This window comes from Ruegeria sp. B1, assembly GCF_056535885.1.
Map to the genome: position 1 here is coordinate 2,288,189 of NZ_JBQFJA010000001.1, position 455,360 is coordinate 2,743,548.

General features: G+C 58.7%; 425 protein-coding genes, 7 tRNA genes and 9 pseudogenes (2 of these 441 running past the window's edge). 231 read left to right on the forward strand and 210 right to left on the reverse strand.

All coding sequences use genetic code 11. The annotated features are described in order from the left end of the window. Window positions 1-432, forward strand: partial view of a host attachment family protein gene (locus tag ACR3ES_RS11310; RefSeq protein ID WP_170432960.1) — the 3' portion only. The gene continues 21 nt to the left of window position 1, outside the view; only the last 432 of its 453 coding nucleotides appear in the window; its start codon lies off the left edge, out of view; it ends in the stop codon at window positions 430-432. Window positions 433-484: 52 nt separating this feature from the next. Here the strand turns inward: ACR3ES_RS11310 and ACR3ES_RS11315 are convergent, their stop codons facing one another. Further along, window positions 485-1,039, reverse strand: a complete 555-nt coding sequence (locus ACR3ES_RS11315; protein ID WP_170432957.1) for a TIGR00730 family Rossman fold protein — start codon at window positions 1,037-1,039, stop codon at window positions 485-487. A 123-nt stretch (window positions 1,040-1,162) separates the two neighbouring features. On the opposite strand from ACR3ES_RS11315, the gene ACR3ES_RS11320 reads away from it, so the two are divergent. The 3 genes from ACR3ES_RS11320 to ACR3ES_RS11330 all read left to right on the forward strand — a co-directional run bounded on the left by ACR3ES_RS11320 (window position 1,163) and on the right by ACR3ES_RS11330 (window position 6,380). Continuing rightward, window positions 1,163-2,461, forward strand: a complete 1,299-nt coding sequence (locus tag ACR3ES_RS11320) for a LysM peptidoglycan-binding domain-containing protein (protein WP_170432955.1) — start codon at window positions 1,163-1,165, stop codon at window positions 2,459-2,461. 76 nt (window positions 2,462-2,537) lie between these two features. Next, complete coding sequence (locus tag ACR3ES_RS11325; protein ID WP_170432953.1) at window positions 2,538-4,343, forward strand: ABCB family ABC transporter ATP-binding protein/permease; 1,806 nt, start codon at window positions 2,538-2,540, stop codon at window positions 4,341-4,343. Window positions 4,344-4,544: 201 nt separating this feature from the next. Then, window positions 4,545-6,380: a vanadium-dependent haloperoxidase gene (locus ACR3ES_RS11330; RefSeq protein ID WP_170432950.1), complete on the forward strand. Its 1,836-nt coding sequence runs from the start codon at window positions 4,545-4,547 to the stop codon at window positions 6,378-6,380. 86 nt (window positions 6,381-6,466) lie between these two features. Here ACR3ES_RS11330 and ACR3ES_RS11335 read toward each other — a convergent pair whose 3' ends face one another. Both ACR3ES_RS11335 and ACR3ES_RS11340 read right to left on the reverse strand, forming a co-directional pair. Further along, the gene (locus ACR3ES_RS11335) at window positions 6,467-10,264 is read right to left on the reverse strand and encodes an efflux RND transporter permease subunit (RefSeq protein WP_170432947.1); all 3,798 of its coding nucleotides are present in this window, start codon (window positions 10,262-10,264) and stop codon (window positions 6,467-6,469) included. Further along, window positions 10,261-11,493, reverse strand: a complete 1,233-nt coding sequence (locus ACR3ES_RS11340) for an efflux RND transporter periplasmic adaptor subunit (RefSeq protein ID WP_170432944.1) — start codon at window positions 11,491-11,493, stop codon at window positions 10,261-10,263. Before ACR3ES_RS11340 ends, ACR3ES_RS11335 begins: the two co-directional genes overlap by 4 nt. Window positions 11,494-11,718: 225 nt before the next feature. Here ACR3ES_RS11340 and ACR3ES_RS11345 point away from each other — a divergent pair, with 225 nt between their 5' ends. From ACR3ES_RS11345 to ACR3ES_RS11365, 5 genes are all read left to right on the forward strand, one after another. Further along, window positions 11,719-12,390, forward strand: a complete 672-nt coding sequence (locus ACR3ES_RS11345; protein WP_170432941.1) for a hypothetical protein — start codon at window positions 11,719-11,721, stop codon at window positions 12,388-12,390. Between the two features lie 42 nt (window positions 12,391-12,432). Then, a complete protein-coding gene (locus ACR3ES_RS11350) occupies window positions 12,433-13,755 on the forward strand; it encodes a PQQ-like beta-propeller repeat protein (protein ID WP_170432939.1) in 1,323 nt (440 codons plus the stop codon). 49 nt (window positions 13,756-13,804) lie between these two features. Continuing rightward, window positions 13,805-15,268, forward strand: a complete 1,464-nt coding sequence (gene der / locus ACR3ES_RS11355) for a ribosome biogenesis GTPase Der (RefSeq protein ID WP_170432935.1) — start codon at window positions 13,805-13,807, stop codon at window positions 15,266-15,268. 165 nt (window positions 15,269-15,433) lie between these two features. Further along, window positions 15,434-16,420, forward strand: coding sequence for a fatty acid desaturase (locus tag ACR3ES_RS11360; protein WP_170432933.1), 987 nt, complete (start codon window positions 15,434-15,436; stop codon window positions 16,418-16,420). Between the two features lie 93 nt (window positions 16,421-16,513). Beyond that, a complete protein-coding gene (locus tag ACR3ES_RS11365) occupies window positions 16,514-17,125 on the forward strand; it encodes a helix-hairpin-helix domain-containing protein (protein ID WP_170432930.1) in 612 nt (203 codons plus the stop codon). Window positions 17,126-17,190: 65 nt separating this feature from the next. Here ACR3ES_RS11365 and serS read toward each other — a convergent pair whose 3' ends face one another. Next, window positions 17,191-18,483, reverse strand: a complete 1,293-nt coding sequence (gene serS / locus ACR3ES_RS11370; protein ID WP_170432926.1) for a serine--tRNA ligase — start codon at window positions 18,481-18,483, stop codon at window positions 17,191-17,193. A gap of 92 nt (window positions 18,484-18,575) precedes the next feature. Then, the gene (locus ACR3ES_RS11375; protein ID WP_480425357.1) at window positions 18,576-20,228 is read right to left on the reverse strand and encodes a mechanosensitive ion channel family protein; all 1,653 of its coding nucleotides are present in this window, start codon (window positions 20,226-20,228) and stop codon (window positions 18,576-18,578) included. A gap of 205 nt (window positions 20,229-20,433) precedes the next feature. Between ACR3ES_RS11375 and yajC the strand changes: the two genes are divergently transcribed. From yajC to ACR3ES_RS11425, 10 genes are all read left to right on the forward strand, one after another. After that, entirely contained in the window at window positions 20,434-20,721 is a 288-nt protein-coding gene (gene yajC, locus ACR3ES_RS11380) for a preprotein translocase subunit YajC (RefSeq protein WP_170432919.1), read from the forward strand. A 33-nt stretch (window positions 20,722-20,754) separates the two neighbouring features. Next, window positions 20,755-22,416: a protein translocase subunit SecD gene (gene secD / locus ACR3ES_RS11385; RefSeq protein WP_480425359.1), complete on the forward strand. Its 1,662-nt coding sequence runs from the start codon at window positions 20,755-20,757 to the stop codon at window positions 22,414-22,416. Between the two features lies 1 nt (window position 22,417). Further along, the gene (gene secF / locus ACR3ES_RS11390; protein WP_170432913.1) at window positions 22,418-23,386 is read left to right on the forward strand and encodes a protein translocase subunit SecF; all 969 of its coding nucleotides are present in this window, start codon (window positions 22,418-22,420) and stop codon (window positions 23,384-23,386) included. Next, window positions 23,379-24,125: a sulfite exporter TauE/SafE family protein gene (locus tag ACR3ES_RS11395; protein ID WP_170432910.1), complete on the forward strand. Its 747-nt coding sequence runs from the start codon at window positions 23,379-23,381 to the stop codon at window positions 24,123-24,125. The genes secF and ACR3ES_RS11395 overlap by 8 nt, the downstream gene beginning before the upstream one ends. A 9-nt stretch (window positions 24,126-24,134) precedes the next feature. Continuing rightward, window positions 24,135-24,488, forward strand: a complete 354-nt coding sequence (locus ACR3ES_RS11400; protein ID WP_170432907.1) for an Mth938-like domain-containing protein — start codon at window positions 24,135-24,137, stop codon at window positions 24,486-24,488. A gap of 67 nt (window positions 24,489-24,555) precedes the next feature. Continuing rightward, complete coding sequence (gene ccmA, locus ACR3ES_RS11405) at window positions 24,556-25,170, forward strand: heme ABC exporter ATP-binding protein CcmA (RefSeq protein WP_170432903.1); 615 nt, start codon at window positions 24,556-24,558, stop codon at window positions 25,168-25,170. After that, window positions 25,167-25,823, forward strand: coding sequence for a heme exporter protein CcmB (ccmB, locus tag ACR3ES_RS11410; protein WP_170432900.1), 657 nt, complete (start codon window positions 25,167-25,169; stop codon window positions 25,821-25,823). Before ccmA ends, ccmB begins: the two co-directional genes overlap by 4 nt. A 61-nt stretch (window positions 25,824-25,884) precedes the next feature. Continuing rightward, window positions 25,885-26,658 (forward strand): heme ABC transporter permease, encoded by a 774-nt coding sequence (locus tag ACR3ES_RS11415; RefSeq protein WP_170432897.1) that lies wholly within the window; start codon window positions 25,885-25,887, stop codon window positions 26,656-26,658. After that, window positions 26,655-26,813 carry a heme exporter protein CcmD gene (gene ccmD / locus ACR3ES_RS11420; protein WP_170432893.1) on the forward strand — a complete coding sequence of 53 codons (159 nt, stop codon included), beginning with the start codon at window positions 26,655-26,657 and terminating at the stop codon, window positions 26,811-26,813. The genes ACR3ES_RS11415 and ccmD overlap by 4 nt, the downstream gene beginning before the upstream one ends. Further along, window positions 26,806-27,345 carry a DsbE family thiol:disulfide interchange protein gene (locus tag ACR3ES_RS11425; RefSeq protein ID WP_170432891.1) on the forward strand — a complete coding sequence of 180 codons (540 nt, stop codon included), beginning with the start codon at window positions 26,806-26,808 and terminating at the stop codon, window positions 27,343-27,345. The genes ccmD and ACR3ES_RS11425 overlap by 8 nt, the downstream gene beginning before the upstream one ends. On the opposite strand, the gene ACR3ES_RS11430 is transcribed toward ACR3ES_RS11425, so the two are convergent. Both ACR3ES_RS11430 and acnA read right to left on the reverse strand, forming a co-directional pair. After that, entirely contained in the window at window positions 27,342-28,043 is a 702-nt protein-coding gene (locus tag ACR3ES_RS11430) for an SDR family oxidoreductase (protein WP_170432888.1), read from the reverse strand. The two genes, ACR3ES_RS11425 and ACR3ES_RS11430, sit on opposite strands and share 4 nt — an antisense overlap. A 124-nt stretch (window positions 28,044-28,167) precedes the next feature. Beyond that, a complete protein-coding gene (acnA, locus tag ACR3ES_RS11435; protein ID WP_170432885.1) occupies window positions 28,168-30,858 on the reverse strand; it encodes an aconitate hydratase AcnA in 2,691 nt (896 codons plus the stop codon). A 224-nt stretch (window positions 30,859-31,082) separates the two neighbouring features. On the opposite strand from acnA, the gene ACR3ES_RS11440 reads away from it, so the two are divergent. After that, complete coding sequence (locus tag ACR3ES_RS11440; protein ID WP_170432881.1) at window positions 31,083-31,784, forward strand: DUF1223 domain-containing protein; 702 nt, start codon at window positions 31,083-31,085, stop codon at window positions 31,782-31,784. Here ACR3ES_RS11440 and ACR3ES_RS11445 read toward each other — a convergent pair whose 3' ends face one another. The 5 genes from ACR3ES_RS11445 to purB all read right to left on the reverse strand — a co-directional run bounded on the left by ACR3ES_RS11445 (window position 31,785) and on the right by purB (window position 36,199). Then, window positions 31,785-32,708: a lysophospholipid acyltransferase family protein gene (locus ACR3ES_RS11445; RefSeq protein WP_170432878.1), complete on the reverse strand. Its 924-nt coding sequence runs from the start codon at window positions 32,706-32,708 to the stop codon at window positions 31,785-31,787. Window positions 32,709-32,810: 102 nt separating this feature from the next. Continuing rightward, entirely contained in the window at window positions 32,811-33,914 is a 1,104-nt protein-coding gene (locus ACR3ES_RS11450; RefSeq protein ID WP_170432875.1) for a FliG C-terminal domain-containing protein, read from the reverse strand. A 68-nt stretch (window positions 33,915-33,982) separates the two neighbouring features. Beyond that, window positions 33,983-34,522 carry a tetratricopeptide repeat protein gene (locus ACR3ES_RS11455; RefSeq protein WP_170432872.1) on the reverse strand — a complete coding sequence of 180 codons (540 nt, stop codon included), beginning with the start codon at window positions 34,520-34,522 and terminating at the stop codon, window positions 33,983-33,985. 103 nt (window positions 34,523-34,625) lie between these two features. Continuing rightward, the gene (locus tag ACR3ES_RS11460; protein ID WP_170432869.1) at window positions 34,626-34,778 is read right to left on the reverse strand and encodes a chitin-binding domain-containing protein; all 153 of its coding nucleotides are present in this window, start codon (window positions 34,776-34,778) and stop codon (window positions 34,626-34,628) included. Window positions 34,779-34,894: 116 nt separating this feature from the next. After that, the gene (gene purB, locus ACR3ES_RS11465; protein ID WP_170432866.1) at window positions 34,895-36,199 is read right to left on the reverse strand and encodes an adenylosuccinate lyase; all 1,305 of its coding nucleotides are present in this window, start codon (window positions 36,197-36,199) and stop codon (window positions 34,895-34,897) included. 89 nt (window positions 36,200-36,288) lie between these two features. Between purB and ACR3ES_RS11470 the strand changes: the two genes are divergently transcribed. The 5 genes from ACR3ES_RS11470 to ACR3ES_RS11490 all read left to right on the forward strand — a co-directional run bounded on the left by ACR3ES_RS11470 (window position 36,289) and on the right by ACR3ES_RS11490 (window position 38,744). Then, window positions 36,289-36,621: a hypothetical protein gene (locus tag ACR3ES_RS11470; RefSeq protein ID WP_170432863.1), complete on the forward strand. Its 333-nt coding sequence runs from the start codon at window positions 36,289-36,291 to the stop codon at window positions 36,619-36,621. Further along, window positions 36,618-37,040, forward strand: a complete 423-nt coding sequence (locus ACR3ES_RS11475; protein ID WP_170432860.1) for a DUF6314 family protein — start codon at window positions 36,618-36,620, stop codon at window positions 37,038-37,040. The genes ACR3ES_RS11470 and ACR3ES_RS11475 overlap by 4 nt, the downstream gene beginning before the upstream one ends. A gap of 78 nt (window positions 37,041-37,118) precedes the next feature. Then, window positions 37,119-37,706, forward strand: a complete 588-nt coding sequence (locus ACR3ES_RS11480) for a biotin transporter BioY (RefSeq protein ID WP_170432857.1) — start codon at window positions 37,119-37,121, stop codon at window positions 37,704-37,706. A 189-nt stretch (window positions 37,707-37,895) separates the two neighbouring features. Then, window positions 37,896-38,408, forward strand: a complete 513-nt coding sequence (locus tag ACR3ES_RS11485) for a lysozyme family protein (RefSeq protein WP_170433131.1) — start codon at window positions 37,896-37,898, stop codon at window positions 38,406-38,408. Window positions 38,409-38,417: 9 nt separating this feature from the next. Further along, on the forward strand, window positions 38,418-38,744 hold the full coding sequence (locus ACR3ES_RS11490; RefSeq protein WP_170432854.1) for a hypothetical protein: 327 nt from the start codon (window positions 38,418-38,420) through the stop codon (window positions 38,742-38,744). 26 nt (window positions 38,745-38,770) lie between these two features. On the opposite strand, the gene ACR3ES_RS11495 is transcribed toward ACR3ES_RS11490, so the two are convergent. Beyond that, window positions 38,771-39,991, reverse strand: coding sequence for a bifunctional alpha/beta hydrolase/OsmC family protein (locus ACR3ES_RS11495; protein WP_170432851.1), 1,221 nt, complete (start codon window positions 39,989-39,991; stop codon window positions 38,771-38,773). Window positions 39,992-40,272: 281 nt separating this feature from the next. On the opposite strand from ACR3ES_RS11495, the gene ACR3ES_RS11500 reads away from it, so the two are divergent. Then, window positions 40,273-40,467, forward strand: a complete 195-nt coding sequence (locus ACR3ES_RS11500) for a hypothetical protein (RefSeq protein WP_170432848.1) — start codon at window positions 40,273-40,275, stop codon at window positions 40,465-40,467. Between the two features lie 10 nt (window positions 40,468-40,477). On the opposite strand, the gene dddP is transcribed toward ACR3ES_RS11500, so the two are convergent. Continuing rightward, entirely contained in the window at window positions 40,478-41,821 is a 1,344-nt protein-coding gene (dddP, locus tag ACR3ES_RS11505; protein WP_170432846.1) for a dimethylsulfonioproprionate lyase DddP, read from the reverse strand. A gap of 123 nt (window positions 41,822-41,944) precedes the next feature. Between dddP and ACR3ES_RS11510 the strand changes: the two genes are divergently transcribed. Then, window positions 41,945-42,718 (forward strand): heme-dependent oxidative N-demethylase family protein, encoded by a 774-nt coding sequence (locus ACR3ES_RS11510; RefSeq protein WP_480634448.1) that lies wholly within the window; start codon window positions 41,945-41,947, stop codon window positions 42,716-42,718. Window positions 42,719-42,723: 5 nt separating this feature from the next. On the opposite strand, the gene ACR3ES_RS11515 is transcribed toward ACR3ES_RS11510, so the two are convergent. From ACR3ES_RS11515 to ACR3ES_RS11535, 5 genes are all read right to left on the reverse strand, one after another. Then, window positions 42,724-43,638, reverse strand: a complete 915-nt coding sequence (locus ACR3ES_RS11515) for a hypothetical protein (RefSeq protein WP_170432841.1) — start codon at window positions 43,636-43,638, stop codon at window positions 42,724-42,726. Between the two features lie 199 nt (window positions 43,639-43,837). Further along, the gene (locus ACR3ES_RS11520) at window positions 43,838-44,632 is read right to left on the reverse strand and encodes a lytic murein transglycosylase (protein WP_170432838.1); all 795 of its coding nucleotides are present in this window, start codon (window positions 44,630-44,632) and stop codon (window positions 43,838-43,840) included. A gap of 67 nt (window positions 44,633-44,699) precedes the next feature. Beyond that, complete coding sequence (locus tag ACR3ES_RS11525) at window positions 44,700-45,344, reverse strand: MSMEG_1061 family FMN-dependent PPOX-type flavoprotein (protein WP_170432835.1); 645 nt, start codon at window positions 45,342-45,344, stop codon at window positions 44,700-44,702. A gap of 106 nt (window positions 45,345-45,450) precedes the next feature. Continuing rightward, window positions 45,451-46,857, reverse strand: coding sequence for a type I glutamate--ammonia ligase (gene glnA / locus ACR3ES_RS11530; RefSeq protein ID WP_170432832.1), 1,407 nt, complete (start codon window positions 46,855-46,857; stop codon window positions 45,451-45,453). 32 nt (window positions 46,858-46,889) lie between these two features. Further along, window positions 46,890-47,228: a P-II family nitrogen regulator gene (locus tag ACR3ES_RS11535; protein ID WP_170432829.1), complete on the reverse strand. Its 339-nt coding sequence runs from the start codon at window positions 47,226-47,228 to the stop codon at window positions 46,890-46,892. A gap of 169 nt (window positions 47,229-47,397) precedes the next feature. Between ACR3ES_RS11535 and ACR3ES_RS11540 the strand changes: the two genes are divergently transcribed. The 3 genes from ACR3ES_RS11540 (at window position 47,398) to tig (ending at window position 51,887) form a co-directional block, all read left to right on the forward strand. Further along, window positions 47,398-48,957 carry an NAD(P)H-hydrate dehydratase gene (locus ACR3ES_RS11540; protein ID WP_170432826.1) on the forward strand — a complete coding sequence of 520 codons (1,560 nt, stop codon included), beginning with the start codon at window positions 47,398-47,400 and terminating at the stop codon, window positions 48,955-48,957. Between the two features lie 289 nt (window positions 48,958-49,246). Continuing rightward, on the forward strand, window positions 49,247-50,371 hold the full coding sequence (locus tag ACR3ES_RS11545) for a porin (protein WP_170432824.1): 1,125 nt from the start codon (window positions 49,247-49,249) through the stop codon (window positions 50,369-50,371). 184 nt (window positions 50,372-50,555) lie between these two features. Next, on the forward strand, window positions 50,556-51,887 hold the full coding sequence (tig, locus tag ACR3ES_RS11550; RefSeq protein ID WP_170432822.1) for a trigger factor: 1,332 nt from the start codon (window positions 50,556-50,558) through the stop codon (window positions 51,885-51,887). Between the two features lie 95 nt (window positions 51,888-51,982). Here tig and ACR3ES_RS11555 read toward each other — a convergent pair whose 3' ends face one another. The 6 genes from ACR3ES_RS11555 to rpsF form a co-directional block, all read right to left on the reverse strand. Beyond that, entirely contained in the window at window positions 51,983-52,840 is an 858-nt protein-coding gene (locus ACR3ES_RS11555; RefSeq protein WP_170432819.1) for an acyl-homoserine-lactone synthase, read from the reverse strand. A gap of 97 nt (window positions 52,841-52,937) precedes the next feature. After that, a complete protein-coding gene (locus ACR3ES_RS11560) occupies window positions 52,938-53,639 on the reverse strand; it encodes a helix-turn-helix transcriptional regulator (RefSeq protein ID WP_480425366.1) in 702 nt (233 codons plus the stop codon). Window positions 53,640-53,875: 236 nt separating this feature from the next. Continuing rightward, window positions 53,876-54,358, reverse strand: coding sequence for a transglycosylase SLT domain-containing protein (locus ACR3ES_RS11565; protein WP_480425368.1), 483 nt, complete (start codon window positions 54,356-54,358; stop codon window positions 53,876-53,878). 156 nt (window positions 54,359-54,514) lie between these two features. Then, window positions 54,515-55,150, reverse strand: coding sequence for a 50S ribosomal protein L9 (gene rplI / locus ACR3ES_RS11570; protein WP_480425369.1), 636 nt, complete (start codon window positions 55,148-55,150; stop codon window positions 54,515-54,517). Between the two features lie 12 nt (window positions 55,151-55,162). Continuing rightward, window positions 55,163-55,390, reverse strand: coding sequence for a 30S ribosomal protein S18 (rpsR, locus tag ACR3ES_RS11575; protein ID WP_005608650.1), 228 nt, complete (start codon window positions 55,388-55,390; stop codon window positions 55,163-55,165). Window positions 55,391-55,418: 28 nt separating this feature from the next. Beyond that, window positions 55,419-55,772, reverse strand: a complete 354-nt coding sequence (rpsF, locus tag ACR3ES_RS11580; protein ID WP_170432807.1) for a 30S ribosomal protein S6 — start codon at window positions 55,770-55,772, stop codon at window positions 55,419-55,421. Window positions 55,773-56,056: 284 nt separating this feature from the next. Between rpsF and ACR3ES_RS11585 the strand changes: the two genes are divergently transcribed. After that, window positions 56,057-56,575 (forward strand): hypothetical protein, encoded by a 519-nt coding sequence (locus ACR3ES_RS11585; RefSeq protein WP_170432805.1) that lies wholly within the window; start codon window positions 56,057-56,059, stop codon window positions 56,573-56,575. Between the two features lie 126 nt (window positions 56,576-56,701). Further along, entirely contained in the window at window positions 56,702-57,274 is a 573-nt protein-coding gene (locus ACR3ES_RS11590; RefSeq protein ID WP_170432802.1) for a YceI family protein, read from the forward strand. 66 nt (window positions 57,275-57,340) lie between these two features. Here ACR3ES_RS11590 and ACR3ES_RS11595 read toward each other — a convergent pair whose 3' ends face one another. Next, window positions 57,341-58,567 carry a cytochrome b/b6 domain-containing protein gene (locus tag ACR3ES_RS11595; protein WP_170432799.1) on the reverse strand — a complete coding sequence of 409 codons (1,227 nt, stop codon included), beginning with the start codon at window positions 58,565-58,567 and terminating at the stop codon, window positions 57,341-57,343. Between the two features lie 175 nt (window positions 58,568-58,742). On the opposite strand from ACR3ES_RS11595, the gene fabD reads away from it, so the two are divergent. From fabD to mltG, 7 genes are all read left to right on the forward strand, one after another. Further along, complete coding sequence (fabD, locus tag ACR3ES_RS11600) at window positions 58,743-59,681, forward strand: ACP S-malonyltransferase (protein ID WP_170432796.1); 939 nt, start codon at window positions 58,743-58,745, stop codon at window positions 59,679-59,681. A gap of 43 nt (window positions 59,682-59,724) precedes the next feature. Beyond that, entirely contained in the window at window positions 59,725-60,462 is a 738-nt protein-coding gene (gene fabG, locus ACR3ES_RS11605) for a 3-oxoacyl-[acyl-carrier-protein] reductase (RefSeq protein ID WP_170432793.1), read from the forward strand. 211 nt (window positions 60,463-60,673) lie between these two features. Further along, on the forward strand, window positions 60,674-60,907 hold the full coding sequence (locus ACR3ES_RS11610) for an acyl carrier protein (protein ID WP_008756330.1): 234 nt from the start codon (window positions 60,674-60,676) through the stop codon (window positions 60,905-60,907). A gap of 138 nt (window positions 60,908-61,045) precedes the next feature. Then, the gene (locus tag ACR3ES_RS11615; RefSeq protein WP_170432790.1) at window positions 61,046-61,585 is read left to right on the forward strand and encodes a GNAT family N-acetyltransferase; all 540 of its coding nucleotides are present in this window, start codon (window positions 61,046-61,048) and stop codon (window positions 61,583-61,585) included. Window positions 61,586-61,708: 123 nt separating this feature from the next. Continuing rightward, a complete protein-coding gene (locus ACR3ES_RS11620; protein WP_170432786.1) occupies window positions 61,709-62,452 on the forward strand; it encodes a 1-(5-phosphoribosyl)-5-[(5-phosphoribosylamino)methylideneamino] imidazole-4-carboxamide isomerase in 744 nt (247 codons plus the stop codon). 207 nt (window positions 62,453-62,659) lie between these two features. Continuing rightward, window positions 62,660-63,925, forward strand: a complete 1,266-nt coding sequence (gene fabF, locus ACR3ES_RS11625) for a beta-ketoacyl-ACP synthase II (protein ID WP_170432784.1) — start codon at window positions 62,660-62,662, stop codon at window positions 63,923-63,925. After that, window positions 63,926-65,083: an endolytic transglycosylase MltG gene (gene mltG, locus ACR3ES_RS11630; RefSeq protein WP_170432781.1), complete on the forward strand. Its 1,158-nt coding sequence runs from the start codon at window positions 63,926-63,928 to the stop codon at window positions 65,081-65,083. 98 nt (window positions 65,084-65,181) lie between these two features. Here mltG and ACR3ES_RS11635 read toward each other — a convergent pair. Further along, window positions 65,182-66,443, reverse strand: a pseudogene (locus ACR3ES_RS11635) (DEAD/DEAH box helicase). Window positions 66,444-66,947: 504 nt separating this feature from the next. On the opposite strand from ACR3ES_RS11635, the gene ACR3ES_RS11640 reads away from it, so the two are divergent. Together ACR3ES_RS11640 and ACR3ES_RS11645 are read left to right on the forward strand one after the other, a co-directional pair. Continuing rightward, window positions 66,948-67,835, forward strand: coding sequence for a DMT family transporter (locus ACR3ES_RS11640; protein WP_170432775.1), 888 nt, complete (start codon window positions 66,948-66,950; stop codon window positions 67,833-67,835). Window positions 67,836-68,378: 543 nt separating this feature from the next. Continuing rightward, a complete protein-coding gene (locus ACR3ES_RS11645) occupies window positions 68,379-69,680 on the forward strand; it encodes a DNA-packaging protein (protein WP_480425572.1) in 1,302 nt (433 codons plus the stop codon). Between the two features lie 36 nt (window positions 69,681-69,716). On the opposite strand, the gene ACR3ES_RS11650 is transcribed toward ACR3ES_RS11645, so the two are convergent. Continuing rightward, on the reverse strand, window positions 69,717-70,733 hold the full coding sequence (locus tag ACR3ES_RS11650; RefSeq protein ID WP_170432772.1) for an adenylate/guanylate cyclase domain-containing protein: 1,017 nt from the start codon (window positions 70,731-70,733) through the stop codon (window positions 69,717-69,719). A gap of 152 nt (window positions 70,734-70,885) precedes the next feature. Here ACR3ES_RS11650 and ACR3ES_RS11655 point away from each other — a divergent pair, with 152 nt between their 5' ends. Continuing rightward, window positions 70,886-71,020, forward strand: a complete 135-nt coding sequence (locus ACR3ES_RS11655; RefSeq protein WP_480425372.1) for a hypothetical protein — start codon at window positions 70,886-70,888, stop codon at window positions 71,018-71,020. 59 nt (window positions 71,021-71,079) lie between these two features. Here ACR3ES_RS11655 and ACR3ES_RS11660 read toward each other — a convergent pair whose 3' ends face one another. Then, window positions 71,080-71,496: a hypothetical protein gene (locus tag ACR3ES_RS11660; protein WP_480581808.1), complete on the reverse strand. Its 417-nt coding sequence runs from the start codon at window positions 71,494-71,496 to the stop codon at window positions 71,080-71,082. A gap of 188 nt (window positions 71,497-71,684) precedes the next feature. Between ACR3ES_RS11660 and ACR3ES_RS11665 the strand changes: the two genes are divergently transcribed. The 16 genes from ACR3ES_RS11665 to ACR3ES_RS11740 all read left to right on the forward strand — a co-directional run bounded on the left by ACR3ES_RS11665 (window position 71,685) and on the right by ACR3ES_RS11740 (window position 84,083). Beyond that, window positions 71,685-72,845: a phage portal protein gene (locus tag ACR3ES_RS11665; RefSeq protein WP_170432766.1), complete on the forward strand. Its 1,161-nt coding sequence runs from the start codon at window positions 71,685-71,687 to the stop codon at window positions 72,843-72,845. Further along, a complete protein-coding gene (locus ACR3ES_RS11670) occupies window positions 72,838-73,056 on the forward strand; it encodes a GTA head formation protein, RCAP_rcc01685 family (RefSeq protein ID WP_170432764.1) in 219 nt (72 codons plus the stop codon). Before ACR3ES_RS11665 ends, ACR3ES_RS11670 begins: the two co-directional genes overlap by 8 nt. Before the next feature lie 14 nt (window positions 73,057-73,070). Then, window positions 73,071-73,628 carry an HK97 family phage prohead protease gene (locus tag ACR3ES_RS11675; protein ID WP_170432761.1) on the forward strand — a complete coding sequence of 186 codons (558 nt, stop codon included), beginning with the start codon at window positions 73,071-73,073 and terminating at the stop codon, window positions 73,626-73,628. Window positions 73,629-73,662: 34 nt separating this feature from the next. After that, the gene (locus ACR3ES_RS11680; RefSeq protein WP_170432757.1) at window positions 73,663-74,841 is read left to right on the forward strand and encodes a phage major capsid protein; all 1,179 of its coding nucleotides are present in this window, start codon (window positions 73,663-73,665) and stop codon (window positions 74,839-74,841) included. 176 nt (window positions 74,842-75,017) lie between these two features. Beyond that, window positions 75,018-75,617 (forward strand): head-tail connector protein, encoded by a 600-nt coding sequence (locus ACR3ES_RS11685; RefSeq protein WP_170432754.1) that lies wholly within the window; start codon window positions 75,018-75,020, stop codon window positions 75,615-75,617. Continuing rightward, window positions 75,614-75,952 (forward strand): phage head closure protein, encoded by a 339-nt coding sequence (locus ACR3ES_RS11690; RefSeq protein WP_170432751.1) that lies wholly within the window; start codon window positions 75,614-75,616, stop codon window positions 75,950-75,952. Before ACR3ES_RS11685 ends, ACR3ES_RS11690 begins: the two co-directional genes overlap by 4 nt. After that, window positions 75,949-76,362: a DUF3168 domain-containing protein gene (locus ACR3ES_RS11695; protein WP_170432748.1), complete on the forward strand. Its 414-nt coding sequence runs from the start codon at window positions 75,949-75,951 to the stop codon at window positions 76,360-76,362. Before ACR3ES_RS11690 ends, ACR3ES_RS11695 begins: the two co-directional genes overlap by 4 nt. 20 nt (window positions 76,363-76,382) lie before the next feature. After that, a complete protein-coding gene (locus ACR3ES_RS11700; protein ID WP_170432745.1) occupies window positions 76,383-76,796 on the forward strand; it encodes a phage major tail protein, TP901-1 family in 414 nt (137 codons plus the stop codon). Between the two features lie 4 nt (window positions 76,797-76,800). After that, entirely contained in the window at window positions 76,801-77,118 is a 318-nt protein-coding gene (locus ACR3ES_RS11705) for a gene transfer agent family protein (RefSeq protein WP_170432742.1), read from the forward strand. Further along, entirely contained in the window at window positions 77,115-77,324 is a 210-nt protein-coding gene (locus tag ACR3ES_RS11710; protein WP_170432739.1) for a rcc01693 family protein, read from the forward strand. Before ACR3ES_RS11705 ends, ACR3ES_RS11710 begins: the two co-directional genes overlap by 4 nt. Beyond that, the gene (locus ACR3ES_RS11715) at window positions 77,311-77,973 is read left to right on the forward strand and encodes a phage tail tape measure protein (RefSeq protein ID WP_170432737.1); all 663 of its coding nucleotides are present in this window, start codon (window positions 77,311-77,313) and stop codon (window positions 77,971-77,973) included. Before ACR3ES_RS11710 ends, ACR3ES_RS11715 begins: the two co-directional genes overlap by 14 nt. A gap of 15 nt (window positions 77,974-77,988) precedes the next feature. After that, window positions 77,989-78,621: a DUF2460 domain-containing protein gene (locus tag ACR3ES_RS11720; RefSeq protein WP_170432735.1), complete on the forward strand. Its 633-nt coding sequence runs from the start codon at window positions 77,989-77,991 to the stop codon at window positions 78,619-78,621. Further along, on the forward strand, window positions 78,621-79,508 hold the full coding sequence (locus ACR3ES_RS11725; protein ID WP_170432732.1) for a baseplate hub domain-containing protein: 888 nt from the start codon (window positions 78,621-78,623) through the stop codon (window positions 79,506-79,508). The genes ACR3ES_RS11720 and ACR3ES_RS11725 overlap by 1 nt, the downstream gene beginning before the upstream one ends. Continuing rightward, entirely contained in the window at window positions 79,505-79,951 is a 447-nt protein-coding gene (locus ACR3ES_RS11730; RefSeq protein ID WP_170432729.1) for a C40 family peptidase, read from the forward strand. Before ACR3ES_RS11725 ends, ACR3ES_RS11730 begins: the two co-directional genes overlap by 4 nt. Beyond that, a complete protein-coding gene (locus tag ACR3ES_RS11735; RefSeq protein WP_170432726.1) occupies window positions 79,951-83,898 on the forward strand; it encodes a baseplate multidomain protein megatron in 3,948 nt (1,315 codons plus the stop codon). The genes ACR3ES_RS11730 and ACR3ES_RS11735 overlap by 1 nt, the downstream gene beginning before the upstream one ends. Before the next feature lie 20 nt (window positions 83,899-83,918). Next, window positions 83,919-84,083, forward strand: a complete 165-nt coding sequence (locus tag ACR3ES_RS11740; protein ID WP_480425374.1) for a DUF7742 family protein — start codon at window positions 83,919-83,921, stop codon at window positions 84,081-84,083. On the opposite strand, the gene ACR3ES_RS11745 is transcribed toward ACR3ES_RS11740, so the two are convergent. Next, the gene (locus ACR3ES_RS11745) at window positions 84,064-84,402 is read right to left on the reverse strand and encodes a TraR/DksA C4-type zinc finger protein (RefSeq protein ID WP_170432723.1); all 339 of its coding nucleotides are present in this window, start codon (window positions 84,400-84,402) and stop codon (window positions 84,064-84,066) included. The two genes, ACR3ES_RS11740 and ACR3ES_RS11745, sit on opposite strands and share 20 nt — an antisense overlap. An 84-nt stretch (window positions 84,403-84,486) precedes the next feature. Here ACR3ES_RS11745 and cysE point away from each other — a divergent pair, with 84 nt between their 5' ends. Then, complete coding sequence (gene cysE, locus ACR3ES_RS11750) at window positions 84,487-85,296, forward strand: serine O-acetyltransferase (RefSeq protein ID WP_170432720.1); 810 nt, start codon at window positions 84,487-84,489, stop codon at window positions 85,294-85,296. 68 nt (window positions 85,297-85,364) lie between these two features. Here cysE and ACR3ES_RS11755 read toward each other — a convergent pair whose 3' ends face one another. The 6 genes and pseudogenes from ACR3ES_RS11755 to ACR3ES_RS11780 all read right to left on the reverse strand — a co-directional run bounded on the left by ACR3ES_RS11755 (window position 85,365) and on the right by ACR3ES_RS11780 (window position 91,123). Next, entirely contained in the window at window positions 85,365-86,663 is a 1,299-nt protein-coding gene (locus tag ACR3ES_RS11755) for a pyruvate dehydrogenase complex dihydrolipoamide acetyltransferase (protein WP_170432717.1), read from the reverse strand. 1 nt (window position 86,664) lies between these two features. Further along, entirely contained in the window at window positions 86,665-86,925 is a 261-nt protein-coding gene (locus ACR3ES_RS11760) for a hypothetical protein (protein WP_170432714.1), read from the reverse strand. Continuing rightward, the gene (locus ACR3ES_RS11765; protein ID WP_170432711.1) at window positions 86,925-88,298 is read right to left on the reverse strand and encodes a pyruvate dehydrogenase complex E1 component subunit beta; all 1,374 of its coding nucleotides are present in this window, start codon (window positions 88,296-88,298) and stop codon (window positions 86,925-86,927) included. Before ACR3ES_RS11765 ends, ACR3ES_RS11760 begins: the two co-directional genes overlap by 1 nt. A gap of 14 nt (window positions 88,299-88,312) precedes the next feature. Beyond that, window positions 88,313-89,302 carry a pyruvate dehydrogenase (acetyl-transferring) E1 component subunit alpha gene (gene pdhA, locus ACR3ES_RS11770; RefSeq protein WP_170432708.1) on the reverse strand — a complete coding sequence of 330 codons (990 nt, stop codon included), beginning with the start codon at window positions 89,300-89,302 and terminating at the stop codon, window positions 88,313-88,315. Window positions 89,303-89,474: 172 nt separating this feature from the next. Beyond that, window positions 89,475-89,773 (reverse strand): annotated as a pseudogene (locus ACR3ES_RS11775) (FtsB family cell division protein). 159 nt (window positions 89,774-89,932) lie between these two features. Beyond that, complete coding sequence (locus tag ACR3ES_RS11780; RefSeq protein WP_170432701.1) at window positions 89,933-91,123, reverse strand: phosphoglycerate kinase; 1,191 nt, start codon at window positions 91,121-91,123, stop codon at window positions 89,933-89,935. A gap of 134 nt (window positions 91,124-91,257) precedes the next feature. Here ACR3ES_RS11780 and ACR3ES_RS11785 point away from each other — a divergent pair, with 134 nt between their 5' ends. Both ACR3ES_RS11785 and ACR3ES_RS11790 read left to right on the forward strand, forming a co-directional pair. Continuing rightward, window positions 91,258-91,764 (forward strand): peptidylprolyl isomerase, encoded by a 507-nt coding sequence (locus ACR3ES_RS11785; RefSeq protein ID WP_170432697.1) that lies wholly within the window; start codon window positions 91,258-91,260, stop codon window positions 91,762-91,764. Then, window positions 91,757-92,314: a peptidylprolyl isomerase gene (locus tag ACR3ES_RS11790; protein WP_170432694.1), complete on the forward strand. Its 558-nt coding sequence runs from the start codon at window positions 91,757-91,759 to the stop codon at window positions 92,312-92,314. Before ACR3ES_RS11785 ends, ACR3ES_RS11790 begins: the two co-directional genes overlap by 8 nt. 41 nt (window positions 92,315-92,355) lie before the next feature. Here the strand turns inward: ACR3ES_RS11790 and aqpZ are convergent, their stop codons facing one another. The 6 genes from aqpZ to ACR3ES_RS11820 form a co-directional block, all read right to left on the reverse strand. Next, window positions 92,356-93,045, reverse strand: coding sequence for an aquaporin Z (gene aqpZ / locus ACR3ES_RS11795; RefSeq protein ID WP_170432691.1), 690 nt, complete (start codon window positions 93,043-93,045; stop codon window positions 92,356-92,358). Window positions 93,046-93,210: 165 nt separating this feature from the next. Beyond that, window positions 93,211-94,020: a M90 family metallopeptidase gene (locus tag ACR3ES_RS11800; RefSeq protein WP_480425378.1), complete on the reverse strand. Its 810-nt coding sequence runs from the start codon at window positions 94,018-94,020 to the stop codon at window positions 93,211-93,213. Between the two features lie 124 nt (window positions 94,021-94,144). Further along, window positions 94,145-94,648 (reverse strand): polymer-forming cytoskeletal protein, encoded by a 504-nt coding sequence (locus tag ACR3ES_RS11805; RefSeq protein ID WP_170432685.1) that lies wholly within the window; start codon window positions 94,646-94,648, stop codon window positions 94,145-94,147. Next, window positions 94,638-95,963, reverse strand: coding sequence for a M23 family metallopeptidase (locus tag ACR3ES_RS11810; protein ID WP_170432682.1), 1,326 nt, complete (start codon window positions 95,961-95,963; stop codon window positions 94,638-94,640). The genes ACR3ES_RS11805 and ACR3ES_RS11810 overlap by 11 nt, the downstream gene beginning before the upstream one ends. Before the next feature lie 176 nt (window positions 95,964-96,139). Continuing rightward, window positions 96,140-96,973 carry a ferritin-like domain-containing protein gene (locus ACR3ES_RS11815; RefSeq protein ID WP_480425574.1) on the reverse strand — a complete coding sequence of 278 codons (834 nt, stop codon included), beginning with the start codon at window positions 96,971-96,973 and terminating at the stop codon, window positions 96,140-96,142. 73 nt (window positions 96,974-97,046) lie between these two features. Continuing rightward, the gene (locus tag ACR3ES_RS11820) at window positions 97,047-97,508 is read right to left on the reverse strand and encodes a peroxiredoxin (RefSeq protein WP_170432677.1); all 462 of its coding nucleotides are present in this window, start codon (window positions 97,506-97,508) and stop codon (window positions 97,047-97,049) included. A gap of 80 nt (window positions 97,509-97,588) precedes the next feature. On the opposite strand from ACR3ES_RS11820, the gene ACR3ES_RS11825 reads away from it, so the two are divergent. From ACR3ES_RS11825 to ACR3ES_RS11840, 4 genes are all read left to right on the forward strand, one after another. After that, window positions 97,589-100,963, forward strand: coding sequence for a YhdP family protein (locus ACR3ES_RS11825; RefSeq protein ID WP_480425380.1), 3,375 nt, complete (start codon window positions 97,589-97,591; stop codon window positions 100,961-100,963). A gap of 43 nt (window positions 100,964-101,006) precedes the next feature. After that, window positions 101,007-102,053, forward strand: a complete 1,047-nt coding sequence (gene queA / locus ACR3ES_RS11830) for a tRNA preQ1(34) S-adenosylmethionine ribosyltransferase-isomerase QueA (protein ID WP_170432671.1) — start codon at window positions 101,007-101,009, stop codon at window positions 102,051-102,053. Window positions 102,054-102,166: 113 nt separating this feature from the next. Then, window positions 102,167-103,438: an MFS transporter gene (locus tag ACR3ES_RS11835; RefSeq protein WP_170432668.1), complete on the forward strand. Its 1,272-nt coding sequence runs from the start codon at window positions 102,167-102,169 to the stop codon at window positions 103,436-103,438. 109 nt (window positions 103,439-103,547) lie between these two features. Continuing rightward, the gene (locus ACR3ES_RS11840; RefSeq protein WP_170432663.1) at window positions 103,548-104,126 is read left to right on the forward strand and encodes a DUF924 family protein; all 579 of its coding nucleotides are present in this window, start codon (window positions 103,548-103,550) and stop codon (window positions 104,124-104,126) included. On the opposite strand, the gene ACR3ES_RS11845 is transcribed toward ACR3ES_RS11840, so the two are convergent. Next, the gene (locus tag ACR3ES_RS11845; protein ID WP_480425382.1) at window positions 104,123-104,557 is read right to left on the reverse strand and encodes a hypothetical protein; all 435 of its coding nucleotides are present in this window, start codon (window positions 104,555-104,557) and stop codon (window positions 104,123-104,125) included. The genes ACR3ES_RS11840 and ACR3ES_RS11845 overlap by 4 nt on opposite strands. 214 nt (window positions 104,558-104,771) lie before the next feature. On the opposite strand from ACR3ES_RS11845, the gene lpdA reads away from it, so the two are divergent. Then, window positions 104,772-106,166 (forward strand): dihydrolipoyl dehydrogenase, encoded by a 1,395-nt coding sequence (gene lpdA, locus ACR3ES_RS11850; protein ID WP_170432657.1) that lies wholly within the window; start codon window positions 104,772-104,774, stop codon window positions 106,164-106,166. 134 nt (window positions 106,167-106,300) lie between these two features. Here lpdA and ACR3ES_RS11855 read toward each other — a convergent pair whose 3' ends face one another. Beyond that, entirely contained in the window at window positions 106,301-107,686 is a 1,386-nt protein-coding gene (locus ACR3ES_RS11855; protein WP_170432654.1) for a dipeptidase, read from the reverse strand. A 333-nt stretch (window positions 107,687-108,019) separates the two neighbouring features. On the opposite strand from ACR3ES_RS11855, the gene hemA reads away from it, so the two are divergent. The 3 genes from hemA to ispG all read left to right on the forward strand — a co-directional run bounded on the left by hemA (window position 108,020) and on the right by ispG (window position 111,775). Then, on the forward strand, window positions 108,020-109,243 hold the full coding sequence (hemA, locus tag ACR3ES_RS11860) for a 5-aminolevulinate synthase (RefSeq protein ID WP_170432651.1): 1,224 nt from the start codon (window positions 108,020-108,022) through the stop codon (window positions 109,241-109,243). 130 nt (window positions 109,244-109,373) lie between these two features. Further along, a complete protein-coding gene (locus tag ACR3ES_RS11865; RefSeq protein WP_480425384.1) occupies window positions 109,374-110,582 on the forward strand; it encodes a helix-turn-helix domain-containing protein in 1,209 nt (402 codons plus the stop codon). A gap of 71 nt (window positions 110,583-110,653) precedes the next feature. After that, window positions 110,654-111,775 (forward strand): flavodoxin-dependent (E)-4-hydroxy-3-methylbut-2-enyl-diphosphate synthase, encoded by a 1,122-nt coding sequence (gene ispG, locus ACR3ES_RS11870; protein ID WP_170432645.1) that lies wholly within the window; start codon window positions 110,654-110,656, stop codon window positions 111,773-111,775. 118 nt (window positions 111,776-111,893) lie between these two features. Here ispG and ACR3ES_RS11875 read toward each other — a convergent pair whose 3' ends face one another. From ACR3ES_RS11875 to ACR3ES_RS11885, 3 genes are all read right to left on the reverse strand, one after another. Next, the gene (locus ACR3ES_RS11875) at window positions 111,894-112,454 is read right to left on the reverse strand and encodes a CHAP domain-containing protein (RefSeq protein ID WP_480425385.1); all 561 of its coding nucleotides are present in this window, start codon (window positions 112,452-112,454) and stop codon (window positions 111,894-111,896) included. Between the two features lie 277 nt (window positions 112,455-112,731). Beyond that, window positions 112,732-113,490, reverse strand: coding sequence for a DsbA family protein (locus tag ACR3ES_RS11880; RefSeq protein WP_170432642.1), 759 nt, complete (start codon window positions 113,488-113,490; stop codon window positions 112,732-112,734). Continuing rightward, window positions 113,487-114,869, reverse strand: a complete 1,383-nt coding sequence (locus ACR3ES_RS11885; protein ID WP_170432639.1) for a M48 family metalloprotease — start codon at window positions 114,867-114,869, stop codon at window positions 113,487-113,489. The genes ACR3ES_RS11880 and ACR3ES_RS11885 overlap by 4 nt, the downstream gene beginning before the upstream one ends. Between ACR3ES_RS11885 and ACR3ES_RS11890 the strand changes: the two genes are divergently transcribed. The 3 genes from ACR3ES_RS11890 to ACR3ES_RS11900 all read left to right on the forward strand — a co-directional run bounded on the left by ACR3ES_RS11890 (window position 114,868) and on the right by ACR3ES_RS11900 (window position 119,901). Further along, entirely contained in the window at window positions 114,868-116,031 is a 1,164-nt protein-coding gene (locus tag ACR3ES_RS11890; protein WP_170432636.1) for an aminotransferase class I/II-fold pyridoxal phosphate-dependent enzyme, read from the forward strand. The two genes, ACR3ES_RS11885 and ACR3ES_RS11890, sit on opposite strands and share 2 nt — an antisense overlap. A 64-nt stretch (window positions 116,032-116,095) precedes the next feature. After that, entirely contained in the window at window positions 116,096-117,316 is a 1,221-nt protein-coding gene (locus ACR3ES_RS11895; RefSeq protein WP_170432633.1) for an N-acetylmuramoyl-L-alanine amidase, read from the forward strand. Between the two features lie 95 nt (window positions 117,317-117,411). After that, window positions 117,412-119,901 carry a penicillin-binding protein 1A gene (locus ACR3ES_RS11900; RefSeq protein WP_480425388.1) on the forward strand — a complete coding sequence of 830 codons (2,490 nt, stop codon included), beginning with the start codon at window positions 117,412-117,414 and terminating at the stop codon, window positions 119,899-119,901. On the opposite strand, the gene ACR3ES_RS11905 is transcribed toward ACR3ES_RS11900, so the two are convergent. Then, window positions 119,895-120,728, reverse strand: coding sequence for an aminoglycoside phosphotransferase family protein (locus ACR3ES_RS11905; RefSeq protein WP_170432626.1), 834 nt, complete (start codon window positions 120,726-120,728; stop codon window positions 119,895-119,897). The two genes, ACR3ES_RS11900 and ACR3ES_RS11905, sit on opposite strands and share 7 nt — an antisense overlap. Before the next feature lie 77 nt (window positions 120,729-120,805). Here ACR3ES_RS11905 and prfB point away from each other — a divergent pair, with 77 nt between their 5' ends. The 4 genes from prfB (at window position 120,806) to ACR3ES_RS11925 (ending at window position 124,971) form a co-directional block, all read left to right on the forward strand. Further along, a complete protein-coding gene (gene prfB / locus ACR3ES_RS11910; RefSeq protein ID WP_170432622.1) occupies window positions 120,806-121,933 on the forward strand; it encodes a peptide chain release factor 2 in 1,128 nt (375 codons plus the stop codon). 77 nt (window positions 121,934-122,010) lie between these two features. Next, the gene (locus ACR3ES_RS11915; protein WP_480425389.1) at window positions 122,011-122,640 is read left to right on the forward strand and encodes a M50 family metallopeptidase; all 630 of its coding nucleotides are present in this window, start codon (window positions 122,011-122,013) and stop codon (window positions 122,638-122,640) included. Between the two features lie 121 nt (window positions 122,641-122,761). After that, entirely contained in the window at window positions 122,762-124,162 is a 1,401-nt protein-coding gene (locus ACR3ES_RS11920) for an amidase (protein ID WP_170432619.1), read from the forward strand. A 26-nt stretch (window positions 124,163-124,188) separates the two neighbouring features. Then, window positions 124,189-124,971, forward strand: a complete 783-nt coding sequence (locus ACR3ES_RS11925; protein ID WP_170432616.1) for a DUF2189 domain-containing protein — start codon at window positions 124,189-124,191, stop codon at window positions 124,969-124,971. A 51-nt stretch (window positions 124,972-125,022) separates the two neighbouring features. Here ACR3ES_RS11925 and ACR3ES_RS11930 read toward each other — a convergent pair whose 3' ends face one another. From ACR3ES_RS11930 to ACR3ES_RS11945, 4 genes are all read right to left on the reverse strand, one after another. Continuing rightward, entirely contained in the window at window positions 125,023-125,760 is a 738-nt protein-coding gene (locus ACR3ES_RS11930; RefSeq protein ID WP_170432613.1) for a helix-turn-helix domain-containing protein, read from the reverse strand. A 318-nt stretch (window positions 125,761-126,078) separates the two neighbouring features. After that, complete coding sequence (gene ilvN / locus ACR3ES_RS11935; RefSeq protein WP_170432610.1) at window positions 126,079-126,639, reverse strand: acetolactate synthase small subunit; 561 nt, start codon at window positions 126,637-126,639, stop codon at window positions 126,079-126,081. A 4-nt stretch (window positions 126,640-126,643) separates the two neighbouring features. Continuing rightward, window positions 126,644-127,249 carry a hypothetical protein gene (locus ACR3ES_RS11940; RefSeq protein ID WP_170432590.1) on the reverse strand — a complete coding sequence of 202 codons (606 nt, stop codon included), beginning with the start codon at window positions 127,247-127,249 and terminating at the stop codon, window positions 126,644-126,646. Further along, window positions 127,246-128,997 carry an acetolactate synthase 3 large subunit gene (locus ACR3ES_RS11945; RefSeq protein WP_170432586.1) on the reverse strand — a complete coding sequence of 584 codons (1,752 nt, stop codon included), beginning with the start codon at window positions 128,995-128,997 and terminating at the stop codon, window positions 127,246-127,248. The genes ACR3ES_RS11940 and ACR3ES_RS11945 overlap by 4 nt, the downstream gene beginning before the upstream one ends. Before the next feature lie 422 nt (window positions 128,998-129,419). Between ACR3ES_RS11945 and ACR3ES_RS11950 the strand changes: the two genes are divergently transcribed. Next, complete coding sequence (locus ACR3ES_RS11950) at window positions 129,420-130,265, forward strand: HalD/BesD family halogenase (protein ID WP_170432583.1); 846 nt, start codon at window positions 129,420-129,422, stop codon at window positions 130,263-130,265. Here ACR3ES_RS11950 and ACR3ES_RS11955 read toward each other — a convergent pair. From ACR3ES_RS11955 to ACR3ES_RS11965, 3 genes are read right to left on the reverse strand one after another with little or no spacing between them, the layout of a single operon-like run. Beyond that, window positions 130,250-130,945 carry a phosphotransferase gene (locus tag ACR3ES_RS11955; RefSeq protein WP_480425575.1) on the reverse strand — a complete coding sequence of 232 codons (696 nt, stop codon included), beginning with the start codon at window positions 130,943-130,945 and terminating at the stop codon, window positions 130,250-130,252. The genes ACR3ES_RS11950 and ACR3ES_RS11955 overlap by 16 nt on opposite strands. A 26-nt stretch (window positions 130,946-130,971) precedes the next feature. After that, a complete protein-coding gene (locus ACR3ES_RS11960) occupies window positions 130,972-131,619 on the reverse strand; it encodes a response regulator transcription factor (RefSeq protein ID WP_170432578.1) in 648 nt (215 codons plus the stop codon). Continuing rightward, the gene (locus ACR3ES_RS11965) at window positions 131,616-133,049 is read right to left on the reverse strand and encodes a cache domain-containing protein (RefSeq protein WP_170432575.1); all 1,434 of its coding nucleotides are present in this window, start codon (window positions 133,047-133,049) and stop codon (window positions 131,616-131,618) included. Before ACR3ES_RS11965 ends, ACR3ES_RS11960 begins: the two co-directional genes overlap by 4 nt. A gap of 247 nt (window positions 133,050-133,296) precedes the next feature. On the opposite strand from ACR3ES_RS11965, the gene ACR3ES_RS11970 reads away from it, so the two are divergent. The 3 genes from ACR3ES_RS11970 (at window position 133,297) to ACR3ES_RS11980 (ending at window position 137,798) form a co-directional block, all read left to right on the forward strand. Next, the gene (locus ACR3ES_RS11970; protein WP_170432572.1) at window positions 133,297-134,379 is read left to right on the forward strand and encodes a TRAP transporter substrate-binding protein DctP; all 1,083 of its coding nucleotides are present in this window, start codon (window positions 133,297-133,299) and stop codon (window positions 134,377-134,379) included. Window positions 134,380-134,499: 120 nt separating this feature from the next. Beyond that, on the forward strand, window positions 134,500-135,426 hold the full coding sequence (locus tag ACR3ES_RS11975; protein WP_170433122.1) for a TRAP transporter small permease subunit: 927 nt from the start codon (window positions 134,500-134,502) through the stop codon (window positions 135,424-135,426). Window positions 135,427-135,443: 17 nt separating this feature from the next. After that, window positions 135,444-137,798, forward strand: coding sequence for a TRAP transporter large permease subunit (locus tag ACR3ES_RS11980; RefSeq protein ID WP_170432568.1), 2,355 nt, complete (start codon window positions 135,444-135,446; stop codon window positions 137,796-137,798). Between the two features lie 56 nt (window positions 137,799-137,854). On the opposite strand, the gene ACR3ES_RS11985 is transcribed toward ACR3ES_RS11980, so the two are convergent. From ACR3ES_RS11985 to ACR3ES_RS12005, 5 genes are all read right to left on the reverse strand, one after another. Then, the gene (locus ACR3ES_RS11985; RefSeq protein ID WP_170432565.1) at window positions 137,855-139,213 is read right to left on the reverse strand and encodes a dicarboxylate/amino acid:cation symporter; all 1,359 of its coding nucleotides are present in this window, start codon (window positions 139,211-139,213) and stop codon (window positions 137,855-137,857) included. Window positions 139,214-139,488: 275 nt separating this feature from the next. Continuing rightward, entirely contained in the window at window positions 139,489-139,878 is a 390-nt protein-coding gene (locus ACR3ES_RS11990; RefSeq protein ID WP_170432562.1) for a VOC family protein, read from the reverse strand. Between the two features lie 6 nt (window positions 139,879-139,884). Next, a complete protein-coding gene (locus ACR3ES_RS11995) occupies window positions 139,885-140,709 on the reverse strand; it encodes an arginyltransferase (RefSeq protein WP_170432558.1) in 825 nt (274 codons plus the stop codon). Between the two features lie 76 nt (window positions 140,710-140,785). Continuing rightward, entirely contained in the window at window positions 140,786-141,217 is a 432-nt protein-coding gene (locus ACR3ES_RS12000; protein WP_170432555.1) for an RDD family protein, read from the reverse strand. A gap of 66 nt (window positions 141,218-141,283) precedes the next feature. Beyond that, entirely contained in the window at window positions 141,284-141,706 is a 423-nt protein-coding gene (locus ACR3ES_RS12005; protein ID WP_170432551.1) for a DUF2852 domain-containing protein, read from the reverse strand. 101 nt (window positions 141,707-141,807) lie between these two features. Between ACR3ES_RS12005 and ACR3ES_RS12010 the strand changes: the two genes are divergently transcribed. Genes ACR3ES_RS12010 through ACR3ES_RS12030 form a run of 5 tightly spaced genes read left to right on the forward strand, consistent with a single transcriptional unit; the run spans window position 141,808 to window position 147,122 of the window. Then, complete coding sequence (locus ACR3ES_RS12010; protein WP_480493361.1) at window positions 141,808-142,236, forward strand: DUF4440 domain-containing protein; 429 nt, start codon at window positions 141,808-141,810, stop codon at window positions 142,234-142,236. Between the two features lie 40 nt (window positions 142,237-142,276). Further along, window positions 142,277-145,072: a [protein-PII] uridylyltransferase family protein gene (locus ACR3ES_RS12015; protein ID WP_480425390.1), complete on the forward strand. Its 2,796-nt coding sequence runs from the start codon at window positions 142,277-142,279 to the stop codon at window positions 145,070-145,072. Beyond that, window positions 145,056-145,328 (forward strand): hypothetical protein, encoded by a 273-nt coding sequence (locus tag ACR3ES_RS12020; protein ID WP_170432542.1) that lies wholly within the window; start codon window positions 145,056-145,058, stop codon window positions 145,326-145,328. Before ACR3ES_RS12015 ends, ACR3ES_RS12020 begins: the two co-directional genes overlap by 17 nt. Window positions 145,329-145,374: 46 nt before the next feature. Continuing rightward, window positions 145,375-146,583, forward strand: a complete 1,209-nt coding sequence (locus ACR3ES_RS12025; protein ID WP_170432539.1) for an RSP_2647 family RNA methyltransferase — start codon at window positions 145,375-145,377, stop codon at window positions 146,581-146,583. After that, window positions 146,580-147,122 (forward strand): RSP_2648 family PIN domain-containing protein, encoded by a 543-nt coding sequence (locus ACR3ES_RS12030; protein ID WP_170432537.1) that lies wholly within the window; start codon window positions 146,580-146,582, stop codon window positions 147,120-147,122. Before ACR3ES_RS12025 ends, ACR3ES_RS12030 begins: the two co-directional genes overlap by 4 nt. Window positions 147,123-147,191: 69 nt before the next feature. On the opposite strand, the gene ACR3ES_RS12035 is transcribed toward ACR3ES_RS12030, so the two are convergent. Continuing rightward, on the reverse strand, window positions 147,192-147,878 hold the full coding sequence (locus ACR3ES_RS12035) for a M48 family metallopeptidase (protein ID WP_170432534.1): 687 nt from the start codon (window positions 147,876-147,878) through the stop codon (window positions 147,192-147,194). Between the two features lie 238 nt (window positions 147,879-148,116). Here ACR3ES_RS12035 and ACR3ES_RS12040 point away from each other — a divergent pair, with 238 nt between their 5' ends. Further along, a complete protein-coding gene (locus ACR3ES_RS12040; RefSeq protein WP_170432532.1) occupies window positions 148,117-148,761 on the forward strand; it encodes a protein-S-isoprenylcysteine O-methyltransferase in 645 nt (214 codons plus the stop codon). A 247-nt stretch (window positions 148,762-149,008) separates the two neighbouring features. On the opposite strand, the gene ACR3ES_RS12045 is transcribed toward ACR3ES_RS12040, so the two are convergent. The 6 genes from ACR3ES_RS12045 to ACR3ES_RS12070 form a co-directional block, all read right to left on the reverse strand. After that, window positions 149,009-149,602 carry an NAD(P)H-dependent oxidoreductase gene (locus ACR3ES_RS12045; protein WP_170432529.1) on the reverse strand — a complete coding sequence of 198 codons (594 nt, stop codon included), beginning with the start codon at window positions 149,600-149,602 and terminating at the stop codon, window positions 149,009-149,011. 88 nt (window positions 149,603-149,690) lie between these two features. Further along, complete coding sequence (locus tag ACR3ES_RS12050) at window positions 149,691-150,875, reverse strand: vWA domain-containing protein (protein WP_170432526.1); 1,185 nt, start codon at window positions 150,873-150,875, stop codon at window positions 149,691-149,693. Window positions 150,876-150,879: 4 nt separating this feature from the next. Further along, complete coding sequence (locus ACR3ES_RS12055; protein WP_170432523.1) at window positions 150,880-151,050, reverse strand: hypothetical protein; 171 nt, start codon at window positions 151,048-151,050, stop codon at window positions 150,880-150,882. 7 nt (window positions 151,051-151,057) lie between these two features. Continuing rightward, a complete protein-coding gene (locus tag ACR3ES_RS12060) occupies window positions 151,058-152,425 on the reverse strand; it encodes a DUF2927 domain-containing protein (RefSeq protein WP_480425394.1) in 1,368 nt (455 codons plus the stop codon). Then, window positions 152,422-152,871 carry an N-acetyltransferase family protein gene (locus ACR3ES_RS12065; protein ID WP_480425396.1) on the reverse strand — a complete coding sequence of 150 codons (450 nt, stop codon included), beginning with the start codon at window positions 152,869-152,871 and terminating at the stop codon, window positions 152,422-152,424. Before ACR3ES_RS12065 ends, ACR3ES_RS12060 begins: the two co-directional genes overlap by 4 nt. Before the next feature lie 128 nt (window positions 152,872-152,999). After that, window positions 153,000-153,845: an AAA family ATPase gene (locus ACR3ES_RS12070; protein WP_170432520.1), complete on the reverse strand. Its 846-nt coding sequence runs from the start codon at window positions 153,843-153,845 to the stop codon at window positions 153,000-153,002. 382 nt (window positions 153,846-154,227) lie between these two features. Between ACR3ES_RS12070 and dksA the strand changes: the two genes are divergently transcribed. Continuing rightward, window positions 154,228-154,650, forward strand: coding sequence for an RNA polymerase-binding protein DksA (gene dksA / locus ACR3ES_RS12075; protein WP_170432517.1), 423 nt, complete (start codon window positions 154,228-154,230; stop codon window positions 154,648-154,650). 72 nt (window positions 154,651-154,722) lie between these two features. After that, entirely contained in the window at window positions 154,723-155,871 is a 1,149-nt protein-coding gene (locus ACR3ES_RS12080; RefSeq protein WP_170432514.1) for an FAD-dependent monooxygenase, read from the forward strand. A 4-nt stretch (window positions 155,872-155,875) separates the two neighbouring features. Here ACR3ES_RS12080 and xth read toward each other — a convergent pair whose 3' ends face one another. Beyond that, on the reverse strand, window positions 155,876-156,655 hold the full coding sequence (gene xth, locus ACR3ES_RS12085) for an exodeoxyribonuclease III (protein WP_170432510.1): 780 nt from the start codon (window positions 156,653-156,655) through the stop codon (window positions 155,876-155,878). Window positions 156,656-156,934: 279 nt separating this feature from the next. Beyond that, a complete protein-coding gene (locus tag ACR3ES_RS12090) occupies window positions 156,935-157,258 on the reverse strand; it encodes a HesB/IscA family protein (protein ID WP_170432508.1) in 324 nt (107 codons plus the stop codon). A gap of 77 nt (window positions 157,259-157,335) precedes the next feature. On the opposite strand from ACR3ES_RS12090, the gene ACR3ES_RS12095 reads away from it, so the two are divergent. Continuing rightward, entirely contained in the window at window positions 157,336-158,478 is a 1,143-nt protein-coding gene (locus ACR3ES_RS12095) for a deoxyguanosinetriphosphate triphosphohydrolase (protein WP_170432504.1), read from the forward strand. Here the strand turns inward: ACR3ES_RS12095 and ACR3ES_RS12100 are convergent, their stop codons facing one another. Further along, the gene (locus ACR3ES_RS12100; RefSeq protein WP_170432501.1) at window positions 158,479-159,030 is read right to left on the reverse strand and encodes a molybdopterin-binding protein; all 552 of its coding nucleotides are present in this window, start codon (window positions 159,028-159,030) and stop codon (window positions 158,479-158,481) included. 133 nt (window positions 159,031-159,163) lie between these two features. Here ACR3ES_RS12100 and argS point away from each other — a divergent pair, with 133 nt between their 5' ends. The 6 genes from argS (at window position 159,164) to ACR3ES_RS12130 (ending at window position 164,808) form a co-directional block, all read left to right on the forward strand. Beyond that, a complete protein-coding gene (gene argS / locus ACR3ES_RS12105) occupies window positions 159,164-160,909 on the forward strand; it encodes an arginine--tRNA ligase (RefSeq protein WP_170432498.1) in 1,746 nt (581 codons plus the stop codon). 88 nt (window positions 160,910-160,997) lie between these two features. Next, window positions 160,998-162,062, forward strand: a complete 1,065-nt coding sequence (locus ACR3ES_RS12110) for an SPOR domain-containing protein (protein WP_170432495.1) — start codon at window positions 160,998-161,000, stop codon at window positions 162,060-162,062. Further along, window positions 162,059-163,066, forward strand: a complete 1,008-nt coding sequence (gene nagZ, locus ACR3ES_RS12115; RefSeq protein WP_170433113.1) for a beta-N-acetylhexosaminidase — start codon at window positions 162,059-162,061, stop codon at window positions 163,064-163,066. The genes ACR3ES_RS12110 and nagZ overlap by 4 nt, the downstream gene beginning before the upstream one ends. After that, complete coding sequence (locus tag ACR3ES_RS12120; RefSeq protein WP_170432492.1) at window positions 163,056-163,850, forward strand: segregation and condensation protein A; 795 nt, start codon at window positions 163,056-163,058, stop codon at window positions 163,848-163,850. The genes nagZ and ACR3ES_RS12120 overlap by 11 nt, the downstream gene beginning before the upstream one ends. Continuing rightward, the gene (gene scpB / locus ACR3ES_RS12125; protein WP_170432489.1) at window positions 163,843-164,499 is read left to right on the forward strand and encodes an SMC-Scp complex subunit ScpB; all 657 of its coding nucleotides are present in this window, start codon (window positions 163,843-163,845) and stop codon (window positions 164,497-164,499) included. Before ACR3ES_RS12120 ends, scpB begins: the two co-directional genes overlap by 8 nt. A 66-nt stretch (window positions 164,500-164,565) precedes the next feature. Continuing rightward, window positions 164,566-164,808: a hypothetical protein gene (locus ACR3ES_RS12130; protein ID WP_170432486.1), complete on the forward strand. Its 243-nt coding sequence runs from the start codon at window positions 164,566-164,568 to the stop codon at window positions 164,806-164,808. A gap of 3 nt (window positions 164,809-164,811) precedes the next feature. On the opposite strand, the gene ACR3ES_RS12135 is transcribed toward ACR3ES_RS12130, so the two are convergent. From ACR3ES_RS12135 to ACR3ES_RS12170, 8 genes are all read right to left on the reverse strand, one after another. Next, window positions 164,812-165,891 carry a 2'-deoxycytidine 5'-triphosphate deaminase gene (locus tag ACR3ES_RS12135; protein WP_170432483.1) on the reverse strand — a complete coding sequence of 360 codons (1,080 nt, stop codon included), beginning with the start codon at window positions 165,889-165,891 and terminating at the stop codon, window positions 164,812-164,814. Window positions 165,892-165,952: 61 nt separating this feature from the next. Beyond that, a tRNA-Pro gene (locus ACR3ES_RS12140) sits at window positions 165,953-166,029 on the reverse strand. A 61-nt stretch (window positions 166,030-166,090) separates the two neighbouring features. Beyond that, complete coding sequence (locus ACR3ES_RS12145; protein ID WP_170432480.1) at window positions 166,091-166,693, reverse strand: MerR family transcriptional regulator; 603 nt, start codon at window positions 166,691-166,693, stop codon at window positions 166,091-166,093. Window positions 166,694-166,711: 18 nt separating this feature from the next. Then, on the reverse strand, window positions 166,712-167,014 hold the full coding sequence (gene ihfA / locus ACR3ES_RS12150) for an integration host factor subunit alpha (RefSeq protein WP_170432477.1): 303 nt from the start codon (window positions 167,012-167,014) through the stop codon (window positions 166,712-166,714). 96 nt (window positions 167,015-167,110) lie between these two features. Further along, the gene (locus ACR3ES_RS12155; RefSeq protein ID WP_170432474.1) at window positions 167,111-168,082 is read right to left on the reverse strand and encodes a beta-ketoacyl-ACP synthase III; all 972 of its coding nucleotides are present in this window, start codon (window positions 168,080-168,082) and stop codon (window positions 167,111-167,113) included. Window positions 168,083-168,103: 21 nt separating this feature from the next. Continuing rightward, entirely contained in the window at window positions 168,104-169,192 is a 1,089-nt protein-coding gene (gene plsX / locus ACR3ES_RS12160; RefSeq protein ID WP_170432471.1) for a phosphate acyltransferase PlsX, read from the reverse strand. A 24-nt stretch (window positions 169,193-169,216) separates the two neighbouring features. Beyond that, on the reverse strand, window positions 169,217-169,423 hold the full coding sequence (gene rpmF / locus ACR3ES_RS12165; RefSeq protein WP_170432468.1) for a 50S ribosomal protein L32: 207 nt from the start codon (window positions 169,421-169,423) through the stop codon (window positions 169,217-169,219). Between the two features lie 207 nt (window positions 169,424-169,630). Further along, on the reverse strand, window positions 169,631-170,167 hold the full coding sequence (locus ACR3ES_RS12170) for a DUF177 domain-containing protein (RefSeq protein ID WP_170432465.1): 537 nt from the start codon (window positions 170,165-170,167) through the stop codon (window positions 169,631-169,633). 85 nt (window positions 170,168-170,252) lie between these two features. On the opposite strand from ACR3ES_RS12170, the gene ACR3ES_RS12175 reads away from it, so the two are divergent. The 3 genes from ACR3ES_RS12175 (at window position 170,253) to ACR3ES_RS12185 (ending at window position 173,443) form a co-directional block, all read left to right on the forward strand. Further along, a complete protein-coding gene (locus ACR3ES_RS12175) occupies window positions 170,253-170,726 on the forward strand; it encodes an outer membrane protein assembly factor BamE domain-containing protein (RefSeq protein WP_170432462.1) in 474 nt (157 codons plus the stop codon). A gap of 99 nt (window positions 170,727-170,825) precedes the next feature. After that, window positions 170,826-171,566 carry a GNAT family N-acyltransferase gene (locus ACR3ES_RS12180; protein ID WP_170432459.1) on the forward strand — a complete coding sequence of 247 codons (741 nt, stop codon included), beginning with the start codon at window positions 170,826-170,828 and terminating at the stop codon, window positions 171,564-171,566. 68 nt (window positions 171,567-171,634) lie between these two features. Continuing rightward, window positions 171,635-173,443, forward strand: coding sequence for an ABC-F family ATP-binding cassette domain-containing protein (locus tag ACR3ES_RS12185; RefSeq protein WP_480425401.1), 1,809 nt, complete (start codon window positions 171,635-171,637; stop codon window positions 173,441-173,443). 72 nt (window positions 173,444-173,515) lie between these two features. Here ACR3ES_RS12185 and ACR3ES_RS12190 read toward each other — a convergent pair whose 3' ends face one another. Together ACR3ES_RS12190 and ACR3ES_RS12195 are read right to left on the reverse strand one after the other, a co-directional pair. Beyond that, on the reverse strand, window positions 173,516-174,061 hold the full coding sequence (locus ACR3ES_RS12190) for a sugar O-acetyltransferase (protein WP_170432457.1): 546 nt from the start codon (window positions 174,059-174,061) through the stop codon (window positions 173,516-173,518). 9 nt (window positions 174,062-174,070) lie between these two features. After that, window positions 174,071-174,826 carry a 3-hydroxyacyl-CoA dehydrogenase gene (locus ACR3ES_RS12195; RefSeq protein WP_170432454.1) on the reverse strand — a complete coding sequence of 252 codons (756 nt, stop codon included), beginning with the start codon at window positions 174,824-174,826 and terminating at the stop codon, window positions 174,071-174,073. Between the two features lie 185 nt (window positions 174,827-175,011). Here ACR3ES_RS12195 and ACR3ES_RS12200 point away from each other — a divergent pair, with 185 nt between their 5' ends. Further along, on the forward strand, window positions 175,012-175,635 hold the full coding sequence (locus tag ACR3ES_RS12200) for a hypothetical protein (protein ID WP_170432451.1): 624 nt from the start codon (window positions 175,012-175,014) through the stop codon (window positions 175,633-175,635). A 90-nt stretch (window positions 175,636-175,725) separates the two neighbouring features. Here the strand turns inward: ACR3ES_RS12200 and tyrS are convergent, their stop codons facing one another. Next, window positions 175,726-176,976 carry a tyrosine--tRNA ligase gene (tyrS, locus tag ACR3ES_RS12205; protein ID WP_170432448.1) on the reverse strand — a complete coding sequence of 417 codons (1,251 nt, stop codon included), beginning with the start codon at window positions 176,974-176,976 and terminating at the stop codon, window positions 175,726-175,728. 85 nt (window positions 176,977-177,061) lie between these two features. Further along, window positions 177,062-178,354, reverse strand: coding sequence for an MFS transporter (locus ACR3ES_RS12210; RefSeq protein WP_170432445.1), 1,293 nt, complete (start codon window positions 178,352-178,354; stop codon window positions 177,062-177,064). A 306-nt stretch (window positions 178,355-178,660) separates the two neighbouring features. On the opposite strand from ACR3ES_RS12210, the pseudogene ACR3ES_RS12215 reads away from it, so the two are divergent. Then, window positions 178,661-179,736 (forward strand): annotated as a pseudogene (locus ACR3ES_RS12215) (anhydro-N-acetylmuramic acid kinase). Here the strand turns inward: ACR3ES_RS12215 and ACR3ES_RS12220 are convergent. Further along, on the reverse strand, window positions 179,702-180,592 hold the full coding sequence (locus ACR3ES_RS12220; RefSeq protein WP_170432442.1) for a fatty acid desaturase: 891 nt from the start codon (window positions 180,590-180,592) through the stop codon (window positions 179,702-179,704). The pseudogene ACR3ES_RS12215 and the gene ACR3ES_RS12220 sit on opposite strands and share 35 nt — an antisense overlap. A 119-nt stretch (window positions 180,593-180,711) precedes the next feature. On the opposite strand from ACR3ES_RS12220, the gene ACR3ES_RS12225 reads away from it, so the two are divergent. Beyond that, a complete protein-coding gene (locus ACR3ES_RS12225) occupies window positions 180,712-181,614 on the forward strand; it encodes a hypothetical protein (protein ID WP_170432439.1) in 903 nt (300 codons plus the stop codon). A gap of 255 nt (window positions 181,615-181,869) precedes the next feature. Here ACR3ES_RS12225 and ACR3ES_RS12230 read toward each other — a convergent pair whose 3' ends face one another. The 3 genes from ACR3ES_RS12230 to ACR3ES_RS12240 form a co-directional block, all read right to left on the reverse strand. Next, the gene (locus ACR3ES_RS12230) at window positions 181,870-182,850 is read right to left on the reverse strand and encodes a universal stress protein (protein WP_170432435.1); all 981 of its coding nucleotides are present in this window, start codon (window positions 182,848-182,850) and stop codon (window positions 181,870-181,872) included. Continuing rightward, window positions 182,847-184,574, reverse strand: a complete 1,728-nt coding sequence (locus tag ACR3ES_RS12235) for a cation:proton antiporter (protein WP_170432409.1) — start codon at window positions 184,572-184,574, stop codon at window positions 182,847-182,849. The genes ACR3ES_RS12230 and ACR3ES_RS12235 overlap by 4 nt, the downstream gene beginning before the upstream one ends. A gap of 90 nt (window positions 184,575-184,664) precedes the next feature. Beyond that, window positions 184,665-184,880 (reverse strand): helix-turn-helix domain-containing protein, encoded by a 216-nt coding sequence (locus tag ACR3ES_RS12240; protein WP_170432407.1) that lies wholly within the window; start codon window positions 184,878-184,880, stop codon window positions 184,665-184,667. Window positions 184,881-185,343: 463 nt separating this feature from the next. On the opposite strand from ACR3ES_RS12240, the pseudogene ACR3ES_RS12245 reads away from it, so the two are divergent. The 5 genes and pseudogenes from ACR3ES_RS12245 to ACR3ES_RS12265 all read left to right on the forward strand — a co-directional run. Beyond that, window positions 185,344-185,583, forward strand: a pseudogene (locus ACR3ES_RS12245) (transposase); the annotation flags it as partial. Window positions 185,584-185,803: 220 nt separating this feature from the next. Continuing rightward, window positions 185,804-186,403, forward strand: coding sequence for a TetR/AcrR family transcriptional regulator (locus ACR3ES_RS12250; protein ID WP_480474227.1), 600 nt, complete (start codon window positions 185,804-185,806; stop codon window positions 186,401-186,403). 37 nt (window positions 186,404-186,440) lie between these two features. Then, entirely contained in the window at window positions 186,441-186,827 is a 387-nt protein-coding gene (locus ACR3ES_RS12255; RefSeq protein WP_170432401.1) for a hypothetical protein, read from the forward strand. Between the two features lie 58 nt (window positions 186,828-186,885). Then, window positions 186,886-187,197, forward strand: a complete 312-nt coding sequence (locus tag ACR3ES_RS12260; RefSeq protein WP_480425404.1) for a Rid family hydrolase — start codon at window positions 186,886-186,888, stop codon at window positions 187,195-187,197. 85 nt (window positions 187,198-187,282) lie between these two features. Next, a complete protein-coding gene (locus ACR3ES_RS12265) occupies window positions 187,283-187,723 on the forward strand; it encodes a hypothetical protein (RefSeq protein ID WP_480425406.1) in 441 nt (146 codons plus the stop codon). Window positions 187,724-188,000: 277 nt separating this feature from the next. Here the strand turns inward: ACR3ES_RS12265 and ACR3ES_RS12270 are convergent, their stop codons facing one another. Continuing rightward, a complete protein-coding gene (locus ACR3ES_RS12270) occupies window positions 188,001-188,330 on the reverse strand; it encodes a LysR substrate-binding domain-containing protein (protein WP_480493358.1) in 330 nt (109 codons plus the stop codon). A gap of 389 nt (window positions 188,331-188,719) precedes the next feature. On the opposite strand from ACR3ES_RS12270, the gene ACR3ES_RS12275 reads away from it, so the two are divergent. From ACR3ES_RS12275 to ACR3ES_RS12285, 3 genes are all read left to right on the forward strand, one after another. Further along, window positions 188,720-189,853: an efflux RND transporter periplasmic adaptor subunit gene (locus ACR3ES_RS12275; protein WP_170434482.1), complete on the forward strand. Its 1,134-nt coding sequence runs from the start codon at window positions 188,720-188,722 to the stop codon at window positions 189,851-189,853. Window position 189,854: 1 nt separating this feature from the next. After that, complete coding sequence (locus tag ACR3ES_RS12280) at window positions 189,855-193,001, forward strand: efflux RND transporter permease subunit (protein WP_170434481.1); 3,147 nt, start codon at window positions 189,855-189,857, stop codon at window positions 192,999-193,001. 124 nt (window positions 193,002-193,125) lie between these two features. Further along, entirely contained in the window at window positions 193,126-194,742 is a 1,617-nt protein-coding gene (locus ACR3ES_RS12285) for an FAD-dependent oxidoreductase (RefSeq protein WP_170434478.1), read from the forward strand. Between the two features lie 181 nt (window positions 194,743-194,923). On the opposite strand, the gene ACR3ES_RS12290 is transcribed toward ACR3ES_RS12285, so the two are convergent. The 6 genes from ACR3ES_RS12290 to ACR3ES_RS12315 all read right to left on the reverse strand — a co-directional run bounded on the left by ACR3ES_RS12290 (window position 194,924) and on the right by ACR3ES_RS12315 (window position 202,273). After that, window positions 194,924-196,873, reverse strand: a complete 1,950-nt coding sequence (locus ACR3ES_RS12290) for an adenylate/guanylate cyclase domain-containing protein (RefSeq protein WP_480425408.1) — start codon at window positions 196,871-196,873, stop codon at window positions 194,924-194,926. An 889-nt stretch (window positions 196,874-197,762) separates the two neighbouring features. After that, a complete protein-coding gene (nanR, locus tag ACR3ES_RS12295; RefSeq protein ID WP_170434476.1) occupies window positions 197,763-198,488 on the reverse strand; it encodes a transcriptional regulator NanR in 726 nt (241 codons plus the stop codon). 77 nt (window positions 198,489-198,565) lie between these two features. After that, entirely contained in the window at window positions 198,566-199,840 is a 1,275-nt protein-coding gene (locus ACR3ES_RS12300) for a TRAP transporter large permease (RefSeq protein ID WP_170434474.1), read from the reverse strand. Further along, entirely contained in the window at window positions 199,837-200,334 is a 498-nt protein-coding gene (locus ACR3ES_RS12305) for a TRAP transporter small permease (protein WP_170434472.1), read from the reverse strand. The genes ACR3ES_RS12300 and ACR3ES_RS12305 overlap by 4 nt, the downstream gene beginning before the upstream one ends. A gap of 76 nt (window positions 200,335-200,410) precedes the next feature. Next, the gene (locus ACR3ES_RS12310; protein WP_170434470.1) at window positions 200,411-201,388 is read right to left on the reverse strand and encodes a TRAP transporter substrate-binding protein; all 978 of its coding nucleotides are present in this window, start codon (window positions 201,386-201,388) and stop codon (window positions 200,411-200,413) included. Between the two features lie 54 nt (window positions 201,389-201,442). Then, window positions 201,443-202,273: a phosphogluconate dehydrogenase C-terminal domain-containing protein gene (locus ACR3ES_RS12315; RefSeq protein WP_170434468.1), complete on the reverse strand. Its 831-nt coding sequence runs from the start codon at window positions 202,271-202,273 to the stop codon at window positions 201,443-201,445. Window positions 202,274-202,389: 116 nt separating this feature from the next. On the opposite strand from ACR3ES_RS12315, the gene ACR3ES_RS12320 reads away from it, so the two are divergent. Together ACR3ES_RS12320 and ACR3ES_RS12325 are read left to right on the forward strand one after the other, a co-directional pair. After that, window positions 202,390-203,769, forward strand: a complete 1,380-nt coding sequence (locus ACR3ES_RS12320; RefSeq protein ID WP_170434466.1) for a four-carbon acid sugar kinase family protein — start codon at window positions 202,390-202,392, stop codon at window positions 203,767-203,769. After that, window positions 203,766-205,037, forward strand: a complete 1,272-nt coding sequence (locus ACR3ES_RS12325) for a ribulose-bisphosphate carboxylase large subunit family protein (protein WP_170434464.1) — start codon at window positions 203,766-203,768, stop codon at window positions 205,035-205,037. The genes ACR3ES_RS12320 and ACR3ES_RS12325 overlap by 4 nt, the downstream gene beginning before the upstream one ends. 486 nt (window positions 205,038-205,523) lie before the next feature. Here the strand turns inward: ACR3ES_RS12325 and ACR3ES_RS12330 are convergent, their stop codons facing one another. Further along, window positions 205,524-205,943 (reverse strand): cupin domain-containing protein, encoded by a 420-nt coding sequence (locus ACR3ES_RS12330; RefSeq protein ID WP_170434462.1) that lies wholly within the window; start codon window positions 205,941-205,943, stop codon window positions 205,524-205,526. Window positions 205,944-206,026: 83 nt separating this feature from the next. On the opposite strand from ACR3ES_RS12330, the gene ACR3ES_RS12335 reads away from it, so the two are divergent. Continuing rightward, entirely contained in the window at window positions 206,027-207,445 is a 1,419-nt protein-coding gene (locus tag ACR3ES_RS12335; RefSeq protein ID WP_170434460.1) for a protein adenylyltransferase SelO, read from the forward strand. 46 nt (window positions 207,446-207,491) lie between these two features. Here the strand turns inward: ACR3ES_RS12335 and ACR3ES_RS12340 are convergent, their stop codons facing one another. Further along, window positions 207,492-207,935 (reverse strand): hypothetical protein, encoded by a 444-nt coding sequence (locus ACR3ES_RS12340; RefSeq protein WP_170434458.1) that lies wholly within the window; start codon window positions 207,933-207,935, stop codon window positions 207,492-207,494. A 293-nt stretch (window positions 207,936-208,228) separates the two neighbouring features. On the opposite strand from ACR3ES_RS12340, the gene ACR3ES_RS12345 reads away from it, so the two are divergent. The 5 genes from ACR3ES_RS12345 (at window position 208,229) to ACR3ES_RS12365 (ending at window position 212,269) form a co-directional block, all read left to right on the forward strand. Next, window positions 208,229-208,933: an endonuclease/exonuclease/phosphatase family protein gene (locus tag ACR3ES_RS12345; protein WP_170434456.1), complete on the forward strand. Its 705-nt coding sequence runs from the start codon at window positions 208,229-208,231 to the stop codon at window positions 208,931-208,933. Window positions 208,934-209,018: 85 nt separating this feature from the next. Beyond that, a complete protein-coding gene (locus tag ACR3ES_RS12350) occupies window positions 209,019-209,432 on the forward strand; it encodes a ferric uptake regulation protein (RefSeq protein ID WP_170434454.1) in 414 nt (137 codons plus the stop codon). Between the two features lie 136 nt (window positions 209,433-209,568). After that, on the forward strand, window positions 209,569-210,453 hold the full coding sequence (locus ACR3ES_RS12355) for a DMT family transporter (protein ID WP_170434452.1): 885 nt from the start codon (window positions 209,569-209,571) through the stop codon (window positions 210,451-210,453). Window positions 210,454-210,590: 137 nt separating this feature from the next. Further along, complete coding sequence (eno, locus tag ACR3ES_RS12360; RefSeq protein ID WP_170434450.1) at window positions 210,591-211,868, forward strand: phosphopyruvate hydratase; 1,278 nt, start codon at window positions 210,591-210,593, stop codon at window positions 211,866-211,868. A gap of 74 nt (window positions 211,869-211,942) precedes the next feature. After that, entirely contained in the window at window positions 211,943-212,269 is a 327-nt protein-coding gene (locus ACR3ES_RS12365; protein ID WP_170434448.1) for a hypothetical protein, read from the forward strand. Between the two features lie 13 nt (window positions 212,270-212,282). On the opposite strand, the gene ACR3ES_RS12370 is transcribed toward ACR3ES_RS12365, so the two are convergent. The 4 genes from ACR3ES_RS12370 to mazG form a co-directional block, all read right to left on the reverse strand. After that, window positions 212,283-212,732, reverse strand: a complete 450-nt coding sequence (locus tag ACR3ES_RS12370) for a GNAT family N-acetyltransferase (RefSeq protein ID WP_170434446.1) — start codon at window positions 212,730-212,732, stop codon at window positions 212,283-212,285. Next, a complete protein-coding gene (locus tag ACR3ES_RS12375; protein WP_170434444.1) occupies window positions 212,729-213,241 on the reverse strand; it encodes a GrpB family protein in 513 nt (170 codons plus the stop codon). The genes ACR3ES_RS12370 and ACR3ES_RS12375 overlap by 4 nt, the downstream gene beginning before the upstream one ends. Further along, window positions 213,238-214,179 (reverse strand): nucleoside hydrolase, encoded by a 942-nt coding sequence (locus ACR3ES_RS12380; RefSeq protein ID WP_170434442.1) that lies wholly within the window; start codon window positions 214,177-214,179, stop codon window positions 213,238-213,240. Before ACR3ES_RS12380 ends, ACR3ES_RS12375 begins: the two co-directional genes overlap by 4 nt. 63 nt (window positions 214,180-214,242) lie before the next feature. Then, window positions 214,243-215,100 carry a nucleoside triphosphate pyrophosphohydrolase gene (gene mazG, locus ACR3ES_RS12385; RefSeq protein ID WP_170434439.1) on the reverse strand — a complete coding sequence of 286 codons (858 nt, stop codon included), beginning with the start codon at window positions 215,098-215,100 and terminating at the stop codon, window positions 214,243-214,245. Between the two features lie 66 nt (window positions 215,101-215,166). Here mazG and ACR3ES_RS12390 point away from each other — a divergent pair, with 66 nt between their 5' ends. The 3 genes from ACR3ES_RS12390 to ACR3ES_RS12400 all read left to right on the forward strand — a co-directional run bounded on the left by ACR3ES_RS12390 (window position 215,167) and on the right by ACR3ES_RS12400 (window position 217,975). After that, complete coding sequence (locus ACR3ES_RS12390; RefSeq protein ID WP_170434438.1) at window positions 215,167-216,330, forward strand: M20 aminoacylase family protein; 1,164 nt, start codon at window positions 215,167-215,169, stop codon at window positions 216,328-216,330. A 229-nt stretch (window positions 216,331-216,559) separates the two neighbouring features. Beyond that, window positions 216,560-217,507, forward strand: a complete 948-nt coding sequence (gene speB / locus ACR3ES_RS12395; protein WP_170434436.1) for an agmatinase — start codon at window positions 216,560-216,562, stop codon at window positions 217,505-217,507. Window positions 217,508-217,576: 69 nt separating this feature from the next. Next, window positions 217,577-217,975 carry a DUF1499 domain-containing protein gene (locus ACR3ES_RS12400; RefSeq protein WP_170434498.1) on the forward strand — a complete coding sequence of 133 codons (399 nt, stop codon included), beginning with the start codon at window positions 217,577-217,579 and terminating at the stop codon, window positions 217,973-217,975. Here ACR3ES_RS12400 and ACR3ES_RS12405 read toward each other — a convergent pair. Further along, window positions 217,922-218,209, reverse strand: coding sequence for a hypothetical protein (locus ACR3ES_RS12405; RefSeq protein ID WP_170434434.1), 288 nt, complete (start codon window positions 218,207-218,209; stop codon window positions 217,922-217,924). The genes ACR3ES_RS12400 and ACR3ES_RS12405 overlap by 54 nt on opposite strands. 63 nt (window positions 218,210-218,272) lie before the next feature. Between ACR3ES_RS12405 and prfA the strand changes: the two genes are divergently transcribed. The 3 genes from prfA (at window position 218,273) to ACR3ES_RS12420 (ending at window position 221,004) form a co-directional block, all read left to right on the forward strand. Next, window positions 218,273-219,328, forward strand: a complete 1,056-nt coding sequence (gene prfA / locus ACR3ES_RS12410) for a peptide chain release factor 1 (RefSeq protein WP_170434496.1) — start codon at window positions 218,273-218,275, stop codon at window positions 219,326-219,328. Then, the gene (prmC, locus tag ACR3ES_RS12415; RefSeq protein ID WP_170434433.1) at window positions 219,325-220,170 is read left to right on the forward strand and encodes a peptide chain release factor N(5)-glutamine methyltransferase; all 846 of its coding nucleotides are present in this window, start codon (window positions 219,325-219,327) and stop codon (window positions 220,168-220,170) included. The genes prfA and prmC overlap by 4 nt, the downstream gene beginning before the upstream one ends. A gap of 240 nt (window positions 220,171-220,410) precedes the next feature. After that, window positions 220,411-221,004, forward strand: coding sequence for a DUF4167 domain-containing protein (locus tag ACR3ES_RS12420; RefSeq protein ID WP_170434431.1), 594 nt, complete (start codon window positions 220,411-220,413; stop codon window positions 221,002-221,004). A gap of 68 nt (window positions 221,005-221,072) precedes the next feature. Here the strand turns inward: ACR3ES_RS12420 and rsmA are convergent, their stop codons facing one another. Genes rsmA through lptG form a run of 5 tightly spaced genes read right to left on the reverse strand, consistent with a single transcriptional unit; the run spans window position 221,073 to window position 227,377 of the window. Continuing rightward, a complete protein-coding gene (rsmA, locus tag ACR3ES_RS12425; RefSeq protein WP_170434429.1) occupies window positions 221,073-221,915 on the reverse strand; it encodes a 16S rRNA (adenine(1518)-N(6)/adenine(1519)-N(6))-dimethyltransferase RsmA in 843 nt (280 codons plus the stop codon). Continuing rightward, a complete protein-coding gene (gene pdxA / locus ACR3ES_RS12430; protein WP_170434427.1) occupies window positions 221,912-222,877 on the reverse strand; it encodes a 4-hydroxythreonine-4-phosphate dehydrogenase PdxA in 966 nt (321 codons plus the stop codon). The genes rsmA and pdxA overlap by 4 nt, the downstream gene beginning before the upstream one ends. Next, complete coding sequence (locus ACR3ES_RS12435) at window positions 222,874-224,127, reverse strand: peptidylprolyl isomerase (RefSeq protein WP_170434425.1); 1,254 nt, start codon at window positions 224,125-224,127, stop codon at window positions 222,874-222,876. The genes pdxA and ACR3ES_RS12435 overlap by 4 nt, the downstream gene beginning before the upstream one ends. Then, the gene (locus ACR3ES_RS12440; protein ID WP_170434423.1) at window positions 224,118-226,277 is read right to left on the reverse strand and encodes an LPS assembly protein LptD; all 2,160 of its coding nucleotides are present in this window, start codon (window positions 226,275-226,277) and stop codon (window positions 224,118-224,120) included. The genes ACR3ES_RS12435 and ACR3ES_RS12440 overlap by 10 nt, the downstream gene beginning before the upstream one ends. Further along, the gene (gene lptG, locus ACR3ES_RS12445; protein WP_170434421.1) at window positions 226,277-227,377 is read right to left on the reverse strand and encodes an LPS export ABC transporter permease LptG; all 1,101 of its coding nucleotides are present in this window, start codon (window positions 227,375-227,377) and stop codon (window positions 226,277-226,279) included. The genes ACR3ES_RS12440 and lptG overlap by 1 nt, the downstream gene beginning before the upstream one ends. 229 nt (window positions 227,378-227,606) lie before the next feature. On the opposite strand from lptG, the gene ACR3ES_RS12450 reads away from it, so the two are divergent. The 5 genes from ACR3ES_RS12450 (at window position 227,607) to ACR3ES_RS12470 (ending at window position 233,583) form a co-directional block, all read left to right on the forward strand. After that, window positions 227,607-229,073, forward strand: a complete 1,467-nt coding sequence (locus ACR3ES_RS12450) for a leucyl aminopeptidase (protein WP_170434419.1) — start codon at window positions 227,607-227,609, stop codon at window positions 229,071-229,073. A gap of 4 nt (window positions 229,074-229,077) precedes the next feature. Then, window positions 229,078-229,536, forward strand: a complete 459-nt coding sequence (locus ACR3ES_RS12455; protein ID WP_170434417.1) for a DNA polymerase III subunit chi — start codon at window positions 229,078-229,080, stop codon at window positions 229,534-229,536. Window positions 229,537-229,572: 36 nt separating this feature from the next. Then, complete coding sequence (locus tag ACR3ES_RS12460) at window positions 229,573-230,619, forward strand: aldo/keto reductase (protein ID WP_170434415.1); 1,047 nt, start codon at window positions 229,573-229,575, stop codon at window positions 230,617-230,619. A 400-nt stretch (window positions 230,620-231,019) separates the two neighbouring features. Next, the gene (locus ACR3ES_RS12465) at window positions 231,020-232,282 is read left to right on the forward strand and encodes a S8 family serine peptidase (protein ID WP_480425415.1); all 1,263 of its coding nucleotides are present in this window, start codon (window positions 231,020-231,022) and stop codon (window positions 232,280-232,282) included. A 44-nt stretch (window positions 232,283-232,326) separates the two neighbouring features. Then, the gene (locus ACR3ES_RS12470; RefSeq protein ID WP_480634717.1) at window positions 232,327-233,583 is read left to right on the forward strand and encodes a S8 family serine peptidase; all 1,257 of its coding nucleotides are present in this window, start codon (window positions 232,327-232,329) and stop codon (window positions 233,581-233,583) included. A 255-nt stretch (window positions 233,584-233,838) separates the two neighbouring features. Here the strand turns inward: ACR3ES_RS12470 and ACR3ES_RS12475 are convergent. Next, window positions 233,839-233,937 (reverse strand): annotated as a pseudogene (locus ACR3ES_RS12475) (transposase domain-containing protein); the annotation flags it as partial. 414 nt (window positions 233,938-234,351) lie between these two features. Between ACR3ES_RS12475 and ACR3ES_RS12480 the strand changes: the two are divergent. The 6 genes from ACR3ES_RS12480 to ACR3ES_RS12505 all read left to right on the forward strand — a co-directional run bounded on the left by ACR3ES_RS12480 (window position 234,352) and on the right by ACR3ES_RS12505 (window position 248,240). Then, complete coding sequence (locus ACR3ES_RS12480; protein WP_480424824.1) at window positions 234,352-234,594, forward strand: putative Ig domain-containing protein; 243 nt, start codon at window positions 234,352-234,354, stop codon at window positions 234,592-234,594. After that, window positions 234,594-240,662 (forward strand): tandem-95 repeat protein, encoded by a 6,069-nt coding sequence (locus tag ACR3ES_RS12485; RefSeq protein ID WP_480634718.1) that lies wholly within the window; start codon window positions 234,594-234,596, stop codon window positions 240,660-240,662. Before ACR3ES_RS12480 ends, ACR3ES_RS12485 begins: the two co-directional genes overlap by 1 nt. Further along, the gene (locus tag ACR3ES_RS12490) at window positions 240,659-245,665 is read left to right on the forward strand and encodes a tandem-95 repeat protein (RefSeq protein ID WP_480634719.1); all 5,007 of its coding nucleotides are present in this window, start codon (window positions 240,659-240,661) and stop codon (window positions 245,663-245,665) included. Before ACR3ES_RS12485 ends, ACR3ES_RS12490 begins: the two co-directional genes overlap by 4 nt. Continuing rightward, complete coding sequence (locus ACR3ES_RS12495) at window positions 245,662-246,453, forward strand: Ig-like domain-containing protein (RefSeq protein ID WP_480634720.1); 792 nt, start codon at window positions 245,662-245,664, stop codon at window positions 246,451-246,453. Before ACR3ES_RS12490 ends, ACR3ES_RS12495 begins: the two co-directional genes overlap by 4 nt. Window positions 246,454-246,602: 149 nt before the next feature. Continuing rightward, a complete protein-coding gene (locus ACR3ES_RS12500) occupies window positions 246,603-247,970 on the forward strand; it encodes a putative Ig domain-containing protein (RefSeq protein ID WP_480425422.1) in 1,368 nt (455 codons plus the stop codon). 12 nt (window positions 247,971-247,982) lie between these two features. Further along, a complete protein-coding gene (locus ACR3ES_RS12505) occupies window positions 247,983-248,240 on the forward strand; it encodes a hypothetical protein (RefSeq protein WP_480425061.1) in 258 nt (85 codons plus the stop codon). Here ACR3ES_RS12505 and ACR3ES_RS12510 read toward each other — a convergent pair. From ACR3ES_RS12510 to ACR3ES_RS12525, 4 genes are all read right to left on the reverse strand, one after another. Next, window positions 248,224-250,797: a S8 family peptidase gene (locus tag ACR3ES_RS12510; RefSeq protein ID WP_480634771.1), complete on the reverse strand. Its 2,574-nt coding sequence runs from the start codon at window positions 250,795-250,797 to the stop codon at window positions 248,224-248,226. The two genes, ACR3ES_RS12505 and ACR3ES_RS12510, sit on opposite strands and share 17 nt — an antisense overlap. A gap of 623 nt (window positions 250,798-251,420) precedes the next feature. Then, window positions 251,421-251,606: a hypothetical protein gene (locus tag ACR3ES_RS12515; RefSeq protein ID WP_480423916.1), complete on the reverse strand. Its 186-nt coding sequence runs from the start codon at window positions 251,604-251,606 to the stop codon at window positions 251,421-251,423. Then, window positions 251,596-252,081 carry a type IV toxin-antitoxin system AbiEi family antitoxin domain-containing protein gene (locus ACR3ES_RS12520; protein WP_480425425.1) on the reverse strand — a complete coding sequence of 162 codons (486 nt, stop codon included), beginning with the start codon at window positions 252,079-252,081 and terminating at the stop codon, window positions 251,596-251,598. Before ACR3ES_RS12520 ends, ACR3ES_RS12515 begins: the two co-directional genes overlap by 11 nt. After that, window positions 251,993-252,412, reverse strand: coding sequence for a type IV toxin-antitoxin system AbiEi family antitoxin domain-containing protein (locus ACR3ES_RS12525; RefSeq protein ID WP_480425427.1), 420 nt, complete (start codon window positions 252,410-252,412; stop codon window positions 251,993-251,995). Before ACR3ES_RS12525 ends, ACR3ES_RS12520 begins: the two co-directional genes overlap by 89 nt. A 307-nt stretch (window positions 252,413-252,719) precedes the next feature. Here ACR3ES_RS12525 and ACR3ES_RS12530 point away from each other — a divergent pair, with 307 nt between their 5' ends. Beyond that, window positions 252,720-254,105: an IS1182 family transposase gene (locus ACR3ES_RS12530; protein ID WP_480424921.1), complete on the forward strand. Its 1,386-nt coding sequence runs from the start codon at window positions 252,720-252,722 to the stop codon at window positions 254,103-254,105. Window positions 254,106-254,335: 230 nt separating this feature from the next. Here the strand turns inward: ACR3ES_RS12530 and ACR3ES_RS12535 are convergent, their stop codons facing one another. From ACR3ES_RS12535 to ACR3ES_RS12550, 4 genes are all read right to left on the reverse strand, one after another. Beyond that, the gene (locus ACR3ES_RS12535) at window positions 254,336-254,536 is read right to left on the reverse strand and encodes a hypothetical protein (RefSeq protein ID WP_480423912.1); all 201 of its coding nucleotides are present in this window, start codon (window positions 254,534-254,536) and stop codon (window positions 254,336-254,338) included. 2 nt (window positions 254,537-254,538) lie between these two features. After that, window positions 254,539-255,207, reverse strand: coding sequence for an AAA family ATPase (locus ACR3ES_RS12540; protein WP_480423910.1), 669 nt, complete (start codon window positions 255,205-255,207; stop codon window positions 254,539-254,541). Window positions 255,208-255,263: 56 nt separating this feature from the next. Then, a complete protein-coding gene (locus ACR3ES_RS12545) occupies window positions 255,264-255,875 on the reverse strand; it encodes a hypothetical protein (RefSeq protein WP_480634721.1) in 612 nt (203 codons plus the stop codon). A 138-nt stretch (window positions 255,876-256,013) separates the two neighbouring features. Further along, window positions 256,014-257,534: a helix-turn-helix domain-containing protein gene (locus tag ACR3ES_RS12550; RefSeq protein WP_480634722.1), complete on the reverse strand. Its 1,521-nt coding sequence runs from the start codon at window positions 257,532-257,534 to the stop codon at window positions 256,014-256,016. Between ACR3ES_RS12550 and ACR3ES_RS12555 the strand changes: the two genes are divergently transcribed. Both ACR3ES_RS12555 and ACR3ES_RS12560 read left to right on the forward strand, forming a co-directional pair. Further along, window positions 257,522-257,749: a hypothetical protein gene (locus ACR3ES_RS12555; RefSeq protein ID WP_480479826.1), complete on the forward strand. Its 228-nt coding sequence runs from the start codon at window positions 257,522-257,524 to the stop codon at window positions 257,747-257,749. The genes ACR3ES_RS12550 and ACR3ES_RS12555 overlap by 13 nt on opposite strands. Window positions 257,750-258,002: 253 nt before the next feature. Further along, entirely contained in the window at window positions 258,003-258,602 is a 600-nt protein-coding gene (locus tag ACR3ES_RS12560; RefSeq protein WP_480492774.1) for a S24 family peptidase, read from the forward strand. Window positions 258,603-258,842: 240 nt separating this feature from the next. Here the strand turns inward: ACR3ES_RS12560 and ACR3ES_RS12565 are convergent, their stop codons facing one another. After that, complete coding sequence (locus ACR3ES_RS12565) at window positions 258,843-259,829, reverse strand: GlxA family transcriptional regulator (protein ID WP_170434414.1); 987 nt, start codon at window positions 259,827-259,829, stop codon at window positions 258,843-258,845. A 133-nt stretch (window positions 259,830-259,962) separates the two neighbouring features. On the opposite strand from ACR3ES_RS12565, the gene bcoG reads away from it, so the two are divergent. Genes bcoG through ACR3ES_RS12585 form a run of 4 tightly spaced genes read left to right on the forward strand, consistent with a single transcriptional unit; the run spans window position 259,963 to window position 263,696 of the window. Beyond that, window positions 259,963-260,880, forward strand: coding sequence for a 3-dehydrocarnitine:acetyl-CoA trimethylamine transferase BcoG (gene bcoG / locus ACR3ES_RS12570; protein ID WP_170434412.1), 918 nt, complete (start codon window positions 259,963-259,965; stop codon window positions 260,878-260,880). Continuing rightward, window positions 260,877-261,425 carry a lipocalin family protein gene (locus ACR3ES_RS12575; protein WP_170434410.1) on the forward strand — a complete coding sequence of 183 codons (549 nt, stop codon included), beginning with the start codon at window positions 260,877-260,879 and terminating at the stop codon, window positions 261,423-261,425. Before bcoG ends, ACR3ES_RS12575 begins: the two co-directional genes overlap by 4 nt. 46 nt (window positions 261,426-261,471) lie before the next feature. Then, window positions 261,472-262,938 carry a carnitine 3-dehydrogenase gene (locus ACR3ES_RS12580; protein WP_170434408.1) on the forward strand — a complete coding sequence of 489 codons (1,467 nt, stop codon included), beginning with the start codon at window positions 261,472-261,474 and terminating at the stop codon, window positions 262,936-262,938. Beyond that, window positions 262,935-263,696, forward strand: a complete 762-nt coding sequence (locus ACR3ES_RS12585) for an SDR family oxidoreductase (protein ID WP_170434406.1) — start codon at window positions 262,935-262,937, stop codon at window positions 263,694-263,696. Before ACR3ES_RS12580 ends, ACR3ES_RS12585 begins: the two co-directional genes overlap by 4 nt. Before the next feature lie 24 nt (window positions 263,697-263,720). Here the strand turns inward: ACR3ES_RS12585 and ACR3ES_RS12590 are convergent, their stop codons facing one another. Further along, window positions 263,721-263,903 carry a hypothetical protein gene (locus ACR3ES_RS12590; RefSeq protein ID WP_170434404.1) on the reverse strand — a complete coding sequence of 61 codons (183 nt, stop codon included), beginning with the start codon at window positions 263,901-263,903 and terminating at the stop codon, window positions 263,721-263,723. 92 nt (window positions 263,904-263,995) lie between these two features. Continuing rightward, complete coding sequence (locus ACR3ES_RS12595) at window positions 263,996-264,862, reverse strand: helix-turn-helix domain-containing protein (protein WP_170434402.1); 867 nt, start codon at window positions 264,860-264,862, stop codon at window positions 263,996-263,998. A gap of 108 nt (window positions 264,863-264,970) precedes the next feature. Here ACR3ES_RS12595 and ACR3ES_RS12600 point away from each other — a divergent pair, with 108 nt between their 5' ends. The 3 genes from ACR3ES_RS12600 to ACR3ES_RS12610 are packed head-to-tail and all read left to right on the forward strand — an operon-like array spanning window position 264,971 to window position 266,993. Further along, window positions 264,971-265,174: a DUF2061 domain-containing protein gene (locus ACR3ES_RS12600; RefSeq protein ID WP_170434400.1), complete on the forward strand. Its 204-nt coding sequence runs from the start codon at window positions 264,971-264,973 to the stop codon at window positions 265,172-265,174. Beyond that, window positions 265,167-266,069, forward strand: a complete 903-nt coding sequence (locus ACR3ES_RS12605) for a fatty acid desaturase (RefSeq protein ID WP_170434398.1) — start codon at window positions 265,167-265,169, stop codon at window positions 266,067-266,069. Before ACR3ES_RS12600 ends, ACR3ES_RS12605 begins: the two co-directional genes overlap by 8 nt. Window positions 266,070-266,090: 21 nt before the next feature. Next, complete coding sequence (locus ACR3ES_RS12610; protein ID WP_170434397.1) at window positions 266,091-266,993, forward strand: EamA family transporter; 903 nt, start codon at window positions 266,091-266,093, stop codon at window positions 266,991-266,993. On the opposite strand, the gene ACR3ES_RS12615 is transcribed toward ACR3ES_RS12610, so the two are convergent. The 4 genes from ACR3ES_RS12615 to ACR3ES_RS12630 form a co-directional block, all read right to left on the reverse strand. Further along, complete coding sequence (locus ACR3ES_RS12615) at window positions 266,990-268,348, reverse strand: DEAD/DEAH box helicase (protein WP_170434395.1); 1,359 nt, start codon at window positions 268,346-268,348, stop codon at window positions 266,990-266,992. The two genes, ACR3ES_RS12610 and ACR3ES_RS12615, sit on opposite strands and share 4 nt — an antisense overlap. 184 nt (window positions 268,349-268,532) lie before the next feature. Beyond that, window positions 268,533-269,462, reverse strand: coding sequence for a glycosyltransferase family 2 protein (locus tag ACR3ES_RS12620; protein WP_170434393.1), 930 nt, complete (start codon window positions 269,460-269,462; stop codon window positions 268,533-268,535). Beyond that, the gene (locus ACR3ES_RS12625; RefSeq protein ID WP_170434391.1) at window positions 269,459-270,211 is read right to left on the reverse strand and encodes a hypothetical protein; all 753 of its coding nucleotides are present in this window, start codon (window positions 270,209-270,211) and stop codon (window positions 269,459-269,461) included. Before ACR3ES_RS12625 ends, ACR3ES_RS12620 begins: the two co-directional genes overlap by 4 nt. Before the next feature lie 49 nt (window positions 270,212-270,260). Beyond that, the gene (locus ACR3ES_RS12630; protein WP_170434390.1) at window positions 270,261-271,865 is read right to left on the reverse strand and encodes a peptide chain release factor 3; all 1,605 of its coding nucleotides are present in this window, start codon (window positions 271,863-271,865) and stop codon (window positions 270,261-270,263) included. Between the two features lie 109 nt (window positions 271,866-271,974). Here ACR3ES_RS12630 and ACR3ES_RS12635 point away from each other — a divergent pair, with 109 nt between their 5' ends. From ACR3ES_RS12635 to ACR3ES_RS12670, 8 genes are all read left to right on the forward strand, one after another. After that, complete coding sequence (locus ACR3ES_RS12635) at window positions 271,975-272,337, forward strand: nuclear transport factor 2 family protein (protein ID WP_170434388.1); 363 nt, start codon at window positions 271,975-271,977, stop codon at window positions 272,335-272,337. An 88-nt stretch (window positions 272,338-272,425) separates the two neighbouring features. Then, window positions 272,426-273,205, forward strand: a complete 780-nt coding sequence (locus tag ACR3ES_RS12640) for an SDR family oxidoreductase (RefSeq protein ID WP_170434386.1) — start codon at window positions 272,426-272,428, stop codon at window positions 273,203-273,205. A gap of 2 nt (window positions 273,206-273,207) precedes the next feature. Beyond that, window positions 273,208-274,320 carry a hypothetical protein gene (locus tag ACR3ES_RS12645; protein ID WP_170434384.1) on the forward strand — a complete coding sequence of 371 codons (1,113 nt, stop codon included), beginning with the start codon at window positions 273,208-273,210 and terminating at the stop codon, window positions 274,318-274,320. Between the two features lie 199 nt (window positions 274,321-274,519). Beyond that, window positions 274,520-274,936 carry a VOC family protein gene (locus tag ACR3ES_RS12650; protein ID WP_170434383.1) on the forward strand — a complete coding sequence of 139 codons (417 nt, stop codon included), beginning with the start codon at window positions 274,520-274,522 and terminating at the stop codon, window positions 274,934-274,936. Between the two features lie 239 nt (window positions 274,937-275,175). Continuing rightward, the gene (locus ACR3ES_RS12655; RefSeq protein ID WP_480425431.1) at window positions 275,176-276,219 is read left to right on the forward strand and encodes an ABC transporter ATP-binding protein; all 1,044 of its coding nucleotides are present in this window, start codon (window positions 275,176-275,178) and stop codon (window positions 276,217-276,219) included. Between the two features lie 123 nt (window positions 276,220-276,342). Continuing rightward, complete coding sequence (gene surE, locus ACR3ES_RS12660) at window positions 276,343-277,125, forward strand: 5'/3'-nucleotidase SurE (protein WP_170434381.1); 783 nt, start codon at window positions 276,343-276,345, stop codon at window positions 277,123-277,125. Next, the gene (locus ACR3ES_RS12665) at window positions 277,122-277,772 is read left to right on the forward strand and encodes a protein-L-isoaspartate(D-aspartate) O-methyltransferase (protein ID WP_170434379.1); all 651 of its coding nucleotides are present in this window, start codon (window positions 277,122-277,124) and stop codon (window positions 277,770-277,772) included. Before surE ends, ACR3ES_RS12665 begins: the two co-directional genes overlap by 4 nt. Window positions 277,773-277,834: 62 nt before the next feature. Then, complete coding sequence (locus ACR3ES_RS12670; RefSeq protein ID WP_170434377.1) at window positions 277,835-279,016, forward strand: peptidoglycan DD-metalloendopeptidase family protein; 1,182 nt, start codon at window positions 277,835-277,837, stop codon at window positions 279,014-279,016. A gap of 59 nt (window positions 279,017-279,075) precedes the next feature. On the opposite strand, the gene ACR3ES_RS12675 is transcribed toward ACR3ES_RS12670, so the two are convergent. Then, window positions 279,076-279,747: a helix-turn-helix transcriptional regulator gene (locus ACR3ES_RS12675; protein ID WP_170434375.1), complete on the reverse strand. Its 672-nt coding sequence runs from the start codon at window positions 279,745-279,747 to the stop codon at window positions 279,076-279,078. Window positions 279,748-279,777: 30 nt separating this feature from the next. Further along, window positions 279,778-280,083 carry a hypothetical protein gene (locus ACR3ES_RS12680; RefSeq protein WP_170434374.1) on the reverse strand — a complete coding sequence of 102 codons (306 nt, stop codon included), beginning with the start codon at window positions 280,081-280,083 and terminating at the stop codon, window positions 279,778-279,780. Between the two features lie 226 nt (window positions 280,084-280,309). Between ACR3ES_RS12680 and ACR3ES_RS12685 the strand changes: the two genes are divergently transcribed. The 4 genes and pseudogenes from ACR3ES_RS12685 (at window position 280,310) to ACR3ES_RS12700 (ending at window position 282,823) form a co-directional block, all read left to right on the forward strand. Beyond that, the gene (locus ACR3ES_RS12685; RefSeq protein ID WP_170434372.1) at window positions 280,310-280,525 is read left to right on the forward strand and encodes a twin-arginine translocase TatA/TatE family subunit; all 216 of its coding nucleotides are present in this window, start codon (window positions 280,310-280,312) and stop codon (window positions 280,523-280,525) included. 6 nt (window positions 280,526-280,531) lie between these two features. Further along, complete coding sequence (gene tatB / locus ACR3ES_RS12690; protein WP_170434370.1) at window positions 280,532-280,990, forward strand: Sec-independent protein translocase protein TatB; 459 nt, start codon at window positions 280,532-280,534, stop codon at window positions 280,988-280,990. Then, a pseudogene (tatC, locus tag ACR3ES_RS12695) lies at window positions 280,987-281,864 on the forward strand (twin-arginine translocase subunit TatC). Before tatB ends, tatC begins: the two are co-directional and overlap by 4 nt. Before the next feature lie 116 nt (window positions 281,865-281,980). Continuing rightward, entirely contained in the window at window positions 281,981-282,823 is an 843-nt protein-coding gene (locus tag ACR3ES_RS12700; protein WP_170434366.1) for an ATP-binding protein, read from the forward strand. 60 nt (window positions 282,824-282,883) lie between these two features. On the opposite strand, the gene ACR3ES_RS12705 is transcribed toward ACR3ES_RS12700, so the two are convergent. The 10 genes from ACR3ES_RS12705 to alr form a co-directional block, all read right to left on the reverse strand. Beyond that, entirely contained in the window at window positions 282,884-283,528 is a 645-nt protein-coding gene (locus ACR3ES_RS12705; protein ID WP_170434364.1) for an SDR family NAD(P)-dependent oxidoreductase, read from the reverse strand. 42 nt (window positions 283,529-283,570) lie between these two features. Beyond that, window positions 283,571-283,819: a hypothetical protein gene (locus tag ACR3ES_RS12710; protein ID WP_170434362.1), complete on the reverse strand. Its 249-nt coding sequence runs from the start codon at window positions 283,817-283,819 to the stop codon at window positions 283,571-283,573. A gap of 293 nt (window positions 283,820-284,112) precedes the next feature. After that, window positions 284,113-285,636 carry an amidophosphoribosyltransferase gene (gene purF / locus ACR3ES_RS12715; protein WP_170434360.1) on the reverse strand — a complete coding sequence of 508 codons (1,524 nt, stop codon included), beginning with the start codon at window positions 285,634-285,636 and terminating at the stop codon, window positions 284,113-284,115. Between the two features lie 631 nt (window positions 285,637-286,267). After that, complete coding sequence (locus ACR3ES_RS12720) at window positions 286,268-286,894, reverse strand: CvpA family protein (protein WP_170434358.1); 627 nt, start codon at window positions 286,892-286,894, stop codon at window positions 286,268-286,270. Between the two features lie 40 nt (window positions 286,895-286,934). After that, entirely contained in the window at window positions 286,935-288,299 is a 1,365-nt protein-coding gene (gene radA / locus ACR3ES_RS12725) for a DNA repair protein RadA (protein ID WP_170434491.1), read from the reverse strand. Window positions 288,300-288,426: 127 nt separating this feature from the next. After that, window positions 288,427-288,873: a paraquat-inducible protein A gene (locus ACR3ES_RS12730; RefSeq protein WP_170434356.1), complete on the reverse strand. Its 447-nt coding sequence runs from the start codon at window positions 288,871-288,873 to the stop codon at window positions 288,427-288,429. A gap of 12 nt (window positions 288,874-288,885) precedes the next feature. Further along, on the reverse strand, window positions 288,886-289,272 hold the full coding sequence (locus ACR3ES_RS12735; RefSeq protein WP_480634723.1) for a HEPN domain-containing protein: 387 nt from the start codon (window positions 289,270-289,272) through the stop codon (window positions 288,886-288,888). A gap of 145 nt (window positions 289,273-289,417) precedes the next feature. Continuing rightward, on the reverse strand, window positions 289,418-290,164 hold the full coding sequence (locus tag ACR3ES_RS12740) for an ATP-binding cassette domain-containing protein (RefSeq protein WP_170434352.1): 747 nt from the start codon (window positions 290,162-290,164) through the stop codon (window positions 289,418-289,420). Beyond that, entirely contained in the window at window positions 290,161-290,943 is a 783-nt protein-coding gene (locus ACR3ES_RS12745) for an MlaE family ABC transporter permease (RefSeq protein WP_170434350.1), read from the reverse strand. The genes ACR3ES_RS12740 and ACR3ES_RS12745 overlap by 4 nt, the downstream gene beginning before the upstream one ends. Further along, entirely contained in the window at window positions 290,940-291,974 is a 1,035-nt protein-coding gene (gene alr, locus ACR3ES_RS12750) for an alanine racemase (RefSeq protein WP_170434349.1), read from the reverse strand. Before alr ends, ACR3ES_RS12745 begins: the two co-directional genes overlap by 4 nt. 304 nt (window positions 291,975-292,278) lie before the next feature. Here alr and ACR3ES_RS12755 point away from each other — a divergent pair, with 304 nt between their 5' ends. After that, entirely contained in the window at window positions 292,279-292,818 is a 540-nt protein-coding gene (locus ACR3ES_RS12755) for a GNAT family N-acetyltransferase (protein ID WP_170434348.1), read from the forward strand. A gap of 26 nt (window positions 292,819-292,844) precedes the next feature. On the opposite strand, the pseudogene ACR3ES_RS12760 reads toward ACR3ES_RS12755, so the two are convergent. From ACR3ES_RS12760 to ACR3ES_RS12780, 5 genes and pseudogenes are all read right to left on the reverse strand, one after another. After that, window positions 292,845-294,330, reverse strand: a pseudogene (locus ACR3ES_RS12760) (replicative DNA helicase). A 224-nt stretch (window positions 294,331-294,554) separates the two neighbouring features. After that, complete coding sequence (locus tag ACR3ES_RS12765; RefSeq protein WP_170434346.1) at window positions 294,555-295,235, reverse strand: orotate phosphoribosyltransferase; 681 nt, start codon at window positions 295,233-295,235, stop codon at window positions 294,555-294,557. Window positions 295,236-295,371: 136 nt separating this feature from the next. Further along, entirely contained in the window at window positions 295,372-295,848 is a 477-nt protein-coding gene (locus ACR3ES_RS12770) for a CinA family protein (protein ID WP_170434345.1), read from the reverse strand. After that, window positions 295,845-296,342 carry a phosphatidylglycerophosphatase A family protein gene (locus ACR3ES_RS12775; RefSeq protein WP_170434344.1) on the reverse strand — a complete coding sequence of 166 codons (498 nt, stop codon included), beginning with the start codon at window positions 296,340-296,342 and terminating at the stop codon, window positions 295,845-295,847. The genes ACR3ES_RS12770 and ACR3ES_RS12775 overlap by 4 nt, the downstream gene beginning before the upstream one ends. After that, the gene (locus ACR3ES_RS12780; RefSeq protein WP_170434343.1) at window positions 296,339-297,469 is read right to left on the reverse strand and encodes a bifunctional 2-C-methyl-D-erythritol 4-phosphate cytidylyltransferase/2-C-methyl-D-erythritol 2,4-cyclodiphosphate synthase; all 1,131 of its coding nucleotides are present in this window, start codon (window positions 297,467-297,469) and stop codon (window positions 296,339-296,341) included. The genes ACR3ES_RS12775 and ACR3ES_RS12780 overlap by 4 nt, the downstream gene beginning before the upstream one ends. Window positions 297,470-297,650: 181 nt before the next feature. On the opposite strand from ACR3ES_RS12780, the gene dusB reads away from it, so the two are divergent. The 7 genes from dusB (at window position 297,651) to ACR3ES_RS12815 (ending at window position 306,784) form a co-directional block, all read left to right on the forward strand. Then, complete coding sequence (gene dusB, locus ACR3ES_RS12785; RefSeq protein WP_480425436.1) at window positions 297,651-298,634, forward strand: tRNA dihydrouridine synthase DusB; 984 nt, start codon at window positions 297,651-297,653, stop codon at window positions 298,632-298,634. Then, on the forward strand, window positions 298,631-299,719 hold the full coding sequence (locus tag ACR3ES_RS12790) for an ATP-binding protein (protein WP_170434340.1): 1,089 nt from the start codon (window positions 298,631-298,633) through the stop codon (window positions 299,717-299,719). Before dusB ends, ACR3ES_RS12790 begins: the two co-directional genes overlap by 4 nt. After that, window positions 299,719-301,086 (forward strand): sigma-54-dependent transcriptional regulator, encoded by a 1,368-nt coding sequence (locus ACR3ES_RS12795; RefSeq protein WP_170434338.1) that lies wholly within the window; start codon window positions 299,719-299,721, stop codon window positions 301,084-301,086. The genes ACR3ES_RS12790 and ACR3ES_RS12795 overlap by 1 nt, the downstream gene beginning before the upstream one ends. A 99-nt stretch (window positions 301,087-301,185) precedes the next feature. Further along, window positions 301,186-303,474, forward strand: a complete 2,289-nt coding sequence (locus ACR3ES_RS12800) for a sensor histidine kinase NtrY-like (RefSeq protein ID WP_480425437.1) — start codon at window positions 301,186-301,188, stop codon at window positions 303,472-303,474. Further along, entirely contained in the window at window positions 303,471-304,880 is a 1,410-nt protein-coding gene (gene ntrX, locus ACR3ES_RS12805; protein WP_170434335.1) for a nitrogen assimilation response regulator NtrX, read from the forward strand. The genes ACR3ES_RS12800 and ntrX overlap by 4 nt, the downstream gene beginning before the upstream one ends. A gap of 91 nt (window positions 304,881-304,971) precedes the next feature. Further along, window positions 304,972-305,562: a helix-turn-helix domain-containing protein gene (locus ACR3ES_RS12810; protein WP_170434334.1), complete on the forward strand. Its 591-nt coding sequence runs from the start codon at window positions 304,972-304,974 to the stop codon at window positions 305,560-305,562. A 43-nt stretch (window positions 305,563-305,605) separates the two neighbouring features. Next, the gene (locus ACR3ES_RS12815; RefSeq protein ID WP_170434333.1) at window positions 305,606-306,784 is read left to right on the forward strand and encodes an MFS transporter; all 1,179 of its coding nucleotides are present in this window, start codon (window positions 305,606-305,608) and stop codon (window positions 306,782-306,784) included. Here ACR3ES_RS12815 and ACR3ES_RS12820 read toward each other — a convergent pair. Next, entirely contained in the window at window positions 306,781-307,260 is a 480-nt protein-coding gene (locus ACR3ES_RS12820; RefSeq protein ID WP_170434332.1) for a hypothetical protein, read from the reverse strand. The genes ACR3ES_RS12815 and ACR3ES_RS12820 overlap by 4 nt on opposite strands. Window positions 307,261-307,356: 96 nt before the next feature. Here ACR3ES_RS12820 and trkA point away from each other — a divergent pair, with 96 nt between their 5' ends. The 4 genes from trkA (at window position 307,357) to hflX (ending at window position 311,914) form a co-directional block, all read left to right on the forward strand. Beyond that, window positions 307,357-308,733 (forward strand): Trk system potassium transporter TrkA, encoded by a 1,377-nt coding sequence (gene trkA, locus ACR3ES_RS12825; protein WP_170434331.1) that lies wholly within the window; start codon window positions 307,357-307,359, stop codon window positions 308,731-308,733. Then, window positions 308,733-310,271: a TrkH family potassium uptake protein gene (locus ACR3ES_RS12830; RefSeq protein ID WP_170434330.1), complete on the forward strand. Its 1,539-nt coding sequence runs from the start codon at window positions 308,733-308,735 to the stop codon at window positions 310,269-310,271. The genes trkA and ACR3ES_RS12830 overlap by 1 nt, the downstream gene beginning before the upstream one ends. A 132-nt stretch (window positions 310,272-310,403) precedes the next feature. Beyond that, the gene (hfq, locus tag ACR3ES_RS12835; RefSeq protein ID WP_170434329.1) at window positions 310,404-310,643 is read left to right on the forward strand and encodes an RNA chaperone Hfq; all 240 of its coding nucleotides are present in this window, start codon (window positions 310,404-310,406) and stop codon (window positions 310,641-310,643) included. Beyond that, window positions 310,643-311,914 (forward strand): GTPase HflX, encoded by a 1,272-nt coding sequence (hflX, locus tag ACR3ES_RS12840; protein WP_170434327.1) that lies wholly within the window; start codon window positions 310,643-310,645, stop codon window positions 311,912-311,914. Before hfq ends, hflX begins: the two co-directional genes overlap by 1 nt. A gap of 3 nt (window positions 311,915-311,917) precedes the next feature. Here hflX and ACR3ES_RS12845 read toward each other — a convergent pair whose 3' ends face one another. The 4 genes from ACR3ES_RS12845 to hemB form a co-directional block, all read right to left on the reverse strand. Beyond that, window positions 311,918-312,313: a nuclear transport factor 2 family protein gene (locus tag ACR3ES_RS12845; protein WP_170434325.1), complete on the reverse strand. Its 396-nt coding sequence runs from the start codon at window positions 312,311-312,313 to the stop codon at window positions 311,918-311,920. Between the two features lie 109 nt (window positions 312,314-312,422). Next, window positions 312,423-314,885, reverse strand: coding sequence for a penicillin acylase family protein (locus tag ACR3ES_RS12850; RefSeq protein ID WP_480425442.1), 2,463 nt, complete (start codon window positions 314,883-314,885; stop codon window positions 312,423-312,425). Between the two features lie 173 nt (window positions 314,886-315,058). Beyond that, window positions 315,059-315,631: a YSC84-related protein gene (locus ACR3ES_RS12855; protein WP_170434321.1), complete on the reverse strand. Its 573-nt coding sequence runs from the start codon at window positions 315,629-315,631 to the stop codon at window positions 315,059-315,061. Window positions 315,632-315,774: 143 nt separating this feature from the next. Further along, window positions 315,775-316,773, reverse strand: a complete 999-nt coding sequence (gene hemB, locus ACR3ES_RS12860; RefSeq protein ID WP_170434319.1) for a porphobilinogen synthase — start codon at window positions 316,771-316,773, stop codon at window positions 315,775-315,777. Window positions 316,774-316,892: 119 nt separating this feature from the next. Between hemB and ACR3ES_RS12865 the strand changes: the two genes are divergently transcribed. The 3 genes from ACR3ES_RS12865 to ACR3ES_RS12875 all read left to right on the forward strand — a co-directional run bounded on the left by ACR3ES_RS12865 (window position 316,893) and on the right by ACR3ES_RS12875 (window position 321,568). Then, a complete protein-coding gene (locus tag ACR3ES_RS12865; RefSeq protein ID WP_170434317.1) occupies window positions 316,893-317,417 on the forward strand; it encodes a component of SufBCD complex in 525 nt (174 codons plus the stop codon). A 22-nt stretch (window positions 317,418-317,439) separates the two neighbouring features. Beyond that, entirely contained in the window at window positions 317,440-320,895 is a 3,456-nt protein-coding gene (mfd, locus tag ACR3ES_RS12870) for a transcription-repair coupling factor (RefSeq protein WP_170434315.1), read from the forward strand. A gap of 70 nt (window positions 320,896-320,965) precedes the next feature. Further along, on the forward strand, window positions 320,966-321,568 hold the full coding sequence (locus tag ACR3ES_RS12875) for a class I SAM-dependent methyltransferase (protein ID WP_170434313.1): 603 nt from the start codon (window positions 320,966-320,968) through the stop codon (window positions 321,566-321,568). Window positions 321,569-321,584: 16 nt separating this feature from the next. Here ACR3ES_RS12875 and ACR3ES_RS12880 read toward each other — a convergent pair whose 3' ends face one another. From ACR3ES_RS12880 to ACR3ES_RS12900, 5 genes are all read right to left on the reverse strand, one after another. After that, window positions 321,585-322,220, reverse strand: a complete 636-nt coding sequence (locus ACR3ES_RS12880) for an SH3 domain-containing protein (RefSeq protein ID WP_170434312.1) — start codon at window positions 322,218-322,220, stop codon at window positions 321,585-321,587. After that, a complete protein-coding gene (locus tag ACR3ES_RS12885; RefSeq protein WP_170434310.1) occupies window positions 322,217-323,881 on the reverse strand; it encodes a hypothetical protein in 1,665 nt (554 codons plus the stop codon). Before ACR3ES_RS12885 ends, ACR3ES_RS12880 begins: the two co-directional genes overlap by 4 nt. 58 nt (window positions 323,882-323,939) lie before the next feature. Continuing rightward, window positions 323,940-325,148, reverse strand: a complete 1,209-nt coding sequence (locus ACR3ES_RS12890) for a multidrug effflux MFS transporter (RefSeq protein WP_170434308.1) — start codon at window positions 325,146-325,148, stop codon at window positions 323,940-323,942. Window positions 325,149-325,224: 76 nt separating this feature from the next. Then, the gene (locus ACR3ES_RS12895; protein WP_170434306.1) at window positions 325,225-325,884 is read right to left on the reverse strand and encodes a DsbA family oxidoreductase; all 660 of its coding nucleotides are present in this window, start codon (window positions 325,882-325,884) and stop codon (window positions 325,225-325,227) included. After that, on the reverse strand, window positions 325,881-327,398 hold the full coding sequence (locus ACR3ES_RS12900; RefSeq protein ID WP_170434304.1) for a class I adenylate-forming enzyme family protein: 1,518 nt from the start codon (window positions 327,396-327,398) through the stop codon (window positions 325,881-325,883). The genes ACR3ES_RS12895 and ACR3ES_RS12900 overlap by 4 nt, the downstream gene beginning before the upstream one ends. 65 nt (window positions 327,399-327,463) lie before the next feature. On the opposite strand from ACR3ES_RS12900, the gene ACR3ES_RS12905 reads away from it, so the two are divergent. Then, complete coding sequence (locus ACR3ES_RS12905) at window positions 327,464-328,087, forward strand: XRE family transcriptional regulator (RefSeq protein ID WP_170434302.1); 624 nt, start codon at window positions 327,464-327,466, stop codon at window positions 328,085-328,087. Here ACR3ES_RS12905 and ACR3ES_RS12910 read toward each other — a convergent pair. Both ACR3ES_RS12910 and ACR3ES_RS12915 read right to left on the reverse strand, forming a co-directional pair. Continuing rightward, the gene (locus tag ACR3ES_RS12910; RefSeq protein WP_170434300.1) at window positions 328,076-328,315 is read right to left on the reverse strand and encodes a hypothetical protein; all 240 of its coding nucleotides are present in this window, start codon (window positions 328,313-328,315) and stop codon (window positions 328,076-328,078) included. The genes ACR3ES_RS12905 and ACR3ES_RS12910 overlap by 12 nt on opposite strands. Before the next feature lie 564 nt (window positions 328,316-328,879). Further along, window positions 328,880-330,706 (reverse strand): extracellular solute-binding protein, encoded by a 1,827-nt coding sequence (locus tag ACR3ES_RS12915; protein ID WP_170434299.1) that lies wholly within the window; start codon window positions 330,704-330,706, stop codon window positions 328,880-328,882. Between the two features lie 298 nt (window positions 330,707-331,004). Here ACR3ES_RS12915 and ACR3ES_RS12920 point away from each other — a divergent pair, with 298 nt between their 5' ends. After that, window positions 331,005-331,778 (forward strand): 3-hydroxybutyrate dehydrogenase, encoded by a 774-nt coding sequence (locus tag ACR3ES_RS12920; RefSeq protein ID WP_170434297.1) that lies wholly within the window; start codon window positions 331,005-331,007, stop codon window positions 331,776-331,778. A gap of 61 nt (window positions 331,779-331,839) precedes the next feature. Beyond that, window positions 331,840-332,868 (forward strand): patatin-like phospholipase family protein, encoded by a 1,029-nt coding sequence (locus ACR3ES_RS12925; RefSeq protein ID WP_170434489.1) that lies wholly within the window; start codon window positions 331,840-331,842, stop codon window positions 332,866-332,868. Here the strand turns inward: ACR3ES_RS12925 and ACR3ES_RS12930 are convergent, their stop codons facing one another. From ACR3ES_RS12930 to ACR3ES_RS12940, 3 genes are all read right to left on the reverse strand, one after another. After that, complete coding sequence (locus ACR3ES_RS12930; RefSeq protein WP_170434295.1) at window positions 332,869-333,546, reverse strand: DUF502 domain-containing protein; 678 nt, start codon at window positions 333,544-333,546, stop codon at window positions 332,869-332,871. Between the two features lie 64 nt (window positions 333,547-333,610). Continuing rightward, window positions 333,611-334,522, reverse strand: a complete 912-nt coding sequence (locus ACR3ES_RS12935; protein WP_170434293.1) for a pseudouridine-5'-phosphate glycosidase — start codon at window positions 334,520-334,522, stop codon at window positions 333,611-333,613. Beyond that, window positions 334,519-335,412: a PfkB family carbohydrate kinase gene (locus ACR3ES_RS12940; RefSeq protein WP_170434291.1), complete on the reverse strand. Its 894-nt coding sequence runs from the start codon at window positions 335,410-335,412 to the stop codon at window positions 334,519-334,521. Before ACR3ES_RS12940 ends, ACR3ES_RS12935 begins: the two co-directional genes overlap by 4 nt. Window positions 335,413-335,577: 165 nt before the next feature. On the opposite strand from ACR3ES_RS12940, the gene ACR3ES_RS12945 reads away from it, so the two are divergent. Next, window positions 335,578-336,720: a HupE/UreJ family protein gene (locus ACR3ES_RS12945; protein WP_170434289.1), complete on the forward strand. Its 1,143-nt coding sequence runs from the start codon at window positions 335,578-335,580 to the stop codon at window positions 336,718-336,720. Here ACR3ES_RS12945 and ACR3ES_RS12950 read toward each other — a convergent pair. Beyond that, a complete protein-coding gene (locus ACR3ES_RS12950; RefSeq protein WP_170434287.1) occupies window positions 336,717-337,337 on the reverse strand; it encodes a thiamine phosphate synthase in 621 nt (206 codons plus the stop codon). The two genes, ACR3ES_RS12945 and ACR3ES_RS12950, sit on opposite strands and share 4 nt — an antisense overlap. Window positions 337,338-337,490: 153 nt before the next feature. Here ACR3ES_RS12950 and ACR3ES_RS12955 point away from each other — a divergent pair, with 153 nt between their 5' ends. From ACR3ES_RS12955 to ACR3ES_RS12965, 3 genes are read left to right on the forward strand one after another with little or no spacing between them, the layout of a single operon-like run. Then, entirely contained in the window at window positions 337,491-338,234 is a 744-nt protein-coding gene (locus ACR3ES_RS12955; RefSeq protein WP_170434285.1) for an RNA methyltransferase, read from the forward strand. 60 nt (window positions 338,235-338,294) lie between these two features. Next, entirely contained in the window at window positions 338,295-339,440 is a 1,146-nt protein-coding gene (gene ctaA / locus ACR3ES_RS12960; protein ID WP_170434284.1) for a heme A synthase, read from the forward strand. 5 nt (window positions 339,441-339,445) lie between these two features. After that, window positions 339,446-340,915: a carboxypeptidase M32 gene (locus ACR3ES_RS12965; protein WP_170434281.1), complete on the forward strand. Its 1,470-nt coding sequence runs from the start codon at window positions 339,446-339,448 to the stop codon at window positions 340,913-340,915. A 54-nt stretch (window positions 340,916-340,969) separates the two neighbouring features. Here the strand turns inward: ACR3ES_RS12965 and ACR3ES_RS12970 are convergent, their stop codons facing one another. The 3 genes from ACR3ES_RS12970 to gyrA form a co-directional block, all read right to left on the reverse strand. Then, window positions 340,970-341,806, reverse strand: a complete 837-nt coding sequence (locus tag ACR3ES_RS12970; protein WP_170434280.1) for an SDR family NAD(P)-dependent oxidoreductase — start codon at window positions 341,804-341,806, stop codon at window positions 340,970-340,972. 136 nt (window positions 341,807-341,942) lie between these two features. Beyond that, on the reverse strand, window positions 341,943-343,184 hold the full coding sequence (locus tag ACR3ES_RS12975; RefSeq protein WP_170434279.1) for an adenylate/guanylate cyclase domain-containing protein: 1,242 nt from the start codon (window positions 343,182-343,184) through the stop codon (window positions 341,943-341,945). A gap of 320 nt (window positions 343,185-343,504) precedes the next feature. Then, complete coding sequence (gyrA, locus tag ACR3ES_RS12980; RefSeq protein ID WP_170434277.1) at window positions 343,505-346,231, reverse strand: DNA gyrase subunit A; 2,727 nt, start codon at window positions 346,229-346,231, stop codon at window positions 343,505-343,507. 193 nt (window positions 346,232-346,424) lie between these two features. On the opposite strand from gyrA, the gene ACR3ES_RS12985 reads away from it, so the two are divergent. Next, complete coding sequence (locus tag ACR3ES_RS12985; protein ID WP_170434275.1) at window positions 346,425-346,694, forward strand: usg protein; 270 nt, start codon at window positions 346,425-346,427, stop codon at window positions 346,692-346,694. A gap of 3 nt (window positions 346,695-346,697) precedes the next feature. On the opposite strand, the gene ACR3ES_RS12990 is transcribed toward ACR3ES_RS12985, so the two are convergent. After that, complete coding sequence (locus ACR3ES_RS12990; protein WP_170434272.1) at window positions 346,698-347,651, reverse strand: radical SAM family protein; 954 nt, start codon at window positions 347,649-347,651, stop codon at window positions 346,698-346,700. Between the two features lie 163 nt (window positions 347,652-347,814). Here ACR3ES_RS12990 and zwf point away from each other — a divergent pair, with 163 nt between their 5' ends. The 4 genes from zwf (at window position 347,815) to ACR3ES_RS13010 (ending at window position 353,360) form a co-directional block, all read left to right on the forward strand. Further along, entirely contained in the window at window positions 347,815-349,269 is a 1,455-nt protein-coding gene (gene zwf, locus ACR3ES_RS12995; RefSeq protein ID WP_170434270.1) for a glucose-6-phosphate dehydrogenase, read from the forward strand. Then, window positions 349,266-349,937, forward strand: coding sequence for a 6-phosphogluconolactonase (pgl, locus tag ACR3ES_RS13000; RefSeq protein WP_170434268.1), 672 nt, complete (start codon window positions 349,266-349,268; stop codon window positions 349,935-349,937). Before zwf ends, pgl begins: the two co-directional genes overlap by 4 nt. A gap of 4 nt (window positions 349,938-349,941) precedes the next feature. Further along, window positions 349,942-351,552 carry a glucose-6-phosphate isomerase gene (gene pgi / locus ACR3ES_RS13005; protein ID WP_170434266.1) on the forward strand — a complete coding sequence of 537 codons (1,611 nt, stop codon included), beginning with the start codon at window positions 349,942-349,944 and terminating at the stop codon, window positions 351,550-351,552. A 188-nt stretch (window positions 351,553-351,740) separates the two neighbouring features. Then, entirely contained in the window at window positions 351,741-353,360 is a 1,620-nt protein-coding gene (locus tag ACR3ES_RS13010) for a long-chain-fatty-acid--CoA ligase (RefSeq protein ID WP_170434264.1), read from the forward strand. A 21-nt stretch (window positions 353,361-353,381) separates the two neighbouring features. On the opposite strand, the gene ACR3ES_RS13015 is transcribed toward ACR3ES_RS13010, so the two are convergent. Further along, window positions 353,382-353,456 (reverse strand) — tRNA-Asn (locus ACR3ES_RS13015). A gap of 225 nt (window positions 353,457-353,681) precedes the next feature. Here ACR3ES_RS13015 and ACR3ES_RS13020 point away from each other — a divergent pair. Continuing rightward, the gene (locus ACR3ES_RS13020; protein WP_480425445.1) at window positions 353,682-354,281 is read left to right on the forward strand and encodes a hypothetical protein; all 600 of its coding nucleotides are present in this window, start codon (window positions 353,682-353,684) and stop codon (window positions 354,279-354,281) included. Between the two features lie 75 nt (window positions 354,282-354,356). On the opposite strand, the gene ACR3ES_RS13025 is transcribed toward ACR3ES_RS13020, so the two are convergent. Continuing rightward, window positions 354,357-354,431 (reverse strand) — tRNA-Asn (locus ACR3ES_RS13025). A 77-nt stretch (window positions 354,432-354,508) separates the two neighbouring features. Next, window positions 354,509-355,423 (reverse strand): MBL fold metallo-hydrolase, encoded by a 915-nt coding sequence (locus tag ACR3ES_RS13030; protein WP_170434960.1) that lies wholly within the window; start codon window positions 355,421-355,423, stop codon window positions 354,509-354,511. Window positions 355,424-355,467: 44 nt separating this feature from the next. Between ACR3ES_RS13030 and ACR3ES_RS13035 the strand changes: the two genes are divergently transcribed. Continuing rightward, window positions 355,468-356,787: an ATP-binding protein gene (locus ACR3ES_RS13035; RefSeq protein ID WP_170434958.1), complete on the forward strand. Its 1,320-nt coding sequence runs from the start codon at window positions 355,468-355,470 to the stop codon at window positions 356,785-356,787. 98 nt (window positions 356,788-356,885) lie between these two features. Then, complete coding sequence (locus tag ACR3ES_RS13040; protein ID WP_170434956.1) at window positions 356,886-357,428, forward strand: hypothetical protein; 543 nt, start codon at window positions 356,886-356,888, stop codon at window positions 357,426-357,428. A 192-nt stretch (window positions 357,429-357,620) separates the two neighbouring features. Here ACR3ES_RS13040 and ACR3ES_RS13045 read toward each other — a convergent pair whose 3' ends face one another. Next, window positions 357,621-358,022, reverse strand: a complete 402-nt coding sequence (locus ACR3ES_RS13045) for a hypothetical protein (protein ID WP_170434953.1) — start codon at window positions 358,020-358,022, stop codon at window positions 357,621-357,623. Between the two features lie 518 nt (window positions 358,023-358,540). Beyond that, a tRNA-Ile gene (locus tag ACR3ES_RS13050) sits at window positions 358,541-358,617 on the reverse strand. 106 nt (window positions 358,618-358,723) lie between these two features. Between ACR3ES_RS13050 and purM the strand changes: the two genes are divergently transcribed. The 3 genes from purM (at window position 358,724) to rnd (ending at window position 361,634) form a co-directional block, all read left to right on the forward strand. Further along, window positions 358,724-359,770 carry a phosphoribosylformylglycinamidine cyclo-ligase gene (purM, locus tag ACR3ES_RS13055; RefSeq protein WP_170434951.1) on the forward strand — a complete coding sequence of 349 codons (1,047 nt, stop codon included), beginning with the start codon at window positions 358,724-358,726 and terminating at the stop codon, window positions 359,768-359,770. Next, on the forward strand, window positions 359,767-360,363 hold the full coding sequence (gene purN, locus ACR3ES_RS13060; protein ID WP_170434949.1) for a phosphoribosylglycinamide formyltransferase: 597 nt from the start codon (window positions 359,767-359,769) through the stop codon (window positions 360,361-360,363). Before purM ends, purN begins: the two co-directional genes overlap by 4 nt. Before the next feature lie 113 nt (window positions 360,364-360,476). Then, on the forward strand, window positions 360,477-361,634 hold the full coding sequence (rnd, locus tag ACR3ES_RS13065; RefSeq protein ID WP_480425447.1) for a ribonuclease D: 1,158 nt from the start codon (window positions 360,477-360,479) through the stop codon (window positions 361,632-361,634). A 6-nt stretch (window positions 361,635-361,640) separates the two neighbouring features. Here rnd and ACR3ES_RS13070 read toward each other — a convergent pair whose 3' ends face one another. After that, window positions 361,641-362,165 (reverse strand): hypothetical protein, encoded by a 525-nt coding sequence (locus ACR3ES_RS13070; protein WP_170434946.1) that lies wholly within the window; start codon window positions 362,163-362,165, stop codon window positions 361,641-361,643. A 139-nt stretch (window positions 362,166-362,304) separates the two neighbouring features. On the opposite strand from ACR3ES_RS13070, the gene ACR3ES_RS13075 reads away from it, so the two are divergent. Further along, entirely contained in the window at window positions 362,305-362,715 is a 411-nt protein-coding gene (locus ACR3ES_RS13075) for a SufE family protein (protein WP_170434944.1), read from the forward strand. A gap of 23 nt (window positions 362,716-362,738) precedes the next feature. On the opposite strand, the gene ACR3ES_RS13080 is transcribed toward ACR3ES_RS13075, so the two are convergent. Further along, complete coding sequence (locus ACR3ES_RS13080) at window positions 362,739-363,407, reverse strand: DUF1638 domain-containing protein (RefSeq protein WP_170434942.1); 669 nt, start codon at window positions 363,405-363,407, stop codon at window positions 362,739-362,741. A gap of 148 nt (window positions 363,408-363,555) precedes the next feature. Next, the gene (locus tag ACR3ES_RS13085; RefSeq protein ID WP_170434940.1) at window positions 363,556-364,254 is read right to left on the reverse strand and encodes a cobalamin B12-binding domain-containing protein; all 699 of its coding nucleotides are present in this window, start codon (window positions 364,252-364,254) and stop codon (window positions 363,556-363,558) included. Between the two features lie 299 nt (window positions 364,255-364,553). Here ACR3ES_RS13085 and ACR3ES_RS13090 point away from each other — a divergent pair, with 299 nt between their 5' ends. Continuing rightward, a complete protein-coding gene (locus tag ACR3ES_RS13090) occupies window positions 364,554-365,642 on the forward strand; it encodes a PA0069 family radical SAM protein (RefSeq protein ID WP_170434938.1) in 1,089 nt (362 codons plus the stop codon). A 49-nt stretch (window positions 365,643-365,691) separates the two neighbouring features. Here the strand turns inward: ACR3ES_RS13090 and gltA are convergent, their stop codons facing one another. Next, the gene (gene gltA / locus ACR3ES_RS13095; RefSeq protein WP_170434936.1) at window positions 365,692-366,987 is read right to left on the reverse strand and encodes a citrate synthase; all 1,296 of its coding nucleotides are present in this window, start codon (window positions 366,985-366,987) and stop codon (window positions 365,692-365,694) included. A gap of 122 nt (window positions 366,988-367,109) precedes the next feature. Continuing rightward, window positions 367,110-368,510: a glutamate--tRNA ligase gene (gltX, locus tag ACR3ES_RS13100; protein WP_170434972.1), complete on the reverse strand. Its 1,401-nt coding sequence runs from the start codon at window positions 368,508-368,510 to the stop codon at window positions 367,110-367,112. Window positions 368,511-368,588: 78 nt separating this feature from the next. On the opposite strand from gltX, the gene ACR3ES_RS13105 reads away from it, so the two are divergent. Continuing rightward, a complete protein-coding gene (locus tag ACR3ES_RS13105) occupies window positions 368,589-370,640 on the forward strand; it encodes a ComEC/Rec2 family competence protein (protein ID WP_480425449.1) in 2,052 nt (683 codons plus the stop codon). Here the strand turns inward: ACR3ES_RS13105 and lexA are convergent. From lexA to ACR3ES_RS13135, 6 genes are all read right to left on the reverse strand, one after another. Further along, window positions 370,634-371,332 (reverse strand): transcriptional repressor LexA, encoded by a 699-nt coding sequence (gene lexA, locus ACR3ES_RS13110; protein WP_170434931.1) that lies wholly within the window; start codon window positions 371,330-371,332, stop codon window positions 370,634-370,636. The genes ACR3ES_RS13105 and lexA overlap by 7 nt on opposite strands. Window positions 371,333-371,410: 78 nt before the next feature. Further along, window positions 371,411-372,583 carry a molybdopterin molybdotransferase MoeA gene (locus ACR3ES_RS13115; RefSeq protein WP_170434929.1) on the reverse strand — a complete coding sequence of 391 codons (1,173 nt, stop codon included), beginning with the start codon at window positions 372,581-372,583 and terminating at the stop codon, window positions 371,411-371,413. Beyond that, the gene (gene moaC / locus ACR3ES_RS13120; protein WP_480425451.1) at window positions 372,580-373,053 is read right to left on the reverse strand and encodes a cyclic pyranopterin monophosphate synthase MoaC; all 474 of its coding nucleotides are present in this window, start codon (window positions 373,051-373,053) and stop codon (window positions 372,580-372,582) included. The genes ACR3ES_RS13115 and moaC overlap by 4 nt, the downstream gene beginning before the upstream one ends. After that, window positions 373,053-373,865, reverse strand: a complete 813-nt coding sequence (gene trpC, locus ACR3ES_RS13125) for an indole-3-glycerol phosphate synthase TrpC (RefSeq protein WP_170434926.1) — start codon at window positions 373,863-373,865, stop codon at window positions 373,053-373,055. Before trpC ends, moaC begins: the two co-directional genes overlap by 1 nt. Further along, window positions 373,862-374,881 (reverse strand): anthranilate phosphoribosyltransferase, encoded by a 1,020-nt coding sequence (gene trpD / locus ACR3ES_RS13130; protein WP_170434924.1) that lies wholly within the window; start codon window positions 374,879-374,881, stop codon window positions 373,862-373,864. Before trpD ends, trpC begins: the two co-directional genes overlap by 4 nt. Continuing rightward, a complete protein-coding gene (locus ACR3ES_RS13135) occupies window positions 374,878-375,459 on the reverse strand; it encodes an aminodeoxychorismate/anthranilate synthase component II (RefSeq protein WP_170434970.1) in 582 nt (193 codons plus the stop codon). Before ACR3ES_RS13135 ends, trpD begins: the two co-directional genes overlap by 4 nt. Window positions 375,460-375,653: 194 nt before the next feature. Here ACR3ES_RS13135 and ACR3ES_RS13140 point away from each other — a divergent pair, with 194 nt between their 5' ends. Beyond that, window positions 375,654-377,078, forward strand: a complete 1,425-nt coding sequence (locus ACR3ES_RS13140; RefSeq protein ID WP_170434922.1) for a divergent polysaccharide deacetylase family protein — start codon at window positions 375,654-375,656, stop codon at window positions 377,076-377,078. 60 nt (window positions 377,079-377,138) lie between these two features. On the opposite strand, the pseudogene trpE reads toward ACR3ES_RS13140, so the two are convergent. The 5 genes and pseudogenes from trpE to fabI form a co-directional block, all read right to left on the reverse strand. Continuing rightward, window positions 377,139-378,649 (reverse strand): annotated as a pseudogene (trpE, locus tag ACR3ES_RS13145) (anthranilate synthase component I). Between the two features lie 11 nt (window positions 378,650-378,660). Further along, the gene (locus ACR3ES_RS13150) at window positions 378,661-380,502 is read right to left on the reverse strand and encodes a peptidyl-prolyl cis-trans isomerase (protein ID WP_170434918.1); all 1,842 of its coding nucleotides are present in this window, start codon (window positions 380,500-380,502) and stop codon (window positions 378,661-378,663) included. 82 nt (window positions 380,503-380,584) lie between these two features. Further along, entirely contained in the window at window positions 380,585-381,760 is a 1,176-nt protein-coding gene (locus ACR3ES_RS13155; RefSeq protein WP_170434916.1) for an aminotransferase, read from the reverse strand. Window positions 381,761-381,838: 78 nt separating this feature from the next. Continuing rightward, on the reverse strand, window positions 381,839-382,348 hold the full coding sequence (gpt, locus tag ACR3ES_RS13160) for a xanthine phosphoribosyltransferase (RefSeq protein ID WP_170434914.1): 510 nt from the start codon (window positions 382,346-382,348) through the stop codon (window positions 381,839-381,841). A gap of 4 nt (window positions 382,349-382,352) precedes the next feature. Further along, window positions 382,353-383,159, reverse strand: coding sequence for an enoyl-ACP reductase FabI (gene fabI, locus ACR3ES_RS13165; RefSeq protein ID WP_170434912.1), 807 nt, complete (start codon window positions 383,157-383,159; stop codon window positions 382,353-382,355). Window positions 383,160-383,294: 135 nt separating this feature from the next. Here fabI and pdxH point away from each other — a divergent pair, with 135 nt between their 5' ends. From pdxH to ACR3ES_RS13185, 4 genes are all read left to right on the forward strand, one after another. Further along, entirely contained in the window at window positions 383,295-383,900 is a 606-nt protein-coding gene (gene pdxH, locus ACR3ES_RS13170) for a pyridoxamine 5'-phosphate oxidase (protein WP_170434910.1), read from the forward strand. 141 nt (window positions 383,901-384,041) lie between these two features. Further along, window positions 384,042-384,548, forward strand: coding sequence for a cold-shock protein (locus ACR3ES_RS13175; RefSeq protein WP_480425579.1), 507 nt, complete (start codon window positions 384,042-384,044; stop codon window positions 384,546-384,548). Between the two features lie 15 nt (window positions 384,549-384,563). Beyond that, window positions 384,564-385,022, forward strand: a complete 459-nt coding sequence (locus tag ACR3ES_RS13180) for a DUF192 domain-containing protein (protein ID WP_480581875.1) — start codon at window positions 384,564-384,566, stop codon at window positions 385,020-385,022. A gap of 43 nt (window positions 385,023-385,065) precedes the next feature. Next, window positions 385,066-385,142 (forward strand) — tRNA-Pro (locus ACR3ES_RS13185). Window positions 385,143-385,168: 26 nt separating this feature from the next. Here the strand turns inward: ACR3ES_RS13185 and ACR3ES_RS13190 are convergent. Further along, complete coding sequence (locus tag ACR3ES_RS13190) at window positions 385,169-385,621, reverse strand: hypothetical protein (protein ID WP_480634724.1); 453 nt, start codon at window positions 385,619-385,621, stop codon at window positions 385,169-385,171. 516 nt (window positions 385,622-386,137) lie between these two features. Here ACR3ES_RS13190 and ACR3ES_RS13195 point away from each other — a divergent pair. Next, complete coding sequence (locus ACR3ES_RS13195; protein WP_170434903.1) at window positions 386,138-389,758, forward strand: vitamin B12-dependent ribonucleotide reductase; 3,621 nt, start codon at window positions 386,138-386,140, stop codon at window positions 389,756-389,758. Between the two features lie 542 nt (window positions 389,759-390,300). Next, window positions 390,301-390,546 (forward strand): EF-hand domain-containing protein, encoded by a 246-nt coding sequence (locus tag ACR3ES_RS13200; protein ID WP_170434901.1) that lies wholly within the window; start codon window positions 390,301-390,303, stop codon window positions 390,544-390,546. Window positions 390,547-390,599: 53 nt separating this feature from the next. On the opposite strand, the gene ACR3ES_RS13205 is transcribed toward ACR3ES_RS13200, so the two are convergent. Further along, window positions 390,600-392,144, reverse strand: coding sequence for a trimethylamine methyltransferase family protein (locus ACR3ES_RS13205; protein WP_170434899.1), 1,545 nt, complete (start codon window positions 392,142-392,144; stop codon window positions 390,600-390,602). A 422-nt stretch (window positions 392,145-392,566) separates the two neighbouring features. On the opposite strand from ACR3ES_RS13205, the gene ACR3ES_RS13210 reads away from it, so the two are divergent. Beyond that, complete coding sequence (locus tag ACR3ES_RS13210; protein WP_170434897.1) at window positions 392,567-393,085, forward strand: porin family protein; 519 nt, start codon at window positions 392,567-392,569, stop codon at window positions 393,083-393,085. A 6-nt stretch (window positions 393,086-393,091) separates the two neighbouring features. On the opposite strand, the gene ACR3ES_RS13215 is transcribed toward ACR3ES_RS13210, so the two are convergent. Together ACR3ES_RS13215 and ACR3ES_RS13220 are read right to left on the reverse strand one after the other, a co-directional pair. Further along, window positions 393,092-394,276 (reverse strand): pyridoxal phosphate-dependent aminotransferase, encoded by a 1,185-nt coding sequence (locus tag ACR3ES_RS13215; protein ID WP_170434895.1) that lies wholly within the window; start codon window positions 394,274-394,276, stop codon window positions 393,092-393,094. 57 nt (window positions 394,277-394,333) lie between these two features. Further along, window positions 394,334-394,678, reverse strand: coding sequence for an MmcQ/YjbR family DNA-binding protein (locus tag ACR3ES_RS13220; protein ID WP_170434893.1), 345 nt, complete (start codon window positions 394,676-394,678; stop codon window positions 394,334-394,336). Between the two features lie 217 nt (window positions 394,679-394,895). Here ACR3ES_RS13220 and cysS point away from each other — a divergent pair, with 217 nt between their 5' ends. From cysS to ACR3ES_RS13235, 3 genes are read left to right on the forward strand one after another with little or no spacing between them, the layout of a single operon-like run. Further along, window positions 394,896-396,293 (forward strand): cysteine--tRNA ligase, encoded by a 1,398-nt coding sequence (gene cysS / locus ACR3ES_RS13225; protein ID WP_170434891.1) that lies wholly within the window; start codon window positions 394,896-394,898, stop codon window positions 396,291-396,293. Continuing rightward, window positions 396,293-397,927, forward strand: coding sequence for a citramalate synthase (gene cimA, locus ACR3ES_RS13230; RefSeq protein ID WP_170434890.1), 1,635 nt, complete (start codon window positions 396,293-396,295; stop codon window positions 397,925-397,927). Before cysS ends, cimA begins: the two co-directional genes overlap by 1 nt. Continuing rightward, a complete protein-coding gene (locus ACR3ES_RS13235) occupies window positions 397,924-398,706 on the forward strand; it encodes a squalene/phytoene synthase family protein (RefSeq protein WP_170434888.1) in 783 nt (260 codons plus the stop codon). Before cimA ends, ACR3ES_RS13235 begins: the two co-directional genes overlap by 4 nt. Before the next feature lie 6 nt (window positions 398,707-398,712). Here ACR3ES_RS13235 and ACR3ES_RS13240 read toward each other — a convergent pair whose 3' ends face one another. Then, window positions 398,713-399,939 carry an MFS transporter gene (locus ACR3ES_RS13240; protein WP_170434886.1) on the reverse strand — a complete coding sequence of 409 codons (1,227 nt, stop codon included), beginning with the start codon at window positions 399,937-399,939 and terminating at the stop codon, window positions 398,713-398,715. Between the two features lie 97 nt (window positions 399,940-400,036). Here ACR3ES_RS13240 and ACR3ES_RS13245 point away from each other — a divergent pair, with 97 nt between their 5' ends. From ACR3ES_RS13245 to ACR3ES_RS13260, 4 genes are read left to right on the forward strand one after another with little or no spacing between them, the layout of a single operon-like run. Further along, window positions 400,037-400,669, forward strand: a complete 633-nt coding sequence (locus tag ACR3ES_RS13245; RefSeq protein ID WP_170434883.1) for a DNA-3-methyladenine glycosylase 2 family protein — start codon at window positions 400,037-400,039, stop codon at window positions 400,667-400,669. Continuing rightward, the gene (locus ACR3ES_RS13250) at window positions 400,666-401,331 is read left to right on the forward strand and encodes an alpha/beta fold hydrolase (RefSeq protein WP_170434881.1); all 666 of its coding nucleotides are present in this window, start codon (window positions 400,666-400,668) and stop codon (window positions 401,329-401,331) included. Before ACR3ES_RS13245 ends, ACR3ES_RS13250 begins: the two co-directional genes overlap by 4 nt. Window positions 401,332-401,333: 2 nt before the next feature. Then, window positions 401,334-401,825: an N-acetyltransferase family protein gene (locus ACR3ES_RS13255; RefSeq protein ID WP_480425456.1), complete on the forward strand. Its 492-nt coding sequence runs from the start codon at window positions 401,334-401,336 to the stop codon at window positions 401,823-401,825. Window positions 401,826-401,829: 4 nt separating this feature from the next. Further along, a complete protein-coding gene (locus tag ACR3ES_RS13260; RefSeq protein ID WP_170434879.1) occupies window positions 401,830-402,132 on the forward strand; it encodes a putative quinol monooxygenase in 303 nt (100 codons plus the stop codon). 9 nt (window positions 402,133-402,141) lie between these two features. Here ACR3ES_RS13260 and ACR3ES_RS13265 read toward each other — a convergent pair whose 3' ends face one another. Beyond that, the gene (locus ACR3ES_RS13265; protein ID WP_170434877.1) at window positions 402,142-402,567 is read right to left on the reverse strand and encodes a VOC family protein; all 426 of its coding nucleotides are present in this window, start codon (window positions 402,565-402,567) and stop codon (window positions 402,142-402,144) included. A gap of 32 nt (window positions 402,568-402,599) precedes the next feature. Beyond that, window positions 402,600-403,205 (reverse strand): rRNA large subunit pseudouridine synthase E, encoded by a 606-nt coding sequence (locus ACR3ES_RS13270; RefSeq protein ID WP_170434966.1) that lies wholly within the window; start codon window positions 403,203-403,205, stop codon window positions 402,600-402,602. A gap of 213 nt (window positions 403,206-403,418) precedes the next feature. Between ACR3ES_RS13270 and ACR3ES_RS13275 the strand changes: the two genes are divergently transcribed. Then, on the forward strand, window positions 403,419-404,003 hold the full coding sequence (locus ACR3ES_RS13275) for an HNH endonuclease (RefSeq protein ID WP_170434875.1): 585 nt from the start codon (window positions 403,419-403,421) through the stop codon (window positions 404,001-404,003). A gap of 6 nt (window positions 404,004-404,009) precedes the next feature. Here the strand turns inward: ACR3ES_RS13275 and ACR3ES_RS13280 are convergent, their stop codons facing one another. After that, window positions 404,010-404,474 (reverse strand): disulfide bond formation protein B, encoded by a 465-nt coding sequence (locus ACR3ES_RS13280; RefSeq protein WP_170434873.1) that lies wholly within the window; start codon window positions 404,472-404,474, stop codon window positions 404,010-404,012. After that, window positions 404,471-405,049, reverse strand: a complete 579-nt coding sequence (locus ACR3ES_RS13285; RefSeq protein WP_170434871.1) for a YqaA family protein — start codon at window positions 405,047-405,049, stop codon at window positions 404,471-404,473. The genes ACR3ES_RS13280 and ACR3ES_RS13285 overlap by 4 nt, the downstream gene beginning before the upstream one ends. A gap of 146 nt (window positions 405,050-405,195) precedes the next feature. Here ACR3ES_RS13285 and ACR3ES_RS13290 point away from each other — a divergent pair. Next, a tRNA-Leu gene (locus ACR3ES_RS13290) sits at window positions 405,196-405,281 on the forward strand. 526 nt (window positions 405,282-405,807) lie between these two features. Here ACR3ES_RS13290 and ACR3ES_RS13295 read toward each other — a convergent pair. The 4 genes from ACR3ES_RS13295 to ACR3ES_RS13310 all read right to left on the reverse strand — a co-directional run bounded on the left by ACR3ES_RS13295 (window position 405,808) and on the right by ACR3ES_RS13310 (window position 409,342). Further along, window positions 405,808-406,203 carry a RidA family protein gene (locus ACR3ES_RS13295; RefSeq protein WP_170434745.1) on the reverse strand — a complete coding sequence of 132 codons (396 nt, stop codon included), beginning with the start codon at window positions 406,201-406,203 and terminating at the stop codon, window positions 405,808-405,810. Between the two features lie 382 nt (window positions 406,204-406,585). Beyond that, complete coding sequence (locus ACR3ES_RS13300) at window positions 406,586-406,918, reverse strand: LptA/OstA family protein (protein WP_170434743.1); 333 nt, start codon at window positions 406,916-406,918, stop codon at window positions 406,586-406,588. A gap of 180 nt (window positions 406,919-407,098) precedes the next feature. After that, window positions 407,099-407,341, reverse strand: coding sequence for a dodecin domain-containing protein (locus ACR3ES_RS13305; protein WP_170434741.1), 243 nt, complete (start codon window positions 407,339-407,341; stop codon window positions 407,099-407,101). Between the two features lie 898 nt (window positions 407,342-408,239). Beyond that, window positions 408,240-409,342 (reverse strand): IS3 family transposase gene (locus tag ACR3ES_RS13310; RefSeq protein WP_170438333.1). Its coding sequence is split into 2 segments (ribosomal slippage): window positions 408,240-409,081 and window positions 409,081-409,342, totalling 1,104 coding nucleotides; the frame shifts between segments, so codons are not numbered across the junction. A gap of 259 nt (window positions 409,343-409,601) precedes the next feature. Between ACR3ES_RS13310 and ACR3ES_RS13315 the strand changes: the two genes are divergently transcribed. The 4 genes from ACR3ES_RS13315 to ACR3ES_RS13330 all read left to right on the forward strand — a co-directional run bounded on the left by ACR3ES_RS13315 (window position 409,602) and on the right by ACR3ES_RS13330 (window position 415,269). Next, window positions 409,602-410,801 carry a glycosyltransferase family 2 protein gene (locus ACR3ES_RS13315; protein ID WP_480425459.1) on the forward strand — a complete coding sequence of 400 codons (1,200 nt, stop codon included), beginning with the start codon at window positions 409,602-409,604 and terminating at the stop codon, window positions 410,799-410,801. Window positions 410,802-411,153: 352 nt separating this feature from the next. After that, entirely contained in the window at window positions 411,154-412,122 is a 969-nt protein-coding gene (locus ACR3ES_RS13320) for a TAXI family TRAP transporter solute-binding subunit (RefSeq protein ID WP_170434740.1), read from the forward strand. Window positions 412,123-412,231: 109 nt separating this feature from the next. After that, window positions 412,232-414,841, forward strand: coding sequence for a TRAP transporter permease (locus ACR3ES_RS13325; RefSeq protein WP_170434738.1), 2,610 nt, complete (start codon window positions 412,232-412,234; stop codon window positions 414,839-414,841). Next, window positions 414,838-415,269 (forward strand): universal stress protein, encoded by a 432-nt coding sequence (locus ACR3ES_RS13330; RefSeq protein ID WP_170434736.1) that lies wholly within the window; start codon window positions 414,838-414,840, stop codon window positions 415,267-415,269. The genes ACR3ES_RS13325 and ACR3ES_RS13330 overlap by 4 nt, the downstream gene beginning before the upstream one ends. 2 nt (window positions 415,270-415,271) lie before the next feature. Here ACR3ES_RS13330 and ACR3ES_RS13335 read toward each other — a convergent pair whose 3' ends face one another. From ACR3ES_RS13335 to ACR3ES_RS13350, 4 genes are all read right to left on the reverse strand, one after another. After that, a complete protein-coding gene (locus ACR3ES_RS13335) occupies window positions 415,272-416,087 on the reverse strand; it encodes a sugar phosphate isomerase/epimerase family protein (protein ID WP_170434733.1) in 816 nt (271 codons plus the stop codon). A 66-nt stretch (window positions 416,088-416,153) separates the two neighbouring features. Further along, window positions 416,154-417,194 (reverse strand): lipocalin-like domain-containing protein, encoded by a 1,041-nt coding sequence (locus tag ACR3ES_RS13340; protein WP_170434731.1) that lies wholly within the window; start codon window positions 417,192-417,194, stop codon window positions 416,154-416,156. Next, complete coding sequence (locus ACR3ES_RS13345; RefSeq protein ID WP_170434729.1) at window positions 417,184-419,598, reverse strand: ABC transporter permease; 2,415 nt, start codon at window positions 419,596-419,598, stop codon at window positions 417,184-417,186. Before ACR3ES_RS13345 ends, ACR3ES_RS13340 begins: the two co-directional genes overlap by 11 nt. Then, the gene (locus ACR3ES_RS13350; protein ID WP_170434727.1) at window positions 419,595-420,242 is read right to left on the reverse strand and encodes an ABC transporter ATP-binding protein; all 648 of its coding nucleotides are present in this window, start codon (window positions 420,240-420,242) and stop codon (window positions 419,595-419,597) included. Before ACR3ES_RS13350 ends, ACR3ES_RS13345 begins: the two co-directional genes overlap by 4 nt. A 158-nt stretch (window positions 420,243-420,400) precedes the next feature. On the opposite strand from ACR3ES_RS13350, the gene ACR3ES_RS13355 reads away from it, so the two are divergent. Continuing rightward, window positions 420,401-420,835, forward strand: coding sequence for a potassium channel family protein (locus tag ACR3ES_RS13355; RefSeq protein ID WP_170434726.1), 435 nt, complete (start codon window positions 420,401-420,403; stop codon window positions 420,833-420,835). Here the strand turns inward: ACR3ES_RS13355 and cls are convergent. From cls to ACR3ES_RS13375, 4 genes and pseudogenes are all read right to left on the reverse strand, one after another. Next, window positions 420,832-422,244 carry a cardiolipin synthase gene (gene cls, locus ACR3ES_RS13360; RefSeq protein WP_480425462.1) on the reverse strand — a complete coding sequence of 471 codons (1,413 nt, stop codon included), beginning with the start codon at window positions 422,242-422,244 and terminating at the stop codon, window positions 420,832-420,834. The genes ACR3ES_RS13355 and cls overlap by 4 nt on opposite strands. A 24-nt stretch (window positions 422,245-422,268) precedes the next feature. Continuing rightward, window positions 422,269-423,243: pseudogene (locus ACR3ES_RS13365) on the reverse strand (HAD family hydrolase). Between the two features lie 68 nt (window positions 423,244-423,311). After that, complete coding sequence (locus tag ACR3ES_RS13370; protein WP_480425464.1) at window positions 423,312-424,913, reverse strand: arylsulfatase; 1,602 nt, start codon at window positions 424,911-424,913, stop codon at window positions 423,312-423,314. Window positions 424,914-425,124: 211 nt separating this feature from the next. Further along, window positions 425,125-426,201, reverse strand: a complete 1,077-nt coding sequence (locus ACR3ES_RS13375; protein WP_170434720.1) for an AI-2E family transporter — start codon at window positions 426,199-426,201, stop codon at window positions 425,125-425,127. Window positions 426,202-426,372: 171 nt separating this feature from the next. Between ACR3ES_RS13375 and ACR3ES_RS13380 the strand changes: the two genes are divergently transcribed. The 4 genes from ACR3ES_RS13380 to ACR3ES_RS13395 all read left to right on the forward strand — a co-directional run bounded on the left by ACR3ES_RS13380 (window position 426,373) and on the right by ACR3ES_RS13395 (window position 429,426). After that, complete coding sequence (locus tag ACR3ES_RS13380; RefSeq protein ID WP_170434718.1) at window positions 426,373-427,239, forward strand: YihY/virulence factor BrkB family protein; 867 nt, start codon at window positions 426,373-426,375, stop codon at window positions 427,237-427,239. Then, window positions 427,236-428,930 (forward strand): multiheme c-type cytochrome, encoded by a 1,695-nt coding sequence (locus tag ACR3ES_RS13385; protein WP_480425466.1) that lies wholly within the window; start codon window positions 427,236-427,238, stop codon window positions 428,928-428,930. The genes ACR3ES_RS13380 and ACR3ES_RS13385 overlap by 4 nt, the downstream gene beginning before the upstream one ends. Next, the gene (locus ACR3ES_RS13390; RefSeq protein WP_480425468.1) at window positions 428,921-429,136 is read left to right on the forward strand and encodes a hypothetical protein; all 216 of its coding nucleotides are present in this window, start codon (window positions 428,921-428,923) and stop codon (window positions 429,134-429,136) included. The genes ACR3ES_RS13385 and ACR3ES_RS13390 overlap by 10 nt, the downstream gene beginning before the upstream one ends. Before the next feature lie 131 nt (window positions 429,137-429,267). Beyond that, window positions 429,268-429,426 (forward strand): hypothetical protein, encoded by a 159-nt coding sequence (locus ACR3ES_RS13395; RefSeq protein ID WP_170434716.1) that lies wholly within the window; start codon window positions 429,268-429,270, stop codon window positions 429,424-429,426. Between the two features lie 3 nt (window positions 429,427-429,429). Here ACR3ES_RS13395 and ACR3ES_RS13400 read toward each other — a convergent pair whose 3' ends face one another. The 4 genes from ACR3ES_RS13400 to ACR3ES_RS13415 all read right to left on the reverse strand — a co-directional run bounded on the left by ACR3ES_RS13400 (window position 429,430) and on the right by ACR3ES_RS13415 (window position 432,071). Then, a complete protein-coding gene (locus ACR3ES_RS13400) occupies window positions 429,430-430,146 on the reverse strand; it encodes an RlmE family RNA methyltransferase (RefSeq protein WP_170434713.1) in 717 nt (238 codons plus the stop codon). 110 nt (window positions 430,147-430,256) lie between these two features. Then, window positions 430,257-430,484, reverse strand: coding sequence for a helix-turn-helix transcriptional regulator (locus ACR3ES_RS13405; protein ID WP_170434712.1), 228 nt, complete (start codon window positions 430,482-430,484; stop codon window positions 430,257-430,259). Beyond that, on the reverse strand, window positions 430,481-430,879 hold the full coding sequence (locus ACR3ES_RS13410) for a hypothetical protein (RefSeq protein ID WP_170434710.1): 399 nt from the start codon (window positions 430,877-430,879) through the stop codon (window positions 430,481-430,483). The genes ACR3ES_RS13405 and ACR3ES_RS13410 overlap by 4 nt, the downstream gene beginning before the upstream one ends. A 79-nt stretch (window positions 430,880-430,958) precedes the next feature. After that, on the reverse strand, window positions 430,959-432,071 hold the full coding sequence (locus ACR3ES_RS13415) for a Ppx/GppA phosphatase family protein (protein WP_170434708.1): 1,113 nt from the start codon (window positions 432,069-432,071) through the stop codon (window positions 430,959-430,961). Window positions 432,072-432,250: 179 nt separating this feature from the next. Here ACR3ES_RS13415 and ACR3ES_RS13420 point away from each other — a divergent pair, with 179 nt between their 5' ends. From ACR3ES_RS13420 to ACR3ES_RS13445, 6 genes are all read left to right on the forward strand, one after another. After that, window positions 432,251-434,137 (forward strand): PhoX family protein, encoded by a 1,887-nt coding sequence (locus ACR3ES_RS13420; protein ID WP_170434707.1) that lies wholly within the window; start codon window positions 432,251-432,253, stop codon window positions 434,135-434,137. Window positions 434,138-434,384: 247 nt separating this feature from the next. Beyond that, window positions 434,385-434,681, forward strand: a complete 297-nt coding sequence (locus ACR3ES_RS13425) for a virulence factor (RefSeq protein ID WP_170434705.1) — start codon at window positions 434,385-434,387, stop codon at window positions 434,679-434,681. A 26-nt stretch (window positions 434,682-434,707) separates the two neighbouring features. Then, the gene (locus ACR3ES_RS13430) at window positions 434,708-435,634 is read left to right on the forward strand and encodes a methylenetetrahydrofolate reductase (protein ID WP_170438345.1); all 927 of its coding nucleotides are present in this window, start codon (window positions 434,708-434,710) and stop codon (window positions 435,632-435,634) included. Window positions 435,635-435,643: 9 nt separating this feature from the next. Further along, window positions 435,644-436,708: a methyltetrahydrofolate cobalamin methyltransferase gene (locus ACR3ES_RS13435; RefSeq protein ID WP_480425471.1), complete on the forward strand. Its 1,065-nt coding sequence runs from the start codon at window positions 435,644-435,646 to the stop codon at window positions 436,706-436,708. Window positions 436,709-436,800: 92 nt separating this feature from the next. Next, a complete protein-coding gene (locus tag ACR3ES_RS13440) occupies window positions 436,801-437,661 on the forward strand; it encodes a polyphosphate kinase 2 family protein (RefSeq protein WP_480425473.1) in 861 nt (286 codons plus the stop codon). A 56-nt stretch (window positions 437,662-437,717) separates the two neighbouring features. Continuing rightward, window positions 437,718-437,791, forward strand: a tRNA-Gly gene (locus ACR3ES_RS13445). A gap of 65 nt (window positions 437,792-437,856) precedes the next feature. On the opposite strand, the gene ACR3ES_RS13450 is transcribed toward ACR3ES_RS13445, so the two are convergent. Next, on the reverse strand, window positions 437,857-439,905 hold the full coding sequence (locus ACR3ES_RS13450; protein WP_170437919.1) for an ASKHA domain-containing protein: 2,049 nt from the start codon (window positions 439,903-439,905) through the stop codon (window positions 437,857-437,859). A 218-nt stretch (window positions 439,906-440,123) separates the two neighbouring features. On the opposite strand from ACR3ES_RS13450, the gene guaB reads away from it, so the two are divergent. The 3 genes from guaB to ACR3ES_RS13465 all read left to right on the forward strand — a co-directional run bounded on the left by guaB (window position 440,124) and on the right by ACR3ES_RS13465 (window position 445,222). Further along, the gene (gene guaB / locus ACR3ES_RS13455) at window positions 440,124-441,572 is read left to right on the forward strand and encodes an IMP dehydrogenase (RefSeq protein ID WP_170437917.1); all 1,449 of its coding nucleotides are present in this window, start codon (window positions 440,124-440,126) and stop codon (window positions 441,570-441,572) included. A 92-nt stretch (window positions 441,573-441,664) separates the two neighbouring features. Beyond that, window positions 441,665-442,822, forward strand: coding sequence for an RsmB/NOP family class I SAM-dependent RNA methyltransferase (locus ACR3ES_RS13460; RefSeq protein WP_480425475.1), 1,158 nt, complete (start codon window positions 441,665-441,667; stop codon window positions 442,820-442,822). A 108-nt stretch (window positions 442,823-442,930) separates the two neighbouring features. Further along, window positions 442,931-445,222: an ATP-binding protein gene (locus ACR3ES_RS13465; protein ID WP_170437913.1), complete on the forward strand. Its 2,292-nt coding sequence runs from the start codon at window positions 442,931-442,933 to the stop codon at window positions 445,220-445,222. A 6-nt stretch (window positions 445,223-445,228) separates the two neighbouring features. Here the strand turns inward: ACR3ES_RS13465 and ACR3ES_RS13470 are convergent, their stop codons facing one another. Beyond that, entirely contained in the window at window positions 445,229-445,822 is a 594-nt protein-coding gene (locus ACR3ES_RS13470) for a sulfotransferase family 2 domain-containing protein (RefSeq protein WP_170437911.1), read from the reverse strand. Window positions 445,823-446,013: 191 nt separating this feature from the next. Between ACR3ES_RS13470 and recA the strand changes: the two genes are divergently transcribed. The 4 genes from recA (at window position 446,014) to ACR3ES_RS13490 (ending at window position 451,201) form a co-directional block, all read left to right on the forward strand. After that, window positions 446,014-447,078 carry a recombinase RecA gene (recA, locus tag ACR3ES_RS13475; protein ID WP_170437910.1) on the forward strand — a complete coding sequence of 355 codons (1,065 nt, stop codon included), beginning with the start codon at window positions 446,014-446,016 and terminating at the stop codon, window positions 447,076-447,078. Between the two features lie 168 nt (window positions 447,079-447,246). Then, window positions 447,247-449,919, forward strand: coding sequence for an alanine--tRNA ligase (gene alaS, locus ACR3ES_RS13480; RefSeq protein ID WP_480425478.1), 2,673 nt, complete (start codon window positions 447,247-447,249; stop codon window positions 449,917-449,919). Between the two features lies 1 nt (window position 449,920). Next, window positions 449,921-450,208: a DUF1330 domain-containing protein gene (locus tag ACR3ES_RS13485; RefSeq protein WP_170437906.1), complete on the forward strand. Its 288-nt coding sequence runs from the start codon at window positions 449,921-449,923 to the stop codon at window positions 450,206-450,208. Between the two features lie 420 nt (window positions 450,209-450,628). Continuing rightward, the gene (locus ACR3ES_RS13490) at window positions 450,629-451,201 is read left to right on the forward strand and encodes a transglutaminase-like cysteine peptidase (protein WP_480425479.1); all 573 of its coding nucleotides are present in this window, start codon (window positions 450,629-450,631) and stop codon (window positions 451,199-451,201) included. A 96-nt stretch (window positions 451,202-451,297) separates the two neighbouring features. Here ACR3ES_RS13490 and ACR3ES_RS13495 read toward each other — a convergent pair whose 3' ends face one another. From ACR3ES_RS13495 to ACR3ES_RS13510, 4 genes are all read right to left on the reverse strand, one after another. Continuing rightward, entirely contained in the window at window positions 451,298-451,951 is a 654-nt protein-coding gene (locus tag ACR3ES_RS13495) for a hypothetical protein (protein ID WP_480425481.1), read from the reverse strand. Between the two features lie 300 nt (window positions 451,952-452,251). Beyond that, window positions 452,252-454,069, reverse strand: a complete 1,818-nt coding sequence (gene typA / locus ACR3ES_RS13500; RefSeq protein WP_170437900.1) for a translational GTPase TypA — start codon at window positions 454,067-454,069, stop codon at window positions 452,252-452,254. Between the two features lie 76 nt (window positions 454,070-454,145). Further along, complete coding sequence (locus ACR3ES_RS13505; RefSeq protein ID WP_170430613.1) at window positions 454,146-454,481, reverse strand: SMR family transporter; 336 nt, start codon at window positions 454,479-454,481, stop codon at window positions 454,146-454,148. Window positions 454,482-454,854: 373 nt separating this feature from the next. Beyond that, on the reverse strand, window positions 454,855-455,360 hold the 3' end of the coding sequence (locus ACR3ES_RS13510; protein ID WP_170430611.1) for an HD domain-containing protein. It continues 658 nt past the right edge of the window; 506 of the gene's 1,164 nt are visible here — the last part of the coding sequence; its start codon lies off the right edge, out of view; its stop codon occupies window positions 454,855-454,857.

The window sequence follows — 455,360 nt, forward strand, 5'->3', positions numbered from 1 at the left end:
ACATGGGTTATCATTGCAGATGGGGAAAAGGCACTGCTGATGGAGAACATCACCGATGCCGAAGCCCCCAATCTGGTTGTTGTTTCAGTCGAGGAACAGGAAACGCCGAACTCAAAGCCATCAGACCGGGCGGGGCGTCGGTTCGATCACGGGCCAAATCAGAAATCGGCGATCGAAGAAGCAACATGGAAAACGCATGCCAAGTCTCTGTTCGTACAAGATCTGGCCAACCTCTTGAATCGCAAAGGATTGAAGGGCGCGTTTAAGCGGCTGGTTCTGGTTGCCAGCCCGCATGTTCTGGGCCTTTTGCGCCGACGTTTGCACACCGAGGTTTTGGCCAAGGTTGTGGCCGAAGTGGACAAAACCCTGACAAACCACCCGATGCACAAGGTCGAACATGTTCTCAGCAACCGCCTGAAGGCCACTGTCTGAGTCGAAACTAACACGCAAACGGGCGGCGCACGCCGCCCGACCATCGATCCCCTCAGGTCAGTTTTCCGCGCAAGTCCATTATCGCGGTCTCGGCGTCATCAACCCAGGTGATAAAATCGGCAAGCGATCTGTCTGCAAAGCCTTGATCGATCACCTGATCCAGCAAGCTGCGCAGGGCATCCCAGTACCCGCCCACATTCATCACCAGAATGGGTTTGTCGTGCAGGCCCAGTTGGCGCCAGGTCAGCGCCTCGAACAGCTCGTCCAGCGATCCCGGCCCACCCGGCAGAACGACAACCGCGTCGGCGTTCATGATCATGACTTTCTTGCGCTCGTGCATCGTCTCAGTAATCACAAAATGAGTCAGATCCGTTTTACCGACCTCTCGCTGAACCAGATGCACAGGAATAACGCCAAAAGTCTCACCGCCCGCAGCCTGACAGGCGCGGGCAACCTCGCCCATCAGCCCCACATCTCCGGCACCATAAACCAGCCGCCAGCCCTCTTGCGCCAACAAGGCACCAAGCTGCCGGGCATCTTGAGTATATGCCGGATTTGCGCCATTGCGTGACCCGCAATACACACAGATGGATTTCTGGAAGGACAAAGCGGGTCTCCGGGGTTGTGTCAGAAGTTTTGACCCGTGATAGCGGGATTGATAGGTTGGCTCAACTGTCCGCCGGACTGCCTGCACCCCAGCGCGCGGGCACCGCGGAAAGAAAGGAAAAGAATGAACGCCGAATCGGGAAACAAAAGCTCGGGCAATTTCATTTGGGGGATGATTGCCGGTCTTGTTGCAATTCTTGCGTTGGGCGGCGTGTACCTGTCTGGCGTTTTCACCAACGATCAGGAGCCGCAAGAACAAACCGCATCCGTCGCATCGCCAGAGAGCCAGCAATCGGCAGAGGACGGCGGCGCGCAACAGGCCCAGGACGATCCTGAAACCGCCCAGGACGGGGCGCAGCCGACCGGCGCGTCGTCGGCGGCCGAGTCAGAGCAGACCGGCGCGACATCCGCGGAGGAGGTTGCTGCAGATACAGAAACCCCTGCCTCTGTCACGCCTCCGGAGCTGGACCAGATTTTTGTTGAAACGGATGGAAATGCCTTGCTGTCCGGCAATGCGGAACCGGGCAGCCAGGTGCAGGTTCTTCTGGACGGCGAACCGGTTCATCAATTCACTGTGGATGATAGCGGCCAGTTCGCTGAATTTGTCGCAATCCCCTTTAGCGAAGACGCGCAGGGGCTGGTTCTGGAAACCTCGGACGGAGTTCAGACGGCGCGTTCGGACGATTACCTGATCGCGGCGCTGCCTGAACCGACCGAGGACGAGGTTGCTTCGGCCGATACTCTGGACGAAGCCGGGACTGAATCTGAGCAGACCGCCGAACAACCGCTTTCCGGCGATGCCTCTGAACCCGGGTCGCAGGCTGAGACAGAAACCGCAACCGGAACCGCAGAGGCCGGTGAAGATCAGCAGATCGCTGTTCTCCGCTCTGGCGAGGAAGGGGTTGAATTGGTTCAGCCGCCTGCATCGCAAGAGGATGCATCCGAGCAAGTTGCGCTGGACACTATCGGTTACTCTGACGCCGGCGATGTGCAACTGACGGGCCGTGTGCAAGATGGCTCAGCCATTCGGTTATACCTGGACAACCGGTTGGTCGCAGATCTTACACCTGCGGAAGACGGCAACTGGCGCGGTGAGTTGGAGGGGATTGATCCCGGTGTCTACACGCTGCGTGTGGATGAGGTGAACACGGATGGAACCGTGATCAGCAGGCTGGAGACTCCGTTCAAGCGAGAACCCGTCGAGGTTCTGCAGGCCGCGGAGTCTGTCGATGAAAACCAGACTGCGGATGAGGTGCCACCGATACGGTCGGTTACGGTTCAAAAAGGCGACTCGCTGTGGGCTATTTCGCGGGACAGGTTTGGCGACGGGATCTTGTACGTGAAACTGTTCGAGGCCAACCGCGACCTGATCCGCGATCCGGACCTGATCTATCCCGGGCAGATTTTTACAATCCCCGAGTAGATCATCGCCTCTGGCCCTTGGCGGGTCGGGGTCTATCTCTGACCGCAGACAAGGGACGTGATGAGACGGACGCCAAATGTACACCGATGAAACGACGGAAAGAGCGGAACGCCGATCCGGCTGGCGCACCATTCGCAAGGTCGCGCCATATCTTTGGCCGGATGACGAGCCATGGGTGAAACGCCGCATTGTGATCGCCATGGCCGTTCTGGTGCTGGCCAAGCTCATCGCGGTGTATACGCCGATCCTGTACAAGGGCGCTGTTGACAGCCTTGCGGGGGAGGGCGTGCCGCCCCTGGCATTGGGGGCTGTGGGCCTGACGGTAGCCTATGGTGTGGCGCGGATGATGACGGTTGGCTTCCAGCAGTTGCGGGATGCGGCCTTTGCCCCGGTCGGCCAGCGCGCCTTACGGGCATTGGCGCTGGAAACGTTCCGGCATATCCATCAGCTGTCCCTGCGGTACCACGTGACGCGGCGTACCGGCGGTTTAAGCCGCATCATCGAGCGTGGCGTCAAGGGTGTCGAGTTCCTTCTCCGCTTTCTGCTGTTCTCCATCGGCCCTCTGATTCTTGAACTGTTGATGGTCGCGGTCATCCTCGTGTGGCTGTTTGATGTCTGGTATCTGGTGGTGGTTGCCGGCACCATCGCCCTGTACATCTGGTTCACATTTGCGGTGACCGAGTGGCGGGTGAAACTGCGTCGCGAAATGAACGACCAGGATACCGAGGCCAATCAGCGCGCCATCGACAGCCTGCTGAACTTTGAGACGGTGAAGTATTTCAATGCGGAAACGCGCGAGGCGAGCCGTTATGACGTCTCTATGAAAGCCTATGCCGGCGCGGCTTTGAAAACGGCTTATTCGCTGGCGTTTCTGAATTTCGGCCAATCCTTCCTGATCACATGTGGTCTGATCGGTGTCATGGTTCTGGCCGCAATCGGTGTGCAGAACGGATCTCTGACGGTCGGTGATTTCGTCATGGTGAACGCCTACATGATCCAAATCACCGTGCCGCTGAATTTTCTCGGGACCGTTTATCGGGAAATCCGGCAGTCTCTGGTGGATATGGGTCAGATGTTTGATCTTCTCGAACAACCTGCTGACGTGACTGATAAACCCAATGCGCAGGCCCTTAAGGTGACGGGCGGCGAAGTCACACTGGAGAGTGTCCATTTTGGCTATGACCCCGAGCGCGAAATCCTCAAAGGCGTGTCTCTTTCGGTTCCGGCAGGCGAGACGGTGGCCATTGTCGGCGCCACGGGGTCTGGTAAGTCCACGATCGGACGGCTTTTGTTCCGCTTCTACGACGTAACCGGCGGCGCGTTGAAAATTGATGGGCAGGACGTGCGGGACGTGACGCAGGACAGCCTGCATGCGGCCATCGGGGTCGTCCCACAGGATACGGTACTGTTCAATGACACCATCCGATACAACATTGCCTATGGGCGTGACGGGGCCACGCAGACGGATGTCGAAGCCGCAGCCAAAGCGGCCCAAATCCATGATTTCATAGTCTCGCTGCCTGACGGCTATGAGACCGAGGTGGGCGAACGCGGTCTCAAACTCTCAGGAGGTGAGAAGCAGCGGGTCGGTATTGCGCGGACGTTGCTCAAAAACCCTCCGATCCTTTTGCTGGACGAGGCGACGTCAGCACTGGATACGGATACGGAACGCGACATCAAGGATGCATTGGCCCGAGCCGGTGAGGGTCGAACCGTGATCACCATCGCGCACCGTCTAAGCACCATTGCGCAGGCGGATCGGATCGTGGTTCTGGAAAGCGGCGAAATCATCGAGCAAGGCAGGCATGACGAACTGCTGAGGCGTAAAGGCCGCTACGCCCAGTTGTGGAGCCGTCAGCACTCGGATGGCCAAGCGGCTTAGGGTGTCAATCGATAAGCTGCGCGAAAACTTCTGCTGTATTTCAAGGTTATTTCGGCTTTTGATCGCTCATTTTCGTCAGTTTGAGCATTTTTGGTTCTTCAAATTGAGTTTTACCAGTAGAATGCAAGCAGGCCGCTCATTTTTCGGCGGTCGATTTTAAGAAACTAATTGTCCGACAAAGTATATTTTTGGAGATTTATTATGACCAAGTCCCGGGCGGAATCCGCTTATGACGCACGTGTATCCGCAGCAACCAAAGCGCGTGAAAGGCATCATCCCGACCATCGTGCAAATCCTGACGAGCAAAGATATGCGTCCGCGCATTATCCAATGAGCTTCACCAAGGGTCTGGAGCACAACAGCCTGGGTGTGGTGGCAGACGGTGCCCATTTCGAGGCGTTCCGTAACGCGATCGACGAAGGTTTTGTCGAACCTTTCACATCCCGGGTACCGGTGCCCACCAGCAAAAAATGTGGTCGCCGTAAATGGGAAGCGCCGACAGCCGGTACCGCATATGATTTGCAGGGCCCTGACGCGCAGGCGGTTACCATGCCACCCGCACCAGAGCTCTGCAGCGATGAGCTGGCATATGAAATGGCGGAAGTCTACGAACTGGCCCTGTTGCGCGATGTTCCGTTCGCGAATTTTGCAGAAGGTGCGACCGGGGTGGATGCCACCAAGATCAAGACTTCATTTGGTCGGCTCAACGCCTTGGCGTACCCGCTGGATGGGTCCAAAGGGCGGCCTCGGAAATCGAATGGTGGCAAGATTGATCTGCAAACCGCATTTCGAGGTTCGAGCCCGGGCGTCGACAAAGGGCCTTACCTGTCTCAGTTCATGCTGATCGGAAATGGCGATCCAGCAAAAGGCCTGATCGACTATGGTGCACAGCAGATCGATCAGCGTGTGCCCGAGGCGCGCATCGGCGTGGATTACATGCAGGTTTGGCAGGACTGGCATCAGGTCCAGCAGGGCCTTGATGTAAACAAATGCGGTTTGGGAAGGAACAACAACGAGAAATGTGGACCCGGTCAAGTGTTCACGGACAAGCGCCGTTTTATCTGCACGCCGCGTGATCTGGCGACATATGTTCACTTTGATGCACTCTATCAGGCATATCTGAACGCCACGCTGATCCTGTTGGGTATGAAAACCCCCTTCGATCCGGGATTTGCCAAACTGTCCGGCATGCGCGATATGTTCAATCCGCTGTCAAGTGACGCCACAGGGCAAAATGCAGGTGGCTTTGCGCTATATGGCGGTCCCCACATCCTGACACTGGTGACCGAGGTGGCGACACGCGCCCTGAAGGCCGTTCGGTATCAGAAATTCAACAATCATCTGCGTCTAAGACCCGAGGCGCTGGCGGCGCGGATGGAGAAAGCAACCGAACTCGACAGTACCTATCCTGTTCTCTGCAATTCGTTTGGTAAGATGTGTGGGGAGATTGGAAAAACCATTCGGGCGATTCGGACGTTTAACAACGCAGCGGTTGGCCAGTCCACAGCGCTGTTGCCGATGGCATTTGCGGAAGGCTCGCCCATGCATCCGACTTACGGCGCCGGGCATGCCACGGTTGCGGGTGCCTGTACCACAATCGTAAAGGCCTTTTTTGATACCGGGACCGTTTTGGGTGCAAATGGCGACGATACGTCCTGTGAACACGGCAAGATCGGCTTTTACCACAAGATCAAAGAGGCCTGTTTCTATTTGCCGCCAGAGAAGAGCGCGAAGAAACCCGGCAAAAAATCTGACAAGGCCAAATCGGACGATCACAAACCCGATCTATTGCGAAAATATATTGCAAAGTGCCCGCTGACGCTGGAAGGCGAATTGAACAAACTTGCCGCAAATATTTCTATCGGGCGTAACATGGCTGGCGTGCACTACTTTTCGGACTACTATGACAGCCTCCGCATGGGCGAACAGATCGCCATCGGCATGTTGGAAGAGCAGGCGCTGTGTTATCCGACCGATGAGTTCGTGCTGTCACTTCCGACATTTGACGGAGATTTAGTGCGCATCGGTGCAAAGTAGGTACCGGATTAAAACATGTGCCCGGCAAGACCCCTGCGGGCCTGCCGGGCACGGTCTACAGTCCGGAGACAAATCCGACTCCGTGGCTATTCAGCCGCCTTTAGCGGTGGTCCGGGCGGGTGCTCTGGTCGATCGTCCAACGTCTCGTCGGTGTCAGACAGCGGGGCCGGATCATCGCCCCATACGATCTCGGTCGATTGCATGTCCCGCGCCGCTCTGCCGATGGCCATGTCCTGCGCAATTCGGCTGGAGCGGCCTGCGGTGACCCGCGCCAGAACCTGGCCCAGCCATATCGCGTAGGTCGAGACCCAGACGCGCAGCGCCAGGAGCGATGGGGTCAGGATCAAAGTCAGAACTGTGGCGATCCCAAGCCCAAAGACAACTGCGGTTGCCAGCTGCTTCCACCACAGGGCCGTCGGGCTGTTGATGGAATAACCGCCATTGATGAAATCCAGCGTCAGGCCAAACATCATCGGTGTCAGACCGGCCATTGTAGTCAGCGTGGTCAGCAAGACCGGACGTATGCGTGCCTCGGCCGTTTTGACGATGGCATCGATCCGCGGCATGTACCGGCTGTATTCCTGATAGGTGTCGATCAGAACAATGTTGTTGTTCACCACGATTCCCGCCAGAGCAACAATGCCAGTGCCGGTCATAATGATCGAAAACGGTTGCTGCATCACCATCATCCCGATCAACACGCCGGTCGTGGACAAAACCACGGCGAGCAGGACCAGGACCGAGTTGTAGAACGAGTTGAACTGCGCCAGCAGGATCACGAACATCAATCCCAAAGCGCCCGCAAAGGCGTTCACAAGGAAGGCGCCAGACTCTTCCTGATCCTCCTGATCGCCAGTCCATTCCCAACTGATCGATTTGGCGAACGGTTCTGTTGCCAGCCATTCGGTCAGAACGGCAATACGCTCGTTCGGGTTTATCAACGTCACCCGGGCATCACCGCTTTGCAGGCTGGACCGCAGGCTCTCCGTGCTGCCCGCCCCGGTCAGTTGCACAAGTTCGAACTGCTTTCCTGGCGGGTTCGTCAGGGTCGCACCGTCGACCTGGGCCCCTTCTTCCAGTTCCCGGACGATGGCAAGCCGCTGCTCGGTTCCATCGGGTCCGTCAACCACCACCTTGCTCAGACCGGGTTCGACATCCGCCTTGACATCATAATACCGCTCCTGATTGACGCGGTTGATCTCGGCCAGTTTCGCAACCGGCTGCCGCGTGACAAAGTTGGACAGCGGTACCAGCCCGTCCGAGGTGCGCACCTTCAGCGTGTCCAGCGTGGACAGAACGCGATCCGCCTCAGGCAGGCGAACGCGGATCTCGATCTCTTCATCCGTCGTGTCGGGCCGCATCTCGCCCAGCAGGATGCCGCGCGTCACCAGTTGCACCATTGCGCCAACGGTTGCCACATCCGCGCCAAAGCGGCCCGCCTTGGCAACGTCCACGTCGATCTGCCAGTCGATACCCGGCAGCGGCAATGTGTCTTCGGTCTTGATCAGGCCGGGGGTGTTGTCAAACGCTTCTCGGGCCAGGACCGTCGCTGACGTCAGATCATCCCAACCGTCGCCTTTGATGCGCAGATGTACCGGTTTGGCCGAGGCCGGACCTTGCTCCAGCGCCAGGATCTCAACGACAAATCCCGGCAGGTCAGCCAGTTGGGCCGTCAATTCTTCCAGAACGTAGTCGCCGTCATATTCAGGCGCGACGTAATGGCGATCGAACAGGCCGCCCAGGATGGGTTCCGAGACGTTTGGACGATCTTCCCAGGGGATAATCTCAAATTGCACGCGACCCACGGTGTCAGCGGGTGCTTCCGCACCGCCGTTATTCTGGTTCAAACCGCCCTGTCCGGCAAAAGAAAAGACATTAATGACCGCCGGATGGGCCGAGATCACCTGCTCGGCGGCATAGACCATGGCGTCTTTTTCTTCCAAGGACAGGTTACCACGTGCCCGAACATATGCCGTGGCCTGTTCCGGCTCGCTTTCGACAAAGAATTCCACGCCGCGATTGTTGCTTCCGTAGGCGGCCATCACGGAAAAGACAGCAAGTCCAACAACAACAATTGCCACAACGGGCATGATTGGATTGCCGACTAGAAACTTAATGACATACCCAAAAGGCGTGTGTTCTTTGGCGGTGTGGACCCGAGTGTCGGGCGCACGCTCGATCTTTGCGGCACCCAGAGTGACCGACCCGGCAAACGCACCTGCAATCACCAAAATAGCGCCAAAGACCGCTCCACCAGCGGACCCTTCGGGCAACAGGTAACTCGGGTTCAGGACCTGCATCGCCCCTAGGAACACGAGGTAAAATGACGGTGCCACCAGAGCTGCCCTAAGCCACCAAGGTGTCCGCGCGCGCAACCAGTTCGACGACCGGTCGAACACGCGGCTCAACCGCCCGGAAACACCCCCCATGACGGGCAGATAAATCAACGCGACAATCAGCGACGCAGACAGAACAAAAATCAGCGTGACTGGCAGCATTCCCATGAATTCGCCGGGAATGCCCGGCCAGAAGAGCATCGGAAGGAAAGCACAAAGCGTTGTTGCAGTGGATGACACGATCGGCCAGAACATCCGCTGCGCCGCCTCGACATAGGCGTGCATGGGCCCGACGCCGTCTTTGATGCGTTTGTCAGCGTATTCCACAACCACAATGGCACCGTCGACCAGGATGCCCACCGCAAGGATCAGACCGAACATCACGATATTGGAGATGCTGACGCCCATAACCGCCAAAAAAGCGAAACACAGCAGGAATGAGGTTGGAATCGCAAATCCCACCAACAGAGCCGCACGAGACCCCAGCGAGGCCAGAACCACGATCATGACCAAAGCAATAGCGGTCAGAACCGATCCTTCCAACTGACTGACCATCGAACCGACGATCCGGCTCTGGTCGTTGGACGTGCCAACATCCACGGCGGCCAGCAACTCGGGCGGCCACTTGGTCTGGGCGTGGGCGATGGTGGCCTTGACCTGCTCAACCGTGTCGATCAGGTTGTATCCTTTGCGTTTGACCACCTGCAGGGCCACCGTCGGTTCGCCATCGAACCGGGCGGTGCCTTCGCGATCCTCAAATGTGTAGTTGATTTCGGCCAGTTCCCCCAACGTGACGACGCGGTCGCCATTTACCTTAATCGGCAGACCATAGACATCCTGAGCGGTTTTGAACGAAGATGGTATCTTGACCGAGAACGTCCCCTGGGCGGTCTCGACCTCGCCGGCTGCAATCAACTGGTTGTTGTTCTGGACGACACTGATCAATTCGGCGGCGGTGACATTGTACGCCTCAAGCCGCAGGGGGTCGATGATGACCTCAAGCAACTCGTCCCGATTGCCCGCGATCCCAGCCTCCAGCACAGAATCAAGCGCCTCCAGATCGTCCTGAAGGTCTTTGGCCACGCGGGCCATGGTGCGTTCTGGCACAGCGCCGGTCAGGTTGACGATAACGATGGGGAACTCTGAGAAGTTAACCTCTGTAATACTGTATTGCTCGGCGCCGTCGGGGAAATCACCTTGGGCCGTGTTCATGGCATCGCGCACATCTGCGATGGTGGCCGATTTATCCCAGCCGAACTCGAATTCCAGAAGGATGCCAGCGTAACCCTCGGCTGCGGTCGCCCCCATGTTGTCCAGCCCGTCGAGATCGGCCAACTCGGTCTCCATCGGCTTGACCAGAAGGTTTTCCGAGTCTTCCGCGGAAATGCCGGGAAACTGCACGGACACAAACAGCATTGGGATGTCGATATCCGGCTCGCCCTCTTTGGGCAGCCCGACATAGGCATACCCGCCGACAACCAGCGAGATCGCGATAAAGGCCAGAACCATCCGGGCTCGGCCAGCGGCCCAGCTTACGACACCGATCATTCTGATGGTTCCCGATAGGTTGGGGCGACAGTGACGCCGCGTGTCACAAATTCCTGCCCGACCAAGATGATATCAACGGTTTCAGGCAGGCCGCCGATCCAGACCCCTTCTGCCGTGTCTCTGAGGACCCGAATCGGCATGAAATCAACGATATTCCCGGCACCCACAGTGCGCACGCCCAGTTGCCCTTCGTTGTTCAGTGTCAGGGCAGACTGAGGCAGAAGGTGCGCCTTAGCACCTTCTGCCGCAATCCGAATGGTTGCGGTTTGACCATCACGAATGGCCAGATCTGGGTTTGGAACGGTGATCTCGACTTCAAAAGTGCGCGTGGTTTCATCCGCCGACCGGCTCAGGAAGGTGACCCGGCCTTCGACCTGCAGGCCGGTGACCAGTTGCGCCGACGCCTGGGACCCAACGAGCACACGGTTCACTTCGGTCTCGGGAACAAACCCCACCAGCTTGATTGGATCCAGTTGAATTACCGTGGCGCACAGGGACCCGGGTTGCATCAGGCTGCCCAGTTCCGCCGTGTCACTCTCAAGCAGACCTTCGAACGGGGCCTCGATCGTCAGCCGTTCGATCTCGCGCTCTGCGGCCTTGACCTCTGCCGCAGCGGCTTCAATTCCTGCGCGCGTTGCCTCAAGGCCGGCTTCGGCGGACTTTACACCCGCACCTGCCGTGCTCATTGCGGCTTCGCTGGAAATGCGGCGGGTTTCCGACCCGAACCCGGTTTCCGACAGCTTGCGCGCTGCTGTTAGGTTAATCTCGGCCTCGGCGACCAGCGCGTGTGCCTCTTCCAGCCGGGCTTCGGCCTCGGGAATGCGGCTTTCCGCCTCCAGCTTACCGGCCATGGCCTCGGCCAGGCTGGCGGGCCGTGTGCCCGGATCAAGCTCGCACAGAAGATCACCGGCTTCGACAAAAGCCCCCCGGCGTTTGGGTTCCGAGACCACAGTCGAGATTGTTTCCGCCAGGACTTCAACCTGTCTGTTGGCCTGGGTCTGACCGCGCAACAGGACAGCGCTGTCGATTTCACGCGCCTGGGATCGTATCGCAACGACGCCAACGGCGGTTTCGCTGACTGTTGTGACATCGGTTGTTTCACCTTCCGCACTCGCCGTGGTGTCCGCATCACCGCGTCCCGCAAATGCAAACAGCGCGTCGCGTTCAAACACAAGAAAATACAATGCGACAATCACCAAGAGGGCGTTGATGAATGAAATCAAACGCATACAGTTATTCTCCCAGAATCCCACGCCAAAAACCTGATGGCGTGCATGCCTAAAAATGGGGTTTGGCATGTCTCATTTCTACACTGAACTGAATAGTTCGGTTTATTTTTTTTCGCAAGTGCGGACTGAACAGGTGTAAATGTGCAAAATCCGACCCTTGGCTTGGCCGGGACGCCGGGGTATGACATGGCGCACATTACTAGAATAGACCGCCCGGGGGTAGGGATGAGCGACACTGACAGTTTCATTGATGAGGTTACAGAAGAGGTGCGCCGCGACCGGCTGTACCTGCTTTTGCGTCGTTGGGGCTGGGTTGGTGTTTTGGCAGTTGTCCTGATTGTTGGTGGTGCGGCGTTCAACGAATTCCGCAAGGCGCGCGACACCTCTCAGGCCCAGGATCTGGGTGACGCGATTCTGGCGGCGCTGGCAGAAAATGAATCCACGGCGCGCGCGGACAGCCTTGGGGGTGTGCAGGCCGAGTCAGTGGGGGGCGACGCCGTCTTGAACATGCTGCTGTCGGCCTCGCAGGTCGACGCCGGGTCCGTGCCCGAGGCCGTCAACAGCCTGAACACAGTGGCCGTTCAGGGCGACCTGCCTGAAATTTACCGCGCGATTGCAAGTTTCAAGGCGCTGCTGCTGCAAAGCGGGACCTTGCCCGCTGCGGACCGGCGCCAGCAGTTTGAGGCTCTGGCCGTTCCCGGCGCACCGTTGCGTTTGCTGGCAGAAGAGCAATTGGCACTGATTGACGTGTCTGAGGGTAACATCGATGCCGCGTTGACCCGTCTGCAGGCGCTGCGGCAGGATGCCGAGGTTGGTATCGATCTGCAGCAACGCGCGGCACAGTTGATCGTGGCATTGGGTGGTGAGCCAGAACCGCTGGTGGCACAGCAGGGCTGATCAGCGGCGGGACAACAAAATGACAGGCGAGTTCGGAATAACATGGTAACAAATCTGGTTTCCCGCTGGGGATTGCCTGTTGTGGCAATTGCCCTGATGACATTGGCGGCCTGTCAGGAGCGTGAGAACATACTGCCGGGTGCGCGCGAGGATATTCGTCCCGCAACGGATACCGAGACTGTTGAAACCCGCGGGTCGCAGCCGATCAGCCTGCCGGGTCAAAACGTAAATGCAAGCTGGCCGCAAAGCCCCGGAACGGCGGCGTTCCGCACAACAAATGCCGCGTTGCGCGCTGCGCCTCAACGGGTTTGGTCGACATCGATTGGCAACGGTGACACGCGCAAGCAAAGGATCACGGCCGAGCCCGTTGTCGCAGGCGGTTTGATCTACACTCTGGACTCGGGCGCAACTGTATCGGCGGTATCGCCTCAGGGTCAGGTGGTCTGGGACACGAATCTCATCCCCGCGCGCGATGGCGATTCGGATGCCACGGGTGGCGGAATGGCCTATTCGAACGGCGTACTTTATGTGTCATCCGGATTTGGGCGCTTGACGGCTCTGGATGCAACGACAGGCGCGATCCGCTGGCAAAAACGTTTGAACGCCACCGGCAGCGGAGCGCCCTTGGTCAGTGACGGGCTGCTGTATCTGGTTGCCGGTGACGAAACCGGATGGACCGTTGACACCAAGGACGGGCGTATCGCCTGGCAGATCGATGGTACGCCCAGCGTTGGCAATGTTCTGGGCGCACCCGCGCCCGTGTTGACCTCGGATCTGGCGGTTTTTGCGTTCGGATCGGGGGACATTGCCGCCACGTTCCGCCGTGGCGGCATTCGGCGTTGGAACGCTTCGGTCGCTGGCGGACGGCGGGGCCGGGCGGCTGCGCAGATCGTCGATGTGACCGGCGGGCCTATGGTGGTGGGCGATACAATCTATATCGGCAATCACTCAGGACGCACCGTTGCCTTTGATGCCGCGTCTGGTGAACGCCGTTGGACGGCCGACGAAGGCGCGGTCGACACGGTCTGGCCCGGCGGCAACAGCATCTTTCTGATCAGTGACCGCAGTCAGTTGGTGCGTCTGAACGCCTCGGACGGGTCCATTGTCTGGGCGCAGGATCTACCGGGCTTTGTCAAAGACAAGCCGGGTCGGCGGGGCCCGATCTTTGCCCACTACGGACCGATCCTGGCGGGCGGGCGCCTCGTTGTGGCGTCGAACGATGGCTACCTGCGGTTTTTTAACCCGGTTGACGGGTCAATGGTTTACCAGACCGAAGTTCCTGGCGGTGCAACAACGGCGCCCGTTGTGGCAGGACAGACGTTATACGTTGTGTCGACCAAGGGCGATCTGCACGCTTTCCGTTGACGGCAAGATGCGCTAAAGGGCGCTTCTTGAGTCTTGAAAGTTGAGTATCATGTCGCTGACCCTCGCCATTGTGGGGCGCCCCAATGTGGGCAAATCCACCCTGTTCAATCGCCTCGTCGGCAAACGACTTGCGCTGGTCGATGACCAGCCAGGCGTGACGCGCGACCTGCGCGAAGGCGAGGGGCGGCTGGGCGATCTGCGGTTCACGGTGATTGATACGGCAGGGCTTGAGGACGCGACCGATGACAGCCTGCAGGGCCGAATGCGTCGATTGACTGAACGCGCGGTGGACATGGCGGATGTCTGTCTGTTCATGATTGACGCGCGTGTGGGCGTCACGCCGACCGATGAGCTGTTTGCCGAGATTCTGCGCAAGCGGTCCAAGCACATCATCCTTGCGGCCAACAAGGCCGAGGGCAATGCTGCCGATGCTGGTGTGCTTGAGGCCTATAATCTTGGGCTGGGCGAACCCGTGCGCCTGTCGGGCGAACACGGTGAAGGCATGACCGATCTGTACGCTCAGTTGATGCCTTTGGCTGATGCTGCCGAGGAAGAAAAAGCCGACGAAACCCCCGAAACCGACATCGATCTGGACGAAGACAGCGAAGGCGAAACACCCCTGATCACCGACTCGAAACCTTTGCAGGTGGCTGTGGTCGGGCGGCCCAATGCAGGGAAATCCACTCTGATCAACAAGATCATGGGTGAAGACCGTCTGCTGACAGGTCCCGAAGCTGGTATCACCCGAGACGCCATCAGCTTGCGTGTCGACTGGGCAGGGGCGGACGGTGACAGCACGCCCATGCGTATTTTTGATACGGCTGGCATGCGCAAAAAGGCCAAGGTTCAGGAAAAGCTGGAAAAACTCTCGGTTTCGGACGGGCTGCGCGCCGTGAAGTTTGCCGAAGTGGTCGTTGTTTTGCTCGACGCGGCCATTCCGTTTGAACAGCAAGACCTGCGCATTGCCGATCTGGCCGAACGCGAGGGGCGCGCTGTCGTTGTTGCGGTCAACAAATGGGACGTCGAAGACAACAAGCAGGAAAAGCTGCGCGACCTGAAGGAGTCGTTTGAACGCTTGCTGCCGCAGCTCCGTGGTGCCCCCCTGGTCACGGTGTCGGCCAAGACAGGACGGGGGCTGGAGCGCTTGCGCGCTGCAATTCTACGCGCCCATGATGTTTGGAACCGCCGCGTGCCGACGGCTGCATTGAACCGCTGGCTGACCGCGATGCTGGAACAGCACCCACCCCCGGCACCGCAGGGCCGCCGCATCAAACTGCGCTATATGACGCAGGCCAAGACCCGGCCACCGGGCTTTGTGGTTATGTGCTCGCATCCCGACAAGATGCCCGATAGCTATTCCCGGTATCTGGTCAACGGCCTGCGCGAAGATTTCGACATGCCCGGAACACCCATCCGGCTGACTCTGCGGGGTCAGGGGGACAAGAACCCCTACAAGGGACGTCGGAAGAAAAACGCGGGCGCACTGGCCAAACATCTCAAGGGCAGGGCGTAACTGCGCCAATTTCCAGCATTTTCAGTCACAGGGCGTGACACGCTCACAACGGCGCGCTAGCATTCGTCTGCGTGCATTTGTTTTCGCATGTGCGGCTTGTCTGCGGGACCGCTGCACATAGTTTTGAATCAGTTTGTAACCGGGCCATCGTAGGGAGCGGACTGGATGGATCTGAGAGAATATACACGGCAATATGCGGTGCAGGACAACCGGCTTGCCGCGTTAAGTTATTTTGGGACCTTTGCGGTGTATTTCGCATCGCTCGCGCTGGCGATTACTTATGTCGATCGCTGGTATGTCATGATCCCGGCGGGGATTGTGTTCGCCTTTTCGGCGGTGCGTTTGTACGTTCTACAGCATGATTGCGGCCATCATTCCTTGTTTGAAACCCGACAGCAGAACGAATGGGCGGGGCACGGGTTGTCTCCGTTCACCTTTGCGCCGTTTGAGGTGATGAAGCAAAACCACAATTTGCATCACGCTGGCATTGGCAATCTGGAACATCGGGAAACAGGCGAAATCCACACGATGACTTTACGCGAGTGGAACGAGGCGGATTGGAAAAAACGTCTGGTCTACCGGCTGTATCGCAACCCCTTCATTCTGGTTCCTGTTGGTGCGCTTTTCACCTACTTCATCCGCTATCGCTGGCCAAAAAACACAGTGCGTTTTGGGGTGAAAGGCGTGGTGTTGCACAACCTGTCCATCATTGTCTTCCTTGGGCTGTTGTTCCTGATCGCAGGCACAACCGGTATTCTGGTCTGGTTGGTGTTTTCCCTTCTGGGCGGGATGCTGGGCGTGTTTCTGGTTTATTTGCAGCACAACTTTGAGGACACCTATTGGGACCGCCGACCGGATCTGGACCCGCAACTGGCGGCGCTTCAGGGATCCTCCGCCCTGGATTTCGGCTGGTGGTTCGACAATGCGGTTGCCTGCATCACGCTGCACGACATTCACCACTTCAATGCGCGCATTCCATCTTATCGGCTGCGTGCCTGTCACTATAACCTGCCGCCGGAATACACGCCGCGACGGATCAAGTTCCCCGAGGCTGTGGCGGCCCTGAATCTAAAGCTCTGGGATGAGGATGCCAAACGCCTGGTTCCTTTCCCCAAAAAAGGACAGGCCAGCGGCTTTGCGCATAGCAGTTAAAACCGTTGAGATTGCGCAGGCCGCACAGCAACTTGCGGGTCTGTACATCTTACGTATATACAAAGTTGCAGGGAGACACAGAAAGGACCCGTAATGACCGCAGTGACCGATGTAAAAGGTGTAGGGGAGACGCTTAGCCAGTCTTTGATTGCCGCCGGTTTCAAAACCGCCGAGGCCATAGCCAAGGCCAATCCGGCAGATCTGGTTAAAGTTCCGCGAATAGGCGCGGCCCGCGCCCCCTTGTTGATTGCTGCGGCAAAGGCGGCGATTGCGGCCAAGCCTGCCGCAACAAAAACGACAGCGCGCCGCGGCCCTACCCGTGCCCCTGCAACGCGCAAACCGGCCGCGCGCAAGCCTGCCGCGCGTACAAAAACCGCCCGCAAACCAGCTGCCCGCAAAACCGTAGCCGCCGCTGCCGCTGAAAAACGGGCAGAGGAAGCGGCGCGCAAGGCCGCCGAAGAAAAGGCGGCTGCTGAGGCGGCAGAAGCCAAGGCCAAGAAAAAAGCCAAGGCCAAAGCCAAGGCCGAAAAGGCAGCCAAGAAACGCAAAGAGATGGAGGCTGCTTTTTCGGAGGCCAAAGACAAGGTCAAGGCCAAGTCGAAAAAAGACAAAAAGTCCAAAAAGGACAGCAAGAAAAAAGATACCAAGAAGAAAGACGACAAGGGCAAAGACAAAAAGAAGGACAAGAAAAAGGCGAAGAAGTAGTCTCCTTCGCCTCTGTTCGCGTGGTAACCCGGCGCCGTTTCAAATGGGCGCCGGTTTTTTTGGTATCAGGCGAGTGTGCCGTCCGATTGCAACGTGAGTTTGCCACCCAGGTAGGGGGCCAAAACGTCGGGTAGGGTCACGGTGCCATCTTGGTTCTGACCGTTTTCCAGTACCGCGATCAGGCAACGCCCCACTGCCAGGCCCGATCCGTTCAAAGTATGAACGTATTCCGGTTTGCCGCCAGCTTCGGGCCGGAAACGTGCGTTCATCCGCCGCGCCTGAAAGTCACCACAGGTCGAGACCGAGCTGATCTCGCGGTAAGTGTTCTGGCCGGGCAGCCAGGCCTCGATGTCATAGGTGCGCCGCGCACCAAAGCCCATGTCGCCGGTGCACAGGATGACGGTCCGATACGGGATGCCGAGCCGTTCCAGAATATCCTCCGCACAGCCCAGCATGCGTTTCTGTTCGTCATCCGATTTGTTTGGATGTGTGATGGACACCATTTCCACCTTTTCAAACTGGTGCTGCCGCAGCATGCCGCGTGTGTCCTTGCCGGCCGAGCCGGCCTCTGACCGAAAGCAAAGGGAATGGGCCGTATAGCGGCGCGGCAGATAGCTTTCCTCGATCAGTGTGTCGTTGACGATATTTGTCAGTGACACTTCGGAGGTTGGGATCAACCACCAGCCTTCACGGGTCTGATAGCTGTCCTCGCCAAATTTGGGCAATTGTCCGGTGCCCTGCATCATCTCGGACAACACAAGCACCGGGGCGTTGACCTCGGTCAAACTGTTCTCATTGATATGGGTGTCCAGCATGAACTGCGCCAGCGCCCGGTGAATGCGGGCCACGCCACCGGACAAAAGCACAAAGCGCGACCCGGACAGCTTGGCCGCCGTTTCGAAATTCATGCCAGTCTGCACGGCCGCGATTTCAAAGTGTTCTTTGGCCTCGAAATCAAAGGCTCGAGGCTCGCCCCAGCGTTTGACTTCGACATTGTCGTTTTCGTCGGCACCTTCGGGGACGTCCTCGGCAGGCAGATTGGCAATGCGGATCAATTGATCGGTCAGCAACGCATCGAGATCTTTGGCTTCGGTCTGCATCCGTGCGATCTCGGCCTTTTTCTCGGACACGACCGCGCGCAAGCGTTCGAATTCCGCCTCATCACCCTTTGCCTTTGCCGCACCAACTTCTTTGGAGGCTTTGTTCTGTTCGGCCTGCGCGGTTTCGGCCGCAAGGATCTTGGCGCGGCGGCTTTCATCCAGACGCAACAGGTCTGACGACATCGGCGCATCCCCACGGCGCGCCAGGGCGGCGTCGAATACGGCTGGGTTATCGCGAATGGCGCGGATGTCGTGCATGGTTCAGATCCTTAATACGTGAATCACTGAAGCCGCTTATGCACCATATGAAAGGCGGGGTGTAGCACCGGTTAGGCAAATGATACTTACTTCTAGGCGTCCTCGCCGGTTTCATGCGCCAGATGCCCGTCCCAATGATCCACCGGGATTTTCGGTTCGGGCGGATCGGCCATGTATGAGGGCGTCATGATCTGCACGTTGTTCTCGTTGAACACGGCGACGATGTTGCGATGCAGATCCGATTTGATTTTTGGGATGATACTGCCACGCGTCGTGTAGCCATTGATTTGGTAGTTGATCGCGTAGTCGGCCAGTGCCGTCCACAGCACAAAAGGTTCGGGCTTGGCCTTGATCCCTTTGGTCCGGTGGGCGGCCTCGATCAGCATCGCTTCGACCTTTTCCGGCGGTTCCTCGTACCCGATGCCAACCGTCGTGTGCAAAAGCAGCCCGCTTCCATCGGTTTTCTTGGAGAAATTCACCACATCCGAATTCATAAGCTGCGCATTGGGGATCGAGATCAACTCGTTCTTGATGGATTTCAGATGTGTTTCCATCAGTTTGATCTGGACCACATCGCCAATGTGGTCGCCGATCTGAATGCGATCTCCGATAGATGTTGACCGGCGATATATGACAAACAACCCGGCCAGCATGTTGGACACAACCGAGTTTGCGCCCAGTGACAGCATGGCGCCGACCAGAATTGTCAGCACCTGGAACGCGGCCGAATCTGAGCCCGGAATGTATGGGACCGCAAAGACCAAAGCGATCAGGATGACGACCACACGGGCGATGTTAAAGGTCGGGTTCACCCAGTGTTTCTCGAAATCCGACATCTCGAACGTGCCAGCCTCGACCGCGTCAAAAAAGACCCGCATGCCTTTGATGATGTAAAGAGTCACCCAGGTGATCAGCGCCAACATGATCATGTTCGGGATGTAGCTGAGGATGCCGCGGAAGATCAGCAGCACCGGATCGGTGAGATATGTCAGCAGCAACTGCGCGAAATAGCGGGTTTCCGCAAAGGCCAGCAGAACAAAAGAGAGGTAGTAGTAGAACCCCAGAAAGAAGATGATCAGCAGAACGAAGTTCAGACCATAGCGGATCAGGGCAGCGATTGCCTCGGCTTGCACATGTTTGGCCGTGGCCGTCTCCACGTCCTTCAAATAGCGTTGAACCAGTTTTAGCGTGCGCCGCCTGATCCTGCGATTCAGCCACAGAATCAAAACGATAAAGAGAACAAACCCTATGGTCCAACCGGCCGCCTCGATGGCGCCTGATACGCGCGCCTGCTCGGTTCGATTTGCACGATAGGTAACAATGGCGTCGTGGATCGCGTCACCATGCAGCAGGCTTAGAATGTCCAGCTCCATCTGTTCCAGTTCGGCATCGGCTTCGGTGACGATGGAAACGCTGACCCCGTCGGCAAGGATGCGGGTGCCGAGGTCTGTTTCTTCATAGCTGATACTGACGTCAGGATTGTCCGAGGACTCTGCGACTTCGATAACGCTGTTTTGCACCCGGTCCGCGCGCTCTGGCGCGGGCAGTGCGCTGGATCCCCGCAGATGGAACAGAGTGTCGCCGTCTATGACAACCGGGGCTTTGAATGCCTCTGATTCAGCATTGTCACCCGACGCGGTGTCATCGCCTGCTTCCTGCGGCCATGCCGGTGCCGACAAAGCAAATACAAGTGCCAGCGCAGACAGCAAATGCGTCAGCAAATTGAATGGCTTGTAGAGTTGCACTGTCACGTCCCCCGTCGCCCAACTATAGCCAAGTAAAACAGTCTTCCTAGGGTATATCTGCAACGCTTTGCATGAACTTCTAAGACACGCGTACGGTTCTGGTGGGTCACAGCGCCGCCTTTGCTTGCAAACACCCATTTCAAAGCATAGGTTCCCGCCAAATTTGCGGAGAGGTGTCCGCAAGATCTGAACAAAGGAATATCCCATGGATGGTGGCGCAATCGCCCAGTTTCTCCCGCTGATCTTGATCTTTGCGATCATGTATTTCCTGCTGATCCGGCCCCAGCAGAAAAAGGTGAAAGAACATCAGGCCATGGTCGAAGCTGTGCGCCGGGGCGATCAGGTTGTGACCCAAGGGGGGCTGATTGGCAAAGTTTCGAAAGTCAAAGAGGGCGAAAACGAGATCGAGGTCGAGATTGCCGATGGCGTCAAGGTCCGCGTGGTCAAAACGACCCTTGCGCAGGTTCTGAACAAAACCGAACCGGCGAAGTAATTCCGCGCGATAGTTCCTTGAAAAGGCAGGGTAATGCTGCAAATTGATACCTGGAAGCGGGTTCTGATCTGGCTGGTTTGTGTGACCGGCTTGCTGATGGCCCTGCCGAATGCGTTTTACACGCGCGTCGAACAATCGAATGACGCCAAGGCTGCAATCGAGTTGGGCATAGACACGCCCGAGATGCAGACCGAGGCCGCGCAATGGCCGAACTGGCTTCCGTCCTCTCTGGTCAATCTTGGCCTCGACTTGCGCGGTGGTGCGCATCTGCTGGCCGAGGTTCAGGTTGGTGACGTGTATGAATCCCGGATGGAGGCCACGTGGCCGGAAATTCGCGACGCGTTGCGCGACGAACGGGCCACAGTGGGCACAATCCGAAAACAAGAGTCTGCTCCAGATGAGATTCGTGTTCGCATCAGCCAGCCAGAAGGCATGCCGCGCGCCTTGGAGGTTGTGCGGGGTCTCGCGCGGCAAGTGCAAACCCTGACCGGCGTCGGAGCCACAGATATCGAAGCCCGCGCCGAGGGCGACACGATCGTGGTGCAATTGTCCGAGGCCGAACGGCTTGCCTCGGACGACCGCACGGTGCGGCAATCTCTGGAGATTGTGCGCCGACGGATTGACGAGGTCGGCACGCGGGAACCCACGATCCAGCGCCAAGGCACCGACCGTATCCTGATCCAGGTGCCAGGGATCGGCAGTGCCGGTGAGTTGAAAGAAATCATCGGAACAACCGCCCAACTGACGTTCAACCCGGTTGCCGGACGCGGCACAGACCCGGACGCGGTTCCGGGGATCGGCGAAAAAAATGTTCCCTCGCTCGACGAAAGCGGCGTCTATTACACCATCGAATCCGCGCCCGTTGTGACCGGCGAGGAACTGGTCGATGCCCAGCCCGCGTTTGATCAGAACGGCCGACCTGCGGTCAATTTCCGGTTCAACACCTCCGGTGCGCGGAAATTTGGCGACTACACGTTGGAAAACATAGGCGCGCCCTTTGCCATTGTTCTGGATGACGAGGTGATTTCGGCCCCGGTGATCCAAAGCCATATCCCCGGCGGTTCTGGCATCATCACCGGGAACTTCACCGTTGAGGAAAGCACCAATCTGGCGGTTTTGCTGCGTGCCGGTGCATTGCCTGCGGGGTTGGAATTCCTCGAGGAACGCACAATCGGTCCGGAATTGGGCCAGGACAGTATCGACGCAGGTAAGGTGGCGACCATCGTGGCCTTTGGGGCGGTGCTGGTCTTCATGGCGCTTAGCTATGGCTTGTTTGGCATATTCGCCAATATCGCCCTGATCGTAAACGTAGGCTTGTTGTTTGGCCTGCTGTCTTTGATCGGCGCGACGCTGACCCTGCCGGGTATCGCGGGGATCGTCCTGACGGTTGGTATGGCGGTGGACGCCAATGTTCTGATCTTTGAACGTATCCGCGAAGAACTCAAATCCGCCAAGGGTCCTGCGCGCGCAATCGAGCTTGGCTATGAAAAGGCGTTGTCGGCCATTCTGGATGCGAATGTGACGACATTCATTACGGCGACAATCCTGTTTGCCATGGGCAGCGGCCCTGTGCGCGGCTTTGCCATAACACTGGGTCTGGGCATTTTAACCTCGGTCTTTACCGCGATCTTCGTGACGCGTCTTATGATCGTGATGTGGTTCGAACGCCGCCGTCCGAAAATGATCGAGGTGTGATATGCGACTGAAACTGGTTCCTCAGAATACCTCTTTCGATTTCTTCAGCCGCTGGAAGCTGTGGCTGGGCATTTCTGGCCTGATGATGGTAATCGCCTTCACCTCCTTTCTGATCCAGGGGCTGAATTTCGGCATCGATTTTCGCGGCGGGACAACCATCCGGACCCAAAGCGTCCAGGAAATTGACGTCGGTGCCTACCGGGATGCAATTGGCCCGTTGGGTCTTGGCGACGTGTCGATCACCGAAATCTTCGATCCAACCTTTGGTCCGAATGAAAACGTGGCCATGATCCGCATTCAGGCGCAGGCCGATGCCGAGGCGGTCTCCGCTGCAACTGTGACGGCGGTGGAAGAGGCGTTGAAGCTGGTCGTGCCAGACATTCAATTCGTATCTGTCGAGTCGGTCGGACCAAAGGTGTCGGGCGAGTTAATCCAAACGGCCGTGATCGCCGTGGTTTTGGCCATCGGCGCGGTGCTCGTCTACATCTGGTTACGCTTTGAATGGCAGTTCGCGCTGGGCGCGGTTGCGGCGTTGGTGCATGATGTGATCCTGACGATAGGTATCTTCTCAGAGCTGCAGATCCGGTTCGATCTGGCGATCATCGCAGCGCTCTTGACCATTGTGGGTTATTCATTGAACGACACCGTGGTTGTGTTCGACCGGGTGCGAGAGAACCTGAGGAAGTACAAGAAAAAAGACCTCAAAGAGGTTCTCAATATCTCGATCAACGAAACGCTCAGCCGGACGGTGATGACCTCGGTGACAACCCTGCTGGCGCTGATCTCGCTCTATATTCTGGGCGGAGACGTGATCCGCGGCTTCGTCTTTGCGATGATCTGGGGCGTGATTGTGGGAACCTATTCTTCGGTCTTTGTCGCCTCGACCATCCTCTTGTGGTTGGGTGTCAAACGCGACTGGTCTAAGCCGTCGAACACCGCTGGCAACCAGTTTGCCAACGTTGATGCCTGAGGTTTTTGGCCAGTCCCCTCTGGGGCTGGCCATTATCCTTTCTGCGGCCTTTTTAGGAGGCATTGTGCGTGGCTTTTCCGGCTTTGGGACCGCGCTTGTCTTCTTGCCGTTGGCAACACCCCATCTTGGTCCTTTTGGCGCGCTGATCGGCTTGACGATCATGGATATCTTTGGTCCGCTGCCCAACCTGCGCCGGGCCTGGTCAGCCGTGGATCGCGGAGACTTGTTACGCCTTGTGCTGGGATGCGCGCTGGTCCTGCCGGTCGGCCTCTGGGTGCTGACACAGGTGGAACCCGAGGTATTCCGCTACGCGGTCAGTCTGATTGCCCTTTTCATGCTTGCGGTGCTGATCCTTGGGTTGCGGTACCGGGGCCAAATGCGCCGCGCCATGGTGTCAGCAATTGGTGGGGCAGCTGGATTTCTGGGGGGCGTTGCGGGTTTGCCGGGTCCTGCGGTGATCCTGTTTTACATGTCGCGGCCGCTACCGGTTGAGGTGATCCGCGCCACCATCCTGCTGTTTCTTTTCGTCTTTGACTTTCTCATACTCGGGTACTTGACCGGTATGGGACGGGTTACGATGTCTGCCATCGGGCTGGGCCTGATCCTGGCGATCCCCAATCTGTTGGGCAACTGGCTGGGCGGGTGGTTGTTCCGACCGGAACGAGAGCGCCTGTACCGCATTGTCGCGTATCTGGTGATTGCGCTTGCAGCCTTGTCCGGGCTGCCGCTTTGGGGCTAGAAGACGCCCATGCGTTTAAATGAAATCACTTACAACAACGCCGTGCCGGTTGACGGCTATGGGCCAGGGTTTTTCCGGATCGGCGACCAGGTCTTTGACGGTGCCGTGATGACCGGTCCCGCTGGAACGGCCTCTTGGGGCGGATACAGCGATCTAGCGCCATTGCTCGCACTCAAGGATCAGGTGGACGTACTGTTTATCGGCACAGGTAAAGACCTGTCTCATATCCCGTCTGACTTGCGCAATGCGTTGGAGGACGCCGGGATGGGGGTCGAAATCATGAACTCTCCGGCGGCGTGCCGTACCTACAATGTCTTGCTTTCCGAGGGCCGACGTATTGCGTTGGCCCTGTTGCCGGTCTGAGACGGGCGGGGCCCCCTGCGGCAAATCCGGCCTTTTGCCTCTGACGGCAATGAGATAAGCGGAACTCATGACATTGACCATAACCGATCTGGCCATTGCCCGGGGCGGCATTCCCGTGCTTGAGGGGCTAAGCTTTGCGCTGGAGCCGGGTCGGGCGCTGATTTTGCGGGGTCCCAACGGGATCGGCAAGACAACCTTGTTGCGCACGCTGGCCGGGTTGCAGCCGCCTTTGGAGGGCCGCATCGAAGGGGCCGAGGATCAGATCGCCTATGCTTCCCACTCAGACGGGCTGAAACCGACTCTGACAGTCGCGGAAAACTTGACCTTCTGGTCGGCGGTCTTTGGCACAGACAGTATTCAGCCCGCTTTGGATGCCTTTGCATTGAACGGGCTGGCGGATCGTCACGCTGGCAATTTGTCGGCGGGACAGAAACGACGGCTGGGTCTGGCGCGGATGCTGGTCACCGGACGTCCAATCTGGATGCTGGACGAGCCAACGGTCTCGCTCGACCGGAATGCCGTGCAGATGTTCGCCGATGCCGTCCGGGCGCATCTGGGGCAGGGTGGATCAGCCCTGATTGCGACCCACATTGATCTTGGTCTGGAGGGTGAGGTTCTGGATGTCGGGCCCAACAAGGCAAAACCTAAACCGATTGACGATTTCGACGGAGGGTTCCTGTGATCGCCCTGTTGCTGCGCGACCTGAAACTGGCCTTCCGGGCGGGCGGCGGTTTTGGTCTGGGCCTGGCCTTTTTCCTCATCGTGACGGTTCTTGTTCCGTTTGCTGTGGGACCGCAGTCTTCGCTGCTGTCGACGATCGCACCGGGTGTGCTGTGGCTTGGGGCGCTGCTGGCCTGTTTGCTGTCGCTGGACCGCCTCTTGGCGCTGGATTGGGAGGATGGCTCTCTCGATCTGCTGGCGACGGCCCCATTGCCGCTTGAATCCGTGGTTACGATCAAGGCGCTGGCGCATTGGCTGACCACCGGTTTGCCGCTGGTTCTGGCCGCACCGTTTCTGGGCGTGCTGCTGAACTTGCCCATTCCCGGGTTTTTCTGGCTGGTCGTTTCGTTGTTGATCGGCACACCGGCCATGAGTGTCATCGGCACATTCGGTGCAGCGCTGACCGTCGGGTTGAAACGCGGAGGATTGCTGTTGTCTTTGTTGGTGTTGCCGCTCTACGTGCCCACTTTGATCTTCGGGGCCGAAGTTGCCCGTCGGGGCGCCACAGGGATGGACACCCAAACACCGCTGTTGTTACTTGCCGGGATTACCGCTGCGACCATAGCGTTGCTGCCCTTTGCCAGTGCTGCGGTCTTACGGATCAATCTGCGGTGAGGCGCCGAAACTTTGACCGATGTCAATTGAGAACAGGCCTGAGTTAGACTAGATACACCCCATGTCCATCGCAGCCAAAGCCAATGCCCTTTGGGAATACGCCAACCCGCGCAAGTTCCTTGCGACCAGCGAGCGTGTCCTGCCGTTTTTCTGGATCACGTCGATTGCCTGCGTTGTTGTCGGTCTGGTCTGGGGGTTCTTCTTTACGCCGGATGATTACAAACAGGGTTCGACCGTCAAGATCATCTACCTGCACGTGCCTTCTGCGATGATGGCGATCAGTTGCTGGTTCATGATGCTTGCCACGTCACTGGTCTGGCTGATCCGCCGCCACCACGTCAGCGCTCTGGCCGCCCGCGCTGCGGCGCCGGTGGGGATTGTGATGACACTGATCGCATTGGCCACCGGGGCGATCTGGGGGCAGCCAATGTGGGGCACCTGGTGGGCCTGGGATCCGCGCCTGACGTCGTTCCTGATCCTGTTTCTGTTCTACCTCGGCTACGTCGCTTTGTGGGAAGCGATTGACGACCCGGACACCGCTGCGGACCTGACATCGGTCCTGTGTCTGGTGGGATCCGTTTTTGCCTTTCTCAGCCGTTATGCGGTGAATTTCTGGAACCAGGGCCTGCATCAGGGTGCGTCGGTCATGCGGGCGGGCGCCATCACCGGCACGGATACCGAAGAAAAGGTCAGCAACATCTATTTCTACCCCTTGATGGTCTGCATTATCGGTTTTGTTTTGCTGTTCGTTGCTTTGGTTTTGTACCGCACTGGAACGGAAATCCGGGCGCGGCGCATCAAGGCCTTGCTGGCACGCGAAAGGGTGAACGCGTGATCCCTGATCTTGGAAAATATGCCGATGCTGTTCTATCGTCTTATGCTGCATCGATTGCCCTGCTGGTGGTTCTGATCGCGGTCACGTTGATGCGCGGGCGCAAAGTCCGGGCCGAGATGGAAAAGGTCGAACAAAGGATGACCCGAAATGGCTAAGATCTCACCCCTGATGATCGCGCCGCCTTTGATATTTGCGGCCTTCGCCGTCTTGGCCGGGATCGGCATGTTCCGCGACGATCCCAATGCCTTGCCATCCGCGCGCGAGGGTCAGCCCGCGCCGCCGGTTGTCTTGACCGAGTTTCCCGGCAAGACGCTGTTTGACGACGCGACTCTGCGCGACGGTGAGGTCAAGCTGGTCAACTACTGGGCCAGCTGGTGTGCCCCGTGCCGGGCCGAACACCCAAATCTTGAAGCGCTGTCGCGCGAGGGGATCCCTGTCTATGGTATTAACTACAAGGATAAACTTGGCAACGCCGAGGGATTCCTGACCGAGCTTGGCGATCCCTATGTCGGCATCGGCCGCGATGAACACGGGCGCATGGCGCTGGATTGGGGCCTATACGGTGTGCCGGAAACCTATGTGATTGACGGCGAGGGTACCGTTATCTTGCGATTTGCCGGACCCATTACGCAGCGTGTGATCGACAGCACCATCCGCCCCGCTCTGGAGAAGGCAGCGGGTGGTTAAAGCCGGTACCCACCGGTGCCGGCCAACACTTCCCCGGTTATGAAATCGGCGGCATCGGACGCCAGAAACCGCACCGCCCGAGCGATGTCCTCGGGCGTGCCGACGCGGCCAAGCGCGGTGTTTTCGACAAACAACGCCGTCAGGTCATCGGGGCGGGGCGCTTCGGGGATGTTGATTGCGCCTGGTGCCACGGCATTTACGCGAATGCCATCGGGACCCAGTTCTTTTGCCATGCCACGGGTCCACAGGTTCAGGGCGGCTTTGCTTGCCCCGTAGGTGACCGCGTCTCGCGGCGGCAATTCCGCATTCATGGATGAAATACTGACAATCGTCGCACCCCGCTTCAGATGCGGCAAAGCAGCAGACAACAGCGCCGCAGGAACCAGCAGATTCAGGTCCAGAATTGCGCGGTGATCGTCGATTTGAAAGGTTTCTTTGGGTGTGCTTCGAACCAAACCAGCATTGTTAACGATGACGTCCAATCGACCAAACCGATCCAGCGTTCTGGCAACCACATCCTCTGGCTGGCCCGGGGTGGTCAGGTCGGATTGCACCGACATAACCGTGTCTTTTTTCGTCTTCGTATCGGGACGGGTTGTATGCCAGGTAAACGCGACACGGTGATCCTGGCGCAGGTCTTCGACAATCGCGCGCCCGATGCCGCGTGCCCCGCCGGTGATAAGAGCAACTTTGTCCATGCCGGTACCAAACCGACAATTCGAGCGGAAGGCAACGCCTGCGACACTGCAAAGTGACCCCGCTCAAAAGAAAAGAGCGCCCTGCAAAAGGCGCTCTTTCGATCCCTGTATCAGCAATGCGTTTTTAGCTGGCCTTGGCCAGATTCCGCAGAACATATTGCAGGACACCGCCGTTTTCGATGTATTCGATCTCGGGTGCGGTATCGATCCGGCATTTCAGGGTGATGGTCTTTTCAGTACCGTCACCATAGACAATGGTGCAGGGGACCTCTTGCAGTGGTTCGACCGAGTCCAGCCCATGGATAGACACCGTCTCATCGCCCTTCAGCCCCAGAGTTTTACGAGTGTCACCGCCGGTGAATTCGAACGGAATCACGCCCATGCCAACCAGATTCGAACGGTGAATACGCTCAAAACTTTCCGCAATCACCGCCTTCACGCCCAGAAGCGCGGTTCCTTTGGCCGCCCAGTCACGCGAGGAACCCGCGCCGTACTGTTCGCCACCAAAGACCACCAGCGGAGTCCCATTGGCCTGGTGTGCCATCGATGCTTCGTAAACCGATGTCTGTTGGCCGTCCGGCCCCACCGTATAACCGCCTTCGACACCGTCCAGCATCTCGTTCTTGACGCGGATATTGGCAAAGGTTCCGCGCATCATGACCTCGTGGTTGCCACGGCGGGATCCGTACGAGTTGAACTCGCGCGGTTGTACCTGACGTTCGGTCAGATATTTGCCAGCCGGGGTTGTCGTCGCGAAAGAGCCGGCAGGTGAGATATGGTCCGTGGTGATCATGTCACCCAGGATCAGCAGCACCTTGGCTCCGTCGATATTCGAGATCGTTCCCGGCTCAGGCCCCATCCCCTGGAAGTAGGGCGGGTTCTGGATATAGGTCGAGGTCGGTGGCCAGTCATAGGTTTCCTGCTGCGGAACATCGACTCCTTGCCATTTTTCGTCGCCCTTGAAGACGTCGGCATATTTGGTCTGGAACGCCTCGCGGGTCACGGTGGCCTCGACCAGTTCGGCAATTTCGCTCTGGGTCGGCCAGATGTCTTTCATGAAGACATCGTTGCCATCCTTGTCCTGACCGATGGGTTCAGAGGTCAGATCGATGTCGAGCGTTCCGGCCAGAGCATAAACAACAACCAGCGGCGGCGACGCCAGATAGTTCGCGCGCACGTCAGGGGAAATCCGGCCTTCAAAGTTCCGGTTGCCGGACAGAACCGACGTGGCAACCAGATCACCTTCGGCAATTGCGTCGGACAACTCGGCCTGAATGGGTCCCGAGTTGCCGATGCAGGTTGTGCAGCCGTAGCCGACAAGGTTGAAACCGATCTTGTCCAGATCGTCCTGCAGGCCTGCGGCCTCAAGATAGGCAGACACGACCTGCGATCCCGGTGCCAGAGAGGTTTTGACCCATGGTTTGCGGTCCAGGCCCAAGGCCGCGGCCTTGCGTGCCACCAGGCCCGCGCCGATCATCACATAGGGGTTCGAGGTGTTGGTACACGACGTGATCGAGGCGATCACGACCTTGCCCGATTCCATTGTGTAGTCTTCGCCTTTGACGGCAACCTCTTTGCCCATCGGGCGCTTGAAGGTTTCCGCCATTTCCCTGGTGAATGCGGCCTTGGCGTCGGTCAGCGCGACATAGTCCTGCGGGCGTTTCGGGCCCGAGATCGCCGGAACGATGGTGCCCATATCCAGCGTCAGGGTGTCGGTATAGATCGGCGCATAGTCCGCGCCGCGCCAGAACCCGTTTTCCTTGGCGTAAGCTTCGACCAGCGCGATCCGGTCCTCGTCGCGGCCGGTGTTGCGCATGTAGCGCAAGGTCTCACCGTCGATCGGGAAGAACCCACAGGTCGCGCCGTATTCTGGCGCCATATTGGCGATGGTTGCGCGGTCGGCCAGCGGCAGGCTGTCCAAGCCTTCGCCATAGAATTCAACGAATTTTCCGACAACGCCCTTTTCGCGCAGCATCTCGACAACTTTCAGAACAAGGTCGGTGCCAGTGGTGCCTTCGACCATCGCACCGGTCAGTTCAAAGCCCACAACCTCGGGGATCAGCATCGAGATCGGCTGACCCAGCATCGCGGCCTCGGCCTCGATCCCGCCAACGCCCCAGCCTAGTACGGCCATGCCGTTGACCATGGTGGTGTGGCTGTCGGTGCCGACCAATGTGTCGGGATAGGCGACCTCATCCCCGCTCTGATCGGTGTCTGTCCAGACGGTCTGCGCCAGATATTCTAGGTTCACCTGATGGCAGATACCGGTACCCGGGGGGACAACACGGAAATTGTTGAACGCGGTCTGACCCCATTTCAGGAACTGGTAGCGTTCCATATTTCGTTCGTATTCGCGGTCCACGTTCATCTGGAACGCGCGCGGATTGCCGAACTCATCGATCATGACCGAGTGGTCGATGACCAGATCAACCGGGTTCAGAGGGTTGATCTTTTGTGCGTCGCCACCCAGGCCTTTGATCCCATCACGCATCGCCGCAAGGTCAACAACAGCCGGAACACCGGTGAAATCCTGCATCAGAACGCGGGCAGGGCGATAGGCGATCTCGCGCGGGTTCTTACCACCGTTTGCACCCCATTCGCCAAAAGCCTTGATGTCGTCGACCGAGACGGAAAAGCCGTCATCCTCGAACCGCAACATGTTCTCGAGCACCACTTTCAACGCGGCGGGGAGTTTCGAGAAATCGCCCAGACCGGCCTCTTGCGCGGCGGGGATCGAGTAATAGGAAATGGACTTGCCATTGACGCTCAGGCTGCGGCGTGTCTTGGCGGTATCCTGTCCGACTTTGATGGGCATCTGTGGCCTCCCTCTCAAATGACGTGGAATATGGGATTCGCTGAGGGGTATCTGCATCACCAAGGGCGCCGGTTCAAGGTCCAACAGGCCATGTGCGGCAATTTTTGTATACCATTGCACACATTTTCGCGAAAAAGCGCCAATTTGGTCTCAAGAAACCTTGATTGGCGGGTGAGGCGCAAAGCGGCTAAATCTTGGTATCAGCCAACTATCCCGAGACGAACATGTTAAAATCCGCCGCTATAACCCTTGCCGCTACCCTTGTATTTTCAATATCCGCCGCAGCCGAAAGCGACCCCGTGGTGGTCGAATTGTTCACGTCTCAGGGATGCTCGTCCTGTCCTCCGGCGGACAGGATCATGCATGATCTGGCCAAACGAGACGATGTGATCGGTCTGGCGCTGCATGTGGATTATTGGGATTACATTGGCTGGAAAGACGAATATGCCAATCCGGGTCACACCTTGCGGCAGCGGGCATATGCGCGGCAGGGTGGTCGATCCATGATCTACACGCCGCAAATGGTGGTCAACGGCCAGCAGGATATCGTGGGCGCTCAATCCCGCGAGTTGGATCGCCTGATCGAGGCGCATCTGAAGGCCGCGCCAGAGGCGTCGGTTTCGGCTGAGCGCTCGGGAAACGAGGTAACCGTGCGCGTCACGCCGGGGACATTACCCGAAGGACAGATCTATGACGTTCGGATCGTGCAGTACTCGCCCATGCGCCACGCCTCGATCCGCCGGGGGGAACTGGCCGGGCACGAACTGGACTATGCCAATGTCGTCGAATCCTGGCAAACCGCAGGGCAATGGGACGGGGCGGTGGCGCAGGCATTTTCCGCCGCGCTCGCTTCGGACTATCCGGCCGTTGTTTTGGTGCAGGGGGCGGATCACGGGCCCATTGTCGCGGCCGCGCATGTCAAGTGATCAGGGCATGTCCTCGGGCTGAACTCCCAAACCGTTCCATGTTTTCCAGCGACGGTGAATCCAGAACCATTGCCCCATATGCTGGCGCACCATTTTTTCCAGATCGTCGTTGGTAAACTGGGTCATGGTTTTCGGATCGGTGTGCGGCACCGGATCATGCAGGACGATCTCAAAATCAATACCGTTGGGCTGGCGCACGGCGTAGCATGGAATAAGAACCGCATCGTACTTAATCGCCAGTTCCGCGTTCAGGACCGAAGTGACAGCCGGTTTTCCGAAAAACATCAGCTCTTCGCCGCCATGGGCGTGCAGGTCCGAGACAATCGCGATGATGCCGCCGCTTTTTAACGTGCGGACCATTTCGACCATACCGCGCCGACCCTGTTCGAACATGGGTGCACCGGTTTTGTAGAACGCCTGAACATAGGCCTCGTTGAAATAGGGATTGGCCATCCGGCGATAGAGGCAACCGATGGGCTTACCGCTGCGGGCCTGCAAGGCGATCCGCGCTGCAAGGTAATGACCGAAATGCGCCGTGATCATCATCACCGGGCGGCCTTCTGCGACTGCTGCATCAAAGGCCGCGACGCCGGACCCCGAGACCTTGGCCGTGCTTTGCCGGTCCGTGAACCCTTCGGGTGAGAAATGCTCCATGATGGCGCGCCCGGCGTTTTCCGGCACGGCGCGGCAGATGCGGTTGACCTCGTTTTCTGGCAGATCGGGGCGGGTCAACTTGAGGTTGCGGCGCACGCGGGTGCGAAAGCCGACGACCGGCGCCAGGGTGCGGACAATTGCGCCCATCGTCGCGATGCGCCGCTCATACGGCAACAGCCGCATCGTACCGATCACAGCTTTCAGGAGCAGGCTGGCGATATAGTATTTTCCAAGCTCAAAACGGCTGAGCTCTGACTTATCGACGGGCATGGGATGTCTCACCGAGTGTTGCGACGTGCACGCGCACACATATATCCCGTCACCGGTAATCTCAAGCGCGGGGCCGATGCGCCCAAGGACCCGTCATTTGCCTTAGCGTTCCTCGTCCTCGTCCTCGTCCGATTCGACCAATGTAATTGCCCCGTCATCGGCGAGGTTGCGCACCGCACCTATGATCTCACTCATGGCGTTTTCGGCATCGGCTTGTTTGATGCGGCCGCGCTCGGCCATTTCCTCGCGCAGGTTTTCGGCCATCCGCGATGAAACATTGGACAGAATGAACTCGACCGACGCCTTGTCGTCATCTGCGGCTGCGCCGGCCAGGGCGGTCACCAGAACCAGCTGATCGACGCTGCGCAGGATGGCCGATACGTCCCGGGGCGCAATGCGGCTGGAGATATGGGCAAAGGTGAAAATGGACTGGCGGACGGTATTGGCAAAATCCGCATCCTCTTCGTCCAGCGCGTTCAGCAAGCCGTCGCGGGTTGATGCCGAGGATTGGTTCAGGATTGCACCAACGCGTTCTCCGGGCCTTTCGGAAAACGCCTGCGCCGGTCGCTGATCCAGTTGGGCGGCCAAAGACCATCCGATCCGCTCCACAGCCTCGGGGGTCACGTTGCTGGTTTTCGAAATCGCATAGGTGATCCGCCGGGCGACCGGGCCGGGCAGGTGGCCCAGCAGGTGCGCGGCCTTGGCGGTGTCGAGTTTTGAGAGCATGACTGCGGCCACCTCGGTGCTTTCAGCCTGGGCCATCGTGGCCAGATCCTCGGTCGGTATTTCGCGCAGTCGCTGCCACGGATCGCCGATCTGTCGCACGCCGGCCACTTTGCGCAGCCGGGCTGCGGTTGCGGGTGTGATCTTGCCATTAACGGCATCCAATGCCCCTGCAAGCCCGTGCGGGAAGGCCAGGCCCACACTGTCCAGCGCATCGCCGAATTCCTGAGCCACCGCGTCCAATGTCACGCGGTCCACAAGACCCATCTGACCCAGTTGATACGTCAGCTTTTCCTGCAGGCCGTCTGGCAGCTCTTCCAAAGGTAAATCCGCTCCTTCATTCAACAGAAGGCGCACGACAACAGCCGCCTTTTGACGGTTGCTCAGCGTACGGGGCACAACGCGCGATGTGTCAGCGGGTTCGTCGCGAACGGGGGCAGATGCCCCCGGCGTCATTTTCATCAACGCTTTATTGTCCTGCATCTGCCTGCGGTGCCCAAAATTTGTTCCACAGGCAGAATAAGAAGAAGAAGGTAAAGAAAGATTGAAACTCAGTAGCTGTAGGTCAAACCCGTCTGGATGGCCTCGCGCAGCGATACCTCGGCCCAGGTTCCTTCGCCGCCACGCGCCTTGATTTCGCGCCACTGCTCGATCGCCAGATCTGTTTTGCCTTCGGATACAAAGCCTTGTGCCATATAGCTGCGGGCGAGGATATTGTCCGGATTGGCGGTAATGGCGTTTTCGTAGAAGGTGTTTGCCAATTCCAGTTCGCCCATCTTGCGATAGGTGAAGCCCCAATAGGTCAGCACCCGATCATCGGTCTGGTCCATGACGCGCAGAATACCCTGCGCATTTTCATACTGACCGTCATATGCCAGTTCGCGCACGGCGTCATACAACTGATCTTCGGTAAAATTGGATTTGTTTGGTTTCACGCACCGTCCTGCCGCTTCGTCGTAGACGCGGCCGAACAGGCATTTCTTGGTCGTATTGGTGGGCTTAGGGGGATTGCTGTCACCACCAGCGGCATGGACAACAGTTGCAAAGGCAAAGGCTTGGAATGCAATTGCAGAAGCTAAAACGAGACGCATTTTCCTACTCCGTTCTCGGGGCTGCTTTGGCGATCATAGTGTGATCTGCAAAAAACCGAACACCCGATCCGTCGCTTTTATTCACAAGTAGGACAGAAGATCGTCAGCTGTTGACGATTTTCACGCAGCTTTGCGAGGCGGTGTCCCAGAATGTGCCCGAGGCACAGGACTGTGTCTGCTGCTGATGCGCGCTGCAGGCAAGGCCAGCCGAGGCGGCACAAACAAGGGCCAGTGTGCAAAGAACGGTGCGGATCATCGTGGTGCTCCCGTGAAGGCAAATGCACGCGGATCGTACCCTATTTCCGAGGGTTTGGCAAAACAACAAAGGCCGTACAATAGGCCGGGCTTTGTCTAAGACCACCCGGCTTTGGTCTAGGCGCCGAACACGCGCTCAAAGATCGTATCGACATGTTTGGTGTGGTACCCGAGATCGAACTTTTCCTCGATCTCATCCGCGCTCAGCGCTGCAGTGACATCCGGGTCGCTCAGCAACTCGGTTTTGAAATCCTTGCCTTCTTCCCAGACCTTCATTGCGTTGCGCTGTACCAGCCGATACGCATCTTCGCGGCTGACGCCTGCCTGCGTCAGCGCCAGTAATACCCGCTGGCTCATCACCAAGCCACGGAATTTGTTCATATTGGCCAGCATGTTGTCCGGATAGACGACCAGTTTGTCGATCACGCTGGTCAGACGGGAGAGCGCAAAGTCCAAAGTGACGGTTGCGTCGGGGCCGATATTGCGCTCGACCGATGAGTGCGAGATATCGCGCTCGTGCCAGAGGGCCACATTTTCCATCGCTGGAACAACAGCCATGCGCACAAGCCGGGCCAGACCGGTCAGGTTCTCCGTCAGCACCGGGTTGCGTTTGTGCGGCATTGCCGACGAGCCCTTTTGGCCCTTTGAAAAGAACTCTTCGGCCTCCAGAACCTCGGTCCGCTGCATATGGCGGACTTCGACCGCGATGTTCTCGATGCTGCTGGCGATCACGCCCAAAGTGGCAAAGAACGCGGCATGACGGTCGCGCGGAATGACCTGCGTGCTGATCGGTTCGGGGACCAGACCCATCTGGTCACAGACATGTTCTTCGACCTGCGGGTCGATATTGGCAAATGTGCCAACTGCGCCCGAGATGGCACCGGTCGCAATCTCGGCCCGCGCGTCGCGCATGCGGGACAGGTTGCGATCCATCTCGGCGTAAAACCGGGCAAAAGTCAGCCCCATTGTAGTAGGTTCGGCGTGAATACCGTGGCTGCGGCCAATGCGGACGGTCTCTTTGTGTTCATAGGCGCGGCGCTTCAAGGCGGCTAAAAGGCCCTGAAGGTCTGCGATCAGGATGTCGGCGGCCCGGGTCAGCTGCACGTTGAAACATGTGTCGAGGACATCCGAGCTGGTCATCCCCTGATGAACGAAGCGCGCCTCGTCGCTGCCGACATGCTCCGCCAGATGGGTCAGAAAGGCGATAACATCATGCTTGGTGACCGCTTCGATTTCGTCGATGCGGGCCACGTCGAATTCAACGTCCTTGGCTTTCCAAACAGACTCGGCATTCTCACGCGGGATCACGCCCAGATCCGCCATGGCGTCGCAGGCATGCGCCTCGATCTCGTACCAGATGCGGAACTTGGTTTCCGGCGACCAGATGGCAACCATGTCGGGGCGGGAGTAGCGTGGAATCATTGGCAGCGGCACCTTTTTGTGATTTGGCCTTAGGTGATGGCGCGGGGTTTAAACCCGTGGGCACAAAGGAACAAGGCACGAGTGCAGGAATGAGACGGTTTGCCCTGATTTTGGCGATCTGGCCCGGTGTTTTGGTGGCAGATGAGTTTCAGGCTCTGTCGGGAGATGAAATTCTTCAGGCACTGATCGGAAAGAAGCTCGACTACGGTGAGGGTGCCTGGCAAACCTTTGAAGACAGCATGCTGACGCAGTATTTTTCGGGACGCCCCAGTTCGGGACGATGGGCGGTGCGAGGGGACCAATACTGCTCTTTATGGCCACCTTCCGACTTGTGGGCCTGTTACGATGTTCAGAAAGACGGCAACACAATCCGGTTTATCGGAGAGGGCCGTGACATCACGGACGGAACCTACGCCGAATGAGCGGGCCGCAGTCCATTTCTGATTTTGTGGGGGAGTGGCAGGTGCAGCGCGTCATACGAGACGCCAAGGCGGGTCAGATTGTGCACGCCGAGGGTTTGGCGTGTCTGGTCCCCGCGGATGACGGTCTAACATATGACGAAACGGTCACTCTGCGGCTGCCGGGTCAAAACGATATGACAGGAACACGCAGATACCTGTGGCGCAAAAGCGAGGATGGAATCGCGGTGCACTTTGATGACGGCCGATTTTTTCACAGTTTGACGCTTGGGGGCGTGCAGGCCTCGGATCACCATGATTGTCCACCCGACAGCTATGATGCGGCCTATGATTTTTCGCGCTGGCCGGTGTGGTCGGTGCGGTGGACGGTTACCGGGCCCAGAAAATCCTATGAAATGGAGACCGAATATCGGCTAAGATAGCGCAATCATCTTGCAGCAGCGCGTTGGAATGGGCAATGCTGCGGCTGCAAACAAGTCCGAACTTGGAGAAAACGAAATATGAATGCGAATGTTCTGGCCGAAGCGATCGGCCCGCGCGAGGGGACAGCGCTGCGCGTCAAACAGGTAGCGCTGGTTGCGCTGGGTATTTTGGCCTTGGCTGTTGCTGCGAAGATCAAAGTCCCTATGTGGCCGGTCCCCATGACGATGGGCACCTTTGCGGTGCTGACGATCGGCACTGCCTATGGTGCGCGTCTGGGTCTGATCACCATGATGGGATACCTGCTGATCGGCGCGTTGGGCTTTGACGTATTTGCAGGCTCGTCAGCTGAGAAATTCGGCCTGACCTACATGATGGGCGGTACTGGCGGCTACCTTGCCGGTTACCTGCTGGCCACTGTTCTGCTGGGCGCGCTGGCCGCGCGCGGCTGGGATCGCTCGGTTGGTAAACTGGCGCTGGCGCTGGTGTTGGCCAATGTTGTGATCTATGTGCCCGGTCTGCTCTGGTTGGGTCGGCTTTATGGCTGGGATCAGCCGATCTTGGAATGGGGTCTGACACCGTTTGTGCTGGGCGATGCGATCAAGCTGGCGCTGGCGGCGCTGTTGATTCCCGGTCTGTGGAAGCTGATGGGTAACGCCCGCAGCTAAAAATCTGCGTTGAGCACAGCGATGCAAACCGCGCCAGCTTGAGCCTGGCGCGGTTTTTTTGTGTCGCCGCAACACGATGCTGGACAAGAATCACCGCCAGAGGCCAAGCTGGAGGTACATCAACCATCAGGTTATTTAAAAATGCGTAGTGTTTGGAAATCAGCCCTTTTCATTTGTTGTGCGATGTGGATGGGCGGCTTTACTGCCGCATCAGCAGAAACCCCGGTCAGCTATACGGATAATGGTCAGGCGCTTTTCAAGTTTTCGGTGCCGGACTTCTGGATGCTCCGCACCGGTGCTCCCCGCGAGATCGAGGATACAAATCTGGGCGATCCGCGGGCTGTTTCCCGCATCATGGGGTTGAGACCCGTTACAGATGACGCGGCCTGGATGGGGTTTGTTTCACCGGCGGGCGTTAAAGACATTGAAGGCGGGGTCCGATACCTTCAAGATATCGACAAGTTTCTCGCCAGAGATCCAGTTGTTTCCAGTACCAGCGACACGCGCATCGGCGGTTTGCCTGCGCGCGTGATCCGTGGCACGGGCAGCCGGGATGGACGTGGTGTGAGTTTTACAGCGACGATCATCGACCTGCCGCGCGACCGCGTCGCGATTGCAGTGGCCGTGCTTAGGGACGGAGCGGACCCGGGTTATGTCGATGATCTGAACGCCGTTTTCGCGTCGTTCCGGTCATTGCGGTAGGGGGCACACATGACCAACAAGCTTCTCAAACGGTCTGTTCTGGCGCTAGGTCTGGGAGCGGGTGCATTTACCCTTTCGGCATGCGATGGCGTCACCGTTGGTGTCGGATACGGGTATGATCCGTTCTACGACTCGATGCTGTGGAACGACTATTACCATGACGTGGACGTTGACGTGGATGTAAACGTCCCGGACCGGCCCAAACTCCCAATCAACAAACCACCGGCACGCCCCACGCCGCCCATAGGCAAGCCGCCCGCGCGGCCACGTCCGCCTGTGGCGCGTCCCCCGGCTGCGCGGCCGCCGATCCATCGGCCAGCACCGCGACGCCGGTAATCCGTCTTGAATTTGCAACCTGCTGCTTACGTCGCGGGGAGTAACTCGGTGGTGATATGCGCGGACCCTTCCAGAGTTCTGTGGACCGGGCATTTGTCCGCAATCTCCAGCAGACGGGCACGCTGGTCCTGATCCAACGGGCCATCCAGCCGGATTTTGCGGCGGAATTGGTCGACCTTGCCTTCGTTGGCGAGGCCTGCGTCCTGAGCATGCACCTTGTCGTGGCAGACATCTACGCTGACCCCGGTCAGTGGCCACTTTTTGCGGCGCGCATACATGCGGATTGTCATCGAGGTACAGGCCCCCAAACCAGCAGACACAAATCCATACGGGGACATGCCGCGATCTGTGCCGCCGTAAGAGGCTGGTTCGTCTGCGACCACGTGGTGACTTGGGCCGGACTGAACGTCTTGGGCAAACCCGCTCGGGTCAATTTCGGTGACACGCACAACCCCTTCCGGCGCGCCAGGGGGCGGCGCAGGGGGATGCAGTTCCACGTAGCGCGACACCCATGCGGCAATGACTTCTGCGGCATATTCGGCATCGGTGGCACGCGTGATCAGATGGTCGGCATCGTCCAGCGTCACAAAGCTCTTGGGGTGTTTTGCCGCCAGAAAGATCGTGCTGGCATTGTCAATGCTGACGGTTTCGTCCAGCGGCGCGTGCAGGATCAGCAGGGCCGCCTTGAGATCAGCGATAGCTGGGGCCAGTGCCGCCTCGGAAATGTCGTCGACGAAGGCTTTGCCGATGCGGAACGGACGCCCACCCAGCGTGACATCAGCACTGCCGTCCCGTTGAATCTGGGGCAGGGCATCTTCGAAATGGTGTGAGACATGGCCCGGATCCGCCGGTGCACCCAATGTCACGACCGCTTTGACCGAAGGAATACCAGACCGCGCCCGCAAGACGGCCGCGCCCCCCAGAGAATGGCCGATCAACAGCGCGGGAGCCATGTTTCGACCCGCCAAGTATTGCGCGGCGGATATCAGATCCTCGACATTCGATGTGAAGGTCGTATTTGCAAACTCACCACCCGAATGGCCCAGCCCGGTGAAATCGAACCGCAGGACGGCGATGCCCATTGCCGCCAACCGGGCCGAGATACGGCGGGCAGCGGGGATGTCCTTGGAACAGGTAAAGCAATGCGCAAAAAGCGCTGTCGCAAGCACCGGCCCATCGGGCAAATCCAGCCGTGCGGCCAGTTGGCTGCCGTCATGACCGGCAAAAGTAATGCGTTCCGTTGGCATGTCGGCTCCTTGGGTTGCTGGGGAACGCCCTTGATACTGTGTGCATCCGCTGAGTGTCACAACCCTTGTGTCACACGCGTCACAGGAAGGTGAGAACTCAGCAGCCAAGCCGACGTACTGCGAAGACCCTCAAGTATGAATTGCAAACTGCTTTGAAGCGCATGAAGGGGACTATCAATATCCATCATGAAAAGTGATGATATTGCCAACAAACATTCGTTTTAATAATTGGAAGCCGGAGCCCATGTTGCCGGAACACACATCCCAAGTAGGAGGCTGATATGGCACATACAACTTCAAACCCAGCTGTCCCCGAACTACGATTGGGCACGCTGTTGGTGATAGTTTTGATCGGCGCAACTGGCTTTGCCCTTGGACGGGCCTGGCCCGAGGCCGGTGCAGTGCCGCAGGTTCAATCCAGCCCGGAAATCGAGGACTGGCATGGCAACGTGCGGCGGTCAACATGGCCCGAGTGAGCGCGCAGCCTCACTCATAGCCCATCAATTGCGCATCGAACGGGTACGTGCTCAGGTTTTCGTACCCGTCTTCGGTGATCAGAACCTGATCTTCCAGCTTGATTGAGAAATCGCCGCCAACTTCGCCGACTGCGGCCTCAACGCATAATACCATGCCGGGTTCCAACGGATAATCGTAGGCGCCTGCAACGGCCTTGTCAGGGTAGGCGACCAACGGCCACTCGTCACACAGACCGACGCCGTGCATCAGACAGCCGTATTTCTGTGCCTGAAACTTGTCGTCCAGCTTATGCGCATTTGCGGTCAGTTCCGGGATCATCACGCCGGGTTTCAGCATCTGCATATTTGTCATGATGTGCTCATGCGCATGCTGCATTGCATAGATCATGTCAGGGCGCGGTTTTTGATCTCCGATCCACCAAGTGCGCGAGATATCGATGCATATGCCGTAAGACCCGATCAGATCGGTGTCGAACGCGATGATCTCGTTCTGCTGCGTGATCCTTGGGCCGCATTCCTGAAACCAGGGATTGGTGCGTTGGCCCGATGCCAGCAACCGGGTCTCGATCCACTCACCGCCGCGTCGGATGTTCTCGGCATGCAATACGGCCCAGATGTCATCCTCGGATGTTTTTCCATCCCCCACGTTCGCGCGCGCGAAGTTTTCCATCTCACTCACCGCCGTTTGGCAGGCATGGTTGGCGCAGCGCATTGCCAGGATTTCATCCGGCCCTTTTATGGCGCGGGTTTTCTCGGTGACTTCCTCGCCTTCCATGACTTCAAAGCCCTGTGCCTCAAGCGCGCGCAGCCCGTGCAGCATAATCTTGTCGACGGCCAGCCGCGTGTTTCCGCCACCATGTTCGGCGATCAGAACCCGGATCTCGTTCGACAGCACATCAGCCGCCACATCCACTTTGTCACCTCTGTCAAAGTAGAACAGATCGGCCCCGGAACGCTGTTCGCGCACCAGCGGATTGAACGTGGAGAGGAAGGGTGAATTCTTGTAATCCCAGATGACCATATAGCCGTCGGCGCACAACAGTACGGCCCTGAACGGGTTGTGCGTGTTCCATAGCTGCATATTGGTGCTGTCGGTGGCATAACGGATGTTGAGCGGGTCAAACATCAACAAGCCGCCATATCCGCGATCCACGATGGCTTGGGTCAAACGCTTCCAGCGAAACTCCCTCATCCGTTCGAGGTTCGGCAGCGACAGGCCCGCTGCGGCCCACTCTGCAAAGGCCAGCTGTGTGGGTCCGATTTCGATCCGGTCGTTGTCGTTGGGCGTGCCATCACCAAGCGTTGCCCCACGTGTGGGATCGATCTTGCGGGCGTCCCGGTAGTGCTGGTTCACGGCTTGCCTCCCTGCTTGCGCCCTAAGCCTGAGGACTCATTGCCAAATCGTCTCGGTGATTTGCGACGGTCCGATTGTCGCTTTTTGACCGACAAAGTGCCATTGGGGTGTTAGTTCCAACGGATGACAGTAATCCTGCAAGAGACTATCCCATATAATCCGTTCAAACCACGCGCCTTGCCAGGGATACAACCGGCACACATGGATACCTGGTTGCATAAGGATGAGGTCTTTGCGGAACAGATGCAGCGACGCGAAACCCTTTTGCGTGAACGCCAGGGGGAGGTTCTGGCGCTGGACCCTCGGGCAAAGCCCGCCGCGCAGGAGTTACTGGATCTGGTTGTTGCGCAGGTCTACCCGGACGCCAAGGACCAAGTCATCCGGCCAGATGGAGTGTCTGTCGCCCTTGATCGGAAGAACCCGTTGGACACTCTGGGTCGACTTGTCCAAGAGGACTTCTGCCTTTTGCAAAAGCAAGGGGACCAACATGTTTTGACCGGTGCGGTTCTTTGCTTTCCCGCCAGTTGGCGCCTGTCTGAGAAGTTCTTACGCCCATTGGTGGACATTCACGTTCCTGTTGAGAGTTACGACACAAACGTGGCAAAGCGGGTGCAGCGCTTGTTTGATGGTATTCAGCCGCATCGCCCTCTCTGGCGGTTCAATGCGTTGTGGTACGAAGACGCCGAACTGTTCCAGCCCCGCAGTGTAAGCCAGCCGCGCGAGATTCGTGACCGCGGACGCGCGCAGTACCTGCGCAGCGAGCGTCAAACCCTGCTACGCTTGCCAGAAACACGGGCGGTGGTTTTCTCGATTCATACATATGTTCTGGCAGCGAAACGTCTGTCAGAAATGGAAAACCCGCCTGACGGCGGGGCCTCCAAGGAGGGTCTTCTGTAATTTGGCTACATTCCTAGCGCGACGGCGACATCTGCAAACGCATTGCTGGTATTCAATGCCACAATGGCAACCGTGAACACGAGAACCTGGGTGTTCAGTCGGAAATCCTCGCCCCGGATCAGGTTGACCGCTGCCATCGACAGGGCAATTGGCGTGGACACGCTGGCAATCACACCTGTCATGCACCAGCTGCTCAGTCGCAGAACGTCGCTTGGACGTTCTTCATCGTCTTGGTCCTGCGCGTTGGCATCGATGGGGTCGGAGCCGTCGTCTTCCGTTCGGAATGCTATGCTCAATAGTTGCTCATCCGATAACTGGATGGGTCGGGCCGGCTGTGTCTGTGTGCCCGGGTCCTGATCTTCCGACTCTGAGGTACTTGGAGTGTCCAATCCAGCGAAGGGCCCCGAAACTGCCTGAAAAATCTGTTTTCTGTTGCGCTGTCGGCGGGGGGCCAGCGTGTCAAACGCGCTCATGAACTGTTCGATGGTCAGAACGGTGTTTGGGGACAACCACTCAACACGCCGCGTCGTACAGATGTCGACCATGCGGTACAGGATCACCACCAGCATCAGTTCCGAGACTTCGCTGTCGTCCAAAAGCTCTGATACAGGAGAGACTGAGATAGTCAGCCGGTTTCTGGGATGCGTAACAATTGGCCTTGCGATTGTTTTGAGACCTGCGGCACGGTCCATACGCTCGTACCGATCTTCATTCCGCGCGACTTCGGTGTCCAACGTCAGGCGCACCAAATACTGGCTGGATACAATGCTGGCCTCCGTTGCGCTGAGCAGCGCTTTGCGCTCGACCAGATGCCCGTAATCCTCCAGCGTCGTTGCCACGATCGTTCCAAAGCGCTCAAGAGCACCTTCGGTGTCGCCGTCAAATTGCAGGCCGCCGTGATAGTTGTGCGTCGGAGTCACTGCGCTTTCCTCTGTCGCGTGTCGTCTGAGCCGTTATCCTAGCGACCGATCTCGGAGAGAATTTGACGAAAATGCAAAAAAATCAAAATTTCCCAAGATTGATTACGCTTTGGAAACCAAGGAACTAAGGGCATCAGTTAACCACTGTGGCGACAATGTGGCCAAAATGGGCGGCGGGGATGGTGCCGGTGTGGCACCCTTAGCCGTCGATTCGGGCGGCAATGATGGCGATGGATTGCTGGTAAACCGAGGCGGCGTTCCACTGCTGAAGAACGGCAAAGTTTGGCTGCCCCGGCTGATAGCCACGACCGGGTTTCCAGCCTTTCTTGCGCAGAAAATTGGCAGTTGAGGCCAATGCGTCGGTCATGTTGTAAAAGTCCACCTGACGATCCCCCGTGGCATCCACCCCAAAGGTCAGGGCATTGCCCGGCAGGAACTGTGTGTGGCCCAGCTCGCCATGTTTTGCCCCTTTTGTCGCCATGGTGATGCTGCCCTGATCGACCGGTTTCAGGGCTCCGATCGCATGGGGAATGAAGAACTCGGATCGGCGACAATCGTAGGCCAGTGTTGTGATTGCGGAAACAACCTGACTGTCTCCCATGAAGTTCCCGAACCCGGTTTCCATGCCGTGAATGGCGATCAGCACACCTGCCGGCACACCGTATTGGCGTTCAAACGCGGCATAGTACTGCGGGTTCGCCGCTTTGCGTTTGCGCCCCTGAGATACGATGGCGTCAGCGCCGCGCACCTGCATGAATTTGTCCAAAGAGTATCTAAAGCTCTTTTGGTTGCGGTCAGCGGCGATTGTCCGGGTTGCATATTGAGTTTGGGCCAGCGCCTGAAGCCCCCTTTTCTTGACACCCGCCTTGCGCGCCTGTTTGGCAAAATCAACTTTCCAGGCCTCAAAGCCCGCGCCCGTGTTGCCGCATTGTGCCGCCAGACCAACGGACGGGACGCTTAGTGTCAGGGCAATTATCTTCAAAAAGCGCAGCATCAATAAAATCCGGTTGCGAGAAAGATTGGTTTGAACGTTAAGCCGAGTTTCAGGCCCTGCAAAGGGTTCAATACAGGTCTAGTTCCCCGGTGCCTTTCAGGCTTTCAAACCATTCATCCGGGGTTTTGTTAATCTTGGCGTGTTTCACCATCATTGCATTCATGTTTGGAAGGTTCGACGCATCTGGCCATTCGTCCGCCTGCCACAGATGAGACCGGATGATGCACTTAGGACAGTGCGCAAAGACGGTATCGATATTGATCAGCAACGCCAGCTTCGGCTCCCGGTCGTTCATGGCCATCTTACTCAGCAAGTCCGGATCGGTGCATATCTTGGCGCGTCCGCGCAGCCGCAGCGTCTCCATCTTGCCGGGAACCAAGAATATCACGCTGACGCGGGGGTCCTGCAAAACGTTGTGGAACGTATCGACCCGCTTGTTTCCCGGCCGGTCGGGAATGGCAATCAGGGTATCGGACAGGACTTCGATAAAACCCGCCGGGTCCCCGCGCGGGGAGATATCCAAGTGACCGGACGGGTTGGCTGAGGCGATCAGGCAAAACGGAGACGCGTCAATAAAGTCCCGGCACATCTGATCGAGCCCGGTCAATTCCTTGGCAACTATCTGAGGCAGCGGTGCACCTGTAATGCGCTCCAACTCCTCCGATGATGTGATGAAGTTTGAAAACTGGGAAAAGGCGGTATCGGTTGGCATATGACCTATCCAGATAAAGACACCGACAGTCTGTAAGAGGACGCTACACAAAACAAGGGCGTCCAAATGGACGCCCTTGCAAGAATTTTCGTCGAAAATTCTGGGATCAGCAGCTGTAGTACATGCCATACTCAACTGGGTGCGGGGTGTGCTCGTAGGTTTCGACCTCTTCCATCTTCAGTGCGATATAGCCGTCGATCTGATCTTTGGTGAACACGTCGCCCTGCAGCAGGAAGTCGTGATCAGCCGCCAGAGCTTCCAAAGCTTCACGCAAGCTGCCGCAGACAGTTGGGATGTCGGCCAGTTCTTCGGCGGGCAGATCGTACAGGTTCTTGTCCATGGCTTCGCCCGGATCGATCTTGTTCTTGATGCCGTCCAGACCAGCCATCAACAGAGCGGCAAACGCCAGGTAGGGGTTTGAGGCCGGATCGGGGAAACGGGCCTCAACACGCTTGGCCTTCGGGCTCTCAGTCCATGGGATACGCACACAACCCGAGCGGTTGCGGGCCGAATAGGCGCGCAGAACAGGGGCCTCGAAGCCCGGGATCAGGCGCTTATAGCTGTTGGTTGACGGGTTGGTGAACGCGTTCAGGGTTTTCGCGTGCTTCAGCACACCGCCGATGAACCACAGCGCCTCGTCCGACAGGTCAGCGTATTTGTCGCCTGCAAACAGCGGCTTGTTGTCTTTCCAGATCGACATGTTCACGTGCATGCCGGTGCCGTTGTCACCTGCAATCGGCTTGGGCATGAATGTGGCCGATTTGCCGTAGGCGTGCGCCACGTTGTGGATCACGTACTTGTACTTCTGTAGCTCGTCGGCCTGTTTGGTCAGGCTGTCAAAGATCAGGCCCAGCTCGTGCTGACACGACGCAACCTCGTGGTGGTGCTTGTCGACCTTCATGCCCAGACGCTTCATGGTCGACAGCATTTCCGACCGCAGGTCTTGGCTCTCGTCGACAGGGTTCACGGGGAAGTAACCACCTTTGACGCCCGGACGATGGCCCATATTGCCCATCTCATATTCGGTGTCGGTATTCCAGGATGCGTCTGTTGCATCAACTTCATACGATACCTTGTTGATACTGTTTGAGAAACGGACATCATCAAACAGGAAGAACTCTGCCTCAGGTCCGAAGTAGGCAGCGTCACCAATACCGGAAGATTTCAGGTAAGCTTCGGCCTTTTCTGCGGTGCCACGCGGGTCGCGTTCGTAGGCCTCACCAGTGTCGGGCTCAACAACCGAACAGTGCAGGCAGATCGTCTTTTCCGCATAGAACGGATCGACATAGGCGCTTTCGGTGTCGGGCATCAGTTTCATGTCCGATGCCTCGATCGACTTCCAGCCCGCGATGGACGACCCGTCGAACATGAAGCCTTCCTCCAGAAAGTCCTCGTCGACCTGATCGGACATGATTGTCACGTGCTGAAGTTTGCCACGCGGATCGGTGAACCGGATATCGACATATTCGGCATCCTCGTCCCGGATCAGCTGAAGAACTGCGTCCTTGCTCATACTCTCTATTCCCCTGATTGAAGATTGATCTGTTACAGCGCGTCCGAGCCGGTCTCGCCGGTACGGATGCGGATGGATTGTTCGACGGGTGAAACAAAAATCTTGCCGTCACCGATCTTGTCGGTTTTTGCAGCAGAGACGATGGCATCAATGGCAGCATCCACCTGATCGTCGTCCAGCACGACCTCGACCTTAACCTTGGGCAGGAAGTCGACCACGTATTCCGCACCACGGTAGAGCTCGGTGTGGCCCTTCTGGCGGCCGAATCCCTTGACTTCGATCACACTGAGGCCCTGGACGCCAACGTCCTGCAATGCCTCTTTCACTTCGTCCAGTTTGAACGGCTTGATGATCGCTTCGATCTTTTTCATCCCGGCTCACCTCGTATGGTTGTCAGAATGGCAGTGATCACGTCTAAGATCGGGCAGCAACGCGATTGCGGATTTGGCGGACGGTGGATGGGGTGATTTCAGCCGAGGGATGAAATTTTGACCCATTTGCCTAAAAAGTAATCGAAAGTGAATCGCAAGAGGATTTGAGATGACGGAACTGCTGACTGCAGCACAGATGCGCGCGATTGAACAGGCGGCCATCCGGTCTGGACAGGTGACAGGATTGGAGTTGATGGAACGCGCCGGCCGGGGCGTCGTCGATGCGATTTTTGAAGAATGGCGAGAACTCTCTAAGATGTCCGGAACCGCTGTGGTCTTGTGTGGCCCCGGCAACAACGGCGGCGATGGGTTTGTCGTCGCGAGGCTGTTGAAACAGTGGGGTTGGGAGGTAAGTGTTTTTCTGTTTGGCGATCCTGTAAAACTGCCTCCGGATGCTAAGACGAATTACCAACAATGGTCGCAATCTGAGCCGGTCTATGAATTCTCCAGTTTGCACACCATGGATGACGCTGGCAGTCCCGATCTGATCGTTGATGCGGTGTTCGGAACCGGGCTTGTGCGTCAGGTTGAGGGTGAGTTGGCGGAAACCCTTGAATTCTTAGGTGAATTGCGAGGTCCCGGTGGTGCAAAAATTGTTGCGATCGATACCCCTTCGGGTCTGTGCTCTGACAGCGGTCGGGCCCTTGGGGTTTTTACGACAGCGGACCTGACGGTTGCGTTTCATCGCGCAAAGCGAGGTCATTACCTTGACCACGGTGCCATTCAGTCGGGTCACCTAGTTGTCAAATCCATTGGGTTGGGCACGGTTTGGGACACTCACGCCGAAGGGTCGGTTGCGAGGCTCGTCACAGGGCCTGCGGCCCGGATTGGCAAACAGCCGCAGACGAACAAGTACACCTATGGTCATGCATTGATACTGTCTGGTCTGCCTGGAAAAACCGGTGCCGCGCGGTTGGCTGCGCGCGGAGCTTTGCGCATTGGCGCGGGTCTCGCGACCCTGGCTGTAGATCCCGCAGCGCTTGTCGAAGTCGCGAGCCAGATCACGGCCATCATGCTGCAGCCCGTTAAAAGCGCCGAGGATTTGTCTGATCTTTTACGGGATGACAGGCTGAATGCGTTGTGCCTGGGGCCGGCGTTGGGGTTAGACCGCGCGCGTGCGCTGGCACCGGTGGCTCTTTCAGCCAAGCGCCCGACCGTATTGGATGCTGACGCGCTTTCGGCCTTTGTAGAGGACCCAACGACACTGTTCAATCAATTGCACGAGGCTTGCGTGTTGACACCGCACGCAGGTGAGTTTGCCCGCCTGTTTCCCGATCTCGCAGAGAAACTGCATGCGACTGCCACCCAAGGTCCGGCGTATTCAAAACTGGATGCAGCATCCGAAGCTGCGCGGCGGGCAGGATGCATCGTTCTGTTCAAGGGGCCTGACACGGTGATCTCTGCGCCAGACGGTCGATGCTCGGTCAACTCGGCTCAATATGATCGTTCAGCACCCTGGCTGGCCACTGCCGGGTCCGGGGATGTGCTGGCCGGGTTCATCACCGGGTTGCTTGCGCGCGGGTTTGATCCGATGGAAGCCGCTGAAACCGCCGCCTGGTTACACGTTGAGTGCGCGCGATCTTTCGGACCCGGCCTCATCGCCGAAGACCTTCCCGAGGAAATACCGGTCGTTTTACAGCGACTTGAAAGCCATTCATCTACAGGGTGAGCCTCGGCGGACGGGCGCGAAGGCGCCCGTCCGCCAGCCCGGCATTGCGTTGCGCATGGCGGATATGCGCCAGTTTCAAAGCTGTGCGGCACAATTTGTTTGACGCAGTTCGCGTTGAGTCGCGCAAAATCTCTAAGCGTTTAAAACAAAAGTGAATTTCGTTTTTCTACACGGATGTGTTGTTGCGAAAATGCAATGCTTGTGCGCGAGGATTTCTGCGCCTCTGGAATGCATGACTTTAGTGAACATTTCAGCAATACCTGAAATCGGAACCTCTAAGGTGAGTGGAATGACCTTCAACTTAAAACTGTCCTCTGCCGTCGCTATTCTGGCGGCAACGACAGCCATTCCTGCTGCAGCAGAACTGAAATACGAAAACAACAGCGGCGGCTATGTGTTGCTCTACGGGCAATTGAACCCGGCTTTGATCGCGGTCGATGATGGGCAGGACACGGACACCCGCGTGCTGGACAACGCCTTGTCGAACAGCCGTGTGGGTTTGCGCCTGCTGCAACCATTCGGCAGCAACGAATTCACCTTCAGGTTTGAAACCGGTCTCGGGCTGCCAAGCTCGAGCGAGTGGAACCAGTTGGGCACGGATTTCAGCGGCTGGACGCGTGAAGACATCCGGCATGTCGACTTTGCTCTGAAAGGCGGCTGGGGTAAATTCTCGGCAGGTCAGGGCAGCATGGTATCTGACGGCGCCGCCGAGGTGGACCTGTCCTATGTAGGTACGGCGCTCTACTCGTTCACCAACGATGAGAACTCGGGCTTTTTCTATCGGGGCACCGACGGCACGCTCAGCGACATCACAGTGGGTGACTCCAGCGACAACTTTGACGGATCGCGCCGCGGACGTGTGCGTTTCGACACACCGACGGTAAACGGGTTTTCGGCCGGCGTGGCCTACGGTCAGAACATCCTGTCCAGCAGCGATGACGATGACTACTACGACATCGGCCTGTCTTATGAGAACACGTTTGCGGGTGGCGTCGAGTTTGCCGCCGGTGTGGCCTATGCGGTGCGCGAACGCGATGGCGGCTCGGGCGACCGTAAGGACACGATCGGGTCGGCATCTGTTCTGTTGCCAAGCGGCCTAGGCTTTACAGTTGCGGCAGGTACGCGCGATGACGACGCTGCGGGTGCGTTCGATCCGAACTATGTGTACGGCAAGGTTTCGTACGAGGGGGACTGGGTTGCCTGGGGTAAAACCGGCATTGGCCTGGACTATTTCGATGGGTCTGACTTCGAAAACGATGGGTCCAGCACCAAGGCCTGGGGCATTGCCGTCGTTCAGCGGATCGACAGCATAAACACAGATGCGTATCTGAAATACCGCAATCACGATTTCGACGACACCACGTCGTTTGATCAGAACCAAGCCTGGGTGTTGGGAGCCCGCTGGAGGTTCTGAGACCGGATCGAATTCCGCTGTTGCGCCCCGGTTAGGTCCGGGGCGCTTTTTGTATCTGACACCGCGCCAAAACAGGGCTATTTCAGCAGTTGCCCCTTGCACGTAAGCGGCTGTGCCAATAGAAGGCGTCAAATTTGCCCGGCGCGCCGTTTTGCGCGCCCCGAATCCTATGGGGACTACCATAATGCAGGTTACCGAGACGCTGAACGAAGGTCTGAAACGCGGGTATAACATTACTGTCACCGCTGCCGAACTGGACGACAAAGTTAACGAAAAACTGACCGAAGCGCAGCCCGAGGTCGAGATGAAGGGGTTCCGCAAAGGCAAGGTGCCGATGGCGCTGCTGAAAAAGCAGTTTGGCCAGCGCCTGCTGGGTGAGGCGATGCAGGAAACTATCGACGGTGCTATGAACAAGCACTTTGAGGACAGCGGCGACCGGCCCGCATTGCAGCCCGAGGTCAAGATGACCAATGAGGACTGGAAAGAAGGTGACGATGTCGAAGTTGCCATGTCTTACGAGGCGCTGCCGGAAATCCCAGAGGTCGACCTGAAATCGGTGGAGCTGGAAAAGCTGGTTGTCAAAGCCGACGACGCGGCCGTTGACGAAGCTTTGGCCAACCTGGCCGAAACCGCACAGGACTTCAAAGCGCGTCGCAAGGGCTCAAAGGCAAAAGATGGCGACCAGATCGTAATCGATTTTGTCGGCAAAGTTGATGGCGAAGAGTTCGAAGGCGGTTCCGCTGAGGACTACCCGCTGGTTCTGGGATCGAACAGTTTCATCCCCGGTTTTGAAGAGCAACTGGTTGGCGTAAAGGCCGAAGAGGAAAAGGACGTCAACGTCACTTTCCCCGAGGAATATGGTGCCGAGCATCTTGCCGGTAAAGACGCCGTATTTGCCTGCACGATCAAAGAAGTAAAAGAGCCGGTCGCCGCCGAGATCAATGACGAATTGGCCACCAAGTTTGGTGCCGAGGATCTTGCTGGTCTAAAAGCTCAGATTTCCGAGCGTTTGGAAGCCGAGTATGCAGGCGCATCGCGCGCGGTCATGAAAAGAGCTTTGCTGGACGTGTTGGACGAAAAGGTTTCCTTTGATCTGCCGCCGTCGCTGGTCGAGGCCGAAGCCAAACAGATCGCACACCAGTTGTTCCACGAGGAAAACCCGGATGCGGAAGGCCAAGACCAAGAGCCGATTGAGCCAAACGACGAGCATAAAAAACTGGCTGAACGCCGCGTCCGTCTGGGTTTGTTGCTTGCTGAACTCGGACAGAAGGCTGAGGTCGAAGTTACCGATGCAGAGATGACTCAAGCGATCATGAACCAGGCGCGTCAGTACCCAGGTCAGGAACGCCAGTTTTTTGAGTTCGTGCAGCAAAACGCCCAGATGCAGCAGCAATTGCGCGCGCCGCTGTTTGAGGACAAGGTTGTCGACTACGTTTTTGAACTGGCCCAGGTCGCCGACAAAGAAGTTGGCAAAGACGATCTGCAAAAAGCTGTTGAAGCTCTGGAGGAGGAGTAAACCTCCTCATCTTCAAGCCAGTTTACAAATTAAAGCGGAGCCGTCTGGAATTAGACGGCTCCGCGTGGGTGGCTTTGTACTATGAGGTGAGGGGGTCAGGCCTCATGAGCAAAAGCACGGGGGGTATCTAGCAGAGCGATCTTTTGCTCTGGTGTGAATGTGTCAGACAAAGCCTCGATCAGCTTTAAGACATCCTGTCGTTCCGCTTCATTGCGCGCGGCGCTCATCTGCTCAACAAAGTACTTTTCCAACTCTGTCAGCGGTTGATAGTCACTGTTTGCGGCACATGGCAGTGTCTCAACTTTGCCACGAGCGAACCGCTCAAGCGCTTGATCCTCGGTCAGGAACACGTCGTGTTCAATGCTCGCGTATTCCCGAATGCCGGCAATACGTTCATCCGAACAATCCATAAGTGCTGCCATTGCGACGACCTTGCCCATAGGTTTGGCTGTGCCAAGGTAGTCATAGGGAGCGTTGCCGGAGCGTTGTAAAACACGGTTCATCACCGGATCTATAACCGCAATCGAATCCAGAACGCCGGCTGATTTCGCAAACTCGAACGATCCGATCATGATTTCGCTGGTCACATACGAGACTGAGTTTTTTCCGCGACCTCGTCCCAGCTTTTTGGTGTCGACGCAAAACCGGGTTGCTTCCCACACTTGGGCGCTCCGGATCGGTGGTTCGTCGTCCAGTAACGAGCTAAAGACGTCGGACAGCATATGCGGCCCGGTTGTTTGCAACAAACGCATGCACCCAACGACGTCCCCCTCGTCGTCGATGCTTACAACATGTGCAGGATGCAGGTCGTCAAATTGGTCGCGTTCACGCCCATTCTTGATATTTACTTCCCAGCCCAGGCGTTCCCCGAACACCCGCGCTCGCAGTTTGAACGTTTCGTCCAAAACGTCCTTAAACTTATGATGATTCATACCATCAATTACGATGATCATTTCCATCCCCCTACAGTCTGGTTACCGTGGGGATTAAGTTAACCCAGTTTGGGCCTGATTCTATTGGGGGTTTCCCGTAGTTTTGCGCAATTTTTGGTCAGCCGGGGTAAATTAAGCCCAGACCAATGGCGCGTCCGACCGCCTGAGGGGTGGTCAAAGCCCCCAGTTTTTCGCGTCCGGATCGCATATGCACTTCGACCGTGCGGTGCGAAATACACAGAATATCGCCAATGTCCTGCTGGGACTTACCTTCTGCGGCCCACTGCAGAATTTCTTTTTCCCGGGTCGAGAGGGTAGGCGTTGACAGTGCCTTGGTCAGCAAACCGGATTGCATGACAGTGTCGTGGGCCTGAACCGCTGCCATCTGAAGGTCTCCCATTACATGGTTCTTCAGTTTTCCCCATTCGGTATCGGAGCAGTCCCGGGTGACATTCAGCAGGCCGCATTCTCCATAGGGTCCGCGGATGGGAACAGTCAGACCCCTAGCGGTTATTCCGAAATCATGCGCATCCCGGAAGACGGCGTTGAATTTTTCGTCGTGGTTGAAGCGCCCCCAATCGACCGGTGCAATACTGAGCATCGATTGATATATGGTGGGATCAAAGTGGTGATACCCATGGCTTCCATAGTGAATCTTCCACTTGTCCGGGTAATTCGCATAGCCCTGAACGTCCCCTTTTGTGGGGTTTAGAGTGGCATAAGACGCATAGTCAAAACCCAACTCATCGCAGACAGCATTAATGATGTCGGCGGCCGACTTTTCCTCATGATCAATAGCGGCCAAGTCTACGAGTTTCACCTGTCCAACCTTTGTGGTGGCAGTTTTCCCCAGAAAATCGCCATATCTGTCCGTATCGCAGTGTAGGTTGCGTCAACACAGGTAGCGTTGCAAGGTATTTGTGCAAACCCCACCGGTTAATTGCGTGTTCAAAGCAACAGTTAACACTGAGGTATGCGGCGATACAGGGAATAACTCAGTGTTTTGACCCTATCCTGCGGCGACTGCGTTCGGTTTAAGACGAATAAGCAGCCTCGTTATTTTGATCTCAGCCCGGTCTCCACCAACACTCCGCGGGCTTTGGCCTCAGGATAGTATCCTTTTGCGTATAGAAATATCGCCCGCTGCTGGTCTCCATCCGACAACAGCCACGCCCCGCGCAAGTACTTTCCGGCAAACTCGAGGTTTGTGTCAGCGTCCAGCAAGCCCTGGGCGTTTCCTGAATACCCCATCGAGCGGGCCGTTGCCGGAAGGATCTGAAGCAGGCCGTAGTAGGGGCGGTTCACTGCCCAGGGGCGATGTGTGCTCTCGCGGATTGCCAGCTTGTGAACCAACTCGCGCGGCAGTTCATAATGATCTGCCCATTTGTTGATTGACGCCCGCAGTTCGGGGGTTTCATTCGGGTAAAGCGGCGGTGTGAACGGCTCAGTCTCTTCGCGTGTGACGCCTGAACCGCTGCACGCAGTGAGAGAGGCGATCAGCCCAAGTGCAATAAAACTGCGTCTTGCGAATAATGCCATGTGGAACCTCCAGCGTGAGAGTGGCGATCATAGGGAACTGGTAATCAACCACAAGCTTAGGCGCCAAATCTGGCTGAAATTTGCTCGCATCTGCGGATCAACGAAAAAAGGCCGCGCAAACTGCGCGGCCCCATGTTTCATCAAGCGACTGCCCGATTAGGCTTTGGCGTCCTCATCTTCAACAGAAGCGTCCTCGGTCGGTGCCTCCTCGGCGATCAGCTCTTCGTCTTCCGACGCAGCCGATCCGATGTCATCGAACAATTCGGCGATCTCGAACTCTGCTTCGGCTTCTTCTTCAGCTGCCAGTTCCTGGATCGACTTGCCTGACGCCTGAAGTTCGGCTTCTTCTTGCGAACGAGCGACGTTCATCTTGATCTCGACTTCGACCTCGGGGTGCAGATTCACGGCAACCGCGTGCAGACCCAGTTCTTTGATCGGCGCGACCAAAGCGATCTGTTTCTTGGCGACGGTAAAACCGGCCTCAGTTGCGGCGTCTGCGGCGTCACGCGGAGTGACCGAGCCGTACAGAGCGCCAGCATCCGATGCCGAGCGAATCACGATGAACTGCTGACCGTCCAGCTTTTCAGCCAGGGCTTCAGCTTCTGTCTTGGTTTCCAGGTTGCGGGCCTCAAGCTGTGCTTTTTGAGCTTCGAACGAGGCGATGTTCGCCTCAGATGCGCTCAGCGCTTTGCCCTGGGGCAGCAGGAAGTTGCGGGCAAAGCCGGGCTTGACGTCAACGACGTCGCCCATCTGACCCAGTTTCGCAACGCGTTCCAGAAGGATAACTTGCATGTCAGTCTCTCCTTACTTCACGGCGTAGGGCAGCAGGGCGAGGAAGCGGGCGCGCTTGATTGCGCGGGCCAACTCACGCTGCTTTTTCGCCGAAACGGCGGTGATGCGCGAAGGTACGATCTTGCCACGCTCAGAGATGTAGCGCTGCAGAAGACGGGTGTCTTTGTAGTCGATTTTCGGCGCGTTCTCACCCGAGAACGGGCAGACCTTACGGCGGCGGAAAAATGGTTTTGCGGCCATGGTTTAATGTCCTTTCTTCAGGCGTTGATCAACGGCGCTCGCGGCGGCCTTCGCGCTCGTCGCGCTTCTGCATCTGGACCGAGGGGCCCTCGTTATGCTCGTCGACCTTGATGGTCAGAACGCGCATGACGTCATCATGCAGGCGCATCAGGCGCTCCATTTCCTGAACAGCACCCGCAGGCGCTTCGGTTTTCAGGAAGGAATAGTGACCCTTGCGATTCTTGTTGATCTTGTAAGCCATGGTCTTGACGCCCCAGTACTCGCTGTCGACGACGTTGCCGCCGTTGTCAGCCAGAACGGTGCCGAAATGTTCGACAAGGCTTTCTGCCTGCGCGTTGGACAGATCCTGACGCGCGATCATTACATGCTCATACAGTGGCATGTGCACTCCTGTTTATATCAAGGCGCATTTCAAAGGCGGGGCCAGTCCACCCTTCGCGACCCTGCCACGAGAGGCTGCGCGATTCATACGTGATGCGAAGGATGGCCCCGTATACACGTTTGCGCGCCGGGTACAAGCCCTGCCACATATGCCTTTGAGACGCCGCCCAATTTCCTTTGGGATGCCCAATTCATGACGCTTTTCGGCTCAAAGTTGTTTGCAACACTAGGGACTAGCCGGAACATCCAACCCCAAGGATGGCCGCCTCAGACAGGGCACTTGTTATGACCGCTACGAACACGAATACTTTCCAAGAACAGGCGTCAGACGCACGCTTTGAAAACTCTGTGCCGGTCAAGATCGCGTTTGCTGCGAACTGGAAAGCCCGGATTTTGCTGGCGCGCGTGGTTGGCGCATTTCTGATCGTCTCGGCCTTTTCCATGTGGTTGATGCCGGGTTCGGTGATCGGGGCCGATGTCTGGCCGATTAAACTTGCGGCGTCGATGCTGTTTTTGATTATCGGTGTCAGCCTGCTGACAATCGAAGTCATGGATCCGCGCCCGGATGCCTATTTTGATCCGATCCGCCGCGAGGTTCGGGTGCTGCAGAAGAACGAAAACGGGCGTCCGCAGACCGTGTTGCGCCGCAGCTATGACACGCTGGGCGGTGCCCGGTTCGAGGATGATGAGGTGCAGCTCTACGACGTTGATGGAAGTCTTCTGATGAAGCTGCCATTGCAATCGGCGGATGTCAGCCGAGCGCTCAAGGGCCAACTGAGCCAAAGCGTAACAATTTTCGCCTGAATTTCATTCTGTTCAAAAAGGAACAGATTTTGTGACTCAAAAAAACTTGTGTGCCGCCGGTAGGCGGCACATTTTCTATTTTGAGCAACCCAACCGGTTTGCATTCACAAAATTGCGGAGATTGACATGAAATCCATCCTTCTTGCTGCTGCTCTGGCTACGACAGCAACTTCGGCATTCGCCAGCGCCGAGAAATATGTTCTGGACCCAAGCCACAGCCAGGTTCTTTTCAGCTATGACCATCTTGGCTTTTCCACGACCTACGGCATGTTCTCGGGTTTTGAGGGCGAAATCATGTTCGATCAGGAAAACCCCGCCGCCTCAACCGTGAGCGTGTCTATGCCCGTGCTGGAAATGATCACCGGCTGGAAACCCCGCGAGGACCACTTTATGACCGAGGACTTCTTTGGTGCGGCCGAAGGGGATCTGATCACCTTTACCTCGACTGCGATCGAAGTGACCGGAGACGACACTGCGAACATCACCGGCGATCTGACCATGAACGGTGTGACCAAATCGGTGGTTCTGGACGCCAAGTTGAACAAGGTCGATCAACATCCGATGGCGAACAAGCCTTGGGCTGGCTTCAATGCGACAACGACCCTGACGCGCAGCGAATTCGATTTGGGTCAGTTCGCGCCATTTGTTGGCGACGAAGTTCAGGTCCAGATTTCTGTGGAAGCACAAAAGGCTGACTAGGCCCGCATTCATCAAAAAAGAAGAACCGCCGGTGGTGTTCGCCCCGGCGGTTTCTTTCTGCCTACTTTACTGGGCTCGGGTCGCTGTCAATTCGACGGCGACATTCACCGCAAATGCTAGGGAGTCTTCGGCCGGCATTGAGGTACCGATGTCGAAATCCAGCCGATTGAGTTCTAATGAGCCCGCCATGGTTGCTGTGTTATCCTGAACGTCCAACGCGAAGGGCATAACCACGTCAAGGGTCTTGTCCCGGATTGTCAGTGGCCCTCGCGCCTCATAGCCAGAGTCTGTTTTGAACAGGTCTGCTGCGAAATGTGCGGTTGGAAACTGATTGTTGTCGAAAAAGTCTGAACCCATGGCCTGTTCCGTCACTGTGCCAAGGCTAAGCGATCCGATGGCGACCGTGACATCCACGGCGCCTGCAAGGCCCAGTTCGGAAGGTTCGTCGTATGTTATCGCCGCCGTCCAATCGGCAAATGTGCCGGATACCGGGCTGCCCAATTGTGTGATCGTGATGGACAGATCGCCGTTTTGGACCTGCCAGTCGGATTGCACGTCGGTCAGTTCAGCCGTGTCGATGGCTGCTGGCGAGTGATCGGTAAATGTCCCAATGACCCAGCCACCCAGCAATACGGTGCCCCAGAGGACAAGTGCCGCAAACGCAGGAACAACCGAGTGCTGTTGTTCTGGAGGCTCTGGGGCATCCGAATGGCCGGGCAGCATGCGGCGCAGCGTGCTGTCCTTGTCTATGATGTGATGCTTCAATGCCCCCATGATGTGTAGCGCGAGGGACCCGACCAGGGCCCACATGAACAGCCAGTGCAGGCCCGCTGTCACTTCCGCCAGATAGGGCGACTTTGGGACAAACGGCAGGTTCTGACCAAATGGCCATAGGATCGGCGCAAATCCTTCGGCGGCGGCATGGTGCAGCCAACCGGTCAGGGGGACGAGAACCAGCGATGTATACAGCATCCAATGCACGGTTTCGGCCGCAAAAGCTTCGGGTTTGTTTTCGGCGTTTAACAGTCCCGGTTTTGGTTGCGTGATCGCCCATAAAATCCGAGCCAGCGCGACAAAAAATACAGTGATACCAACGGTTTTATGAATCGAAAACAGGCTGGCAGCCCATGCGATATCTTCTTCGGTTGTTGGTATTGCCGGGTCGAAAACGTCATGAGCAATATCATTGGCGACCCACCCAAGCGGCAGAGCTAAAAAAATCAGCAGCGCCGTCAGCCAGTGGAAGGCCTTGGTGATGCTGCCGTAGCTGGAGGAGGTATTGGACGTCGGCATTGGTCAAACGCTCCAGGGTTGGTTGGCTGGCTCCAACCTATCGTCACGATGACAAGACACAAGTCCGAGGATGCGCACAGAAATGGTGCCGAAATGCAGGGCGAACGCGGCGCTTGTGCCGGGCCATCAGTCGGTTTACACCCCGCCGCAACCAAACGTCATCCATGAGGTTGCAATGACAATCGCGTTCGTATTCCCAGGGCAGGGCGCCCAGACCATCGGAATGGGCAAGGCACTGGCCGAGGCATATCCCGCCGCGCAATCGGTGTTCGACGACGTGGATGAGGCGTTGGGCGAAAAGCTGAGCAGCCTGATCTGGGAGGGTGACATCGCAGATCTGACGCTGACCGAGAATGCGCAACCAGCTCTGATGGCAACATCAATGGCGGCCATGCGCGCCTTGGAAGCCGAGGGCGTTTCGATTGACACAGCTTCGTTTGTCGCGGGGCACTCGCTGGGAGAGTACTCGGCACTGGCTGCAGCCGGTGCGCTGTCGGTCGCGGATACGGCGCGTCTGTTGCGGACCCGTGGCCGGGCGATGCAAAGTGCTGTTCCCGTGGGTGAAGGCGCGATGGCGGCGGTTCTGGGATTGGATCTCGATACGGTACGCATCGTTGCTGAGGAGGCCGCCCAGGGCCAAGTCTGCCAAGCTGCGAATGATAACGACCCAACCCAGGTTGTCGTCTCCGGGGCCAAGGCGGCGGTCGAACGTGCCGCCGAGATCGCAAAAGAAAAAGGGGCCAAGCGCGCGGTTATGCTACCGGTCAGTGCGCCATTTCATTGCGCTTTGATGCAGCCTGCAGCCGACGCAATGGCCGAAGCACTTGCGGATGTCGAGATCAAGACACCCAAAGTGCCGCTGATAGCCAATGTCCGCGCCGAAGCGGTGACAGCCCCTGACTTGATCCGTCAACTGCTGGTCGAACAGGTCACAGGTTCGGTACGCTGGCGCGAGAGCGTACAGTTCATGGCGGCCAATGGTGTCACCGAGACTTGGGAAATCGGTGCGGGCAAGGCGTTGTCTGGCATGATCCGCAAGATCGACCGCGCCATTATTGGCAAAGCCGTTGGTACACCGGAAGACGTGAACAAGGTCACTGAGACCGACTCTTAAACTCACCTATTCGTCGCTACAGACGCACCAAAAGGGACACCCTATGTTTGATTTGACAGGTAAGAACGCACTGATCACAGGCGCTTCGGGAGGGATCGGCGGCGATATCGCGCGGGCCTTGTATGATGCGGGCGCGACGGTTGCCTTGTCCGGCACACGGGTGGAGCCACTACAGGCCCTGGCGAGTGATCTTGGGGAGCGAGCGCATGTTTTACCTTGTAATCTCAGCGACCCCGAAGCGGTTGCAGCTCTGCCGAAACAAGCGATCGAAGCGATGGGATCGGTGGATATACTGGTCAACAATGCCGGGATCACGCGGGACAACCTGTTCATGCGCATGTCCGACGATGAGTGGCAGAGTGTCATTGACGTCAACATGACGGCGACGATGAAACTGTGCAAAGGCGTGATCCGCGGCATGATGAAGGCGCGTTGGGGCCGGATCGTAAACATATCGTCTATCGTGGGTGCGACCGGCAACCCGGGACAGACCAACTATGCTGCATCAAAGGCGGGAATGGTGGGCTTTTCCAAAGCGTTGGCGCACGAAGTTGCTACGCGGGGCATCACCGTCAACGCCGTGGCGCCGGGGTTCATCACAACGGCCATGACAGAGAAGTTGACGGAAGAACAGCGCGCGGGTCTGCTTCAGCAGGTTCCTGCTGGACGTATGGGTGAACCGTCCGAAGTGGCCGCTGCGGTCCTGTACCTCGCAAGCCCCGAGGCGGGCTATGTGACCGGCAGCACCTTGCATGTAAACGGTGGCATGGCCATGTTGTGAGCGCTATAGGCGGCGGGTGCGAAAGCGTTTGCCTCTTGCGTCGACTGTGCTATAGGCGGCTCATACATGAAGGGGTCGGTCGTTAAGGTCGGCCTTCTACTTTCCCGGAGCACCGGGACCCAAACCGCCCGAAAATGGGCAAACAAAAGCCACCCCGAGCGGGCAAGGGCAGAACCGGGCGCACCGCCCTGAAAAGGAATGAGGACTAGACATGAGCGACGTCGCAGATCGCGTAAAAAAGATCGTTGTTGAACACCTGGGTGTTGAAGAAGACAAAGTAGCGGAAAACGCGTCCTTCATCGACGATCTGGGCGCAGACAGCCTGGACACCGTTGAACTGGTAATGGCCTTCGAAGAAGAGTTCGGCATTGAAATCCCTGATGATGCTGCCGAAACAATCCAGACCTTCGGCGACGCCGTCAAATTCATCAGCGAAGCGTCCTAAGCGTTTCAAGATCTAGAAAAACGGCGCTTCCGGGCAACGGAAGCGCCGTTTTTTTGTGCGCGATCCGAATTCGCACTTGCCTGACACCTGATCCATTCGCACTGTTTCGTTTGAGGCTATAATCCAAGCGGGCAGGGCATGATAAGAACCACCCCTATGATAAACACGGCCCGTTTGACGCTGTGCGCCATGCGGCCCGAAGACTTCGACCGGTTCGCCGAAATTTGGCGGGACCCTTGCGTCGTGCGCCACATCGGCGGGGCACCTCGCTCACGGGGCGAGGCGTGGGATTCCTTTTTGCGCAACGCCGGTCACTGGCAGATGGCCGGTTTCGGACAATGGGGCGTTCTGCAGCAGTCGAATCGAAAGCTGATCGGGCAGGCTGGTTTCTTCTATGGCAATCGCAATATGGGCGAGGATTTCGACCGCTTCCCAGAAGCCGGGTGGGTTTTGGCCCCAGAGGCCCAGGGTCAGGGCTTGGGCTATGAAGCGGCGCAGGCTGCGCATGACTGGTTCGACCGGATCATGCCCGGACCACTGGTTGCGATGGTTGATGCGACCAATGACGCCTCGCAAAAGCTGGCAAAAAAGCTAGGCTATGTAGTGTTGCGCGAAAGCGAGTACAAAGGCAGCGCCGTGCATTTGCTGCGGCGCAATGGGCCGCCAGCCCGGGCGTAATTTCGCCGTTTTCAACGTATGCCGCAAAACGTCCAAACTGTGCCGATCCTGGTAGAATCAGGCGGTTCTGATATGTGTATGGTACTCTGGATATTCAGAGCGATTGAGCGGAGGAACAAGCTCATGAGGATTTACCCCACGATGGAGTTGCAGAACGGCCGATGCGTCACGCTGGACAAGGGCCGTTTGGAAGAGGCGATGATCTGGCATGTGAATCCGACCGACACTGCGCGCAGCTGGTCTGCCGCAGGGGCCGAATGGATGCACCTAACAGATTTCGACGCGATTGAAGGCCGTGATACCAATGTCAACCTGGTCGAAGAGATCATCCGCACAGCCGAGATGCCGGTTCAACTGGCCGGTGGGATGCGTACCCGCGAACATGTCGAGCACTGGATCGACAAGGGCGCCGGCCGGATTGTCATCGGAACCCTTGCCGCCTGGGACCCGAACCTGGTGAAGGAACTGGCCAAACTCTACCCGGATCAGATCGTCTTGGCTGTCGATGTGTGGAGAGGTTTTGTAATGACCGAAGGCTGGCGCAGCCAGAGTGCGTTTACGCCCGAGGCTTTCATCGATGCGTTCGCAGACACCCCGTTTGCGGCCATTCTGATCACCGACATCGACAGCGACATGGAGGATGTCGAGGCGCAGTTGGGCCTGATCTCGGGGCTTGCGCAGCATTCCCGTACACCGGTCATCGCAAGTGGCGTTGTGCGTACGGTGGACGACATTTCACGACTGGCCTACATCCAGAACATTGCCGGAGCATTGGTGGGTCGCGCCCTGTTCCGCAAGGCGATTGACCTGTCTGAGGCGCTTGATGTGGCACGGGCCGCGCACGAACCCGTGGCGCAGTTTCAGTAAGGGCGGTTCGGCTGATCCAACCCGTCTTTCGCGTTCCGCGAAAAGCGGCGGGCTGGTTTTTCCTGGAAATTTCGAAGCCAAACGCACTTTTCGCGGCAAAACCATCGGCAACAGGATGCCGGTGCGGAACCTGCCGTTGCTCTTGCCCCCGGCCCCCGGGCCGGGGTATGAGCGGTTCTCAAACAGGAAGCAGGCAAGAGGCACTTCATGCGCAGAGTCGTTGTAACCGGTCTTGGATTGGTCACTCCTTTGGCCAGTGGGGTCGAGGAAACCTGGTCGCGGCTGCTGGACGGGGAATCCGGCGCAGGACCCATCACCCAGTTCGATGCCGAGGCAAGCGGGGTCACAACGACCTATGCCTGCGAAGTCCCGCGCGGGGATGGCACCAACGGGACGTTCAATCCTGATGACTGGATGCCGCCCAAAGAACAGCGCAAGATCGAGGACTTTATCCTCTATTCCATCGCTGCCGCAGAGATGGCATGCAAGGATGCCAACTGGTTACCCGAGGATGAGGAAGACCGCCTGAAAACCGGCGTCCTGATTGGGTCCGGTATTGGTGGGCTTGGGTCAATTGCCGACACCGCGAACCTGATCCGGGACAAGGGTCCGCGCCGCGTGTCGCCGTTCTTTATTCCAGGCGCGCTGATCAACCTCGCGTCGGGTCAGGTGTCGATCCGGTTCGGGTTCAAGGGGCCCAACCACTCGGTTGTGACTGCGTGTTCGACCGGCGCGCATGCGATTGGTGACGCAAGCCGTATCATTCGCGCTGGGGATGCCGATGTCATGATTGCGGGTGGCGGAGAAGGGTGTATCTGCGAAATCGGTATCGCCGGTTTCAATGCCTGCAAAGCGCTGTCCACAAAGTATGCGGACGATCCCAAAGCGGCCAGCCGCCCTTACGACATTGACCGCGACGGCTTTGTCATGGGTGAAGGGTCTGGGATCGTGGTTCTTGAGGATTACGACCACGCAAAAGCGCGCGGTGCCAAGATTTACGCCGAGGTTCTGGGCTATGGCATGTCGGGTGACGCCTATCACATCACCGCGCCCAGCGAAGATGGGGATGGTGCCGAACGCTCGATGAAAGCGGCGCTGCGGAGCGCCGGGCTAGAGCCCAAAGATCTGGATTACATCAACGCCCACGGCACGTCGACCATGGCGGATACGATTGAGCTGGGTGCGGTGGAACGACTGCTGGGCGACCACGCCAGCAACGCGACCATGACATCGACCAAATCCGCGACAGGCCATCTGCTGGGCGCTGCAGGTGCGATTGAGGCGATCTTCTCGATCCTTGCTATTCGCGATCAGGTTGCGCCACCCACGATCAACCTGGACAACCCAGCCGTTGAAACGCCCATCGACCTGGCTCCAAACGCCAAGCGCGAGCGCGAGATCAACGTCGCCTTGTCGAACTCGTTCGGATTTGGAGGTACAAATGCCAGCGTGATCTTCGGAAAGGTCGAATAGATGTGGCGGGCTCTGGCATCGAACATGCTGACCGTTCTTGTGATCGGCCTGTTTCTGGGGGCCGGTCTGATCTTGTGGGGGCAATCGCAATACAAATCGGAAGGCCCGCTTGAGACGGCGATCTGCCTGCAGGTCAAAAGCGGTACAAACATGACAAATGTCAGCCGCGATCTTGAAGACCAGGGTGCGATCAGCAGCGCCACCATCTTTCGGATGGCCGCCGATTACACCGACAAGGCGCAGCAGTTGAAAGCGGGTAGCTTTCTCGTGCGCGAAGGCGCCTCGATGCAGCAGATCATCGAAGACATCACCCGCAGTGGGGCGAGCACCTGCGGTACAGAGATTGAATACCGGATCGGTGTGACCCGTAACCAGACCCGGATACGCGAACTGAACCCGGCGACGCTCGACTTTGTCGAGGTTGCGGCGTTTGAGGTTGGCGAAGATGAGATCCCCGAGGTCTATCAGGAAAAACGCGACGAGGCCGACACGCGTTTTCGCATTTCCATGGCCGAGGGGGTTACCTCGTGGCAGGTGGTTGAAGCGTTGAAAGCGTTGGATGTTTTGACGGGCGATGTGACCGAACCGCCGGCCGAGGGAACGCTGGCACCAGACAGCTACGAGGTTGCAGTGGGTGAAGACCGGAACGCTGTTCTGCAGGAAATGCAGGAGCAACAGCAGCTTAGGATCAACGCGATCTGGGAGGGCCGACAAGAGGGCCTGCCCCTTAATAACCCGGAAGAGATGTTGATCCTTGCGTCAATCATTGAAAAGGAAACGGCGGTCCCTGAGGAGCGCGGACAAGTTGCCAGTGTCTTTGTCAACCGCCTGAACCAAGGTATGAAACTGCAAACCGACCCGACGGTGATCTATGGTGTCACCAAAGGTCAGGGCGTGCTGGGGCGCGGATTGCGGCGAAGTGAGCTGCGCCGCGCAACTCCATGGAATACCTATGTGATCGACGGATTGCCGCCGACCCCAATCGCCAACCCTGGGCAGGCGAGTCTTGAGGCGGCTGTAGCGCCGGACGATACAGATTATGTGTTCTTTGTGGCCGACGGGACAGGCGGTCACGCCTTTGCCGAAACCCTGCAGGAGCACAATCGCAACGTGGCCAAGTGGCGTGAGATTGAGGCTGAGCAAAACTCGGGCAACTGATCAGTTCGTATCTTTGCAAAAAAAGAACCGGCGCAGGTTTCACTGCGCCGGTTCTTTTCCGTTTTTCGGCCGTCGTCGCGGATCGTTCTGGGTGACGATCACGCTGCCGGTTTACGTGGGCGCCGGCGTCGTCTGGAGCGTCCCGGTTTTGCGGATTCGTTAGCGGCATGGGGTGTCGTTCTTCTACGTCGATTGATCTGACGTCTTGCAGGTTTCGGTGCCTCAACAGCTTCCGGCATTGTGCCGCTCGCAACTGGAATTTCGATTTTCATCAGCTTTTGAATCTGACGCAGCAGGTCCACCTCTTCCGGTGCGCAAAAGGCAATTGCCTCGCCTTCGCGTCCGGCGCGGGCGGTTCTTCCGATCCGATGAACATAGTTGTCAGGCACTTCGGGAAGATCGTAGTTGATGACATAAGCAACGCCAGGAATATCGATTCCACGAGCGGCGACATCTGTCGCCACAAGTACATTGATTTCCCCGCTGCGAAACGCCTTGATTGCGCGATCTCGCTGGCCCTGGCTTTTGTTGCCATGGATGGAGGCGGCGTTGTACCCGTCGGCCACAAGGCCTTTCATGAGCTTTTCGGCACCGTGTTTTGTCCGCGAAAACACAAGTGTCAGGGCGTGTATGTCGGCAGACAGAATTTCCCGCAGTTTGGCCGGTTTTGCGGGTTTGTTCACAAAATGAACCGATTGAGTGATCTTGTCCGCCGCTTTACCCGGGGTGAGACCTGCACGCGCTTTGGGTTGGTCAGGTAGGCACGGCTCAGTTCTTCCATCTGTTTTGGCATCGTGGCCGAGAACAGCATGGTTTGCCGGGGGGTGCCCAGTTGCGGGGCTATCCGACGCAGAGCGTGGATGAAGCCCATGTCCAGCATCTGATCGGCCTCGTCCAGCACGAGATGGCGGACCGTATTAAGATTGACGGCCCCGCGGTCCATCAGGTCGATCAAGCGTCCGGGTGTCGCCACCAAAATGTCGGTCCCGCGCGACAGGAACATGATCTGTTTGTTGATCGATTGGCCGCCGACCACAGTGGCGACGCGCAGTTTGGTTTTTTTGGTCAGGGTGCGAAGGTTGTCGGCGATCTGGTTTACCAACTCGCGTGTCGGAGCAAGGATGAGCGCCTTGGCGGTTTTTGGGGTCGGTTTGCCGGGCTCGGCCAGCAAATGATCAATCACGGGCAAACCAAAAGCCAGCGTTTTACCTGTGCCGGTTTGGGCAAGACCCAGAATGTCGTGGCCCTTAAGAGCCAGAGGGATGGCCTGATTTTGAATAGGTGTGGGCTGTGATAGATTTGCGCGTTTAAGCGCATCGTTCACGGCTGGCGCAAGGCCGAGCATGTCAAAGTCGAACACTGTTTTTCCTTTTCGGCCCCGGGACCTTAACCCATAGACCAGTAACAACTGGCCGCGCACAGAGCGTGACCAACAGGGGTTATGCGAGATATCAGGACGTGCAGGCGAATCCTGCAACCCTGGTCGTCGCGTTAAGAACCCCGCGTGATTGGGAACTATGAGATAGGTAAGCGCTGTTCGGGCCGGTCCGGCCAGCCAATGCTCACGCTGCAGCGCTGTTTCGTTCGGCACATGAGGGTTGGAGCGATGAATGTCAAGGGATTGTCTGGCTGACGGTGTAACCCCTTACCACAATCTGCTGCATCTGAAGGATGCGATAGCCGGGTTTCCCCGGTCGGAGGTGCAGCAATGGATCAGAAAGACCACTCGTTTCAATTGGAAGTGCGGATTTGTTCTGGCGTTTCAAAACCGATTAGGCCATTCGATCCCGTGTGTCGGCAGACTGTGGCGATCTGCAGCAAACCGGAATTCGACACCAGATCAATATGTTTTTGAGGATTGCGGATGACCGCAGGAAATGTGCCCGGCTCCAATCTGAAAGTTGCCAGTATCGCCCTGGTGTTCGGCGGTATGTTGTGGGGATTGTATTGGATTCCGGTTCGGTTCTTTGTTGATAAGGGGTTGACCGGTCCATGGCCCGGGATGGTCATGTATGTTGCCGCGCTGTTGGTTCTCTCGCCTTTCTTATGGCGCATGCGACTGGAGATATTTCAGGACTGGCGAGGTCTGATAATCAGCGGCATGTTCACAGGGGCCGCGTTCAGCCTGTTTTCAATCAGCCTTGTCTATACCGAAGTCGTGCGATCAATCCTCCTGTTCTATCTGACGCCGGTTTGGGGCACTCTACTTGGCCGCCTGTTTCTGGGTGAGCGTCTCAGCCCCATGCGGTTGCTGGGTCTGTTCAGCGGTCTTTTGGGTCTCGTTATCGTATTGGGCGGCGAACAGATCATACCCAGGCCGCGCAATGCGGGCGACTGGCTGGCCCTGATTTCCGGTATGGTTTGGGCGCTTGGAACACTTGGGCTCTACCGGGCGGGTGCGGTTCCGGTGTCGGGCCAAGTGTTCGCTTTTCTGGCGGGGGCTTTGGTATTGTCGCTTGTGAGCCTGCCATTTGGTTCAGGTCCGATTTTCCCAACTGGCGATGGTTCTAGCGTTCTGGACGTCCTGCCGTTTGCATTGGTGTCGGCGCTCTACACGTTGCCGATGGTCTTTTTGACGATTTGGCCAGCGACACAACTGTCTCCCGCACGGGTCGGGTTACTCCTTATGAGCGAAGTCGTTGTGGGATTGATCTCTGCCGCGATCTTTTCCGGTGAGCCGTTTGGTCTGCGCGAGGCGACCGGCGCTGCGTTCATCGTGACAGCAGCCGTTTTGGAAATCATACGGGGATAACCCCTTTGGGCGCGATAGAGCTTAAAGCCACGACCCTGCAATGGTAACCAAATCGTACGCTGCCTGTTGCGTGTGTGTTGCGTAAGTCATTGACTTTAAATACGGTATCACGTACAGGTTGTGTCATGCTAGAAGAAGTGGGCAACGGCCCCGGGGCAACCCGGTGGCCGTTTTCGTTTCTCTCGTGCGGAGAAAACTCACGCATGAGGTCACAGGCAAACATGACTTTGATTACCCCGGAAGAGCGGATTTCCCAGACGGCAGATTTGTTGCGGTCGCTTGAGACATCCATTCGCGGTCTGCGGCAAGCGGCGGAAGACCTGCGCAAGCAGATCGGTACCGGGGAGGATGCAGATCTTGCTGGTTCAGCCAGGCAACTAGGGCAGCTCGAGGGGCTGATCCGAATATGTCAGAAAGTGGAGACAAGCTTTGTCGAACAACATCACAGACAAGCCGGTATTGCCCAAGGAGGGTACGCGCTCGACCTTGATCGGGCACGATCTGAGATCGGGTGCAGGCTGGCTCGCCTCCGCCGATGCTGCGGTGCGAGAGAGATTTCTGAGTGAGATCGGGGAGGGAGGGCTGTGTGCCCTCCCTTTCCTGTTTGAATTCTGGGCGCTGCCACACCAACTGCCACCCGAGGGTGACTGGCGATCTTGGGTGATCATGGGCGGTCGAGGCGCAGGTAAGACGCGGGCCGGGGCCGAATGGGTTCGGTCAATGGTCGAAGGGTCAAAGCCGTTGGATCGCGGTGAGGCGTGTCGTGTGGCTCTGGTCGGCGAGACCTTCGATCAGGTGCGCGATGTAATGATTTTTGGCGATAGCGGGATTTTGCAGTGCTCGCCGCCGGATCGGCGGCCCACGTGGAAGGCATCGGAACGCAAGTTGATCTGGCCCAACGGGGCTGAGGCGCAGGCGTTTTCGGCGCATGATCCCGAGGGGCTGCGGGGGCCTCAGTTTGATGCGGCTTGGGTGGATGAACTGGCCAAGTGGAAAAAGGCGGATGAGACCTGGGATATGTTGCAATTTGCGTTGCGCTTGGGCGAACGGCCACGGGTCTGTGTGACGACCACGCCGCGCAATGTGAAAGTCTTGAAGGACTTGTTGGCGTCGCCCTCTACCGTGCAGACCCACGCCCCGACCGAGGCGAACCGGGCCAATCTGGCAGGCTCGTTTTTGGCCGAGGTACGCGCGCGCTACGCGGGCACGCGGCTGGGGCGGCAGGAGTTGGACGGGGTGCTGTTGTCGGATGCTGAAGGGGCGTTGTGGACCGGGTCGATGCTGGAGGCGGCGCGCTGCGCGCAGGTGCCCGCGTTGGATCGCATCGTGGTGGCGCTGGACCCGGCGGTGACCGCGGGGTTGGATGCGGATGCTTGCGGAATCGTAGTGGTCGGCGCGCAGGTGCAAGGGCCGCCGGAGGACTGGCGGGCCTATGTGCTGGCTGACCGGACGGTGCAGGGCGTTGGCCCGGCGGGCTGGGCGCAAGCGGCGATTGGCACGATGGATGAGTTTGGGGCCGAACGGCTGGTGGCCGAGGTCAATCAGGGCGGGCAACTGGTGGAAGAGGTCGTGCGGCAGGTGGACCCTCTGGTGCCTTATCGGGCGGTGCGGGCGTCGCGCGGCAAGGTCGCGCGAGCGGAACCTGTGGCGGCTCTGTACGAACAGGGGCGGGTAAGCCATGTGGTCGGGCTGGACGCGCTGGAAGAGCAGATGTGCCAGATGACCGCACGGGGGTTTGAGGGGCAGGGCTCACCCGACCGGGTCGACGCGCTGGTCTGGGCGTTGCATGAGTTGGTGGTGGGGCCTGCAGGGGCGTATCGGCGGCCTAGGGTTAGGACATTGTGAGGATGGCCTATGGCGGCTCGGAGCGCATCAGCGTCACTATGCGGACCACAACACAAGCTCCTCCTTTTTCCCCGGAGCTTGGTAGACGGGGAGCCGGGTTAAGCGTTGTGAGGCTTGTTCCGACAACTGTCGCGCAACCTCGTCTGAAAGGACGATAGACGCGTCGAATGCCTTGGCGGCCTTTTCGATGCGGGCAGCAGTGTTCATGGGATCGCCCAGAAGTGCAATTTCCTTTTTCCAGTCGCCGATTTCGCCAGCGGCGACCTGACCACAGTGGATCGCCACGCGAATGCGGGCTTCGGTTCCATAGGTTTCTTTGTAGTAGGCGGATCGGTGGGCCAAAATTCTGTGCATTTCTTTTGCACAAGTCAGTCCAGCCGCACAGGAGGCTGCGGTTGCTCCCGGCCATGTCACAATGATCGCATCACCGACGTATTTATGGACGTCTCCGCGCGCGAGTTCGACAGCCTCAGCCAGATCCAACGCCACATCGCGCAGGAAGTCGTGAAAACGAAGCTGACCAATGGTCTCGGCCAGCGCGGTTGAGTTGATGACATCCGCAAAAAGAATGGTCCGGTTTTCCAGCCGCGCCCGGGTGTATCGTCCGGAAATCAGGGCGACCATCGCCTCTTTGCCCAGCAGCCGCGTGATTTCTACGCCGACCGAGAAAGAAAAGGCGATGCCGGAGGATATGATAAAACGTTCGGCAAAACCGGGGTTTAGCCACGGGGTTTCAACATCAAAAACCAGGCCGGGGAGAAACAGCCCAAAGATGATGAATAGGCTGTAGGCAGCGCCCCGCACGGCCATTAGAAAGATCGGTCTTACCCGGCGCGCCATCCGGAATTTGGGGTTGGAAAAGACCTGAAATTCGGCAATCAGACAGCAAACGGATATGACCAACCCCGTCAACGCACCGGCCCAGATATCGGTCCAAACTGTATCGGGGGACGAACGCAAACCGCCGAGTGTCGCGCCAATCCCTGTTGAGAGCGCAACGACTTTGGCCGAAACAAGTGTGGAGCGTGAGGAGAACGTTCTCCATGGGTGCATGGGTCTACCTTTGTTGGAAAAACAATGCGGTGTTTAGGGGTGTTTCAGGGTATCCTATGCGTGTGTTCGGTGGGCGCAAGCGGGGTGTTTCCCAATGACGATTTTCGTGGTTAAGGAACTCGCGTCTTTAGGCTGGACGCGCTGGAGGAATGATGTGCCAGACGACCGCGCGCGGGTTCAAGCGGCAGGGTTCGCCCGACCGGGTCGACGCGCTGGTCTGGGCGTTGCATGAGTTGGTTGTGGGGCTTGAGGGAACTTATCGGCGACCGCGGGTGCGGGCTTTGTGATGGTTTTTTTAAAAGTCCTCAGAATTTTCGCTGCAACGACCCAAATTTCTGGAGGCAAATCACTTGTCAGTTCTGATGTCCGGTTCATCGGGTCTTAGTAAAAATGCACCCGCACTGAGTATGCAATTCCACAACATGTGTTGCCTGAGTGAGTACATTTCGACCCCGGCATCCAAGAAAGTATTCGCAAACCAGCCGACAACGATAGGAAACGACAAAAACCCAAATACTTGAAGCGATTGAACCAATCGGTTTTCTAAGCTGAGACTAAATTTGAAAACGTGCTGGTTCATAGTGCGCGCAATGTGCCCGCCAAATGCTACGCCAGCGAACATACTGCAGACGATACCCAAGACCAGCACCAACATCCAAACGTCACCCACCACGCCGCCAAGTAAAGCAACGGCCAGGACCAATGCTAGGCCCATCCACGGCCACCATCTGGCAAGTTTGAATCGTTTGAAAAATTCAGCCATCATAATTGTTTGATACGCGGTCCAAAATTCCAATTCCACCTTTTTTGAGAAGTCTGTCGAGACGGCCGTGCATCCCTAAGTTCAAACCGTTGCCCACCCCCCGTACGCCCCATTCCCGAGGCTTAAACGTCTTTCCGTCATAACTCTTTTCAACAAGCCGGGCAGAGCGGCGGCAGAAAGGAGCACAGATGGTATTCGATTTCTTGCGTCGCGGGTCGGCTGAAACAGCACCCGAGGCGAAGGCGAGCGCGGCGGGGCCTGTGGTGGCGTGGCAGACGGGCGGGCGCGTGGCGTGGAGCCCTCGGGATGCGGTTTCGCTGACGCGGACGGGGTTTTCGGGGAATCCGGTGGGGTTCCGCTCGGTCAAGCTGATTGCCGAGGCGGCGGCGGCGTTGCCTTTGGTGCTGCAGGATCAGGCGCAGCGGTTTGATACTCATCCGATCCTGTCGCTGATGCGCCGTCCGAATGCGGTGCAGGGGCGGGCGGAGTTGATGGAAGCCTTGTTCGGGCAGTTGCTGCTGTCGGGCAATGCATATGTTGAGGCGGTGCAGACCGACGAGGGCCTGCCGGTTGAGCTGCATGTCTTGCGATCTGATCGGATGAGCGTGGTGGCGGGCGCGGATGGGTGGCCCAAGGCATATGACTACGCGGTGGGCGGCAAGAAGCACCGGTTTGCGGCGGAAAACATCTGTCATATCAAGTCGTTCCACCCGCAGGATGATCATTATGGATTCTCACCGATGCAGGCGGCGGCGATGGCGATTGATGTGCATAACAGCGCGTCTCGGTGGTCGAAATCGTTGTTGGACAATGCGGCGCGGCCCTCGGGGGCGCTGGTGTGGAAAGGCGATGGCCATGGGGTGATGGCCGAGGATCAGTTCCGGCGTTTGTCCGATGAGATTGAGCAGAACTATCGCGGGGCGCGTAATGCGGGTCGTCCGATGGTTCTGGAAGGAGGGCTGGATTGGAAGCCGATGGGGTTCTCTCCGTCCGATATGGAGTTTCAAAAGACCAAGGAAGCCGCCGCCCGCGAGATCGCGCTGGCCTTTGGGGTCCCGCCGATGCTGCTGGGGATCCAGGGCGACGCGACCTATTCGAACTATCAGGAGGCCAACCGGGCGTTTTATCGCCTGACCGTGCTGCCTCTGGTGACGCGGGTGGCGGCGGCGGTTTCGGAATGGCTGGTGGGCTTTACTGGCGAAGAATTGGTGCTGAAACCCGATCTGGATCAGGTGCCGGCTTTGGCAGCGGAACGCGATGCTCAATGGGCGCGGGTCAGCGGGTCAGATTTCCTGAGCGATGCCGAGAAGCGCGCGTTGCTGGGTTTGCCGGAGCGTACGGATGGCTGATCCGTATCCTCCGTTTGAATGCGCGCCGGGTCTGCGCCTGGCTGCGCATGAACGGGTGGCTGAGATTCAGCACGCGCATCTGTGCCGACGGCTGGATCAGATCGAAGAGATGATGGAGCGGTTGGAGCGGCGATTGTGGCTGACGGTCTATGGAGTGGCGGCGGTGATCCTGGCGCAGGCGTTTCAGTCGTTCCTCGTGGTAACGCCGTGAGTTCAGAGAGTTACATGGAGACGTTTATGGATTTGGAGCATAAGTTCGCGCGGTTCGGAGAGGGCTTGTCGGTGACCGAGGATGCAGTCATCGAAGGTTATGCCAGCCTGTTCGGACAGGTCGATCAGGGCAGCGATGTGGTGCAGAAGGGTGCCTATCGTGCGTCGGTGGCCAGCCTTATGAATGCGGGTCGGCGGGTGAAGATGCTGTGGCAGCACGACCCGGCGCAGCCCATTGGAGTCTGGGACGAGGTGCGTGAGGACGACAAGGGCCTTTGGGTCAAGGGGCGTCTGCTGGAGAGCACGCAGAAGGGCCGTGAGGCGGCGGAACTGATCCGGGCGGGTGCAATGGATGGTCTGTCGATTGGCTATCGCACCAAGCGGGCTGTGAAGAATGACAAGGGCCAGCGGGTCCTGACTGAACTGGAGCTTTGGGAGGTGTCTTTGGTGACCTTCCCGATGTTGCCCAGTGCGCGGGTGGCGGCAAAGGGGAGCGACCCTGAGACCGAGAACACCTGGCGCTGTATTGCCGAGGTGTTCGACGACGCCCGGCAGGAGCTGGCGCGGACCTAGCGCGCCTCAAACCCACCCGAAGAAGGAAGAGCTGATGAGCAAGACCGAAACCCCGGCCTTGACCGGAGAGGGTGCACCCCTGGTTCAGGAGGTGAAGCAGGCGATGACTGGCTTCGTGAATGAATTCAAGGGGCTGAAAGCCGAAGTTAAAACCAAACTGCAACAGACAGAAGAGCGACTAACCATGCTGGATCGAAAATCAACCATTGCGGCACGCCCGCATCTTGCGGCATCGAACGAAGATGGGGCACCGCATCAGAAGGCCTTTGACGCTTATGTGCGGTCGGGTGACGATGACGCGCTGCGCGGCCTTGAGATCGAATCCAAATCGCTGTCGACGACAGTCAATAGCGAGGGCGGTTATCTGATCGACCCGCAGACCGCCGAGACGATCAAGTCGGTGCTGAACTCGACAGCCTCGATCCGGTCGATTGCCTCGGTGGTCAATGTCGAGGCGAATTCGTTCGACGTGCTGGTCGACCACACCGATGTCGGCGCAGGCTGGGCGGATGAAACTGCAGCCACTACCGAGACTGCGACGCCGATGATTGACCGTATTTCGATCCCGCTGCACGAACTGAGCGCATTGCCCAAAGCCTCGCAACGTCTGTTGGATGACAGCGCGTTTGATGTCGAAGGCTGGCTGGCGGGTCGGATCGCTGACAAGTTCGCGCGCGCCGAGGCCGCATCGTTCATCAACGGCGATGGCGTCGACAAGCCCAAGGGTCTTATGATCCATCGTGCGGTGTCTGAGGACACCTGGTCCTGGGGCAGCCTTGGCTATATCGCGTCCGGCATCGACGGCGGTGTGGATGCCGATGCCATCGTGGATGTGGTCTATGCGCTGGGCGCGCAATATCGGGTCAACGGCACCTTTGTGATGAACTCGAAAACCGCCGGTCTGATCCGCAAGCTGAAAGACAGTGATGGCCGCTTCTTGTGGTCTGATGGTCTGGCGGCCGGTGAGCCTGCGCGTCTGATGGGGTATCCGGTTCTGATCGCCGAGGATATGCCCGATGCGGCAACTGACAGCCTGTCGATTGCCTTCGGTGACTTCCGGGCGGGCTATACCATTGCCGAACGCCCCGACCTGCGCGTGCTGCGTGATCCGTTCAGCGCCAAGCCGCATGTTCTGTTTTACGCGACCAAGCGCGTCGGTGGCGACGTCAGCGACTTTGCCGCGATCAAGCTGGTGAAATTCGGCATCGCGTAAGCGGTGGCGGATCCGGGGCGCGGGGTAACCCGCGGTCCGGGCGGCGGGCGCGGGCCGGGGTGAGATCCCCTGCGTTGTCTAGCTGCTCCCCTCCGTCCGAGCAACGTGGGGCGGCGCGTGCCCGTCATTTTCCAAGGATGCGGCCCCGGAGGGGTCCGAGATTGCGGAGTGAATGGATGATGTTGATCGAAGAAACCGCCATCGCGGATACGGCGCTGCCGGTGGATCAGTTCAAGGCGCATCTGCGGCTGGGTACTGGGTTTGCCGAAGAGAGCGTGCAAGACGAAGTGCTGAAGGGTTTTTTGCGCGCGGCGATTGCAGCCATTGAGGCACGCACCGGTAAGGTGCTGATTACGCGGGAGTTCTCATGGACTTTGAGTGCGTGGCGGGACCGGGCGGGTGAGATACTGCCAGTCGCCCCGATCTCATCGGTCGAGGATGTAACGATGAGCGACGCGGCAGGCAACGCGAGTGTTGTGGATACGGTCGTCTATCGGCTTGAACCGGACAGTCAGCGCCCAAGGCTGCGACCCGCCAGTGCGTTTTTGCCCGCGATTGCCACTGGCGGATCGGTCAGGATCGCTTTCATTGCAGGTATGGCGGCAGACTGGGGCGGGTTGCCGGCGGATCTGGGGCAGGCAGTGTTGTTGCTTGCGGCGCATTACTACGAATATCGCGACGAAACCGCGCTGAGCGATGGCTGCATGCCGTTTGGTGTGACCAGTCTGATCCAGCGGTATCGCATGGTGCGCTTTGGCGCCGGTGTGACGCAATGAGCGCGCCGCATCTGAACCGCAAGCTGGTGCTGGAGGCACCGGTCAGGGTGGCGGATGGCGCTGGCGGCTTTGACGAAACCTGGCAGTTTCTGGGGGCGCTTTGGGCCGAGGTGACCGCGCGCAGCGGCACCGAGCGTGCAATTTCCGGTGTCCCGGTGTCTCGGGTCGGTTATCGCATTGTGGTCCGGGGAGCGCCCGAGGGATCGAGTATGCGTCCCACGCCGGATCAACGGTTCCGGGAGGGCAACCGTCGTTTTGTGATCCGGGCTGTCGCCGACAGGGATGTACGCGGTCAATACCTGACGTGCTTTGCGGATGAAGAGGTGGCGGCATGAGCTATGGGGTTTCAGCCGCTTTGCAGGCGGCGGTGTTTCAGCAGCTTTCGGCGGACACCGAGGTCGACACCCTGTCCGGAGGGGCAATCTATGACGCTGCGCCTGCTGGGGCGGTCCCGCAGACCTATGTCACACTGGGTCCGGAAGAGGTGCGAGAGGCTTCGGATCGATCCGGCGCAGGAGCGGTACATCGGTTCACGGTGTCCGTGGTGTCCGAAGTTGCAGGGTTCAACGCGGCAAAAACTCTGGCCGGAGCGGTCTGTGACGCGCTGGAAGACGCGCCGCTAAACCTCGGTCGGGGCCGCGTGGTCGGGTTGTGGTTCGAGCGCGCGTCGGCGCGGCGTACGGGAACCGGTGGAGCAACCCGCCAGATCGACCTGAGATTCCGCGCCCGCGTGGAAGACGACTAAGCAATCATTGGAGAGAGCATATGGGTGCCCAGAACGGAAAAGACCTGCTGGTCAAAGTGGATATGAACGGCTCGGGCCTGTTCGAGACTGTCGCGGGGCTGCGTGCCACCAGGGTCAGTTTCAACGCGGAAAGCGTGGATGTGACCAGCCTGGAAAGTCAGGGGGGCTGGCGTGAGTTGCTATCCGGCGCGGGCGTCAAATCGGCGGCGATCTCAGGCTCTGGCGTGTTCAAGGATGCAGGCACGGACGAACGGGCGCGGCAGTTGTTTTTCGACAGCGAGACACCCGGGTTTCAGGTGATCATTCCCGATTTCGGCATTGTCGAGGGGCCGTTTCAGGTGACCGGCATCGAATATGCGGGTTCGCATAACGGCGAGGCGACCTATGAGATGAGCCTGGCCAGCGCCGGTGCCTTGATCTTTACGGCGCTGTAAATCGATGGCCAATCCGTGGACGGGCGAGGTGGCATTGACCATCGATGGGGAGCGACGGGTGCTCAAGCTGACGCTGGGCGCGCTGGCGGAGCTGGAACAGGAGTTGGGTGCAAGCTCGCTGGTCGACCTGGTTCAGCGGTTCGAAGGCGGGGCCTACTCCAGCGTCGATGTGCTGGCGTTAATTGTCGCGGGTTTGCGCGGTGGTGGGGCCGAAGTGAGCCGTGCCGACCTGCTGCATGCCGAGATCGAAGGCGGGCCGATGGCAGGCGCCAAGGCAGCGGCCGAATTGCTGGCGCGGGCCTTCATGGTAGCGGAGCCATGAGCGGGTTCGACTGGCCCGCGCTGATGCGGGCCGGGGTACTGGGTTTGCGCCTGACGCCGGAGCAGTTCTGGCGTCTGACCCCGGCCGAGCTGCGGCTGATGTTGGGGCAGGGCGCAGTTATGCCGGCGATGAACCGGGCGGGCCTGGATGCCTTGCTGGCGGCCTATCCGGACAAGACACAAGGAGAGCGTGATGACGGATCGTGATGGATTTGACGACCTGCAGGAGCAGGGAGAGGCGCTGGGCGACGCTTTGGGGGATGCCGCCACCATGGCAGCGGCCTTTGATGGCCAGATGAAACGGATCAGTGCGGCCTTTGAAGAGACAGGTAAGGATGTGGCCACGCTTGAACGCGGCATGTCCGGCGGATTGCGCAAGGCTTTTGATGGCGTCGTTCTGGACGGGATGAACCTGTCGGATGCGTTGGATGTGCTGAAGAACTCGATGATCCGCACGGCCTATTCAGCGGCCATCAAGCCCGTGACGGACCATTTCGGCGGCATGCTGGCCAATGGTGTTGGTAGCCTGGTTCAGGGGCTCTTGCCTTTTGCCGATGGCGGCAGCTTCAGCCAGGGCCGGGTTATGCCGTTTGCCAGCGGCGGCGTGATCAGCGGGCCGACCGCGTTTCCAATGCGCGGCGGCACCGGTTTGATGGGTGAGGCCGGGCCCGAGGCGATCATGCCGCTGGCCCGCGGACCTGATGGCAAGCTGGGCGTTCGCAACTCTGGCGGCGGGCGCGCCGTGAATGTGGTGATGAATATCACCACGCCCGATGTGCAGGGATTTCGCCGCAGCCAGGGCCAGATCGCGGCCCAGATGAGCCGCGCCCTGGGACGCGGCAATCGCAACAGATAAGTCCGGGAGACAGTCATGAATTTCCACGAGGTGAGATTTCCGGCCAGCCTGAGCTTTGGTTCGGTCGGGGGACCGGAACGGCGCACGGATATCGTGACGCTGGCCAACGGTTTCGAGGAACGCAACACGCCCTGGGCGCATTCGCGCAGGCGCTACGATGCGGGTCTTGGGATGCGGTCGCTGGACGATATCGAAACGCTGATCTCGTTTTTTGAGGCGCGTCAGGGTCAGATGTTCGGGTTCCGCTGGAAAGACTGGTCGGATTTCAAGTCCGGCGCGGCGTCAGCGAATGTCGACAAAGGGGATCAGGTCATTGCCCGCGGCGACGGCACGCAGACCGCGTTTCAGCTGGTCAAAACCTACAGTTCGGGCGGGGTCAGCTATGTGCGGCCCATTGCCAAACCGGTGCTGGGCACGGTGCGGCTGGGTATCGACCAGGATGAGATGCGCGAAGGTGTAGACTTTGAGGTGGATCTGAACACAGGGTCGGTCACTTTTGCCGATCCACCGCCAGAGCAGGTCGAGATCACCGCCGGGTTCGAATTCGATGTTCCGGTGCGGTTCGATACGGACAGGATTCAAACCAGCGTGGCCAGTTTTCAGGCGGGTGACGCCCCGAATGTACCAGTGGTCGAGGTGCGGGTCTGATGAGCGGGGATACTGACGGCCTGCACGCACATCTGCAAGGCGGCTTCACGACGGTTTGCCGGTGTTGGGCGATTACCCGTACCGACGGGCAGACCTTTGGTTTTACCGATCACGATATGGAACTGCGGTTTGACGGCTTGACCTTCAAGGCCAGTACCGGGCTGACGGCGGCGGCCATCGAACAGGCCACGGGCCTGTCGATCGACAATTCCGAGGCCATGGGCGCCTTGTCCGACGCGGCGGTTCGCGAGGACGATATCGAAGCGGGTCGGTTTGACGGGGCCGAGGTTCGGGCCTGGTTGGTCAATTGGGCGAACCCCGATCAGCGTGCGTTGCAGTTTCGGGGCTCGATTGGCGAACTGCGCCGCGCCGGCGGTGCCTTTCACGCGGAATTGCGCGGGTTGACCGACCTGTTGAACCGCCCGTTGGGGCGCTTGTACCAAAAGCCCTGCACGGCGGTGCTGGGCGATAAGAACTGCCGGTTCAACATGGACGCGCCGGGATATTGGGTTGAAGCGGACATATCCGGTTTTGACGGCGGAACCCTGCTGCGCCTGAGCGGGGGTGAAACCGCTGACGAGGGCTGGTTCTCGCGTGGCAGACTGGACGTTCTGTCGGGTCCGGCCAAGGGGCTGTGGGCATCGGTTCAGCACGACCGCCAGGTTGAAGCTGGCCGCCAGATCACGCTGTGGTCCGGTATCGGTGGCGGTTTGTCCGTCGGAGATCGGGTAAGGCTGACAGCCGGATGCGACAAACGCATGCAGACCTGCCGCCTGAAATTCAACAACCTGCTGAACTTTCAAGGATTTCCGGATCTGCCCGGCGAGGATTGGGTGATGTCCGTTCCCAAACAGAACAAGGCGAACACAGGGGGCAGTATTCGGTGAACGGTCGCAGAGCAGACATTATTGACGAGGCGCGCCGCTGGCTTGGCACGCCTTACGTGCACCAGGCTTCGGTCAGGGGGGCCGGAGCGGATTGTCTTGGACTGCTGCGTGGTGTGTGGCGTGCGGTGATCGGGCATGAGCCCGAGGCGGTGCCCGTCTACAGCATGGACTGGTCCGAGCCGCAGGGCGAAGAGCGTATGTGGGCGGCTGCCCGGCGTCATTTGATAGAGAAACCTTCCGACGCGATGGCGACTGCGGACGTGGTTCTGTTCCGGATGCGCGACAGGGGCGTCGCCAAACATCTGGGGATTGTTAGCGAGCCGGGTCCAGAGGCGCGCTTTATTCATTCCTATTCCGGGTATGGCGTTGTCGAAAGCGCCTTGAGCGAGCCTTGGCGACGCCGGGTCGTTGCCTGTTTCGAATTCCCGTTGGAGGAGCTCTGATGGCTACAATTCTTCTTTCTGCGGCCGGTGCCGCGCTCGGAGGCTCCATCGGGGGCACGGTGGCGGGTCTGTCGACCGCTGTTATCGGCCGCGCGGTTGGTGCCACTCTGGGTCGGGTTATCGACCAGCGGCTGATGAGCCAGTCCGTGATGGGCGGCGGCAGCGAAGTGGTCGAAACCGGCCGCATGGACCGGTTCCGCCTGACGGAAACCGGCGAAGGGGCGCCTGTGGCCACCATCTTTGGCCGTATGCGCGTTGGGGGGCAGGTGATCTGGGCGTCGGATTTTCTGGAAACCCGCCGCACGTCGACCACCACGCAGTCGGCCGGAGGCGGTAAGGGCAAGCCCAAACCGCCAGAGGTCACAACGGTCACCTACAGCTATTCCATTTCCCTGGCCATCGCGGTCGGAGCCGGCGAGATCGCCGATGTGGGGCGCATCTGGGCCGATGGTGAGGAGCTGGAGCGCGCCGGTCTAAACATGCGCATCTACAAAGGAACACCCGATCAGCTGCCCGATCCTGTGATCGAGGCCATCGAAGGCGCGGGCAGCGTTCCGGCGTATCGCGGAACCGCATATGTGGTGATCGAGGATTTCCAGCTTGCGGCATTTGGAAACCGCGTCCCGCAATTCTCGTTTGAAGTGGTACGTCCCGTGCAGCCTGACATGCCGGACCGCCCCGATGCCTTGTCCCAAATCGTTCGCGGCGTGGCGCTGATGCCGGGAACCGGCGAATATGCGCTGGCCAGCAGTCAGGTGAACTATTCCAAGGGACGCGGCAAGAGCTGGGCCGCAAATGTCAATTCCGCTTCTGGGCTGCCGGATCTGGTGACCTCGACCCGGGCTCTTGAAAAAGAACTGCCGGCCTGCGACGCCGCCTCGCTGATTGTGTCCTGGTTCGGGGATGATCTGCGCTGCGGGATGTGCCGGATTCGACCCAAGGTGGTGCGGGACGACATTGACGGGCAGAACATGCCATGGTCCGTTTCTGGCCTGAACCGAGGATCGGCCCAGGTTGTGACCTATCAGGATGATCGCCCTGTTTACGGGGGCACGCCCGCGGATGCCGCTGTTGTGCAGGCCATTCAGCATCTGAAAAACACCGGCAAACGGGTGATGTTCTACCCGTTTATTCTGATGGAACAATTGCAGGGCAATGGCCTGCCCGACCCGTGGTCGGATGCGCCGGATCAGCCGCATCTGCCCTGGCGTGGGCGCATCACATTGGATGTGGCGCCGGGGCGGGACGGGTCCCCGGACCAGACGGCGGCGGCCGATACACAGGTGGCCGCGTTCTTCGGCTCTGCACGCGCCAGCGATTTTGCCATTGGCGATGGGACGGTCAGCTATCGCGGTCCCGACGAATGGGGTCTGCGCCGGTTCATTCTTCATTATGCCGCGCTGTGCAAGGCGGCCGGCGGCGTGGCATCCTTTTGCATCAGCTCGGAAATGCGCGGGCTCACACAGATTCGCGGCCTGTCCGGGTTTCCGGCTGTGGCCCAGTTGAAAGACCTTGCCGCCGAAGTGCGTCAGATCCTGGGTCCGGAGACCAAAATCGGATATGCGGCGGACTGGTCCGAGTATTTCGGCTATCAGCCGTCCGGCAGCGGTGACAGGTATTTTCATCTCGACCCGCTGTGGGCGGATGACGCCATCGATTTTATCGGCATCGACAATTACATGCCCTTGTCGGACTGGCGCGAGGGTGAGGATCATCTGGATGCCGCGTCCGGCTCGATTTACGATCTGGCGTATCTGCGCGGCAACATCGAGGGCGGTGAGGGGTATGACTGGTTCTATGCCTCTCCTGAAGAGGCGGCGGCGCAGATCAGAACCCCGATTGGGGATGGCGACCATAACGAGCCGTGGATCTGGCGCTATAAGGATCTGCGCAGCTGGTGGTCCAACCTGCATCACGAACGGATAGGGGGTGTCCGGCAGGAGGACCCGACCGATTGGGTGCCGGGCTCGAAACCCATCTGGTTCACCGAGCTGGGCTGCGCCGCGGTCGACAAAGGGACCAACCAGCCCAACAAATTTCTGGATCCGAAGTCTTCGGAATCCAGCTTGCCTTTGTATTCCAACGGTCTGCGCGACGACTTCATGCAGGCGCAGTATCTGACGGCGATGTTGGGGTATTGGGGCGATCCGCAGATCAATCCGGTCTCGGACATCTATGGTGGCCCAATGGTGGATATGTCCAACGCCTATGTCTGGGCCTGGGATGCGCGCCCCTATCCGACCTTTCCCAACCTGCGCAGCCAATGGAGCGATGGTGAAAACTATGCCCGGGGCCATTGGCTAAACGGTCGATCCGGCAGCCGTACGCTGGCGTCCGTTGTGACGGAAATCTGCCACGGGGCCGGGGTCACGGATATCGACGTTTCGGCGCTGTTCGGTACGGTTCGCGGCTATGCGGTCGAAGATGTCTCGGACGCGCGCGCGGCATTGCAGCCGCTCATGCTGCGCTATGGGTTCGATGCCATTGAGCGTGACGGGCGTCTGCGGTTCCAGATGCGCAGCGGTCGCGGCGCTGTTGATGTAATACCCGATCATCTGGCGGTCAGTTCCGATCTTGACGGCAGTGTCGAATATCGGCGCGAAGCCGAGGCCGAAATGACCGGTCGGGTCCGGTTACGGTTTGTGCAATCCGATGCCGATCATGATCTGGTGGCCGAAGAAGCGGTCTTGCCGGACACCCGCACGCACGCGGTGTCCGTCAACGAAATGCCGCTGTCGATGACGCGTGTAGAGGGGCGCCAGACTGTTGAACGCTGGTTGAGCGAAGCGCGGGTCTCGCGCGAGACCGCGCGGTTTGCCCTGCCAGCATCGCTGATGCATCTGGGCGCAGGGGATGTGGTGCGCCTGTCCGGCGAGGACGCCGGAGCGCTCTATCGCATCGACCGTTTGGAAAAGGCCGAGATGCAGCTGGCTGACGCTGTGCGGATCGAGCGCGGCGTGTATACGGCGAGCGAACTGCAGGAGGATGCGGTTACCGCCAAACCCTTTGTTGCGCCGGTCCCCGTCGTGCCGGTGTTTCTGGATTTGCCGCTGATGACGGGATCCGAGGAACCGCATGCGCCGCATTTGGCGGTGTCTGCCGATCCCTGGCCTGGCAGCGTTGCGGTTTATGCCTCGGCCTCGGACGAGGATTATGCGCTGCGCGATGTGATTGCCGGACAAGCCACCATCGGCTTCACCGAGACCCCGCTTGCGCGCGCCGGTTCCGGGCTCTGGGATGAAGGTGCGGGGCTACGGGTCAACCTGATCGACGGTCTGTTGGAATCGCAGCCGCGTGCAGCGCTTTTGAACGGTGCCAACTTGGCGGCCATCGGGGACGGCACGCCTGGAAACTGGGAGGTGTTTCAATTTGCGGACGCCACGTTGCAGGATCCGGGCGTCTATACCCTGTCCGGCCGGTTGCGCGGACAGTTGGGTACGGATGCGCTGATGCCGGATGTCTGGCCCGAGGGGTCGATGTTCGTATTGCTGGATGAACGTGTGTACCAGACCAGCCTGCAACGGACCGAGCGGCGTGTGGCCAGACATTACCGCATCGGCCCTGCGACCCGCAGCTATGACGACCCATCGTATGAATACCTGGTTGAAACCTTCGACGGCAATGGGTTGCGCCCCTATGCGCCGGTGCATCTGAGGGCCATGCCTTCGGCAGCCGGGGATCACATATCGTGGATTCGACGCACGCGCGTCGATGGAGATGACTGGGCCGGTCTGGATGTTCCGTTGGGGGAGGAAAGCGAATCTTATCTGCTGCGCGTGCGCGCCGAGGGCGTGCTGTTGCGGGAGGTTGTGATTTCCGAACCTCACTGGACCTACACGAGGGATCAGAAATCCGCTGACGGCCTTACGGGTCCTTTCGACGTTGAGGTGGCGCAGGTCTCGGCTGTCTACGGTCCCGGTGCGGTGTCGCGTCTGGCGGTCGGGTAAAACATCCCCTGCGACCCGTTTTGCATGGAGATGTCAGATGGCGGCACCCGCTCTACGAGAACGGCGCGCTCATGGCGGCGGCCTGCGAACGGTTTTTGGCGGACAAACACGGATTTGACTGCGTTCAATATTGCCAGTGTTTTGAATTGCTTCTGCGAAACTGTATCAGCCTGCGGCACAACTGACGCATTTGCTCGCCGCCAGGTCCAGATTCAGCCGAGCATGCGGAATGTCATCGCTGCAGTCCTCGCAATAGCCGTACTCATCCTCGTTGATGCGGGCCAGAGCGGCGTTCAGGCGGCGCACCTCGAGATCGCGATTGGCCTGCTGCGCCTTGGCCATCGCCTGATTTTGTAATGCGTCCATACGACTGAGCCGCCCTATCGCCTGTTGATCCAACTCTACGATGGCCTGCGCCTGCTGACCGGAGGCGGACAGGGTTTCCAACTCCGCCAGCCGATCACGGATTCGGGTCTTGAAATAGGCGCGTTGGGAGTCATTCATTTTCGTTGCTTCGTCGATCACGGGTTTGCGTTTGGCCTTTTTGCCACTAAATGGCATTCTAGGCGCAGCAAAGGATCAAAAGCCATGTTTGAAACGCGCAGCCAGGTTACTTCCGTCGATCCGGTCTGGGATCGCATCACGTCCGAGGCCACTGCGGCCGTTGAGAAAGAACCCCTGATGGGCGGGCTGGTGCATGCCTGTATCCTGCACCACCGCAGTCTTGAACGCGCTTTGTCCTACAGGATCTCGGCAAAACTGTCGTCGAATGAAATGTCGATGATGGTTCTGCGCGAAATCGTGGATGAAGCCTATGCCGATGATGCCAGCCTGATCGAAGCCGCCCGCGCCGATTTGATGGCCGTCTACGAGCGTGATCCGGCCTGCCACCGTTTGCTGCAGCCGATCCTGTATTTCAAAGGGTATCAGGCCATGCAGGCCTATCGCGTGGCCCACTGGCTGTGGCGGAAGGGCCGTCATGATCTGGCGTATTTCTTCCAGATGCGCTCGTCTGAGATATTCGGAATCGACATTCATCCGGCCGCGAAGATTGGCAAGGGCATCATGATCGACCATGCCCACTCCATCGTCATTGGTGAGACCGCTGTAGTCGGAGACAACGTCTCGATGCTGCATTCGGTGACACTGGGCGGAACCGGCAAGGAAGAGGAACAGCGCCATCCGACGATTGGGAACGGTGTTCTGATCGGCGCTGGCGCGAAGGTTCTGGGCAATATCGAAGTGGGTCATTGCAGCCGCATTGCCGCCGGATCGGTGGTGTTGCAGGAGGTTCCGGCCTGTAAGACGGTTGCCGGTATCCCAGCCAAGATCGTCGGAGAGGCGGGATGTGATCAGCCGTCGATTTCGATGGATCATATGCTCGGCAAAGACCAGTAGGTCAAATCAAGTTCAACGAAAAAGGCCGCCCCGAACTAGGCGGCCTTTTTTGATACAGTCCTGTGGGTTCAGGCGAGCATGACCATCGGGTTTTCCAGATTGTCCACGATCGCCTGCAGCAGTTGCGCCCCAAGCGCGCCGTCAATGACCCGGTGATCGACAGACATCGTCACCGACATCACGGTTGCCACCGTCAATTCACCATCATCGCCGACAACAGGTTTCTTGAGACCGGTTCCGACCGCCAGAATGCCTGCATGCGGCGGGTTTACGATGGCGTCGAAATTATCGATGCCGAACATGCCAAGGTTCGAGACCGCGAAAGTGCCGCCCTGATACTCATGCGGGGCCAGCTTGCGTTCACGCGCACGGGCTGCGAGGTCTTTCATCTCGGTCGACAGCGCAGACAGTGATTTGGTGTCGGCGTCCTGTAGAACCGGGGTGAACAAGCCGCCTTCGATGGCGACGGCGACTGCCACATCCGAGGGCTTCAGTTGCAGAACCCGATCGCCCGCCCAGACGGCATTGCATTCAGGAACTTGCTGCAGAGCGTTTGCAACAGCCTTGATGATAAAGTCATTGACGCTCAGCTTCACACCGCGCGCTTCCAGCTGCTTGTTGAGCTGGCTCCGGAATTTCAACAGAGCGTCCAGCTTGATATCGCGGCGCAGGTAGAAATGCGGGATGGTCTGCTTGGCTTCGGCCAGACGGGCGGCGATGGTTTTGCGCATACCATCGAGCTGGATTTCTTCGTATTCGCGACCCTCGTACATCCGCGCGACCATATCGGCCGATGGACCAGTCGGTGCAGCGGCAGGCGCCGATGCTGCTGCTGTAGCGGCGGGTGCAGGCGCGGTGGCAGTTGCGCTTTCCACATCCGCCTTGACGATGCGGCCATGCGGACCTGAACCGCTGATCTGCGCCAGATCAAGACCTTTCTGCGCGGCGATGCGACGGGCCAGAGGGGAAGCAAAGATACGGCCCCCATCCGCTTTGACCGGAGCCGCCGGAGCAGGGGCGGGCGCCTCGGGTGCCGCTGGCGCGGCAGCCTCGTTGCCCGCATCGGCGGCCGGGGCCGCCTCTGGCGCCTTGGCGGGCGTCGCAGCGATATCATCTGCGCTTTCGCCCTCTTCCAGCAGGACCGCAATGGCGGTATTGACCTTCACCCCTTCGGTTCCTTCCGGAACCAAGATCTTGCCGACAGTGCCCTCGTCAACAGCCTCGAACTCCATGGTCGCCTTGTCGGTTTCGATCTCGGCCAGCAGATCGCCGGAGGAGACGGTGTCACCTTCTTTGACAAGCCATTTTGCAAGCGTGCCTTCTTCCATCGTCGGCGACAGGGCGGGCATCAGGATTTCGGTGGGCATCTCAGCGCTCCTCAATCAGAGTAATTTGGTCATAGGGCGCTTCGGGGCGCCCCGTGCCGCGTGCGAGAGTCGCAATCGCAGCTTCGATTTTTTTCTTGTTCTCAGCCATCCATTCATAGGCTGTCTGATGAGAGGGGCGCGAACCGGTCAGATGCGTATCCGCCGCCAGCCGTTCCGGCACCAGCGCCGTCACGGTACGGTCGGCGATGGTGATGTCGACACGGTAGCATTCGGTTGCTGGATCGCGGCCCCTGATCTCCATTACCGGTAGGTCACCTGTTTCACCGCCGCGATCACCTCATCCGTGGTGATCAGGGCCAGCTTCTCCAGGTTCGCGGCATAGGGCATCGGAACATCCTTACCGGTGAGGTTGATCACCGGGGCGTCCAGATAATCGAACGCTTCCTGCATCACCACGGAACTGATGTAGTTGCCGACGGACCCTTGCGGCCAGCCTTCTTCAACGGTCACCAGACGGTTGGTTTTCATCACCGAGTTGATGATCGCACCGGTGTCCATCGGACGGATGCTGCGCAGGTCGATGACCTCGGCATTGATCCCTTCTTCGGCCAGCTTGTCCGCGGCCTCAAGCGCATATTGCATGCTGATACCGAAACTGACGATGGTCACATCCGCGCCCTCGCGCCAGATGCGTGCCTTGCCCAGCGGGATGGTCAGATCCTCAACCTGCGGCACGTCGAACGAGCGCCCATACATGATCTCGTTTTCGAGGAAGATTACCGGGTTGGGATCGCGGATGGCGGACTTCAAAAGACCTTTGGCGTCCGCCGCCGAATAGGGCATCACAACCTTGAGGCCAGGCACCTGCATGTACCATGCGGCGTAGTCCTGCGAGTGCTGGGCGGCCACGCGGGCGGCGGCACCGTTGGGACCTCGGAAGACGATCGGACAGCCCATCTGACCGCCGGACATATAGAGCGTCTTGGCGGCCGAATTGATGATCTGATCCATCGCCTGCATGGCAAAGTTGAAGGTCATGAACTCGACAATTGGTTTCAGACCACCAAATGCAGCGCCGACACCGATGCCGGTGAATCCGTGTTCGGTGATCGGTGTGTCGATCACGCGTTTCGCGCCAAACTCGTCCAGCAGACCCTGCGAGACCTTGTAAGCGCCCTGATACTCGGCGACTTCTTCGCCCATCAGGAACACGTCTTCGTCGCGGCGCATCTCTTCGGCCATCGCATCGCGCAAGGCTTCACGTACAGTGTGCTGTGCCATTTCGGCATCCGCTGGCCAGTCGGGGGACAGGTCAACCTGTGGCGCAGCAGGCGCCGCCGCGACAGAAGCGGGCGCCTCAACCGCCGCAGGGGCGGCCTCGGCAACCGCTGCGGCGGCGGGTGCTGCCGCGGGCAGGGCAGAGGCGTCTTCACCTTCTTCCACCAGGATCGCGATGGCGGTGTTGACCTTGACCCCTTCGGTGCCTTCGGGGATGAGGATCTTGCCGACGATGCCTTCGTCAACGGCCTCGAACTCCATCGTCGCCTTGTCGGTTTCGATCTCGGCCATAATATCGCCGGAGTTCACGGTATCGCCTTCTTTGATCAGCCATTTGGCCAATGTGCCTTCTTCCATCGTGGGCGAAAGCGCGGGCATGAGAATTTCGGTTGCCATGTCTATTCGTCCTCTCAGGCGTAGATATCTGTCCAAAGCTCGTCCAGCGACGGCTCGGGGCTTTCTTTCGAGAATTCAGCGGCCTGGTTCACGACTTCCTTGATTTCTTTGTCGATGGCCTTCAGATCATCCTCGGTCGCGTGTTTGCCCGTCAGAAGCAGTTCGCGCACATGTTCGATCGGATCGCTCTGCTCGCGGACTTTCTGCACCTCTTCCCGGGTTCGGTATTTGGCCGGGTCGGACATCGAGTGACCGCGATAGCGGTAGGTGCGAATTTCCAGAATGTACGGCCCTTTCCCGGCCCGGCAGTGGGCGACGGCCGTTTCACCGGCTGCTTTGACGGCAAGAACATCCATACCGTCGACTTCCTGACCGGCGATGCCATAGGCGGCACCGCGTTCCCAGAAATCGGGGCTCTTGGTGGCGCGTTTGACAGAGGTCCCCATGGCGTATTGGTTATTTTCGATCACAAACACCACTGGCAGCTGCCAAAGCTCGGCCATGTTATAGGTTTCGGCAACCTGTCCCTGGTTCGCGGCGCCATCGCCGAAATAGGTGAAGGTGACGCGGTCGTTTCCTTTATACTTGTCCGCAAAGGCCAGCCCGGCGCCAATCGGCACCTGAGCGCCCACGATGCCGTGGCCGCCGTAAAAGTGCTTCTCCTTCGAGAACATGTGCATCGAGCCGCCTTTCCCCTTGGAATAGCCGCCCTCGCGCCCGGTCAGTTCTGCCATAACGCCGTCGGGGTTCATGCCGCAGGCCAGCATGTGGCCGTGGTCGCGGTAGGAGGTTACGCGCTTGTCGCCTTCCTCAGTCGCCGCCTCAAGGCCAACAACAACAGCCTCTTGTCCGATATAGAGGTGGCAGAACCCGCCAATCAAACCCATCCCATACAGCTGACCGGCCTTTTCCTCGAATCGGCGGATCAGGAGCATTTCGCGGTAGTAGGTTTTCAGCTCTTCCGCAGAAACATTTGGTTTCTTTGTGGTTTTTCGCGCAGCCATCGTGGCGATCTCCCCCTTCCGGACAGATAGTTTAGCGTTAAACTATTTCATAGAGTATTTGAGGCAATCTGGCGAGAGTAAATGTGACGCAGCGTCCAAGGCGCGGAATCCGGCTCGGCATACTTGTTTGAAAGAAATGGCAAAGAGGCTCAAAAGTCCGGTTGTGGTCCGGTTACCGGATGACGATCTCGTCGGCCCGGATCATGCCCAGAACCGAACGCGCCTGTTGATCCAACAGATCCAGATCAAGGTAGGTGTCAGACAGGCGGCGGGTCAGGTTTTCCATCTCGGAAATCTCGGTATCCAGCCGGGCGAGGTCGTGTGACAGAGCGTCCCGTTCCGCCGCAATTTCAACCCGTCTGAATAGCCCATAGTCTCCCTGCACGGCGGCAAAGGTGAAATACACACCCAGCATGAAAGCCACCGAGAAAAAACGACTGCGCCCAGACCGGGCCTGTTGGAACGGGACACTCTGTTTACCGCCGTATGAAATCTGCCTCAAGAAACGTGCCCTTTGCGGGCATCTGTTCGCACTATGTCACAGGTGATTCGCGATGTGAATCCCCCGATTCGCAAAAAGCGTCAACGTGAGTCTTTCGGCCTTAGCGCGCGGGATTTGAGCGCAACAGACTAATGTTCAAGCGCTGCCACGCCGGGCAGTGTCTTGCCTTCCATCCACTCGAGAAACGCACCACCAGCGGTCGAGATATAGGAAAAATCCCGCGCCGCGCCTGATGCGTTAAGAGCCGCGACAGTGTCGCCGCCGCCCGCGACCGAGATTAACTGCCCGGACCGGGTCAGTGCTGCCGCCTTGAGCGCTGCGGCATTGGTGGCGGCATCAAACGGCTCTAACTCGAACGCCCCCAGCGGACCGTTCCAGATCAGGGTCTGGCTTTTCGCAAAAACATCCGTGATTTCCGCGACGCTTTCGGGGCCCGCATCGAGGATCATGCCGTCATCGGTGCACTGATCAGCGGCAAGCACCTTGTGCGGTGCATTGGCCTCGAATTTCTCGGCAACAACGATGTCGCGCGGAAGGACGATTTTGCATCCGATTTTGTCCGCTTTGGCGAGAATATCGGCGGCCGAGTCCTTCATTGCGGTTTCAGCCAGCGACTTGCCGACATTGACACCCTTAGCCACAAGGAAGGTATTCGCCATCCCACCGCCGATCACCAGATAATCGACCTTGTCGATCAGGTTGCCCAGCAATTCCAGCTTGGTCGACACCTTGGCCCCGCCAACCACTGCCGTCACCGGGCGCTTGGGCGCGCCAAGGGCGCTTTCCAGAGCCTCCAGCTCGGCCTGCATCAGACGGCCCGCGCAGGACGGCAGCAGGCGTGCGATGGCTTCGGTTGAGCTATGCGCGCGGTGTGCGGCGGAAAAGGCATCGTTGCAGTAGATCTCGCCCAGACGGGCCATTCCGGCGGCCAGGTCCGGATCATTCTTTGTCTCGGCGGCGTGAAAGCGGGTGTTCTCCAGCAACAGCACCTGGCCCGGCTGCAGTTCTTCGGCGGCCAGCTCGGCCTCGGCGCCCACGCAGTCGGCGGCAAACAGAACTTTGGCGCCAAAGGCGGCCTCCAGCGTCGGAACAAGCTGTTTAAGCGACAGCCCCTCGCGCCGCTCGCCACCCGGGCGCCCGAAATGCGCCAGCAGGATGGGCTTCCCACCCGCCGTCAGGATGTCACGTATGGTTGGAACGATCCGTTGAATGCGGGTCGCGTCGGTGACAGTGCCATCCACGACGGGTACGTTGATGTCCACGCGTACCAGCACCCGTTTTCCGTTCAGATCCATGTCGTCCAGCGTTTTCCAGCCCATCGTGCGATCCTCGTCTTCCCAAACTGAATTAGGCGGTTCTTTTCCTGCATTTTGCCGTCACGTCAATGCGTCACTTGGCATTCACGCGCCTGCGGCATAGGTAATTGGCCAAGACCAAACGACAGGAGGGCCTCATGGCCGAGATCAAGGATCCCGAAAACACAATCATTATCGAGCTGAAGGACGGCAACGTCGTTATCGAACTGCTGCCGGACATTGCTCCCCAGCATAGTGCCCGGATGAAGGAACTCGCCCGTGGCGGAGAATATGACAACGTGGCCTTTCACCGGGTGATTGACGGGTTCATGGCGCAGACCGGCGATGTACAACACGGCGATATGGAAGACGGATTCAACCTGCGCATGGCCGGTACTGGCGGATCGTCCCTGCCGAACGTTCCGGCCGAGTTTTCGAAACTGCCGCATGACCGGGGCACGCTGGGGGCCGCGCGCTCGCAAAACCCGGACTCGGCGAACTCGCAGTTTTTTATCAATTTCAAGGACAACCATTTTCTGAACGGCCAGTACACCGTGTACGGTCGTGTGATTGACGGGATGGAACATGTGGACGCAATCGTCAGGGGCGAGCCGCCCGCAAGCCCGGACCGCATGATCAGCGTCAAGGTGGCCGCAGATGCATAAGCTTGCTGCTGCATTTGCCCTGATGGCAAGCCCCGCGCTGGCGACCGGTCTGCAAATCGAGGTTGAGGGCGAGGGCGCCAACGGCACCATCACCATTGATCTGTTCGAAGATGTTGCGCCGAAACATGTTGAGCAAATCTCGGCCTTGGCTGGTGAAGGCCAGTATGACGGCGTTGTGTTCCACCGCGTGATCGACGGGTTTATGGCCCAGACCGGGGATGTTGAATATGGCAATCAGGCCAATGAGAGGTTCAATGCCGGCTATGCGGGTCGTGGCGGTTCCAATCGTCCGGACCTGCCAGCAGAGTTCTCGGACATCACATTTGACCGAGGCGTGGTTGGCATGGCGCGGTCGCAGAGCCCGGACAGCGCAAACTCGCAGTTTTTCATCATGTTCGAACCGGGACCGTTCCTGGACGGCCAGTACACGGTTGTCGGTCAAGTCACCGACGGTATGGAGATTGTCGACGCGATCAAGCGCGGCGAGGGCCAGAACGGCGCGGTGGTCGGCCAGCCGGATGTAATGAAAACGGTCATCGTGACAGAATGACGTTTGAACCCGGCGCCGATGTGTGAGCGCCGGGTTCCTTTTTAGTCGTCCGAGGCCATCGCCTTCCAGATCAGGGCCCCGACAGCACCACCGATCAGAGGCGCGACCCAGAACAGCCAGAGCTGCGCAAGGGCGGGTCCGTCGGCAAACAGCGCTACACCCGTTGACCGGGCCGGGTTGACCGAGGTGTTGGTGACTGGGATCGACACGAGGTGGATCAGGGTCAGTCCCAAACCGATGGCGATCGGGGCAAATCCGGCAGGTGCCTTTGGTGAGGTCGCGCCCAGAATGATCAGGATGAAGAACGCGGTCATCACGATCTCAATCACCAGAGCAGACATCATCGAATAGCCCTCGGGCGACGCCTCTCTGTATCCGTTGGTCGCAAAGCTTCCGACACCGGTAAAACCGGGCGCGCCACTGACGATCAGGTACAAAACGGCTGCGGCCGCAATTGCTCCGATCACCTGCGCAACCCAGTAGGGCAGCAGGTCCTTGGCCGGGAAACGGCCACCGATCATCAGCCCCAGACTGACGGCCGGGTTGAAATGCCCGCCAGAAATGTGACCGACGGCAAAGGCCATGGTCAGGACGGTCAGACCAAAAGCCAGTGACACACCCAGCCACCCGATGCCAACATCGGCTACACCTGCCGCCAATACGGCGCTGCCGCATCCACCCAGGACCAGCCAGAACGTACCGAATAATTCTGCCATTAGTTTCTTGGACATGAAATCGTCTCCTAAAAACAATGAGTTTTAGCTTAATCCAAAATGCAAATTTTGTGAAACGTTGAAGGATGGGGGCGTTTTACAGGCTGCGTTCTGCCCAAGTTGCGCTTGGTTTTCCGGGAGGGTCAAAGAGAAAAACGCTGCGGTCGAAAAACTCCTGCTGCGTCAACCCCAGGCGACAGGGTCCAGTTTGAACAGTTTGGAGAGCTGGTCATAAACGGCCGGCACACTGACTTTCAATCTCTGTGGCCGTTCGAAGAACACCTCGACCGATACCGCAAAGAACTCCTCATGGCCTTCGGCGCCGTACGGGTCAATGACGGTCGGTTGTCCCGCCTCAACGGCCTGAACATGTGCCTGATAGGCTGTCAGGAACACATGCTCCCATTCGTCATAGCTTTGGTCGGCGTTTAGAACCGGAATACCGTTGGTGCCCCCGGACAGATCATCGATCTGATGGGCAAATTCGTGGAACACGACGTTCTGCCCGTCATGATCGTTCATCGCGCCTTGCCGGCTGTGGGCCCAGGACAGAATAACCGGTCCGCGATCCCAGCTTTCACCGGTTCTGACGACCTCCTTTTCCGACACCACATACCCGCTGCGCCTTTGTTGCCGCGACTTGAAGGCGTTGGGATAGATCAGGATCGTTGTTAGATTGTCGTACCAGGTGTCGGTATTCACCACGAGCAAGCAGGCCTGCGCCGCAATAGACAGTTCCATGTCCTCGGTTACGTCCAGCCCGTCGCACCCGAAAAAGCGAACCTGATCGAGGAACAGGTTCATCTTCCCCTCTAACTTCGCGTGCAGGTCCATTGGCAGTTTCCGCAGGATCGGCACCTGAGATTGGATGATCTGGCGCTGATGGTCGTTGAGCGAGGCTGCCAGCAATGTGCTGCGCTTTTGCCTTTTGGACCAGTAGCGAAAGATCAATGCCCCGCTAACCAAAACCAGTATCGTGAGGAAAATCATCATGGGTCGATCTTAGACAGATCGTGCGGGGCTTTGAACACGAATCGTCTTGAGCGGGAACGGGGATCAAACCACAAAAAACGCCGCAGAAAACTCTGCGGCGTTCCTAATCGTCTAACACGCGGTGTTACTGCTTGACTTCCGCTGCCGGATTGGCACCCGATTTGCCGCTGCGACCCGGGTTCAGCGGATCGTCCTGACGCTGCACCGAGCCTTCGAAATGCGCGCCGCTCTCGATGGCGATTGTCTTGTGAATGATATCGCCCTCGACCCGTGCGGTTGATGTCAGGCGAACTTTCAGGCCGCGCACGCGACCCACGATGCGTCCATTAACGACCACATCATCCGCGGTCACTTCGCCTTTGATCGTGGCGGTTTCGCCGATGGTTAGCAGATGGGCGCGAATGTCGCCCTCGACAGTGCCTTCGACCTGGATGTCACCGCTGGTCTTGAGGTTGCCGGTGATGTGCAGGTCCGAGGACAGGACAGACGCAGGGGGTTTGGGCTTGGGTGCTGTGCTCGCTGCCTTGGTTTCAGCCGGGGCAGGAGCCGCCGGGGTCGCCGGAGCAGCGGGCTTTGCCGCTTCGGTGTCCTTGGATGCGGGTTCGTTGATTTTGCTCTTAGAAAACATTTCTCGCAGCCTTGATGTAAGTCATTGGGTTTACAGGTTTTCCGTTCACGCGCACTTCATAGTGCAGATGCGTGCCGGTGGACCGTCCGGTGCTACCCATATCAGCAATATGATCCCCGCGCGAGACTCTTTGTCCCTTTTTCACGCGGTTCTTGGTGTTGTGGGCGTAGACTGTTTCAATGCCAAAGGCGTGCTCGATTTTGACCACGCGCCCATAGCCGGATTGCCACCCCGAATATGTGACCACGCCATCGGCGGTGGAGTATATTTTCGTCCCATGCGGACCCGCGAAATCAATGCCGCTATGCATACGGCGCCCGCCCGAGAATGGGTCGCGGCGATATCCGAAGCCCGAAGTCATGCGCACGGCTGAATAGGTGGGCGCGGCAAACGGCGCCTTCTCGGCCGCGATGCGGTACAGGTTCAGCTGATCCATCTGTTGCAGCAGGGTGTTTGCGCGGATCTCATCGGGGGACAACTCATCTCCGCGCGTACTGAAGGAAATAGGGGTCAAAGGGCCGCCCATACCGCTGTACCCACGCCGAACCTCTTCAATAATGCGGTCCGTGGGCATGCCTGCGCTGCGGAACATCTTGTCCAGCGGTTCGACCGAGATCACCATGGCCTCTTCCAACTGGCGGAAGATTTCGTCGCTGCGTTCCTGCATCAACCGGATTTCCAGTTCGAGGTCATCGCGCTCTTCCAGGGCGTCCTGTGCATCAGCGGCGATCTGATCGCGCTGTTCCGCGGTGCGGGCCAGCGCTTCGGTCATAAAGCTCATTTGCGCGGGGTCGGATGCAGCGGCCACGTACATGTCCGGGCTGTCGGCCTCTTTCTGCAACTCTGCCAACTCAGTCCGCACGTCTTCCCGCTGCTTCATGGTGGTGCGCAGGGTGGTCTGGATCACTTCGATACCGGTTTCCAGCTCGCGACGGCGGTTTTCCGAGGCCAGCAATTCCGACTGCATGGACGAAATCTGATCAAGGGCCGCGTTAAAGCGGTCCTGAGCGGCCAGTGCTTCTTGCGCGCGGGCATCGCGTTCGGCCGACAGAACATTCAGACGGTCCTGATAGGTCGCCTGATCGCGCTTGGCCTGTTCCCGGAAATTGCCGGACCCGATGCTGTCCATCAGCAGGATCGCAGTGGACATTGCGGTCCAGCCAAGTATCACGGCAACACCGGCCACGGCAGCAACTTGGGTCTCCGAGCTGAGCCGGATAAACCGCGTGTCTTTGTCGGATTTCAGAAACACCCTCCGTTCCGGAAAGTGCCGTTCAAACAGCGAGTGAAGTTTTATTGCCAGACGTGTTCTCACGCGTCTTCCCTCTCATCCCCAAATTCGGGACCGGTCATGCGTGGATCGCCGTCCCTTGGGCCGAGTGCATAAAGGGCCATCCGCGTTCGGGCAAGTTTGTTGACCAATTTGTTCGCCGGACAGGGGAATTCCCGCACGTAATCGGCGAGAAATCGCCGAAATTTACCCGCTTTGGGTCATTCCGCCACTGAGCCCGGTGCAGGCAGGTCCTCGGTCAGCGGCCAGTAGAAATCGGGCGGCAACCCGGCTTCGGCCCGTTTTTCCTCATTGAAGGGCGGTTTCAGCGCGCCGTGAAAATATCGTCGGACAAGCTGGTGAAACACATCCTTCGGATCCGCATTCTCGCGGCCGCACAGGAAATGAAACCATTTCGAGCCGTAGGCGACATGGCCCACCTCTTCGGCATAAATAACCTCAAGGGCGGCGACCGCATCATCAGCTTTGGCCTTGCGAAAGATATCGATCATGCCCGGGGTCACATCCAGACCGCGCGCCTCAAGCACCATGGGAACCACGGCAAGGCGGCCCATCAGATCCTCGGCGGTGTCTTCTGCGGCACGCCACATTCCGGCATGGGCGGGCAGGGCGCCGTAAAAGCTGCCCATCTGCTCCAGGCAATCGCAGACCATCTCGAAATGGCGCGATTCCTCTTCCGCACATTTGACCCAGTCGTCGTAGAACCCGATGGGCATAGGCACGTGGCCAAAGCGTGCGATGATATCCCAATGCAGATCGACCGCGTTCAGTTCGATATGCGCAACAGCATGCAAAAGGGCAATGCGCCCGGCCTCGGTGCCGGGGCGCCGTCTTGGAACGTCACGGGGGGACAGCAGCTCAGGTTTGTCGGGGCGGGCTGGGTTCAAGGGAGGTGTCGCCGTCCCGACCTCAATTGCCGGAGCTTCGCCAGCGCGCGCCGCAAACCATGCAGCGGCATAGCGCTTGGACAGGGCGGTTTTTTCCCGCCCTACCGCTGTTTTCAGAACCTCGGTCGCCATCTGGGTCAGAGTCATCTGCACGGCCATGCTCCGCCTATTGCGTTCTCTGGGCGCGACATAAACCGGATGGCGACACAGGTCGAGCAGGTTACAGCGCCTTGACTGCCTCCAGCACCGCCTCGACATGACCCGGCACTTTCACCTTGCGCCAGACATTGGTGATGCGACCTTCGCCATCGATCACAAAGGTCGATCGCTCGATTCCCATCGATTTGCGCCCGTACATGTTCTTTTCCACCCAAACGCCATAATCCTCGCATACGGTCGAGTTTTCGTCCGACAGCATGGTCGTTGTCAGACCGTGTTTGGCGACGAATTTATCATGCTTGGCGATGCTGTCGCGCGAGATCCCAAAGACCTGAGCGCCGGCGTCGGCAAAGTCCTGAAGCTGTTCCGAGAAACCGATGGATTCCTTTGTGCAGCCCGGCGTATCATCGCGGGGATAAAAGAATAAAACGACGGCACCGCCGCGCAGGTCCGACAGTGTCACCTCGCCGCCGCCGTCGCGCGGAAGGGTGAAATCGGGTGCGATGTCTGAAACGTCGGGCATTGGAAACTCCGCTAAAGGTTTTTAAAGACTGCCCGATAGCATAGGGCGATGCTGGCAGGTTGAAAGGCGTGGATAGCAAATTGGCACAACAGAAAGACGAAAGTGCCGAACAGGCGGACAAACCTCCGCGCCGCCGCTCACGCCGCCGTGCCGCCGGCCTCTGGGCAATGCGGGGGGCCGTGGTGCTGGTATTGCTGGCCGTTTTCACCGGTTTCATGGTCATTGGCCAGCGCTTGCATGCGCCGGACTGGTTACGGGACCGGGTTGAACATCGGCTTGAGCAGAATCTTGGCGGCCTGCAGATCCGTTTTGGTGACGTAAGTTTCATTATCCACGAAGGCTGGCGTCCGCGCCTGCGTTTGACGGGGGTCAGCATTAGTGATGCGGCGGGTCAGCAAATTGCACAAGTCTCCGACATGCGGGCCAGCCTCGCCATGCGTCCCTTGCTGCGCGGCCACATTCGTCCCAAGCGGATCATCCTAAGCGGCGCTCAGATCGCCCTGACGCGGGGGTTGGACGGGGCTTTGACCCTCACCGTGGGTGCGGGCAGCGCACCGGTTCAGGAGGCGCCCGACCTCGCCCAGCTCATAGAAGCGTCAGATGAGGTTTTCCTGTCTCCGACCCTATCTGCTCTGACATCGGTGGAACTCGATGCGATCACGTTGGACTATCAAGATTTGCGGCTGGGCCGTTCCTGGGTGCTGGATGGCGGGCACATTCAGGCCACCCGCAGCGCCAGCGAGGTGCGTTTGGCAACCGGGTTCTCAGTGCTTGCCGGGCGCGATTTCGCCAGCGCGATCGAGGCGAATTACACAAGTGTCCTTGGAACCCCCGAGGCTAGGTTTGGTATCTCTGTCACCGATTTCCCGGCCGAGGACATTGCCGGTCAAAGCCCCGCACTGGCCTGGCTACAGGTGCTGAGAACGCCCATTTCGGGCGCATTGCGCGGCAGTATTGACGGCGACGGCGCGGTTGGATCTGTTTTTGCGACGCTCAACCTAGGCGCTGGCGCGGTGCAGCCCAATCCAGAGACGCGGCCTGTGCCATTCGAGTCGGCGCGTACCTATTTTACCTATGACCCACGGCAGCAAGTGCTCGACTTCAACGAAGTGTCCGTGGTCTCGGCCTGGGGTTCGGTTCAGGCCGAAGGCAAGGCATTCCTGCAAGGGGTCGAAAACGGGGTGCTGGACAGTCTCGCGGCGCAGCTGCGTCTGACGGGGATCAATGTGAACCCGGCCAATCTGTTCCCCGAGCCGCTGAACCTGACGCGCGCTGATCTGGATTTTCAGATGAAGTTCGCTCCATTTTCATTGCGCCTTGGCGAGATGACGCTGGAGGATGCGGACCACAGGGTGCGCGCCTCCGGTAATCTGGTCGGGTTGGCCGAAGGCTGGTCCGTGGATTTGGATGCCCATCTCGATCAGATGACATCGGATCAGGTTCTGGATTACTGGCCCGAATTGCTGGCGCCGAAACCCCGGAAATGGGTCACGGAAAACCTGTACGAGGGCGAATTGTCCGACATGGATTTCGCCTTGCGCCTGCGCCCCGGATCGAAACCGGATGTTTATCTGGACTTCGGATTCGACAAGGCCAAGATTCGGTTCGCCAAAACACTGCCGCCCATCGAGGCCGCCCAGGGTCAGGCGATTCTGATCAACCGGCGGTTCACGGCCACGGCGGAAAGCGGCGTGGTGATGGCCGACGCGGGCGGCGCGGTCGATGCATCGGGCACGTCCTTCATCATTCCCGACACTGAAATCAAGAAAGCCGCACCAGCCATCGCCCGGATCACCGCAAATGGGAGCGTGACCGCTGCGCTGTCGCTGTTGGATCGCCCCCCGCTAAGTGTCCTGACCAAGGCCGGGCTGCCAGTCGATCTGGCGGATGGAACCGTTTCGCTGGCTGGGACGCTGTCGCTGCCGATGGTCAAAGGACTGAAATACGAGGACACTCAGTTCCACTTCACCGGAGACCTTGGAAACGTCAAAAGCGAACGTTTGGTGCCCGGCTTCCCGGTCAGCGCAGATTTGCTCTCCCTCAGCGGCGATCAGACCGGCGTTGAGATTCAAGGGCAGGGCCTGTTCGGCACGGTCCCGGTCGAGGCGCTCTGGCGGCAACCGGTTGATGGCAAGTCGGCGCAGCGCAGTGAATTAACGGGTCAGATCGAATTGTCACCTCGGTTGATGGATGAAATCAATGCCGGTTTGCCACCGGGTCTGCTGACCGGACAAGGTACGGCAGACATCGAGTTGGGCATCGGGGCAGGAGAGCCCCCCAAGCTGTCGGCGTCTTCCGATTTGGCAGGTGTCATCCTTGCCATTCCTGAACTCGGATGGCGCAAAGGGTCGGGCGGTACCGGTACGCTGACGGCCGAGGCAACCCTCGGGGATCAACTCAGCGTGGACTCGCTGCGGGTTGATGCCGCAGGGTTGCGTGCAACCGCGTCGATCTCGTTCCGCGACGGTGGTGATCTGGACCGGGTGCGGTTCAGTTCCTTTGATCTGGGCAATTGGCTTGCGGTTCCCGCGGAAATTGTCGGGCGTGGGGCGGCTGCGCCAGATATCCGTGTCCTTGGTGGCGTGATGAATCTCGGGCGTGCCACCTTTGGTGAAGGCAGCGGTGGTGGCGGAGGAGGGGCAGCTGCCCCCAAACTCGACGTGACGCTGGACCGTTTGCAGGTCACGGACTCAGTTGCACTGACGGGGTTCAAGGGCGGGTTTACCACCAGCGGAGGCGTCAGCGGCGCCTTCTCTGCACAGGTCAACGGCGGTGCACCGGTGCGCGGACAGGTGACCCCGCGCGGCGCGCGCAGCGCCGTTCGTCTGACCTCGGATGATGCCGGTGCGGTGCTCAGATCCGCCGGGCTGTTGACACAGGCGCGGGGCGGCGATCTTGATCTTCAGCTTGAGCCGGTCAGTGCCCCCGGCAGCTATGATGTGATCCTGAAAATCGTGAACACGCGCATTCAGGACGCCCCGGCAATGGCGGCATTGCTGAACGCGATCAGCCTGGTCGGGCTGCTGGATGAAATGGCCGGTCAGGGCATTTTCTTCTCGTCCATAGACAGCCGTATGCGGATCACCCCAACCGAGGTAAAAGTGCTCAGCGGCAGCGCCGTGGGGCCGTCGATGGGGTTGTCCTTTGACGGAACCATCGACACCGTCGCCGGAATTCTCGACCTGCGCGGGGCAATCTCACCGGTTTATCTGGTCAATGCGATTGGCAGTGTATTCACGCGCAAGGGCGAGGGGATCATCGGGTTCAATTATACGCTTAAAGGACCGCTGGCCGACCCTCGGGTCTCGGTGAACCCTCTGTCCGGCCTCGCGCCCCTGTTCCTGCGCAACCTGATGCGCGCGCCTGCGCCCACTGTCACAGATGGACCGAATGCGCAGCCGCAGAAACCTGATGAGCCAAAACGCACGTTCGGGTCCCCGCCCAGAGATAACTGAACGGCGTATGGTCGAATCTGTTGTGGCCCTGTAAGGCGCCCCCATGAAACTCAGCGACTTTGATTTCCACCTGCCCGAAGATCTGATCGCAACGCGGCCCGCTACCCCGCGATCCTCGGCCCGTCTGCTGGTGGCGCAGGGCGATGCGGTCACCGACAGTCACGTCTTTGACCTGCCCAATTGGCTGCAGCCCGGCGACCGGCTGGTATTGAACGACACGCGGGTGATCCCGGCGCGTCTGAACGGTCGACGCCACCGGGACAGCGCGCAGGGTCCGGTTTCAGCCGCTATCGAGGCAACCCTGCTAGAGCCGCAAGCCGACGGGACTTGGGCGGCGCTGATCAAGCCGCTCAAAAAGGTGAAGCCGGGCGAAGAGATTGTATTTTCAGACCAGCTGAGCGCAACGCTGGATCGGATCGAGGACGGTCAGGCTTTTCTGCGCTTCAACCTGACGGGCGAGGACTTTGACGCCGCGTTGGAGCAGGTCGGTGCAATGCCGTTGCCCCCCTACATCGCGGCCAAGCGCCCGGCGGATGAACAGGACAAAACCGACTACCAAACGATCTGGGCCCGCAATTCCGGCGCGGTGGCCGCCCCGACTGCATCGCTTCACTTTGATGACGCGTTGCTGACGGCCTTGGCGGCGCGTGGTGTCACCTTCAGCCATGTCACCCTGCATGTGGGCGCGGGCACCTTCCTGCCTGTGAAGGTGGAGGATGTAACCACCCACAAGATGCACGCGGAATGGGGCAGGGTCAGCGCCACGGCCGCCGCCGAAATTCGGGCCACGAAAGCGGCCGGCTACCGGGTCATCCCGGTTGGAACCACCGCATTGCGCCTGATCGAAAGCGCCGCGCGCACCGGCGAGATCATGGCGTGGGAGGGCGAGACGGATATCTTCATCTATCCCGGCTTCCGGTTCCAGATCACCGACGCGCTGATGACCAATTTTCACCTGCCCAAGTCCACCTTGTTGATGCTGGTGTCCGCATTGATGGGGCAGGATCGGATGCGCGAAATTTACGCGCACGCCATTGAAAAACGCTATCGGTTCTTCTCCTACGGTGACTCGTCGCTTTTGATCCCCTGAAAGACGCGTTCACAGGATCAAATCTCCGGAATGTCGTAGACAAGCGCGACCAGTGCGGTTTTTGATCGCAGGAACAGCACGTAACTCAGGTCGATAAATACCCGGAGGCCGCTATGATTCAGGTCCTGTCCAGCGCGTGGGCTCTGCTCCTCGGCATGGGTCTTCTGATGGTCGGAAACGGCCTTCAGGGTACCATTCTGGGTGTGCGCGGCGAGATTGAGGGGTTTTCGACCCTTCAGATGTCTTTCGTTATGTCCGCCTATTTTGTCGGTTTCCTCGGCGGGTCCCGGCTGGCGCCGGAAATGATCCGACGGGTCGGTCACGTCCGGGTGTTTGCGGCGTTGGCCTCATTCATCTCTGCCGTCATGATCATGTATCCGATGCTGACCGACCCGATCGCCTGGATTCTGGGGCGCGTCATTATCGGGTTCTGTTTTTCGGGTGTGTATGTGACTGCCGAAAGCTGGTTGAACAATGCCGCCAGCAATGAGAACCGGGGCCAGGCCCTGTCGCTCTATATGATCGTCCAGATGACGGGCATTATCAGTGCACAGGCCCTGATGCTGCTGGGTGATCCTGCAGGCTACGAAACATTTGTGATTGCGTCGATCCTTGTCTCGGTGTCCTTTGCCCCGATCCTGCTGTCGATTTCGCCGACGCCAGCTTTTGACACCACCAAACCGATGACTCTGCGCGAACTGATGAGCAAGTCGCCAATGGCATGCGTTGGCATGTTCCTGCTGGGTGGCGTGTTTTCCGCGCAATTTGGCATGGCGTCGGTCTACGGAGCCCGCGCCGGTTTGACGCTGGTCGAAATATCGACCTTTATCGCCGCTTTTTATGTGGGTGCTATTGTCCTGCAATATCCGTTGGGTTGGGTTTCCGACCGGATGGACCGGCGGTTTCTGATCCTTCTGGTTGCGGTGACCGGCGGATGCAGCGCGATGGCGGGCATGATCTTCGGCGTGACCTTTCCCATCCTTCTTGTGGCCGCATTCGTCATTGGCGGTATGTCGAACCCGCTCTATTCACTGCTCATCGCCCATGCGAACGATTTCCTCGAACACGAAGACATGGCGGCGGCCTCGGGCGGGCTGGTGTTCATCAACGGTATGGGCGCAATTGCCGGGCCACTGATCACCGGCTGGCTGATGGGCGATGCGATATTTGGCCCGCCCGGGTTTTTCCTGTTCATTGCCGCCCTGCTTTTCCTGATGGGCGGCTATGCCATGTACCGCATGACCCAGCGCGCGGCGATCCCGGTGGACGAGACCGGCACGATGTCTCCGTTGTACCCAACAGCATCGCCGGTCGCGCTGGAAGTGGCACAGGAAGTTGCCATCGAAGCAGCCGAGGCCGAACAGGACGCGCAGGATACCGCCTAGGACACGAATTTATGTCGTAAGTGTTGCAATATGTTACTGTAACACTTCTGTAAAACGGACTTAAATGACGCTACGTCCCTGGGGAGGGCATAAGACGGAGTTTAGGGCAATGGTAGGGCCTGAAGACGTATTGAGTTATTGGTTAGACGAAGTTGGTCCCAAGGGTTGGTATCTGCAGGATGACGCGCTGGACGCGGACATCCGAGATCGGTTTCTGGACACCTGGACAGCGGCAAATGAGGGTAAGTACTCGCTCTGGCTGACCTATCCCAGCGGGTCGCTGGCTTACATCATTTTGACGGATCAGTTTCCGCGCAACATGTTTCGCGGCGATGCGCGCGCCTTTGCATCGGACCGCGCCGCGCTGGCAGCGGCAAAATGTGCGGTCGACAAGGGCTGGGATCTCAAGATCGACGAGCCGGCCCGGCAGTTTTTCTATCTGCCGATGATGCACTCGGAAAACCTTTGCGATCAGGAGCGTTGCGTGCGCCTGATGTGTCAGAACATGACCAGCGGAGATTCCAGTAACCTGTTGCATGCACGGGCACATCGCGAGGTGATCCGCAAGTTTGGCCGGTTCCCATACCGCAACGAAGCATTGTCACGCCCCATGACAGAGCATGAAGCCGCTTATGTCGATATGGGCGGGTATGGCACCACCGTGCGCGAGCTGCAGGCCGCCGGCTAGGTTGCCGGGACGCAACCCCGAATGGACATCGCCCGGTCGGCAATTGCGTCGGCCGTTGTGTTGATGGCCTGATCGATCAGAATGTCCGGTGACTGGGCCATATCCGCAAACCGGGCTTGAGTAGCTTGCAGTGTTTCTTCGACCGCATTCAGTCGGTCCAAGGTGGCAGTGATGCGCTCGACCGTTGCCGCGTCGACTGTGTCACCTTCCAGTTGAATTGTCGCCAAATCGCTGCGCAGCGCAGCCAATTCCCCTCGGATCCCCTGCGCCTGTTCCTGAAGGGGTGCCACGGTTTCAAGGGTCTCGGAAAACCGGTCGGTGATACCGTCTACTGTCGACGCCAGTTTCCATCCCAGAAACAAACATAAGGCCACTAGGATGAGTGTTGCGTTCAGCAATGCGAGCAAGAGGTCTTTGAATGTTTTGGCCATGATGTGCTTTCGAATGACTTGTGATCAAGAAAAGCCGGGCAGGCCCGACCCTTCTGTTCTAGCCTTTGTGCTGCCTCGGGTATAGGCTGAAACCTGCACCGTCTGACGGTGCCGACCCTGCGTCGCTTTTGTCGCGGGATCACCGTGTTGATGCGCTGCAAAAAATAGTTTAATGGTAAACTAATTTGCAATCGACCTGCGCCGAGAGGGACACATGGCTGCACAATCTTTTGATCTGATCGTAATCGGTGCCGGTCCGGGCGGCTATGTCGCGGCCATCCGCGCGGCGCAGCTGGGGCTGAAAACCGCTGTTGTTGAACGTGAGCATCTGGGCGGCATCTGCCTGAACTGGGGATGTATTCCGACCAAGGCGATGCTGCGGTCGTCCGAAGTGTTCCACCTGATGGAACGCGCCAAGGATTTTGGCCTCAGCGCCAGCAAGGTCGACTACGATCTCGACGCTGTTGTGAAACGATCGCGTGATGTGGCCAAGCAACTGACCAGCGGGGTGGGGCATCTACTGAAGAAACACAAAGTCACCGTTGTGATGGGCGAGGCCACGATCCCCTCCAAGGGCAAGGTCAGCGTCAAAACCGAAAAGGGCACCGAGGATCTGACGGCCAAGAACATCATCCTTGCGACCGGCGCGCGGGCGCGCGAATTGCCGGGGCTGGAGGCGGATGGCGATCTGGTCTGGACCTACAAACATGCCCTGATGCCACCGCGCATGCCCAAAAAGCTGCTCGTCATCGGGTCCGGTGCGATCGGGATCGAGTTTGCCAGCTTCTACAACACACTTGGCGCGGACACGACGGTTGTCGAGGTGATGGATCGTGTCCTGCCGGTGGAAGACGCGGAAATCAGCGCCTTTGCCAAAAAGGCGTTCACCAAACAAGGCATGACCATCATGGAAAAGGCGATGGTCAAACAGTTGGACCGCGCCAAGGGCAAGGTGACGGCGCATATCGAGGTCAAGGGCAAGGTCGAGAAACACGACTTTGACACCGTGATCTCGGCCGTCGGCATTGTTGGAAACATCGAGAATCTGGGTCTCGAGGCGCTGGGCGTGAAAATCGACCGGACCCATGTCGTCACCGATGAGTATTGCCGCACGGGCGTCGAAGGTCTCTATGCCATCGGCGATATCGCCGGGGCGCCCTGGTTGGCGCACAAAGCCAGCCACGAAGGCGTCATGGTTGCGGATCTGATCGCGGGTCAGCATGCGCATCCGGTCAAACCGGAAAGCATCGCAGGCTGCACCTACTGTCAGCCGCAAGTCGCATCCGTCGGGTATTCCGAAGCCAAGGCCAAAGAACTCGGCTATAACATCAAAGTCGGGCGCTTTCCCTTCATCGGCAATGGCAAGGCGATTGCGCTGGGCGAGCCAGAGGGCATGATCAAGACCGTCTTTGACGCCAAAACCGGCGAGTTGCTGGGCGCGCATATGATCGGCGCGGAAGTTACGGAATTGATTCAAGGCTATGTGGTCGGTCGCCAGTTGGAAACGACGGAAGAAGATCTGATGAACACTGTCTTCCCGCATCCGACACTGTCAGAGATGATGCACGAAAGCGTCCTGGACGCCTACGGTCGCGTCATCCACATGTAAGAAAAGGGGGGCTTTGCCCCCGGCACGCCAAGCCGCGCCTCCCCCAAGATATTTTCAGCCAGATGAAGCGAGGGATCCGGTCTTCATCTGGCCACAAATATCTCGGAGCGCGAGGCAGAGCCTCGCAAAAAACTCTACTTGGTCAAAGCATCCAGAATGCGCGCCCAGGATCGGATGCCCTTGTGAAAGCTTTTGACGTCATATTTCTCGTTTGGAGAATGGATCGCGTCGTCATCGTTGGCATACCCGACTAGCATCGAATCCAGTCCGAGCACGGAGTTGAAATACCCGACAACCGGAATTGATCCGCCCATTCCGGTGAACACCGCCTCGCGGTTCCATTCGTCCGACAACGCACCGCGCGCCGCCTCGAATTCCGGGCGGTCCAAATTCATGACAGAAGCCGGTGAGCCGTCGAGATCTCCGTCCCAGACGACTTTCGCATCCGGGGACAGGTGCGCTTCCACATGTTTGCGAATTTTGTCGCGCAGTAAGTCGGGATCCATATCGCCCACAAGGCGGCAGGTGATCTTGCAATGGGCCTCCGATGGAATCACCGTTTTGGTGCCCGCACCATTATAGCCACCCCATAACCCGTTCACCTCAAGGGTCGGACGCGCCCATTGTTGTTCAAGCGTTGAATAGCCCTTTTCTCCGTGCGCCTGGGTGTAACCGACCGAGTTCAGATACTCCGCCTCATCGAACCCACAGCCTTCCCATTGCCTCAGCTGTTCTGCAGGGACGTCGTGGACACCTTCGTAGAACCCGTCTACGGCAACGCGGCCGGTTTCTTCGTCATGGAACGAAGCGACGATTTTCGACAATTCGCGCAATGGATTGAGGCCCGGTCCACCATAGTGTCCCGAATGCAGGTCGATACGCGGGCCGATGATTGTGAATTCGTCTTTCAACATCCCCCGCAGTTGCGACGCAATCGACGGCACGCCACGAGACACCATCGACGTATCGCAGACCAGTGCCAGATCGGCCTTCAGCTCAGCCGCATTTTCCTTGAGAAATGGCACCAATGACGGAGAGCCAGACTCCTCCTCGCCTTCAAAGAAAAAGGTGATGCGACAGGGCAGGGCGCCATGAACAGCTTTCCAGGCGCGGCACGCCTCGACGAATGTCATCAACTGTCCTTTGTCGTCCGAAGACCCGCGCCCCCGAATGACCGGTCCGTTCTCTGTGTCTTCGATCGCCGGATCGAACGGATCGCGATTCCAAAGTTCCAGCGGATCAACCGGCTGGACATCGTAGTGTCCGTAAAACAAAAAGTGGGGCCCGTCGCTGTCTTCGCCAACATGCCCAACAACCATCGGGTGACCTGGAGTATCTCGTTTTTCTGCCGCAATGCCGATGCTCTTCAGGTCGGCAACCAGCCAGTCTGCGGCCTGGCTGACCTGCGTTTCATAGCCAGGGTCGGTCGAGATGGACGGAATGCGCAGCAGTTCCATCAAACGGTCGATCGAGGTTTGCAGATCGTCATCGATCCGGCTCAGCACGGCGTCTAGCGACATGGCGGTCTCCTGCAGGGATTGTGTTTGCGGCACCCTATCAGCGTGGCCAGCGCCGTCCAGTGGGCGGGGCCGGGAAACTGGTCTCCCATCGGAAACCCGTTGATCCGATCCGGGGTGCCTGCGTCGTTTCCTCGCGTCTGTTGGCCGTAACTTTACTTGTCGGAGCGGGCGCAAGCTTATATTTGATGCAAATCAAAGTTGGGTTCACCGGTTCGGCTGTAGGCAGTTGGTATCAAAGAACGCAAAAAATCGCTAAAACAGTGTAAACTGTCAAAAGCGGTAGACTAATTGCCCGGGTTCGGACCGCCGCACCGGGCATTCAAGGAGGGTCCGTTGGACTATACTGCTCAGCTCGATTCAGCGATTGCCAGGCTGCATGACGAAGGACGTTACCGGACCTTTATCGATATTGAACGCCGCAACGGGCATTTCCCCCATGCGGTGCGGACCCGTCCGGACGGGACGCATCAGAATGTCACCGTCTGGTGCGGCAATGACTATCTGGGCATGGGGCAAAACCCGGTTGTGCTGGAGGCAATGCACGAAGCCGTCGATGCGGCTGGTGCAGGGTCGGGCGGCACCCGCAATATCTCGGGTACGACGGTCTATCACAAACGGCTGGAGGCGGAACTGGCCGATTTGCATGGTAAAGAGGCCGCTCTGTTGTTTACCAGCGCCTACATTGCCAACGACGCGACGCTCAGCACGCTGCCGAAACTGTTCCCCGGTCTGATCATTTATTCCGACGCGCTGAACCATGCCTCGATGATCGAGGGCGTGCGTCGCAACGGCGGGTCTAAGCGTATCTTCCGTCACAATGATGTGGCTCACCTGCGTGCATTGCTCGAAGCGGACGACCCGGCAGCGCCCAAGCTGATTGCATTTGAATCCGTGTATTCGATGGACGGCGATTTTGGGCCCATCGAAGAGATTTGCGATCTGGCCGACGAGTTCGGCGCACTAACCTATATCGACGAGGTGCATGCCGTCGGCATGTACGGCCCGCGTGGCGGTGGCGTAACCGAGCGGGACCGTCTGGCTCACCGCATCGACATCATCAATGGCACACTCGCCAAGGCCTTTGGTGTCATGGGCGGATACATCGCGGCCAGCGCGAAAATGTGTGACGCCGTTCGGTCTTATGCGCCGGGCTTCATCTTCACAACTTCTCTGCCGCCCGCCGTTGCCGCCGGCGCCGCCGCTTCGGTGGCCTATCTCAAACAAGCGCCAGAATTGCGTGAGCAGCATCAGACCCAGGCCAAAATTCTTAAGCTGCGGCTGAAGGGAATGGGCCTGCCCCTGATCGATCACGGCAGCCATATCGTGCCGGTGATCGTCGGTGACCCGGTGCATACCAAAGTACTCAGCGACCGGTTGTTGGAGGATTACGGCATTTATGTGCAACCGATCAATTTCCCGACTGTCCCACGGGGAACAGAACGCCTGCGCTTTACCCCATCTCCGGTGCACGGACCCGGCGAATTGAACCGTCTGGTGCAGGCGATGGACGAACTTTGGTCACATTGTGCGCTAAATCGCGCCGAACTTGCCGGCTAACCTCACGCCAACGTGTGCAACTTGTTTGTCGCGTGTTAAGCTTACGCTAACAAAAGTAGCGGACGAATCGTTATGGGGACGAGTCACCGTTAGCGTGGAACACACGTGAAGGCAGAATGGGGCAGCAGGGATGATTGGGCGCAAACCACAGCGCGAATCCGAAGGCGAAACGGATGTCAGGCCGAAAGGTTTTGACGACTATGAGGTTCGGCTTGGTGATATGATGCGCGGCGAGCGCGCGACCATGGGAAAATCCCTGCTGGACGTCCAGCGAGAGCTTCGGATCAAAGCCAACTACATAGCGGCCATCGAAAATGCCGACCCTGATGCGTTTGACACACCCGGCTTCATCGCCGGGTATGTGCGTTCTTATGCCCGTTATCTCGGGATGAACCCGGACGAGACGTTTAGTTCGTTCTGTCAGGAAAGTGGATTTGAGGTTGCGCACGGCATGTCCGCCGAAGCGTCGGTGGTGCGCAAAGGGTCCAGTGATTTGCCATCGCGCGGGCCGATGGGACGTGATCCGTTCATCTCACCCAATACGCCCTATATTCCCGGCAAGGAATCCTTCGTCAGTCAGATTGAACCGCGCGCCATCGGCTCGTCTCTGGTTCTGTTGGCCCTGATCGGTGGCATTGGATATGGCGGATGGGCTGTGCTGAACAAGATCCAGCAGGTGCAGGTCAGCCCGGTCGAACAGGCGCCTGTGGTTCTGTCCGATCTGGATCCGCTTGATGCGGCGCGCAACAGCAGCGATGAGGTTGAAACCGCCAACGCCCCGAGCACCGAGGCATTGGATCGCCTGTATCGTCCGCAAGCGCTGGATGTACCGGTTCTTGTGGCGCGGGATGCGCCTATTTCCACGCTCGATCCACGGACGGTCGGCACGTTCCGACCACCGGAATTGCCTGCGGTCGAACTGGCCGAAGTGCACACGGTCGAAAGACCGGCCTTACCCCAGGTGGTCGAGCAAATCGATACCACGCTAAAGATTGTTGCCGTTGACCCGGCCTGGATGCGCGTGACGGCCGCGGATGGCAGCGTGATTTTTGAGGGTACGCTGGGGACGGTGGAACAAGGCAGTGTGTTCGAAGTGCCGCTGACCGAAGAACCGCCTCTGCTGCGCGCCGGGGCATCCGGTTCAGTGTTCTTTTCTATGAATGGTGCGCACTACGGACCAGCCGGCGCTCCGGGAACGGTCGCCAAAGGCGTGGTTCTCTCCAAGGATGCGGTTTCCGAGGCCTATGCCGTGGCCGATCTTGAGGCCGAGCAGAACAGCGCACTCAAGCAATTGGTGGCTGAGCTGCGAACCGAAGCGACAGAAGAGCCCGCCGAGTAATCCAGCCATTGCGGTACCACCCTTGCCGGACTATCTAAAAGCTCAACTCAGGTAGTTGCGGACCCAACCTAATGTCGCTTAATCACGTACGCCCCTGGCGCGATATCTATCGCCGCAAATCGCGGCAGATCATGGTCGGCAACGTGCCAGTCGGGGGCGACGCTCCGATCGCGGTCCAGACCATGACGAATACGCTTACGACCGACGTGGCGGCGACGGTTGCGCAGGTTCAGGCTGCCGCCGAGGCTGGCGCGGATATCGTGCGGGTGTCCGTTCCGGACGAGGCGTCGTCATCCGCGTTGAAAGAGATCGTGCGCGAAAGCCCGGTGCCCATCGTCGCCGATATCCACTTTCATTACCGCAGGGGGATCGAAGCGGCCGAGGCCGGTGCGGCGTGTCTTCGGATCAACCCGGGCAACATCGGCAACGAGGCGCGGGTCAAAGAAGTGATCCAAGCCGCCCGCGACCATAACTGCTCGATCCGCATTGGTGTAAACGCGGGCAGTTTGGAAAAGCACCTTCTGGAAAAATATGCCGAGCCGTGCCCCGAGGCGATGGTCGAAAGCGGTTTGGAACATATCCGTATCCTTGAGGACAACGACTTTCACAATTTCAAGATCAGCGTGAAAGCCAGTGACGTGTTCTTGTCGGCTGCGGCGTATCAGGGCATTGCCGACGCAACGGACGCACCGATCCATCTGGGGATCACCGAGGCAGGGGGACTGGTCAGCGGTACCATCAAGTCCGCGATCGGTCTGGGCAACCTGCTGTGGATGGGTATCGGTGATACGATCCGGGTCAGCCTGTCCGCCGATCCGGTCGAAGAGGTGAAAGTCGGCTTTGAAATTCTGAAATCGCTGGGCCTGCGCCATCGCGGCGTCAACATCATCTCGTGCCCGTCCTGTGCCCGGCAAGGTTTTGACGTGATCAAAACGGTCGAAGCGCTGGAGCACCGGCTGGAGCACATCAAGACACCCATGAGCCTGTCAATTATCGGCTGTGTTGTGAACGGCCCGGGCGAGGCGCTGATGACAGATGTCGGTTTTACCGGCGGCGGAGCGGGATCGGGCATGGTCTATCTGGCGGGCAAGGCAAGCCACAAGATGTCGAATGATCAGATGATCGACCACATCGTGGAAGAGGTCGAGAAGAAAGCAGCTGAGTTGGATGCGTTAGCTGAGGCGGCTGAGTAACTGGGTTACCGGTAGAAACACTAAAGAAAAGCGGCGATTGCCGCGTTGCTGTGCGGAGGGCTATGCCTACGCATTGTGACAGATACAAGATGCGCCTGTGGCGCATCCAAAAATTGGGCTACTCGCCGAATATTGGATAAATGAACCCGTTGACCGGATAGTGACTGCCGTATTGCCCGGGCTGGCTTTCGACCCGGACCAGCGTCCAGTCGTTGTTTTTGGATACGTCCTTGACGCTCATCCTCAACGACACTCTGTTGCGGTGCCAGTTGGCGTGGTTAATGATGACTTCACGCTCGGTGACAATATCCGATACCACCGCCACATGGCCCAAGGGCATTCCACGGGTTGCCCGAAATGACATCACCGACCCCACAACCGGTTCATTGCCCCGATCAAAGATGTTGCGTGCCTTGCCCCACCAGTCTTTCGCGTTGCCGCGAATTTCAATGCCGCTGAGGTTGCGGGCGTAGGGTACGCACCATACGCGGTGCCCCAGTGCCTGCTTTCTTGAGACCTCTTGCAGCGCCATTGCCTGGCGTTCCGGGTCAAGATCCGCGTCGGTCGGACCCTGAGCGCAGGCGGACACAAGCGCAACCAGTCCCAGCGCAATCGCCGCGCGGGCGATGCGGGGACCGTGTGGCCAAATCGTGTCTGTTTTTCGAACGCGGTTTTGCAAGAAACTTCATTGCCGGTTTGAGTGGTGACAAAGTTTTATTGTGATCTTGCGGAGTATGAAAAGAGGGTTGCGAACACCCGGCAGGATTTTGCTGTTTCAATGTGCTGACTGTGTGCCAAGGGCCACACTAGACAGGCCGTAGACGTCCTCAGCGACGAACACGACGTTGGAATAAAGCGCTCACAAAAGGCTTAGGTCAAAAAACAGCGGCTTTTGTGTCAAAAGCCGCCTGGGTCACATACCGATGTGGCTTAAGGGCGGCATGCCGCCCCCGCGCTTACCCCTGTTCAGCCCGAACACCGTTTGCGATCTGCAACATCTGATCGGCCGGCAAAAAGCCCCGCAGCATTTCGGTGCCCAAAACAAACGAGGGCGTGCCGGAAATCTGCATGCGCTGCGCCAAAGCGCGGGTCTGGGTGATCTCATCGGTGACCTGATCGCTGTCCATCGCCGCAATGATCGCGTCGCTGTCCAGGCCCAGGCCGTCCGAAATGCGGCGCAGTGTTACTTCGCTGGGCTCTCCGGTGAATTCCAGCAGGGCGTCGTGCACTTGTTTATAGGCGTCATCGCCAGCGACATGCTTTGTCGCAACCGCAAAACGCGATGACATGACCGATGCGTCGCCCAGAATCGGAAACTCCTTGATCACCAGACGGATATTGCCGTCCTCGTTCAACAGGGTCTCCACCTCGGGCACCGCGCGACGGCAATAGCCGCAGCGATAGTCCATGAACTCGACCAGGGTAATATCGCCCTCGGGGTTGCCGCCGACCCAACTGTATCCGTCATTGAACAGCTCATCGGCATTTGCGGCGACCAGCTCTTTGTCTGCCAGCGCCTCGGCTGCCGCGTTTTCCTGTTCGAGGATGTTGATCGCCTCAATGATCACCCCCGGGTTTTCCAGAAGGTACTCGCGCACCTGCGCGCCGAATTCGGCCTTTTCAGCCTCGCTCATGGCCGACAGGTCCAGCGCTTGCGCGGGTCCCGCGACCAGGGAAAGCCCCAGAAGGGCAGGTACAGCGTGTTTGAGGATCATCTCCGTTTCCTTTTGTCTTTGTTTGCGCGTTCCGCGGCAATCAACACATCCTGCGCCCTTTGCCAACCCGGTGAGCCTTCGGGCAGTTGCCCAACGGCCCGTCTTGCATGAATACCTGCGTCTTCCAACCGGCCTTGCAGGGCATAGCGTTCCGCCGTGACGGCTGACGCCATGCCGTTGTTTCCAACCTGAGCGTAGGCCGCGCCCAGATCGCGCATCAGGCGCGCATTGCGATAGTCACGCGCCCGTGCTTTTTCCAAGACTTGCAGGGCTGCTTTGGTTTGACCCTGCGCCAAAAGCGCGCGGCCATAGCCTGCCAGGATCAAGGGATCGTTGGGCGCCATATCCACGGCTTGACCATACGCTTTAACGGCTTCCTGTAATTGCCTGTTTTCCAGAAGAATTTGTCCTTTTAGCTCATAATAGAATGGATCATCCGGGCGAATGGCGAGCGCCTCGTCTATGGCCGCGCGTGCCTGGGCCAGATTACGGTTCTGGTGATGGGCCGACGCTTCGCGCATCATGCGAATATCGCGATCAGTTTCTTCCTTGGCCCGGCGCAAAGTCCAAGAGGGTGAGCGCAAAAAGGCCGACAGCTTGCCCTTGACCCGTGCAAACCAGTAGTCGGCGTTCGGGTTTGGCTGGGCCTTGTCGCCAAACTCGTCCAGAAACGCCTCGGCTGCGCGCAGACGTTCCCGGCTGGTGGGATGTGACCGCATATAGGGGTCCTGATTTGCAAAGCTCAGCAACTCCTGACCAGCGAATTTGCGGTGCAGCTTGACCATGCCGCTGGGAGAGATGCCCGCCCACCGCAGATAGCTGGCCGCGCTGCGGTCAGCCGAGGCCTCTTCGGCCCGTGTGTGGCCCAGAAAACTGCGCAGGGCTGAGGCCTGCGTGCCTGCGGCAATGCCTGCCGCCGCTTCGCCCCCACCTGCGGCTGCGGCGATCAATGCCAGGGCGGTTCCAAGACCGGCATTCCGCTGCGCAGCGCGCAGATTTTCCGCCCGGCGTGCCAAATGTCCGTTGGCGATATGTGCTGCCTCGTGCGCGATCACGGCCTGCAGCATTTCAGGGCTTTCGACCCCCAGAATCAGTCCGTAATTCAGATAGATAGCGTTGTAGTCGATGACAAAGGCATTGAACGTGCTGTCATTGACAACCAGGATGCGCACCCGGTTGGTGTTCAGGCCAGCCGCACGCAGAACCGGAAAGGCCAGTTCGCGCAGCCCGTGCTCGATGTCCGGGTCCCGGATCAGGCTTTGTGCATGGCTTTGTGCTGCCGCCGTCAGCCACATGACAACCGCCAGCATCAGGGCCGGGATTGACGCCAGCCGGGATACGCGTTCAAAAGCCATGGCTGCAACATGGGAGATGGGCATGAGAAACTCAACCCGGTCCGGGGTCGATCCGTTTATTGTGATGGACGTGATGGAGACTGCGCGCAAGGCGGAAGAGGCCGGACGCCACATCATCCACATGGAAGTCGGCCAGCCCGGAACCGGGGCCCCTGCGGGCGCGACTGCGGCATTGGCAAAAGCCATGCAGAAAGGCCCGCTGGGCTACACGGTTGCGCTGGGTCTTCCCGCGTTGCGGCAGCGGATCGCCCAGATGTACGGGGACTGGTACAACGTTGATCTGAACCCGGATCGGGTGGTGATCACTCCCGGGTCGTCGGGTGGATTTCTCCTGGCCTTCACGGCCCTGTTCGACAGTGGGGACCGCGTCGGCATCGGGGCGCCGGGCTACCCCTCGTACCGGCAGATTCTGAAAGCGCTCGGCCTTGTCGCGGTTGATCTTCCGACCGCGCCGGAAAACCGGTTGCAGCCTGTGGCGGCGGATATTCAAGGACTGGACCTGCGCGGCCTGATGGTGGCCTCTCCGGCCAATCCAACCGGCACCATGCTGGATCGCGCCGCAATGGGCGCTCTGATCGAGGCGGCACAGGGGCAGGGCGCATCCTTCATCAGCGATGAAATCTACCACGGGCTGGAATATGAGGCCAAAGCGGTGACCGCGCTGGAACTGACGGACGAGTGCTACGTTGTAAATTCGTTCTCCAAGTATTTCTCGATGACCGGGTGGCGCGTCGGCTGGATGGTTGTTCCCGAGGATCAGGTGCGCGTGGTCGAACGTATCGCCCAGAACATGTTCATTTGCGCTCCGCATGCCAGTCAGGTCGCCGCACTGGCGGCAATGGACTGCGAAGACGAGCTGCAGGGCAACCTGGATATCTATCGCCAGAACCGGGCACTAATGCTTGAGGGTCTGCCAAGGGCCGGATTTACCAATATCGCGCCGCCGGACGGTGCGTTCTACGTCTATGCCGATGTCTCTGACCTGACCGACGACAGCCGCGCCTTTGCCGCCGAGATTCTGGACAAGGCCGGTGTTGCGGTGACGCCGGGTCTGGATTTTGACCCGCAGCGTGGCCATGCGACGCTGCGGTTTTCCTACGCGCGTGCGACTGCAGACATCGAGGACGGGCTGGAGCGGCTGCTGAAATTCATGGCCGCACGCGGCGCAGTGTCCGAGCAGGTGTAACCCGTTCACAAACATTCTTTCTTAGTATAGGTTGGCCTCAACGATCTCGGGAAAACTTGAGGCCATGAGCAGGATTTTCTATTGCATAGCGCTGATCTGCGCGCTGGCGAGTGGTGCCGTTGCGCAGGATTTCAGCGCTCTGGCGCGCGTTCAGCCGGACCAGAGCCGGATCGTGGACGCCGGACGGTCGGGCGTTCGGGTCGACATTGGCCTCAGCCAAGGCGTTCCGTACCGCATATTCACGCTGCGGGACCCTTACCGTATGGTGCTGGACTTTCAGGAAGTCGACTGGACGGGTCTGGACCGTCAGAAGTTCCTGCAATCCGAGCGCATCAGCGGTGTTCAGTTTGAGGCCTACGTTCCGGGCTGGTCGCGGCTTGTGTTGGAACTGGGGGCCCCGATGGCCGTCGAGATGGCGGACATGCGGGTGGATGTTGCCACCGGCGCGGCAGTTCTGTCCCTGAACCTGAAAGGCACCGACTTTGACGCGTTCAACGCCAGTGCCGGCAAACCACGCAACCCGGGTTGGGATTTGCCTGAACCCGCAGACACGACCTACGTCTCTCCGCGCAACGGCAATGCACCGCTGCGCGTGATGCTGGATCCGGGGCATGGCGGTATCGATCCCGGGGCCGAGGTCGGCGGTATCAATGAAAAGACCATGATGCTGACATTTGCGCGGGAACTGCGTGAATTGCTTTTGCGCTCGGGCGGATATGAAGTGATGCTGACCCGTGTCGAGGATGATTTCGTTTCGCTGGAACGCCGCATCGCCTTGGCGCATCAGGCGGGGGCAGACGTCTTCATTTCGCTGCATGCAGATTCGCTGTCCGAAGGTCAAGCACACGGGGCGGCGGTTTACACGCTCTCCGAAGAGGCCTCGGACGTGGCCAGCCTGAAACTGGCCGAACGGCATGACCGTGGCGATCTGATATCGGGAATTGATCTGAATGGCACCGATGATCAGGTGACCGACGTCCTGCTGGATATGGCACGGCAGGAAACCAAACCGCGCACCACCGCGCTGGCACAGGCGCTGGCCAACGGAATGGCGCAGCAGGGCGGGCCGATGAACAGGAAACCGCTGCGCACGGCCTCTTTTTCAGTGCTCAAGGCTGCAGATGTGCCATCCGTGCTGGTGGAACTTGGGTTTCTATCCAGCCCACGGGACTTGAAAAACATCAAAGATCCTGAATGGCGCGCCAAAATGGCGCTGGGGCTGTACCGGGGTCTGGAAGCGTGGCGCCAGCAGGATCTGGTTCGGCAGTCGCTGATTGGACAGTGACCTGACGGCGCAAAACGGCTAGAATGCGCTATCGTGTTTTGACCCTGCGATGGCGCGACACTATATAGGCGGCACCGCGAGCAAAAGGCAGTAACGTGATCCGGTTCATTCTTTCGATTTTCGGGGCTATTTTCAGCCTTGTTACCTTGGGTATCTTCATGGCCGCGCTGGTTGTTGGCGCGGTGTTCTGGATGTACGGGCGCGACCTGCCCAGCCACGAGGCGCTGGCGCAATACAAACCGCCTACGATCAGCCGCATCTATTCGGGCAAAGGCCAGTTGATCGACGAGTTCGCACAGGAACGCAGGTTGTTTACCCCGTCCGAGGAAATCCCGGACCTTGTGAAACAGGCGTTCATCTCGGCGGAAGACAAGAATTTCTACACCCATCAGGGCTATGACCCGCGCGGAATCATCGCCGCCGGTGTCGAGGCCGTTAGAACCAAGGGCGAAACCGTACGCGGCGCGTCCACCATCACCCAGCAGGTGATGAAGAACTTCCTGCTGTCGGGCGACCGCCGGGCCGAACGCAAGATCAAGGAAATCATCCTCGCCACACGGCTTGAGGATACGCTGGATAAGGAACAGATTCTCGAACTCTACATGAACGAGATCTTTCTGGGCCAGAATTCCTATGGAGTGACCGCCGCCGCGCAGACCTATTTCAACAAGACATTGCAGGAACTGGCCCCGCATGAGGCGGCCATGCTGGCTGCAATGCCCAAGGCGCCTTCGGATTATCACCCCGTTCGGCAAAAGGAACGCCTGCTGGACCGCCGCAACTACGTGCTGCGCGAGATGCGCCAGAACGGTTACATCGATCAGGCGACTTTCGAGACTGAGGTCGAGATGCTCCTGCGCTCGGTCCAGAACGGCGACTTTGAAAGTTTCCGCACCGCACTGCCGCCGCGCGACTATTTCACAGACGAAATCCGTCGCCAGCTGAGCGTGGATTTTGGCGAGGGGGAGTTCTTTACCGGTGGTTTCACCGTGCGGGCCTCGGTCGATGAGGAAATGCAGGTCGAGGCTGCGCGTGCTCTACGCGAGGCGCTGCAGAAATACGATCTGTCGCGCGGTCAATGGCGCGGTACAGGTGAGGCGATTGCCGAAGAAAAGCTGGCGGATGAAACCCAATGGCGCGAGGCGCTGGCCCTGATGGAGATCCCACGCGATGTGGTGCTGCCAACGCAATGGTATCCGGCCGTTGTTCTGGATGTCGCGGATCAACAACTGACCGTGGGGATCGAGAACGGGCCGGCCGATGGAACAATCCCGAGGTCCGACATCAAATGGATGAAGGGCGACTTTGCCGCCAATTTCAAACGCGGCGACGTCATCCTTGTCATGGCCGGGGAAGAGGGCCAGTGGTCCGCGCGTCAGGTTCCCGAAGTGCAGGGCGCATTTGTGGCGATGGACGTGAACTCGGGTCGTGTTTTGGCGATGCAGGGCGGGTTCTCTTATCAGGACACCGTGTTCAACCGTGCCACGCAGGCACAGCGCCAGCCGGGCTCCAGTTTTAAGCCCTTTGTGTACGCCGCCGCGCTGGACAGTGGTTACAGCCCGGCGACGATCGTCGTCGACGCCCCGATTGAGGTGAACACGCCTCAGGGCCTGTGGCGCCCCAAGAACTCGACCAACAAGTTTTACGGACCTACGCCACTGCGCACCGGGATCGAACAGTCCCGGAACCTGATGACGATCCGATTGGCTCAGGAAATCACCATGCCGGTCGTCGCGGGGTATGCGGAACGCTTTGGTGTCTACGACCGGATGGGCGCGTTTCTGGCGAACTCGTTGGGGGCCGAAGAAACCACACTCTACAAAATGGTCGCGGCCTACGCGATGTTTGCGAATGGCGGCGAGCGGGTCGAACCAACGCTGGTCGACCGCATTCAGGACCGGTTCGGCAAGACCATTTACCGCCACGACGACCGGCAGTGCCTGGATTGCAATTCCAGCTGGCTGGAACCGGATGAATCGCCGCAGATTGTGACAGATCGCGATCAGGTTATGGACGCGATCACCGCCTATCAGCTGACCTCGATGATGAAAGGTGTCGTGGACCGCGGTACCGCGTCCAGCCGCGTGAACCTGCCAGTGCCGACCGCCGGCAAGACCGGCACGACAAACGACAACAAGGATGCGTGGTTCATCGGCTTCACGTCTAATATCGTCGCGGGCTGTTACATCGGGTATGACCGACCGCGCCCGATGGGGCGGGGCGGATATGGCGGCACAATGTGCGGGCCTGTCTTCCAGAGCTTCATGGAAAAAGCGGTTGAGAAATACGGCGGCGGTCCGTTTGAGGTGCCCCCGGGCGGCCAGTTCATCAAGATCGACCGCTTCAGCGGCGCGCGTCTGCCAGCGGACGCCACCGGAGACTACGTGGTGGCCGAATACTTCCGCGATGGTGTCGATGGATTTATTGACCGCGTCTATGACGGCGGATTCGCCATCGGTTCTGACCTGCCGCTGTTTGAAGAGGTGCAGCGAGCGGGCGTTCAGGTACAAACCTCAACCGGGCAGACCGTTATCGTGGGGCCGAAAGCCACGCAGGGCGATGTTACGACAGGTGGCCTTTACTGATCGCCGGCCTGTAAAAACAGCGTCAACAGATCGGCCTCTTTGTCTTGGGTGATCCGCCCGTTCGACCGCCAGAAAATCGACAAGGCGCATTTTGCGGCGGCCCATTTGGCCAGCCGCGCGCGCGATACCTCCAAGGCGTTGGCGTAAAGTGTCAGGCACGTGTCGATCTGGCTTGTCTGACGTACGAGGTCGGGCATGCCTTTGGGGTGGCGCAACGCGTTGGCCAGTTCAAAGGCCGGATCACCAATGTATCCCTTGGCGTCAATGACCCGTGGCCCGGCTTCTGTCAGAATGACGTTGTCGGGATGCAGATCGCCATGCAGCGGCACAACCGTCTCCTGTGTTTCCAAGAGCTTACGAGCGATATCCGTTGCGCGCGCCATGTCCCGCCTCAGGGGTTTGGCGCAGGTAGCCTCAAATCGGAGCTCAAAAAGCGGGGCAAACACGTCGGCCAATGGCTTTAAGCCACGCATGTCAGCAATCCGGTCGTTATGAAGGCGCTTTGCCGTCTGAGCCAACGTGCGCAGCGCAAATTCTGGTCGACCCTCCCGCGCGATATCGCCGAGCGATGGACCATCCAGCCATTCCATGAGGATCGCATTGTCGGCCTCTTCCAAGACTGTGACGGCACCTCTGTCTTGCCACCGCGCCAAAAGCGCAGATCCCGGGGCTTCGTTGCCCCGATCCGCACGCCGATAGAGTTTCAGCGCCGCAGTTGAGCCATCCCTACGCCTGACTGTCCAGACGCGCGCCGCACCGGTATCCGCAACAAGACTCAGCAAGGTGAGGTCCCATCGGTTCAGAAACTCTTGTTGTACGTCCTGCAATCGCGCCTCGCTTGTCTTGTGGTGACCTGCGCCTCTTGCTATCACGCAGGCCTGATTGAGCAAGTTGGGACCTGACCATGCGCGCCGAAACCCAAAACACTGTGGCGGAAATCGAAAAATCGCTAGAACTGCTGGCGCAGCGCATGGACTATGAGACCGCGCCGCACCGGTTGGAGGAGTTCAACGCGCGCGTCGAGGACCCGAACCTCTGGGACAGCCCGGAGAACGCGCAGAAACTGATGCGTGACCGTCAGATGCTGGTCGATGCCATCGAGACTTACGAGTCGATCAAAACCGACCTCAACGACAATGTTGAACTGATCGAACTCGGTGAGATGGAAGAGGACGATGAGGTCGTTCAGGACGCCGAAGACGCCATCCGGAAACTGCAGGCCAAAGCAGCGAAAAAAGAGCTTGAGGCGCTGTTGGATGGCGAGGCTGACGGCAACGATACCTTTCTCGAGATCAATTCAGGCGCAGGTGGGACTGAGAGTTGCGACTGGGCGTCGATGCTGGCGCGGATGTATGTGCGCTGGGCCGAGAAGAAAGGTTACACGGTCGAACTGCAGTCAGAGACGGCGGGCGAAGAGGCGGGGATCAAATCCGCCGCGTACAAGATTTCGGGTCACAATGCCTATGGGTGGTTGAAATCGGAAAGCGGCGTGCATCGCCTGGTACGGATTTCGCCTTTTGACTCGGCGGCCAAGCGGCACACCTCGTTCAGTTCTGTCTGGGTCTATCCTGTGGTGGACGACAATATCGAGATCGACGTAAACCCGTCGGATATTCGGATCGATACCTATCGATCCTCGGGCGCGGGTGGTCAGCACGTGAACACCACGGACTCGGCCGTTCGGATCACGCATATCCCGACCGGGATCGTCGTGACGAGTTCTGAGAAATCGCAGCACCAGAACCGTGATATTGCCATGAAGGCCCTGAAATCACGCCTGTACCAGCAGGAACTGGACCGTCGCAACGCCGAGATCAATGCGGCGCATGAGGCGAAGGGCGATGCAGGATGGGGCAACCAGATCCGGTCGTATGTCCTGCAGCCCTACCAGATGGTCAAGGACCTGCGAACCAATCACGAAACCTCAGACACCAAGGGCGTGTTGGACGGCGATCTGGACGAATTCATGGCCGCCACGCTGGCGCTGAACGTCGCTGGCAAAAGCCGCTCCGAGGCTCAGGGCGAGGAATGATGCGCGGCGTGCGGACCCCGCGTTCATGACATTCGTAAAAGGCCACTGGCAGCTGATCCTGATCACAGGTCTGGTGCGTGTTCTGGTCGATGCCGGTTGTGTTGCCGCTGAAAATCCTGGTGGTGTTCCTGCACGAGCTGTCGCATGGCCTTGCGGCGCTTGTAACCGGCGGGTCCGTCGAGCGCATTTCGGTTTCAATCCATCAGGGCGGCTATGCGGTGACGCGCGGTGGAAACTTGTTTCTGATCCTCAGTGCGGGATATCTGGGTTCGCTCCTTTTGGGTCTGGGGCTACTGGCGGTTGCCTTGCGGTCCCACGCGGACAGGGCTGTACTGGGCGCATTTGGTGCCGTCATGCTGCTGGTGACTGTGCTCTACATCCGCGAGCCTTTTGCAATGGCGTTCTGCGGCGCAGTGGGGCTGGGGATGTTGGTTATGGCCCGATACCTGCAGCGCGGGGTCTGCGACATGGTTTTGCGGATCATTGGCCTGACCAGCATGATTTATGTGCCTTATGACATTTTCGATGACACGATCCGCCGCTCCCATCTGCGGTCAGACGCCTTTATGCTGGCGGAAAACTTTGGCGGGACAACGATCCTGTGGGGTGGATTGTGGTTGGTGCTCAGCCTTGTGGTGATCGTCTTCGGTTTGAAATCCATGCTGGGCCGCGACAGCAATTTGCGCTTTGATGTCAAGGTTGGATGACGATCAGTTCGCCCTGGTTCGCTCCAATGGCCTATTTCTGAAAAGATAAATCTAAACAACGGGTTTAAATGCCATCGACCCGTCGCTAGGCTGCGTGTGAACAGCAGATGGACGCATTCGAGTGGATCTGACACGCAGATCAGCAACCGACCTTTTGGCCGACCTGAGCAACCGACGGTGTTCGGCCTCGGATGTGATGGGGGCGACGTTGGATCGCATCCATCAGATCAACCGTCAGGTCAACGCGCTTGTCGCCCTGCGGGATGAGACGGATTTGATGGCCGAGGCTCAGGCAATGGATGCCGGGCCTATCCGCGGGCCACTTCACGGCCTGCCGATTGCGGTCAAGGATCTGGTCAACGTGGCCGGCATCGTTTCGTCGCAGGGCTCGCCGATCTATCGCAACCATGTTCCGGACCGCGATGACCTGATCGCTGCGCGTATGCGGGAGGCCGGGGCGATCCTGATCGGTAAGACCAACACGCCGGAGTTTGGGTTGGGTTCTCACACCTTCAATCCCGTCTACGGGGCAACGCGCAACCCTTATGAGGCATCTAAAACCTGCGGCGGGTCGTCCGGTGGGGCGGCTGTCGCCCTGGCAACCGGTATGGTGGCTCTTGCTGATGGGTCCGACATGATGGGCAGCCTGCGCAACCCCGCCGCTTGGAACAATGTTTACGGGTTCCGACCGTCATGGGGCCGAGTGCCGCCTGACCCGGTGGGCGATGCGTTTCTGCATCAGCTCTCCACGCTTGGACCCATGGCACGCAGCCCCGAAGATCTGGGGCTTTTGCTGGATGTGATATCCGGTCCTGATCCGCGCTTGCCGCTGGTCGGGCCTGGCACCGCCGTCTCGCCTGTTGAGGCGGCCGATCTTGCCAGCGTTCGGATCGGCTGGCTTGGAGATTGGGGCGGTGCCTTTCCGATGGAAGACGGGGTTCTGAGCGTCTGTCAGGATGCCTTGCGGGTTTTTGAAGAGCTTGGCGCCCATGTGGAGGCTGTGGCGCCGCCTTTTCATGCCGAAGAGATTTGGGAGAGCTGGATTGCCTTGAGGTCCTGGGGTGTCGCGGCCGGGTTGGAGCCTTTGACGGAGCAGCGCGCCTCTTTGAAAGACACCGCACAATGGGAACTGGACTGCGGACTGGCCATGAGTGCTATGGATGTTCACCACGCCAGTGTGACACGGTCCGAGTGGTTCCGTGCGGCGGCGAAACTGTTCGAAAGCTACGACGCGCTGGTTCTGCCTGCGGCGCAGGTCTGGCCCTTCGACATCGAAACACCATACCCCACGGAAATCGCGAGTCGCGCCATGGACACCTATCATAGGTGGATGCATGTGACCCTGCCGGTCAGCCTGATCGGGTTGCCCTGTCTGGCGGCCCCTGCAGGGTTTGGAGCCAACGGTTTGCCGATGGGAATTCAGCTGTTCGGACAGCGCGGCGCGGATGCACGCCTGTTGTCGCTTGGGGCGGCCTATCACGCCGCGACGGAATGGCCGCAAAAGCGACCGGCACTGGCCTAACGCGTTAATCGGAGGAGAAACAGACTATGGAAAGACCCTTTGGTGTTCCTCAGATGCGGCCGGTCAATGCCGCGATGCTGCGCACTGCGCTCGGACAGGCCTGGGTGGATTTTCGGCAGGCGCCGCAATTTGGTCTGATGTTTGCGGGCTTTTACGTCCTGGCTGGATGGGCCATGGCTTGGGTTACGGTTCAGACCGGCACGACATACTGGCTGGTGCTTGCGGCCATCGGCTTCCCCCTGATTGGGCCGTTTGCTGCGGTCGGGTTGTACGAGGTGTCCAACCGGCTGGAAAAGGGAGAACCGTTGGATTTCGGGGCGATTTTTGGCGTGGTGCTGCAGCAAAGTCGCCGCCAGTTGCCGTCAATCTGCGCCATCATTGTGGTGATGTTCCTGTTCTGGTTTTTTCTTGGCCACATGATCTTTGCGCTCTTCATGGGTTTGACGACGATGACCAACGTGTCGACCTCGCTGGAGGTGTTTCTGACACCCAACGGTCTGACCATGCTGGCGGTTGGAACAGCCGTCGGTGCCGTTTTTGCGGTTCTGCTGTACATGCTGACGGTCTTGTCGATTCCGATGTTGCTGGACCGTGAACTGGATTTTGTCACGGCGATGATCACAAGCTACTCTTATGTCGCAGCCAACCTGCCGCTTATGCTGGGATGGGGCGCGTTTATCGCGGTTTTGACCTTTGTCTCGATGATCCCGTGGTTTCTGGGGCTTCTGGTGGTGTTGCCGTTACTGGGACATGCAAGCTGGCACCTGTATCGTCAGATCACGCAGGGTGGGGAACACGATACGGTATAGAGACACGGCCGGTGATTGGCCCGAGCAATCTCTGGCCCAATGTGCGGAGCGTCAGGCCCGAGCCAGGCCCCGGCCGGTTTTTCGGGCTGTTTCAAATACCGCCTGGGCGTCTTGCCCGAGATGTCGAAACGTTACCAGGGTTGCATCGCGGTCTTTTGGCAGGGGGTCGGACAGTCCGATCATCCGCCCTTGCCAATGGTCGGTGCCGGACTCCTCTCCCTGCACAATCAGATAAAGCCGACTGTTCAGGCCGTTCCTACATGACATCAGAATGCAGAACTGGTCCCCCACGCTGGCCGCGATTCCCCGCATTTCGCGATCCGGAGGTGCGGCAGAGGGCATTGCCGCGCGCGCCGCATAGGCGCGCACGAGTGTGCATTGCGGAAGCTGCTGGGCATGGATCAAACCCAGCCGCGCTGTCGTGGTCTGGGCAGGCTTGCTTTCTTCGACCGCATAAAACCCGGGTAGGAATGTCTGGCTACTCGACGTGTCCAAATCGGACCAAAAAAAATCTGTCAGGCCCGAAACCGCCTGTGGCTGAGGTGAGGATACAATGTCGTCCAGCGGTTTCAGAAGAATGCGCGCATCCGTATCAAAAAACCGGCAAATCCGGTCCAAAACATCGGGGCGTGGAAAGCTCTCACCGCCCAGATATCTGTTGAACTGGGTTCGGTTGATACCAAGCTGGCGGCACAGCCCGGACACAGTTGGGTATTGTTGCGCCAATTGCCTCAGGTTTGCGCCGAACATAGCACGTAACTCTGCCGGACTGCGGATATCGTCGGTCATGGCTGTCCCAAACCTCAGTATTTATTATTTGGCAAAAAATACGACAACGTCGGACCGCAGGCGGACGCGCGTCAGCAATCGTAAAGATGGCCCATGGCGATGTATCCCCACATCGCGCGGGCGAAGCTACTCCACAAATAGGCGAACGCAATAGGCTTTATCGGAAAAAGCGTGATCTTTTAAGCGAAAATTAAACAATATTGCTCGTTTGTGCGCAGATCTGCACACTACGATGGGACGTTTTCTTTAGGAAGGTCGCGAAATCAGCCCGCGCGCCAATCAGCTAAATCTGATCCGGGGCGCGGGTATATTTATCGATTAATCACCGCGCAGCAGGGCGGCAACGCCGGTGCGGGCAATCTCGATCAGTCCCAAAGGACGCATCAGATCGGCAAATGCGTCGATCTTGTCGGGTGCGCCGGTGATCTCGAAGATGAACGAGTTCAGCGTGCTGTCGACCACGTTGGCCCGGAAGATATCTGCCAGCCGCAATGCCTCGACCCGTTTGTCACCTTCACTGACAACCTTGATGATCGCCAGTTCCCGCTCGACCGAGGGGCCTTCGACGGTGAGGTCATGTACATCCCGGACCGAGACGATCCGACCCAGTTGCGCCTTGATCTGCTCGATCACCTGAGGCGTACCGGTTGTGACGATGGTGATGCGGCTGAGATGGCCGGTATGGTCTACCTCGGCGACGGTCAGGCTTTCGATGTTGTAGCCACGTCCCGAGAACAGGCCGATCACACGGGCCAGAACACCGGGTTCGTTTTCGACCAGAACCGCAATCGTGTGCCGTTCCTGCACGTCCGAAAACGTGGGCCTTAGGTTGTAAGCTGAATGGCGGGTGGAGCCTTTTTTGATATGTAGTGCAGACATGTTGCTACCGTATCTCATTTTCAGTGAAATAGTCAGAGTTGCCGGGGGCAATTTCGTCGGCAACTTCGTTCCAGAAAGCGGTTACTTCCACACCGCGAAGTCGGGTCGGATAACGACCCTGACCAACCCCTGAGATGTCGCCGCGGAAGAGCTGGCTTTCGCTCAGCACGAGAAATAGGTCGTCGGGTTTGCGGCACGTCGCCGATATTGGACGGGTCGGGTACGTTGTGCACAACTGCGGGTATGTCGGGCCGGACTTTTTGACATCCCACGTCCCTTGAATGACTTCTGTTGAAGCGGATGTCGCCCGAAACACTCGACCATCGCTGCTGAAGTATTCCACGGCACTGGCGATGGCTTCGGCCTGTCCCCGTTCATTTGGTGGCGGGACCTCTTGGTACATATTTCCGTCACTTCCAAGATACTGGTAGACCTTAGAGATCAACGTTGTATCGCTGTACACTGTTCGTGCCTTCTCGACGGTGTTCACTTCTTGGTAGGCAGGCAAATGGGAGTCTTGGGGGAGGTAAAACAGGAACGGCCTTTCGCACCCCGCAACAAGCATGGCACTGACCAGCAATGCCGCTGCAATCGAACCCTTCGATATCATACAAGCACCGACCCTTTGGAATCGATCACGCCCTGCGTCTCAGATTCGCCCAGCAGCATCTCGTTATGCGCCTTGCCCGACGGGATCATCGGGAAGCAGTTTTCGTGCTTTTCAACCAGACAGTCGAAGATCACCGGACCATCATGGTTGATCATTTCCATGATTGCGTCATCCAGATCGGCCGGATCGGAACACAGTATGCCCTTGGCACCAAAAGCCTCGGCCAGCTTAACGAAATCGGGCAGAGCCTCGGACCACGAGTGCGAATACCGCTCGCCATGCAGCAACTCCTGCCACTGGCGGACCATGCCCAGACGTTCGTTGTTCAGGATGAACTGTTTGACGGGCAGGCGATACTGTACGGCGGTGCCCATCTCCTGCATGTTCATCAGCCATGAGGCCTCGCCTGCGACGTTGATCACCAGAGCGTCCGGGTGCGCCATCTGCACGCCGATGGAGGCCGGGAAGCCATAACCCATCGTGCCGAGACCGCCCGAGGTCATCCAGCGGTTGGGGTCTTCGAACCCAAGATATTGCGCCGCCCACATTTGGTGCTGACCAACCTCGGTCGTGATGTAACGGTCGTGTTTTTTGGTCAGCTCTTCCAGACGCACCAACGCATGCTGTGGCTTGATCGACTTCTCGCTCGCGGTGTAGGCGAGGCAGTTGATCTTGCGCCAGTCGGCAATCTGGGTCTGCCATTGCTTTACACTGGCGGCGTCGGTTTTGCGACCGCGGGCTTTCCAGATTTTCAGGATGTCTTCCAGAACATGCGCAACGTCGCCCACAATCGGGATGTCCACCCGGATCACCTTGTTGATCGACGAGGGGTCGATATCAACATGTGCCTTCTTCGAGTTCGGCGAGAAGGCGTCGATCCGGCCAGTGATCCGGTCATCGAACCGCGCGCCGATATTGATCATCAGATCGCAGTCGTGCATCGCCATGTTGGCTTCATAGAGGCCATGCATGCCCAGCATGCCCAGCCAGTTCTTGCCCGATGCCGGATAGGCGCCCAGACCCATCAGGGTTGATGTGATCGGAAAACCGGTTGCGTCCACCAGTTCCCGCAACAATTGGCTTGCTGCCGGCCCCGAGTTGATGACCCCGCCGCCAGTATAGAATATGGGCTTCTTTGCCGTTTCCATCGCCGCGACCAGTTCCGTGATCTCCTCTAGATCGCCTTTCAGAACCGGTTGATAATGCGAGCTCGACGGTTTCGGGGCGCTGTAGTCGCCTGTCGCAAACTGAACATCTTTGGGAATGTCGACCAGCACCGGACCCGGACGGCCCGAGGTGGCGACATGGAACGCCTCGTGCATCGTCGCAGGCAGCGAATTCGTGTCCTTGACCAGCCAGTTGTGTTTCGTACACGGGCGGGTGATCCCGACCGTATCGGCCTCCTGAAACGCGTCCGAGCCGATCATGAAGGTCGGAACCTGACCGGTCAGCACCACGATCGGGATCGAGTCCATCAGCGCATCCGTCAGGCCGGTCACGGCATTTGTCGCACCGGGACCGGAGGTCACAAGCGCAACGCCCGGCTTGCCGGTCGCGCGGGCATAGCCTTCGGCGGCGTGCACCGCACCCTGTTCGTGGCGCACCAGAATGTGACGAATGTCATTTTGCAGAAAGATCTCGTCATAGATCGGTAGGACGGCGCCGCCGGGATACCCGAATACCGTGTCCACGCCCTGATCCTTGAGGGCCTGAACAACCATTTTTGCGCCGGTCATCTCACGTGTCATCTGCTTTGCTCCGTTCGCGACATGTGTCTTGCGTTTCGCATAAAAAAAGCCCCCGAAGTTTCGGAGGCGCATGGGTTCGATTATGGTTTACCGTTACCGGCCCATGCGCTTGGTTCCTACGATTACGACTAGCGTTCTCATCGCCAGAGGCTCCTTTCAGCTTGATCGCGACCTTATGGGTGGTCGCAGGGGGCGTCAACAGGCAATTGCACCAATTTTCTATCTCAGAGGCATGTTTTTGCGACACTTTGTTGCGCAGATTGTCGCATTACCAAAATTTCTGTGAACGACATCGGTTGGTATGCCGAAAAGTATCGGCCCCAATGTGTCAAAAAGCGTCAGAGCGATGTCCGAAACAGGCATGATTACCCCCTTTTTTTGCGCAACCCTGATCAGGACGGAACCACATAAGGAGGCGCAGTGTGTTGCACGATCTGGTGGATCTGGGGCGATATCCGATCGATTGCCCGGACTCGGTGGCCTATGACCAGTTGATCGGTGATTTGCGGCGTGAACTGGATCGCGACGGCTGCGCGGTCCTGCCGGGCTTTGTCCATTCCGCCGGTCTTGAGGTACTGCTGCACGAGGCGGAAGCGGTTGCCGCGCAGGCGCATCGTTCGTTCACCCGCACCAATGCCTATTTCACCCAAGACGATCCCAGCTATGGCGCGGCGCACCCGATCCGGCGGTTTTATGAGCGATCCAATGCCTTTGTGCCAGCAGACAATTTTCCGGCGTCGGGACCCTTGCGGCGCATCTATGAGTTTGATGGCTTCCTGCCCTTTATCCGTGCGGCCCTTGACGAGCCCGTAGACCGGTTCTTTCGGTACGATGATCCCCTGGCCGACGTGATTATCAACGTGGTGGAAGAGGGGCAGGGCTTTCCGTGGCATTTCGACACCAACAATTACACTGTGACGCTGGCCATTCAGAACGGCCAGACCGGCGGCGCGTTTGAATACGTGCCGAACCTGCGCAATTCAGAGGACGAAAATTTTGACGCCGTCGCCTCGGTTCTGGATGGCAATATGGCGCGGGTTCGCACGCTGGACTTGCAGCCGGGCGATTTGCAGATCTTCAAGGGCCGGTATTCCCTGCATCGCGTGGCGCCGGTTTGGGGGACGCGCAGCCGCTATGTGGGGATTTTTTCCTTTGTCGAGGCCGAAGGGATGTGTGGCGGGATCGAGCGGACCCGGCAGCTTTATGGCCGGGTCTTGCCGCACCACTACAAGCGTGAAGGTGTCAGACGGGATCAGTTGTTGGATTGAGTATTCACAATTTGATCCAGTCTTTGGGCGAGAGCTTTGGCACGTTGGGGTTCGATGGTCCAGCAGCAAGCGACCTCCCACGCCAATCTGGCATTTTGCGATATGCTAGACCCCCCTTTCGGCGCTTCGAACGATGCCGCATCCTTCCTCGATTCATCCCAGTCTATGAGCGTCAAAACTCCTTGCGGAGTCACAATCGCATTTGCTGCCGTTAGGTCGCCGTGCAATGCGACCTCAGGTTCCCAGGGGATCAGCGACCATGCTTGCCTGCACAGATCAACGATCCTGTCAGGCATTACCCTTAGGTCTATATCGCCCCCCTGATCGAGATGTGCCAAATCGCGAGGGGAAACCTGTTCCGGCCGTTGTGGCCAGTGGCGTGTGGTAGCGTGCAAGTGATCAATACATGACGTAACCCGGGACAGATCCGCTTTGCGGGCACGCGCGCCGGGAACAAATGTCTCAAGCGTCCAGCCGTTCACAACCTTGCCACCGTTGGCAGCAGCTAAGAGATGGGGTGTATTGATGCCACATGCACGGGCTTGTCGCATCAATTGCGACATCCAATCGACTGAGGCTTCTGATCTACGACTGGATTTTGCGACATGCCGGATTCCGTTTACTTCAACCATCCAGACAGAATTGCGATGACCGCCTTGAAGCGGGCGAAGCACGCGCACGTCACCAAAACCGGTCAGATCAGGTTTCAAAAACCGCTACCGGTGCCCTGAAGCACACCGTGTTCCATCGCGTAACGTGTTAAACCCGCGGTGGAAGAAATACCAAGCTTGCGTTTGATGTTCTTTCGGTGCGTTTCGACCGTGCGCACCGAGATATCCAGCACCTGTGCAACTTCCTTGTTGGATTTACCTTGAGCGAGTTCCAGCAGGATGGTCTGCTCACGCCCGGTCAGCGCCTCGCGGGCGTTGAGCCCTTTCGGTTTTAACGAACCGCTGGCCCCGGTGCATAGATATTGTTCACCCCGCATGACCGCGTCTATGGCCTGCTTAATCTCTTCGGTGGGCACGTCCTTGAGCACATACCCCTTGGCCCCGTGGCTGAGGGCAGTGGAGATATACTCCGGGCTATCATGCATCGACAGGATCAGGATGCGGGTGTCGGGCAGGCGTTCGAGGATGATCTCTGTGGCGCTGAGCCCGCCGATCCCGGGCATATTCAGGTCCATCAGAATGACATCCGGCATCAGTTCCGTGCTTTGTTCAACGGCGTCCCGGCCGTTGCTGAGCGTTCCGACCACCTCGATTTCGTCATAGCTTTCGAGGATGGACTGAATACCTTCGGCCACCATCGGGTGGTCATCCACGATAAGAACTCGGATCGTTTCGGCGTTCATGTGCCGGCCTTTCGGTTCGGAGTTGCGTCTTCCTGTGGGGGAAGCAAATGGCTCAGCGGCAGGCTGGCTTCGATCACCGTGCCGCCGCGCGGGCCACGTGATGACAGAATGCGCAGCGATCCGTCAAGCTGCTCGATCCGTTCCTGCATGTTGCGCAGACCAATACCGGTACTGGGCTTGCCGGTTTCGCTGCGTAATCCCTGGCCATTGTCGGTGATGCGCATGGTCGCGCCCTTGGTATGACCACGCAGATCGATTGTAACCCGGGTCGCGCCGGCGTGACGTTCGATATTGGTGAGCGCTTCCTGCGCGATGCGGTAGAGGGCGATCTTGCTGTCCTGATCGAGCCTATTGCGGAACACGACAGTTGAGAATTCCGTCTCGATCCCCGTCCGGTCGCGGAAATCGTCTGTCAGAGCCTTGAGTGCGGGGCCCAGCCCCAGATCGTCCAGAACACCCGGGCGCAGGTCGCGGCTGATGCGCCGCACTTCGGTGATTGCGGTGCCCAGATGCTCGATGCCCTTGTCCAGCGGTACGCGTGCGCCGTCGTCGTCGCCGCGCATCAGGCGGCGGCGGGCATTGTCCAGCGCATAGCGCACCCCCACCAGAATCTGGCTGATCCCGTCATGTAATTCGCGCGCGACGCGGCCGCGTTCTTCTTCCTGCGCGTCAAACACGCGCTGGGTCAGTTCCTTGAGTTTGGCATCTGCCAGCCGCCGTTCACGTATGTTCAGCAACATCCCCGACGCAAATACGATCAGAACGGCAGCCAGGACAATGCCGCCGATATACAGGAAGGTTCTTTGAACCCGCGTTTCGACCTCAGCGCGCGCGTTGGCCACAGTGGCGACGATGTCGTCGATGAACACACCTGTGCCGACGACCCAGCGCCAGTCCTGCAAGCCGACCACATAGGCAATCATCTGCGCTTCTTCCCCGGTCGAAGGCTTTTCCCACATAAAGCTGTGCCAGCCCGCCCCTTGCCGGGCGAGACGAATGAACTCTTCCACAATCGGGGTGCCGTCGCTGTCCGTCAGACCCACCCAGTTTCGATTGATGAACTCGGTCTGGCGCGGGCTGACCAGATTGTTGCCGTCATAGTCGTAGACAAAAAAGAACCCGTCCTGACCGTAAATCATGGCCGACAGGATTTGTGTGACGAGGGTCTTGGCAACCTCATCATCCGGCTCGGCACGTCCGTAGATATAGGCAAACCCGTTGCGGGCCTGCGTCACGTAATTGCGCAGCTCGTCCTTCTTGGCCTCGATCAGACGGCGTTCCAAAGCCTGAATTTCGCGCTCGGCCGTGGCGCGGGATTCATATGCGACCAGTACCGCAATGGCGGCGACCGCCACGATTAGCGGTACTGCGGCCACCAGCGACAGCTTTTGCGCCAGCGTCAGAGAGATCAGATTTCGGAAACCACCCATAGTCGAATCGATACGCAAGCTGGGCCGTAAATGCAAAAAGATTGGGCTTTATCGGGTCCGAATGCGGAAGATCGGGTCTCAATCTGCCATATATCGCGATATTTTGTTGAAAAACGGGCCAGAAACCCGGGGCTCTACGCAGTACTAGGTATTTCCTTTCGAGACCTCTTCAGTAGTGTGGCGCGCACTGAAAGCGACAGGTCCGGACAGTGTCCGGGCAAGAATTACCAAGGGGAGGAACACTCATATGGATCGTCGTTCATTTCTAAAAAAATCCGCGCTGGGCGGTTCGGCTGCTGCAGCAACAGCTCTGGCAGCACCGGCTTATGCGCAGGGTCAGCGCACGCTGACCATGGTCACCTCGTGGGGGCGCGGTCTTGCGGGCGTGTTTGATGCAGCACAGCGCAGTGCCGACAGCATCAACGCAATGTCCGACGGCAGCCTGACGGTTGAGATCAAAGCTGCGGGCGAGCTGGTTGGCGCGTTCGAAGTATTTGATGCCGTATCTTCGGGTCAGGCCGACATGTACCACGCAGCGGACTACTACTTTGTGGGTCAGCATCCGGGCTACGCCTTCTTCACCGCCGTTCCGTTTGGCATGACCGCGCAGGAACTGGTGAACTGGTACTACCATGATGGCGGTATGGAGCTGCATGACGAGCTGGGCTCGATCTTCGGCCTGAAATCTTTCCTGGCCGGTAACACCGGTGCACAGGCGGGTGGCTGGTACGCGAAGGAGATCAACAGCCCGGAAGACTTCCAGGGTCTGAAGTTCCGTATGCCGGGTCTGGGCGGTCAGGCGCTGGGCAAGCTGGGCGCATCGGTTCAGAACATTCCGGGCTCAGAGGTTTATCAGGCGCTGTCCTCGGGCGCGATTGACGGCACCGAGTGGATCGGCCCGTGGGCCGACGAAAAAGCCGGCTTCCAGGAAATCACCAAGACCTATTACACTGCCGGTTTCCATGAGCCGGGTGCGGGTCTGTCTCTGGCGACCAACCGCGACGTGTTTGACAGCCTGACACCGGCGCAGCAGAAGATCATCGAGATCGCCGCCGCCGAAGCGCACCAGTGGAACCTGGCGCAATTCCTGGCCAACAACGGTGCAGCCCTGCAGCGTCTGCAGTCGGGTGGCGTGAAGGTCATGGAATTCCCGGACAGCGTTTGGGATGCCTTTGGTCAGGCCAGCCAGGAAGTGCTGGACGAGAACATGGGCGACGAGTTGTTCAAGCAGATCCACGACAGCGCCATGGACTCGATGGCGTCGTCCTCGGCCTGGCTGAACCTGTCGTCGGGTGCCTACACGGCTCAGCGCGACCGGGTTCGCGGCTAACAGCTGCCTCAACTATCAAACGGTTTCCCCGCAATCGCGGGGAAGCCTTTCCTGTTGTATATGCGCGGTCGCTTCAAGCCGCTATAATCAGCAGTGCAACTGATGCGACCTGGGGACAACATGCAGGACGATAACGGTATCTCGTTTTTCGGCGCCCTGTGGAACGGACTGGTCTGGTTCGTTCAGAACATTGCCGAAGCCTTCTATAATTTCGGATACGCCATCACGCATCCGCAGCTCTGGCTGAACTGGTCGGACAACGAAGCGGTCATGCGCTTTGTCTATTACGGTGGGTCCGTCGAGTTTTTCTTTGTGATCTTCGCTTTGTTTTTGGTTCTGTCCGCCATCGGTCTCTATTACCGGAATTTCATGTGGGGCATGGTGCGGGGGCTGGAGGGCTTTGCCAACACAACCGGGCGGTTCTTTGCCTGGGCGGGCCTGTTGATGGTGATCCAGCAGATCGTGATTGTGTTCATGCAGCGCGTATTTGCGCGGCCGGACATGTCCTTTGGTCTGGGCATTCCGTTCAATCAGGATATCAGCTGGTACGCAGAAGAGCTGAAGCTTTATAACGCAATGGTTGTCTGCCTCTGCTGCACTTACACGTTTGTGCAGGGCGGTCACGTGCGCGTTGACCTCATTTATGCCGGGATCAGTCACCGGGCCAAACGTGTCGTCGACATGCTGGGTGCGGTACTGTTCATGATGCCCATGGCGGTGCTGACCTGGATGTATGGCTGGTACTTCATGTGGCGGCATCTGATCGTGCCGAAACCCTCGGCCAGCGACACGCTGGATCGGCTGATTGCCAAGTCGCGCGCGCTGCGCTGGAATGTCGAAACCATCGGGTTCAGCCCGAACGGTTTCAACGCATATTTCCTGTTTAAAATCTTGCTGGTGCTCTTTGCTGGCATGGTGTTCCTGCATGCGATCGCGTTCCTGTGGCGGTCGTATCTGGAATATGTGGAAGGTCCGGAAAGCGCCGGAAAATACCTAGACAAGGACAGCCTTGGCGACGGTGAAGAAGCCTTTGAAGGCGCACATTAAGGACGGAGACCAAGACAATGCTATTCGGACTTGATGGCGTCGAGATAGGCCTCATTATCGTATTTTTCTGCCTTTTCGGAGGCATCCTGTCCGGTTTTCCAGTGGCCTTTGCCATCGGTGGGGCCGGGGTCATTTCGTTCGGGATCATTGCCGCGCTGGACAGTGCTGGGTTGCTGATCCATCAGGCGATCGACACAAGCTCGCAACTGTATCGCGATTTGGTTGCAACCGGCGTCAAACCCGACACCATATCCGTCTTCCGATACCCGGATTTGCCAAGGATCGGTGAGCCGGTCTTTGTGCAAGGCTGGGAAACCGCACTGGATCGGAACGTGTCCTTCATCGTGAACCGGATGAACGAACGTGTTCTGGCCGGGCAGTCCATTGAGACGCTGCTGGCGGTTTTGATGTTCGTTCTGATGGGTATCACGCTGGAACGGTCGAAGATTGCAAACGATCTGCTGACCACAATGGCGCGGGTGTTCGGCCCGCTGCCGGGCGGTCTGGCGGTGTCGATTGTGGTTGTGGGTGCCTTTCTGGCCGCCTCGACCGGTATTGTCGGTGCAACTGTCGTGACCATGGGTCTGCTGGCCCTTCCGACCATGTTGCGGAACAATTATTCACCGGAGCTGGCAACGGGTGTGATTGCGGCCTCGGGCACGCTGGGACAGATCATCCCTCCGTCGATTGTGATCGTTCTGTTGGGAACGCTGGCTGGCGATCTGTATTCGACGGCGCAGGAAACCCGGGCGGTGACGGCCGGATGTACCGATGCGCTGACGTATCTGGGGGAACCGGCGGTTGTGTCCGTGGGAACGCTGTTTCAGGCGGCTCTGCTGCCCGGGATCATGCTGGCGCTGCTCTACGCGCTCTATGCATTTGGTTACGCTCTGCTCAATCCCGATAAAGCGCCAGCCGTGGAATTGTCTGGCGGGTCCGGCGAAACGATCACCCGGTCCGAGGGTCTGATCTGGCTGCTTGGCGCGCCTGCCGCATTGATCGTTGGCGCGGTCCTACTTGGCAGCGCCGGGGTGATCGGCAGTCAGAATGTCTCTGTTTCGGGGTTCTCTGATGTGGGGCAGGGCGCGTCCTTGCGCACCAATGTGTCCGAGGAATGCCAGGCTTCGATGATCGACCTGCACGGGCAAGCCGCCTGGGATCAGGCGGTTGCCGAGCAGGAAGAGATTGACGCGGCGGGCGGTGTGTCTCAGGCGCAGCGTCTGTCCGAGGAGGAGATAGCAGCCGAACGCGAGGCCAAGATTGCAGGCGCAGCACCGATTGGGAACGGCGTTGCGGTCATTGTTGTCCTGTTGGGCCTGACCCTGGTCCTGGGTCGCGGTATCGCGCCGTCACGATCCCCGCAGCCGCTGATCCTCGGGGCGATTGGTCTGTTGTTGGTGCTGCTGGTCGATGTCCTGTTTGTCGCGCCGACAACCTCATCCGGCGTGACCGTTGTGTATCTGGCCGTTCCCTTCCTACTGGCGCTTTACGGCTGCCGAGAAGCAGCCGCGCGCTGCGCAACAAACGATCTGATCCGGGTGGTCTTCCCGCCTCTGGTTCTGATCATCGCGGTTCTGGGATCGATCCTGGGTGGTATCACCAACCCGACACCCGCCGCTGCGCTGGGCGCTGGCGGGGCCATCATGCTGGCGGCCTATCGAAAGCTGCAGGATCAGGGCAGATCGGGCAAAGTGATTATCTGGTCGACCTTTGCGGTCATCATCTGTCTGCTATTGGGTGTCAATTTCGACTTACGCGTCACTCAGGGTGACGTAACGGCCGAGACCTGGATTGCGTTCATCCTTGCCTATGCAACCTATCTCTACGCCCTGTTCGGTCTGATCTATGGGTGCTGGATTCTGTTCGCAAGCGGCGTGTTGACCCCTGTTGTGCGCGAGACGGCCAAAGTGACCTCGATGGTCTTTACTATCCTCATCGGGTCGCAGCTGCTGAACCTCGTCGTGATCTCCTTCGGGGGCGAGCACTATATCCAGCAATTCCTCAAGAGCTTTGACAACGAGTTCACGGTCTTCCTGATTGTGATGCTGGTACTGTTTATCCTGGGCTTTGTGCTGGATTTCCTCGAGATCATCTACATCGTGATCCCGATTGTGGGCCCGGTGATCTATGGCGGGTCGTTTGATCCGAAATGGGTGACGATTATGGTGGCGGTGAACCTGCAAACCTCGTTCCTGACGCCGCCGTTTGGATTTGCGCTGTTTTATCTGCGTGGCGTTGCACCAAAAGAAGTGACCACGGGTCACATATATCGAGGGATCATACCGTTTGTGGTCATTCAGGTGGTTGGGATTTCGATCCTGTGGTTCTTCCCTACGATTGTGACGATTGTACCCGATCTGATCCCGAACTGATCCGGAACGGTTTTATCAAAAGACCGGGGGCCACGGCAGGCCTCCGGTCTCTCTTTTTAAGGTGTGTGTTTTGCGTGGGTCAGTTCGGCAAACGCGCGTTCGGCGTCGTGGTCGATTTCGAGATGCGCCAGATCGCTTATACCTGCGTCAGGATCATCGAAAACGGCACGATCCAGCTTGCCGACCTTGTCGGCCACAATCGTCGTGACAACCGCGTCACCGGTGACGTTGACCACGGTGCGCATCATGTCGAGAATCCGGTCAACCGCCAGAATGATCGCGATGCCGTCCAGCGGCATGCCCAGCTGGTTCAGAACCATTGCAAGCATGACCATGCCCACACCCGGAACCCCAGCAGTACCGATCGAGGCCAGGACCGAAATAGAGATGACGGTCAGATACCCGCCGAGACCAAGGTCGATGCCATACACATTTGCCAGAAAGACCGTGGCGACGCCATGCATGATCGCCGTTCCATCCATGTTGATTGTCGCGCCCAAGGGAACACCAAACGAGGCGACAGAGCGGTCCACGCCCACCCGCTGGGTCACGCACTGCATGCTCGCCGGGATGGTTGCGTTCGAGCTGGAGGTCGAGAATGCAAAGACCTGCGCGGATCGCATTTTCCGCAAAAATGCCAGCGGGTTTAGCCCGGTGAAAACATAGAGCAACGCCATCAGCGTGACGCATAAATGGAACACCAGGGTCAGGCTGATCGTGGCCAGATAGCCAATCACAGGGGCAAACAACTCAAAGCCCTCCAACGCAAATGTCCGTGCGATCAGACAGAACACGCCAATCGGCGCAAAGGCCATGACGATCTCGACGATTTTCATCGCCAGTTCATTCATAAACTCACAGCCTTCGACAAAGGCTTTGGCACGGCTCCCGATCATCAGAACCGCGATGCCAACAACGATAACGTAGAAGATGATCTGCAGCATTTCGCCGTTGGCCAAAGCTTCAATGGGGTTTTTGGGAACAATGTTGGCCAGGATCTGCCAGGGGCTGTCAGCAGAGCCGACGGACACGCTCTGATCCGCCAACTGCATGCTTTGGAACGCGGAACCGGGACCCATGATATTGGCAAAAACAAGCGCCGTGGTCACCGCAAGGGCCGTCGTTGCCAGATAGGTGACAAAGGTCAGGCCGCCGACGCGGCCCAGCAGTTTGATATCGCCGATGCCGACCACGCCACAGAGCAGAGAAAAGACAACCAGTGGAACGACCAGCATCTGAAGGGCGTTCAGGAACATTTGCCCGATCATGGCGAACAACCCGTTCACCAGATTGTCCTGCAGGAGCGGCATGTCCAGGTAGTTCAGTACCAGACCGAGAACCGATCCGACGGCCAGTGCTATCAGAATCTGCGTCGTCAGATTTGCCGACAGCAATCTGTGGATTGCGTGTTTCATTTGAATTCTCCCAATCAAACTCAAACCACCAGGACGGGACCCTGATGCCGAAATCGTTACGTCAACTATGTCCAGCGATGCTGGCCGTCTAAATTCAAACGCATGCTTTGGTGCACGGGTTAAGGCGTAGGTGGTGACGACGGATCAGTTTTCAACTGCTCAAAAAGTAATCACCAAACACAGTGTCGCGAAAAAAATGGTCAGTCGAGTATGTCTGGCCTGTGCTCTGGGCCGGTTCAGAACCTAGAACCCGGTAAACGCAAGTCTTTGGAAAATCACGAGAACTGGATCAGATCCCACCTGTTTCCGAAGGGATCGCGCCAAACGGCAACGGACCCATAAGGCTCGTGACGCGGCTCTTCTTCGAACTCGACGCCATTCGCCAGCATTTCGGTATGGTCGCGGTCGAAATTCCCGGTTTGCAGGAAAAACCCGACCCGCCCGCCGGTCTGGTTGCCGACTGTAGCAATTTGGTCGGGACCGTCCGCCTTGGCCAGCAAAAGCGAGCCGCCCGTCGAACCCGGCGGCGTCACCAGAACCCAGCGCTTGCCACCGCCCAAATCAATGTCCTGCGTCAGCTCAAAGCGCAAAGTCCCGGTGTAAAATGCAATGGCGTCATCGTAGTCCGGCACCACAAGGGTGACGGCATGAAGGCTCTGCTGCATCTGCGGTCACCCTTTGGTGGGATGACGATCAGGCAATTGGATATTGGCCACCTGTTCCGCAATCGGGGGGGAGGAGAGAGGATGCTGCGCCGTGCCTGAGAAGGTGGACGGATCGCTCACTTTCTGCCATGCGCCCTGAACATAGGCCTCAAGCCCAGAAAACTTGGCTTTGTATCCCATTTTGGGACTGCCCGGCACCCAATACCCCAAATAGACATAGGGCAGGTTCGCCTCGCGGGCGATTTCAAGGTGATCCAGAATCATATAGGTGCCCAGCGAGCTCTGCGGCTGCTGCGGATCGTAGAACGAATACACCATGCTCAGCCCGTCATCGAGGACATCGGTCAGGCTAACGGCGATCAGGTCGCCACTTTTGGGATCCGTATACTCCACGATCCGGCTGCGGATCGGGGTTTCCTCGATCATCGCGGCAAATTCGAATACGTCCATATCCGCCATGCCGCCATCCGCGTGGCGGGAATCGAGATAGTGACGGAACAGGTCGTATTGCTCGTCTGTCGCCCAGGGTGAGGTCGCCCGGCGTTTCAGATAGCCATTGCGCTTGGCGGCGCGTTTCTGGCTTTTGGTTGGACGGAAGGCCGAGACATCAATCCGGGCCGACAGGCAGGCTGCACAATCCGTGCAGGACGGGCGGTACAGAACATTTTGCGACCGGCGGAATCCCTGTTGAGACAAGGAGTTATTGAGCTGATCCGCGCCTTCGCCTTGCAATGCGGTGAACAGTTTACGCTCCATCCTGCCATCCAGATAGGGGCAGGGCTGGGGTGCCGTCACATAGAATTGTGGCGCAATTGGCAGCGTGTGTCGCATGAATGTCCCATGTAGCCTCGGAGCCGATGATAGCAACGGTTTTTAGGGCCGCCAAGTGGTTTGCTATGAGACGAAATCACGCGCGCTGATTGATCATAACCGTGCCCAGGAAAGCGTCGGTCAGGCCCTGACAGCGGGCGCTGGTCAGCATCATGATCACCGAGACAATCTGAATGACCGGAAACGCCATGCTGATGAAATACCCGGCCGTATGGGCGACAGCTTTGCCTGTATCCAGTTTCTCACCAAACGAGTCCCGCAGCTCAATTCCCATGAAGCGCATGCCCAGCGTCGCCGATCCGCTGGAGATGGTTATCACGCGATAGACAAAGCTCACGACCGCGTAAATCAACGCAAGGATAAAAACCCCAAATCCGAGCGTAAACAGGATCGCCACCGTACACAGCAGCGAGATAAAGGCGATATCGAACAGCCACGCGACAAAGCGCTTGGTCGCCACCGAGCGATAGAATTCGGGTTGGCGATCGGGATCGGGCAAATGGGTCATATCTTTGGGTCCGGATAAAAAGGTCGGGTTACCCTGTCCCGAAACACCGGGACAGGGCAAGAGGCATCAGGCAGTTTCGCCTTTGTCATCTTCGTCTTTGTTCTCGCGGGCGCGTTCGTCCATGAATTGGTCGAACTCGGCCTTGTCTTTGGCCTCACGCAGGCGGTGCAGAAAGGCTTCGAAGTCCTGCTGTTCGCGCTCAAGACGCGCCAGAGTGTCGGACTTGTAGGCGTCAAACGCGCTGTTGCCTGACGGCTTCATTGCGCTCATGTGGCATTGCCACGATTTGCGGCGGCTGCAGGACTTGCTGAACATGCGTTTACTCCAGATCATATAGGCCAGTAGGGCGAGGCCGATGGGCCAGAAAAAGATGAATCCAAGCACCATGGCGGCGATCCAGGCGCCTTTGCCCTTATCGTCCATCCAGGCCTCGGCCCGATAGAACCATCCAGGGTTATGGGGAACTGTGGGGTTGGACAGTGCGGTCATGTAGGCTCTCCAGGTAGATGTAAACTCTTTTCACATTGTCTATGTGGGGGTCCGCCTGCGTGTTGCAAGGGGGGATGTGAAAAAGATTTACATTTTTCGCTGTGGTTGACCTGAAACCGGATCAAACGCAGGGTGCGGGCATGACGATGAAGGAACAAAACCCCGCCCCGACGCTGGATGAAATGCTCGATCTGGAAAAGCAGGTCTGGGCCGCGCTGGTCGACGGAAATGCCGAAGCGGATCGAGCCTTGCTCAGCCCGGACTTTCTGGGCGTTTATCCGTCGGGCTTCGCCAACCGGGACGACCATGTGGGTCAGTTCGCAGATGCGCCGACCATGGCGCGGTTTGAGTTGAGCGAGGCCAAACTCATGGTGCTGACCCCTGATATTGTGCTGCTGTCCTATCGCGCCGATTATCAAAGGCCGGGTGCCGCGGATTGGGAGGCGATGCTGATTTCGTCGCTCTGGGAACGGCGGAACGAGGTCTGGGTCAACAGTTTCAGTCAGGACACGCCCCTCGACGCAGATTGACCCATTGACCCGGCGGCGCCGCAATGCGCAGGTTGCGCCCATGACCGATGCCCTAGCCATTACCCGCCTGCCACGTGCGTTTGACCCCGCTCTGGGGGCGGAGGCGCGCGGGCTGGTGCCGGATTTGCCGGCAGAGCAGGCCGTACTGATTGCCGGAGCAGCAGGGACAAGCCCTTACCTCAAGGGGCTCATTGAGCAAGAAGCTGCTTGGCTGCCAAGCGCACTGCAACGCCCCGATACAGCGTTGGCCAAGGTGATGGCCGCCGCGCAGGACCTACCTCCGGATCAGTTGAAACCCGGTTTGCGGTTGGCCAAACGGCGCGTTGCTTTATTGACGGCGCTGGCCGATCTGGCAGGCGCCTGGCCCCTGGAGAAAGTGACGGCGGCGCTGACCGATTTTGGCGGGATGGCCGTCGATCTGGCAGCCAAGGCAGAGATCGCTGCCCTGGTGCGGCGCGGTAAATTGCCCGGTATGACCACGGACGACGTGGAAACAGCGGCCGGAATGGTGGTGCTGGCCATGGGCAAGATGGGCGCGCATGAGCTGAATTACAGCTCGGACATCGATCTGATCGTTTTGTTTGACGAGACCCGCTTCGACCCCGATGACTTTTACGACGCGCGCCACGCCATGGTGCGCGCCACACGGAATTTTTGCGCCACACTCAGCGACAAAACGGCCGATGGCTACGTCTTTCGCACCGACCTGCGCTTGCGTCCCGACCCGGCGGTTACCCCAGTCTGCATCGCGATGGAGGCCGCCGAGCGCTATTATGAAAGCCTGGGCCGCACCTGGGAACGCGCCGCCTATATCAAGGCGCGCCCCTGCGCTGGTGACATCGCAGCCGGTGATCGGTTTCTTGAGGTATTGCGGCCGTTTATCTGGCGGCGTCATCTGGATTTTGCCGCGATTCAGGACGCCCACGGCATGCGCCTGCGGATTCGGGAAACCAAGGGTACCGGCGGCGCGCTTACAATCCCCGGACATGACATGAAGCTGGGGCAGGGCGGAATTCGCGAGATCGAGTTTTTCACGCAGACCCGACAGTTGATCGCAGGGGGGCGTGATCCGGATTTGCGGGTGAGCGGCACGGTTGCGGGGCTGTCTGCTTTGGCTGCCAAGGGATGGGTGCCTGAAGAGGTCACAACCAAGCTTACCGATCACTACCGCGCCCATCGCGAGGTCGAACATCGCATCCAGATGGTGCATGACGCACAGACCCACAAAGTACCGCAATCCGAAGACGGGATCGAACGCATCGCCTGTCTGATGGGCATCAGCCGCGCCGACCTGACCCGCGATCTGACACATCGCCTGACCGAGGTGCACGACCTGACCGAAGGGTTCTTTGCCCCCGGCCACGCCACCCGGCCAACGCCCACGCAAGAGGTTGATTTTGACAAGGGCGTTCTGGCGCGATGGACAACCTATCCCGCCCTGCGCTCACAACGCGGTCGGCGGATATTTGACCGGCTCAAACCCGAAATTCTGTCGCGCCTCGCCAAAACCGCGCAACCCGAAGAGGCGTTGCAGGCCCTTGATGGCTTTCTCGCCGGGTTGCCGGCCGGGGTGCAGCTGTTTTCCCTGTTCGAGGCCAATCCGCACCTGATCGATCTGCTGATCGACATTGTCGGCACATCACATGCGCTGGCCTCTCACCTGTCGCGCAATGCACTGGTGTTTGACGCGGTGATCGGCGGCAGTTTCTTTGCTGATTGGCCGGGGCAGGCGGCCTTGCAGTCTGAGCTGTCGCAGGCACTGTCTGCGGAAACCGACTATGAAACCCAACTGGATCTTGCGCGTCGCTGGTGCAAGGAATGGCATTTTCGGGTCGGTGTGCACCATTTGCGCGGGTTGATCGATGGCGCGCAGGCGGGGCGTCAGTATGCCGAGCTTGCGCGCGCGGTCATTGCCGCGATTTTTCCGCATGTAGCCGCCAATTTCGCCCACAAACATGGGCCTGCACCGGGGCGTGGGGCTACTGTTCTGGGGATGGGGTCCATCGGGGCCGGGCGGATCAATTCGCAATCCGATCTGGACATGATTGTGATCTACGACCCGCAGGATCAGGACATGTCAGACGGGCCGCGGCCTCTGGCCACCCGGACCTATTACGCAAGGTTCACCCAGGCGCTGATCACCGCATTGTCGGCACCGATGTCTCACGGGCGGTTGTACGAAGTCGATATGCGGCTGCGCCCGTCAGGCAATCAGGGACCGGTCGCGACCAGCTGGGCCAGTTTCACCAATTATCAGCAAAACGAGGCCTGGGTCTGGGAACACCTTGCCCTGACCCGTGCGCATGTGGTGGCCGGTGACATCGGTCTGGGCGAAGACATTGAGAGCTTTCGCGCCGAATTCCTGTTGCATCCGCGCGATCCCGAAAAAGTACTGCACGACGTTGCCGAGATGCGCACCCGACTGGCGGCGGCCAAATCGCCAGCCGGACCATGGGACGCCAAGAATGGCGCAGGCCGCCTGATGGATATCGAACTGATGGCCGAAACCGGCGCGTTGCTGTCCGGTGTGGCGCAGCGCGATGTGCATTCGGGTCTGGACGGGGCGGTCGCTGCCGGGTTGCTGAATGTCGCGCAGGCACAAACGCTGAAAGACTGCTATGACCTATGCTGGTCCGTGCAATGTGCGGCCCGTCTGTTGTCCGGCAAAGTGATAGAGGCCGACAAAATCGGCGAAGGCGGCGCGGCCTTTCTGTGCCGGGCCACGGGTTTTGAACAGGTCGATCAGTTACAGGCCGCGTTGCAGGACAGTTACACGACCGCCGCCGAACTGATCGGTGGCGTGATTAAGGAGAGCGATGATGGCGCGCAGCAGTGATCCCAACGACCCCAAGGGGCTGATCTGCGAAGCCTATCGCATTGACGGCATCGCCTTGCCCGAATGCCGTAGCATTTTTCTGGATTGGGCGCTCAGCCTGCCGGACGGGCTGGATCAGAAACAGGCCCTGAAGGACTTGCATCGTGCGTATTGCGCACAGGATGCGGACCACCCGATGACGCAGGTGCTGGCTGAAGGGCTTCAGTCTGCACAGGCGCCCAAGCGGCGTGGTGGGTGGCGCGCCCGCGACCGCTAAGCCATCGGGGCTTTCCCATCCTCGGCTTGGCGATTAAGAGGGCGTCATGACTCAAGCCGCGCAAATCGACCGCCCCCGCATCCGTCTTAAACCCAAAGCCGACGCGCGCGGTCTGCGGCACGGGTTCCCATGGGTCTATGCCAACGATATCGTCACCGATCGCCGCACGCGCAAGCTTGCGCCCGGTGCGCTGGCGGTGCTCGAAGATGACAAACGCGCACCCATCGCGCTGGTGGCGGTCAATCCGGTTTCCAAGATCATGTGTCGGGTTTTGGATCGCGATCTCGATGCGGACCTGAATAAAAACTGGTTCGAAACCCGTTTGAAACGCGCGGTTGAAATGCGTGCGCAATTGTACGAGGCGCCATATTACCGGCTCATCCACGCGGAGGCGGATGGATTTCCCGGTGTCATCATCGACCGCTTTGGCGACGTCTGCGTGATCCAACCGAATGCGGCCTGGGCCGAAGCACATCTCGAGATGATTGCGGAGGCAGTGGTCGCCGTCACGGGTGCCACAACCGTGCTCAAGAATGCATCCGGCCGCACCCGCAGCCTTGAGGGTCTCGACGACGTAAACCTGACCCTACGTGGACCTGCGCCGGACGCACCGTTGCCCGTGCCAATGAATGGCGCGACTTACATGGCGGACCTTACCGAAGGACAAAAGACCGGGCTGTTTTACGACCAGCGTCCCAATCATGCGTTTGCTGCGCGGCTGGTGCACCACGAAGCGCAGGTTCTGGACGTCTTCAGCCATGTCGGTGGGTTTGGGCTGGCCATGCTGGCGGGCGGCGCGGCACAGGCGCTTGCTGTCGACGGATCAGCGGCGGCTTTGGCGCTGGCCAAGAAAGGTGCCGAGGTCTCGGGGTTTTCGGATCGGTTTCAAACCCGGCAGGGCGATGCATTTGAGGCGCTGTCACAATTGGCAGAAGAAGCGGTGCAATTCGATGTTGTCATCTGCGATCCGCCGGCCTTCGCGCCGTCCAGACAGGCGCTGGATGCCGGGTTGCGCGCTTACGAGCGTATCGCGCGTCTGGCCGCGCCTTTGGTCAAACCGGGCGGGTATCTGGGTGTGTGTTCATGCTCTCACGCAGCGGATCTGGGGCGGTTTCGCGATGCTTCATCCCGTGGCATCGGGCGCGCCGGGCGGCAGGCGCAGCTGATCCATACCGGCTTTGCAGGTCCCGATCACCCGCAACTGCCGCAACTGGCCGAGAGTGGATATCTCAAAGCCGTGTTCTACCGGTTGTGAAGGCGGTTCTGGATACCTGCGTCATTTACCCGACCGTGATGCGAGAGATGCTGCTGGGCGCGGCCAGCCTCGGGCATTTCACACCCATCTGGTCAGCGCGCATCCTTGAAGAATGGGCCCGCGCTGCCCGAAAGCTTGGGCCCGAGGGCGAGGCGCAGGCCCGCGCTGAAATCGCCCTGACGCAGGCCAACTGGCCCGACGCCGAGCGCGCACCCAAACCGGGGCTGGAGCAGCGCCTGTGGTTGCCCGACAGCGCCGATATCCACGTTCTGGCCACCGCCATCGCGGCGTCTGCGGATGCGATCATCACCGTTAATGCCAAGGACTTTCCAAAGCACATTCTGGCCGAGGAAGGTTTGCACCGCCACGATCCTGACGGCTTTTTACATGCGATCTGGTTGACGGATCCTGACGGCATCACAGGTGTCGCAGCCCGCGTTTGTCGTGAGGCAAACCGCTTGTCCGGATCTGAATGGACCATGCGCGCGCTGATGAAAAAAGCCCGCCTACCGCGCCTTGGCAAAGCGCTGGGCCAATAATGGGATCTCCTTCATCTGGCCAAAAATATCCCGGAGAGCGCGAGAGGCTGGCCTCTCGCCACCCTGCGATCAGCCGCGTGTCCAGCGTTGCTCAAGGACCTCAAGCGCGGCAATGCGCTCGTCCGTCTTCGGATGGCTCATCAACCAAGCGGGAACCATCCCCGCACGCTGCTCCGTCAGGTCCTCAAGCTTGTGAAACAGGGATTTCTGGGGTCCGATGCCGATCCCGGCCTTGGTCAGCAGCGCAGCGGCATATTCATCCGCCTCATACTCATCCGCGCGCGAAAGGCGCGAGGCCAAAAGCGACGTCAGCGCGTTGGCGATGATCGCCCCGATAAACGGAATGAACCGGTTCAGGACCATGATCAGAGCAGTCCGCATGGCATTTTGCCCGGAAAAGTCGATCATCCGCCGCCGCGCATGACCCAAGGCCACATGCCCCAATTCGTGCGCGATCACGCTGGCCATTTCCTCGGCTGAAACCTCACCATTTCGGAATTTGCGGTAAAAGCCGCGCGTGATGAAAATGCGCCCATCCGGCGCGGCCAACCCGTTCACCGGATCAATTTCATAAATGTAGACGGGCACCCGCGACACCTCGAGCGCCGCCGCCAGCCGATCCGTCATGCGCTTCAGCGCCGGATCGGCTAATTCGGTCGATTTCTGATCCAGCTCACGATGCGTGCGCCAGACGGATATCCGGTACATAACAAAGGCGTAGGCAATGGCCAAAAGGATCGGGGTGAGGCGCAACATGATCTAGATATGGGTTTGCCGTGCGACAAGAGCAAATGAAAAGTTCAAAGCCAGTTCGCGGGGGTGAGCCGTGTTTTGACAAGGAACCCTCCCACATGTGTTTCGATCTCGACCTGCGACAGGACGCCCGCCTCCTTTGGGTCGAAACAGTTGAGAGCGCCTCGCACCTGACCTACATTTGCATAATCGGCCAGCAGAAAGATCGCCAGCTTCTCCCAACCCGAGAAAGAGGACGAATATGGTCGGTAAACTCATCCCATATGCCATCTTGATTATGGTCACCATCGCAGCGATTTGGCGCGGCGCTCCGTATGAGACGGTGGTCGTCATCGGGCTTGTGGCGGCCTGGTACACTATTCGCATTTACCTTACGGACTCTGTGCCCCTTCAAGTGCAGCAGGAGCGGGATGCACGGCGTGAGCGGCTGCTGACCGCGTCAGTGGCCGTTGGGATGATATTCCTGCCGCTGATCGCACTGGCGACACCGTTGTTTGATTTTGCGGCCTATTCAGCCCTACCAGGTCAATTCTTGTTGGGAGGAGCGGCGGCGCTGGTGGGTCTATACTGCTTCTGGCGCTCTCACGCGGATCTTGGCGCATTCTGGTCAGCGCATCTGGAATTGCGCGAACAGCATGTTTTGGTAACGCACGGCATTTACAGCCGGATGCGGCACCCGATGTACACAGCGATTTTTCTGATCACTTTCGCTCAGGCGCTTTTGTTGACGAACTGGGTGGCTGGCCCGACGGGGTTTGTAATTTTTGCTCTGCTATACGCCGTTCGCCTTGGGCCGGAAGAGCAAATGATGGCCGAGCAATTCGGGGAAGAATGGGAGGCTTACGCCGCCCAAACCCCCCGCCTATTGCCCCGTCTCAGAGCCTGAAAACGAACATGTTCGGTCGGTTTATCTCCTCACTCGAAAGAGAAATGAAGTGCAGTCGTTAAACCTATCCAAGTCTGGACCAAAGCAGACATAATGCGCGCCAGATGCGGCTCACGTTTTTCTTGAGGACTGCTCATTTCCTGTCTCTCAGACATCAACCAGCGCAGGACGCATGCAATGAGGTCGGGTCTCAGGGTGTTGTGAGCTCGGCACGCCTTGCCAAAGGCCTTACTTGTCGGGGATGCGTCTAGTCTCGCCGTGGCGATGGCAAGCCAAACCCTATTTCATAGCTTCTGTCCAACAGCGCCTGTCGCCGTTTCGCAGATCCTGTCGCGCCATGGAGAACCTCGATTTTTCGAGGGGAAAGCCCAAAATAGCCAAATGTGCCCTGGGTCCATATGGTTTCAAGGGCATTTTGGTATCCGGCGGCTTCCATTTCATCTGAACGCGCGCCCGCTGGGATCAGTAGTATTCCAGACCTTGGTTTTTGCAGGGATTTTTCCCGGTCGTCCAACTGGTCATAGGCCCAACCCCAGGCCCAGACCCGATCAACCCAGCCTTTCATCATGGATGGCATGCCCCACCAGAACAGAGGGAAGGCGAGGCAAATGGCGTCGGCGCGGGCGATCCGGTCCTGCTCGGTCACAACATCGGGCGGGGCCTCGGCGTTTTCGTCCCTTTCAATATCAGCCATCGACCAGCGCGGATCAAAACCCTCGGCATGTAAATCCGCAAGCTCGGTGGTGTGGCCCGCCGCTTTGGCACCCGCGATGAGTTGCGCGGCACTCGCGGCGGTGAACGAATTCGGGCCAGGATGATCAAGAATTGTGAGGACGTGCACGTGAAATCTCTTACTTCTACTGTGATTTGACGCGGCAACCGTCAGTCCTCAACCTAGGTTGAGGTCAAGAAGAAAGTATCAGCACGTGCTACCGGGTCAGCTCGCGCATACCTTGTTCCAAACCCGCCAGCGTCATGGGTACCATTCTGTTCTCAAAGATTTCCTGAATCATGCCGATAGAATGGGTGTAGCCCCAGTACTTGTCGGGTACGGGGTTGATCCAGATATTCGAGGTCCACTGATCGCGCGCCCGATTCAGCCAGACCTGACCGGATTCCTGATTCCAGTGTTCGTTCGCACCGCCTGGATAAGCGATCTCATAAGGGCTCATCGACGCGTCGCCGACAAAGATGCATTTGTAATCCGGGCCGTAAGTGCGCAGGACTTCATGGGTCGGGGTCTGTTGATCCCAGCGGCGGCGGTTGTCGCGCCAAACGCCTTCGTAGAGGCAGTTGTGGAAGTAGTAGTATTCCAGGTGTTTAAACTCTGTCCGTGCGGCCGAGAACAATTCTTCGACCACTTTGATATGCGGGTCCATCGAGCCGCCGACGTCCAGAAACAGCAGAACTTTGACGGCGTTGTGCCGTTCGGGGCGGGTTTTGACGTCCAGATAGCCATGTTCCGCCGTCGCGCGAATGGTGCCGTCGAGGTCCAACTCTTCCGCCGCGCCTTCACGGGCCCAGCGGCGCAAGCGCTTCAGGGCGACCTTGATGTTGCGGGTCCCCAGTTCAACTGTGTCGTCCAGGTTCCTGAATTCGCGTTTGTCCCAGACTTTGACCGCGCGCTGATGGCGGCTTTCCTTCTGACCAATGCGCACGCCTTCGGGATTGTAGCCGTAGGCCCCGAACGGAGAGGTTCCGGCGGTGCCGATCCACTTGTTGCCGCCCTGATGGCGCCCCTGCTGGTCCTTGAGACGCTCGCGCAGCGTTTCCATCAGTTTCTCAAAACCACCCAGCGCTTCGATCTCGGTCTTTTCTTCATCGGTAAGGTGCTTTTCGGCCATTTTGGCAAGCCAGTCGGCGGGGATATCGACCGCTTCGAGCACCTGATCAAAGCTGATCTCATCCAGCCCCTCAAAACTGGCGGCAAACGCGCGGTCGAACTTGTCGATGTTGCGCTCATCCTTCACCATCGACACGCGGGCAAGATAGTAGAACGCCTCGACATCGTAGGTTGCAAGACCCTTCTTCATGCCCTCCAGAAAGGTCAGGTACTCGCGCAGCGAGACCGGAATGCCAGATTTGCGAAGGTTATCGAAGAAGGGCAGAAACATTCGGTCAAAACACCAGACGGACCAGCACCATCGACAGGATCAGACCCAGCAGGGCAAAGGCGATCCCATACCCGGCGGCATATTGGGCCATATCAGCCGCATTGCCATTGCGTTTTTTTGCGGTCATCGCGCCCAGGATTGCCCCAATTATCGCCATTCCCAGAACCACTAACATTGTTGTCTCACCCGTCTGTGCTGCTGTCCGGTTGCCTGATCGCGGCGTCCTGCACAAGAGACCGTGCCACCAGATCCGAGCCAAAGCCGTATCGCGCCCACCCCAGACTGTCCACCCTGACCGCACGTGCCTGCTGTGTCTGGCCAGCCTGTTTTAGCGCCTCGGATTTCAGCAGCAGCAACGTTGCAAGGAGCGATGCGTTCTCGGCGCGTGTCATCACGTCAATGGCGTCATTTAACTCGGGTAAAACGCTGGGACCCTGATCGCGCGCCAGTGCAAACGAGGATGTCTGAGCCGTCACGTGGGCCCGATGAACTTCAGTTCCGGGTGTCGCGTTCAGGAACTGCATCGCGATCTCATACTGGCGCTGCGCCTCTTCGGGGTCGTCGAACTGGATCATCCGGCCCATCAGGTAATGTGGATAAGCGCGGCGATGGTCGGTCCAGCCCTGTTGCTGACCGATCCGCGCCGCTCGTCTCGCCGCTCGCATCTGTTTCGGTGATCCCGGGCCTGGACCCAGCGAATTCTGTATCGCGTTGATCCACGCGCGCGGAGTGTCCGAGATCGGCTGCACTGGAAGCGTGTCGCCTCGTGGGTTCAGGCGGCTGAGCACGCCCGGAATGACGGCTGCAACCTGTTCCCGGGTCATGCCGCTGCGCAGTTCAGGCGCATAAGCGGCGCGCAGAATGAGCATGTCGAAACCGGTCAGGACGGTGTGAATGTTGTCGTCGTTGAACACGGAATCCGGCAGGTGGTAGAGGTCATTCAAAGGCCCCAAGGCCTGCGCCAGTTCCTCGTGCAGGCAATCGCGCATCTCTTGTGGGCTGACATCGTAAGGGATGAAAATGCCCAGCCGTTCGCGGTTGCGCAGTTCGGTCCAGCTGCTTTTGCGCTTGCGCCGGTCTTGTCGGTACTCCTCGAGGCTGGATGCATTGGGTACGACAAAACAAGCGGCCTGGGGCAGGATGCGGTGAATCTCTTCCTGGCTGACCGCTTCGATGGTGATATTGGCCTGACCTTCGCGGATCTGGCGGATGTCTATTCCGGCTTCGCGTTGCAGACGGCGCAGCAGGCGGGTCAGGTCGGTCTGCATGCTTTGCGTTGGCGCGCCTGTCAGCCGCACGGTAACAGGTTCCTCAAATCGCGTAAAAACAGGTAGTTGAGCACCGCTTTCCAGTTCGAAATGCAAGGACACGAAGTCAGCCGCGATATTCAGGTTCGACCGGGCCGGCGGCGATGGGCGTGAGGTCGAGAAGGCCTTTGCCGGAGGAAGGGTCACTTCGACAAATTTGACGTCCTCCGGCAACTCGATGGTTTCGATGGTCGTGCAACCCGCCAGAATGATCGCCAGACCAAGAGCGCCCCGCCGCATCATGGGCGTTGGTACTTGATAAACGGGGTCTGAACGCCGATGCGATCATAAAGCTGACGCGCTGTGTGATTGAACTCCTGTGTCAGCCAATAAACCGTCGGGGCGCCCCGGCGATCCGCCTCGTCATAGACGGCCTGGATCAGCGCGCGCCCCACGCCGGTGCCGCGCGCCTCGGGCCGGGCATAGAGGTCCTGCAGGTAACACACATTCTCCACTTTCCAGGCGTGGCGGTGAAACAGGTAATGGGTCAGTCCGACCAGTTGGTCGCCAGATTCGGCGACACAGCAGCAGAAATCCTGCGGATCATCTCCTAGCAGGCGATCAAACGTCGATTGGTAAATCGCGTCCGGCACCTCGGTCTCATAAAAGGCCAGATAGCTGCGCCACATTTCGGACCAAGGGTCCCGGTCATCGGGACGCAGGGGGCGAATTGTGGGAGGGTTGGTCAATCGGGTGTCCTGAGTTTTTGCGTTATGGGCCGCGCCCCCGAAAACCCGAGCCGCGTCGTCTGATGCTGACATCCGGCCCGCCGCATGGCAAGCCGTCATCACCTGATGTTCAACCGGAGAGGCGGAATTCAGCGTTTGCTGCGCGCCATAAAGGCAAGCCGTTCGAACAAATGCACATCCTGCTCGTTTTTCAGCAACGCGCCGTGCAGTTTTGGCAACGCATTGGCGCCGTCGCGCTTGAGGTCCTCTGCCGTCAGGTCCTCCGCCAGCAGCAGTTTGAGCCAATCCAGAACTTCAGAGGTCGAAGGCTTTTTCTTCAGACCCTGCGTTTCGCGGATTTCATAGAATTGGGTCAAGGCGGTGGTCAGCAGTGCGTCCTTGATCCCGGGGTGATGCACGTCGACGATCCGGCGCATCGTCGCCTCGTCGGGAAAGCGGATGTAGTGAAAGAAACAGCGGCGCAAAAACGCGTCGGGCAGTTCTTTTTCGTTGTTCGACGTGATGATGACAATCGGGCGGTTTTTGGCCTTGATGGTTGCGCCGGTCTCGTAGACGTGGAACTCCATCTTATCGAGCTCCTGCAATAAATCGTTTGGAAACTCGATATCGGCCTTGTCGATCTCATCAATCAGCAAAACCACCTTTTCATTGGCCTCGAACGCCTGCCACAGCTTGCCCTTGCGGATGTAGTTGGACACGTCATGCACGCGTTCTTCGCCCAATTGGCTATCCCGCAAGCGGCTGACCGCGTCATATTCGTACAAGCCCTGCTGCGCGCGGGTGGTGGATTTTACGTTCCATTCGATCATCGTCAGCCCCAGCGCGCCGGCGACCTGCTTGGCCAGTTCCGTTTTACCTGTGCCGGGTTCGCCCTTGACCAAAAGGGGTCGTTCCAGTGTCACGGCGGCGTTCACGGCGATGGTCAGGTCATCGGTGGCGACATATTCTGCCGTGCTTTGGAAACGTGCGGTCATGGGCGCCTCATCTGGTTTTGCGCGATATGCGGGTGGTCAACTGGCTCCGGGTTACAGACCGGCCAGGTTTTTGACAAGCCGGACCGCTGCGTCGCAGAGCGCGAATGTCGCGACACTGCCGAATCCTTTTGCTTGATTCGGAGGCTTTCCAATGTCGCTTTGGTTGCAAACTGCCTTTAAATGGCCCGCCGAGGTTCACAAAAAAACAAGGTTTTGTTGTTTTAAGCCTCGCATTTAGTTTGGTCGGAGTGACGGCGCGGCAGCGCTACGTTTGTGTAGTGACATTCGCCTGTGTGTCGGATACACGCTCCGCAGAAGGGGGTGCCGAATGTCAGGTGAAACAACAGCGACCGACGTTTCAACCCATACCGAGGGAGCAAAAATGAAGCAGGAAGTTTTTCTGCCGGAAGACTACCGCCCGGCTGAAGATGAACCGTTCATGAATGATCGCCAGCTTGAATACTTCCGTCGCAAGCTGCTGGATTGGAAGAACGAGCTTTTGGCAGGCAGCCGCGACACAATCGAAGGTCTTCAGGACAACACCCGCAACATTCCGGACGTGGCCGATCGCGCAAGCGAAGAGACCGACCGTGCGCTGGAACTGCGGACCCGGGACCGTCAGCGCAAGCTGGTGGCCAAGATCGACTCGGCCCTGCGCCGGATCGACGAGGGAGAGTACGGGTATTGCGAGAAAACCGGCGATCCGATCTCGCTGAAACGCCTCGATGCACGACCCATTGCGACCATGACTCTCGAAGCGCAAGAGCGCCATGAGCGTCGGGAAAAAGTCCACCGCGACGATTGATCGCCGGGACATCGTAGATCATTTGCGCCGGGGCCTGTGGCTCCGGCGTTTTTTGTGGTGTAGGTCAGGGTCATGGACATCACAGGTTTGAAATTCGGCATCGTTGGCGCCGGGATTGGCGGGTTGGCGGCGGCTATCGCGCTGCGGAAAAAAGGCGCCGAAGTTTCCGTCTTTGAACAGGCCCCCGAGATTGCCGAAGTGGGTGCGGGGCTGCAGATCAGCGCAAACGGTCTGGCGGTTCTGCGGGCGCTTGATGTCATTGGAAACTCTCCGAAACTTGGCCAGAGGTCTTACGGCACGATCCTACGTGACTATAAGTCTGGCCGATTTATCAGTCGCATAGGTGAACCTGCTGCGGGTCCGACCTACTACTATCATCGCGCCGATCTGATCACGCTTCTGCATGAAACGGCAATGGCGGCTGGTGTCAACATACGGTTGAACAGCAAAGTTTGTGACATTCACCAAAACGCTGACAACGCCGAACTCCAATTGGGCAACGGGGAGGTTTTGCCGTTTGATTGTGCGGTTGCGGCGGATGGTGGGCGCAGTGCGATCCGTCCGATCCTGAACGGAGAGGAAATCCTGGGATTTACCAATCAGGTTGCCTGGCGGGCGACCATTCCGTGGGATCGCGTTTCGAAACTGCCCAAGGCGCATCTTACCATGGGGTCGGGGCGTCACGTCGTGACATATCCGCTCCGCGATCAAAGTCTTCTGAATATTGTCGCCATCGAAGAGAGATCGGATTGGCAGGACGAAGGCTGGCGCCTGAAAGGCGATCCCGAAGATCTGCGCGCCCGGTTCTCGGATTTTGGCGGCAAGATGCACGACGTTTTGCAGGAGGTGCAGGAGACCTTTCTCTGGGCGCTCTTCCTGCGACCTGTCGCGCGGAAATGGCAAAATGGGCGCATTGCCCTTTTGGGTGATGCGGCACATCCGACACTGCCATTTATGGCGCAAGGCGCGTGCCTGGCGCTGGAAGATGCGTGGATCCTGACCCGATCTTTTGAGGCGGCTAGCCTTCCTGCGGCCTTGGCGGCCTATGAAACCACACGGGCCGGGCGGGCGCGCAAGGTTGTGGACGCAGCATCAGCCAATGCGCGGAACTTTCATCTGCGGGGTCCAGCGCGGATCGCCGCGCAAATGGCTCTGACCGCATTTGGGGGCCGGTTGAGACGGCGTTACGAGTGGATCTACGATTACGACGCCACGGCTTGACGTCCTACATGTCGAGGTCAACCCAGACCGGCACGTGATCCGAGGGCTTTTCATGCCCGCGTATCTCGGCATCGATCTGGCAATCTCGCAACAGATCAGCGGCTTGCGGGGTCAGTAGGAAATGGTCAATGCGTATGCCGTCATTCCTGTTCCAGGCCCCGGCCTGATAGTCCCAAAAGGAATAGTGACCGGGCCCCTGCGTGCGGGCCCGAAAGGCTTCGGTAAACCCGAGGTTCAGGATTTTGCGATACGCCGCGCGGCTTTCGGTGCGAAAAAGCGCGTCCTCTCGCCACGCATCCGGGCGTTTGGCATCTTCGGCCTGGGGGATGATATTGTAATCCCCGGCCATCAAAGCGGCGTCTTCGCTGGCCAGCAGATCGCGCGCCCGATCATAGAGGCGCTCCATCCATGCCAGCTTGTAGTCATATTTTGGACCCGGAACAGGGTTTCCATTGGGCATATACAACCCGCATATGCGCAATGCACGCTTGCCGATGACGGTTGCCTCGATCCAGCGGGCCTGTTCGTCTTCATCATCACCGGGCAGCCCCCGTGTGACGTCCTCGAGCGGTAGTTTGGAAAGGATCGCCACGCCGTTGAAGCTTTTTTGTCCATGGGATTCGACGTTATAGCCACGCTCTTCGAACATCTCGCGGGGGAAGTTCTCGTCGACGGACTTGATCTCCTGCAGCAAAACGATGCCGGGATTTGCATCATCCAGCCAACGGGGCAAGGCTTCGGCGCGCGCTTTGATGCCGTTTATGTTGAACGTGGCGATTTTCATGCGAAGTCCTCCGAAGCTCTGACGCAACCTATCGCCCAGAACCGGCCCAGCGGCAAGTCGCAGAGCGGGTGGCGAGGCTCTGCCTCGCGCTCCGGGATATTTTTAGCCAGATGAAGAAACGGATCCTTAACCATATTGTCGAAAGCTGTTTTGGCGGTACAGGCGGGGACGCCGATGACCGCGCCAGGTGAAGCTCTCTGACTTTGCGTCAGAGAGCGGATCCCTTTTCATCTGGCTAAAAACATCCTGGGGGTGTGGGGGCAAAGCCCCCACCTGCGTCTACATGGAAAAAGATGTGCCGCAGCCGCAAGATGAGGTCGCATTTGGATTGTTGATCACAAACCGGGCACCGATCAGTTCTTGCGTAAAATCAATCACCGCATTCTCCAGAAACGGCAGCGAGATTGAATCCACAATGACTTTCTGGCCCTTGCCTTCCAGGACAAGATCATCCTCTTTGGGTTCATCCAGCGCGATTTCATATTGAAAACCGGAACATCCGCCGCCTTCTACGGCGACGCGCAGGGCTTGCCCCTGACTCGCAGCGCCGATTTCGGCGAGGCGATCAAAGGCCCGTTCGGTAACTGATGGGGGCAGATTCATGCCAAGCTCCAAAAGGTTTATTTCCCCTACGCGGTACAATATAGAAGGCGCAAGGACAGGCGACAAGGACAAGACCATTGGAGCGAGCGGGTTTTGCTGCGGATCCGGACCGAGCGCGTGGGCGGCTTGTGCCGGAGGAAGAAAGCAGCTTCCGGTCATGCTTTCAGCGTGACAGGGACCGGATCATTCACGCCAGCGCCTTTCGGCGGCTCAAGCACAAGACGCAGGTCTTTGTTGAACATGAGGGCGATAGCTATCGCACCCGTCTGACCCATTCCATCGAAGTGGCACAGGTGGCGCGCACAATTGCCGGTGCGTTGGGTCTGAACCCTGAACTGACCGAAGCGGTCGCGTTGGCCCATGATCTTGGGCACACGCCCTTTGGTCATACAGGCGAGGATGCCTTGCATGCCCTGATGAAACCCTATGGCGGCTTTGATCACAACGCGCAAGCCATTCGAATCGTAACGAAACTGGAACGTCACTATGCCGATTTCGATGGCTGCAACCTGACCTGGGAATGTCTGGAGGGTATTGCAAAACACAATGGCCCGGTGCTGGGTGAGTTGCCCTGGGCACTGGCCGAATGCAACGGCGGCTTCGACCTCGAACTGCATACCCATGCCAGTGCCGAAGCGCAGGTCGCGGCCTTGTCTGATGATATCGCCTATAACAATCACGATTTGCTGGACGGGCTGCGCGCAGGTTTGTTCTCGGATGATGAAATCCAGCAATTGCCCATCGTTGGGGAGTGCTATGCCAAGGTTGATAAGAAGTATCCGGGACTAGATCCCTACAGGAGACGGCATGAAGCTTTGCGCCGGGTTTTTGGGGTAATGGTGTCGGACGTGATCGACACGTCTCGCGGCCTGATCGCGGAGTCGGGTGCGCAAACTGTCGAGGATATCCGGCATCTTGGCCACCCTGTGATCCGGTTTTCGGACGGGTTGTGGGCGCAGCTCCAAGAGATTCGGGCGTTTTTGTTTTCCAAAATGTATCGCGCGCCCAGGGTCATGAGAGTGCGCGAAGAGGTTGGTCAAGTTGTAGAAGACCTGTTTCCCATTTACCTGAACGATCCCAGACAAATGCCGAACCGATGGCATGACGATATTGAGGCGGCCGCTGACGAAACCGCCCTGGCCCGTATCGTGTCAGACTATATCGCTGGAATGACAGACAGGTTCGCCTTGCAAGATCATGCACGGCTGACCGGTCGCTGATCACTCGACCCCGATATAGGCCAGCGCCCAGACCTGCTGGCCGGATTGTTCCTGTGCTAGATCGGGGTCGTCGGTGGGCGGAAACACAATCATCGTTGGACCATACCCGCCGATCCCCATCGGGGATCCATCTGCATGCGTTGCCAAAATCGGCTGGTAGGTTTCGATACTGTTCCATGGGATTTCCGCCTGATAGCCATCCATCGCCATGGGCATTGCCATTTTTCCCTCTGCACCTGCCATCGTCATAACCTCTGACAACAGCGGACCTTTGAATGTGATGTCCTGCTGATTGTCCTCCGTCCCGTAGACGATGGTGATTTCGATTTGCTGCAAACTCTCCAACATGTCGGCGTCAAGCCCGGCAGCGCCCGCGTGGCTCACCCCGAGGAACCCCAGCAGGCCGCCATCATTCTCGCCGCGTTCCGGCAGGTTTGTCTCGCTGACCGCGCCACCGATTGTCACCAATACGTGGCCTTTCGGGGCGGGCATTTCGGCCCATGCCGGTAACGCGGCGGACAACAGCAGGCTCAGGGGCAGGGCAAGGCGCATGGATCAGACTCCGTTAATGGGCTTTACTACGACCCTAACTGGCTGCGGCGCGAAACCAAGCCCTATCTGATGGCGTCCATTGACCTTGCGGCTTTGCATGATAAACCGCGCGGCAAGCATAAGGACATCCGAAATGAACCTGTTTTCCGAGATCCGCGGCCTTGTTCTGGACGCGCTGGCACAGATGCAGTCCGATGGTGCTCTGCCCGAGGGGTTGAGCTTTGACAACGTGGCGGTCGAACCACCGCGTGACGCCGCACATGGTGACATGGCGACAAATGCTGCGATGGTGCTGGCGAAACCTGCCAAGATGAAGCCGCGCGACATTGCGGATGTGCTGGCCAGAAAACTGGCGGCCGATGAGCGGATCATCAGTGCCGAGGTGGCTGGGCCGGGCTTTTTGAATCTGCGGCTGGCGCCCGTTGTCTGGCAGGGCGTGATTGCGACGGTGTTGGAGAAGGGCACCGACTATGGTCGCTCGACCATGGGGCATGGTCAAAAAGTCAATGTCGAGTATGTTTCGGCCAATCCCACAGGTCCGCTGCATGTCGGTCATACGCGGGGCGCGGTGTTTGGGGACGCTTTGGCAAGTCTGTTGGCCTATTCCGGCCATGACGTGACACGTGAGTACTACATCAACGACGGCGGCGCGCAGGTGGATGTGCTGGCGCGGTCCGCCTATGAGCGGTATCGGGAGGCCAACGGGCTGAGCCCCGAGATTGCCGAGGGGCTTTATCCCGGCGATTACCTGATCCCGATCGGTGAGGCGCTGAAAGAAAAGTATGGCGACAGCCTGATCGACAAGCCGGAAAGTGACTGGCTGGAAGAGCTGCGTGAATTTTCGACCGACGCGATGATGGATCTGATACGGGCTGACCTGAAGGCGCTGGGCGTCGAGATGGATGTGTTCTTCTCGGAAAAATCGCTCTACGGCACCGGTCGGATCGAGGCGGCGTTGCAATCGCTGACAGACAAGGGTCTGATCTACGAAGGCGTGCTTGAGCCGCCAAAAGGTAAAAAGCCAGAAGACTGGGAGCCGCGCGAGCAGACCCTGTTCAAGTCGACCGAACATGGCGATGATGTCGACCGCCCGGTTAAGAAATCGGACGGTGCCTGGACCTATTTCGCGCCCGATATCGCTTATCACTATGACAAAGTCAGCCGTGGCTTTGATGCGCTGATCGATGTGTTTGGCGCGGACCACGGCGGATACGTCAAACGGATGAAGGCGGCTGTTTCGGCGCTGTCGGATGGTAAGGTGCCGCTGGATATCAAGCTGACACAGCTGGTGAAGCTGTGGAAGAACGGCGAGCCGTTCAAGATGTCCAAGCGGGCAGGGAACTTTGTGACGCTCCGCGATGTGGTCGATCAGGTTGGCCCGGATGTGACCCGCTTTGTAATGTTGACCCGCAAGAATGACGCGCCGTTGGATTTTGACTTTGACAAGGTCTTGGAGCAGAGCCGCGAGAACCCCGTGTTCTACGTGCAATATGCGCATGCCCGCGTCATGAGTGTTCTTCGGCGCGCGGCAGAGGCTGGAATTGACGCGGATGACGCAACGCTCAAAGACGCTGATCTGGGCAAGAACGACCACGCTTCCGAGCTGAATGTTGCCAAGAAACTGGCCGAATGGCCGCGTTTGGTCGAGATCGCCGCGCGGACCAATGAACCGCATCGGGTCGCCTTCTATCTTTATGAACTTGCAGGGGATTTCCACGCGTTGTGGAACAAAGGCAATGATGAAACCCAGCTGCGCTTCATTCAGGATGGCGATGTTGCCACAAGCCAGTCGAAAATCGCATTGGCGCGGTCTGTTTCTGTTGTGATTTCAGCGGGCTTGGGTATTCTTGGCGTTACCCCGGCGCAGGAGATGCGGTAATCAATATCGCCCGAACCGCCGGTCTGAGGTAGGCAAGAAATGACCCGCGCGCTAGGTTTTTCGGTGCGAAACGGGCAGTGAGGCGGATATGGCGAGTTACAATTACTCGGGGCAACACAGCCCCGAGCAAGGGCATTACCCGAATCAGACGCATCCAGACGATGCGTATGAGTATGCTGACGACGATCAGGATTATGACACCCCACGTGCCGCAACAGCGATTGCTCGTGCGGTGAACGGTTTGGGCGCGATCGCGTCGCTGGCGCTGGTCGCAGGTGTTGCGGTCTGGGGTTATAACCTTGTGATGCGCGATGTCAGCGGTGTTCCCGTGGTGCGGGCCGTCGAAGGGCCCATGCGTATTCAGCCCGAGAAACCCGGGGGAACGCCCGCCGACCATCAGGGTCTGGCCGTCAATGCCGTCGCCGCCGAAGGCTCGGCCGCGGCCCCCGCGGATCGTCTGATCTTGGCGCCGCGTCCGGTTTCGCTGACCGATGAGGACCTGCCGGGCGGCGCGTTGCAGCCAACCCAGGCGGTGCATGTGATCGAAGAACCGATCTCGAACCAGCAAGCGGCTGAATTGCGCCAGAACGCAGTGGACGCACTGGTTGCTGAACTGGCAGGACAAGCTGCTCAGGCTGAACAACCCTCCGAGCCGGGTGTTCAACTGGCGGCGCTGGCCACACTGGAAGAAGAACCCGCAATCGATCCCGCGGATCTGGCCGCGCTTTTGCCGGACCCGGCTATAGCCGAATTGCCGGGCGTGCGCCGATCCCTGCGGCCGCATACCCGTCCCGCCCGGTCGATCAGCAGTGGCGTTTCGCCCAGTGAAACCTCAGAGGCTGCGATCAACGCAGCCGTCAAAGCCGCCGCTGGTCTGGACGTCGACCCCGGCACCCTCAGCAAAGGCACACGCCTTGCCCAGCTTGGCGCATATGAAAGCGTCGACGTGGCACAGTCTGAGTGGGGTCGCCTGTCTAGTCAATTTGGCGAATACATGGATGGAAAACAGCGTGTTATCCAGAAAACATCAAGCGGTGGCCGGACATTTTATCGTCTGCGTGTGCTGGGCTTTGAAGACCTGAGCGACTCCCGCCAGTTCTGCGCTGCGTTGGTTGCTCAGGGCGCGGATTGTATCCCGGTCGCCGTGCGGTGAACTTTGGCGCTGCGATCACCGATGCTGAAGGTTTGCGCCTAACACCGGATGAAAGAGAGCTGTTCCGACAGATGAACCCGTTCGGGTTCATCCTGTTTGCCCGAAATATCGAAAGCGTCGACCAAGTGCGCGCCTTATGCGACGATTTCCGCGAGGCTGTCGGGCGCAATTGCCCCATAACAATCGATCAGGAAGGCGGACGGGTGCAACGGCTGCGCGCGCCACTGGCCCGCGAATGGCTGCCGCCACTGGATCACGTGGCGCAGGCCGGTGAGGAAGCCGAACGTGCCATGTATCTGCGGTATCGTTTGATCGCAGATGAGCTGTTCTCGCTGGGCATCGACAGCAACTGCGCTCCGATGGTGGATCTGGCCCGCGCCGAAACGCATGCCTTTTTGCACAACCGCTGTTATGGCGACGATGTGGATACGGTTTCACGCGTCGGACGGGCGGTGGCTAAAGGTCTTTTGGACGGCGGTGTGCTACCGGTTCTCAAGCACATGCCCGGCCACGGGCGCGCGACACTCGACAGTCATTACGACCTGCCGCAGGTCGACCTGTCGCTGGACGAGCTTCAGCGCAGTGACTTTGCCCCGTTTGAGGCCTTGAACGATCTACCGATGGGGATGACCGCGCATTTGGTCTATGGCCAGATCGACCCCAAACCCGCTACGATTTCTGCGCCAATGATGGATATTGTTCGCAACAGGATCGGATTTGACGGGTTGGTCATGACCGATGACATTTCGATGAAAGCGCTGAGCGGATCACCCGCGGAGCTGTCGAAACAAGCGCTGAGCGCGGGCTGTGACGTCGTATTGCATTGCAACGGAACCTTTGCCGACCGGGCTAAGGTTTTGGAGGCCGCTGGGGACATGTCGGATGTGGCGCAATCCCGCGCGGACAGGGCGCTGGCGCAGCGCAAACCGCCCGTAGAACTTGACATCCCAGCCGCCGAAGCGGAACTATCCCGCCTAATGGGCGGGCAGGTGTATGAACGATAACCTTTTCAGTGAAGACCCGGTCTCTGTCTCGGATCGTCTGGCGGCCGAAGCGCTGATTGTTGATGTCGACGGGTTCGAAGGCCCGTTGGACGTTTTGCTGATGCTGTCGCGAACGCAAAAGGTCGATCTGAGGAAAATTTCGGTTCTCGCGCTGGCGCAGCAATACCTCGCCTTTGTCGAACAGGCCCGTGCCCTGCGCATCGAATTGGCTGCGGACTATCTGGTCATGGCCGCGTGGCTGGCCTTTCTGAAGTCCCGATTGCTGCTACCCCCGGACCCCAATGACGAAGGTCCTTCCGGCGAAGAGCTTGCGGCGCATCTAGCGTTTCAGCTTGAACGGCTGCAAGCCATGCGCGACGCCGCCGCACGCCTGATGGCACGCGACCAGCTGGGGCGGGATTTCTTCAAACGCGGGCAGGGCGAGGATGTCACCCGCATCCGCACTGTGACCTATTCCGCCACCCTTCTGGACCTCATGCAGGGCTATGCCCGTATCCGCACCCGCGACGAATTCCGGCCGTTTACCATGGATCGCGATGCGGTGTTCACGATGGAACAGGCGCTGGAGCGGATGCGCCCGCTGATCGGGTTTGCAGGCACCTGGACCGACATGGAAACCTATCTGCCAGAGGGCTGGGATGCGGACCCGGTACGCCGCCGCTCGGCCACTGCGGCGACCTTTGCGGCCTCGCTGGAACTGGTGAAAGAAGGACATATGGAAATCAAGCAAAGCGAAACCTTTGCTCCGATCCGTTTGCGCAAGAGGACCGACACACGTGACTGACGCCCCAGAAGACGACGGCCCCGGCACCCTGTTCGAAGCGCCCCCCCTGGCCGAACAGGAACGCATGGTCGAGGCCGTTCTGTTTGCCAGCGCCGAGGCGGTGACGATTGCCGATCTCGAGGCCCGGATGCCCCATGGCAGCAACGCGGCGCAGGCTGTTGAACTGCTGCAGAAACGGTATGAGGGGCGCGGGGTGCGCGTGGTCAAAGTGGGCGACGCATGGGCGATCCGCACGGCGCCCGACCTTGGATTCTTGATGCAAAAGGAAACGGTTGAGACCCGCAAGCTCAGCCGGGCCGCGATCGAAACGCTGGCCATTGTTGCCTATCACCAGCCCTGCACCCGCGCCGAGATCGAGGAAATCCGGGGTGTTTCGGTCTCACGCGGGACCATCGACCAGTTGCTGGAAATGGAGTGGATCCGTCTGGGTCGCCGGCGGATGACGCCGGGGCGTCCGGTGACGTTTGTTGTGACGCCGCAGTTTCTGGACCATTTCGGGCTGGACAACGCACGCGATCTGCCGGGTCTGAAAGAATTGCGGGCTGCTGGCTTGCTGGAAAATCGGCCACCGCCGGGAACCGTCCCATTGGGCGAGGGGCAGGACGAGGACGCAGACGAGGATCAGACCGAGCTCTTCGAAGAAGAGTGATCCTGCTGCCCTTTTGTTGCCGCATGGGCGACCTATGTTACCGGACAGGGGCAGGAGAGTAGGACGATGAATGCAAACCGGATCATCAACATGGTCGTGCGTCAGGTGATGCGCCGCCTCGTAACGCGTGGTGTGAGCAAAGGCTTTGATCTGGCGGACCGGGCAAGCAGCAAACCGGGGGACAAGCCCGGTGCACCGCGCGATCCGGAAACGCAGAAACGCATGGCGGACAGTTCCCGCGGTCAAAAGCAGAACATGAAACAGGTGCAGCAACTGACCCGTCAAATGCGCCGGTTCATGCGGTTCTGAAATTCAGTCTACAGCCTTGAAATGCTTGGAGAGTTTCAGGCCTTGCCCCTGATAGTTCGAGGCAATGCCTGCGCCGTATAGTTGCGTCGGCATCTCGGCCATCCGTTCGTACACCAGTCGCCCGACAACCTGCCCGTGCTCCAGCACAAAGGGCGCCTCGTGACAGCGGACCTCCAGCACGCCACGTGACCCCGCGCCGCCAGCGGCGGCATGTCCGAAACCCGGATCAAAGAACCCCGCGTAATGGACCCGGAATTCGCCCACCATAGCCAGGTACGGCGCCATTTCAGCCGCGTATAGCGGCGGGATATGGACCGCCTCGCGACTGACAAGGATGTAAAACGCGCCGGGGTCCAGAATGATCCGGCCATCCTTGGTGCGCACCTCTTCCCAGTAATCCTGCGGATCGTACCCGCCGATCCGATCCAAATCGATGACGCCGGTATGCGGTTTGGCCCGGTATCCCACAAGATCGGTGTCGGGCAATTGCAGGTCGACCGAAAAGCCCAACCCGTCGTGGATGACGGCCGGCCCATCGACCAAAGGCGCGTCTGCGTGCAGGGCCGTCAGTTCTGCATCCGTCAAAACCGCTTGCCCGTGCCGGAACCGGATCTGGTTCAACCGCATGCCGGGTCGCACCAGAACCGAGAAGGAACGTGGGCAGATCTCGGCGTAAAGCGGTCCGGTGTAACCGGCGGGAACGCGGTCGAACTCAGTGCCGCCATCGGTTATGGCGCGGGTTAACAGGTCCAACCGTCCGGTCGAGCTTTTGGCGTTGGCCACCGCGCTGACATTACCGGGCAGGGCCAGCGCCTCCATCAGGGGCACAAGGTAGACGCAGCCTTTTTCCAGAACGGCCCCGTCCGAGATGTCGATCCGGTGCATCTCGAACTCGGTCAGGCGGTCTGCGACCGAGCGCCCTTCGCCCGCCAGAAATGAGGCGCGAACGCGATAAGCGACCGTCCCTAAACGTAAATCAAGGCTGGCGGGTTGGATCTGTGCTGCCAGGATATCGGGTGTGGCGGTGATTTCACCGCGCTCGATCATCGCCTCGATCTGCTGGTTCGGGCACACGCCAGTCATTCTGAACCTCCCCTGCGACAGAAGAGGATCTGGCCTGTCTGCCATGTTCGTCGGTGTGATTTGGTCGGGCTAGCAGGACTCGAACCTGCGACCTTCCGTCCCCCAGACGGACGCGCTACCAGGCTGCGCCATAGCCCGACGTTGGAGCGTTCATAAAGAAATTCCCGGCAGGGGCAAGAGGAAAACATTGCCGTTTGACTTATCCCGCACGCTGGGTTTCGACCCGGTCCAACCACTTTCGCAGGTCCTTTGCCAGCGGCTCGATCCTATCCAGTAGGTCGGCGTCATACTCGGATCGATTCCACGCCAACGAGGCAATTCCGCCCATCAAGGGAGCCGCGTCCAACTGTGGTTCCGAAGGCGTCGATGCTGTGTCAGAAGCCGGCTTTCCTGCATCCATTGCCCCCGACGGACCTGAGGTCTCGCGTACCGCTTTGCCATTGCCCAGATCCATATCAATCTGATCAGACGCTGCGGCAGGTTTTGCGGAAAACGCAACAACGGTGTCGTCCGTTGCGGCAGGTTCGTCCAGTCCTTGAGACAGGGCCGCCACATGCGCCACGCCCTGTTCGCGCAAGATACGTTGCACGCCTTTGATCGTGATCCCGTCTTCGTGCAGCAGTTTCTTGATCCCACCCAAGAGCAACATGTCGTTGGGTCGGTAATACCGACGACCCCCGGCGCGTTTGACCGGTTTGATCTGGCTGAATCTGCTTTCCCAGAATCGCAACACATGGGCCTGAACCCCGAGCCAATCCGCAACTTCACTGATGGTGCGAAACGCGTCGGGGGACTTGCTCATATCCGCGCGCCCTCGGGGTTACTTGCGATTCCCGGCGGCGACGCGATCCTTCATCAGGTGCGACGGGCGGAAGGTCAGCACGCGGCGCGGCTGAATCGGAACTTCTTCGCCGGTTTTGGGGTTGCGACCGATGCGGGCTGTTTTGTCCCGAATACTGAACGTGCCGAAAGACGAAATCTTGACCTGCTCGCCGCGCACCAGCGCGTCCGACATGTGGTTCAGAACGCTTTCGACCAATTGCGCGCTTTCATTGCGTGAAAGGCCAACCTCGCGAAAGACGGCCTCGCTCAGATCCATTCGGGTCAGTGTTTTGTCGCCCATACCTATTCCCCTGTTGATGTCAAAGCATAGGGGTAGGGCAAATTCGCTGTCAATATCAATGAATTGCGCGCGGGCGTGTAAGCCGATTTGCGCCAGTTACCAGCGCAAAAGGACGGAACCCCAGGCCAATCCGCCCCCGATGGCCTCGGTCACCAGCAAATCGCCCTGCTTGAATTGTCCGCGCTGTTTGGCCACCGACATGGCCAGGGGAATCGATGCGGCCGATGTGTTGCCGTGGTCTTGCAGAGTGACCACGACGTGGTCCATCGGCACCCCCAGCTTTTTGGCCGTGCCTTGGATGATGCGGATATTGGCCTGATGTGGCACGATCCAGTCGACATCTTCGTGCCGCAGTCCAACTTTTTCCAGACACGCCTCGGCTGTCGCCGTCAGCCGTTCAACGGCTTGCCGGAACAGTTGATTGCCCTTCATCCGCAGATAACCGGTGGTCTGGGTCGAAACGCCCCCATCCACGTAGAGAAGGTCCTTGTAGCGCCCGTCCGAGTTCAGGTCTGTCGCCAGAATGCCGCGATCCCGTGGCGTGCCTTCACCTTCCTGTCGCTCCAGGATCAGCGCGCCCGCGCCATCCCCGAACAAAACGCAGGTCGACCGGTCGGTCCAGTCCATGATTCGAGAAAAGGTCTCGGCCCCGATCACCAAAACGCGATTGGCCTGACCGGAGAGGATCAGCGCATTTGCATTGGTCAGCGCATAGACGAACCCCGCACATACGGCCTGAACGTCAAAGGCAAAGCCCTTGGTCATGCCCAATCGTGCCTGAACCATCGTTGCGGCAGACGGAAAGGTCAGATCGGCCGTCGAGGTTGCCAGAATAACGGCGTCGATGTCGTCTGCGGTCAGCCCGGCATCCTCCAGCGCGGAATTGGCCGCATGTGTTGCCATATCCGAGGTGGTTTCATCATCAGCGGCAAAGTGACGGCGTTCAATTCCGGACCGGGTCCTGATCCATTCATCCGACGTATCGAGTGTCTGTTCAAATTCCGAATTTGGGACCACACGTTCCGGCAAATAGTGCCCGACACCTACAACAACTGAACGGCCTGCCATGTTGGGGTATTGCCTTTTTTGTTATTTATCTGTCTGCGGCGCAGCATGCGCGGCATCTTGTGCAAGCTCGGCAGTGGATGCAACCCGTGCCGCCAATTTTTCGGCGAATCCCGACTGTGCAAGGGTAAAGGCCAGCTTGATGGCTGCTGACACACCGGTCGCGTCCGCACTGCCATGCGATTTCACAACGGTGCCGTTCAGCCCCAGAAACACCCCGCCGTTCACGCGGCGCGGATCGATACGTTTCTTCAGGCGCCTCAACGATGTGATTGCCAGGATCGATGCCAGGCGCGACAAGGGCGTGTATTTGAACGCCTGGCGCAGCAAGTCACCGATCAGACTGGCGGTGCCTTCGCCGGTTTTGATAGCGACATTGCCGGTGAACCCGTCGGTAACAATGACATCCGCTTTGTCGCCGGGAATGTCGCTGCCCTCGACAAAACCGACGAAATCGAAATTGGCCGGATCAGCAAACTCGGCGATCAGCGCGTGTGCTTCTTTGAGCTCGGCGCGGCCTTTGTGTTCTTCGGTTCCGACATTCAGCAGACCGATGCGGGGACGGTGCAGCGCAAGGCCGTTACGGGCATAAGACGCCCCCATCAAGGCGAACTGCAAAAGGTCGCGTGCATCGGCGCGCACATCTGCGCCAACATCCAGCATCACATTGAACCCCTGCGGATTGCAGGACGGGAACAGGATTGCGATGGCCGGCCGGTTGACGCCAGGCAGCTTACGCAACCGCATCATCGACAGGGCCATCAACGCGCCCGTGTTTCCGCACGACACCGCACCATGGGCTTCCCCTTCGCGGACGGCCTCAAGCGCGGACCACATCGAGGTCTGTTTGCCGCTGCGCACAACCTGGCTGGGCTTGTCCTCCATCGTGACCACATCGGGGCAATCACGAAAAACGACGCGCCCTTCCAGGCCACGCCGTTTTGCAACCTGCTTGCGCAGTATGGCTTCTGGACCGTGCAGAAGAAATCCGATTTCCGGGTTCTTCTTGGCCGAGTTTGCAATGCCTGCAACAACAACCGCAGGACCCGCGTCCCCACCCATCGCGTCGACCGAGATAATAATCCGTCCGGCGTCCGTGGGCTTATCACTCATGCCTTGGCCTGCACGCGATCAGGTTCAGGCCGCGTCTTCGTCCAGGTCGATTTCGTCGGCCTGCGCAATGACTTCCCGATCGTCGTAGTAGCCACAGGCACCGCAAACGTGATGCGGGCGTCTCAGCTCGCCACAGTTCGGGCACTCGTTCGGGTTTGCAGCAACCAGAGCGTCATGTGCGCGGCGATTGTTGCGGCGCGACTTGGAAACTTTGTTTTGTTGGACGGCCATGGTCTCAACCTTTGTCTGACTAAGGGCCCGCAGATTCGCCGCCGGCCGCGGTTTCACATTTCGTTTTATCGTGGTTTGACGCGCGTTTAGGGGACGAGTCCCGCAATGTCCAACCCAAAATCCGATGAGCGCGCGAAAATACTGCGATTCTCGTCATGATCAAGCGATTTTTCTGACCGCCTGCTATGACAGGAATTCAGACCTGTGTCACTTGTCTTTTTTCAGGGCATCGCGGAACTCTGCCAGTCCCGCAAAGGGTTTTGCGTCGTCATCCGTCATCGCCTGTTTGCCGGGCTCGGTATAGTCGGATGACCCCAGTTCTGCACCGGCCTTGCGCGGGTACTCAGGCAGCGCCAGTTCGAGTGCTTCGACCATGACCTGTGCGGGGTCAATCTCGGGGCCCAAAGGCTCGGTCTCGTCATCTTGTAGGATCTCATATTCCGGTTCGTCCGGCTCGGACCAGTCTGCCACGAAGACCCGGGCCACCGGAATGTCGATCCGGGTTGTTACCGGTTCGAGCGTAACGACACAGGATTGAACAACGGTCGCGCCCAGTTTTGCTGTCAGAGCCCAATCTCTTTTGCCTTGCGTCCGAAGGTCTCCCACAAAGCTGAGCTTTCGCAGGCCCAGCAGATCCAGGTCGTTCCTGATCGCCTCCAACGCCTCTGCATTTGGGCGCAGTTCAAAAGGTGTCGGGGCGTTTTGCGGCAGGTCGGCCACCCGCAGAGGGGTCTGGTTGTTCATGTCGTGACCTTTTCCTGTGTTGAACCGTGGCAGCGGTTTCTGTAATCGGATAGAAGCCGCAAGAGGCCAAGGCAAGAGGGTGCGCATGTTGAAGGTGGTGAACAAGTTGAAACCGGCGGCGAAATCGCTTGTCATTGTTGCCTGCGCAGCAGCGATCGGGGCGTGTACGCCGATCTTCAAGAATCACGGCTATGTCCCACCCTCGGAAGAACTGGCGGAGATCCAGGTGGGCGTTGATACACGCGACACTGTCGAAGAAACACTTGGCGCGCCCGGTGCATCGGGTGTTGTGCGCGACTCGGGTTATTACTACGTCGCGTCGCGGGTCCGTCATTATGGGCCGAAAAGACCCGAGGTGGTGTCGCGCGAACTGGTTGCCATCAGCTTTGATCAGCGCGGCGTTGTGCAAAACATCGAACGCTTTGGTCTTGAGGATGGAATCGTCATCCCGCTGGAGCGCCGTGTGACCGATTCCAACGTTCAGGACAAAGGCTTCCTGCGTCAGCTGTTGGGTAATATCGGCAACTTCAACCCGGCAAACGTGCTGAACACAAACTGATCCACGCTGAAACCTTGTTAAGTTCACAAGGCAGTCACATGTTTTGTGATAACGAGACCGTGACGAGAAAGCGGGTCAGCAACCGCGGAGGATGAGACCGTGGCAACGGCAGTGTTGTTGAGCAAAGGGCGATACCGCGCACGCTTGGCGCAAACGCACCAAGATGTCGCGGCCGCACAAAAGCTGCGTACGCTTGCCTTCGGCACCGGGGCCACGGATCAGGACGATTTCGACGCCCTCTGTACGCATATTCTGGTTGAGGATATGCGCGCCGATGCTCAATTGGTGTGTTGTTTCCGCATGCTGACGATCAATCAAGGCGGGGATGTTCGGCGCTGCTATTCCGCCCAGTTTTACGATCTGTCGGCGCTTGAGGATTTTTCGGGCCGAATGGTCGAGATGGGCCGGTTCTGCATCCACCCGGATTGGACTGATCCCGACATCCTGCGTGTCGCGTGGGGGGCTATGACGGCTTATGTGGATCAGAACGATGTAAAACTATTGTTTGGCTGTTCCTCGTTTGCCGGAACGGAAACGGCGGACTATCTGGACGCCTTCGCCATGCTCAAGCATCGGCATTTGGCCCCAAAGCGCTGGCTGCCGCGGGTTAAGGCGCCGGATGTGTTCCGCTTTGCCTCCCGTTTACGCCGCCGCCCAGATGCAAAGAAGGCAATGTTGCGGATGCCGCCGCTGTTACGCACCTACTTGATGATGGGCGGCTGGGTGAGCGATCACGCGGTGGTGGATCGGCATATGAACACGCTGCATGTGTTCACCGGGCTCGAGATCGGGGCAATCCCCCCCGAACGGAAACGTTTGCTGCGCGCGGTGGCCGGGTGATCTGAGTATTTCCGAAAAGGTGAAGCCGCGGCGTTGACGCCCTGCGCTTGCCGGTTTAGCTGCCGGATATGGCGAGAATTCCTTTGTTGCAGATGTCCGGTATTTCCCTGACGTTCGGGGGCGATCCGGTGTTTTCGGGTCTAGATCTGATCGTTCAGCCCGGTGATCGTGTGGCGCTGGTGGGGCGCAACGGGTCGGGAAAGTCCACTTTGATGAAGGTGATGGCGGGCCTGGTCGAGCCGGATCAGGGGGAAGTCGTCATTCCGCCTGGAAAATCCGTCGGTTACATGGAGCAGGACCCCGGGATGGAGGGGTTTGCGACGCTGGGCGACTATGCGTCCAGCGACCTTGAACCCGGGGAATTGTACAAGGTTGAGCGGGCGGGTGAGGGCCTGAAGTTCGATCCCTCCCGCGCCGTGGACACCGCCTCTGGTGGAGAGCGGCGGCGGGCGGCGCTGGCCAAACTGATGGCTGAAGCGCCGGATCTGATGCTGTTGGATGAGCCGACCAACCATTTGGATATCCAAGCGATTGCTTGGCTGGAGCGCGAACTGGGCGCGACGCGGGCGGCATTTGTGCTGATTTCCCACGACAGGGCGTTTTTGCGCGCCCTGACCCGCGCAACGCTGTGGATCGATCGTGGCGTCGTTCGGCGGCACGAACAGGGATTCGAGACCTTCGAAAGCTGGCGCGACAAGATCTGGGAAGAAGAAGACCAGCAGCGGCACAAGCTCAATCGCCTGATCAAATCCGAGGCACGATGGGCCGTCGAAGGCATCAGCGCGCGGCGCAAGCGCAACCAGGGGCGGGTACGGGCATTGCAGGCGCTGAGGGCGCAGAAGGCGGCGCAGATAAAACGCCAGGGGTCTGCCGCTATGGCGTTGGACTCCGGACCTAAATCGGGTCGCAAAGTGATAGAGGCCAAAGGCGTTTGCAAGGCATTTGGACCCCAGCAGATCGTGCGGAACTTCGATCTGTTGGTGCAGCGTGGCGACCGCGTTGCCTTTGTCGGGCCGAATGGTGTGGGAAAGACCACACTGTTGAAGATGTTGCTGGGTCAAGAGGTCCCGGATGAGGGGGAAGTGACCCTTGGGACCAATCTGGAGATTGCGGTGTTTGATCAGGCCCGCGCGCAACTGGATCCTGAAATGAGCCTCTGGGACAGCCTGACCGGCGATCCCGAAATGCGGGTTTCGGGCAAGGCCGATCAGGTGATGGTGGGCGGGCAGCCCAAGCATGTGGTTGGGTATCTCAAAGAGTTTCTGTTCGATGACGCGCAGGCCAGAGCGGCGGTCAAGTCCTTGTCAGGCGGGGAAAAAGCCCGCTTGCTGTTGGCCAAGCTGATGGCCAAGACCTCGAACCTGCTGGTGCTGGACGAGCCGACCAACGATCTGGATGTCGAAACGCTGGACCTGCTGCAAGAGTTGCTGGACGACTATGATGGAACGGTCTTGCTGGTGAGCCACGACCGGGACTTCCTGGACCGCGTCGCGACAACTACGGTCGCGATGGTGGGTAACGGACAGGCGACGGTTTATGCTGGCGGGTGGTCGGACTACGTGGCGCAGCGCGGTGAGATCGCCGAGAGTAAAGTCGAAAAAACAAAGAGTTCCGGAGCGAAGGTAAAGCGAGAAAGCAAGCCTACAACAGGCCTGTCGTTTACTGAAAGACACCGGCTTGAGAAGCTGCCGACCGAGATCGAGCGGCTGGAAGCCGAGATTGCCAAGCTGGAAGACCTGATGTCAGATCCTGACCTGTACACGCGTGAACCGGTCAAGTTTCAGAAGGCCACCGATGCGCTGGTTGAACGGCAGGAAAAACTGGCAGCGTCAGAAGAAGAGTGGCTGATGCTGGAAGAGAAGGCCGAAGGCCAGTAAGTCTGATCTGCACCGTTTTGACTCCAGCATCCGTTGATCTGTACATAAAACAGGTGCTGCAGTACCGGGTGCTTAGCCGACAACTCGCGCCGGATTTCCCACGACCGTAACGCTTTCAGCCACATCCCTGGTCACGACACTACCTGCACCGATGATTGCGTTGTCGCCGATGGCAACACCCGGCAGGAGGATAGCACCGCCGCCGACCCAGACGTTTCGGCCAATGGTGACGGGCAGGGCGATTTCCAGGCCGCGCGCGCGCTCGACCGGGTCCTTGGCGTGCTGTGCGCAATAAATCTGGGTATTCGGCCCGAACATCGAGTCATCGCCGATCTGAACGCGCGCGGTATCCAGAATGGTGCATCCGGCATTAAAGTAAACGCGTTGGCCCAGATGGATGTTTATGCCGTAGGCGCAGTGAAAGGGGGCCTCGAATAAGCAGTTGGTGCCGGCATCGCCGAACAGGGCCTTTAGCTCTGGCGCCATCGGTCCGCGGGTCTCCGGATCGCAGCTGTTGTGCGCATGAACAGCGCGGCGTGCGGCGGCACGCAGCGCGTCCAGTTCCGGATCGACGCAGCAATACCACGCACCGGCTTCCATCTTCTCCCGCTCGGTCATGCTGCTGATTTAGCGCATCCGCAAGGCGCCGTCGATGCGGATCACCTCACCATTCAGATAACCCATTTCGACGATGAACCCGGCCAGACGCCCGTATTCCTGTGGGTCGCCAAGGCGGGCCGGGTTGGGCACATCGGCCGCCAGCTGTTGCTGCACGTCTTCGGGCAGACCCGCCAGCATCGGGGTCATGAAGATACCGGGTGCAATGGTCATCACCCGAATACCGGTCGAGGCCAGATCCCGCGCCATGGGTAGGGTCATGCCGACCACGCCCCCTTTTGAGGCCGCATAGGCCGCCTGACCCTTTTGCCCATCAAATGCGGCGATCGAGGCGGTGTTGATGATCACGCCCCGCCCGCCATCCGGCTCAGGGTCGTTCTTGGCCATCTCGACGGCTGCCAGACGTGAGACGTTGAAGGTGCCGACCAGGTTGATGTCGATTGTGCGCTGGAATGCGTCCAAAGGATGGGGGCCGTCCTTGCCCACTGTCTTGATACCGTATGCGATGCCTGCGCAGTTCACGGCGGCTGTGATCCGGCCCATATTGTCCATGGCCTTGTCAATCGCGGCGGCGACCGAGGCCTCATCGGTGACGTCTGTTTGCGCAAAATGACCGCCGATTTCGGTTGCGACCTGCGGGCCCCGGTCCGTATCCCGGTCCAGAATCGTGACCTGTGCGCCCTGCGCTGCAAAGTGGCGGGCCGTGGCCTCACCCAGCCCCGAGGCGCCGCCGGTGACAATGGCGGCGGTGGTGGACACGTGCATGGCAGGTTCCTTTTGTTAATTTGAACGTATGTTCATTTAACTGGATATCTCGTGGGCTGTCCAGAAATTCACGCGCTATTCTCAAGGTAACCTCAGCCTGTCCTCATGTTCTCTTAATGTTGGTGGCCCACATCGGCTCCGGATGCACTGTCACATTCAGGTGACGCTGCGTAAGGAGATACGCAATGCAAATGAGTAAACGAGTGAGGATGGCCGCATGGGTTGCTGCGCCTATCTTTGGAGCGATGGCGGCCACCAGTGCCGCGGCTGCACCCGAAGTCTGTAACTGGAAAACTGCGCGCGATGCGGCGAACAGTGGAGACTATGCGGCGATGTGCGAATGCACGCATGTCACACCGAGTTTTTTGCAGCGGCTGCAAAACCGGTCGGATTTCGCGACCACGCTGCAAAACACTGGCGCGATGTGTCCCGGACTGGCGTCTTTGCTGACCGATCTGCCGACGGCATCGATCAGCACTGCAACCGACAGTCGCGGTGAAGACCGGGATTCGGATCAGGTGGCGCAGCTTGGGCCGGTACAGCCGGGCGGGGGTGGCGGCAGCGGCCCTGGTAACGGCGGCGGTGGTGACGACCCCGGTGACGGTGGTGGTGATGACCCGGGCAACGGTGGCGGAGATGACCCCGGTAACGGCGGCGGCGGGGGCGATGGCCCCGGTAAAGGCGGCGGCAAAGGTGGCGGCAAGGGCGGCGACGGTAAAGGTGGCGGCAAGGGCGGCGACGGTAAAGGCGGCGGCAAGGGCGGCGACGGCAAAGGTGGCGGCAAGGGCGGTGGCAAAGGCAAAAGATAACTTTGGCTACACGTCGATCTGCGCGTCAGATACAAAACAAAAAAAAGGCCACCCTTTGAGGTGGCCGTTTCTTTTGGGTTGTTTGGGTCGTCAGCCCAACTGTACGAGAGCGTGGCGTTTCTTGCCGGCACTCAGTTTGATGGGCGAGGACAAGGCACCGGCATCGATCATAAGACCGGCATCTGTCAGCGGCGCATCGTCGAGCTTAGCCCCGTTTTCGGCGATCAGGCGCTTGGCCTCTTTACCCGATTTGGCAAGGCCGGACTTTACGATTAGCTGCACAATCGACATACCATCGCCCAGTTCGGCGGTGCTGAGTGTCAGAGTCGGCAGGTCACCGCCAACACCGCCTTTTTCAAACACCTCTCGAGCCGTCGCTTCGGCAGTGGCCGCGGCGTCCGCTCCGTGCAGCAGGGTGGTCACCTCATTGGCGAGGCGGATTTTGGCTTCGTTGATCTCGGAACCCTCGAGCGCACCCAACCGGTCGCAGTCCTCGACCGACAGTTCGGTGAAAATCTTCAGGAACCGGCCCACATCCGCATCGGTCGTGTTGCGCCAGAATTGCCAGAACTCGTAGGGCGACAGCATATCGCCGTTCAACCAGACCGCGCCACCTTGCGATTTGCCCATCTTGCGGCCATCGCTGGTTGTCAGCAGGGGCGTTGTCAGGCCGTAAATCTCTTGATCCAGCACGCGGCGGGTGAGATCGACGCCGTTGACGATATTGCCCCACTGGTCGCTACCGCCCATCTGCAGAACGCAGCCATAGCGACGGTTCAATTCAAGGAAGTCATAGGCCTGCAGGATCATGTAGTTGAACTCGAGGAAGGACAGCGACTGCTCGCGGTCCAGCCGGGATTTCACCGATTCAAACGACAACATCCGGTTGACAGAAAAGTGCCGCCCGATGTCGCGCAGGAAATCAAGATAGTTCAACTCGTCTAGCCATTCAGCGTTGTTCAACATCAGCGCGCCGGTCTCGCTGTCGTCATAGGACAGGTATTTCGAGAACACCTGTTTCATGCCCGCGATATTGGCGTCGATCTGTTCGGGGCCCAGTAACGGACGCTCGTCCGACCGGAACGACGGGTCGCCCACTTTGGTGGTGCCGCCACCCATCAGGGTGATCGGCTTATGGCCGGTCTTTTGCAGCCAGCGCAGCACCATGATGTTCATCAGGTGACCCACATGCAGCGACTGCGCCGTGGCGTCATAGCCGATATAAGCCGTCTGCACCCCGCTGATCAGCGCCTCATCAAGGCCCTGATAATCGGTGCAGTCGGCCAGAAAACCGCGCTCGATCATCGTGGCGATGAAATCCGATTTGGGGTGGTAGGTCATATCGTGCCTCGGGTTAGTGTTGCGCGGCACTGTATAGGCGGCAGGGTCAGCGAGGAAAAGGCACCTTTTCGCAGGAACTCCGTACCTACTGCGCAGGTGCCGCACGCGCCTGTTTGGTGGGGGGCAGACGGAACGCATAGAGCATCGCGATCAGGTTGAGCGCGGCCAGAATGAAGATCGGTGTAATCGGATCCTGCAGATGGGCCACCGCGCCCAAGATTGCGGCAAATCCAATGCCAACCAGACCAGCGATGACATCGCCAAGGGCGACGAGATAGGGGCGTTCTTTCTCGTTGGTCATTTCGATCACATACAGGTAGCGGCCGTAGATGACGCCGTTGCCGCCCAGCGATAGCAACAGGATGACCAGCGCATAAAGCCAGACGTTCTGTGCGTAGCCCATCATTGTGAACCCAAGCGCCAAAACAGCGGACAGGGTCGAGATCAGACAACCCAGCCACATCACCGGTTTGACCGTGATCCGCCCGCTGAGCCAACCCCAAACGATGGAGCCAATCACCACACCGGCGCTCGCCGCCATTACGAAATAGCTCAGCGAGTGTTTGGTCCCAACATGGTAGGTTGCGGCGTGGATCGTATAGAACGGCATGGCCAGCTCGACCGAGACAAAGATCAGCCGCGCCGTCAGGAATTTTCTGTACCAGGGGTACGCCATGCCGGTTTTGAAACCGGTTTTCAGTTCGGCCATCGGCTTTGGCTTGCGCGCGGGTTTTGGCGCGGCTGCGCGGTCTTCTTCGAAAATCCTGACCCCGGCAAAGCTGATCCCGGCGGCAAACATGGCAATCACGCCGCACCACATCACCACAATATGGCGCTGCATCGGTTGGTCCGAGACCAGAAGGTCCTTGGTGAGCCAGACAACGATGATCGCGAGAATCCCGGAGATTGTGGCTTGAGCAAAGACCATACGGTTGCGTTTGGCGTCCGGGACGGACACGCCGTAGATCTGGCTGGTGCCCAGGCTGGTGATACCCTGACACAGGCCCATGACGATGGCCGTGACGAGGAACAGCAAGATCACCATAAGTTGTGGCAGAGTGGTTGCAGACAGGGCCAGTACGGCCAGAACTGTCCCGGTCAGGATGTTCGGAACATAGACTGCAAGCTTCGCGCGGGTCACGCGGTTGATGAAGGGCGAGACGAAGATTTCGGCGATCAGGCGCGCACCGGTGACGAACGGCAGCAAGAGGCCTGCTATGAAGGTAGGAGCCCCAAGTGCGAGATACAGGAACGGTAGAACCAGCCGGGGGTTGACCAACTGATTGCCAATGGTTGCCAGCGCACCGGACCAGAAAATCAGCTGATAGTTGCGTCCTTCAACCGATTTGGGTTGGGTTGGTGTCTTCGATTGGCCCATTGATCTTCCGTTACGCACTGTCCTGCGGTTCCAATATTTAACAAGGCTTGCGCAGATACTCAAATTACGCAACGGGCCTTGGGCGGCTGCGAGCCAGTGGTGTTGGCCACATGCCGCTGACGCTCAAAAAAGTTGCTATTGGCCCAGCATGGGCCTTGCCTTGCGTTTCGATTAAAGGGCAGGCTGCAGCAGCTACGTAGCCTTGGAGCACAACCGGGGCGCGTGGCGATGGCAAGCAAGAACAAGCAGGAGTGAGGTGTGGACTTGTCCATCAAGACCAACCGGGCGGTTAAGGCCTTAGGGGCTATGTCGGGCACGTCACTGGATGGGGTGGACGCCGCAATCGTTGAAACGGACGGGCATCGGATTTTCAACTTTGGCGAGACCGGGTATCGCGCCTATTCCGAAGCCGAGCGATCCCAACTGCGCGACGCGCTGGGACACTGGCATGGATCGCAGGTCAAGACTGCGGATGAACTGGTGACCCGCGCCCATGCCGAGGTGCTGTCGGAGTTTGAGGATGTCGATCTGATCGGCTTTCATGGTCAGACGCTCGCGCATGAGCCGCGCGGGCGCGGCACCTTGCAGGTGGGCGATGGGTTCGGGCTGGCGCAGGCACTTGGCCTGCCGGTGGTCTGGGACTTTCGTAGCGATGATGTGAAGTTGGGGGGCGAGGGCGCGCCACTGGCGCCGTTCTTCCATTTCGCCTGCGCCAAATGGATTGGGGCCGAAAAGCCGCTGTGTTTTCTGAACCTGGGGGTGTGGGAAATCTGACCTATGTGGACCCGTCCTTTGATGGGCCGGACATCGCTGGCGCGTTGCTGGCGTTTGACACTGGTCCTGCCAACGCGCCGGTCGATGATTTGATGCGGGCGCGTCGTGGCGTGTCGATGGATCGCGATGGGGCGGTTGCGCGCGGGGGGACGGTGGAAACCGGCGCTTTGGAGCTGTTTCTGGCCGAGCCGTTCTTTGCACGGATGCCACCAAAGTCGTTGGATCGGAACGATTTTGCCGAGATGATCGGGCTGGTGAAAGAGCTCAGCGACGCGGACGCCGTTGCGACCTTGACCGGCATGTGTGCGGCGGGCGTTGCGCAGGGGATGGAACACTGCCCCAAGCCACCGGAGCGCGTACTGGTGACCGGCGGCGGGCGGCACAACCCGGTTTTGATGGAGATGTTGCGGGTCTCGCTGGACTGCCCGGTGGAACCGGTCGAATCCGTGGGTCTGAACGGAGATATGCTCGAGGCGCAGGCCTTTGCCTATCTCGCCGTGCGTGTGGCGCGGGGTTTGCCGACCTCGTGCCCCGGAACAACCGGCGTTCAGGCACTGGTGGGCGGCGGCACTGTCAGCGCCCCAGAGCGCGCGCGTAGTCTGCCGTAAACGCCGCATAGCCTTTGGACGTGGATTTCAGATGCGCCCGCGTCCAGTCGTGCAAGGCGGGCAGGTGGTGGAATGGCACGTTGGGAAAGGCGTGGTGTTCCGCGTGATAGGGCATGTTCCAGGCCACAAAGCGGATGATCCGGTTGGTGAAGGTGGTGCGCGAGTTCTCCAGCATATCAGCGACCGAGGGACAGAGCCCATGTTCCGCCAGCAGATACAGCCGCAGAAACGGCTGTCCGATCAGCACCGACAGCAGCCACGCCCAGAACAGGGTTGAGGTAAAGAACAGGCTGCCAGCGGCGATAGCGTATACCGCCAGAAGAATGAGGGCTTCGATCCGGATGGCGCGGTGCTGGCGCTTCGGCAGATAGGGTGCCTCGATCCGTCCGCTGGCATTGCGCATCAAAGTGCGCGCCATGCCCGACCAGTACGGCCATCCGCTCAGATAAACGGCCATGCTGCGCCAGTTATCGGGACGGGGTTTACCGGCCAGTTCAGGATCGTTGTCCGGGTGATTGGTCCATTTGTGATGTGCCAGATGGAAATAGCGAAACCAGGTAAAGGGCAGGGCGATCGGGACCGAGACCAGATGACCGACCGCGTCGTTCACCCAGCCGGTTCTGAACGGCGTCTTGTGGGTGCATTCGTGACTGAGGGTAAAAAGAAAGACCAACAGGATCCCTTGCGGCAGGATCAACGCCGGCCAAAACGGGACTTTCAAAGCAATCCCGGCGCTGCACGCGGTCAGAGCGGTCAGGTGAAGAGTCAGGTGCCAAAGCCCGGCCGCATCAGAGCGTTCTTGCAGCCTGTCCTTGGCCCCGGCCGGCATCGAGGCGATCAGTGCGCGATGGTCCATACAGCTCACACTGCCGGTCCATGACTGTGCTGACAAGTCCTGCGCACTGCCCGGTTCTTGCGTTGAAGGGCTCTTGGGGCGATAATTCCGCTATTGTTTGAGCTATTGGAGGATTGGGTATGATTTCCCAACAGGAGTTCCGTGTCCTCGAACAGGATGCGCAAAGCGGGTTGCCGTTTCAGATCAGCCTGAAAGCCGTGAACAAGAGTGTTGGATTGGTGGCGCTGGGTTTGCCCTTTGCCCTGCTCATCGCCGGCAGGATCAGCGGAGCCTGCCCAACCATCGATTCCATCAGCCATTATTACTACACCCGACTGGGCGGCGACCTGCTGGTCGGGGCGCTCAGCTTTATTGGTGTGCTGCTGCTGTTTTTCTACAGGCTACCGGACCACAAGGCCGGAACCACGGGACGTGTCGACGGCTATCTGGGCCATAAGCCACTGGATATCTGGCTGGCCCGTTTCGCGGGTCTGTGTGCTTTTGGTGTCGCTTTCATTCCAACAGATGGTACAGGCTGCGAGCGCTTTGGTGGCAGCATGGCAAGGGTGTTTCTGGGCAACGCCCAAGGCGGGCATGCCCCTGGCGCTGGCGCAGTAGAGGGAAACATCGGGTTCAATTTCTGGGGTGGGCCGGATGCTGTAAATGTCATACTGGAAAACCTGCACTTTATCTCTGCGGGCGGTATGTTCCTGGTGCTGGCCTATTTCTCGATTGTGGTATTCCGGCGCCCGCAATCCTTAAAAGCGATCCGTCAGGATGCCCAAGGCGCAGTCGAGCTGTCGGCCACCAAGGGTCAGCGAAACCTTTGGTATCTGGTCTTTGGATTGCTGATCCTGCTGGCGATTGTTGCCTTGCTGATGAAGGCGGTCTTTATTGATGAGGGGTCAGAACGTTGGTTCTGGTGGAACCAAAACAACCTGACCTTCTGGTTCGAGGCGCTGGCCCTGGTGGCGTTTGGCCTGAGCTGGAGCATGAAGGGCCGGCTCTGGCCGTTTAGCCGCATTTCGGACACTGGTGCCTGAGGTTTGCTGTTGAACGGCGTACGAATTTGACGTTTAGGCAAAAAAGCTAACCCAAGTGTCTAAAAACGAACAGGCTTACCGGATGCGGCGAATGGCTGATTTGAGCCCAATCCTACCTTGTCTTGCTCCTAAGCTACTGCACTGATACGCACAGGTCATGCCAGAGTTTCATGGGAATAGCGATCTGCTTGAGAATCTAGAAGTCGCGAGTTTGGTAAGGCGGGAAACTATAACAACAACTGTGGTCCCAGACTGTTACGCACCAAAAAACGGGTTTGCAAAACCTTCTGGTTTGACGGCGAGGACCGGGCAATCCAGACTGTTGAGTATATTTTCGGCTGTGTTTCCGATCAGCACACCGCTTATGCCTGTTCGCGCAACGGTGCCCATAACCACGACTTCAGCCGAAACTATGCGACTCTGTTCGTGTATGACCGCTTCTGGCAGTCCGCGTATCATGCGCGGTATCAAACGCACCCGCGGTCCGAGGTTCTTGCGCATATGGCCAAGGAGGCGCTCCATTTCTTCATGCCGCGCGTCGAGGATTTCGTTGACGTATCGATCTGCCGAAAGGCGCGCATCTCTGGTATTGGAGAACGCCCAAATCATGCCATCGCCGATCGCGTCCCATGCATGCAGCACGATGATCTCACACTCAGATGCATCCCCAATTATACAAGCGGCATGGATCACGCGGCGGTTTAGTTCAGCCAGTGTCTCTGGCTCCGCAGCGTCCTGAATATCCAGATCGACTGTGGCCAGAATACGTCTTGGCGCTTTCGATGGCACGCCCATCACAAGCCAAACGGGACATGGGCATTTGCGCAACAGATGTTGATCGGTGCTGGCAAACAGGAAGCGGTCAAAACCTGACAGCGGTTCAGCCATCTTAACGACGACATCGCAGTCCGATTTTGTAACGTGCCTGATGATTTCAAGATACTCTTTGCCGACCACCACTGAAAGACTGATCGAACCGTTTGGTATGAAAGTGGCCAACCGCGCTTCAAGCGTCTGATGTGCCTGTTTGATCGCATGTTCCATCAGCGTGTCAGAGTTTGCACCGGATACCCGAGAGAGGATCGATAAATCATGCGGCGGCTCCACACAGGCGATGATCTCCAGCGACGCTCCGTGTGTCCTAGCTAGGTTGAGCGCGCTTTTGACGGCAATCATCGCGTCGGTGACGTCCGCGACTGCCAATATCTTCTTCGGTCTGTCCAAACCCGGACTCATGCCAGCAACTCCTTCTGGCCCTCGGGATCTTCGGTCAGAGACTTGGGCGCGGGCGCGTCGCGCGCGATCATCCGGGCCGCCGCGAAGGCAGCGTCGCGGTATGGCATCAGAACAAGATCCGCCTTCTCCACCCTCAAAGCATCCGCCGACGCGTCCTGATGTGCGGCAACGGCGATCTTTCCCCGATAGCCGATCTCTCTTACGGCCTTCAGCAACGCATGGCGGGGATCGTCATGGGTGAGCCCGGTTGCGTGCTCGGGAACCGCCATCACCAGCCATTCCGCACGCGCCAGTGGCAGGTGTTCCAGAAATTCTGGATCAGTCGCATCGCCGAAGATGACATCGAAGCCTTGCGCGCGAGCATGCCGGACACTCTCGGGGCTGAAGTCGACGCCGAGTATGCGCTTGCCACTGTCCCGGAGTGCTGAAGCGATGCCTAAACCATACCGACCTAAGCCAAAGAGGATTACGTCATGGGGACGCGCCGCCTCTGCAGTGTTTTCATCTTCGGCCGTTGGATTGCGGCGCTCGAAGATGCCGAGCGCAGGTTCAAAAAACGTGTAGAGTTGATGGGAATAGGTTATCATGTAAGTCGATGCAGCAATGGTCACGAGACCGACAAGCGTCACGAGGCCAAGGGCCTCATCTGCTACATGACCGATCGCAACACCCATCGCCATGAAGATAAGGGAAAACTCACTGATCTGAGCCACGGTTAAACCGGCAAGAAAGCCCGTGCGCTTGCGAAAGTTCATGGCCCCCATGATGGCAAGCACAATGAGCGGATTGCCGATCAGCACAAACAAGGACAGAACCAAAGCCGGCAGGACGCTCGCCCCGAGCACGGAAAGGTCCAGAGACGCTCCGAGTGCGATGAAGAAGAACAAAAGCAAGAAGTCCCGCAACGACGCCAACCGCGCGGCGATTGCTTCGCGGAAGGGCGTAGATGCTAGGGAAACACCTGCGAGTAGCCCCCCGAGTTCCTTGCCGAAGCCGAGGTAATGGCCGACAGCAGCAAGCAATGCCGCCCAACCGATTGTAAAGGACACCAAAAGCTCGGGCGCACGGGACAGACGTTCCACCAACGGGTTGGCTACATACCGGATGAAAAGAACTACGAAAGCGAGCATCGCCAATCCGTAGCACAGCACGGTCAGTACCTCGGACACCGCATTATCGCCCTCCGCAGCAGCGCCGCCCACACCGATCGCCGAAAGCGCTATCATGGCGATAACGACCACGATATCCTGCACAATCAGAAAACCAAGGGCGATCCGTCCGTGCAGTGCATCGATCTCGCGCTTATCGGACAAGAGCTTGACGATGATGATCGTCGAAGAAAACGTCAGCGCGATGGCGACATAGATGGCTGTGAGAGCATCTAGTCCGAGGATGAGTGCCAGAATAAAGCCGAAAACAGTGGTGAAGGCTACTTGTCCAAGTCCGGTGACAAGCGCCACCGGGCCAAGCGTGCGCACAAGGTTGAAATCGAGTTTCAGACCCACAAGAAAGAGCAACACCGCGATGCCCAATTCAGCCAGTAGATCGATCTGAACGTCTGAACGCACGATATCAAGCAACGATGGACCAGCGAGGATACCCACGGCAATGAAACTGACGATCAACGGCTGGCGCAACAAAAGCCCAATAAAGCCAACGCCAGCGGCGAGCACCAGCAACGCCGCGATCTCATAGAAGATGTAGCCTTCGATGGCTTCGGTCATTTATGCTGATTTCCCCTGGAGCAGGTTACAATTCAGAGCCGTTGGGCGGCACCGGCTTCAATCCCATCTGACAAGTCCGAGTAAGCACGCTCACGGCCGGTCAAGCTTCACCTCGTCTCGCCAACTGGGTTCGCGGGTTGCATGTTCGTTGACAAAAGCCTCAAGGTCCTTTGCTGCGACCCGGAACTCCCGCCCAAGCTTCACCGCTCGAAGCTTCTGCTGGCGAATCCAAGAACGAACGGTCGGTTCGCCAACTTTCAAGAGTTCTGCAATGTCCTGGGTCGTCAGAAACGGCTTGCTCAACATGGGTCGCTCCGTGAATGGATTTATCAATCAAGGACTATCAGATATTACAAATAACTGTCACTGATGTTCAGATGCTTTCAAATTATTTAAACGAATATTGATTGTATCAAACTGCCGCAAGAGATTTGTATGATACGGACGGATGACGTAAGTTGGGACCAGCCTACCGCACCGCGCCTTGTCAGATTCACTTATTAATGCTGCGATACCGCAAACGGCCTCGCTCGCTAGATTTCGAGGTCCGAGTAACGTGCGCACATGGCGCCAATTCTCTCACTGCTATTGCCTTTGACGGCGCTCATTTTTCCGTCTATCGCAGTTGGCCTGCTCTTTCGGCGGCGCCGGCTATGGCGCTTCTCGAGCGGCTTTGGCGGCAGACCCGCTATTTGCAACCCTTGGGTCAGGACCCATTGATTTCCGGCGAGTGGCATGATTCACGGCTCAAAAAAAACGGGCGGTGAACATGTCTGATCTTTTCTGGCTGACAAAGGCACAGATGGCGCGTCTTGAGCCCTTCTTTCCCAAGTTCCACGGTAAGCCTCGTGTTGATGACAGCCGAGTACTGAGTGGGATTATCTTCATCAATCACAACGGCTTACGATGGCGTGATGCACCCCCAGCCTATGGACCCCATAAGACCCTGTACAATCGTTGGAAGCAGTGGAGCGACAAGGGCATCTTCGCACAGATGATGATCGGGCTGCATGTCTTCTCCTTAGAGTCGGTATTTTACCCATGACTTTGGTTTGTGTGTTTGCCGTTACAGCAAAAAATGATGGCAAGGTTGTTTGCAGAATTGATTTATAATGACCGTTTGGTCATTAAAGTGGATGCGACAAAAATGACCATCCGGTCATAATAGTTCTGTATCTATGGTGGGCACGAAAGAAAGCAGCAGGGGTTGCGGGTGAATGCCCAAGGTTGTGGACAAAGTGAAAATGCGAGGTGAAATCCTCGATGCGGCCCTGAAGGTTTTTGTTGAAAAGGGCTATCATGCGTCATCGATGAGCGATGTTGCACACGCTGCCAGCTTGGCCAAAGGTACACTCTACATTTATTTCAACAGCAAGGACGCGATGACGAAGGCGATTGTCGATCGCCATTTTGCAATGCTGGAAGACCGGATCAAAAAAGGTCAGACTTGCGAGACGCTTGATGCCTTTCTCGATGAGCTCAACCGAACGATGGATATCCCAACCGAGCAGGCTTCATTTCTTCGTGTCTTCTTCGAGGTGTTCGGTCCAAGTTTTGCATCGGAGGATTTCTCGCAGCATGTGGCCCGGTTTTTTGATCGTCTGGGCGCCCACTACGCCAACCAGATCTCACATCTTCAAAAACGAAAGCAGGTTGCAGAGCACTATGACGCCGCCTCGATAGGCCGCGCGCTGGCCAGCATGATGGATGGAGTAGTTTTGCATATGAGTTTGTTTGACATAGCACGGCGGCGGCACAAGCGTTTGGTCCGCGAGGCAATTTCAATGCTAGGGGCCGGGTTGCGGCCAGCATCGGCCTCAAACGACTGACCCGCCTTTGCCACGTTTCACATAGCGGAGATATCACTTGAACATTTGGGTTTTCATCGTTGCCTGCATTACGCTGGCCGCCTTTCTGGCTCATGTTGTCATCGGTACAAAAGAGACTGCCACACTCGCCCCACCCAGATCGGAGACGCAACGCAACACCAATTGGGTCCAGGCCATGTGCGCCTTTCAGATGCTGTCTGTCGATCTTCTGGTGGTTGCGGCGGCGCTGTTCGGCATCGCCGTCCTGAACCTTGGTCCGTTGGAGCGTCCGGCAATCTTGCTTTTTGGATTGCTGTTCTTTTTGTGGGGCGTGGTTTGGGTCATCCAGATGAAGGTCCTGCGCAAAACTACAGTCAGCCTGTGGCGACTGCCACACTGGCTTGTCTGGTTCGTTTGTTCAGCACTTCTTTTGCTTGGCAGCTAGAGCCCTGATGTACTGCGATAACACCATTAGAAACACAATGCATCTGAAAGGGTAGACAATGCCGAAACCTGTTGTTCCGGAAAGCCTCAAAAGCTACGTAACGGACTGGATGATGTCACCGGGGCTCGAACACGGCGGCTTCGTCTTCATGACCGGTTTCTCAGGTGCTGATTCGGACGGCTTACTGGCTGATGACCCAACCGACCAGATTGAGGCGGTCTTTGAGAAGATCGGGATGGTGCTGGCCGAAGCCGGACTGAGCTTCGAACATCTGGTGGAGATGACCAGCTACCACGTTGGTCTGCGTGACCATCTGAATGCGTTCAAAGACATACGGGCGAAATATGTGTCGGAACCATTCCCTGCATAGACAGCGATCGAAGTCGCGGGTTCTGTACGGGAAGGCGCTTGCATCGAGATCAGATGTATGGCGCGCAGGAACTGACGAGGCACGCATGAGGATTGTCACTTTACAGAACGACTATCCCGTAAGCACGTCAAGATTGTGGGCGTTGGCCATCGACTATGCGACGCTGAGCGAAGTTATGGAAGGATTGGTCTCGTTTGAGGGATTGCCAGCCGGGCGCACCAAAACAGGGCAGAGGTTGAAAGTGATGGTGTCGCTCTTCGGCAAACTCCCTGCGCAACCCTATCGCATAGAGGTGTTGGAATGCGACAATCAGCGTATGATCCTTCGATCATCCGAACGAGGTGCTGGTGTGAAGATATGGCTGCACTGTCTTACGGTTATGGAGATCGAGACCGGCATCCGATTGCAAGACCGCATAGAGATTGATGCCGGTATGCTGACACCTGTGTTCGCACTCTGGGCCCGATACCTTTATCGTGCACGGCACAAACCGCGGCTCAGATTGCTCCAGAGAGGGTGGTACTGAACGGTCCAAAAGAGAACCACTTATTTTCAATGAGTTTTCTGCCAAACTGTTGTTGCCGAAGTGTTTCGGTTCCCAACATCAGCCGCCGCTTTTCAGGTCAGCCATGTGGGCAACTTCAGGCAGGCAACAAGTCTACTAATGTACACGCCTGCGAGTCGAACCCCTACGATCGGTCAGCACGCCCACGAGAACTCTTAAATAGCGCTGTTCCCGACAGTAACAGAGTGCTACTTTAATGGCGGCGAGTGGTCTTCTTCACCGTTCTCTTCTCAACAGTCTATTTTAGTTCCAAGACTCGGGCTTGGTCGGCATGATCTTTGACCGCATTTCTTAGTGCTTCGACATTGGATGACAATTTTCCTTTCGGCCAAGCCAGCATTGTTCGCAACACATTGCTTCCTTCTGGCAGATGCATTACCCGCAGTCTATGAGCCGACGGAAAGGTATCAATGACGCTGTGCGGAACCAGCGCGGCACCCGTCCCAGCCAATACGCAGCCTAACATGGCATGATACGAACCCATTTGGATTGTGCGCTCTGGAACATCCTTTTGTTGCGCAAACCATTGCTCAAGAAGCTTACGATGCCGGCGTCCATGCTCAAACATCAATACTGTTCGAGGGTAGCCATTCTTGCCTTCAATCGGTGCGTGTGAATCCGACGTCACCAGGGCTCGCGTTTAGGCGCGCCGAACTAGGCAACCAGACAGCCTCCACATTCGTTGTTTTGCTCGTTGTGCTTGGCATTGTTGATTCTTGCTAATGGCACCTCTTAGAATTTGACGAAGGCTGGAGTATCGGTTTGAATTATACTCAAGACCAAAACGCAAAGATGCTGAAAAATTGTGCAGCCTGACGAGTTTACCTGCGACCTGCCACCGTTTTCTGTTACAATGCCAAATGTCCCGATTGATGGTATTGGACATTGAGCTAGCTAGCGTTGTTCAAATCTATCTACCCCGGTTGTGCCTATAAGTGGACTTAAGTCTTGAGGGACATGGAATTGCGAAACAGCCTTCATCTAGTTGTCGTAACGCTCGTGATCTGTGCAGCCACTAGTCTTTTTGCACAGCAAGGCCCGCCGCTCGTCACTGTTGCCAAGCCAGTGGTCAAATCCATTGTGGAGGACGACGAGTTTGTCGGTCGTTTTGGCGCTGCGGCAGATGTTGATATCCGTGCTCGGGTTTCTGGGTTCCTGGACGAAGTGTATTTTCGGGATGGAAGTCTCGTCGAAGAAGGGCAGTTGCTGTTTACGATCGACCAAAGACAGTTCCGCACAGCGTTGCGACAAGCAAGAGCGCAAATCAACATTGCCGAGGCCACAAGCGAGTTCACGTCAGACCAACTGGAGCGAGCTGAAGCCCTTGTCAGAAACGGCAACATTGCCGAAAGCGTCGTCGACCAGCGTCGGGAGGCTTTCCTGGCCGCACAAGGCGCACTCGAACAGGCCAGAGCCGCGCTTGAACTTGCCGAGCTGGATTTAGAGTATTCCGAAATCCGCGCTCCTATGTCCGGACGTATAGACCAAGCAAGGATTGATCCAGGGAACCTTGTCACTGCTCAAGACACGATGATGACCTCCATTGTCTCAACGGATCCGATCTATTTTTACTTCGACATCGATGAAAGGTATTTTCTGGCATATGCCCGCGACGCACGAGCGCGCGGCTCGGTCTTGCAAGAAGGCGCGGCCAGCCTCGAAGTGCGCGTCAGAGTGGCCGATAGATCAATTCCACCTCAAGTCGGGACACTTGATTTTTCTGAAAACCGTATAGACGACGAAACCGGCACCATGCGTGTCCGCGCGGTTCTTGACAATCCTGATGAACTCTTGACTCCCGGCTTGTTCGGGCGTGTCAACGTGCCCGGATCGCTTCCCTATGAGGGGATATTGATCCCTGATGCCGCAATAGCGTCTGATCAAAACCGTCGGCTGGTGATGACCGTAGACTCAGACGGAAACGTTACGCCAAAGCAAATCAGACCTGGGCCAAGAATTGATGGCTACCGCGTTGTACGAGAGGGATTGGATGGCACGGAAACGATTGTCGTCGAGGGTTTGGTGCGGGCTCGACCTGGTAGCGTTGTCACGACAGAGATGGTCGAACTCCCACTGATTGCAGAAAACTAATATGGGACGTTTCTTTGTCTCCCGTCCCATATTTGCAATAGTGGTCGCAATCGTCACAACTATTGTTGGGCTGATCGCGTACTTCGAACTGCCCGTGGAGCAATACCCAGAAATCGCGCCCCCATCCATCGTCGTGCGTGCCAACTATCCCGGAGCAGACGCTGAGACTATCGCTGCGACGGTAGCCACACCGCTTGAGCAAGAGATTAACGGCGTGGAGGGTATGCTCTACATGTCGTCCTATTCCACAGCCGATGGATCAATGTCGCTGACAATCACATTCGAGCTGGGGACCAATTTGGACGCGGCGCAGGTCCTGGTTCAGAACCGCGTCGCAACTGCGGAACCACGGCTCCCGCAAGAAGTCAGAGCATTGGGGGTTACAACCAACAAGTCCTCACCTGACCTCATGATGGTTATACATATGCTGTCGCCGGATGAGACGTTTGATCAGCTCTACGTGTCCAACTACGCCCGTTCGCGCGTACGTGACCAACTTGTCCGGCTTGATGGTGTTGGCGACCTCATCATTTTCGGCGAACGCGAGTTCTCGGCGCGCGTTTGGCTGGACCCTGATCGGATCGGTTCTCTCGGCCTGACGTCAGGAGATGTCATCGACGCGTTGCGTGAACAGAATGTTCAAGTCTCGGGCGGATTGCTTGGATCACCGCCAAACGAAACTGACAGCGCATTTCAAGTCACGCTCACAACGCAAGGTCGGCTGGAGAGCCCGCGCGAATTTGGACGGGTTATTGTCAAGTCAACCGACGATGGGCGCGTTGTTCGGGTTCGAGACGTAGCGAGAGTGGAAATCGGCGCGCGATCCTATGTGACAAACTCGTACCTCAACAATAAACCGGCCGTCGCGCTTGGAATTTTTCAGCGACCAGGGTCGAATGCACTGGCGTCGGCAGACGAGATACTGACCGTTGTCGAAGAATTGTCCCAAGACTTCCCACCAGGGCTTGAATATCAAGTGGTCTATAACCCGACTGAGTTTATCGAAGCGTCGGTCAATGCGGTTTATCGCACTTTGTTCGAAGCGGTCTTACTTGTCGTTATCGTCATCATCGTTTTCCTGCAAAGCTGGCGAACGGCGATCATCCCTCTGCTGGCGATTCCGGTATCACTGATAGGAACCTTCGCAGTGATGCTCGCTCTTGGTTATTCGTTGAACCTGTTGACGCTTTTCGGCCTGATCCTCGCGATCGGTATCGTTGTCGACGACGCCATCGTGGTCGTGGAAAACGTTGAGCGAAACATCAAAAACGGGATGCCCCCAAGGCAGGCTTCGGCGCGCACAATGGACGAAGTGCAAAACGCGATCATTGGAACCACATTGGTTTTGATCGCTGTCTTTGTCCCGGCTGCGCTGGTTCCTGGCATCACCGGTCAGTTCTATCGGCAGTTTGCTGTGACGATTTCGGTAGCAACGGTGATATCAACAATCAACTCGCTAAGCCTATCGCCGGCGATGGCCGCAGTCATTCTCAAGTCAAAATCCACCTCGCCATCCGGAAATCCCTTAAGGCTCGTTACCGACCCACTGGCAGACGGGTTTAACAAAGGTTTTGATGCGATGGCCTCCGCTTATGGTCGTGCGGTGCGCGGTTTGGTGGGTTCCGCTGGCATGCGCGGGTTGGCCGTCTTAACGTTTGCCGGTTTGATTGGCACCACGTACTGGATCACCACCAAAGTGCCGACCGGTTTTATCCCAGAAGCCGACCAGGGTTATGCCATTGTGGTGGTGCAATTGCCGGACGGCGCCGCATTGGACCGCACCGATGATATTGTCAGACAAGCGACCGAGATCGCATTACAAACGCCCGGCGTTACGAATGCCGTCGCGTTCGCCGGGTTTTCAGGGGCGACCTTTACCAACGCCAGCAATCAGGCCGTGATATTCACCACGTTTGAGAGTTTTGAAAGCCGTCAGCAAAGCGGTCTTACCGCCGACGCAATCATTGGCCAACTCTTTGGTCGTATGCAGTCTTTGCGCGAAGCGTTCATCATTGCCATCGCGCCACCGGCTGTTCGCGGGGTAGGAACCGGCGGCGGCTTCAAGCTGCAATTGCAGGAGTTGGAAAGTTCCGACATGTCGCGCGTGCTTGGGTCTGCTTACGCAATAATGGGCAGCGCAAGTCAATCAGACAAAGTTCAAGGCGTCTTTACTACCTTTTCGTCGGGATCGCCCCAACTCTACCTAGAGATAGACCGCGTTCGCGCTCAAATGCTGAATGTGCCTATTGGTGAGATATTTGAAGCGTTGTCTATCAATTTGGGCTCAGCTTATGTGAACGACTTCAACGCCTTCGGCCGCCTTTTCCAGGTTCGGGCGCAAGCGGATGAGCAATTCCGTTTGAATCGTGAAGACGTCAGAAGTCTGCGCGTGCGCTCTGTCACAGGCGACCTTGTCCCATTGGGCACATTGGTCACGGTCAGAGAGACTGCGGGGCCGGCCTTGGTGCAGCGCTACAACCAACAGGTATCTGTCCCTGTTCAAGGATCTCCCACTCCGGGAACATCGACGGGACAAGCCCTGATGGAAATGGAAGCCCTTGCCGAGGTAGTCATGCCTCCCGGGCTCGACTACGAATGGACCGAGTTGGCGTTGCAGGAACGGAACCAAGGAAACACCGCCGCTTATATTTTCGCTTTCTCTGTTCTGTTTGCTTTTCTGTTTCTCGCCGCGCTTTACGAAAGCTGGGTTTTGCCATTGGTCATCATTCTTGTGGTCCCCCTCTCCGTGCTTGGGGCGATGCTGGGTGTCATGATGCGCGGGATGGACAACAATATACTTACACAAGTGGGTTTGATTGTTCTGGTCGGTCTTGCCGCGAAGAATGCAATCCTGATAGTCGAGTTTGCCAAACAGGCACAGGAAGATCGCGGACTGTCAGCCATCGATGCTGCGGTGGAAGCCAGTCAACTGCGTTTGCGACCGATCCTGATGACCGCATTTGCTTTCATTCTGGGCGTTTTACCGCTGATGATAGCGGTCGGACCAGGATCGGAAATGAGACAAGCACTTGGAACAACGGTTTTCTTCGGAATGTCAGGTGTTACGCTGCTCGGACTCTTTTTCACACCAGTGTTTTATGTGGCGTTGCGGACAGTCTTTCCCGGAACGGCTAAAGTGACTGAGTAGCAGTTGCAGGTACTCGCGCGATAACTCGCAGGCTGTCAATCGCAGGGAAGGTGGAGAAAGAGGTGAATTTCTCGACCTGTCCCCTACATCCTAATTCGGTTTCAATCCTTGGGGGACGTTTCACGTGGAAAGTTTAGCCGCCAATCTTCGCGAAATGGCCCGAACGCCTTTGCATCAAAGTCATGTCGAGCTCCTGAAATCTATTGGTTCGGAAGTAAACTATGAGTCCGGCGAAATGATTGCCGAAGTTGGGGATCCAATGGACCAGTTTGTCTACATTTTAGAAGGTCGTGCCGAAGTTATTGATCCCCAGACGCGTGAAGCGTACCTGCCGTTTTCATTGGGGCCAACGCAGTTTCTCGGTGAAATAGCGTTTCTTAGCGGCGGGGTTTATTCTTTGCCGATGCGAGCTCGGGAAAAAACGCGCGCTATTTCGGTCCCCCGGAGGGAAATGCTGGAAGCAATGTCTCGCGTGCCCGAAATGTCCGACATAATTATCAGCGTCTTTTCGGCTCGCAGAAGGCGTCAAATTGAGGACAACGATAGTTCACTAAAGCTTATCGGCGCCGATTTGAGCCGTGATATTCGACAAATTGAAGAATTCGCAACCCGAAACAAAATACCATTCCAGACGATGGACATTGGTTCAGAGGATGCCAACACACTCGCAAAAGACTGCTGCTTCGAAGCCCTTCGACCAGCTGTGGTTTTCGGTGACGATCTTGTAATCGACAATCCCACACCCGCGAAAATCGCCAAACTCCTGGGGCTCGAGCAGTCTTTCGAGTGCCAGGAGGTAATTGACGTCTTGATTGTCGGTGGGGGGCCGGCTGGTGTCGCCGCTGCGGTTTATGCCGGTGCCGAAGGGCTGTCTGCGGTTGTTGTCGAGGATATAGCGATAGGGGGACAGGCCGGAACATCTAGTCGAATTGAAAACTATATGGGATTTCCGACAGGTATCTCAGGCGCTGATTTGGCTTGGCGCGGCGAAGTGCAAGCAATGAAGTTTGGCACCCGTTTTGTTCGTCCAAAACGCGCCACACACATGCAGACTGAGACGGATGGTCTGTTTTGTGTGACTTTGGACGACGGTCAAAAACTGCGCGCACGCTCAGTTGTTGTCGCATCCGGTGTTCAATACCGACGTCTTCCCTTGGATAGGCTCAAGGAGTTTGAAGGCTTAGGAATTTACTATGCGGCCACCGAAATGGAGGCGCGATTTTGCAAAGGGACCGAGGTGGTGGTGGTTGGCGGCGGCAACTCTGCTGGTCAGGCTGCGATGTATCTTTCACGCTCCGCAAAACATGTTCACGTGCTTGTACGTGGCGAAAGCCTTGCCGCTTCGATGTCAGACTATCTGTTGTCGAGGCTTGAGGCTGATCCTTCAATTACCATTCACTACAAGTCCGAATTGAAAGCCCTTAGCGGTGACGAAACCATGTCCAGCGTCGTTATAGACCGCGATGGATTGGATTGGCAACTCGACTGCAATTCGGCTTTCATTATGGTCGGGGCGGCTCCAAATACTGAGTGGATTTCTAAAAACTGCCAACTTGATGCGCGTGGGTTCGTGAAAACAGGGACCGAAGTAGGTGCAGCTTCTTCCTTCGCAACTTCTTGTCCCGGCCTCTTCGCAGTAGGCGACGTGCGCGCCGGATCTGTCAAACGTGTTGCATCCGCGGTTGGTGAAGGGTCTGTGGTAATCTCTCAGGTTTGGGAGCACTTGCAGAGTCAACGTTGATTGGTCGCTCGGATAGTGCGCACCTTTGAAGGAGACCATGAGCAGACGTTCGACTGGATAATGTCATTCGCCAAACAAACGCTAGCTCCACGAGGATCAATGGTCAAAAGTTTGCAACAGATTCAGTATCATACCGGCTTAGGATTCCGAGCTCCAAGCACCTAGACTTGATCTGATGTATTCAGTTAGTTTTGTTGGTTCTTGTAATGGCACGCCAGCCCTCCGATGGGGGACTGTCCACTAAGCTCTGGGCACGGGCCATCATTGCGACTGAGGCGGGATCCCCGTTTCGCGCCTGATCTGCGGCCTTGAATGCAGCAACTGCCTGCTCGAATCGCGCAGCCCGATAGTGTGCAAGGCCTTGTTCATAAAGCTTGATCCAAGCAAGAGATCCGAAGAACCCATCCTGCATGGCAATCAGTTCATACACCACCAGTTCTTCGTTGCGCCCAAACACGGCAAGCGTATCGAGTTCACGGACCACTATCGACTCGCCAGCCTGACGTCTCGTCTCCGGTCCGGTCAGGATCAGCGTGCCATAGTCTTTATTTGCACCTTCCAATCGGCTGGCAACGTTCACGACATCGCCCATCGCGGTGTAATTCAACCGCTCTTTTGAACCGATATTTCCTACCAGAGCATCGCCACTGTTCAAACCGATCCTTACGCTCAAAGGATTGCCAGCCTCATCTTCAATTCCGGATGCCTCCACGGCGTTGACAAGGTCCAAGGCTGCACGGCAGGCATTTACGGCGTGGTTGGTATCTTTGCGCGGCGCTCCCCAAAACGCCATCACAGCGTCACCAATGAATTTATCGATTGTCCCCCCGTTTTGAATGATGGCCGCGGAGGCCGCGCTGAAGAAGGGTTCCATCAATTGGACGATTTTGGGCCCGAGTTTTTCAGACATCCCTGTGAAACCCGTGACATCGCAAAACAGCACCGAAATCTGCTTCATGTCTCCACCCGGCTGCGTCTTGATGCCCTCGGCAACCAGCATGCGGACCAGATCGGTGGGCACGTACTTTCGGAATGCTGAAAGACCTGCAGCCATGCTTGCGGTTGCGGCAGAGAGATTTTCAAGCTCAGACAACTTGGAAGGCCTACGCGAAATCTGTTCGACGTCAAAGCGCTCAATTTTGCCAAGGTCTTCGGCGATGCGCGCCAATGGATTGGCCACAACTCTACGGATTAGCCAAATCGCCAATCCGGTTGCAACAACCACTACAACAATCAAAACGTAAATCAGGTTAATCAGCGTTTCATCAATGCCCGAAAGAAAAGCCGATTCAGGTATGACAGTGGCAACCCGCCAGCCGTAAAACCCCAGTGGTGTAAGCGCCACCGCATAAGGCACACCGTCGATGACGACACGTTTCGTCAACGTACCTGGGGCATTTGTTTGGGGGTCAGCCAACAGCTTCTCGCCTGAAATCTTAGCGACTTCATATAGCTCGCCTTCGCCCATGCGCGCAGGAGTAACCTCATCTGCTTCAGCATCGGGTACTGCAATAACTTTTCCATCAGCGTTCAGAATAAATGCCGCGCCGAACTCGCCGGGTGCGAGCGTGGCAAGAAAGCGAGATAACCGATCCGTTTCGATCGCAACGGCCAGAACTCCTTGCCGCTTTCGGTTGACGTCTATTGGACCGGCAAAGGCGTAAATGGTTTTGTCACTATCCGGAAGGTCGCGCGCCTCAATCCAGCCAGCGGAGTTGAGGCCTACAAAGTTTTCAAACCAGGCATGTTCACGAGGATCATAAGACGTTTCCGTAAATGTTCGCTCTTCGAACTGGATATCACCTGGAATGAAGATGTAGCGGTCTTTCCGCAGCATTCGGTCCCGGATATCCTCGTCGATTTCAATCATCTCGAGCCCGCTGTCACCCAAGCGATGTGACGCGAAAAAGTTTCCATCGGGCCAGCCGAAGAAAATCCATGAGATATTCGGCTGCGCCTGCAATTGTGATAGAAAAACAAACTCTCGCTTATCGGCCTGTCGCGTTGCGATAACGTTCTGCACAAAGATAGTGCGAACAGCTGCCCAGGCTGCTTCGGCCGACCTGAGGGTCACGCCCACCTCGATGCGGACGGTATTTGCAATCTGGCCATTAATTTCGGCTGCAAGCATACGACTATTGTCCCGTGCTGTTGTCCACCAAAGGGAGTGGACGATAAACGTCGACACCCCGATGGACACAGCCAACAAAATTGACACAGCGATGCCCACGCTAAATCGCACCTAAATCTCCGATAGCAAAATCATGTACTTCAGTATTGAATTGAGACTGCTAGGAGAGCAAAGCTTTCTTAGATCAAATCCCGAAACCTCACGAATCTGTTAGGTGCAAATTAAGGAATTGTCGGAGCGGAAACCTTAACACTGTCTGCTGTATTTGACGTCCGAAGTTTTTCCAAATGCTTCGTAAAAAGTTAAGTGACGGCCCATACCGGTCAGTCGACTGAGTACCTGGATGTTGCAATCGCAGCCCGCATTCGCTGCAAACGCTCGATTTCGGCGTTAGTCGAGATTTAGATCGCGGACAAAGCTGACTTTTGCCGCGCGGCTTTTGCGAATGCAGAAATTGTTATCGAATGCGGCGCGGGAAATGCGGCGACGCAACTGATTTCTGCAGACCGGTCTTTCAATTTCACAAACCCGGCTGACTACAGACCCACGATTCAGTTCGGTCGAATTCTGCATTCGGTAGCGGATCGAACCGACTTTTATGGTCGCCGCTTTCGCTTACGCAGAAAGTCATAACTCCTGCGGCACCCCCATCATTTCGGCGTAGCATCCGAAACACGCGCTTGCCATCGACACAGGGCTTGCCGCGGTCTTCTACGCGGTTGGTCGAGGTGTATCCTATGCCGTCCAACTTGAGCCTGCCAAGATGGCTTACGGGGCAGGCGCCCAATCAAGCAAGATAACAATGTGAGCGCTCTATCGATACCGTAGGCCTCTGAAGTAGACCAGATCAGAACTTGAGTTCTAACAGCAGAACTCATTTTGATGCCTGCTACTTGGGCACATAGAGAGGGTCAGACCGACCAAGGTGATCGCCCATTAGGGTTACAGCGCCAGACACATCATGAAGTTCAAGCAGGTCCACTATCCTGTCATGCTCCAAAAGGGTTGTATTCTCGCGACCTGCCCAATGCAGAACGGGTTTGTAATACTCTGACAGCCACGAGAGCATCGCCTGCGTTACAGCCTGGATAAGGGGGTTTCCAGTCATCCTCGCGATTGCCACATGGAAATCGATGTCCGCCTCGATGAAAGCGCGGTCCTGACCAAGTTTACTACGTTGCGCTTCAACAAGCCTACGCAGTTCGGCTATGTCTTGGGCGGCGCAGGTTTGAGCGGTGATCTGTACGGATCCAGCTTCAAGGATCTTTCGAAACTGTTTTAGATTGTCGATGTTCGAAGGCTCGGTGGACAGCAAAAGTTTCGCAAAATCGTCCACCTGATCGAAAGCAATTCCCGGCGTCAGTTTGTTGACCCTGCTGCGTTCACCGTGGGAAATCGAGATTACCCCTTTGCTCGCCAGGGATTGTAGCGCCTCCCGCACCGCCGGACGGCCCACCCCGAACTTTTCCATCAAAGCACGCTCTGATGGCATCGTATCGCCGGGGGACAACTCACCGGAGCGGATCATCGCCCAGAGCCGCTCAAAGACCTGATCAGATAGTTTCTTACGGACGATTGGTGCGTCAGCGCTTGGGGCATTCGTCTCTGCCGTCATATCTGGATGTCTCTTGTTTCAACCTCTCAAGAGCATTGCACATGTATGATGAGTTGACCACCCGACAACCGCAGCGGTCACTGCACGACATCTCTCAGGAAAAGCGAGATTTGCGGTACGTATGTGATAATCATCAAGGCGGTGATCATCGTCAGCACCGGGATCACAAGCGTTTTGAACATGCGTTGAACCGGGATGTTGGCGACCTGTGCCGCTGCGAAAAGATTCACACCGAGCGGCGGAGTGAACATACCCAAGGCGAGGTTTACCACGATCACGATGCCAAAGTGGACCGGATCAATACCAAAGGCGACGGCAACGGGTGTCAGGATCGGAGCCAGGACAAGGATCGCCGCCGAGGTTTCTATGAACATGCCAATGAAGAACAAAAGCGCATTGATTGCCAAGAGGAAGGTCCACGCATGATCGAACGTGCCCTGGGCCCACCCGCCGACTGCGCTTGGCATGCCTGATAGGCTGATTAGAAAGCTGAACAGCGATGCCGCTGCGATGATCAGCATGACGGCCCCGGATGAGATCGCCGCACTCATGAAAAGCTCAGGCAGATCTCTGAGCTTCATTTCCTTGTAAACGATCAAACCCAGAAAGAGGGCATACATCACCGCAACGGCCGCGGCTTCGGTGGGTGTAAAGACGCCGCCATAAATGCCCCCCAGGATGATCACCGGCATCATAAGGGCCCAAAACGCGCTGACAAAGGATCGGAAAATCGACTTCTTATCGTCTCCGTCTTGTTTGCCCAGCCCGTTCACGCGGCACCAGATTTGCACCATGATGATCAGCGCGGTGGCAATCAGCAGGCCGGGACCAACACCCGCAATGAACAGTTGCGTGATTGAGGTTTGGGTGGATACAGCGAACAGGATCAATGGTACCGACGGCGGGATGATCACCCCCAACTCAGATGATGACGCCTGAATGGAGGCCGCCATGTTGACGGGATAGCCATGTCTGATCATTGCCGGGATCAGGATCGAACCGATGGCGAACGTCGTCGCAACTGAGGAACCGGAAATGGCAGCAAAGACCATACAGGCCACCACACAGCTGCTGGCAAGCCCGCCTTGCGTTCCGCCGACGATGGATTTGGCGAAATCGACCAGCCGATGTGACACGCCACCCTTGGTCATCAGGTTCCCCGCCAGGATGAAGAACGGCACAGCCATCAGCGGAAAGCTATCGAGGCCCGTAAACATTTTCTGCGGAACCACCAGCAGCGGCAGGTTCGAGAAGAAAACGATCCCGAAGATTGAGGCGAGCGCGATAGAGACCGCAACTGGAATCGTAATGGCAAAAAAGAAGATCAGAGAGAGGGCAAGTGCGCCGTTCATTCCGGCGCCTCAGCTGTCTTCAGATGAATCCGTTCGGCGTCAACATGTGCAAGGAATAGACCCGGAAGGGCCAAGACCGCACCAATGGGGATTGCCATGTAGAACCAGGCGACCGAGACGTTCAGCATTGCAACTTGCTGGGTCAACACACGCAAAGTCATCTTGTAGCCGAACCAGATGAGAATGCAGAGGAACAAGGCAATGGCCGCGGTCACGATCCGGATAATCCAGATTTGCTTGTCTCTTGGCAGTAGAGTTCGCAGAACATCAATCGGGATCATCTTCCCGCTGCGGATGGCCGGGCCTATGACAAGAAACACACCCCAAACGATCACGGCACGCGCCAGAACCTCAGACCAGACAGCGGCGTCATTCAGGATGAAACGCGTCAGAACCTGGTAGAATACGAGAACAACCGCGACTGCCAACAGGATCGCCGCGAGGCTTTGGGTGATCCGGATAATGATGTCCGAAAGTCCGATCAGTAGTTTCATGTGCCCTCCCTCAGGATCGGGGCACCACCCAGAACGCCGGGTGGCACCCCCACTGCTCGTCTTTGTCAGGGGCAGATTACTGAGCGGCCTGGATTTGTGCGATAAGATCCGCCACGCCCATTTGTTCCGCAAATTGATCGTAAGCAGGCTGCACAGCTGCGGCAAAGGCTGCGGTGTCGACTTCCTCGATCACTTCCATGCCGTTCTTGCGCAGAAGTTCAACACCGTTTGCTTCATTCTCTGCGACGGTGGCGCGGGTTGCAGCCGCAGCAGCTTGGGCAGCCTCCACAAACCAGCCCTGTTGTTCCTCGGTTAGGCCATTCCACCGCGACGCCGACATCACGACGACCGCAGGGGAATAGACGTGCTGCGTGAGCGTCACATGGTCTTGGATTTCCCACATGTTGTTCGCTACAAGAACGGGGATGGGGTTCTCTTGTCCGTCAATGGTTCCCTGTGCCAATGAGGTCAGAACCTCAGTCCAGCTCATTGGGGTTGGAGCGGCCCCTGCTGCCTCGAAGGCGGCGATATGCACCGCGTTTTCCATTGTACGCAGTTTCAGCCCCTCTAGGTCCGCTGGGCCGTTGATCGGGCGGATGCTGTTGGTGACATTGCGAAATCCGTTTTCGCCCCAGGCCAATCCCACCAGATCATGCTCCTGAAACTTATCCAAAAGGCCTTGGCCGATGGGACCGTCCAGCACTTCATGGGCGGCGTCATAACTTGTGAACAGAAACGGGAAATCCAGCGCATAGACATCGGGCACGAAGTTGCCGATCGGACCGGTGGACGAAATCGCAAGATCCACGGTGCCGATTTGCAGACCTTCAATCACGTCGCGTTCGCCGCCCAGGGCACCGGCAGGACGCAGGTTGATCGTAATCGTGCCGCCGGACAGGTCGGCCATGGTATCTGCAAAAGCCTTGCCACCATCACCGTAATGGGATTCGAGTGGTGGCGTGAAAGCCAGATTGAATTCCTGTGCCATAGCGACCCCGCCGATCATACTGACAATCGCGGTTGCACCCGCTAGGGCCTTGTTGAACATACGCATTTGGTTTCCTCCCTTTTGCGTTTTCAGATCGGGTTCAGACCCGAGTAGATTGGTTCAGGTGATCCGGTCGACGCTGGCCGCGATTTCATCGTCATCGAAACATCGCAGCCAGTCGTCTTTCATCAAGACCGGAATTCCAAACTCGATTGCTTTGTTGGCGGCGTCTGAAAACACGCCTTTGTGCTGGTCAAACATGACCGCACCCATGATGTTCATATGGCCCAACAGAAAATCGCGGGCGCAGTCATAGGGCACGCCCTTTTTAACCACCTCATCCATGGCCATGCGCAGCACCTTCATCAACGAGCCGTTAACGGTCTCGGACAGACCTGGCTCCAGCAGAGCAAACTGTTTCAAAGTGACCCGATGCGACCGAACGACCGGTGCATAGATGGCCTTTCCGACGCGCTCTCCCAGCGCGTAGTCCTCTTCCGGGCCTTGCACCAAGACATTGACGATGCCTTGTTCTGCGGCGATCCCGCCGAAGTAGTCACGCCGACCTTCCGGGGTCGACTCGTCGTTCCAGATCGGTGGGTGGCAGGGGTGAGACATGAAATAGGTCACGTCTTCGCGCACGGGAAGGTGGCCGGCAAACGGCGCCGCACCGTCCAGAACAAAGATCATCGCGCCGGGTTTCACCTTGTCGATGATACCGTCAGAGACCTTGCCAATCAGTGTGTCGGGCACCGCCAGAACGATGATATCGGCACCGTCCAGAGCGACATCGACGTCTACACACTCAACACCAAAGGCGTCGCGCACAGCGGCACGTCCGGCCTCGGACACTTCAACGTGGAGCGTTTCGAATGCGTCGGTCTTGGCAAGGTTTGCGCCAAGGCGCATCCCCATTTTCCCGCCCGCTCCAAACAAAGCGAGTTTTGTCATACGTCTCTCTCCCAGATTCCCGCAGTCGCAGCGAGATTGATTTGACAACTGGTATGATGAGTAACTAAGTATATCACTATGTCAAATGTTTTCTCACCGACTGAGGTCACCGCTCCATGACATCACCGACTCCGTCTTTGCCCGATGGCCTGCTGGTGGCTTGGTACGGGGACGATTTCACGGGCGCCGCCGCAGTGATGGAGGTGCTGACCTTCGCGGGCCTCAATGCGATGCTGTTTCTGGAGCTGCCAACCGATGCCCAGCTGGCCCGCTTTCCCGATCTGAAAGGCATTGGCGTTGCTTCGACGGCACGGGCGCAATCGCCGGACTGGATGGACGCGGAACTGCCCCCCATATTCGCGCGTCTCGCCGCGCTGAAACCCGCCCTGACGCATTACAAAGTCTGTTCCACCTTGGATTCTTCTCCAACGATTGGGTCCATTGGGCGGGCGATTGAAATTGGCGCGGCACAGTTTTCACCTGGCGCCGTTCCGATCCTCATCGCGGCCCCCCAGATGCGCAGATACCAATCCTTTGGTCATTTGTTTGCGGGGTTCGGAGACAGGGTCTACCGGCTCGACCGACATCCCGTCATGTCCCGTCATCCAGTGACCCCGATGCAGGAATCAGATGTCGCACAGCACATCGCCTTGCAATCGGACGTTCTAGATGCGCAGTGCCTCTCTTTGGAGGAGATTTCAACCGGAGCGGCATTGCCTACGCATGCAGTCCGCCCTGACCGCATCTCAGCGATAACGCTTGATTGCATAGATGACGCGTCCGAATTGGCCGTCGGTCAAATGGTGTGGGCGGGCCGTGAGGCCAACCCCTTTGTCGTGGGCTCCCAAGGCATCGAATACGCCCTTATCCGACACTGGCGTGAAGCGGGCCTCATCGCGGATGTGCCGCCGCCGCAATCGGCCGGGCCAGCCGACAAGATGGTGGTCGTGTCTGGATCAGTGTCACCGACCACCGCTGAACAGATCGCGTGGGCCAAGCAACACGGGTTCGCCAACATCGCCTTTGATACCACCTGCGTCTGCGCTATGGAGGCAGATCTTGAGTGCGAAGTCGCCAGGTGCATCGCGGCCAGTCTCGACGCCATGGACCAAGGACTTGATCCTTTGGTGAGCAGTACAGAAGGCCCCGATGATCCGACCGTTGAACGGTTCAGACAGGCCGTCAGCGAGTCGGGACACACGATGACGGGTGCCAACCAGCGGGTTGGCGAAGCGCTGGGGCGCATCCTGCACCAAACACTCGAACGGAGTGGCGCCAGACGAGCCATCGTCTCGGGGGGTGACACCTCCGGCCATGCGACGCGTCAGCTTGGTCTCTTTGCCTTGTCAGCACTCGCCCCAACGATCCCGGGCGCAGCCTTGTTTCAGGCGCATGCCGACGGCGCAATGGATGGGCTGGAATTAGCACTTAAGGGCGGCCAGATGGGCAGCTACGATTACTTCGGCTGGATCCGAAGCGGAGGAGGAACACGATGAACCGGATTACAGCAACTTACGACATCGAATCGCCGGTAGGGGTTGCGCGCGCTGCCGAGGTTCTCGCGGGCGAGCAATCGACCGGGACATTCGCCAGACTGGCTGCCGAGACGGATGAATTGCGCAAGCGGTCGGCTGCGCGGATCGAACGGATCGATATCACGGGCACCTTAACCACGCCCTCTTTGCCATGTCGCATGACCAGTGACACATATGAACGCGGCACCGTGACGATCAGTTGGTCGCTGGACAATTTCGGCACGTCCCTGCCTACGCTCCTATCGACATTGGCCGGAAACCTGTTTGAACTAGCCGAGCTATCTGCGATCCGCCTGATCGACATGCAACTGCCATCTGTCTTTGCCAAAGATCATCCAGGTCCACAATTTGGCGCACAAGGCACCCGCAGTTTCATCGGCGGCCACGAGGGACCCGTGATCGGAACGATAATCAAGCCCAGCGTCGGGTTGAACCCCTCAGAAACAGCCTCTCTGGTCCGGACCCTGGTCGACGCCGGCATCGATTTCATCAAGGATGACGAGTTGCAGGCGAACGGACCACATTGCCCCTTCGCAGAGCGCGTTGCAGCTGTCAGCCGGGTTCTAGACACCCATGCCGACAAGACCGGCAAGCAGGTGATGTATGCTTTCAACATGACCGATGAGATTGATCAGATGTGGCGAAACCTCGAGATTTTGGACGCTCACGGCGGAACCTGTGCAATGGTCTGCATGAACTCAGTGGGACTGACCGGATTGCGCGCGATCCGCGAGCGCAGTTCCATGACAATTCACGGTCATCGCGCGGGTTGGGGCCTCTATTCGCGCTCCCCGGACATCGGGATCAGCTTTCCAGTGATGCAGAAGCTTTGGAGGTTGGCCGGGGCTGACCATCTGCACGTGAATGGGCTCGCGAATAAGTTTACTGAAACAGACGCCATCATTGCGCAATCGGCTACCTCGGTGCAGCAGCCTGTATGCGAGGACGGGCCTGCGCATCTTGCCATGCCTGTCTATTCTTCCGGTCAGACAATCTGGCAAATCGATCCGGCTCGTGGCCTGCTTGGCAATGACGATTTCATCTTCTGCGCAGGAGGCGGGATCATGAGCCACCCGGCGGGTGTCAGTGCAGGTGTCGTCGCCCTGCGCCAAGCTGCCGAAGCTGCCCGCAAAGGGATCAACGTACGCGACTTTGCCAGCCAACATTCAGAACTAAATACGGCTCTCGAAGCATTTGGTCAGCCCGAGATTTCTTTGGAAACAACGTAACTACATCCGTCAGCTTATGGTGTACGTTCCGCTGTGATGATGACTATGGCTTATGAGCGCGGCTAGCCGACTACGGTGGAAGTTCAACACTGAATGCTTTTGGACTCGATCGAATAGTGGTGTGTGCCCGTCGGGCCGAGAGGAAAAAGCCGTTGAGAGTTCAGATCGGGGCGAAAATCCGAGCAAGCAGTTTGCACTAATTTGTTGCCTACTGTCTTCTGAGCCGATCAAACGCTTCCGTGTAGCGCGCACTCCGGCTTCCTGCCATGGTGCTTTCTTCGCTTGATGCAAAGTGTAATAAAGCTGACCTTCAACTAGTCCAGGTCAAAGTCAGCTTTGTCCGCGTTGCCGTCGATCGGTGTCGTCGCCTTCAATGTCCGGTTAGGAGCGAAAACGCTGCGGGTTTGGGCCATGACTGATGGGAGTGCCGCGTTTACCGGATTTAGCAACTCTGCTCATCCGATTATGGGTTCACAACGGTCCACATCAGCCGCGTGGAATGTCAAAACCGGGTGCTGCAAGCTCGAATCCTTCGAACTCAAACCCAGGTGAGACCGCGCAACTGACCAGCGTGTAAGCTCCGGTGCTGCGGGCGGCCTGCCAATGGTCTTTGGGAACGATCAGCTGCGGGGCGCCTCGGGACAGGTCCGGGGTCAACACACGGTCTGTGGCCGGGCCCTGTTCCGTTTCGCTGAGGGACAGAACCAGCGGCGCGCCTGCGTGATACAGCCAGATTTCGGTTGCATCAACCCGGTGCCAGTGGCTGCTTTCCCCTGCTTGCAGCAGGAAATAGATGCAGGTCCCGGTTGCGCGGCCCGGATTGTCGGCGCGCCAGGTTTCCTTGTACCAACCGCCCTCGGGGTGTTGTCGCAGGTTTAGGTGGTTGATAATGTCTTGCGCTGTCACGAGGCCCTCGTCTTTGCGACGATTATGCACGACCCTGCACGTTCTGCTATGGCAATCGTGACCGGGGGTCATATGTTTGCCGCATGACCCTGACGATCCCGTTTGACAACTCTTATGCCCGCCTGCCGGATGCGTTTTTTGCGCGGCAGGCTCCGGTGCCGGTGCGCGCGCCGCAGATGATCGCTTTCAATAACGATCTTGCGCGACTTTTGCAGATATCGCCGGGCGATGTGCAGGAGATGGCCGAGGCCTTTGCCGGTAATACTGTGCCCGAAGGGGCAGAGCCGCTGGCACAGCTATATTCCGGGCATCAATTCGGCCATTACAATCCGCAACTTGGGGATGGGCGCGCAGTTTTGCTTGGGGAGACCATCGGGACCGATGGCGTGCGTCGGGATATTCAGCTGAAAGGGTCGGGGCCAACGCCCTTTTCCCGTCAGGGCGACGGGCGCGCGTGGCTGGGTCCGGTTTTGCGGGAATACGTGGTCTCCGAAGCGATGCATGCGCTGGGTATTCCTACCACCCGCGCGCTGGCAGCGGTCGAGACAGGCGAAGTCGTCCGGCGCGAAGGGCCGATGCCCGGGGCCGTTCTGACACGCGTTGCGCAGAGCCATCTGCGCGTCGGAACGTTTCAGGTCTTTGCCTCGCGCGGGCAATTGGACAGTTTGCGGCGCCTGACAGAGTATGCCATCGCGCGTCACTATCCGCAGGCCGACGGACCAATGGGTCTGCTGAGCGCCGTGCGGGATGCACAGGCGCAGTTGATTGCCGCCTGGATGAGCGTCGGCTTCATTCACGGCGTCATGAACACCGACAATTGCGCGATTTCCGGCGAAACCATCGACTATGGTCCCTGCGCCTTTATGGACAGTTATCACCCCAACACTGTCTACAGTTCGATTGATCGCGCCGGGCGATATGCGTATTCCAATCAGCCGGACATCGCGGTTTGGAACATCGCGCAGCTTGCCACTGCCCTGATCCAGCAGATGGATGACAAAGAAGCGGCTGTCGAGGAAGCGACCGAAATCGTTCATGCCATGCCCGCGTTGCTGCATCAGAATTGGTTGACGCGGTTCCGCTCCAAGATCGGCCTGACGACCGCTCGGGACGGTGATCTGGAGCTGATATCGGACCTGTTGACTCGAATGGCACATAATCAGGCCGATTTCACCAATACGTTTCGCGCGTTGGGCGGAAACAAGGCGCGGGATCAGTTCACCGATCCCACCGCTTTTGACGCCTGGGCCGAGGGCTGGCGGTCGCGGTTGGAGGGGGAAGCCGCGCCGGACCAGGTGATGCAGGCGGTCAACCCGGCGTTTATACCGCGCAATCACAGGATCGAGCAGATGATCGAGGCCGCGGTAAAGGGCGACTACAGGCCGTTTCATCGCCTGAATACGGTACTGGCGCGGCCTTTTGAGGATCAACCGGAGCATGCCGACCTGACCCGCCCGCCATTGGACAGCGAAGTGGTGCAGGCAACGTTCTGCGGTACGTAAATGGTTTGGCCGCCGCCGCGGGCTGTGGTTCTCTGAATTGCTGCCCTCAGCGGTAACAGGTCGTGGTGCCACTGCCATTTTGCATGGGTGCAAATGTCGCGACGCTGGTGCGCCCATCCGAAAGCTCGCCCAGTGCAGCAACCGGTTCCAGAAAGCCCCCTTTTTGAATTCTTTCGGTCTGATAGGACCCGGTTGTCATGTCAGAGCAGATAAAGTCGCCCGAAATACGTCGCGATAGGCTGGCCGAATATTGCCCTGAGCAAACAAAATCCTCTGACTGAAGGCAGAATTCACCGCGAGGCGCGCCGCTGTAGAACCAGGCGACACCCGTGAATGTTGTGCCGTCCGAAAGCTCTCCGGTGATTGTGTTGTAGTTCCCGGAATACTCAACCGTCGAGATGGTGCGATCCGCCTCGGGTTCGACGGCGCACCCGGATAGAACTATGCAAGAGGCAACTACAATGCCCGGTACTACGTAAGTCTTTGTCATCAAGTGATTGCCCTCGTCGCGCACTAAATGGGATTAATCAAGCTATTGATTTAAAGACGTAATGTATCTTGCGTGGTGAGCCAAGCGAAGACGGTGGATTGACGCGATTTTCTTTGCGATCACTATGTAAAAAAGCAGGGCGCGTAGCGACTGAAGGCGTGCTTCGGAGAATGCCACTGACTTGTGCAGTCCCGCGCTATTTTTACGTTTCGAACACCTCCAATCGCCCGGCAGTCTTGTTCTTGGCGCACGGGTCGGGCATGTCTTGTCGGGTAATGTTCTGATGAGCCCGAATGATCCACGTGCCAACTTTGCGCCTTGCCAGTTACAACATCCAGAAATGTGTCGGGTTGGATCTGCGGCGTCAGCCGCAGCGTATCCTGCAAGTGCTGGATAAGATGCGGGCCGAGATCGTGGTGCTGCAGGAGGCGGACAAACGTCTGCCGCCACGACCAGCGGCTTTACCGCATTTCATGCTGGACGAGGCCGGTTGGCAGATTGTCGATCTGGGCGGCGCGGGCAGTCTGGGATGGCACGGGAATGCGGTGATCTGGCGCGGCGATCACATCAAGGTCCGCGAAACCGGGCATCACGAGTTGCCGGGGCTGGAACCCCGCGGCGCGGTCCGGGTGGAGTTTGACACCCAGATCGGTCCGCTGCGGGTGATGGGGATGCATCTGGGCCTGTTTCCCGCCTCGCGGCGCCGGCAGATCACCCATATCCGCCGGTGCGATTCCGGGCTGGACCAGATGCCCACGGTCTGGGCCGGCGATTTCAATGAATGGTCGCGCCAGCCGGTTCTGGACAACCTGGCCCCCGAAATGCGGTTCTTGCCGCCAGTGCCCAGTTTCCCTGCCGCTCAACCCCTTGGTGCGCTGGACCGAATCGCCCTGGGCGACGGCGTCGAGGCGCTGGATCACGGCGTGCATGAGGATCGTCCGGCACATATCGCTTCGGACCATCTGCCGGTCTGGGCAGATCTGCGGCGCCTGTCCTGAAACCGGCGATCCGCATCCGAATCCCTGTGGTGCTGCGTCCGCAGACATACTAAGACAGAAGTCCATACTGTTCCTGAGGAATGCCATGTCGGACACGATCATCTCGCGGTGCGAAGCCAAGGGGCTGCGCATGACGGGTCAGCGGCGCACTATTGCGCAGGTGCTGGAGCAAAGCGAAGACCACCCGGACGTGGAGGAACTGTATGCCCGCGCTGTCGAAATGGATTCGGGCATTTCAATCGCAACCGTCTATCGCACCGTGAAACTGTTCGAAGAGGCCGGGATTCTGGAACGTCTGGAATTCGGCGACGGGCGCGCGCGCTATGAAGATGCCGAGCGTGATCATCATGATCACCTGATCGACATGCAATCGGGTGAGGTGATCGAATTTGTCGATCCCGAGATCGAAGCGCTGCAGGAAAAAATCGCGGCCAAGCTGGGCTACAAGCTGAAAGGGCACCGGCTGGAGCTGTACGGCGTGCCGCTGGACAAAGACTGATCCATCAGGAACCGCGATTGGCCGCATCACGGCACGTCATCGAAGCTGTCGCAATCGGGCTTGCAGTGTCGGGAAAGATACTATTCTGCTGATTTGAGCGCTTGGATTTATCTGGCCCGTCCCAACGGAACCACGCATGAACAACGTAAACGGCATCCTGCTGCTTGTCGGATCGATGGCAGCTTTTGCAATCGAGGATATGTTTATCAAGCACCTGTCGGCCACTGTGCCGACCGGGCAGATTCTGATTGCGCTGGGCGTATTTTGTGGCCTGTCCTTTGCCGTGCTGTCGGTTGCGACACGCAAACCGATCTTTGACCCGGCCGCGTGGGCAGTCTTGCCGATGGTTCGCGCCGGGTGTGAAGGTCTGGGTGCGGTGCTGTTTGTAACCGCGCTGTCTCTGATCGATCTCTCCACGGTTGCGGCGGTGTTTCAGGCCCTGCCGCTTGCGGTGACCATGGGGGCTGCGCTGTTTCTGGGCGAAAAGGTGGGCTGGCGCCGCTGGAGCGCCATTGGCGTCGGTTTCCTGGGTGTGTTGATGATCATTCGGCCCGGGCTTGATGGATTCCAACCCGAAACTTTTTTGGTCGTCGCGAGTGTCTTTTTAATCGCCGCGCGGGATCTGATCACGCGCAAGCTGGATGCGCGGGTGGCGTCCACTGTCGTTGCGATGCAGGCGTATATCGCGGTTACATTGGCGGGGGCCGTCCTGATGGTCTCGACCGGGCAGTCGTATGCCCCGGTGCAATCGGCTCAGGTCGGGCCGTATCTGGCGGCCGTCATCTTCAGCATGTTGGGGTATTACGGCATCGTGGCGGCAATGCGGGTGGGCGAGGCCTCGGCCATGATGCCGTTCCGGTATACGCGTCTTGTGTTCTCGATGATCGCGGGCGTGCTGATGTTCAACGAACGCCCGGATGCCATGACTCTGGCAGGTGCGACACTGATCATTGGGTCGGGCCTCTATACCTTTGTCCGGGAACGCAGACTGGCGCGCGAGATGGCAGTGGCGGCAACCTGAAGTCTGTTGGCGCAAACATCCATATGGTAGCCCTAAAACCCAGAAAATATGAGTGTTAGCGTTAACGCGGGCGGTTTACATTTTGCCGCGTGATGCTATGAGGCATGCAACCGAACGCATCTTTAGGAACCGGTATCATGAGCACCATCATCGACATCCATGCACGCGAAATTCTGGACAGCCGGGGCAACCCCACGGTCGAGGTGGATGTGATCCTCGAAGACGGCACCATGGGCCGCGCAGCGGTTCCCTCGGGTGCGTCAACAGGTGCCTATGAAGCCGTCGAAAAGCGCGATGGAGACAAGGTCCGGTATCTTGGCAAAGGTGTGCTGGAAGCCGTCGCAGCTGTAAACGGTGAGATTGCCGAAGAACTGGTTGGGTTCGATGCGACCGAACAGGTTGCTATCGATCAGGCGATGATTGAGTTGGACGGCACCGAGAACAAGGGCCGATTGGGTGCCAATGCCATTCTCGGCGTTTCGCTGGCCACCGCCAAGGCTGCGGCGGATTTCACCACGCAGCCCTTGTACCGCTATGTCGGGGGCACGTCGGCCCGTGTGCTGCCGGTGCCGATGATGAACATCATCAATGGCGGTGAGCATGCCGATAACCCGATCGACATTCAGGAATTTATGATCATGCCAGTCTCGGCCGCGAATATCCGCGAAGCCGTGCGCATGGGATCGGAAGTGTTTCACACGTTGAAAAAGGAACTCTCGGCGGCAGGTCTGGCGACCGGTGTCGGGGATGAGGGTGGTTTTGCCCCGAACATCGCCTCCACACGCGAAGCTCTGGATTTCATTCTGAAGTCCATCGAAAAGGCGGGCTACAAACCGGGCGATGAAATCCACCTGGCTTTGGATTGCGCGGCAACCGAATACTACAAGGATGGCAAATACGTTCTGTCGGGCGAGGGCAAAACCCTGACTTCAGAAGAGAACGCAGACTATCTGGCGGCGCTGGTCAACGACTATCCGATCATCTCGATTGAGGACGGCATGTCCGAGGATGACTGGGACGGATGGAAGGCCCTTACCGACGCTATCGGTGGTAAGATACAACTGGTCGGCGACGATCTGTTCGTTACCAACCCGGCGCGCCTTGCGACAGGGATCGAGCGTGGATGCGCCAACTCGATGCTGGTCAAGGTGAACCAGATCGGGTCGCTGACCGAGACGCTGCGTGCCGTCGATATGGCCCACCGCGCGCGGTACACCAACGTGATGTCGCACCGCTCGGGCGAGACCGAAGATGCGACGATTGCGGATCTGGCGGTCGCGACCAACTGCGGTCAGATCAAAACCGGCTCGCTGGCGCGGTCGGACCGGTTGGCCAAGTATAACCAGCTGATCCGTATCGAGGAATCATTGGGCGAGGTTGCGGAATACGCTGGTGCGTCGATTTTGAAGCTGTAACAGAAACCCGGTTGCAAAACCTGAGGCCCGGTTGTCATATGACGCCCGGGCTTTTCTTTTTTTTGAGGTTTTGAATGAGCATTTTTATCCGGACCGTGTGCGCCGTCGCGCTTATGTGGTCCCCAGCGGCTTTGACCGCGCAACCGACTGCTCAGGCTGTCTGTCAAAAAATGCAAGACGAAGGGCGAAATGGGCCATTTTCGCTGGAGGACTGCAAATGCACCTACCAGGTTGCCGATACGGTCCTGGATGACGACATCAAGGCCCTGGTGATCGAGGCCTGGGATACCGGAAACGGCACCTGGGACAGGATCGAGCAACTGCCGAATCCGCGGCGGGTCGAGCGGCAATTGCTCAAGATGGAGCGGGCGATGAAAAAGACCTGCGGTTTGTCGCGATAGCGGCTTTTGCCTGTCAGAGCACCTTGCTCATCAACATATACCGCTCACGCGCCTTGAAGCCCGTTCGCAGATACAGCTTTAGCGCGGCCTCACTCGTGCGGTCGACCTCAAGATGCAGGGCGGTCAGGCCAGCCCCGGCCAGGGCCTTGGGCAGCTCCAGCAGAACCTCGGTCGCGATGCCCCGGCCACGCACGGCGGGCCGGATGTAGATCTCGTCAATGAATCCATCCATGCCGCCAAATTCGACCGACCAGCCGAATGTCAGGATGATGTAACCCAGCGGCGCGCGCCCGGGACCGATCAGGTAAATGCACCCCTGCGGAATACCGTCCAGCAGAGGCGCCAGCGCGTTGCGGCGTTTCTCGTCATCTTGTTCGATCCCGGATTCCGCGTGGAAGGCCGAGACCAACGCCATCAGGCGATCAATGTCGTCGGGGCGGGCGAGGCGGAGTGCGGCGGTCATATCTTGTTTTCCATTGCATCAGCCTCTGCACGGGCAATCCAACTCGACTTGCAATCGCCATAGGCGTGATAGTCGTCGGGATGAAGACGCGCGCAGCGCTGTTTTTCTGCGGCATATGCAGCGCGCAGTTTCGGGCTGGCCCGAATAGCGTCCCTGAAGGCCAGATGACGGACGATGTCCAACGATCCTTCCACGTAGCAATGGGCCTGAAACAGGCGCTGACCCGTGGCCGGATCATCAAGGCGTATATACCGGCGACCGGGCAGCCCGAACTCGCCTAGCCACTCATAACCGAGCGTTTCCAGCCCGGGGCGCGCCGCGTCTAGCCGGGACATATCGGTGAAGACCGGCAACAGATCAATCACCGGCTTGGCGATCAGGTCGGGAACCGAGGTTGATCCAATATGGTGAATGGTCAAGAGACCGGGCAGATCAAGGCTGAACCAGCGATCAATCTCGGCGCTGGCCCTGTCGGACCAAGCGGGGTCTGGCGGGCCGAGAAGGCTCATAGCCGCGCCAGCCTTTCTGTCAGCAGGTCGAAGAAACCGTGAGCATCCACATCCCCTATGAACATGGCATTTGGTGCGCGGTTCGTGACCCCCCACCAGTCGGCCACTGTCATACCCAAGGTCAAATCGGATTGGGTCTCGATCTCGACGTTGATATGGCGGCCCGAGAACAGGTCCGGTTGGATCAGATAGGCGGTCACGCAGGGGTCGTGCAGCGGCGCGCCGTCCGAGCCGTATTTCTCTTTGTCGAAGCGCTCGAAAAAGTCAGTCATCTCAGCGACCGCATGACCGACCTTGCTGTCCAATGCCCTAAACGCATCGTTGCGATGTGGCGTGACCAGCGCGTCATGGGTCACGTCCAGCGGCATAACCACAATATGAACACCGGATTTAAATACAATATCAGCGGCTTCCGGATCGACATAAATGTTGAATTCCGCTGCCGGAGTGATGTTTCCAACCTCGAAATACGCCCCGCCCATCAGGATGATTTCCTGAACCCGGTCAATAATATCTGGGGCCTTGAGGAAGGCGGTGGCGATGTTGGTCAGCGGCCCAATCGGGCAGAGCGTCACCGTGCCCGGCTCATGCGCGCGCAGAGCTTCGATGATGAAATCAACCGCGTGACCCTCGGCCAGCGGCATTTGCGGATCGGGAAGCACGGGACCATCAAGCCCGGTTTTGCCGTGCACATGCTCAGCTGTGACCAGTGGCCGCTTCAGGGGGCGGTCGCACCCGGCATAGACGGGGATATCGGTATGACCGGCCAACTCGCAGACAATGCGCGCATTTTTGGCGGTCAGTTCCAGCGGGACATTCCCGGCGACGGCTGTGAGGCCCAGAACTTCGATCTCTTCGGGGCTGGCAAGTGCCAACAGGATGGCGACCGCATCGTCCTGTCCGGGATCGGTGTCGATGATAATCTTGCGCGCGGTCATGGCGGGTCTCCGGAGTATTGAGGGGCGGACACTGGCAAGTGCCGCCGGGCTTGTCCAGCGCTTTCAGGCGTCGGCAGGTGTGTCCACAGGCGGGAGTTTGCCGTTGGCACGATGTTCCTCGGTCTTAACCTCGTCCCACAGCGCGTCCATTTCCTGCAGCGTGCTGTCAGACGGGGTTTTGCCCTTATCGGCCAGCCGCGCCTCGACCTTTGCAAAGCGGCGGGTGAACTTGGCGTTTGTCCGGCGCAGCGCCGCCTCGGGCTCGATGCCCAGATGCCGACCCAGATTGACCATCACAAACAACAGATCGCCGAATTCATCCTCGAGCGCGTCCGCGTCCTTGCTGTCGCGCGCCTCCTCCAACTCGGCGGCCTCTTCAGTGATCTTGGCCAGTACATGGCTGGCATCCGGCCAATCAAAGCCGACACGCGCAGCCCGCTTTTGCAGTTTATGCGCGCGCAGCAGGGCTGGCAGGTTCGGTGCCACACCGTCCAGCGCGCCTTTCTGTTCCTTGCCCGCCCGTTCGGCGGCCTTGACGGTCTCCCAATCCAGCGTCTGCTGTTCGGCAGATTTGTCGCGCGATTCATCGCCAAAGACATGCGGATGGCGCGAAACCATTTTGTCGGACATGGTGCGCACAACGTCCTGAAAGGCGAAATGCCCGGCCTCTTCGGCCATTTGCGCGTGGAACACGGACTGAAACAACAGATCGCCCAATTCGCCCTTCAGCTCGTCCCAGGCCTGCCGCTCGATTGCGTCGGCGACCTCATAGGCTTCCTCGATCGTGTAGGGCGCGATGGTGCCGAAATCCTGTTCGATATCCCAGGGACAGCCCGTTTCGGGATCGCGCAGGCGGCGCATGATTTCCAGCAGCCGTTCGATGCCGGCGTCGGAATCGTGGATCAGCGGATTTTCAGCCATTGCGAAGCCCCTTGTTCCAGTGTCAGATGCATCCATCCCGCAGCTTGGATCAGGAGTCCACCCCATATGCCCGTTGTGAACCGTATTGCTGACTTTGCCGCCGATATGGCCACCTGGCGCCGGCATCTGCACACGATCCCGGAACTGGAATTCGAATGCCATGAGACAGCGGCCTTTGTGGCGGATCGTCTGCGCGAGTTCGGTGTGGACGAAATGCATCAGGGGATCGCCAAAACCGGCATCGTGGCGATCATAAACGGGCAGGGCGATGGACCGACCATTGGCTTGCGCGCGGACATGGATGGCTTGCCGATTCCCGAAGAGACCGGGGTGGCGTATGCCTCTAAAAACCCGGGTATGATGCATGCCTGCGGTCATGACGGGCACACAACGATGCTGCTAGGTGCGGCGCGGTATCTGGCCGAGACCCGCAACTTCCGAGGCCGTGTAGCCCTGATCTTTCAGCCCGCTGAAGAAGAAGGCGGCGGAGCCGATATCATGGTGAAGGAAGGCATCATGGAGCGGTTCGGGATCTCCGAGGTGTATGCCCTGCACAACAATCCAGGCAATCCCGAAGGCGCGTTTCACACCACGCCCGGCCCGATCATGGCGGCGGTGGACACGTTCGAGATCAACATTCAGGGACGGGGCGGGCACGGCGCGATGCCGCATCAGACCCGCGATCCGGTGATGGCGGCCTGCGGGATCGCGCAGGCCATTCAGACCATTGTCAGCCGCAACCACTATGCGGTTGACGATCTGGTGGTCTCGGTCACGCAAATTCACACCGGCACGGTCAACAATGTGATCCCGGACACGGCCTATATGAACGGCACCGTGCGTACCTTTGATCCGGCGGTGCAGAAAATGGTGATGGAGCGGATGGCGCAGATCGTTGCGGGGCAGGCAGCGTCTTACGGGGTTGAGGCCACGCTCGATTATCAAGTGGGCTATCCGGCGACGATCAATGACGCCGAAAAGACCGTTTTTGCAGCAAATGTGGCGCGCGAGGTGTCCGGTGAGGATCGTGTTTTCGAGAACATGAGCCGGGATATGGGCGCCGAGGATTTTTCGTACATGCTGCAGGCCCGCCCCGGCGCCTATCTGTTTCTGGGGCAGGGCGAGACGGCGGGGCTGCACCATCCGAAGTACAACTTCAACGACGAGATCGCGCCTGTGGGCGCATCGTTTTTCGCGCGGATCGTCGAACAGGCGCAGCCTCTGGGCTGACTGGGGAAAGGTATGGCACTTGAAGCCTCGGAAAACCATGTGGACGAGGTGATATGGCTTGCGAGACTGTCAAAATCCCGACTTTTCGCGATACAAATCATCCACTTTTTTGGCCGACGCAAACTGACGCAAGATGATGGATCACGTTGGACGTAAGGTTTTAACCTTTGGTTAGCCATACATCCGCTATGGCTGGGGCGGGGATCAAACGGGATGGGATTAAAAGGGCATGACTGAGTTCAATCAACCGATCGGCGGCAATGATCTGGCGCGGTTTTCCGGACCCAATACGTTCATGCGCCTGCCGCAGATGGACTCTCTGGCCGGTCTGGATGTGGCCGTTCTGGGGATTCCGATGGATATCGGCACGTCCTGGCGGTCTGGCACGCGGTTTGGACCAAAGCAAATTCGCAGTGAAAGCGCGATGATCCGGCCCTACAATATGGCGACCTTCGCGGCCCCGTTCGACAGCCTTCAGATCGCTGATATTGGGGATCTGGCGATCAATACGTTTTCCCTGCCTGACAGCCTGAAAATCATCAAGGAAAGCTATGACGCCATACTCGCGCAGGGTGTTGTTCCGGTTGCAATGGGCGGGGATCATTCGATTACCCTGCCGATCCTGCGGGCGATTGCGGCCAAGCACGGGCCCGTGGCGTTGGTGCATGTGGACGCGCATGCGGATGTCAACGATGAGATGTTTGGCGAGAAAGAAACCCACGGCACCGTGTTTCGCCGCGCGTTTGAGGAAGGCCTGATTGTCCCGGACAAGACCTTTCAGATCGGCATCCGGGGGTCGGGTTATGCGGCGTCGGATTTTACCGAAGCCAAGGACTGGGGATTCCGCCAATTTCCCGCATGGGAGCTTTGGCAGCAGAACCTCACCATGGTTGGGTCGCAAATCCGCAAGGATATCGGGGATCATCCGGTCTATGTGACCTATGACATCGACAGTCTGGACCCGGCCTTTGCGCCGGGGACGGGAACACCCGAAATCGGTGGGCTGACTACGCCCCAGGCGTTGCAACTGATCCATTCGCTGGGCGGGATCAATGTTGTGGGGTGTGATCTGGTTGAAGTCTCCCCGCCTTATGATCCTTCTGGCAATACGGCGCTGACCGCTGCGAATCTGTTGTTCGAACTTCTGTGTATTCTGCCCGGTGTGACCTCACGATAAACGCCGATTATGCGGGTTGTCCCGCCGGGGGTTCCCTCTAGCTTCAGAGTGATAGGAGACAGGCGGATGATGAAAGTGGTTTTGGGTGTACTGGTTGGCCTCGTCGTTTTGCTGGGTGCCTATATCCGGCTCGCGCCCTCTGATCCCGCCCGCTGGCACGTCGTCACGCAGATTGAGGCAGACAGGGACATGACGGGCGGTGTCATGCGGGTGCTGGAAACCGGGCCGCAGGGTCTGGCGCAATTTGATGCGATTGCGCGTGCGGCCCCGCGGACCAGCATTCTGGCGGGGTCCGTGGACGAGGGGATGATCACCTACATCACACGTACGCCGGTGATGGGATTCCCCGACTATACAACCGTTTGGCAGGACGGCGATACCCTGCGCATTCACGGGCGCCTGCGGTTCGGAGGATCAGATTTTGGGGTAAACAGAACCCGCGTCGACGGGTGGCTTGCTCTGCTTTAGGTTCGAAGACAGGCATCCTTCCTGCACCTCGCGCCACATCGGCACATTCAGCGACATCTGACACTGCGCCGTGAACATGCGGCCATCGACCTGCAGGCAGATCATCTCGCCCAATTCGACGCGCGTGCCGGATTTATCGGTACAATAGCAATCCTGAACCTTGCCTCCGGGGCCGACGACATCGGCCAGGGTGGGCGTTGCAAACAGGGCGAAAACCAGAATAAACCGCTTCATGCCCGGCAGCTTAGCACAGCGCGAGGCCTTGACCAACGCCCCTGGATGATAGACACCCCCGGCATGATCCCAGAAGAACGCCTTGAGCAAATCACGCAACGATTTCAGTACCTCGAAGCCGCCATGGCCGATGGCGCCTCGGGCGGTGACATTGCGGCCTTGGCCAAGGAGTATTCGGACCTCAAGCCGGTTGTCGATCAGATCATGACATGGCGGCAACTGGTGGCTGATCTGGACGAGGCGCAGGCGATGCTGGCCGATCCGGATATGAAGGAACTGGCCGAGGAAGAAATCCCCGACCTTCAGGCCCGCATCCCCGAGGCCGAGCATGCGCTGCAACTGGCGCTCTTGCCCCGGGACGCGGCGGATGCGCGCCCTGCTATGCTGGAAATCCGGCCCGGAACCGGCGGGGATGAGGCGGCACTGTTCGCAGGCGATCTGTTGCGTATGTATCAGCGCTATAGCGAGGCGCGCGGGTGGAAATTTGAGATCATCGAGGAACAGGCTTCGGATCTGGGTGGTATCAAAGAGGTTGTAGCCCATATCAAGGGAGACAATGTCTTTGCGCGGATGAAATACGAATCCGGCGTTCACCGCGTACAGCGGGTGCCGGAAACGGAAAGCGGTGGACGCATCCACACATCGGCCGCGACGGTGGCGGTTCTGCCCGAGGCCGAAGATGTCGACATTCAGATCGACGCAAATGATCTGCGGATTGATACGATGCGCTCTTCGGGGGCAGGGGGCCAGCACGTTAATACCACGGATTCGGCGGTGCGGATCACGCACCTGCCCAGTGGTATCGTTGTGACCAGCTCGGAAAAATCGCAACACCGCAATCGCGAGATCGCCATGCAGGTGCTGAAAACGCGCCTGTATGATCTGGAACGCCAGCGTATTGACAGTGAGCGGTCTGCGGACCGGGCCAGTCAGGTGGGGTCGGGCGACCGGTCCGAGCGCATTCGGACCTACAACTTCCCGCAGGGCCGCATGACCGATCACCGGATCAACCTCACGCTATACAAGCTGGATCAGGTGATGCAGGGCGATCTGGACGAGGTGATCGACGCGCTGACCGCCGATAGTCAGGCGCGGCTGCTGGCCGAGATGGCCCAATGATCGGCGCACCAACGGCTGCTCAGGCCATGGCTGCTGCAACCGCGCGGTTGCGCGCCGCAGGGGTGGCTGACCCGGCCCGTGATGCGCGTCTGTTGTTGGCGCACGCCGCACGGATCGAGGCCAGCCGGGTCACCCTGATCGCGCCGGAGGAGTTGTCCCCGGACATTGCAGAACGCTATGATCAGCTGATCGCACTGCGCGCCATCCGGGTGCCGGTGTCGCATCTGTTGGGCGAACGCGAATTTTATGGCCGGGGCTTTCGCGTCAGCCGCGACGTTCTGGACCCGCGCCCCGAAACCGAAGCACTGATCGAAGCAGCTCTGAGCCAACCGTTCGATCACGTGCTGGATCTTGGGGTCGGATCGGGCTGCATCTTGATCACGCTGCTTGCCGAACGGGCCAGCGCCTCGGGCGTCGGCGTGGATCTGAGCGAGGCGGCGTGTTTGCAGGCCAGTGCCAATGCCGTGCAGCACACTGTGCAGGACAGGACCGAGATCCGGCAATCGAACTGGTTCGATAACGTCGAGGGCATGTTTGATCTGATTGTCTCGAACCCGCCTTACATTTCGCGGGCGGAAATGGATGCGCTGTCGCCCGAAGTGCGCGAGCATGAACCGCGGCTGGCGTTGACGGATGAGGGCGACGGGCTGGGGGCCTATCGCCATATTGCCGCCGCGGTGCCGGATTTTCTGCTGCCCGGCGGGCGTCTTCTGGTTGAGATCGGCCCGACGCAGGCCAAATCTGTCACCGCATTGTTCGATGCGGCGGGGCTTGCAGACAGTCTGGTGATCCCTGACCTGGATGGGCGGGATCGGGTCGTCGGGGCAAGAATGCCGGGATAAATCCACAAACTGAGGCCAAAAAGCGCCGATCTTTGTAAAAAACCTGCGAAATTACCCAGAATCCCCTTGTCTGCCCGCGCAGGACATGTTTACTCATGGGTAGTCGGCGAGGTTGACGCTGTTCCAGCGCGCCCCTGACGCCAAGCCCAAAATAGTCGACAACATTGTGCGGCAAAAGCCTCAGAGCAGTGCAAAGTACGGGTTGATCGATAGCGAATTGACAAGGCTGACATAAAGTAGATGAGATCTTCCAAATCCCGCTCGCGGTCCAAGAACAACCGCAATCGTCCTTCTGGCGGTAACGTCGTAAACCGGGTTTTTGACAGCTCGGGTCCGGAAGGAAAAGTGCGTGGCACGCCACAGCAAATCATTGATAAATACAACCAGCTTGCACGCGACGCACAGCTGTCAAACGACCGCGTCGCGGCCGAGAATTTCCAGCAGCATGCCGAGCATTACCTGCGCATGTTGAGCGAAGCGCAGCGCGAGATCGAAGCGCGCCGCGAAGAGCAGGATCGGCAAAACCGCGAGCGGCAGGCCGAACGCGACCGCGAACGCGCCGAACGGCAGGAACGTGAAGCCGCGCGTCAGGCGGATCCCGCCGAAGCGCCGCAGCCGGATGTTCTGGACTTTGGGTCAGAGGCGGCGACAACACCGGGATCCGGGCTTGTCGAGACCCCGGAAAGCCAGGGCGCAGAACCTGCGGCAGCCGAGGCAGGCGAGCGTAAGGAAAAGCCGGCCCGCAGGCCACGTACGCGCAAGCCCAAGGCCGCACCTGCCGCACCGGAAGACGCTGCCAGCGGCGATGGGGATGCGCCCGAGGCCGCCGAGTAAATCTTTGGCAAATTTTAGTGCGTGTTGAAACCCCGGCCACTGAGTCGGGGTTTTGATTATCTGACGTCTCAGGATTGTCGCACTTGCTGGCTGAGTGCGCAGAACGCTTCGAGTGAAATCTGTTCGGCGCGATCGGTCGGTTTGATCCCGGCTGCAAGCAAACGGTCTTCGATATCCGGAGCGACGCCTTTCAACGCGGCACGCAGCATTTTTCGGCGCTGGTTGAAGGCAGCGGCGACAACGCGAGACAGGGTGGCTGCATTGGCGGGAAAGCGTGGTTCGGGTAGTGCGGTCAGGTGGACCACGGCGCTTGAGACTTTGGGTGGGGGCGTGAAGGCACCGGGTGGCAGCGACATGGCGATGCGCGCCTCGGCCCGCCATTGAGCCAGGATGGCGAGGCGGCCATAGGCTTTGTTGCCGGGTTGGGCGACGATGCGCTCGGCCACCTCACGCTGGAACATCAGGGTCAGGCTTTGCCAGAAGGGCGGCCATTCGGGTGGGGTCAGCCAACGGACCAGAAGCTCGGTGCCCACGTTATAGGGCAGGTTTGCTGCAACGCGGATCGGGGGGGTTAGGTGTTCCAGCGGATTGATTTCCAACGCGTCGCCGTTGATCACTTCAAGCTGGCCGGGATAGGCGGCGGCAATATCGTTCAGCGCGGCGATACAGCGCGTGTCTTTTTCCACCGCGACCACCTTGCGCGCGCCCTCGGACAACAGCCCACGGGTCAGGCCGCCGGGGCCGGGGCCGATTTCCAGCACGTCACATTGGGTTAGGTCGCCTGCCTGGCGCGCGATCTTGGCGGTCAGGTTGAGGTCCAGCAGAAAGTTCTGGCCAAGCGACTTGCGGGCCGAAAGCTGATGTCTTGCAATGACCTCGCGCAGCGGCGGCAGCCCGTCGATACCGCTCATGACCGCGACGCCATTTTCTGCGCCAGTTTCAGGGCTTCGATCATACTGGTTGGGTTGGCGACACCTTGCCCGGCGATGTCAAGCGCGGTGCCGTGATCGGGCGAGGTGCGAATAAACGGCAAGCCCAGTGTCACGTTCACGCCCAGGTCGAAATCCAGTGTTTTGATTGGGATAAGCGCCTGATCGTGATACATCGCAATCGCCGCATCGTACCGCGCGCGGGCGGCGGCATGAAACAGAGTGTCCGCCGGATGCGGACCGGTGACCGTGAACGTGTCCCCGTTGAACTCGGCCAGCATAGGGGCAATCCAGTCCATCTCTTCCGAGCCCATTTTTCCGCCTTCACCGGCATGGGGGTTCAGACCGGCAACGGCGATCCGGGGGTGTTCGACGCCGAACTGTCTGCGCAGACCTTCTGCGGTTATCGCGATGGTTTGGCTCAGCAGGTCCGGCGTTAACTCGGACGGGACACGAGACAGGGGGATGTGAATGGTTGCCGGAACCACCCGCAACTGGTCGCTGGCCAGCATCATCACCACCCGGTCACACCCGGCGAGCATGCCTAGAAACTCGGTATGGCCGGGAAAGGCGAATCCGGTCCCGTCGATCAGCGCCTTTTTGTGGATCGGCGCCGTACACAGCGCAGAGGCTGCGCCGGATTTCACCAGCGCCACGCCGCGTTCGATCGCGTCAATCACCGACGGTGCGTTGGCCGGATCAGGCTGGCCCGGAACGTTTCGGGCGGCAAAGTCCAGGTGCAGCACAGGAAGGGCGCTGGGGCTGACCGCCAGCGCCTCTGAGGTATCGGTGATGTGTTGCGTTGGCGTGCCGTCCGGCAAATGAGCCGCATCGCCGATGTAAAAAAACGGGCAGTTGCCCCGCAGTTGCGCCCACGCCTTGGCTGCGATTTCCGGGCCTATTCCAGCCGGTTCCCCGCAGCTGAGCGCGATCGGAGCGGTCATTGCTCGATGATAGTTGCGTCAGCCCGCAGCTGTTCCAGAAGGCTCTCTGAAAACGCCTGGAGCCGCTGCTGTGTCAGTGCATTGGCGACATCCACGCGCGATGTATCCTCACCCAGATCGCGGGTGCGGTTGCACAGCATAAGGAACATCAGCGTCTGACCGTTGTTGCGCGTCAGCGTTGTCGACACCTCATTGGGATCGAGCTTGGCAAGTTCCACCGCGATATCGCGTGGGATTTCAGATGGGCTGGCCTCGATGCGTTCCAGCACTTCCGGTGGCTGGTTCTGGGCAATGCCATACAGGTCGTCACAGGTGTCGATATCCTCCCTGAGGCGTGCCGCGTCAGCGAGTGTTTCGGCGCTGCGCCCCCCGGGCAGGTAATAGATGGCGTAGTCGATATTCGAGAAACGCGGGGCACTGGTTGCGACCTCGCGCAGCCCGCGCAGCTGAAACAGGGCGACGGCGTTGGGTAGGGTGATCGGATCGGTGATTTCACCATTCTGCAAGCCCAGGATCACCGGCTGCAACGCGGGCGGCAGACTGGTGATATTGAGCCACTCCAGACGCCCGCCATTGTCGCGCGTTGCGGCTGCCGAGTATTGCGCAGCGGCGGAAGAAAACGCGTCAAACCCTTGGAGCTGTGAAATCTCTTCGGCCAGTAATTCGGTCTGTGCCAAAGTTTGCGGGTTCACCGGAATGATGATTTCAGACAGCAGAACCTGCAAACCACTTCCTCCGGCCTGACCCAGTGCGCGGTTGATTTCATCGTCGGTGGGTCTAGCCTGTGACAGGAAACGGGCGCTGATGTAATCCCGCCAGGACAATTGATCGGCCACATAGTCGCGAACGGTTTCCGGGTCGACGCCCTCGTTATTGAGCAGTTGCAGGAATTGTTCGGTGCTCAGTTGGCCGCGGCTGGCAAACTCGTCGATGCCCAGCTGCACATCCTCGGGTGCGGCCTGAATACCGGCATCTCGCATGGCCTGTTTGCGCAGGCGGTCGTCGATCAGGGCTTGCCGAACGTCCTCTTGCGACCCGCCGGGCAGGCCCAAGGCGTTGATGAATTGCTGGCGTTGTTCCAACTCGTACCACGTCACGATATCCTGGTTCACGCGGATCGCCGGTGAAAACAGGCTTTGCGCAAACACCTGCGTACCAGTGAGAACCAAGACTGCGGCGGTAAGGGCCGGTGCGACCGGTTTGGACCAACCGGAACGAAGAAACCTGATGAAACCTGATATCAACTGCATGCTCTCTTGTACTTCTTGCCGCCGCCATCGATGGCATATCCCGTCAGCGCAAGGGTAAAGCCGAATTCTGTCGTAGGCTCAATAGTGGATGTCGATGTAAAACGCCGACTGACCGTCATGCCAATCTGAACACATTCATTCTGGTAGGTCACGCCGAGACCAAGCCGGATAGGTTCGGATTCGCTCAGATCATACCGCGCGTCGGCCCGGGTCAGCCAGTTCCGGTCGATCTGATACCGACCGCGCAGCCAGATCTCGGAAATCTCCCCATCGTTTTCGGCCGGGTCTTCCTCCTGCCAGATATAGCTGCCGATCAAGCCCGAGCCGTCTTGGTTCCACTCACCGCGAACCTCGGCCTTGGCAAAGCTGAATTCGCCATCAATCAGGCCGCGTCCGGCCAGCGACCAGCCGTTTGCCGTCCTTAGCTGTCCGGCCAACAGCAGGTCCGAGGACGTGCCTTGCAGACCCGACGTTAGCGTAAAATCCGGGTCGGCGTCGGCTCGAAAGACTTGCCCGATGGTTGCCAACGCCTGCCAACCACCGGCGCCGTAGCGCGCCCAGTTCATACCGATGACAGCCGTTGGGCCATCTTCCCTCCGATCTTCAGCGGGGAAACGCGACAATGACAGCAAGTTACCCTGATCAAACTCCTGAAAGGTGCTTTCGTCAATCGGGACATCCGTGTCCGACACATGCGTCCAGCCAAATTGCGCTATGGGTTCAAGAAACTGTGTCGCGCCGGATTTTTCACGCCGTGTCATCGGGTATCGCAAGGTCAGGGCGACCCGAGGGGTCGACCGCGTGACTTGATCCGGAAATTCGCTGTCATGCCGAATGTTAAATGTGTCCACGGAGGCACCGAATTGAGCGTCTGCCCGCAGACCGGATGCAAATGTCCAGCTGCGCAGCCATTCCGCGTCAAAGGTCGCGCGTGCGACATCCCGACCCACGATGTCTTCGTCACTGGTGCGCTCATGAGCGTGGGTGACAAGACTCAAGCGAACTTCACCGCCTAACCTGCCGGGAAAAAACCGCTTTTGATAGTTGAGATCAAAAACGCGTGACGGGATTTCATCCTGGTTCTCACTGTCACGCAATGTCTTGTAGTAAATCAGGCTGGTTCTGAACGCGGTATCGCGCTTGATGCGTTCCAATGCGATTTCGCTGCGCAGGCGATCCCGATCCGGCAGGCCATAGTCGACCAGATAGGCGTCATCCGACGTGGTCTGAAGGTTGAAGGTCAGCCGGTAGTCGTTTTTCAGGTTGAACCAGCCATTGGCAAACAGATACCCGCGATCTTGATCCGCTTGCTGGTCGTCCCGGGTGAAGGCACCTTCAATCTCGATGCGACCGTTTACAAAGGCCTGGCGATACCGATAGCCCAGCGTCCGGGTTTTGGGCGAGATATACGGCGTCAGTGTCAGATCTCTGTGATCGCCCATTTTGATGAAATAGGGGACCTGAACGCCTGTGCCCAGTTGCGAGGTGGTGCGGATCGAGGGCGCAAGAAAACCGGTGGCGCGTTCCAGGGTCGGATCAGGCAGGCGCAGATACGGGAAGTAAAAAACCGGATAGTCGAGAACACGCAGTTGCGCGCCTTCAAAATACAATTGGCGTTCGAGTTGATCATGTGTGACCTTGCGGGCTCTGATTTGCCACAATGGCGGTTTTCCATCGGCGCAGACATAGCAGGATGTGGCGGATACTTTGCTGAATTGTGTGTATCTTCCGCCGGCCCGTTTGCCTTGGACAGAAGCGATCTGAACCTGCTGGTCGAACACCAATCGTGCGCCTGTCAGCAACCCGTTTTGCAGGCCGCTATCCAGGGCTGCCGCGTCTGCCAACACGGTAGAGCGCCCACCCTGATCGATACGAATAGGCCCGTCCAGCGTCAGTTGCCCCGTATCGCGATCATAGACCACCCGCTGCGCGGTTAACTTTACGTCGCCCTGAAACGCCTCGACATTGCCTTCGGCCACCAGCGTTCGTTCGGGCGTGATAAAAACCTTATCGGCCACCAACAGGGCCGGCTGATCCTGTTCGGTGCCGTTTTGGCTGCTACTTTGAACAGGTGCAGTCTGTGCCGACAGAGCAATCGGCAGGGCTAACGTTAGGACGCCCGTTAGCAAATAAACGGCGATGCCGCGCATCAACCGTCCTCCGCGTGCAACAATAACCCCAGCGACAGGAGAATTGCCGCGAAGGGCGGGGCCCAGGCGGCGACATAGATGGGCAATTGTCCGTTTTCTCCGAGAATCTGCGCAAAGTTGCGCACGAAATAAATTGCAAAGCCCAGCAGGACAGCCGTCAACACGGCGATGCCGGTGCCGCCGAACCGGACATGGCGCATGGTGAAAGCGGCGCCGATCAAAACCATCGAGACCAGAAACAGCGGACGCGCTAGCTGAACCTGCAGCCAGACCTCATATTGCTTGGTCGAAAAGCCGGCCTCGCGCAGGTCGCGGATCAGCTGTGGCAGGTCATACACCGAAACCGAGTCCTGCTGACCCAACGTATCCAGAATACGCTCGCGCGTCAGCGTAGTCGGCAGGTCAAGCTGCTGATGTCGCACCGAGGTGGTCTCGGGATTGACGCCGTCCACAAAGGTCCAGACCTTGGCTTCGGTCAGCACCCACTTGCCGTCTTCCAATTCGGCCCGGTCGGCAATGATCTGTTGCGTCGGCTTGCCCTCGGTTGAGAAGGCGATGATCGTCACATCGGTCAGCCGCAATCCGTCGCCATTCCCGGTGCCCTTTGCATGAATAACGGATTGCCCGGCATCCGAGCCTTGTCTGAGCCACAGACCCTCGCCGCTGATGGACAGCGCGGAACTGCCATCGTTGCGCAGCACATCCGACAGGCGCTGATACTCTTCGGATGTTGCGGCAGCGATCGGGTTCAGCAGCGCCACGGCCAGCGCGCCGATCGCCAAAGCCAGCAGCACAGGCGCCACAAGGGCCCGGATGCCGGACCGCCCGATTGCGCGTGTAACCACAAGTTCCGAACTGCGGGCCAATCCGATGAACAGGGCGATTGTCGACAGGATGATCAGCAAAGGCAGCATTTCGCTGATGGCGGCCGGCGTATTCAGCAGCGTCAGGTGCAGCAAACGACCAAAGGACAGATTGATGTCATTGAACCGGCGTACCTGTTCGATCAGGTCAATCAGAATCATCAATGTCAGGAACACGCCGCCAATGACCAGAAAGCTCTGCAAGAAACGGCGGGCAAAGTAGCGGTCCAGGATCACGAAGCTATCCCCGCAGGGCTTGCGTAGCGGGGGTTCAGGCCAGATTCGTCCCCGCATGTGATCATGCGCGACGGCCTATGCCTGCCGTATAGTGCCACTTCATTCTCCCCCGAGCCCGCCGGTCATTTTTTCGAGACCTTAATGCAATTGAGAAGCGGGGAAAACTGCTATCTGGTCAAGCCGGGCGGTGCGGGCTAGGTCTTGGGGAACAGAATTTGAGGAGTTTGCAATGAGCAGTCTGGTACCGATCCGTTTTGAGGCTTTTGATGTGGACGCCATGGCGCAGGCCAAGGGGCGGGTGGCCATCATTATCCCATCGGACGGCAAGATGAATCCTGCGGCGCGGCGGGCCAACCGGCTGACGCGGGGTGCGGTGGCGCGGCTGGTCGAGAGCGAGAAATTCGGCAAGGCCAAAACCGGCGACGTGATCTCGATGGCATGGCCGGGCGGTATGGCGGCCGAGGCTCTGGACGTATTGATTCTGTCGCGCAGACCGGGCGCTGGCGAGGCGCGCAAGGCTGGCGCGGCGCTGGCCAAACTGTCCGGCGGCAAGGACATGCTGGTGATGGCGGGCAATCAGGTTCGGTGCGAGGATCTGGCCCTTGGGATTGCGCTGCGGACGTATGAGTTCGACGCGCACAAGACTAAGGAAAACGATGGCGCAAGCACCGTCACCATCAGCCATTCCAAACATGCGGATGTCGAGGCCGCATTTGAGCCGCTGTATGGGATAGCCGACGGGGTTCGCATGACGCGGGACCTGACGAACGAGCCCGCAAATGTTCTCACCACAACCGAATTTGCCGACCGCTTGGTCGAAATGAAATCTCTGGGCCTTGAAGTCGAGGTGCTGGATGAGGACAAGCTGGCCGAGCTGGGCATGCGGACACTGCTGAGTGTGGGGCAGGGATCGGACAGCCCCTCTAAGGTTGTTGTCATGCATTGGAAGGGCGGCGACAAGGACGATGCGCCGCTTGCTCTGGTCGGTAAGGGGGTGGTGTTCGATACCGGTGGCATCTCGCTGAAACCTGCTGGTGGCATGGAGGACATGACCATGGACATGGGCGGTGCAGGCGTTGTGGCTGGCACGATGCGGGCGTTGGCTAAGCGCAAAGCCAAGGCCAATGTTGTGGGTCTTGTGGGCCTGGTCGAGAACATGCCCTCGGGCAACGCGACCCGTCCGGGCGACGTGGTGAAATCGATGAAGGGCGACACGGTCGAGATCATCAATACCGACGCCGAAGGACGGTTGGTGCTGTGCGATGTGATGTGGTACGCGCAAGAGCGGTTCGAACCCGTTGGCATGATCGATCTTGCCACGCTGACCGGCGCGATCATCATCGGTTTGGGGCATGAGAATGCCGGGGTGTTTTCGAACAACGACACGTTTTGCGACGCGTTTCTGAAATCGGCCAAGGCCGAAGACGAGGGCGCATGGCGGATGCCGCTGGGCGAGGCCTATGACAAGCAACTCAAGTCGCGCATCGCGGATGTGAAGAACGTCGGCGGACGGCCCGCCGGGTCCATCACCGCCGCGCAGTTCCTGCAGCGGTTCGTCAAGGATGAGACGCCCTGGATTCATCTGGACATCGCTGGCGTCGCCTCGGTGTCGTCGGAAACCTCCTATGCGCCAAAAGGGGCGACCGGGTGGGGTGTGCGCGCGCTGAGCCGGTTTGTACAGGACAATTTCGAGTAATCGCATGGGTGCCGTCTATTTCTACCACCTGACCCGTCAGCCGTTGGAGCGGACGCTGCCGGTGCTACTGGACAAGGCGCGTCAGGCCGGGTGGCGGATTGCCGTGCGGGGCACCGATCCCGCGCGGCTGGACTGGCTGGATGAGAAACTTTGGCTGGTGCCGGAGGACGGGTTCCTGCCACACGGTGTTGCGGGCGGGGCGCACGATGCGGTGCAACCGATCTTGCTGACCACCGAATTGAAGGCAGCCAACCAGCCATCCTGCGTCATGGCGGTGGATGGTGCCCCCGTCGAGCCCCGCGAAGTGGACACGCTGGAGCGGGTATGCATCCTGTTCGATGGAAACGATGATCAGGCCGTCAGCCACGCGCGCAGCCAATGGAAAGATCTGACAGGTGCCGGGTGTTCGGCCCAATACTGGTCCGAGGAATCGGGGCGGTGGGAAAAGAAAGCCGAGGCGTAAGAACTCGGTTTGAATTGCATTTCAGGAGAGTGACAGATGGAAATGAAGCCTTTGGGCCGCACCGGGATCATGGTGTCGGACCTGTGTCTCGGAACGATGACCTTCGGCACCCAAACGTCGGAAGCCGACGCGCATAAACAGATGGATCTGGCGTTGGAGGCTGGAATTAATTTTGTGGATGCGGCCGAGATGTACCCGGTGAACCCGATCTCGAAAGAAACCATTGGGCGCACCGAAGAAATCCTGGGCAACTGGAACGCGGCCAATCGGTCGCGCCGGGGAGACTATGTGCTGGCGACCAAACATTCCGGGGCAGGGTTCTCGCATGTGCGGGACGGCGCGCCGATTTCCGGCCAGACAATCCCCGAAGCCATCGAAGGTTCTCTGCGCCGCCTTCAAACAGAGTGTATCGATCTCTACCAGTTCCATTGGCCCAACCGGGGCAGTTACATGTTTCGGCAGAACTGGAACTATTCGCCATCCGGGCACAATACAAACGAGGTGCTGGACAATATGCAGGACTGCCTTGAGGCCCTGCAGGCTCAGGTGGACAAAGGGAACATCCGGGCCTTTGGCCTGTCGAACGAAAGTGCCTGGGGCACGGCGCAGTGGGTGCGGATTGCCGAGCAGATGGGCGCGCCTCGGGTGGCCTCGGTGCAGAATGAGTATTCGCTGCTGTGCCGCCACTTCGACACGGACATGGCTGAATTGAGCGTGCATGAGAATGTTGGTCTGATGGCGTTTTCACCGCTGGCAGCGGGATTTCTGACCGGAAAGTATCAGGATGACGCGGTTCCGGATGGCTCACGCATGTCTCTGGCGCCCGAGATGGGAGGCCGCAAATCCGGTCGCGTATTTGACGCAGTCGCGGCCTATCTGGATGTCGCCGCACGGAACGGGTTGGACCCCGTTCACATGGCGATCGCCTGGTGCCGAACCCGGCCTTTCATGTTGTCGGCGATATTCGGGGCCACTTCGGTGGCGCAGCTGGAGCATATTCTGGCTGGGGTAGACCTGGAGTTGTCCAAGGAAGTGCTGACAGAGATCAGCACCGCGCACCGCACACACCCGATGCCGTTTTAGGGGCTCTGCCCCCGCCGCGCTTTGCGCTAGACCGGATCGAATTATTTTGGATTTCGGACCGCCTTAATTTGGATTGATCCGGCTTCAATCATTCGGTCTTTCCATCTGGGTTGAGGTGGTGAAGCTCCTGCCACTGATCTCATGGCGTGCGCAGGCCGCACCATAGCCGATGTCTATTCAAACATAGGATCGGAGTATTTCACAATACAGTAACTGGGTTCTAAAGTTGGGCAGGAAACGAATGGCCCGCCCACCGAATGATCGGTCAGCAATCCTCAATATCCGCAATACATTCAGCCTGTTACTTGCGAGCCGGGTGGGTCGGGCGGTTCATCGGTATCAACGGCGCGCGGTCGCAACCGAGCAGTTACAATCTAACAGCTAAAGAATAGCAATCATCATGCGCCTGTTTAAGACGTTAGCCCTGACCACGACGGCCATTGTCACCTTTGCCACCTCCGTCGCGGCGAGTATCTACTCGGATCAACTCACCTCCTATTCAAATCAACAGGCCTTGCAATTCCTCGTCAGTGAGCATGCGCGCGATCCATCAACCTTCGAGGATGCACGCAAGTACATCCTCCTGAGCCGACCAGCGATTATGGAGGACTACCTCAACCAAACCTTAGACCGGGCACCAGACACCCGTAGTTTTTCTCTTTCGGAGCTAAGCACAGGGGAGACCTTCGGAATTGGCTCGATCGCCCTTGGGCTCGCCGCAGTTGGGCTCGCAGCTTCTCTCGCAGGCGGTGGTGGTGGAGACTCTGAGACAGGTCCCGGCCCAAATCCAGGCACCGGTATTCCAAACCCAGGTCCCAGCCCATCACCTTCTCCAAACCCCAGTCCAAATCCAAGCCCAGGTCCCGGCACTCCAAACCCGGGCCCCAACCCAGGTCCCGGTCCCAACCCAGGCCCCGGTCCCAACCCAGGCCCCGGTCCGGACAATCCCGCTTTCTTCCGGACCGAAGAATTCAACGCAAACTATGCTCTGTCTCTGATTGGAGCCGATGAAAAATACGCTCAAGGCTGGCGAGGACAAGGTGTAAAGATTGCAATCCTGGACACGGGCATTGATGTCGAAAGTCCAGAATTCGCTAACCTTCCAAACGTCGCCAATAAAATCGACTTTGAGAACAGCCACTCCTATGTCGGCGACCCCGGCGATATTTCTGAACCTGACGGTCATGGCCGTTCCGGTCATGGCACGCATGTTGCCAACATCGCTGCAGGCAGGAAAAACGGTCAAGGCCTGCACGGCGTTGCCTTTGACTCTGAGCTTGTCATCTTCAATGGAATTCATCCGACGACGACGATTAGAATTATGTGGCCTGATGCCATAAACCGCGCAATCGCGGCCGATGCGCATGTCATGAACAACAGCTGGGGTCAGGACAAAATTGTCGATGGTATGGTCGTCGATAGGACAATCACTGAGTTTACAACTCAATCTTCGGACGAAAATCGCGCTTCGCTCCAAGATTTTCTAGGACCCGCAACCATCACCGCCCTGAATAGAGCCAAATCCGAAGACTTGATGATCGTTTTTGCTGCAGGCAACAGCGGCCTGCCCGAGGTCGGACTCTATGCAGGCATTCCAGTTGTCCTGCCCGAGTATAAGGACCACTTCATCGCCGTCGTCGCAGTGGATGAAGACAAAAAATAGCGGACTTCAGCCCGGCTTGGTCCTCCAACCGCTGTGGCCTCGCAATGCACTTTTGCCTCGCAGCGCCGGGCGTAGATATCATGAGATTCCCTCATGACAACGGCAACGGCTTCACTCGTTTGGACGGAACGTCCTTCGCCGCCCCATACGTCACTGGAGCCTATGCCGTATTGAAGAGCCAGTGGCCAGAACTGACCGCCCCCGTAATCGCTGAGATTATGTTCGCGGCAGCCGAAGATCTCGGTGAGCCGGGTGTAGACGAGGTCTACGGGCAGGGTCTCCTTAATCTGGCCAACGCCATGCTTCCTATGGGTGAGCTTGTTGTCTACCAGGGGAACACCATCGAGGGCGAAGTGATCCCTCTCGCCGAAACGGGCATCGTCGCCAGCGGCGCCCTGGCGCCAGCCCTCAACCAGGCCCTCGCAGGGCAGACCCTGATGGTTGCAGATGCGTATACGCGCGGATTTGAGCTTGCTGCCAGTGCCCTGGTCTCCGAACTCAAGGCGCCAAGACCCCGCCTTGCGATCACAAGGGAAACAAAGGTCAGCGACAGCCTCACACTCATGCGTTCAGATCACGGAACAGGTCTCCGTTTTGATGGGGATGTGTTCTCCTATGAGATAACTCTCGGCGACATAGATCCAGACGCAGATCCATTTGGACAGCTTCTGACAGAAGACTACTCATTCAGGCACAAGTTTGAACTCACACAAGCGCTGGCCCTTATTACTGACCACGCGGTCGGATCATCCACGGGCTCCTTCTCAAGGACCAGCATAGGGCTTGAAGCAAAAGACAAAGATGGGTCAGGCCTTTCTGCCCAGTTCGGCCTCATAGAAGAAAACGGCACAGTCCTTGGATCCCGCTTTATGGGAGCCGCGGGTCAGGGCGGACGCAGCTCTACCTCATTCTTGGAAATATCCGGATCTGTTGCGGTCGGGCAGGGCACACTCCTGACGGTATCGGGCACGCAAAGCAGGACAGATTTCAAACAGGCAGGCCTGGTCACTGGCGGCAAAAGTCTGACGGGGCGTGCCGGCAGCGTCTCAATCAGCAAGAAACGCTTTCTCGGCAGCCCAGGCACGATGCGCTTGTCGATATCCAGTCCGCTCCAGATCTCCTCTGGTGAGATTTCAATCGACCTCCCCCCGGGACAGGGTTGCAGCAGTGGCCGGTCAGGAAAGCGCGGGCGTGACAAGAAGCTCTCAAACTGTGCAGATTACATCTTCAGTGCGGCCGATAGATATTGGCCTGACCTATCAGCTTGCTTCAGAAGCGCCCGGACCGGAAATTCTGTTTAACGCGGGATATCGCGCACAAGGCGGTGACCCCAATCCCTACATTGGATTTGCCCTCAGTCACAGGTTTTGAGCCGCACGGGCAGATGTTTCGGCCACTTCATCTGCCGAGAGAGCTGCGCAGTGCATAGCGCACCAGATGCACGATGCAGGTCTGAACCAGGGCCTCAGGGACGGCGGAGAACAGCAGCCGGTACATGCATTGGGCCGCTGAGATTTCTGCGTCATTTTCAAGATAAAGTGAAGGCGGTGCACCGATTACAGGTCTGTGGCGTAATTCCAGGGCATCAGGCTGCTGATGTTGGACTGTTTATGCCCGTTTGCGATAGCGGTCAGTGTTTGGGTGAGCCAGGCACGGCCATTGGTTAGAACGTAATGCAGGGCGGAACGTCGAACTGATGTGGTTGACTGGGCAACTCGCCCTGACCAGAAGACCATTGCAGACTTCTGGTGCGATAATGGTGCTTGTGGCGACTGTTTGCTCAGGCCGTATTGACAAAGTAACAGTCTGACAGGTGCAGACCCCACCATAGCCTTTTCCTATTCAAATATAGAATCATGGTATTTTCCAATTCAGCGATCTGGATCCAGTGTTGGATGCGGGACGAATTGGCTGGACGTATTCGCGGTCAATCAGACAGCAAAAGTCAAAAGCAACAAAGCTTTGGAACGTTAGCCAGTACAATAACAACAGGTTTTCACTCATCACTCACATGTACAGCATGCAAATGAGATCATCTCAATTTCTCACAGCTTGAATTGGATAAAGGAATGACCGTAATGAACAATGCACCCGTTCTGGCACTTGCATTGCCTCATCAGTTTTCAGCAGAAGATCAATCTGTGAGCTTTGTATTACCGGCCAATGCATTCACGGATGTTGATGGCGATGCGCTGACCTTAAGCGCGACGCTTGCGGATGGTGCGGCCCTGCCTGGCTGGTTGGAGTTTGATGCGGTTGCGGGAGTTTCTCGGGCACACCGCCCCAGGACTTCAATGGAACAGTCAACGTGATGGTGACGGCCAGCGACGGGTCTCTTTCGGCCAGCGACACCTTTGTGCTTGATGTTACCCCGGTCAATGATGCACCTGTCGCGGCTGATGATACTGTTGATCCGAGTGAGTTCCTGGTCAATGACTTCACCGATGGCTCTCAAAGCGACCCGAGTGTTACCGCTCTCGCCAATGGCCATTTCGTCGTCACCTGGCAGTCTGATGATGGACAGCCGGGCGATACGTCTGAAACTGCCATCAAGGCCCGTATTCTCAATGAGAATGGTGTCGAGATTGTCAGTGAATTCCTGGTGAATGAGTCTACTAATGGTAGTCAATTGACCCCCAGCGTTACCGAGCTCGCCAATGGCCATTTCGTCGTCACATGGCCGTCCAATGATCAGGAGCAAGGGCATCCGTCTGGTTTTGACATCAAGGCCCGTATTTTTGATACGGATGGTAATGAGATTGTCAGTCAGTTCCCGGTCAATGAAGTTACCCATGACATGCAAGGCTGGCCGAGCGTGACAGCCCTTGCCAATGGCCATTTCGTCGTCACCTGGCATTCTCTTGACGGGCAGCAAGGGGATACGTCCAGTTCTGCCATCAAGGCCCGCATTTTCGATGCAAATGGCGATGAGATTGTCAGTGAATTCCTGGTCAATGAATACACCAATGACGCGCAACTATACTCGAGCGTTACAGCGCTCGCCAATGGCCATTTTGTCGTCACCTGGCATTCTTGGGACCAACAGCACGGGGATACGTCTTGGTCTGCCGTCAAGGCTCGTATTTTCAATGAGAATGGCGATGAGATTGTCAGTGAGTTCCGTGTCAACGAATTCATCAACTTCTGGCAAGAGGACCCGAGTGTGACAGCCCTCGCCAATGGGGGTTTTGTTGTCACCTGGGGGTCTCATGACCAGCAGCAAGGGGATGCGTCCGCTTCTGCCATCAAGGCCCGTATTTTCAATGAGAATGGCGATGAGATTGTCAGTGAGTTCCTGGTCAATGAATTCACCGATAGCTGGCAAGTATACCCGAGTATTACAGCGCTCACCAATGGCCATTTTGTTGTCACCTGGATGTCTGAGGACCAGCAGCAAGGGGATACGTCCGGTACTGCCATCAAGGCCCGCATTTTCAATGAGAATGGCGATGAGGTTGTCAGTGAATTCCTGGTCAATGAATTCACCAATGGCTGGCAACAGAACCCGAGTGTGACAGCCCTCGCCAATGGGGGTTTTGTTGTCACCTGGGAGTCTCATGACGGACAGCAGGGCGATGGGGACCTCGCCATCAAGGCCCGCGTTTTTGATGCGAACGGTGTTGCTCAAAGTCACAAGATTATCACAGAAGATGTTGTCACCCTGATTGAGACCGCCACGCTTCTGGCCAATGACAGCGATGTGGATGGAGATGCGCTGACGGTGATGGATGTGTCTCCGACGAGTGCACATGGCGCGGCCCTGACGCTGAACACAGACGACGGGACGATCAGCTATGATCCAACCGGCGCAGACGCTGTTCAGGCCCTGGCAGAGGGTCAGACCCTGACGGATACATTCACCTATACGGTCGAGGACGGTAATGGCGGGGAGAGCACCGCAAGTGTTTCCGTGGTTGTTCATGGAGCCAACGATGCGCCTGTTGTGGCGATTGTATTGCCTGATCAGTCTTCCGTGGAAGATGAGACCGTGAGCTTTGTGCTGCCGGCGAACGCATTCACGGATGTGGATGGGGATGCGCTGACCTTGAGTGCGACACTTACGGATGGCACGGCCCTGCCGGACTGGCTGGTGTTTGATGCGGTTGCAGGGAGCTTCTCAGGCACACCGCCGCAGGATTTCAATGGCATGGTCAATGTACTGGTGACGGCCAGTGACGGGTCTCTTTCAGCAAGCGATGCCTTTGCGCTTGAGATTACCCCTGTCAACGATGCACCTGTCGCAGTTAACGATGTTGTGCAAAGTCCCGCTCCGATCACCGAAGATGTTGTGACCTCAATTGATACCGCCACGCTTCTGGCCAATGACAGCGATGTCGACGGGGACGCACTCACGGTGACAGCGGTTTCTGCCACAAGTGCGCATGGTGCAGCCCTGACGCTGAACACTGATGGGACCATCAGCTACGATCCCACCGGGGCAGCTGATGTTCAGGCCCTGGCAGAGGGCCAGACACTTATCGACACATTTTCCTATGCGACCGATGACGGCAATGGCGGTGTGGGCGTCGCAACCGTTTCGATCATTGTGCACGGAACCAATGATGCCCCTGTTGTGGCACTTGCATTGTCCAATCAGGCTTCCGTGGAAGATGAGGCCGTGAGCTTTGTGCTGCCGGCGAACGCATTCACGGATGTGGATAGCGATGCGCTGACCCTGAGTGCGACACTTACGGATGGCACGGCCCTGCCGGACTGGCTGGTGTTTGATGCGGCTTCCGGCAGCTTCTCAGGCACACCGCCCCAGGACTTCAATGGCACATTGAGTGTCACGGTAACGGCCAGTGACGGGTCACTTTCAGCCAGCGACACCTTTGCGCTTGAGATCACACCTGCCAATGATGCACCTGTGGCAGGTCATGATATTGTTGGCACGAGTGAATTCCGCGTCAATGAATTTACAGATGGCAAGCAAGAGTCATCGAGTGTTACAGCCCTCACCAATGGCCATTTTGTTGTCACCTGGGAGTCTGATGACCAGCAGCAAGGCGATGCGTCTGGTTCTGCCATTAAGGCCCGCATTCTTGATGCGAGTGGAGCTGAGATTGTCAGCGAATTCCTGGTCAATGAGATTACCGATGACTGGCAAAACAGCCCGAGCGTTACAGCGCTTTCCAACGGCGATTTCGTCGTCACCTGGCAGTCTTCTGACGGACAACAAGGCGATATTTCCAGTACTGCCGTCAAGGCCCGCATCTTTAATGCGAATGGCGGTGAGATCGCCAGTGAGTTCCTGGTCAATGAGTTTACCGATGGCGGTCAGGCGTTCTCGAGTGTGACAGCCCTCGCCAATGGGAGTTTTGTCGTCACCTGGACGTCTGATGACCAGCAGCAAGGCGATGCGTCTGGTTCTGCGATCAAGGCCCGTATTTTCGATGAGAACGGTGTTGAGATTGTAAATGAATTTCTGGTCAATGAGTTCACTGATGGCAAGCAAGAGTCATCGAGTGTGACAGCCCTCACCAATGGCCGTTTTGTTGTCACCTGGGAGTCTGATGACCAGCAGCAAGGCGATACGTCTGGGGGTGCCGTCAAGGCCCGCATTCTTGATGCGAGTGGAGCTGAGATTGTCAGCGAATTCCTGGTCAATGAATACACCGCTAACACTCAAGGGAGCCCGAGCGTCACAGCGCTCGCCAATGGCCATTTCATCGTCACATGGAGGTCTAACGACGGGCAGCAAGGTGATACTGATTGGGCCATCAAGGCCCGTATTTTCGATGAGAACGGTGTTGAGATTGTAAATGAATTCCTGGTCAATGAGTTTACCAATAACGGCCAACACGACCCGAGTGTTACCGCCCTCGCCAATGGCCATTTCATCGTCACCTGGCACTCTTATGACGGGCAACAAGGTGATGCTTCCAGCTCTGCCATCAAGGCCCGCATCTTTGATGCGGATGGTAACGAGATCGTCAGTGAATTCCTGGTCAATGAATTTAACCATCTCTTTCAAGGCAACGCGAGTGTAACAGCCCTTGCCAATGGCGATTTTGTTGTCACCTGGCAGTCCGATGACGGGCAGCAAGGCGATACGTCCGGTTCTGCGATCAATGCCCGTATTTTTGATGCAAACGGTTTTGCTCAAAACCCCTATCTTATCACCGAAGATGCTGTCACCTTGATTGAGACAGCCACGCTTCTTGCCAATGACAGCGATGTCGACGGGGATGCCCTCACGGTGACAGCTGTGTCTGCCACAAGTGCGCATGGCGCAGCCCTGACGCTGAACACCGATGGGACGATCAGCTATGACCCAACCGGCGTAGACGCTGTTCAGGCTCTGACAGAGGGCCAGGCCCTGACGGATACATTCACCTATACGGTCGAGGACGGCAATGGCGGGGAGAGCACCGCAACGGTTTCCATCGTTGTGCACGGAGCCAATGATGCGCCCGTTCCGCCAATTGCGTTGCCTGATCAGTCTTCCGCAGAAGATGAGGCTGTGAGCTTTACACTACCACCGGACGCATTTGAGGATCCGAATGGCGATGCGCTGACCTTGAGTGCGACGCTTGCGGATGGCACGGCGTTGCCGGGCTGGTTGGTGTTTGATGCTGCTTCGGGGAGCTTCTCAGGCACACCACCTCAGGACTTCAATGGCATGTTGAGTGTCACGGTGACGGCCAGCGATGGATCTCTTTCAGCAAGCAGTGTCTTTGCGCTTGAGATTACGCCTGTCAATGATGCACCGGTCGCAGTGGATGATGTTGTTGACCAGAGCGAATTCCTGGTCAATGAGTTCACCGATGGCAGTCAAAGCGCCCCGAGCGTCACAGAACTTGCTAACGGGCATTTCGTCGTCGCCTGGATGTCTCATGCGCAGCAGCACGGCGACATGCCCGATTGGGCTGTCAAGGCGCGTATTTTTGATGCGGATGGCGGTGAGATCGTCAGTGCGTTCCTCGTCAATGAATTCAACAATGGTGCTCAACCGAGCGTTACAGCCCTCGCCAATGGGCAGTTTGTCGTCACCTGGGTGTCTGAAGGCGGGCAGCCAGGTAACACGTCCGATTGGGCCATCAAGGCCCGTGTTTTTGATGCGGATGGCGGTGAGATCGTCAGTGAGTTCCTGGTCAATGAATTCAATAATGACTGGCAGCTCAACCCGAGCGTCACAGAACTTGCCAATGGCCATTTTGTCATCACCTGGCAGTCTGGAGAAGGACAGCGGGTTGATACGTCTGATTATGCCATCAAGGCGCGTATTTTTGATGCGAATGGCGTTGAGGTCACCAGTGAATTCCTAGCCAATGAGTTTACCAATGACAGTCAAATCAGCCCGAGCGTTACGGCCCTCGCCAATGGCGGTTTTGTCATCGCCTGGATGTCTCATGACCAGCAACTAGGCGATGTGCCTGGTGGAGCCATCAAAGCGCGTGTTTTTGACGCGGACGGCGTTGAGATCGTCAGCGAGTTCCTGGTCAGCGAGTTTAGTAATGACTGGCAAAGCACTCCGAGCGTTACGGCCCTCGCCAATGATCATTTTGTTGTCACCTGGATGTCTGATGAGCAGCAGCAAGGTGATACGCCCGATTGGGCTGTCAAGGCCCGTATTTTTGACGCGAATGGAAATGAGGTCGCCAGCGAATTCCTGGTCAATGAATTTACCAATGACAGTCAAATCAGCCCGAGCGTTACAGCCCTCGCCAATGGCGAATTCGTTGTTACCTGGGTGACTGGAGACGAGCAGCAAGGGGATGCTTCCAGCTCTGCCATCAAGGCCCGCATCTTTGATGCGGATGGTAACGAGATCGTCAGTGAATTCCTGGTCAATGAATTCACTAATGACACTCAAACCGAGCCAAGTGTTACAGCCCTCGCCAATGGCCATTTCGTCGTCACCTGGCAATCTAGAGACGGGCAGCAAGGCGATACTTCTGATTGGGCCATCAAGGCCCGTATATTCGATGCAAATGGTGTTGCTCAAAGCTCCAACATCATCACCGAAGACGCTGTGACCCTGATTAAGACCGCCACGCTTCTGGACAATGACAGTGATGTCGAGGGGGATGCGCTCACGATGACAGCGGTGTCTGCCACGAGTGCGCATGGGGCCACCCTGACACTGAACACTGACGGGACCATCAGCTACGATCCCACCGGTGCTGCGGTTGCGCAGGCGCTGGCAGTTGGCGAGACCCTGACGGATACCTTCACTTATACGGTCGCGGACGGGAATGGTGGGGAGAGCACCGCAAGCGTTTCAGTTGTTGTGCACGGAAGAAACGATGCGCCTGCCGCGATTGATGATGTTGTTGTTCTAAGTCCGAATATCATCACAGAAGATGTTGTCGTCCTGATTGATACCGCCACCCTTCTTGCCAACGACAGCGATGTCGAGGGGATGCGCTCACGATGACAGCGGTGTCTGCCACGAGTGCGTATGGGGCAACCCTGACCCTGAACACCACCGATACGATCAGTACAATCAGCTACGACCCAACCGGCGCAGACGCTGTTCAGGCCCTGGCCGAGGGCGAGACCCTGACGGATACCTTCACCTATACCGTCGAGGACGGCAACGGCGGTCAGAGCACCGCAAGTGTTTCAGTTGTTGTGCACGGAACCAACGATGCTCCTGTCGCGGTTGATGATGTTGCGCAGAGCCCCACTCCTGTCAGAGAAAATGTTGTTACTTCGATTGATATCGCCACCCTCCTGGCCAATGACAGCGATGTCGACGGGGATGCCCTCACGGTGTCAGAGGTCTCTGCCGAAAGCGCGAATGGCGCAACCCTGACGCTGAACACCGATGGGACCATCAGCTATGATCCAAGAGACGCAGAAGCTGTTCGGGATCTGGCCGAGGGGGAGACCCTGACGGATACCTTCACCTATACCGTGGAGGACGGCCATGGCGGGGAGAGCACCGCAACGGTTTCAATCGTTGTGCACGGAGCCAACGATGCGCCTGATTTGAGAGTTCTATTGCCCAATCAGTCTTACGCAGAAGATGAAGCCGTGAGCTTTACACTACCACCGGACGCGTTTGAGGATCCGAATGGCGATGCGTTGACCTTGACCGCAACGCTTGCGGATGGTTCGGCGCTGCCGGACTGGCTGGTGTTTGATGCGGCTACGGAGAGTTTCTCGGGCACACCGCCCCAGGACTTCAACGGCATATTGAACGTCATGGTGACGGCGAGCGATGGCTCACTTGCAACAAGCGAGACCTTTACGCTTGAGATCACACCGGTCAATGATGCCCCTGTCGCAGCTGATGATTTTATTGGCGCAAGTGAACTCCGCGTGAATGAATTTACCAACACCATACAAAATGCTCCAAGTATTGCCGCACTGGCCAATGGCAATTTTGTCGTCACCTGGACGTCTGATGCTGGGCAGCAAGGGGATGCTTTTTCTTCTGCGATCAAGGCGCGTATTCTTGACGCGAATGGTGTTGAGATCGTCGGCGAGTTCCTGGTCAATGAGTTTACCGATAGCTGGCAATTGATTCCGAGTGTGACAGCGTTGGAAAATGGTAATTTTGTCGTAACCTGGTCGTCTATTGACCGACAGCAAGGCGATCCATCTGATTATGCTGTCAAGGCGCGTGTTTTCGATGCGAACGGCGGTGAGATCACCAGTGAGTTCCTCGTCAATGAATTTACCGATGGCGATCAAGCGTTCTCGAGTGCGATAGCGCTTGCCAATGGCCATTTTGTCGTCATCTGGGAGTCTGAAGACCAGCAGCAAGGCGATACGTCTCCAACTGCGATCAAGGCGCGTATTTTCGATGCGAATGGCGACGAGATCGTCAGTGAGTTCCTGGTCAATGAATTTACCGATTACGATCAGCGGAACCCAAGTGTGACAGCGCTGGAAAATGGTAATTTTGTCGTCACCTGGCACTCTTATGCCGTGCAGCAAGGCGATCCATCTGGTTATGCTGTCAAGGCGCGAATTTTCGATGCGAATGGCGATGAGATTGTCAGTGAGTTCCTGGTCAATGAATTTACCAATGACTCTCAATGGAATTCGAGCGTTACAGAACTGGCCAATGGTCATTTTGCCGTCACCTGGGAGTCTGGTTACGGGCAGCAGGGCGACACCGAAGGTTCTGCCATCAAGGCCCGTATTTTGGACGCGAATGGCGATGCGGTTGTCAGTGAGTTCCTGGTCAATGAATTTACTGATGGCAATCAGGATACCCCAAATGTTACGGCCCTCGCCAATGGCCATTTTGTCGTCACCTGGGCGTCTGATGATGGGCAGCAAGGCGATGATCGCTGGGCCATCAAGGCGCGTATTTTTGACGCGAATGGCGATGCGGTTGTCAGTGAATTCCTGGTCAATGAATTCACCAATGACACTCAAATTGCGCCGAGCGTGACAGTGCTCGCCAATGGCCATTTTGTCATCATATGGATGTCTAACGACGGGCAGCAAGGTGATACGTCTGGTTATGCCATCAAGGCGCGTATTTTCGATGCAAACGGTGTTGCTCAAGGTCCCGAGCCGATCACAGAAGATGTTGTGACCCTGATTGAGACCGCCACGCTTTTGGCCAACGACAGCGATGTCGACGGGGATGCGCTCACGATGACAGCAGTGTCTGCCACGAGTGCGCATGGCGCGACCCTGACGCTGAACACCGACGGGACAATCAGCTATGATCCCACCAACGCGGATGCTGTCCAGGCTTTGGCAGTTGGGCAGACACTTATCGACACATTTACCTATACGGTCGAGGACGGCAATGGCGGGGAGAGCACTGCAACAGTTTCAATTGTTGTTCACGGAAGAAACGATGCACCCGTTTTAGCAATTGCATTGTCCGATCACTCTTCAGCGGAAGATGAAGCTGTGAGCTTTGCACTGCCAACCAATGCGTTCACGGATGTGGATGGTGATGCACTGACCTTGAGTGCGACACTGACGGATGGTGCGGCGCTGCCGGACTGGCTGGTGTTTGATGCCATTGCGGGGAGCTTCTCGGGCACACCGCCGCAGGACTTCCATGGTACATTGAGTGTGACCGTGACGGCCAGCGATGGGTCACGCACAGCAAGCGATAGCTTTGCCCTTGAGATTCCCCCTGTAAACGATGCACCGATCGCGGTAGATGATCTTATTGGCGCGAGTGAACTCCGCGTGAATGAATTTACCAACACCGGACAAAAGACTCCAAGTATTACCGCACTGACTAATGGCCATTTTGTCGTCACCTGGGACTCTCGTGATGGGCAGCAAGGCGATGCTTCTTCTTCTGCCATCAAGGCGCGTATTATTGATGCAGAGGGTGTTGAGATCGTCAGTGAGTTCCTGGTCAACGAGTTTACCCATAGCTGGCAATTGAACGCGAGTGTCACGGCGCTCGCCGATGGCCATTTTGTCGTCACCTGGTCGTCTTTTGACCAACAGCAAGGCGATCCATCCGGATATGCTGTCAAGGCGCGTGTTTTCAATGCGGATGGCAGTGAGATTGGCAGTGAATTCCTGGTCAACGAGTTTACTAATAACGGTCAATTCATCTCGAGTGTAACAGCACTGGAAAATGGCCATTTCGTTGTCACTTGGGAGTCTGAAGACCAGCAGCAAGGCGATACGTCTCCAACGGCCATCAAGGCGCGTATTTTCGATGCGGAGGGCGGCGAGATCGTCAGTGAATTCCTGGTCAATGAATTTACCAATGGCGATCAGCGGGACCCAAGCGTTACCACTCTCGCCAATGGCCATTTCGTCGTCACCTGGCATTCTCACGCCTTGCAGCAAGGCGATCCATCCGGTTATGCCGTCAAGGCGCGTATTTTCGATGCGAGTGGCAGTGAGGTTGTCGGTGAGTTCCTCGTCAATGAATTTACCAATGGCTGGCAAATCAAGCCGATTGTTACAGCGCTCACCAATGGCCATTTCGTTGTCACTTGGGAGTCTGAAGACCAGCAGCAAGGGGATGCTGATTGGGCCATCAAGGCGCGCATTTTTGATGCAGAGGGTGTTGAGATCGTCAGTGAGTTCCTCGTCAATGAATTCACCCATAGCACGCAACGCGACCCAAATGTTACGGCCCTCGCCAATGGCCACTTTGTCGTCACCTGGGCATCTGATGATGGGCAGCAAGGTGATGATGGCTGGGCCATCAAGGCGCGTATTTTCGATGCGAGTGGCAGTGAGGTTGTCGGTGAATTCCTCGTCAATGAGTTTACCAATGACATTCAAGGCACTCCAAATGTGACAGCGCTCGACAATGGTGATTTTGTCGTCACCTGGCATTCTCTTGACGGGCAGCAAGGCGACACTGATTGGGCCATCAAGGCGCGTATTTTCGATGCAAACGGTGTTGCGCAAGGTCCCACGCCGATCGACGAAGATGTTGTGACTTCGATTGAGACCGCCACCCTCTTGGCCAATGACAGTGATGTTGAAGGGGATGCACTGACGGTAACAGCGGTCTCTGCCGCGAGTACGCATGGGGCCGCCCTTACGCTGAATACCAACGGGACCATCAGCTATGATCCAACCGGCGCAGATGCTGTTCAGGCTCTGGCAGAGGGCGAGACACTTATCGACACCTTCACCTATACGGTTGAAGACGGCAATGGTGGGCAGAGCACTGCAACGGTTTCAATCGTTGTTCACGGAAGAAACGATGCACCTGTCGCGGCTGATGATAGCGAGGTTGAAAATACTATTGATGCAGAAAGTACAATTGACGCAAGTGAGTTCCTGATCAATGACTTTACCAATGGCACCCAAAGCGACCCGAAGGTCGCAGAACTCGCCAATGGCAACTTCGTCGAAACTTGGGAATCCCCTGATGAATCTCACTTTACTGACATCAAGGCACGTATTGTAGACGTAGATGGCGTTGAGATTGTCAGTGAGTTCTACGTCATTAAAGAATGGGCTTTCCAACGTTCGCCGAGTGTTACAGCATTCTCTAATGGCAATTTCATCGTAACTTGGCTGCATAAAGATAACGGATATTTAGAGACTAACGCAAGCGTTTTTGATGCGAATGGCGTCGGGATCAGCGGCAGGTTGAACGTCGTCGACGGGTTCTATCAATACATCATAAGTGTTACAGAGCTCGCCAATGGCAATTTCGTCGCAAGCTGGTCGACTGGACCCTGCAATAACGATCTTTGTGGTTCTGACAGCTATTTCCGTGTTTACGACGCGAATGGCGGGGACATCAGCGGCCTCCTCAAAGTCAATGAACCTCTCAATGCCATTGACGACTGGCAGCATGGCGTTAGTGTTACAGCACTCGCGAATGGCAATTTCGTCGTTACCTGGAGGCTACTGACCCGCAAGACGGTTCTTACGATACTGCTATCAAGGTCCGTATTTTCGATGCGAACGGCGGGGAGATCGCCAATGAAGCAATCACCGATGGTGGGCAAGGCGGCGCGCATGTGACAGCGCTCGCTAATGGCGATTTTATGGTCAACTGGGAGTCTGAGGCCCGTATTTTCGATGCAAACGGTGTTACTCGAAGTTCCGATGTTATCTGGGAAGATTTTGTCACCCTGATTGAGACAGCCTCCCTTCTGGTCAATGACAGCGATGCCGAGGGGGATGCGCTCACGGTGATAGCAGTCTCTGCCGAAAGCGCGCATGGAGCAGTCCTGACGCTGAACACCGATGGGACCATCAGCTATGATCCGACCGGCGCAGAGGCTGTTCAGGCCCTGGCAGAGGGCGAAATACTAACGGATACATTTACCTATACCGTCAGAGATGGCAATGGCGGTGAAAGCACCGCAACGGTTTCAGTTGTAGTTCACGGAAGAAACGAAGCACCGATCTTTGGCACCGCTGGTGATGATATCCTGACCGGCACCGCTGGCGATGACATCCTAAACGGCGGCGCGGGCGATGATTATCTGTATGGTAGCGCTGGCGATGACCGTCTGGATGCTGGCACAGGCAACGACATCCTGACCGGCGGCTCGGGGGACGATACCTTCGTCTTTGATCCCGGTTTTGGCGAGGATATCATAACCGATTTTGCGGCTGGTGCTGCGACGGAGGATATCATCGAGTTCAGGGGTGTCACCAACCTGACATCTTATGCGGACGTCCTGAACAGCGCGGCGGATAACGGCACCGATACGACCATCACGCTGGATACGGACAACAGCATTGTCCTGAAGAATGTGGTCGTGTCGGACCTGTCCTCCGACGACTTCCGGTTTTACGCGTAAAGACCACAACGCATGGTGTCGCAATCACGCACCCAGGACGGGCTTGTTGCGGAGTGCCTTCAGGCACTCCGTTCTACGCTCGCAGGTGTTGGCCTGCTCAGCCTGCCGATCAATCTCCTGATGCTCAACAGTTTGAATTGGAGAACATAATGACCGTTATGAACAACACACCCATTTTGGCAATTGCGTTGCCTGATCAGTCTTCCGCGGAAGATGAGGCTGTGAGCTTTGTCCTGCCAGCGCATGCGTTCACGGATGTGGATGGCGATGCGCTGACCTTAAGCGCAAAGCTTGTTGATGGTACGGCCCTGCCGGACTGGTTGGTGTTTGATGCGGTTGCGGGGCGTTTCTCGGGCATACCGCCCCGGGACGTCCATGGGACATTGATTGTCATGGTAACGGCCAGCGACGGACCTCTTTGCGCAAGCAGCACCTTTGCGCTTGAGATTACGCCTGTCGACGATACACCAGCCGCGATTGATGGGAGTGTTGGCGCGAGCGCGTTCAGCATCAACGAATTCACCAATAGTTCGCAATTCTACTCGAGCGTTACAGCCCTCGCCATTGGTGGCGGGGGCGATGATTATCTCTATGGTGGTGATGGCGATGACACGCTGCAGGGCGGCGGGGGCAATGACTGGCTGCATGGCGGTGCAGGTGCAGATGATCTGAATGGCGGCGCGGGTAATGATGGGGCGGGGTATTGGGATGCGGCCTCCGGCGTGACGGTTGATCTGGGCAATGCCGCGGCCAACACGGGTGACGCGACGGGCGATAGTTTTGTGTCGATCGAGAATCTCGCGGGATCCGCTCATGCAGATTTGCTGTATGGGGATGAGGCCAATAACAGCCTGTGGGGTCTGGGCGGAGACGACGCGCTGCATGGTGGCGGGGGCGATGATTATCTCTATGGTGGTGATGGCGATGACACGCTGCAGGGCGGCGGGGGCAATGACTGGCTGCATGGCGGTGCAGGTGCAGATGATCTGAATGGCGGCGACGGCAGTGACGGAGCGGGGTATTGGGAGGCGACCTCTGGCGTGACGGTTGATCTGGGCAATGCCGCGGCCAACACGGGTGACGCGACGGGCGATAGTTTTGTGTCGATCGAGAATCTCGCGGGATCCGCTCATGCAGATTTGCTGTATGGGGATGAGGCCAATAACAGCCTGTGGGGTATGGGTGGAGACGACGCGCTGCATGGCGGCGCCGGTAATGATTGGCTGATAGGCGGTGGTGGCAACGACGCGCTGACCGGGGGTGCGGGAGACGATGCCTTCGTCTTTGATCCCGGTTTTGGCGAGGATATCATAACCGATTTTGTGGCTGGTATTGCGACGTTGGATGTCATCGCGTTCAGGGGTGTCCCCAACCTGGCCTCCTATGCAGAAGTGCTGAACAAGGCGGCGGATGATGGCACCGATACGACCATCACGCTGGATACGGACAACAGCATTGTCCTGAAGAATGTGGTCGTGTCGGACCTGTCCTCCGACGACTTCCGGTTTTACGCGTAAAGACCACAACGCATGGTGTCGCAATCACGCACCCAGGACGGGCTTGTTGCGGAGTGCCTTCAGGCACTCCGTTCTACGCTCGCAGGTGTTGGCCTGCTCAGCCTGCCGATCAATCTCCTGATGCTCACCGGATCACTGTTCATGCTACAGGTGTATGACCGGGTGCTGGCGAGCGGTTCGGTGCCGACGCTGATCGTGCTGGCGGGTTTGGCGGCTGCGGCATGGCACCCAGTGATCGGGCTGTCCCTGCGGCTCAAAACCTGTGACTGAGGGCAAATCCAATGTAGGGATTGGGGTCACCGCCTTGTGCGCGATATCCGGCGTTAAACAGAATTTCCGGTCCGGGCGCTTCTGAAGCAAGCTGATAGGTCAGGCCAATATCTATCGGCCGCACTGAAGATGTAATCTGCACAGTTTGAGAGCTTCTTGTCACGCCCGTGCTTTCCTGACCGGCCACTGCTGCAACCCTGTCCCGGGGGAGGTCGATTGAAATCTCACCAGAGGAGATCTGGAGCGGACTGGATATCGACAAGCGCATCGTGCCTGGGCTGCCGAGAAAGCGTTTCTTGCTGATTGAGACGCTGCCGGCACGCCCCGTCAGACTTTTGCCGCCAGTGACCAGGCCTGCCTGTTTGAAATCTGTCCTGCTTTGCGTGCCCGATACCGTCAGGAGCGTGCCCTGCCCGACCGCAACAGATCCGGATATTTCCAAGAACGAGGTAGAGCTGCGTCCGTCCTGACCCGCGGCTCCCATGAAGCGGGATCCAAGGACTGTGCCGTTTTCTTCTATGAGGCCGAACTGGGCAGAAAGGCCTGACCCATCTTTGTCTTTTGCTTCAAGCCCTATGCTGGTCCTTGAGAAGGAGCCCGTGGATGATCCGACCGCGTGGTCAGTAATAAGGGCCAGCGCTTGTGTGAGTTCAAACTTGTGCCTGAATGAGTAGTCTTCTGTCAGAAGCTGTCCAAATGGATCTGCGTCTGGATCTATGTCGCCGAAAGTTATCTCATAGGAGAACACATCCCCATCAAAACGGAGACCTGTTCCGTGATCTGAACGCATGAGTGTGAGGCTGTCGCTGGCCTTTGTTTCCCGTACGAAGGTGGGGCGGGGTCTTGGCGCCTTGAGTTCGGAGACCAGGGCACTGGCAGCAAGCTCAAATCCGCGTGTATACGCATCTGCAACCATCAGGGTCTGCCCTGCGAGGGCCTGGTTGAGGGCTGGCGCCAGGGCGCCGCTGGCGACGATGCCCGTTTCGGCAAGAGGCATGGCGGCGCCCTCGATGGTGTTCCCCTGGTAGACGACAAGTTCACCCATAGGAAGCATGGCGCGTTCCAGATTGAGGAGGCCCTGCCCGTAGATCGGGTCAACACCCGGCTCACCGAGGTCTTCAGCTGCCGCGAACATAATCTCAGCGATTTCGGGGGCGGTCAGGAAAGGCCACTGGCTCTTCAATACGGCATAGGCTCCAGTGACGTATGGGGCGGCCAAGGACGTTCCACGCAAATGAGCGATGCCGGTGCCGTTGGGGATTCTCAGGATATCCACGCCTGGCGCAGCGAGGCAAAAATCCTGTGCGAGGCCACAATGGTTGGAGAAACCCGCTATGTTTTTGTCTTCATCAACAGCGACGACGGCGATGAAGTGGTCCTTATACTCGGGCAGGACAACTGGAATGCCTGCATAGAGTCCGACCTCGGGCAGGCCGCTGTTACCTGCAGCAAAAACGATCATCAAGTCTTCGGATTTGGCTCTATTCAGGGCGGTGATGGTTGCGGGTCCTAGAAAATCTTGGAGCGAAGCGCGATTTTCGTCCGAAGATTGAGTTGTAAACTCAGTGATTATCCTATCGACGACCATACCATCGACAATTTTGTCCTGACCCCAGCTGTTGTTCATGACATGCGCATCGGCCGCGATTGCGCGGTTTATGGCATCAGGCCACATAATTCTAATCGTCGTCGTCGGATGAATTCCATTGAAGATGACAAGCTCAGAGTCAAAGGCAACACCGTGTATGCCTTGACCGTCTTTCCTGGCTGCCGCGATACCGGCAACATGCGTGCCATGACCGAAAGGGCCAGACCCGTCAGGTTCAGAAATATCGTTTGGGTCTCCGACATAGGAGTGGCTGTTCTCAAAGTCGATTTTCCCTTCGAATTCTGGACTGTCGAGATCGATGCCACTGTCCAGGATTGCAATCTTTATGCCCTGTCCTCGCCAGCCTTGAGCGTATTTTTCATCGGCGCCAATCAGAGACAGGCCACGGTTTTCCTCGAATTCCGGGGTTCGGTAGTAGGCGGGATTGTCCGGACCGGGACCTGGGTTGGGACCGGGGCCTGGGTTGGGACCGGGACCCGGGTTGGGACCGGGGCCTGGATTGGGACCGGGACCCGGGTTGGGACCGGGGCCTGGATTGGGACCGGGGCCTGGATTGGGGCCGGGGCCCGGGTTGGGGCCGGGGCCTGGGTTGGGACCGGGACCTGGATTGGGGCCGGGGCCTGGGTTGGGACCGGGACCTGGATTGGGGCCGGGGCCTGGGTTGGGACCGGGACCTGGATTGGGGCCGGGGCCTGGGTTGGGACCGGGACCTGGATTGGGGCCGGGGCCTGGGTTGGGACCGGGGCCTGGGTTGGGGCCCGGGTTTGGAGTGCCGGGACCTGGGCTTGGATTTGGACTGGGGTTTGGAGAAGGTGATGGGCTGGGACCTGGGTTTGGAATACCGGTGCCTGGATTTGGGCCGGAGCCTGTCTCAGAGTCTCCACCACCACCGCCTGCGAGAGAAGCTGCGAGCCCAACTGCGGCGAGCCCAAGGGCGATCGAACCAATTCCGAAGGTCTCCCTGTGCTTAGCTCCGAAAGGGAAAAACTACGGATGTCTGGTGTCCGGTCTAAGGTTTGGTTGAGGTAGTCCTCCATAATTGCTGGTCGGCTCAGGAGGATGTACTTGCGTGCATCCTCGAAGGTTGATGGATCGCGCGCATGCTCACTGACGAGGAATTGCAAGGCCTGTTGATTTGAATAGGAGGTGAGTTGATCCGAGTAGATACTCGCCGCGACGGAGGTGGCAAAGGTGACAATGGCCGTCGTGGTCAGGGCTAACGTCTTAAACAGGCGCATGATGATTGCTATTCTTTAGCTGTTAGATTGTAACTGCTCGGTTGCGACCGCGCGCCGTTGATACCGATGAACCGCCCGACCCACCCGGCTCGCAAGTAACAAGCTGAATGTATTGCGGATATTGAGGATTGCTGACCGATCATTCGGTAGGCGGGCCATTCGTTTCCTGCCCAACTTTAGAACCCAGTTACTGTATTGTGAAATACTCCGATCCTATGTTTGAATAGACATCGGCTATGGTGCGGCCTGCGCACGCCATGAGATCAGTGGCAGGAGCTTCACCACCTCAACCCAGACGAAAAGACCGAGCGATTGAAGCCGGATCAATCCAAATTAAGGCGGTCCGAAATCCAAAATAATTCGATCCGGTCTACCGCCCTTGAAGACCCAGGATTCAGATAGCTCAGGATGCGCATAGATACCCGCGAGCGCCCAGCCAAGCGCGTAATCCTTTTCCACCACGTGCGGGGTAAGGCCCTGCGTACTGGCAAGTCCAAGGATTTCGCGCTTATCGATCATGCGGGGCGTCCTTCATCCAGCTATCCGGCACACGCAAGCGCCAACGTGTGATGAGACGCGGACACTCCAAAGACGGGTCCAGCTTGGCATGCCCCTTGGTGAGATGCTTGCGCGCTTTGCGGGCAACTATTCCGCCCTTTTCGTGGCGTTCAGCAAGAAAACCGAGCCGCTTGAAGACCGCGCCGTTTCCGTGGCGCAAAGCGTAGTCGATCAACAGATCAGGGTTGCAATCAGGCCGCTGTAGGTAGCGATCAAAACACTCCGAGACATGTTGAATGCCCCCGCCAACCCGGGGATCATCGAGCATATCGATGATTGTGCGGTTAATATCAGACACCGGAATACGGGTCTGGCCACGCCAAACCGTTTTCGTCCCGAATATCATCTCATTCTTGATGTGCTTGAGTGTAAAGACCGCACCCTGCCGCTCGACTGTCCGGCCGGCAACCGAGCGGGCCGTAAACACAAAGAACATCGCGAAATATCTGTTCGGTGAGGTCCCAATGCTCGGCAGCGGTCCGTCCCCCAATGTAACATGGCTCAAATAGCGTCGGCACAAGAATCCAAGGGTCCTGCAAGACCTGCCTCGCATCGAGAAGATCAAGCTGAACAGGTACATATGCCCCGCTACCAACTCGCCTGAGCCAGCCTTGGGCGGTCCATCTTGAGAGTAATTTCGCGGCCTGGTGACGGTCGATATCCAAAGCTCGCACTGCATCGTCAATACGCACGACATCCCCTGAAGCCTGAATGACTGTAGTGAGGCGGGCGCGCCCGCGAGCCAGCGGTGGTCTCGAATCGTTCATACTACATTAGAGTACACAAAATTCTCGGAAATAGCGAATTTCTATCTAAGTATAGTACTATACTTCCGGTATATACCGCATACCGGAATTCGCGAATTTCATGAATTTTCGCCTGCAAAATATAGCGGCCAGATTTCCGGAGTCGCAAGCAATTCCACATTTGAATGGCCGCAATCCAGACTCTTGGAAGGAGCAATCGCGTTCGCAGCGAATGACTGGAGTCCGCCGATGGTGTTGAAGAACTCTGTGTTGCAGTGCGGCAAGTCGTTTGATTCACTTGATTTATCGAGATTGGGAGGATCGGGCGATGATGGGCATTCAAAAGGTTGAAGCGCAGCTGTTCTATGAGTTCGATTTGGACGCACATGTGCCGCCTAATCACGTATTGAGAGAGATTGACCGTTTCCTCGACATGGGCGACATGCGGGAGAGGCTGAAGCCCTTTTACAGCCACACGGGCCGCCCTTCGATCGATCCCGAGCTGATCGTCCGGATGCTGGTGATTGGTTATGCGATGGGCATTCGGTCCGAACGACGACTGTGCCAGGAGGTGCATCTCAATCTTGCGTATCGCTGGTTTTGCCGGCTCGGTTTGGAGGACAAGGTGCCGGATCATTCATCGTTCTCGCGGTGCCGCCATGGCAAGCTTCGGGAAAGCGACATGCTGCGCCATATCTTCGAGGCGACGGTGGAGCGCTGCCTGAAGGAGGACCTCGTGTCAGGCGAAGGCTTTGCTGTCGACGCCAGCCTGATACCGGCGGATGCCAACAAAGCCCGTTCCATTGCGGCTAAGGACTGGAGCGAAGACGTCGCTCGAGCTGCGGGCAATCGCGCGGCCAGAGAGTACCTTGAAACGCTAGACGATGCGGCCTTCGGTGCAGCCTCGCCGGTACAACCTAAGTTCGTCGCCAAGTCGGATCCGGCAGCTCAGTGGACCCGAGCTGAGGAAAGTCGTCCCTACTTTGCCTATGCCACGAACCACCTGATCGACACAAAAAGCTCAGTCATCATGGATGTTGAAGCCACGCGGGCGATCCGACAGGCCGAGGTGGGTGCCTCGCAAACAATGCTGGATCGCACTGAACAGCGCTTCGGCATCCGGCCGGATTGGCTTGCCGCGGACACGGCCTATGGATCCAGCGACAACTTGGGGTGGCTGGTCAAGAAACGCGGCATCATCCCCTTCATTCCAGTGATCGATCATTCGAACCGCAAGGACGGCGCATGGACCCGTTTTGAGTTTGAATACGACGAGGCCAACGACCAATACATTTGCCCCGAAGGTTTCGCATTGAAGCAGTTCCGCCGGAATTACTCCGATCCCAATCGCGACAAGAACATCCGCGGCACCCGAAAGTATCGCGCTCTAAAATCCGATTGTCAGGGGTGCCCATCGAAAGAGAAGTGCTGCCCCAATGCGATCTGCAGATCGATCAGCCGGGAAGAGCACGAGGACGCCCGGGACTTCGCGCGATCGAGCCGGAAGACGAAAGCCTACAAGGTCAGCCGTGACAAACGGAAGAAAGTTGAGATGCTCTTCGCGCATCTGAAACGCATCCTGAACCTGACCAGGTTGCGATTGCGCGGCCCGAACGGGGCAAAAGATGAGTTCCTGCTCGCTGCCATCGCACAGAACCTCAGAAAGCTCGCCAAGCTCAGGCCCAGGACCGCCCAAACGGAGGCCATGGGATGATCTGACCCGCCAAATCAGCCCATTTGCGAGACGACTGGGCCAGCGTCCGGACCAAACAACTCGCGCTGGTTCTCCAGCGATAATCTGGCAGTCAATTGCACCGAGTTCTTCAACAGAATCCGCCCAATTTGACAGAAATAACAACGAGTTGAAAGCACCGAGGGTCGCTGCCTGATCATGATCCGAGTGCCCCGGCGTTAGAGCATGGGAGTATGCCATGAACGTGATCTTCAATCCTGCGCTTGCGCTGAGGGTGCTGGTCTCGCCAATGGTGCCAAGCCCGGTGGGTTGGGATACCCCGCAGGGATGGCGTGGGCGGTGCGAGCATCGGCGGCCTTGTGCAGCCGGTCCGCAGCGGTGAAGGGCGCGCCATCAAGGGCATGGGGCGCGGCAAGGGAGACCAGCTCCTGGACGGTTTCGGGAACGGCCATCCTCAACTCTCTCCCGCCATCCATGCGGCAGCGGTCTCGACCACGCGCTCATCGAGTTTGTCGATGCCCTCATTCTCCATGAGGCGGGCGCAGGCATCGGCCAGGGCCATCGCTAAGCGCCAGTTGCCCCCCGTCTTTCTGAGAAAGGCCGTGGCGCTCTTCTGAGTGATGCTCCCGAAGCGCGGGGCCAGGACATAGGCGGCCATCTCGCCCGCCTCCTGCACCGGCTGCATCACCACCTTCTTGGTGCCGATCCGCTGGCGGAACTGCTCCAGGAACACCCGGATTTGCGGGTGGATGAACTTTCTGGCCAGCAAGTCCGTGCCCGCGATCACCAGCCCCGCGCCGCCGATGTCAGAGATCGAGCGCAGCATCTCAAGGGTGGGCCAGCGCAGGTGATTGGCCTCATCCACGATGATCAGCTTGCCCTCGGTCCCCTGCCGGATGAGGCGCTGGATCAGGGTGTTGGATGTGCCGCTCGCATCGATGGGATATCCGGCCTTGGCAAAGGCATGCGCCAGCTCTTGCAGGCAGGTCTTTTCCTTCATGCCTGCCCAGGCCTCGATACGAATGGCCCCCAGCGTCTCGGCCAGCCAGTAGGTCGCCGAGGTCTTGCCGGTGCCCGGATCACCCGTGATCTGACCCAGGCGGCTGTATTGTGGCACGGACATCACCGTTTCGCACATCATGCGCGCCCGGCCCGCCATCTCCGTTTCGACGAAGCTCCTCAATCCTCTTCCTCCGCATATGTGAAAGTCCTGACCACCTCGGGGGTCGGCGGTTTCCATTGTTCAATGGGTTTGCGCGGCTCGGTATTGGCGGCCTCGGCCAGGGCCTTTGCGCGCGCCTCGGCATCCATGCGCACCATGCGGTCGATGATCCCGGCATCGACCACTGCAGCCACCGGGGCCTCCGGCGCATCGGGCATATGAGCGATGTGCCGCTCGGTTTCCTCGGTCAGCGACAACAGGGCCACATGCTTGCGCTTTTCAGCGATCTGGCGGCGGAAGGCCTTGCCGCGCCGGTTGACCTCCCGAGCGCCTGCATCATCCAGGACACCAAAGGTGCGCTCCGGGAAGGCCTGGCAGATCAACTCACCATTGGCGAAACAGAACACAAACGCGGGATTGAAGGCGGGCACCCGGAGGGTGATCTTGTGGGTGAGGCCCAGGAGCGCATCGTCGTAGAAATAGATCGTCTCGCCACGGCGGGGGGTGTAGCTCACCCGCCCGCGATCCGGCATGCGCTCGACCTCCTCGGCAAAGGCGAGGGCGAGAACCTCGGGGTGCGAGTGTGGTCTTGCCCCATCCCTGATCAATGAAATTGCGCAGGGCCTCATTGGGGCTCATGCCTGCAAGCCGCCCATGCTGAGGGCGCTTGTGATACCACTCCAAGGCTTTGCCAGCGGTCTCCAGAAAGGCACTCGCATCGCCATCGAAGGCCACCGGGTCTTTGCCCTTGGCGTGGGTCTTCTTGTTCATGCGGTCGCCATCGGTCCAGCCTGGGATTGTGGCGAAAAGACTTGCTCGATGTTGCCAAAGGCACCCTCAATGCCCGGCTTGCCCTTCGCATTGTAGGGCATCGACCGCACCACGGCTTCACGGCCCTCGGCCACGCGCGCTGCGACCTTCGGATCACCGGTGAGATCAAACACCTTGAGCCCGCCCTGCGTCAGTCTGGAGAGCTGGGTGAACCCGCCGATCATCGCATCCCAGGAATACTCGGACCCGTTGTCGAGATAGAGCATCTCGGGCAGGCCCCATTCCGCGACCATCGCCTCAAAGCTCTGGGCCACATGCTCGCGCCGTATGCCTTCACCGGGCTCGCAAAGCACGAACGTCATATGGATTTCATTGGTAGCTACGTCGTACCAGGCAATCGCCTTGGGATAGACCACCGTGCCATCGGCGCGGCGCATCATGATATCCACGGGGTGCACGTCCCCCACCACGATCTGACGTGGCAGCAACGTGGCATAGTCCCGCCGGATCGAGGGCACATACCTGTCCTGGAAGGTGGCGTTGTCTTTGTCCTTGATCGCGAGAAGCGCGTATTGGCGGTGATGCTCCACCTGGCGGCGGTTCACATTACAGAGGCCGAACTGGGTGCCTTTGGCATTCGTGTCGCCGCACCGGCCCAGCTCCAGCGCCTCGAAGGGCACGACCCGCAGGTCTCGGCTCATCTCGATCAGGCGGGTGGTGGATTTCTCCGAGATCGCGCGCCAGCCGCATTCCCCCGCTGCCCAGAGGGACCGGATATAGGTGGTCAGGTCCGCGCCGATCCCGGCCTGCGTGGCCGCATCGATATGCGCCTCAAAAAACGCATCCCAGGCGCGGGTGACCGTCTGGCGCCGGACGCCGTGATCGGCGCGGCGCTTGCGGACCAGACCATTTAGACCAAAGGCCTCATAGTCGCGCAGCCAGTTATAGAGCGTCTGCTTGGAGATCAGCTTGCGTTTCCCGTTGGGGAACAGGCGCGGTTCCCGGGTGAGGCCCTCGATCACCGCCGCCCGCTCAGGTGAGCCCTTCTCAAAGGCCAGGGCCGGGCGGATCACCTCCTGCCGCCACCGCGCCAAAGCCAGATCGGCCTCAAAGCGTGCATCCGTTTGGTGGGCCTGCTCCGGTACAAGACAGGTGCCGCCGGTCGCCACATCGGGCTTTGCGTGGAGCACGATGCCACGCTCCAGATACCAGGCCTCCCGCAGATCAGCGGGTAAGTGGTCTACATGCGCTTGAGGTGCTCGACCTCCAGCACCGCCACGCCCGATTTCAACTTCTCTGACAAGAAGATCGACACCGCGCCACTTGCGCGACTGCAGGGCTTTGCTGACCGCCTGTTTGGATACCCCAGACAACTCGACCAGGTCATTCATCGGCAACCATTTTTCGTGGTTGACCAATGGTTGACCAACAGGTTGACCAACGGCTTCTAGCGGCGGATTGGTCAACCCCGAGGCGTTGGCCTCAACCAGTTCGAATTTGCGCGATGCCTGCCCCATGGCTTACACCGCCACCGTCTCGGGGCGCCCGCCCCTTCTCCGGCACCGGGGACGCGTTCCGTGACGCGTTCCTCGCTCAGCACCGCATCGCGGGGTGCCATGCGCTTCCGGCGTTTGAGGCGCGCCTGGCCCGTGTCGTCCCCAGATTGTCCGCAGGTAGCCACGGGAGTGGTGCTGGTGTGGATGTTCTGCTTCCCACGCCCGCCGAGGTCTGAGGCGCGACATGCGCCAACGATGATCTCACATAGAACCGCTCCGGGCTGGAACGGCTTGCTTCTTGCTGACATAGTGTCCTCGCAATGCTGGGGTGCGTCGGTATGTTGTAATATCACAAATAAGACCAAATGCTCCTATAATCAAGCGACATAAGAACAAATGGACATAAATGAGCGACTAAAAGAGGCCGTATCTGCTAGCGGTTTGAGTTTGCAGGATTTTACCAATAAGATCGGAGCGAACTACCGAACCATGCAGCACTATCTCTCGGGCTCCAGGAAGGTGAGCGCTGAGCTTTTAGCAGCAATGGCGGAGCATTTGGACATATCACCAACGTGGCTTCTAACCGGGCGAGGCGCCCGATTGATCACGGAGAGTGTCGGAGCAAATGCTCATGAGAACCAAGCTTTGGCACTTCAACCCAATGATCGTGTTGAAGAGTTTGTCGCCATTCCGCACTTCGATGCGCAGGCGTCCGCTGGCTTCGATTCGCTAGTGGAGGCCGACGTCGGCTCCGGTTACTACAGCTACAGTCGGGCTTCCATTCAGCGGCGCGGGCTAAGTGAGGATCATCTGTCGGTGATCCGCGTGACTGGCGACAGCATGGAGCCAGAGCTCTCAGATGGTGATCTCGTCCTGATCGCCACGGATCAGAAAGAGCCACGCAACGGCTTTATGTTCGCCGTACATTATGACGGGCAACTGTTTGTTAAACGCGTACAGCGGTTGCCAGGTAATAGGCTCCAGCTGATCAGCACCAACGCACGATACCCACCGATCATTGTGGATTTGGAGGCACCAGAGGATGTCCGATTGGAAGGCAGAGTGGTCGCATCCATGCGTGAGTGGTGAGAGTTAATGCCGTTTTTGGAAACATCCGGCATCATCCGGCATAGTCCAGTTTAGTTCGGGCCATCCTTGCCGAACGGCCGATTTTGCCGCGCCGTCCCGCATCGCCAATAAAACAAGGCTATCATGCGATGACCTTCATCCACCTGTTCCAGTTTAAACCGTACTCACCGTTCCAATTAATTCCGATCCCCCCCAGCGCGGCGCCCCCGAGGTATTTTTAGCCAGATGAAGGGGATCCGGTCAGTGATGGGTGGGGTGCGCGCGTGTTTGCCTGAGGTCACGAGCGGACCTGCCATGCGCCGTGCGGAACGCCCGGGCAAAGCTGGATTGCGAGGTGAAGCCGGTGGCCAAGGCCACATCCATCAGGGGCATGTCGGTATCCGCAACCAGTCGGCGCGCCTCGGCCAGGCGCAGTTGCAGATAGTGATCTTGCGGCGTGGTGTTGAGCCGCAGGCGGAATTGCTGTTGCAGGCTGCGGGGGCTGGTGCCCAGCCGGTCGGCGATGCTGGCCAGCGGCAGAGGATCATCCAAAGACGCCTGCATCAGCGCATTGGCCCTGGCGGTCAGCGCAGAATGTCTGTGTGGTGCGCCAGTGCGGCTCTGCGGTTTGGACGCTTCGGGCGCGCCATCGTAGAGGAACAGGCCGGACACCCGCGCGGCAAAGCCTGACCCGTGGCGGGCTGCAATGATGTGCAGCATCATGTCCACGGCCGGGATGGCGCCGCCCGATGTCAGGCGGTTCTCGGATACGGTAAACCGGTCCGGGCGGACGTCGACATCCGGAAAGCGGATTGCGAAGGTTTCCAGGTCTTCCCAGTGGGTTGTCGCGGCGTGCCCGTCCAGCAATCCGGCTTCGGCCAGCAACCATGGCCCGCCATCGATTCCGGCCATCGTTGCCCCGGTTCCAGCAACACGGCGCAGCCCGGCCAGCAGGCTGGGGGTTGCGTGGCGCGCCAGTTGGAAGCCGGCCACCACGATCATCAGGTCGCAGTCCTGCAACCTGGCCAGCGGAATGCCGGGAACGCTCAGCGCGCTTGTCAGCGTCGCGGGTTCTGCCGTCGCGGTCACATACTCCCAGTCAAAGGCGGGCCGGTCCGCCAACCGGTTGGCGGCGCGCATGGGGTCAACAGCCGAGGCAAAGCTGAGCGTGTTGCACTCATCCAGCACCAGCACCGCCGTCTTTAGAGCGCGGTGTTCGGGCTGGAGGATGTTTTTTGCGGATTTCATCAAGTCTGATTCGCATAGTGGCAAGTTGTTGCACCGAGGCTGCGCCAGACTCGCCTGCAAACGCAATTCGGAATCCGGGGAGAAGTCTGGGGAAAACTCAGGGTGAGCGCCGGTATAACTTGGGGAAAACGCCATGCCGCTGGAAATGAACCGTGACGTCTTTATCACCTGCGCCGTGACAGGCTCGGGCGGCACGCAGGAGCGCAGCCCACATGTACCGCGGTCTCCGCAGCAGATCGCCGATAGCGCCATTGCGGCTGCCAAGGCAGGCGCGGCGGTGGTGCATTGCCATGTACGCGATCCCGAAACCGGTGCCCCCAGTCGTCGGCTGGACCTGTACCGCGAGGTGACGGACCGCATTCGCGAGGCGGAGGTTGATGTGGTACTGAACCTGACCGCAGGTATGGGCGGCGACATGGTGTTTGGCCCGACCGAAGCGCCGTTGCCGCTGCGCGAGGAGGGTACCGACATGATCGGTGCCGCCGAGCGTGTTGAGCATGTGGCCCAGTGCCTGCCAGAGATCTGCACGCTGGATTGCGGCACGATGAACTTTGCCGAGGCCGATTATGTTATGACCAACACGCCGGGTATGCTGCAGGCAATGGGGCGTATGATGACGCATCTGGGGGTGAAGCCCGAGATCGAAGCCTTTGACACCGGCCATCTGTGGTACGCAAAACAGCTTGTGAAAGAGGGTGTGCTGGACAGCCCCGCCCTGGTGCAACTGTGCATGGGCGTGCCCTGGGGCGCGCCGGACGATCTGAACACCTTCATGGCCATGGTGAACAATGTACCCGATGATTGGACGTTTAGTGCCTTTTCACTGGGGCGCAGCCAGATGGCGTATGTCGCAGCGGCCGTGCTCGCGGGCGGCAACGTGCGCGTCGGGCTGGAGGACAACCTGTGGCTGGGCAAGGGTGTTTTGGCTGAGAACTGGCAACTGGTAGAATGCGCCGGGACCATCATCGAGAACATGGGCGCGCGCGTGATCGGAGCGCAGGAGGTGCGGGAAAAGCTGGGGCTGGTGAAACGGGCACCGGTGGCGGCATGATTCGCCGGGGGCTCGTTTCGGCGATTGCGTTTGTCCTGGCTGTACCAGCCTGGGCCGCACCCTATCGTGACCGGGCCGTTGAGATGACCACTGTGCAGGAGTTGGACGTTCAGCGCTACCTGGGCCTTTGGTACGAAATTGCGCGGTTTCCCAATCGGTTCGAACGCGGATGTGTGGGCGTGACCGCCGAGTACGGCTTGTTGGATAACGGCAAGATATCGGTCACCAACACCTGCCGCGAGGAAACACTGGACGGTCCTGTTCGCCAGGCAGAGGGTATCGCGCGTGTTGAAGGGCCAGGAAAGCTTTCGGTGACGTTTGTGCCGTGGTTGCCGTTTGCGCGCGGAGATTATTGGGTGCTTGGCCTGAGGCCCGATTATTCGGTTGCCGTGATCGGCGCTCCGCGCGGAACGACGGGTTGGATTCTGGCCAGACGGTCACAGATTTCCGGGGAAGATCGGGACTGGGCCGAATCTGTTTTGCAGCAAAACGGTTACGAGACCGACAAGCTGCTCGATGTCCTTCAAGTCCAGCCGCAAGACTGACACAGGCGACCGGGGCGTTTTGCCAACGCTGCAGAGGAGTGAAGAAATGAAACAGACGGCTGCTATCATCGGTGGCGGTGTGATTGGTGGCGGGTGGGCTGCCCGGTTCCTGCTCAATGGCTGGGACGTGCGGGTGTTCGATCCGGACCCCGAGGCTGAGCGCAAGATCGGCGAAGTGCTGGACAATGCGCGCCGGTCTCTGCCCGGGCTGAGCGATGTGCCTTTGCCGCCGGAGGGCGCGTTGAGTTTCCATGACAACATGGCGGATGCCGTGCAGGGCGCTGCGTGGATTCAGGAAAGCGTTCCCGAACGGTTGGACCTGAAGTTGAAGGTTTACAGGGACTTGCAGTCCGCATGTGCGCCGGATGCGATCATTGGGTCATCGACAAGTGGCTTCAAACCGTCTGAACTGCAGGAGGGCGCACTGCGTCCTGAACAGATCGTGGTGGCGCATCCGTTCAACCCGGTCTACCTGTTGCCGCTGATCGAGTTGGTCCCCACCGAAAAGAACGCGCCGGACATGATTGAGCGCGCCAAAGCGCTGCTGACCTCGGTCGGGTTCTTCCCGTTGCACGTCAGGAAAGAAATCGACGCCCACATCGCTGATCGCTTTCTGGAGGCGGTCTGGCGCGAGGCGTTGTGGCTGGTTAAGGACGAGATCGCAACGACCGAAGAGATCGACGAAGCCATCCGTATGGGCTTTGGTATCCGCTGGGCGCAGATGGGCCTGTTCGAAACCTATCGTGTGGCTGGTGGCGAGGCCGGGATGCGGCATTTCATGGCGCAGTTTGGTCCCGCCTTGAAATGGCCCTGGACCAAATTGATGGATGTGCCCGAGTTCACCGACGACCTCGTGGATATGATCGCTGATCATTCCGATGCGCAATCCGGCAAGCATTCGATCCGCGAACTGGAACGTATCCGCGACAACAACCTTGTGGGCATGATGCGTGCCCTCAAGGCCCAGAACTGGGGCGCCGGTGCGGTGCTGAACCAGCATGATGCCGCGCTGAAACCCGGCGCCTTGCCGACGATAGATCAGGCCGATCTGAGCCAGCCGATCCTGACGGTATCCCGCGCCGTGCCGCTGGACTGGACCGATTACAACGGCCACATGAACGAGGCGCGGTACCTGGAGGCTTTTGCTGCAGCAACCGACCGGTTCATGGAAATCATCGGGTGTGACGCGGACTATATCGCCTCGGGCGGCAGCTATTTCACCGCTGAGAACCACATCCGCTACATGGACGAAGCGCATGCAGGCGCCAAAATCGAAGTGCGCACGCAAATGCTGTTGGGTCAGGGCAAGAAGCTGCACGTGTTTCACAGCATGTATGAGGGCGACACGCTTCTGGCGACAGGCGAAAGCTTCCTGCTGCATGTCAGCCTTGAGACCCGCCGTCCCAGTGCCCCCTCGGCGGAGATCGAGGCCGCCATGGCGCGGATCGCCGCCGCACAGGCGCAGTTGCCCTATCCGGAAGGTGCGGGGGCGGCCATCCGCAGCCCCGCATGAGCACGCGCGTTCTGATTACGGCTGGCGCGTCCGGCGTCGGACGGGCGATGGCCGAAGCATTCGACGCGGCCGGTTCGCAGGTCTGGGTGGCCGATGTGGACGACACGGCATTGTCCGGTTGCCCATCTCATTGGCACAAGACAAACGCGGATGTCTCGGATGAGACCGCAGTCCGCTCGTTGTTTGGCGATATTCGCTCTGAATGGGATGGGCTGGATGTTTTGTGTGCAAATGCCGGGATCGCGGGGCCGACTGCTGCACTTGAAGATATATCTCTAAATGATTGGCAAAAATGTCTTTCTGTCAATTTAGAAGGCGCGTTTTTATGTGCCAAGCATGTGGCACCAATTCTGAAACGGCAAGGCAGCGGTGTGGTCCTGATCACCTCGTCGACTGCCGGACAATACGGCTATCCCAACCGCGCGCCTTATGCGGCGGCAAAATGGGGCATGATCGGGTTGGGCAAGACGCTGGCCATGGAGCTTGGACCGCATGGCGTGCGTTGTAACGTGATCTGTCCGGGTTCGGTCGAAGGGCCCCGGATGGAGGGGGTTCTGAACCGGGAAGCCGCCGCAAAGGGCATGACCCGCGATCAGGTGTATCAAGGCTATGCCTCGGGCACCTCGATGGGACGGTTTGTCGAGGGGCAGGATATCGCCAATATGGCTGTGTTCCTTGCATCCGACGCAGCCCGACTGGTCTCGGGTCAGGTCATTGCCGTGGATGGTCACACGGTCAACCCCGACCCGAAACTCTGACTTCCGTCATCGCTTGCGGTGAAATCAGCCCTGATTCGGGCCGCGGATCTGGCTGATCGTGCGGCGTACAGCCTGCCAGTCCCGTGCTTGCTGTGCACGTCCGGCGGCCTTGCATTCGCGCATCTTTTTAGCGGCTTCCGCCTCGGCCCGGTCGCCATGGGCCGTGTACAACGCGCGTGCGTATTGAGCGGTTTTGAGTGCGTCCATTCCCGTATCCTCCGTCTGAGATTGGAATGCCCGATGGTTCGCGCAAAAGGACTATACAACAGGATCGCGCCTCACGCACGGGTTGCATAGGATCAGGACTGCGAAATCTCGTCGCGCAGCTGTTCAAGGTGGATGGGAAAGTCTCGGGCCGTCATGTCCGCTTCGCGGACCAGTGTATCGAAATGGCGGGTAAAGACTTCGATACGGTCGCGATCCCGGAAGGCCATGTAGTGGCTGCCCGCGTAAAACACGCAGAGCAGGGGACCAAAAATCGTTACTGGTGCCGAGTAAAGTCGTTTTGCATCAAACAGGTAGATGCGCAGGCGCGGGTAAAGCTGCGCGCACAGCCCCAGCAGGTTATCAATCTGTTCCAGCCGGACATCCAGCGGCAGAGTCTGATAGTATCCGACCCCACGGGCAAAGCTGTCGATTTCATACAGCGGCATGGCGATTTCATAGTCCGACTGCGCGCTGCGCATCCATGTCAGCCGGTCCGCCGACGCCCCGATTGCCTGATCAGCCGTGCGGCCCAGGTGCGGGGCGTATTCCCATTCCAGCACGGCACGGGTTTTCAGCATGTCCGGCAGGGTGGCCGGAACGTAGCGGATTTTGTATCCCGCTGCCTCCTGATGCCATTCAAAGATACGCTCATCCACAAGGGCGCGCGGGGCTTTGGTCATCGACAGGGAGCTGGCCAGCAGTTCCGCAGCGCTTTCCGGCCGGTTGGACAGGCTGAGCAACCAGTCTGCGGATACGCCAAGCGCCGAGGCGCAGCTGCCGACCACGTGGGCGTTGGGCAGGCGCGCGCCATCATCCGTCAGCAATTGCGAAACAGTCGACCGGTCCACTCCGATCAGGCGTGCCAGTCCGCTTTGACTGACGTGACGGTCGTCCATGGCCCGCGCGAGTCGCTGGCGAAACCGCGCAGCACGGTCTCGTTTGTCGATTTTTTCATCCATGAGGTGATAAATATCATATCTGATGAATTTTGTTAATCATTTACAGAATATGCAACATGGCCGTGCGTCAGTAACCCTTTTGACAGAACAATAATAATGGGGTTCGGAATGGAAACGCGACAAAGATCGGTCGTGAAAGCCATCGTTTGGAATGCGATGGGATTGGCGGTCATGACACTGGTGGGTCTGGTCGCCACCGGCTCTGCGGCCGTCGGCGGTGCGCTGGCCGTGGTGAATACGGCCATCGGTCTGACCCTGTACGTGATCTACGAACGGATCTGGGCCGGGATTTCGTGGGGTCGCCATGGCTGAGCCCACACCGCGTCGCACACCCGAATGGGGCACCCTTGGTCTGATTGTCGCCTGTTATGCCGCGTGGCTGGCTGTGGTGTTCTGGCTGGCGGGGTGGTCGTACTGGCTGGCGATCCCGATCATGGGCCTGATTGCCGCGATGCATTCTTCATTGACGCATGAGGCGCTGCATGGGCATCCATTCCGGGTCAAGTGGCTGAACGAAGCACTGATGGCCTTGCCGCTGACCCTGTTCATTCCGTTCAACCGGTTTCGCGACCTTCATGTGGCGCATCACCAGGATTCCAACCTGACCGATCCCTATGACGACCCCGAGTCGAACTATCTGGACCCGCAGGTCTGGGGTGGATTGTCTGGATGGCAAAAACGGCTCTACACCGTCAACAACACCTTGTTGGGCCGCATCGTGCTGGGCCCGGCCATTGGGCAGGTTGCTTTTCTGCGGGACGAGTGGCGCGGGGTCAAACGCGGCGACCGCGCGGTGCTGCTGGCCTGGGCGGTGCACCTGCCGGGTGTTGCGGCGGTGCTGTGGATCGTGGCGCAGTCCGCCATGCCAGTCTGGGCGTATTGCGCGGCGGCCTATATCGGACTGGGCCTTGTCAAAATCCGAACGTTTCTGGAGCATCGCGCGCATGAAAAATCCCGCGCCCGAACGGTGATCGTTGAAGATCGCGGGCTCTTGGCGTTTCTGTTTCTCAACAACAACCTGCACGTCGTTCATCACATGAACCCGACCGCGCCGTGGTATCGATTGCCAGCGTTGTATCGGGCGCAGAAAGAGCGATATCTGGCGCTCAACGAGGCATATGTGTATCGATCCTACGCGCAGATTTTTAGGGAGTACTTCTGGCGCGCCAAGGACCCCGTTGCGCATCCACTCTGGCCAAAGCCGTAAATTGACGACAGAACGGGACTCATGAGTTTATGGATTCCCGTCACCATCGCCGCGGCCTCGTTTCAGACCGTGCGGTTCATGCTGCAAAAGTCACTGAGCAGCGTGAAGCTTTCTGCTGCCGGTGCAACCTTTGCCCGATTTGCCTATTCCATGCCGTTGGCCGTACTGGGGCTGTTGGCGGTTTTGTGGGGCACCGGATCCGAGCTGCCGCCTTTGAGTGGTCGGTTCTGGATGTTCGTGGCCATCGGCGGGACAGCGCAGATATTGGCGACCATTTGTGTCGTCGCGCTGTTCAAACAACGCAATTTTGCCGTCGGGATCACGTTCAAGAAGACGGAGGTGATTCAAACCGCCATCGTCGGGTTCATCATTCTTGGTGATGGTGTGTCCGGTGGTGCACTTGTCGCCATCCTGTTGGGTCTTGCGGCGGTTCTGCTGTTGTCAAAAACGCCCGGTGGTCAGGGCGCTTGGTGGCGGCACCTGACCAATCGGGCCTCGCAGCTTGGGCTTGGGTCCGGTGTGTTGTTTGCGTTCTCTGCTGTCAGCTATCGGGGCGCGTCGCTTGAGCTGGGCGAGATCGACGCCTGGTTTCGGGCGCTGATCACGCTGGCCGCGGTTGTGTCGTTCCAGTTCCTCAGCATGGGGCTTTGGCTCTTGTGGCGTGACCGCGCCGAACTGCGCGCGGTGTGGGACACGCGGGCAACCGGCGTGTTTGTCGGGCTGACCAGTCTGGGCGGATCATTCTGCTGGTTCTGGGCCTTCACCTTGCAGAACGCGGCCTATGTCAAGGCGTTGGGGCAGGTGGAGTTGATCCTGAGCCTGATGGCCTCGATCCTGTTTTTCCGCGAAACCATCACCCGGCGCGAAATCGCCGGGATGACCTTGTTGGGTGTATCGATTCTGGCGCTCGTGCTGGCGATTTAACCGGCGCGGCGTTCATCAAAGCTCAGCGCGATAAAGCTGGGCAGATGGTCGCCCATGCCGACAACGGCGGGTCCGGTATCCTCTTTCCCGCCACGGCCCCTCGGGGGCTTATCCTGAGCGCGGTCATCCTTCTTACGGTCACGCTTTTTGTCGTCCGAGGGCTTTGCCTTTTTCTCGGGCTTGGGCGTATCCGGTTTGGGGGCGTCTTTGACCGGGTTGTCGATCCGGGGGATATCCTTCTGGATCAGCTTTTCAATCGCATCCAGCGCCTTTTCATCGCGGCCGGAGCAGATCGTGATCGCCTTGCCTTCACGGCCCGCGCGACCGGTGCGACCGATGCGGTGCACATAATCCTCCGCATGGCCGGGCACGTCGAAGTTGAACACATGGCTGACCGAAGGGATGTCCAGACCGCGCGCGGCGACATCTGAGGCCACGAGCAGGCGCAGCGATCCATCGCGGAACCCATCCAGCGTCTTCATCCGTTGGGATTGATCCAGATCGCCATGAATGGCGGCGGCGTTATAGCCGTGTTTCTTGAGCGATTTCGCGCAGATATCCACATCCGTCTTGCGATTGCAGAAGATGATTGCGTTTGTGCAGCTATCCCCTTCGGCATCAATGAGCGCCCGCAAAACGTTTCGTTTCTGGCTCGCCTCGCGGTCGCGGCGCCCGCCCTTGAACATAACCACATTCTGTTCGATGGTCTCGGAGGCTGTGGCTTGCCGCGCCACCTCGACCCGGGCCGGGGCGGAGAGGAACGTGTCAGTGATCCGCTCGATCTCGGACGCCATGGTGGCTGAGAAGAACAGTGTCTGGCGGGTAAACGGCGTCAGCGAAAAGATGCGTTCGATATCGGGGATGAACCCCATATCCAGCATCCGGTCGGCCTCATCCACCACCATAATCTGAACGCCGGTCAGCAGCAGCTTGCCGCGTTCGAAATGGTCCAGCAGACGGCCCGGTGTGGCAATCAGAACGTCGACGCCCCGGTCGATCAGCGCATCTTGTTCCTTGAAGCTGACGCCGCCGATCAAAAGCGCTTTGGTCAGCTTTACGTTTTTGGCGTAGATGTCGAAGTTTTCGGCCACCTGCGCGGCGAGTTCCCGTGTCGGGCACAACACCAGCGACCGCGGCATCCGCGCGCGTGCGCGGCCACGGGCCAGCAGTGTGATCATGGGCAGGGTAAAACTGGCGGTCTTGCCGGTTCCGGTCTGGGCGATGCCCAGCACATCGCGCCCTTCTAGCGCGGGCGGAATGGCGCCTTCCTGGATCGGGGTCGGGGTTTCGTATCCGGCGTCCTCAACAGCTTTGAGGACCTTTGGGTTCAGGTTCAGTTCGTTAAACTTTGTCATGTATGTCCGGTTTTTGCGGACACTTGACCTGGCCCGCACGTCTGAGATCTGCCGGGCCCGGATGGCCACGCGCTTTTCACGCGTTTCGGCTTGGGCGCGGACATAACAAAAACGCGGGGCGGGGTCAATTGAAGTCAAGTATACAGGCGCGCCAGCCGGTCACGCCGGGATTTTCCGCAACAATTCAGCCACTTCCCGGAAAGTGTTTCGCAACCTTTGCATCCAGGTTCAGGGGCCTGTGCTTGATCAGGCCCTGCGCTGCCAATCGGGCGTGCACGGCGGGGTCTGCACCGCTCATTTCATCATAAAACGCGCGCAGGCCGTCCAACCCGTGCTCGGCCTCGATCCAGGTCAGCAACTCGTTCATGTTCAGGCCACCCAGCTCTCGCGGCGCGTTGGGGGACATTCCGGGCCTGTAGGATCCGCGTTCGAGGCGAAACCGCCAGTGCGCAAACCAATGATCCCAATCTGGCGCATGACGATGGCACAGATCGATCTGCGGCAGCTCGATGCTGTGTTTGACCAGTTCCTTGTTCTGAAACACGTTGTGGATGCGGAAGTTGATTTTTTCCAGTCCGGTTCGCACGAACAGTTTGCCCTGAACGTGGCTCAGGAACCCGCCCAGGACAAACGCGCCGTAATTGGGATAGAGCGACTGAACCAAAGCCTCGCGCTCCGGCCCTCTTGGAATATGCGCCTTGTAAAGGTCCTGGCCGCCCGCCATCGCTTCGATCGGCCGGACACGCGCGATGTTCTGATCGGCCGGTATGCCCCGCAGGACATGCTCAATTGCGTCCTCGGACCAGAGGAATTCGTCCAGATCGATATGGGCCAGCCAGTCCACGTGGTTTTTTCGGTAGGTGTAACTGGCGTGGTATGTCTGTCGCACCTGATGCGTGTCGGGCCGGTCCCGTCGCCGTCGTTGCCAGAACGCCGCGTCGCAATTGCGAATGCGGATCCTGGGGTACGACCGGAGCGTTTCGAGGGTGTCCGGGTTGGGTTCGTCCAGATAGAGATACATGTGGTCCACCCCAAGATCGAGGTGATGCGCCACAAACCGCAGGATGTCATCCGTTGGCCCCCGAACCGTAGAGACGATCCCCCAGGTGGTCATGCGCGCGATTGCCGTGCGATGCGTATGTCGCGCATACGTTTCAATCTGCGAAAGACCGTTCCGGGGTCCTTGTTCAACTCGGTCATCAAGTGATCGGCCAGTGGTGCGATGGTGGGATCGTGCAGCGCCTTGGTCCAGATCGGCGCGATAAGGCTGATGACCAAGCCACCATCTTCCAGAGAAAACGACCGCATCTCGAAAGGCAGCGTTGCGTCCGACTTGTCACGAAACCTGTAGGGTGTGTCGGGCGCCTGACCGGAGAACAGACGCTCGAACTCATAGAGTTTCATCAGGCCGAACAGCATGCGCATGGCATGGCCGACCTCGCGTTGTGTGGGCGTTTGCCCGTGATCGGCGAATGTCTGAATGGAAGAGACCAGCCAACGCAGATCAAGCGCCGATAACAGGTGGTCGGATTGCTCGGTCCAGAGGCGACAGAACAGGGCCGGTGCGTGGCGCGGAAAAGAGCGTTTCCGGAGGTTCGAAATCAATTGGGCATTGAGAAACGCAAGCTCGGAATTGCCGACAAACTCTTTTGCGATCCGAATGCGTTTACGATCCCAAGAGGTGTGCGTGCCCGCGGGTAGAACTGTTGCGTCTTCAGATGCGGTGCGCGCCGCCAACGCGACCAGATCCACATCCAGACCGGGCAAGGTTTCGGTGCCAAATACGAACGGATTGCGCCTGTTCTCGAGTGTGTCCAGCATGTCGGGCAGACCGCCGGGAAAGGTGAGGTCGTTGTCGCTCATACGGTCAGGATTGCACAGCCAGACTCGGCAGCGCAATCAGCCAGTTGCCTCACACCATCATCTCTTTGGTCGCGGTTAGCGTCAGCGCCGGATAGTCGCGCTCAACCCGGTCGATATCCCATTGCAGACGGGTCAGGTAGACAATGTCGCCGTCATGATCATGGGCGATGTGCTGTTTGTTGGCGTTCACGAATTTCTCGACCTCGGCCTTCTCGCCGCTCACCCAACGGGCCGAGGTGAACTGAGACGCCTCGAACCGCACGGGCAGGCCGTATTCCATCTCGATCCGGCTGGCGAGCACTTCGAATTGCAGCGCGCCGACGACGCCCACGATGAAGCCCGAGCCGATCGAGGGTTTGAATACCTTGGCCGCGCCTTCCTCGGCAAACTGCATCAAGGCCTTTTCCAGATGCTTGGCCTTCATCGGATCGCCTGGACGGACGGTTTGCAGCAATTCCGGCGCGAAGGAGGGGATGCCGGTTACGCGGATTGCTTCGCCTTCGGTCAGCGTATCACCGATGCGCAACTGGCCGTGGTTGGGGATGCCGATGATATCCCCGGCCCAAGCTTCTTCTGCCAGTTCCCGGTCAGACGCGAGAAACAAAACCGGGTTCGAGATTGCCATCGGTTTTTTGGACCGCACATGGGTCAGTTTCATGCCGCGTTTGAAATGACCGCTTGCCATGCGCACAAACGCGACCCGGTCGCGGTGCTTGGGGTCCATATTGGCCTGCACCTTGAAGACAAACCCGGCGACCTTCTTTTCATCCGGTGCGATCTGCCGGGGCTCGGCAGACTGCACCTGCGGCTGCGGGCCATAGGCGCCGATGCCTTCCATCAACTCCTTTACGCCAAACGAATTGATGGCCGAGCCGAACCAGATGGGTGTCATATGCCCTTCAAGCACGGCCTGTGGGTCGAGCGCCGGCAACAGTTCGCGCGCCATCTCAACCTCTTCCAGCAGTGTGTCCAGCAGGTGCTCGGGCACATGTTCGGCCAGTTTCGGGTCGTCTAGCCCATTGATCTCAATGCTCTCGGCCACTTTGTTGCGGTCGGCCCTGTCCATCAGTTCCAGCCGGTCACGCAGCATGTCGTAGCAGCCGATGAAGTCGCGGCCCACGCCAATTGGCCATGCGGCCGGGGTGACGTCGATGGCCAGCATCTCTTGAATTTCGTCGATGATCTCGAACGTATCGCGGCTTTCGCGGTCCATCTTGTTACAGAAGGTCAGGATCGGCAGATCGCGCAGGCGGGAGACTTCGAACAGTTTCTGCGTCTGGCTTTCAACACCCTTCGCACCGTCAATCACCATCACGGCGGCATCCACCGCAGTCAGGGTGCGGTAAGTATCTTCCGAGAAGTCGCTGTGGCCGGGCGTGTCGACAAGATTGAATCGGAAGTCGCCGTAGTCGAAGGACATGGCTGAGGCGGACACCGAGATACCGCGATCCTTTTCCATCTGCATGAAGTCCGACCGCGTGCGGCGTGCTTCGCCCTTGGCACGCACCTGACCTGCCATCTGGATCGCGCCTCCGTACAGAAGGAACTTTTCGGTCAGCGTCGTTTTGCCCGCATCCGGGTGCGAGATGATGGCGAACGTTCTTCGCCGGGCAATCTCGGGCGGCAGGGCGGGTTGGTTCGAGGTATCAAGCATGAGCGCGCGTATAGGCGGGGAAACACGCCGAGGCAAGACAAAGGGGGTGTTCCGAATCGGGGAGGTATGCCAAAAAGAACATATAGTGAACAAAAGATGGAGTGGACCGATGAATTTGAAAGAAATCGCAGACGAACTGGTGGCCGGATGTCGGAAAGGTCGGGCCAAGGAAAATCTGGACAAGCTTTATGCTGAAGATGCTGTTTCGGTCGAAGCGGCAGACGCAATGGACATGGGGCGTGAAACCCGCGGCCGCGATGCAATCCGTGGCAAGCACGAATGGTGGGACGGTGCTCATGAAGTTTCGGGCGGGTCGATCAGCGATCCGTTCCCGCACGGAGATGACCGCTTTGCCGTGATCTTCGAAGTGCAGGGCAAGGTGAAAGAAAGCGGCGAGAGTTTTGATATGAAAGAAGTCGCTGTTTACCACGTCGCGGATGGCAAGATCGTGCGTGAAGAGTTCTTTTACTGACATTTGAATCAACCTGGCGAAACCGTTTCTGGCCTTCCGTGTTTGGCCGATGCTAGATGGTCGGCAAGAGTTAATAGGGAGAGTCACGGTGGATCTGGGAATTCGTGGAAAACGCGCGCTGGTATGTGCCAGTAGCAAAGGTCTGGGTCTCGGCTGCGCCGAGGCCCTTGCCGCGGCTGGTGTGGACCTTGTGATGAACGCGCGTGGTGGAAAGGCGTTGGAAGCCGAGGCGGCGCATCTGCGGTCCGAGCATGGCGTCGAGGTGCAGACTGTGGCCTGTGATGTGACCTCGCCCGAAGGTCAGGCTCAGGTGATCGCGGCCGCAGAGGGCGTCGATATTCTGGTGACCAATGCGGGTGGACCGCCCCCCGGGCTGTGGTCGGACTGGGAGCGTGCGGACTTCATCAAAGCTTTGGATGCCAACATGCTGACGCCGATTGCCTTGATGAAGGCGCTCTTGCCCGGAATGATGGACACAGGATGGGGCCGGGTGGTCAACATCACCTCGCAATCGGTGCGAGCGCCGATTGCTGTGCTTGGGTTGTCAAATGCTGCGCGCACAGGACTGACCGGCTACGTCGCGGGCACAGCGCGGCAGGTGGCGCCGCATGGCGTGACAATCAACAACCTGTTGCCCGGTATTCACGCAACCGACCGCGCGGATTCACTGGACATGGGTGTTGCTGAACAAAAGGGAATTTCAATTGATGCGGCACGCGCCGAACGCGCGGCAACAATTCCTGCGCGACGGTACGGGACCCGGCAGGAATTTGGTGCGGCCTGCGCCTTTTTATGCTCGCAAAACGCCGGGTTCATCGTGGGGCAGAACATCCTGCTCGATGGCGGCGCAACAAATTTGACGATGTGATCATGGCACAGAATTTCTCCTTGAAAGATCAGCTGTTTAATGCAGACAAGACACGCTATCTTGCCAGTCTGTTTGGTGATGCAGAGCCGTCTTTTGATGCGCAGGCGTTTGAAACACAGGTTATGTCGCGCCTTCCCGATCTGGAGTTGAAGGAGCGCATTACCTGGATCGCGGAATGCCTGGAACAGGCCTTTCCCGGCGAGTTGCCCGAGGTGTCACCTGTCCTGCTGAAAGCCCTGCCGCCACCTCTGGACCCCACAAGAACGGATGACGATTTCGGAGACTTCATCTTTGCGCCTTTGGGAGAATGGGTGGCGTCAACCGGGATGGATCATCCGGACCTTGCACTGGATGTTATCGAAGAGCTGACGCAGCGGTTTTCGATGGAATGGGCCATTCGCCCGTTTCTGAACAGCCAGCCGGATCTTGTGATCAAACGGATGCAAGACTGGTGCGACCATGACAGCTATCACGTGCGGCGTCTGGTCAGCGAAGGAACAAGGCCGCGTCTGCCGTGGGGTCAGTCAGTAGGGTTGGATTTGACTGATCCGTTGCCGTTGCTGGACCGATTGCATGACGACACGACACGTTATGTCACCCGCTCGGTGGCCAATCACCTCAATGACATCACCAAAAAAGACCCTGATATGGTTCTGGATCGATTGCAGTCCTGGCAGGCGGTCGGTCGGCAAAACGAGGATGAACTGAATTGGATGACGGGCCATACCCTGCGGGGCCTTGTCAAGGCGGGTCATCCCGAGGCGATGAAGATGTTGGGTTATGATCCCGATGCCGAGATTGCCGTCAGTATTGACCTGAAGGGCGACGCGCGGATCGGCGACGCGCTGGAGTTCTCGGTTGAGTTAAAGGGTATTGGTTCGCAGCCGGTCCTGGTGGATTACATTATTCACTTTCAACGGCCCGGCGGAAAAACGTCGCCCAAGGTGCACAAGCTGAAGCAAAGCGCCTTACAAGATGGAATGCTGAGATTGGACAAGCGGCATAAACTGAAAGCTGATGCCACCACCTTTAAACTGGTCCCTGGGGCGCATCTGCTTGAGATTCAGGTAAACGGAAAGGTACGCGCGGGCGTTGATTTTGATCTGCGGGCATAGAATTGGGCGGGAACGTTCACGTTTAATGATCGTCACAAACAAGAAGACTTGAAAACGCACGATCAAGTCGGGCCGCATTGATGTCAGGCTTGATCAATCATTCAGCAAAAAACCAGTGCCGAGCGGACTTGTAAGTAGACCTGCGATCAAGCAGTTTTGTAAGGGTGCTCACAAGACACTCCGAGAAGGAACGCTTCGTATGATTGCCTATATCACAGTTGGAGTCGATGATATTGCTGGTGCGAAACGGTTCTACTCTGCGTTTCTGCCGGCTCTTGGCTACGAGTTCGAGGAAGGCCCCGAGGGCCTAAGCTATGCACTGCCGGTTGAACCGGGCCAATCTCCGGTGTTTCCCGAATTCTATGTGAAGCCGCCGTTCGACGGGCGTCGGGCCTCGGTTGGTAACGGTACCATGACCGCCTTCGAGGCGCGTAATCAAAAGCAGGTGCGCGACCTTCACGCCGCCGCGCTTGCCGCTGGCGGTTCGGACGAGGGTCAGCCCGGCTTTCGCGCGTCCTATGGAGCCCACTTTTATGTCGGCTACCTCCGCGACCCTCAGGGTAACAAGATCGCCTTGTTCTCCAGCGATCCCAATGAACCCGGGCGCGATGGTTAGCAGCGGCAACAGGAGCCCCCAAAGCCGTCCGCAGCTCCGCGAAGGCACGATGAAACGTATGGGCCTCCGATCATTCAAGAGTGCCAGGTAGAAATCTGACTGACGCAGCAGAGCTGACAGCTTGCACCCGAAGGGCGGGGTTGGTATCCCCGCCCAAGCCCGATGGATTTGATCGGGAAAGGCAACGGGGTCCATCGGTGATAGTGAACGCAGCTCCTCCTCGTTTGGAAATTCGCAATATGATCCGCCGGTTCGAGGGACGGGTTGTGGTGGATGACGTCTCGCTGACCGTGCAGGCCGGGCAGGTGACCTGTTTGCTGGGTCCCTCGGGGTGCGGCAAGTCCACGACTCTGCGCATGATCGCCGGGGTCGAGATGCAGGACTCGGGCGAGATTTACGTCGACGGAAAACTGATCTGTGACACCGTCTTCCGCGTGCCTCCGGAACGGCGCGAGATTGGGCTGATGTTTCAGGATTTTGCCCTGTTCCCGCATCTGAGCGTTGCCAACAACGTGGCCTTTGGTCTGCGCGGCAGCAAGGACGAAAAACGTGCCCGTGTCGAAGAGTTACTGACCAAAGTGGACCTGATGCGCTTTATCGACGGGTTTCCGCATCAACTGTCCGGCGGCGAGCAGCAACGCGTCGCGCTGGCCCGTGCATTGGCGCCGCGCCCACGCATCATGTTGATGGACGAGCCATTTTCAGGCCTCGACAACCGTCTGCGCGATGGTATCCGCGACGAGACACTGGCCATTCTCAAGGAGGAAGATACCGCGGTCCTGCTTGTAACCCATGAACCGGAAGAGGCGATGCGGATGGCGGATGAGATCGCCCTGATGCGGCGGGGCAAGATCGTGCAACAAGGGGCGCCCTACAACGTTTACACCCGCCCGTCTGATAAGGCCGCCGTCGCTTTTTTCAGCGATGTCAATGTGCTGCCCGCGCAAGTTAACGGAGCGTTGGCCGACACGCCCTTTGGTCAGTTTCTGGTGCCGGGTTGTCCGGACGGAACGGATGTCGAAATCGTATTCCGACCGCAGCATGTCAAACTGGATTTCGACCGAAACGGCAGCGGACCACTGCCCACAGCCACGGACGGCGTAGCCGCGCGCGGTGTGGTCGACCGGGCCCGCTTTCTGGGAAATGAGAGCCTTGTCGAGTTTCGGATGGATTATGACGGCTCAATCCTGAAGGTAACCGTTCCGAATGTTTTCGTTCCAAATCCGGGGCGCGTCATGTGGCTGACCATTCGCCGTGACCGGTGCTTTGTTTTCCCGGTTTAATCCGGCGCGTCCCACAGTTTCCGTCCAAGTGGTGCGCGAAAGCCGCAGATTGCGCGCGCCCATTGCTTGCCGCAGCACAGGGGGGCGTCTATCAAGGGCGAAACGCGGGGGTAGATCGGGCACATGCGTATTCTTCTGACCAATGATGACGGGATCAACGCCCCGGGACTGATCACGCTGGAGGCGATTGCAGCCGATCTGGCCGGTCCTGATGGCGAGGTCTGGGTGGTCGCGCCCGCCTTCGAACAGTCTGGCGTCGGTCATTGCATCAGTTATACGCACCCGATGATGGTCGCGAAGCTGGACGACAGCCGCTTTGCCGCCGAAGGATCGCCTGCCGATTGCGTGCTGGCCGGCCTGCATGATGTGATGGCCGAAAACCCGCCCGATCTGGTGCTGTCCGGGGTGAACCGGGGCAACAACTCGGCCGAGAACACCCTGTATTCTGGCACTGTCGGCGGTGCGATGGAGGCCGCGTTGCAGGGTATTCCGGCCATCGCCCTGTCGCAGTACTTCGGGCCGCGGAACCTGGGCGTCGAGGATCCGTTTGAACCGGCCAGACGGTTTGGTGCCGATCTGGTGCGGCGCATTTTGGACGCCTCGCCCGTGGAAGATGTCGACTACCGTTTGTTCTACAACGTGAATTTTCCCCCTGTTCCTGCGGATGAGGTGCTGGGTACACGGGTTGCGCCGCAGGGGTTCCGAAAGGACACTCATTTTTCGGTGGAACCGCACAGCTCGCCCTCGGGGCGGCGGTTCTTGTGGATCAAGGGTGGGTATCAGCACAACCCGACAGCACCCGGAACGGATGCGGCGGTCAATCTGGAAGGCTACATATCTGTCACCCCGATGCGGGCAGACCTGACGGCCTATGACGCGCTGGAGGCGTTGAAGTCGATCGAATGAGCGAACGAAACCCGGAAACCGTCATGCAGTTCCTGTTTGCCCTGCGCAAACGGGGCGTGACGGATGCGCGGGTTTTGGCGGCGATGGAGCAGGTGGATCGGGGCCGGTTCGTCACGGGGCTGTTTGCGGATCGCGCCTACGAGGACATGCCGCTGCCCATTGCGTGCGGTCAGACTATCAGCCAGCCTTCGGTCGTCGGGCTTATGACGCAGGCGCTGGACGTGCGACCGCGTGACACGGTGCTTGAGGTTGGAACCGGGTCAGGGTACCAGGCTGCGATCCTGTCCAAGCTGGCCCGCCGGGTCTATACGGTCGAGCGGCACAGGCGGTTGGTGCACGAAACCGGCAAGCTGTTCAAAGAGCTGGGTTTGACCAATGTGACCGCGATGCTGACCGATGGATCCCACGGTTTGCCCGAACAGGCGCCGTTTGACCGGATCATCGTGACGGCGGCGGCAGAGGATCCGCCAGGCCCGCTCTTGGCGCAGCTTAAAATCGGGGGTATTATGGTGCTACCCGTGGGACAGTCGGATGCGGTGCAGCAACTGATAAAGGTGACGCGCACCGAAGACGGGCTGGACTATGACGAATTGTCGTCCGTTCGGTTTGTGCCCCTTTTGGAGGGGTTGGGGCGGGATGAGGCGTAAAGAACGGTTTGATTTAGGCACCGGAACCCCGGACAACAGGGGCAGGTGATGAGGACAGAGCAATGAAAGCAGTTTCCAAATCAACAATGCGCCGCTGTGCGACCAGTTTGGTGGCTCTGGCGGTTCTGGCCGGGTGCAACGGGCCACTGGACTATGATCTGCGTGGTCAGGTCGGCGGGTTTTCGACCACGCAGGCGGCTCAAGCTGCCACTGCCAACCGGCCCGCACCGGATGCACGGGGGGTGATCACCTATCCCACCTATCAAGTGGCCGTCGCGCGTCGGGGTGACACAGTGAATGAGGTCGCCGCCCGTGTTGGACTGCCAGCAGCCGAACTGGCCCGGTTCAACGGTTTGCAACCCAACGATGCATTGCGCGACGGTGAAGTGATCGCCCTGCCGCGCACAGTTGGTGCGGCCAGCGGTGTGGACATCGCCTCGATTGCCGGAACCGCGATAGATCAGGCGCCAGATACAGGCTCCGTTCAGACATCGACATTGGAACCGGCCCAGATCACGCCGGCGGCAGCACCGGCACCGTCCGGTCCCGAACCGATCCGGCACAAGGTCAAGCGCGGTGAGACCGCCTATACCATTTCGCGCCTGTATCAGGTGCCGGTGGATGCGCTGGCCGAATGGAACGGTCTGGGGCCGGATTTCGCGATCCGCGAAGGACAATACCTGTTGATACCGGTCAAGAACCAGCCGGCGCCGCGTCAGGCCGCTGCGGCGGCGCCAGCCGCCACGGCGACTGAGGTAACGGAACCGGGTCAGGGCTCGCCAACGCCAACGCCGCCCAGTGCGACCCAACCTTTGCCTGAAGAAGATGTCCAACCGTTGGCCGAGGCGCCTGAGGCGCCGGATGTGACTGCCGAAGCCCCCAGCAACTCTGCAACCTCCGCGCTGTCGCTGCCCGTGTCCGGAAATATCATCCGGACCTATGACAAGGGTAAGAACGAGGGCATCGACATAGCCGCAGCGCCGGGCACCGCGGTCACGGCGGCAGAGGCCGGGACGGTTGCCGCAATCACGGCCGATGCCGATCAGGTTCCGATCATCGTTGTGAAACACACCAACGATCTGCTGACCGTGTATGCGAATGTCGAGGAAATCACGGTGAAGAAGGGCGATCGCGTGCGACGGGGTCAGAAGATCGCCGAGCTGCGGGACGGCGACAACGCTTACGTGCATTTCGAGGTGCGCGAGGGTTTTGAATCCGTCGATCCGGAACCCTATCTGCAGTGAGGTTGAAACGGCCCGTTGCCAGCCGTGCCGCTGACCCATGTTCCGGACAACAACCTCTGTCAGGCCTGCGGGTCGTAGTCGCTCAGCCGTTTGCCGGGCTCGTCTGCAAAGAGTTCGGGCAAGGCTGTGACCGCTTCGATCAGATCAATGCGAAAGACCCGGAACCCGTCTCTCAGTTCGCACCACGCGGTCAGCGTCCAGACACGGCCCCAGTACTCCATGTGCAGGGGCCGGATGACCCGGTCCGTCAGTACGCCGTCGATGCGGCGGTAGGATAGGTGCAGTTTCTGGCGGGATTTGATGGCGGCCCTGATCGGGGCCATATGAGCCAGTCCGCGCGCAGCATCCGCAAAGGGATAGACCGCGAATTTCCATGCATCCGCTTCGGCAATCACCTGAGTCGGCAGCACTGCGTCGATCTTGTCGGCAAGCGAGTCTGCGGCGGCCTTGAGATCAGGATCAGCGGCTTCGGCCACGATGGCCATACCCAGATTCAGCGCCTCCAGTTCAGCCGGGGTCAGGTTCAGCGGGGGCAGGGTGATCTGTTCCCGGACCATGTATCCGACGCCACGCTCACCTTCGACAGGCACACCTGACGCCACCAGCGTGTCCATGTCGCGGTATATAGTGCGGACCGACACTTCGAGGCGATCCGCGATGTCCTGCGCGCGGTGCAGTTGACCATCGCGCAGGATCTGGATGATATCGAACAGACGGTCAGTGCGGCGCATAGGGTCTGCCGTATGGCGCCGGGCCGCCCATCATGCGGTCATGTTCCATAACACATGCTCGTGACGCATCTGTACGCTGTCAGGTTGTATTGCCGCCATCAGCGCCGGGGCAAAATCCTGCTGTGGGAACTGGTCGGCTGCGTCCTTCGCAGCCTGCATGTCCTCCCAGATAACATAGTCGGTCCAGCGGCCATCCTCGCCCTGGCTGAGCTGTCGGTGTGTAAATCCGCGTGTGCTGCGGACAAAGCTCTCCGAGGCCTGACTGAGCCTCACAAACGCCTCTGGCGTAGTCCCATTGGCGAGAGTAAAGGTGACGATTTCTGCAACATGAGTCATTTCGGTCTCCATAGTCGGGGTTTCGATACCGCCGACATAACCACTTACAACTGACATAAACCTGTCAGTTGAAAAAATCGAGCCCATAGAAACATCGGAATCCCCTGAAATTTGACCACCAAATTGATCTGGTTCCCTTTTGTGGACGGGTTTTGGGGCGTAAACACAGCGTGAAAGCACATTCGCGGTGCGCACACGGAGCGCCGCCACAGAAGGAGATAGAGACATGCTGAATAATATCGGTCTTCCGGGCATCCTGCTGATCGCGGTGGTTGTCCTGGTTCTGTTCGGACGCGGCAAGATCAGTTCGCTGATGGGCGAAGTCGGCAAAGGCATCACATCGTTCAAGAAAGGCATCAAGGAAGGTTCTGAAGAAATCGAACAGGACGCCTCAGAGCTGGCCAAGGATGTCACGCCCGAATCCGAGAAAGACAAGGTCTAATCCGGGATGTTTGATCTGGGCTGGACCGAGCTTCTGGTCATTGGGATCGTTGCGCTGATCGTAGTCGGGCCAAAAGACCTGCCGGTGCTGTTCCGCAATGTCGGGCGATGGCTTGGCAAGGCCCGCGGCATGGCCCGCGAGTTTAGCACGGCCATGAACGAGGCTGCGGATGAGGCCGGGGTAAACGACATCAAGAAGGGTCTGAACGCGGCAACGAATCCGGTCGGCAACGCCATGGACGGCGTAAAAAAGGCCGCGCAGGATATGGCCAAGAGCATAGATCCAACCAAGTTCGACCCTGACAGCGAAACGGGAAAGCTGGCTGCAGAACGGGCCGAACAGGCCAAGAAGATTCAGGCAACCTCGGCCCGTGCCACTGCCGAGCGTAAGGCCAAGGAAGCCGCTGATGCGCTGGCCAAGGCGGAAGAAGCCGAAGCTGCGCTGGACACTGAAAGCAAAACATGACCAAGACCGACGAGATCGAGGATTCCTCGGCCCCATTGATCGAGCATCTGGCAGAACTGCGCACGCGGTTGATTCACTGTGTGGTCGGGTTTCTGATCGGCATGATCATCTGTTTCACGGTGGCCACACCGATCTTTAACTTTCTGACGCAACCTCTTTGCGAGGTTCTGACCGAGCGCGGGCAGGATTGCGGCCTGATTTTCATCTCGCCTCAGGAAGGGTTTTTGTTGCCATCAAAGTCTCGTTTCTCGGTGGGTTCATTCTTGCTTTTCCCTATATCGGCATGCAGATGTGGCGCTTCGTTGCGCCCGGATTGTACCGGTCCGAGAAAAACGCGTTTCTGCCCTTCATGCTGGCGTCCCCCTTCATGTTCCTTTTGGGGGCAAGCTTTGCCTTTTATGTCGTCACGCCGCTGGCCTATGATTTCTTCCTTGGATTTCAGCAGTTCGGAACCGAAGGCGAGGCGGTCGCGGATGGTGCGGCTGCCCCCCTGAGCGTAGTGTTCCAAGGGTCCGCGCAGGAATACCTGAACCTGACTATCAAGTTCATCGTGGCCTTTGGCCTGTGTTTTCAGTTGCCGGTGCTGCTGACCCTGATGGGTAAGGCCGGACTGGTCAGCGCCGAAGGGTTGGGCGCGGTCCGAAAATACGCCGTTGTCGGCATTCTGGTTCTGGCGGCGATTGTGACACCGCCGGATGTGATCACCCAGGTCATCCTGTTTGTTGTGGTCTACGGCCTGTACGAGATCTCCATCTTCCTTGTCGCCCGGGTCGAAAAGAAGCGAGAAGAGCAACTGCGGGCCGACGGATACTATGATGACGAAGAGGCTGAGGCGGACGAAGACCTGATGCAGGAATTTGAGAACGACAAGTAGTCTGCATCGCGATCGCGAGAAGGCGCGCCCATGGTCGGTGCGCCTTTTTCGTTCGTGGCTCTTGTTGTGGTGCTTGGAACATGGTTTGAACCCGGCCAGGCAGACCGGAGAAACCGATGGATGACCAAGCCCTGAACCGTATCGCCGACGCGCTAGAGCGCATGGCACCGGCGCCATTGGCCGCACCGGATTTCAATGCGGCCCCGGCTTTTGTCTGGCATGTGGACCCGGATCGCCTGACACCGGTCGAACAGGTCAATCGGGTCGATCTGGACCTGTTGGTCGGGATCAACCGCTCCCGGGACACCTTGCTGAACAACACGCGCCGTTTCGCGGCCGGGTTCAAGGCCAACAATGCCCTGCTTTGGGGTGCGCGGGGAATGGGAAAATCCAGCCTTGTCAAGGCGGTGCACGGCGCCCTTCAATCGGATCACCCTGACCTGAAACTAGTGGAACTGCAGCGCGAGGATATGGGCTCGGTTGCGCGCTTGCTCAACCACCTGCGCGCCGCGCCACACAGGTTTATCCTGTTCTGCGATGATCTGTCTTTCAGCCATGACGACCAGCACTACAAGTCGCTCAAGGCCGTTCTGGACGGCGGCATCGAAGGGCGGCCCGAAAACGTCGTCTTCTACGCCACGTCCAACCGCCGTCACCTGATGCCACGGGATATGATCGAAAACGAACGCTCCAGCGCCATCAACCCGTCCGAGGCGGTCGAGGAAAAGGTCTCTTTGTCCGACCGGTTTGGACTGTGGCTGGGGTTCCACCCCTGCGATCAGGACGAGTATCTGGCGATGATCGACAGGTATTGCGCAGCGTACGGCGTCCGCGTGGAACAAGATGCTCTGAGAGCGGACGCAATCGAATGGCAGGCTACGCGCGGCGCACGCTCGGGTCGGGTGGCCTGGCAATTCTTTGTCGATCTGGCCGGGCGCAACGGCGTACACATCGCCTGATCCGCCCGCTTCATCTGGCCAAAAATATCCCCGCCGGAGGCATGGCCCGCAGGGCCATTCCTAAAGCAGGGCCAAAAGTCGTTTTGCTTCGCTGTGTGTGGGTGTAAGCGCGTCCCGATCCTCGCTTGGGTGAAACCGCGCGCGCACCGCCGTTGGCATCGGGGCCGGTTCCAGGATGGACACGCGCGGACCGGTATGCTCGGTCTCTGCCGCCCAGCTGCGCGCCAGCGCCATTTGCGCCGCTTTGGACGCGCCGTATATGCCGTAGAACTTTTCACCCGCCTTGGGGTCATCGAAGAACACGGCGTGCCCGGCTTCTCCCAGCAAAGGGGCAACATAGGGGATCAGGACCGATGTTGCGGTGGCGTTTGTGTTCACCGCCTTGGCCCATTCCTTGGGATCGACAAAATGGGCCGGCGTCAGGGCGGACGTGTGAACCGCAGTGTGCATCCACAGGTCGATCTTCCCCCATCGGTCATGAATGCCGCGACACAGCGTCGCCATCGCATTCGGATCGGTGATATCCATCGGCGCCAGCGTGGCGGTCCCGCCTTTGGCCTGAATGCGGTCGTCCAGCTCTTCCAACCCGCCGGTGGTGCGGGCGACGGCGACGACATGATATTGCGGCACCAGGGCTTCGGCCAAAGCCGCGCCCAGCCCGCGAGACGCCCCTGTGATCAGGGCGATTTTGGTCTGATCTGTCATGGCTGCGGTTTGACCGTCTGCACGCGACGCGTCAAGACGCGATTAGCTGCCGGGAATGGCCATCCGCCGGATCTGGCCGCTTTGTCGCAGCATGATGCCATCTTCATCAATGGCCACAACCGTGCCCGAGGCAACGCGGCTGCCGGGCTTAACCTCTTTCACGCGGCCAGATGACAAGCGCATCAGCGCCCGCAGATCGGCCTTGGGACCAAAGATACCCAGAACCGATACAGAATTCCTCTTCAACGCGCCCGCCTGCGTGGCCGCGCTTTTGACGTTGGTGTTTGGCATACTATGTGGCCCGGGCAGTACCGGACCCCTGTTTGGTGAGTGGTAGGGGACCGTCACTATCAAACCGGGCAAGGGAACAAAAGAGTGCCCGACGTGCCGCCGGTCGGCGGGGCTCGGTGAGCCCGCAAACCCTTGCACTTGCGCTTGGTTCTGCCTCGGGTTGTGGGCGTAAACCCACCAATGCCGGGCGGAACCGGTTGACTGGCGCCCTCTATCAAACGCACGAGTGTTCGGTGTGATTCGCAGCTCTGGTGGTCAGGGGCGCTGCCCATTACATGAAACCTGCAAAGAACTCAGCCCGAGGCCAGCTTGGCCGAATTCCATGAGCCGCCGACAAGCTGCATGTCTTCTTTCTTCTTGCTGACCCTGCGGGTGTTTTCCAAACTGTCCAGATAACCATCGCTGACGCTGCCGGTGATGTAATTGCCGTCGAAGCACGAGCAATCGAAGGCGTCGATCTCGGGGTTGCCCTCTTGCGCCGCCCAGATCAGATCATCGAGATGCTGATAGAACAGGGCATCCGCGCCAAGTTCCTTGCGGATGTCCTCGATCTCTTTGCCGTTAGCGATCAGTTCGTGCTTGGTCGGCATATCGATGCCATAAACATTCGGGAACTTGACCGGCGGAGACGCGCTGGCGACATAGACTTTCTTGGCGCCCGCCTCGCGGCACATCTGCACGATTTTCTTGATTGTGTTGCCGCGGACGATCGAGTCGTCGATCAGCAGAACATTGTGGTCCTTGAACTCCAGCGGGACGGCGTTCAGCTTGCGCCGCACGGATTTCTGCCGCTCTTCCTGTCCCGGCATGATGAAGGTGCGTCCGACATAGCGGTTTTTGACCAGACCTTCGCGGTATGAGATCCCTGTGGCCTTGGCAACCTCCAGCGCAACAGGGCGGGCGCTGTCGGGGACTGGGATGATCCGGTCGATATCCAGGCCGGAGTCCTGAATCTGTTTCGCCAGGGTCTGCCCCATGCGCATCTGGGTCTTGTAGACCGACACGCCGTCCAGCAGCGAATCCGGGCGCGCCAGATAGACGTATTCGAAGATACATGGCGTCAATTGACCCTCAACCGCCTGAAACTCGTGCTTATTGCCGTCCAGATCAATCAGGATGGCCTCGCCGGGGCGCAGATCGCGCAGCTTTTCAAATCCGTTGATACCAAAGGCGACATCCTCGGAGGCAAAGGCATAGTCGTCGCCATCGCCCGGAGCGTCCCGTTTGGCCACCGACAGAGGCCGGATGCCGTACGGATCGCGGAAGGCCAGCATTCCGACACCGGCGATCAGGCAGATCACGGAATAGGCGCCCTGTACACGCTCCATCGTCATTTTCACGCCGGCAAAGATGTTGCGGATTGGATCGGCATTGCCGTTGACCTTGATGGCGTCGGCCACCTTGTCGGCCAGCACGTTCAGCAGGATTTCGGAATCCGACGTGGTGCGCAGGTGGCGGCTGTATTTTCCGGTGACTTTTTCGCGCTGTTCCGCCGTGTTGGTGATGTTGCCGTTGTGAACCAGATATATGCCATAGGGTGCGTTCACAAAGAACGGCTGCGCTTCGGCTGCGCTGAGCGACCCGGCGGTGGGGTAGCGGACATGACCGATCCCGACCTTGCCCAGAAGTACCTCGGCATCTTGCGCGTTAAAGACGTCCTTGACCAAGCCATTGGCCTTTTTCTCACGAAAGAACTCGCCGTTATAGGTGACGATGCCCGAGGCATCCTGGCCCCGGTGCTGGAGCATCAGCAGCCCGTCATAGATTTCCGCAAAGACATCATATGTCCGGCTTGCGATCCCCAAAATCCCACACATGTACGGGCTCCAATGTCTATGGGTTGATTGCGCAGAGGGTGAGCGGTCGCCGGGAGCGTATGGTTCGCAAATTTGCGATGGTGTGCGGGTGTGTTGCTTTCGTCGACGCCATATTGGCGAGCATCACTGCGACCAGCGCAAATGAAAACAGAAAGAACAAGACCGGTGGCTCCGATTCCGTGGCGGCTTGGCCTTCACATAATGCCTTACGACGCGGCTGTCATCAAAGGATCACAATCTAAGCCTGTTGGCGGCGATATTTTAATCCCGGTGTCGAGAGAGGTGACATTTTCCCTGTCATATGCTGTCATTGTTTTCATCAGGGGTTTCAGAGCCCAAGGGAATGCGCGCGGCAGGTAATGATGTGGCAGAACAGGCCCGCCCGTAAAAAAGAAGAACCCGTCAAACGCCGGTGCCATCGGTGCCGCGGTATGGGACGCGCGCCCTGCCAGATCTGCAACGGAACCGGCCAAGTTGTCAAAAGCCACGATATCCTGGGCAAACCGATCTTTGATCGGTGCAATGGGTGCTTTGGCTTGAAAACAATACGCTGCACGGTCTGCGGCGGCGAAGGGTTCATGTGAAAAAAGCCCGGTTGAGACCAGGCTTTTGAAACGGTGGGTTTTGAAACTTACTGCCCGTCGGTTCCTTCGGTCTGGCTGGTGCTTTCCGTGGCTTCTTCGGTCTGGACGGAGCTTTCGGAGTCTGCGGCGCAGCTGCCAACAAGCTCTTCATATTGCTGTGTGATCCAGCCCAGCGCCGCTTCGGGGTTCTGTTCCTCGATCCGGTCGCTGAATTGCTCGAATACCTTTGCCGAACGGCTTTCATCCACGATTGTGTAGGATTGACCGGTCATGACCGTGTCGTAAACAAAGAACGCGATCGCGACCAACAGGATGCCGCGGGCGATACCGAAAAAGAACCCAAGCGCCTGATCCAGTCCACCAAGGGCCGACCGCTGCACGAGCGAGGAAAACAGCGGGGTGAAGATGCTGACCACGATCAGAGCGATGGCAAACACGGCGGCAAAGCCGGTGATCACCGACAATTCGCAGCTATCGCGCAAGAAATCCCCGACCACCGGGATTTCCTTGACCAGCGGCACCGCCTGCGGGGCAAAAATAAAGGCTAGAACAGCGGCGGCGACCCAGCCCGCGATGGCCAGAACCTCGCGCATGAAGCCGCGCGAATAGGCCAGCAAGCCCGACAGCACGATGATCAGGGCGACAACCCCGTCAATTATTGTAAAACCTTCCATGGCCCTCGCCTGTTCTTTTTTCTGCCTCTCGGGCGCGACTTTAACCTGCTCCGAAGGTTTCGCCAACAAACCCAACCAAATCAGTGGGTCGGGTGAGTGTCAGACCTGCCACAGTGCCGGTTTTGCCACCTGCCGGAGCAATCGCCGCTGTGAAACCAAGTTTTTGCGCTTCTTTCAACCTGTTTTCGGTCTGCGGAGCCGGTCTAAGTGCCCCGGATAACGAGATTTCTCCGAAAACGACGGTGTCAGCGGACAGGGCCGTGTCTTCGCGGGCGCTGAGCAGCGCAGCGGCCACGGCGAGGTCGGCGGCGGGTTCGCTGATTTTCAGGCCGCCGGCGACGTTCAGGTAGACATCGAGCCCGGCGAACGGGATGCCGCAGCGCGCTTCGAGCACAGCGAGGATCATCGCGAGGCGTCCGCTGTCCCAGCCCACCACGGTGCGTCGGGGTTGGGAATGGGGCGAGGGGGCGACGAGGGCCTGCAGTTCGACCAGCACGGGGCGGGTGCCCTCGATTCCTGCGAACACGGCGGAGCCGGGGCTGGGTTTGCCGCGTTCCGATAGGAACAGGGCCGAGGGGTTGGTGACTTGAGCCAGACCCTTGCCCGTCATTTCGAACACGCCGATCTCATCCGCCGGGCCAAAGCGGTTCTTGACCGCGCGCAGGATGCGGAACTGGTGGCCGCGTTCGCCCTCGAAGTACAGCACGGTGTCGACCATATGCTCGACAACGCGGGGGCCCGCGATCTGGCCTTCCTTGGTGACATGTCCGACCATGATGACAGAAACGCCGTGGCGCTTGGCAAAAGTCGTCAGCTCATGTGCAGCGGCGCGAACCTGCGACACCGACCCCGGGGCGCTGTCGACATTGTCGGCCCACATGGTTTGAATCGAGTCGATGATGGCCAATCCGGGCTTTTCGGCCTCGAGCGTGGTCAGGATGTCGCGCAGGTTGGTTTCGGCGGCCAGCTGTACGGGCGCATCCTCCAACCCGAGCCTGCGCGCGCGCATCCGGACTTGCGCGCTGGCCTCTTCGCCGGAGACATAGATGGTCTTGACCCCTTCGCGTGCAAACCGGGCGGCGGCCTGCAGTAACAAGGTGGATTTGCCGATGCCGGGATCGCCGCCGACCAGCAGGGCCGAGGCGGGCACCAGACCGCCGCCCAGCACCCGGTCAAGCTCGTCCACGCCGCAAAGCGTTCGGGGCGGCGGCGTTTCTTCGGTCGAGAGATCGGACAAGGTAACCGACTGGCCTCGCTTGCCGCCCAACGACTTTTTGGCAGGGCCCGCGGACAGGGGGACGTCCTGCGTGATGGTGTTCCACTCGCCGCAGGCGTCGCAGCGTCCGGACCAGCGGGTATGTGTGGCACCGCAGGCAGAGCAGGAAAAAGATGTCGTCTTGGCCATGGCGCAATTGGTGCCCGAGGATGGACGGTTCTTCAAGCCCTTGCGGGCTCTCCTCACCGCCGGTGGGGCGCCGCGTCCTCAGGCCCGGCGAGCCATCGTCCGCGGCAGGCGCTGGCGCGCCGGGCCGTCAGGTCTCTGCGGTGGTCCTGACCTGGCGTTCGGTCAGAATTCCCAAAGCGATGGAGGCGAGAATACAGGCGGTGAATAGGTACAGGCCCCAGGCGGTTTCGATCGTGGCGTAGGAAATCCCCTTGGCCAGGGTGATGTAAAGCGCGATGAGGAAGATATCGGCCATCGCCAGCTTGCCGAGAATATTGAGCGCGGGCTGAACGCGGACATCCAGCAGGTTCCACTGAACCAGCGCGGTGCCGATGGTTTTGATATACGGCGCGAAAAGGGCGAAGATGGTGACGATCAGCGCAAGGAAGACGTCGGATTTCCACAGGGACTGGAGGCCGGTGATGACGCTGATCTCTGACAGCCCGAAGATCGGCAGGAACCCCGCGCGCATCAGGGGAGCGAACCACGCGATGGGGTAGAGGATTAACAGGGAAAGGGTGGCGAGGCGGAGCATCGATATTCCCATCTAGAGCCGCGTTTCATCGTTGAGCGCACCTTGAGTTGTTTTAATGATTTTGATCAGAGCCTCGACGTTGGGCATCATGAAGCTTTTTTCGGAAGGATACCTTGAAATAAATGGCGCGTTGTAAACTGAGTTTAGCGAGGCAATATGAATATGGTGCCTACGGTACATCGCCTCAAGTTCGACAGGATCAGTATGCCCGTTGGCCACAAGAAGGTCTGCAGGTAACTTGAGATGCCGAAGGCTTTGACTGATCTGTTGCTCTAAGTGTGTATCGTTAAGGGAGCCGAAGAGTTTCTCTAGATCATGAACATGGGGTGGCTTATTACCTCGCGCAACCAGTAATCCCTTTAGGCAAATTTCTAGCGCAAGGCCGAGGAGCTGCGACAATGGGTGCACGACAACAACAGTTTTTTCCTGCTGTCGTTGCCATCAGTTTCCAAGTTCCTCCAAATTGCACAAGCGGCTTCCAAGTAGCTGTAGCTAATATGCGCGTAGTGTAACGCTTCGCTGTATGTTTCATTTGATTTACCGCTCACCGCACCGCCTCAATCGGCCCCTCGGCGCTCCCGCTGATGAACTGCTCCACATAAGGATCACCCGAGGCGTCCATCTGTCCGACTGGTCCGGTCCACTGGATGACGCTTCCGTGCAGCATGGCAACGTTGTCGGCAATCGCGCGGGCGGAACTCATGTCGTGGGTGATGGTCATCGCGGTGGCGCCCATCTCGGTCACGATCTCGCGGATCAGGTCGTTGATGACACCGGACATGATCGGGTCGAGGCCAGTGGTGGGTTCGTCGAAAAAGATGATCTCGGGCTCGGCAGCGATGGCGCGGGCGAGGCCGACGCGTTTTTGCATCCCGCCTGACAATTCCGCCGGGAACCGGTCGGCGACGTTGGATTTCAGACCGACGCGGCGGAGTTTCTCGATGGCGATCTCGCGCGCTTCCTCGGTGGGGCGTTTCAGCGAGCCGCGCAGCAGGCGGAAGGCGACGTTTTGCCAGACGGGCAGCGAGTCGAACAGGGCCCCGCCTTGAAACAGCATCCCGAAGCGGGCCAGAAATGCATCCCGGTCGCCGGATTGGGCGTCCTTGCCATCCACGTAGATTTGGCCGCTGTCCGGGGTGATCAGGCCCAGAATACACTTCAGCGCCACCGATTTGCCAGTGCCCGAGCCGCCGATGATGACCATCGAGGTGCCCTTGGGAATCTCAAGGTTCATCCCCTGCAGGACGTGGTTGTCGTCAAAGGCCTTATGTACGTTCTCCATTCGGATCATAGCGAGAAGAACACCCCTGTCAGAACAAAGTTGGCCGCCAGGATCAGGACGGCGGCGGCCTCGACCGAGCCTTTGGTGGCGCGACCCACACCCTGCGCCCCTCGACCCGAGGTCATGCCGTAATAGCAGCCCATTACAGCCGCGATCAGGCCGAAGGCGGCGCCCTTGACCAGGGATGAGACAATGTCGCGGGTTTCCAGAAAGTCGACGGTGTTTCTGAGATAGGTCGCCGGGTTGAACCCCAGATTCTGCGTTGCGACCGCGTAGCCCCCCGCGATCCCGATCACGTCCCCGACAGCGACCAGCGCCGGTACCGTGATCAGCGCCGCCAGAACCCGCGGGGCGGTCAGGTACTTCATCGGATGTGTGGACAGGGTGACCAATGCATCGATCTGCTCGGTCACTTTCATGGTCGCGATCTCAGCCGCGATCGAGGAGGTCACCCGGGCGGCGATCATCAGGCCGACCAACACCGGGCCAAGTTCCCGCACCATGCCGATGGCGACGATCTGAGGCACCACGGCCTCGGCATTGAACCGAGCACCGCCAGCGTAGATTTGCAATGCCAGCGCGCCACCGGTGAAGATCGCGGTGAGGCCGACAACCGGCAGCGACAGCCAGCCGATGTTCAGCAGGGCCAGGCCAAATTCACGCGGGTAAAAGGGTGGGCGGAAGATGTGTGAGAGCGCATCGAGGGCAAACAGGGCGACCCGACGAAACACCGCAAGCAGGTTCAGGACGACGCGGCCCACTCCGCCCAGCATCGCAACAGGGCTCATTCCACGTAACCCCGGGAATAGCGGTTGCCCATCGATGTCAGGATTTCGTAACCGATGGTACCTGCGGCCTCGGCCAGATCATCGACGGTCTGATGTCCGTTCAGGATGCGCAGGCGTTCGGGGTCGCTGGGCAGGTCGGTGACATCGACCGTGATCAGGTCCATCGAGATGCGGCCGACGACCGGGCAGGGCTGGCTGCCCGCAAAGGTGTCGATGCCGCCGCCGATGGCGCGATGCAGTCCATCGGCATATCCCGCGGCCACTGTGGCGATGCGCGACGGTCGCCGCGCGGCCCAGGTATTGCCGTACCCGACGGTTTCCCCAACCTCAAGTGCGCGGATCTGAATCACCGGCAGATCGACCGTCACAACGGGTTTGGCGGCGGCAAACGGCATGCCGCCGTAAATGCCGATGCCGGGGCGGCAGAACTCGAAATGGAACTCTGGCCCCAGAAAGGTGCCGCCAGTGGCCGCGAGGGAACGCGGCGCGCTGACGCCTTCGGTCATCTCGCGGAAGGTCTTCAACTGCTGCTGATTCATCGGATGATCAGGCTCGTCCGAACACGCCAGGTGGGACATGACCACAACCGGATTGAGCGCCTCGGCCTTTGAACGCAGTGCCGCCCAATCTGCCGGTTCCAGCCCAAGGCGGTTCATGCCGCTGTCCAGTTGGATACCGAAGGTGTGGTCGGGCAGAGCCTGCGTGTGGCGTTGAAACTGTTCCGGCGTGTTGATCAACGGCGTCAGGTCATGAGCGCGCAGCAAGTCTGCGTCACCCTCCATATGTCCCGAAAACACCCCGATCATCGGGCCGGGGCCTGTGGCCTCGCGCACGGCTGCGCCTTCTTCGGCGACGGCCACAAAGAACTTGCGGACGCCTTCCTCGGCGAGTGCACTGGACACCGGACCCGCGCCCAGGCCATAGGCATCGGCCTTGACCACGGCGCCGGTTTCGACATCGGTTTTCGCGTCGAGCGCCCGCCAATTGCTGGCGAGCGCCTGAAGGTTAATCGTCAAACGTGCAGTACTCATGCCACCGTTCATGACATCGCGCGATCCGAGGTCAAGAGGGAATGCCCCGAATTTGGGGCGGTTTATCAGCGCCACTGGCAGGATTTGGCTGCAATAGAGGCCGATTCGGAAGAATTACATGTTGGATGCGTGTGATTGCACCGGTCCGCGATTGTATTCACCGGGCCGTCAAAGCGGGCCGACTGGCCTTTTCGTTGATCTCTCTCTACACAACCTCTGAAACGCCTGGGAGCAGAACTCAGCGCAAGGCGGCTGATGGGTCGTCCAAAGCACCGTCACTGTGCAAGGTCAGGAGAACAGCGGGATGGACATCGTGGTCGGACGCGAGGGGCGTCAGACGGAGATTGCAGACTTGTTTGCGCAGGTCTTTGCGGCCTCCGAAAGCCCGGAAGAAGGCGCGCGTGTCGGCGCTTTGGCCAAGGACTTGATGGCCACGACACCCGATGCGGATCTCTATGTGTTTTCTGCGCGAGAAGACGCAGACCTGCTGGGGTGTATCCTGTTTTCCCGGCTGGTTTATGACCGGGATGACCGTCAGGTCTTCATCCTGTCGCCCGTGGCGGTGCAGACCCAGCGGCAAAGAACGGGTGTGGGCCAAAACCTGATCCGTTTTGGGCTGAATACCCTGCGGCAGGCAGGGATCGACTTTGTCACCACCTACGGGGATCCGGATTACTACCGCAAAACCGGGTTCCATCCCATTTCGGAAGATTTCGCGCGGGCACCCGTGCGGCTGAGCCATCCGCACGGGTGGCTGGGTCAGTCTCTGTCAGGGAGTGAACAGGCACCGCTGCTGGGGGCGTGCCGCTGCGTTGACGCGCTCAATCGCCCCGAGCTCTGGTAGTCTGGCCAGCGCACCGGGTGCCTTGCTTAGTATTCGATCTGGCCATCCTGCTGCCAGGGTTTGACCAGATTGCCGAAGCGGGTGAATTGCGCCTCGAATGACAGTTCGATGGTGCCGATGGGGCCGTGGCGCTGCTTGCCGACAATGACCTCGGCCTTGCCGTGAAGGTGTTCCATCGCCTGCTTCCACTCTTCCATCTTCTCCAACTCGTGATCGCCGGGTTTTTCGCGTTCCTTGTAGTATTCCTCGCGGAACACAAACATTACCACGTCGGCGTCCTGCTCGATCGAACCTGACTCCCGCAGGTCGCTGAGTTGTGGGCGTTTGTCGTCGCGGTTTTCCACCTGACGCGACAGCTGAGACAGCGCGACCACCGGAATATTGAGTTCCTTGGCAATGGCCTTCAAACCCATTGAAATCTCGGCAATTTCATTGACGCGGTTCTCCGCCATGCCGCGGCAAAGCTGTAGATAGTCAATGACCAGCAGGTCCAGCCCATGTGTCCGCTTTAGCCGCCGCGCGCGCGGCCAGCTGTGATATCGGCAGGGCGGGGGTGTCATCGATGAACAGCGGACAGGCTTCCAAGTCCTTGGCGGCGTCGACAAAACGTCGAAACTCGGCCTCGGTCATGTCGCCTTGACGGATCTTGTGCGACGAAATCTCGGACGCTTCGGCCAAAACCCGGCCGGCCAGCTGCTCGGCACTCATCTCAAGCGAGAAAAACCCGACCACGCCGCCATCGATCGCACCTTCGCTGCCATCGGGCTTGGTGCCGCGCTTGTAGGCCTTGGCCACGTTGAAGGCTACATTGGTCGCCAGAGAGGTTTTCCCCATCGAAGGGCGCCCCGCCAGAATGATCAGGTCGGACGGATGCAGGCCCCCAAGCTGTTTGTCGAGATCGGCCAGACCGGTGGAGATTCCCGCCATGCCGCCACCGCGCTGGTAGGCTTCGTTGGTGACGTTGACGGCTTCTGTGACCGCCTTGAGGAAGGATTGGAATCCCTGTTCGGTCTGGCCCTGCTCGGATAACTGATAGAGCTGCTGTTCGGCCTCGACGATTTGTTCCTTGGGCTCGCTGGACACCTCAACGCGCGCGGCCTTGTCCGAGATGTCCCGGCCCAGACGGATCAGCTCGCGCCGGATGGCGAGGTCATAGATCATCTGAGCATAGTCATGCACCGCAAAGGCGCTGATCGAGGCCCCGGCCAGTTTGACCAGATAAGCCGGGCCGCCCAGTTCCTTCAGGCCCTCATCCTCGGCCATAAAGGATTTCAGGGTGACCGGAGAGGCCAAGGCGTTCTTGCCAATGCGCGCTGCGGCGACCTCGTAGATGCGGGCGTGAACCGGATCATAAAAATGCTCGGACCCTATGATCGACGCGACCCGGTCATAGAGATCATTATTGGTCAGAATCGCACCCAGAAGCTGCTGTTCAGCCTCAATGGAATGCGGCATAGTCTCCGCGTTTTGAATTTGCGCCGCTGCCTGTTCGATACTGCTGATCTCGTTCATCTCGTCCCCGCTGCCCGTTTGGCGGTTCTACACGCGATCCCCCCGTTCAATCCATCTGGAAATACCTGTGGCTAACTTGGGGTAAGGCCTTGGGATAAGTTTCCTGATGGTTCGGGATTTCGGATGCGCCTAGCTTATTATGTAGGAGTTTTCGGATAAGTCACTAGATATCGTTTGTTTACGCCCGATTCTGCCAGACTTATCCTCACCCATCCACAGACGGTTTACGTGGATTTATGCGCGTCCTGCCAGTCGCGCGGGTTGTTCAGGAAGGCTTCGACGCCGCTAAGGGTTTCTGCGTCAAAGGCCTTTTGCGCCTTGGCCTCGGCCAGCACGTCCCACCAGGTGCACAGGTGATGCAATTGGATACCGTGATCGCCCAGCGTCTTTTCGGTCTCGGGGAAAATTCCATAGTAGAAAATGACGGCGGTGTGCCCACAGGTCGCGCCGGTTTCGCGGATCGCATCGACGAAACTCAGCTTGGACCCGCCATCGGTCGTCAGGTCCTCGACCAGTAACACCCGGTCGCCTTCGCCCATCGCCCCTTCAATACGGGCGTTGCGGCCATATCCCTTGGGTTTCTTGCGCACATAGGTCATCGGCAAGGCCATGCGTTCCGCCACCATAGCAGCAAAAGGGATGCCGGCCGTTTCCCCACCTGCGATATTGTCAAAGGCTTCGAACCCCGCATCACGCATCACGGTGACGGTCATAAAGTCCATCAGCGTGGACCGGATGCGCGGGTATGAGATCAGTTTGCGGCAGTCGATATAGGTTGGGCTGGGCAACCCGCTGGACAGCGTGAACGGGTCGCGCGCATTGAAATGAACCGCCTTGATCTCCAGGAGCATCCGCGCAGTCAGACGGGCGATTTCGGTGCTGTCGGGAAAAGAACTGGGGATCATGGCACGACCTCGATGCTAAATGGGTTAGCGGCTGATAGCCTGTCCGTTGGGCGGGAGTCGAGAGGGAGGCGCACAAAAGAAATGCAGGCCTGGCACTAGGCCGCCGCGCCCATGCGGGCCGGCGCCTGTAAACGGTTCAAACCAAAAGAGACAGCCCGCTTTGCAGCAGCTGCAGCGCGTGATCCCGGGCGGCGAGACGCACTTTATCCCGGCCAAGGGCGCCGAACTCAACGGTTTCGGTCCGTGTCGGGTGCCCCGCTACCGCAAGCCCGAAACAGACCCGCCCTTCGGGTTTGAACTCTGATCCACCGGGTCCTGCAATTCCGGTGATCGAGACGGCCAGTTGCGCCTGAGAGTGAAGCAGCGCGCCATCCGCCATTTCCCGTGCCACGTCCTCTGAGACTGCGCCGTGCGCCGCGAGTGTATCGGCCTGAACCCCCAGCATGTCCTGCTTGGCAGCGTTCGTGTAAGTGACGAATCCGCGGTCGACCACAGCCGAACTGCCCGGTATATCCGTCAGTGCGGCCGCCACCATCCCGCCCGTACAGCTTTCGGCTGTGGCGATCATCACACCCTGCGCTTTCGCGCGATCCAGCAGATCGGAAACGGTCATAGGCCTAGAACTCCATGTGCGAGTCCCGCCAGGATCACCACGCCAATCCCAGCCATCACCCCGGCAATCACGTCGTCCAGCATGACACCCAAGGCATCATTGCGCCGGTCCGCCCAACCCACCGGTCCCGGCTTGGTGATATCGAACAGGCGAAACAGGACAAAGCCGGCAATCCAGCCAGGCCAGAGTGCGGTGATCTCGATTCCATGGGCCCAGGACGGGTAAGAGATCGCCCAGAGCGTGACGAGTTGCCCCGCAACTTCGTCAATGACGATCTCAGACGGGTCGTGGTCCGTTTGCCCGGCTGTCATCGTGCGGGTGGCCCAAAGCCCACCAAGGAAGACTGCGGCGGTAGCGACCACCAGCAGCGGAAAGCCTCCGAGCACGTGCAGGAGCCAGGCCAGCGGCAGGGCCACCAACGAGCCCCACGTGCCCGGTGCCGGGCGCAGATATCCCACGCCGCCGACGGTCCCGATCAGTTGTGCGGCGGTCATGATTTCACCAGACTGGCCGTGGCCAGCGCGGCAATGCCTTCGCCGCGCCCGGTAAAGCCCAGCCGTTCCGACGTGGTTGCCTTGACCGAGACCTGGTCCACGCGCAGGCCCAAGATTTCGGACAGGACGCCGCGCATCTTATCGGCGTGCGGGCCGATTTTGGGAAACTCACAGACCAGCGTGCAATCGACGTTCGAGATGCGGTACCCCATGTGCCGGGCAAGACCGGCGGCGTGGCGCAGGAAAATCTCGCTGGCCGCACCTTTCCACTGCGGATCAGACGGCGGGAAGTGCTGGCCGATGTCTCCTTGCGCGAGGGCACCATAGATCGCATCGGTGACCGCGTGCATCCCGACATCAGCGTCCGAGTGCCCTTGCAATCCGCGCTCATGCGGAAGCGGGACGCCGCACAGAATGACATGGTCGCCCTCGCCAAACCGGTGAACATCGTACCCGTTGCCCAACCTCACATCCATATGCAGCCCCATAACACGTTCCGCCCGGGCAAAATCCTCGGGCCGGGTGATTTTGATATTGTCCGCATCGCCCGGAACGATGGTGATGTCTAGGCCTGCAGCACGGGCAACCTCAACATCATCGGCCGCACCTCCGGGATGTGCTGTGTGGGCCGAGACAATGGCGTCATAGTGAAAGCCCTGCGGGGTCTGTGCCGCGAACAGACCTGCGCGGTCTTTGGTGCCTGTCACAACCGACTCATCCCCGGTCCAAAGTGCGTCTGTCACAGCCAGACCAGGTGCTGCCGCGCTGTGCGTGTTCAGCGCTGTCAGAACATCTTGAATGAGGCGGGTGCTGACGCAGGGTCGTGCGACGTCGTGGATCAGCACTTTCTCGACGCCGCGTTCGGTAAGAGCCTGAAGACCGGCTTTAACCGACCCGGCGCGGTCCTGCGCCCCCTGCGCCAGGATCAGATCTGTGTCGCGGAACGCCTCCCACGCCTCCGCGTCTTCAGGCGACAGAACCAGAACCAGCAGGTCAACCTGTCCCTTGAACCGGTCAATCGTCCACTCCGCCACCTGCCGTCCGGCAAGGGTACGCCATTGTTTGGGCGTGCCGCCTCCGGCGCGCAGCCCGCGCCCTGCGGCAACGATGATGGCGGCGGTTGTCATAGGGTGTGCTCTCCTGCGTTCAGGCCCTGTTTAGGGGGCGGTGAATGCAGAGGCAATCACCCGTGTCAGTGTGCCTAAAAAATAGGCAAGTGATGATTTTGCGGGCTTGTGGGGCGCCGATTTGTTGTTCATATGCGCTGCATTCGGTATCAAACACGCATCTGCCCAAGGATTAAGCACGTTGACCCTGCATCTTGCTGACAAGGAACTGAACCCGCCAGTGATGTTGGCGCCAATGGCCGGAATCACGGATCGCCCGTTCCGCGATCTTGTGCTGCGGTTTGGCGCCGGGATGGTCGTCAGCGAGATGGTGGCCAGCCAGGAGATGGTGCAGTCCAAGCCGGGCGTGCGCGAGCGGGCAGAACTGTCGGCAGACGTAGAAAACACAGCTGTCCAACTGGCCGGGCGCGAGGCGCACTGGATGGCCGAGGCGGCTCGACAGGTTGCCGATCGCGGCGCGCGCGTCATCGATATCAACATGGGATGCCCGGCCAAAAAAGTGACAAACGGCTATTCGGGATCGGCGCTGCTCAAAACCCCAGATCATGCCCTGACCCTTATCGAGGCTGTGGTGGCCGCTGTCGATGTGCCTGTCACGCTGAAAACGCGTCTGGGTTGGGACGACTCGCTTCTGAATGCCCCGGATGTGGCTCGCCGGGCGCAGGATGCGGGCATTCAGATGGTTACCATTCATGGGCGCACGCGCTGTCAGTTTTACAAGGGGCATGCGGACTGGCGCGCCATCCGGGCGGTGAAGGATGCGGTGTCGATTCCGGTGATCGCCAATGGCGACATCGTCGACACCCGCGCGGCGCGGCAGGCATTGCAGGCGTCGGGTGCGCATGGCGTCATGGTCGGGCGTGGGGCTCAGGGCAAGCCATGGCTGTTGGCGCAGATCTGTCATGACATCTACGGGACGGAGGCGCCCGACATTCCAACCGGATCGGGTTTGGTTGATATGGTGCAGGCGCATTATCAGGCAATGCTGGCGTTCTACGGCGAGGATCTGGGGCTGCGCGTCGCGCGTAAACACCTCGGCTGGTACATGGACGGTGCCAACACCCCGCCATCATTGCGGCGCGCCGTTTTGACATCGCGCGCCACCAAAGACGTCTTGCGCCTGATCGGCGACGCGCTGAGCGCTACGGCAGAGGCGGCGGCATGAATTCAGACAAAAGCATCTGGAATTCGCTGCCGGTGCCCGCCTTCATTATCGATGCGGAAGATCGCATTGCAGACGTCAACTCGTCGGGTGAAGGGTTCCTGAACGCATCGCGCAAATCCGTGATTGGCCATCCGGTGTGGGATCAGATCGCGGTCGATGCGCCGTTGGAAGAGGCGTTTTTGCGCGCGCGCCAGCAAGGCACGCCCCTGTTTGTAAACGACGTGGACGCTGGATCGGGCAACCGCGCACCTCTGCAATGCGCCTTACAGATTGCGCCCCTGGTCGGGCATCCGGGTTCGATGATCATGATCATCTCGCCGCGTGAACTGGCGGGTCGGATGACCCGTGGCAACACGGTCAAATCCGCGGCTCAATCCGCGATTGGCATGGCCGAAATGCTGGCGCATGAGATCAAGAATCCGCTGGCCGGTATCACCGGCGCCGCGCAGCTGCTGAGCATGAATGTCTCGTCGCAGGATCTTGAGCTGACGGACCTGATCGTGGCCGAGAGCCGCCGGATCGTAAAGCTTTTGGAGCAGGTCGAGCAATTTGGAAACCTGTCGCAGCCGGATTTCAAACCGGTCAATATCCACGATGTTCTGGATCGGGCGCGCCGGTCGGCCTTGTTGGGCTTTGGCGCCGATATGGCGATCATCGAAGATTACGACCCTTCGCTGCCCTTGGCCTATGGCGATCCCGATCAGTTCTTGCAGGTGGTGCTGAACCTGCTCAAAAACGCCTCCGAGGCGGCTGGACCCAAGGGTGGCACGATCCGATTGCGGACTTATTTCGAGCATTCGTTCCGGTTGCGCCGCAGTGACGGGTCGGGTCACTCGCTGCCATTGCAGATCGAGATCATCGATGACGGGCCAGGTCTGCCCGATGAGATTCGCAGCGACATTTTCGATCCGTTTGTTTCCGGCAAGGACAACGGCACTGGGCTGGGCCTGGCGCTGGTGAGCAAGATTATCTCGGACCATGACGGCTGGATTTCGGCCGAGTCCGTTCCGGGGCGCACGGTGTTTCGCCTGTCGCTGCGCCGCGCACCCCGTGAAGACACAGAGGATAAAAAGGAGAGCACCTGATGGATGGCACAGTCCTGGTCGCAGATGATGACCGCACGATCCGCACCGTTCTGACCCAGGCCCTGACGCGGGCCGGATGCAAGGTACATGCCACCTCTTCGCTTACGACGCTCATGCGCTGGGTGGGTGAGGGCAAAGGGGACGTGGTGATCTCTGATGTGGTGATGCCGGACGGAAACGGGCTTGAGATGCTACCCAAGATTGCGCAGGACAGGCCCGGGCTGCCGGTGATCGTGATTTCGGCCCAGAACACGATCATGACCGCGATCCAGGCGGCCGAGGCGGATGCCTATGACTACCTGCCAAAGCCGTTCGACCTGCCGGACCTGATGAAGCGGACGGCCCGTGCGCTGGATCAGAAACAAAGGTCGCAGCCGGAACCGGTGGACGCCTCTGGGGATCGCCCGGACGAGTTGCCGTTGGTCGGACGCACCCCGGCCATGCAGGCGCTGTACCGGCTGGTCGCGCGGGTTATGAACACCGATCTGTCGGTGATGGTGTCCGGTGAAAGCGGCACCGGCAAGTCACTGATCGCACGTGCCATCCACGATTTCTCTGACCGGCGAACGCTCCCGTTTGTGACCGCCACTGCTGCTGACCTGCGTGATCTCGAGGGACCGGCCCGCGTTATGGCGCGCGTGCGTGGCGGGACGCTTCTGTTTGATGAAATCGCCGATATCGACGACGAGATTCAGGCCCGGATTGTGCGGATGATGGATACACCCGGCGACCATGTTCCGCGCTTTATGGCGACCAGCCAGTCTGACTTGACCGAGGGTATGGAAAACGGACGTATCCGTCAGGATCTGTACTACCGTCTATGTGGCGCAACGGTACAGGTTCCGGCCCTGCGGGAACGCGTCGACGACATCACGTTGCTGGCTGAGCATTTCCTCGTCCGTGAGGAGCGCGAGAGCGGGCTGAAACGCTGGCTCAGCCCCGAGGCCGTGGAACTGGTGCGGCGGTATTCCTGGCCGGGCAATGTGCGCCAGCTGGAAAACGCGATCCGACGCCTGAGCCTGACCAGCCGGGCGGACGAGATATCAAAGACCGAAGTCGAGATGGTGCTGGGCAGCCAGCCTGAGGCCGAACCGGTTCTGGGCGACGGAGAACGCGAGAAGCTGTCGACCTCGGTCGGGCGCCATCTGCGGCGGTATTTCGATCTGCACGGCAACATGTTGCCGCCACCGGGCCTGTATCAGCGCATTCTGCGTGAAGTCGAAGCACCCCTGATCGAAATTGCCCTGGACGCAACCGGTGGAAATCAGGCGAAATGTGCCGATCTGCTGGGGATCAACCGGAATACGCTTCGTAAAAAAATCACCGATCTCGATATTCAGGTGACACGCCGACGCAAACTGATGTAATATCGCCACACAAACCGTGGCATTCGGGTATTCCGTCCGAAGAGACCACGACATATGGCGGTAAGCCGCGCGAGCGGCACAGCAGGATGAGGGCAGACGGTGGCAACCCGGGCACAGAGCGGGCTGATCCTATCGATCAATCGGTGGCGAAAATCCCGAAAACTGCGCAATTTTAGCACCTTGGGGCTGGTCCTTCTGGGGCCGGCGCTGGCGTTGGCCACCTATCTCGTCATTGGTCCGTTCGATCTTGGGGCGACGGCGCCGACCTTGCGCCTGATTCTGCTTGCTGACCTTGTTTACGTTCTGGTCGTTGCCGCCCTTGTGCTGAGCCAGTTGGCCAACCTGATCGCGGCGCGGCGGGCAAAATCAGCGGGCTCGCGGCTGCACCTGCGATTGATCGGAGCATTCACGCTGCTGGCTTTGGTTCCGACGGTCACTGTCGCAGTTTTTGCGGGTCTCACCGTCAATATCGGTCTTGAGGGCTGGTTTTCGGATCGTGTCCGACAGGTCGTCGGGTCTTCGCTCACGGCTGCGGAAGCCTATGAGCTTGAACACAGGCAGGGCCTGACACAAGACGCCGCCGTGCTGGCGCGTTATCTCGATAATGCGCGCACGCTGGACTTCTATATTTCGGACGCTGAATTACGAGAGGTTCTGGCGCAGGGGCAGGCGCAAATTCAACGGGGTCTTCGCGAAGCTTATGTCATCGATGGCAGCGGCGAGATACGCTCGCGCGGGGACCGGTCCTACCTGTTCAACTACCAAGCACCCAACTCGGAACAGATTGTCGAGGCCACCGATAACGGCCTGCTGATCATCGCCGATTGGCAGAACAACGAGTTCAGGGCCTTGGTCCCGCTGCAGGCGTATCTGGACCGCTATCTCTACGTGAGCCGAGAGGTGGACGGACAACTTCTGACCCTGCTTGACGACACCAAAGAAACGGCTCAGTTCTATCAGCAGCTCGAAAGCGAACGCGGTCGCGTCCTGTTTAACTTTGGCCTCTTATACCTTGGTTTTGCACTGATTCTCATCCTGGCGGCCATGTCATTGGGCATGTGGTTCGCCGAGCGCTTGTCGCGCCCGGTTGGTCGATTGACGACGGCGGCGCAAAGGGTCGGTGCCGGTGATCTGAGCGTTCAGGTCATCGAGGAGGCCAGCGATGATGAAATCGCGATGCTGGGCCGCTATTTCAATCAGATGACCCGACAGTTGAAAGGTCAGCGCGACACGTTGCTGGAAAATACCCGTCAGGTCGAAATTCGCCGTCGCCTGTTCGACTCGGTTCTGAGTTCGGTGACATCCGGCGTGGTTGGCGTCGACCCGGATGGATGCGTGACCTTTGTGAACCGATCGGCCGAACGGTTGCTGGACTGGTCGCGGAGTGAACAGCATCTGGCGATCGGGATCGCGGTGCCCGAGTTTCTGCCCTTGTTCGAAAGCCTCAAGCTTGGTGGGCAAGAGGCTGTGCAAGGCGAAATCAAGGTGACCCGCAAGGGGCGGCTGGAAAACCTGCTGGTGCGCATGGCCACACGCCGGGGCGAAGACGGCGGGTTGGAAGGGTATGTTGTGGCTTTTGACGACGTCACGGATTTGGTCAGCGCGCAGCGGATGGCCGCTTGGGGCGATGTTGCCCGCCGGATTGCGCATGAAATCAAGAACCCGCTGACCCCCATCCAACTGAGCGCCGAACGGATCAAGCGCAAATTCTCCCGCAAGCTTGACGAGGAAGACTGCGACAGCCTGGAATCGATGACCGATGTGATCGTAAGACAGACCAACGATCTGCGGCGTATCGTTGACGAATTCTCAAAATTTGCGCGCATGCCAGAGCCGGAACGGCAGGAGGAGGATCTGGTGACGCTGGTGCGCGAAGCTGTCCTGTTGCAGCAAGCCGGCCAACCGGACGTTCAGATAGATGCGGATTTGCCGGATACGCCGATCCTCGTGGATGTGGACGCGACAATGCTCAATCAGGCCTTGACCAATTTGATCAAGAACGCCGGCGAAGTCATTGGGACACTGAAAGAAAAAGGTGCACCGGACAACCTTGCGCCACAGATCAAGGTGGCGGTGTCCAGTGACGACGCCGGTACGGTCATTACGATTGCAGACAACGGTATCGGGCTGCCAGAAGACCGGGCGCGGCTGTTTGAACCGTATGTAACTACACGCGACGAAGGCACCGGCCTCGGCCTGCCCATCGTCAAGAAAATCATCGAAGAACATGGCGGAGCGCTGACTTTGGAAGACGCGCCCGTATTTGACGGACAGGACCATTTCGGCGCGATGGCCGTGATCCGTTTACCGGGGGCCAATTCCCCCCCGACTGTCGCGCCACAGAAGCAGGCGATTAAAACCAACAAACTGAAAGCAGGCCAAAGATGAGTGACATTCTGATCGTAGATGACGAACGCGATATTCGCGAACTGGTGTCCGACATTCTGGAGGACGAAGGCTATTCAACCCTGCTGGCGGCCAACTCGGACGAGTGTATGTCGTCAATTAACGCCGAACCCCCGGGGTTGCTGATCCTGGACATCTGGCTCAAGGACAGCCGCATGGACGGGATCGACATCCTGAAGGCAGTCAAGCGGGACAATCCGGATGTGCCGGTGGTGATCATTTCGGGCCACGGTAACATTGAAATTGCCGTGGCCGCGATCAAGCAGGGGGCGTATGACTTTATCGAAAAGCCCTTTAACATCGACCAGTTAATGGTGGTGATCCGGCGTGCCATGGAAACCTCACGCCTGCGACGCGAGAACGCATCGCTTAAGCGCAAAGAGGTCAACACTTCGGATATGATCGGCAAATCGGCCACCTTCCGCGGGATGCAAGGTCAGCTGGACAAGGTCACCAAATCGAATGGTCGCGTTATGCTGAGCGGCCCGGCCGGGTCCGGCAAAGAGATTGCCGCGCGGTATATTCATGCCCATTCCAACCGGGCCAACGCGCCTTTTGTGACGGTAAACTGTGCCGGGGTCGAACCCGAGCGGATGGAAGAGGTTCTGTTCGGGCGCGAGTCGTCGGAGCGGGGCATTGAATCGGGCCTGTTGGAAGAAGCGCATGGCGGCGTGATCTATTTCGACGAAGTGGCGGATATGCCCCTGGGTACACAGTCAAAGATCTTGCGCGTTCTGGTCGATCAGCAATTCCAGCGCGTCGGTGGCACAGACAAGGTTCGGGTTGATCTGCGGGTTATCTCCTCAACCAACCGCGATCTCGATGACGAGATCGCCGCTGAGCGGTTTCGCGAAGAGTTGTATCACCGCCTGAACGTGGTGCCGATTGCGGTGCCGTCGCTGGAAGACCGGCGCGAGGATATCCCGGTTCTGGCACAGCATTTCATCGAAATGTGCAACGAAACGCAGGGGTTGCCCGTTCGTGAGCTGTCGGAAGAGGCCGTTGCCCTGCTGCAGACGATGACGTGGCCCGGCAATGTGCGTCAGTTGAAAAACCTGATCGAACGGGTGCTGATTCTGGGCGACGGAACCGGACCGATCGAGGCGCGCGAACTGCCCAGCGACGAAGACAAGGCCGAGGAGTCGGGCCGTGTGGTCCTGTCCGGCGCTTTGGCGACCCTGCCATTGCGCGAGGCCCGCGAAGCGTTTGAGCGCGAGTACCTGCTGACGCAGATCAACCGGTTTGGTGGTAATATCAGCCGTACCGCCAGCTTTGTCGGCATGGAGCGCAGCGCGCTGCACCGCAAGTTGAAATCCCTCGGCGTCGTTACGTCGAACAAATCGGGTGCCCGTGTGGCTCAACTGGACGAGCCGGAACCGGCAGAGTGACGCGCCGCACAGCAGTCGACGAATGACAATGCGCAGCCTAGAGTGGACAGAGGAACATCTGTGTCTGTCTGTTTAGGATGAGTTGGCACCCATGGGATTGGCAAGCTCCGGCGCATCAACGTTTGAAACCAGAGGCTATCCGGCCTTTGGCAAGCGGGTGAAGCGTTTGCGCCGGTCCATGGGGCTGAAACAGGCTGCTGTAGCGGATCTTCTGGAGGTCAATCAGACAACGATATCCAGATGGGAGAGCGGTGCACAGGTTCCAGAGCCTGCGCTGCAGCACGCGGTCTTTGCGGCATTGGGGCCGGTGCGGGCCGATGACAGCGCCCTGAAACGTCTGATCGAACACTCGGCCGACTGTGTGCATCTGGTCGAAGAGGCCAGCCATAGATGCCTTGCCTATTCCGCCAGCCGGGCGCGCGACTGGAAGACCAGCCAGCAGGCTCTGCTGGGTGTGTCGCTCTGGCAGTTTGCAACGGATGAAATCCGCCGGGCCGAGGCTGAACTCGGCGGAGAAGGGTGGTGGGATCTGCACACGCCCAACCCAAAGGCCTTTTTGACCTCAGAAGCCGTGCATGACCGAATTCGGATCAGTGCCGGCGAAATCATCTGGGAGCGGCTGTATCTGTCCGATGGAACGCCGGTTCGGCTGGTGAGCGGGTCACGGGTACACCGCGCATAATTTATGCATTCCCGCGCGCGGGCGGTACCTGTAAAACCGGCCCATGACACAATCTTTGCGCGTTTTTTTGCAGGTCCTATTGCTATGGGCGGCGGGCCTGGGGGCTGCAACGCAGTTCGCCAAGATCGCCGTACCCTTTGCCGAAGTTGCGCTGCTTTACCCCGATAATGCGGGGTCAATTGGCTGGTTGTTGTCAATTATCAGCCTGATCGGTGCCTTGCTGGGTGCGCTGTCCGGGGCCATCGCCGGTCGGGTCGGTCCGGCCAGCCTGTTGATATCCGGTCTGATTCTGGGGGGTGCCATCTCGCTTTTTCAGGCCACGCTTCCCGGATTTGGTATAATGCTCACCAGCCGTGTGCTGGAAGGGTTATCGCATCTCGCGATTGTTGTCGCGGCTCCAACATTGATTGCGCAGATCACGCGGGGTCGGGCGCGCGATGTGGCGATGGTGTTGTGGAGCACGTTTTTCGGTGTTGCCTTTGCCCTGAACGCCTGGATCGGTTTGCCGTTGGTGCAGCAGTTTGGACTACAGGCCTATTTCGCGCTGCATGGATGCCTGATGGTGCTGATTGCCGGTCTGATCGCCGCCTGTCGGTTGCGGGTGGATTTAGGGCCAGCGACCGTTGCCAACTGGGACCTGCAGACCTTTGCGTGGGCGCATGTCCGGACCTATAGCTCGCCATTTGTGTCTGCTCCGGCCATAGGGTGGTTCTTTTACACCCTGACATTTGTGTCGTTGCTGGCGATTTTGCCGGGCCGTTTGCCGGACGACATCAGCGCGCAGATTGCGGGATTGATGCCTCTGGCGGGTATCGCCCTGTCGTTGCTGGCGGTACCGTTTCTATTGTCTGTGATGCCGTGCGTCGCCGTCGTCACGCTTGGGTTCGGACTTGGAATAGTGACGATTGCGGCGGCGTTGCTGGGGTTTTCACTGGCCGTTATCTGCGTGGTGTTGTTTGCGGTTCTGGGCTTGGTGCAGGGGGGCAGCTTTGCGGCGGTTCCCGAGTTGAACGAAACGGCCAACGCTCAGGCCCTTGGTTATGGTGCGCTGGCGCAAATGGGCAATGCCGGCAACCTGATCGGAACACCTGTTTTGCTGGCGATTTTGTGGCGCACATCCCAGGGCGGGATGCTGATTGCGGTGATCGGATTTTACGCCGCGGCCATGGTCGCGCATTTTTGGCTGGCACGTCGACGCGCTGTTTTGCGCCGCGCAGCTTAAGCGGGCTGGCCGGGCGTAATGATCTGGAACGATCCGTCATCGAATCTGACGAAACAGGACTCGGTGCCCAGCGGTGGCAGGGTTGTGGTGCGTGCAAGGCGCACTCCCGATTTCACGCTCTGCCTGCAGGGCGGCAGGCTGACCGGTCGATAACCTTTTTGCGCCATGCACTGCGCCTCGATCTTGTTGCGCAGGCCCTGATTGACATCGACGGAGTACACTTGTCCGGGCTGCCACCAGCCTGCACTCCGATAGCATCGTCCCTTGCTGTCACAATAGGTGCGGCCCGGCCAGTAGGTTGGCGGGCTTTGCCGGACCTGATTGGCGACGGGTGCGTCCTCGAGCGCCTGAACCTGGCATTGGGTTGTCTCGGCCTGCATCTTGGATACGCTTTCCCCTTCGCGATAATACAGCGACAGCGGGCCGCAGGACGACAGAACCATCAGGGGAACAAGCAGGCGAAGCAGTGTTTTCATGTGCTTATCTTGCCCCAGCTCGCTAGGCATGACAATTCAATTGACCGCTATCGGGGCATCTGTCATTCAAAGATTTCAGGCAGAGGGGCCATAAACATGAAGGTCATCATTTGCGGTGCCGGTCAGGTTGGCTGGCAGATTGCACGGCACCTTTCGGGCGAACTGAATGATGTAACGGTGGTGGACAACAATCCCGACTTGGTGCGCCGTGCAACCGAAACGCTGGACGTGCAGGGCATTGCGGGCTTTGCGAGTTACCCGGATGTTCTGGAGCGGGCAGGGGCCCGGGATGCCGACATGATCATCGCCGCGACCCATTCGGATGAGGTGAACATGGTCACCTGCCAGATGGCGCATTCCGTTTTTGCCATTCAGCGCAAGATCGCGCGACTGCGGTCGAAGTCTTATCTGCAGGCGATCCATTCCGACCTGTACCGGCGTGATCACCTGCCCATTGATGTGGTGATCAGCCCCGAACGCGAGGTCGCCGCTGCCGCCATGCGCCGTCTGTCCGCGCCCGCCGCCTTTGATACCGAGATGTTCATGGACGGCAAAGCGCAATTGCTGGGTATCCGCATCGACGAAGACTGCCCCATCGTGAACACGCCCCTGCGGCAATTGACGGACCTGTTTTCGACGCTCAGTTCGATAGTCGTGGGCGTCCGGCGCGAGGGCAGCCTGTTTGCGCCTGAATCCGAGGACCAGCTGTTTGTCGGTGACGAGTGCTACGTCTTTACCAATGTCAAAGATGTGGACCGCACGATGGAAGTCTTTGGCAAAACCCAGAAACGTCAGGACCGCGTGGTGATCGTTGGTGGCGGCAATGTCGGGCTTGAGGTTGCCCGGACCTTGGAAGAACGCGAAAGCCGTGTGCGGGCCAAGATCGTCGAACGAGATCGCCGCTGCGCCGAACTTGCGGCCGAAGCGTTGGAGCGCACCATCGTATTGAACGGCGATGGATTGGATGCGGCTTTGCTGAACGAGGCCGGGATCGACCGGGCCGATGCGATGCTGGCGGTGACAGACGAAGACAAGACAAACTTGCTGGCCGCCGTCCGCGCCAAGGCCGAAGGCTGCGCGCTGGCCATTGCGTTGATCAACGATCCCAGCATGGTGGCGCTGATGGGGCCGCTGGGGATCGACGCCTACATCAACCCGCGTGCCACAACCGTCAGCTCGATCCTGCGCCATATTCGCCATGGTCGGGTGCGCCAGGTCTATTCCATCGGAGATGCCGAAGCCGAGGTGATTGAGGCCGAAGTCCTGTCGACTTCACCCATGGCCGGGCAAAAACTGCGTGATATCGAATTCCCCGAAGGTGTGTTGGTCGGTGCGGTGCGCAAGGGCGATGAGGTTCTGCGCCCGACCGGCAGTCTGCGGATCGATGAAAAGGACAGTGTTGCCATCTTTGCCATGGCCAAGGATGTGCCCGAGGTGGAACGCCTGATGCAGGTCTCGATCGATTTCTTCTGATGGCGCGGGTGACAACACAAAAGGTCGGGCTTTTACAGCGGCTGCCGTTGTTCCTGCTGATTTGGGGTATTGTCGCGATGTCCATGTGGCTGCCGGCGATCTACGCTTTGGTTTTGGACGATCACGATACGTCGCGGTCATTTTTTTATTCCAGTGTGCTGGGGCTGTTTCTGGCCTCGACGATTGCGCTGGCCTCATCGAACCGGGTGCCGAGGCGGGGAACGCTCGGCCAGCTCGCAGTGCTGTTGGGGTGTTTCACCATCCTGCCGATCTTTCTTGCGATCCCGTTCCATGACGCCTTGGGCAACACGACGTTTCTGAACGCCTATTTCGACATGGTCAGCGCTCTGACCACCACCGGCGCCGACCTGTTTCCCAACCCCGACCGTCTGACTGCGCCGTTGCATCTGTGGAGAGCTCTGGTCGGTTGGATGGGTGGATTGCTGATGTGGATTTCGGCAGCCGCGATCCTGGCGCCGCTGTCATTGGGCGGGTTCGAAGTCACCGCGCAGGGGCAGCCGGGACGACCGGTTTCGGGCGTTGCGCAAAGCGAAAAGGTCGATCCCCGCGGACGCCTGATCCGGGTAACCCGCACGCTGACGCCGGTTTACGCAGGGCTCACCGCAGTGATTTGCATCCTGTTGCTGATCGCGGGCGAGAACGGCCTGACCGCGATTTGCCATGCCATGTCAGTCATGGCGACGTCTGGTATTTCGCCGGTTGGTGGCCTGGAAGGGGCGCAGGCGGGCGTGACGGGTGAAGCAATCGTGTTTCTGTTTTTGTTTTTTGCCCTGTCGCGGCTGACATTTTCGACGGACACGGCCACAACCGGATACTCCCGTCTGGACAAGGATCCTGAATTTCGCATTGGTCTGCTGATAGTGCTGGCTGTCGCCACCCTGTTGTTTTTCCGCGTCTTGGCGGGCGTAAATGAAATTGGCGGCCAGGTGGAACCGCTGCAGGCGTTGCATGTGATCTGGGGCATGCTGTTCACGGTTTTGGCCTTTCTGACAACCGCCGGTTTCGAAAGTGCCAACTGGAACGATGCGCAGCAATTGTCCGGGCTCGGGACGCCGGGGCTGATCCTGATGGGGTTGGCGCTGGTCGGAGGTGGCGTGGCGACGACGGCCGGAGGGGTCAAGCTGTTGCGGGTCTATGCTCTGTACCTGAACGGCGCGCGCGAGATCGACCGGCTGATCCACCCGTCATCGGTCAGTGGCGTGGGCGGCGGCAATCGGCGCATCCAAAGCGACGGCGCGTTCATTGCCTGGATCTTTCTGATGCTGTTTGCTTTGACACTGGCGGTTTTCAATCTGTTGCTCGCCCTCATGGGGTCCGGATTCGAGCAGGCCATGATCCTCAGCGTTGCCGCGCTCAGCACAACCGGACCGCTAATCGAACTGGCGACCGATGTGCCGATCCGATTGGTCGACCTGTCCGCTGGCGCCAAATTGACCCTGTGCGCGGCGATGGTCATCGGCCGTCTTGAGACGTTGGCAATTATCGCGCTGATCACGCCGTCGCTGTGGCGCGACTAGGTCAGCGTCGGTTTGCGTGCGTTACTGCCTGATTTTTCATCTGGAATATCTGTTCACACCACTCCATACTCCCTCGGAGGGAGCGCGTTGGTCCGCAGCGCGTAGCAAGAACAACGGCGAGTAAATAAAAATATGGCTTCGGACAGACAGAATCTTCAGGATGCCTTCCTGAACAACGTACGCAAGGCAAAGGTTCCGGTCACAATTTTCCTGATCAACGGCGTGAAACTGCAGGGTGTGATTACCTGGTTCGACAATTTTTGCGTCTTGTTGCGCCGCGACGGACAGTCGCAGTTGGTGTACAAGCATGCGATCTCGACCATCATGCCGTCGCAGCCGATCAGCCTGTATGAGGGCGAAGACGCCACTTGATGGAACATGACAGGACGCGCACCCGGTCCTGGGTGCTGCATCCCGAAATCAAATCAGATGAACAGCGCCGTGTCCCCGAACCGGCGCTGGAAGAGGCGGTTGCATTGGCCGCCGCATTGCCCGATCTCGATGTGATCGGGTCAGAGATCTTGCGCCTGCAGCGGGCGCAGCCGGGCCTGTTGTTCGGTAGCGGCAAGATCGACGAGCTTGGGGACAGGTTCCATGACGCGGATATCGAACTGGTCCTGATCGACGGTCCGGTGACGCCGGTGCAGCAGCGCAATCTGGAAAAGGCCTGGAAGGTCAAGATTCTGGATCGAACCGGGTTGATCCTCGAGATTTTCTCGGATCGAGCCCGCACGCGCGAAGGTGTCTTGCAGGTTGAGATGGCGGCGCTCAGCTATCAGCGAACGCGTTTGGTGCGGGCCTGGACCCACCTTGAACGGCAGCGGGGCGGATTGGGATTTGTCGGCGGACCCGGCGAAACCCAGATCGAGGCGGACCGCCGCGCCATCGACGATCAACTTGTTCGCCTGCGCCGCCAGTTGCAAAAGGTGATCAAGACCCGCTCACTGCACCGTGCCGCGCGCGCCAAGGTACCCTATCCTATCGTGGCGCTGGTGGGCTACACGAATGCCGGCAAGTCGACGCTTTTTAACCGGCTGACCGGGGCAAAGGTCATGGCCAAGGACATGCTGTTTGCCACGCTGGATCCAACCATGCGGCAGGTCCAGCTACCGGAAGGTCCCGAAGTGATCCTGTCCGATACCGTTGGGTTTATCTCGAACCTGCCTACCGAACTGGTCGCAGCCTTCCGCGCCACGTTGGAGGAGGTTCTGGGCGCTGATCTGATTGTGCATGTGCGCGATATCAGCCACGAAGAGACCGAGGCACAGGCGCAGGACGTCGAAACCATCATGACGTCGCTTGGCGTCGAGGAAGATCGCCCCCGGTTGGAGGTGTGGAACAAGACCGATCTGTTGGCTACCGAAGATCGTGAGGCCATGCTGCTGCGGGCGGACAGGGACCCGTCGGTATTTGCCATATCCGCGGTGACCGGCGAAGGAGTCGACGCGTTGTTGAACGCCATCGCCGTCAAGCTGCAAGGCACTCGGCACGAGACGACGCTGACACTTGGATTCGGCGATGGCGACAAAAGGGCCTGGCTGTTTCGTCAGGATGTCGTCCGGTCCGAAGAGCAAAGCGAAGATGGGTTTGAAATCACCGTGTATTGGACGGACAAACAGCAGGCCCAGTTCGCCGCAATGTAAACGCTATTTCCCGTCGATCTGGCGTTGATAGTCCTCTGTGTCGAACCAACCGGAAGATGACCGGACTTTGTGGTCTGCGGCAAGTTCCCACTCTTCCCAGCCGCGTGTCACCACGTGGTTGCCGGTTTTGGAATGATGCCCTTCCCGCGTCCAGACAAAGAGGGCGTGCGGTCCTGCCCATCGCAGCATGTCGCAGCGCAGTTCGAGGTCGGGGAAATCCGCATGAAATCCGCGCGCCATTTCAGCGATGGCGGCCTGACCCTCAAGCGGTTCACCCCGGTTGATTGTCATCTGACAGTCCGGTGCAAAAAAACCGGCGACCGCGTCCGCATCGCCTGAACTCCAGGCGATGGCATAATCACGCGCCAGATTGTTCAGAGTGTCCCGGATACTGGCCATATTCGCCCCCTTGGTCCCACATAGTCAGCGGTTAGGATGGTAGGCGAAAACAATCTGCGGCGTCCACGACGCCCCCGGAAAGAGGGCGGGGACTTGCCGAATGGGCGGATTATCGCGGGATCAGATTGGTCACACCAACAGCGGCGGCCCGCGCCAGATCGATATCCAGCGACATGGGTATGTACTCGCCCCGGCGCCAAAGCTGGGCCTGATCATCGTAGTAGCGTGACAGGAAGTGACCCGATTGGCCGGTGGCGGTGATGAACACCGAACTGTTGGGGTCGGCAAAATCGTACACGCCGCGATACCCCGCCCCGTGTACGTTCTGGAACGGGTCTGGACCCTCGCCGGATGTCCGTCCGCGCAACAGGGTGTTGTCGCCGCCGCTGGTCGATTGACGGATGTTGACGAAGTATCGCAGCACTGGAACCGACCCCAGAACCGGGTGGTCGTGAGTGGCCTGATGGGCATCGCCCCAGCGCAGGGATTCCAACGCGCTGCCATATCTTTCGCTGATCCAGATTATGGCATCATCCAGTGCCAGACGCGCCATCTCGGTACAGGTTTCGATTGGCGCGCTCTGACGCACGTCGCACCAGACCGACGCCCCTTCAATATCGCGATAGACGCGTTCGATGAACAGAGGTTCGACATGTTTGAACTCGCTGGCCAAGGGACCCAACTCGTCCGAAATCAGGCGGATTTGCAGCGCGCGCAGCCACGCGGCATAGATCAGCGGTTCCGGCAGATGTTCGTTCATCTCGCCATTCCAGTCTGCCAGCAGGGACAGGGCAACCTGGCGCTGGCGCTCGGGCGTGCCCTCGGGTGCGGACGCGCCGGTGAACCACAGATCAGCACCGATCAGCGGTAGCAATGACCGGGCGGTGAAGCTGACGGTGTCCAGTTGCGCTTCGATAAAGCTGTCGCGCGTGTGCACTTCGCGCGATTGCATCAGTCGTTCCCAGCGATGGACCCGCTGCGTGTCGCCCCATTCATACGAGACGTGGTTGGGAAACGGGCGGTCGATAATCTTGTTGTTTGTGTTGCCCAAGACGCCGCCGACAGGTGCTACAAATTCCGGATTGTCGGAATACGGCAGACGGCCCAGCCAGCGGTTTTCCTGCCGCCAGCCGGGCGTTGGGATGCGGCCCCTGCTTTGATTGTTGATATCACGCCGGGGCATGGCCCCAACCAGTTTCATGCCGATTGTATCTCTGTCGACCAGCGACAGGTTTTGGGACGGCGCGATGTAATTCTCGGCGGCGTCGATGGCCTCGCGCACGGTGTCCGAATTCATCAACGCCAACGAGGCGGTCATCGACGTGTCCTGCGGACTCAGCGCGGTCCAGGACAGCGAGGCGACGTGGCCGGGCGGCGTGATGGTTTCCAGATCATAGTGACTGCCGGGCAGGACCGGGCCGTTTTCGGTCCAGCGCAGGGTCAGTGTAATCGGCGCTGCATCTTTGATTTCAATGATCGACGGTCGGGACCGGAATTCCTTGTAACCCTCAGGTGTCAGATATTCCTCGGGATTGTCCGGATTCAGCTGCTCGATATGAACATCCTGATCGTCCAGATAGGAGGATGTCAGCCCCCATCCGAGCCTGTCGCTACGCCCGGTCATCACGGCCGGAACGCCGGGGATGGTGGCACCGATAACACCGCCTTTGACCAGATCAAGATGCGCCAGATACCACACGCCGGGCGCGGTAAAGCCCAGATGCGGATCATTGGCCAGAAGCGTTCCACCACTGGCGGAGCGCGACGGTGCCGCCGTCCAGGCGTTTGACGCGCCCGCCAGGCCACGTTTCGGGAGCGGCGACAGAGGCGTGCCCGGCAGGTCGGTGCCCGCCGCATAGCGCGGCAGGTTCGGAAACAGGGCCGCGTACTCCGGCAGCGCGGCGATTCCCGGGCCCGGAACATCCGGCAGGATGTCAGCCAGTCGTGCCGGGTCGTTCAGCATCAGCGAGGTCCGCGCACGCAGAACCTCATCTTGCAAATGTCCGGACAATTGCAGCCCCATCAGCTTGATGACGGCCAGACTGTCACCCGGTTGCCAAGTTGATACGGGTGCATTGAACAGAAACATCTCCGGCGCGCCCCGGCCCAAAGCCTCTTCGTTGATCTCCGCTAGCCGGGCATTCACCCCAGCCGAATAAGCGCTGAGCGCAGCTTTAGTATAGTCGTCCTGAACCGAGACCGACTGATGGGCCAGACCGTACAGATCCAGGCGGCGCAAAAGCTTGTCGATGTGAACCGTGCGCGGGCCGAACACTTCGGAAAGCCGCCCCTGTGCCGTGCGACGCAGCACGGTCATCTGCCACAGCCGATCCTGTGCGTGCGCATAGCCCAGACCAAAGAACATGTCTGGATCGGTTTCGCCCAGGATATGCGGCACGTTCGCTGTATCGCGCACGATCTCAACCGGGGCGGTCAACCCATTGACTTTTAGGGTTTGATCGTAATCGGGCAGGGATTGGCCAGCGAGAAAGTAGACAAGCCCAACGGCGGCCAGGATCAACAGGACCAGCCCCGAGGCAATACGTATCAGCCAGCGAAAAACAAGACCCATCAGCGACCCGCATTCTCGTACAGTTTTCAGATTGCGCGAACCCTAGTGGAAGGCGCGACCAACTGAAAGAGGATTGGCGCAGGAACCACTACCGGGTGTGCTGAAAAAGACTGCCCCGCCGCAGGGATAGGTGTGCGACGGGGTGCTCTGGAGGGGGGAGTGGTGTTTGGGAATTACGGAATGATCCGTGTGTATTTGATGCCCTCGACCGTGGCGCCGATCTGCAAGCCCGCCTGCCCAAAGACAGCGGCCAGAACCGGGGTGCGCAGCGTCGTGGTGTCGGTCGACAGTTGCTCGGCCTGATCGCTGACCACGTAGCCGATGTCGGCGCCCGCCGTCCATCCGCTGGACCGGCGGAAGTCGTTCAGTGCGTCTTCGGTCATAAAGAACAGAACATGCGCGTATTGCTGTGCACCGATCTGAAGACCTGCTGTGCCTTTGACGGCGGAGTAGTAATCCACCGTCGCGCCCTGTATCTGCAAGGCACCGCGCCCGTAGCCGCCACCGAACACGAACCCAGCCTCGGTGATCAGGGGCATGACCAGCATACCATTGGCTTTGTTGGCGATTTCAACGGTGTTCGGGTACTTGCTGTACATTTCCGTCAGGGTTGCGTCGACGCGCGCATCGATCGTTGCCGCATTGGAATTTCCGACGCCATTGCCGCAGGCGGCGGTCACGGTCAGACCGGCCATGCCAAAGGCAAAGCCGCGACGGCTCAGTCGGGGAGAATTGGAACTGCTCATGGTTTTATGTCTCTGTGTTTGTGCCTGATGGGTCGGGTGGTCCCGATCTTATGTGCAAGAATACGCCGATTGCGTCCTCGTGTCACGGCAAAGCTGTTGGGACATGCGATTCAATCGGCGAAAAATTGCGATACTTGGGCATCTTAGTTCTGAAGGATTTCCGCAACCCTCGGGGCAAAGTAGGTCAGAATGCCGTCGCAGCCGGCCCGTTTGAACGCCATCAGGCTTTCGAGCATGACCTTTTCACCGTCGATCCATCCGTTTTGCGCGGCCGCCTGAACCATCGCGTATTCCCCGGACACCTGATAGGCGTAGGTCGGCGCACCGAATGTGTCTTTGACACGGCGGCAAATGTCCAGATAGGGCATGCCGGGTTTGATCATGACCATATCGGCGCCTTCGGTCAGATCGCGCTCGATCAGGCGCAGCGCTTCATCCGAATTTGCCGGGTCCATCTGGTATGTCTTCTTGTCCCCGGTCAACGCACCGGACGCGCCAACCGCATCGCGGAATGGGCCATAAAACGCACTGGCATATTTGGCGGCATAGCTGAGGATCATCACGTTGGTATGGCCGGCCTGTTCCAGCGCACGTCGCATTTCCCCGATCCGACCGTCCATCATGTCCGACGGGCCGATGATGTCCGCGCCTGCATCGGCCTGTGCCAGGGTCATTTTCACCAATGCCTCGATGGTTTGATCATTGACGATCTCACCGTCAACGACAAAGCCATCATGACCGTTGATGTTGTACGGGTCCAGCGCGACATCGGTCATGACCGCGATGTCCGGCGCAGCGGTCTTGATCGCCCGGACCGCCCGGTTCGACAGATTGTCGGGGTTCCACGCCTCGGCGCAGTCCTCGGTTTTGAGCGCCGCATCGGTGTACGGAAAGATACAGATTGCTGGTATCCCGAGCGCCTGCGCCTCGGTTGCCACCTTGGCGATCAGATCCACAGATCGCCGCATCACGCCGGGCATGGAAGGTACGGGTTCTTCGATTCCGTCGCCGTCGCGCACGAAGACAGGCCAGATCAGGTCATCCGGGGTCAGCGTGTTTTCCCGCACCAACCCCCGGATCGCATCCGATTGACGCGCCCGTCGAAAGCGGGTGAGGGGAAAAGGGGCGATGGTCGGCTTCATGGCGCGTTCTCCTTGAACATTGCCGTATTGGGTGGCATGAAACCGCCAAGGTCTCAAGGGTACCAAAGGACGCGCGGCTGCGATAGAACCCCCTGAGCGGTTTGAATAAAGGTTTGGGTTTGGACTGGTACTCTTCGATCTTCGAACTGATCGACATGCGCAGCTTTTCGAATCTGTGGTTCTGGATCGTGCTGGCCGTGACGTGGTCAACCGCAAGCCATTGGGTGATGGGTGTTCCCTACGATCTGGTCGTGCGCGCGCGGCGGGTCGGGGGGCAGGTCGAGACCGATCTGCTCGATATCGTTCGCATCCATTCCAACCGCATTCTCTATGTGATGGACGTGTCTGGCGCGATCATTCTGGCGCTCGGCTCGTTCATATTCACGGGCCTTGCCATGCTGGGGTTTTACTATCAGATGGAATTTGCGCAGGCTGTGTTCCTGTTGCTGTTTCCGTTGACCATCGTGATGCTGATAAACGTCGTGCATGCGCGTCGATTACGGCAACAGGACCTGACACTGGAACGCGTGGCAAAGACACTTTTACGATGCCGTCTGTACACACAGATCATCGGTATGATTGCGATACTGGTCACCGCACTCTGGGGCATGTATCAGAACCTTTCGGTTGGTGTTCTGGGATAAGACGGTCTGAAAGGCTTACGACATGAAGGCTCCGAACCACGTAACGGTCGGTGGTGCCCCCGAAGGGTTTGACGCACAGCTTGTCCTGAGCGAAATCGCGCGGTCCGACGCTCCGGTGTGTCATGTGGCGCGCGACGACAAGCGTATGGAAGCCATGCGGGCCGCGCTGGCGTTCTTTGCGCCTGACGTGCCGGTCTTTGTCTTTCCGGGCTGGGATTGTCTGCCCTATGATCGCGTATCGCCCAACCCGGATATCGCGGCAGCGCGCGTGGCGACACTGGCTGCGCTTGTTCATCAGATGCCACAGAAGTTTGTTCTGCTGACCACTCTGAACGCAGCGACGCAGAGAGTTCCAGCGCGGGACGTGCTGCGCGAGGCGGCGTTCACCGCCCGTGTCGACCATCGCATCGACGAAAATGCCTTGCGGAATTTCTTGGTCCGCATGGGATTTTCGCAAAGCCCGACGGTGATGGAGCCGGGCGATTATGCCATCCGGGGTGGTATTATCGACATTTTCCCGCCGGGTGATGCCGGCCCCGTGCGGCTTGACCTGTTCGGAGACGTTCTGGACGGTGCGCGCCGGTTCGATACGGTCACGCAACGCACAACCGAAAAACTGGATGTGGTAGAACTGGCACCGGTGTCCGAGATCATCCTTGACGATGCGGCGATTACCCGGTTCCGGCAGAATTACCGCATTGAGTTTGGCGCGGCGGGCACGGACGATCCGCTGTATGAGGCGGTCAGCGCGGGGCGCAAGCATCAGGGGATGGAGCATTGGCTACCGTTTTTTCACGAACGGCTTGAAACTCTGTTTGACTATCTGCCCGGTGCAACGATTTCTTTGGACGATCAGGTCACGCCCGCGCGGCTGGCGCGGTGGGACAGTATCGCGGATCAGTACGAAACCCGCCGGCTGGCGCTGGAAAACCGGTCGCGCATGGATACGGTCTATAAGCCGACCCCCCCCGGATTGCTGTATCTGGATGACGCCGCCTGGAATACGGCGGTTGGCGAAAGGCGCGTTATGCAATTCAGCCCTTTGCCACAGGCCAGCGGGCCGGGTGTGATTGACGCGGGCGGACGCATTGGCCGCAACTTTGCACCCGAACGTCAACAGGAAAGCATCAGCCTCTTCGGTGCCCTGGCGGACCATATCAAGGATAGGATCGACAAGGGCCCGGTTCTGATCGCCTCTTATTCCGAGGGTGCACGCGAGCGCCTGACGGGATTGATCGAGGATGAAGGTCTGGCCGAGGCGATTCCGGTTGTCGATGGCACGCGCATCGGCAAACGCGGCCTGCATCTTGCGGTCTGGGCGTTGGAGCATGGGTTCGAAGCACCCGATCTGACCGTGATCGCAGAACAGGATGTGTTGGGGGACCGGTTGATCCGCCAGCCCAAAAAACGGCGCAAGGCCGAGAACTTTCTGACCGAGACGCAATCGCTCAGCCCCGGCGATCTGGTGGTGCATGTGGATCACGGCATCGGGCGCTACCGGGGCATGGAGGTGGTCACCGCCGCCGGGGCCGCGCATGAATGCCTTTTGCTGGAATATGCAGAGCAATCAAAGTTGTACCTGCCGGTCGAAAACATTGAGCTTCTGTCAAAATACGGCCACGAGGAGGGTTTGCTGGATCGCCTTGGCGGCGGTGCATGGCAGGCCAAGAAGGCCAAGCTCAAGGAGCGCATCCGCGAGATGGCCGACCGGCTGATCCGCATCGCCGCCGAGCGCGCGCTGCGCAAGGCACCTGTCATGGACCCTCCGCCCCATGCGTGGGAGGAATTCAGTGCCCGATTCCCGTATCAGGAAACCGACGACCAGTTGCGGGCCATCTCCGAAGTGATGGAGGACATGCACGCGGGCGCGCCGATGGACCGTCTGATTTGTGGCGATGTAGGCTTTGGCAAGACCGAGGTGGCCATGCGCGCGGCGTTTGTCGCGGCCATGTCGGGCGTTCAGGTTGCGATTGTGGCGCCGACGACACTGTTGGCGCGTCAGCACGCGGCCAGCTTCAAGGAGCGCTTCAGAGGGTTTCCCCTGGAAGTCAGGCAACTGTCGCGATTCATCTCATCCAAAGAGGCGCAGCAGACCCGCGACGGGCTGGCGCGCGGCACCGTCGATATCGTCATCGGTACGCATGCTTTGCTGGCCAAAGGGATACGGTTCAACAATCTGGGCCTGCTGATCATCGACGAAGAACAGCATTTCGGGGTGGCCCATAAAGAGCGGCTGAAGCAGCTGCGCTCGGACGTGCACGTGCTAACACTGACGGCAACGCCGATCCCACGGACCTTGCAGTTGAGCCTGACAGGCGTGCGCGACTTGTCGATCATCGGCACGCCACCGATCGACCGTCTGGCAATCCGGACCTATGTCAGTGAATTTGACGCTGTCACCATCCGCGAGGCGCTGCTGCGGGAACATTACCGCGGTGGGCAGAGTTTCTATGTGGTTCCGCGCATCGCGGACCTGCCCGAGATCGAGGAGTTTCTGAAAGAGCAACTGCCTGAACTGACCTATGTGGTGGCGCATGGCCAGATGGCGGCCGGCGAACTCGACGACCGAATGAATGCGTTTTATGACGGAAAGTACGACGTCCTTCTGGCAACGACGATTGTAGAGAGTGGGTTGGATATTCCCACTGCGAACACAATGGTCGTGCACCGCGCGGATATGTTCGGCCTCGCGCAGCTTTATCAGATCCGGGGCCGGGTGGGGCGATCCAAAACCCGCGCCTACGCCTATCTGACCACCAAACCGCGTGCGCGTTTGACGGCAACTGCTGAGAAGCGTCTGCGCGTTCTGGGGTCTTTGGATACGCTGGGGGCCGGGTTTACGCTGGCCTCGCAAGACCTGGACATTCGCGGCGCGGGCAATCTGTTGGGCGAGGAGCAATCCGGCCAGATGCGGGACGTGGGATACGAACTCTACCAGTCGATGCTGGAAGAGGCGATTGCCAAGATCAAGGCCGGAGAGATGGAAGGTCTATCCGACGCCGATGACCAATGGGCCCCGCAGATCAATCTGGGTGTACCGGTTCTGATCCCTGAGGACTATGTGCCGGATCTGGACGTGCGTTTGGGTCTTTACCGTCGCTTGTCCTCGCTCTCGACCAAAGTCGAGTTGGAGGGCTTTGCCGCCGAGCTCATAGACCGGTTTGGCAAACTGCCGAAAGAGGTCAACACCCTGATGCTGGTCGTGCGGATCAAGGCCATGTGCAAACGCGCAGGTATTGCAAAGCTGGATGGTGGACCCAAAGGCGCGACGATCCAGTTCCACAACGACAAGTTCGCCTCACCCGAGGGGCTGGTTGAGTTTATCCAGAACCAGAAAGGACTGGCCAAGGTGAAAGACAACAAGATCGTTGTGCGTCGGGACTGGAAGAGGGACAGCGACAAGATCAAAGGCGCTTTTGCCATTGCGCGCGATCTGGCGGAAAAGGTGGTGACCGCGAAAAAGAAAGCCAAAGCCTAACCGCCCATGTGACAGACCAACGGGATCAACTGTTTGTTTTCCAAGGACTTTGACCAAAGGAAAAAGGCATATGCAGTCGGACGCCGACAATATCATTGGCGTGTATCGCCGCCATGCAGGCTTTTGGGCACGGCGCAGGAGCAAGCGCCTCTTTGAGCGAAACTGGCTCGACAGGTTCCTAGGGCTCGCGCCGGATACGCCATCGGTTCTGGATTTGGGGTGCGGTGCAGGCGACCCGATTGCCCGGTATCTTGTTGACAATGACTGCGCGGTAACCGGCGTTGATACGTCTCCAGAGATGCTGGAGCTGGCGCGGGAGCGTGTCCCTTTGGCGCGCTGGATATGCGCCGATATGCGCCGCCTTGATCTGCACGAGAAATTTCAGGGTGTTTTGGCGTGGAACAGCTTTTTTCATCTGACCCCGGATGACCAGCGCGCGATGTTTTTGGTGTTCAGTCAGCATGTCGCCAGAGGCGCGGTCCTGATGTTTACCAGCGGTCCGGCTTACGGCGAAGCGCTCGGCGAACTTGAAGGCGAACCTCTGTATCATTCAAGCTTGGATGCCTCGGAGTATCAAACGCTGCTGGAACAGCATGGGTTTGAGCTCGTGGATCACATCGTTGAGGACCCGGATTGCGGCCAACACACCGTCTGGCTCGCCCGTGCTGCGTAACTAATGCGTTCTGGTTTCAGTCCCCGGTGACAAAGGTGCAAAGCTGCCAATCTCCGCCCTCGGATTTCACCATCGCAGCGCGGTAGCCAACCATCGACCACAAAAAGTCGCTGTGCATGTAACCCGATGTACCATCGGTCAGGCGCACCAACTGATATTCGGACCCATCCTGATAGTCGGGGATCAAAACGACCTCGTAGCTGATCAGACCCAGAACACTGCCGCTGCGATCCGGTGCCCGGCGTAGGGTGACATTCTCGCCGGTGACGTAATAGGTAACGAACGGATCCAATGAGGCGGGCAGCGAGATTTGCCACTGATGTGGCATCCAGAACTCGCCCTGATCGTCGAAATAGCCCGGTTGCGACACCGTTTCCTGCAACGCGGTCCAATAGGCCTCGCTTGAATCGGCCTGCAGGTTTTGCCGAAACTCGACCGGGCCACCATCGCCGCCGTGGCTGAGATAGATGTCGGGGCAGGCGCGGGCAACCACCGCCTCGGTGTCCCGCGCAGCGATGCTGGCCAACAGGTCCTCGCGAAAGGCAACCAGATTGGGGTCGCGGTCCGCTTGATCCGAGGGCGGAAAAGACGGGCGATCCGCCAGAGCGGGTGTGCAGATCAGCGCGATCAGCAGAAGTGGCAGGTGCTTCATTCGGCGGCTCTCATCGCGGCTTGGGCGCAGAAACAGGACGCGGCCACCGCTTGATCGGCCCGCGCCAGCGCGAGATCAAGCCTTTGTTTAATCTGTTTGATTTCAATGTCTTCTCCGCGTGCTTTCAGGCAATCATACAATCCCTTAAGGCTCCAGACATTGTCCGGGTGAATCGACGCCCGGCTAAGCGTTCCTCCCAGACCCAGATCTGCGCGATATACGGATTCAGCCTCCGCCACGTGGCCCTGTTCAAACAGCAAGGCGCCCAATGCGTGACGGGTGGGCTGCATCCAGCCCCACGGCTCATCGTAGGGCAGCGTATCGTCCAGCTCGACCGAGCGGCGAAGATGGGCAAAGGCGATCTCAAAGTTCCCTTTGCGGTACTCGATCTCGCCACGCAGCATTTCGCGCGCGATTTCAAGAAGATCGACGACCCGGTTATTGTGCAGCCTGCGTGTTTCGGGGACACATTCCTTGGCAGCAAGGAACAGGTTTTCCTCGGCTTCGGCTTCTGCCACCTGATCCGTGGCCGCCAGCGCCACGGCGCGTGCATAGTGGGTGGTTGCCGTTAATGTCCGGAAAAGGTCCGGATCAGAGGGCAGTTCAAGTGCCTTGGCGTCCTCCCAACGACCAAAACGGATCAGGATATGCGGTCCCATCGACATGTAGCTTTCGAAGTAATCCGCCATTGGGGGGCTCTCGATGCGCAACATCTCTTCGGGCGTAGTGTCCCAAAGTCCCTGATTGGCGCGTAGCGCGGGTTCGATCTGACCCAGAAACAACGCGCCGTAGATCGTGAAATGGTAATTGTGCTGGCGATATCCGGTGTAAATGTTGAACGCACCCTCGCGCTCATAATACTTCAAGTCTGCCGCGCAAGCCTTCTCGTTCCAGTGCACGACATTCTGGTAGTGCCCGCATAATACGTCGATATGCGTCGGCATATGCACCAGATGCCCTGCGTCCGGCACCAGTGTGCGCAAGACATCTCCGGCCTTGAGCGCCTTTTCGGGGAAGGGCGACATCTCCATCAGGTGGACATACAGGTGCAGCAGGCCGGGATGCGACATGGCGGCAGGCGTGTCCGCCATCGCCCGTTCCAGAGCATCCTGTGCCTCAAGCGTGGCGGCCCCTTGGGCGGGTCGGCCTGATTTCAGATCCCACATCTGCCAGGGCGTCAGGTTGAGCAGGGCTTCGACATAGATGGTGCGCAGGTCCAGATCACCGGGGTGATCCGCAAACGCCGCGCGCATGGCGTCGGCAAAGGCGTGATCCCAGCTGTGCATGTCCTCAATCGGGTCGCGTTGCGGATAGCGCGCGGGCAGGGCACGGATCAGGGCCTGTTCAACAGGTGTGCAGCCATCCGCCAAGGCCAGTGCCTGTTGGGTGGCGTCATAGGCAGTAGCCAGTGCTTTTTGCCGCCCTTGGTCGTCCTGCAGCGCCCATGGCAGGTTGTAATTCGGCCCGGCCGCATAAGCGACACCCCAATGGGCCATCGCACATCTCGGGTCATTCTCCAGAGCCCGCTGAAAGCAGGCAACGGCCTCGTCGTGATTATAGCCGTATGTCCAGTTCAGGCCACGGTCAAACCAGAGCTGTGTATCTGGTGAAGACGTCGTGATCGGACAGGTATAGGTGCCAAGATCGTAATAGTCGCTCATCGAATGGTCCCCCCGGGCTTATCGGGCAGAGTAGCGCGACTCGGCCCTGCAGCACAATTCAGGCCGGCACTCTGTTTTCGATACGACCCATGTGAACCATCAGCCCAAAGGCAATGATGCACATGCTCAGAATACCCATGGTCAGAGGAGCAATAGAGCCATCGAACAGCAAGCCGACCGGTGCCGCAATGACCGCGGCCAGCACGGTGGAAATCGAGCCGATGACGGAGGCGGCCATACCAGCGATATGCCCCATCGGCTCCATTGCGATGGCGTTCAGATTGCCCATCGTGACGCCAGCCATGAAAAACACCATGGTCTGCCAAAACACGAACAGCGCAAAGGACGCATCCTGCGACAGCGGCGTCGCGCTCAGGCCAATGACCATCAAGGTGATCAGGATTTGCCCGCCCAGGGCCCAGGTCACCATACGCCGCATACCAACGCGCACCACCAGTGCGGCATTCAACAGGCTGGCCGATCCGGACATCAAAGCCACAAACCCAAACCAGAATGGAAAGCTGTCAGCGCGGTTATGAATCACATCATAGACCGGCTGCACCATGATCAGCATGGTGAACAGCATGCCCATACACAGAGTCTGTACAAAGATGGACAGGCGGACGGTCGGATGGGCAAACATCTCCTTTACCGCTGCGATCATCAGCGCCAGTCGGAACGGGCGGCGGTTTTCCTCCGCCAGTGACTCGGGCAGGCGGATCGCCATCCACGAGATGATGATCAGCGCAAACAGGATGAAGGATACAAAAATCCCGCGCCAGCCGAACAGGGCGATGACACCGGCGCCCAGCATCGGTGCAATGGCAGGGACAAGTGTGAAAATCATCATGGCAATCGAGACGATGCGCGCCATCTCGCGCCCGGAATACAGGTCACGGATGATGGCCATGGCGACCACGCGCGGCCCCGCAGCCCCCAACCCTTGCACTACACGCGCGATCAATACCAATTCCAGAGAAGAACTGGCCCAGGCCACGGCTGAGGCAACGATGTAGAGTGCAGCACCGCAGAAAATCACCGGCTTGCGTCCCACAGCATCGGAAATGGGGCCGGTAAAAAATGTCCCGATGCCCATGCCCAGCACAAAGGACGTGAGGATCAATTGCGCCCGATTCACGTCATCGGGGCTGAGCTGCGCGCCGATTTCGGGCAGGGCGGGCAGCATCGAGTCGATCGAAAAGGCTATGGTGGCGAACATCATCGCGACCAATGCAATGAATTCCGCCTTGGACACGCGGTTGGCCATAAAGGTCTCCTTACCCAATCGCGCTATCACGGCGGATCAGGTTGCGCCAGACCGGAAATTTGCACAGGCCTATGTGCTATTCTGCAGGAGAAGCCTCAAGTTGAGACATGATCTCCCCGATCACTTTTTCCCACATTTCAGGTGGTTGCGCACCGGGAACGGCATGCTGGTTGGCAACAATGAAGGTTGGGACCGAGGTAACGCCCATTTGGCGCGAATGAGTGTCACGATTGCGAATGTCCTCGCGGTCGGCGTCTGATTTCAGCAGTTTCATGACCACGGCGGCGTCCATTCCTGCGCTGTCAGCGATATCGGCCAGAACTTCCGCATCGCCAATATCGCGCGCCTGCACGAAATAGGCGTCAAACAGTGCGTCAACGACGGCATTTTGCTTGCCCTCAATCCCGGCCCAGTGGATCAGACGGTGGGCGTCCAGCGTATTGGGCGTGCGTTTCATGCCTTCAAAATCGATCTTGAGACCGGCTTTTTCCGCATGCTCAACAACCGGGGCATACGCCCGTACCGCACCTTCTTTGCCGCCGAATTTCCGTTCCAGATAGTCGCGACGATCCATGCCTGCCTCCGGCATATCCGGGTTCAGTTGAAACGGATGCCATTCGATCACAAAGGGATGTTCGGGCACAGCTGCCAAGGCCTTGTCCAGATGGGTTTTGCCGATATAGCACCAGGGGCAGATCGGATCGGACATGATGTCCAGCTTGACGGTCTGTGTCATTCTGTTGACGCCTTGAAATAGGCCGGCAGCGCGCGGCGCAGGAGTTTGCCATTGCCGCCGGTCGGCAACTCGGGCAGGTGAACGAAGGCGCGTGGTTGCTTGTAACGCGCCAGATTTGCTTCGACATAGGTGCGCAAGGCGGCATCGTCCAGCTTTTCCGGTCCGGTGTAGAAGGCTGCTATCACAAATGTGTCCTGTTTGACCTCAACCGCAGCCGCGCCAACCTGCACGATTCCGGGAAACCGGGACAACGCGGTTTCAACCTCAACCGGTGAGACGCGGTAACCGCCGGCATTCATCATATCGTCATCGCGCCCGAGGTAGATGATCTGCCCGTCAACGGCCATCGCGCCCTGATCTCCGGTCAGGAACCACGTACCCTGTATCCGCTGCGCCGCCTCTTCCGGTGCGTTGAGATAGGTCAGCATCAGACCGGGATCGGACCGGTGAATAGCAATGATGCCTTCCTGCCCTTGCGGGACGGGTCCCTCCGGTCCCAGAATGGCCACGCGACGACCCGGTTGCGGTTGACCCAGCGCGTCACCGCGGGCCGGATTTGTGGGGCTGGAGGAGATGAAGGTCGAGCATTCGGACATCCCGTAGGCCTCGTACAACTCGCAATCGGTTGCCTGATGCCATTGCGTGTGCAAGGCGCGCGACAGCTTTTCACCGGCGCAAAGCCCATGGCGCAGGTCCGGCAGATCGATCCGGTCCGCCCCCCGCAGCATCTTGCGATACACCCCGGGGGCCGCAGCAAAGATCGTTGCGGCGTGGCGCTGCAACAGGGCGGGTAGGGAGGAGATGTCCGTGCCGGGTTCCGGGATCAGGGCCGTGGCGCCGATGGCCCAGGGGTCCATCAGACCCGTGCCCAGCGTATAGGTCCAATTGAACGCCCCGGCGTGGCACAGCCGGTCTGTGTCTCGCAACCCGTACCAGCCATCGACCATCATCTGCCGCGCCCAGATCGCGCGATGCGCATGGGCCACGGCGCGGGGGTGCCCGGATGTGCCGGAGGTGTAAACGACATAGGCCATCCGGTCGGGGTCTCCCATAGCATAATCCGCAGGGGGCAGATCCCGTATGGCCGCTAGGTCCGCCAGTCCAATCTGCAAAGGATGCTGGGCACAGGCAACCGAAGGATCGCGAAGGATCGCTGCAGGTGACAGATCAGCGATCATGCGTGCTGTTTCCGGTTCCGTCAGTTGCGACGATGTCGGCACGGGAACGATCCCGACCGCGATTGCGCCCAGATAGGCGATCGGAAAGTCGACCGTGTTCCCCAGCCGCATAAACGCGATGTCACCGGGCCTCAGACCCGCCTGCAAGAGGCCGGTTCCGGTGCCAAGGATGGCGGATCGCAGGCTATCGTAGCTCCAGTCAACCGCGCCGGTATCGGACAGAACGGACAGGGCCGTCTTGTCAGACAATCGGTCTGCATGGCGCAGAACATGAGCGGCCAGATTAAAAGGTGCGGGACAAGGAGGTGGCGGGCCCTGATCGAAAATCGACAACATGGCCACTGGCTATCGCGGTGCATGGCGCGTTGCAAGCCGGGCTGGCTGGCCCTATAGAAAGGCGCATGAGCACGCAAGACCCCAAATCCCTGATCCGCATTGCCCGCGACTCCGGCGATCACACGGAACCTGAACCGCTGGATCTTGGCGTGCGGGTGCGCGAGTTGCGCAAGGCGCGGAACTGGACACTGGAACAGGCCGCTGGCCAGGCCGGTCTGGCGCGATCAACGCTCAGCAAGATCGAAAACGGTCAGATGTCGCCCACCTACGATGCGCTGAAAAAGCTGGCCACAGGGCTGGAGATCTCGGTGCCGCAGCTTTTCACGCCGCCGCAGCGCGATCAGGTGATCGGGCGGATGGCGGTCACGCGTCTGGGCGAAGGAACGGCACATGCCACCGCAACCTACGAGCATGAATTGCTGGCGGAAACGCTGACCAAAAAGCAGATGTTGCCGTACCGTGCCCGAGTCCGCGCTCGGTCTATGGATGAGTTTGACGGCTGGGTGCGCCATGACGGCGAAGAGTTTCTATACGTGCTGACCGGCGTCATTCGGTTGTATACGGAGTTCTATGAACCCGTGGAAATGCGCCGTGGTGACAGCGCCTATTACGACGGCAGTATGGGGCATAATGTAATTTCTGTCAGTGACGAGGATGCAACGATCCTTTGGGTCACATCACTTACGTGATCCCGCGTGGGCAAGTTCCCGGTTCAGACGTTCGGTAAACAGAAAGTCCTCAACCTCTTCACGGGCCTCGTTAACGGTCAGATGGTGACGCTCGGCCAGATACGCCTCGAACCGTTTGCGGTCTTTCGAAACGCGGGGCATGTCTTTATCGCGCAGGTTCGGAAAACGGCGTTTCGCACGCGCGTAGGTTGCGCCCCAGTCTTGCGTCAGGTCTGTCCAGTTCAGCATTTGCGAGCATTCCTTAGGTTGGTTCAGAACTGCTCTTCCCCAATTCAGGGTACGGACCGGTTGACGCTGCGGCAGACATGACAAAATGTCGCAGGCCATCAGGTCGGCATCAGGGTGGGTAGTGCCCGCTGCGGTCGTCCCGCAACGGGCGAACGGACCTGCGTTTCGGAGTGAGTGGCGGCCGGTCCGTTATTCTGTCCTATAGACAAGTCTATCCGTCCTATGTGTCAGATTTCAAACATGATATCTGGCGCTTGGACACGACGTGTTTGATCAGAGGATACAGGGCTCAAGCGCATTTCGTAAAGGAGTTTGGGCGTATGAAGCTATAGACCGCAAAACCTGGGACCCGTTTCGATTTGTTGGGTTGGCAGGCCAAATAGTACGCGGAATATGGTGTTCTGCGTATCATGTGCCAAATCTCGCCGAAAATGCAGCGAGGCTGCACCAAACGGCCACAGTTACCGGTTCTTGCAAGATCCCGATACCGATCCGCGTTTTGTCTGGCCGGCTGCTGCATCGCGTCAAAACAATACGGGCCTGTTACATGCTTTGCGGTTGTTGTCAGCCTTCGTACCACCATACTTCGGGCATGTATTGCGGTCCGTCGCCATAGATGGGCAGGGTTTCTGGAAACCTCAGTGCGCTGTCATGTGCGATGCGACCGACATCAAAGCTCCAGATCGGGATCACATAGCGTCCTGCCGTCAGCACCCTGTCCAGCGCGCGGGTTGCGGCGACAAAATCCTCGCGCGATTCCGACGCCAGCATCGCGTCGATCATCCCGTCCACAACGGGCGATTGCACGCCCATCAGGTTCCGGGTTCCCGGCGTATCGGCGTTCTCGCTGCCCCAATACAGGCGCTGCTCGTTGCCCGGAGACAGTGACAAGGCCCGGCGAAACGGGGTCATGTCAAAATCCAGTTCGGATATCCGCGACGTGTATTGCGCATCGTCCACTTTTTCGATGGTCATCTGAATGCCCAGCCGCTCCAGCGCCCGGGAATAGATTTCGGCGATCGACTCGACATTTTGAACGACGTTCTGGGCGCCTTGGCTGATGAGCAGGGTCATTTGGAAAGGCTCGCCCGAGGCGTTCTTCAAGACGCCGTCCTGAATGGTCCATCCGGCCTCGGCCAGCAACGCGGACGCCTTGCGAATGTTCGAACGGTTTCGCGCGGACCCGTCCCCTTCGGGCAGAACATAGCCTTCAAGGGTGCCGGGGATGAGATCGTCTGCATACGCCTGAAGCAATTCTTCGACCCTGCCGCTGGCCGGGCCCGGCTGCATGGCCAGGTCCGATCCCGAGAAGTATGACGTGATCCGGGGTTGGGCGCTGCCGGTGATGGTGTCGTTGATGAATTCAAAGTTGAAGGCCAGGGTCAGCGCCTCGCGCACGCGCCAGTCGTCGAACGGGGCCTTGCGGGTGTTCATGACAAACCCGGTGATCCCGGACGGCTTGCGATGCGGGATCTCGGTTTTGATGACATCGCCGCGCTGAATGGCCGGGAAGTTGTACTGCGTCTCCCATTTATCCGCGTTGAATTCGCGAACGGCCGACAGCTCTCCGGCTTTGAACGCTTCAAAAAGAACGGTGCCATCGCCATAAAACTCGATCCGCATGGCATCGAGGTTCATGGTCCCGCGACGAAACGGGATGTCAGCACCCCAGTAGTCGGGGTTGCGCCGTAGATTAACGTACCGTCCGGCCTCGTAGTCGTCGATGACGTAGGGGCCCGAGCCGATTGGGATGTCCTGAATTTGAGCATCGGCAAAGTCTTTACCCTCCCACTGCGCCTTTTGCAGGATCGGGCGCAGACCAGCGATCAGGGCGAGTTCGCGGTCGGGTTCGTTGAAGGTGATCCGAACGGAGCGAGGGCCGGTCTGTTCGATGCTGTCGATCTTTCCCCACAGCCCGCGATAGCGCAGATGCCCCTCGGTGCCCAGGGTTTCATAGGACCAGATTACATCCTCCACGGTGACCGGCGCGCCGTCGGAAAACCGGGCGTTTTCGCGCAGCGTGAATTCGACCCAGGACCTGTCGAGTGCAGTTTCAACTGATTCGGCTAACAACCCGTAAAGAGTGAAAGGTTCGTCCCACGACCGGCCCATCAGGCTTTCATGTGTCCAAAACCGCAATTGCCAGGGTGACGTGCCTTTTTGCAAAAACGGGTTCAAACTGTTAAAGCCGCCGGTGTTTCCAAACACAACCCTGCCGCCTTTGGGTGCGTCGGGATTTGCATACGGCAGAGACACAAAATCCGGTGGTAGGGCCGGGTCGCCATACATAGCTATGCCATGAGACGAATCTGCATGGGCAAGAGAGGTCGCGAAAATACAGGCGATTCCCGCCACAAGCGGACGAAGCGGTCGTAGAAAATCGAGGCTCATTTTGGAAACAATCCTGCTCTGGCCTTATTTTGTTGGGAATCATCGTACCGATGATTTTTCTTATTATCAAACTTTTAGCTTGGACGAAGGCGTGGAATTGCTTATAAAGGAAGCACTGCTCGATAGGTTTCTTGCCTGTATGAAACCTGCCTCAATAACTTAACGCCCGCTTCGTGCGGGCGTTTTTTTGGCGTGATCTTCCGGTTCGGGCTGCGGCAGTGTGCCGGATGTTTCCCCGTTTTCTTTGCAGGTGCAGCATGGCACTGTGTGCAAAATCTAACTCAGTGGGAGAGCGGTCATGAGCCTGTCTGGAAAAACGGCAATCGTCACGGGATCGAATTCGGGGATCGGGCTGGGTGTCGCGCGCGAGCTGGCCAAGGCCGGGGCGGATGTTGTTTTGAACTCGTTCACAGATCGCAACGAGGACCACGCACTGGCCGCCGAGATCGCCAGAGAGACCGACACCAATGCGCGCTACATCAAGGCGGACATGTCCAAGGGGGATGAGTGCCGCGCGCTGATCGAACAGGCCGGCGCCTGCGATATTCTGGTGAACAATGCCGGTATTCAGCATGTGTCGCCGATTGATCAGTTCCCGGTCGATAAATGGGACGCCATTATTGCAATCAACATGAACTCGGCCTTTCACACAATGGCTGCCGCATTGCCGATAATGCGCGCAGCAGGTTGGGGCCGGATCGTCAACATCGCCTCGGCGCATGGTTTGACGGCGTCACCGTTCAAAACCGCCTATGTCGCGGCTAAACACGGCGTGGTCGGGATGACCAAGGCGGTGGCGCTGGAAACCGCACAAGAACCGATCACCTGCAACGCGATCTGTCCGGGTTACGTCCTGACGCCGCTGGTCGAAGCGCAAATCCCGGACACAATGAAGGAATACGGCATGAGCCGTGAGGATGTGATCAAGAATGTCATGCTCGAGCGTCAGCCATCGAAAGAGTTTGCCACCGTCGAACAACTGGGTGGAACAACCGTATTCCTGTGTTCGGATGCGGCGACACAAGTCACCGGGACCACAATTTCAGTAGATGGCGGCTGGACCGCGCTGTGACACCGGATTGGGATGCCGCGCTCGTGTCTTTTGAGTATTTGCAAAAAGGTGAAGAGGTGGGATCGTGAAGCGGATCAATCTGGCTTTGCAGGGCGGCGGTGCGCATGGTGCCTTTACGTGGGGCGTGCTGGATCGGTTGCTGGATGAAGAAGACATCGAAGTGGCCGCCATCACCGGAACATCCGCAGGCGCGTTGAACGGTGCGGCCTTCAAGTCGGGCATGGTACATGCAGGACGCGAGGGCGCCCGAGAGAACCTTGATGCGCTATGGAAACGGATGGGGGCGGTTGGCGACATGCGTGTCGCTCACTGGTTTCGCGGGCTGGAACCCTCTCAGATTGCGCAGGCGATGGAGTATTCTCTGCCGTTTTCCATTGGGGATGCGTGGTCGCGGATGGTGTCGCCTTATGCTTATGGGCCTTTCTATACCAATCCGTTGGAACCCGTGGTTGATCGCTTTAACTTCGACGAGATTTGCGCCGATCAGGGACCGCATCTGTTTGTTTGCGCGACCTGCGTTCGCAGTGGCAAGATCCGGGTGTTTACCGGCGATGAGGTCTCGACCGATGCGATCCTGGCTTCGGCCTGCCTGCCGACCCTTTTTAAGGCCGTTGAGATTTACGATCCGGAAACCGAACGCGTCGAGGCCTATTGGGATGGGGGCTATACCGGCAATCCGGCGCTGTATCCTCTGTTCAACAAAGACCTGCCGGAAGATGTGGTGATCGTGAATATCAATCCGCTGGAACGGGAAGAGATCCCGGTAACCCCGCAGCAGATTCAAAACCGGATCAACGAGATCAGCTTTAACTCATCCCTGTTTCGCGAGTTGCGCGCGATCAGTTTTGTTCAGAGGTTGCTGAAGGAGGGCAAGCTGAAATCGGGAGAGATGAGCCGTGTTCTGGTTCATATGATCGCGGACAATGAGCTTATGAACAGCCTGTCGGTTGCCACCAAGACCGTCCCCAATCCCGTGATCCTGCACAAGCTCAAGAAGGCTGGTCGCGATGCTGCGGATGGGTTTCTGGCCCGGCACAAAGCCGAACTGGGTCAGCACAGTACCGTTGATCTGCCGGCGATGTTCGGCTGATCACTCGGGCGGTTGTGTTGGGTCTTTTTCGTTCGGGTAAACGAGGCCCGCAGAGATAACCAGCTTGGCGGCCTCTTCGATCGACATGTCCAGCAGGATCACGTCCTCGGCCGGGAAGAACAACAGAAAGCCGGATGTGGGGTTTGGCGTTGTCGGCACAAAGACACTGTAAAGCTCGCCGCCCGTTTCCGCTTTTTGACTGACTTCGCCCCTGGCGGTTGTGGACACAAAGCCAATTGCCCAGATGCCGCGGCGCGGGTATTGGATCAGGCAGGCTTTTTCAAACGACCGTTCAGTCTGGGCAAAAACCGTTTCCGAAATCTGTTTGATACCGGAATAGACCGACCGAACCACGGGCATCCGGTCGACAAGGCTTTCGGTGAAGGAAATGAACGACCGGCCCAGAATACCCTTGGCGATCCAACCGACAATGACGGTGAACACCAGAAAGATGATGACGCCGACACCGCGCAGGTTGATACCCACATATTGCTCGGGCTGGAACTGTTGCGGCACCAAGGGCAGAACCGCGCTGTCGATCCATCCGACCACAGACCAGATCAGCCAGACCGTCAACCAGACAGGCGCAATAACGACGATCCCCGTCAGAAAGGACGCACGCAACCTTGAAAACAGGCCAGGGCGGCGGTGTGGCTCTTCGTCAAAGGGTGTATTCATCGCAGTTCCGAGTGACTTCGGGATTTAGTTAAGCAGTCCGGGGCTTTGAAACAATAGGGTAGTGTCACCTGCTGTCGGCCAGAGCTTTGGCGATTTCTGCGGCCAGTCGCGCGTTGTTGCGCACCAAAGCGATGTTGGCGGTCAATGAACGGCCCTGGGTTTTCTCGAATATCCGCTGCAACAGATAAGGCGTAACGGCTTTGCCGGTGATCCGGTGCGCGGTTGCGTCCTGTTGAGCCGCCGCAATGATCGGCGCCAGTTCTTCGGCCGGGATCTGATCGGCGACAGGTATAGGGTTGGCGACAAGCTGACCGCCGGGCAGGCCCAGTGCGCGCCGGGTTGCATGTGCCTTGGCGATGTCCTCGGCGCAATCCATGCGCAGCGGAGCGTCAAATGGGGATTTAGCCGACCAAAAGGCCGGAAACGCGTCTTGTCCATATGCAATGACGGGAACACCCAGTGTCTCCAACACTTCGAGTGTTTTGGCAAGATCAAGGATGGCCTTAGCTCCGGCCGCGACCACCGTGACCGGGGTTTGCCCCAATTCATGCAGGTCGGCGGAAATGTCGAACGAGGTTTCCGCGCCTTGATGCACGCCGCCGATCCCGCCGGTGGCGAACACCTCGATGCCTGCATAGTGTGCGGCGATCATCGTGGCGGCAACGGTTGTCGCACCGGTGCCCCCGGTCGACATGCACGCGGCCATATCTGCACGCGAGATTTTCGCGACCCCTTGTGCCTGTCCCAGATCTTGAAGTTGGTCGGCTTCCAAGCCCACACGCAACGCGCCTTCGAGAACGGCCATGGTTGCGGGAACGGCACCTGTGTCGCGGATATCCTGTTCAACCTGTGCCGCCACTTCGATGTTCTGGGGATACGGCATGCCATGGGTGATTATGGTGCTTTCCAAAGCAACGATGGGTTTGTTCGCGTCTTTGGCGGCGCGTATCTCAGTGGAGTATTGGATGTCGATCACAGGGGTGTTTCTCCGGAAACATAAGTTGCTGCGGCATGCAGGGCCCGCGTCAGGGCGTCTTCGCTATCGGCCCCATTGGCCTCTGAGGCGATATGGGCGGCCATGAACGTGTCGCCCGCACCTGTCACACGTGTGACGAGAACGGACGGCGGTGTTTGGGTTAGAATGCCGGACTCCGAGCCGACGGTGGCAGAGTTTCCGCCATCGGTGACCAGAACCCGCAATGCGCCGCGATCCAGCAAGCCCTTGGCCGCGCTCTCAGAATCAGAAAACTCACGCTGGCACAACAGACCCGCTTCTTCGAGGTTGACATACAGGGTGGCGCGCGCGTGTTTCAGAAACGGCAACAGGCGTTCGGCTTTGCCGGGTGAAGCGGGCGCGACCCGCAGGTCGGCGCGGGCAAAGGCAGGGCTTTGGGCGATCTCTTCCAGAAGTTCCCGTGTCAGGTTGCCATCCAGAGCAATCGGCCCCTCATACGGCGTGTTTTCATATCCGAGCGGCCCTTGCATCAGCGGGCGCAGGATTTTCGCACCGGCCGCCTCCAGGGAATGGGCGTCCGCGATGGCGGCGATCAGGCCATTGGCGCCTTCAACCGCCATGTAGCGGTCAGTCGGCAAGTCTTGCGACCGGTAAATGTGATCCGTCGCCATTCCAAGGCGCGCGCAAGAGTGGATCAGTTCATCCCCTTCCGGGTCGCGGCCGATTGCGGTCAGCAACGTTGGGGTCATGCCGAACCGCACAAGGGTCATCGCGATATTAAAGACGACGCCACCGGGCAGGCGTGTGATCCGTCCTGGTACGTCCGATCCCTGTCGCATCGCGCTGGCGGACCGCCCGATCACATCCCAGAGAACCGAACCAATGCACAGGATTTCGCCGTTTCGAGTCATGACGCTGTCATGCCGCAGCCCCGGTGACCGTGCAAGCCAGAACAGGCCTGTCGTCCGAGATTCCCGGCGGTGTCCTGCCTGCAGGGCTCTTTTGCCTTGCTATCGAGCGGAATCGACGGGAGACTCGTCGAGAAGGTTTGGTGTATTGGTTTTGGAGCATTCCTGATGAGTGATGGGTTTTTTTCTGCCCTCGCTCTCTGCGGTCGAGTTATCGTATTGGCGGTCTTGGTCGCCGGGGGCGTTCTGTCCAAGGATAGCGTCGCCCAGTCTCCGTCGCCCACAGTTATCGACTTTTGGACGAAATCCGACACCCTGTTTCTGGAGATCAGCCTGAATGCGGAGGCGTTTGTGGCGGGGCTCGATCCCACCGCCACTCCCGACGTCGCGAATAACGGGCAGTATCGGAAACTGCGTGCGACTGTGTCATCGGAACTGGAACCAGAGGTCAAGGCCTTCACCATAGACTGGATGCAGACCCTTCATGTGGAGGTCGGTGAACCCATACTTCTGGATTATGAAGGGGTGAGCATACCTGCCGTTGGCGATCCTGACTCCGTGCGGGTTTCCAAACTGTTGCTGACGGGGCCATTGCCAGATGGCGCGTCCAGCCTGCGCCTGACCTGGCCAGCTGGCAGTGGGCCTGTTGTCCTCAAGCAGCAGCACGTCGCGGCGCCGTATTCCGGGTATCTGGAGGCGGGTCAAACCAGCCCGCTAATCCCGCTTCTGGGTGGTGCATCCCTGACAACCCAGCAGACCCTACAGGCTTACTTTGCCAAAGGCGTCGCCCAAGTGTCCGCGACCTGGTACACGCAGGGTCTGCTTGTTCTTGCACTGGTGTTCCTGTCGCTGAACCCTCGCTTTGTTGTTGCGCAGATGCTCTTCTTTTCTCTGGGCTTGGTGGTCGGTTTCGGCGGCGGACTGCTCAATTGGATTAACGTGCCGCCCACAATCGCAGTGCAGGCAAGCAGCGTTGCAATTGTCGTTGTGTCCCTGTGGAACCTGATCCTCCGAAGGCTGCAGGTCTGGCGACTGCTGGTGGTTCTTGCCATGGGGCTACTACAGGGCGTCATCCTGTCTGCCGCACTAAGAGGCATGGGTGTCCCGCCAGACCACATCGCGCCCGCCATATTTGGGTTCGGGGCAGGTGTTCTGCTGGCGCTCTGGTGTGCTGCTGCGGCGGCGTTCGGTATTGGTGCCGTAATGTCGGGTCGGTCGGAGCGTCTGCGAGACCGAATATCCGCTACGGTCTCGATCCTCATTGCAGCCGCTGGCGTCTATTTGATCGTCACGCCCCTGCTGGTCGCCTAACCCATGGCGGCTTTCAGCGCCTTCAATGTCTCAAGAGGGTCCTCAGTGGACCAGATCTCGTCCCCGATGCCAAAGAAATCCGTATACGGCGTCAGGTCTCGGATCAGATCCGGGTTCAGGCCGCCTTCGGCCACGACCGGGACCTCGATCATTTCGGACCACCACTGAAAGAGATCACGTTCCGCGCGCGTTCCGTCGCCGAGGTTGCCACTCCCGACCGGTCCAAAGGCGACGTAGTCCGCTCCGGCTTCGCCCGCGGTCATGCCGTCATGGCTGGACGCTCGGCAAAAGCTGCCCACAATGGCATCCGCGCCCAGGTTCTTGCGCGCAGACCGGACCGAACGGGCCCCGTCGTCCAGATGCACGCCATCCAGACCCAGCCGCTGCGCCAGCGGCACGTGGTTCGAGATCACCAATGCAACGTCGCGCGCATGGGCAATCTCGCGACAGCTATCTGCCGCGCGGGCGATGGCATCTTCGTCACCGCCCGCAAGCGCCAAGCGGATACAGGCGATCTCGACGCCATCGAGCACGCGGGCCAACTGATCGGGAAAGGAGTCCAACGCGATGGACGGCGGGGTGATCAGATAAATCTGGGGCTGCTCGGGGGTGTCCATTCACGCGTCCTTCGGCTTGGTCTTTGGCGCGGTTTAGCGGATTGCGGACGGGAAGCAAACTTTTATGCCCGGCGGCGCCGGTTTTGTCCGCCGCCCGACCTTGCCCTGACCCGGTGGTCGGATTAGAGCAGGCCAGGTTTTTTGGAGTGAGCGATGCCCAGCGATACATCCCAGCCGTCTTTTGTGCTTGTGCGTCCGCAGATGGGGGAAAACATTGGTGCCGCCGCGCGGGCAATGTGGAACTTTGGTCTGGACCGGATGCGGATCGTGGCACCCCGGGACGGGTGGCCAAATCCCAAGGCCGTGGCAATGTCCAGCGGCGCCGGGCGGCTGCTGGATGAGGCGCAGTTGTTTGACGATCTTGCCGGTTCCCTCGCGGATAGCACCTTTGTTTTTGCAACAACGGCGCGGCAACGCGGACTGACCAAACCGGTTTACAGCCCGGAACGCGCCATGCAGCTGGCCGCTGAAAAGGTTGCGGCGGGCGAGACGGTGGCGGTGCTGTTTGGCCCGGAACGTGCCGGGTTGGAGAATGAGGACATCGCCAAGGCAAACGCCATCATCTCGGTGCCCGTGAACCCGGACTATGCCTCACTGAATCTGGGCCAATGCGTGCTGCTGACCGCCTATGAGTGGATGCGCCAGACCGGCGACGTGGTGCATGAAACCACCGATCTGGGGAAAGGCGACTGGGCCACGGGTGTCGAAGTGGAAAAGCTGGTCGAGCATTACGAAGACCGATTGGACGAGGCCGGCTTCTTCTATCCGCCCGAAAAAGCCGAAGGGATGAAGGTCAACCTGCGCAATCTGTGGTCGCGCATGCGCATGACACGGGCCGATGTGCAGATGCTGCACGGGATTATGCGTCAGATGGTCCGATGGAAGGACAGGGGCTGAGGCTGGACCTTGGCGTACCTTGGCCCTAGCTTGCGACGAAATCCAGGACATGAGGACAGCATGAGCGGCAAGCGCAGCATCTTCGAAGAGGTCTCAGACACCGAAAAGCAGCAGGCGGTGCAACCGGGCATGATCGACAAGGGGCGCGGTGGCGCGCGCGGGGCGATCCGGGTGTGGCTGATGGTCCTGTTCGCCCTCGTCGTCGTGATGATTGCGGTCGGCGGCTTGACTCGCCTGACGGATAGCGGCCTGTCGATCACCGAGTGGCGACCGATCACCGGAGCGATACCCCCTCTGAATGACGCCGACTGGCAGGCGGAATTCGATAAGTACAAACAGATCGACCAGTGGCGCATCCAGAATCAGTGGATGGAGTTGCAGGATTTCAAGGTCATCTACTGGTGGGAATGGGGCCATCGACAGCTGGGTCGGGTAATCGGCCTGGTCTGGGCCATCGGCTTCTTTGGCTTTCTGATTGCACGGAATATCCCGACCGGCTGGACCGGAAAACTGGTGATCCCCGGCGCGCTGGGCGGTGTTCAGGGCGCCGTTGGCTGGTGGATGGTTGCCTCGGGCGTCACGCAGGGCGAGGGGATGACGGCTGTTGCCAGTTACCGGCTGGCTGTGCATCTGGGGCTGGCCTTTGTGATCCTGGGTTTCCTTGCCTGGTACATCTTTGAACTTGGCCGTGATGAACGCGACCTGATGCAGGCGCGGCGCACCAAAGAGGCCAAGCTGTTTTCCTTGTCGACCGGCCTGCTGCACTTCACCTTTTTGCAAATACTCATCGGCGCGTTGGTTGCAGGGATCGACGCCGGACGGTCCTATACCGACTGGCCGCTGATCGGCGGTCAACTCCTGCCACCCGATGCAACCATGCTGGAGCCGATGTGGCGAAACTTCTTTGAAAGCCCCGGTCTGGTGCAGTTCATTCATCGTTGTGCGGGGTATTTGTTGTTCATCTTTGCCTTTGTCGTCTGGCGTCGCGGTGGAACCAGTGCCCATCCACAAACCCGGTTCGCGTTCAACGCGATGTTTGCGGCACTGTCGCTGCAGGTGGTGGTCGGGATCGTCACCGTTCTCTATGCCGCCCCATGGCAGATCGCTATTTTCCACCAGTTCCTTGCGGTCGTGGTCTGGACGTTGATATTGCGTGCCCGTTTCCTGACTGCGTATCCGATTTCAACTTCGCTTCGTGGAGCATGACACAGATGACAGCATTTGATGACCTGATGGCCTATCAGCGCGAAACCTCGGCGATTGGACAGATCGCCGGGCGGCTCGGCTGGGATCAGGAAACCGTGATGCCGCGCGGCGCAGCCCCGCAGCGCGCAGAAGAAATGGCCGCGATCGAAGCCGTTCTGCATGCCCGCCGATCCGACCCGCGGGTGGCGGACTGGCTGGACCGGGCCGAACCCAGCTGCGATGCAGGTCATGCCCAGCTGCGTGAGATACGCCGGTCCTATGAGCGCACGGTGAAGGTTCCTGCCGATTTGGCCAAGACCATAGCGCGCGTCACGTCGGCGGCGCAGGGCAAATGGGCTGAGGCACGGGCGGACGAGGACGTGGCCGCCTTTTTGCCCGTGTTGGAAGAGGTTGTCGCGTTGAAGCGCGAAGAGGGGGCTGCTCTGGCGCAGGGCGGCGACATATACGACGCTATGGTCGAGGATTACGAGCCGTACACTACGGGTGCTCAGATTGCTGCGATCTTTGACGCGATGCGCCCGCGACTGGTCGCGTTGCGCGCTGCCGTTCTGGATCGCCCGGAACCCAAGGCCTTAAAGGGCGCATTTGACGAGCAGGTCCAGATGCGCCTGTCGCAGAAACTGGCTGTCGCTTTTGGGTATGATCTGAACCGGGGCCGTGTGGACAAAGCCGTGCATCCGTTCAGTTCGGGCAGCGGGTCCGACGTGCGGATCACCACACGCACCAGCGCCACAGACCCCTTCAACTGTTTCTATTCCACCATTCACGAGGTCGGCCACGCCGCCTATGAGCAGGGCATTGACCCGGCTTATGCGCTCACGCCGCTGGGGCAGGGCGTGTCAATGGGTGTGCATGAAAGCCAAAGCCGCATCTATGAAAACCAGCTTGGCCGCTCGCGCGCCTTCACCGGCTGGCTATATGGGCAAATGCTCGAGGCGTTCGGCGATTTCGGAATCCCCGGTGCGGATGCGTTCTATGCCACGGTCAATCGCGTTCACAACGGATACATCCGGACCGAGGCCGACGAGGTGCAATATAACCTGCACATCATGCTGCGGTTTGATCTCGAGCGCGCTCTGATGGCCGGAGATCTTCAGGTGGGTGATCTCGAAACTGCCTGGAATGATCGCTTTAAGGCCGATTTCGGCTATGCGGTCGACATACCATCAAACGGCTGTCTGCAGGATGTTCACTGGTCGGTTGGCCTGTTCGGTTATTTCCCGACCTATGCGCTGGGCAATGTCTACGCCGGGTGCCTCTATCAGGCGCTGAGCCAGGCTGTGCCGGATCTGAAATCGCAGCTGAGCCGGGGTGACACGTCCGGCGCGACCGGTTGGTTGCGCGAGCGCGTGCAACAATACGGCGGTCTCTATACGCCGCGCGACGTGATCGAACGCGCAAGCGGCGTCTCACCCGGGCCCGAACCTTTATTGGACTATCTGGAAGAGAAGTTCGGGGCTTTGTACGGGCTGTAGCACCGTACAGACCAGCTGGCACGGCCGGGTGTTCAAACCCCTAGCGCTCGGCACCTAGGTCTTGTCCATGTGAGCCGCAAAGGCCTGTTCGTAGTCTGGATGCCATCGGCTCAATGCCGGACGGTTCTCAATGACATCGCCGACGGCCCAGGCGATGCGCTTCTCGTCGATATCGCGTGAGACGTCATTGTCGGGGCACAGGATGTAAAAGTCGCCCCGGTTCATGCTGTCGATGAAGAAGTCTGCCGTTTGCTCAGGGGTCCAGGCGGATGGCGGCTTTTGTGCCGCGCCGATCATGCCGGTGTGGACAAAGCCCGGCACCAGCAGATGCGCGGTCAGCTTTGCGCCTTCGGTGTTGCGCAGTTCATGCGACAATGCCTCGGTAAAGGTTTTCAATGCGGATTTTGAAACATTGTACGCGGGGTTTCCGGGCGGCGTTGTGATACCCTGTTTCGAACCCGTATTGATGATCGCGCCCGGGCGACCGCGTGCGATCATGCCCGGAACAAATGCCTGACAGCCGTTGATTGGCCCCCAAAGGTTCACACCCAGCGTCTGTTCCCATGCCTCTCGTGGCCCAGTGCAGGACGAGCGAAGGCCCACCCCAGCGTTGTTCATGAGAATGTCGGTGCCGCCAAACCCATCGGTCACGTCCTTGGCAAGGGCTTCGACCTGCCCGATGTCCGCAACATCCGTTGATGCGACCATGACGTCAGTGGCCCCGGCGTTTCGAAGGATGCTTTCAGCCGCCGCAAGCTTTTCCGCGTCGCGGTCTAAGACAACAACGTGCATACCCATTCCCGCAAATCTTCTGGCGCAGGCCAAGCCGATTCCCGAAGCGCCGCCGGTCACGACGGCAACGGAGTCAGACGTGAGGGCAGGATGGGTCATGGCTAATCCTCTTTTCGTTTGGCATCTGGTTCAGGCTGGGCGGCACCGCTCATCCATCGATTAAGTTTCGGTTTCGTTGGCAGCCAGAATGATCTGACCGATACTGTGTGAGGCGCAAGCTAGCTTCGACAAGAGGCTAGTCCAGCGTATACAGCTCCTGGCGTTCGCTGACTCCCCGGAGGCGGTATTGGCCCAGCGACACAAGTTCCGGAAAATCCTCCAGCAAGGGGGCGGCCACCTTGGCGGAGATGACGATGGTTTGATCCACGGCGCTGCTCATACCGAGAATGCGCGCGGTGGTATTCACTGCCGGGCCGACCACTGTGAAATCCAGACGGGATTTGCCGCCAATGTTTCCGTAGAGGACGTCCCCGGCATGCAGGGCCAGCGTAAAGCCGGTGGTTGACAAGCCTTCTGCCGTGCGGCGCTGGTTCAGGTCATCGAATGCTGTCCGCAGCTCCATGGCGGCTTTTATCGCCACTTTGCCGGTCTCGGGGATCTGGTCCATGTCGAAGATGGCGAGCATTCCGTCGCCCATGAACTTTAGAACATTTCCGCCGTTGCGCTCGACAACGTCCACTGCTTCGGCGAAGCAATCGTTCAGCAGCTCAATGAGCGCATTGCCCGGAAGCGTTTCGGACAGCTTGGTGAATCCCTGCAGATCGAAATACCAGATCACCGCCGAGATCGTTTCCAGCGAACCGCGTGTGATATCGCCGGAAAGAACCCGCTTGCTGGCATCACGCCCCAGATAGGCCGCTGTTATGTCTTCGGCCATCAGCCTGTTGGCGCCGCATTTGAGCGTCAGGCACAATGGCGAAATCAATTGGCGCAACCCGTCGAGCTGCGCATCGGAAAACCCACCCGGCGCATCGGTTGTGAGCGAGATGATAGCCCCTTCCTCCGCCCGCATCGGATCTACAGCAGCGGCCTGATCTTCCAGCAGAAAGAACCGTTTGACCGCGTAGTAATCCGTCGCGCCGCGCTCTCGAAGCTCATCGAAAATCGGGAAATCCAGTGCGGGATCCTCAACCGTCAGTTTCTGTCTTATCTCTTCGACGTTGTTCGAGAGCAGATAGTATATCGGGCTGAGCTTGTATTCTTCGGGCACGTCATTCTCAGCACGGCGCATGAAGTCCTGACGTTCATTCTCGCGATCCCGGAACCATCGGAATGCCATAGTGCCGATTTCCGGGTGATGGGCGCGCAACGTGATGTTTGCGCGTTGCAGAGGAATGCCCGCCGCAACCAGCCGGATGCAGCATTCTTCCAGCCACTTTTCGACGGGGGTGTTTTCGAGGCCTTGCTGGATCAACCAATCGGTCAGATCTTTCAGCGCTGCCGTCATTTCCCAGTTTTCCATGGTCGGAGCGGCCATATCGTCCTCGTTCAGCTATTGGCGCGATGCATCCCTGATGGCACAGGGTGCCTAGGCCCATTAATCTGTGGCTGTCATCCAATTGGGTCAAGTTTTCCAGAATTGATTGGCGAAGGTGCAAAGGCCGTCTTGGCGCGTGAAGCACTGCGAAAAACTCGGGCAATCTGGTGCCGATCCCGGCATCTTCTGGCGCTTGGACATTCTCTTTACGGACCCCATCCGTACCATGGATGGATTGGGTGCTGCTCATTTGGAGCGATCCGTGCTCTGACGTCCAGAATGAAAAAGCCCGGATTAATCTTCCGGGCCTTTTAAGGTGTTCAGTCTTCGGCGTCGTCTTCGTCGCCCTGATCCGCGATCCAGGCGACGCTGACGACTTCTTCGCCTTTGCCGGTGTTGAACACCTTCACCCCGCCAGCCGACCGTGACCGGAAGGATATGCCATCGACCGGCACCCGGATCGATTGGCCTTTGGAGGTGGCCAGCATGATCTGATCGTCGATCTCAACCGGGAACGAGGCGACCAGTTCACCGCCGCGCATGGCCTTGTCCATCGCCGCAACGCCCATGCCGCCGCGCCCACGTACCGGATAATCGTGGCTGGAACTCAGCTTGCCCGCACCCCCTGTGGTGATAGTCAGGATCAGGTTCTCGGCAGCCGACATCTCGGCATAGCGTTCCTGCGTGATCACGCCGGGGGCCACTTCGTCCTCGTCTATTTCGCCATCATCAGCGATACCTGCCACAGCGCGGCGCATCTTGAGATACGCGGCGCGCTCGTCCGGGTCCGCTTCGAAGTGGCGTATGACGGACATGGAGACAACCCGGTCGCCATTGGTCAGTTTGATGCCGCGCACACCTGTCGACTCGCGCGAATTGAACACGCGCAAATCGGTTGTGCGGAACCGGATCGCGCGACCGGAGTTGGTGACCAGCATCACGTCTTCATCCTCGGAACAAATGCGGGCATTCACCAGTTCCACGCCTTCGGGCAGTTTCATGGCAATCTTGCCATTGCGCCGGACATTGGTGAAATCCGACAGCCGGTTGCGGCGGACGTCACCCGCGCTGGTGGCGAAGACGATATGGAGGTTTTCCCACTCTTCATCCGGCACATCAACGGGCATGATTGCAGCGATGGAAACCCCGGTTGGGATCGGCAGGATATTGACGATCGCCTTGCCCTTGCCGGTGCGGCTGGACTGCGGCAGGCGCCAGGTCTTGAGCTTGTAGACCATCCCATCGGTGGTGAAGAACAGCAGTTGCGTGTGTGTATTGGCGACGAAGAGGTTGGTGACAACATCCTCTTCTTTTGTCTGCATGCCCGACAGGCCTTTGCCGCCACGCTTCTGAGCGCGGAAATCGGCCAGCGGGGTGCGTTTGATATAGCCGCCCGAAGTGACGGTTACGACCATGTCCTCGCGCTCGATCAGGTCTTCGTCTTCCATGTCGCCGGACCAGTCGACAATCTCGGTGCGACGCGGCACGGCGAATTGCGCGCGGACATCACGCAGTTCGTCACCGATGATCGACATAATGCGCTCGCGCGAGGACAGAATATCGAGGTATTCCTTGATCTTACCGGCCAGTTCTTCCAGCTCGTCCGTGACTTCCTTGACCCCGATCTGGGTCAGGCGCTGCAGGCGCAGGTCGAGGATGGCGCGGGCCTGAACCTCGGTCAGGTTATAGGTGCCATCGTCGTTCATCTTGGACAGAGGATCGTCGATCAGGCGCAGATAATCTTCGATTTCGGCGGCGGGCCAACGGCGGGTCATCAGCTTTTCGCGCGCCTCAGCCGCATCAGCCGATGACCGGATCGTGGCAACCACTTCGTCTACGTTGGACACGGCGACGGCAAGACCACACAGGATGTGGCTGCGCTCGCGCGCTTTGCGCAGGTCATACGCGGTGCGCCGCGCAACGACATCCTCGCGGAAATCGATGAACGAGGTCAGGAACCGGCGCAGGGTTAGCTGTTCGGGCCGACCCCCGTTCAGCGCCAGCATATTGCAGCCAAAGGACGTCTGCATCGGTGAGAAACGAAAGAGCTGGTTCAGAACCACCTCGGGCGTCGCGTCGCGTTTCAGTTCGACCACGACGCGTACACCGTTGCGGTCGGATTCGTCCTGAACGTGGGATACACCTTCGATGCGTTTTTCGCGCACCGCTTCGGCAATCTTTTCGATCATTGAGGCTTTGTTCACCTGATAGGGGATCTCGTCCACGATGATGGCGTACCGGTCCTTGCGGATTTCCTCGACGCGGGTTTTCGAGCGAATGATGACACTGCCGCGCCCTTCCAGATAGGCCTTGCGCGCACCGGAACGGCCCAGCATGACGCCACCGGTCGGGAAATCGGGGCCAGGCACGTATTCGATCAGTTGCTCGGACGTAAGGTCAGGATCGTCGATCAGTGCCAGAGTCGCATCGACCACCTCGCCCAGATTGTGCGGCGGGATGTTGGTCGCCATACCTACCGCGATACCACCGGCACCATTGACCAGCATGTTCGGGAAACGGGCGGGCAGGACGGTCGGCTCTTTGTCTTTGCCGTCGTAGTTGTCCTGAAAATCGACCGTCTCTTTTTCGATATCGGCCAGCAGGGACGCGGCGGGTTTGTCCATGCGCACTTCGGTATACCGCATGGCCGCCGGGTTATCGCCATCCATTGAGCCAAAGTTACCCTGACCATCCAACAGCGGCAGCGACATCGAGAAATCCTGCGCCATCCGCACCAGCGCGTCATAGATAGCACTGTCGCCATGTGGGTGGTATTTACCCATCACGTCACCCACCGGACGGGCCGACTTGCGGTAGGACTTGTCGTGCGTGTTCCCCGACTCGTGCATCGCATAGAGGATGCGCCGGTGCACCGGTTTCAACCCGTCGCGCAAATCGGGGATCGCGCGGCTGACGATGACCGACATGGCATAGTCCAGATAGGACGTGCGCATTTCGGATTCGATAGACACCGTCGGGCCATCATAAACGGGGCGCTCCGGCGGGGTTTCATCCATGTTTTCAGGGATTTCTGGCGTATCGCTCACGTAAACTGCCTGTTCTTTGTGCAGGGTCTATATCTTGTGGATGCACCTTATCAGACCCGGTACATAAGGTGCAAGCAAGCAACCTGTTTCAGGATGAGAAACGCCGGTAACATCCGAGTAACATATTGTTATCTAAGTATTAGGTGGTTTTTGTGCTACGCTGAAGAGACCTTGAAAGAAATTGGAGGTCTGCATGGAGCAAAGTGAAACAGAATTAATGCTCAAGGGGTACGGGCTGACGACGGCAGAGTTTTTCTATCACATGCCCGACTATATCCACGTACTAAATACGTTTGTCTGGCAGGACTACGATCTGGCGCCGGATCATCCGAAACTGTTTGATTTCATAGAATACTGGCAGCGAGAGATTGAGGGGCCGCTGCATTCTGTCCGCTACACACACCGCAAGATGATCGGCCCCGGGGAATGGCGCAACCTGGTTGGGGAGTTCCGGGTGAACTGACCCTCAGCCCGAGCAACTGGCCCCACCCAAAACGCAGAATTTCGCGCAATGGGGATGGTTCAGGTGCACATCGGCTTCGGCCTCGGCCAGGGTCGATCCCATTTCGAATTCAGGGGAATAGGGCAGCAAGGTACAGGCCAGCACCGCAGGACGCTCAGCCCCCTTGCGTTTGACGACCATGCGTGACGTGGCACACATTACGGATTTCGGGGATTTGTTGAGAATACCCCAGCACGCGGTGGTGATCTCGGGCACTTCGACAGATTCGTCCATTTCCGGGAACAGAACGGTTTCGCCGGGATTTTGCGCATCGATATCGAAGTCGTGCTCGGCAAAGAACGCAGCATATCCTGCGCGGCTTTCCGCATCGGTATCCCCCCAGACAGAGCGCCCGGCAATTGCCATCTTGACCCCGTTATCGCGCAGCCACTGCATGCCCGACAGTGTTCTGGCAAAGCTGCCCACGCCGCGCTCCTTGTCATGCAACTCCGGCAAAAAGTGGTCGACCGAAATCCTCAGGGTCAGCTTGGTGCCGTAGTTGCGGTGCAGCGCCAACAGCCCGTCGCGCATTTTGTGGCGCATCATCGGCTGCATTGCATTTGTCAGGATGAGAACCTCGTACCCGCGCGACAGAGCGGCGCGGGCCATCTCGATCATTTCGGGATTCATGAACGGTTCACCGCCAGTGAACCCGATCTCGCGGACCGGCCAGCCGCATGTTTCGATCTGATCCAGATAATCGATCACTTCGGCAGCCGTGATGTACACCAGCGCGTCGTTTTTGGGACTGCTGAGGATATAGCAGTTCTCACATTCGATGTTACACAGCGTTCCGGTATTGAACCACAGCGTTTCAGGATCGCTGAGCGAGACCGAGGCACGCGCCTGGCCGTCTGCGGTCACCAGTTTATCCTGAAACTTGCCGGCATTGGCGATTTGCGGGGCGGTGTCTTTCATTGCCGTATCCGGTTCTTGGTCGTCATCAAACTGACTTAGCCGTTTGTCATGTTTGAGTTAAGTGCCTCACGACTGTCCTGACAGAGTTTTGATGAGGAAGAAAACTGCCGATATGGTTGCGCTAACATTGGACATGAAATCAGCAGCGGGTTAAGGACGTCCTATGGTGTCTCGCGTCATACCAGTTGACCCGTTTGATCTGGTCATATTCGGCGGAACCGGTGATCTGGCTCAGCGCAAGATCCTGCCGGCGCTGTTCAGACGGTTTTGTGCCGGACAATGGCCGGATGCGGTGCAGATTATCGGCGTGGCGCGGCGGGATCATGACCGCGACGCCTTTCGTCAGATCGTCTCTGACTCGCTGCGGGCGCATGCGCCGCGGCAGTGCCGTGACACCCGGGTGTTGGAGCATTTTCTGCAGCGGGTGGACTATGTGGCGCTGGACGCGTTGTCGACTGGCGGATGGGGACAGCTTGCAGACAAGTTGCAAGCGGATCGCGTCCGGGCCTTTTACTTTTCGGTCGGCCCGCGATTATTCGGCCCCCTGGCAGAGCAAATTCAGGCGCATCATCTGGCGACAAGGCAGAGCAGGATCGTTGTCGAAAAGCCTTTTGGTCATGACCTGGACAGCGCCCGCGCCCTGAACGAGACCCTGGCGGATCATTTCTCTGAAGGTCAGATTTATCGCATTGATCATTATCTGGGTAAGGAAACGGTTCAGAATCTGATGGCGGTCCGGTTTGGCAATATGCTGTTCGAACCCTTGTGGAACAGCCAGTATGTCGACCACATTCAGATCACGGTCGCGGAAACCGTCGGTATTGACGGGCGCGAGGAGTATTATGAACGCGCAGGTGCCATGCGCGACATGATGCAGAACCATTTGATGCAGCTTTTGTGCCTGATTGCGATGGAGCCGCCCGCCAAGTTCGCCCCTGATGCCGTGCGGGACGAAAAGCTAAAGGTGATCCGGGCGCTGGACCCGGTTGAACCGCATCACATCGTGCGTGGTCAGTTCTCCGCAGGCCCGGACGGCCCCAGCTACCGGGACACGGTGGCAAACCCGCGCTCGACAACCGAAAGCTACGTCGCGCTGCGGGCTCAGATCAGCAACTGGCGCTGGGCCGGCACGCCATTTTACATGCGCACGGGCAAACGTCTGGTGGCGCGGTCCTCGGTGATCAATGTACAGTTCAAGGATGCGCCGCATTCCATTTTTGGCGAAGCCGCGGGGCGTCATGCCAACGCCTTGTCGATCCGGCTGCAGCCGAACGAAGGCATCACGCTGAAGGTGACGATCAAAGAGCCGGGACCGGGCGGGATGCGATTGGTGGACGTGCCGCTGGACATGAGCTTTGCCGAGGCGCTGGGCCCTGAAAATCAGGACCCGCCGGACGCCTATGAGCGCTTGGTGATGGATGTCATCCGGGGCAATCAGACGCTCTTTATGCGCGGCGATGAGGTTGAGGCGGCGTGGGCCTGGACCGATCCGATCATTGCGGGCTGGCAGGCGCGGGGTGATGTGCCAAAACCTTATGACAGCGGCAGCACCGGTCCGGGCGACGCCGAGTTGCTGATTCAAAGAGATGGTCGCCAGTGGCAAGGGATAAAGCCATGAATATTCAGGAATATGCGGACCGGGACATGCTGGCCATAGACGCGGCAAACGTTTTGGCGGGGAACCTCAAATCGGCCCTGCTGCACCATGAAACGGTGTCACTTGCGGTTCCCGGTGGCACGACGCCGGGGCCGGTGTTCGACGTGCTGTGCGCGGCCGATCTGGATTGGGACCGCGTGCGTATTCTGCCAACGGACGAACGGTGTGTACCCGGCGACCACGAGCGCTCGAACGAGCGTTTGATTCGGGGGCGGTTGCTGACTGGTCGTGCAGCGGTAGCGCAATATCTGCCGCTATACGCTGCTGGCCATGACCCAGACGAGATTTTGCCCGAGATCGAAAGCCTGATTGCCCCGGTCCTGCCCCTGTCCGTTCTGGTTCTGGGCATGGGTTCAGACATGCACACCGCCTCGCTGTTTCCCGGCATGGACGGCCTGATGGCCGCGCTGGACAGCCACGCGCCGGTTCTTGCCGTGGCCCGCACCGACGTACAGCCCGAGCCGCGCATTACATTGACGGCCCCGGTGCTGGACGGGGCGCTGTCCAAACATCTGATCATTTTTGGCGCAGACAAACGTGAGGCGTTGGACAAGGCCATGACACTGCCACCCGAAGAGGCCCCCATCGCGGCGGTTCTCAGCGGCATGACAGTTCACTGGGCGGAGTAGGCACATGCAATTGGATAGGCTGAAATCCCTGGCCGCAGCGACCCAGGACCGCAGCATAATGGCGCTGTTTGAGGCTGACGCGGAACGGGCACAGCGCTTTTCTGCGTCAACCGGCGATGTGTTGTTCGACTATTCCAAGACCGGGATCGATTCCGAAATCCGCAAAGGGCTGATCGGGCTGTGCGAGGCGGCGGATCTGGCTGCCCGCCGTGACGCGATGTTTTCCGGCGCAAAGATCAACGAAACAGAAGGGCGCGCCGTGTTGCACACGGCCCTGCGCAATCTGGATGGCGGTCGGGTCGATGCTGATGGGCAGGACGTTATGCCGGATGTTCTGGACACGTTGCAGCGCATGCGCGTTTTTGCCGAAGAAGTGCGCGGGGGAACCGTTACCGGGGCAGGGGGCAGCTTTACCGACGTGGTGAATATCGGCATTGGCGGGTCTGATCTGGGGCCGGTGATGGCCACACTCGCTTTGGCTCCGTATCATGACGGACCCCGGTTGCATTACGTCTCGAATGTCGATGGTGCACATATCGCGGATACGCTGCGACAGCTTGATCCCAAACGGACGCTGGTTATCGTTGCCTCAAAGACCTTCACAACCATCGAAACCATGACGAATGCGCGCACCGCGCGCGCTTGGATGACGGATGGGGGCGGGGATACGGCGCTTCAGTTCGCCGCTGTTTCAAGCGCGCTGGACAAGACGCAGGCCTTCGGGATTCCCGAGGATCGCGTGTTTGGGTTTGCCGACTGGGTTGGTGGGCGTTACTCGGTCTGGGGGCCCGTGGGCCTGCCGGTGATGATTGCGGTCGGGTCCAATGCGTTCGATGCGTTTTTGCGTGGCGGTCAGGCGATGGATGTGCATTTCCGCTCGGCCGATTGGCATGAGAATGTTCCAGTCATGCTGGCATTGGTCGGCGTCTGGCATCGTCAGGTGCTGGGCTACGGCAGCCGCGCGGTACTGCCCTACGATCAGCGTTTGCTGCGCCTGCCTGCGTATTTGCAACAGCTTGAGATGGAATCGAACGGCAAATCGGTGGCGATGGATGGCGGCTCTCTGACCGCTCCGTCCGGACCGGTTGTCTGGGGCGAGCCCGGCACAAATGGCCAGCACGCTTTTTATCAGCTGATCCATCAGGGCACCGATGTGATTCCCTGCGAATTCATGGTTGCCGCCGAGGGCCACGAGCCGGAACTGGCGCATCACCACAGATTGCTGCTGGCCAATTGTCTGGCGCAGTCCGAGGCCCTGATGCGGGGCCGGTCGCTGGACGAGGCCCGCACACGGATGGCAGAGAAGGGTTTGGTGGGTGATGAATTGGAGCGTCAGGCCCGGCATCGCGTCTTTCCGGGCAACCGCCCGTCGACCACGTTGATCTACCCGAAGCTGACACCTTTTGTTTTGGGCCAGATCATCGCCCTGTACGAACACCGGGTCTTTGTCGAAGGGGTTCTGCTGGGGATCAACTCTTTCGACCAATGGGGCGTTGAACTGGGCAAGGAACTGGCCACCTCTCTAGGGCCGATTGTCGATGGGGACGAAAGCGCCAGCAGAAAGGATGGATCCACCGCAGCGCTGGTCGATTACGCATTGCGGCACCGGGATTAGGCACATTTCGGGCGGCTTGCCGTAAGGGCAGGCTGCATTCTTTTATTGTCAGACAATTAAATGATTGGCAGGGTTCCTCCTGAGACAACGTCTTGGCCGGCGGGTGGTGCATCGGTACTGCGCGTTTGCGAAAAGGCGCAAGAAGGCGCGAACACGCAAAAACCGCGCCGAAAAACGGGAGGATGTCCATGCTGGGACAGATGATGACGCAGCCTTTGCTGATCTCGTCACTGATTGATCATGCCGCGCGCTATCACGGTGAGACCGAGATCACTTCGGTCGAAACCGATGGCACGGTAACGCGAACCAACTGGTCCGAAGTCGCCAGACATGCGCGACAACTGGCCTCAGCGCTGACAAAACTTGGTCTGGCGCCTCAAGACCGGGTGGGGACGCTGGCCTGGAACAACCGGCGGCATCTGGAGATTTACTATGCTGTTTCAGGTGCGGGATTTGTCTGTCATACAGTCAACCCGCGCCTGTTTCCCGAGCAGCTGACATACATCATCAACCACGCTCAGGACCGGGTGCTGTTTTTTGATGCAACCTTCATCCCTCTGGTCGCTGCGTTGCGCGAGAGCCTGACCGAAGTCCGTCATTTCGTGCTGATGGGGCCGAGAGAGGACGGCGCCGCATCGCAAATCCCCGGCCTGAAATTCTACGATGATCTTATAGAAACCGGCGATCCGGATTTTCAATGGCCCAGCTTTGACGAAAACACAGCTTCGAGCCTTTGCTACACCTCGGGAACCACGGGCAACCCAAAGGGTGTTTTGTATTCGCACCGGTCGACTGTCCTGCATAGTTTTGGGTCGAATACACGGGACGTCATTGGATATTCAGCGATGGACGCGGTGATGCCGGTTGTGCCGATGTTCCATGTGAATGCGTGGGGATCGCCTTACGCCTGCGCTATGTCTGGCTCTCGCATGGTTCTGCCGGGCCCGGATTTGCACGGTGAGGCGCTGGTCAACCTGATCGACACCTACGGCGTCACGCTGGCCATGGGTGTCCCCACGATCTGGCAAGGGTTGCTGGCGCATGCGGCCACGTCCGGCAGCAAGCTAAAAAGCCTCGAACGCACCGTGATCGGCGGGGCGGCATGCCCGCCATCGATGATCGAGACCTTCCGCGAAACCTATGGCGTCGACACGGTTCATGCGTGGGGCATGAGCGAGATGAGCCCGCTGGGCACCACGAACAACCCGTTGGCCAAGCACCTTGAACTGCCGATGGAAGACCAGCACAGGCTGCGCGAAAGCCAGGGCCGACCGCCTTATGGTGTCGAATTGAAGATCGTCGATGATGATGGAAACGACCTTCCACATGACGGCGAAACGCAAGGCGACCTGATGGTGCGCGGACACTGGGTGCTCGACAGTTACTACCAGCTCCAGGATCAGGGTTTGCTGCAGGAGGGCTGGTTCGCGACCGGTGATGTGGCGACGCTGGACCCGGACGGGTATATGACGATCCGGGATCGTTCAAAGGATATCATCAAATCCGGCGGAGAGTGGATCAGTTCGGTCGAACTAGAGAACATCGCGGTTGCGCATCCGAAACTGGCGACGGCTGCCGTAGTGGGCGTACCGCATCCGAAGTGGGATGAACGCCCCCTGCTGGTGGCGGTCAAAGCAGACGGGGAAACACCCACCGAACAGGAGTTGCTGACCTTCTTCGACGGCAAAATCGCAAAATGGCAGGTGCCGGACAAAGTGGTCTTTGTCGATGCGCTACCCCTGAACGCCACCGGAAAAGTCCTCAAACGCAAACTGCGCGCCGAGTTTGAAAACGCGCTGACGGGGTAAGGCGGTGGTGGTTGGGAGGAATGGCTCCGGCGGTAGGGATCGAACCTACGACCAATTGATTAACAGTCAACTGCTCTACCGCTGAGCTACGCCGGAACGGTTCGCGCCGTATAGCAATCCGGGTTTGCCCCGTCCAGAGGTCGGAGCTTGTTTTTTGTACAAAAATGAACCGGACCGGAAGATGTGAATTCGGATTGGAGGCCGACAGAAAACCAATGACTGCGGCAAGAACACACACCACACGCGAAAGCGGTGTGCAGACCTGTATGTCGATCCCGGAGGTGGTAAACAAGGTTCGCGACGTTGCCGAGGAAATCAGGCTTGAAGACCGAACCCGTAGACAGACCCATTCTCAAGATGCCGCAGGACGCGCAGGACTTGGTTCGCGAGACCTATGAGACGGCGTCCGTTATTCTTGAATATGGGTCCGGCGGGTCGACCGTGTTGGCCTCTGAAATGGAATCCAAAACTGTTTTCAGCGTGGAAAGCGATCGAAACTGGGCGCGCAAGATGCAGCGTTGGTTCAAACAGAACCCGCCTGCGGCTAACACGCAGGTCAATGTTCGCTGGGTCAATATTGGCGCAACAAGGGAATGGGGATTTCCGGTCGATGATGAAAACTGGGCGCGTTTTCCTCGGTATCCGTTGTCCATTTGGCAAAGCGATGATTTTCAGCACCCGGACGTGGTTCTTGTGGACGGGCGATTTCGTGTCGGTTGTGCCTTGGCAACCGCCTTCAACATCACGCGCCCGGTCACGCTGCTATTCGACGACTATGCAAACCGCCGGCACATGCATACGGTCGAGGAATTTCTGGAAAAACCGGACCTCGTTGGTCGCATGGCGATATTCCATGTGAAACCTCTGAAAGTCGAAGCCAATCGGCTGATCCGGATTTTCCGTCTTCTGACGAGACCATGACGGTATAGGAAAAACGCGGTCGTGACGGGAAGGGGTTGAGCGGCCTTCGCGTTGAGAACGCAGAGATCGGGATTTTGGCTCCGGCGGTAGGGATCGAACCTACGACCAATTGATTAACAGTCAACTGCTCTACCGCTGAGCTACGCCGGAACTGAGGGCGCATATAACAACCCGGATTTTCGGCGTCCAGAGGGGAACGTCGGCGAATCGCAATTTTGTTGTTCAGGCTACGGGAGCCTGTGAAAACGGGCCGTTGCAGACAATGGTCCGTCAGGCGAAACCTTGGATTTTCCCGTCAGATCAATGAGGTGAGCAAAGACGTTACGTTCGGCAGCCGGCAGTAATGCGGCGGGGGTGTCCGTGTATATGCGCTCTGCCAGTTGCCTTGCTGTTGCTGGCGTGTCCTCAAGTGCGGTCAGGATCTGCGCCTCGCGCACCTGTCTGTGCCGGATCAGCCAATCAAGCCGACCATTCGGGTCAGTGATCGGCGCGCCATGTCCGGCGTGAAAGATCGACCAGTCGCGCGCCCGGAGTTTGCGGCAGGCGGCCATGAAGTCGGTCAGGTCCCCGTCGGGCGGGGACACCAAAGAGCTGGCCCATCCCATCACATGGTCGGCGGTGAAACAGATATCGCCCCAGGCCAGCGCGATGTGATTGCCCAGATGCCCCGGTGTGTGGATCACTTCAAGCTTCCAGTCTTCGCCCTCGATCCATGCGCCGTCCTGCACCTCGATGTCCGGACGAAACACGGTGTCGATGCCTTCGCCGCCGCCCGCAAGACCCTGTTGCGCCAGCCGGGTCATCACGGCGCTGCGCCCGGCCTCGGGCCCGCCAAAGGCCAGAACGGGCGCGCCGGTTCGGGCGGCCAGCGGGGCGGCCAGGGGAGAGTGATCCAGATGGCTGTGCGTGACAAGGATGTGACTGATCCTCTGTCCCGGGCGCAATGCGGTCAGGATCGCCTGTAAGTGGGCGTCGTCCAGCGGTCCGGGATCGATGACCGCAACGTCTCGCGCCCCCAGCAGATAGGTGTTGGTGCCGCGGTAGGTCATCGGCGAGGGGTTCGGGGCGAGAATGCGCTGCAGTCCCGGCTGCAACTCCATTGCGACGCCGGGGGGCGGGGCAAAATCGTCGGGTGCCTGCATTCTGCACTCTTCCTCTTGTCGGGGCGGCCCGCTAGGTTTAGCGCATGTCGACGCAATGGCTCAAACCCTATATGCCGCGCAGCCTGTATGTCAGGGCGGCGCTGATCCTGGTCCTGCCGGTGGTCGTGGTGTTGCTGGTGGTTGGAATTGCTTTCCTGCAAAGGCATTTGGAGGATGTGACCACTCAGATGACCGGTGCCGCCGCGCGTGAAGTCAATCTGGTGCTCGGCGTGGTGTCTGAGGCCGAAACGCAACAGCAGGCGCTGGCCGCGCTGCGCCCCGATCTTGCGGCGCTTGAAATGAAGGTCCGCTTTCCGGGGGGGATTGACGACCCCCAGATCGACATACGGCGCTGGTATGATTTCATCGCCCCGCAGGTCGAGGCGGATTTGCGCGCCCAATTGCCGGAGCTTGAGGCGGTGGCGCTGCCCAGCGGACAAGAGGCGCGGTTATATCTGGCAACGAATCTGGGCACGATGGAACTGATCTTTGACCGGCGGCGTCTGTCGCCGACCGCGCCGCACCAACTTATTGTGACAATGGTGTTTTTCGCGGTCATCATGACCTCGATTTCGTTTTTGTACATGCGTAACCAATTGCGCCCGATCACCCGATTAGCCAACGCTGCCCAGGCCTTCGGGCGCGGCCGCGTTGTGCCCTATTCCCCTGGTGGCGCGGTCGAAGTGCGTGCGGCAGGCAACGCGTTTCTGGACATGCGATCGCGGATCGAACGCCAGATGGAACAGCGCACATTGATGCTGTCCGGGGTCAGCCACGATCTGCGCACACCGCTGACGCGCCTGAAACTGGGGCTGTCGATGCTGCCCGAGGACGAGGCAGCGCCCTTGCAACGGGACGTGACCGAGATGCAGTCCTTACTGGACGCGTTTCTGGAGTTTTCCCGGGGTGCCTCGGACGGGACACCCGAGGAGGTCGAGCCAGAGGTTCTTCTGCGCCAGATCGTCGATGATGCGAACCGGGCAGGGAATTCCGCCGCGCTGGTTCAGGTCGAGGGGCAGGGCAGCGTGATGCTGCGCACCACGGCCATGCGGCGCGCGGTCGAGAACCTGATCGGGAATGCCGTGCGCTATGGCAGCAAAGCAGAGTTGAGCCTGAGCGTGACACCCAAATCGATGCGCATCCGGGTCGAGGATGACGGCCCCGGCATTCCCCCGGACCAGCGCACCGAAGCGGTCAAGCCGTTTACCCGTCTGGATCCAGCGCGCAATCAGAACCAGGGCACCGGGGTGGGCCTTGGGCTGGCTATCGTCGCCGATATTGCCCGTGCGCATGGCGGCACGCTGCGCCTTGGTGAAAGCGAGCGTCTGGGCGGATTATGCGCGGATATCATCATCGGTCGCTAACACGGCCCGAATATGCCTGCATAACGGCCGCAATTTTGTGAATTTGTTCGGGCATGGCATCCTGACCCCAGATTTATTGATTGTTTGGGGGCTCAGGTATGGTTTTCACCGGGATTGTTAAGATTGCCGAAAAAGGGTTTGTCGGAGGGGCCACGCTCGCTGCGCTATTGCCGCTCTGGCAGTGGTATGACGAACGCGACGAAAGACGGGTCGAGCGGCTGTCGGGCTTCATCGATGCAGGCGATACCTGTCTGACCTGGCTGCGGTCCGATCTGGTGGAATCGGTTGCCTCCGAGCTTTGGGTCGCCTCACAACGAGAGGTGGTGAATGGCGACGAAGACCTCGCGCCGCTGCCAGTGCAGGTGCGCGCCAACATGGCGATCTTTTGCGCCGAGATGCTGGATTACCTACAGAACGACTTCGGCAGGTTCGACGAACCGCTGGCCTATGATTACTACATCATGCTGCAGAGCGCCGCCTACTGGATCGACCCGTTCGAGTTCGACCAATACCTGCGGGCGGTCCACAAAGACACCGGGGTTGCGGGCAGCCACGGGAACTACGTCCATGGCGGCCGCGATGGGGGGTATTTTGAGTGGCAGTTTACCCCGGAGGAACTGGACGCGTTGTTGAGTGAGTGAGGGGGGTGTTGGTTGATCGGGAGCAACTTAAGTACGTGTCTCAGCTTACTTACAGAGATCGATCTGGGCTGAATAGGACGACTTTGGACTCCAAGGAGCGGGAGCGATTGGAAAACCAGCACAAGGCTCTGCTTTTACGAGGCCTTTTGTATTAGATGCCGCAACAAGTATAAGAGCGGAATACCAGCTACCTTATTCTGTCATCAGGGTGACTGCTGCGCCGGGTACGTCTGGCCAAAGACCTCTGTCCCAAGGCCACGTTTTGTTTGCAGCGATCAAAACCTTTGGAACACCGCCGTTTTGGACCCGCCAAGCCTGTACAGCGTGGTCTGACAATCCCTGACCGTTTTCTGCGTTTGTCGTGGCGCCGTATTTCGAAACAAGAATCTGAGCCAGTTGGCGGCTTTGCTCCGGCGTCATGCTGCGAAGGCCAACATAGCAATACCCGGTACCGGCCTGAACGATAACGCTGCCGTCGTCATGCTGTACAAGTGGCCCTAGGATAAAGGCATTTTCGTTTGCAGATCCCTCATTTGAATCGGTGTCAGGACCGGCAGGAGTTCGGTATCCGAGTGCACGAAACCTGCGAAGCATTTCTTGCTCGTCTGGAAGGCCTGTGCATGCTCGGGCTGCTCTTTTGGCTTCGGCAAATGCCGCAGAGCTGGCGGGTGTCGTGCTGATCGTACTCGTGTTAACCGGAGGAATGCTCGCACAGCCAACAGTAAGCGCTGACACGGCAATTAGCATAGTCAAATTCTTCATTAGCTTAATCTCTTAGGGGTGGTTCTGCACCTAGAATGGGATTGACTATCCGGTTCTGGGCTAAGTCGGTCAACGAAAAAACGGTATCAGAACGTACCAAAGGGCGATCCATTCGGATCGCCCTTTTCTATTGGAGACATAGCATGCCCACACAGAACGAGATTCGAGAAAGTCACGCATTGTTTTCCTTGTCTTGTCCGAACCATCTGCACCTTCTGCCGTAACTGATACAAAGCCACCATCCGTGGCAGATGGACAGTCGGCAAGCTTAGTGTTTGATTTCATTTTAGCGGGATTTTACACCCCATAGGGAAGTAAATATAATAAAATTATTAACTTATTGTTTTTTCTGGTAGGCCCGGAGGGACTCGAACCCCCAACCAAAGCGTTATGAGCGCTCTGCTCTAACCAATTGAGCTACAGGCCCGCCTGAGCGCCTTGGGTATCACGGTGAACGCCCGCGTCAAGCCTGACCGTTGCATGAAGGCGCACAATCGACTAACCCGCCGCAAAGCACTCATAAGGGACTGGCCATGACAGCGGGCAAGAATGGAATAACCTATGCCGATGCGGGCGTGGATATCGATGCAGGCAACGCTCTGGTCGACCGGATCAAGCCCGCCGCCAAACGGACCAAACGCCCTGGGGTCATGAGCGGTCTGGGTGGGTTTGGCGCGCTGTTCGATCTCAAAGCTGCCGGGTACGAGGACCCCATTCTGGTCGGGGCCACGGACGGCGTCGGCACCAAGCTGCGGATCGCAATTGACACCGGCCTCGTCGATGGCGTGGGCATAGATCTGGTGGCGATGTGCGTCAACGACCTGATTTGTCAGGGGGCAGAACCGTTGTTCTTCCTCGACTATTTCGCAACCGGCAAGCTGGACACTGAAACCGCTGCACGGATTATCGAAGGCATCGCCGATGGCTGTGCGCAATCAAGTTGCGCGCTGATCGGGGGGGAAACCGCCGAAATGCCGGGCATGTACCCGGATGGGGATTTCGATTTGGCCGGGTTCTCGGTCGGCGCCATGGAGCGCGGTGCGGACCTGCCGTGTGGCGTGCAGGCCGGGGACGTCCTGTTGGGGCTGAGCTCGAACGGCGTGCATTCCAACGGGTATTCACTTGTCCGCAAACTGGTCGAGATGTCGGGGCTGGGCTGGGATGCTGCCTCTCCGTTTGGCGAAGGCACGCTAGGTGAGGCGCTGCTGGTGCCCACGCGCCTCTATGTCAAACCCGCGCTGGCGGCAATCCAGGTCGGCGGCGTGCATGCGCTGGCGCATATCACCGGCGGCGGTCTGACCGAAAACCTGCCGCGTGTCCTGCCGGATGGCTGCGGCGCCGCGATTGACCTGAGCGCATGGGATTTGCCACCGGTTTTTCGCTGGATGGCCGACACCGGCGGGATCGCCGAGGCAGAGATGCTCAAGACCTTTAACTGCGGCATCGGTCTGATCGTTGTCTGTGCCCAAGATCGTGCCGATGATCTGACCGCCTTGCTGTCTGAGGCGGGTGAAACGGTCGCCCGGATCGGAACAGTCACCGATACCCCTGGCGTGCGCTATTCAGGTACATTGTTGTGAGCCACAAGCGCGTCGCGATCCTGATTTCCGGGGGCGGGTCCAACATGGTGTCGCTGGTCGACAGCATGATCAGGGACCATCCCGCGCGCCCCTGTCTGGTTTTGTCCAACGATGCGCAGGCCGGTGGCTTGCAGAAGGCTGCGGATCGGGGCATCCCAACTGCAGTTGTCGATCACCGTCCGTTCAAAGGCGATCGCGCTGCGTTTGAGACCGAGCTGCTGAAGCCATTGGAAAAGGCACAGCCCGACATTGTATGTCTTGCCGGTTTCATGCGGGTTCTGACGGGCGATTTCGTGTCGCGTTTTCAGGGGCGCATGCTGAATATTCACCCGTCACTGTTGCCCAAATACAAGGGGTTGCACACCCATGCCCGCGCGTTGGCGGCAGGCGATACGGAACATGGCTGTACCGTGCACGAGGTGACCGCGGCGCTGGATGACGGGCCGATCCTTGGCCAAGCCCGTGTGAATATTGAAACCTCCGACACGGCAGAGACGTTGGCCGCGCGGGTGTTGGTCTGGGAACACAAGCTGTATCCGGCGGTACTGAGGCGTTTTGCGGCCGGGCGCAGGGTGCCGGTTCTGCTGCCATGATCCCCTCTGGGTGATTTACACATGGTTGTTATTCGTCTTATGGTCGCCGGTATCGCTCGGGACGTGGAAAAAGACGGGCAGTCACAAGAACAAGAGCAAGAATAGTACGGCGCATGAAAACCCTGACGACGACGCAAGAGCTGGCCGATTTCTGCAAGGCCGCTGCGCAACACCCATATGTCACAATGGACACGGAATTCCTGCGCGAACGCACATATTACTCGAAACTCTGTCTCATACAGTTGGCCGTGCCGGGTGAGGGCGAGGACAGCGCGGTGCTGGTCGATCCGCTGGCTGACGGGATGTCCCTGGACCCGCTTTATGATCTGTTTCGCGACGAAAACGTCGTCAAAGTGTTTCACGCAGCGCGCCAGGATCTTGAGATTTTCTGGGTCGAAGCCGCAGTCTTTCCCAAGCCGTTGTTTGACACGCAGGTCGCGGCGATGGTGTGTGGCTTTGGCGAGCAGGTCGGATACGAGACGCTGGTGCGCAAGATCTGCAAGCAGGGTGTGGACAAAACTTCTCGTTTTACCGATTGGTCGCGCCGTCCGCTGACCGAGGCGCAAAAGACCTATGCACTGGCAGATGTGACCCATTTGCGAGCGATCTACGAATACCTTGCGGCGGAGCTTGAGAAATCAAAACGCAGCCATTGGGTGGCCGAAGAGTTGCGCACCCTGACCGAACCGGAAACCTACATTGTTCGGCCCGAGGACGCATGGAAACGGGTCAAGACACGCACGAATTCCGCCAAGTTCCTAGCCGTGGTCCGCGAGCTGGCGCAGTTTCGCGAGGGTTACGCGCAGGACAACAATATCCCCCGAAGCCGGGTGTTCAAGGACGATGCGTTGATCGAGATGGCGTCGATCAAACCAAAAACGCTGTCAGATCTGGGCGGATCGCGTCTGTTGTTACGTGAAGCCCGCAAGGGTCCGATTGCCGACGGGATATTGATCGCCGTCAGGCAGGGGGTGGAGTGCACGGCAGACGCTCTGCCGCAAGTTGATAACAGCCGCGAAAAAATCAAGGTCAATCCGGCGCTGGCGGATTTGTTGCGGGTCCTTCTGAAGTCAAAAACCGAAAGCTCGGGCGTTGCCGCCAAGCTGATCGCCACCAGCTCCGAGCTGGATCAGATCGCTGCAGGAGAGCGCACGCTGCCCGCAATGTCAGGCTGGCGGTTCGAGGTGTTTGGTGAGGACGCCGTGAAACTGTGTGAAGGCAAAATCGCCCTTGCTGCGAAGGGACAGGTGGTTCAGGTCGTCTCGCTCTGACGCCGCTCAGCGCCGCCGCGACTCCAAGGCGTTCTGCTGACCAGCCACGCGCACAAGACGGATGCCCTCCAGGTCCTGCCTGCTGACGTTGATCGCATCTGACACCATCCGGGAGCGCTCCGTGCCCTCTCGCGTCGCGTATGTGGGATAGGTTACCCGGAAGGTGAACTCTAGAACGCCGTTTTTCTGATTGTCTTCGGAGTCAACACGGACAAGACGGGCGTTGTACGCGCCCTGACGTTGGCCAGTTCCAGCGGCATAGACGATTGCGCCCGTGGGTGTGGGATCAATCCGCAACTCGTCAATCTTGGTGATCGGCACGCTTCTGTCCTCTTCCTCGGGGCGTGCAAACAGGCCGCGACCATCACCTTGCTGCGGAACCAAGGCGTTGGCTTCATCCGGCGGTGTCTCGACGGGGGCGGGCCTGCTGGACCCAAACCAGTTCGATGGGTTCACACGCGAGTCGCGCCAACTGTTGCAGGCAGACAGGGTCAGGGCGGCGATCATGAGGACGGACAGAGTTTTTTGCATAGACCCGGAGCTTTGTGCAGGAATTCTGGCAATGGGTTAGCGCAATTTCTGGGCTTTGAAAAGCCGCGCGAGGGGCTGGACAGGCGCCTATCGTCGACATAGGTCACAAATGTGACCGCAACGGAAGGATCGCCGCGTCATGGCAACGCCCGCCTTTGAAGATATTGTCGAGGATTTCGAGTTTCTGGAGGACTGGGAAGACCGGTACCGCCATGTGATCGAGCAGGGCAAGGCGATGGAGCCTTTGGATTCCGCCTTTAAAGTCCCCGCAACCAAAGTTGACGGCTGCGCCAGCCAGGTCTGGCTGCACCCGGTGATCGATGGCGGCGTGTTTCGCTTCGATGGCGACAGTGACGCGCTGATCGTACGAGGACTGATCGCGGTCTTGCGCTCGCTCTACAACGGTCTGCCCCTGGCTGAGGTGCCAAAAGTGGACGCCGGGGGAGAGCTTGCCCGGCTGGGGTTGAACGATCATCTTTCGGCACAACGTTCAAATGGGCTGCGGGCCATGATCGAACGCATTCGTCAGGTGGCGCAGGAAAACGCCTGACATGAAATCTGGCGTACACTGACCTAGGTTTGCTGCGGTCGATGAGCCCATTCGGTTAGGGTGGATTCAAGATCGCCATACCCGGTCAGACGCCGTTCAAACGCCAGCCCCATCCTCTCGGCGCATGCACGTGCGCGTTCCGTCAGGTCCGGATCGTCCGTTTGAGCCTGATAGACCAGTTTCGTGTAATTCCCGAAATACATGTCGCGCAATTCCGGGTGTCGATCCAATCCCAGCGGTTTCCAGACAAAAGCGTCGAATTGTCGGGCCAGAAAGTCGGTCAGGTAAAACGCGGTGGTTTCGTCATCCCCCCGCGCCGCAAAGATGTCGTTTCCTTCAAAAAAGGAATAGCAGTGCGGCCCTTTGATCATTTCCACGCCCAGACGGTCGCACGCCTTTTGCAAAAGACCGCCCGTGCCGCAATCGGCATAAACCACAAAGATCTGGTCGTACTCCGCGCGGTGCTTGGCAACAGCCTCTTCGACCGCCTCAGTGATGCGTTCAGGATAGACATGAAGAATTGCGGGCAAGCAGGTCAGGGTCATGTGATCCCAGCAATTGCGTTTCTTGAGGTCCAGAATCTCACGCGCCAAAGCGCCACAGGCCAGCAACAGGATGCGCGACTGGGGTCCACTTTCGACAAAGCCCTGTGTCGTCAGGCTGGAATCATCTGGCAGTTGGTCCTGTCGCATTCAAGTGCTCCCTTGGGTGCATCATGCTTGGATCAGTTTGGCCAAGGCAAGCCTTCGCACGTTTACATACGGTTCGACATGCCGCAGCTCCGGTCATAAAGTCCGCCCTTGTATGAAAAGAGCGGACCTTCTCTGCAGTGTCTCGCGGTCAACCCGCCAGTTGGTTGTGTTTGCGCGCAACAAACTCTTTGGCTGTCTCCACGGCCACGGCCGCATCACGGCAATAGGCGTCGGCACCGATGGCCTTTCCAAATTCCTCGTTCAACGGTGCTCCACCGACCAGAACGATATAGTCATCGCGCAAACCTTGTTCCACCATCGTGTCGATCACCACCTTCATGTAAGGCATGGTGGTGGTCAGCAGGGCGGACATGCCCAGAATGTCGGGCTGTTCGGATTCCAGCGCTTCCATGTAGTTCTCGACCGGGTTGTTGATGCCCAGGTCGACCACCTCAAAGCCGGCACCTTCCATCATCATCGATACAAGGTTCTTGCCGATGTCGTGGATATCGCCCTTGACCGTACCGATGACCATCTTGCCGACGCGGGGCGCACCGGTCTCGGCCAGCAAAGGCTTGAGAATAAACATGCCGCCCTTCATCGCGTTGGCGGCCAGCAGAACCTCGGGTACGAACAGGATGCCATCGCGGAAGTCATGGCCAACGATCGTCATGCCGCCAACCAACGCTTTGGTCAGAATGTCATAAGGCATCCAACCGCGTTCCAGCAGAATGTTTACGCCTTCTTCGATCTCTTCTTTCAGGCCGTCATAAAGATCATCAAACATCTGTTCGACGAGCTCGTCGTCGTTCAGTTCGGACAGGACGATGTCTTCTTCATCAGACATGGGGCGATTCCCTGAGCTGTGGGGGCGCTTGGCCCTTGGTGGCGTTTTTCCGTTTTTCGCCAAATTGCCGCAGCTTGACTGTGACGATTGCGACCTCGGCAGTTTCGGGACCGACCTATACGGCAAAATCTCGCATCCCACGACAGAATAATCTGCAAGATCATCCTGTATTTGGTTCAGGTTACGGCAAAAAAAGCAGTTCGCCGGACAGATGCGATTGTTGGGCCAGATGCACCGATTCAGTGCCTTGCGCACACGTATGACTTGTCGGGCATTGCCATATTGCCTATGGTCCAGAAATGGAACAAATAGAGAACAAATTGAACAGCCAAACCCGAACCCGAGGTCGCGGAACGGCCTCGAACGAGGTCGGCCGGTTCGAGCGCTTCGCGACTGCTGCAACGGATGATGGATGGGACGCTGACGACGACTTGCCGCCTTTGCGGACCGAGGTCAGCGACGAGGTGGCGCGGAGTCTGATCACGTATAATAAGTCGCCCGATTTGCCATTTGACCGGTCGGTCAACCCATATCGTGGGTGTGAACATGGATGCGTTTACTGCTTTGCCCGCCCAAGCCACGCCTATCTGGGACTGTCTCCCGGGTTGGATTTTGAAACCCGTCTGATCGCACGACCGAATGCGGCTGAAGTCTTGCGGCGAGAGTTGTCGTCCCGATCCTACCGTGTTGCCCCAATCGCCCTGGGGACGAACACGGATCCGTATCAGCCGGTCGAGAAAAACCGTTTGATCACAAGGTCCTGCCTCCAGGTGCTGCAGGCATTTAATCACCCGATTGGCATTGTGACCAAGGGCGCCTTGATCGAGCGGGACCTGGATATCCTGTCGGACATGGCCGTCAACGGTCTGGTGCGCGTCGGCATCTCGCTGACGACATTGGATGCGGCGCTGTCGCGCCGGATGGAGCCGCGCGCGCCGTCTCCCAAAAGGCGTCTCACCATGATCCGGCGATTAACCGGGGCAGGGGTTCCGGTTCGAGTTATGACCTCTCCAATTGTTCCGGGCCTGACGGATCACGAGCTGGAGGACCTGCTGCAAGCCGGACGAGACGCAGGTGCAGATGCCGCCAGCTGGATCATGTTGCGACTGCCCCGGGAAGTCTCGCGGCTGTGGCAGGACTGGCTTGCGACGCATGAACCTGCGCGGGCTGAAAAGGTGATGTCACGGTTACGCGATATGCACGGGGGGCGCGAGTACGATCCCCGCTGGGGACACAGGATGCGCGGCGAAGGGGAGTATGCCGAGATGGTTGCCAAACGGTTCAAACTGGCGGTGAAGCGTTTGGGACTGGCCACACGATCCGATCCTCTGCGGTGTGATTTGTTTTCAAAACCCCCGCAGGCGGGGGATCAGTTGAGCCTTTTCTGACAAAAAACGCTCCGAAAAATCCGGAGCGTTTCTAGTGTTTTATGACCGATCAGCGGTTTTCGATATCGACATAGTCGCGCAGCGTTTCGCCAAGGTACAATTGACGCGGACGGCCGATCTTGTTCTGCGGGTCGGCGATCATTTCTTTCCACTGGCTGACCCAGCCAACCGTACGCGACAGCGCAAAGATCGGTGTGAACATCGAGGTCGGGAAGCCCATCGCCTCAAGAATGATGCCCGAGTAAAAATCGACATTCGGGAACAGCTTCTTCTCGGCGAAATACGGATCTTCCAGAGCTTCGCGCTCCAGCTCTTTGGCGACCTGAAGCTTCGGATTGTCCTCAATGCCGAGCAAATCCAAAACTTCATCCGCCGATTGTTTCATCACCTTCGCGCGCGGGTCGAAGTTCTTGTAAACCCGGTGACCAAAGCCCATCAGACGGAACGGATCGTCCTTGTCCTTGGCGCGATCAATGTACTCCGGGATGCGATCCACCGATCCGATCTCTTCCAGCATCTCCAGACAGGCCTGGTTTGCGCCGCCATGGGCCGGACCCCACAGGCAAGCAATACCGGCGGCAATGCAGGCAAACGGGTTTGCGCCCGAAGACGATGCCAGACGCACGGTCGATGTCGATGCGTTTTGCTCGTGATCCGCATGCAGCGTGAATATCCGGTCCATCGCGCGGCTGAGGATCGGGTTCACTTCATACTCTTCCGCGGGAACGCTGAAGCACATGCGCAGGAAGTTCGACGCATAATCCAGATCGTTGCGCGGATACACGAAGGGCTGACCGTTATGGTATTTATACGCCCACGCCGCGATTGTCGGCATCTTAGCGATCAGCCGGTGCGAGGCGATCTCGCGCTGGCGCGGGTCATGTATATCTGTTGAATCGTGATAGAAGGCCGACATCGCACCCACAACGCCCACCATGATGGCCATCGGATGCGCATCCCGGCGGAAGCCACGATAGAAATACTGCATCTGCTCATGCAGCATCGTGTGCCGGGTGATCGTGGTCTCAAAGGTTTCCAGGTTCTTGGCGCCCGGCAGTTCGCCGTAGAGCAACAAATAGCAGACTTCGAGGAAATGAGATTTTTCGGCCAACTGGTCGATCGGATACCCGCGATGCAGCAATTCGCCTTTTTCACCGTCGATATAGGTAATGGTGCTGTCGCAGCTGGCGGTCGAGGTAAAACCGGGGTCGTATGTGAACACACCTGCATCGCTATAAAGCTTGCGAATATCCACAACGTCAGGCCCTGCAGTCGGCGAGTAAACCGGCAACTCGTAGTCTTTGCCATGAACAGTCAATGTGGCCGTTTTGTTGCTGTCAGTCATGGTTGTCCCTTCTTCATTCATGCGCAGATCGGCACGCTGTCCGACCTTGCGGGCAACGGCTGCGCGCGGGCGCGCAGTCCGGGTGTTAGTGGAGCAGCGTTACCCGATTATGAAGCTTGGGTTTAGGTCGCTGCCTCAGAAAGCCGGGCCAGGGTCTCGTCGCGCCCCAGCACCAGCATCATGTCAAAAACCGACGGAGTTACCGCCCGACCTGCCAGCGCGGCCCGCAGCGGACCCGCCAGTTTGCCGAACTTGAGTTCTTTTGACTCTGCAAAAGAATTCAGGACCTCCTCCAGTTCGCTCCGGGACCAGCTAGCATTTTGCAGCTGCGGCGTCAATTCTCCCAGTATACCATCGGATACTGAGCTTAGGGCCTTAGCGGCCTTGTCATCCGGGGATATCGGACGTTCGGTTAGAACAAAATGAGCTTTTTCAAGCAGTTCAGGGAATGTGCGCGCGCGATCTTTTAAGCAATAGAGCGCACGTTCGAGATCACCCAATTGTGTCTGCGTGAGAGGGGGCAACTTGGCTGCGGCCAGAAAACCCTCAATTTCATGCCGCAGCGCGGCATCATCCGAGATGGCAATGTGCTGACCGCACAGGTTTTCCAGCTTTTTCAGGTCGAAACGCGCCGGGCTTTTGCCGATTCCGTCCAAATCAAACCACGCTTTGGCCTGATCATCGGTAAAGAACTCGTCGTCCCCATGGCTCCAGCCCAGACGGGCCAGATAGTTCCGCATCCCGGCGGCAGGATAACCCATGGCCTGATATTCCTGGGCGCCCAAAGCCCCATGTCGCTTGCTGAGTTTTTTGCCGTCGGGCCCGTGAATCAGGGGAATATGCGCCCAGACCGGAATGTCCCAGCCCATCGCCTCATAGATCATCATCTGACGGGCTGCGTTGTTGAGGTGATCGTCGCCCCGGATCACATGGGTCACGCCCATGTCATGGTCGTCCACCACAACCGCCAGCATGTAGACAGGTGTTCCGTCGGACCGTAACAGGACCATGTCATCCAGCTGATCGTTTCGGATAGTGACGTCACCCTGAACCCGATCCTGTATGACCGTCGCTCCGTCCTGAGGCGCCTTGATGCGCACGACAAATGGCGCATCCGGATGGGACGCAGGATCCGCGTCCCGCCATGGGCTGCGGAACAGGGTCGATTTGCCCTCCGCTCGGGCTTGGTCCCGAAAAGCGGCGATCTCGTCCTGGGTTGCAAAGCATTTGTAGGCCTTGCCCTCGGCCAGCAGCTGATGTGCCACTTCGGCGTGACGTGCCGCCCCTTTGAACTGAGAAATCACGTCGCCATCGTGATCAAGGCCAAGCCATTTCATACCCTGCAGAATCGCGTCTGTCGCTTCAGGTGTCGACCGTTCCCGGTCGGTATCTTCGATCCGCAGCAGGAACTTGCCGCCGCGGCCCCGCGCGTAAAGCCAGTTGAACAGCGCCGTGCGCGCGCCACCGATGTGCAGAAATCCGGTGGGCGAGGGGGCAAAACGGGTGATGACCTGATCGGACATGTTCTTGATTAACCTTTTGGTAACCGCGTCGGGCATAGTTTGGCGCTTGTCTAACGAGCCCGAAGGACGGGGGCAACCATGCGTGTTCTGGCACGGGTCGAGGCCGCGTTGCTGCACCAGACCGGGTTCCTGTTCCCTTGGTCGCCGGTGTGTCTGGCCATCGGCATCGGCCTCTATTTCGGATTGCGGTTCGAACCGCATTGGCCGCTTTATGCCGGTCTCGCCGGGCTGGCTTTAGTGTTAATCGGGTTGTGCAGGGTGCTGCCGCCCGGCTGGAGAGCCCTGGCCATCGGGGGGGTGCTGGTCGCCGCTGGTTTTTTTCTCGCCGGTGCACGCGCCCACATGATGGCAGAGCCGGTTCTGTCATGGCGCTACTATGGCCCTGTCGAGGGGCGGGTTGTGGCCATGGACCGCTCTGCCTCGGATGCGTTGCGGCTGACGCTGGACCGGGTGCGCGTTGGGGACGTGCCGCTGGATCGCCGGCCGCAGCGCATCCGTATTTCCGTTCACGGAGATCACGGCCAGATTGCGCCGGGTCAGAGGATCATGACAACGGCCTATCTGTCCCCACCCCAGGGCCCTGTGGAGCCTGGAGGTTTTGATTTTCGTCGCCATGCATGGTTCCAGCGCCTGGGCGCAATCGGGTACACCCGCGTGCCGATCCTGACCATCGCGCCGCCGCAAGAGGCGCTCGACGGCGTCCGGATCACCGCATGGCGTATGGCCATATCGGACCATGTGCGCAGCATCCTTCCGGGTGAGGTGGGCGGGTTCGCCGCCGCCGTCACCACCGGGGACCGCAGCGGTATGGGGCAGGACACCCTCAATGCGCTCCGCGCGTCGAACCTTGCCCATTTGCTGGCCATATCCGGGTTGCATATGGGGCTCTTGACGGGATTCGTATTCGTTGCGGGCCGGATCGCTTTGTCAGCCGTGCCGTCATTGGCCTTGCGCATTCCTGTTCGAAAAGTCGCCGCGGTGATGGCGCTGATCGCGGCTGTGATCTATTTGATGCTGTCAGGTGGGAATGTTGCCACCGAACGGGCCTTTGTCATGGTCAGCGTCATGCTGGGTGCCGTGCTTATCGACCGCCGGGCGATTTCTTTACGCGCCGTCGCCGTCGCGGCCCTGATCGTTCTGTTCTTGCGTCCTGAATCCTTGCTGAGCCCCGGTTTTCAGATGTCGTTTGCCGCGACCACGGCTTTGGTGGCGGTATTTGGGGCTCTGCGAGATCTCGGTCCCACACCGGGCCCGAAATGGCTGAGACCTGTTGTCGGCGTTCTCATGTCATCAGCCATTGCGGGTTTGGCGACCGCTCCCATTGGGGCCGCGCATTTCAACACGATGTCGCATTACGGGTTGCTGGCTAATCTGGTGTCCGTGCCCGTCATGGGTACGGTTGTGGTTCCTTCGGCGGTTGTTGCGGCGCTGCTGGCCCCTATTGGATTGGAATCACTTGCTCTGACGGTAATGGGCGTTGGGTTAGGTTGGATTCTTGAGGTCGCGAACTGGGTGTCCGGTCTGGAGGGGGCCCAGGGGTTTGTGGTCAGCCCGCCGTGGTTTGTTCTGCCGCTGATCGCATTGGGCGCGCTTTGGATTGCCCTGTGGCAGGGGCGTGCAAGATGGGCGGGCCTCCTGCCGGTTGTGGTCGCGTTTCTGTCCTGGGATCAAGGACATCGCCCGGACATTCTGGTGGCCGAATCCGGCGGGCTGGTGGGTGTCATGACCGATCAGGGCCGGGCGCTGAGCAAAGACAAAGGCAGCGGATTTGTCGCCACGGTCTGGCTCGAAAATGATGGAGACGGGGTGGATCAGGCTCAGGCGGCGGGTCGATGGCCAGAAGAGACAGACCTTGTTCGACGGTACGACTGGAACGGCAAGGAAGTCATACACCTTACCGGAAAGCGGGCGGCGGAAGGCTTTTACGAGTGCAAGGAAAACCAAATCATTGTCTCATCGGTTGCCCTGACCCTACAAGGTGCGTGCCGCGTGTTTGATCCGGACCGCCTGTTCATAACGGGTAGCCTGTCTTTTTCGGACGGGCAAATGACAAGCAGCACGGCGATGACCGGGCATCGCCTCTGGTCTCCCAAGGCGGCGAGCGGCCGCCTTCAGAACAGCGATCAGTAGCTGCGGATCAGACCCACCAGCCGACCCTGAACCTTGACCTTGTCCTCGGGCAGGACGCGCGTTTCATAGGCCGGGTTCGCGGCCTCCAGCGCGATGGCCTGACCCCGGCGGAAGAACCGTTTCAGCGTCGCCTCCTGATCCTCGACCAGTGCAACGACAATGTCGCCATTGTCTGCAACGGAGGTTTCGCGGATCACCACCACATCGCCATCGTTGATTCCGGCGTCGATCATCGAGTCACCGCGCACTTCCAGCGCGTAGTGCTCGCCGCTGCCGGACACCATCGTCCCGGGCACAGCGACCCGGTGCGAGACATGGCTGATGGCTTCGATCGGAACACCGGCGGCGATCCGTCCCATTACCGGCAACTCCATGGCGTCGACCGATACGGGCTCGAAATTGGCGGGCCGTGGGCCGGTTGGTTTGTCGCCCTCGATCACGCGGGGCGTGAACCCGGCGGTGGGTTGCCCGCCCAGGCTTTCCGGCAGTTTCACAATCTCTATGGCCCGGGCCCGGTGGGCCAAACGCCGGATGAACCCGCGTTCTTCCAAAGCTGTGATCAGACGGTGAATGCCGGATTTCGACCTGAGGTCCAGCGCGGCCTTCATTTCATCGAAACTCGGCGGAACACCATCCGCCTGCACGCGTTTGTGGATGAATTCCAGCAAATCCAATTGCTTCTTGGTCAGCATCGCTCACACCTCGTCGCTCATGCGTTTTCTTTTGTTCTACGCATGTTCACGTTTTGTGTCAACGGATTTGCCGAAATTCTAGATCGGCAGGTACAAGACCTCATCCCCGACCTGCAATGGCGGAGCATGCGGTGGACGCACCAACAGGGCGTTGGCCTGGGCCAGAACGCTGAGCAGGGAACTGTCCTGATCCTCACACACCCGAATGCCATTTTCGTCGAGCACCGCGCGCATGTAATGCTCTCGCGGGCCATTTTCTGCGACCGGTTCCGCCAGTCGGGTGCGTTTGAACGGGGTCAGAATCTCATCGAGACCCAGCATCCGACGCACCATGGGCGCAAGGAACAGGTACCCACAAACCATCGCGCTGACCGGGTTGCCAGGCAGCCCAACCATGGCCGCGCTGCCCAGACGACCGGCCATCAGCGGTTTGCCGGGGCGCATACGGATCTTGTAGAACGACCGCTCCATCCCCAGACCCTGCGACACGTCCGCGACAAGATCGTGGTCACCGACCGACGCGCCGCCGATTGTCACCACCAAATCCGCGTCTTGCGCCAAACCAAACGCGGTTTCCAGAGACGCCACCGTGTCCCGCGCGATGGGTAGCACCCGCACATGCGCCCCAAGCCCTTCCAGCAGGGCTTGCAGCCCAAACGTGTTCGACGCGATGATCTGGTCCGGACCCGGTTTCTCGCCGGGCATAACCAACTCGTTCCCCGTTGAAATCAGGGCAATGACAGGTTTTTGCGCAACCGGAACCTGCGCGATGTTCATCGCGGCCATCAGCGCGACATCTTCCGGTCGGATCAGGCGCGGCGCCGGGATGGTCGTGCCCGCGGCGAAATCCACACCAGACGGTCGGATATTGGTCTTGGGTTTTGGTGTATCCGTGATGGTTATCAGGTTGTCGCGCCGCTCGACATCTTCCTGAATGACAACAAAATCGGCACCTTCGGGCACCGGAGCTCCTGTAAAAATGCGCACGGCCTGGCCGGCGCCGACCGTGCCGTCAAAGCGACCGCCGGCAGTGGCCTCGCCAATAACCTTGAACATCGCGTGCAGTTCGACCTCGGCCGCTTTGACTGCATATCCGTCCATTGACGATGCGGCAAATGGAGGTTGATCCCGAGCAGCCGTCACGTCCTTCGCCAGAACGCGACCAGCGGATCGTGCCAGGGGAACCTGTTCGACGGGTGTCGGCACAACCAGATCGAACAGCAGGGCGCGTGCGTCCTCTACGCTGATCATGTCGCCTCGTAACGCCCTGATTTGCCGCCATCTTTCAGCAGAACTCGAATACCGCCAATCTCCATCGCCTTATCAACGGCCTTGATCATGTCGTAAACGGTCAGAGCCGCGGTTGAGACCGCTGTCAGCGCTTCCATCTCGACACCCGTCTGGCCGGATGTCTTGACGGTGGCCTCGATCTGAACGCCGGGGAGGTCGGGATCAAGCGTCAACTCTACCGATACTTTGGTGACCGGCAAAGGATGACACAGAGGGATCAGATCCGGCGTTTTCTTGGCACCCATGATCCCTGCCAGACGCGCAACGCCTAGAACGTCCCCCTTTTTTGCGCGGCCTTCCGAAATGATTTCAAAGGTTTCCGGTGCCATCCTAACGTATCCGGCGGCGATGGCCATGCGATCCGTAACGGCCTTGTCGGACACATCGACCATATGGGCTTGTCCCTGCGCGTCGAAATGGGTCAACGGCATCACATCACCCCGGGGATTAAAGGGTTGGCCAGTAGCTGACGGGTCGCAGAGGCCACATCGTCCTGCCGCATCAGGCTTTCGCCGATCAGAAAACACCGTGCGCCATAGCGGGCGATGTCGGACAGGTCTTCGGGCGTGTTCAACCCGCTCTCGCACACGATCGTCCGGTCTGCGGGCACAAGCTTGGACAGCCGCCGCGTCGTATCAAGAGTTGTCTCGAAGGTCTTGAGGTTACGATTGTTTATCCCGATCAATGGGCTTTTGAGCACGCCTGCACGGTCCAGTTCGGCCTCGTCATGCACCTCGATCAACACATCCATGTCCCAGTCAAACGCCGTCTGCTCCAACTCGGCGGCTTGTTCGTCCTCCACCGAGGCCATGATGATCAGAATGCAGTCCGCTCCGAGCGCACGCGCCTCGACCACCTGGTAAGGGTCATACATGAAATCTTTGCGCAGCGCCGGTAAAGACGTCGCATCCCGGGCCTGCGTCAGGTACTCCTTGGCGCCCTGAAAACTGGGTGTGTCCGTCAGGACAGACAAACAGGTCGCTCCGCCTTCCTCGTAAGCCGTGGCCAGCGTCGGGGGATCGAAGTCGGGCCGGATCAGCCCTTTGGACGGGCTCGCCTTTTTCACCTCGGCAATCAGCCCATAGCCCTGACGCGAGGCGCTTTGCAAAGCTTTGGTAAAGCCACGCACCTCGGGGGCATCTCTGGCCTCGCTTTCCAGTGTTTCCAGTGACTTATGCGCCTTGTCTGAAGCGATTTCTTCGAGCTTGTAGGCCTTGATTTTGTCCAGAACGGTCTCGGTCATGCGGCTTCCTGTGTCATGCGGGCCAGCGCAGTGATTTTGTCCTTGGCGCGTCCGCTATCTATGCTCTCGGATGCTTTCGCGACACCATCACGCAGATCCTTTGCGGCGTCGGCAACCACCAGTGCTGCGGCTGCGTTCAGCAGAACCGCGTCGCGGTAAGCCGAGGTTTTGCCGTCCAGCAAAGCCCGGAATGCAGCCGCGTTCTCTTCGGGTGTGCCGCCGATAATGTCTTCAAATGGGTGAACCGGCAGACCTGCGTCCTCGGGATGCAATTCGACCATCTTGACGCCCCCATCCTCCAAAGCGGCCACCCAGCTGATGCCGGTGATGGTCAATTCATCAGTTCCATCCGAGCCGTGAACCAGCCAAGCGTGTTCTGCGCCCAAAAGACCCAGAGTCTCAGCCATCGGGCGGATCAGGTCGCGGCTGAAGGCCCCGGTCAACTGGCGTTTGACACCGGCCGGGTTGGTCAGGGGGCCGAGAATGTTGAAGATTGTGCGCGTCCCCAGTTCTTGCCGGGACGGCATGACATGCGCAATGGCCGGGTGGTGCATTGGCGCCATCATGAAACCGATGCCAACGTCTTTCAGCGCCTTTTCAACGACTTGCGGTCCAACCATCACGTTGATGCCCATTTGACCCAGCGCATCCGCTGCACCGGATTTCGAGCTCAGGTTGCGGTTGCCATGCTTTGCTACGGTGACGCCTGCTCCGGCCACGACAAAGGCGGTCGCGGTCGAGATGTTCAGGGTGCCTTTGCCGTCGCCGCCGGTGCCGACGATATCGATTGCACCTTCAGGCGCCGAAACGGCGTGGCACTTCGCCCGCATCACTGCGGCCGCGGCGGCATATTCATCGACCGTTTCACCCCGCGTGCGCATCGCCATCAGCAATCCACCAATCTGACTGGGTGTCGCTTCGCCGTCGAAGAGGATGCCGAAGGCCTGTTCCGCTTCATCGCGGGTCAGAGGGCGATCGGCCGCAGCTCCGATCAGCGGTTTCAAGGTGTCGCTCATGCGGGGACTTTCAGTTCTTGCAGGAAGTTCTTAAGCAAGGCGTGCCCATGCTCGGATGCAATGGATTCCGGGTGGAACTGGACGCCGTGGATCGGCAATTCCTTGTGCTGCAAACCCATTATCGTGCCGTCTTCCAACTCGGCTGTGATTTCCAGGCAGTCGGGCAGGGTGTCGCGTTCGACGACCAGCGAATGATAACGGGTGGCCTCAAAGGGCGATGGCAGCTCGGTAAACACCCCCGTGCCCGTGTGATGCATCGTGCCCATTTTGCCATGCACAATCTCATGGCAGCGTATGACTTTGCCGCCAAAAACCTGACCGATGGTCTGATGCCCGAGGCAGACTCCCAGCAGGGGTGTCTGTGTCTCGGCGGCAGCCTGTGTCAGGGCCAAACAGATCCCGGCCTGATCGGGGTCGCAGGGGCCCGGGCTCAGCAGGATTCCCGCCGGATTCATGGCCATGGCTTCCTGCACATCCAGCGCATCATTTCGACGAATGACCATTTCGGCACCAAGTTCGCCCAAATAATGTACCAGGTTGTAGGTAAACGAGTCGTAGTTGTCGATCAGCAGCAGCATTGGGCACTTATCTCGGCTTGGGCATTTCAGGCTGGCGATGCAGCCCCGGGCCACGGTATAATGTCCGGACATACATGCTCAGGCTTGTGCGGCAGCGTCAAGAGGACATCAGGTCCGCGTGGCGCCCCGGGTCGAGTGTCGCGGCAGACGGCATAAAGATGGGCAAGCAGGACAAGAGGCGAAAGGCAGGAGCAATGGGCGGATTTGTCGGAGGAATGATCGCAGGCGTGGTCGTTGTCTTGGTCTTGGGCGCGGTGCTGTCGCTGAACACCCCGCTGACCAACAAGACGGTTGTGACCACGCTGGCGCCCGAACCGGCGGCGCTTGAAGCCCCTGAGGCACCGTCCGGTGTGGCCGAGGCCGGCGCCGACGCCGATCTGGTGGAATTGCCGCCGCATGCGCCGAAAGCCGCCGGGGGCGCGTCTGATGATCTGGCCGATCTGTCAGGTATCGAAACCGGATCCGACGATCAGCCGACCATTGGCGGCGCGGCGCAGGGTCTTGCACAGCCAGAACAGCCAGGGTCTGCGGACGTTTCGGTTGTGACGGAAGCTCCGACAGCGCCCCCGTCTCCCAGTTCTGCGCCGACGGCCCCACAAGACGACACGCAGCCCATCGTTATCGATGAAACACCCGAGCAGCCCACCGAGCCAGAGACACAGGATGTGGCGGTGCTGGAGCCAGAGCCGCAGCCCGAGAACTTACCGGCAACACCGGATACCGCCGTTGACGCCGAAGAAGAAAACCCGTTCGAAAACAGTCCTATTGCCGCGGAAGGGGAAGAAGAGATCCTACCGCGTGAATTGCCCAGGATCGCCGCACTGCCGCAGATTGGCGGGGACGAGGCAACTAATGGTAACTCCATCGTGGGCACACGTGTGGTTCCGCTGACCGAGCGCGATAACGAGCCTGCCGAAGCAGGCTCTGACGGTAATGCCGCGCCGGGTAAGCCAATCGAAGCATTTGCAGCGGCGTTCGAAAACCCCGAGGCCAAGCCGCTGATGTCGATCATTCTGATTGATGACGAAGGGGCGTTTGGGGTCGAGGCGCTGCAGGATTTCCCCTATCCAATCAGTTTTGCAGTCAGCCCGTCGGATCCTGACGCCGCCCAAAAGATGGCCAAGCACCGCGCGGCCGGATTCGAAGTTTTGGCCCTCGCGGATTTGCCCGAGGCCGCAAGTGCGCAGGATGCCGAAGTATCGCTCTCCGTTTGGCTGGACGCGTTGCCCGAAACGGTTGGCATTCTGGAAGGTGTCGAAACCGGCATTCAGGGCAACCGGAAACTCGCCGATCAGGTCGCGGCGATTGCAGGCGGGACCGGGCGTGGCCTAATCACGCAGGACAATGGCTTGAACACAGTCCAGAAACTGGCCGCGCGCAACGGTATCCCGTCAGGCGTCGTGTTCCGGGATATTGACGGGGCACGGCAGGACCCAAAAATCATGCGGCGTTTTCTGGACCAGGCCGCGTTCCGTGCCGGTCAGGAAGGAACGGTTGTCATGCTGGGCCGCGTCCGCCCCGAGACGATTTCTGCCCTGTTGCTCTGGGGGCTGGAAGATCGCGGCAGCCGTGTCGCCATGGCGCCGATCTCGGCCGTCATGATGCGGGAAATCCAGTAGATTGATCTGACACACTTGTGTTGATCAGGGCGGTGTTCGCAGGATCGCCGCCCTTGTATTTCAGCCGTTACCAGACCCGGTGAACCTCGCGGCGTCCGCTGCTGCGCGGCGGATCGCGTTGGATTTGTGAACGGTTTCCATGTATTCGGCTTCTGGATCGCTGTCGTAAACCACACCGCCACCGGCCTGAATGTACAGCTTGTGGTCCTTCACGATGGCCGTCCGCAATGCGATGCACATATCCATGTCGCCGCCTGCGCTGAAATACCCGACGCCGCCACCGTAGACGCCGCGTTTTTCCGGTTCCAACTCATCGATGATCTCCATCGCGCGGACCTTTGGTGCGCCTGAGACCGTCCCCGCGGGCATTCCGGCAAAAACGCGTCCAGTGCGTCTTTGTCTTCGGCCAGTTCACCGACAACGTTGGACACGATGTGCATGACGTGGCTGTAGCGTTCGATAATGAACTCTTCGGTCGGGCGAACCGTGCCGATCTTGGCCACGCGACCGGTGTCATTTCGGCCCAGATCCAGAAGCATCAGATGCTCTGCCAGTTCTTTTTTGTCTGCCAGCAGATCAACCTCGTTGGCCTTGTCTTCTTCGGGCGTTGCCCCACGCGGACGCGTGCCTGCGATGGGGCGGATCGTGACCTCATTGCCGAAGACACGCACCAAGATTTCGGGGCTTGCGCCCACAACCTGAAAGCTGCCGAAGTTGAAATAGAACATGAAGGGCGATGGATTTGTGCGCCTGAGCGATCGATAGAGCGCAAAGGGTGGCAGCGGAAAATCCTGCGCCCAGCGTTGGGCCGGAACAACCTGAAAGATATCGCCTGCGCGGATGTAATCCTTGGCTTTCTCTACCGCCTCCATGTAACCGGATTTGGTGAAGTTGGAGACGGGCGGCGCGACCTCGGACGCATCGCCCAGATCGCGGGTTTCAGCCGGCATGGCGCGTTCCAGATCCCGCACCGCGTCCATCACACGCTCTGCGGCTTGTGCATAAGCGGCTTTGGCCGACTGTCCCTCACTGACCCAGGCCGGAGAAACAACGGTCACGTCACCCTTGACGCCATCCAAAACCGCGATGACCGATGGGCGCATCATGATCGCATCCGGCAGGCCCAAGGGATCGGGGTTCACATCCGGCAGGTATTCCACCAACCGCACCATGTCATAGCCCAGATACCCGAACAGACCCGCTGCCGCCTGCGGCAAATCATTGGGCAGCGCGATGCGGCTTTCGGCAAGCAGGGCGCGCAGGTTGTCCATCGGATTGCCATCCTGCGGGGTGAACGCCTCGGCATCAAATCGGGCAGAGCGGTTCAAGGCCGATGTTTCGCCCCGACATCGCCAGATCAGATCCGGCTTCATCCCGATGATCGAATAGCGCCCGCGCACTTCGCCGCCGGTAACCGATTCCAGCATGAACGCATCTTTCTGTGCACCCGTCAGTTTCAGCATCAGCGAAACCGGCGTGTCTAGATCGGCGGCCAAACGCGTGTATACGACTTGATTTTCGCCCGCTTCATAGGCGCGCGCGAAGCTGTCGAAATCGGGTGTCAGGGCCATGTTGGTCTCGTCTAGTAGCTCGCCTGCACGGCGTTCAGCGCCTGCTGATCAATGATCGGACGAGCCCGGCTTTGGGCGTCGCGTACATAGGCGTCAAAGATGTTCTGGGCCAGGGCCTGATCCATCTGTGCGGACAGGGCATCCTCCATCTGTCGCAGTTCATCGGTCTCTGCCGGGGGCAGTATCTCATCAAGCCGGACGATCAGCGCGGAGTCGATGCCGCCAAGAACTCGCAGCTCGCCGGGCTCCATCTCAAAGACCTCGCTCATGAAATCCACCGGGACATCTTCGAGGAATGCGGTGCGGGTGAGGGCGTTTTCCACCCGGAACGGCAAGCCGGTTGCAGTGAAATCACCATCCGTCGCCAGCGTGGTCAGGACCGAATTGGCCTGATCCTGCAAGGCCGCATTAGTCTCGGCCTGCACCCAAGCGGCCGCGACACGGTCGCGCGCGCTGTCCAAAGGTTCCGGGCGGCGCGGCAACACCTCGTTCAACCGGAGGGCAAAGATCGAACCGTCTTCCAGAAAGGCAACCTCCGGGAAATCGCCCTCGCGCACTGCTTCGGCGGCTGTACGGAATCCGTCATAGGCGGCGACCTCTTCGGTGCTGTCGCGGGTCCAGTCGATCTGACCCAGCTCCATTTCCGTCTCGCTGGCCAGTTCCTCCAGAGTGGCACCACCGGCCAGCATATCGTTGATGTCTTCGGATTGCGCCTCGATCAAACGGCGCGCCCGGTCTGACGCCAATTCTTCGCGCAGATCAGGCTCGGCATCTTCAAAAGGCACATTATTGGCTGCCAGCGATCCGTTGATGCGGAACAGGGCCGGGCCAAACACGGACGGTAGGGGACCGACGACGGTATCCAGATCGGCGGCAAAGACCGCATCGGCTGCGTCGCCCAGATCTTCGCGCGTTACATCGCCGAGATCGATATCGCTCAGTTCAAGCTCGCGGTCGCGGACGAGTTGCTCAAAGGTTGTGCCGCCGACTTCCAGTTGGGCCTTGGCGTCATTGGCTGCTGCTGCGTCAGAGAAGTTCAACCGTTCGACCAGACGGCGTTCGGGCTGCTGGTACTGAGCCGACCGCTCATCATACAGGCGGCGCAGCGAGTCTTCGTCCACCTCAATACCGTCCAGCAACATGTCCGGGGACAGAATGGCATAGGTCAGGCGCTTGGTTCGGGGCAGGGTGAAGAGGTCGGTGTTTTCATCATAATAAGCTTGGATCTGCGCGTCGGTTGGGTCCGCAATTGGGTCGGTCAGCGCGTCGACGCCAACGGTAGCGACGGTAAAGCTGCGTCGGGCGCCGATGTAGTTCGTCAATGCGTCCGTCAGGGTCGATGGCATTTCAACACCGCTCATCACCGCACCCTGAACAATCGTGCGCGCCGATTCCTTTCGCAAGTCGTTTTCAAACTCGGTATCGGTCATGCCGATCTGGTCCAGTTGAAAGCGATATGCCTCGCGGTCAAAGGTTCCGTCGACACCTTGAAAGGCCGGGATTGTAACGATGTCGCGCTGCAGGTTTTCATCCCCGATCGAAATCCCCAACTGCCCGACTTCGTTGTCCAAGGCTGCCAGTGCCGTCAGGCGGGACAAAGCGAGCTGTTCCAGACCCAGTTCACGGGCCTGCGACATCTGCAGCGGCTGACCTGTCTGCGCCTCGACCGCGCGGATTTCGCGCTGCAGTTCACGGACATAGGCGTTGACCGACACACTCTCGTCACCGACCTGAGCGACCGTGCGGACCGTGCCGCTGAGATTGGTCGCGCCAAATCCTGCGAGACCCAGAAACAAAAGGCCCATCAGAATCCAGACAAAGGTTTTGGATAGACTGTTTTTGCCTGCGGCCATGATGCCCTCTTTGTGGTTTGCGACGAGACCCTGCACCGTCGGTTGCGGACCTGAATACGATGGGTGTCGCCGGGGGGCAAGCTTAGATGGGCAGGGCCTGCAGCCGGTCGAACAATTGACCAATGCCCGCCCGGTCGAGATTGGCAAAAGCGATGCGAACCTGCCGTTTGCCCGCCGGATCGTGGTCAGGCATAAACATAGTGCCGGGCAGCAGAAGAATTCCCGCTGCGGCCACCAGCCGACGCGCCAATTCGTCAGAGGGGATGTCGAACGGATGCTCCAGATACGCGAAATAGGCACCCAAGCCCAGCAATCGCCATCCCTTTGCCCTCAGCTTTGGCATTCCCTCGCAAATGGCGGCGCGGCGATCCAGGATTTCGTCCCGTTCACCCGCAAGCCATTGGGACAGGTTTTGCATGCCCCACAGGGCTGCGAATTGACCAATCTGCCCGGGGCAGATCGCAACAGTGTCCAGAAACTTTTCGATCTCGGACAACAACGCTTCGTTTGTCGCGATGGCCCCGACGCGATGCCCTGTCAGGCGATAGGCTTTGGAAAATGAATAAAGATGGACCAGCGTTTCATCCCAGCCCGGCTGCTGGAACAGATTATGCGGAGGGCCGCTACGGCTGTCGAAATCGCGGTATGTTTCGTCGACAAGCAGGCGAATGCCGGTGTCGCGCGCCAGATCAAAAAAAGCTCGGACCAGATCGGCCGGGTATTCTACACCACCGGGATTGTTGGGCGTGACCAGAGCGATGGCGCGGGTCTTTTCCGTGATCAAGGTGCGAGCTTTGGCCGGGTCGGGCAGCAAGTCGTCGCCCGAGGGTAGGTCGACGGCGCGAACACCTGCCATATCCAGCCACATTTTATGATTGAAGTACCAAGGCGTTGGCAGGATGACCTCATCCCCCTGATCGGTGATTGCCGATATCGCGGCCGCAAACGCCTGATTGCAGCCCGAAGTGATGGCAACCCGGTCCGGCCCGACTTTGGCATCGTAATGCCTGCCGATCTGACGGGCCAGTTCGGCGCGCAGGTCAGGATTGCCCAGAACCGGGCCGTAAAGATGTGCCTCATCCGTGTCGACGGCAAACTCGGCCATCGCCTGGCGCAGGGCCAATGGCGGTGGATCAACCGGCGCGGCCTGGCTGACATTGATCAGCGGTCGGTCAGCGGAAAACTGAACGCCTTCCAGCCAGCGACGCGCCTCCATCACCGGAGGAGCAAACGTGGCAGCAGTTCGTGTGTGGGTCATACCGTATCCCTGACGTATCAGCGGGGCGTTGCGGCCATTTCAAAGGAGTTCTGTGGCAAAGGGCCGTGCCGGCAGGTGTCAGTCCGTACCGCGGTACGGCTCGACATATTGCAATGCCATGTCCCAAGGAAAGAAAATCCAGGTGTCCTGGCTGACCTCGGTGATGAACGTGTGCACCATCGGGCGCCCTTTGGGTTTGGCATAAACTGTGGCGAAATGCGCCTTGGGGTACAGGTCGCGCACAAGTTCCAGGGTTTTGCCGCTGTCGACCAGATCATCGATGATCAGTATGCCCTCACCATCGCCCATCAGGGCGGCATCCGGAGCCTTTAGCACCTCTGCCTCGCCTTGTTCCTGATGGTGATAGGATCGCACGCTGATCGTGTCGACGGTGCGGATGTCCAACTCGCGGCTCACGATCATCGCGGGGGCCATACCGCCCCGCGTGATGGCAACAACCGCGCGCCAGGCACCATCGTCGGGGCCTTGCCCATCCAGGCGCCAAGCCAGAGCGCGGGAATCGCGGTGAATCTGATCCCAACTGATGTGAAAGCCTTTTTCGTGGGGCAGGCGGTCCTTGGCACTCACGGTCTCACCCCTTTTCAACGTCCGGCGCGTCGACCGCTTTCATGCCGACGATGTGATACCCCGAATCGACGTGCAGATTCTCACCGGTCACACCGCTGCTGAGGTCTGACAGCAGATAAAGAGCCGATTTGCCGACATCGTCGATGGTTACATTTCGCCGCAAGGGCGAGTTGTACTCGTTCCACTTCATGATGTAGCGGAAGTCACCTATACCGCTTGCGGCCAGCGTTTTGATTGGACCGGCAGAGATCGAGTTGACCCTGACGCCATCCTTACCCAAGTCTTCGGCTAGGTATTTGACCGAGGCCTCCAACGCGGCCTTGGCAACGCCCATAACATTGTAATGCGGCATGACCTGCTCCGCGCCATAATAGGTCAGGGTCACGGCGCTGCCACCTTCGGACATCATCTTTTCCGCGCGCTGCATCACAGCGGTGAAAGAATACACAGACACATCCATCGTCAGACCAAAATTTGCCCGGCTGGTATCCACATACCGGCCCCGCAGCTCGTTCTTGTCCGAAAATCCGATGGCGTGGACAACGAAGTCCAGCTTGCCCCATTTCTTTTCAAGAGCGGAAAACAACGCATCAATTGACGTCTCGTCGCTGACGTCGCAGGGCAGCACAATTTCGCTGCCCAGCTGCGCCGCAAGCGGGTCCACGCGCTTTTTCAGTGCATCGCCCTGATAGGAAAACGCCAATTCAGCTCCGGCGTCAGACACGGCCCGCGCGATTCCCCATGCGATTGATTTGTCATTGGCCAGTCCCATGATGAGGCCGCGCTTGCCGGCCATCAACTGATTTGACATGTTTGGTTCTCCGCCTGTCCTCGCGATGTGTTGGGTTGGTTTATGCCATTGGTTGCGCTGCATCAAGGCCGTGCACTCTTGCCCGTGCTACGATCTCGTCATAGGCTCAATCCCAGTACGTTCCAGGGGATGGAAATGAGCGAGCGCGATGGCGTTTTTGCCGGTGACGATCCGTTTGAAATTGCGGGTCGGTGGCTGGCCGAGGCTGAAAAGACCGAAGTCAACGATCCCAACGCAATCGCGCTGGCAACGGTTGATGCTGACGGCATGCCAAATGCACGGATGGTACTGCTCAAGGAAATCGAACCGGACGCATTTGTCTTTTACACCAACTATGACAGCAAAAAGGCCAGCGAACTGGACAGTGCTGGCAAAGCTGCATTTGTCATGCATTGGAAATCACTGCGGCGACAATTGCGTGTTCGTGGTACAATCACACTAGAAGAAGGGGCGCAGGCCGATGAGTATTATGCGTCGCGGTCCCTGAAAAGCAGGCTGGGGGCGTGGGCATCGCGCCAGTCTCAGCCACTTAGCAGCCGCGCCGCCCTGATGGCCGAGGTCGCAAAAGTGACCGCAAAACTGGGCCCCAATCCGCCCCGCCCCCCGTTTTGGGGCGGGTACAGGTTGACGCCGACCGAGATCGAGTTTTGGGCCGATGGCGCGTTTCGGCTGCACGACCGGTTCCGGTGGCAGCGGGCAGAGCCTGGTTCCGAGTGGGAAGTGCAGAGGTTGAATCCATGACGTTCACGTGTCGCGAAATGCAAGGATCAGAAAACACTGTAGTTTTTCGGCTTGAAATTGCCCCCCGTTTGCTTGCACAACAAGCCACCAAAACACTCAAAAACTCACGATGGAAATACCGTGCCAGATGATCTGAACAACATGTACCGCGTTCGTGGACACGTTAAATGGTTCGATCCCGCAAAGGGTTATGGATTTGTCGTGTCCGACGAGGGCGGTCCGGATATTCTGTTGCATGTGAATGTGTTGCGGAACTTTGGTCAGAGCTCGGTCGCGGATGGCGCGGGTATCGAGATCATGACGCACCGGACGGATCGCGGTGTGCAGGCGGTCGAGGTGATCAACGTTGACCCACCGGTGCGCGCCGATACGATGCTGCTGGCGGATTTCGCGGAACTCGACCCTGACGCGATTTCGGCCGCCCCGCTTGAGGCGGCGCGGGTCAAGTGGTTCGACAAAGGAAAGGGGTTTGGCTTTGCCAATGTATTTGGCAAGGGCGAGGACGTCTTTCTGCATATCGAGGTTCTGCGCCGGTCGGGTCTGGCGGACCTGCAACCCGGCGAAGCCTTGGCCATGCGCGTGATCGATGGCAAGCGCGGACGTATGGCGGCCCAGGTCCTGGCCTGGGAATCGGCGCTGGATGACTGATTTGCAATGATGTGGATGCGTACGGCTCTGGTGATCCTGTCGCTGTTCTGGGCCGGGGACGTTCTGGCGGCCTGTCGCCCCGATCGTGTCGATCTGCGCAACGACAAGACACAGATCCGGTTCGATGTCGAACTGGCTGTCACCCCGCAGGAGCGGTCGCGCGGATTGATGTTTCGCGAGTCGCTGCCAAGGAACGCTGGGATGCTGTTTGTCTTTGACCCGCCACAGCCGGTGTCGTTCTGGATGAAAAATACCCTGATTCCCTTGGACATGATATTTTTGGACCGGACCGGGGTGGTGACCTATGTCCACGCCGAGGCTGTTCCCGGCGACCTGACCCCGGTTGAGGGCGGCGATTCGGTTTACGCGGTTCTTGAAATCAACGCTGGTCTCTCTGCCCGTTACATGATCGGGCCGGACACCCAGATGCGGCACGAGGTTTTTTCGCAAGGCCCCGCAATTTGGCCCTGTTAGGGCTTTTCAAATCTAAATGGCATCGTTAGGAAGGCGCACGGTCCGGGGCGTGGCGCAGTCTGGTAGCGCACCTGTTTTGGGTACAGGGGGTCGTGAGTTCGAATCTCGCCGCCCCGACCACTTTTCTCTCTTATGTCTTTTCTCTCTTATGTCGGTGACCCACCCGTCGCTTGGTATAGGGCGCTGATCGCCCTATCCAGAACCTTGCTCTCAACCGGGACTTCGACCGTGGACCCGGTCTTTTGCGGCACCTTAAAATACAGCTGCGCATCGACCTGATACCCTGCCGTGTTTTTTGTCGACGTCAGACGCATGACACTTCGGGGCAGGTTCTGCGGAGAGCCATCGTAATTGAGAATCAAGTAGGCCGTTGTGTCCGGCGGCAGTAACTCACTGCATTCAAAAACGCCGGTTCGAACCTTCTCAAAAGTTTCGCCGGGGCCTGTACAACTGGTTTCAAATGTGTCGAACAGCTTTTTTGGGTATTGCGAAAACTGGGCACTGCGTGATCCATCGGGCACATTTTGTGGTGTGCAGGCCACGGTCAGGGTCACGACAGGCAATACTCGAAACAGAAGCATCTGTTTGTAAGTCCTCATTCATTTGCGCTTTGGCCTGCGCGGTCTTTTCGTTTGGGGCCTTAAGCCGTAGTGATTCTTTCACAACCTAGCCGTGTTGCCGGTGGTTGATCAAATGCCGATAACTATGCCGGTAAACACAGCAATTTCCGTTCCCGTTTTGGCAGATTGGTAAAAAACCGCCGCGTGAGACCCGAAGCAGGAATCGGAGGTCCAAACACCGGTAGTCCCCGCGCGGTTCAGGTCAACACAAAAGATTTCCAAAATGAGCGAAAAATGGCGTTGACCTTGTAGGGGTAGATACGCCAGATTGTGTAGGCCAAACATGATGCCACAACATCTGGTATTCAATCCAGAGAGACGGCACAGGCACGGGACGGAACGCACACCAACTTATTGTGCAACCGCTTGGACGGTTTTGCGCGGCCATTGGCAGCGGCCGGTCCTTTGCGCCTGTCAGGTTCGGCAAGGTGGGCGGCTTGGTTTTTTTACGAGCCCGAAGCTGGGTAGACGGTCATTAATTCGAAGGCAGCGGACATGAAGATTGACAGAACATTCACCAAATCCGGGCAGGACGCGTACGCAGATCTCGATTTCGTTTCGGCGACCTCGGAAATCCGGAACCCGGACGGGACCATCGTTTTCCGCCTCGACGACATCGAGGTTCCCTCAAGCTGGAGCCAGGTCGCGAGCGACGTGATCGCGCAGAAGTATTTTCGCAAGGCTGGCGTTCCCACCAAGCTGAAGAAGGTGAAAGAAAAAGACGTCCCCGAGTTTCTGTGGCGCTCAGTCCCGGCTGAGGGCGCCGAATTCGACGGAGAAACGTCCTCCAAGCAGGTGTTTGACCGTCTGGCCGGCGCCTGGGCTTATTGGGGTTGGAAGGGCGGCTATTTCTCGACCGAGGAAGACGCGCGCGCCTATTTCGATGAGATGCGCTACATGCTGGCGACCCAGCGCGCCGCGCCGAACTCGCCGCAATGGTTCAACACCGGTTTGCACTGGGCCTATGGGATCGATGGCCCGGCGCAAGGGCACCATTATGTTGATTACAAAACCGGCAAGCTGACCAAATCGAAGTCTGCTTATGAACATCCGCAGCCGCATGCCTGCTTTATCCAGTCCGTTCAGGACGATCTGGTGAATGAAGGCGGCATTATGGATCTATGGGTGCGCGAGGCGCGGCTGTTTAAGTACGGGTCCGGGACTGGCACCAATTTCAGCCATTTGCGCGCGGATGGCGAGGCGCTGTCAGGTGGCGGTAAATCCTCGGGCCTGATGGGTTTTCTCAAGATCGGCGACCGCGCCGCTGGCGCGATCAAATCAGGCGGGACAACCCGTCGAGCAGCAAAGATGGTCATCGTCGATGCGGATCACCCGGACATTGAACAATTCATCGAATGGAAGGTGATCGAAGAGCAGAAGGTGGCCTCGATCGTTGCCGGATCGAAGATGCACGAGAAGATGTTGAACGGTATCTTCGAAGCCATTCGGTCATGGGACGGTGCCGCAGATGATGCCTATGATCCCAACACGAACGACAGCCTGAAGATCGCCGTTCGCGAGGCGAAAAAGGTAGCGATCCCCGAGACTTACATCAAGCGCGTGTTGGACTATGCCCGGCAGGGTCACGACAGCATCGAGTTCCCGACTTATGATACAGACTGGGATTCCGAAGCCTACAGCTCAGTTTCAGGCCAGAACTCGAATAACTCGATCCGCGTGACCAATACCTTCTTGAAAGCGGTTGAAAAAGACGCCGATTGGGAATTGATCAACCGCACCAACGGCGAGGTCGCTAAGACTGTCAAGGCGCGCGATCTGTGGGAAAAGGTTGGCCACGCCGCCTGGGCCTGCGCCGATCCGGGCATCCAGTTCCACGACACCGTCAATGAATGGCACACATGTCCCGAAGATGGTGAGATTCGCGGCTCGAACCCGTGCTCGGAATACATGTTCCTCGATGACACGGCCTGTAACCTGGCGTCGATGAACCTGCTGACTTTCCTGAAGGATGGTGAATTCCAGGCCGCCGACTACATGCACGCCTCGCGCCTGTGGACTTTGACGCTGGAAATTTCGGTCACTATGGCGCAGTTTCCGTCCAAGGAAATCGCCAAACTCTCCTATGATTTCCGCACCTTGGGTCTGGGCTATGCCAATATCGGCGGTCTGCTGATGAACATGGGCTACAGCTATGACTCGGATGAGGGCCGGGCGATCTGTGGTGCCCTGACGGCGATCATGACTGGTGTGTCGTACGCAACCTCGGCTGAGATCGCCGGTGAGCTGGGCGCCTTTAAAGGTTACAAACGCAATGCTGACCACATGCTGCGGGTGATGCGTAACCACCGCCGCGCCGCGCAGGGGGTGACGGAAGGTTATGAGAAACTGGCCGTGAAACCGGTGCCTCTGGATCATGACAATTGCCCGGACAAACGTCTGGTGGATCTGGCCATGTCGGCTTGGGACGAGGCGCTGAGCCTGGGTGAGAAGAACGGCTACCGCAACGCGCAGGCCACTGTGATCGCGCCGACCGGGACCATCGGTCTGGTCATGGACTGCGATACCACCGGAATCGAGCCGGATTTTGCATTGGTGAAGTTCAAGAAACTGGCTGGTGGCGGCTACTTCAAGATCATCAACCGTTCGGTGCCGTCGGCGCTTGAGAAGCTTGGTTATTCTTCGTCTCAGATCGAAGAAATCGTCTCCTACGCCGTCGGTCACGGCACCATCGGCAACGCGCCGGGGATCAACCACACCTCGCTGACAGGTCACGGGTTCGGCCCGAATGAACTGGCCAAAGTGGACGCCGCTCTGGAAAGCGCCTTCGACATCCGGTTCGTGTTCAACCAGTGGACACTGGGTGAGGATTTCTGCACCGGCGTTCTGGGCATCCCGGCGACCAAGCTGAACGACCCGACTTTCGACCTGCTACGTCATCTGGGCTTTACCAAGGCCGATATCGATGCGGCAAACGACCATGTCTGCGGAACCATGACGCTGGAAGGCGCGCCGCACCTGAAGGAAGAGCACTACGCCATCTTCGACTGCGCCAACCCGTGCGGCAAGAAAGGCAAGCGTTTCCTTGGGGTCGATAGTCACATCACCATGATGGCGGCAGCACAGAGCTTTATCTCGGGCGCGATCTCGAAGACGATCAACATGCCGAATGACGCGACCATCGAGGATTGCCAGAAGGCGTACGAACTCAGCTGGTCGCTGGGTGTGAAGGCCAACGCGCTCTATCGCGACGGCTCGAAACTGTCGCAGCCGCTGGCGGCGGCTCTGGTCGAGGATGATGACGAAGCGGCGGAAGTTCTGGAGAGCGGCTCGGCTCAAGAGAAGGCCGTCGTTCTGGCCGAGAAGGTGATCGAGAAGGTTGTGGTCAAGGAAATCGTCCGCAGCCATCGTGAAAAACTGCCGCATCGTCGCAAGGGCTATACCCAAAAGGCAATCGTTGGCGGCCATAAGGTCTATCTGCGGACTGGCGAGTTCGAAGACGGCAAGCTGGGCGAGATCTTCATCGATATGCACAAGGAAGGCGCTGGCTTCCGGGCGATGATGAACAACTTTGCCATCGCGGTCTCGGTCGGCCTGCAATACGGCGTGCCGCTGGAAGAGTTCGTGGATGCCTTCACCTTCACCAAGTTCGAACCGGCGGGGATGGTGCAGGGCAACGACTCGATCAAGAACGCGACCTCGATCCTGGACTACATCTTCCGCGAATTGGCCGTGTCCTACCTGGACCGCACCGATCTGGCTCATGTGAAACCCGAAGGCGCAACGTTCGACGATTTGGGCCGGGGCGAGGAAGAGGGTGTATCCAACGTGTCGGAAATCAGCGACACCGCGGCAACCAAGTCTTTGGAAGTGCTGAAACAAATCAGTTCGACGGGGTATCTGCGCAAGCGTTTGCCGCAAGACCTTGTGGCCTTCAACGGTGGTCAATCCGGCGTGACCGGGATGGCGGAAACCGCTGCTGTGTTCGAATCTCCAGCCATCGAAGCGGCGGTTGCGACCGGCATGGACGCCCGCACCAAAGCCAAGATGCAGGGATACGAAGGGGACCCGTGCGGCGAATGCGGAAACTACACGCTGGTGCGCAACGGCACCTGTATGAAATGCAACACCTGCGGCGCGACAAGCGGGTGTAGCTGAGAAAAACGCCCCGGTAACCCCGGGGTGTAGGGACCGGGAAATCCCTCGGAACACCGGTCCCGACGAATACGGAGCACGGCGCTGAGACTTACCTTCGATGCCATGCTCCACTCGGCCGACATGCCCGTGTTGGCCGGGAACAGGGTGGGACGGAATATCGGTCCTTCCCACTCTCTCACGGGACGGGTGCGCTCGTCTCATGCGACGTCCAGGCCGCAGGCAAAAAACACCGGGCGGTCAACGAAATGAGCCTGGATGGCGAAACTGACAGGGGGCTTCGGCCCCCTTTTCTTTTTCAACCCCGAGTCGGATTTCTGAGCAGAGCCTTGCCGCGTCATCGCTAACGGATCGGGCAAGAACCGCCGAACGGCGATTGCGGCGTTTCGTACAGCGGGGGATTGCGGACGCGACTCAGTCAAACACGCGGAGATTGGCGCGAATTGGCCAATATCCCGGAATGCGGGTGACGCGGGTCGGGTCGGCGGTGTTTCTGATGCCTGTCCGGACGAAAACACACATAAACTCACTCAGGAGGCACGATAATGAAACCGCAAAATCTGGCTGTTCTCTCAGCAATCGCACTTGGTCTGCCAACTCTGGTTGCCGCGCAATCTTCTGCGGATGCAAACGGGGATGGCGTTCTGACCATCGAAGAAGTTCAGGTCATCGCACCCGAGGTGGATACCGACAGCTTCTCGACCATGGACGCCAATGGTGATGGCGCGCTGGATCCCGATGAGGTTGCAGTGGCGCAAGAGGCGGGACTGTTGCCGCCCAACCAAGGCTGACCCTAATGAACGACAGCGGCCCGATCTCCCCCGGGCCGCTGTTTTTCAATGACTTACGCGGGCAAGTGAATGTTGAACCTGTCGCGTAGTTCGGCATCGAGAAGCGGGTCGAACTTTGCTGCAGAAGGGGCCGAAAGTATCTCTTCTTTGCGCGTTGTGGCTTTCTCGAGCAGGTCGGGCTTGCCCATTTCCGCCCATTCCTTTGGCGATGTGCGGTCCCCGAGGTCGGGATAGACATAATCCGCCTGCATCCGGCTAAGGGTCGCCTCGGTGCCAAGGTAATGGCCAGGCCCGCCCATGCAGACTTCCGCGATCTGGTCCAGCGCCAGGGTTTCATCGGTCACTTCAATGCCGCGCACGCAGCGTTGCGCCTGTCCGATCAGGTCGTTGCTTAGGATCAGGCTTTCAAAGCAATACCCAAGCAGCGAGGCATGCATGCCTGCCGCTTCGTAAACCATGTTCAGCCCCGCCAAACCGGCCATCACGTTCGAGCACATCTGCTCCCACCCGGCCTGCATATCAGGCAGTTTCGAATCCGATGCGCCTGCTGCCGCTCCGCCCGGCAGGTCGTAAAATTTGTGCATCTGGGCGCAGCCCGCGCTCAGCAGCGCTTGTTCCCCGGACCCGATCGACATCGCGCCTGTCCGCAGGTCCAGACCAAACGGCCAGGTGCCAAAAATGGCGGGTGCACCGGGGCTGACGGCGTTTACATAGACCAGACCCGCCAGACATTCGGCCGTTGCCTGCGCAATCGCCCCGGCGATGGTCGATGGTGCGGTTGCTCCGGCCATTCCTGCTGACAACAGCAGCACGGGCATGCCGCCCTTGATGCATTCCTCCATCACCTGACAGCTTTCGGTGGCGAACTTCATCGGCGGAACAACAAAGCAATTCGAGTTCGACACAAAGGGGCGTTCGCGCCACTTGTCTTCGCCGCCTGCAATCATATGCAGCATTTCCAATGCCGGAGCCACATGGTGGGGTTCGGTGAACGAGGTTCCGACATGCTTGTATGTACCTGATACACAAGCATAAACCGTGTTCAGGTCCATTTCGAGATTGTCCAGGATATCCCGGCAGACCATCGGGCGCTGAACGAAATGGATATTGTCCAGCTGCTGGCAAATCCGCGCCGCGTCGTGCAGGTCCTGCACGGTGGAATCGCGATACTGGTTCCCGTGCACGTCCACCATGCTCACCGCGGCGCCGGCGGTGCCATAGTGAACCTTGGCCCCTGACAACTCCAAATCCATATTGCCGTCGCGGCTGTACAAGGTGATCGACCGGTTGGCTTTGGCAATGGTGTCTTCGACAAGCGCGCGGGGGAATCGGATACGGCCGTCCTCGCCCAAGATGCACCCGGCGCCGACCAGATAGTCGATGCCGCTGGGCGGGGCGTCCGCCAGGCCAATGGTTTCAAGAGCTTGCAGCGCAGCCTCGTGAATGCGCTCGACCTGGGGCTGGGTGAGCGGTTTATAATAGCCGCCTTCCATGCCGGGGCGCACAGGGCGCAGATGCTCGGGCAGGGCCGTGGCGCGTGCCGCGCGCCGCGCTGCACGTCCACCGCTGCGCGAAGTATTACGGGATTGATCATTCATATTCTTGAGTCCGGTCGTTGAGCTGTTCCTAGGGTGGTCGGCGTCACGACACCTTTGGACGACCGCGCGCCGCACGACCCCGATCCGCACCAATGGTGCGGCGAACCAGGCGGATTTTCCAAAGCTCGTCGTGCATGCGCGTCCTCAACGTGTGAGCAGAAGTCTTCCAGCCGGGGCCGACACAATCTGTTCTGTTTGCGACCTGTCCGAAAAAACGCTCGGGTTGGAGTGGAATGTGACCTTAAGGAGTATTTGAGTGAGGTTTTTCCCGTATCGGGGGAAATCTGTTATACTTCGTTCACTTATTCAGGAGGCTGGCGTGACGTGAATTGAATTTTAACCTTTGCAAACCACGTTTTCACATACGGGTGGTATCTAACCATAGGATCAAATGACCAGTTGAAAACGTCTTGGAGAGAGTGATGAAACCCCTTTCGGCCCTGATTGTCTCAGCCATGATGACATGTGCCGGTCCTGCCTTGGCAGAAGACTGGACAGGGCCCTATGCGGGGTTCAGCTTTGGCTATGCAGACGCCGACGCTCCCGGTGGTGCAAGTGGGGATGATACCGCGTTCGGCGCCCATATCGGTTACGATCTGGACTTTGGTAATTTTGTTCTGGGTGGCGAGGTTGAATACAACCGTTTGTCCCTGAATCTCAGTCAGGATCAGGGCAGCCTGGACAGCATGACAAGCCTGAAACTGCGAGGTGGTTACGATTTTGGGCCAGCGCTGGGTTACGTCGTCGTTGGGGCTGCGCGGGCGGAAACCTCGCTCGATAGCGACACGGCTGCTGTATACGGTATCGGTGTTGCTTATCCGATCGGGGAAAATTTCGTCATTAGCGGCGAAGCGCTACGCCAGAACTTTGACGATGTGACACGATCAAACGGAAGCCTGGATTCCAACGTGTTCAACCTGCGTACGACATTCCGGTTCTGAACCCGGTTACTCTGCAGCCTGACGCTCGGCCAGCGTTGTTGCAAATTCACACAGCGTTTTCAAAGCCGTAGCAAACCGTTCGTCATCGACCGTCATCGCGACGCGCACGTGGCCAGCCGTTGCATGCCCAAAGCTTTCGCCCGGCATGACCGCAATTGCGTGGGTATCCAGCAATGCGTTGGCAAATCCCTCACCGCTCAAACCTGTCGCACGGACATCCAGCATCAGATACATCGCACCTTGCGCAGGGACCAGCCCGACAGTGTTTTGGGTCGCCAACAGGCCGAGTGCCAGCGCGCGGCGGCGGCGGAAGGGGGCGGCAATTTCGTCTTCCAGCGCGGTGCCTGCATTCAGCGCAAAGCTGGCCGCGTCCTGAATGAAGCCGGGAACGCCATAGGTGGTGTGCGTGGCAAGGGTGATCAGGTGGGCAACAACCTCTTCGGGGCCCACAATCCAGCCGCAGCGCGAGCCGGTCATGGCATGGGATTTGGACATCGAGCCAACGACAAGGGTACGGTCGGCCATACCGGACAGGGCGCGGGCCGACAGATGCGCGCCCTGCCAGACCTGCGTGTCGTACACTTCATCTGAAATCAGCCAAAGATCGCGCCTTTGGCAGAGGTCGGCAATATCCTGAAGCGTTTTGTGGGAATAGACCGCACCGGTCGGATTGTTCGGCGTATTGATCAGAAGTGACACGGCCTTGTCAGCGGCAGCGTCTATCACCTCTGCGCGGGGTTGAAACGCATCTTCGGTAGTTGTCTGAACCGCACGTGCAATGGCCCCGACACCCCGAATCGTGCCGGGATAGGTGGCGTAGTAGGGATCGAGATACAGGCCGACATCCCCGGGGTCGCAAACAGCGGCATGCGCGGCGAACAGCGCGGATTGACCTCCGGGTGTGATCAGCACGTTGTGCCGCGTGGTTGGCACACCTGTGCGCGTTTGAACCCGGGCCGCCACTGTGTCGCGCAGCAGGTCCGTGCCGGGTATCATCGCATAGCCCGTATGCCCGTCCCGTGCCGAGATATCCATGGCCTCCAGAATCGACGGGTCGGTGCGGATGTCGTGCTCGCCAATCGTCAGCTCGGTGACCGCGTGCCCTTCGCTCACCATGCGGCGCGCCCGGTAGAACACATCCCAGCCGTCGAAGCCGCCGGTCAGATGTGTGATCCGCTCAGACAGGTTCATGGTCGCACTCCTCGTGATCCCTCTGGCGAATGGGGCAGAGCGGTGGCGAATTGTCAATCAGCTTCGTGGCGGTAACTCTGCCTGGACTTTTTTGGTCAGGGATGCGCGCACCAGATCATAAGACGCGGTCAACCGATGGCGCATTTCATCGGCTTCGGCGTCGAAGGGCAGCCGTACCCAGCTGCGGTGAAAATAAGGGGCTTTGACCCCAACCCCAGCATCAATCAACATCTGGGCCGTTTCGATGTCGGGTGTTTTGACGGACACCCCGTCATTGGCCACGCCAATGCAGGCGAACATCTTGCCGCCGATTTTCCAGGCATCATGACCGCCGCCCCACGGGTCTGACCAGTCGGCGCCCGGCAGGTCGCGGCACACGGAATTTACGAAATCTCGACTCATGCGCGAACAGTGCCAAGGGTGGGGGTGAACTCAAGCCTTGGCATGAGACCGGTGCCATGATAATCGAAACCTCATGAACCGGATGACCTGCATCATTACCTGCTGCATTACCTGCTGATTTTTCAAGCGGGCCGGTATCCTTCGTTTTCATCCCTGAGACAAGTTGCTAAGCCCGCGCCAACTCGCAATCGCATGCTGTTTCTTAGGAGCCCGACCGATGACGACGATCAAGCTGCACAACACACGGACGCGGACGAAAGAGGATTTCGTACCGATCGATCCTGACAACGTGCGGATGTATGTCTGTGGGCCCACTGTCTATGACCGGGCCCATCTCGGTAATGCGCGCCCTGTTGTGGTGTTTGATATGCTGTTTCGCTTGCTGCGGCACGTTTACGGCGCAGACCACGTGACCTATGTGCGCAACTTCACCGATGTGGATGACAAGATCAACGCCACGGCCGTGGCGCGCAAGCAGGCGGGTGCCAAAGGGTCGCTGGAACAGTTGGTGCAAGAGCGTTCAGACGAGACCATCGGCTGGTATCTGCACGACATGGGCGCGTTGGGCACGCTGGAGCCGGACGAGATGCCGCGCGCCACGCAGTTCATACCGCAGATGATCGCGATGATCGAAGACCTGATTGCCAAAGGCCATGCTTATGCGGCAGAAGGCCATGTCCTGTTTGCGGTCGACACCTGGAAAGACGACTATGGCAAACTGTCGGGACGGTCTGTTGACGACATGATCGCGGGTGCGCGGGTCGAGGTGGCACCCTATAAAAAGAACCCGATGGATTTTGTCCTGTGGAAACCGTCGACCGACGAGTTACCGGGGTGGGACAGTCCCTGGGGCCGGGGTCGCCCTGGCTGGCACATTGAATGCTCGGCCATGAGCTATGAGTTGCTGGGCGACAGCTTTGACATTCATGGCGGCGGAAACGATCTGATGTTCCCGCATCATGAGAACGAGATCGCGCAGAGCTGCTGCGCGCATCCCGAGGGTGAGTTTGCGCGATACTGGCTGCACAATGAGATGCTGCAGGTCGAAGGGAAGAAGATGTCCAAATCCCTGGGCAACTTCTTCACCGTGCACGAACTTTTGGAACAAGGCATTCCGGGCGAGGTGATCCGGTTCGTGTTTCTGCAGACCCATTATCGCAAGCCCATGGACTGGACCGAGAAAAAGGCGCGCGAGGCCGAAGCAACGTTGCGCAAGTGGCGGGCGCTGACAGCGGGCATCGAGCCCGCCGCCAGCGCGGCGCCCACGGTTGTTGACGCGCTGGCAGATGACCTGAACACTGCGGGCGCCATCGCAGACCTGCACCGGCTGGCTGCTGACGGAGACGCGGCGGTTCTGTTGGCAAGCGCCCAAGTGCTGGGCCTGCTGTCGCCGGACATGGGTACTTGGGCCGAGGCCGACACGACAGATCTGGCGTCCTTTGCCGCGCGGTTGGCCAATGCACGGGCCGAGGCCATGCAGAACAAGGATTTTTCGGAAGTCGACCGCCTGAAAGCGGCCTATAATGCGGCAGGTGTCGAAGTGCGAATGAGCAAAGATACCGTCGAACTGGTCCCTGGTGCAGGGTTCGACGCCGCGAAGCTGGAAAACGTGTGATGACCAAGGAACGACTTTACCTCTACGATACGACCTTGCGCGACGGGCAGCAGACGCAGGGTGTGCAGTTCTCGACCGCTGAAAAGGTGAAGATCACGCAGGCTCTGGACGACCTGGGAGTAGACTACATCGAAGGCGGTTGGCCCGGGGCAAACCCGACAGACAGTGCGTTTTTTGAGACCGCTCCGCAGATCTCTGCCCGGCTGACCGCCTTTGGTATGACCAAGCGCGCGGGCCGGTCCGTTGAGAATGACGATGTTCTGGCCGCCGTGATGAATGCTGGTACACAGGCGGTGTGTCTGGTCGGTAAAACGCATGATTACCATGTCACGCATGCGCTGGGTCTGTCGCTGGAGGAGAACACCGAAAACGTGCGGGCCTCAATCGCGTATATCGTGGCGCAGGGGCGGGAAGCCTTGTTTGATGCCGAGCACTTTTTTGATGGATACAAAGACAATCCCGAATATGCAGTTGCGGTCTGTCGCGCGGCGCTGGATGTAGGCGCGCGATGGGTGGTTCTGTGCGACACAAACGGTGGCGCGCTGCCCGCGGAGGTCGGGCGTATCGTTTCTGACCTGATAACGGCGGGCTTTCCCGGTGATCGGCTGGGTATCCACACCCATAACGACACCGAAAATGCAGTGGCCTGTTCTTTGGCCGCCGTGGACGCAGGGGCGCGCCAGATTCAGGGCACGCTGAACGGGCTGGGGGAGCGCTGTGGCAACGCGAATCTGACTGCGCTGATCCCGACACTTTTGCTGAAAGAGCCCTACGCCTCGGCCTTCGATATCGGTGTCAGTCTGGGCGCGCTCACAAAACTGACCCGGATCAGTCGCATGCTGGACGACATCCTGAACCGAGTGCCCAGCAAGCAATCAGCCTACGTGGGCGCGTCGGCCTTTGCGCACAAGGCCGGACTACACGCCAGCGCGATCCTCAAGGACCCGTCGACCTACGAACACGTCGATCCGGCCGCGGTTGGCAATGCCCGTATCATTCCGATGTCGAACCAGGCCGGACAATCGAATTTGCGCAAACGTCTGACCGAGGCCGGGTTGGCTGTTGAGGCTGGTGATCCGGCGCTGGGTCGCATCCTTGAACGGATCAAATCGCGCGAGGCCGAGGGCTATTCCTACGATACCGCGCAGGCGAGTTTTGAGTTGCTGGCGCGGGAGGAACTGGGGCAGATGCCCGAGTTTTTCGAGGTCAAACGCTACAAAGTCACCGTCGAACGGCGCAAGAACAAGTACAACAATACGGTCAGCCTGTCCGAGGCGGTTGTTGTGGTCAAAGTGGATGGCGAAAAGAAGCTGTCCGTCAGTGAATCTCATGACGAGCAGGGCAGCGATCGTGGCCCGGTGAACGCGCTGGCCAAGGCACTGTCTAAGGATCTTGGGCAGTATTCCCGCATACTGGACGACATGCATCTGGTCGATTTCAAAGTGCGCATTACGCAAGGCGGGACCGAGGCGGTTACACGCGTCATAATCGACAGTGAAGACGGGCAGGGGCGGCGCTGGTCCACCGTCGGTGTCAGTGCAAACATAGTGGATGCGTCTTTCGAGGCGCTGCTGGACGCGATTCAGTGGAAACTGGTGCGGGATTGCGGGCCTCAAGAGGCTGCGGCCGAGTGAGCGTTTCATTTGACGACAACACCAAAGCCTGCGCCGCGTTGGTGCACAGGTCTGATCCGGACCGTTTCCTCGCAGTGATGGCGGCGCCGGTTGCGGCGCGCGCCGTTCTGTTTCCGATCTATGCCCTGAACGTCGAGGTGGCCCGTGCGCCCTGGGTCACCCAGGAACCTATGATCGCCGAAATGCGCCTGCAATGGTGGCGCGAAGCGCTGCAGGACATAGCCGAAGGCTCAAAGGTCCGAAGACATGAGGTGATGACCCCCTTGTCCAGGGTTCTGTCGCCACACCTGGCGGGTATGTTGGATGAATATGTCGCCGTAAGACGTTGGGATATATACCGCGATCCGTTTGAAGATCAGAATCACTTTGATGCTTACATCGACCACAGTTCCGGTTCCTTGTTTGTCGTTGTGGCACAGGCACTGGGGGCAGCAGATGAAGACGTTGTGCGGGATTTCGGGTATGGCGTCGGCGTCGCAAACTGGTTTCGTGCCATTCCCGATCTTGAATCCCGGGGACGCATTCCTCTGGTGGAAGGTACGCCCGACGGTGTGCGGCGTTTGGCGCAGTCGGCGCTGGACCGTCTGAGCCGGGCCAAGGCGAACCGGGCTGCAATCTCTGCACAAGCCCGCCCGGCCCTCTACGCCGGGTGGCAGGCAGAATGGGTGCTAAGGCAAGTTGTGGAGCGGCCGGAACGTGTGGCTGCGGGTGATTTGGCGCAAAGCGAGGTGCGGCGGCGCTTGTCTTTGATGTGGGTTTCGGCGACCGGACGCTGGTGATCTGGCTCAGGCGGTTTCCGGGTCAGCGGGCCGCAGCACCAGCCACAACAGCGCGCCACCGGCCAGTGTCAGAAGCGGGATCATGGCCAGATTGACTGCTGTCCAGCCCTCAACTGGTGACCCACCGGAACAGTTCATCAACCCACCAGATGCCAGCGAGGCAAGGGTGACGCCTCCGAACACCAACAGGTCGTTCAGCCCCTGCATCCGCCCGCGTTCATGCACCTCGTGCGAGGCCGCCAACATGCTGGTGGCGCCGATAAAGCCAAAGTTCCAGCCGACGCCCAACAGAATCAGCGCAATGTAGAAGTTTTCCAGCTCAACGCCTTGCAGGGCCACGGCGCCGGCTCCGGCCAGAATGGCCAGGCCGAGGGCAACGATTTTTTCCACCCCAAACCGTGCGATCAGATGGCCTGTGAAGAAGCTGGGCACATACATGGCCAGCACATGGCTGGTGACGATATCCGCAGCATCGTTTTCACTGAAGCCGCAGCCAACAACCGCCAGCGGTGTTGACGTCATGACAAGGTTCATCAGCGCGTAGGACACCATGGCGCAAATGATGGCCACCGCGATGCGCGGGGTTTTCAACAGCTCCAACCGTGACCGGCCTCGTGGCGTGTCGGCTGCCGGTTTCGGTGGGGTCGGGATGTCGAGAAAGAAGAACAGACCAGACCCGATCACGTTGACCGCGATCACTGCGATATACGTGCCGAGGAACGGAATCACATAGGCTTGCGACGTGAGTTTGACGATCTGCGGCCCGATGATGGCCGCTGCCAGCCCACCAGCCATGACGTAAGAGATCGCCTTGGGCCGAAAGCTGTCCGAGGCAGTGTCCGCCGCCGCAAATCGGTAAAAGCCGTGCGCGCTCATGTAGATACCGGTCAACAGGCTGCCCACCAGAAAGATCGAAAACGACCCCAGGTACAGGCCATAGGCCCCGATCAGGCCCCCAAGCGCGCCCGCTGTCGCCCCGACAAGGAAACCGGCGCGTCGACCCCATCTCTGCATGATGCCCGAGACGGGCGTGGCTGCCAGCATCGAGCCCAGAACGATTAACGATATGGGCAGAGTCGCCAAACAGGGATTGCTGGCCAGCGATTGCCCGGCCAGCCCACCGACAATGAAGATCATCGGCATCTGCGCCCCAAGAATGGACTGCGCGGCGACCAGAACAGCCACATTGCGCTTGGCCTGCGAGTCGTCCGGGGTGGCGGTGGTCATCGTCATGCGCACATCCGTATCGGCGAAAACGATTGCGCACAAGCGGCTTGCATATGCGACACAGCCGCCTAACGTGCGGCAGGTATCAAAATCCGGAGAGCGCATGACCGTCGGACGCATCATCGAAACGCCAGACTGCGTATCTGAAGGGGCCGCGTGGCTGTCCGAAGCGTGCCCGCGTATGGCCTATGCGATAACCCAGACCGGTCCGTTGCCTCTGCGTCGCCGTCCGGACGGGTTTGCGCAATTGCTGAGTGCGATTGTCAGCCAGCAGGTAAGCGTGGCGTCTGCCAATGCGATCTGGAACCGCCTGAAAGAGGCGAAGCTGACCGGACCCCGCAAGATCATGTGGGCCACGGATGACGATCTGCGCGCTGTCGGCCTGAGCCGCCAGAAAATCCGCTACGCCCGTGCATTGGCCGAGGCGCGCATTGATTACACGTCGTTGCGCGACGCCTCGGATCAGGATGTCGTTGCTGTTTTGACCGAGGTCCCGGGGATTGGTGTCTGGACCGCTGAAATATATGCGATGTTTTCGCTGGGACGGGCAGACGTCATCGCGCCCGGCGATCTGGCGCTGCAGGAAGCGGCACGGATTCTTTATGAGTTGCCGGAACGCCCGACTGACAAGGAATTGCGGCAGATGGCCGAGGACTGGTCGCCCTGGCGGTCGGTTGCGGCGCGAGTTTTGTGGGCCTATTACCGCGTGGCCAAACAGAGAGAAGGGATCAGATGACACGGGTTTTGAATGCGCTCCGGAAAGAGCCGGTTTCGGGCGACACACGCTCGGTCGTGGTGTTCGTGCACGGCTATGGCGCCAATGGGGCCGACCTGCTGGGGTTGGCCGACCCGTTGGGTGAGCATTTGCCCGACACGCTGTTTGTCGCGCCCGACGCGCCTGAGCAAATCCCCGGAATGCCCAACGGGTATCAGTGGTTTCCGATCCCGTGGATTGATGGCTCGTCCGAGGAAGTGGCGCAGCGTGGCATGGAGATGGCCGTTCAGGACTTCAATGCCTTTCTCGATGCGCTGATGGTCGACGAAGACGTGCTGCCGGAACAGGTCGTGTTGTTTGGCTTTTCGCAGGGCACAATGATGAGCCTGCATGTCGCCCCGCGCCGCGAAGACCCGGTGGCCGGCGTTGTTGCCTTTTCCGGTCGCTTGCTGGAACCCGATCTGTTGCCGGACGAAGTTGTCAGCAAGATGCCGATCCTGCTGGTGCATGGAGATGCCGATGATGTGGTGCCCCCACAATCGCTTCCGCAAGCTGCAGAGGCCTTGCAAGCAGCGGGTTTCAAGGAAGTCTATGCCCATGTCATGAAAGGGACCGGCCATGGCATTGCGCCGGACGGGCTGAGCGTCGCGTTGGCCTTCATGCGCGACAAGCTGAGCCTGTAACCATGATCGCGGTGCGCCCCATGATGCGCGAGGATGTGCCAGCGGCATGCAACACCCTCAACCAGATCATTGCCGCAGGGGGCACAACCGCGTTGGAGATCCCGTTTTCTGAGGCGTTGTTTGCACAAAGCTACCTGAACGGGGCGGACACAATATGCAGTCATGTCGCTCTGGACGATCAGGGTGAAGTGGCGGGCTTCCAATGGTTGGGTGTGAACGAAGACTTGCCCGAGGATTGTGTGGACATCGCTACATTTACCCGCCGGTCACCTGTCTTAAGGGGCGCGGGACGCGCGTTGTTTGATGAGACGGCCAAGATCGCTGGCGCCTTGCGCTTTGAGGCGATCAACGCGACGATACGGGCGGATAACGTTCTTGGTCTAAGCTATTACGAAAAAATAGGGTTTCGGGACTTCTCGGTCGATTACGGTGTGCCCCTGCGGGATGGCACGCCGGTAAACAGAATCTCGAAAAGGTACCTTCTCAGGGAGTGAATGGATGCTGATCGTGACAGGTGTTGTGGAAGTTTCCGCAGATGGTGTGAACAAGGCGCGCGCGGCGGCGCGGATCATGGTGTGTGAGACAATTAAAGAAGACGGTTGTTTTGTCTATGAGTTCAGCCAGGTCCTGGGGCACGAGGCGCGGTTTCGGGTTTACGAAGAATGGCGGGATCAGGCCGCGCTCGAGGCGCATTTTGCGACCGCGCATATGGCGACCTTCCGGGCCGCGCTGGCAGAGGTCGGCATCGTGTCCAGCGAAATTTACCGGGTTGTGGGCGGCGAAAAACAGCCCCTTAACTAACCTTTCGGGTTAGTCCCACAGCCAGCTTTCGGCAAATTCGACAGAGTTTCCGGCCGGGTCGCGCACGTAAAGAGATCGCGCGCCGCTTGGCCAGTCAAACTCGGCATCCACAGGAATGTTCCAATCCAGCAGGTGCTTGCGCATTGCCGCGATTTCATCCCGTGTCAGGACCAGACAGACATGGCCGGCGCCGCGGGTCCCGTGCGGCGGCACGGGCAGATCCGGGTTACCAGGCGGTTGTTCGGTCTGGTCAGGGTTGAACAACAGTAAAACCGACCCGCCAATGCGATAGAATACGTGCCGGTCAGTGATCCGCTGAATGCGTTCAAGTCCTAGAACCTCGCCATAAAACTGCTCAGCCGCGTCCAGATCGTCGACATACAGCGCTGCTTCCAGAATGGCCTTTGGGGTCGGTATGCCAGGTGTCAGTTTCATGAGACCAGTCTAGCAGATGCGGCGTCATCCTGTCACCGGCGGGCGCGACGGTCCCGCTTTCGCTGGGGGGCCGCGTGCAGCGTGGGCAGCGGTAAGCTTTCCCACTGTCCGGGGGCCAGATCGTCCAGTGTCCAGTCTCCGATCCGGCAGCGGATCAGGCGCAGCGTGGGCAGGCCCACCGCAGCCGTCATCCGCCGCACTTGCCGGTTCCTGCCTTCGCGGAGTGTCAGTTCAATCCAACTGTCCGGCACAGTCTTGCGCACTCGGATCGGTGGCGTGCGGGGCCATAGCGCAGGCGGTTCCTCAATTTGGCGCGCTTTGGCCGGGCGGGTCGGGCCATCTTTTAGCTCGACACCGGCGCGTAAGGTCTTGAGCGCAACGTCGTCCGGCTCACCCTCGACCTGAACCCAATAGGTCTTGGCCATTTTATGCTTGGGGTCGGAAATCTGCGCCTGCAAACGCCCAGTGTCGGTTAGCAGCATCAGACCTTCACTGTCCCGATCCAACCGTCCCGCCGGGTACACGCCCGGCAGGTCGATGAAGTCCGACAGTGTGCTGCGCGGCGACTCGGTATGTGACCGGTCGGTGAATTGCGGCAGAACATCAAACGGTTTGTTGAAGCGAATGAACCACGACATACGCCCGCCATAGCGCGGGCGACACAGCGGATGCAACCTGTGGATAACTGTCATGCGCCTGTTACGGATTCGGCGTACCCAATCAGCGACATATAGTGGAAACTCAGGGCTTGTCAGGGATTTACCACGATATATAGTCACCATAAGGCCGGGGCGGGTGCTCTCCGCTCTGGTGTCACAAACGGGCAGCTGAGAGCGAGGAGCTATTCAGGTATGGACGGAGATTTCAGGACCGAATTTGTCAGGGAGCCAGGTGCGCTCAAGCATCATCCGGCATTGGTTTTGAACGCCGATTACCGTCCCTTGTCCTATTATCCGCTGTCTCTGTGGCCGTGGCAGGAGGCGATCAAAGCCGCCTGGCTCGACCGGGTCGATATCGTCGCCGAGTATGACGAAGTTGTCCGAAGCCCCAGTACCGAGATTCGAATACCCTCGGTCGTTGTCCTGAAAGACTATGTAAAACCCAGAAAGCGCGTGGCCTTCACGCGCTTTAATTTATTTCTGCGGGACGAATTCCAGTGCCAGTACTGTGGCAGCCGCGGCGAGCTGACATTTGACCACGTCGTGCCGCGCGCCGCGGGGGGCGTCACAAGTTGGCAAAACGTGGTTGCGGCCTGTAGCCCGTGCAATCTGCGCAAAGGGTCCAAGTCGCTGAGACAGGCGCGCATGACCCTGCGCAAACCGCCCCGGCAGCCGGATGCAGAAGCCTTGCGCAATATCGGTCGCAAATTCCCGCCCAACCATCTGCATGAAAGCTGGATCGACTTTCTGTACTGGGATGCCGAACTGGACGCCTAAAGCGGATCAGCGCGTGCGCCAGGCGGCGAGCCACACCAAGACCAGCCCGGCCGAGATCAGCGCATTCCACCCTGCCATCGATAGCCCCAGAAATTCCCACGGGATTTCATCGCACCGCACCAGCGGGGCCGCCATGATCTGGTTCATCAGCTCTTCAGCCGACAAACCGCCAATATCGCCGGCGGAGCAGCTGGACGGGCCTTCCCACCAACCTTGCTCGACGCCTGCGTGATAAAAGCCGATGCCCGACGTAGTCAGGGCCGCCAAGGCACCCAACATTGGCAACAGCCGTAGCCCGGGCAGGGCCAGCGCAACCGCCCCGATCGCAATCGCCACCCCATGCGGGTATCGCTGCCAGACGCACATCTGGCAGGGGGCCATCCCCCCCAGATACTGAAACCCCCAAGCGGCCAGCAACAGCGCGGCAGAGCCGCCTGTGGCAAGAATGAGGTATGTCGTTCGCCTGCTCATAGATACCGCACCGCCAGGAAACCGCCGAACAGCAAGAGGATGAACAGTGTGAACATCAGGCCCAGACGTCTTTCGATGAACTCCCGGATCGGCTCTCCAAATCCCCACAGCAACCCGGCGACCAGATAGAATCGCAGCGCCCGCGCCAATATGGATGTCGCGACAAAGGTGGCTAGCGGCATACCCGTCCACCCCGACATAATGGTGATGACCTTGTAGGGAAAGGGCGTGACACCGGCGGTCAGCACGGCCCAAAAGCCAAAGTCGTTAAAGCGGGTGTTGAATTCCTCCATGGCCTGGGTCTTGCCCATGGCTGCGAGAATGGGTTGCCCGACGCTCTCATAGGCGAATGCCCCAATCGCATACCCCAACAGCCCGCCCAACACCGAGGCCACCAAGGCCACGGTCGCGATCAGCCATGCCCGCGAGGGGCGGGCCAGAATCATTGGGATCATCAGCACATCCGGCGGGATTGGAAAAAATGAGCTTTCGACAAAGGCCACGATGGCCAGGGCCCACAAGGCATGCGGATGTTCCGCCAATCGGATGGTCCAGTCGTAAAGCGATCGCAACATAATATACTCAAATCCCAACCTCAGGCCGTGCAAGCCAAACCATGCGCTCGTCGCACCGTCAACCGCCGTCACCGGCACAATCCGCCTGACGGTCGGTTTTTTGCCTCTGGACCTTCCCTGAGTTGGACGCTAATCCAAGGACCGTGGCCCAAGTGGCGGAATGGTAGACGCAGGGGATTCAAAATCCCCCGCCTTCACGGGCGTGAGAGTTCGAGTCTCTCCTTGGGCACCACATTGATCTAAAAAAGAAAATCTGCTTTCCGTTCGTCGGATTGGAGTACAGGAAGTAAGTGTACTCACACTGCTTGCTCACAGTTTCACGTTCTGGTCCTGTTCTGTTCCGGCTTTTTGGAGGGGGTTCGAATCTGTGCGGTGCTTTCGAAAAAGTTAGTGGAAACGGCATCGCAACTGGTGAGAATTACCCGAGCCCGTCATGAAGTTGGCGAGGGTTCTGAGTATAAGCGACCGGTGGATGATAAACTGCCTGCAAGACAAAACTGTGCGATGCGAACTGACAGGCGAGATGAACAGAGACCGCCGTATCGGTACATGCTATGTCGATGGTGAAAACTTGAGTGCTAGAGTCATCGCTGCTGGACACGCCCTGGACTGCGCCCGGTATTTGGGGGAGCAGGTATAAGCACTTGGAGGCGCAAGAAGCTAAATCACGGTTCAATCGGGCCGGATACTGCGGGTAGTATCGTAACAGATGTTGGGGAAAGAACTTAGTTCGGATCTCTTTCATCAAGAGTAACTGCTTACTCGTCTGAAGGTCGTTGGCATACAACCCTGATTTCTACCAGAGTTCCTTCGGTAATCAGCTCTGTTGTGCCGATGCAGGACCAAGCGGGATAGGGAGCCTCGACGAACTCGTCTTTCACCTTGATAAAAGTATCTAGGTGTTTTCGCAGGTCTACGTGATAGGTCGTCATCTCCACGATGTTTTCCCAAGCCAAGTCACCTTCCGCCATGGTTTCCGCGAGAAACGTAAATGCGTCCCTGAATTGTTCCTCTGGGTCGTTCGCGACCGTCCCATCGGGTCGGCAACCGGTCACGCCCGAAAAGAAGATATATGCACCGGTGTCGAGACCCGGTGATAGATGCCATTGATCGTGAAAATGAGAAAAGGCCGGTGCTGAGAAAGTCTTACGCATAGCGCCTCCGAAATGGCCTATTGGCGCAGTTCCTGCTCAAGCTTCTTGGCCTGCAGAGAAACCCACCAAATTACGCCAGCCCCAACCAGAAAAATACCAAATCCAGCGAAAAAGAGACACACAAAAAGCATCGGTGACAAAGTCATATCTTCCTCCAATGTATTATGTTCGTCGTTCGTCCGATGACGCTAACTCTTGCCTTCAACTCGGACTTTGACACACATCAATCACAGATGGCTCAAGCGGTCAGCGTATTGCTGTGAATGGGTAAGATTGCTTACGTCGTAGAGAGCGTCAGGGACGCCAGGTGTTTGTAATAAATTCAATGGTGTAAAAGATCCGGCCCTAGTGTTGCCAGGGCCGGTTGCTTAGTCGCCGCCTCTTACTTGGTGTCGGCGTGGAACAATGAGAACTCTTCGGTTCTTAACAGAGTGCTTCCATCCTTCTGAGGTACCAAGACCAGGGCATCAGCTTCCAACCTCATGTCATCAAGCGTTACAACAACATTGCCTGAGTAGCTGCTCCCCTGGTCAGTTTGTGAAACTCTGTCGGAAGAAATCTCGAAAGCCTCGCCCGCATCGAGCACAGCCTGAGCGCTCCCTTTGTAGTGTTGAAAGCTGCGAGTTTCATTTGCCGAAAGCTCAATGGCGAATGCCGGTACAGAAAAGACCAGCGCCGCGCAGAAAGTGTTCGAAATTATGAGTGTGTTTTTCACGAGAATAGCTCCAATTCCAGTTGCTCGGTTTGCGTAGGCAGGCGCCGAGTGTGAGGAACTGTCAAGTTAACTAAATTTAACAAAGGTGAAGACGGCAGTATTTGGCTTGGTTACCCCGAGAGCTGCTCAGCTTTTCCGTTGTGAATTGCCCGGCCATAGGGACCGGGCTCCTTTCTCAATCTAGTGGGCGTGTGGTTTGTGAATTGCAGAGATTGCCACTGTGGCGCTGTAATGGACGACCGGGGAGCCATCCATCACAATGTTACCGCCCGTCCGTACAACCTCGTACGACACAAAGGACTCGAATTCCTCGTGGTGATTCTCCCACGCTCCGTCGACGGCATTCTTGGCCGCCTCGTCAAAACTGTTTGGGGAGAATCCTGTAACCGTCAGGACATGATAGACATTCTGATCTACCGACATAGTAAATTCCTCTCAAAATTCAGTTTTAGATTAAGTGTTGGTTCGGGGCGTAAAATCGTCTCCCCGACCTCGTAACCATACATCAAATTCGGAATTCCGTGTAGCTCGTGCAAGATCGTCTACAGGCGAGACCTGAGCGCGAACCTCGTTGTGTTTGTTGCTTTTGTCGATCGTCAACCGTCTTTTGGGCATGGTCCGGGGAACGATCAGGTGAATCTGCTGCCCGGGGATGTGTTCATTATGAGAACCCCGGGCGGCGACGCGGCTGGAACATCCAGGCGAGATTGTAGCTCGCTGAGCGTGCCTTGGTCCTGCGTTTGCTTGCCTCCGACCGTCAGGAAACATCAATGACAGTGTTCAACATCAACTGTTTCACCGTCATCCATTCCCGGCGGGTCAAGCGTAGAAAAGAGGACCGCGGTCATAGAGGCATCCTTCATCGGGATCGACGTTGAACCACCAGAACTGGTTGTCCAACACGTCGGAGAAAGATCTGATTCGGTCTTCGAGACTGAAGGCGGTCCCCTTGGTGACCACGAAACGGACATCACCGGCATGTGTTGTGACAGTTCACCCAGGAGTGAGACAACAAATTGAACCGGCTCGCCAACTGGTACAAGGACGAAACCTGAAACGACTGCCCCACAATTTCACGGATTGTTTTTGGGATTTCACTCAGTCTGTGCTACCGAAAGTCATTGGAATTCAGGATGTCCCACCTTGACGGGCGTAAGAATTCCAATCTCCTCTTCGGGCCCCAAATCACCCACACTCGTGCATGCATTGACCTGTTTGAGTGCCTTGAGCCCCAACCTTGGACCGCCAGAAGCTAGATTTTTCCGGCTCTTGCCTTGAGCCCCAACCTTGGACCGCCAGAAGCTAGATTTTTCCGGCTCTATCACGATGACGGGCTGGTGACGCCATCGGGATAATGCATGGCAATCGGGACGTTGTATCCGATTGCGCTGTGGGGTCTGTCCTCATTGTAGTGCCGACGCCAATCCTCCAGCTTTTCGCGGGCATCTGCAAGGCTCATGAACCAGTGCGCGTTCAGGCATTCCGCCCGGAGCTTGCTGTTAAACGCCTCAATGAAGCCATTGTCCGTGGGCTTTCCAGGCCGTGAGAAGTCGAGGGTAACGTCGTTGGCGTAGGCCCAGAGATCGAGGTCCCGCGAGATGAACTCGCTGCCGTTATCGACTCTGATCGTCTTGGGGTAGCCGATCTGCCCGCAGACCCGTTCGAGCGTCTGCACAACATCTTCGCCCCGATAGGTGAAGCGCGGATCGGCTGCAGGGCAGAGCCGGGAATGCGTGTCAACGACGGTCAGGATGCGCAACCTCCTACCCAGGGCGAGCTGGTCGTGAACGAAGTCCATCGCCCAGACATCGTTAGGCCCGACGGCTTCATGACGGTCTTCTCTGAGCTTTGCCTTCACCCGGCGCTTGGGGTGCTTGTTCCTGAGCTGCAGGCCCAACTCGTTGTAAATCCTGCGTGTCTTCTTCATGTTGATCACCCAACCCTCCCGTCTAAGAAGCACGTGGACGCGCCTGTAGCCATAGCGCACACGCGTCTCTGCGATCTCTTTGATCCGCCGTTCGACGGCAGCCTGATCCGTCCGCCGGGACTTGTAGTGGTAGGTGGATGTGTCGAAGCAGATGGCCCCACAAGCCTTCCGGATCGACACACCCCAATCAACGCACATCCCGGTGACAATCTCGCGCAAACGGCCAGGCTTCAGAGCTTTCGCCGAATGACATCCTGAAGCATCTCCCGATCCAGCGTCAGGTCCGCCACGATCTTCTTCAGCCGGGTGTTCTCGTCCTCCAGCGCCTTCAGCCGGCGCATCTCGTCAGGCAACAAGCCGCCGTACTTCTTCTTCCAATTGAAGTATGTCGCCTGGCTGATCCCAGCCTTTCGGCAGATCTCCGCGACCGGTGTGCCTTGCTCGCCCTGCTTCAGGATGAAGGCCTTCTGCGCCTCCGTGAACTTCGATGCTTTCATGCGATTCCGCTCCTCTCCCAGCCAGGGAAATTTAGCGGAAAACTCCAGCTCCGAACGATCCAGTTTTCAGGGGGCAGAGCATGAGGGTTTCCCTTCTGTGATTTGGGCATTGTTTCCCATTGGCGCACAATGGTTTTCTCGGGGTGTTTTCGTCGATCATATACAATCAAACCCGGACCATGCGACTCTATCATTGACTCCAGAGCCTTGTCTGCAACTCTAGCGCCGATTGGTGTAGTGATTTGTTAGGTAGGTTCCTGTGGCCGTACAAGCTGATGTTGCGGACGTGAAAGAGACGTCAGAAGAGCTGGAGTTGACGATTTTGATGCCGTGCCTCGATGAGGCCGAGACAATCGAAATCTGTATTCAAAAAGCCAAGACTTTTATTGAGGGCGCAGGCCTTAAGGGCGAAGTGCTGATCGCCGACAATGGCAGCACTGACGGGTCAATCGAAATCGCCGAAAGGCTCGGTGCGCGGGTCGTGAACGTCAAGCAAAAAGGCTATGGCGCGGCGTTGTCCGGCGGGATCGAGGCGGCTCGCGGCAAATTCGTGATCATGGGGGATGCGGATGACAGCTATGACTTTTCCCAGCTTGAGATGTTTGTGCAAGAGCTGCGGGCGGGCAACGATCTGGTCATGGGCAACAGGTTCCGGGGTGGTATCTCTGAAGGTGCAATGCCCTTCTTACACAAATATCTCGGCAATCCTGTCCTGAGTTTTATCGGGCGGCTGCTGTTCAACATCGGAATCGGCGATTTTCACTGTGGGCTGCGCGGATTTGGACGCGAGGCCATTCAGGACCTCGAATTGCACACGTCCGGTATGGAATTTGCCTCGGAAATGGTTGTTCGCTCTGCGATGAGCCGTTTGAAAATCGCTGAGGTGCCAACCACGCTCAAGCCTGATGGCAGAACCCGTGCGCCGCATCTGAGAACCTGGAGAGACGGCTGGCGGCATCTCAAATTTCTTTTGATGCACAGTCCCAGATGGCTGTTCATGTATCCCGGTCTGTTTCTGACCTTATTGGGTGGCCTGACCGCGCTGATTCTGATGTTCGGGTCCGTGAACATCGGCGGATCGGTTGAGCTGGGCACCAACACGTTTCTGGCGGCCTGCCTGATCACCATTGTGGGGACCCAACTGCTAACCTTCGGGGCCTTGGCGCGGATGATCGGGACGACGAGCGGGTTACTGCCCGTAGGGGAGCCCAGCAAGATCCTTCGAAACTGGGCAACCACGGATAACATCGCCCTGTTTGCATTCTGGCTGCTTCTTTTTGGTCTTTTGCTGTTTGGGATTGCCTTTTGGCAATGGGCGCGGCTGGGGTTTGGTGATATCACAAATCCTATCACCACAAAGCTGACCGCTGCGGGTTTTAGTCTGATGGCGATTTCCATCCAGTCCGCGTTTGCGGCCTTCCTGTTTGGCATCATCGAAATTCCTACACGGAAGAAATAGCCGATCACGCCCACGGTGCCCCGACAGGCCCCAAAGGGCTGGCACCTGCGCGGTCAGGTTTTTAAGACGCGTCCAATTCCCGAATCCTGACCGTGCCGCGCGTATAAGATTCCCGGTTCTCTAACGGGGAAACTTTCGGAAACGTCCTCAGATTTGCGGCTTTGGGGTGTCTCCCCCGGACCGGGGGTTGACAAGTGTCGTGTCGGAATGAAACGTCAAAGATGTTGGGAGATTTTGGAAATTCAGATGCTTGCGCCTGTTGTTTGACGGGTGCAATTGCCGTATCGGCAAGGCCCCGGATGGGGCTGCGCAAGGCTCTCCCATCCATAAAAAGAACTGGGAGTTCAATAATATGAAAAACAGCAGCAAGCTTAGCCTCGGCGCGTTTGTAACTGCGGCCATGATGGCTCCGGCGGCCTATGCCGAAGAGTTCATCACTATCGGCACCGGTGGCGTGACGGGCGTGTACTATCCCACCGGCGGTGCAATTTGCCGTCTGGTGAACAAGGGGCGCAAGGAACACGGCGTGCGCTGCTCGGTCGAATCGACCGGCGGGTCTGTTTACAACATCAACACCATCCGCGAAGGCGAGCTGGAGTTCGGTGTGGCACAGTCCGACTGGCAGTACCATGCGTATAACGGCAGCTCGAAATTCGAAGAGGCTGGCCCGTTTGAAAACCTGCGTGCGGTCTTCTCGGTGCACCCCGAGCCGTTCACTGTTGTGGCCCGCGCTGATTCCGGCATCACCAACTTCGAGGACCTTAAGGGAAAGCGCGTCAACATCGGCAACCCCGGTTCCGGTCAGCGCGGTACCATGGAAGTTCTGTTGGGCGAAATGGGCTGGTCCACCGATGACTTTGAACTGGCAACCGAACTGAAAGCGGCGGAGCAATCCGCAGCTCTGTGCGACAACCAGATCGATGCGATGGTCTACACCGTTGGTCACCCGTCGGGTTCGATTCAGGAAGCCACAACAGCCTGCGACTCGGTGCTGGTGAACGTCAGCGGCGATGCGGTCAACAAACTGGTCGGTGACAACTCGTTCTACCGCACGGCCACCATTCCTGGTGGCATGTATCGCGGTTCGGATGGCGACACCCAGACTTTTGGTGTCGGCGCGACTTTCGTGACCTCGGCAGACGTATCCGATGATGCGGTTTATGCGGTTGTCAGCTCGGTCTTCGAAAACTTCGATGACTTCAAAAAGCTGCACCCCGCATTTGCGAACCTCAAGCCTGAGGAAATGATCGCGGACGGCCTGTCGGCGCCGCTGCATCCGGGTGCCGAGAAGTACTACAAAGAAAAAGGCTGGGTTCAGTAATCCGCCGAAAAGACTGAAACGAGGCGCTGTCCGGCGCCTCGTTTTCAACCGGTAAAAGACCGGACAAAAAACCGCGCCGGAAACCGGCCGCAGGACGGGGAGAACACTGATGAGCGCTGATCAACAGGGCAATCGTCCATTATCCGAAGAAGAACTCCAGGAACTTGTCGCATCCTCCGATGCCGGCGCCCGTGACCCGGCTGGCAATGTCGGCTTGTTCCTTGCAATCGTGGCCGCAATCTGGTCGATTTTTCAGGTGGTTCTGGCGTCGCCCTTGTCGAACTATATTTTGCCCGGAAGCGTGGTGAACAACGCCCGCCAGTTCCACCTTGCGTTTGCTCTGTTCCTGGCCTTCGCGGCCTATCCTGCGCTGAAATCAAGCCCCCGCAACTATATCCCGATCCAAGATTGGATCATGGGCATTCTCGGCGCGTTCGTCGCGCTGTACGGCTATTTCTTTTACGACAAGATCGTAAACGCCGGTGGTCTTGCCGACGACACCGACAAATGGATCGCTTTGGGCGGTTTGTTGTTGCTGTTCGAGGCCGCGCGCCGCGCGCTTGGTCCGGCCATGGCGATCATTGCAACGATCTTTCTGGTTTATGTGTTTTTTGGCTCCTCCGATTGGGTGCCAGAGGTCATCCGCTGGAAAGGTGCGAGCCTGAAAAAGGCGATGAGCCATATGTGGATCACGTCCGAAGGGGTGTTCGGCATTGCCCTTGGGGTGTCGACCAAGTTCGTGTTCCTGTTCGTGTTGTTCGGTGCTCTGCTCGATAAAGCCGGGGCCGGGAACTATTTCATTAAGATGGCCTTCGGTGCGCTGGGTCACTTGCGCGGTGGCCCTGCCAAAGCCGCTGTTGTCGGGTCGGCTGCGACTGGCCTGATTTCCGGATCGTCCATCGCAAACGTTGTGACCACCGGCACATTCACTATCCCCTTGATGAAGCGAGTGGGCTTTTCCAGTGAACAGGCGGGCTCGGTGGAGGTTGCCAGTTCGGTGAACGGCCAGATCATGCCGCCGGTGATGGGCGCTGCGGCCTTCCTGATGGTGGAATATGTCGGCATCTCCTATGTCGAGGTGATCACGCATGCCTTCCTGCCAGCCGCGATTTCCTACATCGCGCTGGTCTACATCGTGCACCTTGAGGCCGTTAAGCGGAATATGCCCACGCTGGGTGACCGCGACGTGCATCTGGCGCGCACGGTTGTCGGCATGTTGTCGTTCTTCCTTATCTTCGCAGGCCTGTGTTATGGCTCGCAATTCCCGGTCGATGCCGTAACCACCTGGGTGCCTTCAGCCGCCGGATTGGTCTTGAGCCTCGTGGTCTGTGCCATCTATATCGGTCTGCTCTATTTGGCCGCACAGGTGCCTGACCTAGCGCCCGATGATCCGAACGCAAAAGAAGTCACCCTGCCGGTTATCTCGGAAATTTACAAAGCCGGTCTGCACTACCTGCTGCCGATTGTCGTGCTGGTCTATTTCCTGATGATCGAGCAAAAATCGCCCGGCCTTTCGGCCTTCTGGGCGACATCGCTGCTGTTTGTGATCCTGCTGACCCAAAAGCCGCTCAAGGCGATGTTCCGGGGCCAGAGCAACATGTACGACACCTTTATCGATGGTGTTGCAGACCTGTGGCAGGGGCTGATCGACGGGGCGCGTAACATGATCGGGATCGCTCTGGCCACCGCCACGGCGGGCGTGATCGTTGGTACCGTGACCCTGACCGGAGTAGGGCAGGTGATGGCCGATCTGGTCGAGTTCCTGTCAGGTGGTAACTTGATCCTTATGCTGGTGATGGTGGGCATCCTCAGCCTGATCCTGGGCATGGGTCTGCCGACCACTGCGAACTACATCGTGGTTAGCTCGCTGATGGCGGGTGTGGTCGTTGAACTTGGTGCGCAAAGCGGGCTGATCGTGCCGCTGATCGCGGTTCACTTGTTCGTGTTCTACTTCGGTATCATGGCAGACGTGACGCCACCGGTGGGGCTGGCCAGTTTCGCGGCAGCCGCCGTGTCCGGCGGCGATGCGATCAAGACCGGGTTCACGGCGTTCTTCTACTCGCTCCGGACCGTTGCGCTTCCATTTGTCTTCATCTTCAACACCGATCTTCTGTTGATTGATGTGACATGGGTGGAAGGCATCATAGTCGCCATATTCGCAACGATTGCGATCCTTGTCTTCACGGCCGGCACAATGGGGTATTTTGTGACCCACAGCCGCATCTATGAAAGCATCGCGCTGATCTTTGTGGCCTTTGCGCTGTTCCGACCGGACTACTTCATGGACCGGTTTGCACCCCCTTATGCCTCCGTTGAACCATCTGCTTTTGTCGAGACAATCGGCCAGACACCACCGGGCACCGAGGTGCGCATGGTGATCAGCGGCCCGGATTTCGACACGCTGGAGATGGTGGATACCACGGTTGTTGTGCCGGTTGGATCGGAAGAAGGCGGTGCCGCACGGGTCGACGCGATGGGGCTGCTTCTCATCGAGGAAGATGGCCTGGTGAAGCTTGACGAGCCCATGTTCGGATCGCCGGTGGCGGATGATCTGGGCAATTTCGATTATTACGGGGATGAGGCCGTGCGCCTGACCTCGGTCAGCCTTCCATCCAGCCAGCCTCCCAAACAGCTGATCTACATCCCGGCCATGCTTCTGCTGGGTCTGATCGCTTTCCTTCAACGCGGCCGGTCCGCCAGACAAGAGGTGACCGCATGACAAAATCTGTTCTCTGTGCCATCGACATCAGCAATGGCGAAATTGATGTCCCGGTCCTGAAGCAAGCTGCGGCGATGGCTGATATGGATGGGGCGCAACTGGATGTTGTCACGGTGCTGCCGGATTTCGGGGAATCCTGGGTCTCGGGGTTTTTCGAATCCGACCATCACGACAAGGCGTTGAAAGAGGCGCATGAGCAGCTGGCCCAACTGTGCACCACAACGCTGGGATCGGACCGCAATGAAACGATCCGGCATGTGGTGGCCACCGGCACAGCCTATCAGGAAATCCTCAAAACGGCCGAGGGCGCGGGCTCGGACCTGATTGTGATCGGAGCCCACAAGCCGGATCTGAAGGACTATTTGCTGGGGCCGAACGCTGCGCGGGTGGTGCGGCATTCAACGGTCTCGGTCTACGTGGTGCGCTGATCTTATTCGGCGAGTCCCAGCGCGCATAAATGCTCAAAACCTCGGAGGACGTCTTGGCTGTCCCGCAGCTCCAGCACCAGACGGGCTTGAGGGGCGCATTGGGCAATCGCCTCGAACACTGCGTACCAGTTGACGCTGCCCTGACCCGGCGCCCAGTGACGGTCGGCATATCCATCCGCGTCCTGAACATGGACATGTGCCAGCCGATCGCCAGCCGCCCGGACATAGTAGTCCACCGGCGGCGCGCCGGTCGCGCCATGGGCATAGTGGGCGTGACCGGTATCCAGCGACACGCGGACATAGTCTGATCCAAAACTGTCCGCCAGTCGCACCCGGTCCTGCGGATCCTTGTCTTCGATGTTTTCGATCACCAGTTCAACGCCGTGATTTTCGGCCCGCGCCACAACCGGGCTGAGGGTCTGATGCACCCGGGCAACCTGATCTGCGCGCGAAGTCAGATCACCGTCCAGATTATGGGCATTCCAGGTGGAGTAGGGAGAGTGCAAAACCATTTGTGTCGCGCCCAACTCGGCGGCAATATCCACCCCCCGGTTTAGGCGGTTCTGCACAACGTCTCGAATGTCGGGATCGCGGCAATCCAACGGCAGATTGCAAAACGGTCCATGGATGCCCAGACGGCCTGTATGCCCCTGCAAGGTGGTCTTGGCACTGGCTATGAGGTCTTGTGCTGCGTCGCCGAGGTTTTCCGGAAAAATAAAATCCTGAACCTCGAGATCGCGTTGCGCATCAATCAACCAGTCGCGATGAGATGCCAGATCTGCAACCATCAACGCGGCGCCCACTTTCAGTTTTGTCATAAAGGGTCCTTTCACTTCGGCGCCGTTGATAGGGGCAACGTGTGACACCGAGGCGACAAGGTCCTGTCAGTAGCCGGTCATTTCCAGATATCCGCGCCCGGTATGGCTGCCGGTGACGGAAACGGGCCCCTCCCAGTATTCGAAGCGTGTGGCCATCCAGGCATCCGGGACAAGTGCGCGCACTTCGACGTCCAAATCGCGGTCCGGAAGGATCACGCGCCAGTGCACTGGAACATCCCGGCCGGCCACGCGCGCGGTGCTCAGCGGCTCAAAGGTTGCGGACCCGTTTGGTATGGCCTCGGTGCGGCCGTCGGCGGCAATCCAGGTGGCCGCTGTAAAGTCACCCCGCCCTCCACGCAGGCGAAAGGCCATCATCTTGTCGCCGCCCTCGAAACTGAGCGAGAACCAATCCCAACCGCTCTGATCTTCGGCCAGCGGTTGCGACGACCATTCGCGGTCCATCCAGCCATTGCCGGTGACAGCGACATCCCCATCAGGCAGGTGCAACACGCCTTCGACCGCGTAAAACGGCTGCGAGTAGTAGTAACTCGCTTGACCTTCGGCAGATTTGACTGAATAGCCAGCGTCCCCATGAAAAACCAAGGGGCCCTGAGCATTCAGAGACAGATCATAACCAAAATCATCCCCATTGGCCGTCAGGGTCAGGCGGTCAAAGTCGGGCCCGCTCATGCGCCATTCGTCGATCCAGGCCTCAAAAGGTTGCGCGGTGACGCCCGCCTGGCCGATGCCGCCGCGCGACAGACGTTCGGCAAAATGGTGGGTTTCGGGCGTTGTTACCGCCGCATGTCCCATCCAAATCTGCGGGCTCTGCCAGTCTTCCGTTTCCGATGGTTTGAGCGCAGAGCGAAAGAGTGTCCACTGGATCCCGTAATCGCGCCCGTCGTCACCCGTTAGGTTTGCCGTCAGATACCACCACTCGATCCGGTAGGTGGGATGCGGCCCGTGATCCTTGGGAAAGCTGAAGTGATACCCGCGTTCAGGAATGTCGAAGCCTTCGGCGGTGCCACCAAGACCGGCATAGCCCTGCGCCCAAACGGCACAGGGAAAGAGGAGCGCAACAAGGAAAGCCAGTGCCTTAACGTTCATTTGCAAACACCCTGAGCAGATCGGCGGGCGGCAGGCGTAGCAACCGCAATGCGGGCAGGGCAGCGGCGGCAAAGGCGGCCAGGATGGTCAGCGCCATGAGGTAGAGCCAGTCGCCCGGAAAAACATACATCGGCAGACGCCAGCCAAAAGCCTGCACATTGATGACGGCCAACAGAACCCATGCCAAAATCAGCCCCAAGGGCAAGGCCAGGCAGGCGGTCAGCGCGGCAAGAACGACGCTGCGCACCAGTTCCAGCCGGGCCAGTTGCCGTCTGTTCAAACCCAGCGCCCAGACCGGCGCGATCTGCGGCAAACGCTGGGTCCACAGGGTCAGCAGACTGGTGAGAATGGCGAAACCGGCCACCCCAAGGGTCAGGATGTTCAGCGCAGATGTGACTACGAATGTCTTTTCAAATATCGCCAGCGACTGCGCCTTCATGGCCGCCTGCTGGACGACGCCCTGCCGGGGCAGGTCGAACCGGTCACGCAGAGATTGTGCCATCTCAGTTGCGCGACCAGGGTCCATGCGGATGCCAAAACGACGGGATTCGGTGCCGGGCGCAATCCTGTCCAGCTGTGCCATGGACACGATGGCCTGACCTGTGGGGTTGCCATAATCCGAATAAACACCAGCGATGGTCAGGATCTGACCCGGCGCAAAGGTCAGAGTGTCGCCGGGCCAAAGGTCGGACCGGCGGGCAAGTTGTTCGTTGATCAACGCGGTTTCGCCAGACATCACAGTGTCCCACACGTCGGGCGTTGAGGCGATCAGGGGCCAGTACTGGCGATAGACCGGGTCATCGACCACTCCATACAAGAACAGCGGGCCGGTTTCATGCGCCAGTTCGACGCTGCGGATCGGCAGAATTGCGTCGACTTGAGGGGCCAGCCAATCGGTTATGTCGCGAGCTTGTGCGGTATCTTCTGCGGTCACATAAAGCTCGGAGGTCAGCCTCTGATCCAGCCAGCCAACGAATGTCAGGCGAAAGCTCGACACCATCGTCCCGACCCCGATATTGGCGGCCAGTGCCAGCAACAAGGCCATCAGAGCCAGCGAAAGGCCCGGCAATTGCGCGCGCATATCGGCCCAGACCCATTGCGCAACCGGCCCCTTTGCGGTGCGGGCGAACGCAGACAGGGCCAGCGACAAGAGCGGGGGCAGCAACAGGGAAGCCCCGGTCAGCAACCCGGCGACCAGAGCGAACCCTGCGATCAGTCCACCAACAGCAAAGTACGCGGCGGCTCCACAGGTGATCAGCGCGACACCAGCCATGGCGCCCCATCCGCGTCCGGAACTGGCCGTCCGCCACGCCTGCAGGCCGGGGCCGGCCAGAAGCGGCATCCGCGACAGCCGCCACAGCGCGTGGCCACTGGCCAGAAGGGTCCCAACCAGTGCCATGGCAATCCCGGCCGCCGCCCAGTCCGGTTGTAGGGACATCTGTCCGGTGACGGGGGCCCCGTAAAGCCCGCGCAACGTGGCCGCCACATCCGGCAGCAATGCCCCTGCCAGAAAGAAGCCCAGCACAAGGCCCAGAGTTCCTCCGATGATCGCAAACAGCGTCAGTTCTGCCAGGATCATCCACACCAGACGCCGCATGGAGACGCCGAGCGCACGCAAGGTCCGGATCATGGCACGCCGCTGCGCAAAGGCCAGCCCGACAGTGCCATGGACAATGAACAACCCGACCGCAAAGGACAGCAACCCAAAGGCAGTCAGGTTGAGATGGAAACTGTAGGTCAGTTGTGCGGTGTCGATTTGCGAGGCCGGGCTGACGCGTTCCAGCTCTGGTGCGATGTCCGACAGTGGGGGCAGGGCGCGCGGCTGCTCCGGCAGGACAACCAGCCGCGAGATCGCTCCGCGCTGGTCCAGCAAGACCTCTGCAACACCGATATCTGTCAGGATGATGTCCGGTGGCAGGGACGCGCTTATCAGAAGTGGTGGCAAATCCTCCTGCCCGCGCAACAGCGGTTCCAACTCTGGCGTGATGAGAAGGCGACCCGGCGCCGTCAGCATGTCCGCCGGTTCGGGCGGCGTTGCGCTTTGTTCCGCTTCGGTCACTGCTGGCAAGGTGGGATAGGCCACCATATCGACCCCCATCAGGCGCAGGGTTTGGCCCTCTACGCGGTAGGGACCTTCGAGCACCGCCGCGATCTGCCATCCGGCCCGCCGAAGCTCAACATAGCGGGACACCGGAATTGGCCCCGACGGGTCGCGCAATTCGTCGAACTGACCCAGGGCAAGCTGGGCATTTGCGCGGGCGTAGCTCGCGCGGGCTTCGGCATTGATGGCCTGAACCGCAGACCACAGCCCGGTTGCCAGTGCGATGCCAATGAGCAAGGTTGCAAGCTGCAACAGATGCGCCCGCCAATGGGACAGCAGTGCCTGTACGACTGCTGCCGTCATTGCAGGTGACCGCCTGCCAGATGCACCCGCCGCTGCAGCCGCGCGGCGATGTCCTGCGAATGGGTCACCAGCAGCAAGGCCGCCCCGGTATCGGCGACCAGAGAGAGCATCAGGTCCAGCACATTGGCGCTGGCGGTTTCGTCCAGATTGCCTGTTGGTTCGTCCGCCAGCAGCAGGTTGGGACGGGCAGCCATGGCGCGGCCGATCGCAACCCGTTGCTGTTGTCCGCCGGACAGGTTTTCCGGATATCGGCTCAGCACATCCGCCAGGCCCAGCCGGTCCGCCAGCTCTTTGCACCAGCCGTGGTCAAAGCATCCGGCCAATCTGGCATGCATGGACAGGTTCTGATCGACCGTAAGTGAAGGGATCAGGTTAAATTGCTGAAACACAAGGGAAACACTGTTGCGCCGGAGGGCCGCGCGCCCTGCATCATCCAAGGCTGACAGGGGGGTGCCGTCCAGAGTGATCTCACCAGAATCAAACCCGTCCAGAGCGGCCGCAAGGTTCAGCACCGTGCTTTTGCCGCTGCCGCTTTCTCCGGTCAGGGCCAATGTCTGGCCCTGATCCAGATCCAAAGTGACGTCCCGCAACACGGGCCGTCCGCCGGGGTAGGATTTCTGAACCTGATCGAACTTCAACACCATAGCGCAGGATGTGCAACTGTTTGCCTGACTGTCCAGTACAGATGCGCGCGCGGCACCAAACGCCGCAGGTCTGTGCCGGGCGGGTTGGGCTTGTGCCCAAAGGTCTCAGCGGTCATGCTGCGACAAGATACTCGCGCCGCAAATCAGGATGTAAAAACATGACGTTGTCGCACCAGATCTTTTGGGGCAGCACCTTTCTGGGCCTCTGCGTTCTGATCGAGATCTTTTTACTGACCTGGTGCACGGTGGTTCTACTGAAACTTGGCGACAGGATGGAGGGGCGCGGCGTGTTCATTGCCACTGCCGGTCCGATTGCCATAGCGTTGGCGTTCATCGTTGCGACGCACACCATTCAGGTCTGGATATGGGCGATTGTGTGGGTGCTGCTCGACGTGCTTCCGGACTGGAACACTGCGATCTACTTCTCTCTGGTGTCTTTCACGACACTTGGATATGGCGATATCGTTTTGGGCGAAGCATTGCGAATATTTGGCGCGTTCGCGGCGGTCACTGGATTGCTGGCCTTCGGTTTGTCTACGGCTTACATGGTGGCCCTTATGACGCGCGTGTTTCAGGAGAGGTTTTTCTCTTAAAGGATAGGCGCGAACAGGCGCGCCAGCGGGGCGCCAAAGCGGATATGGGCGGGTTGCTGAGCCAGATCGCGGGTCAACTCGTAACTTGACTCGAAATCATTCAATAGCATCGCCTCAACGGCCCGTGCAGCCTGGGTGTCGAACAGCAGCGCCATCGCCTCAAAGTTCAGCCGGAACGAACGATTGTCGAGATTGGTCGTGCCCACCGCCGCGAGCGTATCGTCGACCACAAACACTTTCTGATGCATGAAGCCGTCGGTGTATCGAAACACCCGCGCGCCGCAGTCCCGGACCTCATCGAAATACGCGAAGGCGGCGAGCCAAGGCAGGCGGTGATCGATGATCTCCGGAACTAGGATGCGGACATCCACGCCACGCATGGCCGCGTGCTGCAACGCGGTCATGATGTCGATATCGGGCACGAAATAGGGTGACGCGATCCACAACCGCTCCTTTGCCTCGGCGATCGCAGCAAAGAACATCATCGCACCTGTTTCGGTTTCATCGCCGGGGCCCGTTGCCACAAGGAGGGCGTTCATATCCTGCTCGGCCACGCTGCCGGCCCAGACAAGGTCGTCGATCAGGTCCTCGTCATGCGCCCAGTGCCAGTCTTCGGTAAAGATCAGCTGCAATTGGCGGACGATATGGCCGGTCATCTTCAGATGCGTGTCGCGCCAATGTCCGAAATGCGCGTTCTCGCCAAGATATTCGACACCGATGTTGTGCCCGCCGATAAATCCCGTCTCGCCGTCTATGATCACCGTCTTTCGGTGATTGCGATAGTTGAGCTGAAACCGGAAATTCGGGCCGCGCTGCTGGCGGGGATCAGCCACATCGATCCCGGCGTTTTGCATGGTTTCCAGATACTGTGTGGGCAAGCCGTAGCTGCCCACAGCATCAGTCATGAACCGGACATGCACCCCCCGTTTGGACGCTGCGATCAGCTTGTCCTGTAACTGGCGGCCTAGCCGGTCATCCCGCACGATATAGAACTGGATCAGAATATAGCTCTGCGCGCTGTCGATGGCGTCAAAGATGGCGTCAAACGTCGCCTGTCCATCGATCAGGAGTTCGGCGCCATTGCCGCGCGACACTGGCAAGTGGGCCAGAAACTCGAACGGGCGCGGATTGATCTGCATTGTGGACGGATCGGGTTTGGAGAAATCTGCAAAGGTCTTGATGCCTTCGACCACCCGTTCGCTTTCCTGTCGCGCGATGCGGTAGTCGCGAAACCGGTGATGCCCCAGAAACAGATACATCGGAACCGCGAAGAAGGGTGCCGAGATCAGAAAAACCACCCATCCGACCGCACCTTGTGGCGTCCGGGCTGTTTGCGCCGCGCGCACAGAAAACACGACCGCTGTTGTATAGAGCGCAACAACGAAGGAAGAAACAAGCAATGTCCACATATGGTTAGTCGGCTCCGGCGTCGTTTACCTGGCGCCAGTGTAGATGCGGGACCAGTCCTGCGCCATATCAACAATCACCCAACCCATGTCCGAACCTTTGTCGAGCCCGTCGACCAATCTGCCTATCGGGCTGTCCCGGTCATACGCCCATTCCCGTTCGGCGTCCGTATGGTGGATCAGCACGCCCAAACGGGGGCCATTGCCCGCCGTAGTCCATTCCATCATTGCAAAATCGCCGTCCGAGTTGCCTGCGGCCAGGATCGGGCGCTTGCCAACTGTGCGTTCGATATTGATCGGCTTACCCTCTTTGTCGTCGATAAAGGCAATGCCAGGGGCTTTGACCACGGTTGGAACGCCGTTCACGACCTCCATCGTACTGTTTCCATAGGTGCCCAAAACCTGATGAGGCGGAATGCCATAAGCCTCTTCCGCAAAGACGCGCATGAAATGAATGCCGCCACCGGACACGATGTAAGTCTGAAAGCCCTCGTCGCGCAGATAGCGCAGCAGCTCAACCATCGGCTGGTACGTCATCTGATGAAAGGGCAGGCCCGTGTCCGGGTGCTGTGCTCTCTCCAGCCAGTCGCTGACGGCGGCTTGAAACGTATCGACGCTTGTGCCGGAATGCTAGGCGTTTACGACCTCGATCAAGGCATCGTGGCCACCCTGCAAAACGGTTGCCAGATCGCCTCCGGCCGCAGCCTGCAGGATCGGTGAGGTCAGGATCGATGGATCCTCTTCCGCCAGATCCGCCAGCCGGTCCATCGCAAAGATAAACTGGAAATAAACCGGCTGTTCCGCCCACAGTGTACCGTCATTGTCAAACACGGCGATCCGGTCGCTGGGCGTGACGTAATCGGGGCTTTCCGGGTCTGTGACGGCGTCAACAAAGGACATGATCCGCTCGCGCGCATCCGTATCGTTCCAGCTTGGCAACGGGTCGGCCAGCGCGGTCATCGGCAACGTAGAAATCAGCGCAGCAAGGGCGAGACGCATCATGATCCTATCTCCTCATCCAGAATCCGGGGCCGCTGAATGGCGGCCCCGGGCGTGCAGGCTTGCTCCACTTAATTGGACGTGGGCGTGCTCAGTTTCTCCATCACCTGATCCAGACTGAAGCTGGCCGCTTTCTGCCGGGGCGGAAATTCCTGGAATGTGCTCAGGAAGCCGGCAACATATTGTTGCGCCGGAACCAGGAAGTACACGCGGTCAATCATCCAGTCATAGTAGGTGTTCGACGTCCGATAGCCGCGTTCATAGGGATCACGCCGCAGGTTGACGATAATCGGGACGCGCAGTTCGGTGAACGGTTCCATCCAAGCGCGCAAGGTGGCCCAGGCCTTCTGCTCCAGAAAGATCAGCTTCCAGTCGTCAAACCGCAAGGCGGACAGGTCGCCGTCATCGGTAAAGTAGAAAACCTCGCGCCGGGGGCTTTCGGAGGTCTCACCCGTCAAGAGCGGCAGAATGTTGTAGCCATCCAGGTGAACCTTGTAGTCGCGCCCCATCGCCGTGGACGAGTACCCGGCCATCAGCTTTTCCTTGATCTCAGGATCTCCGGCAACTGCCAGATAAGTCGGTAGCCAATCCATATGGTGCACGATTTCGTTGGAGACGGATCCGGCTTCGATCTGACCGGGCCAACGCACCATTGAAGGAACGCGCCAACCGCCTTCCCAATTGGTGTTTTTTTCGCCCCAGAAAGGGGTCGCCGCAGCGTCTGGCCAAGTGTTGTAATGCGGACCGTTGTCGGTTGAGTAATGCACGATTGTGTTGTCGGCGATCCCCAATTCATCCAGCAGATCAAGAAGTTGCCCGACATGCATGTCATGTTCAATCATACCGGCGGTGTATTCATCCGCCGGTGTGCCCATGATCTCGTTCGCCTGTGTGCGCATCTCATCCTTAACATGCGTGCGGAAATGCATCCGGGTGCCGTTCCACCAGACATAAAACGGTGTACCGTTCTGGTTGGCTTCTCGAATGAACTCAATCGCTGCCTCCAGTGTCTCTTCGTCCACGGTTTCCATCCGCTTTCTGGTCAGCGGTCCGGTGTCCAGGATTTCACCCCCTGCCGAAGACCGGATCACGCCACGCGGACCATAGGCTTCGCGGAAGGTCTGACCGTCCGGCAGAAGGGCGTCGCCGGGATAATCCTCGTGTTCAGGCTCTTCTTCGGCGTTCAGGTGGTACAGATTCCCAAAAAACTCATCAAATCCGTGGTTTGTCGGCAAATGCTCATCCCGGTCACCCAGGTGGTTCTTGCCAAACTGGCCAGTCACATATCCGTGGTCCTTCAAAAGACCCGCGATGGTTGGGTCTTCGACCTGCATCCCTTCTTTTGCGCCGGGTAAGCCCACCTTGGACAACCCGGTGCGGAACACCGACTGACCCATGATGTACGAGGATCGTCCGGCGGTGCACGACTGCTCGCCATAATAATCGGTAAAAATCATGCCCTCATCGGCGACGCGATCAATGTTGGGGGTCCGATATCCCATCAAACCCATCGTATAGGCCGAAATGTTGGATTGCCCGATATCGTCACCCCAGATGACAAGAATATTCGGCTTTTGGTCCTGTGCCCATGCTGGAATGGCAAGACACGCTGCAAAGGCGGCAGTGGCCAGCTTGTTGACCCACGTGTCGCGGGCTTTAATCGACATTGACATATGATGCTCCTCAAGTGGCGGGTCTGTGACCCTGACTTGTGTACAAAATCTAGTCGGCGGTGCTTTGGCGTCTTACTGCGCCACCTGTAACCTGCCGATTCCCAACGCTAAATTTCGACCCGCGGGAGCCTCATCCAATGACGCTAGCACACGAAAAATTCGAAATACACACTTTTTGAATGAAGATTTCCGGACCAAACAACCGGTTCCATCACCCTGCTTTTTCGTCTTCGCCCAGCCGGCCATCCAGAGACATCAGTATTGCGATGGGTCGCAGCGCCGGGATGTGGCTGAAGACGATCAGGATGCACACCGTCAAAGGAACACTCAGAAACGCCCCGATCAGGCCCCAGACCGTTGTCCAGAACATCAGCGCCAGAATGACAAGAAAGGTGGACATGTTCAGCGACCGCCCAAGCATGGCGGGGTCGAGGAAGTTGCCGATCAGGAATTGCAGCGTCCCGCAGCCCAGCACGATGATCAGAAACGGGCCAACGGTTTCAAATTGCACCAACGCGATCATGGCCGGGAAAATCACCGCGATGATCGACCCGATGGACGGAATGAAGTTCAGGGCAAAGGTCAGAACCGCCCAGGTTTCGGCATATTCCAGACCCAGAGCCCGAAACACCGAATAGCTGATGCCTGCGGTTACCAGACTGATAAAGGTTTTGACACCAACATAGCGTTGCAGGCTGAAAGAGATTGCGTCCAGCATACCGGCAAATTCGGACCCGGCTTGCGGATTGCCTGCCGCGAGCTGAATCTTTTTGCGAAAGGCCAGCCGCTCGGCCATCAGAAAGGCGACGTAGAGGCTGATGAGAAAAAACTGGTTCAGCAGGGATGTGGCGCTGCCCAGCAGCACACGGGCCACATAGGACATGTCGATGCTGACCAGATTGTCCCGGATAAAGGTCGTCACGTCATTGCCGACCAGTCCTGTGATGCGGTCCACGGCGCCGTCGAACTGACTTTCATAGGTGTTGATGGTGCGGGCAAACTGTGTGGCCTGGCTGCCGAGAATGTACATGATCATGAACAGGCCGGCCAAAACCACCGTCACGCCAGCGATATTGGCCAGCCAGACGGGCGCGCGCGTCAGGGCGATGACCCGGTCGCTCAGCGCAATAATGAGCACGTTGATCAACAGCGCCATCGTCAAGGGGATCAGAAAGGCGGCGCCCGCGTACAACCCCAGCACAACCAGTGTTGCTACGATGCAGGTGTCGCGCACCACTTCCAGCTTAAGCCTTGGCCGAACCGGGATGTTGTTCTGATCAGAGGTCATACCTGGGCCTGTCCTGCGGGCAATCGCTGCCCGAAAAAGGGGTGAACGTCAGACAATCCTGCACAGGCGCATGGGTTTATGCAATGCGCTCAGGTGTTTGAACATCCTTTGTTCCCACGGTTTCGCCCATTTTGGGTTCTGTGATGGGGACAGGCGGGGTAGGCTCCCCATATGACCGGATCCGTGATTCCCGCTTTTGGGCGGCCTGTGCAGGCGCTGTGGTTGGCCCTTCGGCGGTTTAACGACAAGAACGGTTTTGTGATGAGCAGCCATGTCGCCATGTCGATGATGATGGCCCTCTTCCCGTTTGTCCTGTTCACGGTTGCTCTGGCGGGTGCCCTGTCGCAGGGCTATGTCACGGATGAACTGATCGAATTGATTTTTGGCGCCTGGCCACGGGATGTTGCCGACCCGATAGTGTCCGAATTGCGCGCGGTTCTCGAGGGGTCCGGAACGGGCGTCATAACGTTGGGCGGTTTGCTGGCGATTTACTTTGCGTCCAACGGGGTGGCAGCGGTGCGCGCCGCCATGATTCAGGCCTACCACGATCGCGACAGCTGGCCTTTCTGGAAGGCGCGCCTGCTGTGCCTGGTCTTGGTTATTGTCGGCGGTGCCACGATTCTGGCCATTGCTGCGGTCGAGGTCATTCTGCCGGCTTATACGCAACTGGTCGCGGAACGCACCGATCTGGCTCTGTCAGACTGGTTGTCGGTCGACAGGTTGCGGTGGACATTCACGGTCGCTGTTCCGGCGGGCACCGTCCTTCTGGCGCATTTGATCCTGCCAACCCGCCGCCATGCCCTAGTGCAGATACTTCCGGGTGTCGTGCTAACCCTTGCGCTCTGGGCGGCGGGCGGATGGGGGTTCTCGATCTATGTCGGTCAGTTCGCCACCTACAGTGCAACATATGCCGGGCTGGCCGGGGCCATGGCGGCCCTGATCTTTCTGTATCTGTGTGCGGTGATCCTGATCCTCGGTGCTGAGTACAACGGTGCGCTGATGGACCTGCGCAGCGGCACCGGGGGGAGCGGCGGTTGAAACGCCTGGCGCTGGCATTCTCGGTTCTTGCGCCGTTCAGCGCTTCTGCACAAACACCAGACTATGTGGGCACAGATCAGTGCAAAGACTGCCACACGGATGAGGTTGCCGCATGGGCCAAATCGCATCATGCCCTGGCTTGGACCCATGTCAGCGACGATGCTGTTCTGGCCGATTTCGGCGATACCCGCTTTGCGCATGACGGGATGTCCGTGGCGTTCAGCAAAAACGCGGACAGCTACACCGCCCGGGTCACCGAAAAGGACGGCCAGAAAACCGATTATGAGGTGCATTCGGTGGTCGGTGTTGAGCCGCTGCAGCAGTATTTGTTTGAGACCGAACCGGGCCGATTACAGAGCTTTGACGTGGTGTGGGACACCGAATCCCGGCGCTGGTTTCACCTCTATCCGGATCAGGACCTGCCACCCGATGACGGGTTGCACTGGACCGGCCCGTACAAGAGTTGGAATGCCCGCTGCGCCGAATGTCATGCGACGGGGTTTGAAAAGAACTATGATTCAATCACCCGGACCTATCGCTCGGTCCAATCCGAGATTGGTGTTGGGTGCGAATCCTGTCACGGACCGGGGTCTGCTCATATCGATTGGGCTGCCGGTCAGGATTCGGCGGATGGATTAAGTGAGTATGGCTTCCTGATGAGTTGGGGCAGGGGGCAGACCGAAGCCGAAATCCAGCAATGTGCGACATGTCATTCGCGGCGCGAAGCACATGAAGACGGCAACCCGCTGCCCGGAACGCCCTATCACGACGCCTACAATCTGGCCCTGCTGCGGCCCGGTCTGTATCACCCTGACGGGCAGATACAGGACGAGGTCTACGTCTACGGATCGTTCCTGCAATCCAAGATGTACGCCCGCGGGGTTGGCTGCATGGACTGTCACGAGCCGCACAGCGCGACACTGGTTGCCGAAGGCAATGCGCTGTGCACCCAATGTCATTCACCCGCCGGACGCCCCGATTTTCCAACCCTTGCGAAAAAGGAATACGACACGCCCGCTCACCACCATCACCCGGTGGGCAGCGCGGGCGCGCAATGCAAAAGCTGTCACATGATCGAACGGGTCTATATGGGTGTCGACGGTCGGCGCGATCACAGTTTCCGGGTGCCGCGTCCTGATCTGGGACTGGGTGTGGATACCTGCACCGATTGCCACAGCGAGGAAAATCAGGATTGGGCCGCCGGGCACATCGAGGCGTGGTTCCCCCAGTCGGATTATCGTGGAGCCCATTACGGGACCGTATTTGAGGCCGCAGTTGCAGGTCACGCGGACAGTTCGGAAAGTTTGCTGGCCATCGCGCTTGACCCTGCGCAGCCCGGTATTGTCCGGGCCACGGCGGCCTATTTGTTGCAGCCGTTTGGTTCGCCTGAGGTAGCGACTGACACGGCCCCGTTGCTGCGCGACCCCGACCCGCTGGTCCGTGCCAATGCGACGGCCTTACAACGTCAGGCTGCCTTAGCCGACCAGATACAGCGGCTGGAACCTTTGTTATCCGATCCGACGCGCAATGTCCGTATCGCGGCGGCCAAAGAGTTCCTGAATATCCCGACGCAGGCTTTGACGCCGGAGCAACAGGAAAAGGCTGGGCAAAGCATGGCGGACTGGCAGCGCTCGATTTCCAACCGGCTGGACTTTCCAGAAACCCATCTGGTGCTCGGGGGATGGCCCTGACGCTTCGCAATGCCGGCGCGGCTGAGCGTGCGTTCCGTGAAGTTGTCGCGCTGGACCCGCAACGGGCCGAGGCGTGGCCGATGTTGGTGCAATTGGCACAGATCAACCGTGGAGCAGGCGCTGCGCGAGACGTGGCCCGCGAGGGGTTGAGCGTTCTTCCGGACGACCCAGCGTTGCAACAACTCCGGACGCAGCTTGGTCCTTGAAGCGGCCGATCTCAGCCCGGTTTTGGTCATTTTCCCGGCAAATTTCGGCGTTAGGACTTAGGGCAGGGCGTGCCAGCCCTTGTGTTCGGTAAAGGTGATCTATGTCAGAGCAGATGCCACAGAGACCGGTGATGGTTAGAAAAACATCGTTGGATCAACGCATTGCCGAGCTGCGTGCAAGAGAGCCGGTTGATCTGAATCATGGCGAAGCGCTGTTGCTGCAAGGCATTGCCTCGGCATCGCTGCGCGAACAGCGATTGGCGGGTGAACGGATCGCGCTGGAAGACTAAGGTTTAGCCGCGAAAACCGGTGGCGACGACGAATTTTTCCGAACTGTCGGACCGGGACGCGGGTGGTTTGACATTCGCCACTTTCACAAACTTCTGTTTCAGCAGCTTTTGCAGATCGCCTTCGGCACCGCCGGCCAGAACCTTGGCCACAAAGGTGCCGCCCTGTTCCAGTACGTCAAAGGCGAAATAAGCCGCCGTTTCGCACAGCGCCATGATCCGCAAGTGATCGGTCTGCTTGTGGCCCGAGGATGACGCGGCCATATCCGACATCACAACATCCGCTTTACCGCCCAACCAGTCCTTGACCTTGTCGTCCGCGCCGTCATCCAAAAAATCCAACTGGTGAATCTCGGCCCCGGCAATCGGCTCAACCTCTTGCAGGTCGATGCCCAGGACCGTTCCGATCTTCTTGCCGGATTTCTCGCCCAACGCGTTGACGCGTTTGACGGCAACCTGACACCAGCCGCCGGGCGCACAGCCCAGATCAATCACGCGCGCCCCGGGGACCAGAAAGCGGAACTTGTCGTCCAGCTCCAGTATTTTGAACGCCGCACGCCCACGATAGCCTTCGGTCTGCGCGCGCTTGACATAGGGGTCATTCAACTGCCGCTGCAACCAGCGGGTCGAACTGAGCTTGCGCCCGCGTGCGGTTTTGACCTTAACCTTAAGATCGCGTTGTCCGCGGCCCGAAGTGTTTTTTCCTGTCGGTGTCTTCGTCATAGAAAGGCTCTCGGTCCGGGTATCGGCAGGGGCAGCGCCAGGACTTCATCAGGTGGTGGGCCTTTTCGTAATACTGCCAGTAGATGATAGCAACAGGTCATCATCGGTGTTTACCCCGACCCGGGCGGGATCCGGGTCTCAGATAACCGAAAAAGGGCTTCAACGCTGACACCAAGTGCGTGCGACAGCTTCAATGCCAGAACCGTCGAAGGAACAAACACGCCATTTTCAACGGTGTTGATCGTTTTTCGGCTGACTTCCACACGCTCCGCCAGTTGCGCTTGTGTCAAACCCGCCTGTGTCCGGTGTTCTTTCAGCGTCGTCGTGAGTTGGATCATCCGGCCCGCCCTGAGAGGGTCGCAACAATCATCCAAATCGATGGAGTGGCAATCAGAATGGGGCCAAGCCATAGAAAGGCGGTCTGTGCCTCGACCTCTCCCCATTGTGTCAGGCCAAACAGAAGCCAGAATGCGATCAGCGCCATCCAATATCCAAACTGATAGGACCCTCGATGGGATGCGACGGTTTGTTCATCCCATGCGGGACGGATGGTTTTAGGATACAGGATCGAGGCGACGAACTGTGCCACACCGCCCAGCACAGCAATCGCGCCGATGATCAGAATCCAGGCCGGAAACGAAGGCGTTCCAAGTATTGCATAGACAAACAACGCGACGCCGGCCCCGCCGATCAACAGGTTGGTGGTAAATCGAGCAACTGTAAGCGTGTTCATTGCTGGTCCCCTTGATGTAACCTTTGAGTTACATATGGATCTCAAAAAGTAACGTCAAGGTTACAAATATGCCAAAGTGTTAAAACGGCCCGTCTTCCAATACGCCGTCTGCGCTCATCTGCGCATAGAGCAGACCCTCGCGCAGCCCCCGGTCCGCAACAGAGAGGCGATCTGTGGGCCAACAGCGCAAAAGGGCCTGCAAAATGGCCGAACCGGACATGATCAGGGCCTGACGGTCGTCTCCGATACGCGGATCGCGGCGGCGTCCGTGCGGGCCAAGGGCCAGATAGCCACGTATCACTTTGTCAATCTGATCGCTGGTCATGCGCAGCCCGTCCACCTTGGTCCGGTCATAGCGCTTCAGACCCAGATGCGAGGCTGCCACGGTTGTCACCGTGCCGCTGGTGCCCACGATCTGAAACCCCTCGCGGGCCTGCTCATCCTTGTAGGGCGCGAAATCGGCCAGGTTTTCCTCAAAAAACCAACTCATGAGCGCGAACCGCGCCGAGTCATCTTCGACGTCACTGAATTGATCCCGCAATGTCGCCACGCCAAGGGGTACACTGATCCAGTCCACAACCTTGGCGGCCGGAAACGGGCTCTCGGCAGTATGAAACCCGTTATGCAGGCGCATGATCGCGGCAGGACGATCCCGGCGGGGCAGGGACGAGATATCGATCCAGACAAGTTCCGTTGATCCCCCGCCGATATCCACGACCAGCAGCTGCTCGGTCTTGGTCGACACCAGTGGTGCGCAGGAGATGACCGCCAGCCGCGCCTCTTCCTCGGGCTGTATGATCTCAAGCGTCAGCCCCGTTTCGCGCTTGACCTGTCGGATGAAATCGCGGGAGTTCTTTGCGCGGCGGCAGGCTTCGGTCGCGACTAGACGCATCCGCCTGACCTTGTTGCGCTTGAGCTTTTGCTGGCAGATCCGAAGGGCCTGAACGGTACGGGACATGGACGCCCGCGACAGCCGCCCGGTTCGTTCCAGCCCGGCACCCAGTTGCACCGACTTGGAAAAACTGTCTACCACATGGAACCCGCTGCCCTTGGGCTGGGCGATCAACATGCGGCAGCTATTGGTCCCCAGATCCAGCGCCGCATACAACGCATCTGGATCGGGTCTTGCCGGCGCGGGGCTTTCGACCGCTTTCGGGAATGCGCCCGCACCCTTGGGACGCTTGGGCGCCATCGTCACGCCCTCCGATTTCGAGTTACCCCGACCCTAGGCGGGGCTTCGCCGACGCGCAAGGGATTTCAGTGTCTAAATTAGCGGGAATGTCACATGCGGTTCATACTAGAATGCGACCTGAAAGGTCGGAACCCTCAACGGGATTCTCTACGAGCTGACAGCCAGATACGGAGACTGCCATGAAAGATGAGCACAGCCTTTCCTTTGACGAATACGATGAGGTCGTAAATCCCCGGCCTGAAGAGTGCGAGTTTGACCGCGTGGTGGAATGCGCCCTGTCACGTCGCGGATTTCTTGGCGGTGTGCTGGCTATAGGCAGCTTTACGGCTGTTGGCGGTTCGCTTCTGCCGACGGGCGCGCGCGCAGCGACAGACCGGTTCGCGTTCGAGGCGATCCCGGTTTCAACCGCAGATGACGTTATCGTACCCCCGGGGTACAAGGCCGAAGTCATGGTGCGCTGGGGCGACCCGCTTTGGTCTGACGCGCCTGAATTCGATCACGCAACGCGCGGCACCGCCGCCAGCCAGGAACGTGCCTTTGGCGACAACACCGATGGTCAGGACGTGTTCCTGCACGACGGTCACGTTCTGCTGGTCGTGAACAACGAATACACCAACCGCGACATTCTGTGGGGCAACAACCCGGATGCCAAGGCGGCCTCGGACGACGACGTTGCCAAGGGCATGATGGCCCATGGTGTGACAGTGGTCGAGATCGCCAACACCGACGGCACATGGGGCATCGTCAAGGACAGCCCGTATAACCGCCGCATTACGCCTCAGACCGACATGACCCTGACTGGCCCCGCGGCGGGTCACGACCTCATGAAAACCGCTGCTGATGCGACGGGAACCATGTCGAAAGGCACGTGGAACAATTGCGGCAACGGCGTGACACCCTGGGGAACCTACCTGGCGTGCGAAGAGAACTTTAACGGGTACTTCTCGGCTGCCGACGAAAACCACGAGGTCAGCCCCGAACTCAAGCGCTATGGCGTCTCTGCCAGCGACTGGGGCTATGGCTGGGCCAAGATCGACGACCGTTTCGATGTTTCCAAGAACCCCAACGAGCCTAACCGCGCGGGCTATGTCGTCGAGATCGACCCCGCCGACCCAACTTCGACGCCACGCAAGCTGACCGCTCTGGGTCGCTTCAAGCACGAGAATGCCGAGGCGATCGTGAACAATGACGGACGCGTTGTTGTCTACATGGGTGATGATGAACGTGGTGAATTCCTGTATCGCTTTATCTCGGACGGCGTGTACGCCGCTGGCGTGGACACCAATGCTCTGCTAGAAAACGGCACATTGTCGGTGGCCAAGTTCAACGACGACGGTACCGGTGAATGGCTGGATCTGACGCCGGAAACCACAGGCATGGCCTCGCAGGCGGATATCAGCATCCACACCCGCCAGGCGGGCTCGGCCGTGGGCGCGACCACGATGGACCGCCCGGAATGGGTTGCAGCCAACCCGAACATCGCCGAGGTCTATTGCTGCCTGACCAACAACAAGAACCGTGGCGTGAAGCCGAACGCCGGTGGTGATGACACGTCGGTCAACGGTCCGAACCCGCGTGAGGCCAATAACTACGGCCAGATTGTGCGCTGGCGCCCCGAGGGCGGCGATCACACTGCCCCGGGCTTTGGTTGGGACCTGTATGTGCTGGCGGGCAACCCGACGGTCCATCAGGACGCCTATGCAGGTTCGGACAACTTGAATGCCGACAACATGTTCAACTCACCCGATGGGCTGAAGTTTGACAGCAACGGCCTGCTGTGGATCCAGACCGACGGCAACTATGGCAACGAAGGTGACTTTGCCGGTCAGGGGAACAACCAGATGCTGGCCGGGGATCCGGTCACCGGCGAAATCCGCCGCTTTATGGTTGGCCCCAACGAATGTGAGATCACGGGTATCAGCTGGTCGCCGGATCGGCGCACCATGTTTGTGGGCATTCAGCACCCGGGCGAAGACGGCAACAGCCACTGGCCCGAAGGGGGGGATGCGGTGCCGCGCTCCGCGATCATCGCCGTGACCCGCGAGGATGGCGGCCTCGTCGGTTAAACCTGACCTGAGCCAGAAAAAACGCCCCGGACCGCAGAAGCTGTCCGGGGTTCTTTGTTTTATGCAGATTGTTCATGGACACATTGAGAAATTTGATATGCGCTTTTGTGGACGATCATTGTAAAAGCCCCGGTATCCCATCGCGGCCAAAAACGTCGCTGAAAAAGCGCCGGGTGTCGAAAATCGACCGACCCGGACCCAGATTGAAGTTTAGAACCGCCCCATCGGGTTAGGAGGAATCACAACAATGCCTGACGTCACCATCGTGTACTGGCGCGACATTCCCGCTCAGGTCATCGTCGGTAAAGGCCGGCGCGGTGCCAAGCGGCCGTTGGAAGAACGGTTCGAACAGGCCATTGACCGCGCCGCTATGAAGGTGAATGCCAAGGACAGTGATGCCTATCTGGCTGAATGGCGCAAAGCGGAACCTTTTGCAGTTGAGGGCGACCCGTCCGAGATTGCCGAGGCCGAGGCGGTGCGTCTGGAGACGGAGTATGATCAGGACCGCATCAAGGCGCTGATCGCCAACGACGGTTGGGCATGAGCCCGAAACAGCTATGGGAGGCCGCGATGTCTTTGCTGAGTTTCAAGAAACGGGAAGTGGTTGAGGCTGGTCCGGTCAATCCGACGGTTGAGGCCTTTTTGCAGGGCTATTCGATTGAGGTGATGCCTCGGACGGCTGAGAAGGTTGAGGATTTCCGCGCGTTGTTGCCTGAAGGCACCCGCGTCTACATCGCCCATATCGAGGGCACGCCGATCGAGGACATGGTCAAGACCGCCAAGCGCATCGCGGATGAGGGCTATCCGGTCATGCCGCACTTCCCGGCGCGGATCATCAAGGACGCCGCGACGCTGGAAAACTGGGTCTCAATGTATCAGGGCGAGGCGGGCGTCGATCAGGCGCTGCTGCTGGCCGGTGGCATAGCCAAACCGCATGGCGATTTCGACAGCTCGATGCAGTTGCTGGAAAGCGGTCTGTTCGACAAGGCAGGCTTCAAACGCCTGCATGTGGCGGGTCACCCAGAGGGCAACAAGGACATTGATCCCGACGGCTCGACAAAGAATGTTGATGACGCGCTGCGTTGGAAACAGAAGTTCAGCGAAACCACCGACGCCGAAATGGCACTGGCGACCCAGTTCGCTTTCGATGCCAAGCCGATCATCGCCTGGGCGGACAGCCTGAAAGAGGCGGGGATCAACATCCCGGTGCATATCGGCATCGCAGGTCCAGCCAAGCTGCAGACCCTGATCAAATTCGCCATCGCCTGCGGTGTTGGCCCGTCGCTGAAGGTTCTGCAGAAACGCGCCATGGATGTGTCCAAGCTGTTGCTGCCGTATGAGCCGACGGATGTGATCACCGAACTGGCCACCCACAAGGCCGCCAATCCGGAGTTCAACATCACCAACGTGCATTTCTTCCCGCTGGGCGGGATCAAGACCAACGCCAACTGGGCGATCAATAACGGCGGTGCGTCGGCACAGCCTGCAAACGCTTAAGGACCGGACATGACCCGTACAGTCGTCGAATCAAAAACAAAAACTGCCGTTCTGGGCTTTGACGAACCGTTCTGCGTGATCGGTGAGCGCATCAACCCCACGGGTCGCAAGAAACTGGCGGCGGAACTGGAAGCGGGCGATTTCTCGACCGTCGAGAAAGACGCGCTGGCGCAGGTTGCGGCCGGTGCGACCGTCCTGGATATCAACGCCGGGGTTGTCTACAACTCGAACCCAAACCCAAACGAGACCGAGCCGCCGCTGATGCGCCGGATTGTCGAGCTGGTGCAGGGTCTGGTGGACGTGCCGCTGTGCATCGACTCGTCGGTTCCGGGCGCGTTGGAAGCCGGTCTGGAGGCGGCTGAAGGCCGTCCGCTGCTGAACTCGGTGACTGGCGAGGAAGAACGCCTGGAACTGGTTCTGCCGCTGGTCAAGAAGTACAACGTGCCGGTTGTGGCGATCTCGAATGACGACACCGGTATTTCCGAAGATCCCGATGTGCGTTTTGCCGTCGCCAAAACGATTGTCGAGCGGGCCGCCGATCACGGCATCCCCGCCCATGACATCGTGGTCGACCCGCTGGTCATGCCCATCGGTGCAATGGCAACCGCCGGCAACCAGGTCTTTGCCCTGGTCCGTCGCCTGCGCGAGGAACTGGGCGTGAACACCACCTGCGGTGCCTCCAACATCTCGTTTGGTCTGCCCAACCGTCATGGCATCAACAACGCCTTCCTGCCCATGGCCATGGGCGCCGGTATGACCTCGGCCATCATGAACCCGGTGGCCTTGCCGGTGACGCAGAAAAAGATTGCCGAAAAGAAAGAGGCGGTGGCTGCCGCCGGCATCATCCTGCCCGAGGGCATGGAGGACGAGGCCTTTGTACAGATGTTCGGTCTCGGCTCGACCCTGCCGCGCGCCGGCAAGGAAATGGAAGCCATCCGCGCCGCCAACCTGCTCACAAACAACGACCCACACGGCGGCGCATGGATCAAATTTAATAAGGCGCCCGAGGCAGAGGGGGCCGAAGGTGAGGGCGCGCGTGGACGCCGCGGAGGCGGTCGCCGCCGCCGCGCCTGATAAAAACCAGATACAACCAGCAAAGGCCGGGCGTTTCTCCCGGCCTTCTGTGTTTGACCCGGATCAAGGCGCGGTTTTTGAAACCAGACAGAATGGTCGCATCAAACGTTCTGATCCGGTTAACCATGTCCAAACATCACCCTCCAAAACTGTCGGATGCAGATCTGACCAAGCGTTTGGAAAAAAACGCGTATTTTGAACAGCTTGCTGAGCTACAGGCCAAACTTGCACGGATTCAGCAGGCGTTTCTGTTTCACGGGCTGAAAGGCGTGCTTGTCTTCGAAGGCTGGGACGCGGCCGGCAAAGGCGGCACCATTCGCCGAATCAGCCAGGCGCTGGATCCGCGTAGTTTCAAGGTCTGGCCCATCGGTGCCCCCAGGAATTATTACCTCAACCGCCACTATCTGCTGCGATTTTGGGAGCGTCTTCCGCCCTGTGGTGCGATCTCGGCGTTTGATCGCAGCTGGTATGGCCGGGTCCTGGTCGAGAGGATCGAAAACCTCACGCCAGAGAAACGCTGGCGCGCCGCCTATCGGGAAATCAACGATTTCGAACGCATGCTGGCGGATGACCGGACCCGAATTGTAAAACTGTTTTTTCACATCTCGCCGGACGAACAGATGAGACGGTTCACCGAACGGCTCAAAGACCCCCTGAAGCGTTGGAAACTGACCTATGAGGACTTTCGCAACCGTGAGAAATGGGAGCAGACAGAACTGGCGGTTGATGAGATGCTGGCGCACACCTCGACCGATATCGCGCCTTGGCATCTGATTCCGTCGAATAACAAAAAATATGCAAGAATCAAAGCGATGAAGGTCATTGTTCACGCGTTGTCCAAGGGTGTGGATTTGTGCCCCCACCATCTGGATACGCGCACCCTGGACGCTGCCGGCAAAGCGCTGGATGTCGACCAGTCCCTGATCGACAGTCTGCGTGCCCGGACGGAGTGATATTGTCTCATACGAGCTTGAACCGGGTAAAGCGGCGATGCTATTCAGACCAGTACGCGGGTATGATGTAATGGTAGCCTGTCAGCTTCCCAAGCTGAACGCGCGGGTTCGATTCCCGCTACCCGCTCCAGAGTATCGCACGCCTAAAATTTGATTCCGGCCGGATAGTGGGGTTTGGCGCGTCTTACGAAGCACTCAACCCCTGCGTCGACGGCGGCGTCCGCCGCCTGCTTCGCTTTCTGCACCGCCTGCGTTGAAGGAGGGTGAAGGCAGGGTGACGACCCGCGCCAGTTCGGGGAACGGGTCTGTTTTGTGCGGGATGGCGTTTGCGGCCACAAAATGGTCCTGGAATTTCGGTTCAATCGCGGTTTCGACCTTGGTGATCTCGCGCACGACCCGTTCGATCTCGGCGCGGGCCGCGATGTTGCACAGGGCGATTCTGGCGCCGGTTCCGGCCGCGTTGCCGGCGCTTGTAACTTTGTCCAGCGGGGCGTCCGGAATCATGCCCAGAACCATGGCGTGTTTGGTCGAGATATGGGCGCCAAATGCCCCGGCCAGTACAACCCTGTCGACCTTGTCGACCTGCATCTCATCCATCAGCAGGCGCGCGCCGGCATAGAGGGCGGATTTCGCTAGTTGGATGGCCCGGATATCGCCTTGGGTGACGGTTATGCGCGGCCCACCCTCGGCGCTTGAATCGTGGATCATGTAGGAATGCGTGCGGCCTTCGGGTACACAGCGCGGGGTTCCGGCTCGCTCGGCCGAGCCGATCAACCCGCTCTCATCCAGCAGGCCGGCCATGCGCATTTCGGCGACGGCTTCGATGATACCCGAGCCGCAGATGCCGGTGATGCCGGTGGTTGCGACATCCTGGTCAAAGCCATCCTCGTCCGACCATTTCTCGGACCCAATGACGCGGAACCGGGGGTTCTTGGTGACAGGGTCGATCTCGATCCGTTCGATGGCGCCGGGGGCCGCGCGCTGGCCGGAACTGATCTGGGCCCCTTCAAAGGCCGGACCGGTCGGAGAGGAGCAAGCTAGAACACGGCTGGTGTTGCCCAGCAGAATCTCGGCATTGGTACCCACATCGACGATAAGGACCAAATCCTCGGATTTGCCGGGTTCTTCCGACAGGGCCACGGCGGCGCAGTCTGCGCCGACATGGCCTGCGATGCAGGGCAGGATGTAAATCTGCGCCCGCGGGTTCATGTTGGTCAGGTCCATCTCGCGCGCGGGCAGGGACATGCTTTCAGACGTGGCCAGCGCAAACGGCGCCTGGCCCAGTTCCACCGGGTCCAGCCCCAGCAGCAGGTGGTGCATGACCGGATTGCAGACAAACACCGTTTCGACAATCAGCGTGGCGTCGATATCGGCCTCTGCCGCGATTGAGGTGGTCAGATCGTTGATCGCCTCGCGCACGGCCTTGGTCATCTCGCGATCCCCGCCGGGATTCATCATGGAATAGGACACGCGACTCATCAGGTCTTCGCCAAACCGGATTTGCGGGTTCATCAGGCCGGACGAGGCCTTCACTTCCCCGGTTTCCAGATCGGTCAGATGCGCGGCGATGGTGGTTGAGCCTAGGTCAATAGCCAGACCGTAAAGCCCATGTTCGTGCAGCCCCGGCCAGATTTCCACAATGCTGGCCACGGCGTCCTTGTGGCCCTTGTGGACGGCAACAGTGACCTCCCATTTCCCTTTGCGCAATGCCGGTTGCAGTTTGGACAGCAGGGATAAATCGGCCGTGACCGTCTCGATCTTCCATTGCTCGCGCAGGGCGCGTTCCAGCCGTTCCAGATCGCCGGTGGGCGAATGCATGTCGGGTTCTTCGACCACCACGAAGTATAACCGTGTCGCCGGGTCCATGGTGATCGCGCGGGCGGCCGCGGCCTTGCGCACCACCTGGCGGTGTACCTGGCTTTCCGGTGGCACGTCGATCACGACATCGCCCTGTACCGTCGCCTGACAGCCCAGTCGGCGGCCCGGTTTAAGCCCGCGTTTGTCGTCATAGCGTTGCTCGACCGCATTCCATTCGCTCAGCGCGTCTTCTTTGACGGTTACGCCATGTTTGGGAAATTCTCCGTAGCTGGGTGTAATCTGGCATTTGGAACAGATACCCCGCCCACCGCAGACCGAATCCAGATCAACCCCCAACTGGCGCGCGGCGGTCAGAATCGGCGTGCCGGTCGGAAAATGCCCGCGTTTGCCCGATGGGGTAAAGACGACAAGGGGGTCGGTTGTCATGAACGGCCTGCCTTTATTGATGAGCGCGTATTTCGGGCAAGATATGTATTTGCGCGCAAAGGGAAAGGGCAATCCGCGGCACGTTTTGGGCGTGTTGCGTCTTTTTGGAACGTGACGGTGCGCCTTGGTCGGCAACAACTTGCGGCGGGGGGCTTTTCCTTGGGTCAAATCCATGCCATAGGGTCACCGCCAAACGGGCTTTTGCATGGGGTTAACAAATGCAGATTCGTGAGGCACTCACCTTTGACGACGTTCTCCTGGTTCCGGGCGCATCCACTGTGCTGCCCGCGACGGCAGATACCACGACTCGCGTCACGCGCGAGATCACCATGAACATCCCGCTGCTCAGCTCGGCCATGGACACGGTGACCGAGGCGCGCATGGCGATTGCCATGGCGCAGGCCGGCGGCATCGGCGTTGTGCACAAGAACCTGTCGATCGAAGAGCAGGCCCGCGAAATTCGGCGGGTCAAACGGTTTGAGTCTGGCATTGTCTACAACCCCGTGACCCTGCGTGCGGATCAGACCCTCGCGGACGCGCAGGCCCTGGTCGAGCGGTACAACTTCACCGGGTTTCCTGTGGTTGAGGACGATGGACGCGTTGTTGGTATCGTCACCAACCGGGACATGCGCTTTGCAACCTCGGATGACACGCGGATCAAGGCGATGATGACCTCGGAAAATCTGGCCATGCTGCAAGAGCCTGCGGATCTGGAAGAGGCCAAAAGCCTGATGCGCGCCCGCCGGATTGAAAAACTGCTGGTGGTTGACGCCGAAGGCAAGCTGACCGGTTTGCTGACGCTGAAAGACACAGAACAAGCGGTGCTGAACCCGACCGCTTGCAAGGATCGGCTGGGCCGTCTGCGTGTAGCAGCCGCGACCTCGGTCGGGGATGCTGGGTTTGAGCGGTCCGAGCAATTGGTGGATTCGGGTGTCGACATCATTGTTGTCGATACCGCTCATGGCCATTCGCAAGGGGTTCTGGACGCGGTGAAAAGGGTCAAGACGTTGTCGAACGAGGTGCAGATTATCGCAGGCAACGTGGCCACGGGTGAGGCGACCCGGGCGCTGATCGATGCGGGGGCGGATGCAATCAAGGTCGGCATTGGTCCGGGATCGATCTGTACGACGCGCATGGTGGCTGGTGTCGGTGTACCGCAGCTGACGGCCATAATGGACTGTGCCGCGGCGGCGCAGGACGTGCCTGTAATCGCGGATGGCGGGATCAAGTTCTCAGGTGATTTTGCCAAGGCCATCGCGGCAGGCGCCTCCTGTGCCATGGTCGGATCGATGATCGCCGGGACGGACGAAAGCCCGGGCGAGGTCATCCTGTATCAGGGCCGGTCGTTCAAATCCTATCGTGGCATGGGCAGCCTGGGTGCGATGGCGCGCGGCTCTGCGGATCGGTATTTCCAGAAAGATGCGGCCAATGACAAGCTGGTGCCCGAGGGCATTGAGGGGCAGGTGCCTTACAAGGGCTCGGCCAGTGCCGTTGTACATCAGCTTGTGGGGGGCCTGCGCGCGGCCATGGGATACACCGGCTGCGCCACGGTGGAAGAGATGCGGCGGAACTGCAGCTTTGTGAAAATCACCGGGGCCGGTCTGAAAGAAAGCCACGTGCATGATGTTCAGATCACTCGTGAAAGCCCGAACTATCGGGTTATGTAGGCCACCGTGTATCAACGACGTCTGGACGGGTACGTCGAACCGCGAGTCTGAGGATCAAGACCGCGCGCCGCTGACTGCAAAGGAACACGAAAATGACACCTGCGGCCCGCGTTCAGGCCTCGATCGAAATCCTCGACGAGATTCTGTCCGGTGTGCCGGTTGAAAAAGCGCTTACGGGCTGGGCCCGGCGCAGTCGCTTTGCAGGGTCCAAGGATCGCGCAGCGGTTCGGGATCACGTGTTCAATGCAGTTCGACGCAAGCGGTCGTTTGCTGCCCTCGGCGGGGCAGAAACCGGGCGCGGTCTCATGATCGGTGCCATTCGTGTCTCTGGTTCTGATCCGGACACATTGTTTTCCGGGGAACGCCACGCTCCCGCGCCGGTTGAGGCACACGAAACCGCGCGTGATTTCGTCTCTGACGCCGAGCGATGTGATGTTCCGGAGTGGCTGTGGCCCCGATTTTGCAACTCGCTGGGTGAGGAGGCCATTCCGGCAGCGATCGCCTTGCAGCGTCGAGCGCCGGTGCATCTCAGGGTAAATTTACTCAAGTCCACTCGGGACAGTGCCATTGCGGCGCTGGCCCATGACGGCATCACGGCCCATACCCATCCGGCGTGTCACACGGCGCTGGAAGTTACCGAGGGTGCGCGCAAAGTCTCGCAAAGCCAGGCTTATCTTGACGGACTGGTTGAGCTGCAGGACGCCGCCAGCCAGGCTGTTGTGTCGTCGCTGACCCTTGAACCGGGCATGCGCGTACTGGATTATTGCGCGGGTGGAGGCGGCAAGACACTTGCACTTGCGGCGCATCGGGACGTCGCGGTGTTTGCACATGATGCAAACGTGCAGAGGATGCGCGATCTGCCGCTTCGGGCGGAGCGAGCTGGCGCCGATGTCACCGTCTTGTCCGCGGAGGGGATCGCCAGTGGTGCGCCCTATGACGTTGTTCTCGTGGATGCACCGTGTTCCGGCAGCGGCGCCTGGCGTCGCGCGCCCGCTGGCAAATGGGCTTTGACAGAAGATCGGCTAAAGGACCTGACCGGTATTCAGGCCGGTATTCTCGAAAAAGCAGCCTTACTGACCGAACCGGGCGGGATGTTGGCCTATGCGACATGTTCCATGCTTGACGACGAAAACGGTGCTGTTGTGGACAGCTTTCTGGCCAGCCACCCGGTCTGGCGGGAAAAATTCCGCAAATCCTGGCGGGTGACACAGGGTGTGGACGGCTTTTTTGTTGCACATTTGACGCGATAACTCTTCCATAGGTAACAACCATGGGAAGAGTATCTTGTCAGCCTTCGTTAAACCGGTCTTAACCAATTTGGGGTCGTTTCTGCCCGACCCCATTGCCCAGAGCCGTTCATGTCCGACATCACAGAGCACTTTTCTGATCCCTCTCTTCGCAAGACGCCACAGTTCGGACGGTTTGTGTCCCTGCTGCTGCTGGCGGTGCTTTTGATCACGACGCCAGCGCTTGGGGTATTGCCAGCAGATTGGAACATGGGGCTGTTGGTTGTGGGTGGCTCTTTGCTGGCGGTCGCTGTCGGGACGGTGATCAAAGGGCAACTAACCAAAAGGGCAACCCGCAAAGCGACCGCGCTGATGGCGGCATTTGCGAAACAGGACCCGTTTCCCAGCCTGATTGCCGATGCGCAGGGTCGGGTGCTGGTCGCTAATCCAAGAGCGCAACAGCGCCTACATGTTGAGCCGGGCATGAGTATCGTCCGGTGCCTGCGCTCGGTCTTTGCCAATCCGTCTGTGACTGTGCTGCGACTGCAATCTCTGGCCGAAACGCGAGGGAGCGCCAAGGAAGAGATTGCCACGCGCGACCATATTATCCCGGTTTCGGTTTTCAAACTGGCCAAGGGCGCGTTTTGCTGGCGTTTTGGCATGGATGAAATCAGCCCCTGGAGCGATGTAAGCCTGCCCGTCCTGACGGTTGGTCGGAGCGATGTCGTGCTCTATTCCAACCCGGCAGCCGAACAGCTTTTGGGATTCCGGCCGGGGTCTCTGGATCAGGTTTTCGGGGACGACTCACCGGATAGCGGGGCGATCTGCCGGGTTCCCACCCAGGCTGGGCAGACCTCGGTTGCAGTGTCTTATCTTCCCCAATCCGGCAATGCGCGAAATCTCGTCCTTCTGCCGCTGCAGGACGATCCCACGGTGCAGGAAGGTACGGCCTTTGCAGACCTCCCCGTACCGATAATGTATCTCTCACCCGAGGGCACCATTCTCGAGGCCAATCGGTTGGCGGCCAAACTGCTGGGCGACATCAGGTTGTGTGACACCCATATCGGGCAGATCATGCAGGGGATGGGTCACCCGATTGTGGACTGGCTGGCCAGCACCGCCAACGGCGAAGATGCGCCGCGCTCGGAGTTTTTGCGGCTGACCAGAGATGACAAGGAGATTTTTGTTCAAGTCACGCTCAACCGGGTCCTCAGCGATGGTCAGCTGCGCCTCATAGCTGTCCTGAACGACGCGACGGAACTCAAGACGCTGGAAGCACAATTTGTTCAGGGTCAGAAAATGCAGGCCGTCGGTCAGTTGGCCGGGGGAGTTGCCCACGACTTCAACAATCTTCTGACGGCCATATCCGGGCATTGCGACCTGCTGTTGCTGAGACATGACCAGAACGACCCGAACTATGGCGATCTGATTCAAATCAACCAGAATGCCAACCGCGCGGCCGCTCTGGTCGGGCAGTTGCTGGCGTTTTCCCGCAAACAGACCTTGCGGCCGGAAGTTTTGGACCTGCGCGACACGATCTCCGACCTGATCCATCTGCTGAACCGCCTGGTCGGTGAAAAGGTTCAACTGACGCTGAGCCATGATCCGGTCCTCAAATCCGTCAGGGCCGACAAGCGCCAGCTTGAGCAGGTGTTGATGAACCTTGTCGTCAATGCGCGCGATGCAATGCCCGATGGTGGTGAGATCCGGATCGAAACTGAAGTTGTAAATCTCACATTGCCGTTTTTGCGGGATCGCGCCACCGTGCCGGTCGGCGAATATGTGACGGTCAAGGTGATCGATCGCGGTGTCGGCATATCGGCGGACAAACTGCAGAAGGTGTTCGAACCGTTCTATACGACGAAACGCACAGGCGAGGGCACCGGCCTTGGATTGTCGACCGCTTATGGGATCGTCAAACAAACCGGCGGGTTCATCTTTGTGGACAGCGTCGTGGGGCAGGGGACCGAGTTCACGGTGTATCTCCCGGTCTGCGACACCAAAACGGATGTCGAACCACATGCCGCCGACCTGCCCGACACCAAAACCGCGCGTCAGGGCGAGGGGGTCGTTCTGCTGGTTGAAGACGAGGCCCCGGTCCGCGCCTTTGCGACGCGGGCCTTGCGGCTCAAGGGGTATACGGTGCTCGAGGCGGAATCCGCCGAGGACGCTCTGACACTGCTTGAGGACGTCAACCTGAACGTGGATGTTTTTGTGACCGATGTGGTCATGCCCGGCATGGATGGGCCGACCTGGGTGCGCAAAGCCATGGAAACGCGGCCCGACGTGCGGGTGGTGTTTGTATCGGGCTACACCGAGGGGGCGTTTGGCGGCGCAGGTCCCGAGATGGCAAATTCCACCTTCTTGCCCAAGCCGTTTTCGCTGAACCAACTGACCGAGGCCGTGTTTCAACAGATGAATTGAAGGTCGCTAACGGGCGGCCTCGTGAATGTCGAATTCTGCCGCGTGGGACTGGCGGAACATGCGTTCTGTTTCACCGGAAAGAGTTAGGTCGCCGGGCGGAGACACATTTTCCCGTTGCAGGGTGATTCTGAGGTTCAGGCGGTCTTCCAGAAAGCTCAGGATGTTGTCCTGATGCTCGTATTTGAACACGTGGCTGGCGCCAAACCCGTTGCTGCGGGTGCGAAAAAATTGGCTCTGGCTTCCGACATCGGCAAATTCGGGCCGCGGGTTCTGCATATAAGCGCGAACAAATACGTCAAAGCTGAGGTCGCGGGTGGAATGTGGATGCCCGACGCGATCCTGCCGGCTGCGAAACCTGTACCAGCTGCCCAGCCAGTCCAAAGGCTCGCGGACGACCGCCATGATCTCCATCTCTGTATCGTACATTTTGCGAAACATATTCTGAAAGAACCGATCATATCGACGCACCGGGGCGTGTTTCAGTTCGGGCGGGCCCGTGATCACCAGATCGGCCCGGTCGCGCAAGGCTGAATGGTAGGCGGTGCTGCCGGTTTTCGGAACGGCCAGAAACGCAAGGCGTTCCTTATAAAAAACAAGCATTTAAACGTCTCTATTTGCGAGGTCTTTCCATCTCAGAGTGTCGTAAACGACTCCTTAATACAATTGCAGAACAGTGAGTTCCGTAAGTTTTTATTGAAATGTTCTCTTTTTGGTCCCATAAGGAACAAGAGGCGAACAAAGCAGCGATTGCCGCCCGGCCAAGGGTGTGACAAAAGGAAAGAGACAGGACAATGGCGGATCTTCTGACGATGAGCGACAAGAAAAACGCGGACAAGCAAAAGGCGCTGGACAGCGCGCTGGCGCAGATCGAACGGCAGTTCGGCAAAGGCTCGATTATGAAACTGGGTGACGACACCAAACAGGAGATTGAGGCAAGCTCGACCGGCTCATTGGGACTGGACATTGCGCTGGGTATCGGCGGCCTGCCAATGGGTCGGATTGTCGAAATCTATGGACCCGAAAGCTCGGGCAAGACGACGCTGACCCTGCACTGCATCGCCGAACAGCAAAAACGGGGCGGCGTCTGTGCCTTTGTTGACGCCGAGCACGCTCTGGACCCGCAATATGCGCGCAAGCTGGGCGTTGATCTGGATGAGTTGCTGATCTCGCAGCCTGATACCGGTGAGCAGGCGCTTGAGATCACTGATACGCTGGTCCGATCGGGCGCGGTGAACATGGTCGTGGTTGACTCGGTTGCGGCACTAACACCGAAATCCGAGCTTGAGGGCGACATGGGCGACAGCAGTGTTGGCGTGCAGGCCCGATTGATGAGCCAGGCGATGCGCAAGCTGACCGGCTCGATCAACCGTTCGAACTGCATGGTGGTTTTCATTAACCAGATCCGGATGAAAATCGGTGTGATGTTTGGCAGCCCCGAAACCACAACTGGCGGTAACGCCCTGAAATTCTACAGCTCGGTTCGTCTGGACATCCGGCGCATCGGTGCGATCAAGGATCGCGATGAGGTTGTTGGCAACCAGACCCGCGTCAAGGTTGTCAAAAACAAGGTGGCACCGCCGTTCAAACAGGTGGAATTCGACATCATGTATGGCGAAGGCATATCCAAAATGGGCGAGCTTCTGGATCTGGGGGTCAAGGCGGGCGTGGTCGAGAAGTCGGGTTCTTGGTTTAGCTATGGCGACGAGCGGATCGGGCAGGGGCGTGAGAACGCCAAGCAGTATCTGCGCGACAATGAGCGCGTGGCGCTGGAAATCGAAGACAAGATTCGTGCCGCCCACGGGTTGGATTTTGAGATGCCGCCCGGAGCCGAGGAAGATGACATCCTAGAAGCCTGACGACCAGGTCGGACCCAGCCCAGACGCGCTGGTTCAAGTAACTTTTCAAAAACAGGGCGGTCCGAGCGGGCCGCCTTGTTGCATTCTGCGGCGCCTCTCCTGTGGACACTCCGGGGGTGCAGGGCTAAACCTGCGCAGAACCTTATGAATGCGCGCTGAGAGAGCCTGATGCCCACGCTGAACGATATCCGCTCAACCTTTCTGAACTATTTCGCCAAGCAGGGTCACGAAGTGGTTGCGTCAAGCCCGCTGGTGCCGCGCAATGACCCGACCCTGATGTTCGTGAATTCGGGCATGGTGCAGTTCAAAAACCTGTTTACAGGTGTCGAAACACGTGACTATCAGCGCGCCACAACCGCTCAGAAATGTGTACGCGCCGGCGGCAAGCACAACGATCTGGATAACGTCGGTTACACCGCACGCCACCACACGTTCTTTGAGATGTTGGGGAATTTCTCGTTCGGGGACTACTTTAAGCCCGAGGCGATCCCCTTTGCATGGGAGTTGATCACCAAAGAGTTCGGCATCGACAAGAACCGGTTGCTGACCACGGTCTACCATACCGATGACGAGGCATTCGAGATCTGGAAAAAAGTCGGCGTGCCCGAAGACCGCATCATCAGGATCGCGACCAATGACAATTTCTGGCAGATGGGGCCCACTGGACCTTGTGGCCCGTGTACCGAGATTTTCTACGACCATGGCGATCACATCTGGGGTGGCCCGCCGGGATCAGCCGAAGAAGACGGCGACCGGTTCATCGAAATCTGGAACATCGTTTTCATGCAGAACGAGCAGTTCGAGGACGGCTCGATGGTTGAACTGGACATGCAGTCGATCGACACGGGCATGGGACTGGAACGGATCGGCGCCTTGCTGCAAGGCAGTCACGACAATTATGACACCGACCTGTTCAAGACGCTGATCGAGGCCTCGGCCGATGCGACGGGTGTCGATCCCTATGGCGACCAGAACGTGCATCATCGGGTGATCGCCGACCACCTGCGGTCAACCTCATTTCTGATTGCGGACGGGGTGATGCCGTCGAATGACGGGCGAGGCTATGTGTTGCGGCGGATCATGCGCCGGGCCATGCGGCACGCGCATCTTTTGGGCGCAAAAGATCCCGTGATGCACCGGCTTGTTCCGACACTGGTTCAACTGATGGGCGCGCAGTATTCCGAGCTTGGGCAGGCGCAGCCGCTGATCGAAGAGACGCTGTTGCTGGAAGAGACTCGATTCAAACAGACACTGGATCGCGGTCTGAAACTGCTGGACGACGAGGTTGCAGGCTTGGCCGAAGGCGCACCCTTGCCGGGCGACGCGGCCTTCAAACTCTACGACACTTATGGGTTCCCGTTGGACCTGACGCAGGATGCGCTGCGCGAGAAAGGCCGGACGGTGGACACGGACGGGTTCGATTCTGCAATGGCTGAGCAAAAGGCCAAAGCTCGTGCTGCCTGGGCCGGGTCCGGCGAAGCGGCGGATAAGGCAGTTTGGTTTGACGTGCTGGATGCGGCAGGGGCCACGGATTTTCTGGGTTATGATACGGAAAAAGCCGAAGGTCAGGTGGCGGCTCTGGTCGTGGACGGCCAACTGGTCGAGAGGATCGAGCAGGGTGGCAGTGGCTGGGTCGTTGTAAACCAGACACCATTTTATGGTGAAGCAGGCGGTCAGGTCGGTGACACGGGCGAAATCCGTCGCCTGGATGAGCGCACGGATGTGTCTCGGGTCACCGACACTCGGAAATTTGCCGAAGGCAAAGTCTACGCACATAGTGTGACTGTTGACCACGGGATGCTGTCCAAAGGCGATGCGGTTGAGCTTGAAGTCGATCACGCACGCCGGACGGCGATCCGAGCCAACCACTCGGCAACCCATCTTCTGCACGAGGCGCTTCGCGAAACGCTTGGGGATCATGTGGCGCAACGCGGGTCCTTGAATGCGGCCGACCGGCTGAGGTTCGATTTCAGCCATTCCAAGGCGCTGACTTCGGATGAGTTGCAAAAGGTCGAGCGCGAAGTGAATGATTTCATTCGCCAAAACTCGTCCGTCGAGACCCGAATCATGACCCCGGATGATGCGCGTGAGCTGGGCGCTCAGGCGCTGTTCGGTGAGAAATACGGTGACGAAGTGCGCGTTGTGTCGATGGGCAAGGCACCCACGGGCAAGGGGCAGGATGGAGAAACCTGGTCGATTGAGCTGTGCGGCGGGACGCATGTGCGCCAGACCGGTGACATCGGTACCTTTGTCGTGCTTGGCGACAGCGCCAGCAGCGCGGGCGTTCGTCGGATCGAAGCATTGACCGGAGATGACGCATTCCAATACCTCTCGGCGCAGGATCATCGGCTGTCACAGTTGGCCTCGGAGCTCAAGGCGCAGCCCGAAGACGTTGTTGTCCGGGTGAAATCGCTATTGGACGAGCGTAAGGCGCTACAAAATGAAGTGGCGCAATTGCGTCGCGACCTGGCCATGGCCGGCGGTGCCGGACACGGCAACAGCGCTGAGCCGCATGAGGTGAACGGCGTCAAGTTCCTGGCTCAGGCGCTAACCGGTGTATCTGGCAAGGACCTGCCCACGTTGATCGACGAGCACAAATCCCGGTTGGGCTCTGGCGCGGTCTTATTGATCGCCGATACCGGTGGCAAGGCTGCCGTCGCCGCAGGTGTCACATCCGATCTGGCTGACCGGATTTCAGCTGTGGATCTGGTCAAGGCCGCTGTGGCGGAACTGGGCGGCAAGGGTGGCGGCGGTCGTCCTGACATGGCGCAGGGTGGGGGCCGGGATGCCAGCAATTCCGGCGCGGCCATTAAAGCCGCCGAACAAGTTTTGGGAGGATAACATGCCTGCACTTTGGATCGCACATGTGACAGTCACGGACGCAGAGGCGTATGGAAAATATGCCGAACTGGCCGGGCCAGCGCTGGCCAAACACGGGGGCGAATTCATCGCCCGCGCTGCGCGGTACGTTCAGCTTGAAGGCAAAGAGAGACCCCGCAACGTAGTGGCCCGGTTCCCGTCGCTCGAGGCGGCTGTGGAATGCTATAACTCGGCAGAGTATCAGCAGGCCCTTGATCACGCACGTGGCGCCAGCGAGCGTGAACTGGTTGTCGTCGAAATCACCGATTGAGAGTCGTCTTGCATCACAGTTTGCTCACAGTTTCGTTAACTGTGCCGAAAGTAAGCGATTTTTTGCTCAAGGTGTCGCCGTCGATTATGTCAAGCATCTGGCGGTTCGTGGCGTGAGTAATATTTCATAATTGTCATACAATTAAGCTACTTAGAGTGTTTTCCTTAAAGGTTTTCGCGTTCCAATTGTGGCCGGGCCACCCTAATTCTTGCGCGAAATGGTCAAATTAAGGGACGAATTTCCGCCTTTTTTCCCCGTCAAGCTTCTCAGAGATTGCGCTGCCGAGCCTGTTTACGCTTAGTTTGTGAAAACTAAATAATGTCCGGTTTGACCGCAATCGCTGGGAAAAACTAGGATCGAGGGACAGGCATGACAGCGTTTGGCAGCGAGTTTAGGACCGCATTTGGGCGGATTGCGTCAATGTCGGGGCGCGCAGTTGGAATGCTGGCCTTGGTAGACAGTTCCCTTTTCCTTGCATCTGAGGCCGCCGCGACAGAGGGCGCGTTCATCACCGCCGTAGCAGCGTCGCCGCCGCCATCCGGTGCGAACCAACTGTGCCGTCAGTATAGTTGGGCGTGTGCGACCAAACGTTCCGTTGCGATGTCCAGCCAGCAGGAAATGCAGATTATCAAGCAGATCAACCGCCAGGTGAACGCATCGACCCGCGAAGTGACGGATCAGTATCAGTATAAAACGCGCGAACGCTGGGCTCTGCCGACATCCATGGGTGGGGATTGTGAGGATTTTGCCCTGCTTAAGAAGCGGGATCTGATCAAAGCCGGTATCGACCCCAACAAACTGTTGATCGCGACGGTGTTGGATACGCGCCGAAATGCCCATGCTGTTCTGGTTTACCGCTCTGCTCAAGGAGATTTGGTTCTGGACAACCTGACGAACCGCATCAAACCGTGGTCTGCAACCCGCTATCTGTTCCTGCGCATGCAGGATCCGAAACAGCCGCGTCGTTGGGTTGGTGTTTACGGGCGAAGCTGAGACTGAAACTTGACCTAGTCCTGAGATTTAGAAGCCCGGCGCATGGATACTCCAGCACCGGGCTTTTTGATTCATGATTACCGGGTGTCTTGATATTCAGTCGGCGGGAGCAGGGTCAGGAGCGCTTACGCCGGTGCCAGTGCCATCCTGTCCGCCGGTGCCAGTGCCATCCTGTCCGCCGGTGCCAGTGCCATCCTGTCCGCCGGTGCCAGTGCCATCCTGTCCGCCGGTGCCAGTGCCATCCTGTCCGCCGGTGCCAGTGCCATCCTGTCCACCCGTGCCAGTGCCATCCTGTCCGCCGGTGCCAGTGCCATCCTGTCCGCCGGTGCCAGTGCCATCCTGTCCACCCGTGCCAGTACCATCCTGTCCGCCGTCGTTGTTACCACCGCCGTCGTTGTTGCCGCCGCCGTTGTTGCCGCCGCCTCCACCGCCGCCTTCTTCAGACGCACCATCGCCGGATCTCTGATCGGAAACACCAATCGATGCGGTGGGGAAGTCGGTCAGAACAGCCGCAAAAGCCGGGCAGACTTGCAGCGTCTGTGCCAGGATGTCTTCAAAATCCGCGCGGCGCTGGATGTAGCGCAGCATCCTGGAATCAACGACCTTGCAGGCACAGAGTGTTTCTGTGGACACGGATTGTCTGGCCGTTTTGACCGTGCACATTTCTGCGGCTTGGGCGGGTGCAGCTGAAATCATGGGCGCTGCTGCCGAGACAAATACAAAAGATAACAAACGGGACTTAATACGCATAACGCGTCTCCTCGGAACTCATTACTCAACCACCTCGTTCTTATGCGCCAAATGAGTCGGGCATGTATGAACGACGTCACACTTTGGACATAAATACACCTTTCTCCGGCCCGATTTACAATAGGCAATTGAGGTGATGGAGAGTGTCTTAACTCTTCCAAAGGTAGAATGTACAGTAAAAACAGGCGAAAAAACTTACCTAGCGGCAGGTGATACAATTCCCATCATTTTTGGAATGGATGAAAAAATGTCACACTAATGCCATTGTTTCTTGCTCGGCAACGTACATGGGCACGTGCGTCAGGCTGATTTGGCCATCCGCTTGCGCTCATGCGGGTCCAGAAACCGCTTGCGGAGGCGCACGGCGTTTGGAGTGACCTCGACCAGCTCATCATCATCGATATAGGCAATGGCTTCTTCCAGCGAAAACTGGACCGGTGGTGTCAGTCGCACAGCTTCGTCAGACCCGCTGGCGCGGACGTTGGTCAGTTTCTTGCCCTTCAGGGGGTTCACTTCCAGATCGTTATCGCGGGAATGCTCGCCGATCACCATGCCTTGGTAGACATCCGTCTGAGGGCTGACAAACATCCGGCCACGCTCTTCGAGGTTCCAGAGCGCATAGGCTACGGCCTGGCCTTTCTCCATCGAAATCAGAACACCGGCGCGACGACCCGGGATCGGGCCTTTGTGTGGGGCCCATCCATGGAACACGCGGTTCAGGACGCCGGTGCCGCGTGTGTCAGTCAGGAATTCTCCGTGATATCCGATCAAGCCCCGTGAGGGGACGTGTGCGATAATGCGGGTCTTTCCAGCGCCTGCCGGGCGCATCTCGGCCAGTTCGCCCTTACGCGCACCGGTGACCTTTTCGATCACCGAACCTGAGTATTCGTCATCCACATCGATGGTAACTTCCTCGATGGGTTCGAGACGCTGACCGTCTTCCTCGCGGAACAGGACCTGCGGGCGCGAGATGCTGAGTTCGAACCCTTCGCGGCGCATGTTTTCGATCAGTACACCCATCTGCAATTCGCCGCGGCCGGCAACCTCAAATGCTTCGCCACCGGGGGTGTCGCTGATTCGGATGGCCACATTGGATTCGGCCTCTTTCATCAGACGGTCGCGGATCACGCGCGACTGCACCTTTTTCCCGTCCCGGCCCGCCAGCGGCGAATCGTTTATGCCGAATGTCACCGAGATGGTGGGAGGGTCAATCGGCTGGGCGGGCAGGGCCTGGTCGACCTGAGGCGCAACCAGCGAGTCGGCCACCGTGGCCTTGCTCATGCCGGCGATGGTGACGATGTCGCCCGCTTCGGCACTGTCGATGGGCTGCTGGCTCAGTCCGCGAAAGGCCAGGATCTTGGAGGCCCGGAAATTCTCGATCAGCGTGCCATCCCGGCTGAGGGCCTTGAGGGTGTCGCCGGTTTTCAATGTACCGGTTTCGACACGACCGGTCAGGATGCGGCCAATGAACGGATCACTGCCAAGCGTAGTGGCCAACATTCGGAACGGTTCATCTTTGTGGGCGGCCTGCTGTGGCGCAGGGACATGATCCACGATCAGATCAAACAGGGCGCTCAGATCCTTGCGCGGTCCGTCCAGTTCCATATCGGCCCAGCCGGATCGGCCGGAGGCGTACATGGCCGGAAAGTCCAACTGGTCGTCATCGGCGCCCAAATTGGCGAACAGGTCAAAGCACTCGTCCAGCGCGCGGTCCGGTTCTGCATCGGGTTTGTCGACCTTGTTCAACACCACGATCGGGCGCAAACCCAGAGCCAGCGCCTTGGAGGTCACGAATTTTGTCTGCGGCATTGGCCCCTCGGCGGCATCGACCAGCAGGACAACCCCGTCGACCATGCTGAGGATACGCTCGACCTCACCCCCGAAATCCGCGTGGCCGGGGGTGTCGACGATGTTGATCCGGGTGCCTTTCCACTCGACCGAAGTGGCTTTGGCCAAAATGGTGATGCCGCGTTCCCGTTCCAGATCGTTGCTGTCCATGGCGCGTTCGGCCACGGCCTGATTTTCCCGGAACGCGCCGGATTGCTTCAGCAGCTCATCCACCAGCGTTGTCTTGCCGTGGTCCACGTGAGCGATGATTGCGATGTTGCGCAGGTCCATGAGAGGTCAGCCTTTGAACGGGAAGTTGCCCGGCGCATAACGCGGTGCGGCGAAATATGCCAGCCCTATCGGGTGTTCAGTGGCCAGCCGTCTTGGAAAACAGATGAATAACCAGAATACCGGCAAGAATCATCGACAATCCTAGAACCGCGGGCCCGTCCAGTTTCTGACCGAAGACAACAAAACCGATAATCGCAATAAAGAAAATGCCAAGACCGGACCAAACCGCATAGACAATACCAACCGGCATGACCCTGAGCGTCAGCGCCAGCAGGTAAAATGCGCACCCGTATCCCACAACAACCAGAACCGATGGCCACAATCGGGTGAATTGCTGACCGGCCTGCAACGCGGTCGTGCCAATCGTTTCCGCGACGACGGCCAGTAGCAGGATCAAATACGCTTTGGGCATCTCAAATACCTCTGCACGGGGTTACACAGCCGGGTTGAGCACGAATTTCTGATATGAGGCAAGAGGCTTCGGGCGCATTCTTACAGACGCTTGGGCAGTCAGGTCAGGTTTACCTGACTTTAGGTAAATCGGTTTTTGTGTACCATCATCTTCGTTGTTAGTGATTTGTTAACGAGTATTGTTTCATGACCACATTTGTAAAATCCGTCATTGTTGCTTCGGCACTGATCGTGGCGCTTGGGTGGCTTGCAGGCGGGGGGTCCGTCAAGACTGATGCAGCCCATTCAGTTCAACAGTTAATGGTAGGGTAGTGTAGCGCCCGCCGGATACACCACGAAAAAGGAGCCTTCCGGCTCCTTTTTCTTTTGTAGTGTCAGGTGGTTGGCACTTGGTTGGCTGCGAAATGCACAACCAGCTGCGGCTCCAGCCAGGCCCAGATCTGCGGTGCCCCGGTTTCGATCGCGGACCGGACGCGGGCTTCAAGCTGGGGATACGTGACGTTGTAGTCGATCCAAGAGCCGCCATCGGTTTCCAGATTGGCAATCGGGGTCTGAAGCCGGTCGACCGCCTTGGCAAATTGCGAATCAGGGCTGTTCGCGCATTCGAACTCGCGCCACAAGTCATGCAGGGCCGCGCCTTGGTCTTGGGGCAGCAGACCAAACAGGCGGCACGCGGCGGCGTTTTCCGCCGCGGCCTGCGCGCCATGATCGACCTGCCCATGTATCGGGTGGTCGCCTGCATCTATTTCGACAATGTCGTGCAGTAAAAGCATGCTGAGAACGCGCTCGATCCGGACATCCCCGCCCGCCTGATCCGCCAGTACCCAGGCGTACAGCATCACATGCCATGAATGCTCGGCAGAGTTTTCGAACCTCTGCG

Excerpts from the sequence above, each read along its gene's own strand:
- ACR3ES_RS11610 (WP_008756330.1), top strand. The coding sequence starts at position 60,674 with ATGAGCGACGTCGCAGATCGCGTAAAAAAGATCGTTGTTGAACACCTG.
- ACR3ES_RS11780 (WP_170432701.1), bottom strand. The coding sequence starts at position 91,123 with ATGGGCTGGAAAACGCTGGACGACATGGATCTGAACGGAAAACGGGTG.
- ACR3ES_RS13200 (WP_170434901.1), top strand. The coding sequence starts at position 390,301 with ATGAAACCGCAAAATCTGGCTGTTCTCTCAGCAATCGCACTTGGTCTG.
- tyrS (WP_170432448.1), bottom strand. The coding sequence starts at position 176,976 with ATGACCTACCACCCCAAATCGGATTTCATCGCCACGATGATCGAGCGC.
- ACR3ES_RS12680 (WP_170434374.1), bottom strand. The coding sequence starts at position 280,083 with ATGACTCATGTTGCAGAAATCGTCACCTTTACTCTCGCCAATGGGACT.
- ACR3ES_RS12905 (WP_170434302.1), top strand. The coding sequence starts at position 327,464 with ATGAGCACGCAAGACCCCAAATCCCTGATCCGCATTGCCCGCGACTCC.
- ACR3ES_RS12485 (WP_480634718.1), top strand. The coding sequence starts at position 234,594 with ATGGTGACGGCCAGCGACGGGTCTCTTTCGGCCAGCGACACCTTTGTG.
- ACR3ES_RS11885 (WP_170432639.1), bottom strand. The coding sequence starts at position 114,869 with ATGCCCATCTCCCATGTTGCAGCCATGGCTTTTGAACGCGTATCCCGG.
- ACR3ES_RS12505 (WP_480425061.1), top strand. The coding sequence starts at position 247,983 with ATGGTGTCGCAATCACGCACCCAGGACGGGCTTGTTGCGGAGTGCCTT.
- ACR3ES_RS12525 (WP_480425427.1), bottom strand. The coding sequence starts at position 252,412 with ATGAACGATTCGAGACCACCGCTGGCTCGCGGGCGCGCCCGCCTCACT.
- ACR3ES_RS12745 (WP_170434350.1), bottom strand. The coding sequence starts at position 290,943 with ATGAGCCCTGTTGCGATGCTGGGCGGAGTGGGCCGCGTCGTCCTGAAC.
- der (WP_170432935.1), top strand. The coding sequence starts at position 13,805 with ATGTCGCTGACCCTCGCCATTGTGGGGCGCCCCAATGTGGGCAAATCC.
- dksA (WP_170432517.1), top strand. The coding sequence starts at position 154,228 with ATGAAGCAGGAAGTTTTTCTGCCGGAAGACTACCGCCCGGCTGAAGAT.
- ACR3ES_RS12950 (WP_170434287.1), bottom strand. The coding sequence starts at position 337,337 with ATGGACACCCCCGAGCAGCCCCAGATTTATCTGATCACCCCGCCGTCC.
- tig (WP_170432822.1), top strand. The coding sequence starts at position 50,556 with ATGCAGGTTACCGAGACGCTGAACGAAGGTCTGAAACGCGGGTATAAC.
- ACR3ES_RS12675 (WP_170434375.1), bottom strand. The coding sequence starts at position 279,747 with ATGCGCCGCACTGACCGTCTGTTCGATATCATCCAGATCCTGCGCGAT.
- ACR3ES_RS13345 (WP_170434729.1), bottom strand. The coding sequence starts at position 419,598 with ATGACGGCAGCAGTCGTACAGGCACTGCTGTCCCATTGGCGGGCGCAT.
- ACR3ES_RS12110 (WP_170432495.1), top strand. The coding sequence starts at position 160,998 with ATGGCGAGTTACAATTACTCGGGGCAACACAGCCCCGAGCAAGGGCAT.
- ACR3ES_RS12520 (WP_480425425.1), bottom strand. The coding sequence starts at position 252,081 with ATGTTCTTTGTGTTTACGGCCCGCTCGGTTGCCGGCCGGACAGTCGAG.
- ACR3ES_RS12965 (WP_170434281.1), top strand. The coding sequence starts at position 339,446 with ATGACAGCATTTGATGACCTGATGGCCTATCAGCGCGAAACCTCGGCG.
- ACR3ES_RS12460 (WP_170434415.1), top strand. The coding sequence starts at position 229,573 with ATGGAAATGAAGCCTTTGGGCCGCACCGGGATCATGGTGTCGGACCTG.
- ACR3ES_RS12275 (WP_170434482.1), top strand. The coding sequence starts at position 188,720 with ATGGAATTGCGAAACAGCCTTCATCTAGTTGTCGTAACGCTCGTGATC.
- ACR3ES_RS12480 (WP_480424824.1), top strand. The coding sequence starts at position 234,352 with ATGACCGTAATGAACAATGCACCCGTTCTGGCACTTGCATTGCCTCAT.
- ACR3ES_RS11485 (WP_170433131.1), top strand. The coding sequence starts at position 37,896 with ATGGGCGGCTTTACTGCCGCATCAGCAGAAACCCCGGTCAGCTATACG.
- ACR3ES_RS11620 (WP_170432786.1), top strand. The coding sequence starts at position 61,709 with ATGAGGATTTACCCCACGATGGAGTTGCAGAACGGCCGATGCGTCACG.
- ACR3ES_RS12380 (WP_170434442.1), bottom strand. The coding sequence starts at position 214,179 with ATGACCGCGCGCAAGATTATCATCGACACCGATCCCGGACAGGACGAT.
- ihfA (WP_170432477.1), bottom strand. The coding sequence starts at position 167,014 with ATGGGCGACAAAACACTGACCCGAATGGATCTGAGCGAGGCCGTCTTT.
- ACR3ES_RS12200 (WP_170432451.1), top strand. The coding sequence starts at position 175,012 with ATGCAAATGAGTAAACGAGTGAGGATGGCCGCATGGGTTGCTGCGCCT.
- ctaA (WP_170434284.1), top strand. The coding sequence starts at position 338,295 with ATGAGCGGCAAGCGCAGCATCTTCGAAGAGGTCTCAGACACCGAAAAG.
- ACR3ES_RS12080 (WP_170432514.1), top strand. The coding sequence starts at position 154,723 with ATGGACATCACAGGTTTGAAATTCGGCATCGTTGGCGCCGGGATTGGC.
- ACR3ES_RS11815 (WP_480425574.1), bottom strand. The coding sequence starts at position 96,973 with ATGACTCTGACCCAGATGGCGACCGAGGTTCTGAAAACAGCGGTAGGG.
- ACR3ES_RS13430 (WP_170438345.1), top strand. The coding sequence starts at position 434,708 with ATGTCTTTGCTGAGTTTCAAGAAACGGGAAGTGGTTGAGGCTGGTCCG.
- cysS (WP_170434891.1), top strand. The coding sequence starts at position 394,896 with ATGACGACGATCAAGCTGCACAACACACGGACGCGGACGAAAGAGGAT.
- ACR3ES_RS12470 (WP_480634717.1), top strand. The coding sequence starts at position 232,327 with ATGCACTTTTGCCTCGCAGCGCCGGGCGTAGATATCATGAGATTCCCT.
- ACR3ES_RS13035 (WP_170434958.1), top strand. The coding sequence starts at position 355,468 with ATGTCGACGCAATGGCTCAAACCCTATATGCCGCGCAGCCTGTATGTC.
- ACR3ES_RS11395 (WP_170432910.1), top strand. The coding sequence starts at position 23,379 with ATGCCTGAGGTTTTTGGCCAGTCCCCTCTGGGGCTGGCCATTATCCTT.
- ACR3ES_RS13105 (WP_480425449.1), top strand. The coding sequence starts at position 368,589 with ATGCGTGTTCTGGCACGGGTCGAGGCCGCGTTGCTGCACCAGACCGGG.
- ACR3ES_RS12000 (WP_170432555.1), bottom strand. The coding sequence starts at position 141,217 with ATGACCCATTTGCCCGATCCCGATCGCCAACCCGAATTCTATCGCTCG.
- fabF (WP_170432784.1), top strand. The coding sequence starts at position 62,660 with ATGCGCAGAGTCGTTGTAACCGGTCTTGGATTGGTCACTCCTTTGGCC.
- ACR3ES_RS13330 (WP_170434736.1), top strand. The coding sequence starts at position 414,838 with ATGACAAAATCTGTTCTCTGTGCCATCGACATCAGCAATGGCGAAATT.
- ACR3ES_RS11615 (WP_170432790.1), top strand. The coding sequence starts at position 61,046 with ATGATAAGAACCACCCCTATGATAAACACGGCCCGTTTGACGCTGTGC.
- recA (WP_170437910.1), top strand. The coding sequence starts at position 446,014 with ATGGCGGATCTTCTGACGATGAGCGACAAGAAAAACGCGGACAAGCAA.
- gltX (WP_170434972.1), bottom strand. The coding sequence starts at position 368,510 with ATGTCCGATCAGGTCATCACCCGTTTTGCCCCCTCGCCCACCGGATTT.
- ACR3ES_RS13270 (WP_170434966.1), bottom strand. The coding sequence starts at position 403,205 with ATGTCGTGGTTCATTCGCTTCAACAAACCGTTTGATGTTCTGCCGCAA.
- rnd (WP_480425447.1), top strand. The coding sequence starts at position 360,477 with ATGAAAACCCTGACGACGACGCAAGAGCTGGCCGATTTCTGCAAGGCC.
- ACR3ES_RS12350 (WP_170434454.1), top strand. The coding sequence starts at position 209,019 with ATGTCGGACACGATCATCTCGCGGTGCGAAGCCAAGGGGCTGCGCATG.
- ACR3ES_RS13220 (WP_170434893.1), bottom strand. The coding sequence starts at position 394,678 with ATGAGTCGAGATTTCGTAAATTCCGTGTGCCGCGACCTGCCGGGCGCC.
- ACR3ES_RS12335 (WP_170434460.1), top strand. The coding sequence starts at position 206,027 with ATGACCCTGACGATCCCGTTTGACAACTCTTATGCCCGCCTGCCGGAT.
- ACR3ES_RS11400 (WP_170432907.1), top strand. The coding sequence starts at position 24,135 with ATGCGTTTAAATGAAATCACTTACAACAACGCCGTGCCGGTTGACGGC.
- ACR3ES_RS13465 (WP_170437913.1), top strand. The coding sequence starts at position 442,931 with ATGTCCGACATCACAGAGCACTTTTCTGATCCCTCTCTTCGCAAGACG.
- ACR3ES_RS13335 (WP_170434733.1), bottom strand. The coding sequence starts at position 416,087 with ATGACAAAACTGAAAGTGGGCGCCGCGTTGATGGTTGCAGATCTGGCA.
- ACR3ES_RS12540 (WP_480423910.1), bottom strand. The coding sequence starts at position 255,207 with ATGTCCGTGCCACAATACAGCCGCCTGGGTCAGATCACGGGTGATCCG.
- trkA (WP_170434331.1), top strand. The coding sequence starts at position 307,357 with ATGAAGGTCATCATTTGCGGTGCCGGTCAGGTTGGCTGGCAGATTGCA.
- ACR3ES_RS11445 (WP_170432878.1), bottom strand. The coding sequence starts at position 32,708 with ATGCCCGTCGATAAGTCAGAGCTCAGCCGTTTTGAGCTTGGAAAATAC.
- ACR3ES_RS12005 (WP_170432551.1), bottom strand. The coding sequence starts at position 141,706 with ATGACCGCACTGTCCAACCCCACAGTTCCCCATAACCCTGGATGGTTC.
- ACR3ES_RS11455 (WP_170432872.1), bottom strand. The coding sequence starts at position 34,522 with ATGCGTCTCGTTTTAGCTTCTGCAATTGCATTCCAAGCCTTTGCCTTT.
- ACR3ES_RS12040 (WP_170432532.1), top strand. The coding sequence starts at position 148,117 with ATGGTCGGTAAACTCATCCCATATGCCATCTTGATTATGGTCACCATC.
- ACR3ES_RS13490 (WP_480425479.1), top strand. The coding sequence starts at position 450,629 with ATGTCGGGGCGCGCAGTTGGAATGCTGGCCTTGGTAGACAGTTCCCTT.
- ACR3ES_RS13215 (WP_170434895.1), bottom strand. The coding sequence starts at position 394,276 with ATGAACCTGTCTGAGCGGATCACACATCTGACCGGCGGCTTCGACGGC.
- hfq (WP_170434329.1), top strand. The coding sequence starts at position 310,404 with ATGGCTTCGGACAGACAGAATCTTCAGGATGCCTTCCTGAACAACGTA.
- hemB (WP_170434319.1), bottom strand. The coding sequence starts at position 316,773 with ATGAAGCCGACCATCGCCCCTTTTCCCCTCACCCGCTTTCGACGGGCG.
- ACR3ES_RS13085 (WP_170434940.1), bottom strand. The coding sequence starts at position 364,254 with ATGTCTGATGAAGAAGACATCGTCCTGTCCGAACTGAACGACGACGAG.
- ACR3ES_RS11680 (WP_170432757.1), top strand. The coding sequence starts at position 73,663 with ATGAGCAAGACCGAAACCCCGGCCTTGACCGGAGAGGGTGCACCCCTG.
- ACR3ES_RS12450 (WP_170434419.1), top strand. The coding sequence starts at position 227,607 with ATGAGCAGTCTGGTACCGATCCGTTTTGAGGCTTTTGATGTGGACGCC.
- ACR3ES_RS12730 (WP_170434356.1), bottom strand. The coding sequence starts at position 288,873 with ATGCTCCGCCTCGCCACCCTTTCCCTGTTAATCCTCTACCCCATCGCG.
- ACR3ES_RS12025 (WP_170432539.1), top strand. The coding sequence starts at position 145,375 with ATGACTCAAGCCGCGCAAATCGACCGCCCCCGCATCCGTCTTAAACCC.
- ACR3ES_RS12795 (WP_170434338.1), top strand. The coding sequence starts at position 299,719 with ATGGATGGCACAGTCCTGGTCGCAGATGATGACCGCACGATCCGCACC.
- ACR3ES_RS11695 (WP_170432748.1), top strand. The coding sequence starts at position 75,949 with ATGAGCTATGGGGTTTCAGCCGCTTTGCAGGCGGCGGTGTTTCAGCAG.
- ACR3ES_RS11415 (WP_170432897.1), top strand. The coding sequence starts at position 25,885 with ATGTCCATCGCAGCCAAAGCCAATGCCCTTTGGGAATACGCCAACCCG.
- ACR3ES_RS12535 (WP_480423912.1), bottom strand. The coding sequence starts at position 254,536 with ATGGCCGTTCCCGAAACCGTCCAGGAGCTGGTCTCCCTTGCCGCGCCC.
- ACR3ES_RS12100 (WP_170432501.1), bottom strand. The coding sequence starts at position 159,030 with ATGCGCCTTGCCCTGCCCCTGAGCCTGCTGTTGTCCGCCGCGTTACCG.
- ACR3ES_RS13375 (WP_170434720.1), bottom strand. The coding sequence starts at position 426,201 with ATGACCTCTGATCAGAACAACATCCCGGTTCGGCCAAGGCTTAAGCTG.
- ntrX (WP_170434335.1), top strand. The coding sequence starts at position 303,471 with ATGAGTGACATTCTGATCGTAGATGACGAACGCGATATTCGCGAACTG.
- pdhA (WP_170432708.1), bottom strand. The coding sequence starts at position 89,302 with ATGGCTGCGCGAAAAACCACAAAGAAACCAAATGTTTCTGCGGAAGAG.
- ACR3ES_RS12815 (WP_170434333.1), top strand. The coding sequence starts at position 305,606 with ATGACACAATCTTTGCGCGTTTTTTTGCAGGTCCTATTGCTATGGGCG.
- moaC (WP_480425451.1), bottom strand. The coding sequence starts at position 373,053 with ATGCCGTTGACCCATTTCGACGCGCAGGGACAAGCCCATATGGTCGAT.
- ACR3ES_RS12655 (WP_480425431.1), top strand. The coding sequence starts at position 275,176 with ATGATCCGCCGGTTCGAGGGACGGGTTGTGGTGGATGACGTCTCGCTG.
- ACR3ES_RS11595 (WP_170432799.1), bottom strand. The coding sequence starts at position 58,567 with ATGCCGACGTCCAATACCTCCTCCAGCTACGGCAGCATCACCAAGGCC.
- ACR3ES_RS12175 (WP_170432462.1), top strand. The coding sequence starts at position 170,253 with ATGTTGAAGGTGGTGAACAAGTTGAAACCGGCGGCGAAATCGCTTGTC.
- ACR3ES_RS13440 (WP_480425473.1), top strand. The coding sequence starts at position 436,801 with ATGGTCGCATCAAACGTTCTGATCCGGTTAACCATGTCCAAACATCAC.
- ACR3ES_RS11985 (WP_170432565.1), bottom strand. The coding sequence starts at position 139,213 with ATGAAACACGCAATCCACAGATTGCTGTCGGCAAATCTGACGACGCAG.
- rpsR (WP_005608650.1), bottom strand. The coding sequence starts at position 55,390 with ATGGCCGCAAAACCATTTTTCCGCCGCCGTAAGGTCTGCCCGTTCTCG.
- ACR3ES_RS13255 (WP_480425456.1), top strand. The coding sequence starts at position 401,334 with ATGATCGCGGTGCGCCCCATGATGCGCGAGGATGTGCCAGCGGCATGC.
- ACR3ES_RS12820 (WP_170434332.1), bottom strand. The coding sequence starts at position 307,260 with ATGAAAACACTGCTTCGCCTGCTTGTTCCCCTGATGGTTCTGTCGTCC.
- ACR3ES_RS12765 (WP_170434346.1), bottom strand. The coding sequence starts at position 295,235 with ATGATCCCCAGTTCTTTTCCCGACAGCACCGAAATCGCCCGTCTGACT.
- ACR3ES_RS12940 (WP_170434291.1), bottom strand. The coding sequence starts at position 335,412 with ATGACTCGAAACGGCGAAATCCTGTGCATTGGTTCGGTTCTCTGGGAT.
- ACR3ES_RS11790 (WP_170432694.1), top strand. The coding sequence starts at position 91,757 with ATGCATAAGCTTGCTGCTGCATTTGCCCTGATGGCAAGCCCCGCGCTG.
- ACR3ES_RS12300 (WP_170434474.1), bottom strand. The coding sequence starts at position 199,840 with ATGAACGGCGCACTTGCCCTCTCTCTGATCTTCTTTTTTGCCATTACG.
- ACR3ES_RS12400 (WP_170434498.1), top strand. The coding sequence starts at position 217,577 with ATGAAAGTGGTTTTGGGTGTACTGGTTGGCCTCGTCGTTTTGCTGGGT.
- ACR3ES_RS12550 (WP_480634722.1), bottom strand. The coding sequence starts at position 257,534 with ATGGGGCAGGCATCGCGCAAATTCGAACTGGTTGAGGCCAACGCCTCG.
- ACR3ES_RS12530 (WP_480424921.1), top strand. The coding sequence starts at position 252,720 with ATGATGGGCATTCAAAAGGTTGAAGCGCAGCTGTTCTATGAGTTCGAT.
- ACR3ES_RS11330 (WP_170432950.1), top strand. The coding sequence starts at position 4,545 with ATGACCAAGTCCCGGGCGGAATCCGCTTATGACGCACGTGTATCCGCA.
- ACR3ES_RS11705 (WP_170432742.1), top strand. The coding sequence starts at position 76,801 with ATGGCCAATCCGTGGACGGGCGAGGTGGCATTGACCATCGATGGGGAG.
- ACR3ES_RS12575 (WP_170434410.1), top strand. The coding sequence starts at position 260,877 with ATGATTCGCCGGGGGCTCGTTTCGGCGATTGCGTTTGTCCTGGCTGTA.
- ACR3ES_RS12610 (WP_170434397.1), top strand. The coding sequence starts at position 266,091 with ATGAGTTTATGGATTCCCGTCACCATCGCCGCGGCCTCGTTTCAGACC.
- alr (WP_170434349.1), bottom strand. The coding sequence starts at position 291,974 with ATGAGTACTGCACGTTTGACGATTAACCTTCAGGCGCTCGCCAGCAAT.
- ACR3ES_RS12920 (WP_170434297.1), top strand. The coding sequence starts at position 331,005 with ATGAGCCTGTCTGGAAAAACGGCAATCGTCACGGGATCGAATTCGGGG.
- ACR3ES_RS11320 (WP_170432955.1), top strand. The coding sequence starts at position 1,163 with ATGAACGCCGAATCGGGAAACAAAAGCTCGGGCAATTTCATTTGGGGG.
- ACR3ES_RS11755 (WP_170432717.1), bottom strand. The coding sequence starts at position 86,663 with ATGCCCACCGAAATCCTGATGCCCGCCCTGTCGCCGACGATGGAAGAA.
- ACR3ES_RS11710 (WP_170432739.1), top strand. The coding sequence starts at position 77,115 with ATGAGCGGGTTCGACTGGCCCGCGCTGATGCGGGCCGGGGTACTGGGT.
- ACR3ES_RS12070 (WP_170432520.1), bottom strand. The coding sequence starts at position 153,845 with ATGACCGCACGTTTCCAAAGCACGGCAGAATATGTCGCCACCGATGAC.
- bcoG (WP_170434412.1), top strand. The coding sequence starts at position 259,963 with ATGCCGCTGGAAATGAACCGTGACGTCTTTATCACCTGCGCCGTGACA.
- ACR3ES_RS12885 (WP_170434310.1), bottom strand. The coding sequence starts at position 323,881 with ATGAGCGACTATTACGATCTTGGCACCTATACCTGTCCGATCACGACG.
- hflX (WP_170434327.1), top strand. The coding sequence starts at position 310,643 with ATGGAACATGACAGGACGCGCACCCGGTCCTGGGTGCTGCATCCCGAA.
- ACR3ES_RS11890 (WP_170432636.1), top strand. The coding sequence starts at position 114,868 with ATGAGAAACTCAACCCGGTCCGGGGTCGATCCGTTTATTGTGATGGAC.
- aqpZ (WP_170432691.1), bottom strand. The coding sequence starts at position 93,045 with ATGTCCAAGAAACTAATGGCAGAATTATTCGGTACGTTCTGGCTGGTC.
- pdxA (WP_170434427.1), bottom strand. The coding sequence starts at position 222,877 with ATGACCGCTCCGATCGCGCTCAGCTGCGGGGAACCGGCTGGAATAGGC.
- ACR3ES_RS12685 (WP_170434372.1), top strand. The coding sequence starts at position 280,310 with ATGCTGAATAATATCGGTCTTCCGGGCATCCTGCTGATCGCGGTGGTT.
- ACR3ES_RS11565 (WP_480425368.1), bottom strand. The coding sequence starts at position 54,358 with ATGGCATTATTCGCAAGACGCAGTTTTATTGCACTTGGGCTGATCGCC.
- ACR3ES_RS13380 (WP_170434718.1), top strand. The coding sequence starts at position 426,373 with ATGACCGGATCCGTGATTCCCGCTTTTGGGCGGCCTGTGCAGGCGCTG.
- ACR3ES_RS11805 (WP_170432685.1), bottom strand. The coding sequence starts at position 94,648 with ATGTTTTCTAAGAGCAAAATCAACGAACCCGCATCCAAGGACACCGAA.
- ACR3ES_RS11690 (WP_170432751.1), top strand. The coding sequence starts at position 75,614 with ATGAGCGCGCCGCATCTGAACCGCAAGCTGGTGCTGGAGGCACCGGTC.
- purF (WP_170434360.1), bottom strand. The coding sequence starts at position 285,636 with ATGTGTGGGATTTTGGGGATCGCAAGCCGGACATATGATGTCTTTGCG.
- ACR3ES_RS11350 (WP_170432939.1), top strand. The coding sequence starts at position 12,433 with ATGGTAACAAATCTGGTTTCCCGCTGGGGATTGCCTGTTGTGGCAATT.
- ACR3ES_RS13285 (WP_170434871.1), bottom strand. The coding sequence starts at position 405,049 with ATGTTGCGATCGCTTTACGACTGGACCATCCGATTGGCGGAACATCCG.
- ACR3ES_RS11535 (WP_170432829.1), bottom strand. The coding sequence starts at position 47,228 with ATGAAAAAGATCGAAGCGATCATCAAGCCGTTCAAACTGGACGAAGTG.
- ACR3ES_RS11480 (WP_170432857.1), top strand. The coding sequence starts at position 37,119 with ATGAATGCGAATGTTCTGGCCGAAGCGATCGGCCCGCGCGAGGGGACA.
- ACR3ES_RS11975 (WP_170433122.1), top strand. The coding sequence starts at position 134,500 with ATGCAGGACGATAACGGTATCTCGTTTTTCGGCGCCCTGTGGAACGGA.
- ACR3ES_RS11760 (WP_170432714.1), bottom strand. The coding sequence starts at position 86,925 with ATGGAGATCAGGGGCCGCGATCCAGCAACCGAATGCTACCGTGTCGAC.
- ACR3ES_RS12280 (WP_170434481.1), top strand. The coding sequence starts at position 189,855 with ATGGGACGTTTCTTTGTCTCCCGTCCCATATTTGCAATAGTGGTCGCA.
- ACR3ES_RS12055 (WP_170432523.1), bottom strand. The coding sequence starts at position 151,050 with ATGTTAGTGGTTCTGGGAATGGCGATAATTGGGGCAATCCTGGGCGCG.
- ACR3ES_RS12240 (WP_170432407.1), bottom strand. The coding sequence starts at position 184,880 with ATGTTGAGCAAGCCGTTTCTGACGACCCAGGACATTGCAGAACTCTTG.
- ACR3ES_RS12985 (WP_170434275.1), top strand. The coding sequence starts at position 346,425 with ATGGAGCAAAGTGAAACAGAATTAATGCTCAAGGGGTACGGGCTGACG.
- ACR3ES_RS12955 (WP_170434285.1), top strand. The coding sequence starts at position 337,491 with ATGCCCAGCGATACATCCCAGCCGTCTTTTGTGCTTGTGCGTCCGCAG.
- ACR3ES_RS13115 (WP_170434929.1), bottom strand. The coding sequence starts at position 372,583 with ATGATCAGCGTAGAGGACGCACGCGCCCTGCTGTTCGATCTGGTTGTG.
- ACR3ES_RS12320 (WP_170434466.1), top strand. The coding sequence starts at position 202,390 with ATGACATCACCGACTCCGTCTTTGCCCGATGGCCTGCTGGTGGCTTGG.
- ACR3ES_RS12605 (WP_170434398.1), top strand. The coding sequence starts at position 265,167 with ATGGCTGAGCCCACACCGCGTCGCACACCCGAATGGGGCACCCTTGGT.
- ACR3ES_RS12355 (WP_170434452.1), top strand. The coding sequence starts at position 209,569 with ATGAACAACGTAAACGGCATCCTGCTGCTTGTCGGATCGATGGCAGCT.
- ACR3ES_RS11510 (WP_480634448.1), top strand. The coding sequence starts at position 41,945 with ATGACAGTAATCCTGCAAGAGACTATCCCATATAATCCGTTCAAACCA.
- ACR3ES_RS11675 (WP_170432761.1), top strand. The coding sequence starts at position 73,071 with ATGGAGACGTTTATGGATTTGGAGCATAAGTTCGCGCGGTTCGGAGAG.
- ACR3ES_RS11345 (WP_170432941.1), top strand. The coding sequence starts at position 11,719 with ATGAGCGACACTGACAGTTTCATTGATGAGGTTACAGAAGAGGTGCGC.
- ACR3ES_RS12170 (WP_170432465.1), bottom strand. The coding sequence starts at position 170,167 with ATGAACAACCAGACCCCTCTGCGGGTGGCCGACCTGCCGCAAAACGCC.
- ACR3ES_RS13075 (WP_170434944.1), top strand. The coding sequence starts at position 362,305 with ATGGCAACGCCCGCCTTTGAAGATATTGTCGAGGATTTCGAGTTTCTG.
- purM (WP_170434951.1), top strand. The coding sequence starts at position 358,724 with ATGACAGCGGGCAAGAATGGAATAACCTATGCCGATGCGGGCGTGGAT.
- ACR3ES_RS11990 (WP_170432562.1), bottom strand. The coding sequence starts at position 139,878 with ATGCAGCAGAGCCTTCATGCCGTCACCCTTGTGGTGCCGGACTACGAT.
- ACR3ES_RS11590 (WP_170432802.1), top strand. The coding sequence starts at position 56,702 with ATGAAATCCATCCTTCTTGCTGCTGCTCTGGCTACGACAGCAACTTCG.
- ACR3ES_RS11835 (WP_170432668.1), top strand. The coding sequence starts at position 102,167 with ATGATTCAGGTCCTGTCCAGCGCGTGGGCTCTGCTCCTCGGCATGGGT.
- ACR3ES_RS11735 (WP_170432726.1), top strand. The coding sequence starts at position 79,951 with ATGGCTACAATTCTTCTTTCTGCGGCCGGTGCCGCGCTCGGAGGCTCC.
- serS (WP_170432926.1), bottom strand. The coding sequence starts at position 18,483 with ATGCACGACATCCGCGCCATTCGCGATAACCCAGCCGTATTCGACGCC.
- ACR3ES_RS11495 (WP_170432851.1), bottom strand. The coding sequence starts at position 39,991 with ATGCCAACGGAACGCATTACTTTTGCCGGTCATGACGGCAGCCAACTG.
- ACR3ES_RS12930 (WP_170434295.1), bottom strand. The coding sequence starts at position 333,546 with ATGAATACACCCTTTGACGAAGAGCCACACCGCCGCCCTGGCCTGTTT.
- ACR3ES_RS13265 (WP_170434877.1), bottom strand. The coding sequence starts at position 402,567 with ATGAAACTGACACCTGGCATACCGACCCCAAAGGCCATTCTGGAAGCA.
- alaS (WP_480425478.1), top strand. The coding sequence starts at position 447,247 with ATGCCCACGCTGAACGATATCCGCTCAACCTTTCTGAACTATTTCGCC.
- nanR (WP_170434476.1), bottom strand. The coding sequence starts at position 198,488 with ATGACGGCAGAGACGAATGCCCCAAGCGCTGACGCACCAATCGTCCGT.
- ACR3ES_RS11970 (WP_170432572.1), top strand. The coding sequence starts at position 133,297 with ATGGATCGTCGTTCATTTCTAAAAAAATCCGCGCTGGGCGGTTCGGCT.
- ACR3ES_RS12615 (WP_170434395.1), bottom strand. The coding sequence starts at position 268,348 with ATGACAAAGTTTAACGAACTGAACCTGAACCCAAAGGTCCTCAAAGCT.
- ACR3ES_RS13260 (WP_170434879.1), top strand. The coding sequence starts at position 401,830 with ATGCTGATCGTGACAGGTGTTGTGGAAGTTTCCGCAGATGGTGTGAAC.
- queA (WP_170432671.1), top strand. The coding sequence starts at position 101,007 with ATGAAACTCAGCGACTTTGATTTCCACCTGCCCGAAGATCTGATCGCA.
- ACR3ES_RS12305 (WP_170434472.1), bottom strand. The coding sequence starts at position 200,334 with ATGAAACTACTGATCGGACTTTCGGACATCATTATCCGGATCACCCAA.
- ACR3ES_RS12515 (WP_480423916.1), bottom strand. The coding sequence starts at position 251,606 with ATGATCGATAAGCGCGAAATCCTTGGACTTGCCAGTACGCAGGGCCTT.
- ACR3ES_RS12560 (WP_480492774.1), top strand. The coding sequence starts at position 258,003 with ATGCAGCACTATCTCTCGGGCTCCAGGAAGGTGAGCGCTGAGCTTTTA.
- ACR3ES_RS11800 (WP_480425378.1), bottom strand. The coding sequence starts at position 94,020 with ATGATGATTTTCCTCACGATACTGGTTTTGGTTAGCGGGGCATTGATC.
- trpC (WP_170434926.1), bottom strand. The coding sequence starts at position 373,865 with ATGACCGAGACCGTTCTGGACAAAATCAAGGCCTACAAGCTCGAAGAA.
- ACR3ES_RS12810 (WP_170434334.1), top strand. The coding sequence starts at position 304,972 with ATGGGATTGGCAAGCTCCGGCGCATCAACGTTTGAAACCAGAGGCTAT.
- ACR3ES_RS13280 (WP_170434873.1), bottom strand. The coding sequence starts at position 404,474 with ATGAGCAGGCGAACGACATACCTCATTCTTGCCACAGGCGGCTCTGCC.
- fabD (WP_170432796.1), top strand. The coding sequence starts at position 58,743 with ATGACAATCGCGTTCGTATTCCCAGGGCAGGGCGCCCAGACCATCGGA.
- ACR3ES_RS13080 (WP_170434942.1), bottom strand. The coding sequence starts at position 363,407 with ATGCGACAGGACCAACTGCCAGATGATTCCAGCCTGACGACACAGGGC.
- ACR3ES_RS13045 (WP_170434953.1), bottom strand. The coding sequence starts at position 358,022 with ATGCTTCGCAGGTTTCGTGCACTCGGATACCGAACTCCTGCCGGTCCT.
- ACR3ES_RS12090 (WP_170432508.1), bottom strand. The coding sequence starts at position 157,258 with ATGAATCTGCCCCCATCAGTTACCGAACGGGCCTTTGATCGCCTCGCC.
- fabG (WP_170432793.1), top strand. The coding sequence starts at position 59,725 with ATGTTTGATTTGACAGGTAAGAACGCACTGATCACAGGCGCTTCGGGA.
- ACR3ES_RS11845 (WP_480425382.1), bottom strand. The coding sequence starts at position 104,557 with ATGGCCAAAACATTCAAAGACCTCTTGCTCGCATTGCTGAACGCAACA.
- ACR3ES_RS13425 (WP_170434705.1), top strand. The coding sequence starts at position 434,385 with ATGCCTGACGTCACCATCGTGTACTGGCGCGACATTCCCGCTCAGGTC.
- rplI (WP_480425369.1), bottom strand. The coding sequence starts at position 55,150 with ATGCAAGTTATCCTTCTGGAACGCGTTGCGAAACTGGGTCAGATGGGC.
- ACR3ES_RS11960 (WP_170432578.1), bottom strand. The coding sequence starts at position 131,619 with ATGAACGCCGAAACGATCCGAGTTCTTATCGTGGATGACCACCCGATG.
- ACR3ES_RS13010 (WP_170434264.1), top strand. The coding sequence starts at position 351,741 with ATGCTGGGACAGATGATGACGCAGCCTTTGCTGATCTCGTCACTGATT.
- ACR3ES_RS12130 (WP_170432486.1), top strand. The coding sequence starts at position 164,566 with ATGAATGCAAACCGGATCATCAACATGGTCGTGCGTCAGGTGATGCGC.
- rpsF (WP_170432807.1), bottom strand. The coding sequence starts at position 55,772 with ATGCCACTGTATGAGCATGTAATGATCGCGCGTCAGGATCTGTCCAAC.
- ACR3ES_RS13240 (WP_170434886.1), bottom strand. The coding sequence starts at position 399,939 with ATGACGATGACCACCGCCACCCCGGACGACTCGCAGGCCAAGCGCAAT.
- ACR3ES_RS11360 (WP_170432933.1), top strand. The coding sequence starts at position 15,434 with ATGGATCTGAGAGAATATACACGGCAATATGCGGTGCAGGACAACCGG.
- eno (WP_170434450.1), top strand. The coding sequence starts at position 210,591 with ATGAGCACCATCATCGACATCCATGCACGCGAAATTCTGGACAGCCGG.
- ACR3ES_RS12635 (WP_170434388.1), top strand. The coding sequence starts at position 271,975 with ATGAATTTGAAAGAAATCGCAGACGAACTGGTGGCCGGATGTCGGAAA.
- ACR3ES_RS11700 (WP_170432745.1), top strand. The coding sequence starts at position 76,383 with ATGGGTGCCCAGAACGGAAAAGACCTGCTGGTCAAAGTGGATATGAAC.
- ACR3ES_RS12915 (WP_170434299.1), bottom strand. The coding sequence starts at position 330,706 with ATGAGCCTCGATTTTCTACGACCGCTTCGTCCGCTTGTGGCGGGAATC.
- prmC (WP_170434433.1), top strand. The coding sequence starts at position 219,325 with ATGATCGGCGCACCAACGGCTGCTCAGGCCATGGCTGCTGCAACCGCG.
- ACR3ES_RS13210 (WP_170434897.1), top strand. The coding sequence starts at position 392,567 with ATGAAACCCCTTTCGGCCCTGATTGTCTCAGCCATGATGACATGTGCC.
- ACR3ES_RS11995 (WP_170432558.1), bottom strand. The coding sequence starts at position 140,709 with ATGCGACACACGCTGCCAATTGCGCCACAATTCTATGTGACGGCACCC.
- ACR3ES_RS12060 (WP_480425394.1), bottom strand. The coding sequence starts at position 152,425 with ATGATGCGGCGGGGCGCTCTTGGTCTGGCGATCATTCTGGCGGGTTGC.
- ACR3ES_RS12370 (WP_170434446.1), bottom strand. The coding sequence starts at position 212,732 with ATGACCGCCGCACTCCGCCTCGCCCGCCCCGACGACATTGATCGCCTG.
- ccmA (WP_170432903.1), top strand. The coding sequence starts at position 24,556 with ATGACATTGACCATAACCGATCTGGCCATTGCCCGGGGCGGCATTCCC.
- ACR3ES_RS12545 (WP_480634721.1), bottom strand. The coding sequence starts at position 255,875 with ATGAGGCCCTGCGCAATTTCATTGATCAGGGATGGGGCAAGACCACAC.
- gltA (WP_170434936.1), bottom strand. The coding sequence starts at position 366,987 with ATGACTGACAGCAACAAAACGGCCACATTGACTGTTCATGGCAAAGAC.
- ACR3ES_RS13390 (WP_480425468.1), top strand. The coding sequence starts at position 428,921 with ATGGCCCTGACGCTTCGCAATGCCGGCGCGGCTGAGCGTGCGTTCCGT.
- ACR3ES_RS13450 (WP_170437919.1), bottom strand. The coding sequence starts at position 439,905 with ATGACAACCGACCCCCTTGTCGTCTTTACCCCATCGGGCAAACGCGGG.
- ACR3ES_RS12035 (WP_170432534.1), bottom strand. The coding sequence starts at position 147,878 with ATGTTGCGCCTCACCCCGATCCTTTTGGCCATTGCCTACGCCTTTGTT.
- pgl (WP_170434268.1), top strand. The coding sequence starts at position 349,266 with ATGAATATTCAGGAATATGCGGACCGGGACATGCTGGCCATAGACGCG.
- ACR3ES_RS12770 (WP_170434345.1), bottom strand. The coding sequence starts at position 295,848 with ATGACCGTTTCCGATCTGCTGGATCGCGCGAAAGCGCAGGGTGTGATG.
- ACR3ES_RS12555 (WP_480479826.1), top strand. The coding sequence starts at position 257,522 with ATGCCTGCCCCATGGCTTACACCGCCACCGTCTCGGGGCGCCCGCCCC.
- ilvN (WP_170432610.1), bottom strand. The coding sequence starts at position 126,639 with ATGTCTGCACTACATATCAAAAAAGGCTCCACCCGCCATTCAGCTTAC.
- ACR3ES_RS11540 (WP_170432826.1), top strand. The coding sequence starts at position 47,398 with ATGACGGAACTGCTGACTGCAGCACAGATGCGCGCGATTGAACAGGCG.
- ACR3ES_RS13405 (WP_170434712.1), bottom strand. The coding sequence starts at position 430,484 with ATGATCCAACTCACGACGACGCTGAAAGAACACCGGACACAGGCGGGT.
- ACR3ES_RS11365 (WP_170432930.1), top strand. The coding sequence starts at position 16,514 with ATGACCGCAGTGACCGATGTAAAAGGTGTAGGGGAGACGCTTAGCCAG.
- ACR3ES_RS12990 (WP_170434272.1), bottom strand. The coding sequence starts at position 347,651 with ATGAAAGACACCGCCCCGCAAATCGCCAATGCCGGCAAGTTTCAGGAT.
- mltG (WP_170432781.1), top strand. The coding sequence starts at position 63,926 with ATGTGGCGGGCTCTGGCATCGAACATGCTGACCGTTCTTGTGATCGGC.
- ACR3ES_RS12775 (WP_170434344.1), bottom strand. The coding sequence starts at position 296,342 with ATGACCGCCGCACAACTGATCGGGACCGTCGGCGGCGTGGGATATCTG.
- ACR3ES_RS12580 (WP_170434408.1), top strand. The coding sequence starts at position 261,472 with ATGAAACAGACGGCTGCTATCATCGGTGGCGGTGTGATTGGTGGCGGG.
- trpD (WP_170434924.1), bottom strand. The coding sequence starts at position 374,881 with ATGAGCGACACCTTGAAACCGCTGATCGGAGCTGCGGCCGATCGCCCT.
- ACR3ES_RS11325 (WP_170432953.1), top strand. The coding sequence starts at position 2,538 with ATGTACACCGATGAAACGACGGAAAGAGCGGAACGCCGATCCGGCTGG.
- prfB (WP_170432622.1), top strand. The coding sequence starts at position 120,806 with ATGCGCGCCGAAACCCAAAACACTGTGGCGGAAATCGAAAAATCGCTA.
- ACR3ES_RS12210 (WP_170432445.1), bottom strand. The coding sequence starts at position 178,354 with ATGGGCCAATCGAAGACACCAACCCAACCCAAATCGGTTGAAGGACGC.
- ACR3ES_RS12705 (WP_170434364.1), bottom strand. The coding sequence starts at position 283,528 with ATGACAGATCAGACCAAAATCGCCCTGATCACAGGGGCGTCTCGCGGG.
- ACR3ES_RS11650 (WP_170432772.1), bottom strand. The coding sequence starts at position 70,733 with ATGCACCCATGGAGAACGTTCTCCTCACGCTCCACACTTGTTTCGGCC.
- ACR3ES_RS11440 (WP_170432881.1), top strand. The coding sequence starts at position 31,083 with ATGTTAAAATCCGCCGCTATAACCCTTGCCGCTACCCTTGTATTTTCA.
- ACR3ES_RS12185 (WP_480425401.1), top strand. The coding sequence starts at position 171,635 with ATGGCGAGAATTCCTTTGTTGCAGATGTCCGGTATTTCCCTGACGTTC.
- ACR3ES_RS13410 (WP_170434710.1), bottom strand. The coding sequence starts at position 430,879 with ATGAACACGCTTACAGTTGCTCGATTTACCACCAACCTGTTGATCGGC.
- rsmA (WP_170434429.1), bottom strand. The coding sequence starts at position 221,915 with ATGAGCGGTATCGACGGGCTGCCGCCGCTGCGCGAGGTCATTGCAAGA.
- ACR3ES_RS11555 (WP_170432819.1), bottom strand. The coding sequence starts at position 52,840 with ATGATCATCGTAATTGATGGTATGAATCATCATAAGTTTAAGGACGTT.
- ACR3ES_RS13175 (WP_480425579.1), top strand. The coding sequence starts at position 384,042 with ATGTACCGCGTTCGTGGACACGTTAAATGGTTCGATCCCGCAAAGGGT.
- ACR3ES_RS12500 (WP_480425422.1), top strand. The coding sequence starts at position 246,603 with ATGACCGTTATGAACAACACACCCATTTTGGCAATTGCGTTGCCTGAT.
- ACR3ES_RS12230 (WP_170432435.1), bottom strand. The coding sequence starts at position 182,850 with ATGAGTCCGGGTTTGGACAGACCGAAGAAGATATTGGCAGTCGCGGAC.
- ACR3ES_RS11655 (WP_480425372.1), top strand. The coding sequence starts at position 70,886 with ATGTGCCAGACGACCGCGCGCGGGTTCAAGCGGCAGGGTTCGCCCGAC.
- ACR3ES_RS11940 (WP_170432590.1), bottom strand. The coding sequence starts at position 127,249 with ATGATATCGAAGGGTTCGATTGCAGCGGCATTGCTGGTCAGTGCCATG.
- ACR3ES_RS12830 (WP_170434330.1), top strand. The coding sequence starts at position 308,733 with ATGGCGCGGGTGACAACACAAAAGGTCGGGCTTTTACAGCGGCTGCCG.
- ACR3ES_RS13245 (WP_170434883.1), top strand. The coding sequence starts at position 400,037 with ATGACCGTCGGACGCATCATCGAAACGCCAGACTGCGTATCTGAAGGG.
- ACR3ES_RS12365 (WP_170434448.1), top strand. The coding sequence starts at position 211,943 with ATGAGCATTTTTATCCGGACCGTGTGCGCCGTCGCGCTTATGTGGTCC.
- ACR3ES_RS13140 (WP_170434922.1), top strand. The coding sequence starts at position 375,654 with ATGGGCGGATTTGTCGGAGGAATGATCGCAGGCGTGGTCGTTGTCTTG.
- typA (WP_170437900.1), bottom strand. The coding sequence starts at position 454,069 with ATGGACCTGCGCAACATCGCAATCATCGCTCACGTGGACCACGGCAAG.
- ACR3ES_RS13305 (WP_170434741.1), bottom strand. The coding sequence starts at position 407,341 with ATGTCGGTAGATCAGAATGTCTATCATGTCCTGACGGTTACAGGATTC.
- ACR3ES_RS11545 (WP_170432824.1), top strand. The coding sequence starts at position 49,247 with ATGACCTTCAACTTAAAACTGTCCTCTGCCGTCGCTATTCTGGCGGCA.
- ACR3ES_RS13415 (WP_170434708.1), bottom strand. The coding sequence starts at position 432,071 with ATGGCGCCCAAGCGTCCCAAGGGTGCGGGCGCATTCCCGAAAGCGGTC.
- ACR3ES_RS12590 (WP_170434404.1), bottom strand. The coding sequence starts at position 263,903 with ATGGACGCACTCAAAACCGCTCAATACGCACGCGCGTTGTACACGGCC.
- ACR3ES_RS11685 (WP_170432754.1), top strand. The coding sequence starts at position 75,018 with ATGATGTTGATCGAAGAAACCGCCATCGCGGATACGGCGCTGCCGGTG.
- lpdA (WP_170432657.1), top strand. The coding sequence starts at position 104,772 with ATGGCTGCACAATCTTTTGATCTGATCGTAATCGGTGCCGGTCCGGGC.
- ACR3ES_RS12565 (WP_170434414.1), bottom strand. The coding sequence starts at position 259,829 with ATGAAATCCGCAAAAAACATCCTCCAGCCCGAACACCGCGCTCTAAAG.
- ACR3ES_RS11880 (WP_170432642.1), bottom strand. The coding sequence starts at position 113,490 with ATGATCCTCAAACACGCTGTACCTGCCCTTCTGGGGCTTTCCCTGGTC.
- ACR3ES_RS12740 (WP_170434352.1), bottom strand. The coding sequence starts at position 290,164 with ATGATCCGAATGGAGAACGTACATAAGGCCTTTGACGACAACCACGTC.
- ACR3ES_RS13485 (WP_170437906.1), top strand. The coding sequence starts at position 449,921 with ATGCCTGCACTTTGGATCGCACATGTGACAGTCACGGACGCAGAGGCG.
- ACR3ES_RS13495 (WP_480425481.1), bottom strand. The coding sequence starts at position 451,951 with ATGCGTATTAAGTCCCGTTTGTTATCTTTTGTATTTGTCTCGGCAGCA.
- ACR3ES_RS13350 (WP_170434727.1), bottom strand. The coding sequence starts at position 420,242 with ATGGTGTTGAAGTTCGATCAGGTTCAGAAATCCTACCCCGGCGGACGG.
- ACR3ES_RS12700 (WP_170434366.1), top strand. The coding sequence starts at position 281,981 with ATGGATGACCAAGCCCTGAACCGTATCGCCGACGCGCTAGAGCGCATG.
- ACR3ES_RS13355 (WP_170434726.1), top strand. The coding sequence starts at position 420,401 with ATGACGTTGTCGCACCAGATCTTTTGGGGCAGCACCTTTCTGGGCCTC.
- ACR3ES_RS12490 (WP_480634719.1), top strand. The coding sequence starts at position 240,659 with ATGACAGCGGTGTCTGCCACGAGTGCGTATGGGGCAACCCTGACCCTG.
- ACR3ES_RS11725 (WP_170432732.1), top strand. The coding sequence starts at position 78,621 with ATGAGCGGGGATACTGACGGCCTGCACGCACATCTGCAAGGCGGCTTC.
- ACR3ES_RS11660 (WP_480581808.1), bottom strand. The coding sequence starts at position 71,496 with ATGGCTGAATTTTTCAAACGATTCAAACTTGCCAGATGGTGGCCGTGG.
- ACR3ES_RS12135 (WP_170432483.1), bottom strand. The coding sequence starts at position 165,891 with ATGACTGGCGTGTGCCCGAACCAGCAGATCGAGGCGATGATCGAGCGC.
- ACR3ES_RS11945 (WP_170432586.1), bottom strand. The coding sequence starts at position 128,997 with ATGACACGTGAGATGACCGGCGCAAAAATGGTTGTTCAGGCCCTCAAG.
- ACR3ES_RS11525 (WP_170432835.1), bottom strand. The coding sequence starts at position 45,344 with ATGCCAACCGATACCGCCTTTTCCCAGTTTTCAAACTTCATCACATCA.
- ACR3ES_RS12780 (WP_170434343.1), bottom strand. The coding sequence starts at position 297,469 with ATGACAACCGCCGCCATCATCGTTGCCGCAGGGCGCGGGCTGCGCGCC.
- tatB (WP_170434370.1), top strand. The coding sequence starts at position 280,532 with ATGTTTGATCTGGGCTGGACCGAGCTTCTGGTCATTGGGATCGTTGCG.
- ACR3ES_RS12970 (WP_170434280.1), bottom strand. The coding sequence starts at position 341,806 with ATGACCCATCCTGCCCTCACGTCTGACTCCGTTGCCGTCGTGACCGGC.
- ACR3ES_RS12325 (WP_170434464.1), top strand. The coding sequence starts at position 203,766 with ATGAACCGGATTACAGCAACTTACGACATCGAATCGCCGGTAGGGGTT.
- ACR3ES_RS12900 (WP_170434304.1), bottom strand. The coding sequence starts at position 327,398 with ATGTTGTCGATTTTCGATCAGGGCCCGCCACCTCCTTGTCCCGCACCT.
- ACR3ES_RS11670 (WP_170432764.1), top strand. The coding sequence starts at position 72,838 with ATGGCTGATCCGTATCCTCCGTTTGAATGCGCGCCGGGTCTGCGCCTG.
- ACR3ES_RS12890 (WP_170434308.1), bottom strand. The coding sequence starts at position 325,148 with ATGGCCAACCGCGTGTCCAAGGCGGAATTCATTGCATTGGTCGCGATG.
- cimA (WP_170434890.1), top strand. The coding sequence starts at position 396,293 with ATGACCAAGGAACGACTTTACCTCTACGATACGACCTTGCGCGACGGG.
- ACR3ES_RS13250 (WP_170434881.1), top strand. The coding sequence starts at position 400,666 with ATGACACGGGTTTTGAATGCGCTCCGGAAAGAGCCGGTTTCGGGCGAC.
- ACR3ES_RS12720 (WP_170434358.1), bottom strand. The coding sequence starts at position 286,894 with ATGGAAGGTTTTACAATAATTGACGGGGTTGTCGCCCTGATCATCGTG.
- ACR3ES_RS11765 (WP_170432711.1), bottom strand. The coding sequence starts at position 88,298 with ATGGCAACCGAAATTCTCATGCCCGCGCTTTCGCCCACGATGGAAGAA.
- ACR3ES_RS12435 (WP_170434425.1), bottom strand. The coding sequence starts at position 224,127 with ATGCAGTTGATATCAGGTTTCATCAGGTTTCTTCGTTCCGGTTGGTCC.
- ACR3ES_RS13340 (WP_170434731.1), bottom strand. The coding sequence starts at position 417,194 with ATGAACGTTAAGGCACTGGCTTTCCTTGTTGCGCTCCTCTTTCCCTGT.
- ACR3ES_RS13040 (WP_170434956.1), top strand. The coding sequence starts at position 356,886 with ATGGTTTTCACCGGGATTGTTAAGATTGCCGAAAAAGGGTTTGTCGGA.
- pdxH (WP_170434910.1), top strand. The coding sequence starts at position 383,295 with ATGAGCGAGCGCGATGGCGTTTTTGCCGGTGACGATCCGTTTGAAATT.
- ACR3ES_RS11745 (WP_170432723.1), bottom strand. The coding sequence starts at position 84,402 with ATGAATGACTCCCAACGCGCCTATTTCAAGACCCGAATCCGTGATCGG.
- ACR3ES_RS12155 (WP_170432474.1), bottom strand. The coding sequence starts at position 168,082 with ATGGCAGGCCGTTCAGTTGTTGTAGGTGTCGGGCACTATTTGCCGGAA.
- ACR3ES_RS12845 (WP_170434325.1), bottom strand. The coding sequence starts at position 312,313 with ATGGCCAGTATCCGGGACACTCTGAACAATCTGGCGCGTGATTATGCC.
- ACR3ES_RS12650 (WP_170434383.1), top strand. The coding sequence starts at position 274,520 with ATGATTGCCTATATCACAGTTGGAGTCGATGATATTGCTGGTGCGAAA.
- ACR3ES_RS12465 (WP_480425415.1), top strand. The coding sequence starts at position 231,020 with ATGCGCCTGTTTAAGACGTTAGCCCTGACCACGACGGCCATTGTCACC.
- ACR3ES_RS12630 (WP_170434390.1), bottom strand. The coding sequence starts at position 271,865 with ATGCTTGATACCTCGAACCAACCCGCCCTGCCGCCCGAGATTGCCCGG.
- ACR3ES_RS11470 (WP_170432863.1), top strand. The coding sequence starts at position 36,289 with ATGAGACGGTTTGCCCTGATTTTGGCGATCTGGCCCGGTGTTTTGGTG.
- ACR3ES_RS13470 (WP_170437911.1), bottom strand. The coding sequence starts at position 445,822 with ATGCTTGTTTTTTATAAGGAACGCCTTGCGTTTCTGGCCGTTCCGAAA.
- ACR3ES_RS12910 (WP_170434300.1), bottom strand. The coding sequence starts at position 328,315 with ATGCTGAACTGGACAGACCTGACGCAAGACTGGGGCGCAACCTACGCG.
- ACR3ES_RS12405 (WP_170434434.1), bottom strand. The coding sequence starts at position 218,209 with ATGAAGCGGTTTATTCTGGTTTTCGCCCTGTTTGCAACGCCCACCCTG.
- zwf (WP_170434270.1), top strand. The coding sequence starts at position 347,815 with ATGGTGTCTCGCGTCATACCAGTTGACCCGTTTGATCTGGTCATATTC.
- ACR3ES_RS12265 (WP_480425406.1), top strand. The coding sequence starts at position 187,283 with ATGAGGATTGTCACTTTACAGAACGACTATCCCGTAAGCACGTCAAGA.
- radA (WP_170434491.1), bottom strand. The coding sequence starts at position 288,299 with ATGGCCAAGACGACATCTTTTTCCTGCTCTGCCTGCGGTGCCACACAT.
- ACR3ES_RS11450 (WP_170432875.1), bottom strand. The coding sequence starts at position 33,914 with ATGCAGGACAATAAAGCGTTGATGAAAATGACGCCGGGGGCATCTGCC.
- ACR3ES_RS12645 (WP_170434384.1), top strand. The coding sequence starts at position 273,208 with ATGGCACAGAATTTCTCCTTGAAAGATCAGCTGTTTAATGCAGACAAG.
- ACR3ES_RS13295 (WP_170434745.1), bottom strand. The coding sequence starts at position 406,203 with ATGCGTAAGACTTTCTCAGCACCGGCCTTTTCTCATTTTCACGATCAA.
- ACR3ES_RS12120 (WP_170432492.1), top strand. The coding sequence starts at position 163,056 with ATGAACGATAACCTTTTCAGTGAAGACCCGGTCTCTGTCTCGGATCGT.
- ACR3ES_RS12220 (WP_170432442.1), bottom strand. The coding sequence starts at position 180,592 with ATGGACCATCGCGCACTGATCGCCTCGATGCCGGCCGGGGCCAAGGAC.
- xth (WP_170432510.1), bottom strand. The coding sequence starts at position 156,655 with ATGAAAATCGCCACGTTCAACATAAACGGCATCAAAGCGCGCGCCGAA.
- ACR3ES_RS13400 (WP_170434713.1), bottom strand. The coding sequence starts at position 430,146 with ATGACGAAGACACCGACAGGAAAAAACACTTCGGGCCGCGGACAACGC.
- fabI (WP_170434912.1), bottom strand. The coding sequence starts at position 383,159 with ATGTCAAATCAGTTGATGGCCGGCAAGCGCGGCCTCATCATGGGACTG.
- ACR3ES_RS11785 (WP_170432697.1), top strand. The coding sequence starts at position 91,258 with ATGGCCGAGATCAAGGATCCCGAAAACACAATCATTATCGAGCTGAAG.
- ACR3ES_RS12390 (WP_170434438.1), top strand. The coding sequence starts at position 215,167 with ATGCCCGTTGTGAACCGTATTGCTGACTTTGCCGCCGATATGGCCACC.
- ACR3ES_RS12420 (WP_170434431.1), top strand. The coding sequence starts at position 220,411 with ATGAGATCTTCCAAATCCCGCTCGCGGTCCAAGAACAACCGCAATCGT.
- acnA (WP_170432885.1), bottom strand. The coding sequence starts at position 30,858 with ATGCCCATCAAAGTCGGACAGGATACCGCCAAGACACGCCGCAGCCTG.
- ACR3ES_RS12670 (WP_170434377.1), top strand. The coding sequence starts at position 277,835 with ATGAAAGCAGTTTCCAAATCAACAATGCGCCGCTGTGCGACCAGTTTG.
- ACR3ES_RS12880 (WP_170434312.1), bottom strand. The coding sequence starts at position 322,220 with ATGAAGCACCTGCCACTTCTGCTGATCGCGCTGATCTGCACACCCGCT.
- ACR3ES_RS12290 (WP_480425408.1), bottom strand. The coding sequence starts at position 196,873 with ATGCTTGCAGCCGAAATTAATGGCCAGATTGCAAATACCGTCCGCATC.
- ACR3ES_RS11340 (WP_170432944.1), bottom strand. The coding sequence starts at position 11,493 with ATGCGTTTGATTTCATTCATCAACGCCCTCTTGGTGATTGTCGCATTG.
- cls (WP_480425462.1), bottom strand. The coding sequence starts at position 422,244 with ATGTGGACATTGCTTGTTTCTTCCTTCGTTGTTGCGCTCTATACAACA.
- ACR3ES_RS12195 (WP_170432454.1), bottom strand. The coding sequence starts at position 174,826 with ATGCACGTGTCCACCACCGCCGCCATTGTCACCGGCGGCGCCTCGGGG.
- ACR3ES_RS13190 (WP_480634724.1), bottom strand. The coding sequence starts at position 385,621 with ATGAGGACTTACAAACAGATGCTTCTGTTTCGAGTATTGCCTGTCGTG.
- ACR3ES_RS11930 (WP_170432613.1), bottom strand. The coding sequence starts at position 125,760 with ATGACCGACGATATCCGCAGTCCGGCAGAGTTACGTGCTATGTTCGGC.
- ACR3ES_RS11430 (WP_170432888.1), bottom strand. The coding sequence starts at position 28,043 with ATGGACAAAGTTGCTCTTATCACCGGCGGGGCACGCGGCATCGGGCGC.
- ACR3ES_RS11335 (WP_170432947.1), bottom strand. The coding sequence starts at position 10,264 with ATGATCGGTGTCGTAAGCTGGGCCGCTGGCCGAGCCCGGATGGTTCTG.
- ACR3ES_RS13150 (WP_170434918.1), bottom strand. The coding sequence starts at position 380,502 with ATGGCCGCAGGCAAAAACAGTCTATCCAAAACCTTTGTCTGGATTCTG.
- ACR3ES_RS11715 (WP_170432737.1), top strand. The coding sequence starts at position 77,311 with ATGACGGATCGTGATGGATTTGACGACCTGCAGGAGCAGGGAGAGGCG.
- ACR3ES_RS12440 (WP_170434423.1), bottom strand. The coding sequence starts at position 226,277 with ATGCGCGGCATCGCCGTTTATTTGCTAACGGGCGTCCTAACGTTAGCC.
- ACR3ES_RS13070 (WP_170434946.1), bottom strand. The coding sequence starts at position 362,165 with ATGCAAAAAACTCTGTCCGTCCTCATGATCGCCGCCCTGACCCTGTCT.
- ACR3ES_RS12755 (WP_170434348.1), top strand. The coding sequence starts at position 292,279 with ATGGACATCGTGGTCGGACGCGAGGGGCGTCAGACGGAGATTGCAGAC.
- ACR3ES_RS11895 (WP_170432633.1), top strand. The coding sequence starts at position 116,096 with ATGAGCAGGATTTTCTATTGCATAGCGCTGATCTGCGCGCTGGCGAGT.
- purB (WP_170432866.1), bottom strand. The coding sequence starts at position 36,199 with ATGATTCCACGCTACTCCCGCCCCGACATGGTTGCCATCTGGTCGCCG.
- secF (WP_170432913.1), top strand. The coding sequence starts at position 22,418 with ATGCGACTGAAACTGGTTCCTCAGAATACCTCTTTCGATTTCTTCAGC.
- pgi (WP_170434266.1), top strand. The coding sequence starts at position 349,942 with ATGCAATTGGATAGGCTGAAATCCCTGGCCGCAGCGACCCAGGACCGC.
- ispG (WP_170432645.1), top strand. The coding sequence starts at position 110,654 with ATGTCGCTTAATCACGTACGCCCCTGGCGCGATATCTATCGCCGCAAA.
- ACR3ES_RS13180 (WP_480581875.1), top strand. The coding sequence starts at position 384,564 with ATGCGTACGGCTCTGGTGATCCTGTCGCTGTTCTGGGCCGGGGACGTT.
- ACR3ES_RS12190 (WP_170432457.1), bottom strand. The coding sequence starts at position 174,061 with ATGACCGAGCGGGAGAAGATGGAAGCCGGTGCGTGGTATTGCTGCGTC.
- ACR3ES_RS11640 (WP_170432775.1), top strand. The coding sequence starts at position 66,948 with ATGACCGCAGGAAATGTGCCCGGCTCCAATCTGAAAGTTGCCAGTATC.
- argS (WP_170432498.1), top strand. The coding sequence starts at position 159,164 with ATGAACCTGTTTTCCGAGATCCGCGGCCTTGTTCTGGACGCGCTGGCA.
- ACR3ES_RS11475 (WP_170432860.1), top strand. The coding sequence starts at position 36,618 with ATGAGCGGGCCGCAGTCCATTTCTGATTTTGTGGGGGAGTGGCAGGTG.
- ACR3ES_RS12665 (WP_170434379.1), top strand. The coding sequence starts at position 277,122 with ATGAGCGAACGAAACCCGGAAACCGTCATGCAGTTCCTGTTTGCCCTG.
- ACR3ES_RS13030 (WP_170434960.1), bottom strand. The coding sequence starts at position 355,423 with ATGCAGGCACCCGACGATTTTGCCCCGCCCCCCGGCGTCGCAATGGAG.
- ACR3ES_RS11520 (WP_170432838.1), bottom strand. The coding sequence starts at position 44,632 with ATGCTGCGCTTTTTGAAGATAATTGCCCTGACACTAAGCGTCCCGTCC.
- yajC (WP_170432919.1), top strand. The coding sequence starts at position 20,434 with ATGGATGGTGGCGCAATCGCCCAGTTTCTCCCGCTGATCTTGATCTTT.
- lexA (WP_170434931.1), bottom strand. The coding sequence starts at position 371,332 with ATGCTGACCAAGAAGCAATTGGATTTGCTGGAATTCATCCACAAACGC.
- surE (WP_170434381.1), top strand. The coding sequence starts at position 276,343 with ATGCGTATTCTTCTGACCAATGATGACGGGATCAACGCCCCGGGACTG.
- ACR3ES_RS13395 (WP_170434716.1), top strand. The coding sequence starts at position 429,268 with ATGGTTAGAAAAACATCGTTGGATCAACGCATTGCCGAGCTGCGTGCA.
- ACR3ES_RS12975 (WP_170434279.1), bottom strand. The coding sequence starts at position 343,184 with ATGGCCGCTCCGACCATGGAAAACTGGGAAATGACGGCAGCGCTGAAA.
- ACR3ES_RS13275 (WP_170434875.1), top strand. The coding sequence starts at position 403,419 with ATGGACGGAGATTTCAGGACCGAATTTGTCAGGGAGCCAGGTGCGCTC.
- ACR3ES_RS12315 (WP_170434468.1), bottom strand. The coding sequence starts at position 202,273 with ATGACAAAACTCGCTTTGTTTGGAGCGGGCGGGAAAATGGGGATGCGC.
- ACR3ES_RS12145 (WP_170432480.1), bottom strand. The coding sequence starts at position 166,693 with ATGAGCAAGTCCCCCGACGCGTTTCGCACCATCAGTGAAGTTGCGGAT.
- cysE (WP_170432720.1), top strand. The coding sequence starts at position 84,487 with ATGTTTGAAACGCGCAGCCAGGTTACTTCCGTCGATCCGGTCTGGGAT.
- ACR3ES_RS13370 (WP_480425464.1), bottom strand. The coding sequence starts at position 424,913 with ATGTCAATGTCGATTAAAGCCCGCGACACGTGGGTCAACAAGCTGGCC.
- ACR3ES_RS13135 (WP_170434970.1), bottom strand. The coding sequence starts at position 375,459 with ATGCTGCTGCTGATCGACAACTACGACTCGTTTACCTACAACCTGGTA.
- rpmF (WP_170432468.1), bottom strand. The coding sequence starts at position 169,423 with ATGGCCGTCCAACAAAACAAAGTTTCCAAGTCGCGCCGCAACAATCGC.
- ACR3ES_RS12015 (WP_480425390.1), top strand. The coding sequence starts at position 142,277 with ATGACCGATGCCCTAGCCATTACCCGCCTGCCACGTGCGTTTGACCCC.
- ACR3ES_RS11855 (WP_170432654.1), bottom strand. The coding sequence starts at position 107,686 with ATGTCGCTAGACGCCGTGCTGAGCCGGATCGATGACGATCTGCAAACC.
- ACR3ES_RS12225 (WP_170432439.1), top strand. The coding sequence starts at position 180,712 with ATGATTTCCCAACAGGAGTTCCGTGTCCTCGAACAGGATGCGCAAAGC.
- ACR3ES_RS12625 (WP_170434391.1), bottom strand. The coding sequence starts at position 270,211 with ATGAGCGACAACGACCTCACCTTTCCCGGCGGTCTGCCCGACATGCTG.
- ACR3ES_RS12050 (WP_170432526.1), bottom strand. The coding sequence starts at position 150,875 with ATGTTTCTGCCCTTCTTCGATAACCTTCGCAAATCTGGCATTCCGGTC.
- ACR3ES_RS12595 (WP_170434402.1), bottom strand. The coding sequence starts at position 264,862 with ATGGATGAAAAAATCGACAAACGAGACCGTGCTGCGCGGTTTCGCCAG.
- ACR3ES_RS12235 (WP_170432409.1), bottom strand. The coding sequence starts at position 184,574 with ATGACCGAAGCCATCGAAGGCTACATCTTCTATGAGATCGCGGCGTTG.
- ACR3ES_RS13320 (WP_170434740.1), top strand. The coding sequence starts at position 411,154 with ATGAAAAACAGCAGCAAGCTTAGCCTCGGCGCGTTTGTAACTGCGGCC.
- ACR3ES_RS11965 (WP_170432575.1), bottom strand. The coding sequence starts at position 133,049 with ATGGGTGGTTTCCGAAATCTGATCTCTCTGACGCTGGCGCAAAAGCTG.
- ACR3ES_RS12895 (WP_170434306.1), bottom strand. The coding sequence starts at position 325,884 with ATGACACAGACCGTCAAGCTGGACATCATGTCCGATCCGATCTGCCCC.
- ACR3ES_RS12945 (WP_170434289.1), top strand. The coding sequence starts at position 335,578 with ATGAGTGATGGGTTTTTTTCTGCCCTCGCTCTCTGCGGTCGAGTTATC.
- mazG (WP_170434439.1), bottom strand. The coding sequence starts at position 215,100 with ATGGCTGAAAATCCGCTGATCCACGATTCCGACGCCGGCATCGAACGG.
- ACR3ES_RS11720 (WP_170432735.1), top strand. The coding sequence starts at position 77,989 with ATGAATTTCCACGAGGTGAGATTTCCGGCCAGCCTGAGCTTTGGTTCG.
- ACR3ES_RS12375 (WP_170434444.1), bottom strand. The coding sequence starts at position 213,241 with ATGAGCCTTCTCGGCCCGCCAGACCCCGCTTGGTCCGACAGGGCCAGC.
- ACR3ES_RS11490 (WP_170432854.1), top strand. The coding sequence starts at position 38,418 with ATGACCAACAAGCTTCTCAAACGGTCTGTTCTGGCGCTAGGTCTGGGA.
- ACR3ES_RS11865 (WP_480425384.1), top strand. The coding sequence starts at position 109,374 with ATGATTGGGCGCAAACCACAGCGCGAATCCGAAGGCGAAACGGATGTC.
- ACR3ES_RS11980 (WP_170432568.1), top strand. The coding sequence starts at position 135,444 with ATGCTATTCGGACTTGATGGCGTCGAGATAGGCCTCATTATCGTATTT.
- plsX (WP_170432471.1), bottom strand. The coding sequence starts at position 169,192 with ATGAGTGATAAGCCCACGGACGCCGGACGGATTATTATCTCGGTCGAC.
- ACR3ES_RS12790 (WP_170434340.1), top strand. The coding sequence starts at position 298,631 with ATGAATTCAGACAAAAGCATCTGGAATTCGCTGCCGGTGCCCGCCTTC.
- ACR3ES_RS12455 (WP_170434417.1), top strand. The coding sequence starts at position 229,078 with ATGGGTGCCGTCTATTTCTACCACCTGACCCGTCAGCCGTTGGAGCGG.
- ACR3ES_RS12345 (WP_170434456.1), top strand. The coding sequence starts at position 208,229 with ATGATCCACGTGCCAACTTTGCGCCTTGCCAGTTACAACATCCAGAAA.
- ACR3ES_RS11500 (WP_170432848.1), top strand. The coding sequence starts at position 40,273 with ATGGCACATACAACTTCAAACCCAGCTGTCCCCGAACTACGATTGGGC.
- ACR3ES_RS12710 (WP_170434362.1), bottom strand. The coding sequence starts at position 283,819 with ATGCCAAACACCAACGTCAAAAGCGCGGCCACGCAGGCGGGCGCGTTG.
- speB (WP_170434436.1), top strand. The coding sequence starts at position 216,560 with ATGACTGAGTTCAATCAACCGATCGGCGGCAATGATCTGGCGCGGTTT.
- prfA (WP_170434496.1), top strand. The coding sequence starts at position 218,273 with ATGATCCCAGAAGAACGCCTTGAGCAAATCACGCAACGATTTCAGTAC.
- ACR3ES_RS13505 (WP_170430613.1), bottom strand. The coding sequence starts at position 454,481 with ATGCCCAAAGCGTATTTGATCCTGCTACTGGCCGTCGTCGCGGAAACG.
- mfd (WP_170434315.1), top strand. The coding sequence starts at position 317,440 with ATGAAGGCTCCGAACCACGTAACGGTCGGTGGTGCCCCCGAAGGGTTT.
- ACR3ES_RS11840 (WP_170432663.1), top strand. The coding sequence starts at position 103,548 with ATGGTAGGGCCTGAAGACGTATTGAGTTATTGGTTAGACGAAGTTGGT.
- ACR3ES_RS13155 (WP_170434916.1), bottom strand. The coding sequence starts at position 381,760 with ATGACCCACACACGAACTGCTGCCACGTTTGCTCCTCCGGTGATGGAG.
- ACR3ES_RS13460 (WP_480425475.1), top strand. The coding sequence starts at position 441,665 with ATGACACCTGCGGCCCGCGTTCAGGCCTCGATCGAAATCCTCGACGAG.
- ACR3ES_RS13090 (WP_170434938.1), top strand. The coding sequence starts at position 364,554 with ATGGAACAAATAGAGAACAAATTGAACAGCCAAACCCGAACCCGAGGT.
- ACR3ES_RS13325 (WP_170434738.1), top strand. The coding sequence starts at position 412,232 with ATGAGCGCTGATCAACAGGGCAATCGTCCATTATCCGAAGAAGAACTC.
- ACR3ES_RS12310 (WP_170434470.1), bottom strand. The coding sequence starts at position 201,388 with ATGCGTATGTTCAACAAGGCCCTAGCGGGTGCAACCGCGATTGTCAGT.
- ACR3ES_RS12260 (WP_480425404.1), top strand. The coding sequence starts at position 186,886 with ATGCCGAAACCTGTTGTTCCGGAAAGCCTCAAAAGCTACGTAACGGAC.
- glnA (WP_170432832.1), bottom strand. The coding sequence starts at position 46,857 with ATGAGCAAGGACGCAGTTCTTCAGCTGATCCGGGACGAGGATGCCGAA.
- ACR3ES_RS11585 (WP_170432805.1), top strand. The coding sequence starts at position 56,057 with ATGACCGCTACGAACACGAATACTTTCCAAGAACAGGCGTCAGACGCA.
- ACR3ES_RS12020 (WP_170432542.1), top strand. The coding sequence starts at position 145,056 with ATGGCGCGCAGCAGTGATCCCAACGACCCCAAGGGGCTGATCTGCGAA.
- ACR3ES_RS12585 (WP_170434406.1), top strand. The coding sequence starts at position 262,935 with ATGAGCACGCGCGTTCTGATTACGGCTGGCGCGTCCGGCGTCGGACGG.
- guaB (WP_170437917.1), top strand. The coding sequence starts at position 440,124 with ATGCAGATTCGTGAGGCACTCACCTTTGACGACGTTCTCCTGGTTCCG.
- ACR3ES_RS12270 (WP_480493358.1), bottom strand. The coding sequence starts at position 188,330 with ATGTTTGAGCATGGACGCCGGCATCGTAAGCTTCTTGAGCAATGGTTT.
- ACR3ES_RS12340 (WP_170434458.1), bottom strand. The coding sequence starts at position 207,935 with ATGACAAAGACTTACGTAGTACCGGGCATTGTAGTTGCCTCTTGCATA.
- ACR3ES_RS13205 (WP_170434899.1), bottom strand. The coding sequence starts at position 392,144 with ATGAATGATCAATCCCGTAATACTTCGCGCAGCGGTGGACGTGCAGCG.
- ACR3ES_RS12855 (WP_170434321.1), bottom strand. The coding sequence starts at position 315,631 with ATGAGCAGTTCCAATTCTCCCCGACTGAGCCGTCGCGGCTTTGCCTTT.
- ACR3ES_RS11460 (WP_170432869.1), bottom strand. The coding sequence starts at position 34,778 with ATGATCCGCACCGTTCTTTGCACACTGGCCCTTGTTTGTGCCGCCTCG.
- ACR3ES_RS11925 (WP_170432616.1), top strand. The coding sequence starts at position 124,189 with ATGGAAAGACCCTTTGGTGTTCCTCAGATGCGGCCGGTCAATGCCGCG.
- ACR3ES_RS12600 (WP_170434400.1), top strand. The coding sequence starts at position 264,971 with ATGGAAACGCGACAAAGATCGGTCGTGAAAGCCATCGTTTGGAATGCG.
- ACR3ES_RS11425 (WP_170432891.1), top strand. The coding sequence starts at position 26,806 with ATGGCTAAGATCTCACCCCTGATGATCGCGCCGCCTTTGATATTTGCG.
- secD (WP_480425359.1), top strand. The coding sequence starts at position 20,755 with ATGCTGCAAATTGATACCTGGAAGCGGGTTCTGATCTGGCTGGTTTGT.
- ACR3ES_RS13195 (WP_170434903.1), top strand. The coding sequence starts at position 386,138 with ATGAAGATTGACAGAACATTCACCAAATCCGGGCAGGACGCGTACGCA.
- ACR3ES_RS12850 (WP_480425442.1), bottom strand. The coding sequence starts at position 314,885 with ATGGGTCTTGTTTTTCGCTGGCTGATACGTATTGCCTCGGGGCTGGTC.
- ACR3ES_RS13420 (WP_170434707.1), top strand. The coding sequence starts at position 432,251 with ATGAAAGATGAGCACAGCCTTTCCTTTGACGAATACGATGAGGTCGTA.
- ACR3ES_RS12620 (WP_170434393.1), bottom strand. The coding sequence starts at position 269,462 with ATGACCACCTGGGGGATCGTCTCTACGGTTCGGGGGCCAACGGATGAC.
- ACR3ES_RS13435 (WP_480425471.1), top strand. The coding sequence starts at position 435,644 with ATGACCCGTACAGTCGTCGAATCAAAAACAAAAACTGCCGTTCTGGGC.
- ACR3ES_RS11820 (WP_170432677.1), bottom strand. The coding sequence starts at position 97,508 with ATGCCCGACGTTTCAGACATCGCACCCGATTTCACCCTTCCGCGCGAC.
- ACR3ES_RS12875 (WP_170434313.1), top strand. The coding sequence starts at position 320,966 with ATGCAGTCGGACGCCGACAATATCATTGGCGTGTATCGCCGCCATGCA.
- ACR3ES_RS11665 (WP_170432766.1), top strand. The coding sequence starts at position 71,685 with ATGGTATTCGATTTCTTGCGTCGCGGGTCGGCTGAAACAGCACCCGAG.